At 72.8% G+C, this 395,000-nt stretch carries 364 protein-coding genes, 6 tRNA genes and 4 pseudogenes (1 of these 374 running past the window's edge); 157 read left to right on the top strand and 217 right to left on the bottom strand.

The features are described 5' to 3' along the window. Window positions 1–450 carry the 5' portion of an EamA family transporter gene (locus O7542_RS01870; protein WP_281605598.1) on the bottom strand. Its footprint begins 384 nt before the window's first position, so only the first 450 of its 834 coding nucleotides appear in the window; the start codon lies at window positions 448–450; its stop codon lies beyond the left edge, outside the window. Window positions 451–491: 41 nt separating this feature from the next. On the opposite strand from O7542_RS01870, the gene O7542_RS01865 reads away from it, so the two are divergent. After that, the gene (locus tag O7542_RS01865) at window positions 492–1,115 is read left to right on the top strand and encodes a helix-turn-helix domain-containing protein (RefSeq protein WP_281605597.1); all 624 of its coding nucleotides are present in this window, start codon (window positions 492–494) and stop codon (window positions 1,113–1,115) included. Between the two features lie 23 nt (window positions 1,116–1,138). Here the strand turns inward: O7542_RS01865 and clpX are convergent, their stop codons facing one another. From clpX to O7542_RS01840, 5 genes are all read right to left on the bottom strand, one after another. Beyond that, a complete protein-coding gene (clpX, locus tag O7542_RS01860; protein WP_018786885.1) occupies window positions 1,139–2,431 on the bottom strand; it encodes an ATP-dependent Clp protease ATP-binding subunit ClpX in 1,293 nt (430 codons plus the stop codon). Between the two features lie 226 nt (window positions 2,432–2,657). Further along, entirely contained in the window at window positions 2,658–3,320 is a 663-nt protein-coding gene (locus O7542_RS01855) for an ATP-dependent Clp protease proteolytic subunit (protein ID WP_013288034.1), read from the bottom strand. A gap of 14 nt (window positions 3,321–3,334) precedes the next feature. Then, window positions 3,335–3,976 (bottom strand): ATP-dependent Clp protease proteolytic subunit, encoded by a 642-nt coding sequence (locus O7542_RS01850; protein WP_018786886.1) that lies wholly within the window; start codon window positions 3,974–3,976, stop codon window positions 3,335–3,337. Between the two features lie 175 nt (window positions 3,977–4,151). Continuing rightward, the gene (gene tig / locus O7542_RS01845) at window positions 4,152–5,498 is read right to left on the bottom strand and encodes a trigger factor (RefSeq protein ID WP_043328957.1); all 1,347 of its coding nucleotides are present in this window, start codon (window positions 5,496–5,498) and stop codon (window positions 4,152–4,154) included. 149 nt (window positions 5,499–5,647) lie between these two features. Then, window positions 5,648–5,721: transfer RNA gene (locus O7542_RS01840), tRNA-Pro, on the bottom strand. Window positions 5,722–5,986: 265 nt separating this feature from the next. Here O7542_RS01840 and O7542_RS01835 point away from each other — a divergent pair. After that, a tRNA-Gly gene (locus tag O7542_RS01835) sits at window positions 5,987–6,060 on the top strand. Between the two features lie 165 nt (window positions 6,061–6,225). After that, window positions 6,226–6,423 carry a hypothetical protein gene (locus tag O7542_RS01830; protein WP_309228046.1) on the top strand — a complete coding sequence of 66 codons (198 nt, stop codon included), beginning with the start codon at window positions 6,226–6,228 and terminating at the stop codon, window positions 6,421–6,423. 19 nt (window positions 6,424–6,442) lie between these two features. On the opposite strand, the gene O7542_RS01825 is transcribed toward O7542_RS01830, so the two are convergent. The 3 genes from O7542_RS01825 to O7542_RS01815 all read right to left on the bottom strand — a co-directional run bounded on the left by O7542_RS01825 (window position 6,443) and on the right by O7542_RS01815 (window position 9,118). Beyond that, entirely contained in the window at window positions 6,443–7,417 is a 975-nt protein-coding gene (locus O7542_RS01825) for an alpha/beta hydrolase (RefSeq protein WP_158560021.1), read from the bottom strand. A gap of 228 nt (window positions 7,418–7,645) precedes the next feature. Then, on the bottom strand, window positions 7,646–8,071 hold the full coding sequence (locus tag O7542_RS01820; protein WP_064448632.1) for a nucleoside deaminase: 426 nt from the start codon (window positions 8,069–8,071) through the stop codon (window positions 7,646–7,648). Window positions 8,072–8,086: 15 nt separating this feature from the next. Continuing rightward, on the bottom strand, window positions 8,087–9,118 hold the full coding sequence (locus tag O7542_RS01815; protein WP_069087311.1) for a questin oxidase family protein: 1,032 nt from the start codon (window positions 9,116–9,118) through the stop codon (window positions 8,087–8,089). A gap of 80 nt (window positions 9,119–9,198) precedes the next feature. Here O7542_RS01815 and O7542_RS01810 point away from each other — a divergent pair, with 80 nt between their 5' ends. Then, window positions 9,199–9,708, top strand: a complete 510-nt coding sequence (locus O7542_RS01810) for a hypothetical protein (protein ID WP_069087310.1) — start codon at window positions 9,199–9,201, stop codon at window positions 9,706–9,708. 7 nt (window positions 9,709–9,715) lie between these two features. Here O7542_RS01810 and O7542_RS01805 read toward each other — a convergent pair whose 3' ends face one another. After that, the gene (locus O7542_RS01805) at window positions 9,716–10,363 is read right to left on the bottom strand and encodes an MOSC domain-containing protein (RefSeq protein ID WP_069087309.1); all 648 of its coding nucleotides are present in this window, start codon (window positions 10,361–10,363) and stop codon (window positions 9,716–9,718) included. Between the two features lie 130 nt (window positions 10,364–10,493). Here O7542_RS01805 and O7542_RS01800 point away from each other — a divergent pair, with 130 nt between their 5' ends. After that, window positions 10,494–13,442: an Hsp70 family protein gene (locus O7542_RS01800; RefSeq protein WP_069087308.1), complete on the top strand. Its 2,949-nt coding sequence runs from the start codon at window positions 10,494–10,496 to the stop codon at window positions 13,440–13,442. 77 nt (window positions 13,443–13,519) lie between these two features. Continuing rightward, window positions 13,520–15,640, top strand: coding sequence for a M14 family zinc carboxypeptidase (locus O7542_RS01795; RefSeq protein WP_069087307.1), 2,121 nt, complete (start codon window positions 13,520–13,522; stop codon window positions 15,638–15,640). Between the two features lie 43 nt (window positions 15,641–15,683). Here O7542_RS01795 and O7542_RS01790 read toward each other — a convergent pair. Beyond that, window positions 15,684–17,645: pseudogene (locus O7542_RS01790) on the bottom strand (propionyl-CoA synthetase); the annotation flags it as partial. A gap of 235 nt (window positions 17,646–17,880) precedes the next feature. On the opposite strand from O7542_RS01790, the gene O7542_RS01785 reads away from it, so the two are divergent. Then, window positions 17,881–18,363, top strand: coding sequence for a hypothetical protein (locus O7542_RS01785; protein ID WP_113974819.1), 483 nt, complete (start codon window positions 17,881–17,883; stop codon window positions 18,361–18,363). A 51-nt stretch (window positions 18,364–18,414) separates the two neighbouring features. On the opposite strand, the gene O7542_RS01780 is transcribed toward O7542_RS01785, so the two are convergent. Beyond that, on the bottom strand, window positions 18,415–18,957 hold the full coding sequence (locus tag O7542_RS01780) for a hypothetical protein (RefSeq protein ID WP_043328936.1): 543 nt from the start codon (window positions 18,955–18,957) through the stop codon (window positions 18,415–18,417). A gap of 98 nt (window positions 18,958–19,055) precedes the next feature. Between O7542_RS01780 and O7542_RS01775 the strand changes: the two genes are divergently transcribed. Continuing rightward, window positions 19,056–20,276 (top strand): GNAT family N-acetyltransferase, encoded by a 1,221-nt coding sequence (locus O7542_RS01775; RefSeq protein WP_281605596.1) that lies wholly within the window; start codon window positions 19,056–19,058, stop codon window positions 20,274–20,276. Between the two features lie 127 nt (window positions 20,277–20,403). After that, a complete protein-coding gene (locus O7542_RS01770) occupies window positions 20,404–20,778 on the top strand; it encodes a hypothetical protein (RefSeq protein WP_281605595.1) in 375 nt (124 codons plus the stop codon). A 16-nt stretch (window positions 20,779–20,794) separates the two neighbouring features. On the opposite strand, the gene O7542_RS01765 is transcribed toward O7542_RS01770, so the two are convergent. The 4 genes from O7542_RS01765 to O7542_RS01750 form a co-directional block, all read right to left on the bottom strand. Next, window positions 20,795–21,265, bottom strand: coding sequence for a ribose-5-phosphate isomerase (locus O7542_RS01765; RefSeq protein ID WP_043328932.1), 471 nt, complete (start codon window positions 21,263–21,265; stop codon window positions 20,795–20,797). Between the two features lie 71 nt (window positions 21,266–21,336). Beyond that, entirely contained in the window at window positions 21,337–22,536 is a 1,200-nt protein-coding gene (locus tag O7542_RS01760) for a DUF1015 family protein (RefSeq protein ID WP_281605594.1), read from the bottom strand. 132 nt (window positions 22,537–22,668) lie between these two features. Further along, window positions 22,669–22,998: a hypothetical protein gene (locus O7542_RS01755; protein WP_069087302.1), complete on the bottom strand. Its 330-nt coding sequence runs from the start codon at window positions 22,996–22,998 to the stop codon at window positions 22,669–22,671. A 181-nt stretch (window positions 22,999–23,179) separates the two neighbouring features. Next, entirely contained in the window at window positions 23,180–23,803 is a 624-nt protein-coding gene (locus O7542_RS01750) for a DSBA oxidoreductase (protein ID WP_043328926.1), read from the bottom strand. 229 nt (window positions 23,804–24,032) lie between these two features. Here O7542_RS01750 and pepN point away from each other — a divergent pair, with 229 nt between their 5' ends. Together pepN and O7542_RS01740 are read left to right on the top strand one after the other, a co-directional pair. Further along, a complete protein-coding gene (pepN, locus tag O7542_RS01745; RefSeq protein ID WP_209964409.1) occupies window positions 24,033–26,579 on the top strand; it encodes an aminopeptidase N in 2,547 nt (848 codons plus the stop codon). An 87-nt stretch (window positions 26,580–26,666) separates the two neighbouring features. Next, a complete protein-coding gene (locus tag O7542_RS01740) occupies window positions 26,667–27,230 on the top strand; it encodes a Uma2 family endonuclease (RefSeq protein ID WP_064448676.1) in 564 nt (187 codons plus the stop codon). Between the two features lie 61 nt (window positions 27,231–27,291). On the opposite strand, the gene O7542_RS01735 is transcribed toward O7542_RS01740, so the two are convergent. From O7542_RS01735 to O7542_RS01670, 14 genes are all read right to left on the bottom strand, one after another. Continuing rightward, complete coding sequence (locus O7542_RS01735; protein ID WP_030502180.1) at window positions 27,292–27,705, bottom strand: DUF5130 family protein; 414 nt, start codon at window positions 27,703–27,705, stop codon at window positions 27,292–27,294. After that, window positions 27,692–27,979, bottom strand: coding sequence for a hypothetical protein (locus O7542_RS01730; RefSeq protein WP_043328923.1), 288 nt, complete (start codon window positions 27,977–27,979; stop codon window positions 27,692–27,694). The genes O7542_RS01735 and O7542_RS01730 overlap by 14 nt, the downstream gene beginning before the upstream one ends. 74 nt (window positions 27,980–28,053) lie before the next feature. Then, window positions 28,054–29,526: an amidase gene (locus O7542_RS01725; RefSeq protein ID WP_209962950.1), complete on the bottom strand. Its 1,473-nt coding sequence runs from the start codon at window positions 29,524–29,526 to the stop codon at window positions 28,054–28,056. A gap of 117 nt (window positions 29,527–29,643) precedes the next feature. Beyond that, on the bottom strand, window positions 29,644–30,645 hold the full coding sequence (locus O7542_RS01720) for an amidohydrolase family protein (RefSeq protein ID WP_176722732.1): 1,002 nt from the start codon (window positions 30,643–30,645) through the stop codon (window positions 29,644–29,646). A gap of 5 nt (window positions 30,646–30,650) precedes the next feature. Continuing rightward, window positions 30,651–31,175 (bottom strand): 3-hydroxyanthranilate 3,4-dioxygenase, encoded by a 525-nt coding sequence (locus O7542_RS01715; protein WP_030502185.1) that lies wholly within the window; start codon window positions 31,173–31,175, stop codon window positions 30,651–30,653. Beyond that, window positions 31,168–31,593, bottom strand: a complete 426-nt coding sequence (locus O7542_RS01710) for a RidA family protein (protein WP_069087300.1) — start codon at window positions 31,591–31,593, stop codon at window positions 31,168–31,170. The genes O7542_RS01715 and O7542_RS01710 overlap by 8 nt, the downstream gene beginning before the upstream one ends. Then, window positions 31,590–32,363 carry a 4-oxalocrotonate decarboxylase gene (locus tag O7542_RS01705; RefSeq protein ID WP_209962952.1) on the bottom strand — a complete coding sequence of 258 codons (774 nt, stop codon included), beginning with the start codon at window positions 32,361–32,363 and terminating at the stop codon, window positions 31,590–31,592. Before O7542_RS01705 ends, O7542_RS01710 begins: the two co-directional genes overlap by 4 nt. Next, complete coding sequence (gene dmpG / locus O7542_RS01700; protein ID WP_166457057.1) at window positions 32,360–33,415, bottom strand: 4-hydroxy-2-oxovalerate aldolase; 1,056 nt, start codon at window positions 33,413–33,415, stop codon at window positions 32,360–32,362. The genes O7542_RS01705 and dmpG overlap by 4 nt, the downstream gene beginning before the upstream one ends. Then, the gene (locus tag O7542_RS01695; RefSeq protein WP_281605593.1) at window positions 33,412–34,350 is read right to left on the bottom strand and encodes an acetaldehyde dehydrogenase (acetylating); all 939 of its coding nucleotides are present in this window, start codon (window positions 34,348–34,350) and stop codon (window positions 33,412–33,414) included. The genes dmpG and O7542_RS01695 overlap by 4 nt, the downstream gene beginning before the upstream one ends. Further along, window positions 34,347–35,144 carry a fumarylacetoacetate hydrolase family protein gene (locus tag O7542_RS01690; protein WP_069087296.1) on the bottom strand — a complete coding sequence of 266 codons (798 nt, stop codon included), beginning with the start codon at window positions 35,142–35,144 and terminating at the stop codon, window positions 34,347–34,349. The genes O7542_RS01695 and O7542_RS01690 overlap by 4 nt, the downstream gene beginning before the upstream one ends. Window positions 35,145–35,200: 56 nt before the next feature. Beyond that, entirely contained in the window at window positions 35,201–36,682 is a 1,482-nt protein-coding gene (locus O7542_RS01685) for a 2-hydroxymuconic semialdehyde dehydrogenase (protein ID WP_281606522.1), read from the bottom strand. Between the two features lie 20 nt (window positions 36,683–36,702). Further along, window positions 36,703–38,031: an NAD(P)/FAD-dependent oxidoreductase gene (locus O7542_RS01680; protein WP_043328911.1), complete on the bottom strand. Its 1,329-nt coding sequence runs from the start codon at window positions 38,029–38,031 to the stop codon at window positions 36,703–36,705. Then, window positions 38,028–39,308: a kynureninase gene (kynU, locus tag O7542_RS01675; RefSeq protein ID WP_043328909.1), complete on the bottom strand. Its 1,281-nt coding sequence runs from the start codon at window positions 39,306–39,308 to the stop codon at window positions 38,028–38,030. Before kynU ends, O7542_RS01680 begins: the two co-directional genes overlap by 4 nt. A 14-nt stretch (window positions 39,309–39,322) precedes the next feature. Continuing rightward, entirely contained in the window at window positions 39,323–40,201 is an 879-nt protein-coding gene (locus O7542_RS01670) for a tryptophan 2,3-dioxygenase family protein (RefSeq protein WP_043328908.1), read from the bottom strand. Between the two features lie 148 nt (window positions 40,202–40,349). Between O7542_RS01670 and O7542_RS01665 the strand changes: the two genes are divergently transcribed. The 3 genes from O7542_RS01665 to O7542_RS01655 all read left to right on the top strand — a co-directional run bounded on the left by O7542_RS01665 (window position 40,350) and on the right by O7542_RS01655 (window position 42,249). Then, complete coding sequence (locus tag O7542_RS01665; RefSeq protein ID WP_030502195.1) at window positions 40,350–40,790, top strand: Lrp/AsnC family transcriptional regulator; 441 nt, start codon at window positions 40,350–40,352, stop codon at window positions 40,788–40,790. A gap of 79 nt (window positions 40,791–40,869) precedes the next feature. Next, the gene (locus tag O7542_RS01660; protein ID WP_043328906.1) at window positions 40,870–41,379 is read left to right on the top strand and encodes a hypothetical protein; all 510 of its coding nucleotides are present in this window, start codon (window positions 40,870–40,872) and stop codon (window positions 41,377–41,379) included. Between the two features lie 12 nt (window positions 41,380–41,391). Next, a complete protein-coding gene (locus tag O7542_RS01655; RefSeq protein ID WP_043328904.1) occupies window positions 41,392–42,249 on the top strand; it encodes a class F sortase in 858 nt (285 codons plus the stop codon). A 9-nt stretch (window positions 42,250–42,258) separates the two neighbouring features. Here O7542_RS01655 and O7542_RS01650 read toward each other — a convergent pair whose 3' ends face one another. Both O7542_RS01650 and O7542_RS01645 read right to left on the bottom strand, forming a co-directional pair. Beyond that, window positions 42,259–42,798, bottom strand: a complete 540-nt coding sequence (locus tag O7542_RS01650) for an HNH endonuclease (RefSeq protein WP_030502198.1) — start codon at window positions 42,796–42,798, stop codon at window positions 42,259–42,261. A gap of 200 nt (window positions 42,799–42,998) precedes the next feature. Further along, window positions 42,999–44,453: a D-glucuronyl C5-epimerase family protein gene (locus O7542_RS01645; RefSeq protein WP_281605592.1), complete on the bottom strand. Its 1,455-nt coding sequence runs from the start codon at window positions 44,451–44,453 to the stop codon at window positions 42,999–43,001. A 176-nt stretch (window positions 44,454–44,629) separates the two neighbouring features. On the opposite strand from O7542_RS01645, the gene O7542_RS01640 reads away from it, so the two are divergent. From O7542_RS01640 to O7542_RS01630, 3 genes are all read left to right on the top strand, one after another. Beyond that, on the top strand, window positions 44,630–45,685 hold the full coding sequence (locus O7542_RS01640) for a mechanosensitive ion channel family protein (RefSeq protein WP_231915658.1): 1,056 nt from the start codon (window positions 44,630–44,632) through the stop codon (window positions 45,683–45,685). Between the two features lie 236 nt (window positions 45,686–45,921). Continuing rightward, entirely contained in the window at window positions 45,922–47,295 is a 1,374-nt protein-coding gene (locus tag O7542_RS01635; protein WP_043328901.1) for an MFS transporter, read from the top strand. Between the two features lie 78 nt (window positions 47,296–47,373). Then, the gene (locus O7542_RS01630) at window positions 47,374–47,760 is read left to right on the top strand and encodes a globin (RefSeq protein ID WP_051611386.1); all 387 of its coding nucleotides are present in this window, start codon (window positions 47,374–47,376) and stop codon (window positions 47,758–47,760) included. A gap of 12 nt (window positions 47,761–47,772) precedes the next feature. Here O7542_RS01630 and O7542_RS01625 read toward each other — a convergent pair whose 3' ends face one another. The 4 genes from O7542_RS01625 to ettA all read right to left on the bottom strand — a co-directional run bounded on the left by O7542_RS01625 (window position 47,773) and on the right by ettA (window position 51,263). Continuing rightward, on the bottom strand, window positions 47,773–48,357 hold the full coding sequence (locus O7542_RS01625; RefSeq protein WP_043328898.1) for a YbjN domain-containing protein: 585 nt from the start codon (window positions 48,355–48,357) through the stop codon (window positions 47,773–47,775). A gap of 131 nt (window positions 48,358–48,488) precedes the next feature. Next, window positions 48,489–49,154: a hypothetical protein gene (locus O7542_RS01620; RefSeq protein ID WP_043328896.1), complete on the bottom strand. Its 666-nt coding sequence runs from the start codon at window positions 49,152–49,154 to the stop codon at window positions 48,489–48,491. After that, a complete protein-coding gene (locus O7542_RS01615; RefSeq protein WP_043328894.1) occupies window positions 49,151–49,594 on the bottom strand; it encodes a thioesterase family protein in 444 nt (147 codons plus the stop codon). Before O7542_RS01615 ends, O7542_RS01620 begins: the two co-directional genes overlap by 4 nt. Beyond that, window positions 49,587–51,263: an energy-dependent translational throttle protein EttA gene (ettA, locus tag O7542_RS01610; protein WP_043328893.1), complete on the bottom strand. Its 1,677-nt coding sequence runs from the start codon at window positions 51,261–51,263 to the stop codon at window positions 49,587–49,589. Before ettA ends, O7542_RS01615 begins: the two co-directional genes overlap by 8 nt. 213 nt (window positions 51,264–51,476) lie before the next feature. Here ettA and O7542_RS01605 point away from each other — a divergent pair, with 213 nt between their 5' ends. The 4 genes from O7542_RS01605 (at window position 51,477) to otsB (ending at window position 56,289) form a co-directional block, all read left to right on the top strand. Continuing rightward, window positions 51,477–51,761 carry a hypothetical protein gene (locus O7542_RS01605; protein ID WP_113974807.1) on the top strand — a complete coding sequence of 95 codons (285 nt, stop codon included), beginning with the start codon at window positions 51,477–51,479 and terminating at the stop codon, window positions 51,759–51,761. Further along, the gene (locus O7542_RS01600) at window positions 51,758–52,150 is read left to right on the top strand and encodes a hypothetical protein (RefSeq protein WP_051611384.1); all 393 of its coding nucleotides are present in this window, start codon (window positions 51,758–51,760) and stop codon (window positions 52,148–52,150) included. Before O7542_RS01605 ends, O7542_RS01600 begins: the two co-directional genes overlap by 4 nt. 141 nt (window positions 52,151–52,291) lie before the next feature. Further along, the gene (locus tag O7542_RS01595) at window positions 52,292–53,692 is read left to right on the top strand and encodes a trehalose-6-phosphate synthase (protein ID WP_043328887.1); all 1,401 of its coding nucleotides are present in this window, start codon (window positions 52,292–52,294) and stop codon (window positions 53,690–53,692) included. Further along, window positions 53,689–56,289 carry a trehalose-phosphatase gene (otsB, locus tag O7542_RS01590; RefSeq protein ID WP_281605591.1) on the top strand — a complete coding sequence of 867 codons (2,601 nt, stop codon included), beginning with the start codon at window positions 53,689–53,691 and terminating at the stop codon, window positions 56,287–56,289. The genes O7542_RS01595 and otsB overlap by 4 nt, the downstream gene beginning before the upstream one ends. A gap of 212 nt (window positions 56,290–56,501) precedes the next feature. Here the strand turns inward: otsB and cobA are convergent, their stop codons facing one another. The 3 genes from cobA to cobC are packed head-to-tail and all read right to left on the bottom strand — an operon-like array spanning window position 56,502 to window position 59,892. Beyond that, window positions 56,502–57,743 (bottom strand): uroporphyrinogen-III C-methyltransferase, encoded by a 1,242-nt coding sequence (gene cobA / locus O7542_RS01585; RefSeq protein ID WP_281605590.1) that lies wholly within the window; start codon window positions 57,741–57,743, stop codon window positions 56,502–56,504. After that, window positions 57,740–58,810 carry a nicotinate-nucleotide--dimethylbenzimidazole phosphoribosyltransferase gene (gene cobT / locus O7542_RS01580; RefSeq protein ID WP_281606521.1) on the bottom strand — a complete coding sequence of 357 codons (1,071 nt, stop codon included), beginning with the start codon at window positions 58,808–58,810 and terminating at the stop codon, window positions 57,740–57,742. Before cobT ends, cobA begins: the two co-directional genes overlap by 4 nt. Then, entirely contained in the window at window positions 58,810–59,892 is a 1,083-nt protein-coding gene (gene cobC, locus O7542_RS01575; RefSeq protein ID WP_281605589.1) for an Rv2231c family pyridoxal phosphate-dependent protein CobC, read from the bottom strand. Before cobC ends, cobT begins: the two co-directional genes overlap by 1 nt. A gap of 121 nt (window positions 59,893–60,013) precedes the next feature. Between cobC and O7542_RS01570 the strand changes: the two genes are divergently transcribed. After that, window positions 60,014–62,146, top strand: a complete 2,133-nt coding sequence (locus O7542_RS01570) for a transglycosylase domain-containing protein (protein ID WP_064448656.1) — start codon at window positions 60,014–60,016, stop codon at window positions 62,144–62,146. A gap of 112 nt (window positions 62,147–62,258) precedes the next feature. On the opposite strand, the gene O7542_RS01565 is transcribed toward O7542_RS01570, so the two are convergent. Next, window positions 62,259–63,629, bottom strand: coding sequence for a cobyrinate a,c-diamide synthase (locus O7542_RS01565; protein ID WP_064448657.1), 1,371 nt, complete (start codon window positions 63,627–63,629; stop codon window positions 62,259–62,261). A 134-nt stretch (window positions 63,630–63,763) separates the two neighbouring features. On the opposite strand from O7542_RS01565, the gene O7542_RS01560 reads away from it, so the two are divergent. Then, complete coding sequence (locus O7542_RS01560) at window positions 63,764–64,588, top strand: SURF1 family protein (protein ID WP_043330989.1); 825 nt, start codon at window positions 63,764–63,766, stop codon at window positions 64,586–64,588. A gap of 10 nt (window positions 64,589–64,598) precedes the next feature. Here O7542_RS01560 and O7542_RS01555 read toward each other — a convergent pair whose 3' ends face one another. From O7542_RS01555 to O7542_RS01540, 4 genes are all read right to left on the bottom strand, one after another. After that, entirely contained in the window at window positions 64,599–66,188 is a 1,590-nt protein-coding gene (locus O7542_RS01555) for an ATP-dependent DNA ligase (RefSeq protein ID WP_231915659.1), read from the bottom strand. An 80-nt stretch (window positions 66,189–66,268) separates the two neighbouring features. Further along, on the bottom strand, window positions 66,269–66,475 hold the full coding sequence (locus O7542_RS01550) for a hypothetical protein (RefSeq protein ID WP_030273275.1): 207 nt from the start codon (window positions 66,473–66,475) through the stop codon (window positions 66,269–66,271). A 78-nt stretch (window positions 66,476–66,553) separates the two neighbouring features. Next, a complete protein-coding gene (locus O7542_RS01545; RefSeq protein WP_064448658.1) occupies window positions 66,554–67,918 on the bottom strand; it encodes a dipeptidase in 1,365 nt (454 codons plus the stop codon). Window positions 67,919–67,939: 21 nt separating this feature from the next. Beyond that, a complete protein-coding gene (locus O7542_RS01540; protein WP_281605588.1) occupies window positions 67,940–68,596 on the bottom strand; it encodes a hypothetical protein in 657 nt (218 codons plus the stop codon). A 111-nt stretch (window positions 68,597–68,707) separates the two neighbouring features. On the opposite strand from O7542_RS01540, the gene O7542_RS01535 reads away from it, so the two are divergent. Beyond that, entirely contained in the window at window positions 68,708–69,109 is a 402-nt protein-coding gene (locus tag O7542_RS01535; protein ID WP_281606520.1) for a rhodanese-like domain-containing protein, read from the top strand. Here the strand turns inward: O7542_RS01535 and O7542_RS01530 are convergent. From O7542_RS01530 to ssb, 3 genes are all read right to left on the bottom strand, one after another. After that, window positions 69,103–70,686, bottom strand: coding sequence for a cobyric acid synthase (locus O7542_RS01530; RefSeq protein WP_281605587.1), 1,584 nt, complete (start codon window positions 70,684–70,686; stop codon window positions 69,103–69,105). The genes O7542_RS01535 and O7542_RS01530 overlap by 7 nt on opposite strands. Beyond that, complete coding sequence (locus O7542_RS01525) at window positions 70,683–71,681, bottom strand: cobalamin biosynthesis protein (RefSeq protein WP_281606519.1); 999 nt, start codon at window positions 71,679–71,681, stop codon at window positions 70,683–70,685. The genes O7542_RS01530 and O7542_RS01525 overlap by 4 nt, the downstream gene beginning before the upstream one ends. A 103-nt stretch (window positions 71,682–71,784) precedes the next feature. After that, entirely contained in the window at window positions 71,785–72,654 is an 870-nt protein-coding gene (gene ssb / locus O7542_RS01520; RefSeq protein ID WP_281605586.1) for a single-stranded DNA-binding protein, read from the bottom strand. A gap of 286 nt (window positions 72,655–72,940) precedes the next feature. Here ssb and O7542_RS01515 point away from each other — a divergent pair, with 286 nt between their 5' ends. Together O7542_RS01515 and O7542_RS01510 are read left to right on the top strand one after the other, a co-directional pair. After that, window positions 72,941–73,351 (top strand): HPF/RaiA family ribosome-associated protein, encoded by a 411-nt coding sequence (locus O7542_RS01515; RefSeq protein ID WP_043328869.1) that lies wholly within the window; start codon window positions 72,941–72,943, stop codon window positions 73,349–73,351. Between the two features lie 163 nt (window positions 73,352–73,514). Beyond that, a complete protein-coding gene (locus tag O7542_RS01510) occupies window positions 73,515–74,531 on the top strand; it encodes an alpha/beta hydrolase (RefSeq protein WP_043328867.1) in 1,017 nt (338 codons plus the stop codon). Window positions 74,532–74,552: 21 nt separating this feature from the next. On the opposite strand, the gene O7542_RS01505 is transcribed toward O7542_RS01510, so the two are convergent. Further along, window positions 74,553–75,287 (bottom strand): hypothetical protein, encoded by a 735-nt coding sequence (locus O7542_RS01505; RefSeq protein WP_281605585.1) that lies wholly within the window; start codon window positions 75,285–75,287, stop codon window positions 74,553–74,555. Between the two features lie 170 nt (window positions 75,288–75,457). Between O7542_RS01505 and O7542_RS01500 the strand changes: the two genes are divergently transcribed. From O7542_RS01500 to O7542_RS01480, 5 genes are all read left to right on the top strand, one after another. Beyond that, window positions 75,458–75,530 (top strand) — tRNA-Arg (locus O7542_RS01500). 68 nt (window positions 75,531–75,598) lie between these two features. Beyond that, window positions 75,599–77,092, top strand: coding sequence for a tyrosine-type recombinase/integrase (locus O7542_RS01495; RefSeq protein ID WP_223201334.1), 1,494 nt, complete (start codon window positions 75,599–75,601; stop codon window positions 77,090–77,092). A 190-nt stretch (window positions 77,093–77,282) separates the two neighbouring features. After that, window positions 77,283–78,302: a DUF262 domain-containing protein gene (locus tag O7542_RS01490; RefSeq protein ID WP_166457048.1), complete on the top strand. Its 1,020-nt coding sequence runs from the start codon at window positions 77,283–77,285 to the stop codon at window positions 78,300–78,302. A 4-nt stretch (window positions 78,303–78,306) separates the two neighbouring features. Continuing rightward, window positions 78,307–79,248, top strand: a complete 942-nt coding sequence (locus O7542_RS01485; RefSeq protein ID WP_084789614.1) for a hypothetical protein — start codon at window positions 78,307–78,309, stop codon at window positions 79,246–79,248. Between the two features lie 70 nt (window positions 79,249–79,318). Beyond that, entirely contained in the window at window positions 79,319–80,797 is a 1,479-nt protein-coding gene (locus tag O7542_RS01480; RefSeq protein ID WP_223201333.1) for an NAD-dependent epimerase/dehydratase family protein, read from the top strand. 561 nt (window positions 80,798–81,358) lie between these two features. On the opposite strand, the gene O7542_RS01475 is transcribed toward O7542_RS01480, so the two are convergent. Then, window positions 81,359–81,529, bottom strand: coding sequence for a hypothetical protein (locus O7542_RS01475; protein WP_157560794.1), 171 nt, complete (start codon window positions 81,527–81,529; stop codon window positions 81,359–81,361). Between the two features lie 195 nt (window positions 81,530–81,724). On the opposite strand from O7542_RS01475, the gene O7542_RS01470 reads away from it, so the two are divergent. Continuing rightward, complete coding sequence (locus O7542_RS01470) at window positions 81,725–82,768, top strand: DUF3883 domain-containing protein (protein WP_051611383.1); 1,044 nt, start codon at window positions 81,725–81,727, stop codon at window positions 82,766–82,768. A 229-nt stretch (window positions 82,769–82,997) separates the two neighbouring features. Here the strand turns inward: O7542_RS01470 and O7542_RS01465 are convergent, their stop codons facing one another. The 5 genes from O7542_RS01465 to O7542_RS01445 all read right to left on the bottom strand — a co-directional run bounded on the left by O7542_RS01465 (window position 82,998) and on the right by O7542_RS01445 (window position 87,432). Beyond that, the gene (locus tag O7542_RS01465) at window positions 82,998–83,393 is read right to left on the bottom strand and encodes a hypothetical protein (protein WP_043328857.1); all 396 of its coding nucleotides are present in this window, start codon (window positions 83,391–83,393) and stop codon (window positions 82,998–83,000) included. Between the two features lie 31 nt (window positions 83,394–83,424). Next, the gene (locus O7542_RS01460; RefSeq protein WP_281605584.1) at window positions 83,425–85,434 is read right to left on the bottom strand and encodes a hypothetical protein; all 2,010 of its coding nucleotides are present in this window, start codon (window positions 85,432–85,434) and stop codon (window positions 83,425–83,427) included. A 134-nt stretch (window positions 85,435–85,568) separates the two neighbouring features. Next, entirely contained in the window at window positions 85,569–85,895 is a 327-nt protein-coding gene (locus tag O7542_RS01455) for a hypothetical protein (protein ID WP_064448668.1), read from the bottom strand. Then, complete coding sequence (locus tag O7542_RS01450; protein WP_281605583.1) at window positions 85,886–86,611, bottom strand: alpha/beta hydrolase; 726 nt, start codon at window positions 86,609–86,611, stop codon at window positions 85,886–85,888. The genes O7542_RS01455 and O7542_RS01450 overlap by 10 nt, the downstream gene beginning before the upstream one ends. 95 nt (window positions 86,612–86,706) lie before the next feature. Next, a complete protein-coding gene (locus O7542_RS01445) occupies window positions 86,707–87,432 on the bottom strand; it encodes an SDR family oxidoreductase (protein WP_104112966.1) in 726 nt (241 codons plus the stop codon). 75 nt (window positions 87,433–87,507) lie between these two features. Here O7542_RS01445 and O7542_RS01440 point away from each other — a divergent pair, with 75 nt between their 5' ends. Then, window positions 87,508–87,867 (top strand): MerR family transcriptional regulator, encoded by a 360-nt coding sequence (locus O7542_RS01440; protein WP_197494987.1) that lies wholly within the window; start codon window positions 87,508–87,510, stop codon window positions 87,865–87,867. 157 nt (window positions 87,868–88,024) lie between these two features. Beyond that, entirely contained in the window at window positions 88,025–88,471 is a 447-nt protein-coding gene (locus tag O7542_RS01435) for a hypothetical protein (protein ID WP_043328852.1), read from the top strand. On the opposite strand, the gene O7542_RS01430 is transcribed toward O7542_RS01435, so the two are convergent. Both O7542_RS01430 and O7542_RS01425 read right to left on the bottom strand, forming a co-directional pair. Next, the gene (locus O7542_RS01430; RefSeq protein ID WP_064448672.1) at window positions 88,468–88,878 is read right to left on the bottom strand and encodes a TIGR03618 family F420-dependent PPOX class oxidoreductase; all 411 of its coding nucleotides are present in this window, start codon (window positions 88,876–88,878) and stop codon (window positions 88,468–88,470) included. The genes O7542_RS01435 and O7542_RS01430 overlap by 4 nt on opposite strands. A gap of 41 nt (window positions 88,879–88,919) precedes the next feature. Further along, a complete protein-coding gene (locus O7542_RS01425; protein ID WP_166457041.1) occupies window positions 88,920–89,360 on the bottom strand; it encodes a hypothetical protein in 441 nt (146 codons plus the stop codon). A gap of 205 nt (window positions 89,361–89,565) precedes the next feature. Between O7542_RS01425 and O7542_RS01420 the strand changes: the two genes are divergently transcribed. From O7542_RS01420 to O7542_RS01405, 4 genes are all read left to right on the top strand, one after another. After that, the gene (locus tag O7542_RS01420) at window positions 89,566–90,741 is read left to right on the top strand and encodes an ATP-binding protein (protein WP_064448673.1); all 1,176 of its coding nucleotides are present in this window, start codon (window positions 89,566–89,568) and stop codon (window positions 90,739–90,741) included. Further along, a complete protein-coding gene (locus tag O7542_RS01415) occupies window positions 90,731–91,927 on the top strand; it encodes a hypothetical protein (RefSeq protein WP_113974656.1) in 1,197 nt (398 codons plus the stop codon). The genes O7542_RS01420 and O7542_RS01415 overlap by 11 nt, the downstream gene beginning before the upstream one ends. Then, on the top strand, window positions 91,897–92,613 hold the full coding sequence (locus tag O7542_RS01410) for a response regulator transcription factor (protein WP_043328844.1): 717 nt from the start codon (window positions 91,897–91,899) through the stop codon (window positions 92,611–92,613). The genes O7542_RS01415 and O7542_RS01410 overlap by 31 nt, the downstream gene beginning before the upstream one ends. Before the next feature lie 74 nt (window positions 92,614–92,687). Then, entirely contained in the window at window positions 92,688–93,431 is a 744-nt protein-coding gene (locus O7542_RS01405) for a hypothetical protein (protein ID WP_281605582.1), read from the top strand. 298 nt (window positions 93,432–93,729) lie between these two features. Here O7542_RS01405 and O7542_RS01400 read toward each other — a convergent pair whose 3' ends face one another. Then, window positions 93,730–94,482, bottom strand: a complete 753-nt coding sequence (locus O7542_RS01400; RefSeq protein ID WP_030502236.1) for a lysophospholipid acyltransferase family protein — start codon at window positions 94,480–94,482, stop codon at window positions 93,730–93,732. A 100-nt stretch (window positions 94,483–94,582) separates the two neighbouring features. Here O7542_RS01400 and O7542_RS01395 point away from each other — a divergent pair, with 100 nt between their 5' ends. Both O7542_RS01395 and O7542_RS01390 read left to right on the top strand, forming a co-directional pair. Then, the gene (locus O7542_RS01395; RefSeq protein WP_043328840.1) at window positions 94,583–95,242 is read left to right on the top strand and encodes an alpha/beta hydrolase; all 660 of its coding nucleotides are present in this window, start codon (window positions 94,583–94,585) and stop codon (window positions 95,240–95,242) included. Window positions 95,243–95,251: 9 nt separating this feature from the next. Further along, complete coding sequence (locus tag O7542_RS01390) at window positions 95,252–95,641, top strand: VOC family protein (protein ID WP_281605581.1); 390 nt, start codon at window positions 95,252–95,254, stop codon at window positions 95,639–95,641. 1 nt (window position 95,642) lies between these two features. Here O7542_RS01390 and O7542_RS01385 read toward each other — a convergent pair whose 3' ends face one another. The 7 genes from O7542_RS01385 to O7542_RS01355 form a co-directional block, all read right to left on the bottom strand. Beyond that, a complete protein-coding gene (locus tag O7542_RS01385) occupies window positions 95,643–97,703 on the bottom strand; it encodes a glycogen debranching N-terminal domain-containing protein (RefSeq protein WP_043328837.1) in 2,061 nt (686 codons plus the stop codon). After that, the gene (locus tag O7542_RS01380; RefSeq protein ID WP_043328836.1) at window positions 97,703–98,074 is read right to left on the bottom strand and encodes an SCP2 sterol-binding domain-containing protein; all 372 of its coding nucleotides are present in this window, start codon (window positions 98,072–98,074) and stop codon (window positions 97,703–97,705) included. Before O7542_RS01380 ends, O7542_RS01385 begins: the two co-directional genes overlap by 1 nt. Window positions 98,075–98,234: 160 nt before the next feature. After that, complete coding sequence (locus O7542_RS01375; RefSeq protein WP_043328834.1) at window positions 98,235–98,651, bottom strand: CBS domain-containing protein; 417 nt, start codon at window positions 98,649–98,651, stop codon at window positions 98,235–98,237. Window positions 98,652–98,716: 65 nt separating this feature from the next. Beyond that, window positions 98,717–99,385: a TMEM175 family protein gene (locus O7542_RS01370; RefSeq protein WP_084789688.1), complete on the bottom strand. Its 669-nt coding sequence runs from the start codon at window positions 99,383–99,385 to the stop codon at window positions 98,717–98,719. 103 nt (window positions 99,386–99,488) lie between these two features. Then, the gene (locus O7542_RS01365; RefSeq protein ID WP_064447774.1) at window positions 99,489–100,511 is read right to left on the bottom strand and encodes an aspartate-semialdehyde dehydrogenase; all 1,023 of its coding nucleotides are present in this window, start codon (window positions 100,509–100,511) and stop codon (window positions 99,489–99,491) included. A gap of 97 nt (window positions 100,512–100,608) precedes the next feature. Then, window positions 100,609–101,952, bottom strand: a complete 1,344-nt coding sequence (locus O7542_RS01360) for a pitrilysin family protein (protein ID WP_281605580.1) — start codon at window positions 101,950–101,952, stop codon at window positions 100,609–100,611. Continuing rightward, window positions 101,952–103,241 (bottom strand): pitrilysin family protein, encoded by a 1,290-nt coding sequence (locus tag O7542_RS01355; protein WP_043328830.1) that lies wholly within the window; start codon window positions 103,239–103,241, stop codon window positions 101,952–101,954. The genes O7542_RS01360 and O7542_RS01355 overlap by 1 nt, the downstream gene beginning before the upstream one ends. 85 nt (window positions 103,242–103,326) lie before the next feature. On the opposite strand from O7542_RS01355, the gene O7542_RS01350 reads away from it, so the two are divergent. Further along, the gene (locus O7542_RS01350; RefSeq protein ID WP_113974654.1) at window positions 103,327–104,040 is read left to right on the top strand and encodes a phosphodiesterase; all 714 of its coding nucleotides are present in this window, start codon (window positions 103,327–103,329) and stop codon (window positions 104,038–104,040) included. On the opposite strand, the gene O7542_RS01345 is transcribed toward O7542_RS01350, so the two are convergent. Next, entirely contained in the window at window positions 104,015–104,236 is a 222-nt protein-coding gene (locus O7542_RS01345; RefSeq protein WP_013288141.1) for a hypothetical protein, read from the bottom strand. The genes O7542_RS01350 and O7542_RS01345 overlap by 26 nt on opposite strands. A gap of 255 nt (window positions 104,237–104,491) precedes the next feature. Here O7542_RS01345 and O7542_RS01340 point away from each other — a divergent pair, with 255 nt between their 5' ends. From O7542_RS01340 to O7542_RS01330, 3 genes are read left to right on the top strand one after another with little or no spacing between them, the layout of a single operon-like run. Continuing rightward, window positions 104,492–105,589 carry a 3-deoxy-7-phosphoheptulonate synthase gene (locus O7542_RS01340; protein WP_043328826.1) on the top strand — a complete coding sequence of 366 codons (1,098 nt, stop codon included), beginning with the start codon at window positions 104,492–104,494 and terminating at the stop codon, window positions 105,587–105,589. A gap of 49 nt (window positions 105,590–105,638) precedes the next feature. Beyond that, window positions 105,639–105,863: a hypothetical protein gene (locus O7542_RS01335; protein WP_013288143.1), complete on the top strand. Its 225-nt coding sequence runs from the start codon at window positions 105,639–105,641 to the stop codon at window positions 105,861–105,863. Between the two features lie 26 nt (window positions 105,864–105,889). Beyond that, window positions 105,890–106,099 carry a hypothetical protein gene (locus tag O7542_RS01330; RefSeq protein ID WP_043328824.1) on the top strand — a complete coding sequence of 70 codons (210 nt, stop codon included), beginning with the start codon at window positions 105,890–105,892 and terminating at the stop codon, window positions 106,097–106,099. Window positions 106,100–106,160: 61 nt separating this feature from the next. Here O7542_RS01330 and O7542_RS01325 read toward each other — a convergent pair whose 3' ends face one another. The 3 genes from O7542_RS01325 to O7542_RS01315 are packed head-to-tail and all read right to left on the bottom strand — an operon-like array spanning window position 106,161 to window position 107,344. Further along, a complete protein-coding gene (locus O7542_RS01325) occupies window positions 106,161–106,700 on the bottom strand; it encodes a DUF1360 domain-containing protein (RefSeq protein WP_030502249.1) in 540 nt (179 codons plus the stop codon). 33 nt (window positions 106,701–106,733) lie between these two features. Further along, window positions 106,734–107,051: a hypothetical protein gene (locus O7542_RS01320; RefSeq protein ID WP_064447778.1), complete on the bottom strand. Its 318-nt coding sequence runs from the start codon at window positions 107,049–107,051 to the stop codon at window positions 106,734–106,736. Beyond that, on the bottom strand, window positions 107,051–107,344 hold the full coding sequence (locus O7542_RS01315) for a DUF6158 family protein (protein WP_030502251.1): 294 nt from the start codon (window positions 107,342–107,344) through the stop codon (window positions 107,051–107,053). The genes O7542_RS01320 and O7542_RS01315 overlap by 1 nt, the downstream gene beginning before the upstream one ends. A gap of 125 nt (window positions 107,345–107,469) precedes the next feature. On the opposite strand from O7542_RS01315, the gene O7542_RS01310 reads away from it, so the two are divergent. Together O7542_RS01310 and O7542_RS01305 are read left to right on the top strand one after the other, a co-directional pair. Next, window positions 107,470–107,901 (top strand): hypothetical protein, encoded by a 432-nt coding sequence (locus O7542_RS01310; protein ID WP_064447779.1) that lies wholly within the window; start codon window positions 107,470–107,472, stop codon window positions 107,899–107,901. 25 nt (window positions 107,902–107,926) lie between these two features. Then, window positions 107,927–108,256: a DUF3817 domain-containing protein gene (locus O7542_RS01305; protein ID WP_043328820.1), complete on the top strand. Its 330-nt coding sequence runs from the start codon at window positions 107,927–107,929 to the stop codon at window positions 108,254–108,256. A gap of 7 nt (window positions 108,257–108,263) precedes the next feature. On the opposite strand, the gene O7542_RS01300 is transcribed toward O7542_RS01305, so the two are convergent. Then, entirely contained in the window at window positions 108,264–108,773 is a 510-nt protein-coding gene (locus O7542_RS01300) for a DUF6232 family protein (protein ID WP_043328818.1), read from the bottom strand. Window positions 108,774–109,179: 406 nt separating this feature from the next. Between O7542_RS01300 and O7542_RS01295 the strand changes: the two genes are divergently transcribed. Beyond that, entirely contained in the window at window positions 109,180–110,145 is a 966-nt protein-coding gene (locus O7542_RS01295) for a C40 family peptidase (RefSeq protein WP_043328816.1), read from the top strand. A gap of 72 nt (window positions 110,146–110,217) precedes the next feature. On the opposite strand, the gene O7542_RS01290 is transcribed toward O7542_RS01295, so the two are convergent. From O7542_RS01290 to O7542_RS01280, 3 genes are all read right to left on the bottom strand, one after another. Continuing rightward, entirely contained in the window at window positions 110,218–111,207 is a 990-nt protein-coding gene (locus O7542_RS01290) for a sigma-70 family RNA polymerase sigma factor (RefSeq protein ID WP_043330973.1), read from the bottom strand. A gap of 472 nt (window positions 111,208–111,679) precedes the next feature. Continuing rightward, the gene (locus O7542_RS01285) at window positions 111,680–112,627 is read right to left on the bottom strand and encodes an N-acetylmuramic acid 6-phosphate etherase (protein WP_051611378.1); all 948 of its coding nucleotides are present in this window, start codon (window positions 112,625–112,627) and stop codon (window positions 111,680–111,682) included. After that, complete coding sequence (locus O7542_RS01280) at window positions 112,624–113,538, bottom strand: MurR/RpiR family transcriptional regulator (protein WP_051611377.1); 915 nt, start codon at window positions 113,536–113,538, stop codon at window positions 112,624–112,626. Before O7542_RS01280 ends, O7542_RS01285 begins: the two co-directional genes overlap by 4 nt. A 267-nt stretch (window positions 113,539–113,805) precedes the next feature. On the opposite strand from O7542_RS01280, the gene O7542_RS01275 reads away from it, so the two are divergent. Then, window positions 113,806–114,483, top strand: a complete 678-nt coding sequence (locus O7542_RS01275; RefSeq protein WP_043328814.1) for an SDR family NAD(P)-dependent oxidoreductase — start codon at window positions 113,806–113,808, stop codon at window positions 114,481–114,483. Here O7542_RS01275 and O7542_RS01270 read toward each other — a convergent pair. Then, window positions 114,468–115,199, bottom strand: coding sequence for a dTMP kinase (locus O7542_RS01270; RefSeq protein WP_043328813.1), 732 nt, complete (start codon window positions 115,197–115,199; stop codon window positions 114,468–114,470). The two genes, O7542_RS01275 and O7542_RS01270, sit on opposite strands and share 16 nt — an antisense overlap. A 148-nt stretch (window positions 115,200–115,347) precedes the next feature. On the opposite strand from O7542_RS01270, the gene O7542_RS01265 reads away from it, so the two are divergent. The 5 genes and pseudogenes from O7542_RS01265 (at window position 115,348) to O7542_RS01245 (ending at window position 117,760) form a co-directional block, all read left to right on the top strand. Beyond that, window positions 115,348–115,929 (top strand): nucleotidyltransferase, encoded by a 582-nt coding sequence (locus tag O7542_RS01265; RefSeq protein WP_043328811.1) that lies wholly within the window; start codon window positions 115,348–115,350, stop codon window positions 115,927–115,929. A 56-nt stretch (window positions 115,930–115,985) separates the two neighbouring features. Beyond that, window positions 115,986–116,195: a hypothetical protein gene (locus O7542_RS01260; RefSeq protein ID WP_225319459.1), complete on the top strand. Its 210-nt coding sequence runs from the start codon at window positions 115,986–115,988 to the stop codon at window positions 116,193–116,195. Window positions 116,196–116,205: 10 nt separating this feature from the next. Then, a pseudogene (locus tag O7542_RS01255) lies at window positions 116,206–116,986 on the top strand (metallophosphoesterase). Next, window positions 116,977–117,123: a GPGG-motif small membrane protein gene (locus O7542_RS01250; protein ID WP_013288160.1), complete on the top strand. Its 147-nt coding sequence runs from the start codon at window positions 116,977–116,979 to the stop codon at window positions 117,121–117,123. The pseudogene O7542_RS01255 and the gene O7542_RS01250 overlap by 10 nt, the downstream one beginning before the upstream one ends. A 139-nt stretch (window positions 117,124–117,262) precedes the next feature. Further along, the gene (locus O7542_RS01245) at window positions 117,263–117,760 is read left to right on the top strand and encodes a TspO/MBR family protein (protein ID WP_187692383.1); all 498 of its coding nucleotides are present in this window, start codon (window positions 117,263–117,265) and stop codon (window positions 117,758–117,760) included. A 43-nt stretch (window positions 117,761–117,803) separates the two neighbouring features. On the opposite strand, the gene O7542_RS01240 is transcribed toward O7542_RS01245, so the two are convergent. Next, on the bottom strand, window positions 117,804–118,580 hold the full coding sequence (locus O7542_RS01240) for a M23 family metallopeptidase (protein ID WP_187692384.1): 777 nt from the start codon (window positions 118,578–118,580) through the stop codon (window positions 117,804–117,806). 236 nt (window positions 118,581–118,816) lie between these two features. Here O7542_RS01240 and O7542_RS01235 point away from each other — a divergent pair, with 236 nt between their 5' ends. The 5 genes from O7542_RS01235 to O7542_RS01215 all read left to right on the top strand — a co-directional run bounded on the left by O7542_RS01235 (window position 118,817) and on the right by O7542_RS01215 (window position 125,060). Further along, entirely contained in the window at window positions 118,817–120,157 is a 1,341-nt protein-coding gene (locus O7542_RS01235) for an ABC transporter substrate-binding protein (RefSeq protein ID WP_030502265.1), read from the top strand. 72 nt (window positions 120,158–120,229) lie between these two features. After that, the gene (locus O7542_RS01230; RefSeq protein ID WP_030502266.1) at window positions 120,230–121,276 is read left to right on the top strand and encodes a sugar ABC transporter permease; all 1,047 of its coding nucleotides are present in this window, start codon (window positions 120,230–120,232) and stop codon (window positions 121,274–121,276) included. A 1-nt stretch (window position 121,277) separates the two neighbouring features. Further along, window positions 121,278–122,237 (top strand): carbohydrate ABC transporter permease, encoded by a 960-nt coding sequence (locus O7542_RS01225; protein ID WP_043328804.1) that lies wholly within the window; start codon window positions 121,278–121,280, stop codon window positions 122,235–122,237. Window positions 122,238–122,299: 62 nt separating this feature from the next. Then, window positions 122,300–123,370: a LacI family DNA-binding transcriptional regulator gene (locus tag O7542_RS01220; protein ID WP_043328803.1), complete on the top strand. Its 1,071-nt coding sequence runs from the start codon at window positions 122,300–122,302 to the stop codon at window positions 123,368–123,370. Between the two features lie 43 nt (window positions 123,371–123,413). Further along, complete coding sequence (locus tag O7542_RS01215) at window positions 123,414–125,060, top strand: alpha-amylase family glycosyl hydrolase (protein ID WP_043328802.1); 1,647 nt, start codon at window positions 123,414–123,416, stop codon at window positions 125,058–125,060. Window positions 125,061–125,118: 58 nt separating this feature from the next. Here O7542_RS01215 and O7542_RS01210 read toward each other — a convergent pair whose 3' ends face one another. The 3 genes from O7542_RS01210 to xylA form a co-directional block, all read right to left on the bottom strand. After that, window positions 125,119–126,549: an MFS transporter gene (locus O7542_RS01210; RefSeq protein ID WP_043328800.1), complete on the bottom strand. Its 1,431-nt coding sequence runs from the start codon at window positions 126,547–126,549 to the stop codon at window positions 125,119–125,121. A 109-nt stretch (window positions 126,550–126,658) separates the two neighbouring features. Then, the gene (gene xylB / locus O7542_RS01205) at window positions 126,659–128,113 is read right to left on the bottom strand and encodes a xylulokinase (protein ID WP_281605579.1); all 1,455 of its coding nucleotides are present in this window, start codon (window positions 128,111–128,113) and stop codon (window positions 126,659–126,661) included. An 11-nt stretch (window positions 128,114–128,124) separates the two neighbouring features. Beyond that, window positions 128,125–129,312: a xylose isomerase gene (gene xylA, locus O7542_RS01200; protein ID WP_043328799.1), complete on the bottom strand. Its 1,188-nt coding sequence runs from the start codon at window positions 129,310–129,312 to the stop codon at window positions 128,125–128,127. 52 nt (window positions 129,313–129,364) lie between these two features. Between xylA and O7542_RS01195 the strand changes: the two genes are divergently transcribed. From O7542_RS01195 to O7542_RS01185, 3 genes are all read left to right on the top strand, one after another. Beyond that, entirely contained in the window at window positions 129,365–130,624 is a 1,260-nt protein-coding gene (locus O7542_RS01195) for an ROK family protein (protein ID WP_140946172.1), read from the top strand. Window positions 130,625–130,834: 210 nt separating this feature from the next. Beyond that, window positions 130,835–132,424 (top strand): PP2C family protein-serine/threonine phosphatase, encoded by a 1,590-nt coding sequence (locus O7542_RS01190; RefSeq protein ID WP_233514812.1) that lies wholly within the window; start codon window positions 130,835–130,837, stop codon window positions 132,422–132,424. Beyond that, the gene (locus O7542_RS01185; RefSeq protein WP_166457029.1) at window positions 132,421–133,401 is read left to right on the top strand and encodes a cobalamin-dependent protein; all 981 of its coding nucleotides are present in this window, start codon (window positions 132,421–132,423) and stop codon (window positions 133,399–133,401) included. The genes O7542_RS01190 and O7542_RS01185 overlap by 4 nt, the downstream gene beginning before the upstream one ends. Window positions 133,402–133,403: 2 nt before the next feature. Here the strand turns inward: O7542_RS01185 and O7542_RS01180 are convergent, their stop codons facing one another. Then, on the bottom strand, window positions 133,404–133,919 hold the full coding sequence (locus tag O7542_RS01180) for a MarR family winged helix-turn-helix transcriptional regulator (RefSeq protein WP_064447786.1): 516 nt from the start codon (window positions 133,917–133,919) through the stop codon (window positions 133,404–133,406). Between the two features lie 95 nt (window positions 133,920–134,014). On the opposite strand from O7542_RS01180, the gene O7542_RS01175 reads away from it, so the two are divergent. Next, window positions 134,015–135,145, top strand: coding sequence for a PP2C family protein-serine/threonine phosphatase (locus O7542_RS01175; RefSeq protein ID WP_209963001.1), 1,131 nt, complete (start codon window positions 134,015–134,017; stop codon window positions 135,143–135,145). A gap of 10 nt (window positions 135,146–135,155) precedes the next feature. Here the strand turns inward: O7542_RS01175 and O7542_RS01170 are convergent, their stop codons facing one another. From O7542_RS01170 to O7542_RS01140, 7 genes are all read right to left on the bottom strand, one after another. Next, complete coding sequence (locus tag O7542_RS01170) at window positions 135,156–136,637, bottom strand: sugar transferase (RefSeq protein ID WP_104112946.1); 1,482 nt, start codon at window positions 136,635–136,637, stop codon at window positions 135,156–135,158. Between the two features lie 213 nt (window positions 136,638–136,850). Then, window positions 136,851–138,605: a substrate-binding domain-containing protein gene (locus tag O7542_RS01165; RefSeq protein ID WP_051611375.1), complete on the bottom strand. Its 1,755-nt coding sequence runs from the start codon at window positions 138,603–138,605 to the stop codon at window positions 136,851–136,853. A gap of 178 nt (window positions 138,606–138,783) precedes the next feature. Continuing rightward, complete coding sequence (locus tag O7542_RS01160; protein ID WP_281605578.1) at window positions 138,784–139,818, bottom strand: lactonase family protein; 1,035 nt, start codon at window positions 139,816–139,818, stop codon at window positions 138,784–138,786. Between the two features lie 106 nt (window positions 139,819–139,924). Further along, a complete protein-coding gene (locus O7542_RS01155; protein WP_043328792.1) occupies window positions 139,925–140,527 on the bottom strand; it encodes an ATP/GTP-binding protein in 603 nt (200 codons plus the stop codon). Beyond that, the gene (locus O7542_RS01150) at window positions 140,508–140,897 is read right to left on the bottom strand and encodes a DUF742 domain-containing protein (protein WP_166457027.1); all 390 of its coding nucleotides are present in this window, start codon (window positions 140,895–140,897) and stop codon (window positions 140,508–140,510) included. Before O7542_RS01150 ends, O7542_RS01155 begins: the two co-directional genes overlap by 20 nt. After that, window positions 140,887–141,309: a roadblock/LC7 domain-containing protein gene (locus O7542_RS01145; RefSeq protein WP_043328791.1), complete on the bottom strand. Its 423-nt coding sequence runs from the start codon at window positions 141,307–141,309 to the stop codon at window positions 140,887–140,889. The genes O7542_RS01150 and O7542_RS01145 overlap by 11 nt, the downstream gene beginning before the upstream one ends. Beyond that, window positions 141,309–143,663: a nitrate- and nitrite sensing domain-containing protein gene (locus O7542_RS01140; protein WP_064447789.1), complete on the bottom strand. Its 2,355-nt coding sequence runs from the start codon at window positions 143,661–143,663 to the stop codon at window positions 141,309–141,311. The genes O7542_RS01145 and O7542_RS01140 overlap by 1 nt, the downstream gene beginning before the upstream one ends. A gap of 305 nt (window positions 143,664–143,968) precedes the next feature. On the opposite strand from O7542_RS01140, the gene O7542_RS01135 reads away from it, so the two are divergent. From O7542_RS01135 to O7542_RS01115, 5 genes and pseudogenes are all read left to right on the top strand, one after another. Then, on the top strand, window positions 143,969–144,586 hold the full coding sequence (locus O7542_RS01135) for a hypothetical protein (protein WP_064447790.1): 618 nt from the start codon (window positions 143,969–143,971) through the stop codon (window positions 144,584–144,586). 304 nt (window positions 144,587–144,890) lie between these two features. Next, window positions 144,891–145,103, top strand: a pseudogene (locus tag O7542_RS30500) (hypothetical protein); the annotation flags it as partial. A 708-nt stretch (window positions 145,104–145,811) separates the two neighbouring features. Further along, complete coding sequence (locus tag O7542_RS01125) at window positions 145,812–147,470, top strand: sodium:solute symporter family protein (protein ID WP_064447792.1); 1,659 nt, start codon at window positions 145,812–145,814, stop codon at window positions 147,468–147,470. 17 nt (window positions 147,471–147,487) lie between these two features. Then, window positions 147,488–147,811 (top strand): hypothetical protein, encoded by a 324-nt coding sequence (locus tag O7542_RS01120; protein ID WP_043328786.1) that lies wholly within the window; start codon window positions 147,488–147,490, stop codon window positions 147,809–147,811. Between the two features lie 69 nt (window positions 147,812–147,880). Further along, window positions 147,881–148,264 (top strand): hypothetical protein, encoded by a 384-nt coding sequence (locus O7542_RS01115; RefSeq protein WP_043328785.1) that lies wholly within the window; start codon window positions 147,881–147,883, stop codon window positions 148,262–148,264. A 106-nt stretch (window positions 148,265–148,370) separates the two neighbouring features. Here the strand turns inward: O7542_RS01115 and O7542_RS01110 are convergent, their stop codons facing one another. After that, window positions 148,371–150,179, bottom strand: a complete 1,809-nt coding sequence (locus O7542_RS01110; protein WP_043330970.1) for a glycoside hydrolase family 6 protein — start codon at window positions 150,177–150,179, stop codon at window positions 148,371–148,373. A gap of 709 nt (window positions 150,180–150,888) precedes the next feature. Here O7542_RS01110 and O7542_RS01105 point away from each other — a divergent pair. Together O7542_RS01105 and O7542_RS01100 are read left to right on the top strand one after the other, a co-directional pair. Then, window positions 150,889–152,163: a hypothetical protein gene (locus tag O7542_RS01105; protein ID WP_166457025.1), complete on the top strand. Its 1,275-nt coding sequence runs from the start codon at window positions 150,889–150,891 to the stop codon at window positions 152,161–152,163. 79 nt (window positions 152,164–152,242) lie between these two features. Then, window positions 152,243–153,070, top strand: coding sequence for a class F sortase (locus O7542_RS01100; RefSeq protein WP_069087314.1), 828 nt, complete (start codon window positions 152,243–152,245; stop codon window positions 153,068–153,070). Window positions 153,071–153,133: 63 nt separating this feature from the next. Here the strand turns inward: O7542_RS01100 and O7542_RS01095 are convergent, their stop codons facing one another. Then, complete coding sequence (locus O7542_RS01095) at window positions 153,134–158,200, bottom strand: NAD-glutamate dehydrogenase (RefSeq protein ID WP_166457024.1); 5,067 nt, start codon at window positions 158,198–158,200, stop codon at window positions 153,134–153,136. A gap of 288 nt (window positions 158,201–158,488) precedes the next feature. Between O7542_RS01095 and O7542_RS01090 the strand changes: the two genes are divergently transcribed. Then, a complete protein-coding gene (locus O7542_RS01090) occupies window positions 158,489–160,456 on the top strand; it encodes a penicillin-binding transpeptidase domain-containing protein (protein WP_166457023.1) in 1,968 nt (655 codons plus the stop codon). A gap of 42 nt (window positions 160,457–160,498) precedes the next feature. Here the strand turns inward: O7542_RS01090 and O7542_RS01085 are convergent, their stop codons facing one another. The 3 genes from O7542_RS01085 to O7542_RS01075 form a co-directional block, all read right to left on the bottom strand. Next, window positions 160,499–161,677, bottom strand: coding sequence for an arginase family protein (locus O7542_RS01085; protein WP_113974636.1), 1,179 nt, complete (start codon window positions 161,675–161,677; stop codon window positions 160,499–160,501). A 58-nt stretch (window positions 161,678–161,735) separates the two neighbouring features. Further along, window positions 161,736–162,653 carry a tetratricopeptide repeat protein gene (locus O7542_RS01080; RefSeq protein ID WP_043328779.1) on the bottom strand — a complete coding sequence of 306 codons (918 nt, stop codon included), beginning with the start codon at window positions 162,651–162,653 and terminating at the stop codon, window positions 161,736–161,738. 179 nt (window positions 162,654–162,832) lie between these two features. Further along, window positions 162,833–164,521, bottom strand: coding sequence for a methylmalonyl-CoA mutase family protein (locus tag O7542_RS01075; RefSeq protein WP_064447797.1), 1,689 nt, complete (start codon window positions 164,519–164,521; stop codon window positions 162,833–162,835). A 319-nt stretch (window positions 164,522–164,840) separates the two neighbouring features. Here O7542_RS01075 and O7542_RS01070 point away from each other — a divergent pair, with 319 nt between their 5' ends. After that, window positions 164,841–165,209, top strand: a complete 369-nt coding sequence (locus O7542_RS01070; protein ID WP_240925855.1) for a hypothetical protein — start codon at window positions 164,841–164,843, stop codon at window positions 165,207–165,209. A gap of 3 nt (window positions 165,210–165,212) precedes the next feature. Here O7542_RS01070 and O7542_RS01065 read toward each other — a convergent pair whose 3' ends face one another. Next, complete coding sequence (locus tag O7542_RS01065; protein WP_166457022.1) at window positions 165,213–166,856, bottom strand: PucR family transcriptional regulator; 1,644 nt, start codon at window positions 166,854–166,856, stop codon at window positions 165,213–165,215. 148 nt (window positions 166,857–167,004) lie between these two features. On the opposite strand from O7542_RS01065, the gene O7542_RS01060 reads away from it, so the two are divergent. From O7542_RS01060 to O7542_RS01040, 5 genes are all read left to right on the top strand, one after another. Then, the gene (locus tag O7542_RS01060) at window positions 167,005–168,495 is read left to right on the top strand and encodes a CoA-acylating methylmalonate-semialdehyde dehydrogenase (protein ID WP_205797970.1); all 1,491 of its coding nucleotides are present in this window, start codon (window positions 167,005–167,007) and stop codon (window positions 168,493–168,495) included. A gap of 20 nt (window positions 168,496–168,515) precedes the next feature. Next, the gene (locus O7542_RS01055; RefSeq protein ID WP_069087255.1) at window positions 168,516–169,847 is read left to right on the top strand and encodes an aspartate aminotransferase family protein; all 1,332 of its coding nucleotides are present in this window, start codon (window positions 168,516–168,518) and stop codon (window positions 169,845–169,847) included. A gap of 116 nt (window positions 169,848–169,963) precedes the next feature. Next, window positions 169,964–171,094 (top strand): thiamine pyrophosphate-dependent enzyme, encoded by a 1,131-nt coding sequence (locus tag O7542_RS01050; protein WP_166457020.1) that lies wholly within the window; start codon window positions 169,964–169,966, stop codon window positions 171,092–171,094. A 27-nt stretch (window positions 171,095–171,121) separates the two neighbouring features. Further along, window positions 171,122–172,096 carry an alpha-ketoacid dehydrogenase subunit beta gene (locus O7542_RS01045; protein WP_166457019.1) on the top strand — a complete coding sequence of 325 codons (975 nt, stop codon included), beginning with the start codon at window positions 171,122–171,124 and terminating at the stop codon, window positions 172,094–172,096. A 14-nt stretch (window positions 172,097–172,110) separates the two neighbouring features. Further along, a complete protein-coding gene (locus O7542_RS01040) occupies window positions 172,111–173,367 on the top strand; it encodes a dihydrolipoamide acetyltransferase family protein (protein ID WP_166457018.1) in 1,257 nt (418 codons plus the stop codon). Window positions 173,368–173,442: 75 nt separating this feature from the next. Here O7542_RS01040 and O7542_RS01035 read toward each other — a convergent pair whose 3' ends face one another. The 9 genes from O7542_RS01035 to O7542_RS00995 are packed head-to-tail and all read right to left on the bottom strand — an operon-like array spanning window position 173,443 to window position 184,377. After that, entirely contained in the window at window positions 173,443–175,743 is a 2,301-nt protein-coding gene (locus O7542_RS01035) for an arylsulfatase (protein ID WP_166457017.1), read from the bottom strand. Between the two features lie 8 nt (window positions 175,744–175,751). Continuing rightward, a complete protein-coding gene (locus O7542_RS01030; protein ID WP_187693386.1) occupies window positions 175,752–176,507 on the bottom strand; it encodes an SDR family oxidoreductase in 756 nt (251 codons plus the stop codon). After that, a complete protein-coding gene (locus O7542_RS01025; RefSeq protein ID WP_030503861.1) occupies window positions 176,504–177,328 on the bottom strand; it encodes an ATP-binding cassette domain-containing protein in 825 nt (274 codons plus the stop codon). The genes O7542_RS01030 and O7542_RS01025 overlap by 4 nt, the downstream gene beginning before the upstream one ends. Further along, window positions 177,325–178,311, bottom strand: a complete 987-nt coding sequence (locus tag O7542_RS01020) for an ABC transporter ATP-binding protein (RefSeq protein WP_231915594.1) — start codon at window positions 178,309–178,311, stop codon at window positions 177,325–177,327. Before O7542_RS01020 ends, O7542_RS01025 begins: the two co-directional genes overlap by 4 nt. Before the next feature lie 5 nt (window positions 178,312–178,316). Continuing rightward, window positions 178,317–179,201 (bottom strand): ABC transporter permease, encoded by an 885-nt coding sequence (locus tag O7542_RS01015; protein WP_043328759.1) that lies wholly within the window; start codon window positions 179,199–179,201, stop codon window positions 178,317–178,319. Beyond that, a complete protein-coding gene (locus O7542_RS01010) occupies window positions 179,198–180,142 on the bottom strand; it encodes an ABC transporter permease (protein WP_069087252.1) in 945 nt (314 codons plus the stop codon). Before O7542_RS01010 ends, O7542_RS01015 begins: the two co-directional genes overlap by 4 nt. Before the next feature lie 22 nt (window positions 180,143–180,164). After that, complete coding sequence (locus tag O7542_RS01005) at window positions 180,165–181,607, bottom strand: aldehyde dehydrogenase family protein (RefSeq protein ID WP_209963025.1); 1,443 nt, start codon at window positions 181,605–181,607, stop codon at window positions 180,165–180,167. Further along, window positions 181,604–182,839, bottom strand: a complete 1,236-nt coding sequence (locus O7542_RS01000; RefSeq protein ID WP_043328753.1) for a M20 family metallopeptidase — start codon at window positions 182,837–182,839, stop codon at window positions 181,604–181,606. The genes O7542_RS01005 and O7542_RS01000 overlap by 4 nt, the downstream gene beginning before the upstream one ends. A gap of 11 nt (window positions 182,840–182,850) precedes the next feature. Continuing rightward, window positions 182,851–184,377 carry a PLP-dependent aminotransferase family protein gene (locus tag O7542_RS00995; RefSeq protein ID WP_064447809.1) on the bottom strand — a complete coding sequence of 509 codons (1,527 nt, stop codon included), beginning with the start codon at window positions 184,375–184,377 and terminating at the stop codon, window positions 182,851–182,853. Between the two features lie 185 nt (window positions 184,378–184,562). Between O7542_RS00995 and O7542_RS00990 the strand changes: the two genes are divergently transcribed. From O7542_RS00990 to O7542_RS00975, 4 genes are all read left to right on the top strand, one after another. After that, entirely contained in the window at window positions 184,563–185,651 is a 1,089-nt protein-coding gene (locus O7542_RS00990; protein ID WP_064447810.1) for a 3-isopropylmalate dehydrogenase, read from the top strand. A 7-nt stretch (window positions 185,652–185,658) separates the two neighbouring features. Continuing rightward, on the top strand, window positions 185,659–186,615 hold the full coding sequence (locus O7542_RS00985; RefSeq protein ID WP_281605576.1) for a formylglycine-generating enzyme family protein: 957 nt from the start codon (window positions 185,659–185,661) through the stop codon (window positions 186,613–186,615). A 124-nt stretch (window positions 186,616–186,739) separates the two neighbouring features. Further along, on the top strand, window positions 186,740–188,260 hold the full coding sequence (locus O7542_RS00980) for an ABC transporter substrate-binding protein (protein WP_281605575.1): 1,521 nt from the start codon (window positions 186,740–186,742) through the stop codon (window positions 188,258–188,260). Between the two features lie 369 nt (window positions 188,261–188,629). Next, window positions 188,630–188,809: a hypothetical protein gene (locus tag O7542_RS00975; protein WP_140946394.1), complete on the top strand. Its 180-nt coding sequence runs from the start codon at window positions 188,630–188,632 to the stop codon at window positions 188,807–188,809. A 235-nt stretch (window positions 188,810–189,044) separates the two neighbouring features. Here the strand turns inward: O7542_RS00975 and O7542_RS00970 are convergent, their stop codons facing one another. The 4 genes from O7542_RS00970 to O7542_RS00955 all read right to left on the bottom strand — a co-directional run bounded on the left by O7542_RS00970 (window position 189,045) and on the right by O7542_RS00955 (window position 192,125). Next, window positions 189,045–190,496: a P1 family peptidase gene (locus O7542_RS00970; protein WP_064447813.1), complete on the bottom strand. Its 1,452-nt coding sequence runs from the start codon at window positions 190,494–190,496 to the stop codon at window positions 189,045–189,047. 191 nt (window positions 190,497–190,687) lie between these two features. After that, window positions 190,688–191,413, bottom strand: coding sequence for an FCD domain-containing protein (locus O7542_RS00965; protein WP_281605574.1), 726 nt, complete (start codon window positions 191,411–191,413; stop codon window positions 190,688–190,690). Between the two features lie 143 nt (window positions 191,414–191,556). After that, complete coding sequence (locus tag O7542_RS00960) at window positions 191,557–191,814, bottom strand: hypothetical protein (RefSeq protein ID WP_209963033.1); 258 nt, start codon at window positions 191,812–191,814, stop codon at window positions 191,557–191,559. Further along, on the bottom strand, window positions 191,811–192,125 hold the full coding sequence (locus tag O7542_RS00955) for a DivIVA domain-containing protein (protein ID WP_030503873.1): 315 nt from the start codon (window positions 192,123–192,125) through the stop codon (window positions 191,811–191,813). Before O7542_RS00955 ends, O7542_RS00960 begins: the two co-directional genes overlap by 4 nt. A 277-nt stretch (window positions 192,126–192,402) precedes the next feature. Here O7542_RS00955 and O7542_RS00950 point away from each other — a divergent pair, with 277 nt between their 5' ends. After that, window positions 192,403–192,819 (top strand): winged helix-turn-helix domain-containing protein, encoded by a 417-nt coding sequence (locus O7542_RS00950; protein ID WP_030503874.1) that lies wholly within the window; start codon window positions 192,403–192,405, stop codon window positions 192,817–192,819. Between the two features lie 15 nt (window positions 192,820–192,834). Here the strand turns inward: O7542_RS00950 and O7542_RS00945 are convergent, their stop codons facing one another. From O7542_RS00945 to O7542_RS00935, 3 genes are all read right to left on the bottom strand, one after another. After that, entirely contained in the window at window positions 192,835–193,239 is a 405-nt protein-coding gene (locus O7542_RS00945; RefSeq protein WP_113974625.1) for an Asp23/Gls24 family envelope stress response protein, read from the bottom strand. Between the two features lie 275 nt (window positions 193,240–193,514). Beyond that, window positions 193,515–194,516: a methylmalonyl Co-A mutase-associated GTPase MeaB gene (meaB, locus tag O7542_RS00940; protein WP_043328738.1), complete on the bottom strand. Its 1,002-nt coding sequence runs from the start codon at window positions 194,514–194,516 to the stop codon at window positions 193,515–193,517. A 12-nt stretch (window positions 194,517–194,528) separates the two neighbouring features. Next, on the bottom strand, window positions 194,529–195,722 hold the full coding sequence (locus tag O7542_RS00935; protein ID WP_030503877.1) for an acetyl-CoA C-acetyltransferase: 1,194 nt from the start codon (window positions 195,720–195,722) through the stop codon (window positions 194,529–194,531). Window positions 195,723–195,784: 62 nt separating this feature from the next. On the opposite strand from O7542_RS00935, the gene mce reads away from it, so the two are divergent. The 5 genes from mce (at window position 195,785) to O7542_RS00910 (ending at window position 203,060) form a co-directional block, all read left to right on the top strand. Continuing rightward, window positions 195,785–196,249: a methylmalonyl-CoA epimerase gene (mce, locus tag O7542_RS00930; RefSeq protein WP_064447814.1), complete on the top strand. Its 465-nt coding sequence runs from the start codon at window positions 195,785–195,787 to the stop codon at window positions 196,247–196,249. A gap of 300 nt (window positions 196,250–196,549) precedes the next feature. Then, window positions 196,550–197,905, top strand: coding sequence for a crotonyl-CoA carboxylase/reductase (ccrA, locus tag O7542_RS00925; protein WP_043328733.1), 1,356 nt, complete (start codon window positions 196,550–196,552; stop codon window positions 197,903–197,905). A gap of 264 nt (window positions 197,906–198,169) precedes the next feature. After that, a complete protein-coding gene (locus O7542_RS00920; RefSeq protein WP_043328731.1) occupies window positions 198,170–199,420 on the top strand; it encodes a DivIVA domain-containing protein in 1,251 nt (416 codons plus the stop codon). 172 nt (window positions 199,421–199,592) lie between these two features. Next, window positions 199,593–201,689: a hypothetical protein gene (locus O7542_RS00915; RefSeq protein ID WP_043328730.1), complete on the top strand. Its 2,097-nt coding sequence runs from the start codon at window positions 199,593–199,595 to the stop codon at window positions 201,687–201,689. A 273-nt stretch (window positions 201,690–201,962) separates the two neighbouring features. Beyond that, window positions 201,963–203,060, top strand: coding sequence for an AI-2E family transporter (locus tag O7542_RS00910; RefSeq protein ID WP_197494949.1), 1,098 nt, complete (start codon window positions 201,963–201,965; stop codon window positions 203,058–203,060). A gap of 4 nt (window positions 203,061–203,064) precedes the next feature. On the opposite strand, the gene O7542_RS00905 is transcribed toward O7542_RS00910, so the two are convergent. The 7 genes from O7542_RS00905 to O7542_RS00875 all read right to left on the bottom strand — a co-directional run bounded on the left by O7542_RS00905 (window position 203,065) and on the right by O7542_RS00875 (window position 209,874). Continuing rightward, a complete protein-coding gene (locus O7542_RS00905; RefSeq protein ID WP_064447817.1) occupies window positions 203,065–203,874 on the bottom strand; it encodes a hypothetical protein in 810 nt (269 codons plus the stop codon). Between the two features lie 67 nt (window positions 203,875–203,941). Next, on the bottom strand, window positions 203,942–204,274 hold the full coding sequence (locus O7542_RS00900) for a hypothetical protein (protein ID WP_069087243.1): 333 nt from the start codon (window positions 204,272–204,274) through the stop codon (window positions 203,942–203,944). 97 nt (window positions 204,275–204,371) lie between these two features. Continuing rightward, window positions 204,372–205,451, bottom strand: coding sequence for a hypothetical protein (locus O7542_RS00895; protein WP_166457011.1), 1,080 nt, complete (start codon window positions 205,449–205,451; stop codon window positions 204,372–204,374). Beyond that, window positions 205,448–205,942, bottom strand: a complete 495-nt coding sequence (locus O7542_RS00890; protein WP_064447820.1) for a SigE family RNA polymerase sigma factor — start codon at window positions 205,940–205,942, stop codon at window positions 205,448–205,450. The genes O7542_RS00895 and O7542_RS00890 overlap by 4 nt, the downstream gene beginning before the upstream one ends. 41 nt (window positions 205,943–205,983) lie before the next feature. Continuing rightward, on the bottom strand, window positions 205,984–207,774 hold the full coding sequence (locus tag O7542_RS00885) for a 3-hydroxybutyryl-CoA dehydrogenase (protein ID WP_064447821.1): 1,791 nt from the start codon (window positions 207,772–207,774) through the stop codon (window positions 205,984–205,986). A 123-nt stretch (window positions 207,775–207,897) separates the two neighbouring features. Beyond that, entirely contained in the window at window positions 207,898–208,962 is a 1,065-nt protein-coding gene (locus O7542_RS00880; protein WP_166457010.1) for an alpha/beta hydrolase, read from the bottom strand. 465 nt (window positions 208,963–209,427) lie between these two features. After that, a complete protein-coding gene (locus tag O7542_RS00875; RefSeq protein ID WP_043328712.1) occupies window positions 209,428–209,874 on the bottom strand; it encodes an FHA domain-containing protein in 447 nt (148 codons plus the stop codon). A gap of 218 nt (window positions 209,875–210,092) precedes the next feature. On the opposite strand from O7542_RS00875, the gene O7542_RS00870 reads away from it, so the two are divergent. Further along, entirely contained in the window at window positions 210,093–211,595 is a 1,503-nt protein-coding gene (locus O7542_RS00870; protein ID WP_281605573.1) for an aldehyde dehydrogenase family protein, read from the top strand. A gap of 9 nt (window positions 211,596–211,604) precedes the next feature. Here O7542_RS00870 and nucS read toward each other — a convergent pair whose 3' ends face one another. Further along, window positions 211,605–212,264, bottom strand: coding sequence for an endonuclease NucS (nucS, locus tag O7542_RS00865; protein ID WP_030503891.1), 660 nt, complete (start codon window positions 212,262–212,264; stop codon window positions 211,605–211,607). A gap of 71 nt (window positions 212,265–212,335) precedes the next feature. On the opposite strand from nucS, the gene O7542_RS00860 reads away from it, so the two are divergent. Together O7542_RS00860 and O7542_RS00855 are read left to right on the top strand one after the other, a co-directional pair. Then, on the top strand, window positions 212,336–212,953 hold the full coding sequence (locus tag O7542_RS00860; protein ID WP_043328707.1) for a DUF4126 domain-containing protein: 618 nt from the start codon (window positions 212,336–212,338) through the stop codon (window positions 212,951–212,953). A 59-nt stretch (window positions 212,954–213,012) separates the two neighbouring features. Further along, window positions 213,013–213,309, top strand: a complete 297-nt coding sequence (locus tag O7542_RS00855) for a DUF1540 domain-containing protein (RefSeq protein WP_043328704.1) — start codon at window positions 213,013–213,015, stop codon at window positions 213,307–213,309. A gap of 105 nt (window positions 213,310–213,414) precedes the next feature. Here O7542_RS00855 and O7542_RS00850 read toward each other — a convergent pair whose 3' ends face one another. The 4 genes from O7542_RS00850 to O7542_RS00835 all read right to left on the bottom strand — a co-directional run bounded on the left by O7542_RS00850 (window position 213,415) and on the right by O7542_RS00835 (window position 218,873). Beyond that, window positions 213,415–215,418, bottom strand: a complete 2,004-nt coding sequence (locus O7542_RS00850; RefSeq protein WP_166457007.1) for a protein meaA — start codon at window positions 215,416–215,418, stop codon at window positions 213,415–213,417. A gap of 103 nt (window positions 215,419–215,521) precedes the next feature. Further along, the gene (locus O7542_RS00845) at window positions 215,522–217,675 is read right to left on the bottom strand and encodes an FtsX-like permease family protein (RefSeq protein WP_166457006.1); all 2,154 of its coding nucleotides are present in this window, start codon (window positions 217,673–217,675) and stop codon (window positions 215,522–215,524) included. After that, complete coding sequence (locus O7542_RS00840) at window positions 217,672–218,352, bottom strand: ABC transporter ATP-binding protein (RefSeq protein WP_166457005.1); 681 nt, start codon at window positions 218,350–218,352, stop codon at window positions 217,672–217,674. The genes O7542_RS00845 and O7542_RS00840 overlap by 4 nt, the downstream gene beginning before the upstream one ends. After that, entirely contained in the window at window positions 218,349–218,873 is a 525-nt protein-coding gene (locus O7542_RS00835; protein WP_069087235.1) for a PadR family transcriptional regulator, read from the bottom strand. Before O7542_RS00835 ends, O7542_RS00840 begins: the two co-directional genes overlap by 4 nt. A gap of 86 nt (window positions 218,874–218,959) precedes the next feature. On the opposite strand from O7542_RS00835, the gene O7542_RS00830 reads away from it, so the two are divergent. The 3 genes from O7542_RS00830 (at window position 218,960) to O7542_RS00820 (ending at window position 221,546) form a co-directional block, all read left to right on the top strand. Then, window positions 218,960–219,808, top strand: coding sequence for an ABC transporter ATP-binding protein (locus O7542_RS00830; protein WP_281605572.1), 849 nt, complete (start codon window positions 218,960–218,962; stop codon window positions 219,806–219,808). Beyond that, window positions 219,805–220,650: an ABC transporter permease gene (locus O7542_RS00825; RefSeq protein ID WP_166457004.1), complete on the top strand. Its 846-nt coding sequence runs from the start codon at window positions 219,805–219,807 to the stop codon at window positions 220,648–220,650. The genes O7542_RS00830 and O7542_RS00825 overlap by 4 nt, the downstream gene beginning before the upstream one ends. A gap of 86 nt (window positions 220,651–220,736) precedes the next feature. Further along, the gene (locus O7542_RS00820) at window positions 220,737–221,546 is read left to right on the top strand and encodes an alpha/beta hydrolase-fold protein (RefSeq protein WP_064447827.1); all 810 of its coding nucleotides are present in this window, start codon (window positions 220,737–220,739) and stop codon (window positions 221,544–221,546) included. Between the two features lie 40 nt (window positions 221,547–221,586). On the opposite strand, the gene O7542_RS00815 is transcribed toward O7542_RS00820, so the two are convergent. Further along, complete coding sequence (locus O7542_RS00815) at window positions 221,587–222,435, bottom strand: 3-hydroxyacyl-CoA dehydrogenase family protein (RefSeq protein WP_069087232.1); 849 nt, start codon at window positions 222,433–222,435, stop codon at window positions 221,587–221,589. A gap of 69 nt (window positions 222,436–222,504) precedes the next feature. Continuing rightward, the gene (murA, locus tag O7542_RS00810; RefSeq protein WP_064447829.1) at window positions 222,505–223,926 is read right to left on the bottom strand and encodes a UDP-N-acetylglucosamine 1-carboxyvinyltransferase; all 1,422 of its coding nucleotides are present in this window, start codon (window positions 223,924–223,926) and stop codon (window positions 222,505–222,507) included. Between murA and O7542_RS00805 the strand changes: the two genes are divergently transcribed. Both O7542_RS00805 and O7542_RS00800 read left to right on the top strand, forming a co-directional pair. Next, window positions 223,925–224,497: a cob(I)yrinic acid a,c-diamide adenosyltransferase gene (locus O7542_RS00805; RefSeq protein ID WP_043328669.1), complete on the top strand. Its 573-nt coding sequence runs from the start codon at window positions 223,925–223,927 to the stop codon at window positions 224,495–224,497. The genes murA and O7542_RS00805 overlap by 2 nt on opposite strands. After that, on the top strand, window positions 224,473–224,889 hold the full coding sequence (locus O7542_RS00800) for a VOC family protein (RefSeq protein ID WP_043328666.1): 417 nt from the start codon (window positions 224,473–224,475) through the stop codon (window positions 224,887–224,889). Before O7542_RS00805 ends, O7542_RS00800 begins: the two co-directional genes overlap by 25 nt. Before the next feature lie 57 nt (window positions 224,890–224,946). Here the strand turns inward: O7542_RS00800 and O7542_RS00795 are convergent, their stop codons facing one another. From O7542_RS00795 to glyA, 14 genes are all read right to left on the bottom strand, one after another. After that, the gene (locus O7542_RS00795; protein WP_166457003.1) at window positions 224,947–225,522 is read right to left on the bottom strand and encodes a hypothetical protein; all 576 of its coding nucleotides are present in this window, start codon (window positions 225,520–225,522) and stop codon (window positions 224,947–224,949) included. Between the two features lie 1,007 nt (window positions 225,523–226,529). Next, window positions 226,530–226,985 (bottom strand): DUF2550 domain-containing protein, encoded by a 456-nt coding sequence (locus tag O7542_RS00790; protein ID WP_043328663.1) that lies wholly within the window; start codon window positions 226,983–226,985, stop codon window positions 226,530–226,532. 12 nt (window positions 226,986–226,997) lie between these two features. Continuing rightward, on the bottom strand, window positions 226,998–227,276 hold the full coding sequence (locus tag O7542_RS00785) for a F0F1 ATP synthase subunit epsilon (RefSeq protein WP_043328661.1): 279 nt from the start codon (window positions 227,274–227,276) through the stop codon (window positions 226,998–227,000). A 109-nt stretch (window positions 227,277–227,385) separates the two neighbouring features. After that, the gene (locus tag O7542_RS00780) at window positions 227,386–228,531 is read right to left on the bottom strand and encodes an LCP family protein (RefSeq protein ID WP_043328659.1); all 1,146 of its coding nucleotides are present in this window, start codon (window positions 228,529–228,531) and stop codon (window positions 227,386–227,388) included. 216 nt (window positions 228,532–228,747) lie between these two features. Then, window positions 228,748–230,193: a F0F1 ATP synthase subunit beta gene (gene atpD, locus O7542_RS00775; protein ID WP_030504727.1), complete on the bottom strand. Its 1,446-nt coding sequence runs from the start codon at window positions 230,191–230,193 to the stop codon at window positions 228,748–228,750. Further along, window positions 230,193–231,122, bottom strand: a complete 930-nt coding sequence (locus O7542_RS00770) for a F0F1 ATP synthase subunit gamma (RefSeq protein ID WP_030504728.1) — start codon at window positions 231,120–231,122, stop codon at window positions 230,193–230,195. The genes atpD and O7542_RS00770 overlap by 1 nt, the downstream gene beginning before the upstream one ends. 4 nt (window positions 231,123–231,126) lie before the next feature. Further along, complete coding sequence (atpA, locus tag O7542_RS00765) at window positions 231,127–232,776, bottom strand: F0F1 ATP synthase subunit alpha (RefSeq protein WP_281605571.1); 1,650 nt, start codon at window positions 232,774–232,776, stop codon at window positions 231,127–231,129. Window positions 232,777–232,848: 72 nt separating this feature from the next. Further along, entirely contained in the window at window positions 232,849–233,670 is an 822-nt protein-coding gene (locus O7542_RS00760) for a F0F1 ATP synthase subunit delta (RefSeq protein ID WP_030504730.1), read from the bottom strand. Next, window positions 233,670–234,197, bottom strand: coding sequence for a F0F1 ATP synthase subunit B (locus tag O7542_RS00755; RefSeq protein WP_030504731.1), 528 nt, complete (start codon window positions 234,195–234,197; stop codon window positions 233,670–233,672). The genes O7542_RS00760 and O7542_RS00755 overlap by 1 nt, the downstream gene beginning before the upstream one ends. Before the next feature lie 29 nt (window positions 234,198–234,226). Beyond that, on the bottom strand, window positions 234,227–234,451 hold the full coding sequence (atpE, locus tag O7542_RS00750) for an ATP synthase F0 subunit C (protein ID WP_018789141.1): 225 nt from the start codon (window positions 234,449–234,451) through the stop codon (window positions 234,227–234,229). A gap of 93 nt (window positions 234,452–234,544) precedes the next feature. Further along, window positions 234,545–235,324 carry a F0F1 ATP synthase subunit A gene (atpB, locus tag O7542_RS00745; protein WP_043328655.1) on the bottom strand — a complete coding sequence of 260 codons (780 nt, stop codon included), beginning with the start codon at window positions 235,322–235,324 and terminating at the stop codon, window positions 234,545–234,547. Window positions 235,325–235,366: 42 nt separating this feature from the next. Beyond that, a complete protein-coding gene (locus O7542_RS00740; protein ID WP_030504733.1) occupies window positions 235,367–235,588 on the bottom strand; it encodes a hypothetical protein in 222 nt (73 codons plus the stop codon). A 159-nt stretch (window positions 235,589–235,747) separates the two neighbouring features. Beyond that, window positions 235,748–236,185: a hypothetical protein gene (locus tag O7542_RS00735; RefSeq protein WP_030504734.1), complete on the bottom strand. Its 438-nt coding sequence runs from the start codon at window positions 236,183–236,185 to the stop codon at window positions 235,748–235,750. Beyond that, window positions 236,182–237,468 carry a serine hydroxymethyltransferase gene (gene glyA, locus O7542_RS00730; protein ID WP_113974613.1) on the bottom strand — a complete coding sequence of 429 codons (1,287 nt, stop codon included), beginning with the start codon at window positions 237,466–237,468 and terminating at the stop codon, window positions 236,182–236,184. The genes O7542_RS00735 and glyA overlap by 4 nt, the downstream gene beginning before the upstream one ends. Window positions 237,469–237,503: 35 nt before the next feature. Here glyA and O7542_RS00725 point away from each other — a divergent pair, with 35 nt between their 5' ends. After that, entirely contained in the window at window positions 237,504–238,970 is a 1,467-nt protein-coding gene (locus O7542_RS00725) for an SDR family oxidoreductase (protein WP_166457170.1), read from the top strand. Here O7542_RS00725 and O7542_RS00720 read toward each other — a convergent pair. Further along, entirely contained in the window at window positions 238,967–239,749 is a 783-nt protein-coding gene (locus O7542_RS00720) for an SDR family oxidoreductase (protein ID WP_210869096.1), read from the bottom strand. The genes O7542_RS00725 and O7542_RS00720 overlap by 4 nt on opposite strands. A 109-nt stretch (window positions 239,750–239,858) precedes the next feature. Here O7542_RS00720 and O7542_RS00715 point away from each other — a divergent pair, with 109 nt between their 5' ends. Then, a complete protein-coding gene (locus tag O7542_RS00715) occupies window positions 239,859–240,485 on the top strand; it encodes a TetR/AcrR family transcriptional regulator (protein WP_043328643.1) in 627 nt (208 codons plus the stop codon). A gap of 3 nt (window positions 240,486–240,488) precedes the next feature. Here O7542_RS00715 and O7542_RS00710 read toward each other — a convergent pair whose 3' ends face one another. The 4 genes and pseudogenes from O7542_RS00710 to prmC all read right to left on the bottom strand — a co-directional run bounded on the left by O7542_RS00710 (window position 240,489) and on the right by prmC (window position 244,913). Next, a complete protein-coding gene (locus tag O7542_RS00710) occupies window positions 240,489–242,597 on the bottom strand; it encodes a transglycosylase domain-containing protein (protein WP_113974610.1) in 2,109 nt (702 codons plus the stop codon). 112 nt (window positions 242,598–242,709) lie between these two features. Then, window positions 242,710–243,321 carry a phosphotyrosine protein phosphatase gene (locus O7542_RS00705; protein ID WP_043328639.1) on the bottom strand — a complete coding sequence of 204 codons (612 nt, stop codon included), beginning with the start codon at window positions 243,319–243,321 and terminating at the stop codon, window positions 242,710–242,712. Further along, window positions 243,322–243,975: pseudogene (locus O7542_RS00700) on the bottom strand (L-threonylcarbamoyladenylate synthase); the annotation flags it as partial. Beyond that, window positions 243,966–244,913, bottom strand: coding sequence for a peptide chain release factor N(5)-glutamine methyltransferase (prmC, locus tag O7542_RS00695; protein ID WP_223201324.1), 948 nt, complete (start codon window positions 244,911–244,913; stop codon window positions 243,966–243,968). The gene prmC and the pseudogene O7542_RS00700, both read right to left, overlap by 10 nt. A 73-nt stretch (window positions 244,914–244,986) precedes the next feature. On the opposite strand from prmC, the gene O7542_RS00690 reads away from it, so the two are divergent. Further along, window positions 244,987–246,540, top strand: coding sequence for a GGDEF domain-containing protein (locus tag O7542_RS00690; RefSeq protein WP_064447839.1), 1,554 nt, complete (start codon window positions 244,987–244,989; stop codon window positions 246,538–246,540). Between the two features lie 66 nt (window positions 246,541–246,606). Here O7542_RS00690 and prfA read toward each other — a convergent pair whose 3' ends face one another. From prfA to argS, 12 genes are all read right to left on the bottom strand, one after another. Continuing rightward, the gene (gene prfA / locus O7542_RS00685; protein ID WP_043328634.1) at window positions 246,607–247,695 is read right to left on the bottom strand and encodes a peptide chain release factor 1; all 1,089 of its coding nucleotides are present in this window, start codon (window positions 247,693–247,695) and stop codon (window positions 246,607–246,609) included. An 89-nt stretch (window positions 247,696–247,784) separates the two neighbouring features. Continuing rightward, window positions 247,785–248,009, bottom strand: coding sequence for a 50S ribosomal protein L31 (gene rpmE / locus O7542_RS00680; protein WP_030504744.1), 225 nt, complete (start codon window positions 248,007–248,009; stop codon window positions 247,785–247,787). Window positions 248,010–248,341: 332 nt separating this feature from the next. After that, window positions 248,342–251,794: a phosphodiester glycosidase family protein gene (locus O7542_RS00675; protein WP_281605570.1), complete on the bottom strand. Its 3,453-nt coding sequence runs from the start codon at window positions 251,792–251,794 to the stop codon at window positions 248,342–248,344. Between the two features lie 144 nt (window positions 251,795–251,938). Then, window positions 251,939–253,993 carry a transcription termination factor Rho gene (rho, locus tag O7542_RS00670; RefSeq protein ID WP_281605569.1) on the bottom strand — a complete coding sequence of 685 codons (2,055 nt, stop codon included), beginning with the start codon at window positions 253,991–253,993 and terminating at the stop codon, window positions 251,939–251,941. Between the two features lie 338 nt (window positions 253,994–254,331). Continuing rightward, window positions 254,332–255,234, bottom strand: a complete 903-nt coding sequence (gene thrB, locus O7542_RS00665; protein ID WP_166457172.1) for a homoserine kinase — start codon at window positions 255,232–255,234, stop codon at window positions 254,332–254,334. Between the two features lie 64 nt (window positions 255,235–255,298). Beyond that, a complete protein-coding gene (locus tag O7542_RS00660) occupies window positions 255,299–256,543 on the bottom strand; it encodes an MFS transporter (RefSeq protein WP_043328629.1) in 1,245 nt (414 codons plus the stop codon). Window positions 256,544–256,552: 9 nt separating this feature from the next. After that, window positions 256,553–257,371 carry a polysaccharide deacetylase family protein gene (locus tag O7542_RS00655; RefSeq protein ID WP_043328627.1) on the bottom strand — a complete coding sequence of 273 codons (819 nt, stop codon included), beginning with the start codon at window positions 257,369–257,371 and terminating at the stop codon, window positions 256,553–256,555. A 115-nt stretch (window positions 257,372–257,486) separates the two neighbouring features. Beyond that, the gene (locus O7542_RS00650) at window positions 257,487–260,732 is read right to left on the bottom strand and encodes an efflux RND transporter permease subunit (protein WP_281605568.1); all 3,246 of its coding nucleotides are present in this window, start codon (window positions 260,730–260,732) and stop codon (window positions 257,487–257,489) included. 289 nt (window positions 260,733–261,021) lie between these two features. Next, window positions 261,022–262,071: a threonine synthase gene (gene thrC, locus O7542_RS00645; RefSeq protein WP_043328624.1), complete on the bottom strand. Its 1,050-nt coding sequence runs from the start codon at window positions 262,069–262,071 to the stop codon at window positions 261,022–261,024. Between the two features lie 112 nt (window positions 262,072–262,183). Further along, on the bottom strand, window positions 262,184–263,488 hold the full coding sequence (locus tag O7542_RS00640) for a homoserine dehydrogenase (RefSeq protein WP_281605567.1): 1,305 nt from the start codon (window positions 263,486–263,488) through the stop codon (window positions 262,184–262,186). After that, the gene (gene lysA, locus O7542_RS00635) at window positions 263,485–264,870 is read right to left on the bottom strand and encodes a diaminopimelate decarboxylase (RefSeq protein ID WP_043328622.1); all 1,386 of its coding nucleotides are present in this window, start codon (window positions 264,868–264,870) and stop codon (window positions 263,485–263,487) included. Before lysA ends, O7542_RS00640 begins: the two co-directional genes overlap by 4 nt. 2 nt (window positions 264,871–264,872) lie before the next feature. Next, entirely contained in the window at window positions 264,873–266,540 is a 1,668-nt protein-coding gene (gene argS / locus O7542_RS00630; protein ID WP_043328621.1) for an arginine--tRNA ligase, read from the bottom strand. Between the two features lie 99 nt (window positions 266,541–266,639). Between argS and O7542_RS00625 the strand changes: the two genes are divergently transcribed. The 5 genes from O7542_RS00625 to O7542_RS00605 all read left to right on the top strand — a co-directional run bounded on the left by O7542_RS00625 (window position 266,640) and on the right by O7542_RS00605 (window position 271,007). Beyond that, window positions 266,640–267,476 carry a DUF3105 domain-containing protein gene (locus tag O7542_RS00625; protein ID WP_043328620.1) on the top strand — a complete coding sequence of 279 codons (837 nt, stop codon included), beginning with the start codon at window positions 266,640–266,642 and terminating at the stop codon, window positions 267,474–267,476. Window positions 267,477–267,489: 13 nt separating this feature from the next. Continuing rightward, window positions 267,490–268,164 (top strand): DUF305 domain-containing protein, encoded by a 675-nt coding sequence (locus O7542_RS00620; protein ID WP_043328618.1) that lies wholly within the window; start codon window positions 267,490–267,492, stop codon window positions 268,162–268,164. An 862-nt stretch (window positions 268,165–269,026) separates the two neighbouring features. Further along, the gene (locus tag O7542_RS00615) at window positions 269,027–269,722 is read left to right on the top strand and encodes a winged helix-turn-helix domain-containing protein (RefSeq protein ID WP_064447847.1); all 696 of its coding nucleotides are present in this window, start codon (window positions 269,027–269,029) and stop codon (window positions 269,720–269,722) included. 75 nt (window positions 269,723–269,797) lie between these two features. Continuing rightward, window positions 269,798–269,872: transfer RNA gene (locus O7542_RS00610), tRNA-Arg, on the top strand. Between the two features lie 160 nt (window positions 269,873–270,032). Next, on the top strand, window positions 270,033–271,007 hold the full coding sequence (locus O7542_RS00605; RefSeq protein WP_281605566.1) for a hypothetical protein: 975 nt from the start codon (window positions 270,033–270,035) through the stop codon (window positions 271,005–271,007). Window positions 271,008–271,102: 95 nt separating this feature from the next. On the opposite strand, the gene ligD is transcribed toward O7542_RS00605, so the two are convergent. Then, window positions 271,103–272,062: a non-homologous end-joining DNA ligase gene (gene ligD, locus O7542_RS00600; protein WP_104114537.1), complete on the bottom strand. Its 960-nt coding sequence runs from the start codon at window positions 272,060–272,062 to the stop codon at window positions 271,103–271,105. A gap of 91 nt (window positions 272,063–272,153) precedes the next feature. Between ligD and O7542_RS00595 the strand changes: the two genes are divergently transcribed. From O7542_RS00595 to O7542_RS00585, 3 genes are all read left to right on the top strand, one after another. Next, window positions 272,154–272,555: a helix-turn-helix domain-containing protein gene (locus O7542_RS00595; protein WP_043328596.1), complete on the top strand. Its 402-nt coding sequence runs from the start codon at window positions 272,154–272,156 to the stop codon at window positions 272,553–272,555. Window positions 272,556–272,647: 92 nt separating this feature from the next. Beyond that, window positions 272,648–273,193: a TetR/AcrR family transcriptional regulator gene (locus O7542_RS00590; protein ID WP_043328594.1), complete on the top strand. Its 546-nt coding sequence runs from the start codon at window positions 272,648–272,650 to the stop codon at window positions 273,191–273,193. Window positions 273,194–273,221: 28 nt separating this feature from the next. Further along, window positions 273,222–275,402, top strand: a complete 2,181-nt coding sequence (locus O7542_RS00585; protein WP_281605565.1) for an MMPL family transporter — start codon at window positions 273,222–273,224, stop codon at window positions 275,400–275,402. A gap of 35 nt (window positions 275,403–275,437) precedes the next feature. Here O7542_RS00585 and O7542_RS00580 read toward each other — a convergent pair whose 3' ends face one another. Beyond that, window positions 275,438–276,694 (bottom strand): erythromycin esterase family protein, encoded by a 1,257-nt coding sequence (locus O7542_RS00580; protein ID WP_064447850.1) that lies wholly within the window; start codon window positions 276,692–276,694, stop codon window positions 275,438–275,440. A 159-nt stretch (window positions 276,695–276,853) separates the two neighbouring features. Here O7542_RS00580 and O7542_RS00575 point away from each other — a divergent pair, with 159 nt between their 5' ends. Continuing rightward, window positions 276,854–277,051 (top strand): DUF2795 domain-containing protein, encoded by a 198-nt coding sequence (locus O7542_RS00575; protein WP_043328589.1) that lies wholly within the window; start codon window positions 276,854–276,856, stop codon window positions 277,049–277,051. A 59-nt stretch (window positions 277,052–277,110) separates the two neighbouring features. On the opposite strand, the gene O7542_RS00570 is transcribed toward O7542_RS00575, so the two are convergent. Further along, a complete protein-coding gene (locus O7542_RS00570; protein WP_281605564.1) occupies window positions 277,111–278,007 on the bottom strand; it encodes a Gfo/Idh/MocA family oxidoreductase in 897 nt (298 codons plus the stop codon). Between the two features lie 125 nt (window positions 278,008–278,132). Here O7542_RS00570 and O7542_RS00565 point away from each other — a divergent pair, with 125 nt between their 5' ends. Next, window positions 278,133–278,552: a hypothetical protein gene (locus tag O7542_RS00565; protein WP_030503177.1), complete on the top strand. Its 420-nt coding sequence runs from the start codon at window positions 278,133–278,135 to the stop codon at window positions 278,550–278,552. Beyond that, window positions 278,545–278,967, top strand: coding sequence for a hypothetical protein (locus O7542_RS00560; protein ID WP_281605563.1), 423 nt, complete (start codon window positions 278,545–278,547; stop codon window positions 278,965–278,967). Before O7542_RS00565 ends, O7542_RS00560 begins: the two co-directional genes overlap by 8 nt. Window positions 278,968–278,994: 27 nt before the next feature. Here O7542_RS00560 and fabG read toward each other — a convergent pair whose 3' ends face one another. Next, on the bottom strand, window positions 278,995–279,753 hold the full coding sequence (gene fabG / locus O7542_RS00555) for a 3-oxoacyl-ACP reductase FabG (RefSeq protein WP_113974714.1): 759 nt from the start codon (window positions 279,751–279,753) through the stop codon (window positions 278,995–278,997). A 60-nt stretch (window positions 279,754–279,813) separates the two neighbouring features. After that, window positions 279,814–281,466, bottom strand: a complete 1,653-nt coding sequence (locus O7542_RS00550; protein WP_043328583.1) for an alpha-amylase family protein — start codon at window positions 281,464–281,466, stop codon at window positions 279,814–279,816. 53 nt (window positions 281,467–281,519) lie between these two features. Here O7542_RS00550 and O7542_RS00545 point away from each other — a divergent pair, with 53 nt between their 5' ends. Together O7542_RS00545 and O7542_RS00540 are read left to right on the top strand one after the other, a co-directional pair. After that, entirely contained in the window at window positions 281,520–282,110 is a 591-nt protein-coding gene (locus O7542_RS00545) for a DUF1349 domain-containing protein (protein ID WP_043328581.1), read from the top strand. A 70-nt stretch (window positions 282,111–282,180) separates the two neighbouring features. Further along, window positions 282,181–282,843, top strand: a complete 663-nt coding sequence (locus O7542_RS00540) for a DedA family protein (protein ID WP_043328580.1) — start codon at window positions 282,181–282,183, stop codon at window positions 282,841–282,843. A gap of 13 nt (window positions 282,844–282,856) precedes the next feature. On the opposite strand, the gene O7542_RS00535 is transcribed toward O7542_RS00540, so the two are convergent. The 4 genes from O7542_RS00535 to O7542_RS00520 all read right to left on the bottom strand — a co-directional run bounded on the left by O7542_RS00535 (window position 282,857) and on the right by O7542_RS00520 (window position 287,221). After that, complete coding sequence (locus O7542_RS00535; protein ID WP_043328579.1) at window positions 282,857–284,422, bottom strand: cellulose binding domain-containing protein; 1,566 nt, start codon at window positions 284,420–284,422, stop codon at window positions 282,857–282,859. A 142-nt stretch (window positions 284,423–284,564) separates the two neighbouring features. Continuing rightward, window positions 284,565–285,989 carry a carbohydrate-binding protein gene (locus O7542_RS00530; protein ID WP_281605562.1) on the bottom strand — a complete coding sequence of 475 codons (1,425 nt, stop codon included), beginning with the start codon at window positions 285,987–285,989 and terminating at the stop codon, window positions 284,565–284,567. A 78-nt stretch (window positions 285,990–286,067) separates the two neighbouring features. After that, window positions 286,068–286,814, bottom strand: a complete 747-nt coding sequence (gene yidC, locus O7542_RS00525; RefSeq protein ID WP_281605561.1) for a membrane protein insertase YidC — start codon at window positions 286,812–286,814, stop codon at window positions 286,068–286,070. A 131-nt stretch (window positions 286,815–286,945) separates the two neighbouring features. Next, on the bottom strand, window positions 286,946–287,221 hold the full coding sequence (locus O7542_RS00520) for a DUF6412 domain-containing protein (protein WP_281606518.1): 276 nt from the start codon (window positions 287,219–287,221) through the stop codon (window positions 286,946–286,948). A 185-nt stretch (window positions 287,222–287,406) separates the two neighbouring features. On the opposite strand from O7542_RS00520, the gene O7542_RS00515 reads away from it, so the two are divergent. From O7542_RS00515 to O7542_RS00500, 4 genes are all read left to right on the top strand, one after another. After that, window positions 287,407–288,555: a glutamate--cysteine ligase gene (locus O7542_RS00515; protein ID WP_043328575.1), complete on the top strand. Its 1,149-nt coding sequence runs from the start codon at window positions 287,407–287,409 to the stop codon at window positions 288,553–288,555. Window positions 288,556–288,596: 41 nt separating this feature from the next. Beyond that, window positions 288,597–289,976, top strand: a complete 1,380-nt coding sequence (locus O7542_RS00510; RefSeq protein ID WP_210869536.1) for an FAD-dependent oxidoreductase — start codon at window positions 288,597–288,599, stop codon at window positions 289,974–289,976. A gap of 131 nt (window positions 289,977–290,107) precedes the next feature. Further along, window positions 290,108–291,529: a WGR domain-containing protein gene (locus O7542_RS00505; RefSeq protein ID WP_166457177.1), complete on the top strand. Its 1,422-nt coding sequence runs from the start codon at window positions 290,108–290,110 to the stop codon at window positions 291,527–291,529. 155 nt (window positions 291,530–291,684) lie between these two features. After that, on the top strand, window positions 291,685–292,989 hold the full coding sequence (locus O7542_RS00500; protein ID WP_281605560.1) for a hypothetical protein: 1,305 nt from the start codon (window positions 291,685–291,687) through the stop codon (window positions 292,987–292,989). A 312-nt stretch (window positions 292,990–293,301) separates the two neighbouring features. On the opposite strand, the gene O7542_RS00495 is transcribed toward O7542_RS00500, so the two are convergent. Then, on the bottom strand, window positions 293,302–293,502 hold the full coding sequence (locus O7542_RS00495) for a hypothetical protein (RefSeq protein ID WP_281605559.1): 201 nt from the start codon (window positions 293,500–293,502) through the stop codon (window positions 293,302–293,304). A 32-nt stretch (window positions 293,503–293,534) separates the two neighbouring features. On the opposite strand from O7542_RS00495, the gene O7542_RS00490 reads away from it, so the two are divergent. Continuing rightward, complete coding sequence (locus O7542_RS00490) at window positions 293,535–294,407, top strand: aminoglycoside phosphotransferase family protein (RefSeq protein ID WP_281605558.1); 873 nt, start codon at window positions 293,535–293,537, stop codon at window positions 294,405–294,407. Window position 294,408: 1 nt separating this feature from the next. Here O7542_RS00490 and O7542_RS00485 read toward each other — a convergent pair whose 3' ends face one another. After that, window positions 294,409–295,218 (bottom strand): DNA-formamidopyrimidine glycosylase family protein, encoded by an 810-nt coding sequence (locus O7542_RS00485; protein WP_064447859.1) that lies wholly within the window; start codon window positions 295,216–295,218, stop codon window positions 294,409–294,411. Window positions 295,219–295,495: 277 nt separating this feature from the next. Between O7542_RS00485 and O7542_RS00480 the strand changes: the two genes are divergently transcribed. The 5 genes from O7542_RS00480 (at window position 295,496) to rocD (ending at window position 300,986) form a co-directional block, all read left to right on the top strand. Beyond that, window positions 295,496–296,245 (top strand): cellulose binding domain-containing protein, encoded by a 750-nt coding sequence (locus O7542_RS00480; RefSeq protein WP_064447860.1) that lies wholly within the window; start codon window positions 295,496–295,498, stop codon window positions 296,243–296,245. 5 nt (window positions 296,246–296,250) lie between these two features. Further along, window positions 296,251–297,690 (top strand): RICIN domain-containing protein, encoded by a 1,440-nt coding sequence (locus tag O7542_RS00475; protein ID WP_069087402.1) that lies wholly within the window; start codon window positions 296,251–296,253, stop codon window positions 297,688–297,690. A 113-nt stretch (window positions 297,691–297,803) separates the two neighbouring features. Continuing rightward, on the top strand, window positions 297,804–298,667 hold the full coding sequence (locus O7542_RS00470; protein ID WP_069087373.1) for a DUF4190 domain-containing protein: 864 nt from the start codon (window positions 297,804–297,806) through the stop codon (window positions 298,665–298,667). Window positions 298,668–298,956: 289 nt separating this feature from the next. Continuing rightward, window positions 298,957–299,772: a dimethylargininase gene (ddaH, locus tag O7542_RS00465; protein WP_176722747.1), complete on the top strand. Its 816-nt coding sequence runs from the start codon at window positions 298,957–298,959 to the stop codon at window positions 299,770–299,772. After that, window positions 299,772–300,986 carry an ornithine--oxo-acid transaminase gene (rocD, locus tag O7542_RS00460; protein ID WP_176722746.1) on the top strand — a complete coding sequence of 405 codons (1,215 nt, stop codon included), beginning with the start codon at window positions 299,772–299,774 and terminating at the stop codon, window positions 300,984–300,986. Before ddaH ends, rocD begins: the two co-directional genes overlap by 1 nt. 56 nt (window positions 300,987–301,042) lie before the next feature. Here rocD and O7542_RS00455 read toward each other — a convergent pair whose 3' ends face one another. After that, window positions 301,043–302,191: an FHA domain-containing protein gene (locus O7542_RS00455; protein ID WP_064447934.1), complete on the bottom strand. Its 1,149-nt coding sequence runs from the start codon at window positions 302,189–302,191 to the stop codon at window positions 301,043–301,045. 120 nt (window positions 302,192–302,311) lie between these two features. Further along, entirely contained in the window at window positions 302,312–303,364 is a 1,053-nt protein-coding gene (locus tag O7542_RS00450; RefSeq protein WP_064447862.1) for an acyl-CoA desaturase, read from the bottom strand. Window positions 303,365–303,651: 287 nt separating this feature from the next. Here O7542_RS00450 and O7542_RS00445 point away from each other — a divergent pair, with 287 nt between their 5' ends. After that, window positions 303,652–304,431, top strand: a complete 780-nt coding sequence (locus tag O7542_RS00445) for a glucose 1-dehydrogenase (protein WP_210887038.1) — start codon at window positions 303,652–303,654, stop codon at window positions 304,429–304,431. A 59-nt stretch (window positions 304,432–304,490) separates the two neighbouring features. Here O7542_RS00445 and O7542_RS00440 read toward each other — a convergent pair whose 3' ends face one another. The 4 genes from O7542_RS00440 to O7542_RS00425 are packed head-to-tail and all read right to left on the bottom strand — an operon-like array spanning window position 304,491 to window position 310,174. Next, complete coding sequence (locus O7542_RS00440; protein WP_281605557.1) at window positions 304,491–307,895, bottom strand: hypothetical protein; 3,405 nt, start codon at window positions 307,893–307,895, stop codon at window positions 304,491–304,493. Between the two features lie 47 nt (window positions 307,896–307,942). Beyond that, a complete protein-coding gene (gene cutA, locus O7542_RS00435) occupies window positions 307,943–308,263 on the bottom strand; it encodes a divalent-cation tolerance protein CutA (protein WP_030503202.1) in 321 nt (106 codons plus the stop codon). A gap of 55 nt (window positions 308,264–308,318) precedes the next feature. After that, complete coding sequence (locus O7542_RS00430) at window positions 308,319–309,341, bottom strand: 1-acyl-sn-glycerol-3-phosphate acyltransferase (protein ID WP_140946623.1); 1,023 nt, start codon at window positions 309,339–309,341, stop codon at window positions 308,319–308,321. Next, window positions 309,341–310,174, bottom strand: coding sequence for a patatin-like phospholipase family protein (locus O7542_RS00425; protein ID WP_043328558.1), 834 nt, complete (start codon window positions 310,172–310,174; stop codon window positions 309,341–309,343). The genes O7542_RS00430 and O7542_RS00425 overlap by 1 nt, the downstream gene beginning before the upstream one ends. Before the next feature lie 178 nt (window positions 310,175–310,352). Here O7542_RS00425 and O7542_RS00420 point away from each other — a divergent pair, with 178 nt between their 5' ends. Then, the gene (locus tag O7542_RS00420; RefSeq protein ID WP_281605556.1) at window positions 310,353–311,807 is read left to right on the top strand and encodes a serine/threonine-protein kinase; all 1,455 of its coding nucleotides are present in this window, start codon (window positions 310,353–310,355) and stop codon (window positions 311,805–311,807) included. Between the two features lie 4 nt (window positions 311,808–311,811). Here O7542_RS00420 and O7542_RS00415 read toward each other — a convergent pair whose 3' ends face one another. The 9 genes from O7542_RS00415 to O7542_RS00375 all read right to left on the bottom strand — a co-directional run bounded on the left by O7542_RS00415 (window position 311,812) and on the right by O7542_RS00375 (window position 321,080). Then, window positions 311,812–312,873 (bottom strand): glycosyltransferase family 4 protein, encoded by a 1,062-nt coding sequence (locus tag O7542_RS00415; protein WP_281606517.1) that lies wholly within the window; start codon window positions 312,871–312,873, stop codon window positions 311,812–311,814. Between the two features lie 139 nt (window positions 312,874–313,012). Further along, complete coding sequence (locus tag O7542_RS00410) at window positions 313,013–313,684, bottom strand: BON domain-containing protein (protein ID WP_166457184.1); 672 nt, start codon at window positions 313,682–313,684, stop codon at window positions 313,013–313,015. 133 nt (window positions 313,685–313,817) lie between these two features. Further along, window positions 313,818–315,338 (bottom strand): trypsin-like peptidase domain-containing protein, encoded by a 1,521-nt coding sequence (locus tag O7542_RS00405; RefSeq protein WP_166457185.1) that lies wholly within the window; start codon window positions 315,336–315,338, stop codon window positions 313,818–313,820. A gap of 62 nt (window positions 315,339–315,400) precedes the next feature. Beyond that, window positions 315,401–316,948: a HAMP domain-containing sensor histidine kinase gene (locus O7542_RS00400; protein ID WP_281605555.1), complete on the bottom strand. Its 1,548-nt coding sequence runs from the start codon at window positions 316,946–316,948 to the stop codon at window positions 315,401–315,403. After that, window positions 316,945–317,646 carry a response regulator transcription factor gene (locus tag O7542_RS00395; protein WP_043328553.1) on the bottom strand — a complete coding sequence of 234 codons (702 nt, stop codon included), beginning with the start codon at window positions 317,644–317,646 and terminating at the stop codon, window positions 316,945–316,947. Before O7542_RS00395 ends, O7542_RS00400 begins: the two co-directional genes overlap by 4 nt. Window positions 317,647–317,710: 64 nt before the next feature. Continuing rightward, the gene (locus O7542_RS00390; protein ID WP_030503210.1) at window positions 317,711–318,331 is read right to left on the bottom strand and encodes a PadR family transcriptional regulator; all 621 of its coding nucleotides are present in this window, start codon (window positions 318,329–318,331) and stop codon (window positions 317,711–317,713) included. Further along, a complete protein-coding gene (locus tag O7542_RS00385; protein WP_043328551.1) occupies window positions 318,328–319,167 on the bottom strand; it encodes a DUF4097 family beta strand repeat-containing protein in 840 nt (279 codons plus the stop codon). Before O7542_RS00385 ends, O7542_RS00390 begins: the two co-directional genes overlap by 4 nt. A gap of 87 nt (window positions 319,168–319,254) precedes the next feature. Continuing rightward, window positions 319,255–320,256, bottom strand: coding sequence for a lysophospholipid acyltransferase family protein (locus O7542_RS00380; RefSeq protein ID WP_281605554.1), 1,002 nt, complete (start codon window positions 320,254–320,256; stop codon window positions 319,255–319,257). Between the two features lie 50 nt (window positions 320,257–320,306). Further along, complete coding sequence (locus O7542_RS00375; protein ID WP_281605553.1) at window positions 320,307–321,080, bottom strand: GNAT family N-acyltransferase; 774 nt, start codon at window positions 321,078–321,080, stop codon at window positions 320,307–320,309. A 174-nt stretch (window positions 321,081–321,254) separates the two neighbouring features. On the opposite strand from O7542_RS00375, the gene O7542_RS00370 reads away from it, so the two are divergent. The 5 genes from O7542_RS00370 to O7542_RS00350 all read left to right on the top strand — a co-directional run bounded on the left by O7542_RS00370 (window position 321,255) and on the right by O7542_RS00350 (window position 328,063). Further along, on the top strand, window positions 321,255–321,911 hold the full coding sequence (locus tag O7542_RS00370) for a hypothetical protein (protein WP_069087399.1): 657 nt from the start codon (window positions 321,255–321,257) through the stop codon (window positions 321,909–321,911). A gap of 141 nt (window positions 321,912–322,052) precedes the next feature. Then, on the top strand, window positions 322,053–322,991 hold the full coding sequence (locus O7542_RS00365; RefSeq protein WP_166457189.1) for an ABC transporter ATP-binding protein: 939 nt from the start codon (window positions 322,053–322,055) through the stop codon (window positions 322,989–322,991). Further along, window positions 322,988–323,815 carry an ABC transporter permease gene (locus O7542_RS00360; RefSeq protein ID WP_281605552.1) on the top strand — a complete coding sequence of 276 codons (828 nt, stop codon included), beginning with the start codon at window positions 322,988–322,990 and terminating at the stop codon, window positions 323,813–323,815. The genes O7542_RS00365 and O7542_RS00360 overlap by 4 nt, the downstream gene beginning before the upstream one ends. A gap of 258 nt (window positions 323,816–324,073) precedes the next feature. After that, entirely contained in the window at window positions 324,074–327,820 is a 3,747-nt protein-coding gene (locus tag O7542_RS00355; RefSeq protein ID WP_166457190.1) for a multifunctional oxoglutarate decarboxylase/oxoglutarate dehydrogenase thiamine pyrophosphate-binding subunit/dihydrolipoyllysine-residue succinyltransferase subunit, read from the top strand. Window positions 327,821–327,883: 63 nt separating this feature from the next. Then, window positions 327,884–328,063 carry a DUF6104 family protein gene (locus tag O7542_RS00350; protein ID WP_030503218.1) on the top strand — a complete coding sequence of 60 codons (180 nt, stop codon included), beginning with the start codon at window positions 327,884–327,886 and terminating at the stop codon, window positions 328,061–328,063. 21 nt (window positions 328,064–328,084) lie between these two features. Here O7542_RS00350 and O7542_RS00345 read toward each other — a convergent pair whose 3' ends face one another. Both O7542_RS00345 and O7542_RS00340 read right to left on the bottom strand, forming a co-directional pair. Further along, a complete protein-coding gene (locus O7542_RS00345) occupies window positions 328,085–330,421 on the bottom strand; it encodes a bifunctional polysaccharide deacetylase/glycosyltransferase family 2 protein (RefSeq protein ID WP_281605551.1) in 2,337 nt (778 codons plus the stop codon). Continuing rightward, the gene (locus tag O7542_RS00340) at window positions 330,414–330,932 is read right to left on the bottom strand and encodes a hypothetical protein (RefSeq protein ID WP_205798135.1); all 519 of its coding nucleotides are present in this window, start codon (window positions 330,930–330,932) and stop codon (window positions 330,414–330,416) included. The genes O7542_RS00345 and O7542_RS00340 overlap by 8 nt, the downstream gene beginning before the upstream one ends. 94 nt (window positions 330,933–331,026) lie before the next feature. Between O7542_RS00340 and pta the strand changes: the two genes are divergently transcribed. Both pta and O7542_RS00330 read left to right on the top strand, forming a co-directional pair. Beyond that, window positions 331,027–333,102, top strand: coding sequence for a phosphate acetyltransferase (pta, locus tag O7542_RS00335; protein ID WP_140946433.1), 2,076 nt, complete (start codon window positions 331,027–331,029; stop codon window positions 333,100–333,102). Next, the gene (locus O7542_RS00330; RefSeq protein ID WP_281605550.1) at window positions 333,099–334,211 is read left to right on the top strand and encodes an acetate kinase; all 1,113 of its coding nucleotides are present in this window, start codon (window positions 333,099–333,101) and stop codon (window positions 334,209–334,211) included. The genes pta and O7542_RS00330 overlap by 4 nt, the downstream gene beginning before the upstream one ends. A gap of 144 nt (window positions 334,212–334,355) precedes the next feature. On the opposite strand, the gene O7542_RS00325 is transcribed toward O7542_RS00330, so the two are convergent. Further along, a complete protein-coding gene (locus O7542_RS00325; protein WP_166457193.1) occupies window positions 334,356–334,529 on the bottom strand; it encodes a hypothetical protein in 174 nt (57 codons plus the stop codon). Window positions 334,530–334,710: 181 nt separating this feature from the next. Here O7542_RS00325 and O7542_RS00320 point away from each other — a divergent pair, with 181 nt between their 5' ends. The 3 genes from O7542_RS00320 (at window position 334,711) to O7542_RS00310 (ending at window position 337,435) form a co-directional block, all read left to right on the top strand. After that, complete coding sequence (locus O7542_RS00320) at window positions 334,711–335,784, top strand: alpha/beta hydrolase (protein ID WP_281605549.1); 1,074 nt, start codon at window positions 334,711–334,713, stop codon at window positions 335,782–335,784. A gap of 110 nt (window positions 335,785–335,894) precedes the next feature. After that, window positions 335,895–336,428, top strand: coding sequence for an aminoglycoside adenylyltransferase (locus O7542_RS00315; RefSeq protein ID WP_281605548.1), 534 nt, complete (start codon window positions 335,895–335,897; stop codon window positions 336,426–336,428). Window positions 336,429–336,469: 41 nt separating this feature from the next. Continuing rightward, the gene (locus tag O7542_RS00310; RefSeq protein ID WP_281605547.1) at window positions 336,470–337,435 is read left to right on the top strand and encodes a chlorophyllase; all 966 of its coding nucleotides are present in this window, start codon (window positions 336,470–336,472) and stop codon (window positions 337,433–337,435) included. Window positions 337,436–337,541: 106 nt separating this feature from the next. Here O7542_RS00310 and O7542_RS00305 read toward each other — a convergent pair whose 3' ends face one another. The 3 genes from O7542_RS00305 to O7542_RS00295 form a co-directional block, all read right to left on the bottom strand. Next, window positions 337,542–338,495 carry a Zn-dependent alcohol dehydrogenase gene (locus O7542_RS00305; protein ID WP_030503225.1) on the bottom strand — a complete coding sequence of 318 codons (954 nt, stop codon included), beginning with the start codon at window positions 338,493–338,495 and terminating at the stop codon, window positions 337,542–337,544. A gap of 85 nt (window positions 338,496–338,580) precedes the next feature. Continuing rightward, entirely contained in the window at window positions 338,581–339,756 is a 1,176-nt protein-coding gene (locus O7542_RS00300; RefSeq protein ID WP_281605546.1) for an NADP-dependent malic enzyme, read from the bottom strand. Window positions 339,757–339,913: 157 nt separating this feature from the next. After that, a complete protein-coding gene (locus tag O7542_RS00295; protein WP_043328529.1) occupies window positions 339,914–340,252 on the bottom strand; it encodes a S24 family peptidase in 339 nt (112 codons plus the stop codon). 78 nt (window positions 340,253–340,330) lie between these two features. Between O7542_RS00295 and sodN the strand changes: the two genes are divergently transcribed. The 3 genes from sodN to O7542_RS00280 are packed head-to-tail and all read left to right on the top strand — an operon-like array spanning window position 340,331 to window position 341,696. Beyond that, entirely contained in the window at window positions 340,331–340,735 is a 405-nt protein-coding gene (gene sodN, locus O7542_RS00290) for a superoxide dismutase, Ni (RefSeq protein WP_043328527.1), read from the top strand. Next, entirely contained in the window at window positions 340,732–341,256 is a 525-nt protein-coding gene (locus O7542_RS00285; RefSeq protein ID WP_281605545.1) for a GNAT family N-acetyltransferase, read from the top strand. Before sodN ends, O7542_RS00285 begins: the two co-directional genes overlap by 4 nt. Before the next feature lie 32 nt (window positions 341,257–341,288). Further along, window positions 341,289–341,696 carry an ATP-binding protein gene (locus O7542_RS00280; RefSeq protein WP_030503230.1) on the top strand — a complete coding sequence of 136 codons (408 nt, stop codon included), beginning with the start codon at window positions 341,289–341,291 and terminating at the stop codon, window positions 341,694–341,696. Between the two features lie 37 nt (window positions 341,697–341,733). Here the strand turns inward: O7542_RS00280 and O7542_RS00275 are convergent, their stop codons facing one another. Then, window positions 341,734–342,135 carry a hypothetical protein gene (locus tag O7542_RS00275; RefSeq protein ID WP_064447880.1) on the bottom strand — a complete coding sequence of 134 codons (402 nt, stop codon included), beginning with the start codon at window positions 342,133–342,135 and terminating at the stop codon, window positions 341,734–341,736. A 43-nt stretch (window positions 342,136–342,178) separates the two neighbouring features. Between O7542_RS00275 and O7542_RS00270 the strand changes: the two genes are divergently transcribed. Further along, window positions 342,179–343,129: a diacylglycerol kinase family protein gene (locus tag O7542_RS00270; RefSeq protein ID WP_030503232.1), complete on the top strand. Its 951-nt coding sequence runs from the start codon at window positions 342,179–342,181 to the stop codon at window positions 343,127–343,129. Window positions 343,130–343,577: 448 nt separating this feature from the next. After that, entirely contained in the window at window positions 343,578–343,835 is a 258-nt protein-coding gene (locus O7542_RS00265; protein WP_013288358.1) for a WhiB family transcriptional regulator, read from the top strand. Window positions 343,836–343,898: 63 nt separating this feature from the next. Here the strand turns inward: O7542_RS00265 and O7542_RS00260 are convergent, their stop codons facing one another. The 4 genes from O7542_RS00260 to O7542_RS00245 are packed head-to-tail and all read right to left on the bottom strand — an operon-like array spanning window position 343,899 to window position 347,240. Continuing rightward, complete coding sequence (locus tag O7542_RS00260) at window positions 343,899–344,648, bottom strand: CbiX/SirB N-terminal domain-containing protein (RefSeq protein ID WP_199496149.1); 750 nt, start codon at window positions 344,646–344,648, stop codon at window positions 343,899–343,901. Further along, entirely contained in the window at window positions 344,630–345,379 is a 750-nt protein-coding gene (locus tag O7542_RS00255) for a phosphoadenylyl-sulfate reductase (RefSeq protein ID WP_043328516.1), read from the bottom strand. The genes O7542_RS00260 and O7542_RS00255 overlap by 19 nt, the downstream gene beginning before the upstream one ends. After that, on the bottom strand, window positions 345,376–345,534 hold the full coding sequence (locus O7542_RS00250) for a hypothetical protein (RefSeq protein ID WP_013288361.1): 159 nt from the start codon (window positions 345,532–345,534) through the stop codon (window positions 345,376–345,378). Before O7542_RS00250 ends, O7542_RS00255 begins: the two co-directional genes overlap by 4 nt. Then, window positions 345,531–347,240 (bottom strand): nitrite/sulfite reductase, encoded by a 1,710-nt coding sequence (locus tag O7542_RS00245; protein WP_043330952.1) that lies wholly within the window; start codon window positions 347,238–347,240, stop codon window positions 345,531–345,533. The genes O7542_RS00250 and O7542_RS00245 overlap by 4 nt, the downstream gene beginning before the upstream one ends. A 602-nt stretch (window positions 347,241–347,842) precedes the next feature. On the opposite strand from O7542_RS00245, the gene O7542_RS00240 reads away from it, so the two are divergent. Then, the gene (locus O7542_RS00240) at window positions 347,843–349,738 is read left to right on the top strand and encodes a glycosyltransferase family 39 protein (RefSeq protein WP_281605544.1); all 1,896 of its coding nucleotides are present in this window, start codon (window positions 347,843–347,845) and stop codon (window positions 349,736–349,738) included. Here O7542_RS00240 and O7542_RS00235 read toward each other — a convergent pair. Further along, window positions 349,713–351,302: a PAS domain-containing sensor histidine kinase gene (locus O7542_RS00235; RefSeq protein ID WP_064447882.1), complete on the bottom strand. Its 1,590-nt coding sequence runs from the start codon at window positions 351,300–351,302 to the stop codon at window positions 349,713–349,715. The two genes, O7542_RS00240 and O7542_RS00235, sit on opposite strands and share 26 nt — an antisense overlap. 25 nt (window positions 351,303–351,327) lie before the next feature. Then, window positions 351,328–352,356, bottom strand: a complete 1,029-nt coding sequence (locus O7542_RS00230; RefSeq protein WP_069087353.1) for an SIS domain-containing protein — start codon at window positions 352,354–352,356, stop codon at window positions 351,328–351,330. Window positions 352,357–352,540: 184 nt separating this feature from the next. Between O7542_RS00230 and O7542_RS00225 the strand changes: the two genes are divergently transcribed. Next, the gene (locus O7542_RS00225; RefSeq protein ID WP_281605543.1) at window positions 352,541–354,139 is read left to right on the top strand and encodes a tetratricopeptide repeat protein; all 1,599 of its coding nucleotides are present in this window, start codon (window positions 352,541–352,543) and stop codon (window positions 354,137–354,139) included. A gap of 224 nt (window positions 354,140–354,363) precedes the next feature. Here O7542_RS00225 and O7542_RS00220 read toward each other — a convergent pair whose 3' ends face one another. Next, the gene (locus O7542_RS00220) at window positions 354,364–355,956 is read right to left on the bottom strand and encodes an MDR family MFS transporter (RefSeq protein WP_281605542.1); all 1,593 of its coding nucleotides are present in this window, start codon (window positions 355,954–355,956) and stop codon (window positions 354,364–354,366) included. 119 nt (window positions 355,957–356,075) lie between these two features. On the opposite strand from O7542_RS00220, the gene O7542_RS00215 reads away from it, so the two are divergent. Then, complete coding sequence (locus O7542_RS00215; protein ID WP_064447884.1) at window positions 356,076–356,651, top strand: TetR/AcrR family transcriptional regulator; 576 nt, start codon at window positions 356,076–356,078, stop codon at window positions 356,649–356,651. A gap of 6 nt (window positions 356,652–356,657) precedes the next feature. On the opposite strand, the gene O7542_RS00210 is transcribed toward O7542_RS00215, so the two are convergent. The 7 genes from O7542_RS00210 to O7542_RS00180 form a co-directional block, all read right to left on the bottom strand. Continuing rightward, the gene (locus O7542_RS00210) at window positions 356,658–357,170 is read right to left on the bottom strand and encodes a GNAT family N-acetyltransferase (protein ID WP_064447885.1); all 513 of its coding nucleotides are present in this window, start codon (window positions 357,168–357,170) and stop codon (window positions 356,658–356,660) included. After that, window positions 357,167–357,382, bottom strand: a complete 216-nt coding sequence (locus O7542_RS00205) for a biotin/lipoyl-binding carrier protein (protein ID WP_043328500.1) — start codon at window positions 357,380–357,382, stop codon at window positions 357,167–357,169. The genes O7542_RS00210 and O7542_RS00205 overlap by 4 nt, the downstream gene beginning before the upstream one ends. A gap of 396 nt (window positions 357,383–357,778) precedes the next feature. Further along, window positions 357,779–358,066: a mycothiol system anti-sigma-R factor gene (gene rsrA / locus O7542_RS00200; RefSeq protein WP_043330951.1), complete on the bottom strand. Its 288-nt coding sequence runs from the start codon at window positions 358,064–358,066 to the stop codon at window positions 357,779–357,781. A 2-nt stretch (window positions 358,067–358,068) separates the two neighbouring features. Then, window positions 358,069–358,875, bottom strand: a complete 807-nt coding sequence (locus O7542_RS00195; RefSeq protein WP_043328498.1) for a sigma-70 family RNA polymerase sigma factor — start codon at window positions 358,873–358,875, stop codon at window positions 358,069–358,071. Between the two features lie 228 nt (window positions 358,876–359,103). Further along, entirely contained in the window at window positions 359,104–359,697 is a 594-nt protein-coding gene (locus O7542_RS00190; protein ID WP_233607797.1) for an alpha/beta family hydrolase, read from the bottom strand. A gap of 114 nt (window positions 359,698–359,811) precedes the next feature. Further along, window positions 359,812–360,204, bottom strand: a complete 393-nt coding sequence (locus tag O7542_RS00185; protein ID WP_030503699.1) for a WhiB family transcriptional regulator — start codon at window positions 360,202–360,204, stop codon at window positions 359,812–359,814. A gap of 212 nt (window positions 360,205–360,416) precedes the next feature. Then, entirely contained in the window at window positions 360,417–361,124 is a 708-nt protein-coding gene (locus O7542_RS00180) for an SOS response-associated peptidase (RefSeq protein ID WP_281605541.1), read from the bottom strand. Window positions 361,125–361,226: 102 nt separating this feature from the next. Between O7542_RS00180 and aroA the strand changes: the two genes are divergently transcribed. From aroA to O7542_RS00155, 5 genes are all read left to right on the top strand, one after another. After that, the gene (gene aroA, locus O7542_RS00175) at window positions 361,227–362,528 is read left to right on the top strand and encodes a 3-phosphoshikimate 1-carboxyvinyltransferase (RefSeq protein ID WP_209963109.1); all 1,302 of its coding nucleotides are present in this window, start codon (window positions 361,227–361,229) and stop codon (window positions 362,526–362,528) included. A gap of 204 nt (window positions 362,529–362,732) precedes the next feature. Then, window positions 362,733–363,626, top strand: coding sequence for a ribosome small subunit-dependent GTPase A (gene rsgA / locus O7542_RS00170; protein ID WP_205798140.1), 894 nt, complete (start codon window positions 362,733–362,735; stop codon window positions 363,624–363,626). Window positions 363,627–363,681: 55 nt separating this feature from the next. Further along, window positions 363,682–364,374 carry a DUF6348 family protein gene (locus O7542_RS00165; RefSeq protein ID WP_043328492.1) on the top strand — a complete coding sequence of 231 codons (693 nt, stop codon included), beginning with the start codon at window positions 363,682–363,684 and terminating at the stop codon, window positions 364,372–364,374. A 68-nt stretch (window positions 364,375–364,442) separates the two neighbouring features. Then, window positions 364,443–365,261 carry a histidinol-phosphatase gene (gene hisN, locus O7542_RS00160; protein WP_281605540.1) on the top strand — a complete coding sequence of 273 codons (819 nt, stop codon included), beginning with the start codon at window positions 364,443–364,445 and terminating at the stop codon, window positions 365,259–365,261. A gap of 60 nt (window positions 365,262–365,321) precedes the next feature. Then, window positions 365,322–366,287 carry a hypothetical protein gene (locus tag O7542_RS00155; RefSeq protein ID WP_176722743.1) on the top strand — a complete coding sequence of 322 codons (966 nt, stop codon included), beginning with the start codon at window positions 365,322–365,324 and terminating at the stop codon, window positions 366,285–366,287. Here the strand turns inward: O7542_RS00155 and O7542_RS00150 are convergent. Next, a complete protein-coding gene (locus O7542_RS00150) occupies window positions 366,170–367,438 on the bottom strand; it encodes a glycosyltransferase (RefSeq protein ID WP_209963111.1) in 1,269 nt (422 codons plus the stop codon). The two genes, O7542_RS00155 and O7542_RS00150, sit on opposite strands and share 118 nt — an antisense overlap. A gap of 194 nt (window positions 367,439–367,632) precedes the next feature. Between O7542_RS00150 and O7542_RS00145 the strand changes: the two genes are divergently transcribed. From O7542_RS00145 to O7542_RS00135, 3 genes are all read left to right on the top strand, one after another. Beyond that, window positions 367,633–368,631: an SDR family oxidoreductase gene (locus O7542_RS00145; RefSeq protein WP_043328486.1), complete on the top strand. Its 999-nt coding sequence runs from the start codon at window positions 367,633–367,635 to the stop codon at window positions 368,629–368,631. 80 nt (window positions 368,632–368,711) lie between these two features. Continuing rightward, window positions 368,712–369,359 (top strand): ATP-binding protein, encoded by a 648-nt coding sequence (locus O7542_RS00140; protein ID WP_244206160.1) that lies wholly within the window; start codon window positions 368,712–368,714, stop codon window positions 369,357–369,359. Window positions 369,360–369,439: 80 nt separating this feature from the next. After that, window positions 369,440–370,012 (top strand): DUF5709 domain-containing protein, encoded by a 573-nt coding sequence (locus O7542_RS00135; protein WP_043328485.1) that lies wholly within the window; start codon window positions 369,440–369,442, stop codon window positions 370,010–370,012. Here O7542_RS00135 and O7542_RS00130 read toward each other — a convergent pair whose 3' ends face one another. Further along, entirely contained in the window at window positions 370,013–370,645 is a 633-nt protein-coding gene (locus O7542_RS00130) for a response regulator transcription factor (RefSeq protein ID WP_176722742.1), read from the bottom strand. It lies immediately after the preceding gene. Between the two features lie 11 nt (window positions 370,646–370,656). Beyond that, window positions 370,657–371,778 (bottom strand): DUF5931 domain-containing protein, encoded by a 1,122-nt coding sequence (locus tag O7542_RS00125; protein WP_064447892.1) that lies wholly within the window; start codon window positions 371,776–371,778, stop codon window positions 370,657–370,659. 115 nt (window positions 371,779–371,893) lie between these two features. Between O7542_RS00125 and O7542_RS00120 the strand changes: the two genes are divergently transcribed. Beyond that, a complete protein-coding gene (locus tag O7542_RS00120) occupies window positions 371,894–372,349 on the top strand; it encodes an ATP-binding protein (protein ID WP_043328481.1) in 456 nt (151 codons plus the stop codon). Here the strand turns inward: O7542_RS00120 and O7542_RS00115 are convergent. Next, the gene (locus O7542_RS00115; RefSeq protein WP_281605539.1) at window positions 372,330–373,268 is read right to left on the bottom strand and encodes a ribose-phosphate pyrophosphokinase; all 939 of its coding nucleotides are present in this window, start codon (window positions 373,266–373,268) and stop codon (window positions 372,330–372,332) included. The two genes, O7542_RS00120 and O7542_RS00115, sit on opposite strands and share 20 nt — an antisense overlap. Before the next feature lie 64 nt (window positions 373,269–373,332). On the opposite strand from O7542_RS00115, the gene glpK reads away from it, so the two are divergent. Next, window positions 373,333–374,817 carry a glycerol kinase GlpK gene (glpK, locus tag O7542_RS00110; protein ID WP_281605538.1) on the top strand — a complete coding sequence of 495 codons (1,485 nt, stop codon included), beginning with the start codon at window positions 373,333–373,335 and terminating at the stop codon, window positions 374,815–374,817. A 3-nt stretch (window positions 374,818–374,820) separates the two neighbouring features. Here glpK and O7542_RS00105 read toward each other — a convergent pair whose 3' ends face one another. Next, the gene (locus tag O7542_RS00105) at window positions 374,821–375,654 is read right to left on the bottom strand and encodes a phosphoribosylaminoimidazolesuccinocarboxamide synthase (RefSeq protein WP_043328477.1); all 834 of its coding nucleotides are present in this window, start codon (window positions 375,652–375,654) and stop codon (window positions 374,821–374,823) included. Window positions 375,655–375,778: 124 nt separating this feature from the next. Between O7542_RS00105 and O7542_RS00100 the strand changes: the two genes are divergently transcribed. Beyond that, entirely contained in the window at window positions 375,779–377,104 is a 1,326-nt protein-coding gene (locus O7542_RS00100) for an extracellular solute-binding protein (protein ID WP_166457203.1), read from the top strand. A 115-nt stretch (window positions 377,105–377,219) separates the two neighbouring features. Here O7542_RS00100 and O7542_RS00095 read toward each other — a convergent pair whose 3' ends face one another. The 7 genes from O7542_RS00095 to O7542_RS00065 all read right to left on the bottom strand — a co-directional run bounded on the left by O7542_RS00095 (window position 377,220) and on the right by O7542_RS00065 (window position 383,619). Continuing rightward, window positions 377,220–377,468 (bottom strand): hypothetical protein, encoded by a 249-nt coding sequence (locus O7542_RS00095; protein WP_043328474.1) that lies wholly within the window; start codon window positions 377,466–377,468, stop codon window positions 377,220–377,222. Between the two features lie 108 nt (window positions 377,469–377,576). Beyond that, window positions 377,577–377,650 (bottom strand) — tRNA-Met (locus tag O7542_RS00090). A gap of 136 nt (window positions 377,651–377,786) precedes the next feature. Beyond that, window positions 377,787–377,860 (bottom strand) — tRNA-Met (locus tag O7542_RS00085). Between the two features lie 50 nt (window positions 377,861–377,910). Further along, window positions 377,911–378,840 carry a hypothetical protein gene (locus tag O7542_RS00080; protein WP_064447895.1) on the bottom strand — a complete coding sequence of 310 codons (930 nt, stop codon included), beginning with the start codon at window positions 378,838–378,840 and terminating at the stop codon, window positions 377,911–377,913. After that, window positions 378,830–379,339 carry a sigma-70 family RNA polymerase sigma factor gene (locus O7542_RS00075; RefSeq protein WP_043328470.1) on the bottom strand — a complete coding sequence of 170 codons (510 nt, stop codon included), beginning with the start codon at window positions 379,337–379,339 and terminating at the stop codon, window positions 378,830–378,832. The genes O7542_RS00080 and O7542_RS00075 overlap by 11 nt, the downstream gene beginning before the upstream one ends. A gap of 148 nt (window positions 379,340–379,487) precedes the next feature. Further along, entirely contained in the window at window positions 379,488–382,478 is a 2,991-nt protein-coding gene (locus O7542_RS00070) for a UPF0182 family protein (protein ID WP_233607763.1), read from the bottom strand. 127 nt (window positions 382,479–382,605) lie between these two features. Then, window positions 382,606–383,619, bottom strand: coding sequence for a PDZ domain-containing protein (locus tag O7542_RS00065; protein ID WP_176722737.1), 1,014 nt, complete (start codon window positions 383,617–383,619; stop codon window positions 382,606–382,608). A 115-nt stretch (window positions 383,620–383,734) separates the two neighbouring features. On the opposite strand from O7542_RS00065, the gene O7542_RS00060 reads away from it, so the two are divergent. Then, window positions 383,735–385,006 (top strand): zinc-dependent metalloprotease, encoded by a 1,272-nt coding sequence (locus O7542_RS00060; protein ID WP_082931089.1) that lies wholly within the window; start codon window positions 383,735–383,737, stop codon window positions 385,004–385,006. A 179-nt stretch (window positions 385,007–385,185) separates the two neighbouring features. On the opposite strand, the gene O7542_RS00055 is transcribed toward O7542_RS00060, so the two are convergent. Together O7542_RS00055 and O7542_RS00050 are read right to left on the bottom strand one after the other, a co-directional pair. Beyond that, window positions 385,186–385,794, bottom strand: a complete 609-nt coding sequence (locus O7542_RS00055) for a hypothetical protein (protein WP_281605536.1) — start codon at window positions 385,792–385,794, stop codon at window positions 385,186–385,188. A 115-nt stretch (window positions 385,795–385,909) separates the two neighbouring features. After that, window positions 385,910–386,431: a M48 family metallopeptidase gene (locus O7542_RS00050; RefSeq protein WP_043328464.1), complete on the bottom strand. Its 522-nt coding sequence runs from the start codon at window positions 386,429–386,431 to the stop codon at window positions 385,910–385,912. A gap of 471 nt (window positions 386,432–386,902) precedes the next feature. On the opposite strand from O7542_RS00050, the gene O7542_RS00045 reads away from it, so the two are divergent. From O7542_RS00045 to O7542_RS00035, 3 genes are all read left to right on the top strand, one after another. Next, on the top strand, window positions 386,903–387,070 hold the full coding sequence (locus O7542_RS00045; RefSeq protein ID WP_007464795.1) for a DUF5679 domain-containing protein: 168 nt from the start codon (window positions 386,903–386,905) through the stop codon (window positions 387,068–387,070). A 169-nt stretch (window positions 387,071–387,239) separates the two neighbouring features. Continuing rightward, window positions 387,240–388,352, top strand: a complete 1,113-nt coding sequence (locus O7542_RS00040; RefSeq protein ID WP_140946507.1) for a TOMM precursor leader peptide-binding protein — start codon at window positions 387,240–387,242, stop codon at window positions 388,350–388,352. A 10-nt stretch (window positions 388,353–388,362) separates the two neighbouring features. Further along, on the top strand, window positions 388,363–389,709 hold the full coding sequence (locus O7542_RS00035) for an AarF/ABC1/UbiB kinase family protein (RefSeq protein ID WP_030503671.1): 1,347 nt from the start codon (window positions 388,363–388,365) through the stop codon (window positions 389,707–389,709). A 317-nt stretch (window positions 389,710–390,026) separates the two neighbouring features. Here O7542_RS00035 and O7542_RS00030 read toward each other — a convergent pair whose 3' ends face one another. From O7542_RS00030 to O7542_RS00020, 3 genes are all read right to left on the bottom strand, one after another. Then, window positions 390,027–390,392 (bottom strand): WhiB family transcriptional regulator, encoded by a 366-nt coding sequence (locus tag O7542_RS00030; RefSeq protein WP_030503670.1) that lies wholly within the window; start codon window positions 390,390–390,392, stop codon window positions 390,027–390,029. A 131-nt stretch (window positions 390,393–390,523) separates the two neighbouring features. Continuing rightward, on the bottom strand, window positions 390,524–390,778 hold the full coding sequence (locus O7542_RS00025; protein WP_082931090.1) for a hypothetical protein: 255 nt from the start codon (window positions 390,776–390,778) through the stop codon (window positions 390,524–390,526). Window positions 390,779–390,907: 129 nt separating this feature from the next. Beyond that, window positions 390,908–393,031, bottom strand: coding sequence for an ATP-dependent DNA helicase UvrD2 (locus O7542_RS00020; protein ID WP_281605535.1), 2,124 nt, complete (start codon window positions 393,029–393,031; stop codon window positions 390,908–390,910). A 91-nt stretch (window positions 393,032–393,122) separates the two neighbouring features. Between O7542_RS00020 and O7542_RS00015 the strand changes: the two genes are divergently transcribed. Beyond that, a complete protein-coding gene (locus O7542_RS00015; protein ID WP_043328458.1) occupies window positions 393,123–393,365 on the top strand; it encodes a mycoredoxin in 243 nt (80 codons plus the stop codon). 58 nt (window positions 393,366–393,423) lie between these two features. Here the strand turns inward: O7542_RS00015 and O7542_RS00010 are convergent, their stop codons facing one another. Then, the gene (locus O7542_RS00010; RefSeq protein WP_043328456.1) at window positions 393,424–394,677 is read right to left on the bottom strand and encodes an MFS transporter; all 1,254 of its coding nucleotides are present in this window, start codon (window positions 394,675–394,677) and stop codon (window positions 393,424–393,426) included. A gap of 205 nt (window positions 394,678–394,882) precedes the next feature. On the opposite strand from O7542_RS00010, the gene O7542_RS00005 reads away from it, so the two are divergent. Next, window positions 394,883–395,000 (top strand): helix-turn-helix domain-containing protein (locus tag O7542_RS00005; RefSeq protein WP_348651590.1); only part of this gene is annotated, 118 nt, incomplete at its 3' end.

The raw sequence follows: 395,000 nt of genomic DNA, 5'->3' as shown, positions 1-395,000 counted from the left end.
TGCCATGGCCAGGACGCGGCCGGAGACGCGGCGTGCGGCACCGCGCTCCCCCAGGCTGACCAGCGCGATCGCGACCACGGCGAGCCCGGCGCCGCCCAGCGCCACCGCACCCGGGGAATCGGCGAGGAGCAGGCCGGCGACGATCGGCACGATCGCCGCCGTGATCGCGGTGACCGGCGCGACGACGGCCATGACGCCGGTGGCCAGCGCGCGGTAGAGCAGCATGACGCCGCCCGCGCCCGCCACCCCGGCCAGCAGTCCCCAGCCCAGGTCGAGGGCGCTCGGGGTGCCGGGCACGACGAGTACGAGCACGACCAGCAGCGGAAGGCTGAGCATCTGCGACACGACGGTGACAGCGATGGGGTCGGCCCATCGGGACGCCTTGCCGCCGGAGAAGTCGGCCGTGCCGAAGGCGAGCGCCGAGACGGCGGCGAGGACAATGGGGAGCACATCGCAGTCGTACCATAATAGTGACCGTGAAGGACAGTGTGATGACCGACGCAAGCGGACGGGTCGGCGCGGTGACCTCAGCGGTCGCCCGGCAGGTACGTGAGTTGCGAGCCGCCCGCGGCTGGTCCTTCGAGGAACTGGCCGGCCGGTCCGGCGTCAGCAAGGGCATGCTCGTGCAGATCGAGGGTGCCCGCACCAACCCGAGCATCGGCACGCTCTGCCGGGTCGCCGACGCGTTCGGCGTCAGCATCGCCCGGCTGCTGGAGCCGGCCGAGGAGAACACGGTACGGGTCAGCGCTGCCGATGACGCGCCGGTGCTGTGGCGCGGCCCGCACGGCGGCCTGGCGCGTCTGCTCAGTGGGCTCGGCGAACCCGACCTGGTCGAGCTGTGGGACTGGCGGATGGAACCCGGAGAGACGTTGCGCTCCCCCGACCACGCCCACGGCACCCGGGAGATCCTGCACGTGCTCGACGGCACCGCGACGGTCACCGTCGACGGCGTCGACCACGAGGTACGCGCCGGCGAGACGGTCGAGTTCCACGCCGACCGGGAGCACGGCTACCGGACGGCCGGCGACGAGCCGGTGCGCCTGATGATGGTGGTGGTCACCCCGTCGGGCGAGTGGGACCGGCGGACCCGTTCACGCGGACCGCGCCCGAGCTGACCCGGGCGCGGTCGCGACGTCGGTCAGGCCGACTTCTCCTCGCGGTCCCGCCGGCGCCGGCCGGTGAACTCGCGGGGCACGATCGTCGGGTTGACGTTCTCCAGCACGACCTCGCGGGTGATCAGCACCCGGGCGGCGTCGGGGTTGCTCGGCACCTCGTACATCACGGAGAGGAGCACCTCTTCCATGATCGCCCGCAGGCCGCGGGCGCCGGTGCCGCGGAGCATGGCCTGATCGGCGATGGCCTCCAGCGCGGGCTGCTCGAACTCCAGCTCGACGCCGTCCAGCTCGAACAGGCGCTGGTACTGCCGGACCAGCGCGTTGCGCGGCTCGGTCAGGATCCGCACCAGCGCGGTGCGGTCGAGGCTGCGCACGTTGGTGATCACCGGAAGCCGGCCGATGAACTCGGGGATCAGCCCGAACTTCAGCATGTCCTCCGGCATGACCTGGCTGAAGATGTCGTCGGTCGACCGCTCGGACACCGACCGGAGCCGGGCGCCGAAGCCGGTGCCGCCGGAGCCGGTGCGGGCCTCGATGATCTGGTCGAGCCCGGCGAACGCGCCACCGCAGATGAACAGCACGTTGGTGGTGTCGATCTGGATGAACTCCTGGTGCGGGTGCTTGCGCCCGCCCTGCGGCGGCACGTTGGCGACAGTGCCTTCGAGCATCTTCAGCAGCGCCTGCTGCACGCCCTCGCCGGAGACGTCACGGGTGATCGAGGGGTTCTCCGACTTGCGGGCGATCTTGTCGACCTCGTCGATGTAGATGATGCCCGTCTCGGCGCGCTTGATGTCGTAGTCGGCGGCCTGGATCAGCTTCAGCAGGATGTTCTCGACGTCCTCGCCGACGTAGCCCGCCTCGGTGAGCGCTGTGGCGTCCGCGATGGCGAACGGGACGTTGAGCATCCGGGCGAGCGTCTGCGCCAGGTGGGTCTTGCCGCAGCCGGTCGGGCCGAGCAGCAGGATGTTGGACTTGGCCAGCTCCACGCCGTCGGTGCCGGAGCCCGGGGCGCCGGCGGCCTCGGCCTGGATCCGCTTGTAGTGGTTGTAGACCGCGACGGCGAGCGCCTTCTTGGCCTGCTCCTGACCCACCACGTAGTTGTCGAGGAACTGGCAGATCTCCATCGGCTTGGGAAGCTCTTCCCACTTCACCTCGCCGGACTCGGCCAGCTCCTCTTCGATGATCTCGTTGCAGAGATCGATGCACTCGTCGCAGATGTAGACGCCAGGGCCCGCGATGAGCTTCTTGACCTGCTTCTGCGACTTGCCGCAGAACGAGCATTTCAGTAGGTCGCCGCCGTCACCGATCCGTGCCACCTACGTTCTCCCTGCACTCATCGGCCGGAACGCCGGCCCTGACCTGCGAGCGCCGGAGCGCCCGTCCGTCCTGTCGTTCCACCATGCTGTCGGCTCCACCGATCCGACCGGCGGAGCGGTACAGACCCGACGTTACCCGGTGGCCGGGTTTTCTCCGACCCCCAAAACCGGTGTGTCAGAGGTCGACCGGGAACGATACCCCGGCCGACCTCCGACCACACGTGGCTCAGCCCGCGGCGTGCGACGCCAGCAGACCCTTCTTGCGGCTGGTCAGGATCGTGTCGACCAGCCCGTACTCCTTGGACTCCTCGGCCGTCATGATCTTGTCACGGTCGATGTCCTTGCGAACCTGCTCGATCGGGCGGTTGCAGTGCCGGGACAGCATGTCCTCCAGCTGCGTCCGCATCCGCAGGATCTCCCGCGCCTGGATCTCGATGTCCGAGCCCTGGCCGTAGCCGCCCTCGGTGGCCGGCTGGTGGATGATGATCCGGGAGTTGGGCAGCGCCATCCGCTTACCCGGGGTGCCCGCGGAGAGCAGCACCGCCGCCGCGCTCGCCGCCTGCCCGAGGCAGACGGTCTGGATGTCCGGGCGGACGTACTGCATGGTGTCGTAGATCGCCGTCATGGCGGTGAAGGAGCCACCGGGCGAGTTGATGTACATGATGATGTCGCGGTCCGGGTCGGTGCCCTCCAGCGTCAGCAGCTGGGCCATCACGTCGTTGGCCGACGCGTCGTCCACCTGCACGCCGAGGAAGATGATCCGGTCCTCGAAGAGCTTGTTGTACGGGTTGGACTCCTTCATCCCGTACGACGTGCGCTCGACGAACGACGGCAGGACGTAGCGGTTGTGCACGGCCGCGAACTGGGGCGGCAGGCTCAGGTCGGTCATCGTCAGCTCCTCGCTCAGCTCAGGGTCCCGGCGCCATCCGGAACCTGCGCGGCTCCGATGATCACCTTGTCGATGAAGCCGTAGTCCATGGCCTCCTGGGCGGTGAACCAACGGTCGCGGTCCGAGTCCGCCTCGATCTGCTCCTGGGACTGGCCGGTGTGGAACGCGACCCGCTCCTGGAACATCCGCTTGGTGTAGAGCATCTGCTCGGCCTGGATCGCGATGTCCGACGCGGTGCCGCCGAGGCCACCCGACGGCTGGTGCATCATGATCCGCGCGTGCGGCAGGGCGTAACGCTTGCCCTTGGTGCCGGCGCAGAGCAGCAGCTGGCCCATGGAGGCCGCCATGCCCATCGCCACTGTCGAGACGTCGTTGTCGATGTACTGCATGGTGTCGTAGATCGCCATGCCGGAGTAGACCGAGCCACCCGGCGAGTTGATCCAGAGGAAGATGTCGCGGTCCGGGTCCTCCGCGGCGAGCAGCAGGAGCTGCGCGCAGATGCGGTTGGCCACCTGGTCGTTCACCTCGCTGCCCAGGAAGATGATCCGTTCCTTGAGCAACCGGTTGTAGACCGAGTCGTCGAGGTTGCCAATGGAGTCGCCACCGCGGGCCTCGTTCACCCGGAGCGACTTCTTGGGGATGTGCATGTCGGTCATGGCAGCCCTTCGCTCTCCGTACCGTCCTACCCGACACTAACCGCTCAGCCGGGAGGCGTACTCCCGGTCGGGGCACTGTTCGCTCTCAGCGCAGTCACCCGCACGGCGTACCCCGGAAAGGGTTTCGGCCGCCTCCCGGCGCACAGCGCGGGACGGCGGCCGACACCCCCGACGGTCAGTGCTGGTGGTCGTGCTCGGCCTCGTTCTGGGCCCGCAGCGCGTCGAGGGAGACCTCGTTGCCCGCCGAGTCCTTGATCTTGATCTTCTCCATCACCGCGGCGAGCGCCTTGCCCCGGCGGACGTCGCCGAAGACGGCCGCGGCGGCGCCGGAGCGGACCAGCTGGTCGTAGTACTGCTGCGGGGCCATGCCGGCGCGCTGCGCCCGGTGCACGATCTCGTGACCGAACTCGTCGTCGGAGACCTGCACGTCCTCGGCGTCGGCCAGCGTGTCCAGCAGGAGCTGGATCTTGACGCCGTCGGTCGCCGCCTCGGTCAGCTCGGCGTCGATCTGCTCCTCGGTCTTCTCCTCCGCCGCGAGGTACTCCTCCAGGGAGGCGCCGATGCGCTCGAGCTGGTCGACCATCGCGGCCTTGCGGCTCTCGACCTCCTCCTTGACGACGCCCTCGGGCGCCGGCACCTCGGCGGCGGCCACCATCTGCTCCAGGGCCTTGTCGCGGGCGGCGTAGATCTGCTCGACCTGCTTGCCCCGGGTGATCCGCTCCCGCAGGTCGCCGCGCAGCTCGTCGATGGTGTCGAACTCGCTGGCCATCTGCGCGAAGTCGTCGTTGAGCTCGGGGAGCTCCTTCTCCTTGACCGTGCGGACGGTCACCGCCACGTCGGCGTCGCGGCCGGCGTAGTCGCCACCGACGAGCTGCGTGGTGAAGGTGGTGCTGTCGCCGGCGGCCAGGCCGACCAGCGCCTCGTCCAGACCCGGCAGGAGCTGCTTGCTGCCCACCTCGTGCGAGATGTTGCTCGCCGAGCCGCCCGGGACCTCCTCACCGTCGACCGTGGCGTTCAGGTCGATCTGCACGAAGTCGCCCTCCTGGGCGGCCCGCTCGACGGTCTTCAGCGTGGCGAAACGCTCGCGCAGGCTGTTGATCTGCTCGTCGATCTCGCTGTCGGCGATCTCGATCTCGTCGACGGTCACCTCGATGGTGGCCGGGTCCGGCAGGGTGATCTCCGGCCGGACGTCCACCTCGGCGGTGAAGTTGAGCGAGTCGCCGTCGTTGAACTCCGTGATGTCGACCTCGGGACGGCCCAGCGTCTTCAGGTCGTGCTCCCGGACCGCGGCGAGGATGTTCTGCGGGATGGCCTCCTGGATCGCCTCGTTGAGGACGGTCCCCCGGCCCACCCGCTGGTCGATCACCGCGCTGGGAACCTTGCCCCGGCGGAAGCCGGGAACCTGGACCTGCTGGCCGATCTCCCGGTACGCCTTCTTGAGGCTCGGCTCGAGCTCGACGAACGGCACCTCGATGGCGAGCCGCACGCGCGTCGGGCTCAGAGTCTCGACGGTGCTCTTCACAGGCGTACTCCTTGACGGATCTGGGTGTTGATTCTGGGGCGTGATTGCGCGCATCGAGTGTAGGCGAGCCGGCCGACGGCATCGGCAGGGCCCGGGCACCGCGCGGAAAAAACCGGCGGTTCCCGGGACGATCCGGTCGCGAACGACAGTCGGGGTGGCGGGATTTGAACCCACGGCCCCTCGCTCCCAAAGCGAGTGCGCTACCAAGCTGCGCCACACCCCGTGGCGACGAAGAGTGTATGCCGTCCGGTCCCCCGCGCGGGTGACCGGGGCGCGGCGCGGCGGTCGGCGGGCCGCCGCCGGGCCGCCGCCGCGCCGCCGCCGAGCCGCCAGTTCGGGGAAGTGGCTGGGTCCGAGGGCCCGGGAAGGCACCACCTCGCCGAGGTGGTGTGGATCTTGACGGTCCGCGGCGAGCGCGGGGTATGCGCTTCGCGGCGCCAACCCGGATTGGGTACGCTGTCGGCGCGCCCTGCTGTGGTGGGGCGCTCGCGGGCGTAGCTCAATGGCAGAGCTTCAGTCTTCCAAACTGACGGTGCGGGTTCGATTCCCGTCGCCCGCTCCACCCACGAAGGCCCAGGCAGACCGCATGATTGCGGCACCTGGGCCTTTCGCTTCCGTGGGGCGGATCTAGCGACCATCCGCAGCCCCCGGTCGACAGCGACGGGTTTCGTTACCGCGTCCGGTCAGCATTCCTGCGCACCGATCTCCGGACACCGGGCAGAGCGTCATGACCGCTACGCGCAGGAGGCCGCTGGGCGTACTCGAACTGTCAGCACTACCGAGCATCGGCGAGGAGCACTGGGTCCACCGGATGCGGCAGTCCGGGCTGGCGGACCTCATGCCGTCGCTGCGGGACACCGTCTGGGTCGGGCTGAGCGCCGTCGAGGTCGTCTCCGAGGGGCAGTGGAGGTGGTTCCCCGCGTGAGCACCCGCCCATGCCGCGATCAGCGCGCCGCGTACCCCAGGTCGGTCGCCGGCAGGCGGCGCCGCAGCCAGGTGACGACGAGTTCGTCGAAGCCCGGCGCCCGCTCGGCAGGGGTGTAGCGACCCTCCTTCACCTGCGCGGGTCCGTCGCCCGTGTAGACGCGGATGCTGTGGTCGGCGCCGGGGAAGACCACAGTCGTGTGGTCGGCGTGGCCCGCGTCGTCGAGGGCGCTGCTGATCGCGCGCACGCTCGCCTCCACCGGCACGAGCAGGTCGTCCGCGCCGAAGATCGCCAGCAGCGGGCAGCGCAGGGCCGCCAGTGCCGGGGCGGGGTCGTAGTCCGCGATGCCCGCGATGAACGCGATGGACTCGGGTGTCGTCCCGGCGAGCATCGGATACCAGGAAGCGCCGTGCCAGTGCGCCTGCGCGGCGTGCACGCGTGCCGGGTCGTCGCCCGACCGGACCCGCCGGATCTGGTCGCGTAGCAGGAGAAGCGCCTGCTGGATGTCCGTGTCGCTGAAGCCCTCCGCCGCGAGTTGGTGGCGGAGCCGGTACTCCTCCTGGATCCGTACGCTCACGCCCGGACCCGACACCGTCACCACCGCCGCGATCCCGTCGTCAGCGGCCGCCGCGAGGTGAGCCACCCAGCCGCCCTGGCTGCCGCCGATCAGCGCGACCTCGCCGGACAGCACGTCCGCGCGGCTCCGCACGGCCCGGACCGCTGCCACGGTCTCGTCGGCGCGGTCGGTCATGGTCTGACGGGTCCAGTCACCCGTTGACGCTCCGGAACCGGGCTTGTCGTAGGCCAGGCTCGCGAAGCCGGCTGCGGCCAGCCTCGTCTGCCACGACCCCTGGTCGCGGCCACCGGGACCGGAACCCTCGACGAAGACCACCGCCGGGTACGGCCCCGGCCAGGGCGGCCGGACGAAGTCGCCGACCAGCTCGTTCCCGTCGTCGAGGAACGAGAACTCCGCGGTCACCGGCTCGAACAACACCCCGCCGACCGTACGGGGTGCCTGCCACCCGCCCGCGTCCTCAGGCGACGGTGACGGGCCAGCCGTACGGCCGGCGGGTCTCCCGCCATCTCGTGCCCGTTCCGAACGCCTGGCTGTGAAGCAGCTCAGTCGCGTCGACCTTGGTCAGCAGCGCCGGAGCGAGCCCCCGGTCAGATGGGCCACACCGGCTCGGCGAGCCGCCATCTCCACCCGATCGGCGCCGATGGCCTAGTAGTGGTCCTCGATCGGCCGGCGCGCCTCGTCGAACAGCGCCGGTCCGTCGTACCGCACCGGGCGCGGCGCCGGGGTGGCCGGTTTGACCTGCTCGAACTGCTCGGTGGACAGCGCGTACACGACCCGGCCGAGGCCTGATGCGTTGATCGCCACAGTGCACATCGGGCAGGGCTGGCAGCTGGTGTACATGGTGGTGGCGACCGCCGCCTCGGGGGCGAGCTGCCGGGCGGCCCAGCGGGCCAGCTTCAGCTCCGGGTGCGCGGTGACGTCCCGTTCGGAGACCACCGTGTTGTGGTCCTCGATCAGGACGGCACCGTCCGCGCCGACCAGCAGCGACGCGAACGGCCGCTCGCCGGACGCGCCGGCCCGGTCGGCGAGTTCCACGGCGCGGCGCAGGAACGCTTCGTCGTCGGGGGTCATCGGCTCTCCTGGTGGTCAGTCGGCGGCGATCTGCTCGACGGATCGGGCGGCGACGGCGCGCAGGACCGGGTCACCGCTGCGGGCGTACGCATCGCTCAGGGTGTCGATGAATTTGATCGCGTGCGCGTCCCCGGTGTCCAGCGCACGCGCCATGGCCTCGCCGAGTTCCGGCCCGGCGGCCGGTGGGAGGGCACGCGCCTCGACCGGGGCGTAGGCGGCGGTGACGGCGGCGGTCGCCGCCCAGGCGGCGGCCAGGCTCGGCCGCCAGAGCGCCGGCGGCAGGGCCGGCAGCGTCCGCAGCACGGCGTTCGGCGCGGTCGCCGCGTGCACGAGCATGACGGGGGCGGCGTACCCGTGGGTGCCGTGCCGCTGCACGGCGGCGTCGACGACCGCGGCGAGCCGGGTGGACGCGTCGTCGGCCGCGTCGCCGGGCACCGCCGCCGCCACCGCCGGCCACCGGGTCAGGTCGGCCAGTTGCGCCAGGCGGGACCGGATGCCGAACCGCTGATCGGGTACGCGGGGCACCGCGTCGAGCGCGGACCGCGCGTCGGTCACCGGGTACGGCCCGGCGCCTGGCGGCGCGAGCGGCTGCCAGCGGGCGGCCCAGTAGGCGAGCCCGTGGCCGAGTTCGGTGACCCGCGGTCCGGTCTCGGCGTCGAGCAGGGCGCGTACGGCGTGGCCGACGCGGATGACACCGTGCGTGGCCCCGGCGGCGATGCCCGGCAACAGTCGCGGCCACCACCGGGCCAGCACGTCGCGCCACGGCTCGCCGGCCAGCTCTCGGTCGAAGAAGTCGAGCCAGTCGCCGCTACGCACCGGGTCGCCGAGCGGGTCGCGCCACTCCGCGGGTGCGATACGCCGGATGCCACGTGGACGTTCCTCCAGCCGGTCGGCGTACGCGTCGATCCAGCGGTGCACCGCCCGCCCGTGGCCGTGGCGCACCAGCGCCTCCGCCGCCATCGGCACGTGGTTGGACAGCCACCCGTCGCGCTCGGGACCGGTGTGGCGTACGCGCTCGTACGCCTCGTCGAGTACGGAGTTCAGCACGTCGGCAAGCGTCCGACCTGAAGTCCGGTTGACGTCAAGCGGCGCGGAACCGGCGGGGATCGGACGACGTCGAAGCGGCCATGAGACTTCGTGCTCTGCTTGTCGTCGCCCTGGCAGCTCTCGGCCTCGTCGTCGTCATGTCACCCCCGAAACCCGCGTGGGCGTGCTCGTGCGTCGGGTCCACCACCGAACAGGACGCCAACGCCGACAGCACCGTCGTCGGCACCGTCTCGCAGGTGACCGACAGGGCGATCCGGCTCACCGTCGAGTCCGTCGAGAAGGGCGGCGCCCAGGTCGGGAACAGCCTCACGCTGCGCGTCTCGCCCGGCGAGGCCGCCTGCGGCTACGCCTTCCGCCTCGGCACCCGGTACCGGGTGAACTCGTATGGTGGCGCCACCGGCGTGTGCGCCGGAATCCGCGAGCTGTCGAGCCCGGCGGCGGCCACCACGCCGTCCGTCGCCACGGCTGAGCGGACGCGGGCCGCGGGACCGCCTGCCTGGTGGATCGTCGGCGGCGTGACGGTGGCGGCGCTCGCCGTCGCCGGGCTGGTGGTGGCGGCCAGGCGGCGGACCGGACGCGGACAGCCCTGACGGCCGGTCAGGACAGGCGGCGGCGGATCCGTGCCATGTCCTCCTCGGGCAGCGCGTCGGCCACCAGCAGCCGGGGCAGCAGCTCCGTCTCCAGCGTCGTGGCCCGGAACACCAGCGCCACCGTCACGTCGTGGCCGGGCCGGTGCACGACCTCGACCGGGTCTCCGGTCCCGACGCTGCCCGGCGTGATCACCCGCAGGTACGCCCCGGGCCGTACCTCCTCGGTGAACCGCTTGATCCAGCCGCGTTCGCCCAGCCACCCCTGGAACGTCCCGCAGGGGATGCGCGGGCAGGTGACCTCCAGCACCAGGTCCGGGCCGATCCGCCACCGCTCGCCGATCAGCGCGCCGTTGACGTCCAGCCCGCTGGTGGTCAGGTTCTCGCCGAAGCTGCCGTCGGCGAGCGGGCGGCCCAGCTCGGCCTCCCAGTGGTCGAGGTCCTCCCGCGCGTACGCGTAGACCGCCTGGTCGGTGCCGCCGTGGTGGGCCACGTCGTAGACCCGGTCGCCGGCCAGCCCGACATCGCCGGTGCCCTTCGGTCCGGGGGCGGTGACGGCGACCCGGCCGTCCACGGGCCGCTTGTCGATGCCGGTGGCCCCGATGCCCTTCCACGGGTTCGGTTGCGGTCGGCCCACGTTTACGGAGATCACCCTCATGACGGCGACGGTATGCGGCGCAGGGCCGGACGGGCCAGTCCATTCCCCCGGGCCGGGTGAACGGCGAGGCGGCGTGGCCTGCGTACGATGCGGGCCGGACATCCTCGTCGGGTGGTGGAGGTAGCCGCGGATGGCAGGCCAGCAGGACGGTTTCGCCCTCGGCGTGGACCTCGGGACCTCGAACACCGTGGCGGTGCTGCGCTGGCCGGACGGGCGGACCCGGCCGGTGCTCGTCGACGGCCATCCGATCCTGCCGTCCGGCGTGTACGCCGACGCGGACGGTCACCTGCACGTCGGGCGGGACGCGCAGCGCCTGGCACAGGCCGACCCGGCCGGCTACGAGCCGAACCCGAAGCGCCGGGTCGACGAGGAGACCGTCGAGCTGGGTGGGCGGGCGTACCGGCCGGCGGAGCTGCTGGCCGCGACGCTGCGCGAGGTCGCGGACGCGGCGGTGACGGCGGTCGGGATGCTGCCCCCGGCGGTGGTCACCCACCCGGCGGCCTGGACGCCGGCCCGCCGTCAGGTGCTGCACGACGCGCTGGAACTCGCCGGCTGGCCGGCCGCGGCCGAGCACACGCTGGCCGGGCCGATCGCGCCCGGCACCCGCCTGCTGCGCGAGCCGGTGGCCGCGGCGCGCTACTTCACGCAGGTGCTGCGCCGGCCGGTGCCGGTGGGCGGTTCGGTGGCGGTGTTCGACTTCGGCGGCGGCACGCTCGACGTGGCGGTGCTGCGCAACGAGGGCGCCGACCCGTGGGGCGACTCCGGCTTCCAGCTGGTCGCCACCGGCGGGATTCCCGACCTCGGCGGCCTGGACCTGGACGCGGCCCTGCTCGGGCGGCTCGGCGAGCTGGTCGGCCCGGCCCACCCGCGTGAGTGGGCCCGGCTGACCGAGGCGACGACGACCGCCGAGCGGCGGGACCGCCAGCAGCTCTGGGACAACGTGCGCGGCGCGAAGGAGATGCTGTCCCGGGCCATGGTGGCGCCGGTGGCCGTACCGGGGGTGGAGGCGGCGGTGCCGCTGCCCCGGGAGGACTTCGAACGCCTCGCCGCGCCGCTGCTGGCCCGGGCGGTGACGGAGACCCGGGAGGTGACCGCCGCCGCCGGGCTGCGACCGGAGCAGCTCAGCGGCCTGTTCCTGGTCGGCGGGTCGACCCGGGTGCCGCTGGTGGCCCGGCTGCTGCACGCCGAGCTGGGCATCGCGCCGACGGTGCTGGAGCAGCCGGAGATGCCGGTCGCCGAGGGCGCGCTCACCGACCTGCCGCTGCCCCGCCGGTCCGGCCGCCCGGCCGCGCCGGTCCAGCCCGCGCCCACGCAGCCCGAACCGACAGGGCCCGCGCCGGGCGGGACCGACGCCGGCACGGCGAGCGCCGCCACGGTCCCCGCCGGTGCGACCAGGACGAACCCGACCGCGCCGCTCGGCGGCACGGACGCGGCCTCCGCCGGACCGCACGGCACGCTGGTCGCCGACGGGCCCGTCCCGCAGACCCCCGCCACCAGGTACGACGGCACGCCGCTCGCCGGAGGTCCGGTCCCGCACCCGAGGTACGACGGCACTCCGGGCGCCCCCGGTTTCGTGCCGCCGGGGGCAGCGCCCGCCGCGCACCACGCCGGACCCGGCGTACCCGGGATGCCGCCGCCCGGCGGTGGATGGCCGCCGGCGGGGCCCGGTCCCGGCGTACCCGGGGCGCCTTTCTCCCCCGCTCCGGGCGGTGTCCGGCCCGGCGGCGGCCGGCCCCGGCGCGGCCGGTGGTTCGCGCTCGGCGCGGGTCTCGTGGTCGTCGCCGTGGCGGCGTCGGTGCTGCTCTGGGTGTTCCGGGACCGGCACCCGGCGCTGGACTTCCACACCGCCGAACTGGTGAGGACGGTGGCCGCCGGCGACACGCGGCCGGGCCAGATGTTCACCGCGACGCTCGGGGAGCGCGCCTACCTGGCCCGTTCGCTGCCCGACGACCACCTCCACGTGACCGCCGTCGAGGCGGCCACCGGCAGGACGGTCTGGGAGAAGCGGACCGACGCGGCCACGCAGCGGTGGGCGGGGATCCGGGCGCTGCCCGACGGGCTGCTCGTCCTCGGCGACGCCACCGGCAGCGGCACTCCGCGCGTGCTCGCGGTGCTCGACGGCGATTCCGGCGAGCAGCGCTGGCAGACGGACGTGGGCCGCGACGACGCGCTGTTCTTCGGGGCCGACACGCTGGTCCGGGTGGACCGGGCCGGCGAGCGCCTGGTCGGGCTGCGGCTGGACGACGGCCGGCAGCGGTGGGAGCGGCGCAACCCGCGCACCGAGTACGGCGACGCCCGTACGAAGGTGCTGCCGGTCGGCACCGGCGCGGCGCTGGACGGGCCCGGTGACGCCGAGGGCTCGCCGCTCGCCCCGTGGGCGGGGAAGGCGGACCGGCTGGTGCAGGTCGGCGCGGACCGCTCGGTCCGGGTCCTGGACCTGCGCAGCGGAAAGGTCCTCAAGGACCGGGGCAACGTGGCCGGCCTCGACGACCCGATGGCCGCCCGCGACGACCGGCTGTACGTGGCGGAGGACGACCGTGGCCTGCGGCTGCTCTCCTACGACCTGGGCAGCCTCGGCACGCCCGGCGTGCTGTACGAGGCGCCGGAGCAGGGCGGCCGGGTGAAGGATCTGGTCACCTGCGGGGAACGTCGCGTGTGCCTGCTGGAGACGCCCGCCGGCGGCGCCGACGGCACCCGGGTGGTGGCGGCGACCGAGGGTGAGGGCACCCGGCAGTGGCCGGCACCGCGCGCCGAGTCGCTGGTGCCGGTCGGTGAGCACGTGCTGGCCGTGCAGGGCTCGCCGGACGCGGTGACGCTGTTCGCGCCGGACGGCACGGCGAAGGTGCTGCGGGACCGGGACGGGTTCGCGGTCCGGCTGGACGCCGGCAACCTGCTGATCTTCTCCGAGGCGCCGAGCGCGTACGAGGACGACCGGGTCCTCGCCGGCACGGCGGTGGACGGCAAGCCGGTCGAGATGGGGCAGCTCAAGCAGATCCGCAGCGAGTCCTGCTCGTGGAACACCGAGATGCTGGTGTGCGGCGCGGAGAAGGAGTTCCGGTTGTACCGGTTCGCCGGCTGACCGGAAGTGAGCTTGACAGCGATCGATGCCTCGGCTGGTGTGAACGGCAGAGAGATCGACGTTCGTCAGGAGGCCCCGTGTTCGTCCGACGACGGTGGACCGCACTCGCCACCACCAGCATCCTGATCGCCGCTGTCCTGTCCCATCCCGGCCCCGGCGCCGCCGCGCCGGCCGCCCCCGCGCTCACCCTCGCCCCCACCGAGACCGCGCTGGTCCGCGTGCAGCTCGCCGACCGGGCGCAGCTCGACCGCCTGGTCGCCGGCGGCGCGGACCTGGCCAACCGTCCCCGCTCCCGGGACGGCAGGCTGATCGCCGACCTGGTCCTCACCGGCCGGCAGCTCACCGACCTCACCCGGCAGGGCGCGACCGCCCTGCAGGTCGTACAGCGGGCCGACGACGGCACCCGGCGGATCGCCGAGAGCCGCCGCGCCGCCCAGGAGCGCACCCGCGCCGGGCTGCGCGCGAGCGGCGCCGCCGCTGTCGACACGCTCCAGTTCCTCCAGGCGTACTGGTGGACCACCGGCGGGCGGACGTTCGTCCAGGCGCAGGTCGCCACCACCGCCAGCGACGACCCCGACGTGGAGATCACCGTCACCTGGCGTACCGCCGACGGCGCCACCGGCTCGTTCCCGCTGTACCGCTTCGAGGACTCGGGCGAATACCAGTACCACTACGCGCTGCCGCAGCCGGCGCCCGGCCGGCCCGTGCAGTTCACCGCCACGTCCAGCCTGGGCGGGACGAGCCGGCCGGTCACGCCGTCGCTCTGGCCGAACGCCTCCCCGCCGCCGCAGCCGGCCGGCTACCAGAAGGACTTCATCGACGCGTACCTGACGCCGGTCGACATCAAGGCGCGCATCGCCCGGCTCGGCCGCCAGTACCGCGACCTGGTCGACGTGATCGACCTGCCGAACAAGACGCAGGGCTACCGCCGCAACGCCGCCGCCTACCTGGGTGACCCGGCGGCCGCCGCCGTGGTGGTGGAGTCGGTCCGCTTCGGCGACCAGGGCATGAACGGCGTGCAGGTACGCACCGTCGACCCGGGCCGGCCGAGCCGGCCGCTGAGCATGCGCTACCGGGACCGGGTGCTCACGATTTCGCTGGCCACCGACCGGGCGGGCAAGGTGACGAGCACCACCGACGACGTCGCCGCCCTGATCAACGCGCCGCGCGGCGCCCGCTTCCGGGCCACTGTGGAGGAGGGCTCGGCCGGGCTGCCGATGCCGGTCACCGGGCCGGTACGCCTCGACGACGGGTTGCAGGGCACCGAGGTGCCGGCCCGGCCGTGGACGGTGCAGGCACTGCGCATCGGCAAACACCGTGACGGCTCCCGGATCGGCGTGCTGGCGTACTCGCAGGAGCACGCCCGCGAGTGGGCCACCCCGCTCGTCACGCTGGAGTTCGCCGAGCGGCTGCTCGCCAACGCCCGCACCGACGCGGCGACCCGCAAGCTGCTGGAGCAGGTGGACGTGTTCGTCATCCCGACGGTGAACCCGGACGGCGCGAACTACTCGTTCCACGACTACAACTTCCAGCGCAAGAACCTGGTCAACCACTGCGCCGGTGAAGCGCGGGACCCGAAGTACCGGAACATGTGGGGCGTCGACGTCAACCGGAACTACACGGTCGGATCCCTGTTCGACGGGTACGTGGGCGCGAGCACGAACTGCCTGGCCGGCAACTACGCGGGCACGGCGGAGCTGTCCGAGCCGGAGAGCCGCAACGTGATCGACCTGGCCAAGGCGCACCCGAACATCAAGTTCGCGATGAACGTGCACTCGTACGGCGGTTACTTCATGTGGCCGCCCGGGGCGTACAAGGCCGACGGGCGGGTGACGCTGCCGCGCCCGTCGATCGACGAGTCGACGCTGTTCCTGGCCAGCGCCCGGCGCATCGTCGGGGCCATCGCGGCCGAGCGCGGCACCGTCACCTGGCCGTCGCAGACCGGCCCGGTCGCCGACGTGCTCTACTCGGCGGCCGGCAACTCGGCCGACCAGCTCTACTACGAGCTGGGCATCTTCGCCTGGGACTTCGAGGTCGGCAACGACAGGTGGAACGAGGCCACCGGCCAGTGGGAGGGCGTCGGTTTCCAGCCGCCGTTCGACGAGGCGCACGGCGAGGCGCAGGAGTACGCCGGCGGCCTGGTGGAGCTGGTCCGCGTCGCCCGCGACTACGCGGCGAGCAACCCGGTCCGGCGCTGAGGGCAGGCGGTCCCCGGCCGGTGGAGCCCGGCCGGGGACCGCGTCAGCCCTGCCCGTCCCGGTCCGCGGCGCCGAGGTCGCGGAAGACGGTGAGCGCGCCCGCGTCGTCGATGGTCGCCGGGACCGGCTCGTCGCGCCCCTCGACCAGGCCCCGCATGGTGCGCCGCAGGATCTTCCCGGAACGGGTCTTGGGCAGCGCCGGCACCACTGTCACCCGGCGGAACGCGGCCACCGGGCCGATCCGCTGCCGGACCAGCGCGACCAGTTCGGCGGCGAGCGCGTCCGAGTCCACGTCGGCGCCGGCCTTGAGCACCACGTACCCGCTGGGCACCTGCCCCTTCAGCGCGTCGGCCACGCCGATCACCGCGCACTCGGCCACCGCCGGGTGCGTCGCCAGGACCTCCTCCATCGCGCCGGTGGACAGGCGATGCCCGGCCACGTTTATGACGTCGTCGGTGCGGCCCATCACGTACAGGTAGCCGTCCTCGTCGAACCGGCCGCCGTCGCCGGTCAGGTAGTGGCCGGGAAACGTCGACAGGTAGGAGCGGACGAACCGCTCGTCGTCACCCCAGAGCGTGGGCAGGCAGCCGGGCGGCAGCGGCAGCCGGATCACGATCGAGCCGTCCGTGCCGGGCGGCACGTCCCGGCCCGCGCCGTCGACCACGCGCACGTCGTAGCCGGGCACCGGCACCGTCGGCGACCCCGGCTTGATCGGCAGCGGCTCCAGGCCGCGCGGGTTGGCCGCCACCGGCCAGCCGGTCTCCGTCTGCCACCAGTTGTCGACCACGGGTACGCCGAGCCGCTGCCCCGCCCAGGCCCAGGTGTCCGGGTCCAGCCGCTCACCGGCGAGGAAGAGGGTACGCAGCGCGCTCAGGTCGTACCGGTCGATGTGCGCGCCGTCCGGGTCCTGGCGGCGGATCGCCCGGATCGCGGTGGGCGCGGTGAACAGGGCGGCCACCCGGTGCTCGGCGGCGACCCGCCAGAACGCCCCGGCGTCGGGGGTGCCGACCGGCTTGCCCTCGTAGAGCACGGTGGTCGCGCCGGTGAGCAGCGGCGCGTACACGATGTAGGAGTGGCCGACCACCCAGCCAACGTCGGAGGCGGCCCAGAAGACCTCGCCCGGCTCGATGCCGTAGACGTTGCGCATCGACCAGCGCAACGCCACCGCGTGCCCGCCGTTGTCCCGCACCACGCCCTTGGGCCGGCCGGTGGTGCCGGAGGTGTAGAGGACGTAGAGCGGGTCCGTGGCGGCCACCGGCTCGCACGGCGCCGGTTCCGCGTCCGCCATCACCTCGGCCCAGGTCAGGTCGCGGCCCGGCACCAGCGGAGCCGGTTCCTGCGGGCGCTGCACCACCACGCAGCGCTCCGGCGCGTGCCCGGCCTCGTCCAGCGCGGCGGCCAGGATCGGGTGGTACGGCACCACCCGGTCGGCCTCGATGCCGCAGGAGGTCGCCACCACCACCTTCGGCCGCGCGTCGTCGATCCGGACGGCCAGCTCGTGCGCGGCGAAGCCGCCGAATACCACCGAGTGCACCGCGCCGATCCGGGCGCAGGCCAGCATGGCGATCACCGCCTCCGGGACCATCGCCAGGTAGAGCAGCACCCGGTCGCCCCGGCCGACGCCGAGCCGGCGCAGCGCACCGGCGAACCGGGCGGTCTCGGCGAGCAGTTCGGCGTAGGTGAGCGTGCGGACCGTGCCGGTCACCGGGCTGTCGTGGATCAACGCGGGCTGGTCGCCACGCCCGGCGGTGACGTGCCGGTCCAGCGCGTTGTGACAGGTGTTCAGCACCCCGTCGGGGAACCAGCGGTACAGCGGCGCCGCCTCCTCGTCGAGGATGTGCTCCGGCGGGATGACCCAGTCGATGTCGGCCGCCGCGTCCCGCCAGAAACCGGCCGGGTCGGCGATGCTCCGCTCGTACGCTGATCGATACGCGCCCATACCGTCATGCTGCGCCGCGGCGCACCGCCGGCACGACGGCCGGACGGGTCCGGTGCGCCGGAAGCACGGCCCGGCTCGCTGAACGGCCGCTCACGGCGGTGGGCGGTGGCCGCTCAGCCCAACGGGCGACGGATGAAGCCCGTGGGGCGGGGTAACCCAGCACGGTCCTGGTGGAGAGACGACCGGTGTCGCGGCGAACCGCGGCCGGGCACGCGGGCGGGCGGCGCGAATGCCGCCCGCCCGCGCATCCCGGGGCAAACCGAGTTTGATCGACGACGGCTGTCGACTAGCGTGCGCAGGCGTGAAAACCAATCGGATCTTGCCGATCCTCCTGACCTGTGCCGTGCTGGGGCTCGCCGCGTGCGGCGACGAGAAGCCCTCGACCACGGCCGGGCCGGCGGCCACCTCGGCCTCCGCCACCCCCTCGTCGGCTGCCCCCTCGCCGTCGGCGGCCGCCGCCGTGAGCGACAAGGAACTCTGCACCGCCGCAGAAAAGATCAACAAGGACATGCGGGCGAAGCTCATGACCGCCGTGCAGTCGGGCGGCGACCTGACGAAGCAGACCGGCGCGATCCTGACCGAGCTCGGTGACCGGGTGACCCAGCTCGCCGGGACCGCCGGCGACGGCAAGGCGGCCACCGCCCTGAAGGAGTTCGCCGCGGAGGCCGCCAAGGCGGGCTCAGCCGCCGACCCGGGCACCGCCGCCGACAACCCCGCCATGGAGAAGGCCAGCAAGGACATCAACGCCGCCTGCAAGACGGCCGGCGCACCGACCACCTTCTGACGCCGACGCCCCTGTCGTCCGTCCGGCGCGCGCCGGACGGACGACAGTCACCTAGACGCCGGTCACCCAGTTCCAGGCGGAGACCACCCACTCGGTCTGCTGCAGGTACGCCACCCCCACGCCGACCAGGAACAACGCGGTGACCAGGTGAGCACCCTTGGCGCTGCGGCGCACCCGGCCGAGCTGCCGTTCCAGGATCAGCCGGCCGAGCAGCCGGGCCAGCGCGAACAGGCCGACCGCGGTGAGCAGGCTGAGCACGAACGTGAGCAGCGGCGCGATCAGGTTGCCCCGCCCGGAGATCGCCCAGATGCCCCAGCAGACGAACGCGAACAGGGCCCCGGCGGCGCTCAGCTCCCCGCCCTTGCGGGCCTGGGCGAGATGCCAGCTCATCGGCCGGCGCGGCGCCGGCTCACCGGCCCAGTCGCCGTGCTGCTCGACGGTGGGGAACTGCTCGGTGCGGGGCGTACGCCGCGTGCGCGGCTGACCGACCGCCGCCACCCCGCGCTGGAACGCGTCCCGCTGCGGGGGCACCACCCCCGGCTGGGGCGGCACCTCCACGGTGCGCTCGGCCCACGGCTGTGTCTGGTCCGCCATCCTCGTCCTCCCCCTCGGCCGATCCCGGCCTCGCTTCCGAGGGTAGCCAGCCCGCAAATAGGGTGCCGACCCCCATCGCGGTGCGATACACACGTGCCGTGACTGACGTGCTGGTATCCCGAGCTGAGGACTTCGACGACATCGCGGCGCTGCTGGCGCTGGCCTTCCACGGCGATCTGGACCCCGACGTGCAGGCGCTCGAACGCCCGATCTTCGAGCCGGACCGGTCGTTACTGGTCCGCGACGGCGGAACGATCGTGGCAAACGCCGCCGCGTTCAGCCGCGAACTGGCCGTACCCGGCGCGAACGTGCCGGCCGCGCACGTGACGATGGTCGCTGTCGCGCCGACGCACCGGCGGCGCGGCCTGCTCACCGCGCTGATGCACCGCCAGCTGCGGGACGTCCGCGACGCCGGCCGGGAACCGATCGCGGTGCTCTGGGCCAGCGAGGGCCGCATCTATCCCCGCTTCGGCTACGGGTCGGCGGCACCGCGGTACATGCTGTCCGTGGACACCACCGGGCTGCGCCTGCCCGCCCCGGCGCCCGCCGAGGGCAGGCTGCGTCTGGACCGTCCGGAGGCGCGCCGGGACGAGCTGGCCCGGCTGTACGAGCAGGCGCGCGCCGACCGCCCCGGCTGGTCCCGCCGCGACGAGCGCTGGTGGTCGTACCTGCTGGCGGACCTGAAGGCGCACCGGGGCGGCGCCACCGAACGCCGGGTGCTGCTGCACGAGGGCCCCGGCGGGGTCGACGGATATGCGCTCTACCGGACGAAGGACAGCTCGACGGCCACCGGCCCGCAGGCCGAGACGCAGGTCGGCGAGGTGGTGGCGCTGACGCCGGAGGCGTACACGGCGCTGTGGCGCCTGCTGCTCTCGGTCGACCTGACCCGGCGGCTGTCGTTCCCGATCGCGGCCCTGGACGAGCCGCTGCTGCGGCTGGTGGACGAACCCCGCCAGCTCTCCCCGCACCTCGCCGACGCGCTCTGGGTGCGGGTGGTGGACGTGCCGGCCGCGCTCGCCGCCCGGCGCTACGCCGCTGACGTGGACGTGGTGATCGAGGTCACCGACGAGCTGCTGAAGGAGAACACCGGCCGCTGGCGGCTGGTCGGCGGCCCGGACGGGGCGGAGTGCACGCCCACCACCGCACCGGCCGGGCTGGCGTGTGACGTACGCGCGCTCGGTGAGCTGTACCTCGGCGGCGCGAACCCGTACGCGCTGGCCGCCGCCGGCCGTGTCCGGGAGCTGCTCCCGGACACGCTGACCGCGCTGACGCCCGCCTTCACCTGGTACCGCGCCCCCTCCCCCATGGAGGTCTTCTGACCGCCCGCCCCGCCCGTTTTCCCCGTCGATCATGAAGTTGGCGGCGTGAACCGTCCGTTTCGTCCCGGCCAACTTCATGATCGCGCGACCCCGGGCGCGGGTGGGTCGGGGGCGGTACGGTCGGGGGATGGGTGAGGCGGAGCGACGGCGACGACGGCTACGGCATCACGGCGAGGCCGGCGCCCCGGCCGACAGCGCCGACGGCACCACGGCCAGCACCGCCCCCGTACACGACGACGTGACGCCCCGGGCCCCGCGCGGCGGCCGGCCGGGCGAGCCGGAGCCGCGCGCACGCCGCGCCGCCCCGACCGCCGAGGAGGGCGAGCGCGGGCTGCGCGGGCTGGTCGGCTCCGGCTCGTCGCAGGTGAGCGTCACCGCCGCGCTGCGGGCACGGGACGCCGCCCGCCCCACCGACGACGATCTCGCCGCCGCGGAGGAGCGGGTGGTGCTGATCCGGCGCAACTGGGTGCCCCGCGAGGAGCTGCCCCGCAACGGGCGGTGAGCCCGGCGGCGTCCGGTCAGGCGGGCAGCTCGGGCAGCTTGCGGCTCTGCTCGTAGGCGGCCACCTGCTCGATGCGCCGGCTGTGCCGGGGGTTGCCGGAGAACGGCGTGGTCAGGAACGCCTCGACCAGCGCGGTCGCCTCGTCCAGCGTGTGCTGCCGGGCACCGATCGCGACGACGTTGGCGTCGTTGTGCTCGCGGGCCAGCTGGGCGGTCTCCACGTTCCACGCCAGCGCCGCCCGGACGCCGGCGACCTTGTTCGCGGCGATCTGCTCGCCGTTGCCGGAGCCGCCGATGACCACGCCGAGGCTGCCCGGGTCACCGACCACCCGGTCGCCGGTGTGCAGGCAGAACGCCGGGTAGTCGTCGTCCGGGTCGAAGGCGTGCGGACCCACGTCCACCACCTCGTAGCCCTGCTTGGCCAGGTGGTTGGCGAGGTGCACCTTCAACTCGAAACCGGCGTGGTCGGATCCCAGGTAGACGCGCATACCGCGCAGTCTGACAGGCCCGCCTCCGGGCCGGCGAACCGGCGGCGACCCGGAGGCGGTACGTCACACGGTCAGTGCGGCAGCTCGGCCACGACCAGGCCGGCCCGCGCCTTCGGGGTGAACCAGGTGCTCTTGCGGGGCATCTTCTCCCGGGCCAGGTTCACCGCGACGAAGTCGTCCACGGTCACCGGCGCGACGAGCACCGCCAGCTCGGCCCGGCCGGCGTCGACCTCACCGACGAGCCAGCTCGCCGGATAGTCGCCGCCCACGTACGTGATCCGCTTGTCGCCCGGGTCGAGGCCCAGCGCGTCGCGCAGCAGCAGGCGCTCGACGAGCGCGTGGTCGAGGTTCTCCAGCCGGCCCGCGCCGACGTGCGGCAGCGTCACCGCGTACCCCCGGCCGCCGAGGTAGAGGCGCACGACGCCGCCGGTGGCCGGCACGTCGACCGGCCCGTCCACCGGGGTGATCTCCGCGCCCGCCGCGCGCAGCCGGTCGAGCAACTCGTCCGGCGTGGTGGTCAGCTCGCTGACCAGCCGGTTGTAGGGCTGGATCGCGACCGACGCGGGCGTGGTGACCACCGCGAGGAAGCGCGGGAACCCGCCGGTCTGCGCGGCCAGGCTGCGGTGGTTGCCGTCCGCGACCACCAGCTCCCCGCCGCCCGCGAGCGTGGTCAGCTCGTCCTGCGCCGGGCCCGGGCCGAGCAGCCAGATGGCGTGCGTGCGACCGGACTGGTCGACGTCGGTCGCGGCGGGCGCGCCGGCCGCGTCGGTCGCCGCCGCGAGCGCGGCGTGCAGCTCGTCGCCCCTACCGGTCTGGAGCAGGAGTACGGGCGAGAGCAGGTGACCGAGCGCCTCGGCCAGGGCGACGCGCTCGCGCACCTTGGCGATGAACACGTCCTCGTTGCGGATCACCAGGCCCGGCTCGTCGGCGCGGGTGGAGATCTGGTCGGTGTCGACCATCGCCCACAGCCCGTACGCGCTCTCCTCGCCCGGCGCGCTGATCCGGTAGAGCACCACCACCTGCTCGGCCGGCGTGTAGCTGCCGTCCGCCTTCGCCTCGGCCAGGCGCGCCACCGCGTCCGGCAGCGCGTCGAGGAACGACTTCCCGAGGCTGCCCGGCGCCCGGTGGGGCATCTCGATGCCCAGCGCGCTGTGCGGATTCGCCTCGACGATGGAGGTGATCTCCGCGTCGTCGGCGAACTCGTCGTAGTTCTGCGCGCCGGTGCCGCCAGTGGTGATCCAGGCCCGGTTGATCGGATGCACGACCGTCATGTCCGCTGACGCTACCCGGGCCCCGATCGCCCCCGCCGCCGGACTCACCCCCTTACCACCAGGTGAAAGGAAGGGCCCCCTGTTAACGCCTCCGGTAGAGGAAGGGCCCCTTCTTAACACCGGGAGGGCGGCTCAGGCGGTGGGGTTACGGTGCCGGCCCGGAACCGGACGGCGAGCCGGGGCGGCGGGGCGGGAGCCGGCGTTGAGGCGTACCGTCGTCGCGCCCGCGGCGGCGCCGGTACGCGACGGCGCCCGCCCGGGCCGGACGGTCTCGGCCGGCGGCGTCATCCGCGACGTGGCCACCACCCGGGCCACGCCGACCACGATCGGCGGGGCCAGCAGGTCGGCCACCTCGGCCGGGCCGGCCGGCCAGTCGCTCTCGGTCACCGACCAGTACGTCGCACCGGAGTCCTCGGTCGCCGGCTGCGGCGCGTCGTCGGACATGCGGCGGTGCTTAGCCATGGGAACGCCTCCAGGAGCTGCCGTGGTGCGGCCTCGCGTGGGCCGTCGGCTGGGACATCCGGTGAAACGAGCCCCGCACCGGCCCGGTGACGGGCGGGTGCGGGGCTCGGGGCGCGCTGCGGGTGTTAACAAGGGGCCCTTCCGCTGCCGGAGGCGTTAAGAAGGGGCCCTTCCTTACCCCTCAGTCGAAGATGGGGCCCTGCTCGCGGGTGCGCTTGAGCTCGTAGAACCCGGGGGTGGCGGAGACCAGCAGCACGCCGTCCCAGAGCCGGCCGGCCGCCTCGCCCTTGGGCGCCGGGGTGATCACCGGGCCGAAGAAGGCGACCTGCCCGCCGTCCGGGCCCGGCGCGTGGATCACCGGCGTACCCACCTCGGTGCCGACCGGCCGCATGCCCGCCTCGTGGCTGGCCCGCAGCGCGTCGTCGTACTGGGTGGACTCGGCGGCGTCGGCGAGCGCCGGGTCCAGACCGACGTCGGTGAGCGCGCCGACCAGCATGTCGCGGCCCAGTTCCTCCTTGCCGAGGTGGATCCGGGTGCCCATCGCGGTGTAGAGCTTCGCCAGCGTCTCGGCGCCGTGCGCCTGCTCGACGGCGATGCACACCCGCACCGGACCCCAGCCCTTGACCATCAGGTCCTGGTACTCCTCCGGCAGGTCCCGGCCCTCGTTGAGCACGGACAGGCTCATCACATGGAACCGGATGTCCACGTCCCGGACCTGCTCGACCTCGAGCAGCCAGCGGGAGGTGATCCAGGCCCACGGGCACAGCGGGTCGAACCACATGTCCGCGGTGACACGTTCGGTCACGGTGTCATCCCTTCACGACAATGTCGCGCCGGGGATCCGGCGCGGTCACTCCCGATCCTCCACCCACGGCCGTATCGACCGGTACCGGAATGAGAGCGTGACCTCGACCACCGGGAGCGGTCCGTGCATGGAAGACTCGGTTCTCAGCGGGCCGTCACGAGCGGGCCGGGAAAGACCGGTGCCGCGGGGCGCGGCGAGACGAGTGGGATGGAGACGAACAGTGCCGGGAGTGCGCAACCTGACCCAGGTCGAGGCGACCGAGCGGGCCCGCCTGCTCGAGGTGACCGGGTACGACATCAGCCTTGACCTGTCGACCGCGGTGCAGCCCACCGGTCGCACGTTCCGCTCGGTGACCGAGGTCCGGTTCCGCTGCGCCGAGCCGGGGGCCACCACCTTCATCGAGGCGGCCGCCGAGTCGGTGCGTTCCGCCACGCTCAACGGCGAGCCGGTCGACCTGTCCGGCTGGTCCGCCGAGAAGGGCCTCACGCTGACCGGCCTGGCCGCCGAGAACGTGCTCGTGGTCGACGCCGACTTCGGCTACTCGAACAGCGGGCAGGGCCTGCACCGCACCGTCGACCCGGTGGACGGCGAGACCTACCTGTACAGCCAGTTCGAGACCGCCGACGCGCAGAAGGTCTACGCCTGCTTCGACCAGCCCGACCTGAAGAGCGTCTACACCTGGCACGCCACGGTGCCGGACCACTGGCGGGTCGTGTCGAACATGCCGGTGGCCCGCGAGGAGGCGGCCGGTGAGGGGCTGAAGACCGTGCACTTCGCGCTCTCGGAGCGGATGAGCACCTACATCACCGCGCTCTGCGCCGGGCCGTACCACGAGGTGCGCCGCAGCCACGACGGCATCGACATGGGCTACTTCTGCCGGGCCAGCATGGCCCCGCACATGGACGCCGACGACCTGCACCTGATCACTACGCAGGGCTTCGACTTCTTCCAGGAGAAGTTCGGCGTGCGTTACCCGCTGCCCAAGTACGACCAGCTCTGGGTGCCGGACTTCAACGCCGGCGCGATGGAGAACTTCGGCTGCGTCACGCACGCCGAGTCGCACTACATCTTCCGCTCGCAGGTCACCGACTTCGAGTACGAGCAGCGCGCCAACACGATCCTGCACGAGCTGGCGCACATGTGGTTCGGTGACCTGGTCACCATGCGCTGGTGGAACGACCTGTGGCTGAACGAGTCGTTCGCCGAGTGGGCCAGCCACTGGTGCAACACGCACGCCACCCGGTTCACCGACGCCTGGACCACGTTCCTGTCGATCCGCAAGAACTGGGGTTACCGGCAGGACCAGCTCTCCTCCACCCACCCGGTCTACTGCGAGATGCCGGACCTGGAGGCGGTCGAGGTCAACTTCGACGGCATCACGTACGCCAAGGGCGCGAGCGTGCTCAAGCAGCTCGTCGCGTACGTGGGCGAGGAGCCGTTCCTGGCCGGCCTGCGCGCCTACTTCGGCAAGTACGCGTGGGGCAACGCCACCTTCGACGACCTGCTGTCCGAGCTGGAGACGGCCTCGGGCCGGGAGCTGCGCAAGTTCGCCGCCCAGTGGCTGGAGACCGCGCAGGTCAACACGTTGCGCCCGGAGGTGACCATCGGCGCCGACGGCACGTACGAGCGGGTGGTGGTCCGGCAGGAGGCGCCGTCGGGCTACCCGACGCTGCGTACCCACCGCATCGGCGTGGGCCTGTACGACCTGACCGACGGCCGGCTGGTGCGCCGGGAGCTGATCGAGACGGACGTGACCGGCGAGCTGACCGAGCTGTCCGAGCTGCACGGCAAGCCCGCCGCGGACGTGCTGCTGCTCAACGACGAGGACCTCACGTACGCCAAGCTGCGGCTGGACGAGCGGTCGATGGCCACCGTGGTGCAGCACATCGCCGGCTTCGACTCGTCGCTGGCCCGGGCGCTGTGCTGGACGGCCGCCTGGGACATGACCCGTGACGCCGAGCTGTCGGCCCGCGACTACGTGGCGCTGGTGCTGGCCGGGCTGACCGCCGAGACGGACATCAACCTGGTCACGGCCACGCTGCGGCAGGCGAACACCGCGCTCACCTTCTACGCCGACCCGGAGTGGGCGCCGACCGGCTGGGCGGACCTGGCCCGTACCGCCCGGACCGCGCTGGCCGCCGCCGAGCCGGGCAGCGGTTTCCAGCTCGCCTGGGCCCGCGCGTACGCCTCGTCGGCCCGTTCCGGCGAGGACCTGGCGACGCTGCGCGGCTGGCTGGACGGCAACGGGGTGCCGGAGGGGCTGACCGTCGACACCGAGCTGCGCTGGACCGTGCTGCAGTCGCTCGTGGCCAACGGCGCCGCCGGTGCCGCCGACGTGGACGCGGAACTGGCCGCCGACCGTACCGCCAGCGGCGAGCGGGAGGCCGCGTACGCGCACGCGCTGGTGCCGACCGAGGAGAACAAGGCGGCGGTGTGGGCGCTGCTCACCGGCCCGGACGCGCTGCCCAACTGGCGCAACCGGGCGCTGCTGCAGGGCTTCACCCACGCGGCGCAGGTCGAGCTGACCGCGCCGTACCGGGAGCGGTACTTCGCCACGGTGGACCAGGTGTGGGCGCAGCGTGACAGCGAGCCGGCGCAGGAGTTCGTCCAGCTCGCCTACCCGGCGCACCTGGTCGAGGAGGACACGGTCGCGGCCACCGACGCGTGGCTGGCCCAGGACGGGCGGCCGGCGTCGCTGCGGCGGCTGGTGGCGGAGGGTCGCGACGGTGTGGTCCGCGCGCTGAGGGCCCGCGAGCGGGACGCCCGCAGCGCCTGAAAGCAGGGGCGCGGCGGCCGGGGGCCGGCGTGGGTGGGAGCCCGCGCCGACCCCCGGCCGTTATCGTGTGCGGAGGAGGTGGACGTGATGGCACAACCGACCCACGAGTGGCGCCCGCCGGAGCGGCCGTGGCAGGAGCAGGACCTGTCCGACCTCCCCGAGGACGGAAGCCGCTACGAGATCATCGACGGGAGCCTGCACGTGACCCCACCCCCCGGGTACGGGCACCAACTTCTGGCCGACGAGATCCGATCGGCGCTCCAGGCCACTGCGCCGACCGGTTGGTGGGTCATTCGGGAGGCCGGACTCCGGGCACCTGTCGCCAATCTCATTCCGGACATCTCCGTGCTGAAGCCGAGCGCTCCCCCGGACGGCTTGTGGACGCACCCCTCGGATGTCGCGCTCGTCGTCGAGATCGAGTCACCCAGCAGCCGCCGGTATGACCGGCTGATCAAGCCTCCGCTCTATGCCGAGGCCGGCATCCCGCACTACTGGCGGGTGGAGCGAGGCGACTTCGGCCCGGTGATCTACCGCTACCAACTGGTCAAGGGTGTCCACTACAACCTGATGGGTACGGTCGGGCCGGATGACGCCGCCCAGCTCGACGAGCCGTGGCCCATGCGCCTGGATCCTTCTGCCTGGCCCCGCTGAGACGACGAGAAAGCCCGGCCCGCGCGGTGCGCGGGCCGGGCTTCGTCGTGTGCGGGGCGGGTCAGCCCTTGCCGGCGTGGCTGGCGAGCTGGTCGAGGCCCTGGATGATGCCGCCGGCCAGGTCGCCGCCGCCGAAGGCGGCCACCATGGAGAGCGCGGCCAGCTTCGCGTACGTGTCCGGGATGCGCTTGCGCGCGTACCGGCCGGTGACGACCTCCAGCTGCCGCTGGTTGGGCGACACCGCGATCAGCACCGAGCGGTCGGGCTCGGCGAGCTGGCGGTGCAGCCGCTCGGCGTGCTCCCGGATCGGCTCGTCCAGCCCGCCGACGTAGACCGAGAAGACCAGGCCGGTGCCCTGGTCGGCGAGGCGCAGCGCCTCGTCGATGCGGAGCAGCTGACGGGTCGAGAACGGTCCGTCCAGCACGTCGGGCGGAGTGTCCGTCCCCGTCGTGGGCCGCGCTTCACCAACGGTCACTTGCGCCTCCGGTTCCACCGGCCGGCGCCTCCCGGCCGGCCTGCTCCTGCTTGCGGCTGGTCAACGCCGGCGCCTGCGCTCCGGCGGACAGCGCCGTGCCGGCCGAGTCGGCCAGCTGCTCCGGACGGCTCAGGAACCAGACCGGAGTGAAGTCGAAGGGCCGGCCCGGCCGGTAGCGCTTGGCGCCGCCACCGTTGCCACGGCTGCCCCCGACGGCCGCCAGGCCGGCGATCAGCAGCACCGCGGCGGCCGGGATGCCGACGAAGACCACCAACGTCTCGGTAACAGACAATCCCAACGCCCCCAGGCGGAAAGAGAGACCAGGAATGATTCGGGTCGGGTGACCGGTCAGGACCGGCCGCGCCGCACCTCACTTGTGATGTTCACGTTAGCGGAGTCGGTGGCCAGCCAGATTGCGGGGTGCTGATCCCATCCGCCACTCGAGTGCTCAAGCTGCGCGGCAGTGGCGACCAATGTCGCGTCGTCGCCGTACCGGCCGGTGAGCAGCACCCCGACCGGCAGGCCGTCGGGGGTGCGTCCGACCGGCAGGGAAACGGACGGATCGCCGGTGACGTTGAAGACCGCGCAGTACGGCGAGAAGCGCCGCTGCCTGTCGAAATCCTCTGCCGGTTCGAGGGCGGCGAGCTCGCCGACCGGCATCCGCGGGGCCGCGAGCGTCGGGCAGAGCAGCAGGTCACAACCGGCGGTACGGCGTACGCCGAGGCGTACCTGCGCCTGCAGCTCGCCGAGCGCGGCCATCAGCGTGGGGACGCCGAGGGCCGCGCCGCGCTCCCGCAGGTACCGGGTCAGCGGCAGCAGCTCGCCTTCCCGGTCGGGCGGGACCGGTGTGACCGCCAGCGCGTACCAGAGGGTCTCGAACAGCGGCCACGCCTCGGGGCCGAGCGGCGCGGGGACGTCGACCACCTCGTGCCCGGCGTCAGTGAGCAGCGCGGCGGCCCGGTCGACGGCGTCGACGCAGTCGGGGTGGACCGGCTCGTCGGCGAGCATCGGCGTGGTGAAGCGGCCGACGCGCAGCCGGCCGGGGCCGGTGGCGCGGGCGGAGCGGGCGACGCCGAGGTAGCCGCCGGCGGGCGCGGCCGGCGGCAGGTACGGCTCGCCGGGCACGGGTCGCGCCAGCACGTCGAGCAGCGCGGCCACGTCGGCGACGGTGCGGCCGATCGGCCCGTTCACCGGCAGCCCGAAGCCACCGAAGCCGAGTGGCCCGCCGGAGACCATGCCCCGGCTGGGTTTGTAGCCGATCAGACCGCAGAGCGCGGCCGGGATGCGCAGCGAGCCGCCGCCGTCGGAGCCCTGGGCCACCGGCACCAGTCCGGCGGCTACCGCTGCGGCCGCCCCGCCGCTGGACCCGCCCGCTGTGCCCGCGAGGTCCCACGGGTTGCGGGCCGGCGGCGCCACCAGCCCCTCGGAGTACAGCGAGCAGCCCAGCTCGGAGGTGGTGGTCTTGCCGACGCTGACCAGGCCGGCGTCGGTCATGAGGCGGACCACGTCGGCGTCGACCGGCGGGACGAAGTCGGCGAAGGCGGCCGAGCCGAAGGTGGTGCGTACCCCGGCGGTGAGGGTCAGGTCCTTGATCGCGGTCGGCACGCCGTGCAGGGGATGCCGGTCCGCCGCCGGGACCGCGTCGGCCGCGCGGGCGGCCGCCCGCCCGTGTTCGGCGGTGACGGTGACGAACGCGCCGACGGTGTCGCCGAGCGCCTCGACCCGGCGCAGGTGGTGCTCGACCAGTTCCAGGCTGGACAGCTCGCCCCGGCGGATCGCGGCGGCCTGTTCCAGCGCGGTCAGGTCGTGCGGCTCGGCCATGCCGTCCATCCTGCCGGTCCGGCGGCCGGGAGGCCGGGCGACACGTCCGGCGGGTCCTGCGCAGCGCCGGGTGCGTCCGTCGACTCTAGGGCGACGACGGACGCACCCGCGCCGGTCTCAGCGGCCGAGGAACCGCAGCGCGTTGCCGCCGAGCAGCGCGGCCCGCTGATCGTCGGTGAGGAAGTCCGCCCGGTGCACCACCTGGCCCACCGGCCGCTCCCCCAGCGGGTACGGGTAGTCGCTGCCGAGCAGCACCCGCTCGGCGCCCATGGTGTCCACGAGCAGCCGCAGCGCGGCCGGCTCGAAGACCACCGAGTCGACGTGGAACCGGTCCACGTACGAGCTGGGCGGCGCGCTCGACGCGCCGCGTACCAGGTCGCCGCGGCGGTGCCAGGCGTTGTCGGCGCGGCCCAGCCAGAACGGGAAGCTGCCGCCACCGTGCGCGAAGCAGATCCGCAGCGTCTCCGGCACCCGGTCGAACACGCCGCCGAGGATCAGCGCCAGCACCGACAGGTGCGTCTCGGCCGGCATCCCGGTCAGCCACCGGGCCATCCACCGGTCCAGGCGGGGGCCGCCGGGCATGTCCCACGGATGCACGAAGACCGGCGCGCCGACCTCGGCGCAGTGGGTGAGGAACTGCACGATGCCCGCGTCGTCCAGGTCCCGGTCGCCGACGTGGTTGCCGATCTCCACCCCGGCGTGCCCGGCCGCCAGGCAGCGGTCCAGCTCGGCGCAGGCCGCGTCCGCGTCCTGCAACGGCACCTGGCAGAACGGCACCAGCCGGTCGCCGCCGGCCGCGGTGACCTCCAGCGTGAGGTCGTTGAAGATCCGGGCCACCTTGACCGCCTGGTCGGCCGGACGGTCGTAGCTGAAGAAGACCGGGGTGGGCGAGACGACCTGCACGTCCACGCCGTCGGCGGCCATGTCGGCGAGCCGGGTCGGCGCGTCCCAGCACTGCGCGCCGATCGGGCGGAACTCCGTCTCCCCCACCATGATCATGGCGGCGCGCTCGGAGTCCACCCGCAGCCAGGGCCAGCCGGACCCGCCGCACGCCGCGGCGAGGTCCGGCCACCCCTTCGGTACGACGTGCGTGTGCACGTCCACGACCGGCATCGACACCGGCGTCAGCCCTTGCCCGGGTGCAGCGCGCCGCAGTTGTCGCAGGTGCGGGCCTTCTCGTCGGCGTAGAACGCGGCGAAGACCGGGGGCAGGTCGGCGGCGATGTCGCGGACCTGCAACTCCACCTCGTGCACCTTGTGGTGGCACTCGGCGCAGTACCACTGGAACTTCTCCAGCGTGCCCTCCTCGCGGACCCGCTCGATCACCATGCCGATCGAGCCGGCCTCGGGACGCTGCGGCGAGTGCGGGGTGTTGCGCGGCAGCATCCACATCTGGCCCTCGCGCACGTGCACCGTACGCGGCCCCTCGGGCAGCATCAGGTTGACGTGCATGTTGCCCTTGACCTGGTAGAAGAACTCCTCGTACGGGTCGACGTGGAAGTCCGTGCGCTGGTTCGGGCCGCCCACCACCATGACGATGAAGTCGTCGCTGCCGGGCAGCATCTCCTTGTTGCCCACCGGGGGCTTGAGCAGGTGCTGGTTGTCGCCGATCCAGCCGGAGAAGCTGAACGGCTCGGCGATCTCACTCATGGGAACCTCCCGACGGAAGAAGGGCGACGGCCTGCATCTCGATCAGCAGATGCGGGTGCGGAAGCTGGTGCACGGCCACAGTGGTCCGGGTCGGGCCGGTGGCGTCGAAGAACTCGGCCCACACCTGGTTGTAGCCACCGAAGTCGTTCATGTTGACCAGGTAGCTGGTGACCTGCACCAGGTCGCCGAGGTCGGCACCGACCGAGCGCAGCAGGTCCCGGATGTTCTCGATCACGGCCCGGGTCTGCTCCCGGATGTCCAGGTCGGTGGTGCCGAGCTCGTCCACCGACACCCCGGCGAACGTGTTGTCCGGTCGGCGCGACGACGTACCGGACACGTAGACGAATCCGCCGGCCACCTTGACGTGCGGGAACGCGCCCCGCGGCACGGCCTTCCCGGCCACCACGCGGGCGGTCATGGGAGAGCCTTCAGGGAGGCGGAACCCAGCTTCTCCACTGTGGCGCGGACGTGCGCCCCGGGGCGCAGCGGCACCGCGGCGGTGGCCGCGCCGGCCAGGAACACCCAGCCCTTGCGCAGCCGGACGCCGTGCCGGCCGGCCAGCCGCAGGCCCTCGTCCAGCGCGCGGCGCGGGTCGCCGAGGATGGCCGCGGTCGAGCCGACCTGCGCCACCCGCCCGTCGATCTCCAGCAGCACGCCGAGGTTGTCCAGCCCGTCCGGCACCGGCGACCACGGCCCGACCACGAACGCGGCGGCCGAGGTGTTGTCGGCGACCACGTCCGGCAGGGAGAAGGTGAAGTTCGCGTACCGGGAGTCGATCAGCTCGATCGCCGGGGCGACAGCGCGTACCGCCCGGGTGAACGAGCCGACCGGTTCGCCCGGGTCGGGCAGCCGGTCCAGCAGGAACGCCACCTCCGGCTCGACGCGCGGGTGGATGAAGTCACCGACGTCGACGGCGCCGCCGTCGGGCACCCGCATCACGTCGGTCAGCCGGCCCCAGATCACCTCGTCCACGCCGACCTGCGCCATCTTCGCCTTGCTGGTGAGGCCCATCTTCAGGCCGACCAGCCGCTCGCCCCGGTCGAGGCGGCGCTTCACCAGCGCGGTCTGCACCGCGTACGCGGCGTCGACGTCGAGGCCGGTCTCGGCGGCGAGCTGCGGGATCGCGGTGGCGGTGTCGGCCGCCGCGCCCAGCTTCTCCGCGATGCCGGCGATGTCCGGCCCGATCATGAGGTCTCCTTGCTCGCCAGGTCCAGTGCCACGTCCACGATCATGTCCTCCTGGCCGCCGACCATCCGGCGACGGCCCAGCTCGACCAGGATCGAGCGGACGTCCACGCCGTACTTGGCCGAGGCACGCTCGGCGTGCCGCAGGAAGCTGGAGTAGACGCCCGCGTACCCCAGGGAGAGCGTCTCCCGGTCCACCTGGACCGGCCGGTCCTGCAACGGGCGGACGAGGTCGTCGGCGGCGTCCATCAGCGCGAACACGTCACAGCCGTGCTTCCAGCCGTGCAGCTCGGCGACCGCGACGAAGACCTCCAGCGGCGCGTTGCCCGCGCCCGCGCCCATGCCGGCCAGCGAGGCGTCCACCCGGACGGTCCGCCCGGACGGCGAACCGAGCGGGCCGTCGCCGAGGATCCGGCCGTGCTCGACCGCCAGCACGCTGTTCGCCACGCCCAGGGACAGGTTGTGGTGCGCGTGGATGCCGATCTGCGTCTCCGGCTCCAGCACCTGCCGGTACGCGTCGACGCGCTGCGCCACGTCGGACATCAGCAGCCGCCCGCCGGAGTCGGTGACGTAGACGCAGTGCGCGCCGTACGACTCCATCAGCTTGGCCTGCGCGGCCAGCCCGGCCGGGTCGTTGAGGTGCGACATCATCAGGAACCCGGAGACGTCCATGTCGTTCTCGCGGGCCCAGGCGATGTGCTGGGCGGAGATGTCCGCCTCGGTGCAGTGCGTGGCGATCCGGACGCTGGTCACGCCGAGCGCCTTCGCCGCCTTCAGGTCGGCGATGGTGCCGATGCCCGGCAGCAGCAGCGTGGTCAGCCGCGCGGTGGTCAGCACCTCGGCGGCGGCGGCGATCCAGTCCGCGTCGGCGGCGGCGCCGTGCCCGTAGTTGACGCTGGAGCCGGCCAGGCCGTCGCCGTGCGCCACCTCGACAGCGGCCACACCGGCCGCGTCGAGTGCGGCGGCGATGGTACGCACCTGGTCGACCGTGTAGCGGTGCCCGATGGCGTGCATGCCGTCGCGCAGCGTCACGTCCTGGATGTACAGGTCGGTCATCGGGGTGCCCCCTCCGGGGAACGCAGCGCCACCAGCCGCTCCGCGGTGCGCAGCGCGGCCGACGTCATGATGTCGAGGTTCCCGGCGTACGCGGGCAGGTAGTGCCCGGCGCCGGAGACCTCCAGGAACACCGACACCTGCAGGCCGGTGAAGTGCCGGCCGAGCACCGGCGCGTACGTGTCGACGGCGTCGAACTGCACGTCCTGCTTGAGCCGGTAGCCGGGCACGTACTCCTGCACGGCCTTGACCATGTCGGCCACCGAGGCGGCGATCTTCACCCGGTCGGCGTCGGCGTCCGGGCACAGGCAGTAGACCGTGTCGCGCATCAGCAGCGGCGGGTCGGCCGGGTTCAGCACGATGATGGCCTTGCCGCGCTCGGCGCCGCCGACCACCTCGATCGCCCGGGCGGTGGTCTCGGTGAACTCGTCGATGTTGGCCCGGGTGCCCGGACCGGCCGACTTCGAGGCGATCGAGGCGACGATCTCGCCGTACGCGACCGGGGTGACCCGGCCGACCGCGTGCACGATCGGCACCGTCGCCTGCCCGCCGCAGGTCACCATGTTGACGTTGGGCTCGGCCAGGTGCTCGTCGAGGTTCACCGGCGGCACCACGTACGGGCCGATCGCGGCCGGGGTCAGGTCGACGACCGTGCGCCCGTGTGCCCGCAGCACCTCGTCGTGCCGCTTGTGCGCGCCGGCCGAGGTGGCGTCGAAGACGAGCTGGACGTCGGCGAACTCGGGCAGCGCGACCAGGCCGTCGACGCCCTCGGCGGTGGTGGTCACGCCGAGCCGGCGGGCCCGGGCCAGACCGTCCGAGGCCGGGTCGATGCCGGCCATCGCCACCATGCGCAGGCTCTCACTGAGCCGCAGCACCTTGATCATCAGGTCGGTGCCGATGTTGCCCGACCCGAGCACCGCCACTCCGACGCCGCTCATGAGCTTCCCTCCCGCGAGAAACAGGTACGCACCGAGCCGAGCCCGGAGATGCGCGCCTCGTACGCGGCGCCGGGCGTGACCGGCACCATCGGGCCGAGCGCGCCGGAGAGCACCACGTCACCGGCCTTGAGCGGGTCGCCCGCCCGGGCCATGGTCGCGGCCAGCCACTGCAACGCGTGCAGCGGGTTGCCGAGGCAGGCCGCGCCCGCGCCGACCGAGACCGGCTCACCGGCGTGCTCCAGCACCATGCCGCACAACCGCAGGTCCACGTCGGCGAGCCGCCGGGGCGCGGTGCCGAGCACGAACAGCCCGCTGGAAGCGTTGTCCGCCACCGTGTCCACGATGGAGATGTCCCAGTCGGCGACCCGCGAGTCGACGATCTCGATGGCCGGCAGCACGTGGTCCACCGCCCGGATCAGGTCGACAGTGGTGACCCGCTCGTCCGGCAGGTCCGCGCCGAGCACGAAGGCGATCTCCGCCTCCACCCGCGGCTGGAGCAGCCGGTCGATCGGCACCTCGACGCCGTCGCCGACGGCCATGTCGTCGAAGAGCACCCCGAAGTCGGGCTGGAAGACGCCGAAGCTCTCCTGCACGGTCCGCGACGTCAGGCCGATCTTCGCGCCGACGCGGCGGTGCCCCTTGCCCAGCCGTTGCCGGGTGTAGACCTGCTGCACCTGGTACGCGGCCTCGACGTCGCCCTCGGGCAGCAGCCGGCCGCGCAGCGGCGGGCAGGGTTTGCCCTCCTGCCGGGCCACCGCGAGTTCCCGGTTGGCGGCCTCGATGTCCACGGTCATGGCGGTTCCTCGCTTACGTCGCTGGGGATTCCGGCCATTCTGCCCACCACGCGCGCTCATGACAGGTCCACACAGACGTTTGTCAGTTCCGAATAGAAGTCGAGCGAGTGCACGCCGCCCTCGCGGCCGACACCCGACGCCTTCACCCCGCCGAACGGGGTGCGCAGGTCGCGCAGGAACCAGGTGTTCACCCAGACGATGCCGGCGTCGAGCCGGGCGCCGGCCCGGTGCGCCCGGCCCACGTCCCGCGTCCACACCGTCGCGGCCAGGCCGTAGTCGGTACCGTTGGCCAGCGCGAACGCCTCGTCCTCGTCGTCGAACGGCGCGACGTGCACCACCGGGCCGAAGATCTCCTCCTGGTTGGTGCGGGCGTCCGCGCCGAGGCCGGTGAGCACCGTCGGCTGCACGTACGCCCCGCCGTCGCGGCCGTCGCCGAAGCGCGGCGTGCCGCCGCCCGCGCGGACCTCGGCGCCCTCGGTGCGCGCCAGCGCGTAGTGGCCGAGCACCTTGTCCCGGTGCCCGTGCGAGATCAGCGGCATGTTCGCCGTCGCCTCGTCGTCCGGCCAGCCGTACGCCAGCTCGTCGGCACGCTTGGCCAGCCGCGCGGTGAACTCCTCGAACACCGGCCGCTGCACGTAGATGCGCTCGGTACACAGGCACACCTGGCCGCCGTTTGTGAAACTGGACCGCACCGAGCCGGCCACCGCCGCGTCCAGGTCGGCGTCGGCGAACACCAGGCCGGCGTTCTTGCCGCCCAGCTCGAAGCTGACCGCCTTCACCCCGTCGGCGGCGGCGCGCATGATCGCGCTGCCGGTCGCCGACTCGCCGGTGAACGTGATCGCGTCCACGCCCGGGTGGCGGGTCAGGTGCTCGCCGGCCGAGCCCGGGCCGAAGCCGTGCACCAGGTTGAACACGCCGTCGGGCACGCCCGCCGCGGCCATCACCTCGGCCAGCAGCGTGGCGGAGGCCGGGGTCTCCTCGCTGGGTTTGACCACCACGGCGTTGCCGCAGGCCAGGGCCGGGGCGACCTTCCAGGTGAGCAGCAGCAGCGGCAGGTTCCACGGCACGATCACCGCGACCACGCCGACCGGCTTGCGGACCGCGTAGTTCAGCGCCCGGCCACCGGTCGGGGTGACAGTGGTGAACGACTCGGTGGGCGCGGTCGCGACGATCTCGGCGAACGCGCGGAAGTTGGCCGCGCCGCGCGGGATGTCGAGCGTCCGGGCCTGCGAGATGGCCTTGCCGGTGTCCGCCACCTCGGCGGCAACCAGGTCGTCGAAGCGCCGCTCCAGCTCGTCGGCGACCCGGCGCAGCACCTCGGCGCGTTCCCGCTCCCCCATCCGGCCCCACGGGCCGCGCAGCGCCGCCCGGGCCGCGGCCACCGCGTCGTCCACCGTGGACTGCGACGCCTCGACCACCTCGAACACCGGCTCGCCGGTGACCGGGCTGCGCTTGGTGAACCGGGAGCCGGCGTCGACGAACGCGCCGCCGACGAAGTTGCGCAGCAGGCCGGGGCCGTCCGGCGCGTGCCCGGCCATCAGCCGGGGATCCCAGAGCGTCATCGCCGCCGCCCCAGCGCCGCGCGGACCCCACCGGCGAGCAGCGCCACCGCGCCGGCCGCCACCGCGCCGACGACCGCGTACTGCGCGCGCACCCGGCGGCGCACCTGCGCGTACGGGGTGGTCGAGAACGAGACCAGCTCGTACTGGGAGACGTAGCGGCCGGGCAGCGCGCGCTCCAGCGCGTGCTCGACCTGCTTGCGGGTCCGGAACACCGGCGAGGCGACCTTGTCCCGCATCTCCACGAAGTTCGCCAGCGCCATCCGGGCGATCGCCTCCGCGTTGTCCTGGCGGCGGTGCTGGAACAGCGGCAGCGCGGCGGCCCACTCGTCGTCGCACTCGTCGAGGCAGCGGTCCAGCTCGACCACGTCCTCGAACGCGCAGTTCGCGCCCTGGCCGTAGAACGGCACGATGGCGTGCGCGGCGTCGCCGATCAGGCCGACCTTCCCGGCCACCTGCCACGGCGTGCAGCGCACCGTGCCGAGCAGGCCGATCGGGTTGTGCTGGTAGTCGTCGACCAGGTTCGGGGCCAGCGGGACCAGGTCCGGGTAGTGGGTGGCGAAGAACCGCTCGATCGCGGCCGGGCTGCTCAGCGACGCGAAGCTGCGCGTGCCGTGGGTCGGCCAGAACAGCGTGCAGGTGAAGGAGCGGTCCGGGTTCGGCAGCGCGATCATCATCGAGGTGCCGCGCGGCCAGATGTGCAGCGCGCCCGGGTCGAGCGCGAACTCCCCGCCCAGCGGCGGGATGGTCAGCTCCTTGTAGCCGTAGTCGAGGAAGTCGAGGCTCTCGGTCAGGCCCCCGTACGCGAGCAGTTGCCCGCGCACCGCGGAGCCGGCGCCGTCGGCGCCGAGGATGACCGAGGCGGTGGCGGTGACCTTGCCCTGCGGGGTCTCGAACGTCATCTCGCCGCCGAGCGGGTCGAGGCCGACCAGCCGGTGGTCGAACGCGACGCGCACGTTCGGCAGCGCGGCGGCGGCGTCCAGCAGCGCGTTGTTCAGCGCGCCCCGGCTGATCGAGTTGATCGCCCGGTCGCCGGTGCCGCTGTAGGACTGGAACTCCGGCTCACCCTCGACCGGGTGGATCATGCGGCCGCGCATCGGCAGCGCGTCCGCCATCACCTCGTCCTCCAGGCCGATGCGGCGCAGCGCGTCCAGGCCGCGCTCGGACAGCGCCAGGTTGATCGAGCGGCCCCGCTCGACGGTGCCGGTACGCGGGTCGGGCCGCCGCTCGTAGAGGGCCACCGGGTAGCCGCGCCGGGCCAGGTAGCAGGCCAGCAGGCAGCCGGCCAGCCCGGCGCCGACGACAGCGATCTCGTCGCGCTCGGTCATGAGCCCTCCTTCTCAACAGTTGCCGCCAGCGCCTCGGCGACCCGCCAGCAGTCGTGGTACGTCGAGTAGAGCGGCACCGGGGCGAACCGGACGATGTCCGGCTCCCGGGCGTCGGCGACGACGCCGTGCTCGTGCCGCAGCCGCTTGGTCAGCTCGTTCGCGCTGCCCACCCCGATCCGCACCGAGAGCTGGCAGCCGCGCCGGGCCGGGTCGCGCGGGGTGACCACGCTCAGCGGGCGGCCCGGCGTGACCTCGTCGAGCAGCTGCTCCAGGAAGGCGGTGAGCCGCAGGCTGCGCTCGCGCAGCGCCGGCATGCCGACGGAGTCGAACAGCTCCAGCGAGGTACGCACCGGGCCCATCGCGAAGATCGGCGGGTTGGAGATCTGCCACGCCTCGACGGTGGCCGGCGGCCGGGACACCGGGGTCATCTCGAACCGGGTGGCCGCCTCGGTGCTCCACCAGCCCTCGAAGCGCTGGATCGACGGGTCGCCGAGGTGCCGTTCGTGGACGAAGACGCCGCCCAGCGCGCCCGGGCCGGAGTTGAGGTACTTGTAGGAGCACCAGGCCGCGAAGTCGACGTCCCAGTCGTGCAGCGCCAGCGGCACGTTGCCGGCGGCGTGCGCCAGGTCCCAGCCGACGACCGCGCCCGCGGCCCGCCCGGCGGCCGTGATGGCGGGGATGTCCATCAGCTCGCCGGTCAGGTAGTTCACGCCGCCGAGCATCAGCAGCGCCACCGTGTGGCCCTCGCGGGCCAGGAAGTCCAGCACGTCCTGCGTGCCGAGTGTGTCGGAGCCGGGGCGCGGCTTGAGGCGTACGACGGTGGTGTCCGGGTCGAGGCCGTGGAAGCGGGCCTGGCTGCGCACCGCGTAGCTGTCCGACGGGAACGCGCTGTCCTCGATCACGATGCGGGTGCGCTCGCCGGCCGGCCGGTAGAAGCTCACCATCAGCAGGTGCAGGTTGACGGTGAGGGAGTTCATCACCACCGTCTCCGCGGGCAGCGCGCCGACCAGGCGGGCGGCCGGCGCGGTCAGCAGCTCGTGGTACGGCAGCCAGGGCCGCTCCGACTCCAGGTGCCCCTCCACGCCCAGGCGCTGCCAGGCGTCGAGGTCGGCGAGGAGCTCGTCTCGGGTGGCGCGGGGCTGCAGGCCGAGCGAGTTGCCGGCCAGGTACGCGGTGTCCGGGTAGCGACCGCCGTCAGCCGGCGGGATGTGGAACAGGTGCCGGTGACCGGGGTCGTCGGCGTCGCGGCGGAGGGCTTCGTTCTCGGGGGTGTGCATGCTGTTCTCTCTCGTCACATCGCGGTGCGGGCCGACCACAGCTCCGGGAAGACCACCCGGGCCATGCTGCGCTGCAACCATGCCAGTCCGGCGGAACCGCCGCTGCCGACCTTGGCGCCCATGGTGCGCTGCACGGCCTTGACGTGGTTCCAGCGCCAGTCGCCGAACTCCTCGGCGATCTCGGTCAGCGCGTCGCCGAGCAGGCGCAGGTGGTTGTCCGGGCCGCTGTCGCCGTAGATCCGGACCCAGGCCGCCTCGATCGCCGGGTGCGCCTCGTGCTCGGTGTTGACGTCCCGGGACAGCAGCTCGGCCGGCACGTCGAAGCCCTTGCGGGCCAGCAGCGCCACCACCTCGTCCCAGAGGCTCGGCGTGGCCAGCGCGGCGGTCAGCTCGTCGTACACGTCGGTCTGCCGGCGGAACGGGCGGATCAGCGCCCGGTCGCGCAGGCCGAGCAGGAACTCAAGCTGCCGGTACATCGCGGACTGGAAGCCGGAGCCCTCGCCGAGCCGGTCGCGGAAGCGGTTGAAGTCGGCCGGGCTCATCCAGCGCAGGCCGTGCCAGGCCGCGTTGAGGCCCTCCAGGTGCAGGGCGGCCCGGCGCAGCGGGGCCAGCGCCTCCCAGATCCGGTCCTCGCGCAGCTCACGCTTGGCGTGCCGCAGCTCGTGGCAGGTCAGCCCGAAGTACAGCTCCATGATCTGGCTGACCATCAGGAAGGACATCTCGCCCGGGTCGTCGCTGAGCGGCTCCTGGAGCCGGTGCAGGGTGCTGGCCCGTACGTAGGCGTCGTACGGCACGCGCTCGGCGAATTCCAGCGTCGGCTCGCCGCCGTTGCGTGCCGCCCGAGCCGCCCGTTCCTGGGGGGTTACCGGGCGCACCGCCGTCGTCTGTTCCACAGTCGTTCTCCGTCCGTGCGCGGGGTAGACGTCATGATCCCGCTGGTGGGCGGCCGAATGGAATGCCTGTTCAACGGCGGTATGGTGGTCTCACCTCGCGAACCGAAACCATCTCGCGTCGCTCCCTTTACGGAAGGAAGGTCCCCGCGTGGACGACATGGACTGGGCGTTGCTGCGTGAGCTCCAGGCCGACGCCCGGCTCTCGTACAGCGAGTTGTCCCGCCGGGTCCACCTGTCCCCGCCCGCGGTGGCCGAACGGGTGCGGCGGCTGGAGGAGTCCGGCGTGATCACCGGCTACCACGCCCACGTCGACCTCACCCGGGCCGGACGCACGGTGCTCGCCCTGATCCGGATGTCCTGCTACGGCGCGCGCTGCATCCTCAACGACCCCGAGGTGGCCGGCTGGCCGGAGATCATGGAGATCCACCGGATCACCGGGGACGCCTGCAGCATGCTCAAGGTCGCCGCCACCAACATGGGCGAGTTCGAGGAGGTCATCGACCGGCTCGCCCCGTACGGCCAGCCGTCCAGCACGATGGTGCTCTCCACGCCGCTGGCCTGGCATCCCGTGGTGAAGGCGCCTCGTTAGCTTCCCCCGCCCCCCGGGAAAGCAGCCGCCGCTGCCCGTCAGTGGGTCCGGCGCACCGTCGCGCCGGGAGGGGGGAACCATGCGAGGGCTCCTGTCACACCGCGTGCTGTCGTCCGTACTCGGCCTGTTCGGCCTGGTCGCGACGTTCGTCCTGGCCACCGCGCCACCGGCGCGGGCCGGCGAGAGCGTGTTCATCGAGGTGACGCCGAACAGCGTCCAGGCCGGTTCCCGGGTGAGCCTGCGGGCCGGCTGCGACAACAGCAACAACCGTCAGGCCCAGGTCACCTCGGACGCCTTCGGGCGGGTGACGCTGCGACCCGACAACGGCTTCCTCACCGGCTCGGTCACCGTGCCCGGCAACAAGGCGCCCGGCGACTACCCGGTGAACCTGGACTGCTCCAACGGCAACACCGCCTCGACCATGCTCACCGTGCTGAACATGGCGCAGCCGAGCAAGGGACCGGCGACCGGCGGTGGGGGCGCCGCGGGCGGCCGGGGCACCGGCTCGCTGCTGCTGGTCGGCGGGCTGGTGGCGGTGGCAGTGGTGGCCGGTGTGAGCGCCCGCCGCAAGACCGGTAACCGCGTCTGACGAGGCGCCGACATGGCCCGCAAATCGCGCCGCCGGGACCGCGCCGGCCCGGCGGCGGACCGCACCCGCCGTCGCGCCGCCGGCCGCCGGCCGCCGGAGCGCGCGAAACGGCTCCGGGCCGCGCTGCGGCTGACGTCCCGGGCCGCGCGCCGGTTCGCCCATGTCGCCGGGCACGCCTTCACGGCCAGCGTCACCACCGCCGACCCGCGGCCGGTCCCGGCCCGCGCCGCACCGGCCACCACCCGCCGGTACGCCCCGAGCCGCAACCCGGGTGTCCCGGTGCTCGTGGTGGCGAGCGTGATGGCGCTGATCGTGGCCATGCTCGGGCTGGAACGGGTGACCGGGGTCAGCGTGCTGCCGGACCGGATCGTCGCCGGCCTGCGCCCGCCGCCGAAGAAGTTCCCGGTGCTGCCGGCCAGCCCGCCGACCGACCTGAGCATCGGCAAGCTCGACCTGCGCGCGCCGGTGCACCGCGTCGGAATCGCGCCGGACGGCAGCATCGACGTGCCGGACGTGGACCGGGCCGGCGAGGTCGGCTGGTACGACCAGGGCCCCACCCCCGGCCAGTACGGCCCGGCGGTGCTCGTCGGGCACGTCGACACCACCACCGGGCCGGCCGTCTTCCACGGGCTGAAGAACCTCGACGACGGCGACCGGATCGAGGTGACCCGCGAGGACCGCTCGGTGGCGGTGTTCGAGGTGACCTCGATCGAGCGGTACGGCAAGGAGAAGCTGCCGGTGGAGGACGTCTACGGCGACTTCAGCCGGCCCAACCTGCGGCTGATCACCTGCGGTGGGCGCTGGGTGGGCGGCGAGACCGGGTACGCGGACAACCTGGTCGTCTACGCCTCGCTGGTCAAGGCGCGCTGAGCGCTCCGGTCAGGCCGCCTCGGACTCGGGCTCGCGCAGGTCGAGCCAGTCCGCCCAGCGCGGGTCGGGCGCGCGGTGCCCGAGAACCCGCCAGGCCGCCCCTTTCGGGGCGGCCGGCAGGTGGTGCAGCCGCCAGCCCAGCTCGGCCGGCGTCTTGTCGCCTTTGGTGTGGTTGCACCGCGCGCACGCGGCGACCACGTTCTCCCAGGCGTGCCGGCCACCCCGGCTGCGCGGGAACACGTGGTCGATGGTCTCCGCCGGCCCCCGGCAGTACGCGCACCGCCACCCGTCGCGGGCGAACACGGCCCGCCGGGACAGCCCGACGTGGGTGCGGTAGGGCACCCGGACGTAGCGGGTCAGGCGTACCACTGAGGGCACCGGTAACGCGTTGCGCGCGCTGTGCAGGATGCCCTCACCGTCGGCGACGCAGATCGCCTTGGCGGAGAGCACGAGGATCGCGGCACGACGCACCGACACGACGCACAGGGGTTCGTAGGTGGCGTTGAGAACGAGCGCACCGGAGCCCGCCGTGGGTCGTATGTCAGGCATCGCGCTCACCCTCCCGGTCCAGCCGCTCCCGCCGTCTGCGCGCCGGAACCGCCCGCGAACAGCGCGGAACGAATTCCGACGCCGGCCGGATCACCGACGTCCGTTGCGCCAATAGTCCCTGATCGCGCCCTCGATTGCACGCACGAATCTGCAAGCGGCCCACCGGATCACCCGCACCGGGGCGGTCCGGCGCGCTCGCGCTACGCCGTGCCGACGCTACGCAGGGTGCCCAGCCGGACCCACTGGCCCTCGTGCGGGCCGGCGGCCAGGCGGTAGTGCTGGACGCCGTCGATGGCGGCGCGCAGATCCACTGTCACGGTGTCACCGACGGCGAGGCCGGCGGTCACCGCCGTCACCTTCCCGGCGTCGTCCAGGGAGTACGCCCTGCCGGGCGCGGCGACGACCACCGCCGAGCGCGGGATGCGGTAGCCGATCGGCGCCGCTCTCCCGATCTGGTACGACCGGCCGGGGATCTCCTGGACCAGGTAGCCGCTCAGGCTCCCCTCGCTGATGTCGTACCAGATGCCGGTCTGCCGCATCACCTTGTGCCGTTCCGTGGAGGCCGCCTCGGTCGGCCTGGTCAGGGAGATCCGCTTGCGGTCCAGGACCGTGCCGGCCGCGTCGAACTTGTAGCCGACGTGGTCCCCGGGGGCGAGCCGGATCGTTCCGGACACCCCGTAGGTGGGGTGGTCGGAGTAGAACAGGTCCATGATCCCGGCGAAGGTCGGGTCGCCGGTGATCGCGTGCAGCACGGCGTGCTGGATGATGTGCGTCGAGTGGTACATGCCCGCGTCCTTGCGGTGGGTGAGGCAGTACCGGCTCCGCCACTGGCGGGTGCGGACGAGGTGGTGGGCGTCCCGGGCGGTGGTGATCGCGCCCTGGAGCATCTGGCGGGCCCGGGCGTCGCGGCTCAGGCTCCAGTAGTCCCAGAGCCCGAAGGCCGAGAAGACGTGCCCGTTGTAGGTCTGGTCGCCGCGCACCCGCGTCGGGTGGGCGTACTCCTCAAGCCAGAGCAGCCCGTCCTTGACGTACACCCCCCACGGCAGGCCGCCCACCGGCGGGAGCAGGTAGGACGCGAACGTCGAGTCGGCCGCCTGCCGCCAGTGGGTGCGCTCGCCGACGATCTGCGCCAGCCGGACGAAGAGGCTCATCGCCTGCCCCTGGGCCATCATCGAGTACCACGGCGTCTCGTAGACGTCGGTGCCGCGGTGCATGGCGTGCCGGAACCGGTACGGGTAGAACCAGGCGTCCCGCCGCACGACCCGCCTGTCGATCAGGCGCTGCGCCTGCGCCATCGCCCGCTTGAGGTACACCTGATCGCCGGTGACCCGGTAACTCTCCAGCAGGTTGATGCCGTACTGGGCCTGGGCCACCGGATGGTCGTAGAGCTTCCCGGTGAGCAGCGCCATGCGTACGCCGTGCTCGTCGTGCGTGCCCGTGTCGACCAGCGGCAGCCGCACGCCGCTGTAGTAGGGCCGCTGCCCCTGCGGCAGATCGCGGATCTCGAACGGGTCGCTGCGGAACTTGACAGGCGATTCGGCAGACAGTTTCGCCGCCCCGGTCGCCACCAGCGGCGCGGCGCCGGCCGCCGCCACCACCGTCAGCACCTGACGACGGGACCAGGATCGGCGCGCGCCTAAGAGTTCCTCCGTCATGTCGCTTTTCCCCTTGCTCCGCCCAGCTGCGCGCTGGACGGCCAGTCGCGGGGCCCCCGTGCGGGCCGGGGCGTTTTTGCCGCCCCCCGGTACAACGGAGCAGGAAGCAGGGCGGGTTGCCCGGCCGGCGGTGGGTCCGCGCCGGACGGGCGACGCGGGTGCGGTACGAAAGCACTGTGAATCTCTCCGACCTGATCTCCGCCCTGCTGTCCGCCGTCTCCGACCGGCGGCCGGACTGCCAGGGCAGCAGCTCCTGCGAGTGGGTGTACCGGGTCACCGACTCCGCCTGGTTCGCCGAGAGCAGCTACTGGATCCTGTTCAAGCCGCTGCGGGTGGCGCTGATCCTGCTGCTCGCGGTGGCCGCCCGCTGGGCGCTGCACCGGACCATCAACCGGCTGGTGCGGACCACCACCGACGGCGCGGTGCCGACCATGCTCCGCCCGCTGCGGGAGCGGATTCCCAGCGCCACGCTCGACCCGGACCAGTTCGTGCCGGAGCGGCGGCGGCAGCGGGCCGAGGCGATCGGGTCGGTGCTGCGCAGCATGGTCACCGCGTTCGTGTTCGGCATCGCGTTGCTGATGGTGCTCAAGGAGTTCAGCTTCGACCTGGCCCCGCTGCTGGCCAGCGCGGGCATCGCCGGCGTGGCGCTCGGTTTCGGCGCGCAGAGCCTGGTCAAGGACCTGATCGCCGGCCTGTTCATGTTGATCGAGGACCAGTACGGCGTCGGTGACACGGTCGACCTCGGCGAGGCGACGGGCGTGGTGGAGGCGGTGGGCCTGCGGGTGACCACGGTCCGTGACGGCCGCGGGGTGCTCTGGTACATCCGCAACGGGGAGATCGTCCGCGTCGGCAACAAGAGTCAGGGTTGGGCCCTGGTCGTGGTCGACCTGCCGATCGGCTTCGCCGGCACCGAGGAGGCCACGGCGGTGCTGCGTACCGCGGCGGCGTCGGTGGCGCTGGACCCGGAGCTGGCGCCGAAGATCGTCGAGGCGCCGGAGGTCCTCGGCGTCGAGCAGATCACCGTGGACGGCACGGTGATCCGTACCGTCGTCAAGACCACCGCGGACGGGCAGTTCGCGGTGGGCCGGGAGCTGCGCCGCCGCCTCGCCGAGGCGCTGGAGAACTCCGGGATCACGGCGCAGATCGCGGCGGCCCGGCTCTTCCCCGGGCTGCCGCCCCAGACGCCGGCGACGCCCACGGCCGAGGGCACGGGGACCAGCGGACCCACCTGAGTCGCCGGACAAGCCGGACTATTTTCCGGGGGTCGCGCTCCGCGCGGCCCCTCGGGTATCGTCCGTTCGGTTCAGTCGGAGATGCGACGATCAATCCGTTCACCCTAGCCAGTTGTCAGACGATCGGGCAGAATCCGGTGAACACGCTCCACCGGGGAGCGTGCTCGTGTCCTCGCTGATCGGTTGATCTGACGACGGTTCCCGGTCGGGCCATCACAAGTGGTCGACCAGGAACGATGGAGGCGACGGTGTCCGACGAGCGACCCGCCCAGGAGGGCCCGGCCACCTTCCGCGACGTGTTCGGTCAGCCGGAGTTCCGGGCGCTCTTCGCCGCCAACATCCTCTCCTGGGTCGGCGACTATCTCGCCAAGGCCGCGGTCACCGTGCTCGTGCTGCGCGAGACCGAATCGGTCGCGCTCTCCGCCGCCGCGTTCGCGGTCAGCTATCTGCCCTGGCTGCTCGGTGGCCCGTTGCTCTCCGCGCTCGCCGAGCGGCACCGCTACCGCCGGGTCATGGTGATCTGCGACCTGATCCGGATGGCGCTGATGGTGCTCGTCGCCATGCCGTTCATGCCGGCCTGGTCGGTCCTCGCGCTGATCTTCCTGGCCACGCTCGCGAATCCGCCGAGCCAGGCGGCGCGCTCGGCGGTGATGCCGCAGATCCTCACCGGCGACCGGCTGGTGGTGGGCCTGTCCGCGTTCACCAGCGCGTCCCAGGCCGCCCAGGTCGTCGGCTACCTGATCGGCGCGACCATCGCCGCGCTGAACCCGAACGCCGCGCTGCTCGTCAACGCGGCGACCTTCGCCCTGTCGGCCCTGCTGGTCCGCGTCGGCGTACACGACCGGCCGTCGACGATGACCGCGAAGCACCGCAGCCACCTGCTGCGGGAGACCGGCCAGGGCTTCCGCATCGTCTTCGAACGGCCGGTGCTGCGGGCCATCGCGATGCTGGTGTTCAGCGCGATGCTGTTCTCGATCGTCCCCGAAGGGCTGGCCGCCGGCTGGGCCGCCGAGCGCACCGACGGCACGATGGACGCCGGCACCGCCCAGGCGGTCATCATGGCCGCCGGTCCGGTCGGATACGTCCTCGGCGGGGTGATCATCGGGCGGCTGATCGCCCCGGCGCGCCGGTTGGCGCTGATGCGGCCGCTGATGGTGATCGCGCCGGCGGTGCTCGTGCCCGCGCTCCTCGACCCGGCCCCGTCCGTGGTGGCGTTGCTCGCCGCGGCGTGCGGCTTCGCCGTCGCCGGGCTGGTGCCGGTCGCCAACGGGCTGTTCGTGCAGGCCCTGCCGGACGGCTACCGGGCCCGGGCGTTCGGGGTGATGGCCACCGGCACCCAGGTCATCCAGGGCGCCGCGGTGCTCGCCACCGGCGCCCTCGCCGAGCGGTTCTCCGTCCCGTCGGTGGTCGGCGCGTGGAGTGCGGCGGGCGTGCTGCTGATGCTCGTCGCGGCGTTCGCCTGGCCTCGGCCGCGCACCATCGACGCGGCGATCGCGGCTGCCCGCGCCGAGTCGGCCCCGGACGCCGCCGCGCCCACGCACGCCGCGCGTGGCCCGGCTGCGGGCGACCGGGGCCGGGAGCACGGCCGGCGCCGGCACGCGGTGACGTGATCCGCGCCGCCCCGCGGGCGGGCGCGACCGCGGGGGCGCACCTGGCAGGATGGAAGCGTGACTTCCCCAGGCGAGTCGATGACCCTCTTCGAGGCGATCGGCGGTGAACCGGCCTTCCGCAAGCTGGTGGACGAGTTCTACGCCGGCGTCGCCGAGGACCCGCTGCTGCGGCCGATGTACCCGGAGGAGGATCTGGGCCCGGCGGCGGACCGGCTGACCCTCTTCCTCATCCAGTACTGGGGTGGGCCGCACACCTACTCCGAGCAGCGCGGGCACCCCCGGCTGCGGATGCGGCACGCCCCGTTCCGGATCGGCGCCGCGGAGCGCGACGCCTGGTTGCTGCACATGCGCCGGGCGGTGGACGCGCTGGACCTGCCGCCGCAGCTCGCCGGCGCGCTCTGGGACTACCTGGAGCGGGCCGCCTACTTCATGGTGAACGTGATGGAGGACCCGGCGGCCGGCTGAGCCGCCCGGCTCTCAGAGCAGCGCGCCCTCGTCGTGCAGCCAGTCGACGAACGTGGTGGCGACCGCGGCGCCGCAGTCGAGCATCTCGACGAGCAGCGCGTCGTGGGCCCCGGCGCCGAGCGGGACCTGGAGTTCGGCGTAGATCGGGAGCTGGCCGCGCTCGGTCGGGTCGCCGATGTACGCCTTGCAGAAGCGGCGGGTGTGGTTCCACTCGTTGACCACCCGGTACGCCCGGTCGGCCCAGTCCGGCGGGACGGTGGCGTGCGGGCGGGCCCGCATCACCAGGATCTCGTCCTCCGGGCCCTCCAGCGCGACGAGCACGGCGTGCCGCTCCCACATGGCCAGCAGGTTGCCGCCGCCGTCGGCCAGGTAGCGCACGTCCAGCAGGTCGAGCGCGTCGCAGACCCGGCTCAGGGTGACCGGGGCGACAGTGGCCGGCATGTCCGCCAGGGCCGGGCGCTCGGGTGCCGGCGCGTCGTCTCCCGGCTGGCGCGGGGTAGGTGGCCCCACCCGGATGGTGTCATCCACTGTGACTCCGCTTCGAGTCTCCGGTTCGCCGCCAGCGGCGGGACCAGGGCGCCATGACCACCACGGCATCGCTCGCGCACCTCACTCCCCAGCGGATCCAATCGCCTACGGTGCGTTGGATCCGAGGAAGGACGGTACCCGGACAGGCGGCATGAGGCATCCCCCCAACGGCCGCCCCAAACCGGAAGGCCGATGATGGGTCATACTTTCGGCTGACCCGGCATCGGCCTGAGTGCAAGATCGGCGACGGTACGCGACCACACCGCCCCGAACGGACCGACGAGCCCGACCCACCGGCCGGCGACCCGCACCTGAACGTCGTCCTCGCCGCTACCGGCGAAGCCCATCCGGACCAGACCCTGCACCAGCCGCTGCGACACCTCCACCGGCGTGCGCGGGTCCTCGTCCGGCGTCACCACCACGGCGACGTGGTCCAGCAGCGCGTCCCGCAGCACCCGCTGACCCACCGCGCGGCCGGCCACCCCGTGCGTGGCCGCCTCGCGCAGCGTCCCGGCCGCCGCCTCCGCGATCCGGCGCAACTCCGCGCCGGGCAGCGTCTCCACCACGCGGCTGGCAGCCGGTGGGAGCTGCCAGCGCCAGCCGTCGTCCCGCCGTACCGGCAGCGCCGCGCCCCCGGCGGAGAGTTCGGCCAGCAGCTCCCCCGCGGCCACAGTGACGTCACCGGGGGCGGCGCCGGGCACGGTACGGACCACGAGCACCCCCCAGGGCAGCCGCGCCCAGAGCGCCGTACGCCCGGCGCCGGGCACCGGCCGCAGGCGGACCACCGTGGCCGGGTCGAACCGGACCAGCCGGGCCAGGAAGGCCCCCGCGTCGGCCACCCCGGTCAGCCCGTGCCCGGTCGTCATCCGCTCAGCCCCGGCGCGTAGCGGAGCAGGAACGCGCGCTCGTCCGGCGAGATCCGGCGTGGCCGCTGGGCGGCGAGGTCGAACGGCACCAGCACCGACCGGGCGGTGCTGGCCAGCGTGTCGCCGTCGTACAGCTCGTAGGCGACCGAGAACGAGGCGTTGCGGATCTGGTCCACCCACAGCTCGATCCGCACGGTCGGGGCCGCCTCCGCGCTGGCCCGGCCGAGCGCGTAGTCGACCGGGCGCAGGTAGTCGACCTCGTGCCGGCGGATGACCACCCCGTCGGCGAACGAGCCCACTCCCCACGCCCGGCCACCGGCGAACATCATCGCCACCCGGGCCTCCTCGTAGAGCGTGAGGAAGCGGGCGTTGTTGACGTGGCCGTACGCGTCCAGGTCGGACCAGCGCAACGCGCAGTGGTAGACGAAGCGGTCAGTCACGGGTGAGCTTGCGGTAGGTCACCCGGTGCGGCCGGGCCGCCTCGGCGCCGAGCCGGTCGATCTTGTTCTTCTCGTACGCCTCGAAGTTGCCCTCGAACCAGAACCACTTCGCCGGGTTCTGGTCGTCGCCCTCCCAGGCCAGGATGTGCGTGGCGACCCGGTCCAGGAACATCCGGTCGTGGGAGATGACCACGGCGCAGCCGGGGAACTCCAGCAGCGCGTTCTCCAGGCTGGACAGCGTCTCCACGTCCAGGTCGTTCGTCGGCTCGTCGAGCAGGATCACGTTGCCGCCGATCTTCAGCGTCAGCGCCAGGTTGAGCCGGTTGCGCTCGCCGCCGGAGAGCACCTTCGTCGGCTTCTGCTGGTCCGGCCCCTTGAAGCCGAACGCCGCGATGTACGCGCGGGACGGCATCTCGACCTTGCCCACCATGAGGTGGTCCAGCCCGTCGGAGACGACCTCCCAGACCGTCTTGTCGCCGTCCAGGCCCTGCCGGTTCTGGTCGACGTACGACAGCGAGACGGTCTCGCCGACCCGGACCGAGCCGCTGGTCGGCTGCTCCAGCCCGACGATCGTCTTGAACAGCGTGGTCTTGCCGACGCCGTTCGGGCCGATGATGCCGACGATGCCGTTGCGGGGCAGCGAGAACGACAGGTCGTCGATCAGCACCCGGTCACCGAACGCCTTTGTGAGGTTCTGCGCCTCGATGACCGTGTTGCCCAGTCGCGGGCCCGGCGGGATCTGGATCTCCTCGAAGTCCAGCTTCCGGGTCTTCTCCGCCTCGGCGGCCATCTCGTCGTAGCGGTCCAGGCGGGCCTTGGACTTGGTCTGCCGCGCCTTGGCGTTCGAGCGGACCCACTCCAGTTCCTCGGACAGCCGCTTCTTCATCTTGGCGTCGCGGCGTCCCTCGACGGAGAGCCGGGCGGCCTTCTTCTCCAGGTAGGTGGAGTAGTTACCCTCGTACGGGTAGGCCCGGCCGCGGTCCAGCTCCAGGATCCAGTTGGCCACGTTGTCCAGGAAGTACCGGTCGTGGGTGATCGCCAGGACGGTGCCGGCGTACTTGGCCAGGTGCTGCTCCAGCCACTGCACGCTCTCCGCGTCCAGGTGGTTGGTGGGCTCGTCGAGCAGCAGCAGGTCCGGCGCCTCCAGCAGCAGCTTGCACAGCGCGACCCGGCGGCGCTCACCACCGGAGAGCTTGGTGACGTCGGCGTCCGGCGGCGGGCAGCGCAGCGCGTCCATCGCGAGTTCGAGCTTGGAGTCGATGTCCCACGCGTCGGCGGCGTCCAGCTCCTCCTGGAGCTTGCCCATCTCCTCCATCAGCTCGTCGGAGTAGTCGGTGGCCATCTGCTCGGCGATGGCGTTGAACCGCTCCAGCTTGGCCTTGGTCTCGGCGACCGCCTCCTCGACGTTGCCGAGGACCGTCTTCTCCTCGTTGAGCGGCGGCTCCTGCGCGAGCATGCCGACGGAGTAGCCGGGCATGAGCCGGGCCTCGCCGTTGCTCGGCCGGTCCAGCCCTGCCATGATTTTGAGGAGGCTGGACTTACCGGCGCCGTTCGGACCGACCACCCCGATCTTGACACCCGGCAGGAAGTTCAGCGTCACGTTGTCGAGCACGACCTTGTCGCCGTGCGCCTTGCGCGCCTTGTCCAGGACGTAGATGAACTGGGCCACGGTGCGGGCTACCTCCGTCGGTTGCGTTCGCGGGCTTGTCGGGTGCGGGGCGCGGGCGTCGATCTCCGCCCGCCGCCGCCGGCCGGGAGCCGGCCGCACGCACGCCGCCGTCAATCCTGACAGGTACGGACCGCCACGCCCACATCACCCCACCCCAGGGGTACGGTGGCGCGCCTCCTTGCCGGCGCGGGTATGACTGAATAGCCTTGGCGTATGACCAAGAAGATCGCCGTGAGCCTGCCGGACGACGTCGCGGAGCGGCTGGCCAAGGAGCCGAACGTGTCCGCCTTCGTAGCGCGCGCCGTGCGTCGGCAGATGGCCGGCGAGCAGACGCGGGTGCTGCTCGCTCGCGCCGGTGTCACGATCACCGACGAGGACGTGGCCCGGGCCCACGCGGAGATGCAGCAGCTCACCGCGAGTATCACGCCCGAGCTTCGTGAGCGGGCCACCCGGCTCCAGTCGGAGGTCCTTGCGGCCAGGGCGAAGGCGCGGCGGTGACGCAGTTCGGCCTGGCGCTCGACACGGCCGCGCTGCTGGCCTATGCCTCGGGCGCCAAGGACGTCGGTGCGAGGATCGCCGAGGCCGCCGACTACGCGCGTGACGTGCTGGTGCCCGCCCTCTGCCTGGCGCATGCCCATCAGCAGGCCACGGCTCCGCAGTGGGAGCTTCTGGAACTGCTGGCCGCCCTGCCGCAGGTGCAGATCACCCCCGTGGAACCTGACATGTGCGCCTACCTCGGAGGCTGGTCGCGGCGGATGACCGGGCGGATGGATCTCGCGCAGCTGGCCATGGAGGCCGCCGCCAATCCGCTCGTGCCGATCGTGACGGACCGGCGGGAGCTGCTCGGTGAGGTGCTGCCGAAGGAGTGGCCGATCATCGACCTCTGAGCCACCGGTGTCGACAAGATCACGCGGTGGGTTCGGCGGTTCTGGGACGGGTAGGTAACTCCGGCACGGGGGAACAGAGGCCGCAGCTACGCTCAGTACGCTCATCGCGGTGGACCCGTCAGTACCCGGAGGTGGCCGATCGTGACCGTCCGTAGCTCCTTTGTCGTAGTGGCCAACCGCCTGCCGGTCGACGAGGTGAGCACACCCGAGGGGCGGCAGTGGCGGCGCAGCCCGGGCGGGCTGGTGACCGCGCTGCACCCGGTGCTCGCCGAGCACCAGGGCACCTGGGTGGGGTGGGCCGGCGGCACCGGCGCCGCGCCCGAGCCGTTCGACCTGGAGGGCATCCGCCTGCACCCGGTGCCGTTGAGCGCCGAGGAGCTGGAGCGCTACTACGAGGGCCAGTCGAACGCGACGATCTGGCCGCTCTACCACGACGCGGTGGAGACGCCCGCGTACAAGCGGCGCTGGCGCGAGGCGTACCGGTTGGTGAACGCCCGGTTCGCGGAGGCCGCGGCCGACGTGGCGGCCGAGGGCGCCACGGTCTGGGTCCAGGACTACCAGCTCCAGCTGGTGCCGGCGATGCTCCGCGAGCTGCGGCCGGACCTGCGGATCGGCTTCTTCCTGCACATCCCGTTCCCGCCGATCGAGCTGTTCATGCAGATGCCGTTCCGCACCGAGATCCTGCGCGGCCTGCTCGGCGCGGACCTTGTCGGGTTCCAGCAGCGGCTGGCGGCGCAGAACTTCGTCCGGCTGGCCCGGCACCTGCTCGGCCTGCGCTACGAGGGCCAGATGATCCAGGTCGACGGCCGGCAGGTGAAGGCGGGCGCGTTCCCCATCTCGATCGACACCAAGGAGATGGAGCGGCTGGCCGAGGACCCGGCGATCCAGGCCCGCGCCAAGCAGATCCGCGAGGAGCTGGGCAACCCGAAGACGATCATCCTGGGCGTCGACCGGCTCGACTACACCAAGGGCATCGAACTCCGCCTGAAGGCCTTCCGCGAACTCCTCGCTGACGGAAAGTTGACAGTTCCGGACGCGGTTATGGTGCAGGTCGCCACGCCCAGCCGCGAGCGTGTGGAGCACTACCAGGCACTTCGGGTGAAGGTGGAACGCGAGGTTGGCCGGATCAATGGTGAATTCGGCCGGGTCGGCGTGCCTGCAGTGCATTATCTGCATCAGTCGTACAGTCGCTCCGAACTGGCCGCGATGTACGTCGCGGCCGACGTCATGATGGTGACCCCGCTGCGAGACGGAATGAATCTGGTGGCCAAGGAGTACGTCGCATCGCGCGCCGACCAGGGCGGCGCGCTCGTGCTCAGTGAGTTCGCCGGCGCTGCCACCGAGCTGCGCCAGGCGTTCCTGTGTAATCCCCACGACCCGGACGCGGTGAAGGACGCGTTGCTGCGGGCCGTGCATGTCGAAAAGCCCGAAGCCCGCCGCCGGATGCGCGTCATGCAACGCCATCTGCGCAGCCACGACGTGGGCCACTGGGCCAAGTCGTTCCTCAGCGAGCTCGGCGTCGGAGATACGGAGGCTGCGTGACCTCGCCCGCCCTCGCCGCCGCACACGGCGGCGTGCTGGATCCCGAACTGCGTGCCGCGATCGGCCGCATCGCCCGGGTTCCGCAGCTTCTGGTCGCCTGCGACTACGACGGCACGCTCGCGCCGATCGTCGAGGACCCGAGCAAGGCCGTTCCGCTGCCGGAGTCGGTGGCCGCGGTACGCGCTCTGGCCTCGCTGCCGCAGACCAGCGTCGCGGTGGTCTCCGGCCGCGCGCTGCGCGACCTGGCCACGCTCTCCCGGCTGCCCAGCGAGGTGCACCTCGTCGGCAGCCACGGCTCGGAGTTCGACATCGGCTTCGTCGAGCGCCTCACCCCCGAGCTGATCGCGGTCCGGCACCGGCTCCGCGAGGCGCTGCGGGAGATCACCGCCGAGCATCCGGGCATCCGCCTGGAACGCAAGCCCGCCAGCGTCGCCGTACACACCCGCGGCGTCGACCCGCACACCGCCGCCCGGGCCGTAGAGGCGGTCCGCAACGGGCCGGCGACCTGGGACGGCGTGACGGTCACCCAGGGCAAGGAAGTCATCGAGCTGTCGGTGGTGGTCACCAACAAGGGCACCGCGATCGACCAGCTCCGGACCCAGCTCGCCGCCAGCGCGGTGCTGTTCATCGGCGACGACGTCACCGACGAGAACGCGTTCGGCAACCTGACCGGGCCGGACGTCGGCATCAAGATCGGCCCCGGCGAGACCCGCGCCGACTACCGGGTGTCCGAGCCGATCGAGGCGGCCCGCGCACTGGGGCTGCTGCTGGAGACGCGGCGGCACTGGCTGTTCGGCGAGCGGGCGGTGCCGATCGAGCGGCACTCGATGCTCGCCAACGGCCGTACCGTCGCGCTCGTCACGCCGGAAGCGAAGATCACCTGGCTGTGTCACCCGAAGCCGGACTCGGCGGCGATCTTCGCCGACCTGGTCGGCGGCAGCCCGGCCGGGCACTTCACGGTCGGCCCGGAGCGCGGCGGCATCCCGCTCGGCCAGCGCTACCGCAGCAACACGATGACCGTCGAGACCCGCTGGTCCGGCCTGACCGTGACCGACTGGCTCGACCTACCGGTACGGCAGACCACGCCGGACGACCCGGCCGTGGTCAGCGGCGACTCCACACTGGTCCGGGTGCTCAGCGGCACCGGGCGGGCCCGCGTCGAGTTCGCGCCACGGCCCGAGTTCGGCCAGGTCGCGGTGCAGCTCCAGCCGCTCGACGACGGCCTGCTGGTGCTCGGCTCCAACGAGCCGGTCGCGCTGCACTCCCCCGGCGTCGAGTGGGAGGTCACCAACGACGCCGGGTACGAGACCGCGAAGGCGGTGGTCGACCTGTCGGCGGCCGGCGGCCAGGTGGTGCTGGAGCTGCGCTTCGGCACCCAGAGCCTGGAGCCGCACCGGCTGCCGGTGCACGAACGGCAGGCCGCCGCCGAGCAGCCCTGGAAGGACTGGGTGGCCTCGCTGCGGCTGCCCGCCACCGCCCGGGACCTGGTCGCCCGCAGCGCGCTGACGCTGCGCGGGCTCTGCCACGAGCCCACCGGCTCGATCCTCGCCGCGGCCACCACGTCGCTGCCCGAGGAGCTGGGCGGTGTCCGCAACTGGGACTACCGCTACTGCTGGCTCCGGGACGCCGCGATGACCGCCCGCGCGCTGGTCGACCTCGGCTCCACCGAGGAGGCCGAAGGTCTGCTGCGCTGGATCGACGGCGTGGTCGAGCGCACCGGCGGGCACCCGGAGCGGCTGCACCCGCTCTACACGGTGGACGGCTTCGAGCTGGGCGCCGAGGCGGTCATCGACACGCTGCCCGGCTACGCCGGCTCCCGGCCGGTACGGGTCGGCAACCTCGCCAACCACCAGCTCCAGCTCGACGTGTTCGGCCCGGTCGCGGACCTGATCGCGGCAGTCGCCGACGCCCGGGGCTCGATCCGGGACGACGAGTGGCGGGTGCTGGAGAACATGGTCGAGGCGGTACGCCGCCGCTGGCACGAGCCCGACCACGGCATCTGGGAGGCCCGCCTCCCCCCGCGGCACCACGTCTTCTCCAAGGTCATGCTCTGGATGACTGTGGACCGGGCGCTGCACGTCGTACGGCGGCACGGCGGCGAGGACCGGCCCGAGTGGGTCGAGCTGCGCGACCGGATCGCCTCGAACGTGCTGGAGCACGGCTGGCACCCGGAGGCCGAGGCGTACAGCGTCGCCTACGGCTACGAGGAGATGGACGCCTCGTCGCTGTGGATCGGCATCTCCGGGCTGCTCGCCGGTGACGACCCGCGCTTCCTCTCCACCGTGCTCAAGATCGAGGCGGAGCTGCGCAGCGGGCCGGTCGTCTACCGGTACCACTGGGACGACGGCCTGCCCGGCCGGGAGGGCGGCTTCCACATCTGCACGTCGTGGCTGATCGAGGCGTACCTGCGCACCGGCCGCCGGAGCGACGCGGAGGAGCTGTTCACCCAGATGGTCGACACGGCCGGGCCGACCGGGCTGCTGCCGGAGCAGTACGACCCGCTGGCCGAGCGCGGGCTGGGCAACCACCCGCAGGCGTACAGCCACCTGGGCCTGATCCGCTGCGCCCTGCTGCTGGACAACATGCTCAAGCAGTAACGCCGTACGAGGGCGGCGGCGGGGACCCAACGGTCCCCGCCGCCGCCCTCGTACCATCCCCGCCCCGCCCCGCCCGCCCCGCCCGCCCCGCCCCCGCGATCTTGCAGTTGCGGCCCGGGCAAAGGTGATCGAAACGGGCATCCCGCGGGCACGAAGTGCAAGATCGACGCGCTCGGGGCGGGGCGGCGTAGGGCGAGGGCGAGGGCGGAGGGTCAGGCGGGGGTCAGGGCGTGCACCACGTCGCCTACCACCACGATCGCGGGTGGGCGCAGGGCGGCGGCCTCGACGTCGGCGGCGACCGCGCCGAGCGTGGAGCGCAGCGTGCGCTGGGCCGACGTGGTGCCCTCCTGGATCACCGCGGCCGGGGTGTCCGCCAGCTTGCCGTGCGCGATCAGGGTGGCGCTGATCGCGGCGAGGTTCTTCAGCCCCATCAGGATCACCAGCGTGCCGCGCAGCCCGGCCAGGGCGTCCCAACGCACCAGCGACGCGGGCGCGTCGGGCGCGAGGTGCCCGGAGACCACTGTGAACTCGTGCGCCACTCCCCGGTGCGTCACCGGCACGCCGGCCACCTCGGGCACCGCGATCGCGCTGGTCACGCCGGGTACCACAGTCACCGGTACGCCCGCCTCGGCGCAGGCCAGCAGTTCCTCGCCGCCCCGGCCGAAGACGTACGGGTCGCCGCCCTTGAGCCGTACCACCACCTTGCCGGCCCGGGCCCGGTCCACCAGGATCCGGTTGATCTCCTCCTGGGCGCGCGACGGCCCGTACGGGATCTTGGAGGCGTCGACCAGCTCGACGTCGGGGCGCATCTCGTCCAGGAGCAGTCCGGGCACGAGCCGGTCGGCGACGACCACCTCGGCCTCGGTGAGCAGCCGCCATCCCTTCACGGTGATCAGCTCCGGGTCGCCCGGACCGGATCCGACGAGCGCGACGCGGCCGCCGGTGTTAACAGGGGTCCCTTCCTCTACCGCAGGCGTTAACGGGGGGCCCTTCCTTCCGAGCAACTCCCGGACGGCGTCGCGGACTGCCATCGCGCGGCGGGGGTCGCCGCCACCGAGGACCGCCACCGTCACCGGGCCGTGCCGGGTCACCGCCGGCGTCCACGCGGTCGCCGCCGTCCGGTCGTCGGCGCGTACGCAGAAGATCCGCCGCTCGGCCGCGGCGGCGCTGACCGCGGCGGCGGCGGTCCGGTCGTCCACCGCCACCTGGACCAGCCACGCGCCGTCCAGGTCACCGGGGGCGAACCGGCGCGGCTCCCAGTGCAGCCGCCCGGCGTCGACGTGGGCACGCAGCGCCGGCGTCAGTTCGGGCGAGACCAGCAGGACGTCCGCGCCGGCGTCGAGCAGCGCCGGCACCCGCCGGGTGGCGACCGCTCCCCCGCCCACGACGACCACGCGCCGCCCGTCCAGCCGCAACCCCAGGGGGTACGGGCTGGGCGACGTCGGTCCGGTCATTTCTCCGCCACCCCGGCGGAGTCGAACGTCGCCACCTCGTGCAGTACCCGGACGGCGCCGGTGACCACCGGCAGGGCGAGCAGCGCCCCGGTGCCCTCGCCGAGCCGCAGCCCCAGGTCGATCAGCGGCTCCAGTCCGAGGTGCCGCAGCGCCGCCGTGGCGCCCGGCTCGGCGCTGCGGTGCCCGGCCACCATGGCGCCCACCGCGTCCGGCGCGAACGCGGCGGCGGCGACCGCGGCGCTCACCGCGATCACGCCGTCGAGCAGCACCGGCACCCGGCGCGCGGCGGCGCCGAGGATCAGGCCGGTCAGCGCGGCGTGCTCCAGCCCGCCGACGGTCGCCAGCACACCCAGCGGGTCGGCCGGGTCGGGCTCGTGCCGGGCCAGCGCGGCCCGCACCACCGCCACCTTGCGGGCGTACGTCTCGTCGTCGACCCCGGTGCCCCGGCCGGTGGCCGCCTCGGCGTCGACGCCGGAGAACGCGGCGATGAGCGTGGCGGACGGGGTGGTGTTGCCGATGCCCATGTCGCCGGTGAGCAGGATGCCCGCCCCGGCGTCGATCAGCTCGCCCGCGACCCGGATACCGGTCTCGACGGCCGTGCGGGCCTCGTGCCGGGTGAGCGCGGCGGTGACAGTCATGTCGCGGGTGCCGGCGCGGACGTTCGCGGACACCAGACGCGGCCCGGCCGGGTCGGCGGACTCGGCGCCGGGGATCGGGGTGGCCACGCCGACGTCCACCACCGTGACCGAGGCGCCGGCCTGGCGGGCGAACGCGTTCACCACGGCGCCGCCGGCCAGGAAGTTGGCGATCATCTGGGCGGTGACCTCCTGCGGCCACGGGGTCACGCCCTGGGCGTGCACGCCGTGGTCACCGGCGAAGATCGCCACCGCGGCCGGCTCGGGCAGCGGCGGCGGGCAGGCGCCGGCCAGCCCGGCGAGGCGTACCGAGAGCAGCTCCAGGGCGCCGAGCGAGCCCGCGGGCTTGGTCAGCCGCCCCTGCAACTCGCGGGCCGCCGCCATGGCGGCCTCGTCCAGCGGCCGGATCGCCGCGACTGTGGACTCCAGCATCATGCCTCCAGGATCCGTGCCAGCGTCTCGATGAACGCGTCTGTGGTGCCCCTGTCGCGTACGGCGATCCGGAGCCAGTCCGGGCCGAGCCCGGGGAACGTGTCGCCCCGGCGTACCGCCCAGCCGTGCGCGCGCAGCCGCTCCCGTACGTCGGCGGCGCCGGCCACGTGGATCAGGACGAAGGCGGCGGCGGGGCGGCCCGCCACGCGTACCCCGGGCAGGCCGGACAGGCGGGCCACCAGGTGGTCGCGGTCGGCGGCGAGTTCGGCGGCGATGGCGCGTTCGGCGGCGACGGCGGCCGGCGCGGCGCAGGCGGTGGCGGCGGCGAGCGCGGGGGTGGAGACCGCCCAGAGCGGCTGCGCGGCGGCGAACCGGGCCAGCAGCGCGGGGTCGCCGAGCAGGTAGCCGATCCGCAGCCCGGCCAGGCCCCAGGTCTTGGTGAGGCTGCGCACGACCACGAGGCCGGGCAGGTCACGACGCGCGGCCAGGGACTCGGGCTCGCCGTCGACGCCCGGCGCGGTGGTGGTGTCGGCGAAGGCCTCGTCGACCACGAGCACCCGTCCGGGGCGGGCCAGCGTGGCGATCGCCTCCGCCGGGTGCAGCACGGAGGTCGGGTTCGTGGGGTTGCCGATCATGACCAGGTCGGCGTCTTCCGGGACGCTCGCCGGGTCCAGGCGGAAGCCGTCGGCCGGGTCGAGCAGCACCCGGTCCACCCGGTGCCCGGCGGCCCGCAGCGCGGCTTCCGGCTCGGTGAACTGGGGGTGCACCACGACGGGGTGGCGGACGCCGGACAACGCGCGGGCGATCAGGACGAAACCCTCGGCGGCGCCGGCGGTGAGGAGTACCTCTTCCGGGGGTCGCCCGTGCCGGTGAGCGACGGCGGCGCGGGCCGGCGCCGGGTCCGGGTACGCGGCCAGGTCGCCCAGCGCGGCGGTGACCGGGTCGGCCAGCCAGTCCGGCATCGGGGCGCGGCGCACGTTGACCGCCAGGTCGACCAGGCCGGGCGTGGCCTCGGCGTCCCCGTGGTGGCCCAGGTCGGGCTCGTCGAGCGCGGCGGCGCTCCCGGTCGATGGTGCGGGCATGTCCGCGATCCTGCCGGGTAGCCGCCGCCCGGGACAGCGCATCCCGGCGTGGGTCGCGTCACGGTCCGCCGGTTTATGAGTTCTTCTCATTTCCGAATCGGAAATGTCATAGCTTGACCCCGTGAGCAGTCGTCCCCTTGCTTCCGCTGGCCGTCTCGTTCCTCTTCTCCGCGCCGGGCTGATCGCCGGCATCGTGGTCGCCGCCGCCCTGTATCCGCTGGTCGCCGTCACCGGCATCGGGGCCAAGGCCACCGCGCACGCGATCGAACAGAAGACGAGCATCCTCAAGACCGCGCTGCCGGCCGAGACCTCGTACGTCTACGCGCCGGACGGCAAGACGGTGCTGACGATGTTCTACGAGGAGTACCGGCAGTACACCAAGATCGAGAACATGTCGCCGAACATCCAGCAGGCGATCGTCGCCGCCGAGGACAACCGCTTCTACCAGCACCACGGCGTCGACCCGAAGGGCGTGGCGCGAGCTTTCGTCTCCAACGCCCGATCCGGCGGCGTCTCCCAGGGCGCCTCGACGATCACCATGCAGTACGTGCGGATGGCGCTGCGGGACAGCGCGACCACGCCCAAGGAGGTCCAGGAGGCGACCCAGCAGACCAGCCTGCGCAAGGTCAAGGAGATGCGCATGGCGCTGGACATCGAGAAGCACCTGACCAAGGAACAGATCCTGGAGCGCTACCTCAACTCGGCCTACTTCGGCCACCGCGCGTACGGGATCTACGCCGCCTCGCAGATCTTCTTCTCCAAGACCCCGGCCACACTCACCCCGGTCGAGGCGGCCACGCTGGCCGGGCTGGTGAAGTCGCCGTCGGAGTACGACCCGATCACCTCCGACCAGAAGGAGGCCACCGGCCGGCGCAACTACGTGCTGGACAACATGGCCCGCCTCGGTTACCTGTCGCCCGACGCCGCCGCGGCGGCCAAGGGCCAGCCGATCAAGCTGAAGCTGACCGACCCGCCCAACGACTGCGCCGCGATCGACGGCGGGCACCGCAGCTGGGGCTTCTACTGCGACTACCTGAAGAACTGGTGGAGCGCCCAGCCCGCGTTCGGCGAGAACCGGCTGGAACGGATGGACAAGCTGCGCCGCGGCGGCTACCGGATCGTGCTCGCGCTCGATCCGAAGACCCAGGCGGCGGCGGAGAAGAACGTGGGCGCCAAGGACAACACCGGCAGCCCGTTCGCGAACGGCATCGTGGTCGCCGAGCCCGGCACCGGGCGGATCAAGGCGATGGCGGTGAACCGGAACTACTCGCTGGATCTGGCCGAGAACCCGAACAGCTCGAACCCGGAGGCCGGACCGAAGGTCAAGGCGAACTACCCGAACACGGTGGCGCCGCTGCTCGGCGGCGGGACGCTCCCGGGCTACCAGGCCGGTTCGACGTTCAAGATGTTCCCGATGCTCGCGGCGCTCAACGCCGGGATGCCGCTGTCCACCGCGTACGACTCGCCGTACACGTACAAGTCGGCCGTCTACGACGGGTGGGCCCCGTCGAACGCCAGCGGCGCGATGACCGGGCGGCAGACCATGTGGTCCGGGTTCGGCAAGTCGGTGAACACCTACTTCGTCCAGCTGGAGGAGAAGATCGGCGCGGACGCCGGGGTGCGGCTGGCCGAGCAACTGGGGCTGCGCTGGCGTACCGACGTGGACAAGGAACAGGCGTCGCCGGGCAAGGCGAAGAAGTGGGGCGCGTTCACGCTCGGCGTCTCCGACGCCACCCCGCTGGAGATGGCGAACGCGTACGCCGCCATCGCCGCCGACGGGCGCTACTGCGAGGCGATCCCGGTCAACGCGATCATGAACCGGGACGGCACACCGGCCACGTACAGCACGCCGGGCGGGGTGCAGCGGGAGGTCGCCAAGCCGCGGTGCCGCCAGGTGGTGAACGCGGACGCGGCCCGGGCCGCCACGGACGCGGCGCGCTGCCCGACCGGCGACACCCCGGCGAAGGGGAGCTGCGGCGGCTGGTCGACGGCCGACAGCGTCCGCGGCACCGTGGGCCGGCCGGTCGCCGGCAAGACGGGTACGACGGACAGCACCCGGTCGGCGTGGTTCGTCGGCTACACGCCGGAGCTCGCGGCGGCGAGTTTCATCGCCGACCCGGACAATCCGTTCAACGCGGTGGGTGACGGGCAGTCGCAGATCCCGGTGAACGCGGTGGCGCAGACCCTGCGGGATTCCCTGAAGGGTCAGCCGACCCGCCAGTTCACCCCACCCTCGGACCAGATAGTCGGCTGACCCGCCCCGATCCGCCCGGGGGTGCGCCCGGGTAGTCGATCAAGGAGTTTGCGTCCGGATCGCCTGATCCGCCGACGCGAGCTCCTTGATCGACGTTTCCGTCACCTTGCGGTCAGGCGGGCGCCGGCACGGGCGCAAGCGCGGCGGCCACCAGCCGGGCCGCGACGTCCGGGTGCGCGGCCCAGTGCGGCACGAGCTGCGAGGCGTGCACGGCCTGCCGGACGAACCCCTCCGGGTTGCCGCCCTCCCAGCGCCAGGCCGGCCGCTCACCGGCGCGCGGCGTGAGCACTGCCGCGTGCTGCTTGTGCCCGGTCACCGTCGTACCGGCCGGGGCCACCACGCTGTCCGTGACCGCCGTGGCCGTGCGGTAGCCGACCACCAGGCCGTCCCGGACCGTGCCGACCGCGTCGAGCACGCCGCACATCGGCAGGCCGTCCAGCTCCCGGGCCAGCCAGAGCAGGCCGGCCCCCTCGGCGATCACCGGACGGCCCGAGCGGGCCAGCTCGGCCACCGCGATGCAGAGGCGGCGGTTGGCGGAGAGCTGCTCCGCGTACGTCTCGGGCAACCCGCCGCCGACGACGAGCGCCCGCGCCCCGGCGGGCAGCGCCTCGTCGCGCAGCGGATCGAGCGTGACGACCTCGGCGCCGGCGGCGCGCAGCAGCTCGGCGACCTCCGGGTGGCTGTAGGCGCCGGCCGGGCCGCCGGCCAGCGCGACCACCGGGCGCTCCGCCGACGCCGCCGGGGCGTCGGCCGGCTCCGGCGACCACGCCTGAACGGTGAGCGCCGGGGCGGACCGGGCCAGCACCAGCAGCCGGTCGAGGTCGACGGTGGCGGCCACCGCCTCCCCGAGCCGGCGTACGCCACGTTCGGCGTCGGCGTCGCCGCGCACCACGGGACCGGTGCCGTACCGCCGGGCGGGCAGCACCGGCGGCAGCTCGTGCCGGCGCAGCGCCCCGTAGACCGGCACGCCGACGTCGTCGAGCGCCTCGCGCAGCAGCGCCTCGTGCCGGGGCGAGGCCACCCGGTTGAGGATCACGCCGCCCAGCCAGAGCTCGTCGTCGTACGCCCGGAAGCCGTGCACCAGCGCGGCCACCGACTGGCCCATCGCGGCCACGTCCACCACGAGCACCACCGGGCTGCGCAGCGCGGTGGCCACCGCCGCCGTGGATTCGCTCTCCGGCCGCCCGGCGACCGAGTCGTAGAGGCCCATCGTCCCCTGCACCAGGGCGAACCCGGTCCCGGCCGCGCCGTGCGCGAAGAGCGGGACGATCCGCTCCGGACCGACCAGCCTCGGATCGAGCGTGCGCCCGGGACGGCCGGCGGCGAGCCCGAGGTACGCCGCGTCCACCTGGTCCGGCCCGACCTTGAAGCCGGCCACCGGGAGATCCCGGTCGGCGAGGGCCGCCAGCAGGCCGAGAGAGACGGCGCCGGTGCCGTGACCCGAGGAGGGCGCACTCAGCACGACGCGCGGCACGTCGGTCATCATCGACTCCTGATGTGGGTGGTTTCCGCCCGCGTGACCATACCCGTCCGGCCCGGCCCGCGACGTCCGCGCGTACCGCCGTTTCTGCCCGGCGACGGCGAGTGGCATCGCTCATACGGGTAGCCTTGGCCAACGTGTACCGGTTCCTGCTGACCCCGCGCTGGCTCGGCTACCTCGCGCTGACGCTCGTCGCCGCGACGGTGATGGTGTTCCTGGGCAACTGGCAGCTGGACCGCTACCGGGGCCGGACGGCGATCAACGACCGGATCGACGCCGGGGCCACCATGACGCCCGCGCCGCTGCGCGACGCGCTGCCCGCGCCCACCGGAGGCGCGGGTGCCGTCGGTCCCGCTCCGGCCGAGGAGCTGACCTGGAGCCGGGTCACCGCCACCGGCCGGTACGACAGCGCGAACACCGTCCTGATCCGCGGCCGGACCGTCGACCGGACGGTCGGCTTCGAGGTGCTCACCCCGCTGGTGCTCGCCGACGGCAGCGCGGTGCTCGTCGACCGGGGCTGGATCCCGCCCGCCCCGGGGGCCGGCGCGACGGTCCAGCCGCAGGTGCCGGCGGCGCCGGGCGGCGAGGTGACAGTGACCGGCCGGGTGGTCGCCAGCGAGAGCGGCGGGGGCGGGGTCAGCCGGCGCGACGGGAAGCTGGAGGCCCGGCGCATCGACATCCCCCGCCTGGCCGAGCAGCTCCCCTATCCGGTGACCGGCGGCTACGTGCTGCTCGACGGGCAGACGCCGGCCGCCGACCCGGCGTTCCGGGCGGTGCAGATCGGGCACACGAACAACTGGCAGAACTTCGGTTACGTGTGGCAGTGGTGGATCTTCGCGGTGATGAGCCTGTTCGGCTACGGCTGGGTGGCGCGCCGCGAGGCCCGGCGCCTCGCCGGACTGGACAAGCCGGGCGAGCCGGTGGACCGGGCCGCCGAGCCGGCCGCCCCCACCTCCGCCTGAGCCGGACCGGTCAGCCGGTGATCCGGCCGGCGTGGATGGCGCGGACCGCGTCGATCGTGTCCGCCTCGGCGGCCGTCTTGTCGTGGCGGTAACGCAGCACGCGGGCGAAGCGCAGGGCCATGCCACCCGGGTAGCGGCTACTGGTCTGCACCCCGTCGAAGGCGATCTCGACCACCTGCACCGGCCGGACCCGCACCTCCCAGTCGCCCTTCTCCACTGCGAGCGACAGGAACCGCTCGGTCTGCCAGCGCAGCATCTCGTCGGTGAGCCCCTTGAAGGTCTTGCCGAGCATGACGAACTCGCCGGTTCGCGGGTCACGGGCGCCGAGGTGCAGGTTCGACAGCCATCCCTCGCGCCGGCCGCTGCCCCACTCGACCGCGAGCACCACCAGGTCGAGCGTGTGCCGCGGCTTGACCTTGACCCAGGCCGAGCCGCGCCGGCCGGCGTCGTAGGGCGCGGCCGGGTCCTTCACGACCACGCCTTCCTGCCCGGCGTCGACAGCCGCGGCGAACGCCGTGGCCGCCTGCTCCGCGTCGTCCACCTCGATCCGGTCGACGAGCAGCGAGGCGTCGACCGCGCGGGCCAGGGCCGCCCACCGCTCCCGCCCGGGCGCGTCGATCAGGTCGGCGCCGTCGAGGTGCAGCAGGTCGAAGAAGTACGGCGTGAGCACCGGCTCGCCGGTGCGCTCGGCGGCGGCCAGCACAGCGGGCGCGACCTGCGTCGGCCCGGTGGTGCTGGGCGTGGTGCGCCGGGCCGCCCGGCTGGACGTCTCCTGGAACGGCAGCGGCCGGCCGGCCGCGTCCAGCCCGATCGCCTCACCGTCGAGCACCAGCTCGCGGGCGGGCAGCGCGCGTACGGCCGCCACCACCTGGGGCAGCCGGCCGGTGATCTCGTCCAGGCTGCGGGTGAACACGGCGATGTCCGAGCCGGAACGGTGCACCTGGATGCGGATGCCGTCGAGCTTCACGTCGACCATCGCCGGCACGCCGGTGGCGGTGAGCGCCTCGTCGACGGAGGGCGCGCTCTGCGCCAGCATCGGCGCGAGCGGGCGGCCCACCTGGAGGCCGAACCCGGCCAGCGCCGGGGCGCCGCCGGTGAGCGCCGCGACCGCCACCGCGCGCAGGTCACCGGCGAGCAGCAGGGCACGCCGGACGGCCGCGACCGGTACGTCGGCGGCGCGGGCGACCGCGTCGGTCAGCAGCCCGGCCTGCGCGCCCTGCCGCAGCTCGCCCCGGAACAGGCCGGTCAGCAGGCGCTGCTCGTCGGCGGTCGCGGCGGCGAAGAGACGGCCGACGAGATCCCGCCGCCGGGCCTGCGAACCGGAGCCGGCGACGCGGGAGATCTCCTCGATCGCCGCGTCGACGGCGGCGACGGTGAGCGTCGGCTCGGCGGCCGGCGGCGGCAGGTCACGCAGGCCAGCCCAGCCGACACCGGTCTGACGCTGGCGCAGCTCACCGGCGAGATAGCCGGCGCCGGCCGGGATCTCGCCCGGCTCCAGCCCGCGCAGCGCAGCGGCCAGCAGCTCCACCTTGGCTCGTCTGCCGCTGGTGGCGCCGACCGCGGCCGAGGTGGCCGCCAGCTCCACGAAACGCACGCCCATATCCTGCCAGTCACCTGCGACACCGGGGCCGATCCGGCGACCCGGCACACCACACGGGTGGCCGGGTCACCGGCAACCGGTCAGGCCGAGACCGGTTCCTCGATCCGCAGGCCGCGCCCGCGCACGCCCTCGGCGACCCGGGTGAGCAGCGCGTCGAGCGTGACCAGCGCGGCGGAGAGCTCGCCGATCTGTTCGTTGAGCGTGTCCTCGGACCACGCGGAGACGTCGACGTCCCCCAGAGCACGGACGGCGGCCTGAAGCCGCTCCATCTCGTCGTTCGTACGCATGTTCGAAAGGCTATAACACCCCGCCCGCCGACACACCACAAACTCCGACATCGGCCCCGAAGTTACGGTTTCGACACCTCAGCCGCGGTTTCCGGCCTCCGCCACCCGGGCCAGCAGCAGCGCCTCGGCCAGGCACACCCGCGCGAACTCGCCCAGGTGCAGGCTCTCGTTCGGCCCGTGGGCCCGCGCGTGCGGGTCCTCCACCCCGGTCACCAGGATCGCGGCCTGCGGGAACATCTCCTGGAACGTGGCGATGAACGGGATCGACCCGCCCACCCCGATGTCCACCGGGTCGGTGCCGTCCCAGGCCGCCCGGAACGCCGACCGCGCCGCGTCGAACATCGGCCCGGAGGCGTCGATGACGCAGGGCGCGCCGTCGTGCTCGAACGTCACCGACACCTGCGCGCCCCACGGCGCGTGCCGCTCCAGGTGCGCGGTCAGCGCCGCGTACGCCTTCTTCGGGTCGTCGCCCGGCGCGAGCCGTACGCTCAGCTTCGCCTTCGCGGACGGCACCAGCGCGTTCGGCGCCTCGCCGGTGGCCGGCGCGTCCACACCGAGGATCGCCAGCGCCGGCTTGGTCCAGAGCCGGTCGGTGATCCGGCCGGTGCCGAACAGTTCCGCGCCGTCGACCAGGCCGGCCTCGGCGCGGAACCGGTCCTCCGGGTAGTCGACGCTGGCGCCCTCGCGGCCGACCAGTCCGTCCACCGCGACGTCACCGGCCTCGTCGTGCAGCGTGCCGAGCAGCTTCACCAGCGCGGTGAGCGCGTCCGGCACCGCGCCGCCGAACATGCCGCTGTGCACCGCGTGGTCGAGCGTGCGCACCTCCACGAAGCAGTTGACGATGCCGCGCAGCGAGGTGGTCAGCGCGGGCACGCCGACGTCCCAGTTGGTGGAGTCGGCGATCACGATGACGTCGGAGGCCAGATCGTCACGGTGCTCGGCGAGCAGCCGCTCCAGCGAGTCCGAGCCGTACTCCTCCTCGCCCTCGATGAACAGCACCACGCCGACCGGGAGCCGGTCGCCGAACGCGCGCAGCGCGGCGACGTGCGCCATGATGCCGGCCTTGTCGTCGGCGGCGCCCCGGCCGTAGAGGCGGCCGTCACGCTCCACCGGCTCGAACGGGTCCGACTCCCACAGCGACAGGTCGCCGACCGGCTGCACGTCGTGGTGCGCGTACATGAGCACGGTGGGCGCGCCGGGCGGGGCCGCCTTCGTGCCGATCACCGCGGGCTGGCCGCCGGACCGGACGATCCGCGTGTCGAGGCCGCAGCCGCGCAGCAGCTCCGCCACCGCCTCGGCGGAACGCTCCACGTGCGAGTGGTCGAAGCCCTCGAAGGCGATGCCCGGGATGCGGACGAGTCGCTCGAGGTCGGCACGGACGCCGGGCAGTTCCCGCTCGACGGCGGCCCGCACCTCGGACTCGGAGAGGATCGGAGTGGTCATGACCGGAATCGTATGCTGGCCTTACCCCGCCACGTCGGCCGAGCCTGATCGCCGGCCGCCCACCCGGACGTAGTAGCGGTCCGCGTCGTGCGGCAGGCCCGGGGCACCGTCGACGACCAGGTCCACCGCCGCCGCGGTGCCGTCGGCGGTGAAGTGCGCCCGCTCCCCCGCGTGCCAGCGGCGCAACTCCGGCAGGATCTGCTCACCGTCGCGGGCGAGCGCCCGGCGCAACCGCAGCTCGGCCGGCGCGGTGACGAGCACCGACAGCGTCAGCTCGGGGCGTACCGCGGCGCGGGCGGCGCTCACCCCCTCGACGATCAGCACCGGACCGGCCGGCACCGGCACCACCCGGTCCAGGAAGCGCCGGCGCACCCAGCTGTAGCGGCGGTAGCCGCCCGCCCGGCCGGCCCGCAGCGGGCCGAGCACCTGCTCCTCCAGCCGCGTCCAGAACGTGAGCTGGTCGTCCCAGCCGTCGAGCAGGTCGTCGGTGTGCACCAACGGCGGGCGCACGCCGCCCGCCCGCTCCGCGAGCGCGTCCGCGAGGCGCGTCGCGAACACGCTCTTGCCCGCGCCGCTGGGCCCGTCAACGGCCACCAGCCGGGTACGCCCCAACCGCGCCGGACCGGCCAGCACGCGGCGGGCCAACCCGGCGTACGCCTCGATCACGGCGACGTTCACCCGACCGACGCTAACGTTCCCCCGTCCGCTGGAACCTGCGACCCGGGCGGGCCGTTTCGGCGAGCGGTGACGTGGGCGGCTGGGCATCATCGGGGGGTGCTCCATGACGTGATGTGTCCGGGCGTCGACGCCCTCCTGGAACAGGCCCGCGCCGGTCTCCGCCGGCTCACTCCGCACGAGACCGTCGAGGCGGTCCGAGGCGGCGCGCTGCTGATCGACACGCGTACCGAGGCGCAGCGCCGCGAGGAGGGTGAGCTGCCCGGCGCGATCGTCATCGACCGCACCGTGCTGGAGTGGCGGCTCGACCCGGCCAGCGCCTGGCGCATCCCCGAGGCCACCGGGTACGACCGCGAGATCATCGTGGTGTGCCGGGAGGGGTACAGCTCCAGCCTGGCCGCCGCCAGCCTCCAGACGCTGGGGCTGCGGCAGGCCACCGACATGATCGGCGGGGTGCAGGGCTGGCGGGAGGCCGGGCTGCCGATGTCCGACCGCCCCGCCGACGTGCGCTACTGAACCGCGCGGTCGACGGCGGGCCGCCGGACGTCGCTCTGTGCCGGCGGCGCGCCGGGTGGCACGAACGGCAGTCCCGGCGGCGGACCGGACTCGATCAGCCGCCACAGCGCGTCCGTGTCGAGGTGTTCCTCCACCAGGTCGCCGAGCAGGTCCAGCGTCCGCTCCCGGGCCGCCGCGAAGGACGTGTCCGGCGCGACCTTGAAGCCGGTGCGCCCGGCCGCCGCCGCGACCTCGGTCAGGAAGCGGCGGCGGAACTCGTCGGAGGAGAACGTGCCGTGCCAGTGGGTGCCGTACACGTTGCCGAGGCGCGCGCCCTCGCCGGTGCCGTCGGTGTGACGCAACAGCGGCGCGAGCCCCGGGTCGGCCGTCGACACCCGGCCGTGGTGGATCTCGTAGCCGCTCACCGGCACGTCTCCCGCGGCGCTGCCCTCGGCCCGGCGCACCGTCTTGACCGGCTCGAACGTGATCTCGACGGGCAGCAGCCCGAGGCCGGGCACGGTGCCCGCGCGGCTCTCCACCGGGTCGTGGATCACCCGGCCGAGCATCTGGAAGCCGCCGCAGATGCCGAGCAGCGGCCGTCCGGCGGCGGCGTGCGCCAGTACCGCGTCGGCCAGGCCGGTCTCCCGCAGCCAGGCCAGGTCGGCGACAGTCGACTTGGTGCCGGGGAGCACCACCAGGTCGGCGGCGGCCAGTTCGGCCGGTTCGACGGTGAGGCGTACCCGCACACCCGGCTCGGTGGCGAGGGCCTCGACGTCGGTGGCGTTGCTGATCCGGGGTAGCCGCACCACTGCCACGTCGAGCCAGTCGGTGCCCCGGGGCGCGGGCGGCCGGCCGAGCACCCGCCCGTACGCGAGCGAGTCCTCCGCGTCCAGCCACAGGTCCAGCGCCCAGGGCACCACCCCGTACGTGGGACGGCCGGTGACCCGGCGCAGCATGTCCAGCCCCGGCTGGAGCAGCCCCCGGTCGCCCCGGAACTTGTTCACGACGAACCCGGCGACCAGCGCCTGATCGGCCGCGTCGAGCAGTGCGACGGTGCCGAACATCGAGGCGAACACGCCGCCCCGGTCGATGTCGCCGACCACGATCGTCGGCAGCCCGGCCGCACGCGCCAGCCCCATGTTGACGTAGTCGCCGTCACGCAGGTTGATCTCGGCGGGGCTGCCCGCGCCCTCGCAGATCACCACCTCGTACTCCTCGCGCAGCTCGGTCAGCGCCGCGTACGCGGTGGTGGCGAGCCGGGACCGCACCTCGTGGTAGTTGCCGGCGGTGACCGTGTCGACCGCCTCGCCGAGCAGCACCACCTGGCTGGCGTGGTCGCTGCCCGGCTTGAGCAGCACCGGGTTGAACCGCAGGTCGGCGTCGAGCCCGCAGGCGGCGGCCTGCATGGCCTGGGCTCGGCCCAGCTCCCCGCCGCGCCCGTCCGGCCCGACCACCACAGCGGAGTTGTTCGACATGTTCTGCGCCTTGAACGGCGCGACCCGGACGCCCCGGCGGCGCAGCCAGCGGCAGATACCGGCGGTGAGCACGCTCTTGCCGGCGTCGGAGGTGGTGCCGGCGACCAGCAGCCCGCCGCTCACCGCCCGCTCCCCCGGCGGGCTGCCCGCACGAGGACGCCGAGCGCGGCCCGTCCGGCGGCCCCGGCCACGCGCCCGACGGTCACCGGGTAGAGCGCGGCCAGGCCGAGCGCGGCCACGCCGACCGCGCCGGAGATCCGGGCGGCCCGCTTCAGGTGCCGCGCCTCGGGGCGGGGCCCGTCACCGAGGAACGGCCGGGTCTCCGCGCGGCCGAAGTAGACGTTGCGCCCGCCGAGCCGGACACCGAGCGCGCCCGCCATCGCCGCCTCGCACTGACCGGCGTTGGGGCTCGGGTGGTCGGCCCGGTCCCGCCGCCACACCCGCCAGGCGACGGCACGGTCCCCGTGCGCCGCCGGCGCGACCGCCACCGTGAGCAGCCCGGTCAGCCGGGACGGCACCAGGTTCAGCACGTCGTCCAGCCGGGCCGCCGGGGTGCCGAAGCGGGCGTACCGGGGCGAGCGGTGGCCGACCATCGCGTCGAGCGTGTTCGCCGCCCGGTAGCCGAGCAGACCGGGCAGGCCCGCGACCGCACCCCAGACCAGCGGGGCGACCACGGCGTCCGAGGTGTTCTCGGCGACCGACTCGACCGTGGCGCGGGCGAGTTCGGACTCGTCGAGGGCGGACGGGTCCCGCCCGCAGAGGTTGCCGAGGCGAGCCCGGGCGGCGGGCAGGTCGGCCCGGCCCAGCGCCCGTGCCATCACCCGGGACTCGTGCCGCAGCGTTCGCCCACCCAGCACCGTCCAGGTGCCGGCGGCGACCAGCGCGGCCCGGGCCACCGGATGACGTCGGGTGGCCAGCGCGGCGGCGGCGCCGAGCAGGACCGGCGCGCCGACGGCGAGCGCCGTGAACGCGGCGCCGGCCGACCGGTCGGGACGGTAGAGCCGCTGTTCCAGGGCGCCGGCCGCCCGGCCGAAGCCGGCCACCGGATGCCACCGGCGGGGGTCACCGAGCAGCGCGTCGAGCGCGTAGCCCGCCACCAGTCCGGTCGCGTTCGCCATGGCGGTCGCCTGCCGCACCCGTCACCACCTCCGGCCGGCCAGCCTAGTCGTACGCGGGGTGGAGACGCCGATGTCACCACCCCGCGCCCCCGTCGGACGACTGTCAGGCGGGCACCGGGGTCCGTCGCCTGCTCCGGCGCCCCGACGCGGTCCCGCCCGGGCTCGCGCCGCCCGGCTCGCCCTCACCCGGCCCGGAACCACCCGGTCCGCCGACCTCCGGCGGTGCGACCTCGCCCAGTTCGTCGTCCTCGGCCGTGGCCGGCCCGTCGTCGGCCACGTCGCCCAGCTCGTCCTCCTCCCCCGCCGGGCCACCCGAACCGGGGTCGAAGCCGGCGGCCTGCCGCGCACCGGGCCGGGCGTCGACGGACCGGGCGTCGACGGACCGGGCGTCGACGGACCGGGCGTCGAACGGGTCGGGCTCACCCACCCGCTCCACGGTGCCGACGAGCCCGACCCGGCCGCCGCCGTACTCCGAGGGCGGGAAGTCGTCGTCGAAGGGCCGGTCGTCGAAGGTGGCCGGGGCCTGCCCGTCGGGCACCGGCTCGGTCGTCTCGCCGTGCACCCGCTGCTCGGCCTCCGCGTCCTCGACCGTGCTGGTGGCCGCGCGGGGCTGGTTACGCAGGAACCGGGCCCGGCCGCGGGACAGGTCGTGCCCGACCGCGACCGCCTCCAGTTCGTAGAGCGTGCGGTGGGTGCCGGACTCGTCGGTCCAGTCCCGGGTGTAGAGACGGCCGGCGACGATCACCGGGTCGCCGACCGCCACCGAGGACGCGACTCCCTCGGCCAGGCGGCGCCAGCAGTTGACCCGTACCCGCAGGCTGTTGCCGTCGACCCAGCGGCCGCTGTCGCGGTCGAGCCGGCGGGCGGTCGAGGCGACCTTGAAGTTGGCCACCAGCGTTCCGCTCTGGGTGGTCCGGCGCCACTCCGGCGCGGTCAGCACATTGCCGACGATCGTGACGTACGTATCGAACATCGCCCCTCCCAGGGATCGACTTGTCCCGGGAAGCGTCGGCCCGCCGCCTAGCCCGGGCCACCCGCCCGGCCCGTACCTGTGGATGACGGACCGCCTTGTGGACAACCCCCTGATCAAGGTCCCGATCTGCTAGGTCAACCGGCCCTACGCGCCTGACCTGCGGCGACGCATGATCGAGTGGAGCCGGCAAGCAGGCGTTCCGGAATCGCGCCGGTTGGGTAAGTACTTGATCAACCGAGAGAAAGGGAGCTCCGATGCTTCTCCGAGACGTCCGCGAGGCAGCGCGATGAGCGCCGTGGCGAACCCCGCGACCGTGGCCGAGTGCCTGCGGGTCGGCGCCGGGTTCTCCCAGGGCGACCGCAACTGGATCGCCGAGCAGTTCGCGACCCTGGACACCCGGCTCGCCGGCTTCCACGCCGACGCCACCGAGCTGGAGGTGTCCGTCAAGGATCGTGAGGCCCGGGGCCAGAAGGTGACCCTGGAGTGCTGGATCGCCGGTCGGCAGAAGATCGTCACCACCTCGACCGAGGAGGATCTGCACGCCGCGCTCAACGACGTCCGGGACGACCTGCGCCGCAAGCTCAACGACGCGAAGACCCGGCAGGAGCCGCGCAACAACAAGCACCTGCGCGCCGTCGACCAGCCCGAGGGCGTGCCGTTGCAGGACGCCGCACGCGAGGACGCCGAAACCGTCTGAATCCTGGCACGGCCCGCCCGCTCGGTGCCGGCGGGCGGGCCGTCCCCGCGCTGAGGCGTTGTTAAGAAGGGGCCCTTCCTCTACCGGATGCGTTAACAAGGGCCCCCTCCTTACAGCCCAACACCCCTACCGCCGGGTAGCGCGGCGGCGTACCGTCGCGGTCGTGGAACCGGACGTGCTGGGCGCCCCCTACGAGCGGCGGACGATCGACCTGGGCACCGACGACGAGGGGCCGGTCGTCGCGACCCTGGTGCGACGGCGGGCCGACCGCCCGACCGGTCGCGCCGTGCTCTACGTGCACGGGTTCGTCGACTACTTCTTCCAGACCCACGTAGCCGACTTCTTCGCCGAGCGTGGCTGGGACTTCTACGCGCTCGACCTGCGCAAGTACGGCCGCAGCCTGCTGGCGCACCAGACGCCGAACTTCTGCCGCGACCTGAGCGACTACTTCCCTGAGCTGGACGCCGCCGCGGAGATCATCCGGGCCGAGGAGGGCCACGACACCCTGCTCGCGATGGGCCACTCGACCGGCGGCCTGATCATCTCGCTCTGGGCGCACGACCGCCGCGACGCCGGACTGGTCGACGGCATCGTGCTCAACAGCCCCTTCTTCGACATCAACGCGCCCTGGATGGTCCGTCGACCCCTCGCGGCCGCCGTCTCCCGCCTGGGCCGCAGGGCGCCGCAGCGTGTCCTGCCGTTCGGCCTGGGCACCGTGTACGGCGAGAGCCTGCACGCCGACCACCGGGGCGAGTGGCGGTACGACCTGGCCTGGAAGCCGCTCGCCGGGTTCCCGGTCCGGGCCGGCTGGATCAACGCGATCCGCACCGGTCAGCGTCGCCTGCGGGCCGGGCTGGACATCCCGGTGCCGGTGCTGCTGGCCTGCTCGACGCGGAGTTTCCGGGGCACGAAGTGGCACGACAGCGCCACCGGCGCCGACGCGGTGCTCGACGTCGAGCACATGGTGCGCTGGGCGCCCCGCCTCGGCCGGCACGTCACGCTGGCCCGCTTCGACGGCGGGCTGCACGACCTCACGCTGTCCAGTCCCGGCGTACGCGAGAAGGTCTTCGCAGAGGTCGGACGGTGGGCGGAGGGATTCCTCCGCGCCGGACCGACCGAGCCGGAGCCCACGACGCCGCCGTCACCTCGGCGGCCGGCCGACGCGACCGCCGAGGGCTGAGCCCGGCCCCGCCAAGCCGCTTCAGTCGGTGACGACCGCCGCGAGCGCGGCGCGGATCCGGTCGAACGTCGCGACCGGGTGCCCGCCCGCGCGCCACGGCAGCACCACGCCCAGGCAGCGCAACGCCGACCCGCCGTCCGGTCCGGCCTCGACCGCGAACACCGGCGCGCCCACGTAGCCGGCGGGCAGTTCCGTGGTGACCCGCACCTCGCCGCCGTCCCGGGCGACCCGCTCGACCACCGCCTCCAGCGGCCGCGACCCGTCCTCACCCGCGCCCAGGGCCAGCACGAACGCCGAGACGGGCGCCGCGCCGATCCGGGCGACCGAGTCGGCCGGCGCGGCCACCGCCTCGGTGACATGCTGGGTACGCCAGCGCCAGCCCCGGTCGTCGGCCCAGCCGTGCAGGCCGCCGGTCGGCATCGCGGCGAGCCCCAGTTCCGGCAGGTGCACCCAGTGGTCGGCGAAACCGGGCAGGTCGATCGGCTCGTCCGCGCCCTCGGCCGGGTCCGTGACGCTCGGCCGCAACCCGATCTCGCCGTACGCCCGGTGGGTCAGCGCGTCGGCGGTGAGCAGCCACTCGTGCGCGATCTCCCCGTCGTCGGTGGCGCCGACCAGTTCGCTGTAGAAGAAGGCGGTGCCGAGGACGCCGGGCGGCGTGCCCGGGCCGTCCGAGCCGGTGAGGGGCAGGATCGCCCGTCCGAGGAGCTGACACAGCTCGAAGACGATCTCGTTCTCGGTTTCCTGGTCGAGCAGCATCCGACGAGGGTACGGATCGCGTCCCGCCCGGCCCCCGCGGGACCCGCCGGAACTGTGGTGCCGTTCCGGGCCCCGGCATGGGACGCTGAGGGGCGGAACGGACGCGCCGACCCGTACCCCCGGGCGGACGGGGAGCGGCGGTACCCTCTTGGCGCGACGACCGTCGGCGCGCGCCCGTAGCTCAGCGGATAGAGCAGGGGACTTCTAATCCCAAGGCCGCAGGTTCGAATCCTGCCGGGCGCACAGGTACTTTGCCTTCCTGAACGGCTCGCGTGGGGCTATTCGTGGTGCGAGCGCGCTACGGTGGCCCCGTGGCAGCCTCGAACGGACGCACCAAGCGCCAGCGCGGCGAGATCGAAACCCTCCCCAGCGGGTCACTGCGCGTGAAGGTCTATGCCGGCGTCGACCCGATCAGCGGGAAGCGGCACTACCTCACCGAGGTCATCCCCGCCAGCCGCACCGCCGCCAAGGAAGCCGAGAAGGCGCGTACCCGGTTGCTGGCCCAAGTGGACGAGCGGCGTAACCCGCGCACCCGTGCCACGCTCGACCAACTCCTAGACCGGTGGCTTGAGGTGGCCGATATCGAGGCCACCACCCGCATGGGCTACGTCAACAAACTCAACAAGCACGTACGGCCGGTGCTCGGCAAGCTGCCGGTCGGCCGGCTCGACGCCGAGACGTTGGAGTCGTTCTACGCGAGCCTGCGCCGCTGCCGCGGCTGGTGCGGCGGCAAGGCGTACGTGAAGCACCGCGTGGAGGGCGAGCACACCTGCACCGCGAAGTGCCGGCCGCACGTCTGCAAGCCGCTCAGCGCTTCATCAGTGCGGCAAATCCACTGGATCCTCAGTGGTGCTCTCAGCCGTGCCGTCCGGTGGCGTTGGATCGCCGTCAACCCGGCCAGCCAAGCCGAGCCACCCGCGCCGCCGCACCCCGACCCGCAGCCACCAAGCCCCGCCGACGCGGCCCGCATCATCAGCGAGGCGTGGCGCGATCCAGACTGGGGCGCGCTGGTCTGGCTTGCCATGACGACCGGCGCCCGCCGTGGCGAGCTGGCCGCGCTGCGCTGGCACCATCTCGATCTGGACGCCGGTGTGCTGACGCTGCGGCGCAGCGCCTACCTGGACGAGCATGGCCAGCTACAGGAGAAGGACACCAAGACACACCAGCAGCGGCGGGTAGCGCTCGACCCGGAGACGATCGAAGTGCTGCGCGAGCTGCACGGGCGATACGTCGGCCGCCTAACGCAGCTCGACGCGAACGCCGATCCTGCCGACTACGTCTTCTCCCCCGAACCGGACAACAGCCGTGGTTACCGGCCCGACACCATCACCCAGAGGTACGGCCGGCTCGCCCGTCGGCTGGGTATCGACAGCCACATCCACGCGCTGCGCCACTACTCAGCTACCGAGCTGATTAACGCGGGTGTCGACGTGCGGACGGTTGCTGGACGCCTTGGTCACGGCGGCGGCGGCACGACGACGCTCAGGGTGTACGCCGCCTGGCTGTCGGAGTCTGACCAGCGGGCCGCCGGAACGCTGGCCGCTCGAATACCGCCGCGCCCCGTCGCACCGGCACACCGCATCGTCGCCAACAGCCCGTACCAGGTGATCGCAGCAGAGCTACGCAAGCAGATCGCCACTGGTCGGCTGCAACCCCACGACCGTCTCCCCTCAGTTGCCGAGATGGCCGCGATGCATAACGTCTCGGTCGGCACCGCTCACCGCGCAGTTGCCCTGCTGGCCGCAGAGGGCTTGGTTAGCGTTATCCGAGGCACCCGTGCAACCGTCACAGGAGCAGCTGGATAGAGGCCAGGGCGACTCTCACCCGGGACGCCGTGGTGAATCCGCACGCTTCGAGCAGTGTTCGTCCAGCCGACCTCAGCCCTCGGTCGCTCGACAGCACTTGAAGAAACCCGCTCACATCTGGTGCAACCAGTGAGGCCCAAGTGACGATACTCTGTGGTTCCGGACTTGCTTTACGAAGGGTAGCTGCTCAGTGAAGCACCAGACAGGCTTCCGCCGCTCGCCGAACACCCAGTCGGCGAGTTGGTTTCTCGACCTCAATTCGGCGCGCCGCCTTGATCTAGACCCGCCATACCAGCGGCGCAGCGTCTGGAATATTGAGTACAAGCAGTTTTTTATCGACTCACTTATTCGAAACTACCCCGCACCCACCATCTTTTTGCAGGTGGACGTCTCAGCGGATGCACCTACCCTGTATCGAGTGATTGACGGAAAGCAGCGCCTGACTGCGCTCTTCGAATTCGTGGAGGACAAGTTCCAAGCACCCGACACCTTATCGGATCTGGGACTCGACAGCCTATACTTCTCGGAACTTCCGGATGATACAAAGATCGCACTACTGGAGTATGTATTCGCCGTGGAGAACATCTCCAAGGCATCTCCGACGGAACTCAATGAAGCATTTGACCGACTTAATCGGAATGTAGCTAGGCTGAATAAGCAAGAGCTTCGCCACGCCCGATACGGAGGAGAGTTCCTCCGAAAGGTAGAAGGGCTCGCAGAACATCCTTTCTGGGCGCAAATCGGAATCGCAACCCCGGCACGCATCCGCCGAATGCTCGATGTCGAGTACGTTTCCGAGCTATACGTCGTTTCAATGAAGGGCAGTCAAGACGGCAAGGACTACCTTGACTACCACTATGCGGCGAACGACTCGGAGATTGCAGACGAGAAGCGAGCAGACGAGAACTTCGTAGCAACGCAGGATATACTCCGCGAAATCGATGATCAATTCCCACTTAAGGCTACTCGGTTTAGCAATCTTGCAGACTTCTATTCACTGTGGGTCGCGGTCAGCGACCTGGTCAGGTCCGGCAGCACCGTGAACGTAGGTCTGGCTAAACAAGGTCTTGAGGATTTCGCCTACGAGATCGACGGCCAGACTACTGACCGAGCGCGCCATTACCTCCTAGCCGCCGTTCAAGGGTCGAACAAGAAGTCGAATAGAGACATCCGGGCCAACATACTTCGGACCATCCTCCTAGGCGAGTAGCGCGATGCTTTTACCCGGCTCCTTCAAGACCGCCTACGAGGCCATCATTCCGGACCTTGAACAGGGCGTCGAATATGTGCGTTCGCGGCTGCATGCCGAACTGGCAGAGTTTAGGCCAGTGGTCATTCAGGTTCGCCGAAAAGAAGCTGAATCACTCTACGCAAAACTGCAGAAAGGTGAAGCAGCGAGCATCTTCGACGTGGAAGACCTTATTGCCGCTCGCGGGGTATTCCTGCACACGGCGGAAGCTCAAAATGCCATGACAACAGCAGAGAGGGTCTTCCCACCGATCGAGGCGAAGAACGTCGAAGCCGGCAAGCCTACAGACTTCAGATACCAGCAGCCGCACTTGATATGCCGCCTACCAAACGACTATCTGGCAAGGCACCCTAACCTTACTCAACTGAAGATTGAAGTGCAGTTCACCACGTACGTGCAGCACGCTCTGCAGGAGTCCACGCACGACGTGATCTATAAAGGCCAGCGCTTTTCCTGGCGAGAACACCGCTTGGATGGCCGACTGCGCGGTCTTCTCGAAATTGTAGACGACGTGCTTGCCAATGTGAGCTCAGTCGCGAACATTGGGGACGAACCCAACTACGAGCTATTCGATGCGCGTAACAGGATTATTGAGGCCGCAAGGGAGAGCTTCGCCGACTCCTCATTGCCGGATGACATGAGGCGCTTCGCCATCACAGTGGAGGGCATTCTCCAAGCAGCAGAGATTAGCCCCGCCGAACTCGTCGAGTTCATGAACCGTCATGCTGACATCGCGCAGGCGTTTTCCCTCACGCCCGTCGACAAGGTGCTCGGCATCGCTCTGCGTGAGCGTCGCGAGAAGCTGCTTTCTAGGTCAAAGCGACGCCTGTTTCTGGTGACTCCCGAATTGGAGACCGTTGTACCTGAGGCAAAGACCATTCCCGCAGGCCAGCGTGTCAAGGTCTAGCCCCTGAACCAGAGGGACCGGGGCACCACCCTCCGGTCGCCCAGCTGTCCCTGCTCGGCATGATTGGTGCATGCGCTTACTGGTGCTCGGCGGAACCTGGTTCGTAGGCCACGCGATCGTAAGGGCCGCCCTCGATGCTGGATGGGAGGTGACCACCTTCAACCGGGGGACATCGAGCACCCCCTTGGAGGCTGTCCGGCCAATCCAGGGGGATCGAACCCGCCCGCGGGATATCGCCGCTCTCGCCGCTTTCGGCAACTGGGACGCGGTGGTTGACACGTCGGGCTACGTGCCGAGGAACACCCTCGACGTCGCCCGCATGCTTGCGCCTGTCGTTGGCCGCTACGTCTTCATGTCGACGCTCAGCGTGTACCAGGGCTGGCCGGTCAAGCCGCTGAGCGAGCAATCCGAGCTGCTCTACTGCCCGCCGGACGCCGGACCGGACTACGGCACCGACATGGAGGACGGACCGACCCGCTACGCCTACCAGAAGGCCGGCTGCGAGGCTGCGGCAGCCGTCGCGTTCGGGGCTGAGCGGACCACGATCCTGCGGCCCGGCGTTGTCTACGTGGCGCTGCTGGCCACGCCGATCCTGCGGCACTTCACCCGCTCCCTGACCCCGTTCGCGCTGATCGACGCGACCATGCCCTCATCCGGCAAGACGATCCTCACCGCCGGGCCGGGGATGCTCTACGGGCAGCGGGTCATGAACTGGGCCTACGCCGACGAGGAACTGCGCAAGTCCATCACTGCCGTGTTCGCCGAGCAGGTCGGCGTGGTCATCTGGGACAACCTCGCCGAGGGCACCGTCATCGACTCCGCCGTGCTCGCCCAACTCGTCACCAACGGCGTGTGGTCCGACCGACAGTTGGGCGCGTCGCGCAACATCGCCACCGTCAACGACCGGCTGTGGATGGCCACCGGCAACAACCTGCAAGTCGGCGGCGACATGGCGAGCCGCACCGTGCGCGTGCACCTCGACCCGGACATGCCCCGCCCCGAACTGCGCGACCAAACCGGATTCGGCATCCCGCACCTCGACCAATGGATCACCGTCCCCGCCAATCAACTCACCGTCCTGTGGCACCTCCTGGTGCTGGTGCTCGACTGGACGCGGCAGGGAGCGCCGAAGGTCAAGGGCCTGTCGATGCGGCAGTTCACCCCCTGGGCGCAAGCCCTCGGCGGATTCCTCGCACACCATGGCATCGACGGGTTCCTCACCAACGCCGCCGAAGTACGGGAGATCGATGAAGACGAAACGCGCTGGCGCGCGTTCCTCACCACCTGGCATGAGCGCCACGCCGGTCGACCTATGACCGCCGCCGACCTCCGCCGCGACGCCGAACCCCTGCACCTCGGCAGCGACGCCCACGACCCGTGGGACGGCCAGTTCATCACCACCGCCGCCGGCCGCCTACCCAACCCGCTGCAACTCGGCCGACTCCTCACCGGACAGGCCGGACGCTGGCGCGGCGATCACGTCATCCGGGCAGGCCGCAACGAGCGCGGCGACCGGGCCATGTTCTGGGTCGAACGCCACAAGGACTGAAACCCGCTGAACCATCTCCGCATCTCCGCAACGCCGCACCCACCCTCCACCACCAGGGAAAACACCCTGCGGAGATCAGACCATCAGGAGCCATCGATCTCCGCATCTCCGCAACCTCTCTGCGGAGATGAACCCCGATTGCGGAGATGACCGGTCAACAGCACTCCGCATCTCCGCAAGCATTCGCCCAGCTCACAGCCATGTTTGCGGAGATGCGGAGATGCGGAGATGGTTCAGCCGCTCCCGCAAGGAACGCCGACCACCGCGACTGGCCGCGTAGTCCGGCCCGCTGAGCCTGAGCCGCCTCCCCCGCTCCAAGCCCTAAGAGATGTCGCGCTTGCCGCGCCCGCGCATGGTTGATCACTTGGGGGTAACGGAGGTACCCGCCGGTTGACCCGCTCCCCGGAAATGCGCAACCTATGGGCCTACATTTTCCCGGTTCGGTGTAACCTCGTCGGTAGCAACATGGATGAGGTTGACGAGACCTGATCCGAAAACACGACTGCCCCCGTCCGAGTGGAGACCCGGGGTCGGGGGCAGCGCGTGGTGCGGCTTGATCCGTTAGGTCAGCTTGCCGACGATGTCGATCGCGGAGTTCACGATCGCCGCCGCCGAAGCGAGCCCTTGCAGGATTGAGACAGTCACCCGAACCGTTCGCTGCCGGCTGGCACCGGCAGCGGCGGGCGGGGTGTCGGTCGAGTCTTTACGCTCGGCCGAGTCTCCATCCTCCATGTCACATCACCTCCCTCCTTCAATGTGTCGATGGCTGTAGCCGTGTTGGCGAAAGACCATCGACACATCAACCGAGGGCGGTGCGAGCACCGTCGATGAGAATAAACGTTCGCTACGACGCAGCCCGACCACACCGCTCGCGTCGGTGAGTCGTCGAGGTTCGCACCTCCGTGGCTGATCCGGTAGACACGTCCTATGGGGATCAACGAGTGGTGGCGTGAGGATCCGGCCGAGCGCTTTTGGATGGAGATCACTGACCGCAGTGACCTCGGTGCCGACCTTCATGCCCCGCAGGTTGACGACGCCGGACGCGAGTACTGGTCCTACGCTCTGGTCACCGCTGTTCAGCCGGGAGATCTGATCCTTCATTGGCACAAGTCGCTCCTCGGCGCCCCCGGAATCGTCGGGTATTCGACAGCTGCCGAAGGGCCGGAGGAAGACGAGATCGTCTGGGCATCTCAAGGCAGCTACGGCAGAGGCCGCCCACTTGCAGGCCCCGAGCCCTCGTGGCGGTACGCCCTGACCGGCTATACCGCGCTGGCGCGTCCGGTCACTCAAGATGCCTTTCGAGGCGTGGAGGGTAAGCTCCGAAAGGTCAAGGAGAAGCTGAAGGCACACCACCGGGGAAGCCTCTACTTCCCGTTCGCCTTCTCCGACAAGCGTCCGGTGCGAGCAGCACAGGGCTACTTGGTGAAGCTGCCGGCCGCGGTGGTTGCGGCGGTCCCGGACCTTAGGCAGATCCCTCGGGCAGAGCGCCGTCAAGTCCCGAGGCAGCGCCCGGCGCCATCCGAGCTCGCCGTCGCAGCCCGGGAGCGACGGGGTGCCGGGTACCTGCGTGACGAGGTGGTTCGATTGGCCATCGAGCGCCACGCCGTCGACTGGGTGCTGAGGCACTACAGCGCCCAGGGCTACGACGTGAAGGATGTTGGTGGCACCAAGTCGTACGACGTGCATGCCACTGCTGGGCAGCGCGAGCTTCACGTCGAGGTCAAGGGATCGTCCGGCGATGCTGACGCCGTAGAGCTCACATTCAACGAAGTTGAGCATGCCGCAGCGGCCGATACCCATCTCGTCGTCGTAGACCTCATCGACTGGCGACGGTTGCCGGACGGCACCGTCGAGACATCCGGTGGCCGCGTGCGGGTGTGGGAGTCGTGGACGCCCGCCGAGGCCTCCTTGAAGCCAACGCGCTACCGGTACCAGCTCCCGAAGTCGGGCGCTCGGCGCTACAGCGGGTAGTCATCCGGAGGCCGCCTGACGCAACCTAGTGGGACTGAGCGTGGGGCTGCGCGTGGTGCGAAATGCAGGCAACCAGAGTTCATTCAGTCGACCAAAGCCGCATCAGATGCAGCCAAAGCGCTCTGTAGATACCTCAGTCGCACCCATAGAGGCCACTTCTAATCCCAAGGCCGCAGGTTCGAATCCTGCCGGGCGCACCATCCCCACCGCAGGCCAGATCGTCAGCGGGCTACAGGTTGTTGATCCGGGCCAGCAGCTCCGCCTCGGTCAGGTTCTCCAGGACCGCGTCCTGCTTACGGCCCAGGACCGCCAGCAGCTTCTCCTTCTCCAGCTTCTTGGCCGCCGCCGCCTTCGCCGCCTGGTCCTCGGCGAGGCGGACGGCGATGACGTGCTTGACGACCTCCAACTTGGTCTCCAGGGTCGCCTTGGCCGGATTGGCCTCGGTGGCCACGAACGACTCGGTGTCGACGGCCTTCAGTTCAGCGTTGACCGCCTTGGCCACGTCGTCGAGGCTGAAGCCGGACTTGGCGGTCAGCGGAAGCTCCCACAACTGCTCCGTGGTCAGCAGTCCCTTGGCCGACGGATAGCGGAACTTCTCCCGCGTGGCCTTCTCAAAAATGGTCACGGTGACCTCTCTCCGTTTTCTGGGTAGGGGATCAGAACTGGATGCTGAGGAGGCGGCGCCGGCCGCCGGTCATGGTCACCTTGGCGACCACAGAGTTACGGATCGTGGAGCTGAAGCCGAGGCCGGAAAGCTGATCCGGAGAGGGCTCGCACTTGGTGCGGTCGCCGAGAACCTCGAACACCTTGCGATGCGGTTGCAGGTCGCCGCGGAGGAACTCGTTGTAGATCCCCCGTGTCGGCTGGTCGTTCACGCACCCCTTCAGGATGAAGAAGTAGTGCCGGTTGCCGACCTCGTTGTCGTCGAAGTAGTTCGGCGAGTACATGACGGTGGACACCGGTACGAACTGTTCGGTGGTGATCCCCCACAGTTCCTTGCCCGCACTGCCTCGCTGCACGTCCTTGCCCGGCCGGAAAGCGGTGGTCACGCCACCGGTGACCGTCATCCGGCCGACCTCGACGGTCTCCTTGTGGCCGACCGCGCGCTCGTGGCGGTAATGCTCGATCTTCCCGTTGCTCTCGGTCTCGATCACGAAGCCGACCTGGGCGCTGTCCCGCTTGCGGTACTGGTTCACCTCGATCCGGTACTCACCGTCGGGGACGTGGTCGGTCCAGGTGACGTTCTCCACCGGCTCGCGGGAGAGCGGCCCGCTGGCGTTCATGTCGACGTCCAGCTTGTCGCGCTTCTCCTGGTACCAGATGTGGTCGCCGTTTGGTTCGAACACGTGCAGGTCGAGGTCGTCGTGGTTGAACCAGGACAGGCTCACCCGCAGCTTGCCGGTGACGTTGCCGCCGGCCCGCTTGACCTTCTCCCGGATCGAGTCGGCGACGTTGCCGCCGTACGACCAGGCGAAATCGTTGTCCCACCTGAACAACCGCGGAGCGGCCGGGTGCCGGCCGGTCGTGAGGCTGACGAAGTGCGGCTCGTGCGTGTTGGCGACCCACAGGTCGATGGAGGTGGCGCCGGGCAGGATGTCCTTCAGGAAGGAGACCACGGGGACCTCCTCCGGCTTCGCGTCACGAAGGCGCGCACCTGTCGACGTCGTGGTGGCCGCCTGCATGAGCAGCCCTTCGATGCCGTCCTTCATCTGCGGCTGGGTGTCGTTGTCGACCCACAGCACGTTGTTGACCGACACGTCGGACAGCCGGGCGAACCGTCGCTGCAACGACTCCTCGATGCCCAACTCGTCGATGGTCTTCATGGCAGCCTTGACCATGGCCGGGGTGATCAGCGCCGTGGGGCGCTGGTAGTTCTGCGGCGCCACCTTCGTCTCGAACGACCGGACCGCCTGCTCCAGGTCGACGCCCGCGGAGAGAGCCTGGACGAGGGTGCCGATCACCGTGTTGCGCAAGCGTGCCGCCGGGTTCATGGCGTTGGCGAAGACGAAGGCCCGTCCGTCGGTCGCCTTCGTCCACCGGTTCTGCAGCGACCGGAACTCGGTCACCGCCCGACGATGCTCCGTGCCGCGGTAGAGGGCGTTGTCGTCGATGAGGTCGACGACGGTGTCCAGAGCGTGCGGGCTCAGCTCGGCCAGGCCGCGCTGGAAGACCTGCACCGCGGCGTCGAAGTCGCTCTGTGCCGCGCCGACGTCTTCGACACGATGCCGCTTCTCCACCCGGCCGTGCAGGTGGTGCCACACCTCGACCTGGCCGTCGCGCAGCGATCGGGTGGTCTTCGTGCCGTACTGCGCCTGACTGGACCGGAAGACGGTGGCCAACGGCAGCGAAAGAACGAACTCGTCCAGAGCGGCGGCGACGACGGAGAAGACCGGGTCGGAGGCCGAGACCCCGGACCAGACGGTACGGACCCGCCCGTCGTGGATCTCGACGACGTTGCCGAAGTGCTTGATGAAACCGCGGCAGGTCGAGCAGTCGTACTCGGATCGCTCACGGAACCGCAGATTGGTGCCGGCGGGGAAGGATTCGAGGAAGGTGAGCCAGAGTGAGTCCCGGTCGAGGCCGTCGCCAACGACGTACAACTCACCTTTGGACATGGTGGACAGACGTGAGGTCACGTCCGTCACGAACTGCTGAAAATCGCCCACCGTTCATCCCCCTTGATCGCCGGAGATCCTACGGAGCGATCACCAATCGGAGAACCGCGTTTCCGGCCTTCCGCACGGTCACGAGACGAGTTCCAAGGACGTGTTTCAGCGCGGTGCGCTCCGCGTCGCCGGCCCTAGCCCTGCTCGTCAGCACCGAGGTCCAGCATGAACGGGGAGCCGGGGCGCTCGGGCTGCCAGCCCCGCTCAAGCCCCTGCCGGATGGCACTCGCGACCAGCGAAGGGAGCACCGGAGAGGCCACGGCATTCATCCAGTTGTCCGGTCGCGGTGACGCGAGTCGGACGACGAGAGTGGCGCACCCAGCCAGATCCGCGCGCTCAACGGCGAAGCTCAACGGTGACCAGGTCAGACCCTGGCTGTACGTCGGCTTCCGGCGGACGAGCCAGCAGTAGCGGTTGCCGTCGACGACGATGGGCCGACTGCCCCGCTTGTTCAGTGCCACTGATCCTCCAGCCGGGCAACCAGCGCGGCGATCAGGTCGGGGCGCTCGTCGGTGACGAGATGGCCGGCGCCGGGAACGATGTCGGCGTCCACATGGATCCGCTGTCGTGCTCCTGCGCGCAGTCGTGCCGGGGGCAGGAACACGTCGTGGTGTCCGCTCGCGACCACGACCGGCATCGTGTGAGCGGCCGCCGGTACGAGGTCGTCGGAACTCACCGGACGGGCGTGCCGGGCGACCAGCGTCATCCATTCCACCAGTTCGGCGCGGGGCTCCTGGCCGGGAGCAGACAGGATGCGTAGCAGTCGACGGCTCGAAGCAGCTCGTGGCCGCACCAGCCAGGCCAGGAACGCCAGCAGGACACGGGGTGTGATCCGGAGCCGGCACAACCCGCCTGGAGACACGGCGACCTTTCCCCGAATCCGCGGATGATCCGCGGCGAGCGCGACAGCGCCGCCGAACGAATGCCCGAGCACCACGACCGGCCCGGCGGTGGTCTTCTCGATGACCTCTCCCAGCCACGAGCCGTACCACGTGAGCCGGCCACCGGCGGTGCCCGCTTCGTCGGAGCTCAGCCCTGGCTGGCCTGGAAGGTCGGCGGCGACCACCATGCAGTCAACTGTTCCTCGCACCACCGGCGGATCCTGTCCCGGCCCGCAGCGGTTCGATAGATCGAGGTCACCCGCTGCATCCTGCATCAGGGTGATCGGAAGCGCCACGACACCCTCCGGGTCACCGTCAACGCGCTGCAACCGGTCGGCGATGTGGCGCCTCCGCGAACGCGGCCACGACCGGCACGTACCGCCAGGCCCGGTCAGGCCGCCAGCGCCGCCAGGGCGCGGTCCATCGCGGCGTTGAACTCCTCCGGCGTCAGCGTCAGCCGGGACTTGACGTCCCGGCTCCACTGGTCGGCCAGCACCTCGGCGGCACCCGCCTCGACGCCGTCGAGCGCCGCGTCGGCCAGATCGGACGGCGCGATCTTGTCGACGGGCCAGCCCGCTGACATGTCGGTGTCGGCCAGGCCGAGGTGCACCGCCGTCACGAGCGTGCCCTGCTCGGCGAGTTCCAGGCGTACGCCGTTGGTCATGGCCCAGGCGGCGGCCTTGGTCAGGTGGTACGCGCCGGCGCCCCTGGTCCCGAACCACGACATGGCGGAGAGCACGTTCACGATCGCGCCTCCGCCGTTGCGGGCGAGGGCCGGCGCGAACGCGCGGATCATCTCCAGGTGGCCGAGCACGTTGGTCTCCACCTCGTGTCGTACCGCCTCCAGCGAACCGGTCACCAGGTCGGTTCCGGTCTGGATGCCGGCGTTGTTGACGAGCAGCGTGACGTCCGGGGCGGCAGCGGCGACGGCCCGTACGGATGCGGGGCTGGTGATGTCGAGCGGCAGCGCCTCGACGCCGGGCAGGTCGACGGTCTCCGGCCGGCGGGCGGTCGCGTAGACCTTGCGGGCGCCGCGTTCGAGCAGGCGCTGGGCGAAGGCGCGGCCCAGGCCGCGGTTGGCGCCGGTGACGAGGGCTACCGAGTCGTTGATGTCCATGCCCGGTACGCTAAAACCTGACGTTGACGTCAGAGGCAAGTGTTGATCGCCGAAACCGGGGTGAGAGGGGTCACCGTGACCGAGCCGCTGATCCGCATCGGCGAGGTGGCGCGCGGCGCCGGTGTCTCGGTACGGGCCGTGCGCTACTACGAGGAGCAGGGCCTTCTCGTCCCCAGGCGCAGCCCGTCCGGCCAGCGCCTCTACCGGCCGGACACGGTCACGCTGGTCCGGTTCATCCAGCAGATGTACGCGGCGGGCCTGACCAGCAGCCGGATCGCCGAACTCCTGCCGTGCTGGGACTCCGGGCACACCGACCCCGGGCAGCGGGCCATGCTGCGCGCCGAGCGCGAGCGCATCCAGGCCAGGGTCGACGATCTCCGGGCCGCCCTGGACCGCCTCGACGAGGTCATCGCGATCACCGATTCGCACCCGTAGGCGCGATCGCCCGCGCAGGCCCGACGACAGACGCAAGGCGGAGAGTGGCACAGGAATCCTGGTCGCGTCGACCCGCCGGTTTCGTCGGTGGTGTCGGGCATGATCGCGTGCGCCGCCGCACGACGGCGGTCGACGAGCGGGATCACCGGGAGGCAGCGTGGGCGCATCGGGATGGACCTACTTCGTGGCGTACCAGCCGGATGCCCAGGCCGCCCTTGACGAACTGCGCCGGCAGGTCTTCGAGACCGGCGACTACTGGTGGGCGGCGCCGGGCGAGTTCGGTGCGTCCGCCGCCGACTTTCCGGACCGTCCCCGCAGCGAGGAGGAGCTGTGGGCGGACGAGCGGGTACAGGAGTCCGGCACCCACTCCATCCTGGACATGTCGCGGGTGCTGACCGACGGCGAGGAGCCCGGCTTCGGGACTTTCCAGCGGGTGACCGAGGCCGAAGCGCTCGCACGTGTGGGCGTCGCCAGGCCGACCCGCGCGCACGTCGAGGCGCTCGCGCCGCTGGCCGAGCAGCGCTGGTTCGGCCGGTACGCCGTGCTGCACGACGAGGCGGGCGTCCCGAGCGAGATCTACTTCTGGGGGTTCTCCGGGGACTAGCGTGCCCGGCCGGCGAGCAGCCACCGCCGGACGGGCACCTCCAGCAGCACCCGTTCACTGTCCGGTGTGACCGGCTGCCGGATGTCCCAGCCGCCGTACTTCTCGGCGAAGGCCGCCACGATCGCGGGCGGGAAGCCGGCACGGTGCAGTCGGGCGACGCCCTCCGCGACGACCGGGTGGACGCCGTCCTCCAGGGCGAGCGAGACGCGGGGGTCGGCCGCCACGTTGCGGGCCTTGACGCTGCGGCCCTCGCAGCCGATCCACCAGACGCCGTCGGCGTACACGAACCACACCGGCGTCATGTGCGGTGAGCCGTCCCGGCGCAGCGTGCAGAGCCAGACGTTGCGTTCGCGGGCGAGCCGGTCCTCGACGGCCGGGGGAACCGGTGCGGTGGGAGATGGGGCCATGCGACAAGTGGATCAGGTGCGCGCGGAGGAGCGCCACCGGCTCACTCGCAGATCCGCCACTCCCCGTCCTCCTTGACCATGGGGAACGACTGCGTCACGTTGGTCCCGACCGCCGGGGTGAACCGGATGGTCGTCGACCCGCTCACCCGGCCGTTGTTGTTCGACACGTTGAGCCCGGTGATCTCGTAGCCGGTGAACTCCGGCTGGGAGGACTGCTGCCGGGTGAAGTCCGCCTCGCTGACCCGGTCGCGTACGCGGGAGCAGAGCTGCCGGTACGCGGCGGGGTAGTCGCGGTCGACGATCGCCTCGGCGTAGGTCTGCGCTGTGGAGCGCGCCGGGCCGGTGGCTTCCTGCACGACCCGGAAGAGGAAGAAGCCGCCGAGCACACCGCCGGAGCAACAGATCGCCAGCACCACGCCGAGCACGATGAACAGGGTTCGCTTGGACTTCTTCGGCGGCACCATGGCCGGCTGGTATGCCATACCCCGCAGAGTAGGAGACGCCGGCAACCGTAAACCGGAGGCCGCGGCTCCGCTTCTCGGCGGGCGCTGAGCCTCGGCTGCTTTACGCCGGAGCGAAACTCGTCAAGCACCAAGGGTGACCAGTACCCACAAACCGTGTTATTCTCCGGCGTCAATCTATGCCGCGCGGACCCGGCCGGGTCGCTGCCGGAAGGACATCCCCCCGATGCCGGTCGCTGCCGCCACGTCTCTGCCCGGGTCCACCCAGGCCCGGCCGGCGGCTGAGGCGTTCACGCTGATCTTCACGACGCTTCCCGCGCTTCTGCGACTCACCTGCGGTCTGGTCGGCGCGGTGGTCGCGCTGTCGGTGCGGACGCCGCCGGTGCGGGTGGCGCTGCTGATCCCCGCTGTCGTCGTCCTCACCGTCTGGTCGGTCTGGTACGCCTGGCGGGCGTTCCGGCACGGCATCGACGGGCCACTGGTGGCCGGCGACGTCGCGCTCACCACCGCCGCCGCGCTCGCCGTCCCGTGGCTGGTCGCGCCGGAGGTGCTGCCGGGCGAGGCGAGCTGGATCGCGGTGCTGGCCAGCTCGACGGTGATCAACACGCAGGCCACCGCGCCGGCCCGCTGGTCGGTGCCGGCCGGGCTGCTGGTCACCGCCGCGTACGTCACCGGCACCACGCTGGCCGGCAACCCGGTCGAGGCGCGGGCGCACGCCGGGACGCTGCTGGTGCAGACCGGAAGCGCGGCGGTGATGACAGCGGTGATGCGCCGCCGGATCGCCCGCGCCGACGCCGCGTTCGCCGACTACCAGCGGCTGTCCCACGAGGCGGTGGTCGCGCGCGCCGCCCGCGAGGACGAACGGCGGCAGAACCGCGACCTGCACGACACCGTGCTGGGCACGCTCACCATGGTCGGCCTCGGCGCGGTACCCGACTCGGCGACGTTGCGCGAGCGGTGCGCGCACGATCTGCGTACCCTGACCGCCCTGGCGGGCGCGCGGTCCGCGACCGCGGCCGGCGAGGCCGACCTGGACGAACGGCTGCGCCAGGTGCTCGCCGGAACGCCCGGGCCGGCGGTGACCGCGACGCTCGCGCCCTGCCGGCTGCCGGCGGAGGTCGCCACGGCGCTCGCCGACAGCGCCGCCGCCGCGCTCGCGAACGTGGCGCGGCACGCACCCGGCGCGACCGCGTCGCTGCGCCTGGCCCGCGAGGGCGGCGCCGTCGTGGTGGAGGTGGTCGACGACGGTCCGGGCTTCGACCCCGCCACGGTCCCGGCCCACCGGTACGGGCTGCGCGAGTCGATCCACGGGCGGATGACCACTGTGGGTGGACGCGCGCTGGTGACCTCCGCCCCTGGCGCAGGCACCCGGATTCGGCTGGAGTGGTCCGATGCCGACTGAGTCGGGTGCGGCGGTGACCGCCGACTCCGTGCTGCGTCCACTTCCCCGGCCGCGGGTGGCGACGCGCCCCGGACCGGCCACCGCCCCGCCGGAGGCGCACGCGGTGGCCGACGCCTCCGACGGGGGCGCGCGGATCGCCGCCATCGTCATCGCGGCGGCCTGGCACCTGGCGATCGCGCTGCCGGCCGTGTTGCGGGCGGGACCGGGAATGGCCTTCCCCGCCGTGGTGGCGGTGGGCTGGCTGGTGACCGCGCTGATCGGGGTCTGGGCCGGCGTACTTCTGCTGCGCGGCGAACTGCCCCCGGCCCGGAGCCTGGCCGCGGCGCTGCTGGTGGTCGACGCGGCGGTCGTCGCGGGCGCCGGCGAGCGCTTCCTGTTCAGCACCGCCAACTGGGTGTGGGGCGGCCTGGCGTGGTTCTTCCTGCTGGCGCTCTGGCGGCGGCCGGTGCGCTGGCTGCTGGTCATGCTCGCCGCGCACGGCGCGATCGCGGTGACCGCGGTGGTGCTGTACGGCGCGACCGCGTCGGCCGATCTGAGCCGGGCCACGATGTACGTTTACGGCACCTCCACCCTGCCGGTGGCGGTCTTCGTCGGCGCGGCGGCGCTCACCGCGCAGGCCCGGGCCCGGGCCGCCACCGCGGCGGCGGCGCTGGCCGTGGCGGCGGAGCGGGAGGCGGCCGAGCGGGCCCGCACCGAGCGCCAGGAACGGCTCGCTCTGGTCAGCGGCACCGCCGAGGAGGTGCTGGCCGAGCTGGCGGCGGGCGACGCCGACCCGGCCGACCCGGCGGTGCGGCGGCGGGCGGTGCTGGCCGCGGCCCGGCTGCGCCGGCTCATCGCCGAGTCGGACGACGTGCCCGACGCGCTGCTGCACGAGCTGCGCGCGGCGGCCGACCTGGCCGAACGCAACGGACTGCCGATCGACCTGGTGGCGGTCGGCACGCCACCGGAGCTGCCGGTGGAGATCCGGCGCGGGCTGGCCGACCCGCTCACGGCAGGGCTCGCCGCGGCCGAGGGCTGGGCGCGGCTGACAGTGGTCGCGGGACCGGACGAGGTGGTGGTCAGCCTGGTGACACCGGACCACGACGGCCCGGACGAGACGACGACCGGTGGGGGCGGACCGGTGGAACACCTGCACGAGCGGGACGGGGAGATCAGATGGACGCAGACCCGCTGGCGGCGGACGTGAACGCCGGGTGGCCGATCGGGGTGGCGATCGTGGACGACCATCCGGTGGTGATCGACGGGGTGCGGGCCTGGCTGGCCGGCGAGCCGCGGTTGCGGGTGGTGGCCACCGGCGACGACCCGGACGAGGTGCTGCGGGCCGCGCCCGACGCCGAGGTGGTGCTGCTCGACCTGCGCCTGCACGGCCGGATGGTGCTGGACAAGCTGGCCGAGCTGAGCGCGGCCGGGCGCCGGGTGGTGGTCTACTCCGAGCACAGCGACCCGCCGACCATGCTGGCCGCGCTGGACGCGGGCGCGGTGGCGTTCCTGGCCAAGCACGAGGGACGCGAGCACTGTGTGGGCACCGTGCTGGCGGCGGCGCAGGACCGGCCGTACGTGCCGCCCGCGCTGGCCGGCGCGATGGTCGGCGACGCCCGGCCGGATCGTCCGGCCCTGTCGGACAAGGAGCGCGAGGCGCTGCTGTTGTGGTTCCAGTCGATGTCGAAGGCGTCGGTGGCGCGCCGGATGCAGATCAGCGAGCACACAGTGAAGCAGTACGTCGACCGAGCGCGGATCAAGTACACCCGAGCGGGGCGTCCGGCTGCCACGAAGGCGGCCCTGCTCGCCCGCGCGATCGAGGACGGACTCGTCCGACCGGAAGATATCGGCATCTACCGGTCGCAGGCGTCGGCCGACCGGCCGACCCCCTAACAGGTGTCATGACAATCACCCTACGAATCCGGCAGGCTCCCTGATACCGCCAACCGTCACCGGGAGGTCGTACCGTGCCGGAGGACGCCGCACCCTTCTTCGTCGGACCGCATCGGTTCGACGCCGACGCCGACCCCACCCGTCCCGTGCTGGACCGGCGTTACGCGCTGGTGCCCGAGCCGGGTGAGCGCATACTCGGGCATCAGTTGCTGCGGGTCGCCGGTCACCTGCTGGGCCCCACCGAGGACGTCCGCTGCTGGGCGCTGCCCGCGCCGGCGACGATCACCGTGACCGACCGCCGGCTGGCGTACGTCTGCAGCGGTTCCGAGTTGTCAGTGGTCCCCGGGCAGGACAGCCGGACGGGTGCCCGGCACCGGCGCCCGGTCCGGCTGTCCCGCCTGGTCAGCGGTCAGATCCGCTGGCAGTGGCCGTCCCGGCTGGAACTGGTCGATCACGGCGACGGCACAGCCGAGCTGCGCGTGGTCTGCGACGCGCTGCGCACCATCCGGCAGCCGGCGCTGGCACTGACCGGCCCGGTCGGGCCGGTCGCCGGGCTGGCCCGGCAGGTCCGCCGCGCGGTGGCCGGATACCGCCTGGCCAACCCCGATCTGGTCGACCTCTCACCGCCGGAGCGGGACGCGCTCGCCACCCGGGTCGCCGCCTCCCCCGGCCCGATGCTCGGCACGGTGACGCTGCCGGGCTCGCTGCCGGTGGAGTTCCTGTCCCGCGACGACTACTACCGTCCGCCGGTGGCCGAGGCGTCGCCGTGGGCGCTGTCCGACGTCCCGGCCCGCGACCAGCCCGGTTCCGCCTGCTGACCCTCCCCCGAGCGCGCATCCTCTGCGGCATGGAGGTGCATCCTTGCGCGGTGCGGCTGTCCTCAGTCGGCGGAACAGGTGAGCGTTCTCGGCGGCCCTTTCCTCGTATGTGCGTGGTGGGCGGCCGAAGATCTCGGCAACGGAGGGGCGTTGCGTGAGACTCCACTCGCTCAGTGCCGGGCGCGCACCGCACTCCTGGAGGGCACACCACCAGATGAGACGAACGTACTACGTCATGAGATTCGTACCAAGATCTACCGAGCCGAGCCGAGCCGAGCCGAGCTGCGGACCGCGGGGGTCAGGAGGCGCTGCGGGTGCGGCGCTCGGAGCGGTCCAGCTCGACGGCCTCCTCCGGCGTGGGCGCGCTGCCGCCCAGGTGGGCCGGCTGCCACCAGGTGTCGTCCGGGCCGGACGGCTGGTCCGGGTACTCCCGCTGGGCCCGGTCGACGAGCGCCGACAGCCGGGTACGCAGGTCGGCGGTCATGACTGTGGCGTCCGGGTAGGCGGCCGGGTCCATCGGATCGCCGACGATGATGGTGATCGGCGTGTGCCGGCGGGTGAGCGTGCGCGGGCGGCCCTTGGTCCACAGGCGCTGGGTGCCCCAGAGCGCGACCGGCAGCAGCGGCACGCCGGCTTCCTGCGACATCCGGGCCGCGCCGTTCTTGAGGTCCTTGACGACGAAGGAGCGGCTGATCGTCGCCTCCGGGAAGACGCCGACCACCTCGCCGCGGCGCAGCGCGCTCACCGCGGCGGCGTACGAGCCGGCGCCGGCGGCCCGGTTGACCGGGATGTGCTTCATGCCGCGCATGAGCGGCCCGGAGACGCGGTGCCGGAAGACGCTGTCCTTGGCCATGAAGCGGACCAGCCGCTTGGCCGGGTGCGCGCCGTAGCCGCAGAAGATGAAGTCGAGGTAGCTCACGTGGTTGGATGCGAGCACGGCGCCGCCGGTGGGCGGCACGTGCTCGCTGCCGGACACGTCGAGGCGCAGGTCGAGGAGCCGGAACATCGTCTTCGCGGCGGTGATCACGGGCGGGTACACGAGTTCCGACATCCCGCTACTTTACCCCGAGTAGGTTACGCGACCGTAGGGGCGATCTGCCCTCGGCAGACCGGGCTCGCGCACCGGGGGCGGGTGCGGCGACGATGGTGCCGTGACCGAACGCGCGGTGCTGCTCTGGATCCACGGCGGAGGCTGGCGTGCCCGCGCCGAGGAGGACGGCAGAGCGCTCGCGTCCCTCGGGCTGCGCGTGGTCGAGGCCACCTACCGGTTCTCCCACCAGGCCCGCTGGCCGGCCCAGCTCGATGACGTACGCGAAGCCGCGCGCGCCGCGTGGAGCGGGGCGGACGGCCTGCCGCTGCTGGTGGGCGGCGACTCAGCGGGCGGGATGCTGGCCCTCCAGCTCGCCCTGCGCGGGGTGGACCGGCCCGGCGATGTGGCGGGCGTGCTCGCGTACTGGGCGCCGGTCGACCCGCTCGACCCGGAGCAGCGGCGACGGCGTGCCCCCGGCGACGACCCGTGGACCGACCTGCTGGGCCACCCGCCGGCCGCGGGCGACCCGGCCACCGCCGACGCGACAGTGGCCACCCACCTGGGCTCCGGCGTGCCGGTGCTGCTGGTCCAGGGCCGCGACGACGAGGCGGTGCCGGCCGCCCAGCCGGTCGAGCTGACCGCTCGGCTGCTCGCCGCCGGTCACCCGGTGCATCTGTGGCTCACAGGCGGGGGTCACGCGCTCGACCTGGCCCGGCCCGACCTGCTCGCGACCGCCGCCGCGTTCCTGGACAACGTCCTGCCCGCCGTCGCGGGCGACTAGGTTCGAGGCATGCCCGACCTCGCCGCGATCGTCATCCACTGCCGCGACCCGTACCTGCTCGCGCCGTTCTGGAGCGCGGTCACCGGGCTGCCGGTGGTCGAGGAGGACCAGGTCAAGCTCGCCGAGGGCACGCTCGCCCCGGCCGAGGCGGTGCTGCTGCGCGACCCGCACGGCCGGCGGCCGGACCTGTGGATCAGCCCCGCCGCCGAGCTGCCCGCGCCCGGCCGGATCCACCTCGACCTGGTCGGTGACGCCGAGGAGCGGGCCGCCGTGCTGGAGGCGGGCGCGACAGTGGTACGCGAGCTGCCGCGCTGGACCGTGCTGGCCGACCCGGAGGGCAACGAGTTCTGCCTGCTGCCGCCGGACGAGGCGCACACCGCGCGTCCGCCCGGGCACTGACTCATTCGGCCAGCTCGTCGAGGTCGAGCCGGCCCCGGGCGAACGCGTCCACCCGGCCCCAGCGGCCCGGGATGTCCAGCACCTCGATGCGTCCCATGCCCATCGGCAGGCGCGGGTCCACCGCCAGGTGCCCCTCGTGCGGCTCCAGGCCCAGCATGGTGCGGATCAGCAGCAGCGGCGCGCCGGTGGACCACGCCTGCGGACTGCACGCGGTCGGGTACTCCACCGGGAACTTCGTCAGCTCCCGCTGGTAGCCGCCGAACGCCTCGGGCAGTCGGCCGTCGAAGTAGGCGGCCGCGTCGAGGATGCCGTTGGCCACGGTGGCCGCCTCCTCGTTGAAGCCGTACCGGCGCAGGCCCCAGGCGACGAACGAGTTGTCGAACGGCCAGATCGTGCCGTTGTGGTAGCCGATCGGGTTGTAGCGGACCTCGCCCTCGGCCAGCGTCCGCACCCCCCAGCCGGACCAGAGCCGGGGCCCCACCAGGTGCTCGGCGACACTCGACGCCCGTTCCTCGTCCACGATCCCGCTCCACAGCAGGTGGCCGATGTTGGAGCTGAGCACGTCGCACTGGCGCCCGTCCGGGTCCAGCGCGAGCGCGTAGAAGCCGCGGTCGGCGACCCACCAGTCCTGGTTGAAGCGCCGCTTCAGCTCCGCGGCCTCGCGTTCGAGCTGGTCGGCGTACGTGTGGTCGCCCCAGAACACCCGGGCCAGCCGGGCCGCGCGCATCTTCGCGTCGTACGCGTAGCCCTGCACCTCACAGGTGGCCCGGGGAAACGGCGGCAGCGTGCCGTCGGCGTACGAGATGGAGTCCCACGAGTCCTTCCAGCACTGGTTCTCCAGGCCGGTGTCGGTGTTGCGCCGCTCGTACCAGATGTAGCCGTTGCCGATCAGGTCGGCGTACTTGTCGATCCACCTCAGCGCGGCCCGGCACTCCAGTTCCAGCTCCTTGACCAGCGCTCCGTCGCCGGTCCACCGCTCGTACTCGTCGAGCAGCACCACGAACAGCGGGGTGGCGTCCACCGAGCCGTAGTACGGCGAGTGCGGCTGCTCCTCGAACGCGGCGGTCTCGCCGTAGCGCATCTCGTGCAGGATCCGGCCCGGGTCCTCGTCCCGGAAGTCGTCGAACCGGGTGCCCTGCAGCGCGGCGAGGATCCGCAGCGTGGTCTTCGACATCTCCGGCGCGAACGGCAGCACCTGCAGGCAGGTGAGGATGCTGTCCCGGCCGAACATGGTCATGAACCAGGGCAGGCCGGCCGCGGGCAGCGTCTGCCCGCCGAGCGACAGCGGCGAGAAGCGCAGCGCAGCGAGGTCGACCAGGCTCCGCCGGTAGGTCGCGGCGAGATCTTCGTGCTCGCTGTTCAGTTTCGGGGCCCGGCTGATCCACTCCTCCAGGTCGTGCTGGAGCGCGAGCCGCTCGACGCCGTGGGCGCGCAGCCCGATCCGCAGGTCCCGGCCGCCGGGACCGATGGCGAACGTCTGCACGTCGATGACGGCGTCCCACTGCTCGTTGGGTTCCAGCCGCAGGCTCCAGGCGAAGCCGCGCTGGTCGTAGCGGGCCGGCTGGTTGGCGGAGACGACGGTCTCGCGCCGGAAGTTGCCCCGCCGGTAGCCCAGGCGCAGCCGGTCCGACTCGGCCTCGGCGTACAGCTCGCCCTTCTTGTTCAGGATCTCGTCCTTGATCTGGAAGAGGTCGGCGAAGTCGGACCCGGCGTCCATCCGGACCTCCAGGTCGACCGCCTTCTCGTCGTGGTTGAGGATGGTCAGCGTCTCCCGGAAGCTGCCGCCCACCGCCCGTTCCCGGATCACCGACAGCTTCGCGTCGATGTAGTGCGTGGCCATGCCGGGCACCAGGAAGAACCGGGCCTCGTAGTACTGCAGGTCGTCGTAGGACAGGACGTTGAGCCGCTCGCCGTTGACGGTGAGCACCCACTTCGACAGGTAGCGCGTGTCGAGCGAGAAGAGACCCGTCGGCTCGTTCGGGGTGGCCTCGATGTCGCCGCTGTCCTCGCTGACCACGAACGTGTTGCCGTCCAGGATGCGGACGGTGTTCTGCCCGGGCATCAGGCGCCCCTCCCACCGAACGTGTGACGTGGTCCCCGGGAGTCCGGCGGACCGGGGAAGACCCGCTCGACCTGCAACACCAGCCGGAGGTCGCCGACGACAGTCATGTCGCCGCGCAGCAGCGCCGCGATGGCGTTCTCCTCACCGCCGACCAGCTCGGCGAAGAGGCGCGGCTCGGTGCCGACCACGGTGTCCGCCTCGCCGTCCTCCTGCCGGACCCGCAGGTTGCCCCGTTCTATCTCCAGCAGCCAGTGCGTGGTGTGCGGGCCCTCGTGCAGGTCGAAGCGCAGCGTTCCGGATGTCTTGACCAACAGGGGCTCGAACCCCCGCCGGTCCAGGTCCTCGAAGAATCTTGTGGCCATGTCCACCATCCGGGCGACTCCTCCCGCGTTCCGCGGTCTTCCGTCCGGGATGCGGTGTCCCCACCCGTTCCGCGGTCAACCTCGCCCGATCCGGGTGACCGCCGCGTCGCCTGCGTGACGCGGAACGCCGGCCCCCGAACCGGGAGCCGGCGTCACCGCGTCGGTCAGGTCAGTTGTTGGGGTCGTCGGCGCTGATGTCCGCGAGCACCGACTGGGGTTCCCGCTCGACCGCCAGGTCACCCATGGAGATGAGGCCGATCAGCCGGCCGTCCTCGACCACCGGGAGCCGGCGGACCGCGTACGTGCGCATCAGGTCGGCGGCGGCCACCGCGTCGTCGTACTGGCTCACCGTCACCACGTCCTTGCTGGTGATCTGGTTGAGCCGGGTGGAGGTGGGATCCATGTCCTCGGCCACGCCCCGCACCGTGATGTCCCGGTCCGTGACGATACCGACCACGTTGTCGCCGTCGGTCACCACCACGTCGCCGATGGCGCTGTCGCGCATCTCCTGCGCCGCGGCGGTGAGCGTGTCGTTGCCGTCCATCGTCACCAACCGGGTCGTCATGAACTCTCCGACCGTTGTCATGGTGCTCCCCTCTCGGTGTCGGCACGGCGGTCTACCCGCCGCCCGAGGCGGGGTAACGCGGGGCGTCACCGCCGGTGGCGCAGGCGCCGGCGCAGGTCGTAGAAGCCGTTGCTGGACAGCCCGTAGAAGATCGGCAGCAGCAGGAGCACCACGAGCGCCACCGGCACGCTCAGGAACACGGCCACCAGACCGGCGATCGCGTACGCGAGGACGCCGAGCAGCGCCCGGACGCGTTCGGCCTCGAAGAAACGGGCGGGGACGTGCGGCTCCAGCAGTTCCGGGTGCCGGCTCAGGTAGTGGTAGAGCCACAGCCACGTGATCGACAGGATCACGCCGACCAGCCCGTACGCGGACACCGCGACCCGCTCGTCGAAGACGTCGCCCTCCTCCACGGCGCGGGAGACGAGCGCGGTGACGAACGGCAGCAGCGCCACGCTGAACAGCACGCCGAGGTTGGCCCAGTGCAGTCCCCGGTCGGCGCAGCGGACCCGGTGGAACGTCCCCTTGTGGTTCAGCCAGTTGACCGCCACGTACAGGTAGGACGTGACGTAGGCGAGGTAGACCGGCCACTGGTCGAGCAGCGCGCGCAGCATTCCGCCCGGCGCCGTCTCGGGCACCCGCAGGTCGAGGACCAGCAGCGTGATGACGATGGCGAAGACCGCGTCGCTGAACCCGATCGCCCGGCCCGTGTCCGAACGCATCCCGGCGGCCTCGGTGTCCCCTTCGGCCGTCATCGGCACCTCCGCCCTGCCGGCGCGCGGGGCGGCCGGCGACCCGGCGGGCATACCCGCTGAGCGGATGTCCGTGCCGGGTGGCCCGGCACGGACGCCCGCAGGGTCAGCGCTCGGCGGCGACCAGTTCGGCGAGCTGCACGGCGTTCAGCGCCGCGCCCTTGCGCAGGTTGTCGTTGGCGCAGAACAGCGCGAGCCCGTGCTCGACGGTCTCGTCGGCCCGGATCCGGCCGACGTACGTCGGGTCCTGGCCGGCCGCCTCCAGCGGCGTGGGCACGTCGCGCAGCGCCACGCCGGGCGCGCCGTCGAGCAGCTCGCGGGCCCGGGCCGGGTCGATCGGGCGGGCGAACCGGGCGTTGATCTGCAGCGAGTGGCCGGTGAAGACCGGGACGCGCACACACGTGCCGGAGACCTTCAGCCCGGGGATCTCCAGGATCTTGCGGCTCTCGTTGCGCAGCTTCTGCTCCTCGTCGGTCTCGAACGAGCCGTCGTCGACGATCGAGCCGGCGAGCGGGAGCACGTTGAAGGCGATCGGGCGGGCGAACGAGCGCGGCGCCGGGAACTCCACCGCACCGCCGTCGAAGGCCAGCCCGGCGGCGTCCCCGGCCACCTTGCGGACCTGCTCGTCCAGTTCCGCCACGCCGGCCAGGCCGGCCCCGGAGACCGCCTGGTAGGTGGCGACGACGAGGCTGACCAGCCCGGCCTCGTCGTGCAGCGGACGCAGCACCGGCATGGCGGCCATCGTGGTGCAGTTGGGGTTCGCCACGATGCCCTTCGGGCGGTCGGCGATCGCGTGCGGGTTGACCTCGGCGACCACCAGCGGCACCTGCGGGTCCATCCGGAACGCCGAGGAGTTGTCGATCACCACGGCGCCGGCCTCGGCGACCCGGGGAGCCAGCTCCTTGGCGGTGGCCTTGCCCGCCGAGAAGAGCACGATGTCCAGGCCGCGGTAGTCCGCGGTGGCCGCGTCCTCGACGGTGACCTCGCCGTCGCGCCAGGGCAGCGTGCGCCCGGCCGACCGGGCCGAGGCGAACAGGCGCACCTGCTCCGCCGGGAACTCGCGCTCCGCCAGCACCTGCCGCATGACGCCACCGACCTGACCGGTGGCTCCCACAATGCCGATCCTCATGCCCGCGAGGCTACCCAGCCGGGCGGTGCGGGTGGGAAACGTTTCCCACCGCGCGGATGCGGGGCGACGGGAATCACAGGCCCGCCGCCCCGTCCGGTCACGTGTGGTCGAGCACCTCGCCGAGACCGCTGGCGACCAGCTCGTCCCGGATGACCGCCGCGTCCCCCTCGATCACCATGGTCAGCGACTCGGGGTGCAGGTAGGTCGCCGCGGCGGCGGAAACGTCCTCGACGGTCGCCGCGAGCAGTTGCTCCCGCAGCCGCGCGTGGTAGTCGTCCGGCAGGTCGTGCACGACCAGCGTGGTCAGGGCCGCGGCGATCGCGCGCGGGCTCTGCAGCTCGACCGAGAGCTGGCCGGCCCGCCAGGAACGCGCCACCTCCAGCTCGTCCTCGGTGACCCCGGTCAGCTGGGTACGCGAGATCTCGCCCACCGACTCGACGAGCGCCGGGGCGGTCACCGCGGTCTGCACGCCGGAGCTGACCGCGAACCGCCCGAACCGCCGGGACGAGGCGAAGTCGCCCCGGATCCCGTACGTGTAGCCGCGCACCTCGCGGATCAGGTGGTTGAGCCGGGACGTGAACGCGCCGCCGAGCACGGTGCCGGCGAGCGTCATCGGCACGTGGTCCGGGTGGGCGCGGTGCGGGGACGGGTGGCCCAGCCGCAGCGTGGACTGCACCGAGCCGGGCCGGTCCACCAGAATGATCCGGCGCTGCCCGGTCAGCGGCACGTCGATCGGGCCGCCGCGTTCCACCGGGCCGCCGCCGGCGCCGGCGAACGCCGTCGCGGCGAGCGCGTCCAGGTCGATCCGCTCCAGGTCACCGGCGACGATCAGGGTGCCGGGGCGGATGAACCACTCGGAGTGGAGGACGGTGACGTCGTCCACCTCCAGCGCGGCCACGCTGTCCGGGTCGCCGTAGAGCGGGCGGCCCCACCGGTGCTGCGCGCCGAACAGCTCGGCCCGCAGCACCGCGTCGGCGCGCGGGCCCGGGTTGGCCCAGTCCATCCGAAGCGCCGTCGCCTCGTCGTCGCGGACCCGGCGCACGTCGGCCGGGTCGAGCCGGGGCGTACGGACCGCCTCGGCGAGCAGCTCCACGGCGGCGGTCAGCCGGTCCACCGGCACCTGCACGCTCACCTGGAACGAGTCCCAGTCCAGCCCGGTCGACAGCTCGGTGCCGAGCGCCTCGATGGCCAGCGCGTACGCGGTGGCGTCCCGCTGCGCGGTGCCCTCCTCCAGCGCCTTGGCCAGCACCGCGCCGAGCCCTTCCTTGCCGACCGGCTCCCGGCCCGCGCCGCCGTCGAGAAGCAGCAACGCGACTGCGAGGTTCTGCCCGGGCAGGTGCGCGGCGACCACCTGGCCGCCGGCCGCCGGCCGCCGGACCACCTGCGGGAACCGGTAGGCGCGGGCGGCGCCGGGGCCGGGACGGGTGGCGATCAGCGACATCACTTCTCCTCGGGCAGGTAGGTCAGGATCACCCGGTCGGCGGCGCCGAGCAGCTCGGCGGCCTGCTCGGCGATCTGCTCGGCGGTCACCGCGAGCCAGGCCGGCAGCCGGTCGGCCGCGCGGGCCGGGTCGCCGAACTGGGTGGCGTACCGGCCGAGCGTGTCGGCCCGCCCGTCGACAGTGGACATCTGCCGCCACCACATGGTGCTCAGCAGCGCCTTGGCGCGGTCCAGCTCGGCGGCGGTCACCGGCACCGTGGCCAGCTCGTCGACCACCTCGGCCAGCCCGTCGCGCAGCCGCTCGGCGCTCACCCCGGGGCGGGCCGTGGCGGTGGCGATCAGCGGGGCGGGCGCGTGCGCCAGGTCCACCCCGTACGCGCCGACGAGGTCCGGCTGGGCGATCCGCTCGCCGTCGGCCAGGCGCTGGTAGAGGCGGCTGCCCCGGCCGCTGCCGAGCACGGTGGCCAGCACCGTGGTCACGTCGTACCCCGGGGTGCCGAACGGGTGGGTGCGGTGCGCGACGTAGACGCGGGGGGCGGGCACGTCGGCGGTGACCGTCTCCACCGCCGGGCGGCCGGTGGCCGGCACGGTACGGCCGTCCGGCGCGGCCGGGATGTCGGCGCGCGCGGCGAGCCCGCCGAAGTACTTGTCGGCGAGCCCGAACACCTCGGCGGCGGTGGTGTCGCCGACCACGGTGAGGACGGCGTTGTTCGGCGCGTAGTAGGTGCTGTGGAACTCCTGGAAGGTGGCCAGGTCGGCGGCGTTCAGGTCGGCCATCGACCCGATCGTCGCGTGGTGATACGGGTGCCCCGGCGGGTAGAGCAGCGGCAGCAGGCGCAGCCAGGCGTCGCCGTACGGCACGTTCTCGTAGCGCTGCCGCCGTTCGTTCTTCACCACGTCGCGCTGGTTGTCCAGCGTCTCCTGGGTCAGCGCCGGCACCAGCCCGCCCATCCGGTCGGCCTCCAGCCAGAGCGCCAGCTCCAGGTGCTCGGCCGGGACCGTCTCGAAGTAGTTGGTGCGGTCCGGGTTGGTGGTCGCGTTGAGCGAGCCGCCCGCGCCCTGGATCAGCTTCATGTGCTCGGTCTTCGCCACGTTCACCGAACCCTCGAACATGAGGTGCTCGAAGAGGTGCGCGAAGCCGGTCTGTCCGGCCGGCTCGTGGCGGGAGCCCACGTCGTACCAGAGGTTGACCGCCACGGCCGGGGCGGTGCGGTCCTCGCTCACCACCACACGCAGGCCGTTGTCCAGTCGGGTTGTCTCGATCGGCCAGGGGAAACCGCTGTCGGGCATGAGACGACGCTATCCGATCCCGGAGGCGGAAAGGTGACACGCGCGCCGGAGCATCGTCGGTGCGCGCCGGGGTACCCGTGCGGGCATGGCCGCCACCTCACCGTCCGCCGTCGAGCGCGCCGCCGCCGCGCTGGCCCGGCTCCGGCACGCCCGCCTGCTGCACCCGGCGGGGCGCACGTTCGGCGGCGAGGTCCGGATCTGGGGTACGCCGGGACCGCCGACCGGGGTGCCGCTGCTCGACCTGCCGGGCCGGTGGCCGGCCACGATCCGCCTCTCCAAGGGCGTGCCGACGCCGGGCGCCTGGCCGGACGTGCTGGGCGTGGCGGTACGGCTGCGCCGCGACCCGGAGCCGCCGGTGGACCTGCTGTTCAGTTCCAGCGGCGCAGCGCCGGTGCTGCGGAACCTGCCGCTGCCCCGGCGGCGCTTCACCGGGACGTACACGTCGATCATGCCGTTCCGGGCCGGCGGGCGACGGCTGTTCCTGGCCGTGCTGGCCGACCCGGAGTCACCCGACCTGGGTCGCGGCCTGGCCGAGGCGGGCGCGGCGGTGGCCGCCGACGAGCCCCGGCTGGTGCTGGCGGTGGCCTCGGCGGCAGGCCGGTGGCGGCCGTTCGGCGAGGTACGCCTCGACGGCGAGCGCGGCGCCGCCGAGGACGCCGCGCTCGCCTTCGATCCGATCGGCAACGTGCCGCCGGGGTTGCGCCTGGCCGGCCCGCTGGCCCGGTTGCGGGACGACAGTTACCGGGGTTCCCGCCGGGCCCGGGGCGCGACGCTCAGTCGGGCGGCTCGACGGGGGTGACGGTCTGCTCGGAGGTGCGGTGCTCAAGCACCGTGTCGGGGGCGGCGTTCTGGTCCGCCTCGCGGATGTCGGACTCGGTGAGGATCGCGTCGGCCTGCGCCTCCGCGTCGTCGCTGCCCGCCGCCGCCTCCTCCGGCAGCAGATGCGCCCGGGACTCGATCCGTTCCTGGTCACTGGGGTCATGGCTGGTGGTCATGGCGATCACATACCCCGTGTTCCGCACTTCGGAACGACAGCGGGCTTTCCGGCGCGCTTCGGGTACGCTGGCCGACGTGACGCGGTCGTATCGATGGTTTAGGCAGCCGGCTGGAGGAGCCGGTGACTCGACCATGAGCTGACGTCACTTACCTCTTCGAGCCGGCCGGGCAGGGATTCTTTTCCCTGCCCTTTCGTATGCGAGCAGCCGGCTCGATCCCCCGGACCCGGCACGGGGGCACGGTCGGCGGAAGGAATCCCCACCGTGACCACGTCCCAGGACGCCCATCGGGTCATCGACCAGCGCATCGACCGTGTGGTGCCGCTGACCACCCCGGCCCTGCTGCACCACCACCTGCCGCTCGAGACCCCGCTGGCCGAGGCCGTCGTGGCGGGCCGCCGTGCCGTCGGCCGGGTGCTGGACCGCGACGACGACCGGCTGCTCGTCGTCGTCGGCCCCTGCTCCGTGCACGACCCGGCCGCCGCCCTGGAGTACGCGGGCCGACTGCGCGAGGCCGCCGCCCGGGTCGCCGACGACCTGCTCGTGGTGATGCGCGTCTACTTCGAGAAGCCGCGCTCGACGGTGGGCTGGAAGGGCCTGATCAACGACCCGGCGCTGGACGGGTCCGGCGACGTGAACACCGGTCTGCGTACCGCGCGGGCGCTCCTGCTCGACGTGCTGCGGCTGGGCCTGCCGGTGGGCTGCGAGTTCCTCGACCCGATCACCCCGCAGTACATCGCGGACACGGTGGCCTGGGGCGCGATCGGCGCGCGGACGGTGGAGAGCCAGGTGCACCGGCAGCTCGCCTCCGGGCTGTCCATGCCGATCGGCATGAAGAACCGCCCCGACGGCAGCATCGCCACCGCCGTGGACGCGATCCGGGCGGCCGGGGTGCCGCACGTCTTCCCCGGCATCGACGTCTCCGGCACCCCGGCGATCATGCACACCCGGGGCAACGCGGACGGGCACCTGGTGCTGCGCGGCGGGGGCGGCCGGCCGAACTACGACGCGGAGTCGGTGGCCGGGGCGCTGGAGCTGCTGCGCGCCGCGGGCCTGCCGGAGCGGGTCGTGGTCGACGCCAGCCACGCCAACAGCGGCAAGGACCACCGCAACCAGCCGCTGGTCGCCGCCGACGTGGCCGCCCAGCTCGCCGCCGGTCAGCGCGGGATCGTCGGCATCATGCTGGAGAGCTTCCTGGTGCCCGGCCGGCAGGACCTGGACCCGACCCGGGAGCTGGCGTACGGCCAGTCGGTCACCGACGCCTGCATCGGGTGGGACACCACGGCCGAGGTCCTGGAGCACCTGGCCCAGGCCGTCCGGGCCCGCCGGGCCACGCTGCCGGCGCCGGCCTGAGCGGGGTTGGGGCGAGTTTGACCGGTTCGGCGCCGGGTAGGTGGTCGGCGTGACCGATGACGCGCCCGTGACCGAGCAGCCCGACACCCGGCCGCTCGACGACCTGCTCGACGACATCTACCACGGCCAGGAGCGGATCACCCAGGCGGACATCTACCGCCGGGCGGTGGCCGCCGAACTCCCCGCGGAGCTGCTCACCCGGATCGCCGCGCTCCCCCAGGGCGAGTACGCGGCGGACGAGGCGGCCGATCTGCTGGGCGGCACGGTCGCCTGAGCCCCCGGAAGACGAGAGGACGCGACATGACCGACCGCAACCCCGAGCACGAGCACCTGGCGGCGCTCGGCCAGCCCCCGGAGGGCGTCGACACGCTGCCGGAGCCGGACTTCGCCAACGAGCACGAGCGCACCGCTGTGGACCGGGACATCGTCACCGGGGAGGACGAGGAGGAGCGGGAGCCGGAGGCGTCGCGCGGCTGGGCCGGCGAGGACCACGGCACCACCCCCACCTGACCGTGGGAGACGCGCGAAAAGGGGGCCGGCGTGCGCCGGCCCCCTTTCGTGTCCGCATCCCTCACGCCTCGTGGTGACCGCCCTCGGCCGCCTGCTGGGCGACCGCGTACCCCATCTGGAGGAAGTCGGAGGCGGCCACCGCGGTCAGCGCGGTGGCGACCAGCCGGGTCAGCCGGGGCGCCAGCACCAGGCCGCCGGTGAGCCCGGTGGCGACCCAGACCGCCAGGCAGAACGGGCAGCTGACCAGCTCGCCGAGCGCGTGCCGGGTGGGGCTGCCCTCGTCGCGGACCTGCTCCATCACCTCGCCGCTGCCGATCGGGTGGTCGTAGCGGGTGAACGGCGCCCGCAGCGGGCTGGTGATCGCGTCCTTGGACAGCAGCCGGCTGAGCTTGTGCGTGGCGATCGAGAGCAGCACCACGTCCGCCGGCGTGGGCCGCTCGGGCACCGGCCGTCCGGTCGCCCGGACCAGGCCGACGAGCGCGGCGGTCACGCCCGCGTACGTGCCCATCGCCTTCAGGTAGCCCTCCAGCGGCCGGTGCTCGTGCGGCGCGTACGCCTGGCGCAGGCGCGCCACCTTCTGCTTCAGGCCACTCCCGGTCAAGCCGGCCTCCTCGTGCTCGTCGTGCGCCCGGGCTCAGCCGGCGGTCAGGTTGTCGGCCACCTCGCGGTCGAGGTTGGCCAGGATCTCGTCGGCCAGGTCGTGGTCCGGGCCGGCCAGGTCGAGCCGGACCCGGGCGCCGCCCGCGTCGGCCGGTTCCACGTCGATCTCGGCGGACCAGTCCGCGGCGCTCCACCGGGCGCGCATGTCGTCGGCGTCGACGACCTCGACCCGGCAGGTGCCGGAGTTGCGCAGCCGCTCGGGCAGCCAGGCCGAGGAGCGGTCCGGATCAGTGGCGGTGTTGAACACCACCTCCGGGGGCGCGGACATGCCGCGCTCGGCGTGGCTGCCCATCAGGCGTCCCGCAGCCGGCTCGGGTCGACCTCCCGGCCGGGGTGCCGGGCCAGGTACTCCGTCTCCAGTTCGGCGGTGCGCCGCAGGTGGTTGGCGAGCGCCGAGTCGGTGGCGTGGCGCAGCGTGTCCAGCCGGGTGCGGTGCAGGCTCTGCATCTCCCGGACCAGGTCCTCGTCGCCCAGCTCCACCGGGTCCACCCCGAGCTGCTCGCCGTCGACGGTGCGGGCGTGATCGCCGTCCCACTCCGCGACCCGCTGTTCCGGGCTCGCGTCCCGGCGTACCGATTCGGTCATCGTCGCCCCCTCGTCTCGTTCGGGTTGGCACCTGTTCGGATGCCCAGCGGGCGTGCCACCAAACCACCGCCCGGACTACGACGCCGTGTCGGAGACGCCCGGGGAGTCCCGGTACTCTCGTGGGCATGGAACGGCTCTGGACACCGGCGTGGATCGTCCGCCACGTGGCCATGGTCGTGCTGGTGGCGGGTTGCCTCGGGATGGGCTGGTGGCAGGTCACCCGCGCCGCCGGGGGCAACGCGATCAGCTTCGGTTACGCGATCGAGTGGCCGGTGTTCGCCGGTTTCGTGATCTTCGTCTGGTGGCGGGAGGTCCGCCAGACGCTGCGGGCGACGCCGCCGGGCGACGCGCAGCCGACGGCCGATCCGGCGCCGTCGGCGGCCGCCGGCGCCGAGCCGGCCGTCACCACCCCGGCGGTACGCCGCCCGGTGCGCGTCGTGCGGACGCCGTCCGCCCCGGCCGACGGGGCGGACGACGCCGAGCTGGCCGCGTACAACCGCTATCTATCCTGGTTGAACGCCAATCCGGGCGCCCGGCCCGGCGACTATCCCGGCTGAGGCCGGTGCGGAAGGACGGACGACGGTGGGCGGAGCCCTTACCCGGTACCGCGTGATCGCCTGGATCGTGGGCGTGGCGCTCGTGGTGCTGGTCCTGATCGGCATGCCGCTGAAGTACGGCTTCGACAACCCGAGCGTGGTGGGCGTGGTCGGCGTGGCGCACGGCTGGCTGTACATGCTCTATCTGGCGCTCACGTTCGACCTGTCCCGCCGGGCGAACTGGCCGCTGAAGCGGATGCTGCTGGTGATGCTCGCCGGGACCGTGCCGTTCGTCTCGTTCTACGCCGAGCGGCGGGTGAGCCAGTGGGTGGCTGCCGAGCAGCAGCCGCGTACCCCGGAGCCGGTCGCGGGCTGAGCGCCGCTCACCGCGCCGGTCGCCACGGCTCGGCCGCCGGTGGGTCGGCCCAGCCGCCCATGCGCGCCGCCTCGCGGGCGCGGCGCAGCGCCCGGCTGACCTGACCGAACTGTCGTTCGTCGTCGCTGCTGAACAGCAGCACCTCGGTGCCCCGCACCCGGCCCCACAGCTCGTGCGCCGGGGGCCGCCAGCGGTCGCCGATCAGCACGAGCAGCAGCGGCACCAGCCCGACCGCGCCGAGCAGGAGGTACGCCTCGGCGGTGAGCCGGTGCAGGCCGCCGGTGAAGCCGAGCAGCAGCCCGACCGCGGCGATCATCGCGGCGGACACGGCGACGGCGCGGATCGCGAGCCGGTCGTGCGGGCCGCGATCGGTCCGCACCTGGGTGATCTCGGCCACCGGCCAGCTGTTGCGGCCGACGGTGAAGCGCTCGGCGGTGACGACGATGCCGGGCCGGGCGTAGAGCAGTTTGGGCGAGGTGGGTCGGGGCGGCTGGGTGGCGGAGCGTTCGGTCTGCACGGCGGCCTCCCGGGGACGCGGATCCCGTGCGGGAATCCCGGTTCCGGGCTTCATTGTGTTGCGGGCCCGCCACCTGACCTCGGGTTTTCGGCGATCGGCCGCCGGTTCTGCCCCGGGTGGCCCGCCGGAAAGAGGAAGCGATTTCAGTCTTTGTCATGACTTTGCGTGGCGGTGGCTGACGACATCCGCCCAGAACGACCAATCGGGCGAGCCACACCATGCTGCACCATCGTCACTTTCCGCCACTTTGCCAACTTTCGCCCCTGCTTGAACTCCCGACCACTCCGATCACGGGTTAGGTTGTGCAGGTCGGCCCGGTCGACAGCCATCCACCCGGATGGCCCCGGGCCGGTGTCGCCGGGTCGCGAACGCGCCCGGCGACCGGTGGGAGAGGAGCTTTCCGCTCTTGTCGTCCTTACGGATGCTGCTCCGCTCGCTCGCGGTGGCCGGCCTCTCGGCCGCGCTGCTCGCCCCGGCGCAGGTGGCCCGGGCCGAGCCCACACCCGCAGAGCTGACGAAGCAGATCGAGAAGTCCTCGACTGAGCTGGAGCGAATCGTCGAGTCCTACAACAAGCTCAACGAGGACATCAAGGCCAACAAGGCCACGGCGGCCACGTTGGAGGCCCGGATCGGGCCGCTGCAGGAACAGGCCGAGCGCAGCCGCGCCGAGGTGGGCGTGCTGGCGGCGACGGCGTACAAGACCGGCGGCATGCGTACCGCGGCGGCCCTGCTGGACCCGGGTGGCCAGGCCACGCTGCCGGAGCGGCTGGGCACACTGGACCAGCTCACCCGCCAGCGCCAGCGCACCCTCTCCAGCTTCACCGCCGACCAGCAGCGGCTGATCGACCAGAAGACCCGGCTGGACGCCACGCTCGCCCGGGAGGCGGCGCAGGCCAAGCAGCTCAAGTCCGCGAAGACGCGGATCGAGGGAGACCTGGCCGACCTCTACGAGATGCGGCGCAGGGCGTACGGGCGGGCCACCGAGGCGCCCGGCAACGCCGGCTCGGCGGGCAAGCCCCCGGCCGTCTCCGGCGACGCCGGCAAGGCCGTGCGGTACGCCTACGGCGCGGTCGGCAAGCCCTACGGCTATGCCCAGGACGGCCCGGGCAGCTACGACTGCTCCGGTCTGACGCTCGCCGCGTGGCGGGCCGCCGGAAAGTCGCTGCCGCACAGCGCGGCACGGCAGTGGAACGCCACCACGCGGATCAGCCGCAGCCAGCTGCAACCGGGTGACCTGGTGTTCTACTCCGGGCTCGGGCACGTGGCGCTCTACGTCGGCAACGGCCAGATCATCGACGCGCCCAGCGCCGGACGCAACGTCAGCAAACGCGGTATGAACATCATGTCGATCGCCGGCTACGGCCGGGTCTGATCGACGCGGACGGCGAACGGCCGGCGTCCCCCTGTCGGACGCCGGCCGTTCGTTGTCTCAATTACTACCAGGTCAGGCCGCCTGCAGCCCCTCCGCGCGAGCCAGCTCACGCAGCCGGCCGAGGGCCTGGATCTCCAGCTGGCGGATCCGCTCCCGGGAGAGCGAGAACCGCGACGCGACCTCGGTCAGCGAGTGCTCGCGACCGTCCTCCAGGCCGTACCGGGCCCGCATGATGCCGGCGGACCGGTCGTCGAGGTGGTTGAGCAGACCCTCGATCCGCTGCCGCTCCAGGCCGGTGAGCACGATCTCCTCGGGCGACGGCGCGTCGCTGTCGGCGACCAGGTCACCGAGGTTGGTGTCGCCGTCGTCGCCCACCGGGGTGTCCAGCGAGACGGTGTCCTGCGACCAGCGGACCAGCTCGTTGACCCGCTCGACGGTCACGCCGAGGGCGGTCGCGATCTGCTCCGGCTCCGGGTCGCTGCCCAGCTCACGGGTGAGCTGCCGGGCCACGTTGCGCATCCGGTTGACGTCCTCCACCAGGTGCACGGGCAGCCGTACGGTCCGCTCCTGCTGGGCGATCGCCCGGCTGATGGCCTGGCGGATCCACCAGGTCGCGTAGGTGGAGAACTTGAAACCCCGCTCGTAGTCGAACTTCTCGACCGCCCGGACCAGGCCGGTGTTGCCCTCCTGGATCAGGTCCAGCATGGGCATCCCGGAGCGCACGTAGCGCCGGGCGATGGACACGACCAGTCGCAGGTTCGCGCGGATGAACAGGTCCTTCGCGCGCTCACCCTCGACGACCAGCCGCTCCAGGTCCTCCCGGTCGACGCCCTCGGGGATCCGGTCTTCGTCGAGCAGGTGCTCGGCGTAGAGGCCCGCCTCGATCGCCTTGGAGAGGTCGACCTCCCGGGCGGCGTCGAGCAGCGGCGTCCGGGAGATCTCGTGCAGGTAGACGCCGACCAGGTCCCGCTCCTCGGCGACCTCGTCGGTACGCATGCCGATGTTCTTGTCCACGATTGCCACGGTCCCCTCGCTCGCGCCGGTTGCCCGGTTCCTTGCCATCCCCACGTTCATCAGCCCTCCCCGTAACCTCCGCTGTGCCCGTAGGTGCTGACACCTACACAACAGATGTGACGCTTCGGGGATTCCATGTCGTGAGTCGAAACTGTCACGAATGCCTGAGTACTAGCTGAGAGCCCGGTCCATGTTTCCTGTTACCGGCCCGGTTCGGACGGCTTCCGGACACGGCTTTTGGAGCCCGCCGGAGCTGCTGAATCGCTATTCGCCCATGGAATGGCACCATTGCCTGTTCCATGAACACAGCGAGCCGCGTCACCGGGTCGTTGCGATCCTGGTCACTGCGAGATACGCGCTCGTGGACCGGTCGGTTCAGCCACGCTCAGGATTACCCTCCGCCTCGTTGAACAATCCGTACGGGCGGGAACGTCCCCCTCCCGCACGTGATACGTGTCGCACCCGCCGGACGGATGCGCCGGGCGGGTGGATCGCCGGGAGAAGGGGTGAGCGGGGGCGGTCAGGAGGCGAGCAGGGCGAGCGCGCCGCGTACCTGGTGGGCGGAGCGGGCCAGCGCGGCCCGGGCGGCCGGCACCTCCGCGCCGGAGACCAGCGCGACGAGCGCGGTCTTGAGGTCGCCGTCGGCCTCCCGCAGCGCGACCCGGCAGACCTCCTCGGCGCAACCGGTGGCCTCCACGAGGATCGAGATCATGCGACCGCGCAGTTTGGCGTTGGTGGCCACCATGTCGATCATCAGGTTCGAGTAGACACGGCCCAGACGCACCATGACAGCCGTGGAGAACGTGTTGAGCACCAGCTTCTGCGCGGTGCCGGCCTTCATCCGGGTCGACCCGGTGACCACCTCCGGCCCGGTGTCCACGCCGATGAAGACGTCCACCGACGCGGCGGCCGGGGCCTCCGGATTCGCGCAGAGCAGCACCGTAGCGGCCCCCCGCTCCCGGGACGCGGCGAGCGCCCCGAGGACGTACGGGGTGCGTCCGCTGGCCGCCAGGCCGACCACCAGGTCGCCCGGGCGCACGCACTCGGCGGCCTCGGCGGCGCCGCCGCGCTCGTCGTCCTCGGCGTCCTCGACCGCACGCCACATGGCGTCCGGGCCACCGGCGAGGTGCGAGCAGAACCAGTGCCGGGGCGAGTTGAACGTGGGGGCCAGCTCGGCCGCGTCCAGCACGCCCAGGCGGCCGGAGGTGCCGGCGCCGAAGTAGTGCACGCGGTGTCCGTCGCGCAGCGCGGCCACCGCGAGGTCGACGGTCTCGGCGATCTCGTCCAGCACCGCGGCGACGGCGGCCGGCACCCGCCGGTCCGCCTCGTTGATCACGGTGAGCACGTCCCGGGTGGACATCAGGTCGAGGTCGAAGCTGTGCGGGTTGCGCCGCTCGGTCGGCGCGCCGACACGCACCACCGGCCGGATCGCCGCCACGCCGTCGCGCTCCGCCCGGCCCGCCGTCATCCCCGCCTCCGCCCGGGACCGACCCGGTGCGACTGGACCGCCTCGGCCGTGGCTTCGAGCGCCTTCTTGGTCCGGGCCCGGCTGCGCGCGGCCACCCCGACGAAGAGGCAGTCGACGACGGTGAGCTGGGCCAGCCGGCTGGCCGTCGCGCCGGAGCGGTAGGTCGTCTCCCGGGCGGCTGTGGTGAGCACGTGGTCGGCGACCTCGGTGATCGGCGAGCGCGGGAAGTTGGTGAGCGCCACGGTGGTGGCTCCCCGGGCCCGCGCCTGCTCCAGCACCTCGATGACGTCGGACGTGGTGCCGGTGTGCGAGATGCCGACCGCGACGTCGCCGCGCCCGAGCAGGGCGGCGGAGGTGAGCGCGGTGTGCACGTCCGGGAAGTAGAACGCGATGCGGCCGATGCGGTGCAGCTTCTGCTGGAAGTCGGAGGCGACGAAGCCGCTGGCGCCCGCGCCGTAGACGTCGATCCGGCCGGCCGCGCCGATCGCCTCGACCACCTGTTCGCAGACGGCCGGGTCGAGCTGCTCGGCGGTCTCCTCGACGGCTCGGGCGTCGTTGAAGGCGATGGTGGCGATGATCTGGGCCAGGTCCGCGCCCGGCGGGATGTCGCCACCGACCACCCGCGCGTCCGGCGGCTCGACCCGGCGGGCGGCCTCGGCGGCGAGGCGGATGCGCAACTGGGGGTAGCCGTCCATGCCGACCGAGCGGCAGAAGCGGATCACTGTCGCCTCGGACGTCTCGGCGGCGGTGGCGAGGTCGGTGATCGTGCGCCGGGCCGCGTCCGCCGGATCGGCGACGACCAGCCGGGCCACCCGCTGTTCGGCCGGGGACAGCGAGGGCAGCAGGCCGCTGATGTGGACGATCAGTCCACCGGGCTCGTGACTCGCAGAAATCTTCGGACTCTTCGCCACGGATGAAACTTACTTTCAGAGCGCGTGAGCGTCAACCATGACACCGCGTATCGGGAAATTTACCGTCTTCCGTGCCCGCCCCGGGCCAAGGATCCCATTGTCGCAGCCCCACCGCCTCAACCGGTCCGGTCGAGTCACTCCTGCCGCCCGACGTGCCGGTCCGCCGTCGCGCGGCAGGGCCTGCCTGGTCGGCCTCGGCCGGACGGTCCGGACGGCCCGTGCGGGTCACCGGTCGGTCGGCACGACGGTTGACTAGCGTGTGTGTCCATGACGGAACGCACGGTGCTGGTCACCGGAGGCACGGGTGGGCTGGGCGGCGCGGTCACCGCCGCCTTCCTCGACGCAGGCTGGCGGGTGGTCGTACCCCAGCGGGAGGCCGGGACGGACGACGGCCCGGTCCGGGTCGTGGCCGACCTGCTGACCCCCGAGGGGGCCGCGCGGGCGGTCGAGGTCGCGACCGCCGAGCCGGCCGCGCCACTGCGCGCGGTGGTCAACCTGGTCGGCGGGTACGCCGCGGGCGGCCTGGTGCACGAGACCCCGGTCGAGGAGTTCGAGCGGATGCTGCGGCTCAACCTGCGCCCGACCTACCTGGTGACCCGGGCGGCACTGCCGCACCTCGTGGCGACCGGTGACGGCGCCGTGGTCTGCGTCTCCGCGCGGGCGGCGGTGTCGCCGTTCCCGGGCGCCTCGGGCTACGTCACCGCCAAGGCCGCGGTGCGGGCGTTCGCCGACGCGGTCGCGGTCGAGTACCGCCAGCGCGGGGTGCGGTGCAACACGGTGCTGCCGAGCGTCATCGACACCCCGGCCAACCGGGCCGCCCAGCCCGACGCCGACCACCGGCGCTGGGTGCCTCCGGCGCAGATCGCCGGCGTGATCCGGTTCCTGGCCTCCCCCGAGTCGGCGCCCACGAGCGGCGCCGGCATCCCGGTCTACGGCCGGGCCTGAACCGGCACCGGGCCGTCGCGGCCCGCCCCGCCGGCCGGACGTGGAGGGCCGCCCGGAGCCGGGCCGGGACCGGCGGACGGATCGTCGGGCAGCCACTCGCTCAGGTGCGCCCGGATCCGGCGGGCCACCTCCTCCGGTGGGCCGTTGCCGTCCACCACCACGAAGCCGCCGTACTCCGGCAGCCTCCGGTAGGCGGTGTCCGCGTCGGTCAGCCAGGCCATGCTCTCGTGGTCGGTGCCGCGCCGCTCGATCCGGCGGTACGCCTCGGCCGGGTCGACGGTGAGCAGGAACGTGACAGCGGGCGCCGGGAAGACCCGGTAGCCGGCCCGGACCAGCCGCTCCCACCGCTGCCCGCCGTGCGCCCGGATGCTCGCGTACTGGCAGTACGACCAGCGGTCCATCACCGCGGTGCGGCCGGTGACCAGGCAGCTCAGCAGCGCGAGCGCGATGGCCAGCCAGCGCAGCGCCGACTCGACCACGAGCAGGCCGTCACGCCCGACGAGCCGCTGCGCGTCCGGACGGCCGATCCGTTGGGCGACGCGGCCGAGCCAGCGGCGGCCACCGGCGTTGCGGTGGTACGTCGCGGGGTGGCCGGCGGCGGTGAGGGCCTGGGCGAGCCGGTGCGCCTGGGTGGTCTTGCCTGAGCCGTCGATGCCGATCAGGGCGACGGCACGCAGTCGGGCCCTGCCCCGCCGCGTCCGCAGTGAGCTGGCCACCCTCCCGAGGTTATCCGACCGACGCCCACACCGGCCTGTATGTCGCTTTCCTGCCCTGGCGGGCCGATCGCGCCGCAACAGGTGTGACCGGAGCGTCCGCCGGGTACGCATCGTGATCCCACCGCCCATGACGACGAGGGAGCCGCAGATGGCCGAGCGCGGGGACGAGACCCTGGTGCACACGCTGAAGAAGGTCGCCGCCGTGCTCAAACAGTCCGAGATCCCGTTCGCGCTGGGTGGCAGCTTCGCGGTGTACGCGCACGGCGGCCACTCCAGCGACCACGACGTGGACTTCCTGCTCCGCGAGGCGGACGTCGACCGGGCGCTGGAGGCGCTCGTCGAGGCCGGCTTCACCGCCGAGCGCCCGCCGGAGGACTGGCTGGTCAAGGTCTACGACGAGGACCGGATGGTGGACCTGATCCACCGGCCGGTGGAGACGCCGGTGACCGAGGAGACGTTCGCCGACACGATCGTGCGCCCGGTCGACGCCATCCACATGCCGGTGCTCTCGGCCAGCCAGCTCATGGTGCACAAGCTGTTGAGCTTCTCGCAGCACTACTGCGACTTCGCCCGCGCCCTGCCGCTGGCCCGCTCGCTGCGGGAACAGATCGACTGGGAACGGGTACGGAAGGAGACGCAGCACTCGCCGTACGCGGAGGCGTTCCTGGTGCTGCTCGACCGGCTGGACGTGCTGCCCGGCGGCGCGCCCGGCGGAAGGGAGACCCTGTGACCGGACTGTCCGGCGACGTTCCCCCCGACGAGTACGTCGAGGCGGAGATCCAGAGCATGCTGGCCGAGGACCCGACGGTGGCCGAGCAGGGCATCACCGTGGTGCGGCGGGAGAACGGGCTGGTGCTCTACGGCGAGGTGGAGAGCCCGCACCGGCGGGAGGAGATCCTGCGCCGGGTGGCCGAGCGCTTCCCGGACACCCACGTGACGAGCGACATCGGGGTGATCCGCACGCAGGCGCCCACCCAGGTCGAGGAGCTGCCGTGAGGGAGGTTCGATGGTGATCCGGATCGCCGCCGTCGGCGACGTGCATCTGGACGAGGACGTGGTGGGCCGGTTCCGTCCGGCGCTGGAGGAGCTGCCCGGCTCCGCCGACGCGCTGCTGCTCGCCGGTGACCTGACCCGGCACGGCACCGAGGCCGAGGCGCGCTGCGTGGCCCGGGAGTTCGGCGATCTCGGCGTACCGGTGATCACCGTGCTCGGCAACCACGACCACCAGTGCGACCAGGTGCCGCAGGTGGTGAAGGTGCTGGAGGACGCCGGGATCACGGTGCTGGAGGGCACCGGCGTCGTGGTGGACACGCCGGGCGGGCGGCTCGGGGTGGCCGGCGTCAAGGGGTTCGGCGGCGGGTTCGCCGGGCGCTGCGCCAGCGACTTCGGCGAGCCGGAGATGAAGGCGTTCGTACGGACCACCCGGGAGAGCGCCGACGCACTCGCCGACGCGCTGCTCTCGCTGGACTGCGACGCGCTCGTCGCGCTCACCCACTACTCCCCCGTGCCGGACACGCTCGCCGGCGAGCCGCTGGAGATCTACCCGTTCCTCGGCTGCTACCAGCTCGGGCAGGCGATCGACGCCGCGCCCACCGCGCTGGCGCTGCACGGGCACGCCCACCACGGCACCGAGCGCGGCACCACGCCGGGCGGGGTGCGGGTGCGCAACGTGGCGCACCCGGTGATCAAGCAGGCGTACAGCGTCTTCCACCTGGGCGGTGACCAGCTCGACTGACCGGGAGGTTTCCGGGATCGGGCGCACGGGTATTCAGCCGACATGGAGCTGATTCTCTGGATTCTCGCAGTCGTACTGGTGGTCGCCGGAATTCTCGCCCTGTTCCGCCGGCAGATCCTCTGGGGCATCGTCCTCATCGTCGTCGGCCTCCTGGTCGGCCCGGGTGGCGTCAGCATCTTCAACACGTAACAGCGGTTCTCGTACCCGCCGGGGTCGCCGGGCCCGGGTGTTCCGTCCTGCCGGACCGGAACACCCGGGCCGGGTGACTCCGGCTTTTCCGCGTCCGGGCCGGCGTTTGCCGGGCCGGTCGAGCGGAAACATCTCGACCATGGAGACGTCGCAGAGTGTCACCCGGCGCACCACCGGCGCCCGGAAGTGGTGGGCGCTGCTCGGCTTCGGCGCCGCCACCTTCGCCGCGGCCGCGATCGGCGGGCTGGGTGTGCAGGGCACCTCCGCCGAGTACCAGAGCCTCGACCAACCCGCGTGGGCGCCGCCGTCGTGGCTGTTCGGCCCGGTCTGGACGGTCCTCTACGCGCTGATCGCGATCGCCGGCTGGCTGGTCTGGCGCCGGGTCGGGTTCGGCCCCGCCCTCTGGGCCTGGGTGGTGCAGCTCGTGCTGAACGCGATCTGGACCCCGCTGTTCTTCGGCGCCGGGGCGTACGGGCTGGCGTTCGCCGAGATCGTGCTGATGTGGCTGGCGATCGGCGTGACCGTGGTCCTGTTCCGGCGCGTCTCCCGGCCGGCCACGCTGCTGATGCTGCCGTACTGGGCGTGGGTGACGTTCGCGTCCGCGCTGAACTTCGCGGTGTGGCGGCTGAACTCCTGACCGGTACGGGCGCGAGGGCCGGTCGCCCCCGCGCCCGCCGGGCTCAGCAGCGGGGTACGCCGGGGATGTAGCCGTCGTAGCCGGTGTAGACGTAGGCGTCGGAGATGAACCGGCCGGAGCCGATCCGGTCCCAGATCGAGCTGGTGCCGTAGGTGCCGCTGACGCTGGTGCCGCTGGTCTGGCACTGGATGGTCACCTTCGCCCCGTCGGCGACCGTGCCGACCGAGCTGTAGCCGGTGCCGGGGCCGGAGCGGACCGTCAGCGGGGAGCCGGCCGTGTTCACGGTGCCCTGGCCGGTGTTCGTCCCGCCGCAGCCGTTGTCGCTGGTGTAGGTCTTGGTGCCCCAGTAGAGCGCCTGGACGCCGTTGAACTTGATCTTCACCGAGCTGCCGTCGATGCGCTGCTCGTAGTGCAGGTGCGGGCCGGTGGAGCCGCCGGTCGTGCCGACGTACCCGATCACCCGGCCGTAGCCGACGGTCTGCCCGACGGAGACGTTGAAGGCGCTCAGGTGGGCGTAGTAGGTGGTGTGGCCGCCGCCGTGGTTGATCCGGACGTACTTGCCGTAGCTGGTGTCGCCGAGGTTGGTGACCACGTCGACGGTGCCAGGCGCGCTGGCGACGACCGGGTCGCCGGCGTCGTCGGTGCGGTTGAAGTCGATGGCGTTCGCCGGGCTGTGGTTGGTCCGGGTCTGACCGGACCAGGACTGGTTGCAGGGGAACGGGACCTTGAACGTCGGCGCGGCCATCGCCGGCGCGGTCGGCACGAGGGTCGCCGCCAGGACCGTCGCGCTCGCCCCGAGGGCGAGCCATCGCTTACGCATCCACTGCCTCCAATGTTGAAAGTCTTCAATGTGATGCGGACATCCTGACAGAAAGTTCCGTTCCCGGGAAGATTCGTGGGAGCGCACCCAAGCCCCTGGCCAGGGTTTCGGGATTGTTACCGGGCCGTGTCCGGCCAGGGGTGGACCCGACACGATGCAAGCGCTTACATGTGAGGACGACCATCGGACCGGCGCGGGTTCGATCCCCCCACGCGCCGGCAAGGAAGGAGATCGGCATGGCGTTTGCCAGATCGCGCCAGACGCTCGCGGTCGCCGGCGTCCTGGGGCTGGCGCTCGGTGTCGCCGCCTGCGGCACCGGCGATGACAAGAAGAGCGACAAGGCCGGATCGGCCGAATGCGCCGCATACGAGAAGTACGAAGGTCACGACGGCAAGAAGGTGACCATCTACTCCTCCATCCGGGAGATCGAGGCCGACCGCCTCAACGAGTCCTGGAAGCAGTTCGAGGACTGCACCGGCATCGAGATCGACCACGAGGGCAACGCCGAGTTCGAGGCGCAGCTCCCGGTCCGGGTCGACGGCGGCAACGCCCCCGACCTCGCCTTCATCCCGCAGCCGGGCCTGCTGAAGCGCTTCGTCGACTCGGGCAAGCTCAAGCCGGTCGGCGCCGACACCAAGGCGATGGCCGAGCAGAACTACTCCCCCGACTGGCTGAAGTACAGCACCGTCAACGGCCAGCTCTACGGCGCCCCGCTCGGCTCGAACGTGAAGTCCTTCGTGTGGTACTCGCCGAAGACCTTCAAGGACAAGGGCTGGACCGTCCCCACCACGTGGGACGACCTGATCAAGCTCTCCGACCAGATCGCGGCCAGCGGCACCAAGCCGTGGTGCGCCGGCATCGAGTCCGGTGACGCCACCGGCTGGCCGGCCACCGACTGGATCGAGGACGTGCTGCTGCGTACCGGTGGCCCGGAGGTCTACGACAAGTGGACCACCCACCAGATCCCGTTCAACGACCCGCAGGTGGCTGACGCGCTCAACCGGGCCGGCACCATCCTGAAGAACGAGAAGTACATGAACGGCGGCTTCGGCGGCGTCAAGAGCATCTCCACCACCGCCTTCCAGGAGGGCGGCACGCCGATCACCACCGGCAAGTGCGCGATGCACCGCCAGGCGTCCTTCTACGCCAACCAGTGGCCCGAGGGCACCAAGGTGGCCGAGGACGGCGACGTCTTCGCGTTCTACTTCCCGGCCATCGACCCGGCCAAGGGCAAGCCGGTGCTGGGTGGCGGCGAGTTCGTCGGCGCGTTCGCCGACCGTCCCGAGGTCCAGGCGGTGCAGACCTACCTGGCCTCCGGCGAGTACGCCAACAGCCGCGCCAAGATCGGTGACTGGGTGTCCGCGAACAAGAAGCTGGACATCAACAACGTGCCGAACCCGGTGGACAAGCTCTCCGTGGGCATCCTCCAGGACGAGAAGACGGTCTTCCGCTTCGACGGCTCGGACCTGATGCCGGCCGCGGTCGGCGCCGGCACCTTCTGGAAGGGCATGGTGGCCTGGATCAACGGCAAGGACACCAACTCCGTCCTGAACGACATCGAGGGCAGCTGGAAGTGATCTAGCAGGTGGCCCGGTCCGGTTCCCCCGGACCGGGCCACCTCTGCTAGCCGAACCCTTGAAGGAGGGTCGATGGAGTTCGACTTCGCGGCGGAGCAGCCGAAGTTCCTCATGCTGATGTACGGGCTGATCGCCTTCGTCGCGGTGGTGGGCGGGCTGCTCCTGCTCCTCGACGTGGTGCCGTCGTACTTCGCCCGGCGCCGGGAGGCGCAACTGGTCGCTGCCTCGGTGAGCGGCACGCCGCTGCCCCGCCGGCCCAAGCAGCGCGAGGGCGCGTTCGCGTTCTTCTTCCTGTTGCCGACGCTGCTGCTGCTCGCCGTCGGACTGGTGGTGCCGGCCATCCGCACCACGCTGCTCTCCTTCATGGACTCCAGCAGCAGCAACTGGGTGGGACTGGACAACTACCGCTGGATGTTCGCCGAGGACTCGATCGTCCGGGTCCTGGTCAACACGCTGATCTGGGTGCTGCTGGTGCCGCTGGTGGCCACCGCGTTCGGCCTGATCTACGCGGTCCTGGTGGACAAGGCACGGTTCGAGGCGGTCGCCAAGTCCCTGATCTTCCTGCCGATGGCGATCTCGTTCGTCGGCGCCTCCATCATCTGGCGCTTCGTCTACGCCTACCGGGGCGAGGGCGACCAGATCGGCCTGCTCAACCAGATCGTGGTGAGCCTCGGCGGAGAACCGAAGCAGTGGCTGCTGGACTCGCCGCTGAACACGTTCCTGCTCATCGTGATCATGGTGTGGATCCAGGCCGGTTTCGCCATGGTGGTGCTCTCCGCCGCGATCAAGGCCATCCCGGCCGACATCGTCGAGGCGGCCCGGCTCGACGGCACCACCGCGTGGCAGATGTTCTGGCGGATCACCATTCCGAGCATCCGGCCGGCGCTGATCGTCGTGGTGGTGACGATCTCCATCGCCACGCTCAAGGTCTTCGACATCGTCCGCACCGCCACCAACGGCAACTACGACACGAACGTGATCGCGACCGAGATGTACAACCAGGCGTTCCGCTACCAGGAGAACGGGCAGGGCTCGGCGCTGGCGGTGTTCCTGTTCGTCCTGGTGATCCCGATCGTGATCTACCAGATCCGCAACCTGCGCAAGCAGCGGGAGGGCTGAGATGACCACCACCACGCCCACCGTCGGAGTCGGCGCCCAGGCCACCGAACCGGCCACCCGGGGCGCCCGGGTGCGCAAGCGTCTGAACAGCCGTACCGCCACGCTCGTGTCGGTCGTGATCGCGATGCTCTGGACGATCCCGACCTTCGGCCTGTTCATCTCCTCGCTCCGGCCGGAGAACGAGATCAAGACCACCGGGTGGTGGACGTTCTTCAGCGACCCGCAGATCACGCTGGAGAACTACCAGGAGGTGCTGTTCAGCTCCGGCTCGTCCGGGCAGCTGGCCAGCTACTTCATCAACTCGCTGGCGATCACCATCCCCTCGGTGCTCTTCCCGCTCGCGTTCGCGTCGCTCGCGGCGTACGCGCTGGCGTGGATGAACTTCAAGGGGCGGGACTGGGTCTACATCGGCATCTTCGCACTGCAGATCGTGCCGCTGCAGATGGCCCTGGTGCCGCTGCTGCGGTTCTTCTCCACCGGCGTCACGATCGCCGGCGTGCAGATCCTGCCCGCGTGGGACCTGGTCGACGAGCAGAAGTTCGCCCAGGTGTGGTTCGCGCACACCTGTTTCGCGCTTCCGTTCGCCGTGTTCCTGCTGCACAACTTCATCTCGCAGCTTCCCGGCGACCTGATGGAGGCGGCCCGGGTCGACGGGGCCACCCACCCGAAGATCTTCCGCACCATCGTGCTGCCGCTGATCATGCCCGCGCTGGCGGCGTTCGGCATCTTCCAGTTCCTCTGGGTCTGGAACGACCTGCTGGTCGCGCTGATCTTCGCCGGTGGCGGCGACGAGACCGCCCCGCTGACGGTCCGGCTCGCGGAACTGGCCGGCACCCGGGGCAACGAGTGGCAGCGGCTGACGGCCGGCGCGTTCGTGTCGATCGTCGTACCGCTGATCGTGTTCCTGTCCCTCCAGCGCTTCTTCGTGCGAGGCCTGCTCGCCGGCAGCGTCAAGGGTTGATCCGCGCCCCGCCGCCGGCACGGCCGGCGGCGGGGCCCGGGTCACGGCGGGGAGCCCACACGATGACCAGAATTGACGACGTCGCCCGGCTGGCCGGGGTCTCCACGGCCACCGTCTCCCGGGCGCTGCGGGGCCTGCCGACGGTCTCAGCCGCGACCCGGCGCCGGGTGCTCGCCGCCGCCGAGCAGCTCCAGTACGCGGTGTCCCCGAGCGCCAGCCGGCTGGCCGGCGGCCGGACCGGCACGGTCGCGGTGGTGGTGCCCCGGATCACCAGGTGGTTCTTCGGCACGGTGGTCGAGGCGGTCGAGGAGTTCCTCCAGGACAGCGGCTACGACCTGCTGCTCTACAACCTCGGCGGCCGGGAGCAGACCCGCCAGCGGGTGCTGCGCACGGCGAGCCTGCACAAGCGCGTGGACGCGATCATCCTGGTCGCCACCCCGCTGCGCGCGGCGGACGTGCACGCGCTGACGAACCTGGACCTGCCCGGCGTGACGATCAGCTCCGGCAGCGAGGTGCCCGGGTGGCCCTGCGTCCGGATCGACGACGTGGCCGCCGCCCGGACCGCCACCCGCCACCTGCTCGACCTCGGCCACACCCGGATCGCGCACATCTCCGGCGACCCGGACGACGAACTGGCCTTCACCACGCACCTGGACCGGCGGCGCGGCTACCAGGAGGCGTTGCGGGCCGCCGGACTGCGGCCCGACCCGAGCCTCGACGTCGAGTCGCGATTCACCATCGACGGGGGTACCCGGGCCACCGCCGAACTGCTGGCCCGGGGCGAACCGCCGACGGCCATCTTCGCCGCCTGCGACGAGATGGCGATGGGCGCGGTCACCGCGCTGCGCGACGCCGGGCTACGGGTGCCGCAGGACGTGAGCGTGATCGGCATCGACGACCACGACCTCGCCGGTGTGCTCGGGCTCTCCACGATCGCCCAGCCCGCCGCCGACCAGGGACTGCTCGCCGCCCGCATCCTGCTCGACCCGCTCGGCGTACGGGCCACCGAGCCGTACCCCGGCCTGGTGCCCGCGCCGCGCGGCGCCGGCACCGACGACGGGACGCCACCCCCGGTGATCCTGCCCACTCGCCTGGTGGTGCGCGAATCGACAGCGCCGCCGCGGGCACACTGAACCAACTTGCTCGTCCCCGCACCACCCAGACAGGAGTAAGGCGCTGAACACCGACGCGACGCAGCAGGCCCCGGGCACCGGCTGGTGGACCGAGGCGGTGATCTACCAGGTCTACCCGCGCTCGTTCGCCGACTCCGACGGCGACGGCATCGGCGACCTGCCGGGCATCACCTCCCGGCTCGACCACCTCGCCGAGCTGGGAGTCGACGCGCTCTGGCTGTCCCCGTTCTATCCGTCCCCGCAGGCCGACGCCGGGTACGACGTGGCCGACTACCGCGACGTCGACCCGCTGTTCGGCACGCTCGCCGACGCCGACAAGCTGATCGCCGAGGCGAAGGCGCGCGGGCTACGGGTGATCGTCGACCTGGTGCCCAACCACACCTCGTCCGCGCACCGCTGGTTCACCGAGGCGGTGGCGGCCGCCCCGGGCAGCCCGGAGCGGCAGCGTTACGTCTTCCGCGACGGCAAGGGCCCGGACGGCGCCGAGCCGCCGAACGACTGGGTGAGCGTCTTCGGGGGCCCCGCCTGGACGCGGCTGCCGGACGGACAGTGGTACCTGCACCTGTTCGACTCCGGTCAGCCCGACCTCAACTGGGACAACCCGGAGGTGCGCGCGGAGTTCCTCGACGTGCTGCGCTTCTGGCTGGACCGGGGCGTGGACGGCTTCCGGGTGGACGTGGCGCATGGCCTGATCAAGCAGGCCGACCTGGCCGACTGGCAGGAGCCGCAGGAGATCCTCTCCGGCAGCGAGGTGGACAAGCCGCGCCCGCCGATGTGGGACCAGGACGGCGTGCACGAGATCTACCGGGAGTGGCGGCGGGTCCTCGACTCGTACCCCGGTGAGCGGATCCTGGTCGCCGAGGCGTGGGTGGAGCCGGCCGAGCGGCTGGCCCGGTACGTGCGCCCGGACGAGATGCACCAGGCGTTCAACTTCGAGTACCTGCTGGCCGCCTGGACCGCGCCGGCCCAGTACGCGGTGATCACCCGCTCGCTGGAGGCCACCGACTCCGTCGGCGCGCCCACCACCTGGGTCCTGTCCAACCACGACGTGGTCCGGCACGCCTCCCGGCTGGGGCTCGGCACCGCCGGTGGCCGGGCCAACGGCGTCGGCGTGGACGACCCGCAGCCGGACGCCGCGCTGGGTCTGCGCCGGGCCCGGGCAGCCAGCCTGCTGATGCTCGCGCTGCCCGGCTCCGCCTACCTCTACCAGGGCGAGGAACTGGGGCTGCCGGAGCACACCACGCTGCCCGACGAGGCCCGCCAGGACCCGACCTGGGCGCGCAGCGGGCACACCGAGCGCGGCCGGGACGGCTGCCGGGTGCCGATCCCGTGGGAGGCCGACGCCCCGTCGTACGGCTTCGGGCCGACCGACGCGAGCTGGCTGCCCCAGCCGTCGACCTGGGCCGAGTACGCGCTGGACCGGCAGCGCGGCGTGCCCGGGTCGACGTACGAGCTGTACCGGACCGCGCTGCGGCTGCGCCGCGAGCACGCGCTGGCCCGGGGCCCGCTGCGGTTCCTGTCCTCCGGCGACGAGGTGCTCACGTTCACCAACGGCGACCTCACCGTGCTGACGAACTTCGGGGCCGACCCGGCGCCGCTGCCGGCCGGCGCGCAGGTGCTGGTGTCGAGCGCGCCGCTGGACGACGCCACGGTCCCGACGGACGTCACCGTCTGGTTCCGGGTGGTGTAAGGAAGGGCCCCTTGTTAACGCCTCCGGTATAGGAAGGGCCCCTTATTAACACTCACCGTTAAGAAGGGGCCCTTCCTTCCAGGCGGTCGGCGCGGGCGTGCAGCAGGTCGTGCACCTGCGCGATGTCCCGCGGCGACGTACGCGCGGCCAGCCAGTACATGATCCCGGTCGGGATGAAGAAGAGCTGGAACGCGGCCAGCCCGACCGCATAGTTCAACGGCGGCGGGAAGGCCGTACGCAGCGCGGCGAACACCACCCCGACCAGCCCGTTGCCGGCCGCCCGCCCGACGCCGTTGACGAGGTTGCCCAGGCTGTAGACGGTGCCCCGGTGCTCGGGCGGGTTGACGTCGGCGATCAGCGCGAACCAGTTCGGCGAGTTCGCCGACGTCAGCGCCAGCGCCACCACGGCGGTGAGCAGGCTCAGCCCCACCGTCGGCTCGGTCAGCACGCTGGACAGCACCGCCGTCACCACCGCGCCCGCCCCGGCGCCGTCGGGCACGTCGATGCGGATCGGCACGAAGAACAGGACCAGGTAGAACGGCAGCGCCGCGAGGATGCCGACGGCCGCCACGGTGGCCCGGCCACTGGGCGTACGCCGTTGCAGCGCGTCGCCGACCAGGCCGCCCACGATCGAGAACACCCCGCCGAGCTGGAACAGGGTGGCGAAGACGCTGCCCACCACCACGGCCGTCGCCGGCGAGTAGCCCTGCGCCTCGGCCCGCTGGCTGAACAGCACCGGCAGCCAGACCAGCGAGCCGAACGCGGCCTGGGCGGTCAGCCCCTGCAGGATCAGCCAGCGGTTGGTCCGGCGGGCCAGGATCCGGGGCAGGTCGGCGCGGCTGATCCGGTAGTCGTACTCGTTCCCGGCGTCGATCGCCCCGGCCAGCTCCGGTTCGCTCTGCCCGCGCCGGATGTCGTAGGTGAACAGGTACGCCACCGTGGCGGCCAGACCCACGCCGGTCAGCAGCAGGAACGGCCGCCGCCAGTCGGTCGCCCCGAGCACGCCGCCGAGCAGCGTCCCGGCCAGCGTGCCGACGCCCTGGGACAGCCCCCAGAAGCTCATCACCAGGCCGCGTCGGCGCGGCGAGATCAGGTCGGTGACCACGGAGAAGCCGACCGAGCCCACCGCGCCGAGCCCGACCGCGCCGACGAACTGCGCGGCCAGGAACGTCGCGTACCCCCCGGCGAGCGCGCTGCCGGCGGTGCCGGCGGCCCAGAGCAGCGTGCCGACCATGAGCAGCGGCTTGCGGTTGGTGCGGTCCCCGACGTACGCCCAGCCCACCGCCGCCACCGCGCTGACCAGGAAGCTGACGGCGGTGACCAGGCCGAGCATCCGCTGGGGTACGTCGAGGGCGGTGGAGATCGGCCCGTACAGCGGGGGCACCAGGCCGATCGCCACGTTGTCCAGCGAGGCGAGTACCACGAAGACGACGACGCTGTAGAACCGGTGTGCCGCGTTCCCGCGCCGGGAGACCTTCGTGCCCGTCATGCAGGGCAGCCAATCAGGTGCGGGCCGGTTCCGGGACACCGCCCCCGGCCGACGCGCATGTTAAGAAGGGGCCCCTCCTCTACCGCAGGCGTTAAGAAGGGGCCCTTCCTTACTCCCGGGCGTGGGCGTAGCGCTCGCGGATGGCGGGGACCGCCTCGCCGGTGTACTCCTCGGTGTCGCCGACCGACCAGGTGGGCGGGGTGTCGCCACCCAGCGCGACCCAGGCGGCCTGCCGGGCCGCGCCGTCGGCCACGTACTCGCCGGGCGGCGGCACCACCACCGGGCGGCCGAAGACCTGCGGCGCGATCCGCCGTACCGCGGCGGACCGGGCGCCGCCCCCGACCAGGATGATCCGGTCGGCGCGGGCGCCCTGGGCGAGCAGCGCGTCGAGACCGTCGGCCAGCCCGCAGAGCATCCCCTCGACCGCGGCCCGGGCCAGGTGCGCCGGGGTCGAGGTGCGCAGTGTCAGGCCCTTCAGCTCGCCGGTGGCGTGCGGTCGGTCCGGCGTCCGCTCCCCCTCCAGGTACGGCACCAGGACCAGCCCGTCGGCGCCGGGCGGCGCGGACAGGGCCAGCTCACCGAGCGTGTCGAGGTCGACGCCGAGCAGGGTCGCGGTGGCGTCGAGCACCCGGGCCGCGTTGAGCGTGCACACCAGCGGCAGGAACCGGCCGGTGGCGTCGGCGAACCCGGCCACCGCGCCGCTCGGGTCGGCGGCCGGGTTGTCCGCGACCGCGAAGACGGTGCCGGAGGTGCCGATCGAGACGACCACGTCGCCCGGACCGGCGCCGGCACCGAGCGCCGCGGCGGCGTTGTCCCCGGTGCCCGGCCCGAGGAGCACCGGGCCGGCGGCACCGGTTCCCGGGGTCCCGGCCGTACCGGACGCCGCGCCGTCGCCGAGCACCGCCGGGTCGAGGTGCCCGGCCGCCTCGGCCGGGCCGAGCACGACCGGCACCGTCACGCGCCGGCCGAAGGCCCGCTCCAGCAGGTCCAGCCGGTATTCGCCGGTGCGCGGCGACCAGTAGCCGGTGCCGCTGGCGTCGCCCCGGTCGGTGCGCAGCGCGTCCAGGCCGGGCGCGCCGGCGAGCCGCCAGGTGAGCCAGTCGTGCGGCAGGCACACGGCGGCCACCCGGTCGGCGTTGTCCGGCTCGTGCCGGGCCAGCCACCGCAGCTTGGTGGCGGTGAAGCTGGCCACCGGCACCGCGCCGGTCGCGTCGGCCCAGAACCGGCGGCCGGTCTCCCCGCCGCCGGCCTCCTCGACCAGGTCCCGGGCCGCGTCGGCGGACCGGGTGTCGTTCCACAGCAGCGCCGGCCGGACCACCTCACCGGAGGCGTCCAGGCAGACCATGCCGTGCTGCTGGCCGCCGACCGAGACGGCTGCCACGTCGGCCAGGCCGCCGGCCTCGGCCACCGCCGCCCGCAGGGCCTCCCACCAGGCGTACGGGTCGACCTCGGTGCCGGGCGGGTGCGGCGCGCGGCCCTGCCGGACCAGCGCGCCGGTCTCCGCGTCCCGGACCACCACCTTGCAGGACTGGGTCGACGAGTCGACCCCCGCGACGAGCGGCATGGCGGCCCGCCTCAGCGCGCGCCGAGCACGTGCTCGACGGCGAGCTGGTTGAGCCGGACGAAGCCGAAGCCCTTCGCCCCGGCGGCCTCCGGGTCGAACTCCTCGAACGCGGTGCGGTCGGCGAGCAGCTCGCGGTAGCCCTCACCCGGGTTCAGCGTCGGCGTGGCCAGCTCGGCCACGCGGGCGGCGGCGAGCGCCTCGACCACCTCCGGGTCGGCGCGGAACGCCGCGGCCCGCTCCTTGAGCAGCAGGTACGTGCGCATGTTCGCCTCGGCGGAGGCCCACACGCCGGCGATGTCCTCGGTGCGGGACGGCTTGTAGTCGAAGTGGCGCGGGCCGTCGTAGGCCGGGCCGCCGTTCGGGCCGCCGTGCTCCAGCAGGTCGACCAGGGCGAACGCGTTGAGCAGGTCGCCGTGGCCGAAGACCAGGTCCTGGTCGTACTTGATGCCGCGCTGGCCGTTGAGGTCGATGTGGAACAGCTTGCCCTGCCAGAGCGCCTGGGCGATGCCGTGGGCGAAGTTCAGCCCGGCCATCTGCTCGTGCCCGACCTCCGGGTTCAGCCCGACCATCTCCGGGCGGGCCAGGGTGGAGATGAAGCCGAGCGCGTGGCCGACGGTGGGCAGCAGGATGTCGCCCCGGGGCTCGTTCGGCTTCGGCTCCAGCGCGAAGCGCAGGTCGTAGCCGTTGTCGACGACGTACTCGCAGAGCAGGTCGACCGCTTCGCGGTAGCGGTCCAGCGCGGCCTGGACGTCCTTCGCGACGTCGTACTCGGCGCCCTCCCGGCCGCCCCACATGACGAACGTCTTCGCGCCCATCTCGGCGGCCAGGTCGATGTTGCGCAGCACCTTGCGCAGCGCGTACCGCCGCACGTCGCGGTCGTTGCTGGTGAAGCCGCCGTCCTTGAACACCGGGTGGTTGAACAGGTTGGTGGTGACCATCGGCACGACCAGGCCGGTCTCGTCGAGCGCCTTGCGGAAGCGGCTGAGCCGGGCGTCGCGGGTGGCGGCGTCCGCGCCGAACGGGACCAGGTCGTCGTCGTGGAAGGTGATGCCGTACGCGCCCAGCTCGGCGAGCCGGTGCACGGCCTCGACGGCGTCCAGCTCGGGACGGGTCGCGTCGCCGAACGGGTCACGGGCCGGCCAGCCCACCGTCCAGAGGCCGAAGGAGAACTTGTCCGCGGGGGTGGGACGGGGTGCCATGGCAGACCTCCAGTGGTGGTGTCGTCCGCGATTTGTTCAGCGGTTGAATTAAATGGCGGCGATGTGGCAGTGTCAAGAGGTGACAAGCGCCAGCACGGCCGGGGCGGTCCGGCAGGGCAGCCTGCGCGAGTTGAACCTCGCAGTGGTGCTCCGGCGGATCGCCGCCGCCGACCGGCCGCCCTCGCGGGCCGGGATCGCCGCCGACACCGGCCTGACCCGGGCCACCGTCTCCGCCGTGGTCGACGACCTGATCGCCGGCCGGCTGGTCGCCGAGGCGGAGCCGGAGCCGCGTACCGGTGCGGGCCGGCCGGCCCGGGGGCTGGTGCTCGCCTCCGACGGCCCGGCCGGGCTCGGCCTGGAGGTGAACGTCGACTACCTGGCGGCCTGCGTCGTCGACCTGACCGGCACGGTCCGGCACCACCTGGTCCGCCGCGCCGACCTGCGCCCGGTCTCCCCCGCCGACGCGCTCGCCCGGCTCGCCGCGCTGGCCGCCGAGGCGCGCGCCGCCGCCGTACGCGACGGACTGACCCTGGCCGGCGCGGCGCTCGCCGTGCCCGGCCTGGTCGGCGACGGCGGCCTGGTCCGGCTCGCGCCGAACCTCGGCTGGCGGGACGTGGACGTGCCGGCGCTGCTGGCCGGGCATTCGCTGGCCGAGCCGGTCGACGGGGTGCCACCGCTCGTGGTCGACAACGAGGCCAACCTGGCGGCGCTCGGCGAGCTGTACGCGCGACCGGCCGGCCCCCGCAGCTTCCTGCACATCACCGGCGAGATCGGCATCGGCGCCGGAATCGTGCTGGACGGCTCGCTCTACCGGGGCGCGCGCGGCTGGAGCGGAGAGATCGGTCACTTCCCGGTCCAACCGCAGGGGCGGCCGTGCCGCTGCGGCGGCCAGGGCTGTCTGGAGCGGTACGCGGGCCAGGAGGCGATCCTGGCCGCCGCCGGGCTGCCCGGCGCGGAACTGCCCGCCGACACCGCCGCCACCCGGCTCGCCGACCTGGCCGACGCCGGTGACCCGGCCACGCTGACCGCCCTGGCCGACGCCGGCGCCGCCCTCGGGGTCGCCGTGGCGGGCGTGGTGAACCTGCTGGACCTGGACACGGTGGTGCTCGGCGGCGGATACGCCCCGCTCGCCCCCTGGCTGCGGCCGCCTGTGGTGGCGGAGATCTCCCGGCGGGTGCTGACCGCCGCCTGGGCACCGGTCGAGGTACGCCCGGCCGTGCTCGGGGCGCAGTCCGCAGCGGTCGGCGGAGCCGGCTCGGTGGTCCGCCGGATCGTCGACCGGCCGGTGGGCTGGCTGGCCCGCAGCGCCTGATCCGGCCGTTCCTGGACGGGCATTACGTGCCCGCGCTCGGTACGCTTGCCGCCAGGCAACCTGTCCGCCGAGCGAGGAGTGCACCGACAGCATGCGCAGGGGTCGACTGACCGAAGCGCCCGGCCACCTGAGGTGACAGCCGCGCGCCGGGGCGGTGTCGCGGGGCCGGTCAGCGGCGGGGGGCACGCCTGGAGGAAGCGACCCCGGCGGGTGGCCGGGGCCGCGCTCCCGGCTGACGACCGGCTCGCCCAGGAGCTGCTGGACGGGCTCGCCGAAGCGGTCGTGACAGTCGACCCGGCCGGCGTGGTGGCCCTGGTCAACGCGATGGCCACCGACCTGCTCCCGGAGCTGACCCCCGGCGTCGACCTGGCCGGGTGCCAGGTGCCGGCGCTGGCCGAGGCGGCGCGCACCGGATCGGACACATTCGAGACCGAGCACCACGGCCGGCGGTTGCGCGGGCTGCGGCGCCCGCTGGCCGCCGGGCGCGGCGCCTGGTACGTCCGAGACGTCACGGAGGAGCACGCACGCACCGACGCGCTGCTCGCCGAACGCTCCCGGACCGCTTTCCTCGCCCGGGCCGGCAGCCGGCTCGGGCTGTCCCTGCACCGGGACCAGACGCTGCGCGCCGCGGTCACGCTGCCGGTGCCCTACCTGGCCGACGTCGCCGTGGTGGTGCACCGCCCGGCCCCGCCCGCCGAGGACGCGCCGCACTGGATCCGGTACGCCACCGGCGACTCCGGCCCGGTCACCGGCGTGACCGGCTGGCGCACCGTGGAGTCCGTCCCCGGGCTGGTCGAGGCGCTCGACGGCGACCGCACCGAGCCCAGTCCCTGGCTCGACGCCGAACTGGCCGACCTGGCCGAGGTGCTGCCCACCGGCTTCGGCCGGCCGGGCACCGTGCTGATCAGCCCGATGCCCAGCGCCGGCGGCCCGGCCGGCGCGCTGGTGCTGGCCCGCCGCCCCGAACGGCCCGGCTTCGACCAGCGGGAGATCGCACTGGCCCGGGAGTTCGCCGGGCGGGCCGGCGCCGCGCTGGCCGCCGCCGAGCTGTACGGCGAGCAGGCCCACCTGGCGCGCGTGCTGCAGAACAGCCTGCTCCCGCCGGAACTGCCGCGCCTGCCCGGGATGACGCTCGCCGGCGGTTACCGCGCCGCCGGGGACAGCCTGCGCATCGGCGGGGACTTCTACGACGTGTTCCCCACCGCCGAGGGCGGTCTCCTCGCGCTCGGCGACGTCTGCGGCAAGGGCGTCGGCGCGGCAGTGCTGACCGGCCGGGTACGCCAGTCGCTGCAGACGCTGCGCCTCGTCGAGCAGCGTCCCCGGGAACTGCTGGAGCTGCTCAACCGGGCGCTGCTGGACGCGCCGGACGCCGCCCGCCGGGCCCAGTTCACGACGCTCCTGCTCGGCGCGGTCCGCCGCGAGCCCGGCGGCGGGCTGCGGGTCCGGGTGGCCGGCGGCGGGCACCCCGCCCCGCTCGTCGCCCGCGCCGGCGGCGGGATCGAGACCGTCCGGGTGGGCGGCATGCCGGTGGGCGCGCTCACCGACGCGCGGTTCGTCGACGCCGAGGTACGGCTGGCGCCGGGCGACCTGCTGCTGGCGTACACCGATGGGGTGACCGAGGCCCGGGGCGGCCCGACCGAGCTGGCCATGTTCGGCGAGGACCGATTGCGCCAGGCGGTCGCCTCCGGTGCCGGGCTCCCGCCGGCCGCGCTCGTGGAGCGGGTGCTCCAGCTCGTCGACGAGTGGCTGGACGGGCAGCCGCACGACGACATCGCCATGCTGGCGCTGGCCGCCGGGTGAGCCCGGAGCGCCGGATCGGGCCGGAGACGCTCGCCGCGTATCTCGATCACCTGGACCGGGCCGACCGGGCCGGCGCGATCGCGCTGGCGCAGGAACTGCTCGCCGACGGCGTGCCGGTCGCGGACATCCTGGTGGACCTCGTCGCGGTGGCGCAGCAGGAGATCGGCCGCCGCTGGCTCACCGGTTCCTGGAGCGTGGCCCAGGAGCACGCCGCCACCCATGTCAGCGAACTCGTGGTCGGCGCGGTGGGCGCGACGATCGGCGCACCGCGACGTGGGCACGTGGTGATGGCCTGCGTCGAGGGCGAGTGGCACGCGCTGGCCGCCCGGATCGTCGCCGAGGTGGTCCGGGCGGCCGGCTGGCGGGTGACGTTCCTGGGCGCCAGCGTGCCGGCCCGGCACCTGGTCTCCTACCTGCACCAGACCGGCCCGGACGCGGTACTGCTGAGCTGCGTGCAGCCGAACCGGCTGGTCCGGGCGGCGCGGATGGTGGAGGCGAGCCGCGCGGCCGGGGTGCCGGTACTGGCGGGCGGCCCCGGCTTCGGGCCGGAGGGCCGGTGGGCCGCCACGATCGGCGCGGCGGCCTGGGGCGCCAGCGCCCGGGACGCCGTCGCGCTGCTGGACCGGCCGCTGTCCGCGGGCACGCACATCGGCGCGCCACCACCGCCGCCCGACGACTCGTACGTCGCCCTGCTGCACCGGCGGCGGGAGCTGGTCCGGCTCGCGCTGACCGCGGTGGACCCGCCCGAGGAGACCGCCGAGGACGCCGCCACCGGCATCGCGCACCTGGTGGACGCGCTGATCGCGGCCGTGCGGGTGGACGACGACCGGCTGCTGCGGGACTTCGTCGAGTGGCAGGCGGAGGCGCTGACGTCCCGGGGCGGGCGGGCGCTGCTGGACGAGGTGCTCGGCACGCTGGAGCGGGCGCTGACCGAGCATCCCCGGGTGGTGGCCCGGCTGCGGGCCGTCCGCGGGTGAAGTCAGGCGGTACGGGCCACCGGCGGCTCGCCGGACGGGCGGACCGGGTCACCGATCCGCTCCCCGGAGGGCTGCAGCACCGGCCAGCCCTCGGCCGCTGTCGCCTCCCCGCGCCGGCCGACCACGTCGAACTCGCGCATGCCCTGCAGCAGTGCCACCCGGCCCTCCGAGCTCATTCCGTCCAGGATCCGCTCCAGCCGGCGCCGCCGGTCGGTGCGCAGTTCGGCGAGGAGCCGCAGGGCCTCCGGAGTGAGGTGCAGGGAGATCTCCCGCCGGTCGTAGCGGCCCGGCTCGCGTTCCAGCATGCCGGCCGCGACCAGCCGGTCGCAGAGCCGGCTGGCGGAGGAGAGCAGCATGTCGGTGAGGGTGGCGAGCCGGCGGAGGTTGATGCCGTCATACTGCTCGACGACCATGATCGCGCGTAACTGGGCACTGGACAGCCGGCTGGTGGTGCGCTCCCGGGCCGCCTCCCAGACGGCGAGCAAGGTGCCTGCCGCCTCGTCCAGGGCGGCGGACATACTCGTGTCAGGTCCCTGGGGACCAGGCTCTTCGGTCATGGTGGGCCCGAGACTACCCCCCGGATCTGCCCGGCGACCTGTGCAAAGGAGCAAAGATGAGCGGAGCGGAGGGCCGCGCGCGCCGGGTCCTGACCGAGGCGCCGACGGATCTCATCGTGGACCGGCTCGCCGCCGAGCTGGCGCGCACGTACGGAATCACCCGCACCGAGCTCTACCAGGTCGACTACCGGCTCGCCGAGCTGCTGCCGCTGGGTGACGGCGAGGCGCTCGCCCGCCCCGGTCACCCGGCCTGGCGCGCCTTCGACCATCAGGAGCCGGTGATCGCCGACGAGGTGGGCTGGTTCCCGGTGGGCATGCGCGGCGAGCGCCGGGGCGTCCTCCGGGTCTCTCCGGTGCCGGCCGACCCGGACGCGCGCCGCGAGCTGGACACCATCGCCACGGTGCTCGGGCACGAGCTGAGCGCGGTCATGGCGACCACCGACATCTACCGGACCGCCCGGCGCAGCCGGCGCCTCACGCTGGCCGCCGAGATGCAGTGGGAGCTGCTGCCCGGGCGCAGCCGGATCCGGCCGTCGTTCAGCCTGGCCGGGCAGCTGGAACCGGCGTACGCGGTGCGCGGGGACAGCTTCGACTGGTCCGACGACGGCCACCGGCTCTGGCTGGCGGTGCTGAACGGCTTCGGTGAGGGGGTGGCCGCGGCGCTGCTCGCCTCGCTGGCCACGTACGCGCTGCGCAACGCGCGCCGGGCCGGGCTCCCCCTGGCCGATCAGGCCGCGCTGGCCGACCAGGCGATCTACGCGCAGCACCGGGGCCAGCAGCATGTCTCGGTGCTGCTCGTCGAACTGGACCTGGCCACCGGCACGCTGGCCGTGGTCGACGCCGGTTCGCCCCGTCTGCTGCGGCTGCGGGCCGGCGAGGTCAGCGAGCAGGCGCTGGACGAGCAGTTCCCGCTCGGCATGTTCGAGGGCACCGACTACCGGGAGCAGACGTTCCAGTTGGAGCGCGGTGACCGGCTCTTCGTGGTCAGCGACGGCGTCATCGACGCCACCACCGAGCAGGGGCGTTACGGCGAGGCGGCGCTGGACCGGTTCCTGCGCCGGACCGGGCCGATGGAGCCGCTGGACGCGGTCCGGTCGCTGATCGGCGACCTGCGGGCCTTCGTCGCCGGCGATCTGGTGGACGACGCGGTGGTGGTGTGCCTGGACTGGCTGGGCCCGCAGCCCTGACCCGGCCCGCTCAGTACGCGCCGCGGCTGTTGATCACGGCGCCGAACGTCTTCCAGAGGATGGTCAGGTCGGCGGCCAGCGACCAGTTCTCCACGTAGTAGAGGTCGAGCCGGATGCCGTCCTCCCAGCTCAGGTCGGACCGGCCGCTGACCTGCCAGAGGCCGGTCATGCCGGGCTTGACCAGGAGGCGTCGCGCCACGTCGCCGTCGTAGCGGGCCACCTCGGACGGCAGCGGCGGGCGCGGGCCGACCAGGCTCATCTGGCCGAGCAGCACGTTGACGAGCTGGGGCAGCTCGTCCAGCGACCACTTGCGCAGCAGCCGGCCCACCCGGGTCACCCGCGGGTCGTCGCGCATCTTGAACATCAGGCCGTCGGTCTCGTTGCGCGCGGCCAGCTCGGCGAGCAGGGCGTCGGCGTTGACCACCATGGTGCGGAACTTGAAGACGCCGAACTCCTCGCCGCCCTGACCGACCCGGGTCTGCCGGAACAGCACCGGACCCCGGCTGTCGATCTTGATGGCGAGCGCGATCACGATCAGCAGCGGCGCCAGCACGAGCAGCGCGATCAGCGAGATCGACCGGTCCACGAAGCCCTTGACCAGCTTGCGGGCGCCACGGAACTCGGGCGCCTCGACGTGGATCAGCGGCAGGCCGGCGACCGGGCGGGTGTGGATGCGAGGGCCGGCGACGTCGGTCAGCGCCGGTGCCACCACCAGGTCGACCCCGGTGCCCTCCAGCTGCCAGCCCAGGCGGCGAAGCCGGGTCGCGGTCAGCTCACCGGAGGCGGTGACCGCCACCGTGTCGGCGCCGATCGCCGTGGCCGCCTCCGGGATGCCCCGGAAGGAGCCGACCACCGGCACGTCACCCAGCCGCTGCGGCACCGGGGCGAGCAGCGCGTCCGGAATGCACGCGCCGACCACCTGGTAGCCCGCGTACGGCTCCCGGCGCAGCGTGTGCACCAGCTCCAGCACGTGTGCCGTGTCGCCCACCACGAGCACCTTGCGCGACCAGCCGGCGCCCCGGTCGCGGGCCCGGTGCAGCCGCTTGCGGGCCGCGAACCGCGCCACCTCCAGGCCGACGGTGCCGACGGCGAAGGAGATGGCCAGGAAGCCCCGGGAGACGCCGACGTCGGCGATGTACCCGGCGATCGCGATACCGCCGGCCAGCCGCATGCTCGCCGCGCTGACCCGGCGGTACTCGTCCGCGCCGTACCCGAGCACCTGGTCGTCGTAGCACCGCATCGCCTTGAGCGAGACGAGCCAGACCAGCAGCAGCGCCGGGGCTACCACGACGTACGGGATCTCGGACCCGGTCGGCTCCTCGTCGCCGAACCGGGCCAGGTAACCGACCAGGATGGCCACCGCGAGCACCGCGGTGTCCAGCACCACCAGGACCCGGATGTAGGCCCGCTCCGCGGCTCGTGTCGTCTTGCCCGGGCGTTCACCACCGGGTCGCGACGACGTGGCAGGGGTCAACAGCGTCGCCGAGGTCACCGGCCCTCCCCACTTCGCTCAGGACCGCCCCGTCCCCGCCCGGCTCCGGTGTGGAGCCCGCGGTCGAGGCACCCGGTCATCATGCCTGGACAATTATGGTTACCGATTGATTCGGACGCATTACCGTCAGTTCTCATCCCGCGTCTTGACCCGGGAAGCCTTCCGCCGTACCGGATTTGCCGGTACGGCGGAAGACTAGCGCTGAGCTTCAGGTCAGCGCGGGGCGGGCGGCCGGAGCGCGATCGCCCGGAGGAAGATCTCGCCGATCTTGCTGGGGTCGGTGGTGACGAACGCGCCGCCGCCGGTGACCTTGGTGATCGACTCCAGCTCGGCCCGGTTCACCTCGGTGCCGATGCCGATGATGACCACCTGGACCGGCTGCTCGTCGTCCTTCAGTTTCTTCAGCTGGTCCAGCAGCTCCTTCTGCGAGATGCCGTTGTCGTCCTCGTTCTTGCCGTCGGTGAACAGCACGATCGAGTTGACCTTGCCCGGCTCCCAGTCCTGCTGCACCTTCTTGTACGCCGCGAGCATGGTGTCGTACAGGCCGGTGTCGCCGCTGGAGGGCTTGATCGAGGCGAGGCCGCGCTGCAGCGCCCCCCGGTTGCTCGACAACGGCTTTATTCCGACCAGCTCGCTCCAGTCCTGCGAGCCCTGAAGGTTCGTGGAGAACGTCCACAGACCGATCGACCAGGAGTCGTCGAAGAGCCCGAGGCCCTGGCTCGCGGCCGCCACCGTGACCTGCTCCCGGCTGGCGCCGTTCGCCGTCGCGACCGGCTTCTTCATCGAGCCGGAGACGTCGATGACGCAGAGCATCCGGCCCGACTGCGTGGCCACCGACCAGGTGGTGGTCGCCGTCGAGATGGCGCCCGGGTCGAGGTCGGCCGCGCCGCCCTGACCGGACGGCGGCACCTGGCTCGCGCCGCCGTTCGCCGGGCTCGGCGCGCCCGTCGGGGCCTGGAAGCCGCGCCCCCAGTTGCCGTCCGGCGCGCGCAGCGCCTGCGCGGCCAGCCGGTCCTTGAAGTCCGGCGTACGCAGCACCTCGAAGAGCACCCGGGCGGCGGACGCCTTGGCCGGCTCGATGCCGGGCAGCACCGCGAACGGGTAGTCGAGCGGGATCGGCACCGGCTCCAGGTAGAGCGCGGCCAGCCGGATCGGCGGCTTCGTGCTGTTGTAGGCGATCACGTCCTCCTCGGACAGCGCCGCCGCGCCCAGCCCGTTGGCGATCGCCGTCGGGTCCGACGAGCGCGGGAACCGCGCGAGGAGGTCCTGCCGCAGCGAGGAGCGGTTCGTGGCGAGGGCCCGCAGCGCCCCGACCATCGCCTCCTGCGCCTTCGGCGAGCCGGAATCGCCGGTGGAGCTGGCGGCGGCGGTGAGCGACAGCAGCCCGGACAGGCCGGCCGCGTCCTGGGTCGGCTCGACGATCCCGGCCCGCAGCGGCTTACTCGCGGTGACCTGGGTCAGCAGGTCGGACCAGCGGAGCTTCTTGTCCGGCCACCCTATGCGCGAGGCCACCGGCTCGGGCAGCGCCACCACCACCGGGCTGCGCGCGATCGAGGCGCCGTTCGTCGGCGCGAAGGCGCTGGCTCCGCCGCTCTTGAGCCGGACCAGCCAGGTCGAGGAGTCCGGCACCCAGACGTCCGGGGTGACAGCGGTGCCGCTGGCCTGCCCGACTCCGGCGAGCGTGGCGCCGTGCTTGCTGGCCACCGCGGCGGCCACCTCGACCGACTCGGAGGAGGAGACGTTGACGGCGATGCAGGTGCCGCCCACCGCGGCGCCGTCGGCGACCCACTGGTCGGCGGCGCCGCGCACCGCGGGGGCGATCTCCGGGGCGGTCGCCACCGACAGCTCGATCCGGCCCGAACAGTTCGGGCCGGCCAGCTGCTGGTAGCCGAACCAGGAGCCGCCCACGACGGCGACCAGGGCTACCGCCACAGCGGCGGCGCCTGCTCCACGGAGGTTGGAACGCATGCGATGGCGGCCAGACACGGTGACCATCTTGCGTACCTCGTGGGGTTACCACCACAACCGTTCGGACGAAAGTTACGCAGCAGAAACAGTTGATCACCTAACTCATACGCTAAGTTACTGGTCAGTCATTTCAGAGTGATGAAGTCCACTGCGGACGGTCGTTTCGGTGACCGTCCGCTCACGGCAAGAAGCAGGTCGGGCTCGCCACCGGCACCGGCTCCCCCGTCACCTCGGGCACGCCGCTGACCGGATCGACCCGGAAGATCCTGATCATGTCGGCCCGCTCGTCGGCGACGTACAGGTGCTCACCGGCGAACGCGAAGTGCCGGGGCCACTCACCGCCGGTGTCGACCTCGGCCACCAGCTCCGGCGCTTCGCCGTCGAGCGCGAAGACCGCCACCGTGCCGACGCCCCGGTTGCCCACGTAGAGGAAACGCCCACCCGGTCCCACGCTCACCTCGGACGGCTGGACATGCCCGGCCCGCCCGCTGGCGTCGACGCGCGCCCGCTCCCGCGGCCCGTCCGGCGTCAGGTCGTACGCGGTGACAGTGGCATCCAGCTCGCCGACCAGCCACGCGCGCCGCCCGTCCGGGTGCCGGGCCAGATGGCGGGGCCCGGTGCCGGGCGGAGTGCTCACCCGGGGCTCCCGGGGCGTCAGCCGGCCGGAGCCGGCGTCGACGTCGTACCGGTAGACCGAGTCGGTGCCCAGGTCGACGGCGAGCAGCGCGCCGCCGGCCGGATCCGGCGAGACCATGTGACAATGCGCGTGCTCCTGCCGGTCGGTGTCCGGGCCGTGCCCCTCGTGCCGGACCAGGTCGGCGCGCTCCCCCGGCACGCCCTCGGCGTCCAGGCCGAACACCGCCACGCTGCCGCCGCCGTAGTTCGCCACGAACAGGTGCCGACCGTCCGGGGCCACCGCCACGTGACAGGGCTCGGCCCCGCCGGACGGGCGCTCGCCCAGCGGCGTGAGGTCGCCGTCCGGCGCCACCCGGAACGCGCCGACCCGGCCGTCCGGCAGCTCGTTGCACGCGTACAGCACCGGCAGCGCCGGATGCCGGGCCAGGAACGACGGCGACGGGGTGACCGCCACGACACCCAGCGGCGTCAGCCCGCCGGTCGCCCGGTCCCGCCGGGCCGCGACGACGCCCTCACCCCGCCCGCCCGTCTCCGCCGTGTAGCCGCCGATGTGGACGATCTCGTCCTGCCCGGTCACCGCTCCCACCTTCCGTCGGTCCTGTCTCCGCCAGATCCAACCAGAGGCTTCCCGGTCAGGCGTCCGATCAGTCCCGCGACGGCCGACGAGATTCGCCGCGGGCGGCTCAGCCCACCGGCACCGGCTCGCCGCGCTGCCGCGCCACGTGCTCGACCAGCGAGATCAGCACCAGCTTGCCGGACTGCCGGTCCCGGGCGTCGCAGAGCACGAGCGGGACGTCCGGGTCCAGGTCGAGGGCGTCGCGCACCGCCTCCAGGCCGAACCGCCGGGAGCCCTCGAAGCAGTTGACGCCCACCACGAACGGGATGCCCCGCTGCTCGAAGTAGTCGATGGAGGGAAAGCAGTCGGCCAGCCGCCGGGTGTCGGCGAGCACCACCGCGCCGAGCGCGCCGAACGCCAGCTCGTCCCAGAGGAACCAGAACCGGTCCTGACCCGGGGTGCCGAACAGGTAGACCTGCAGGTCGTCGTTGATGGTGATCCGGCCGAAGTCCATCGCCACCGTGGTGGTCGCCTTCTGCTCCACCCCGGAGACGTCGTCGGTGTCGAGCCCGGCGCCGGTGAGGACCTCCTCGGTCTGCAACGGCCGGACCTCGCTCAACGCGCTGACCAGCGTCGTCTTGCCGGCCCCGAAGCCACCGGCGATGAGGATCTTCAGAGCCAGCGGCACCTGGGGCGCCCCCGGCTCCCGGTCATAACGCACGGAGTCCACTGACCACCGCCTTGAGGATGTTGTCGTCGGGCAGGTACGCGGTGGCCGGTGGCCGGTGCACCGCGACGAAGCCATGGGCGAGGAGGTCGCCGAGCAGCACCCGCACCACGCCCACGGCGAGGTCCAGGTCGGCGGCGAGGTCGGCCACGGCCTTCGGCCGGCGGGCCAGTTCGATCAGCCGGCGATGCTCCGGCTGGAGGCCGGGCGTGCCGGTCGGCTCGGCGTCCGGCGTGGCGAGCACGAAAGCCAGCAGGTCGAAGCCGTCCACCGGCGGGCGCACCCGGCCCCCGGTGAGCGTGTACGGGCGCACCACCGGACCGGCGTCGGCGTCCAGCCACTCGTGCTGCGGCCCGGGCGAGTCAGCGCGCATCGGCCGGCCCCCCGCCGCTGCGGGCCGGCGCGGCCAGGTTCTCCCCGACCCGGATCACCAGCATCGCCATCTCGTACGCCACCAGGCCGATGTCGGCGTCGGCGTCGCTCGCCACCGCCAGGCAGGCGCCCTGTCCGGCGGCGGTCACGAAGAGATAGGCCGACTCCATCTCCACCACGGTCTGGCGGACCGCGCCGCCGCCCAGGTGCCGGGTGGCGCCCTTGGCCAGGCCGGAGAAGCCGGACGCCAGCGCGCACAGGTGCTCCGCTTCGCTGCGGTCCTGGTCGCCGGAGGCGCCGAGCAGGAGCCCGTCCGCCGAGAGCACCACCGCCCGGCGTGCGGCGGGCACCCGCTCCACCAGGTCGTCGAGCAGCCAGTCGAGATCGGCGTTCTGCCGCGTCGTGTACACCACTAGGCGTCCCTCTCAGTCGCGGTTCGGTCCTCCGCCACCGGCAGGGCGGGCTCCACGGCCGGCCCCGACGTGGCGGACGGCGTACCGGTGTCAGGCTTTTCGGTGGTGGCCGGATCGGCGTCACCGGCCGGGTCGGTGGCGCGGGCGCCGTCCCGGCGACCCCGCGCGGTGCCCGCCTGCAACGCCGACATGGCCCGGCGCGCCTCCTCCGGCGTGCGGTACGCCGGGGCGTCCACGACCGCCGCGCGCGGACGCGCGGACGCGCCGCGCCGCCGGATCCGGCGTGGCAGGCCGTCGCCGTCGGTGGGAGGCTCCACGGTCGAGGCGCGCGCGGACTGCAACGGGACCACGGTGCTCTCCGACCGGTCCCGTCCCGGCCGGTTCGGGCGCCCCGGACGCGGCACCGTCGTCAACCGGGTCACCTTGGCCAGGCGCCGCCGCTCCGGCCCGGCGGGGCCGTCCGTGCCCACCGGCGGCTCGTCGGTGATCAGATCCGACGGTACGAACACCGCGGCGACGATCCCGGCCGGACGGGCCGGCCGCAGCTCCACCCGCACGCCGTGCCGTGCGGCCAGGCGCGCCACCACGAACAGCCCCAGCCGGGCGCTGCCGGCCGGGTCGAACTCGGGCGGCTCGGCCAGCTTGCGGTTGGCGGCGGCCAGGGCCGGCGCGGACATGCCCAGCCCCCGGTCGGTGATCTCGATGGTGTAGCCGCCCGGCACGGTCCGGCCGGTGACGTCCACCCGGGTGCCCGGCGGGGAGTACGCGGTGGCGTTCTCGATCAGCTCGGCGAGCAGGTGGATCACGTCGCCGACGGCCCGGCCGAGCACCCCGGCCGACGCCACCTCACCCACGTCGACCCGGTCGTACGCCTCGACCTCGGAGATCGCGCCGCGCATCACGTCGACCGCGGCGACCGGCCGGCGCCAGCCCCGCCCGGGCGCGGCGCCGGCGAGGATGACCAGGTCCTCGGCGTGCCGCCGGAGCCGGGTCGCCAGGTGGTCGACCTGGAACAGTCCGGCCAGCTCGTCCGGGTCCTCGGTACGCCGTTCCAGCCGGTCCAGCAGCGCCAACTGCCGGTGCACCAGGCCCTGGCTGCGCCGGGCGAGGTTGAGGATCACCTCGTTGAACCCCCGGCGCAGGGTGACCTCGTCGATCGCGGCGCGCACCGCGGTACGCCGCACCTCGTTGAACGCGCGCGCCACCTGGCCGATCTCGTCGCCGCCGTGGTCCAGTTCGGGCGCCTCCCGGGCGACGTCGACCTCCTCGCCGCGGCGCAGCCGGGCGACCACGTCGGGCAGCCGCTGCTCGGCGACCTCGGTCGCGGCGGTGCGTACGCCGGTCAGCCGCCGGGCCAGCGACCGGCCGACCCGCAGCGCCACCAGCACGCAGACGACGATCGCGACGAGACCCAGCACACCGGCGGCGGCGAGCTGGACGAGGATCCGGGTGGCCATCGGCACCGACCGCTCGGCCAGGGCGTCCGCGCCGCGCAGCTCGAAGTCGCGCAGGCTCTGCCACACCTCGGCGTGGCCGGCCTCCCAGCCGGCCATGTCGAACCGGGCCGGCAACGCGGACGAGCGGATCAGGGTGTCCTGGAGCGCGCGCAGCTTGACGAACCCGGCGCCCTCGGTCAACCGCTGGTACGAGGTCCGTTCCTCGGACGGCAGCTCGGCGACCGCCGTCTCCGCCAGGAAACGCTGGTTCTCCAAGGTCCGGACCAGCTGCTCGTGCTCGCCGTCGGCGTACCGGCCCGCGATGACCGCGCCGGCCAGCAGCGCGTCGGCCTGGCCGAGCAGCTCGCGGGAGCGGCCCAGCGCGGTGAGCGCTGTGGCCTCCCGGTTGAGCTGGGCGTCGGGCAGCGCTGCCATCGCGCCGAACGCCTGGAACGCCGAACCGATCATCCCGCTGTAGAGGCCGACGGCACCGGACCGGTCCACCTTCCGGTCGTCGATGAAGGCGCGTCCGGCGGGCAGCGCGTCCAGTGCCGAGACCAGCTGGTCGAGGCGGCCGTCGAGCTGCTCGTCGGCGACGTCGCGCAGGGCCTTGCCGTCGACCTTGCGGCGCAGCTCGACGATCGCGTCGTCGGTGCGTACGCGCTGTTCCGCCAGGGCCGGCAGGGCGCTGCGGCCGGCGAGCTGGACCACCGACAGCCGTCGCTCCCGTTGCAGCTCCGCCACCACGCGCTCGCCGGGACGGCCGAGGTCGTAGAGAAGGGTACGGGCGGAGAGCAGATCGAGCGCGGGCCCGAAGGTGAGCGTGGTGGCGAAGATCCACAACGCCAGCAGCCCGGTCACCGGGCCGATGACCAGCGCGGTCAGCTTGGCGCGGATCGGCCAGTCACGGGTGTTCAATCAGACCTCGCCCGGGAAGGTGTCGCTCGGTGGCGCCGGCAGCGGCCGTCACGTTCGCCGGCCACGACGCCGGGCCCCGGCCCGGACGCCTTGGGCAGGATACGTAATCCGGGGCGGATGCACTACCGGCCGTCTCGGCTCTCACTACGGTCCGAGACGGGCACGGCGGGCGCAGTCGGACACCGGACCGGCACCGGACGGCGGTCGCGACACCGCTCCTTATTTCCCGACCGGGGCGGAAAGTGCCGCGCAACGGGATTGGCGATCACCCGCATGAGGGAATACCAGCGGGCGAAGGAGGAGCCATGTCGTCCACCCAGGTAATCGTCATAGTCATCGTCGTCCTCGTCATCGCCGCGCTCGCCGCGTTCGCCGTGGTCGCCAGCCGCCGCCGGGCGCTGCGGGAGCGTTTCGGCCCGGAGTACGACCGGGTCGTCGCCGAGCAGGACAGCCGCGGCGCGGCCGAACGCGAGCTGCGTGAGCGCGAGCGCCGGCACGCCGAACTGGAGCTGACCCCGCTGAGCCCGGAGTCCCGGGCCCGCTACGCCGCCGCCTGGGAAGAGCTGCAGGTGCGCTTCGTCGACTCGCCCGCCGAGACCGTCGGCGAGGCGGACGAGCTGGTCAGCCGCCTGATCGCCGAGCGCGGATACCCCACCGGGGACTTCTCGGACCAGATCGCCCACCTCTCCGTCGAGCACGCCCGCACGCTCACCCACTACCGCGACGCCCACGAGATCCGGCAGCGCAACGAGCGCGGTGAGGCCGGCACCGAGGACCTCCGGCAGGCGCTCGTGCACTACCGGGCCCTCTTCGCCGACCTGCTCGGTGAGGACCCGGTGCCCACGTGGACGCCGCAGCCGGAGCAGCGGGAGCAGCCGGAGCAGCGCCACCCCGACCACGACCACGACGTCACGAGCCGCTGAGGAGGCCGCCGCCATGCGCCAGGAAGAGCAGCAGGTCACGCAGGACCACCCCGAGGCCGTCCGGTCCGCGCCGGTACCGGTGCCGCAGCCGGGCGACCACGCCGGCCCCGGCCGGCACGACGCCGACCGGGCCGACGTGCCCGAGGACGCGCTCGACGACCGGGGCACCTTCGACGACCCGGCCGTCGCCGACGACCGGCACGACGACGGGACCGGGGCCCGGCACGACGACGAGGTCGACGAGACCCGCGCGTACGACGCCGGCGAACTGAGCGACGCGGCCGACCGTACCGACGACGGGCGCGACGACGACGGGCGTCCGCCGTTCCACGAGCCGGCGCCGCTGCCGACGGCGTTCGGCGCGGCCACGGTGGGCGACGCGGTCGCCGCGTCGGCGCTGGCGAGCGGCCGTCCGCAGGACGAGCGCGACGCCCGCGACGAGGACACCGCGGTGCCGGGCGACGGCGCGCCGGGCCGGACCGACCCGCTGGACGACGAGCGGGCCGATCCGACGGCCGGGGACCGACTGCACGACCGCGACCGCTGGGACGCCGAGCACGCCGACGGCGACGCGGCGGTCGACGGCGACGCGCGGGCCAACGGTGTCGTCCGGGACGACGCGGCGGCCGACGGCGCGGTCGGGTACGGCAGCGCCGAGCCGGGCCTGGTCGACCCCGACGCCGAGCCGGTCCCCGCGGCCGACGAGGACGCCGACCGGCGCCACGACCACGTCGACGCGGGCACCGCGGCGGCGGGCGCGGCAGCGGCCGGCACGGCCCTGGGCGGGGCGGACCGGCCCACGCCGGGCGCGGTACCGGCCGACGCCGCGACGCTGTTCGCGCCGGAGGCGGCGCAGGGCTTCCGGGACCGCTGGCGCGACGTGCAGCTGCGCTTCGTGGACGACCCGCGCGCCGCGGTCGGCGAGGCCGAGTCGCTCGTCGAGGAGGCGATCGAGGCGCTCTCCACCGCCCTGCGCGAGCAGCGCACCCGGCTCGGCGCGTGGCAGGAGTCCGGCTCCACCGACACCGAGCAGCTCCGGGTGGCCGTGCGCGGCTACCGCGACTTCCTGGACCGCGTACTGGGGCGCTGAGGCCCGCCGCAGGGCCCCACCGAGCCCCGGCCGGCGACCCGGCCGGGGCTCCGTCGCGCCCGGACCGGCCAGCAGGCATGAAACTTCGCAAACGGGGTACGTGCGGGCAGCGGTGCACACGAGGGGAGCACGGGCATGGGCGGCGGCGGCCTGCGTCTGGACATGAACGCGGTGGACTACCTGATCCTCGCGCTCTATTTCGTCACTGTGCTCGGCGTCGGTTTCGCCGCCCGGCGCGCGATCCGCACCAGCGTGGACTTCTTCCTCTCCGGCCGATCGCTGCCCGCCTGGGTCACCGGCCTGGCGTTCGTCTCGGCGAACCTGGGCGCGCTGGAGATCATCGGCATGGCCGCCAACGGCGCCCAGTACGGCATCATGACCGTGCACTACTACTGGATCGGCGCCGTACCGGCGATGGTCTTCCTCGGCATCGTGATGATGCCGTTCTACTACGGCTCCAAGGTCCGCAGCGTCCCCGAGTACCTGCGGCTGCGCTTCAACCGCCCCACCCACCTGCTCAACGCGATCAGCTTCGCGGTAGCCCAGGTGCTGATCGCGGGCGTGAACCTCTACGCGCTGGCGCTGATCATGCAGGCGCTCCTCGGCTGGCCGCTCTGGTTCGCGATCATCGTCGGCGCGGTGATCGTGCTGGCGTACATCACCGTCGGCGGGCTCTCCGGCGCGATCTACAACGAGGTGCTCCAGTTCTTCGTGATCATCGCCGGTCTGGTGCCGATCACGGTCATCGGGCTGGTCAAGGTCGGCGGCGTCAGCGGTCTGATGGACGCGGTCCGCGACTCCAGGCTCGGCGAGGCCGGCCTGCACGCCTGGGAGGGCACCGGCAGCACCGGCAACCCGCTCGGCGCGCACTGGCTGGGCATCGTGTTCGGCCTCGGCTTCGTGCTCTCCTTCGGCTACTGGACCACGAACTTCGCCGAGGTGCAGCGCGCGCTGTCCGCGCGGAACATGAGCGCCGCCCGGCGTACGCCGATCATCGCCGCGTACCCGAAGCTGCTCATCCCCGCGGTCACCGTGATCCCCGGCCTGATCGCCCTGGTCACCGTCAAAGGTCTGGGCGCCGACGACGGCGACCTGGTCTACAACAACGCGATCCCGCTGCTCATGCGCGACCTGCTGCCCAACGGCGTGCTGGGGATCGCGGTCACCGGCCTGGTGGCCTCGTTCATGGCCGGCATGGCGGCCAACGTCAGCGGGTTCAACACCGTCTTCACGTACGACATCTGGCAGGCGTACTTCCGGCGCAACGAGTCGGACGAGCACTACGTGAAGGTGGGCCGGCTCGCCACAGTCGGCGCGGTGGTGATCGGCATCGGCACCGCGTTCATCGCGGCCGGGTTCAGCAACATCATGAACTACATCCAGGCGCTCTTCTCGGTGTTCAACGCCCCGCTCTTCGGCACCTTCATCATCGGCATGTTCTGGCGGCGGATGACGCCGCTGGCCGGGTTCTGGTCGCTGCTGTCCGGCACCGTCGTGGCCACCGCCACGTACCTGCTCTACAAGGGCGGCGTGATCAGCTTCAACTCGGACCTGGAGGAGAGCTTCTGGGGCGCGGGCCTGGCCTTCGCCACCGTCGCGGTGGTGGCCGCGATCGTCACGCCGCTGACCCGGCCGAAGACCGACGACCAGCTGACCGGGCTGGTGTACGGCCTCAGCGACACCGCGCTCGCCGACGACTCGCTGGCCGGCGACGCCGCCTGGTACCGCTCCCCGGTGCTGCTCGGCGTCGTCGCCGTGATCCTCGCCGCCCTGTTCTACATCCCGGTCTTCTAGAGGAGGGGACGCACGCCATGACAGACGACGCGGACCGCAACTACCAGGGCGGCGAGGCGCACGACCCGCTCGTCGACGAGACCGAGGACGCCCGCGAGGCCCGCTCGGCGGCGGCCCGGCTGTTCGACATCCGCCGGGTCATCGGCGGCCTGTTCGTCGCGTACGGGCTGATCGTCGGCCTGATGGGGCTCTTCGACACGTCCGCCGAGATCGACAAGGCACAGGGCCTGCGGATCAACCTGTGGGCCGGCGCGGCGATGCTGGTGTTCGGCCTGCTGATGCTGCTCTGGCAACGGCTGAGCCCGACCGAGACGCCGGAGCCCGGCCACGACGACGCCTGACCGTCCGCATGGCGCGGCCCGCACCGGGTACGCCCAGGGGATCACGCGAAGGGACAGGAGGGCAGCAGCATGACCGATCGTGACCGCGGTGGCGAGCGGCCGCTCGAGGAGACCCCCGAGGTGGCCGCGGCGGTGGACGACGACAGCACGGTGCCCCAGTTGCGCGCCGGCGGCGTCGACCCGGACAACCCCACCTTCACCGAGCCCGACGGCGCGGTGGCCGACACCGGCTCGCCGAACATCATCGGTGACCCGTACGCGGCCGGGACCGGCGCGACCGGCACCGGCACGGGCGCGGCGCCGGACGGCATCCGTACCGGCGCCGAGCAGCCCTGGGACCCGGAGGACCTGGTGATGGCCCGGGGCCAGGACATGACGCCGGAGAACCTGGAACGGGCCCGCCACGACCTGCACGAGCTGGGCCGGGCCGCGATCGAGCGTACGGTTCCCTGACCCGGACGCCCGAGGGCCCCTGGTCGACGTGGGCGTCGACCAGGGGCCCGGGGAACCCGCGCGGGCGGTGCCTCACTCCCGCCGCCGCGGGTGGTACGGCCGCGGCTCAGGAGAGCGGCGGGTACGCGTTCTGCATCAGCTGCTGGAACTGGGCGGCGAACCACGCGCCGGAGATCGGCGCGTCCGGCAGGGCACCGGACATGCTGTTGCCGTTGCGGGCGTTACCGGTGTAGGTCGGGTCGCACATCCGGTCGAAGCCCTTGCCCTCGTTGTTCGGGATCTCCTTGCTGGAGCCGTCCGACTCACCCGGGGGCTTCACCCAGACGTAGGCGTCGATCCCGGGCTCCGGGTTGGCCTGCGGCCGCTCGCCGAGACCCGCGCCGGCCTGGTTGCACCAGTTGCCGGTGTGGAAGCGGCGGTCGACCCGGCCACCGTCGACGTAGGCGTCCACGCTGGTCGACGGGCCGGGGCCGGTCGGCCGGGCGGAGCCGCCCCAACCGTTGCGGGAGGTGTCGATCAGCATGCCGATGTTGCTGTCGAAGCCGATCGAGACCAGCTTCTGCCGGAACGCCTGGGCGAACGACAGCTCGTCGAGGTACTGGTTCCAGTCGGCCCACTTGGACTGCCGCACGGTCTGGCCGTTCACCGTGTCGGTGATCTTGACGTACGGCTCCTTCAGCGCGGAGTAGTTCGCCGTGTTGACGATGAAGCCCGCCACGTTGGCGACGGTGCTGCCGGAGGCGACCGCGGCGGCCTTGAGCTGGTCGGCGACCGGGCCGAAGTTGCTGTCCCAGCCGATCCAGCCGTGGTGGGCGGCGTCGATGTAGTTGTAGACGTTGCCGATCGCACCCAGCTTCGCCAGGGCGTAGCCGACACCGTTCACGTACGCGCCGTTGGCCTTCACCGTGTCACACATGACCGTGCCGCCCGCGTTGCCCGAGGTGTTGGTCACCAGGTTGGGCAGCGAGTCGATCTCGATGATGTTGACGATGCGCAGGTTCCGGTACTTCGAGTCGCCCTGGATCGCGGCGATCGGGTCGATGTACTCGGCCTTGTAGCGGGGCAGCTCGTCCGGGCCCAGCTCGCCGTTCGAGGCGAGCGCCGAGCAGTCGCGGCCGGGCAGGTTGTAGATGACGAACTGGATGTAGCCGGCGCCCTGGGCGAGCGCGGCGTCCAGGTGGTCACGGACGCCCATCGCGCCGTTGGAGCTGCTGTCCGGCGTGCCGTTGATGGCGGCGATCCGGTCGATCCAGACCGCGGTCGGGTTGTTCGACACCCGGTTGCCGCCGGACACCGACTCGGCCTTGGCCTTCCACTCGGGGTTCACGTACCCCTTCACCCCGGCGTACGGGTTGTCGACCCGCTGCCCGGGCGGCGGCTGCGACGTCGGCGGGGTCGACGTCGGCGGCGTGCTCGTGGGCGGGGTGCTGGTCGGCGGCGTGCTGGTGGGCGGCGTGCTCGTCGGCGGGGTGCTGGTGGTCGGCGTGCCGCCGTTGCAGACCGTGCCGTTCAGCGTGAACTGGGTCGGCTTGGGGTTGCTGCCGCTCCAGGAGCCGTTGAAGCCGATGGTGGTGCTGGCGCCGCTGGCGAGCGCCCCGTTGTACGACTCGTTCTGCGCGGTGACGTTCTGGCCGCTCTGGGACCACCGCGCGGACCAGCCGTTCACCACCCGCTGCGAGCTGTTCGGGAAGGTGAAGCCGAGGTTCCACGAGGTGAGCGCGTCACCGATGTTCTTGATGGTCACGGTGCCGGTGAATCCACCGGGCCAGTCGCTGGTCGTGTAGGTCACGCTGCACTGGGTGGCGGCCTGCGCCGCGGTGACCGGGAGGGTCACCAGTCCACCGGCTACCAGGACGCCGGCGCTGGTCAGCGCGAGCGCCCGGTTCCGGCCGGACAGCCTTCTCCACAGATTCATGCCACTGATCTCCTTGGGCGAGACCGGATCCGCGTACGGCCCGGCGCAAATGGCGGCGGCGGTCGCCCTGCGGGAACGACCGTGCGCGCCACTGGTTACTTCGGGGGACGCCCGACCCGGACGGGCGTTGGGGGTGGTGGTGCCGACCGGTCCGCAGGACCGGCCGATGGAGCCGGACGTCGGCCGGTCAACCGGCTGCCCTCGACGCCTGAGCTCGCGGTGTGGCTCCCCGAACCGCGTGCAGCGATTCTTGCATGGGAGCGCTTCCATGGCAATGCCTCGATGCGCCTCGCGGCCCACCCTACCGCCCGCCCCGACCCCGCCCCGCTCACCGCGCGCCCGGACCCCGCTACACCAGCCGGGCTCGCCGGCAACCACCCGCGGCCACCACCTCGCCGCGCCCCCCTCACGCCGGGCGGCGGACCGTCCCGCCTCCGCCTCGCCGGGTGGAACGCCATGGGTGTCAAAACGGCCAAATGACACCCATGGCGTTCCACCCACCGGCGGAGGCGAGACAGTCGGGAACCGTACGAGCGGGATCCGGGTCGCGGGGTCGCCGAAGTCGGGCCGATCGGCGCGCGGAGGCGGGGACAGCGCGGACACGCCCGATCTCGACAAACTCCTAAAAGCGAATCTTTCCCCGAATAAGTCGCGAAAAGGTCTAGCGTCGGCCTTAGCTCGACTGACGTCGGGCTCAGGACGAACAGGGATGGAGACGCTGGTCATGGCTAAGAAGATGCTCGGGAAGGTGGTCGCGGGCGCTGCCCTCGGCGGCGCCGGCCTTCTCGTGTTCACCCCGGGAATGGCCTACGCGGGCGGGCACGACGAGGGCAAGGTCATCGCCAAGCCGCACGTGGTGAAGGCGGGGGACACCGTCGAACTGCTCGCGATCTGCTCCGAGCCGCAGCAGCACGCCACCGTCTGGTCGAAGGTGACCGGCAAGGTCGACCTGCGCCCGGCCCGCGACGGCGAGCACGGCGACTGGGCCGACCGGGGCGGTGACTGGGGCGGCGACCAGGACTGGGGCTGGGACGACAAGGGCCCGGACGGCAAGGACGAGCACGGCAAGGGCCCGGACGGCAAGGACGACCACGGCAAGGGCCCGGACGGCCGCGGCGAGCCGGGCGGGGACGAACACGGGCCGGGCGGAGATGGGCCCGACGGCAACGGGCCGGGCGGCAACGGCCCGGGCGGCAACGGCCCGGGTGGCAACGGGCCCGGCGGCAACGGCCCGGGTGGCGACGGCATGCCGCAGCCCCCGGCGGACCAGCCCCAGCCGCCGGCCGGCCAGCCGGAAGGGCAGCCGCAGCCGGGCGGCGCGGGGGCCGGCGCGGCCGTCGACCCCGGCGACTGGCAGGGGCACGACGAGTACGGCCAGGACGCCGAGCCGGGCTGGGAGAAGGAGAAGCCGGGCGGGCCGGACTGGACCAAGGACGCGCACGGCCCCGACGGCAAGGAACAGCACGGCAAGGACGCCAAGGACGAGCACGGCAAGGACGACCGTGGCGGCCGGCCGGACGACAAGGGCAAGGACGGCAAGGACGAGCACGGCTCCTGGCAGGGCGGCAAGAACGACTGGCAGGAAGGTAAGAACGACTGGCCGGGCGACAAGAGCGACTGGCCGGGCGACAAGGACGACTGGCAGGCGAGCGGAGGCGCCTGGCAGGACGACAAGGGCGACTACGGCAAGGACGCCGAGCGCGACTACGGCAAGGACGGCTGGGAGCACGGGAAGGACTTCGTCTACTACGGCGAGGCCACCGTCTCGCACGACGCCCGGCCGGGCCGGTACGAGTTGCGGGGCTCCTGCGGTGAGGGCGAGCTGGTGGTCCTGCCGCGCGGTGGGGTCGACGGCGGCGACGGCGGCATGACGACCACCGGCGTGGACCGTACCCTCGCCACCGGTGGCGCGGGCATGATCGGCGCCGCGGCGCTGGGCGGCCTGGTGCTGCTGCGCCGGCGGCGGGCCGGTGACCTGGTCTGACCGGACGACGACCCGGGCCGGCGGCCGTCACGGAAGTCCGTGGCGTGCCGCCGGCACGGCCGTCGTCGTCCTGCTCGCCATGGCCGGGGCCGGTCTGATCGGCGCGTCCGTCCGGACCGTCCCGCCACCGTCCCCGCCGCAGCCGCTCGGGCAGGCGGCCCCGGTCACCACCGGCCCCCAAGCAGACCCGGACGCCGAGGGCCAACCGGGGCCGGACGCCGAGGGTCAGCTGACGCCGGACGGCACCGGCCTGCCGACGGCGGACGCCGCCGGGGGCGCCGTCGGCCCCGCGACGCCCGGCCCGACGACCGGCCCACCCGGCGCCGCCCCGGGCACCGCGGCCGCCCCGGGCACCGCAGCCGCCCCGGGGGCCGCAGCGGTCCCGGGCGCTCCGGCAGCAACGGGCCCAGCGGGCGCGACGAGCCCGAACGGCGCCGCCCCGGCTCCACTGCCCCGGTCCGCGCCGACGACCATCTCGATCCCCCGTATCGGGGTGCGGGCCGAGATCATGTCGCTCGGCACGAACCCGGACGGCACGGTCCAGGTGCCCCCGCTGGACCAGGCCATGAAGGCCGGGTGGTACTCCCCCGGCGCCAGCCCGGGCGAGGCCGGCAACGCGGTGATCGTGGGCCACGTCGACTCCGCCCAGCTCGGCCCGGCGGTGTTCTTCAACCTCGGCGCGCTGGTGGCCGGCGACACGATAGTGGTCACCCGGCAGGACGGCAGGTCCGCCACGTTCACGGTGCGCGAGGTCGGGTCGTACCCGAAGACCGCCTTTCCCGCCGCGCAGGTCTACGGTCCGTCGGCCGTGCCCGCCCTGCGCGTGGTGACCTGCGGCGGGGTGTTCGACCGCACGGCCGGAAGCTACCTGAACAACATCGTCGTCTACGCCCCGATGACGAGCTGAGGCGGAAACGGCGGTGGCCCGGTGGTCGGTTCCCCGACCACCGGGCCACGCTCGGTTGAACGGTCAGGCCGCCGCCGAGGTCCGGACCAGGGTACGGATCTGGCGCAGCAGCACCGACAGCGCGGACAGGTCGGCGCGGGACTCGTCGAACTCCCCCATCGCCCGGTGCGCCCGGTGGATCGAGGTGGCGTTCGCCTGCTCCCATTCCTGCACCCGCTCCACCGGCGGCACGTCGTCCGGGGTGGAGCCGAGCACCTCGGCGGTGAGCGCGGCCAGCGCGGCGTACAGGTCGTAGCGCAGCGCCATCCGGGCCAGCGTCTGCCACCGGTCCTCGCGCGGCAGCAGGGAGATCTTCGACAGCAGCGCGTCCACCCGGAACCGGTCGGAGAGCACGAAGTAGACCGAGGCCACCTCGCCCACGTCCCGCCGGGTCGCCTGCGCCGTCTCGACGATGTCGAGCAGGCCGAAGCTGTACATCAGGCGGGTCGCCTGCTCGGCCAGGTCACGCGGCAGCCCCCGGTCGACGAGCGACTCGATGTGCGCCGCGATGGCCTCCCGCTCGGTGCCCCAGAACCGGTGCTCCAGGTCCGGCAGGAGCTGGGCCACGCCGCCACGCAGCCGGTCGATCTCCGCCGGCACGTCGATCGGCGACCGGCGGTTGGTGACCAGCCAGCGCACCGCGCGGTCGAGCAGCCGCCGGGTGTCCAGGTAGACGGCGGTCTGCAGCTCGGGCGAGACCTTGTTGTCCAGCGCCTCGACCGCGTCCCAGAGGTCACGCAGGCCGAACACCTCGCGGACCACCACGTACGCCCGGAGCACGTCCGCCGCGGAGGCGGCCGTCTCCTCGACCACCCGGAAGACGAACGAGATGCCGCCCCGGTTGATCGCCTCGTTGACCAGGACAGTGGTGACGATGTCCCGGCGCAGCCGGTGCCGGCCCATCCGGTCGGCGAAGCGCTGCCGCAGCGGCGTCGGGAAGTAGTTGACCAGGATGTCGGTCGTCCACTCCTCGTCCGCCAGGCCCTCGCCGACGATCTCGCGCTCCAGCACGATCTTCACGTACGCGAGCAGCACCGCGAACTCCGGCGCGGTCAGCCCGCTCTCGGTGCGGACCGCCAGCTCCTCGTCCGACGGCAGCGCCTCCAGGGCCCGGTCCAGCGCGCCGGACCGCTCCAGGTCGTTGATCATCCGCCGGTGCACCGGGAGCAGCGAGGCGGCCTGGGCCTGGGCGTTGTTCAGCGCCCGCGCCTGGTCGTAGTTGTCCCGCAGCACCAGCTCGGCGACCTCGTCGGTCATCCGGGCCAGCAGCTCGTCACGCTCCGGCCGGTCCAGCTCCCCGTCGGCCACCGCCGTGTTGAGCAGGATCTTGATGTTGACCTCGTGGTCGGAGCAGTCCACACCGGCCGCGTTGTCGATGAAGTCGGTGTAGATGCGGCCGCCGGTCGAGGCGTACTCGATCCGGCCCTGCTGGGTGAAGCCCAGGTTGCCGCCCTCGCCGACCACCCGGCAGCGCAGGCTCTTGCCGTCCACCCGGATGGCGTCGTTGGACTTGTCGCCGACCTCGGCGTTGGTCTGGCTGGACGCCTTGACGTAGGTGCCGATGCCGCCGTTCCAGAACAGGTCCACCGGCGCGGTGAGGATCGCCTTCATCAGCTCCTGCGGGCTGAGCTGCGTGACGTCCTCGTCGAGGCCGAGCACCGCGCGGACCTGCGGCGAGATCGGCACCGACTTCGCCGTACGCGAGTGGACGCCGCCGCCTTCGGAGATCAGCTCGCGGTCGTAGTCCTCCCACGACGAGCGCGGCATGTCGAACAGCCGCTTGCGCTCCTCCCACGACCGGGCCGAGTCCGGATCCGGGTCCAGGAAGATGTGCCGGTGGTCGAACGCGGCCACCAGCCGGATGTGCTTCGACAGCAGCATCCCGTTGCCGAACACGTCGCCGGACATGTCACCGACGCCGACCACAGTGAAGTCCTGCGTCTGGGTGTCGTGCCCCAGCTCCCGGAAGTGCCGCTTGACCGACTCCCAGGCACCCCGGGCGGTGATGCCCATCTTCTTGTGGTCGTAGCCGGCCGAGCCGCCGGAGGCGAACGCGTCGCCCAGCCAGAAGCTGTGCGCCTCGGAGATCTCGTTGGCGATGTCGGAGAACGTCGCGGTGCCCTTGTCGGCGGCCACCACCATGTACGGATCGTCGCCGTCGTGCCGGACCACGTCCTCGGGCGGCACGATCTCGCCGCTGACGATGTTGTCGGTGACGTCCAGCAGCGCGGAGATGAACTCCTTGTAGCAGATCACCGCCTCGTCCCGGTCGCCCGGCTTCTGCTTGAGCACGAAGCCGCCCTTGGCGCCGACCGGCACGATCACGGCGTTCTTCACCATCTGCGCCTTGACCAGGCCGAGCACCTCGGTCCGGAAGTCCTCGCGCCGGTCGGACCAGCGCAGGCCGCCGCGGGCCACCGGCCCGTAGCGCAGGTGCACGCCCTCGAACCGGGGCGAGTAGACGAAGATCTCGAACTTGGGCCGCGGCGCGGGCAGGTCCGGGATGGCCTGCGGGTCCAGCTTGAACGCCACGTACGGCTTGGGCCGCCCGCCCACCGGCTTCTGGTAGAAGCTGGTGCGCAGCGTGGCCTGGATCAGCGTCAGGTAGGCCCGCAGGATGCGGTCCTGGTCGAGGCTGGCCACCTCGTCCAGCGCCTCGCCGATCGCGTCGACCAGCTCACCGCTGCGCTGCCGCCGCTCGTCGAGCGTGGTGGCGCCCGGGGCGAACCGGGTCTCGAACAGCTTCACCAGCAGTTCGGCGATCTGCGGGTACGCGATGAACGTCTGCTCCATGTACTCCTGGGAGAACACGGTGCCGGCCTGGCGCAGGTACTTCGCGTACGCGCGCAGCACGACGACCTGCCGCCAGGTGAGCCCGGCCCGGAGCACCAGCTCGTTGAAGCCGTCCACCTCGGCCTCGCCCCGCCAGGCGGCGGCGAAGGCGTTCTCCACGTGCGGACGTACCTCGGCCAGGTCCTGGTGCCGCTCGGGCAGCTCCAGACCGAAGTCGTAGAGCCAGATCCGGCCGTCGACGCGCTCCACCTCGTACGGGTGCTCGTCGACCACCTTCACACCGAGCGAGTGCAGCACCGGCAGCACGGCGGAGAGCATCATCGGCTCGCCGTACCGGTAGACCTTGAACCGCACGTCCATCGCCTCGTCGGCGTCGGCGGCGCGGGCGGCGTACGGACGCGGCGGCGCCTGCTTGCGGAACAGGTGCATCTCCAGCTGGCCGGGCTCCTCCAGCAGCTCCAGCTTCGCCAGGTCCTTCATCGCCTCGTACGGCGTGTGCCCGTCCTTGTAGCCCTCCGGGAACGCGTCGGCGTACCGGGCGAACAGGTGCTTGGCCTGCTCGTCGCCGAGCTTGCGTTCCAGCACCAGCCGGTAGTCGTCGTCCCAGAGGCGGGTCGCGTCGGCCAGCTCCTCGGCGAGCAGGTCGGCGTCGATGTCACCGGGCGGGTTGTTCGGGTCGGTCCGCACGATGAAGTGCACGCGGGCCAGCATCGACTCGGTCACCCGGGTGGTGTAGTCGACGCCGACGCCGTTCAGCTCGCGCAGCAGGATGTCCTGCATGCGCAGCCGGTTCTGCGTGGTGAACCGGTCCCGCGGCAGGTAGATCAGGCAGGAGATGAACCGCCCGTACGCGTCGCGGCGCAGGAACACCCGCAGCTGCCGGCGGCCTGCCATCCGCAGCACGCCGATCACCGCGTGGTAGAGGTCGTCGGTCTTGATCTGGAACAGCTCGTCGCGCGGGTACGTCTCCAGGATCTGCAACAGGTCCTTGCCGGAGTGGCTGCGCAGGCTCAGGCCCGAGCGGTCGAGCACCTCGGCGACCTTGCGCCGGACCACCGGCAGCTCCTGCACGCTGGTCCGGTACGCGGCGGTGGAGAACAGGCCCAGGAAGCGCCGCTCCCCGACCACCTCGCCGGCCTCGTTGAAGATCTTGAAGCCGATGTAGTCGAGGTACGCCGAGCGGTGCACGGTGGCACGCGAGTTGGCCTTGGTGATGATGAGCAGGCGCTTCTCCAGCACCTTCTCGTGCGCCTCGGGCGTCATCGAGTTCAGCGACCGGGCCTCCGGCGAGTCGGAGCGCAGGATGCCCAGGCCGGTGCCGAGCACCGCCTCCAGGGCCTGCCCGCTGCCGCGCGCGCCGTCGGCGTCGACCAGGCGGTACTCGCGGTAGCCGAGGAACGTGAAGTGGTCGTGCGCCAGCCAGCGCAGCAGCTCCACCGAGTCGGTGATGTCCTTTTCCGGCACCGGCGGGCGGTTGTCCGACGTCCGGGCGGCGGCCAGCTCGTCGGCGAGCGCGAGGGCCCGCTGCCGCATCTTCGGCCAGTCCTCGACCGCCTCGCGCACGTCGGTGAGCACCCGCTGCAACTCGCGGCGCAGCGCCTCCCGCTCGGCCGGGTCGCGGACCGGGTCGATCTCGATCCGCATCCAGCTCTCGACCAGGTCACCGGCGATGGCGTCGTCCGGCTCCACGTCCGCCGAGACCTCGGTGAGCCGGCCCAGCGGCTCGCGCCGCACCACGACCAGCGGGTGCACCAGCAGGTGCACGTCGAGGTGACGGGAGTTGAGCAGGGCGGTCACCGAGTCGACCAGGAACGGCATGTCGTCGGTGACGATCTCGACGACCGTGTGGTGCTGCTCGGCGTCCGGCTCGTGGATGCGCAGCTTCAGCTCGCCCGGAACCCGCTGCTGGGCCAGGTCCCGGTGGGCCCGGGCCGCCTCCAGCATCTCCTCGGCGGTGAAGCCGATCAGCTCCTCGTCCGGCGCGAACCGCCAGAAGCGGTCCACGAGTGTGGCCGCGTCGTGGTCGTCGCCGGCCAGCGCGACCGCCTGGGCGACCAGCCGCTCCGCGTTGGGAACGGGCTCGTCCAGCTCGGCGTCCTCCGACTCGTCGGCCAGTGCCTGCGTAGGCAGGCCCAGGTCGTAGAGGGTGTCGATGCTGGAACCGGTCATCCCGGTCACTCCTGTGTCGAGACGGCTGAAACCGTCCCCGTCGGTCGCCGAATCGAAGCTGTCGTCGTCCCGGCCGGTGTCAGCCTGCCGGAGGTCGGGTCCCGGTTTGATCGCCGGACGCCGGTCCATCGGTGCCACTCCCCTCGACCCACCGCACTGTGGGTCACTCTGCCGCCCAGCCTAGGCCCTACCGCGTGGTACCTCCCGCGGCGGACCACCGGCCGGACGTCCGGATCGGGACTCTGTCCTTTCACCCGTTGCGGGTTCGTGGTCGGCCGCCCGCGGAGTACCCCGACTGGCGATGTTCATCACACTGCCACACGGGGCTTTCCGCGCTGCCGGAGGCCGTGGCGGGGCGGTGGCGAGCGCCGGGCCGTACTAGCGTGCAGGGCAGTTGAGCACCGGAGGGACCGCTTCATGCCCGTGTCGTACCCCGTCCGCCCCAGCCGTCACACCCGTCGTCGCCTCCTCGCGGGGCTGGCCGCCGCCCTGGTCACAGCGGGCGCGCTGACCGGATGCTCCGGCGACGACGGCCCGGAGGCGGCCGTCGAGGCGTTCCTCGGCGGCTGGCGCTCCGGCGACCTGCAGGCGGTCGGCTTCATCCAGCCGGCCGGCGGGCGGGTGGCGGCCGGCGAGGTGACCAAGCAGCTCCAGGCGCTCGCCGGTGAGCTGGCCGCCAACCCGCCGGAGTTGACGCGCACCGGCGAGATCACCACCAAGGGCGACGTCGCCACCGCCCGGGTCAAGGTGAGCTGGGCGCTGCCCGGCGGCGCCCGTTGGGCCTACGAGAACCCGGTACGCCTCAAGCGCGGCGGCGACGACCAGTGGCAGGTGATCTGGGAACCGGCTGTGGTGCACGAGAAGCTGGAGAGCGGCGACCGGATCGCGCTGCGGCGGGAGCCGGCGCAGCGCGCCGGCGTGCTGGACGCCGCCGGCCAGCCGATCGTCGCGCCGCGCCCGGTGGTCCGGGTGCAGGTCGTTCCCGGCGAGGTCACCGACGTGCCCGGCCTGGTCAAGAAGCTGGACGCCGCGTTCAAGGCGATCCGGCCCGCGCTCAGCCCGCCGGTCGACCTGGGCGACCTGCCCAAGCGGCTCAAGGAGGCGAAGCCGGACGGGCTCGTCGAGGTGGTGACGCTGCGTGAGGACGCATACCGGCAGATCAAGCCACGCATCTACGAGCTGCCCGGCACCCGGTTCGCGACCGACCAGCTCATGCTGGCCCCGACGCGCGAGTTCGCCCGGGCGCTGCTCGGCTCGGTCGACCAGGCCACCGCCGACGACCTGCAGGCCCACCCCGAGCGGTACGCGCGCGGCGACCTGGTCGGCCACGGCGGCCTCCAGGGCCGGTACGACGAGCGGCTGCGTGGCGTCACCGGCGTCACCGTGATCACCGAGCGGACCACCCCGGACGGCAAGGTCGAGCCGACCGGCACGGAGCTGTACCGCGCCGACCCGAAGCCCGGTCAGCCGGTGAAGACCACCATCGACGTGGCGACCCAGAACGCTGCCGACGCCGCGTTGCGCGGGCAGACCCGCCGCTCCGCGCTGGTGGCGCTGCGGATCAGCGACGGCGCGGTGCTGGCCGCCGCGAACGGTCCCGGGGCGGCCGGCGAGAACCTCGCGTTCACCGCCCAGGTGCCGCCCGGCTCGACGTTCAAGATGGTCAGCGCGCTCGGCCTGCTCGACCGGGGCGCGGTGACCCCGCAGACCACTGTGAACTGCCCGAAGACGGCGACGGTCGAGGGCCGCAGCTTCAAGAACTCGGACAATTTCGAGCTGGGCGCGGTGCCGTTCGCCACCGACTTCGCCAAGTCCTGCAACACCGCGTTCGTGGCGCTGGCGCCGAAGCTCGGCCCGGACGGGCTGGCGCAGGCCGGCCGTACGCTCGGCCTGGAGGCCGCGTGGGATCTCGGCGCGGACGCGTTCACCGGCAAGGTCTCCGCCAACGGCCCGGCCACCGAGCAGGCCGCCGCCGCGATCGGCCAGGGCACCACGCTGGTGAGCCCGCTGGCCATGGCGAGCGCCACCGCGGCCGTGGCCCGGGGCAAGTTCGAGCAGCCCAAGCTGCTGCTCGACCCGGCGCCGGCCAAGCCCGCGCCGGCCGGCGAGGCGCTCAAGCCGGAGTCGGTGGCGGCGCTGAAGTCGCTGATGCGCGGGGTGGTCACAGCGGGCAGTGGCAGCGCGCTGGCGGATGTGCCCGGCGAGCCGGTGCACGGCAAGACCGGCACCGCGGAGTACGACAACAACCCGGCGAACACGCACGCCTGGTTCGTCGGGTGGCAGGGTGACGTGGCCTTCGCCGTCTTCGTCGAGCAGGGCGGGGCGGGCTCGAAGGTGGCGGCGCCGATCGCCGAGAAGTTCCTGCGGGGCCTCGCCGCGAGCTGAGCGGGGTCCTGCGCCGCGTGACCCCGAGCTGAGGCGTACCGGTCAGGCGATGTCGATGCCGGAGCGGGCCGGGTCCGGCTCGTCCCCGGCGGACGCCCGGCGCAGCAGGCCGGGCCCGAGCGGGTCGGTGCCGAGGTCGTCGACGGCGCCGTCGGAGGTCGGGTCGGGGCCGATCGGCTCCACCGCCACCGCCGGGGCCGGCACCGCCGCCGGGGCGGGCAGCGGCTCGGGCTCCGGCCGGCTGTCGGCGGCCCGGGGCGCCGGCGCGGCCGGCCCGGGCGGCAGCAGACGGGGCGGCACGGCGCCCGGCGCGACGACCGGGGCGAGCCCGGCCACCACCGTGTTCACGATCTCGGCCGCGTACGCCCCGTCCGGGTCGTAGTCGGGGTCGAAGACGGTCAGCTCGACGCCGAGGCAGTGCGGGGTGTCGACCAGCCCGGCCAGCAGGATCTCCAGCTCGGCGAAGGCGATGCCACCGGGGTCGGGCGCGTCCACGGCGGGCATCACCGCCGGGTCGAGCACGTCGACGTCGATGTGCACCCAGTAGCCGGCGCAGTCGACGAGCTGCTCGTGCGCCCACTGGGCGGTCCGGGCCGCGCCCTCGGCGCGCAGCGCCGGCACCGGCCGGGTGGTGATGCCGGCGGCCTGCAGGTCGAGGCGGTACTCGTCCTGCGCGCGGATGCCGAGCACCACCACGTCGATGTCCCGGAAGTAGGGCCGCCTCCCCTCGATGGCCGCCAGGTCGGGCTGCCCCCGCCCGGTGACCAGCGCCAGGTCCTCCCCGGCGGCCGCGCCGACGTAGGAGGCGTTGCCGGGGTGCCGGAAGTCGGAGTGGCCGTCGACGAAGACCAGGCCGATCCGCCCGCCGACCGCCTCGCCGAGGCGGTGCATGGCCAGCCCGGAGCCGAGCAGCACCGAGCAGTCCCCGCCGAGCACCAGCGGGAACTCGCCCCGGTCGATGATCGCGCCGATCCGGTCGGCGAGCGCCAGCGAGTACGCGGAGATCTCCGGCGCGTGGCAGACGCCGTCGCCGGGTCGCCAGTCCCCCGGGTCGTACCGGGGCGGGGTCAGGCAGCCGGCGTCTCGGGCCCGCAGCCGGGCGAGCAGGCCGTGGTCGCGCAGCGCGCCCGGCGCCTTGGCGCATCCGGGCACGGAGCTGGCGGTGGGTGGGCGCAGCCCGAGGTTCGTCGGCGCGTCGAGGACGGCGATCCGGCGCATCATGGGCTCCCGTCCTCGGTGGTCGGGCGGGCCGGCGGTGCGCCGGCCCGCGCGGGTTGACTCAGAACAGCGCGCTGGCCAGGGCGCGTCGGGCGGAGGCCACGGCGGGGTCGTCCGGGCCGGCGATGGTGAACAGGCCGAGCAGGTGCTGGCGTACCCGGTCCCGGTCGTCCCCGGCGGTGCGCCGGACCAGGCCGACGAGCCGCTGGTACGCCTGGTCGGCGAGGCCGCTGAGCACCTCGATGTCGGCGGCCAGCAGTTGGGCGTCCACGTCGTCGGGGGCGGCGGCCGCGGCGTCCAGCGCGCCCTGCGGGTCGGCGCCGGCGACCCGGCGGGCCAGCCCGACCTGCGCCAGGCCCGCCTCCGCCGCCGCGTCGGCCGGGGACTCGGCGAGGATCTTCCGGTACGCCGCCTCGGCCGCGTCGAGGTCACCGCTCATCAGCGCGTCGTCGGCGGCGTCGAGGCGCGGGTCCTCCGGTTCGGCGACGGTGACGCCACCGGCCTTGAGCACGGCCTGGAGCCACTGTCGCAACTGCGACTCGGGCACCGGGCCCGGGAAGGCGTCGATCGGGCGGCCACCGACGATGGCGTACGTGGTGGGCAGCGCCTGGAGCTGGAACATCTGCGCGAGCCGCGGCTGCTGCTGCACGTCGACCCGGGCCAGCAGCCACGCTCCGCCGCCCTCGGCGGCCAGCTTCTCCAGCACCGGGGCGAACTGGTCGCTCTCCGGGTAACCGGCGGCGCCGAAGAAGACCACTACCGGTGTGGTGAGCGAGCGTTCGAGCACCTCGGACTGGATGTTCGCCTCGGTCACGTCGATCACGGCGGCGGAGCCGGCGGGGCTGCCCGGCAGCCCGGCGGGCGTGCCGCCCGGAGACGGTGTGGCGGTGGAGGTGTCGGCAGGTGCGGGGGTGCGCAGCGCGCTGAGGTCGACCGCGCCGCGGGTGAAGATCGACGAGGTGATCCGTGGGTCGCTCATGGTTGTCTAGTCTCGCACGTACGCGACGGATCTCCGACCAGCCGCGACGGCGACAGTCACCACTCTCCCCCAGCTCAGCCCGCCCGCAAGGAAGGGCCCCTTGTTAACGCCTGCGGTAGAGGAAGGGCCCCTTGTTAACAGCAGCTGTTAACAAGGGGCCCTTCCTTACAAAGCGGCGGTCAGAAGCGGGCGGGCTCGCGGTAGACGCCCCACTCGGTGCGGAGGGCGTCGCAGATCTCGCCGAGGGTGGCCTCGGCGCGGACCGCGTCGAGCATGGCGGGGATCATGTTCTCGCCGCTGCGGGCCACCTCGACCATCCGCGCCACGGCGGCGGTGACGGCGGCGTCGTCGCGGGCCGACTTGCGCTCGGCCAGCACCCGGCGCTGCTCCAGCTCCACCTCGTGCGAGATGCGCAGGATCTCCAGGTCCTTGGCGACGGTGCCGGTGTGGCAGTTGACGCCGACGATCTTCTTGTCGCCCTTCTCCAGCGCCTGCTGGTAGGCGAACGCCGACTCGGCGATGTGCCCGGTGAACCAGCCGTCCTCGATGCCGCGCAGGATGCCGGAGGTCATCGGGCCGATGGCGTGCGGGCCCTCGCCGCCGAGCTGCTTGATCCGGGCGAAGATCTCCTCCGCCTCGGCCTCGATCCGGTCGGTGAGCGCCTCGACGTACCAGGCGCCGCCGAGCGGGTCGGCCACATTGGTCACCCCGGTCTCCTCCATCAGCACCTGCTGGGTACGCAGGGCGATCTCGGCCGACTCGTCGGTGGGCAGGGCGAGCGTCTCGTCGAGCGCGTTGGTGTGCAGCGAGTTGGTGCCGCCGAGCACCGCGGCCAGGGCCTCCACGGCGGTGCGTACCACGTTGTTGACCGGCTGCTGCGCGGTCAGCGACACTCCGGCGGTCTGCGTGTGGAACCGCAGCCACTGCGCCTTCTCGCTGGTGGCGCCGTACACGTCGCGCAGCCAGCGGGCCCAGATCCGGCGGGCGGCGCGGAACTTGGCGATCTCCTCGAAGAAGTCCACGTGGGAGTCGAAGAAGAAGCTCAGGCCGGGGGCGAACGTGTTCACGTCGAGCCCGCGCGACAGACCCAGCTCGACGTACCCGAACCCGTCGGCGAGCGTGTACGCCAGCTCCTGCGCGGCGGTCGAGCCGGCCTCGCGGATGTGGTAGCCGGAGACGGACAGCGGCTTGTACCGGGGGATCTCCCGGGCGCAGTACTCCATCAGGTCGCCGATGAGGCGCAGGTGCGGCTCGGGGTCGAACAGCCACTCCTTCTGCGCGATGTACTCCTTGAAGATGTCCGTCTGGAGCGTTCCGTCCAGTGTGGACAGATCGGCGCCCTGCCGTTCGGCGGCGACCAGGTACATGCAGAAGACCGGCACGGCCGGGCCGGAGATGGTCATCGAGGTGGTCACGCCGGCCAGGTCGATGCCGTCGAACAGCACCTCCATGTCGGCGGCCGAGTCGACGGCGACACCGCAGTGGCCGACCTCGCCGAGCGACTGCGGGTCGTCGGAGTCGCGTCCCATCAGCGTCGGCATGTCGAAGGCGACGGAGAGCCCGCCGCCACCGGCGCCGAGGATCATCTTGTAGCGCTCGTTCGTCTGCCGGGCGTTGCCGAAGCCGGCGAACTGCCGGATGGTCCAGGTCCGCCCGCGGTAGCCGGTCGGGTACAGACCCCTGGTGTACGGGAACTCGCCCGGCCAGCCGATCCGGTCGAAGCCCGGGTACGCCGCGCCCTCCGGCGGGCCGTACACCGGTTCGACGCTCATGCCGGACAGCGTGGTGAAGTCCGCGTCGCGCTTGCGGGCGGCGTCGTAGCGGGCCTGCCAGCGGGCCCGACCGGCGGCGATCTCGTCAGCGTCCATGCGCGGAGCTCCTTCTCAAGTCGTCGTCCCAAGCCCGAGTGTAGAGCGAGATCCTGAACGATCCTTAAGTGCATGCGTACCGGCCGGTAACTCGCAGGCGCCCGGCGCGAAGCCCCACCACGATCGTCGATCCGCAGGTCAGAGCGCTGTCTCACGTGCCGGACGGCTTGCCGCCGGAGCCTCCCCGGCCGCCCGGAGACGTGCCACACTCCCCGCCGTGGGCATGCACATCGCGATCGGGCCGATTACCTAGGCGGCGTACGCCTTCGCGTGCGTCGCCGGCCAAGCCACCCTGTCGGCTCGACACTGTGAGGCTCCCGTGACCACGTTCCCGTTTCCCCCCGACACCGTCGATCGCCAGCTTCCCGGCCCGGCCGTCCGGCCGCACGACGACTCCCCCGCCGGCGCGTGCACGATGGTGGTGCACCTCGGTGCCGGGCACTCCACCACCGGCCTGCTCAAGGTGCTGTCCGTCCTGCACTCACGCCGGGTCGCGGTGACGCACGTCCAGTACGTGCAGTGCCCGGACCGGTCGGCGGTGATGATCGTGGAGTGCTCCCCCGCCACGGCGTCGCTGGAGACGGTACGCAAGAGCGTCGCGAGGGCGATCCCGGTCGTCAGCGTCAGCGTGCACACCTCGCCCACCCGCGACGGTGTGCGGCGCCCCCGGGCCCGTCGCGGCAGGTGACAGTCAGCCCGCGGCACCGGAGATGCCGCCGCCGCGCATGACGTCGCGGGCGGTGAGCGCCACGTGCAGCGACAGGCGCCGCTCGCTCGAATCCAGGTCGACGCCGAGCACCCGCTCGATCAACTGCAACCGCTGGTACAGCGCGGACCGGGACAGCGACATCTCCTCCGCCGCACGCCGCTTGTTGCGCCCCTCGACCAGGTACGCCTCCAGCAGCGCCACGTGGTTCGTGCCGTGCCGCTCGTCGTAGGAGAGCAGCGGGCCCAGTTCGCGCTCGACGAACGTCTGCAGACGCACGTCGTCGCGCAGCAGGTACAGCAGGCCCCGGAGGCGGACGTCGAGGAGCCGGTAGAAGGGCCGGGGCTCGGCGGTGTGCGCCGTGGCGTCGGCCACCTGGGCCGCCTCGATCAGCGAGCGCCGCGCCAGGTCCAGCGACCCGACCACTGATCCGGCGGCGACCACGACGTCCGACCCGGCCCGCAGGCCCGCCCGGGTGAGCGCGGTGGACAGGCCGAGCAACGCGGCCTCGTCGGACTCGGCGTCGGTGAGGGCGACGAGCACGGTGACCTCCGCACCACCGAGCCCGTCGACGTCCCCGGCCAGCGCCGCCAGCCCGCAGTCGCGCACCGCCGTCTCCACCGCGTCCAGCAGTTCCCGGCGGCGCGCGTTCATCTCGGCGCCGGGCCCCGGGCCCGGCCGGCGCCGGCGGACCACCACCCCGAGCAGCCGCCGCTGTTCCAGCGGCACACCGAGTCCGCGCGCCCGCAGCGCCACGTCCCGGGTCGGCGCGGAGTGGTTGACGATGCTCCACAGCAGGCTGCTGCGCGCCTGCCGTTCGACAGACGAGTCGTCCCGGGCGACGAGCTGGTTCAGCGCGATGGTGGACGCGGCGCGCTCCAGCAGGACGCTCGTCCGGGCCGGCGGCTCCTGGTCGCACAGCAGCACCAGCCGCCCCCACCTGTTGCCCCGCGCCTCCACGCCGGTCACCAGCCAGCCCGAACGCGGCTCGTAGCCGGTGCCGGACGGGACCTCGACCGCGCGTGAGCGGGTCTCCCAGCGGTCGAGCAGCTCCTCGGCCGACAGCGGGCCGGTCTCGTACGCCAGCACCTGGTGGGAGAGGTTCTCCAGCACCACGGGACGCCGGGACAGACGGGTGACCTCGCGGAGCACCTGCCGGGGCTCCGCGCCCTCCACCGACAGCTCGGTGAAGATCCGGTGGATCTCGTCCTTCGCGAGCAGCTCGGCGGTCTGCTCCTCCACGATCACCGAGTGGACCACCTCGGTCACCGCCACGAACCGCATCTCCCGCTGGAGCGCGACGAGCGGCAGGTTCCGGCTGCGGGCCTGCTCGACGAGCGCGGCCGGCAGCGTCCCGCCGAACCGGCGGCCCAGCTCGACCACGACCCCGGCCGCGCCGACCGCTGCCAGGCCGTCGATCCACCGGCGCAGCCCGTCGTCGTCCGGCGGCAGGCCGATACCGGTGGTCAGCACCAGCTCCCCGCCGCGGAGCAGGTCGGCGATCTCCGGGATCTCGGCCACGTGCACCCAGCGCACCGGAGCGTCCAGGCGGTCCCGCCCGGCCATGACACGCGGCCCGGCCTGCTGCAACGCCGGCAGTTCGAGCACGTCGCGAACCGTCATCGGCATCAGACCGTCTCCCTCCTCGCTCCGGCGCACAGTATGTGTGCTTCTCCCGGGCGGGAACGACACAGTGCCCATTGCCCGGGCCTGGGGAAGCGCAGATGATCCGGGCATGACCCAGACAGCACCCGGCACCGTGCCCGCTCCCGTCCCGCTGGAGCGGGTGACCCACTGGATCGACGGCAAGGCGTTCGCCGGCGTCACCGAGCGTACGGCCCCAGTCTACGATCCGGCGCTGGGCACGGTCCGGACGGAGGTGCCGCTGGCCTCCGTCGACGAGGTGGACCAGGCGGTCGCCTCCGCCGCCGCCGCGTTCGCCTCCTGGCGGAACTCGTCGCTGACCAAGCGCACCCAGGTGCTGTTCGCGTTCCGGGAGCTGGTGAACCAGCACAAGCAGGAACTGGCCGAGCTGATCACGGCCGAGCACGGCAAGGTCGTCTCGGACGCCCTGGGCGAGGTCACCCGCGGCCTGGAGGTCGTGGAGTTCGCCTGCGGCATCCCGCACCTGCTCAAGGGCGGCTACTCCGAGGGCGTGTCCACGAACGTGGACGTCTACTCCATCCGGCAGCCGGTCGGCGTCTGCGCCGTCATCTCCCCGTTCAACTTCCCGGTGATGGTCCCGATGTGGTTCGTGCCGATCGCCATCGCGGCCGGCAACGCCGTCGTGCTCAAGCCCAGCGAGAAGGACCCGTCCGCGTCGCTGCTCGTCGCCCGGCTCTGGGAGCAGGCCGGCCTGCCCGCCGGCGTGTTCAACGTGGTGCACGGCGACAAGGTCGCTGTCGACCGGCTGCTGGAGCACCCCGAGGTCAAGGCCGTGTCGTTCGTCGGCTCCACCCCGATCGCCCGGTACGTGTACGAGATCGGCACCCGCAACGGCAAGCGCGTACAGGCCCTCGGCGGCGCGAAGAACCACATGGTGGTGCTGCCGGACGCCGACCTCGACCTGGCCGCCGACGCGGCGGTCAACGCCGGGTTCGGCTCGGCCGGCGAGCGGTGCATGGCGATCTCCGCCCTGGTGGTCGTCGAGCCCGTCGCCGACGACCTGGTGGCGCGCATCCGCGAGCGCATCGCCGGCCTGAAGATCGGTGACGGCCGCCGCTCCTGCGACATGGGGCCGCTGGTCACCCGGGAGCACCGCGACCGGGTCGCGTCGTACCTGGACGCGGGCGTCGAGGCCGGCGCCGAACTGGTGGTGGACGGGCGGAAGGTGCAGGTCGACGGCGACGAGTCCGGGTTCTGGCTCGGGCCGAGCCTGCTGGACCGGGTCTCGCCGGAGATGAGCGTCTACACCGACGAGATCTTCGGGCCGGTGCTGTCGGTGGTGCGGGTCGGCAGCTACGACGAGGCGCTCAAGCTGGTGAACTCCAACCCGTACGGCAACGGGACCGCCATCTTCACCAACGACGGCGGCGCGGCCCGCCGGTACCAGAACGAGGTCGAGGTCGGCATGGTCGGCGTCAACGTGCCGATCCCGGTGCCGATGGCCTACTACTCGTTCGGCGGCTGGAAGGACAGCCTCTTCGGCGACTCCCACGCCCACGGCGCCGAGGGCGTGCACTTCTTCACCCGCGGCAAGGTCGTCACCTCCCGCTGGCTCGACCCCAGCCACGGCGGAATCAACCTCGGCTTCCCCGAGAACGTCTGAGCAGCGGGAGAGACGCGACAATGAGCACCAGCGCACGCCGCACCTACGAACTCGACCGCGCCCACGTCTTCCACTCCTGGTCGGCCCAGGCCCTGCTCGACCCGATGGTCGTCGAGCGCGCCGAGGGCTCGTACTTCTGGGACGGCGACGGGAACCGCTACCTGGACTTCTCCTCCCAGCTCGTCAACACCAACATCGGCCACCAGCACCCGGCGGTGGTGGCGGCGATCCAGGAGCAGGCCGCCAAGCTGTGCACCATCGCGCCGTCGTACGCCAACGACGCCCGCAGCGAGGCGGCCCGGCTGATCGCCGAGCGGACCCCGGCGGGCCTGGAGAAGGTGTTCTTCACAAACGGCGGCGCGGACGCGATCGAGCACGCCGTCCGGATGGCCCGCCTGCACACCGGCCGGCCGAAGGTGCTGTCCCAGTACCGCAGCTACCACGGCGGCACCCAGACCGCGGTGAACCTGACCGGCGACCCGCGTCGCTGGCCCAGCGACAACGGCACCGCCGGGGTCGTGCACTTCTTCGGCCCGTTCCTGTACCGGTCGGAGTTCGGCGCCACGACCGAGGAGGAGGAGAGCCGGCTCGCGCTGCGCCACCTCGAACGCGTCGTGGAGATGGAGGGCCCGTCCACCATCGCCGCGATCGTGCTGGAGACCGTGCCGGGCACCGCCGGCATCATGCCGCCGCCGCCGGGCTTCCTGGCCGGCGTACGCGAGCTGTGCAACAGGCACGGCATCCTCTACATTGCCGACGAGGTGATGGCGGGGTTCGGGCGTACCGGCGCCTGGTTCGCCATCGACCACTACGGCGTGACGCCCGACCTGATCACCTTCGCCAAGGGCGTGAACTCCGGTTACGTGCCGCTCGGCGGTGTGGTGATCGCCGACCACGTCGCCGACACGTTCGCCACCCGCCCCTACCCCGGCGGGCTGACCTACTCCGGCCACCCGCTGGCCACCGCCGCCGCCGTCGCGACCATCAACGCGATGCGGGACGAGGGCATCGTCGAGAACGCCGCCCGGATCGGCGCGGACGTGCTCGGCCCGGGGCTGCGCGAGATCGCCGAGCGGCACCCGAGCGTCGGGGACGTACGCGGGCTCGGCGTCTTCTGGGCGCTGGAACTGGTCCGCGACCGCGAGACCCGGGAACCGCTGGCGCCGTACGGGGCCTCGTCGCCGGAGATGAACGACGTGCTGGCCGAGTGCAAGCGGGGCGGCCTGGTCGTGTTCGCCAACTTCAACCGGATCCACGTGGTGCCGCCCTGCACCGTGTCGGAGACGGAGGCCAAGGCGGGACTGGCGGTCCTCGACGAGGCGCTGACACTCGCCGACCGGCACACGGTCTAGACGTACGCCCATCACCGCCCGCCGGGTCCACCCCGGCGGGCGGTCCCATATCCGAGATCCGCGAGACGGCCGGCGACCCCGGTGACGCGGAGACCGACGCACCCAGAAGGTGACGAATGACTACCGTAGATCTCGCCGACCCACCGGTCACCAACCCCTTCACCGGCACCACCGACCTTCCGCGCGCCGCCGAGGGCTGGACCCAGCTCGTCACCCCGGACGGACGCCTGCACCCGGACGTGGACGTCGATCGAGACGCCCTCGGCCGCCTCACCCGCGACCTGTACCGGGGGATGCGGCTGGCCCGCCGCCTCGACGACGAGGCGTTCGCGTTGCAGCGACAGGGCGAGCTGGGCCTGTGGCTGCAGTGCCGTGGCCAGGAGGCCGCACAGGTCGGCTCCGTCGCGGCGGTACGCGCCGACGACTACGTCTTCCCGAGCTACCGCGAGCACGCGGCGGCGCTGTGGCGCGGCATCGGCCCGGCCGACCTGCTCCGGCAGTGGCGCGGCGTCGCGCACAGCGGCTGGGACCCGGAGCCGTACTCGTTCCACATCTACACGCTGGTGCTGGCCGCGCAACTGCTGCACGCCACCGGGTACGCGCTCGGCGTGCAGCGCGACGGCAGCGACACGGTGGTCGTGACGTACTTCGGTGACGGCGCGGCCAGCGAGGGCGACGCGAGCGAGGCCATGAACATCGCCGCCGTCAACGCCGCCCCGATGGTGTTCTTCTGCCAGAACAACCAGTGGGCCATCTCCACGCCGACCGCGTCGCAGACGCGTACCCCGATCCACCGGCGCGGCGCCGGGTTCGGTCTGCGCAGCGAGTGGGTCGACGGCAACGACGTGCTGGCGGTGTACGCGGTGACGTCAGCGGTGACCGAGCACGCCCGCGCAGGCAGCGGCCCCGCGATCGTCGAGGCCACCACGTACCGGATGGGCGGGCACAGCACGTCCGACGACCCGACCCGGTACCGCACCGACGACGAGTTGGAAGCCTGGCGGGCGCGGGACCCGCTGGCCCGGGTCGAGGCGCTGATGCGCGCCGAGGGCTGGAGCGACGAGACGTTCCTCGGCCAGATCCAGGCCGAGGCGGACGAACTCGCCGACCGGACCCGCCGGGAGTGCCTGGCCCTGACGGCGCCGGACCTCGCGGACGCCTTCGCCACGGTGCTGTCCGACGTGCCCCAGCTTCTGCGGGAGGAGCGCGACGCGTTCGTCGCCTACCGCGGCTCCTTCCTCGACTGACGTCCGCCCCGATCGGAGAACTCGTTCATGCTCACTCTCTGTCAGGCACTGAACAGCGGCCTGCGCCGCGCCATGGAGGACGACGACAAGGTCCTCCTGATGGGCGAGGACGTCGGCCGGCTCGGCGGCGTCTTCCGGGTCACCGACGGTCTGCAGAAGGACTTCGGCGAGGCCCGGGTGGTGGACACCACCCTCGCCGAGTCCGGGATCATCGGCACCGCCATCGGGCTGGCGCTGCGCGGGTACCGCCCGGTCTGCGAGATCCAGTTCGACGGTTTCGTCTACCCCGCGTTCAACCAGATCGTCTCCCAGCTCGCCAAGATGCGGGCCCGCACCGGCGGCCGTACCGCCCTGCCGGTGGTGGTGCGCATCCCGGTCGGCGGCGGCATCGGCGCGGTGGAGCACCACAGCGAGTCGAACGAGGCGTACTTCGCGCACACCGCCGGGCTGCGGGTCGTCTACTGCGCCAGCCCGGACGACGCGCACTGGATGATCCGCCAGGCCATCGCCGGTGACGACCCGGTGATCTTCTACGAGCCGAAGCGCCGCTACTGGGTCAAGGGCGAGGTGACACCGGAGGACGCCGGGCCGCCGATGCCGCTTCACCGCGCCCGCGTCGTGCGCCCCGGCGCCGACGTCACGCTGCTGACGTACGGCGGCACCGTCGCCACCTGCGTCGCCGCCGCCGAGGCCGCGGCACAGGAGGGCCGCGACATCGAGGTGATCGACCTGCGGTCCATCTCGCCGCTGGACGTGGCGACGGTCGAGGAGTCGGTCCGCCGCACCGGCCGGGCGGTGGTGGTCCACGAGGCCCCCACGTTCGCCGGGTTCGGCGCCGAGGTCGTCGCGCAGGTGACGAGCCGGTGCTTCTACTCGCTGGAGGCGCCGGTCGAGCGGGTCGGCGGGTTCAACCTGCCGTACCCGCCGGCCAAGGTCGAGGAGGAGTACCTGCCCGACCTGGACCGGATCCTCGACGCCGTCGACCGCGTCCTGGCCGCGTGAAGGGAGAGGTACCAGTGAGCGTTCAGCAGTTCCGCCTGCCCGACGTCGGCGAGGGCCTCACGGAGGCCGAGATCGTCACCTGGCGGGTCGCTCCGGGCGATCCGGTCGGCCTCAACGACATCCTGGTGGACATCGAGACGGCAAAGGCTGTCGTCGAGCTGCCCAGCCCGTACGCCGGGGTGGTGGACCGCCTGCTCGCCGAGGAGGGGCAGACCGTCGAGGTCGGCGCGCCGATCATCGCGATCCGGACCGGCGGTGACGCGGACGCCGCGCCGGATGCCGCATCGCCGCCCGCCGAGGAACGTACCGCGGTGCTCGTGGGCTACGGGGTGTCCGCCCAGGCGCGGACCCGCCGGCCCCGTCGCGCCACGCCGTCGGTCCGCCCGGCCGAGCCCGCCCGCCAGCCGCACACGTCCCGGCCGCCGGTGCTCACCAAGCCGCCGCTGCGCAAGCTCGCGAAGGACCTCGGCGTGGAACTGGCCGACGTGCGCGGCAGCGGCCCCGGCGGCCGCATCACGCGCCAGGACCTGCTCGACCACACCACCGGCCCGGCAGCGGCGACCGACGCCCGGCGGGACGAGCGCCTGCCCGTACGCGGGGTGCGCAAGGCGACGGCCGCCGCCATGGTCGCCAGCGCGTTCACCGCGCCGCACGTCACGGAGTTCCTCACCGTCGACATGACCGGCACCGTCGAGTTCGTGGACCGGCTCAAGCAGGACCCGTCCTTCCAGGGCATCAAGGTCAGCCCGCTGCTCGTGGCGTCGCTGGCGCTGCTGGACGCGATCCGCCGGCACCCGGACGTCAACGCCCGGTGGGACGAGGAGAACCAGGAGATCGTCCGGTTCGCCGACGTCAACCTCGGCATCGCCGCCGCGACGCCGCGCGGCCTGCTGGTGCCGAACGTCAAGGCCGCGCAGACCCTTCCGGTACGGGACCTCGCGGTCGCGCTGAACGAGCTGGCGGCCACCGCGCGGGAGGGCCGCACCCGTCCCGCCGACCTGGCCGGCGGCACCGTCACCATCACCAACATCGGGGTGTTCGGAGTGGACGCGGGCACCCCGATCCTCAACCCCGGTGAGGCGGCGATCCTCTGCCTCGGCGCGCTGCGCCGCATGCCGTGGGTCGTCGACGAGCAGGTCGTTCCCCGGTGGACGGTGCAGTTGTCGCTGTCGTTCGACCACCGGCTCGTGGACGGGGAGCTGGGCAGCCGGGTGCTCGCCCACGTCGGGCGGTTCCTGGAGGACCCGCTGTGGGGCCTGGCCCTGCGCTGAGGCCCCCGCAGACAGACGGCGCGTGGACGGACAACGAGGTCCGTCCACGCGCCGTCGCCGTACGCGCCGCGCGCGTCAGTCCACGACCTCGAACCCCACGCCGGCCGACGGCCGTGGCGCGACGTCGTCCGCCGCCGCGATGGGCTCGCCGACCTCCTCGGACGCGGCCAGCCGGAACCGCACGTACTCCAGCTCGCCGGAGAACTCGTGCCGGGCCGGGTAGCTCGGCGACACCGGCGAGTGGATGCTGCGCCCGATGTCCATGCCCGCGAACCCGTGGAAGAACGGCAGCAACCGCGGGAACAGCGCCGCGCCCGCCGCCTCGCCGTCCACGTACAGCCGGCCGACGCCCTGGCAGTCGGCGGTCTTCGTCAGCTCGAAGGTCAGCTCCACCGGGCCCAGCGGCAGCTCGCCCTCGGACCGCAGCACGTGGTGCTCGCCGAGGTAGTTGTACTCGTACACCAGGCGGTTGTCCTTGATGTGCAGCACGTAGCCGCCGCTGACGTTGCCGAGCGCCACGATCACGCCGCCCTGCGCCGCGTCGGTGCGGCGCACCCGCGCGGTGATGGCGTGCGAGCGGTTCATCGTCGGCGGCACCGCCGCGCCGGACACAGTCGGTACGCCCGCCAGGTAGGTGAAGACAAGCCGGTCCCGCACCGACCCGGGGCGTGGCACCCGGGCCCGGACCGCGAATCCCCTGTCGTCCAGCGGCAGCACGTCGTAGCGGGCCGCCTCGATCCAGAACTCCTCGATGAGACGCCGCAGCACCTCCGGGTACTCGGCGGCGAGGTCGCGGCTCTCGGTCGGGTCCTCGTCGATCCGGTACAGCTCCCAGCGGTCCTCGTCCCACGAGGTGCCGCGCTCGTGGAACGCGACGGCCTTCCAGCCCTGGTGGTAGATGCCACGGTGGCCGAACATCTCGAAGTACTGGCGGTCCCGCGACGGCGGCGCCGCCGGGTCGCGCAGCCCGTCGCGGAAGCTGCGGCCGTGCAGCGGCATCTGCGGTACGCCCCGGCGCACCGCCGGCGGCTGCACGCCGACCAGGTCGAGCACCGTCGCGGTGACGTCGATGCTGTGCTGGAACTGCGTGCGCACCTCCCCGCCGGGCACGTCACCGGCCGGCCAGCTCAGCACGAACGGCACCCGGACCCCGCCCTCGTGGGTGTGCTGCTTGTAGCGGCGGAACGGGGTGTTGCTGACCTGCGCCCAGCCCAGCGGGTAGTTGCTCTGCGCCCGCGGGCCGCCGATCTCGTCGATCCGGTCCAGGCTGTCCTGGAGGTTCTCCGGCACCCGGTTCTGGAACGCGGTGGGGTTGAGCGTGCCGAGCGGCGTGCCCTCGGGGCTCGCCCCGTTGTCCGACATGACCACGAAGATCGTGTTGTCGAGGCGGCCGATCCGCTCCAGGAAGTCGACCAGGCGCCCGAGCTGGGCGTCGGTGTGGTCGACCATCGCCGCGTACGCCTCCTGCATGCGGGCGAACAGGCGGCGCTGCTCCGGCGGCACGTCGTCCCACGGCACGACGCCGGGGTTGTGCGGTGGCAGCGGCGCGTCCGGCGGGACGATGCCCAGCCCGATCTGCCGCCGGTGCCGGTCCGCGCGGATCACGTCCCAGCCCCTGTCGTAGCGGCCCCGGTACTTCGCCAGGTACTCCGGCGGGGCCTGGTGCGGCGCGTGCGCGGCGGCGTACGCCAGGTAGAGGAAGAACGGCTTCTCCGGAGTGAACGAGGTCTGGTCCCGGACGAATCCGATGGCCCGGTCGGTCAGGTCCTCGGTGAGGTGGTAGCCCTCCTCCGGGGTGGCCGGCGGGTCCACCTGGTGGTTGTCGTGGACCAGCTCCGGATAGAAGTTGTCGGTCTCCGCCTCCAGGAAGCCGTAGTACCGCTCGAAGCCACGGCCCAGCGGCCACTGGTCGTACGGCCCGGACGGCGTGGTGTGCTCCAGCGGCGCGACGTGCCACTTGCCGACCGCCATGGTGTTGAACCCGGCGTCGGCGAGCATCTCCGCGACGGTGGCGGCGGCGTGGGTGATCCGGCCCCGGCCGCTGGGGAAGCCGCTGTCGAAGTTGGACAGCATGCGCATGCCGACGCTGTGGTGGTTGCGGCCGGTGAGCACGCTGGCCCGGGTCGGCGAGCACAGCGGCGACGTGTGGAAGTTGGTGTACCGCAGCCCGGACGCGGCCAGCCGGTCGATCGTCGGGGTGTCGATCTCGGCGCCGAAGCAGCCGAAGTCGGCGAACCCGACGTCGTCCAGCAGCACGTACACCACGTTCGGGGTGCCCGGGGCGGCCGACGGCGGCGCGCTCCAGTGCTCCGTCGAGTCGTGGTAGGTGCGTCCGATCGTGCCCTCGTACGGAGGGTCCGCCAGCGAACTGGTCACGGTACGCCTCAGCCGGCCGTCGTGCCGCCGTCGAGGACGAGCGTGTGGCCCGTGACCATCCGCGCCTCCTCGCTGGCGAGGAACACCACCGCGTCGGCGGAGTCCCGTGGCGTCGCCATGCGGCCCAGCGGGATCGACGCGCGGAAGTTCTCCCGGGCGCTGTCCGGCACGTCGCCCATGCCACCGAGGAACGCCGACAGCATCGGCGTCTCGGTCGCCGCCGGGGCGATCGCGTTGACCCGGATGCCGTGCGGCGCGAGTTCCAGCGCCAGCGCCTTCATCAGGCCGATGACGCCGTGCTTGGCGGCGGTGTACGGCGCGTACCGGGGGCGGGCGATGACGGCCTGCAGGGACGCGGTGAACACGATCGAGCCGCCGCCGGCCTCGATCAGCGCGGGCACGGCCGCCTGCGCGGTCCAGAACGCGCCCTTGAGGTTGACGTCGATCACGCGGTCCAGCGTCGCCTGGTCCACCTCGTCGACCGGTCCGGTGAACGGCGTACCGGCGTTCGCGTGCATGAGGTCGAGCCGCCCGAACCGCTCGACGGCGGTCTCGACGGCGGCGCGGCAGTCCTGCGCCCGGGTGACGTCGCAGGCCACGCCGACGACGGCGGACCCGAAGCCGGCGGCCGCCTCGGCGGCGCGGTCGCCGTCGAGGTCGGCGATGACGACGCGCGCGCCCTCCTCGACCAGCCGGCCGACGGTGGCCAGTCCGATGCCGCTGGCGCCTCCGGTGACGACGGCGACGCGGTCAACCAACCTCATGTGCTGCTCCTGTTGAATCGGTCCAGGAGGTCGCCGCTCAGGGTGGGCACCGCGGACAGCAGCCTCTGGGTGTAGGGGTGCTGAGGGTCGGAGTAGATCGATTCGGTGTCACCCGTCTCGACGATCCGGCCCTGGTTCATCACCGCGATCCGGTCGCAGAGGTACCGGACCACGGACAGGTCGTGGGAGACCAGGATCAGGGTCAGCTTGAACTGCTCGGCCAGGTCGGTGAGCAGGTTGAGGATCTGCGCGCGCACCGACACGTCGAGCGCGCTGACCGGCTCGTCCCCGACGATGACCTTCGGCCCGGCCGCCAGGGCGCGGGCGATCGCGATGCGCTGCCGCTGACCGCCGGAGAACTGGTGCGGGTAGCGGGTCACCGCCTCCTCGGGCAGGCCGACGGAGTGCATCAGCTCGGCCACCCGGGCCCGGTGGTCGCCGGGCAGGCGCAGCGCGCGCATCGGCTCCGCGATGATGTCCGCGACGCGCATCCGCGGGTTCAGCGACGACATCGGGTCCTGGAGCACCATCTGCACGTCGCGCCGCAGGAACGCGAGCTTCCGCTCCGGTACGCCACTGATGCGCTGCCCGTTGTAGAACGCGGTGCCCGACGTCGGCTGGTCGAGGGCCATGAGGATGCGCGACAGCGTCGACTTGCCGGAGCCGCTCTCCCCCACGATGCCGAACGCCTCGCCCTCGTGGACCTGCACGCTCACGCCGTCCAGCGCGCGAATCGGCTGGCCCGGCGTACGCAGCGACCGCCGCGGGGCGCGGTACTCGCGCACCACGTCGACGGCTTCCAGCAACGGGGTGGTGGTCATGCGCTGGCCTTCCCGCTTCCTAGGGGCTGGTCGCTCTCGATCGGGTGGTGGCAGGCGGCCCGCTGGGTGCTGCCGGGCGGCGCCGTCAGCAGCGGCACGGTGCCGCAGACGTCGTCGGCGCGCGGGCAGCGGTTGCGGTACACGCAGCCGGTGGGGAACGACCCGAGCGACGGCACGCGGCCCGGGATCGTCGACAGCCGGCCGCTGCCGTCGGTGCTCTCCAGCACCGTCGACGCCCGCAGGCCCGCCGTGTACGGGTGCCGGGGCGAGTCGAAGACGGTCGTCACGTCGCCGTGCTCGACGATCGAGCCGCCGTACATGACGAGCAGTTCCTCGCAGATGCTGGCGACCACCGGCAGGTCGTGCGTGATGAGCAGCAGCGACGCGCCCTCCTCGCGCACCAGCGTGTCCATCAGCCGCAGCATCTCCGCCTGCACCGTGACGTCCAGCGCGGTGGTGGGCTCGTCCGCGACCAGCACGGCCGGGTCGCACGCCAGCGCGATGGCCAGCACGACGCGCTGGCGCTGACCGCCGGAGAGCTGGTGCGGGTACTTGCGCGCGGTCCGGTCGGGCTCGGGCAGCTGGACCCGTTCGAGCAGTTCGACGGCGCGGGCGGAGGCCGCCGCGCGGCTCATCCCCTTGTGCAGCCGCAGCGACTCGGCGACCTGGTTGCCGACCCGCATCAGCGGGTTCAGCGCGGTCATCGGCTCCTGGAACACCATGGCGATGTCGTTGCCGCGGACCGCGCACATCTGCTTGTCGGACAGGTCGAGCAGGTTCCGCCCGTTGAGCAGCACCCGGCCGGACGCCGTCACACCGTGCGGCAGCAGGCCCATCAGCGCGAGCGCGGTCAGGGACTTGCCGCAGCCGGACTCGCCGATGAGCCCCATCCGCCGGCCCCGCCCGATCTCGAACGAGACGCCCTTGACGGCCTGGATGTCGTGGACCTTGACGACGAGGTCCTCCACCACGAGCCCGCTCACGCCGGTCACCGTCCTCTCAGCCGCGGGTCGAGGGCGTCGCGCAGCCCGTCGCCCATGAGGTTGAACCCGAGCACCGACAGGGCGATGGCCAGACCGGGCCAGACGGCCAGCATCGGCTGCACGACGAAGTAGTTCTGGGCCTCCTGGAGCATCCGGCCCCAGGTGGGGGTCGGCGGCGGGGTGCCGTACCCGAGGTAGGACAGCGCCGCCTCGGCGAGCACCGCGTGCGCGAACGACACCGACGCCTGCACGATCAGCAGGGCCGCGATGTTGGGCAGCACGTACCGGACCATGAGCACCACGCCCCGGCGGCCGTAGCTGCGCGCGGCCAGCACGAAGTCGCTCTGCAGCACCTGCATCGCGCCGGCCCGGGTGAGGCGGCCGAACACCGGAACGTTGGCGACGCCGATCGCGATCATGCCGGTGAGCGTGGACGCGCCGAAGCCGGCGGCCAGGATGATCGCCAGCAGGATGGCCGGGAACGCGAACACGATGTCCAGCGCGCGCATCACCGGCTCGCTGAGCCAGCGGTGCCCGGTGGCGGCGAGCAGACCCAGCGGTACGCCGACGACGGCCGCGATCGCCACCGCGACGACGCCGACGAACAGTGTGGTCCGCGCGCCGACGAGGAGCTGGCTGACGATGTCCCGGCCGAAGTGGTCGGTGCCGAGCCAGTGGTCGCCGCCCGGGGAGAGCAGCGTCTGCGACGGGTCGACCCGGGTGGGGTCGTACGGCGTCCAGAGGAACGACACCAGCGCGGTGAGGACGACCAGGCCCACCAGGCCGGCGCCGATCACCAGCGTGAGGTTCCAGCGGCGGCGCGGCTTGACCGGGCCGGCCGCGACGACGTCGGCGGTGGCGTCCGGTGGGGCGTCGGCGACTGATGTCATGCCTTGCTCCTCAGCCTGGGGTCGACCGCGTGGTACACCACGTCGACGACGAAGTTGATCAGAAGCACCGCGGCGGTCAGCACCATCACCGTGCCCTGCACCTTCAGCAGGTCGCGGTTGCCCACGTCCTGCAGCAGCATCCGGCCCAGACCGGGCAGGCCGAAGACGTTCTCGATCACGACGGTGCCGATGAGCAGCGTCGCGAGTTGCAGACCGAGGACGGTGATGACCGGAATGGCCGCGTTGCGCAGCGCGTGCCGGGTCAGCGCCTGCGAGCGGCTGAGCCCCTTGGCCCGCGCGGTCTGGATGAAGTCCTCCTGCATGACCTCGACCACCGCGGACCGGACGTAGCGCATCAGGATCGCGCCCTGGGCCACGCCGAGGACCAGCGCCGGCATCAGCAGGGCCCGCACGGCGCCGCCGAAGTCGTCCCATCCGGTGAACCCGCCGGCGGGCAGCCACTGCAGCTTCACCGCGAACACGGTGATGAGCAGGATGCCGAGCCAGAACGACGGAACGGCGATGCCGACCTGGCTCAGCGCGGACAGCGCCGTGCCGATCGCGGTCCGGCTCTTCACCGCGGCGAGGATGCCCAGGGGTACGGCGATGAGCAGCGCCAGCGTCATCCCGGCCAGGATCAGCGGCACCGTCACGCCGAGCTTGTCGCCGATCTCCGAGCCGACCGACACCCCGCTCAGCGGCGAGATGCCGAAGTCACCGCGGATCAGGCCGCCGGCCCAGTCGAGGTACCGCTCGGTGAACGGGCGGTTCGTCCCGAACTGCTCCCGCAGCGCCTCCAGCGCCTCCGGGGTGGCGTTCACGCCGAGCATCGCCTGCGCCTGGTCGCCCGGCAGCAGCGACAGCATCGTGAAGACGAGGATCGACGCGGCGAACAGGGATACCGCGAGGATGGCCAGCCGCCGGACGAAGTAGATCACCATGCCTGTGTGCTCCCACTCCGAATCATGGCCTGATCATCACCATCTTGGTCACGGTCAGCTCCTCCATGGCGAAGCGCGGTCCCTCCCGGCCGATGCCGGAGTCCTTGACGCCGCCGTACGGCATGTTGTCGGCGCGGAAGCCGGGCACCTCGTTGACGAGCACGCCACCGACGTCGAGGCGGCGCACCACGTCGAGGGCCACCGCCAGGTCGCGGGTGAAGACGGCGGCCTGGAGCCCGTAGCGGGACCGGTTGACCAGCTCGACTGCCGCGTCCATGTCCGGCACCGACCGGACGCAGACCACCGGCCCGAAGATCTCCTCCGCCCAGCACTCGGCGTCCTCGGGGACGTCGACGAGCACCGTCGGCTGCAGCACCCGGCCCTGCGCCGTACCGCCGGACAGGCAGCGCGCCCCGGCGGCGACCGCGCGGTCCACCCACGAGTGGACCCGCTCGGTGGACGCCTCGTCCACCAGGGCGGACACGCGGGTGTCGGCGGACCGGGGATCACCTGTGGTGACGTTCGCCAGCAGCGGCCGGAGGCGGTCCAGCAGCGCCTCGCGGACCGGCTCCTCGACGATCACCCGCTGCACGCTGATACACGCCTGGCCGGAGGCGTAGAACCCGCCGCGTACGACCGCTTCCGCAGCCCGGTCGAGGTCGGCGTCGCGGCCGACGACGAGCGCCGCGTTGGACCCGAGTTCCAGCAGCACCTTGCGCGGGGCCGCGGCGCGGGCGATCTGGTGGCCGACCTGCGCGGACCCGGTGAACGACACGGCGGCGACGCGCGGGTGGGTGGTCAGGAGCTTGCCGACCTCGACACCGCCGGTGACGAGCTGGACGCCGGCGGCCGGGCAGCCCGCCCGGCGGAACAGGTCGATCAGCACCAGCGTGGCCAGCGGCGTGTTCGGCGCCGGCTTGACGATCACCGGGCAGCCCGCCGCCACCGACGGTGCGACCTTGTGGGCGGCCAGCAGCAGCGGGTAGTTGAACCCGGTGATGCCGACGACGACACCGACCGGACGGCGTACCCAGAAGCCGAGCATGCCCTCGCCGGCCGGCTGCATGTCCAGCGCCACCGTCTCGCCGGTGAGGTGCCCGACCTCCTCGGCCGCCGTCTCCAGCGTGACCAGCGTGCGGGCGACCTCGACCCGGCAGTCGACAAGCGGCTTGCCGGTCTCCAGGACCAGCAGTTCGGCGAGGTCGTCGGCGCGGGCGCGGACCTCGGCGGCGACTGTCGTGAGGATGGCGCGCCGCCGATGACCGGGCAGGCCGGCCATCTCCGCGGCGACCTCGTGCGCGGCGTCGACAGCCGCTTCCGCGTCGGCGGTGTCACCCCAGGGCGCCTGGGTCACGGTGCTGCCGTCGTACGGGAAACGGACCGGCGCGGTCTGCGCGGTGGTGGCCCAGCCCGCGCCGATCGGCAGCCCGGCGGGCAGCGCGGTCAGCAGCTCCTGCGCGGTCACGACGCCGCACCCGTCGCGGCGCCGGTGAGGAAGGCCAGCGCCGCCTCGGCGTAGACCCTGGTCTTGCGGACGATGTCGTCGACCTCGACGTACTCGTCGGGCTGGTGGGCGATCCACTTCGGGCCGGGGCCGTACACCACGTTCGGGATGCCGCTGTCGCGCCACAGGATGGTGCCGTCGGTCGCGCCGGGCACACCGCCGAAGACCGGCGCCGTACCGGTGACGGCGCTGTGCGCCTGCGCCACCGCCAGGGAGATCGGGTGGTCCTCCGGGGTGACCGCGCACGGCCGGTCGTCGACGACCTCGACGGCGAAGCTGACGCCGTGCCGGGCGCCGATTTCGTCGGCGTCGGAGCGCACGCGCGCGGCGAGCGCGGCGTGGTCGACACCGGGGACGGTCCGGCAGTCCACGCCGAGCACGGCGCGGCCGGGGATGACGTTGAGCTGGTCGGCGGAGCCGGCGTCCAGGACCGTGGGGGTCAGGAACGTCAGGCCGAGGTGCTCGTGCTCCCCCGGGTCGGCCTGCAGCTCCTTCTGGTACCGGCCGAGCGCGGCCACCAGTTCCGCCACCGCCGGCACGGGGTTGCGGCCGTGCTGCGGCATCGCGCCGTGCGCCATCTTGCCGGTGCAGGTGACCAGCAGGCGGACCGCGCCCTTGGCGACCGCGCAGATCTCCTCCGCCTCCGGCTCGCAGATGATCGCGGCGTCCACCTCGCGGGCCAGCGCGGTGGTGGTGAAGTGCTTCGCGCCGAGCATCTGGCCCTCCTCGTCCACCAGGGCCGCCACCACGATCCGGCCCGGGAACGGTCCGGCCAGCTCGACGGCCCGGGCCGCGTGGATCATCGCGGCGACGCCGGCCTTCATGTCGGCGGAGCCGCGACCGTACAGCCGCCCGTCGACGATGTCGCCGCCGAACGGGTCGACCGTCCACTCCTCGGGAGAACCCTCGGTGACGACGTCGGTGTGCCCCTCGAACATCAGCGTCGGACCGGGCAGGCCGCCCTCCACCACCGCCACCACGTTGGGCCGCCCGGGAACGACCTCGGTGACCTCCGGCCGCCAGCCGAAGCCCCGCATGACCTGCGCGACGAGCTCCGCCACTGGCTGCTCGCTCCGCCCCTGCGCGGCGTCCCAGGTCGAGGGGATGCGGACCAGGTCCTGGGTGAGCGACACGACGGCTTGCTCGTCCACGAGATGGCCGGCGCGGAGGGAGGCATGGGTGTCCGACGTCATGGCGTCGGAGGTTACGAACTCCGACCCCGGAGGGGAACGTCCAGTTTCCGGGTCGGTGGGGGTACCAGCCGTGGCCGGACCTGGTCTTCTACGGCCGCGGCGACCCGCCGGACCCCCTCGTCGATCCGGTCCAGCGGCATCACCTGGTACCCCAGCCGCAAGTGGTGACGCGGGGTGGGGCGGGTGGTCCAGTACGGCTCGCCCGGGTCGAGCAGGACACCCTGGCGGCGCAGGTCGACGGCGAGCTGCCCGGCGTCCAGACCGGGCGGGCCGGTGATCCACCGGGCCAGGCCGCCGCGCGGCACCGGCTGCGGCCCCCAGCGCACGTGGCGCTCGATCGCGCGCGTCATTTCCTCGTACAGCCCCTGGTAGTGGGCGCGGATACGCCGCACGTGGCGGGCGAGGTCCCGGCTGGCGATCATCCGGGCCAGGGCGCGCTGCATCGGTCCGGGCGGGTGGCGCAGCACGTAGCGGGAGCGGGCCCGCATCGCCTCCACCAGCGCCGGGGACGCCACCACGTAACCGAGCCGCAGGCCCGGCGCCAGCAGCTTGCTGAAGCTGCCGAGGTAGACCACGCGGTCCTCGTCGTCCAGCGCCCGCACCGCGACCGCCGGGATGCCCCGGAACGTCATCTCCGGGTCGTAGTCGTCCTCGATCACCACCGCGTCCGCCGCGCCGGCCCGGCGCAGCAGCTCCTCACGCCGGGACGCCGACATCGTCGCGCCGGTCGGGTACTGGTGGCTCGGCGTGACGTACACCAGCTCCGCGCCGTGCAGGTCGGCCGGCAGGTCCTCCACGACGAGGCCGTCCTCGTCCACCCGGCCGGGCACCACGTCGGCGCCCGCCATCTGCATGATCGTCCGCGCGTCGGGGTAGCCCGGGTCCTCCACCAGCACGACGCTGCCCGGCCGGACCAGGACGCTCGCCAGCAGGTGCAGCGCGTGCGTCGAGCCCAGCGTGATCATCACCTGGTTCGGCTCGGCCGAGATGCCCCGCGACGGCAGCACGTGCTCACAGAGCTGGCGGACGAGCTGCGGGTCGTCGGCCTGGCCGGCGTCCCCGATCACCCGGGACAGCCCGTCCTGCCGTACCGCCTCGCGCTGCGCCCGCTCCCACGCGCCGGTGGGGAACATGCCGGGATCCGGCTGGCCGACGACGAAGGGGAACGGCGCCCGCGACCACGCCGGGTCCCGGTGTACGGGGGTGGGCGGCGGCTCGGGCAGCCGTGCCTCCCAGTCGATGGGCCGTGTCGCGGAGCGGGAGGTCCGGCGCGCGGCCCGCATCCGGACCACCGCCTCGGAGGAGACGTAGAGGCCGCGCCGGGGAATCGTCGCGATCAGGCCCTGCTCCATGAGCCGGTCGTACGCGGTCAGCACCGTGTTCCGGGAGACGCCCAGCGCCTCGGCCAGACGGCGGGTGCTGGGCAGCGGGCCGTCGTCGTACTGCCCCGCGAGGATCGCGTCCTCGAGCCCCGTGATGATCTGCTCGTAGAGCGGAACCGAGCTCTGCGGGTTGACCGGCAGCAGAAAATCCGCCATCTCGACCTCCCCACCTCTCGCGGGGATCTCGCCTCGTCCCGTCGTCGCACTCCTGCGCACACCATCCGCATCCCGCTGGTACCAGCCTAGCCGGAGACCTGGACCTGTTGCGGAGGGCCCGATCCCGCCACTCTTGGCCGACGATGGCAGGTGAGGGTCTCCTGCACGCGGACAGAGGTGGACTAATGAGCGCCCAGCGAATCGCGCTGGTGCCCGGCGACGGCATCGGACCGGAGGTCACCGCGCAGGCGGTCAAGGCGTGCGACGCCGCCGCCCAGCGGTTCGGGCTGGACCTGGTCTGGGAAGACTACGAACTCGGCGCGGACTACTGGCGGATCACCGGCCAGGTCGTGCCGCCGGACGTGGAGCGGGAACTGGCCAAGGCGGACGCCATTCTCTTCGGCGCCGTCGGCGACCCCTCGGTGCCACCCGGGGTGCTGGAACGCGGCCTGGTCATCCATCTGCGGACCGCTTTCGACCAGTACGTCAACCTGCGGCCGGTCAAGCTGCTACCAGGTGTGCCCTCGCCCATCGGCGGGCTGCGTCCGGAGCAGTGCGACCTGGTGATCCTGCGGGAGAACACCGAGGGCGCCTACGTCGGTGCCGGCGGTTTCATCCACCGGGGCGGGCCGGACGAGATCGCCACCCAGGAGTCGGTCAACACGCGCAAGGGGGTCGAACGCCTCATCCGGCACGGTTTCCGGCTGGCCCTGACCCGCCGCAAGCACGTGACCCTGGTGCACAAGGCGAACATCCTCACGTACGCCGGCGACCTGTGGCAGCGGACCTTCGAGGAGGTCGCGGCGGAGTACCCGGAGATCTCGGTGGAGTACGTGCACGTCGACGCGATGTGCCTCTACCTGGTCACCCAGCCGGAGCGGTTCGACGTCGTGGTCACCGACAACCTGTTCGGCGACATCATCACCGACCTCGGCGCGGCCGTGCAGGGCGGTCTCGGCCTGGCCGCGAGCGGCAACCTCAACCCGACCGGGTCGGCGCCGAGCATGTTCGAGCCGGTGCACGGCTCCGCGCCCGACATCGCGGGCCGGGGCTGGGCCAACCCCGCCGGGTCGATCCTCAGCGCCGCGCTGATGCTGGAGCACCTGGGCCACCCGGAGGCGGCCCGCAGCCTGGAGGACGGGGTGAAGGCGGTGCTGCCGCGCCTGGGCGCGATGCGCGGGCCGGAGATGGGCATGTCGACGGAGGACTTCGGGGACGCCGTCGCCGCCGCCATCAGCGAGGACGCGTACCAGGCGGACGCCCTGCCGGCGTAGCGCGGATGTGAGCACCGAATCGGCTGAACCGGACGACGGCGGAGGAAGCCCTCCGCCGTCGCCGTGTTGCGCGCCGAAACGCCCGCCCGCCGCCGCCGGATCGACGGCCGGCCCCAGTGCCGTCCGCGCCGGCCCCACCGGTACGGACGACCTGATCGCGCTGCCCGGCGGCACCTTCCTCATGGGCACCGACGATCCGGAGGGCTTCCCCGAGGACCTGGAAGGGCCGGTCCGCCCGGTCACCGTGGCCCCGTTCGAGATCGCCGCGACACCGGTGACGAACCGGCAGTTCGCCCGCTTCGTCGAGGCCACCGGCTACCGCACCGACGCGGAACGGTACGGCTGGTCCTTCGTCTTCCACCTGCTGCTCGCCCCGTCCGCGCACCCGTGGGTGCTCGACGCCACGGTGCCGGGCGCGCCCTGGTGGCTGGCGGTCGAGGGGGCGCGCTGGGCGGCCCCGGACGGGCCCGGCTCGGGCCTGTCCGGACGCGAGCGGCATCCGGTCGTCCACGTCTCCCACCGGGACGCCGAGGCGTACTGCGAGTGGTCGGGGACGCGGCTGGCGGCCGAGGCCGAGTGGGAGTACGCGGCACGCGGCGGGCTGTCCCAGGCCCGCTACGCCTGGGGCGACGAGCTGACCCCGGGCGGGCGGCACCTGTGCAACATCTGGCAGGGCGCCTTCCCCGCTGTCAACACCGCGGACGACGGGTTCGTGGGCACCTCTCCGGTGACCACGTTTCCGCCGAACGGCTACGGCCTGTACGACGTCGCGGGCAACGTTTGGGAACTCACGGCCGAACCCTGGCGCGACCGCCGAGGACACGTCTCACCAGGTGAGAGCGTCATCAGGGGTGGTTCGTACCTCTGCCACGACTCTTATTGCAACCGTTACCGCGTGGCCGCACGGAGTCGGACCACCGTTGACTCCTCAAGTGGCAACACCGGATTCCGGGTGGCCCGGTAGTCAGACGCCGATTGGTACCTGCCGACCCCGCTGAACTGGCCCTTTTGCATCGGGTACCACACTCCTAGTGTCCCGCCTCACAGGCTACGAGCGCCCTTGGCGTTCTTCGCGATGGGACACACGAATGAATCGGCTGAAGATAACGCTGCCCGCCGTGCTGCTCGCCACGGCGCTGGCTCTGACCGCGTGCAGTAGCGATGGTGACTCCGAGACCACCACCGGCGGTGGCGGTTCCGGCAACGGTACGGTCACCCTCGGTGCCTACCTCGAGCCGGTGAGCCTCGACCTGACCGCCGAGGCCGGCGCCGCGATCCCGCAGGTCCTGCTCTACAACGTGTACGAGGGCCTGGTGCGCCAGAACGCGGACACCGGTGAGGTGGAGCCGCTGCTGGCCAGCGAATGGAAGATGTCCGACGACGGCACCAAGTACACGTTCAAGCTCCGCGACGGCGTGACCTTCCACGACGGCCAGAAGCTCACCGCGCAGGACGTGGTGTGGAGCTTCAAGCGGGTGACCGCGGAGGGCTCGACGAACCCGTTCAAGTCCCAGATGACGGTCGTGAAGACCGTCGAGGCGCCGGATGCGTCCACCGTGGAGGTGACGCTGTCGCGGCCGAGCCAGAGCTGGCTGTTCGACGTCGCCGGCCGCGTCGGCGTGGTGCTCAAGGAGAACGCCACCGACCTGGGGACCAAGCCGAACGGCACCGGCCCGTTCAAGTTCGACAAGTGGAACCGCGGCGACAGCATCACCCTGGTGCGCAACGACGGCTACTGGGGTGAGAAGGCGAAGGTCGCCACCGCCGTCTTCCGCTACATCACCGATGCGAACGCGCTGAACAACGCGATGCTCTCCGGTCAGCTCGACATCGTGGCGAACATCCAGGCGCCGCAGCTGCTCGAGGTGTTCAAGGGCAACAAGCAGTTCCAGGTGATCGAGGGCAAGACGACCGGTGAGGTCGTCCTGTCGATGAACAACAGCAAGGGCCCGCTGGCCGACGTCCGGGTGCGCCAGGCGATCCGCCACGCGATCGACCACGACGCGCTGATCAAGACCGTGTGGTCCGGCTACGGCACGAAGATCGGCAGCATGGTGCCGCCGAGCGACCCGTGGTACGAGGACCGCACCGCTGACTTCCCGCACGACCCCGCCAAGGCCAAGCAGCTGCTCGCCGACGCCGGTCACGCGAACGGGCTCACCCTGACCATGGACGTCCCGCCGCCCGGCTACGCCCGCGCCTCCGCGCAGTTCGTCGCCTCGCAGCTCGCCGAGGTCGGCATCAAGGTGACCCAGAACAACGTCGAGATGCCGCAGTGGCTGGACAAGGTGCTCGGCAAGGCCAACTACGACATGTCGATCATCGCCCACGTCGAGCCCCGTGACCTGGTCCGCTACGGGCAGCCGGAGTACTACTACCGGTACAAGAACCCGGCCGTCACGCAGCTCATGAACGAGGCCGACACGGCCCTGGACGCGGCCACCCGGGACAAGAAGTTCGCCGAGGCCGCGAAGGTCATCTCGCAGGAGGCGGCCAGCGACTGGCTGTTCCTGCTGCCGAACCTGGCGGTGATCCGCGACGGCGTCGAGGGCTACCCGAAGGACGCGGTGACCCAGTCGTTCGACGTCACCAAGGTCTCCAAGAAGTAGCCAGCACCACGCGTAGAAGGACCTGGTGGGCTCCGCCCACCAGGTCCTTCTACGCGTGCCTGCACCCGCGATCTTGCAGTTGCGGCCCCCGGTGCGGGGGATTCACCCCTTTCGTCAGGGCACAAGGCGCAAGATCGACGGCCCGGGAGGATCCCGGGAGCCGGGGTCCTCCCGGCGCAGCGGGGCGACGGGCTTCGGGGCGGGCGAGTCGGCGTGGCGGCCCGCAGTGCGCGAGGAGGTCGAGGTGATGGTGCAGGCGTGCCTCGGATCGCCCCGACACCGGCTGGCCCGGCAGCGGCTCGGGCCGGCCGACGGCCTCTAGGGCAACGCCCGGGGCACCGGCACGAGCATCGCCGAGCCGGGTTCGCGTTGCCCGGACGCGGGACGTCGACGATCGTCGCCGAGCCGGGGCTGAACTGCGTACGCCCGGCCCTGGAGTCCGGCGACAGCGCTGCGCAGCAACCCGCCGAGGCGGCACGCTCCCCACGCCTGGCCGGCTGCGTCCGGCGCGCCCAGCATCTGCCCTGCTTCGAGGTGCGCGGGCCGTGACGGCCCACTCCGCCGATCTTGGAGTTGTGGCGCCCAGGATGCCCGAGTGGCGACTTTTGTGAGCCACCACAAGTCCAAGATCGGCAAGGCGCACGCCGGGCGCACGCCGGGCGCGCCGTGCGGGGCGGGTGGGGTGAGGAACGCAGCGAGGCGGGTCCCGTCCGGGGTGGACGGAACCCGCCTCGATCGTTCACACGCGCCTAACTACCGGCGCGAGGGTGAGACGGCGTGCGTGTCAGGCGAGCTGGTCGGAAGCCTGCCCCCGGCGGCGACCCCGCAGGTGCATGCCCAGCAGGCCGACGCCCAGGATGCCCGCGGCCAGCAGGCCCGTGGTCACGCCCGTGGAGAGCGCGGGGCCGCCGGTGTTGTCGGAGGCGAGGACCATGCCGTTCTGCGACTCCTGCTGCGTGGTGTTGCCCGCCGGAGCGGCCTTCGGCTTGGGCTTGGGCTTGCCGTTGTCGGCACCGGCCGGCGCGGGGACCGGGGTCTGCGCCAGCGCCTGCGTGGCCTGGGCGAAGGTCTCCGGGGTCACGTCCGGGGCGTTGCCCTGGGTACGCCACTGCTTGAGCTGCTTCATGCCCTTGCAGGCCGAGGGGTAGCGGTCGCAGTAGCTGGTGGTGTTGCCGATGCTCTCGGACGAGAGAACGGCCTTGGCGATGGCACGGGCCAGCGTGCTGGCGCCGGCGTTGAAGATGGCGTTCAGCTGACGGGTGTCGGCCGGGTCGTTGATCTGCAGCGCCTCGCCCTTGCCGGTGGAGACGGCGAAGACGGTGTCACCGTCGCCCAGGGTGTGGATCGGGCTGATCGCGCGGGCCATGCCGTCGTGCGCGTTGCCGGACATCCGCTGGGCGGCGGCCTTCTCCAGCGGCGCGTTGGTGGCGACCACGGCGATCGTGGTGTTCGCCGGCTGCTGCGCGGCGGTGCTCGGCGGGTTGCACTCCTGCTTCTTCGGAGCCTTGTAGCCGGCGAACTCGTTGCCGATGCCGAACTTGACGCCGTACAGGGTGCAGTCGGCCGGGTCGACCGGGGAGCCGGCCGGGTTGACGATCACCATCGCGCCGACGTAGATGCCGTCGCCGAGGTGGACGCTGGCGGTGCCGACGCCGCCGCGCAGGCCGCCGCCGCGGGCGCCGGTGCCGCCGCCGACGCCGCCCTGACGGACCGGACCGTCCGAAGTGGCCTGCGCCGCGAGGTAGCCCCACTCGGCGGAGGTGCGCGCCTTCGGGTCACCGCCGCGGCCGAGGTCGAAGATGTCCGCGGCCGGGACGATCGGGGCCACACCGCCGGCGCCGACGCGTACGCCCTCGCCGCGGTCCTCCAGCCAGCGGATGATGCCGTTGGTGGCGGACAGCCCGTACATGCTGCTGCCGCCGAGCTGGATCGCGTTGACGCCCGGGTTCGAGTTGAGCGGGCTGAGCAGGTCGGTCTCCTTGGTGGCGGGAGCGCCGCCACGCTGGTCCACACTGGCCACAGACATCTGCGGCATGTACACGACGGAGGTGCCGGTCAGGTACGGGGCGGTGTCGGACTGAACCTGGCCGACCTGGATTCCGGGAACGTCGGTGATGGCGTTGTGGGCGCCCGGGGCGCCGGCGGCGGGGTTGGCCGACGCGGGCGACCCGACGAGCACGAGTCCCGGACAGACCAGGGCTGCCGCGGCGATCGCGGCGAATCTGGACGACTTCATGCAGCTTCTCCCATGTGAAGCGGTGCGACCTCCGCCCCAATCCGGGGCGGTCGATGCATTGGGCAACTGGTGGTCCCCCGTGGTACACGACGAGATGTGGGGGAGGCTACTGGTCAGACCAGTTGAAGGGAAGAGCCTGCTCAGCTGATGGCCGACTCTCATAATCCGAGGTCAGGCCACATCAGGCGGATTCAGAGCAATACGTCCACCATCGAGCGGCGCGCCTCCGGCACGTACTCGGCGTAGTAGCGGTGCAGTTCCTCGCGGGTCAGCCGGGTGACCTCGTCGGCCTCACCGGCGCGCATCGCGTCGAGGACGCGGCGGTGGTGGGCCAGGGTGCGCTCCATCAGGGCCTCGCGGTCCGGCGACTCGGCGAGCTTGGTGGAGATCAGGTCCAGCACCATGCTCCGGACCGCGTCGAGGCAGAGCACGAGCAACTCGTTCCCGGACAGCCGGGCGACGTGCTCGTGGAAGCGCACGTCGGCCGCGCTGAACGCCTCGTAACCGTCGGCCACCGCGTCCCGCATGCCCGCCAACGCCTGCTCCAGTTCGTCCAGCTCGGACGGTGACGCCATCCGGGCGGCGACGGAACCGGCCGCCGACTCGATGATCATCCGGAACTGGAGCAACTCCGCCACGCCGAGCCGCCGGCTGTCCACGACCCGGGCGAACAGCTTGCGCATCGCCGAGGCGGTCGAGGCGATCACCTGCGGCCCGAGCGGGTCACCGGGACGCGAACGGATCAGGCCGCTGCTCTCCAGCACGCGCAGCGCCTCACGCACAGTGGACCTACTGACGTCGAACTGCGTCGTCAGTTCGCGCTCGCTCGGCAGCCGGTCCCCCGGCCGCAGATCCCCGGCGGCGATCCGCTCCTCGACCTGCCGGACGATCCCCTCGTACGCCCTCACGGTTCGCACTGGCGCGAACGAGACACCCTTCGGCATGGCGAACCTCCCGACGCACGGCGGCCTCGCGCCGCTGGGAACAACGGTACGGTGCATCGACCCGTGCGGCGGTCAGCCCCCGCCCGTCGCGACGAGTGCGCAGGCCGGGCGGCGGGTCACCGGAGCGGCCGGCGGGCGCACCGGCCGTCGTGGTCGGCCCGCAGCAGGCAGCGCCGGCCGTCGCCCATCCGCAGATCACAGAAGACCCGATGGCGTACGCCCTGCTCGTCCTCGGCCGAGACGGTGGTCTCGCCCGGGTCGGCCTGGGCGAGCACGCCCGACCAGCGGGCCACGACCCGGGCCAGGCGTACGGCGCCGGCCAGGTCACCGGCGACGACCGGCAGGTGGATGACGAACCGCTCGCGGGGACTCATCGACGGTACGCCCCCGCGTTCATCCGCATCTGCGCCTGCTCGGACTGCCAGCGCCGCAGCGCGTCCCGGACCCGCGCGGTCTCCTCCCGGCTGACGCCGAGCGCCCGGTAGACGTCGGCCAGGTCGAGCGCCACCCGGTCGAGGAACTCGTGCACCTCGGCCGGGTCGAGCCCGCGCCGGCCCAGCCGCGTCGTCCGGAACCGCCGTTCCCGCACCTGCCAGGGGCGCAACGGCGTGTAGTTGGCCGCCCGGTAGCAGCCCGGCTGGGTGGTGCCGCGACCGGCTCGCGCGCGCCGACCGGGCCACCGGATGTTCCACCGCACGAACGCCTGCCTCTCGTGGTCGAAGGGACTGGAAGGGCGGGACCACCCGCCCGCCGCGCGCGGGCGGACCCGCCCGCCCCGCCACCGCAGCGTCACTTCGCGGTACGGCACCGGGGCAGTCGAGATTGAGCGCACTCGAAGGAGTCATGTCCGCCGGTTACCGCGCGAACACGCTCCGACCATAGCAAGAATCCAACATGGCTACAATCCATCATTGCCATAAAGCCTTGATGGATCAGATCTATCGGGGCACAAGGCTTACGTCATGACCATCGATCCGCGCTCGCACACGCCGGTCTACGTCCAGCTCGCCGACCTGATCCGGGAGCAGATCGAATCGGGCGCGCTGCCGCCCGGGGCGAGCGTCGGCAGCGAGTCGCGGCTCAGCCAGGAACACCAGATCGGCCGCGACGCGGTCCGGATGGCGATTTCGCTGCTGCGATCGGAAGGGCTCGTCACCACCAGCCGTCCGCTCGGCACGCGGGTCCGGGAGACGCCGCAGCGCAGGCAGGTGGAGCTGGCCGCGGGCGCGAGAGTCGTCGCGCGGATGCCTACCGGTGCCGAGCGCCGGAACATGCTGCTGGACGAGGGCGTACCGGTGCTCGAGATCCACGGCCCGGAGGGCGACGTGGAGTTGCTGCCGGGCGACGAGGTGGAGCTGACCCGCCCGGCACACGACTGAGCCGGGCGGCGCTCGTCAGACGGTGGGCGTACCCATCGCCACGTCGTCGACCCGGATGTTGATCTCGGCGGCGCGCAGTCCGTACGCCTCGATCGCGGACGCCACAGCGGCCCGCACCTCGTTCGTCACCTGCGGCACCGGGTGGCCGGCATCGATCACGAGGACGAGGTTGACCACTGCCGACCCGTCGGTGACGTGCGCCGAGCAGCCGCGCCGCGCGTCCCCGACCTGGTCCAGCCCGACCCGGTCCAGCACGGCGTTGAAGAAGCGGGCGATGTCGCCGCCCAGCTCGGCCACCCCGGGCACCGACTTCGCGGCGGCCACCGCGATCTTCTCGACCACCTCGTCCGAGACCGAAGTGCTTCCGCCCGCGACCACGCCAGATGTCACCGGCAGTTCCTGAGTAGCGTCGTGCTCCACGCGCCCCACCCTCCCTCGTCCGGGGGAGCGTACATCGACCGTCGATCATGGAGTTGCGGCCCCGACAGAAGCCGCGAAGCAGGCGCCCCCGGGGCCGCAACTGCAAGATCGCGGGGTTGTGGGATGGCGTGGGCCGGAGTTCGGCGAGCGCCTCCCGTCACGCGAGATCGGCGTTCCGCCAGGTGGGAGCGGTGGAGATCTTGGTACGAAAGGGCCCCTATGGGGGCCGATTCGTACCAAGATCTCGGCGGGGCGGGGGCGGGGGCGGGGGCGGGTCAGGAGCCTAGCTGGGCCAGCAGCTCGTCCGCTGCGGCGTACGGGTCGATGGCGCCCTCGGCCACCTTGGCGGCGAGCGTCGGGAGCTGCGTACCGTCGCGCAGTGAGCCGATCCGCGCGCGCAGGACGCCCAGCGCGATCGCCTCGATCTCGGCGGCGGCCCGCGTCTCCCGGCGGCGGCGCAGCTCGCCGTGGCGCTCCAGCCAGTCGCGGTGCTTGTCGATCGCGGCGGCGATGTCGTCGATGCCCTCGGCGCGGGCGGCGATCGAGCGCACCACCTGCGGACGCCACTCCCCCGGCCCGCGCTCGCCGAGCGCGATCATGCCCTGGATGTCGCGGACCGTGGCGTCGGCGCCGTCCCGGTCGGCCTTGTTGACCACGAAGACGTCGGCGATCTCCAGGATGCCGGCCTTCACCGCCTGGATCGCATCGCCCATGCCCGGCGCGAGCAGCACCAGCGTGGTGTCGGCGAGCGAGGCCACCTCCACCTCGGCCTGCCCGACGCCGACGGTCTCGACCAGCACCACGTCGCAGCCCGCGCCCTCCAGCACCCGCACCGCCTGCGGCGTGGCCGCGGAGAGCCCGCCCAGATGGCCCCGGCTGGACATCGAGCGGATGTAGACGCCCGGGTCGGTCGCGTGGTCCTGCATCCGGACCCGGTCGCCGAGGATGGCGCCGCCGGTGAACGGGCTGGACGGGTCGATCGCCAGCACGCCGACCCGGTGACCGCGCGCCCGCAACGCCCGGACCAGCTCGTTCGTGGTGGTCGACTTGCCCACCCCGGGCGAGCCGGTCAGGCCGACGACCTGGGCCTGCCCGGCGTACGGCGCGAGCGCCGCCGCGACCTGCGGCAGCACCTCGTCGCCGGACTCGACCAGGGTGATCAGCCGGGCCACCGCGCGGGGGTCGCCCGCGCGGGCCCGCTCGACAAGCATGGGTACGTCCCGGCTGCGGCGCACCGGGCCGGTGGCCGCCGCCGGGGCGTTCTGTACGTCACTCACAGGTATCAGCTATCAGCTCTCGTCACCGGTCGGCACGTGGATGATCAGCGCGTCGCCCTGCCCGCCACCGCCGCAGAGCGCCGCCGCGCCGGTGCCGCCGCCCCGGCGCTTCAGCTCCATCGCCAGCGTGAGCACGAGCCGGGCGCCGGACATGCCGATCGGGTGGCCGAGCGCGATCGCGCCGCCGTTGACGTTCACCTTGTCGGCATCGACGCCGAGGTCACGGGCGGACTGGATACCGACCGCCGCGAACGCCTCGTTGATCTCGATGAGGTCGAGGTCGTCGATGCTCAGGCCGCCCTTCTTCAGGGCGTGGTTGATCGCGTTGGACGGCTGCGAGTGCAGGGAGTTGTCCGGGCCGGCCACGTTGCCGTGGGCGCCGATCTCGGCCAGCCAGGTGAGCCCCAGCTCCTTGGCCTTGGCCTTGCTCATCACCACGACCGCGGCGGCGCCGTCGGAGATCGGCGAGGAGCTGCCGGCGGTGATGGTCCCGTCCTTGGTGAAGGCGGGGCGCAGCTTCCCGAGCGACTCGGCGGTGGTGTCCGGCCGGATGCCCTCGTCCTCGCTGATCACCAGCGGCTCGCCCTTGCGCTGCGGGATGACCACCGGGGTGATCTCGTCGGCGAAGTGGCCGTTCTTCTGCGCGGCGGCGGCGCGCTGGTGGCTGGCCGCGGCGAACGCGTCCTGCTCCTCGCGGGTGATGCCGTGCTTCGCGCCGTGCCGCTCGGTGGACTCGCCCATCGAGCAGCAGTCCCAGGCGTCGGTGAGGCCGTCCAGCGCCATGTGGTCCTTGACCGCCACGTCGCCGTACTTGTAGCCCGAGCGCTGGCCGAGCAGCAGGTGCGGGGCGTTGGTCATCGACTCCATGCCGCCGGCCACCACGACGTCGAACTCGCCGGCCCGGATGAGCTGGTCGGCCAGCGCGATCGCGTCCAGCCCGGAGAGGCAGACCTTGTTGATGGTCAGCGCCGGGGTGGACATCGGGATGCCGGCCTCGACGGCGGCCTGCCGGGCCGGGATCTGCCCGGCGCCGGCCTGGAGCACCTGCCCCATGATCACGTACTGGACCTGCTCGGGCGCGACGCCGGCGCGCTCCAGCGCCGCCTTGATCGCGATGCCACCGAGCCTGGTCGCGGGGAGGTCCTTGAGGTTGCCCAGCAGGCGCCCCATCGGGGTCCGCGCGCCGCTGACGATCACCGAAGCCATTGCCTGCCTCCGAGGGGGTGCCGACCTGTACGCCTTAACGATTGTTCGGTCAGACTAGCGTCATGGCTGAGAACTCCCCCGTCGAGCCCGCTGCCGAGTTTGTCACAGACATCGGGCTGCGCCGCATCGACCACGTCGGGATCGCCGTCGGCGACCTGGACGCCGCGATCGACTTCTACCAGCGCACCTTCGGCATGCGCTGCGTGCACACCGAGACGAACGAGGAGCAGGGCGTACGCGAAGCGATGCTGGCGGTCGGGCCGGACGCGTCCGGCGGCATGGTGCAGCTGCTCGCGCCGCTGTCCCCGGACACCACGATCGGCAAGTTCCTGGACAAGCGCGGGCCCGGCATCCAGCAGGTCGCGTACACGGTGGCGGACATCGACGTGGCCTGCGCGGCGCTGCGCGAGCGTGGCGTGCGGCTGCTCTACGACGCTCCGCGGCGCGGCACGTCGAACTCCCGGGTCAACTTCGTGCACCCGAAGGACGCCGGTGGCGTGCTGATCGAGCTGGTCCAGCCCGCCTGACGCGCAAGGAAGGGCCCCTTCTTAACAGACGTCTGTTAAGAAGGGGCCCTTCCTAACAAGTGGGAACGCGCGCGGCAGTGCGCGCTTGCACGTTCCCACGTACACCTCCACGCATCGGCCGATGCAGTTTTTCACAGAGGGGTTCCTGCTTTAGCTACCGTTAAGTAACGTCCGCCCGAACAGCAGCGGCGACCGGTGCCGAATGTGTCGATTGCCGACATGGCGGTCCCGTCGCACCGGCGCCGACGATGGCAGCACCCCTGCCCGCGGTGTGCGGGTGCGGACAAACGGGAGGTCACCGTGCAGGACATCCTCGAAGCGATCATGGCGGCGGAGGGTTCGTCGCAGCCGGAGCGGGAGCTCGCCGGGCTCGCCGGCCTGCCCGTGCCGGAGAGCTACCGGGGCGTGGTGGTGCGCGCCGAGGACACCCGCATGTTCGAGGGCATGGCCACCCGCGACAAGGACCCGCGCAAGGCGCTGCACGTGCAGGAGGTGCCCACCCCCGAGCTGGGCCCGGGTGAGGCGCTCGTCGCGGTGATGGCCAGCGCGATCAACTACAACACGGTGTGGACGAGCATCTTCGAGCCGCTGCCCACGTTCAAGTTCCTCCAGCGCTACGGCCGGCTCTCCGAGCTGACCCGCCGCCACGACCTGCCGTACCACGTGGTCGGCTCGGACGCCGCCGGCGTCGTGCTGCGCACCGGGCCGGGCGTGACCAAGTGGAAGGCCGGCGACGAGGTGGTCGCGCACTGCCTGTCGGTCGAGCTGGAGGACTCCGCCGGTCACGACGACACGATGCTCGACCCGCAGCAGCGGATCTGGGGCTTCGAGACCAACTTCGGCGGCCTGGCCGAGCTGGCGATCGTCAAGGCCAACCAGCTGATGCCGAAGCCGCGCCACCTGAGCTGGGAGGAGGCGGCCAGCCCGGGGCTGGTCAACTCCACCGCGTACCGGCAGCTCGTCTCGCACCACGGCGCGAACATGAAGCAGGGCGACGTGGTGCTGATCTGGGGCGCGTCCGGCGGCCTCGGCGGGTACGCCACCCAGATGGCGCTCAACGGCGGCGCGATCCCGGTCTGCGTGGTCTCCTCGCCGGAGAAGGCCGAGCTGTGCCGCAAGATGGGCGCCGAGCTGGTCATCGACCGCACCGCCGAGGGGTTCAAGTTCTGGTCCGACGAGCAGACCCAGGACCAGGACGAGTGGCGCCGCTTCGGTGAGCGCATCCGCGAGCTGACCGGCGGCGAGGACCCGGACATCGTCTTCGAGCACCCGGGCCGGGAGACGTTCGGCGCCAGCGTCTACGTCGCCAAGAAGGGCGGCACGATCGTCACCTGCGCCTCCACCAGCGGCTACATGCACCAGTACGACAACCGCTACCTGTGGATGCACCTCAAGCGGATCGTCGGCAGCCACTTCGCCAACTACCACGAGGCGTGGCAGGCCAACCGGCTGGTCGCGCTCGGCAAGGTGCACCCGACCGTGTCGAAGACGTACGCGCTGGAGCAGACCGGCCAGGCCGCGTACGAGGTGCACCGCAACGCGCACCAGGGCAAGGTCGGCGTGCGGTGCCTCGCCCCCGCCGACGGACTGGGCGTCCGGGACACCGAGATGCGCGCGCGGCACGAAAGCGCGATCAACCGCTTCCGCGGTCACTGACCGTACGGTCGTCCCGGATTGCCTTTCCGGCCGACCCGGGCGCCATTCGACCGGCGTACGCACAAAGGGCCGTGGGTGTCGAACCCGCGGCCCTTTTCGCGCCGCCTTCCCCGCAGAAGCCCGACCCGCCCGACCCGCCCGGGAGCTGCCAAGATCGCCTATTGGTCCGGTCCCGCCGGGCGGCCGAGTTGACCATGTAAACAGGACGCGAAAGGTGCCGACCGCTCTTGCGAACCACCCTGGGGCGTCTGCCAGTATGTCCCAATGCCCCAGCAGCAGTCCTCCCCTCTTGCGTTCTTCGATAACGCGAACTCACAGCCCGATTTCACCGTTGGCCTGCGCGGTTACAACACCAACCAGGTGGACGACTTCATCGGCCGCCTCACCGCCGCCCTGAGCCAGTCCGAGCAGGCCCGCGCCGAGGCCGAGCAGCGGATGAACGACGCTCAGCGCCGGCTGCGGCAGGCCGAGCAGCGCCAGAGCGCGCTCGAGCAGAAGCTCACCGAGACCAACAAGCAGCTCGAGGAGAACAGCCGGCCGACCCTGTCCGGCCTGGGCACTCGCGTCGAGCAGATCCTGCGGCTGGCCGAGGAGCAGGCCAACGACCACCGCAACGAGGCCAAGCGCGAGTCGGAGGGCATCCTCTCCGCCGCCCGCCTCGAGGCGCGTGAGATCACCGACAAGGCCCGCGCCGAGGCCGCCGCCATGAAGGCGACCGCCGAGCGCGAGGCCGGCAGCGTCCGTACCGCCGCCGAGCGCGAGGCCGCCGAGGTCCGGGTGCAGGCCCGCCGCGAGGCCGACACGCTGCGCGCCGACGCCGACCGCGAGACCAAGCAGCTGCGTACGGTCACCGCGCACGAGGTGGCCGAGCTGAAGTCGACTGTCGAGCGCGAGGTCGCCACGCTGCGCGCCACCGCCGAGCGGGAGATCACCCAGCAGCGGGCCAAGGCCGCCCGGGAGGCCGAGGAGAAGCGCGCCGAGGCGACCAAGCTGCTCACCGACGCGCGCGACAAGCGCGACAAGGACCTGCAGGCGCTGGAGCTCCAGCTCGCCGAGCGGCGGGAGAAGGCCGAGCGCGAGGAGTCGGAGCGGCACGCCGCCCAGGTCGCGCAGACCCAGAAGCTGGTGAACGAGGCCGAGCAGCGCGCCCGCGCCGCGCAGGAGCGGGCCAAGGAGATCGAGCAGCGGGCCGAGGCCCGCCGGGTCGAGTCCGAGCGCACCGCCAACGAGACCGTCGACAAGGCCAAGGCGCTGGCCGACAAGACGCTCAACGAGGCGCGCGCCGAGGCGCAGCGGGTGCTCAACGAGGCCCGTACCGAGGCCGAGCTGACCACGCAGGCGGCCCGCCGCGAGGTCGAGGACCTCACCCGCCAGAAGGACGCGGTCACCTCGCAGCTCGGGCAGATGCTGTCCGGCCTGGCCGGCATCGTGCCGGGCGTGCCGGCCGGCGGCAAGGGCGACACCCCGAAGGCCGACGCCTCCGGGCAGAAGGTGACGGCCGAGTCGGCCGGCTGACCGTTACACCCGCTGTCGGGGGCATGAGCCACGGCGCGGGGTGACACCGGGTGACCGGTGTCGCCTCGCGCCGTCATGCTGTGCGGGCCCGTTTCGCCGGGAGGGTGAAGTAGCTCCCAGAAGGGGCGTCCGTATCGCCCCAGCAGAGCCGGATGCGTGTGAGGATGGGGTCATGTCGCACGGCGAGGAACTGTTCGCGCTCGGCGGGGACGTGACGACGGAGCCCAGCTTCGAGTCCGCCCTGCGGGGGTACGAGAAACGGCAGGTCGACCGCTACGTCGCTCGCGCGGAGCACGAGATCGCGGCGCTGACGACCGAGCGGGAACAGGCGTACACGCAGATCCACAAGCTGGCCGGTCAGGTCGAGGTGCTCCAGCGCGACCTGGCCCAGGTGCGCAAGCAGGCGGCGGTGGTGGACCGGGCGTCGTTCCGGCACCTGGGCCCGCGTGTCGAGCAGATCCTCACCATGGCCGAGGAGCAGGCCGACGACATCCTCGCCGCCGCCAACGAGGAGATCGAGGCCCGCCGGGCCGCCGCCGAGCACATCGTCGAGGAGGCCCGGGAGCAGGCCGCCCAGGCGCTGAAGGACTTCGAGATCGCGCTGGCCGCCCGCCGGAGCGAGGAGGAGCGGCACACCGCCGCCCGCAAGGCCGAGGCCGAGGCCACGCTGAAGGCCGCGAAGGACGAGTCGGCGACGCTGCGCAAGAGCGCGCAGGACGAGTCGGAGAAGATGCGCGCCGCCGCCCGGGACGAGGCGGAGAAGCTGCGCCGGACCGCCCAGGACGCGCTGGCGAAGGCCCAGCAGGAGGCCACCCAGCTCCGCGACACCGCCAAGGAGATCCACTCCCGGGCACAGCAGGAGGCCGCCCGGCTGCGCGAGACGGCCAAGGAGGCGCTGGCGAAGGCCCAGCAGGAGGCGAACCAGCTCCGCGAGGCGGCCAAGGAGGTGCACGCCAAGGGCCAGCAGGAGGCCAAGCGGCTCACCGACGCCGCCGCCGAGGCCGGCCGGGCCACGCACGCCAAGGCGCTCGCCGAGGCCAAGAAGATCGTGGACGACGCGGAGGAGGCGGCCAAGGCCACCCGCGGCCGGGCCCGCACCGAGGCCAACCGGCTCACCACCGAGGCCGCCGAGGCCGGCAAGCGCAACCGCGCCGAGGTCGAGGCGTACGTGCAGCGCATGCGCACCGAGACCGAGGCGTACGTGCAGCAGTCCCGCGCCCAGACCCAGCAGGAGCTGGGCGCCTGGCGGGCCGGGGTGGAGAAGGAGGTCGCCGAGCGGCGGGACAGCGCCGAGAAGGAGCTGGCCCAGCGCCGGGCCGCCGCCGAGCAGGAGTTCGCCAAGCGCCGCGACGAGCTGGACAAGCAGCACGCCAAGCGGCAGGAGGAGCTGGAACAGGCGTACACCACGCGCCGCGACGAGATCGAGCGCACCGCCGCCGACGTCCGGCAGGCCGCCGAGGCCGACGCGCTGAGCATGCGGCAGCAGGCCGAGCTGGAGGCCGCCGAGCTGCTGCGCCGGGCCGAGGCGGACGCCGGCGCGCAGCGCCGCAAGGCCGACGAGCACGTCGCGGCCTCGCGCCGCCAGTTCGAGGAGTACGCGGCCACCACCCAGCAGCACCTCGCCACCACCCAGCAGCACCTGGCCGCGACCCAGCAGGAGGTGGCCGCCGGCCGGCAGCAGCTCGCCGGCGTGATGCTGGAGATCGCCAAGGCGCAGCAGGAGCTGGCCGACCTGCGTACCGAGACGTGGAAGTCGCGGCAGGAGTCCGACGACCTGCAGCGGCAGCTCGCGGATCTGCGGCGCGACGCCGACTCGGCCGGCATCACGGCCACCCCGGTCGACCCGGACGACCTCGCCGCCGCCTCCACCGGCCGGTCCACGGACGACGGCACGCCGGCCGCCGAGGGCACGTTGGTCACCAGCGGCGCGGAGAGCGCCGGCGACACCCCGGCCGGCGGAGGTGCGCCGGTGGCCGCGAAGGGCACCGCCACCGCGGTCCCCAACGGCGCCGGGCCGGCCACTGGTGACGGCGAGCCCGCCGAGGCGGGCAAGGCGAAGCCGGTCGGCGAGCCGGTGACCACGATGGACTCCCCCGGCGGGGCGGGCGTCGACGGCGAGCCCACTGTTGCCGCCGTGCCGGGTGAGGGCGGGCGGGGCGCCACCCCCACGAAGATCACCAGCACCGGTGAGAACGGCAAGCGCCCGACCAAGCCGACCACCGACGAGCGCAGCGCCAAGCCCAGCACGGTGACGGTCGACAAGGACTGACCCACCCGCCGCACCCGGCGGGACGGCCCGGCCGGAAGCGGTGGTGGGATGGTCGGGGCGGACGGCGAGGACTACCCTGCGGGCAGAGGGCCGCGCGTCGGCCGTGGACGGCACCGGCGGGCGAGCCGGCAGCGCGGAAGCCGGGAGGCACGGGTGTCGCAGGAGGTCTCCGCCGCCCCTGATGACGAGGCGGCGGCCGTGAACCCCACCGGCGAGGCGGAACCCGCACGCGACGCCACGACCGCCGTCGGCAACCCGCGAGCCGGCACGGACATGGGCAGCGAGCGGCCGACCGACGTCGAGCCGGCCGAGTTCGAGCCGAGCGGCCGGTTCGGCGTGCCGGGGCGCCCGCTACGGCGCAGCGCCTTCCTGATCGGCTTCACCGGCGCGCTCGGCGTGCTGCTGGCGTACGCGCTGTTCCTGGGCGTGCGGAACGCGGCCGGCATCCTGGTTCTCGTGGTGATCGCGCTGTTCCTCGCGGTCGGCCTGCACCCGGCGGTGGTCCGGCTGCGCAACTGGGGCCTGCCGCGCGGGCTGGCGGTGGCAGTCGTGACACTCACCCTGCTGCTGCTGATCGTCGCCGGGCTGCTGGCGCTGGTGCCGCCGGTGGTGACCCAGTCCGGCCAGTTCATCCAGCAGCTACCCGGGTACGTCGAGGAGCTGCGCCGCAACCCCACTGTCAACGATCTGGTGATCCGCTACGACGTGATGGAGCGGGTCCAGGCGGCGGCGAACGCGGACAACGTCGGGCGGGCGCTCGGCGGGGTGCTCGGCGGCGCGCAACTGATCTTCGGGACGCTCTTCCGCCTGCTCACCGTGCTGGTGCTGACGATCTACTTCCTGGCGTACTTCGACCGGCTGCGCGAACTCGGGTACGCGCTGGTGCCGCGCTCGCGCCGGGAGCGGGTCCGGCTGATCGGCGACGAGATCCTGACCCGGGTCGGCGCGTACATGGTGGGCGCGCTCGCCATCGCGGTGCTGGCCGGGGTCAGCACGTTCGTGTTCGCGCTGGCGGTCGGCCTGCCGTACCCGTTCGCCCTGGCCGTGGTGGTCGCGGTGACCGACCTGATCCCGCAGATCGGCGCGACGCTGGGCGCGGTGGTGGTGACGCTCGTCGGGCTCGCCACCGACCTGCCGGTGGGCATCGCCTGCCTGGTGTTCTTCGTGGTCTACCAGCAGGTGGAGAACTACCTGATCTACCCGAAAATCATGCGTCGGGCGGTCTCGGTGAACGAGGTGGCCGCGTTGCTGGCCGCGCTGCTCGGGGTGGCGCTGCTGGGCGTGGTGGGCGCGCTCATCGCGATTCCCACGGTGGCCGCGTTGCAGCTGATCCTGCGCGAGGTGGTGCTACCCCGCCAGGACGCCCGCTGAGCCGTTACTCGGCGCGCCGCTGGGCCGGGCCGGGCACCGGGGTGTCGGCGAACGCGGCGACAGTGCGGTCCGCGTACGCGCTGACGTCGCCGGTCTCCATCGGGCCGTCCCAGGTGGTGGGCAGCGGCAGCGGTACACCCGGGGCGACCCGCCGGACGATCTCGTCCAGCACCTTCTCCGCGTCGCCGACCCAGAGGTGCTTGGCGCCGTCCACGCCGACCACCTCGGCCTGCGGGACGGCGGCGAACCGCTGCCCGGCCTCCTCCGGCCGCAGGTAGTCGTCGAACTCGGGGACCAGCGCGGTGAGCGGCTTGCCCGTCTCGGCCCAGACCGCCAGGTCCTCCGGGGCGGAGTAGCGCAGCGGCGGGGAGAGCAGGATCGCGCCGGCCACCGCCGGGTCGCAGCCGTACTTGAGCGCCAGGTCGGTGCCGAACGACCACCCGACCAGCCAGATGTTCGGCAGTTCGTGGAACTCGGCGTACTCGATCGCGGCGGCCACGTCGAACTTCTCGCCGACGGCGCCGTCGAAGGCGCCCTCGCTGGTGCCGCGGACGCTGCTGGTGCCCCGGGTGTTGAACCGGAGCACTGCGAGGCCGGCCAGCGCGGGCAGCCGCCACGCCGCCTTGCGGAACACGTGGCTGTCCATCATCCCGCCGTGGGTGGGCAGCGGGTGCAGGCAGACCAGGGTGGCGGAAGGCTCGCCCTCCAGCGGCCGGGCCAGCTCACCGACGAGCGTCAGCCCGTCGGCGGTGTGCAGCTCGATGTCCTCCCGGCGGCCGGGCAGGATCGACGACGCGCGAATCGGAGTGCTCACGCCTGCCAGTCTCCCGCGTCGGCGGCCCCGCCGCCCAGTGGGACGGGAACCGGGTGATCCAGATCGCTCAGCCGTAGCGCGGGGCGCCCCGGCCGCGCTGGAGGTTCGGGCCGCGCCGGTCCCGGGCCCGCCAGCAGCCGGAGTGCCAGTGCCGGCGGTCGGTCAGGTCGCCCCGGTCGTCGGCCGGCCAGGCCACCAGGTGCGCCACGCCCGGCCGGATCTCCTGGTCACAGCCGGGACAACGGTACGTCTTGACCGATGCGCCGCCGCTGATCGCGCGTACCTGCCAGTCGCCGTCGCGCCACTGCTGCACTGTCGGCACGCCGTGGCGGGCACGCTCGGCGTCCAGGCCGGGGTCTTCTTCCCGGCGGGGCCGGTTGCGACGGGGGCTCACGGTCACCAAGCGTACGGGCCGCCGGCCGGACCGGCCCGAGCGATCTTGGTACGGGTACGCCCTTCCAAGGGCCGTTCCGTACCAAGATCGCTCGCGTGGCCGGTCAGGGCCAGGTCTGCGGACGGGTGAGGTCTGCCGCCACCTTCGCTCCGGTCAGCACGGCCGCCGCGTCGGCCTCGGTGAAGTTCACCTGTCCCGGGGGTCCCTCGCCGGGGAAGGGCCAGGCGAAGTCGACTGTCAAGCGCACCTTGGGCAGGCCGAGCAGTTCCAGGCGGTTGCCGTTCGGATAGCGGAAGCCCGGGCGGCCACCCAGGTCACGGTTGCTGGCGCGGCCCTTGTCCTCCCCCATCTCCGCCCCGTAGATCAGCCGCAACCACATGGTCGAGGAGGGCGCCCGGGCGACGGTGAGCTGAACCGTGAGGCCCTTCGGAAAGGCGGCCGCGTCCACCGCGCATGCCGTCACCGCCGCGTTCGCCGGCAACGTGGTCAGCCGCACCGGCCCGGTGCATCGCCGGGCCTCGTCCCAGCGCACCAGGCCGGCGACCCGGTCCAAGGCGGCCACGTCACCGCGAAGCGTGGCGGCCCGGGCGTAGAGACCGGGGAAGGGCTGCCATGACTTGACCAGACCGTCGGTACCGGCGACGCGCAGCACGCCACCGTCGAATTTCAGCCGGCCGCTGACGGCCTGCACCGGGAAACCCTCGATCGAGGTGTCGTCGAGCGCCTTCGCCACCGGACTCACCTCGAGCAGGACCGGCTGTCCGCCGTCGGCGCTGAGTCGGATCGACTCGACCGCGTTCGAGCTGTGGACGGACCAGCCCAGGTAGCGGGCCCGGGTGGTGTCGACGCCCAGGTGCAGCACCTGCGGATCGGTACCGACCAGATCGGGACGCTGAAGCGCCCCGGGCACCCCGTCGGCGAGCGGCGGCACCGGGGGTGGCGCCACCTCCGGCGTCGCGGCCGTCCAGGGCATCCGCCCGGCCAGCCCGCCCACGTCCGCGCGTACCACGCCGGTGAAGCCGAGCACGCCGACCAGGGCGAGCGCGGTGCCGGCGGTGACTCGGCGGCGTACCTGCCGGCGCCGGCCGAGCGCGCGCGAGCGGCGCAGCAGGCGTCCGGTGTCTGTCTCGCCCTCGGCGTGCTCCCGCAACACCGAGACGATTCGCTGGTCGAGGTCGGTCACAGCCGGCTCCCCTTGGTCATCGGGACGCCGCAGCGCTCCCGGAGGTGGGCGAGCGCCCGCATCGCGTGGGTGCGGACGGTGACCGGGGAGCAGTCGAGGATCTGGGCGATCGTGGCGTCGTCCAGGTCCTCGTAGTAGCGCAGCACCAGTACGGCGCGCTGGCGGTCCGGGAGGGCGCGGATCAGCCCCCACATCTCGTCCCGGTCCGCCGCCTCGCCGCCGAGGTCGCCGCGTTCGGGCCGGTCGGCGAACGTGTCGACGGCCAGCTCATGGCTGGACCGCCGCCGCCACCAGGACGTGTTGGCGTTGACGAGCATCCGGCGCACGTACACGTCGGGCCGGTCGGCCCGGGCGATCTTGCGCCAGTGCACGTACGCGCGGGCCAGCACGTCCTGGGTCAGGTCCTCGGCGCGGTGCGCGTCGCCGGTCAGCAGCCGGGCCAGACGCAACAGAGCCGGGCCGCGGCTGCCGACGTACTCCTCGAAGGTCACACCTCGAAGACGCCGTCACCGGGCCCGGCTGTTGACGACGGTCAGCGCCGGGTGTGGTCGCGGAACCCGCGGCCGGACTTGCGGCCCAGGTAGCCGGCCGTCACCAGGTGCTCCAGCAGCGGTGCCGGGGCGAAGCCGGGCTCGCGCAGCTCCAGGTACAGCTCCCGCTGGATGGCCAGCGAGACGTCCAGGCCGACCACGTCGAGCAGCTCGAACGGGCCCATCGGGTAACCGCAGCCGAGCTTCATCGCGTAGTCGATGTCGTCGGCGGTCGAGTAGCTGGCCTCCAGCATCCGCACCGCGTCGTTCAGGTACGGGAACAGCAGCGCGTTGACGATGAAGCCGGACCGGTCGCCGCAGACCACGCCGGTCTTGCCGAGCGTCGCGCAGACCGCGCGGGCGGTGGCCGACGTCTCGGCGGAGGTGCGGATGGTCCGCACGATCTCCACCAGCGGCATGATCGGCGCCGGGTTGAAGAAGTGCAGGCCGATCACGTCGGCCGGGCGCTGGGTCGCCATCGCCACGTCGATCACCGGCAGCGACGAGGTGGTGGTGGCGAGCACGACGCCCGGCTTGCAGATCTCATCGAGGCTGGCGAACAGCGCCTTCTTGACGCTCAGCTCCTCGATCACGGCCTCGACCACCAGGTCGACGTCGGCCAGGTGGTCCAGCGTCGCGGACCAGGTGATCCGGCCCAGCGCGGCGTCCCGGTCGGTCTCGCTGAGCTTGCCCCGCACCACGCCCTTGTTGAGCGAGGTCTTCACCGTTTCGCAGACCTTCGCGGACTTCTCCGCGCCCCGGGTCACCGAGATGACCTCGTAGCCGGCCTTCGCGAAGACCTCGATGATGCCGGTGGCCATGGTGCCGGAGCCGACCACGCCGACCTTCGCGATGGCGCGGGCGCCGTCGGCGAGCGCGGCGTCACCGGCCGGCGGCGTGTACTCGTCGGGTACGACCTTCGGCGAGCCCGGCCGCTCGTAGGTGTAGAAGCCGCGACCGGACTTCCGGCCGAGCAGCCCGGCGGTGACCATCTGCTTGAGCAGCGGGGCCGGGGCGTGCCGGCGGTCCCGGCCGCCGCGCCGGTACATCGTGTCGAGGATCTCGTACGCGGTGTCCAGACCGATCAGGTCCATCAGCGCCAGCGGGCCCATCGGCAGGCCGCAGCCGAGCTTCATGGCGGCGTCGATGTCCTCGCGGGTGGCGTAGCGGGCCTCGAACATACCGACCGCGTGGTTCAGGTAGCCGAACAGCAGCGCGTTGGCGATGAAGCCGGCCCGGTCGCTGATCGTCACGTCGACCTTGCCGAGCCGCTCGCAGAGCGCCTCCACGTCAGCGACCACGTCGGCCGAGGTGACCACCGTGCGGACCACCTCGACCAGCTTCATCACCGGGGCCGGGTTGAAGAAGTGGATGCCGATGACCTGGTTGGGCCGGGAGGTGGCGACGGAGATCTCGGTGACGCTCAGCGAGGACGTGTTGGTGGCCAGGATCGCCTCGGGCTTGCAGACCCGGTCCAGCTCGGCGAAGATCCGCTGCTTGAGGTCCAGGTGCTCGGGCACCGCCTCGATCACCAGGTCCACGTCGTGCAGCGCGTCCAGGCCGACCCGGAAGTCGACGCGCGCCAGCAGCGCGTCCCGCTCGGCCTCGGCGAGCTTGCCCTTGGCGACGGCCCGGTCGGTGGAGCCGGTCAGCGTGACCCGGCCCCGCTCCAGGGCGGCCTCGGAGATCTCGACGGCTGTGACGTCGAGGCCGTTGCGGGCGAACACCTCCACGATGCCGGCACCCATGGTGCCCAGACCCACCACGCCCACCCTGGTGAACTCCCGCGCCACGACCGGCCTCCCCTGGCTCGACTCCGCCGTCCGCGACATGAACGGCCGCTAAGGTTATGCGCCGGAGTCTGCCACGTGACGCTGTGTTGTCGAGACGCCGTGGGATATTTCACGCACCGCGCCTCAGTCGGTGGCGTTCTCCCCGGCCAGCGCCAGCAGTTCGGCGACGAACTCCGCCGGCCGCTCCAGGTGCGGACTGTGCCCGCACCCGGGCAGCACCACCTCACGGTACGTCCCGCCGGCCGCCGCGTACCGGTCCAGCACCGCGCGGGTCTGCCCCACCATCGGCTGCGGCGGGCACTCCTGCGGGCCCGGCCAGCCGGGCACCACGCCGAGCTGGCCGAGGTACGCCAGGTCGAACAGCGAGGTGTCCGAGACGATCACGTCGGCGTCTCCGCGTACCCAGGTCACCGGCGGCTTGACCGGCACGGCGACCAGCTCGTCGGCGAGCCGGAAGTGGGCCGGGGCCAACGCGTTGAGGACGCCGCGCGGCCCGGCGGCGGTCCCCGGCCAATGCGCCGAGGCCACCGCGGTGCCCGGGTAGTTGTCGTCCCCGGTGGCGGTGGTCAGCATGCTGTCCAGCAGCAGGTCCTCGTGCTCGCCCAGCGAGGCCGGGTCGGCCACGTACGCGGAGCGCAGCACCGCCCGCGGGCTGGTCGGGCCGTCGGCGCTCCGGTCACCGGCGGCGAGCCGCGCCACGAAGTCCGGGTTCGCGCCTCCGGCGCCGGTCCCGGCGAAGTCGGGCGTGGTGGGGTTGCCGTCGAGGTCCCGGGTGCCGCCGAAGCCGTACGGGGACACCGGCGCCTCCAGCAGCAGCCCGGATACCCGCTCGGGGTGGCCGACGAGCAGCCGCATCGCCACGCCGCCGCCGAGCGAGTGCCCGGCCACCACCGGCCGGGCGCCGGGCGGGAACAGCCCCGGGACGTCCAGCAACGCGGCCACGTCGTCGGCGAAGTCGTCGAGCCCCCTGGTGGCGTCAACGGGTGCGGTGTCGGTCTCGCCGTAGCCGCGCAGGTCGGGGGCGACCACCCGGAGCGTGTCCGGCAGCCGGGCGAGCAGCGGTTCCCAGAAGGCGGAGGAGGAGACGTTGCCGTGCACCAGCAGGACCGGTACGCCGTCCGGCGGACCGGCCACGCGGACCGCCTGGGTGATGCCGTTGGCCTGGACCGTGAGCCGTGCGCTGCGCATCCGCGCATGCTGGCACGCCCGCCCGCCCCCGGTCCATGTCCCCCACCCCCACACCGCCCCACCCGACCATGGCGCGCACCCCCGCCCTGCCACCGCGTCGATCATGAAGTTGGCGGCGACAAATCGGACGCAGAACACCGCCAACTTCATGATCGACCGGGCCTGGGAGCGCCAACCCGCCCCAGCCCACCCTCCGCCGGTCGCGGCGCGGCGGTCGCGGCGCGGCGGTCGCGGCGCGGCGGGGCGCCGCGCGGCGCGGCGGTGATCAAGGAGTTTGCGTCACCGCGGGAGCCGTTTCCGTACCCAAACTCCTTGATCACCGCGAATGGGTGGGGCGGGGAGGGTGGGGAGGTGGCGGGTGGCGGGTGGCGGGGCGCGGCCGGGGGCGGCGCGGGCGTGAGGGGTCAGCGGGGCCCGGGGATCGGCGGCACTCAGTGGCCCCCGGGTCCAGCGGATGCCCGAGGTCTAGCTCACGTCGGCCGGCTGCGCCTCGCGCGCCTCGATCGGCCGGCGGGGCGCCGGGACCGGCAGCGGCAGGGTGGGACGCTGGTCGCGGCGCAGCGCGCCGAAGCTCATCCCGACCGGGTCGGTGCGGGCCACCCCCGGGTCGTAGAGGCGCAAATCCGTGCGGCCGAGCCGGACCACGTCGCCGTCGGCGATCGCCACGCTGCCGGTGACCCGGGTGTCGTTGAGCCAGGTGCCGTTGGTCGAGCCGAGGTCGGTGAGCAGCACCCCCTCGGGGGTGGCCCGGACGGTGGCGTGCCGCCGGCTCAGGTGCGGATCGGCGAGCACGATGTCGGCGGTCGGCGCCCGGCCGATCACCTGCGCGTCCTGGCCGACCCGGAACGTGAGCCCCCGCATCGCCCCGCCGGACACCGTCAGCAACGGCATCAGCTCAGGATGCTCCTCCATGGACAGTCGACCTCCACCCCACATCGCCCCGCGGCGTCAGCCTGCCACCTCACCGTAGTGGCTTGCACCACCGCGCGGTCACCCCCGCGACCCCGGCCGGTCATCTCCCGTTCGCCGTTTCGGACGGCATCTCCGTCGATGCGAGGGCTGATCGTCCGCGCAGCGTACGGCGCGTGCGACACCTACCGGCGAGTAATCCTCGGGTCTAGACTTCGGCCATGACCGCTGTGCATGTGCCGGGCGCCCCGCTCATCTCCGAAGGTCGGCTGGTGTCGACCAGCCCGGCCACCGGCGCCGAGGCAGGCAGTTTCCCGCTGGCCTCCGAGGCGGACGTGCGTGCCGCGGTCGACCGCGCCCGGGCGGCCGGCGACTGGTGGGCCGGGCTCGGCTTCGCCGGCCGGCGGGACCGTCTCCAGCGCTGGCGTGGCGTGCTCGCGCGGCGGATCGAGGAACTGGCCGACCTGATGCACACCGAGGGCGGCAAGCCGGTCGGTGACGCTGTCGTGGAGATCCTCACCGCGCTGGAGCACATCGACTGGGCGGCCCGCAACGCGCAGCGGGTGCTCGGGCCGCGCCGGGTCCGTTCCCGGCTGGTCCTCGCCGAGTTCTCCGGCCACCTGGAATACCAGCCGTACGGCGTGGTGGGCGTGATCGGCCCGTGGAACTACCCGGTCTTCACCCCGATCGGCTCCGCCGCGTACGCGCTCGCGGCCGGCAACGCGGTGGTCTTCAAGCCGAGCGAGTACACCCCGGCGGTCGGTCAGTGGCTGGTCGACAGGTTCGCCGAGGTGGTGCCGGAGCAGCCGGTGTTCCAGGTGGTGCACGGCTTCGGCGCGGTCGGCGCGGCGCTGTGCCGCTCCGGCGTCGGCAAGGTCGCGTTCACCGGCTCGACCGCCACCGCGAAGCGGGTGATGGCCGCCTGCGCGGAGACGCTCACCCCGGTGCTGCTGGAGGCCGGCGGCAAGGACGCGATGATCGTGGACAGCGACGCCGACCTGGACGCCGCCGCCGACGCGTGCGTGTGGGGCGGCATGACCAACGCCGGCCAGACGTGCATCGGCATCGAGCGGGTCTACGCCGTCGACCAGGTCTACGACGCCTTCGTCGAGAAGGTGGTGGCGAAGGCCGGGCGGCTCACAGTGGGCGCCGACGGGACCGACCTCGGCCCGATCACCATGCCGTCGCAGATCGACATCATCCGCCGGCACATCGACGACGCGCTCGACCGGGGCGGCCGGGCGGTGCTGGGCGGCCCGGAGGCGGTCCAGCCGCCGTACGTGCACCCGACCGTGCTGGTCGACGTGCCGGAGGATTCGGCCGCCGTGCAGGAGGAGACGTTCGGCCCGACGCTCGTCGTCAATCGCGTCCGGGACGTGGACGAGGCGGTCGAGCGGGCCAACGCGCTGCCGTACGGGCTCGGGGGTTCGGTCTTCGGCCGGGCGCGGGCGGTGGCGGTGGCGCGGCGGCTGCGTTCCGGCATGGCCTCGGTCAACTCGGCGCTGACCTTCGCCGGCATGTCGACGCTGCCGTTCGGCGGCGTCGGCGAGTCCGGCATCGGCCGCATCCACGGCGAGGAGGGGCTGCGCGAGTTCGGCCGGCCCAAGTCGGTCACCCGCCGCCGGGCCCGGTCGCTGCTGCCGGCGATGACGTTCGAGCGCACCCCGGCCGACATCGCCCGCATCGTCAAGATCGCCAAGCTGATGTACGGCCGGGGCCGCTGAGGCGGCGCCTCAGAACAGCGTCAGCTCGTCGCGTTCGATGCCGCGCAGCTTGTCGTAGTCGACCACCACGCAGCGGATACCGCGGTCGGTGGCGAGCACCCGGGCCTGCGGCTTGATCTCCTGCGCGGCGAACACACCGGCCACCGGCGCGAGCAGCGGGTCCCGGTTCATCAGCTCCAGGTAGCGGGTGAGCTGCTCCACGCCGTCGATCTCGCCGCGCCGCTTCACCTCGACCGCCACCGCGCCGCCGACCGCGTCGCGGCAGAGCAGGTCGACCGGCCCGATCGCGGTCATGTACTCGCGGCGGACCAGCGTGAAGCCCTCCCCCAGCGTCTCCGGGTTCGCGGCGAGCAGCTCCTGCAGGTGCGCCTCGACGCCGTCCTTGCGCAGGCCCGGGTCCACGCCCAGCTCGTAGGACGTGTCCTGGAAGATCTCCTCCAGCGTGATGCGCAGCTCCTCGCCGGCCTTGTTGACCACCCGCCAGACGCCTGGCGCCTCCTCCAGCCGGCAGGGCGGGCTCATCCAGTTCAACGGCTTGTAGGCCCGGTCGTCCGCGTGGATCGACACCGAGCCGTCCGCCTTCACCATCAGCAACCGGGTCGCCGGGGGCAGGTGGGCCGAGAGCCGTCCGACGTAGTCCACTGAGCACTTCGCAATCACCAACCGCACCCGCCGAGGGTAGCCGAGGCCCCGGCGGACGCCGACGAGCGCCACTGGCGTACCGGTGCCATATTGAGATCGTGCTCGAAGTCCTCACCGGTTCAGGTCTGGCCGCCTCGGCGGGCCTGAACGCCTACATCCCGCTGCTGCTGATGGGGCTGCTGTCCCGCTACACCGACCTGGTCGAGCTGCCCAGCGGCTGGCAGTGGCTCGGCAACGGCTGGGTGGTGCTGATCCTCGCCGTCCTGCTCGCGGTCGAGGTGGTGGCCGACAAGGTGCCTGTGGTCGACCACGTAAACGACGTGGTGCAGACGGTGGTCCGGCCGACCGCCGGCGGGCTCGCGTTCGGCGCGGGCGCCGGCTCGGAGACCGTCACCGTCAGCGACCCGGACACGTTCTTCTCCTCGCACCAGTGGGTGCCGGTCGTGGTCGGCGTGCTCATCGCGCTCGGCGTGCACCTGCTCAAGGCCGCCGCCCGGCCGGTCATCAACGCGACCACCGCCGGGGTGGGCGCGCCGGTGGCCAGCACCGCCGAGGACGCGACGAGCGTCGTCATGTCGGTGGTGGCGCTGCTGCTGCCGGTGCTGGTCCTGGTGTTCCTGCTCGGCCTGGTGTTCTTCGTACCGTGGCTGTTCCGCCGCCGCCGGGAGCGGCGACGGGAACGCGCCGCGGCCCGCGCGGCCGGCTTCCGCGTCTGACCCGCGCGGGCTCCCGAAACCTCTAAAATCGGGGCAAGAAACCCAAGGAGGTACGGGAGATGACCGCGTCGTTGGAGATGCCCCGGGTCCAGGAGTGCGCCGTCCGGTCCTGCGCCTACAACCACACGAACGACTGCCACGCGTTCGCCATCACGATCGGCAGCAGCGACCACGCCCACTGCCACACGTTCGTGGAGATGCCGGTGCGCGGCGGCCTCGACCAGTTGGTCGCCCAGGTCGGCGCGTGTTCGCGCGCCGACTGCCGGCACAACGCCGACCTGGAGTGCCACGCCCCGGCCATCACCGTCGGTCCCGACATGGACATGGCCGACTGCATGACCTACCAGAGCCGCTGACCCACCCGTCCGGAGGCGCCGTCCGCATGGAGGCGCCGCTCTCGCGCGCGAGTGTTAAGAAGGGGCCCCTTCCCTACCGGAGGCGTTAATAAGGGGCCCTTCCTTTCACGACAGGGCGTTGGCCTCGCGGATCACCGTCACCAGCTCGTCGATGATGCCGGTGAGCGCGAAGTCCTTCGGCGTGAACACCCGGGCCACCCCGGCGGCCCGCAGCGCCTCGGCGTCGGCGGCCGGGATGATCCCGCCCACCACCACCGGCAGGTCGCCCCGACCGGCCGCGCGCAGCCCGTCCAGCACCGCCGGCACGGCGGCCAGATGCGAGCCGGACAGCACGGAGAGCCCGACCAGGTCGACGTCCTCCTCCACGGCGGCCGCCACGATCTGCCCGGCGGTCAGCCGGATGCCCTGGTAGACCACCTCGAACCCGGCGTCGCGGGCGCGTACCGCGATCTGCTCGGCGCCGTTGGAGTGCCCGTCCAGCCCCGGCTTGCCGACCAGCAGCCGCAGCCGGCCGCTGCCCAGCTCCCGCGCGGTGGCGGCGACCCGCTCCCGCACCCCGGCGAGGGTCGCGTCACCGGCCGTTCCGACCGCCCCGGCCAGGCCGGTCGGCGCGCGGTACTCGCCGTACACCTGGCGCAGCGCGCCCGCCCACTCGCCGGTGGTGACCCCGGCCCGTACACAGGTAAGCGTCGCCGGCATCAGGTTCGCCGTGGTGGCGGCGTCGGCGCGCAGCCGGTCCAGCGCCGCCTCGACAGCCGCCGCGTCCCGGTCGGCCCGCCACCGGCGTACGCCGTCGGTGGCCGCCTCCTCGACGGCCGGGTCCACCTGCTCGATCGCCTCGGCGCCCGCTGCGGTCAGCGGGGACGGCTCGGTCTCGGTGAACCGGTTGACGCCGACCACCACGTCCGAACCGGACTCCATCCGGCGACGGCGCTCGGCGAGCGAGGCCACCAGCGCGCTCTTGAGGTAGCCGGACTCGACGGCGGTGACCACGCCGCCCATCTCCAGCACCTTCTCCAGCTCGACGCGGGCGCCGGAGACGATGTCGTCGACCAGCGCGGTCATCACGTGCGAACCGGCGAACAGGTCCGGGTACTCCAGCAGGTCCGACTCGTACGCCAGCACCTGCTGCATGCGCAGCGACCACTGCTGGTCCCACGGGCGGGGCAGACCGAGCGCCTCGTTCCAGGCGGGCAGCTGCACGGCCCGGGCGCGGGCGTCGCGGGACAGCGTGACGCCCAGCATCTCCAGCACGATGCGCTGGATGTTGTTCTCCGGCTGCGCCTCGGTCAGGCCCAGCGAGTTGACCTGGACGCCGTAGCGGAACCGGCGCTGCTTCGGGTCCGCCACGCCGTAGCGGTCGCGGGTGATCTCGTCCCAGAGCGCGCCGAACGCGCGCATCTTGGCGATCTCCTCGACGAAGCGCACCCCGGCGTTGACGAAGAACGAGATCCGCTGGACCACGTCGCCCATCCGCTCGGGCGGCACCTGGCCGGAGTCGCGCACGGTGTCCAGCACGGCGACGGCGGTGGCCAGCGCGAAGCCGACCTCCTGCACCGGCGTGGCCCCGGCCTCCTGGAGGTGGTACGAGCAGATGTTCACCGGGTTCCACCGGGGCATCTCGCGCAGCGTGTACGCGATGACGTCGGCGGTCAGCCGCAGCGAGGCCGCCGGCGGGAAGATGTACGTCCCCCGGGACAGGTACTCCTTGATGATGTCGTTCTGCGTGGTGCCGGCGCAGCGGCTCAGCTCCGCGCCCTGCTCGGCGGCGACGGTGCCGTAGAGGCCGAGCAGCCACATGGCCGGGGCGTTGATGGTCATCGAGGTGTTCATCTCGGCGAGCGGGATGCCTTCGAACAGCGCCCGCATGTCGCCCAGGTGCGCCACCGGCACGCCGACCCGGCCCACCTCACCGGAGGCCAGCTCGTGGTCCGGGTCGTACCCGGTCTGGGTGGGCAGGTCGAAGGCGACCGACAGGCCGGTCTGCCCCTTCGCCAGGTTGCGGCGGAAGAGCGCGTTGGTGGCCGCGGCGGAGGAGTGCCCGGCGTACGTGCGCATCACCCACGGGCGGTCCCGCTCGGGCAGCCGTCCCGGCATCGCGTCGTCCATGGCCGGAGTTTAAGTTACCGTTTAGTAAAAGAGAGTGTGGAAAACCACACAACCCCAGGCCCGCGACGGTGGGCCGGCCGCACACACCGGCCCACCGTACGGGTCATTCGCTGCGGGCGGTCTCCGGGCCGGTGATCCGTTCCAGCAGCGGCAGCGTGGCCGCGATGACCGCGAGGCAGCCCAGCACGCCGAGGGCCACCACAGCGGCGAACCCGATCCCCGGTACGCGCAGGTCGTACTGCATCTGGGCGCGCAGGAACAGGTGTGCGGCGACCAGTCCCATCCCGACCGCCACCACGGCGACGGTCAGCAGCGGCACCACGCTCTCCAGGGCCACCACCCGGCGCAGCAGCCGAACCGGGGCGCCGCTGAGCCGCAGCAGGCTGAACGGCCGCTTCCGTTCGCTGAGGCCGGCCGCCACGGCCACGGCCAGGCTGCACCCGGCGAGCACGAGACCGGCCACCACGACGATGTCGGCCAGCCGCTGCCAGCCCCGCATGGTGTCGGCGAAGTCGGCCTCGAAGTCGCCGGGCACGTTCGGCGCCACGTAGAACGTCGGGAACGCGGCTTCGAGGACCGTCCGGGCCCGCTCCACCGCGACCGGATCCTCCGCCTCGACCGCCACCGAACCCGCCGGGAGTCCCGCGAGGGCAGCCGGGTCCACCGGGGACGACGGCCAGATCCGGTCGGCCGAGGCGGACTCCCGCCAGGGGATCAGGTCCGGCGGCACCTCGGCGACGTTCGCCCCGGCGGCACACCGCCCGTAGGCGGGCGGGATGTCCGCGCAGGCGATCACCCCGGAGTCGCGGCCGTCACCGCGTACCGGGTTCTCCCGGACGAGCACCGGGTTGCGGACGCCGGGCACCGCCGCCAGGTCGGCCAGCAGCGTGCCCGGCACCGGCGGGTCGTCAGTGAGCACCATCGACAGCCGGCCGGCCTCCAGCGACCCCCGGGGCGCCGGACCGCGCTCGTACGTGATCGTCCCCATCACACCGACGGCCACCGTGGTGACGAACAGCGCGAGCATCACCCCGCTGACCGCCCGGAAACCGGCTGCCGGGTTGTCGGCGAGCCGGCGCGCGGCGATCAGCGCGGCCGGGCGGCCGGCCCGGGCGGCCAGCACCTTGGCGCCGACCATGGTCAGCCAGGGGCCACCGGTGATCAGCCCGACCATGACCAGCAGCAGCGCGGGCAGGAACAACGCGGTCTGACCGTCCGACGTGGGCGGCCGGTACACCAGGGCGAAGCCGAGCCCGGCCAGGCCGAGCGCGAGCGGGATCAGCCGGTACACCCGGGGCGGCCGGGGCGTGACGCGGCGGGTGACGCCGAGCGGGGAGATCCGTACCCGGCGCAGCGCGACCCAGGCCGCGGCCGCCGCGCCCGCCGGCACGCCGAGGGCCACCAGGAGGGCCTCCGGCGCACCGATGGCCATGTCCCCGGGGAAGAACGGCATGCCGGTGAACGGGATGCCGGCGAGCTGGCTGCGGAACGCGAAGAACACCGCGAAGCCGACCGACGCGCCGGCCGCCGCCGCGAGCGCGGCCTCGACGGCCGCGACCGCCGAGATCTGCCGGGGCGTGGCCCCGACCAGCCGCATCGCGGCGAACCGCTGCTCCCGGCGGGCGGCGCCGAGCCGGGTCGCCGTGCCGATGAAGACGAGTACGGGGAACAGCAGTCCGCCCGCCACCACGCCGAGGATGAGGTCGACCGCGGCCCCGGGCAGCGGAGCGCTGTTGCCGTCGAGCCGGGTGACCTTGCGGACCTGGTCCAGCCCGCCCACCTGCTCCGGGGTGCCGCCGACCAGGACGAGCAGGGTGTCCGGTGAGGTGAGCGCCGCCGGCCCGATCTCGCCGAGGTCCCGGCCCGGGTAGCGGTCGGCGAGCTGGTCGGCGGGGGTGGTGGCCAGCAGCTTCCGCAGCGCCGGGGAGGCGTAGAACTCGCCGGGCCCCGGCGCGCGGGGAACGCCGACCGGCGTGGGCGCGTCCGGACCGGTCGCGGCGACGTCGACGCGGACGATCTGGTCGCCCCGGAAGTAGTCAAACCGGGTCGACCACAGCAGCGGGTCGGCGGACCCGCCCGCCGTCTCCTGCGGGTACATCGACGCGTAGCGGGTGAGCTGGGCGTCGGTGGCGTTCACACCGGCAAGCGTGGTGAGCAGCAGCCCGGTGCCGACCGCGACGGCGGCGGCGATGGCGACCAGCCGGAGCAGCGCCTCCCGGCCACCGGCGACGGCGAGCCGGAGCGCCAGCCCGATCACGAGACGACCCCGGCGGGCGCGTTGACCCGGCCGTCGCGCACCATGACCTCGCGGTCGGCGTACGCCGCGATGCGCGCCTCGTGCGTCACCAGCACGACTGTGGTGCCCTTCTCACGGGCGGCGTCCACCAGCAGCGTCATCACCTCCTCGCCGGTGAGCGAGTCGAGCGCGCCGGTGGGCTCGTCGGCGAACAGCACCCGGGGCTCCACGACCAGGCCGCGTGCCAGCGCGACCCGCTGGGCCTGCCCGCCGGACAGTTCGCCCGAGCGGCGGTGCTCCATGCCGGCCAGGCCGAGCCGCTCGAACCAGCCCCGCGCGGCGCGCAGCGCCGGAGTGCGGCGGACACCGCGCAGCAGCAGCGGCAGCGCCACGTTCTCGGCCGCGGTGAGTTCCGGTACGAGCTGCCCGAACTGGAAGACGAAGCCGAAGCTGTCGCGGCGCAGCGTGCTCCGGTCGGCCTCGCCGAGCGTGTCGATCCGGGCGCCGTCGAACCGGACCTCGCCGGAGTCGGGGCGCAGGATGCCGGCCAGGCAGTGCAGCAGCGTCGACTTGCCGGAGCCGCTCGGTCCCATCACGGCGACCACCTCGCCGGCGGCCACGGCGAGGTTCGCGCCGCGCAGGGCGGGTGTCTCGCCGAACGCGTACGTGACGTCACGTGCCTCGATCATCGGGCTCATGGCCGTACCGCCTTTCTCAGGGCGTCCAGCCGGGCGCCCGTCGTCTCGATCCACCGCAGGTCCGCCTCGAGGTGGTAGAGGCCGTGGTCGGCCAGCATCACGTCGACGAGTTCGCCGCTGCGCTTGATCTCGGTGAGTTCGCGCATCCGGCGCAGGTGCGCGGCGCGCTGGGTGTCCAGGTACTCCTCGGCCGGGCGGTCGAGCATCAGCGCGAGCACGACCTTGGTGAACAGCAGGGTCTGCAGGTGCGGTTCCGGCTCGACCGGCTCGGTCAGCCAGTGCTCCACCTCGGTGGCGCCCAGGTCGGTGATCACGTAGCGCTTGCGGTCGGGCCCCGCGCCGGGAGCCACGTCGCCGACCACCACCTTGCCGTCGCGGGCCAGCCGGCTCAGCGTCGAGTAGACCTGCCCGTACGGCAGCGGCTTGCCGCGTCCGAAGAAGGTGTCGTAGTCGCGCTTGAGGTCGTAGCCGTGGCTCGGTTCGCGTTCGAGCAGCCCGAGCAGGGTCAGGGGAACCGTCATGAGCAGAGACTACACCGGGTGTATACCTCGCGTATATAGCTGACCCGGCAGCGGAACGGGCCACCGCACGACGCACACTTGACGGCATGGAGAACGAGCTCGCGATTTCCGTGCGAGGGCTGCGCAAGGCGTACGGCGACAACGTCGCCGTGGCCGGGGTGGACCTGGACGTCCACCGGGGCGAGGTGTTCGCCCTGCTCGGCCCGAACGGCGCCGGCAAGACCACAACGGTCGAGATCCTGGAGGGCTACCGCCAGCGCGACGCCGGTGAGGTGCGCGTCCTCGGCGCCGACCCCGCCCACCCCGACGCCGCCTGGCGCTCCCGGGTCGGCATCGTGCTCCAGGGCACCGGCGAGTTCGACGAGCTCAGCGTCATCGAGGTGGTCCGGCACTTCTCCGGCTTCTACCCGGGCGCCGACGACCCGGACAAGGTGGTCGAGCGGGTCGGGCTGGGCGCCAAGGCCAAGGCGCGTACGCACACGCTCTCCGGCGGGCAGAAGCGCCGCCTGGACGTGGCGCTGGGCATCATCGGCCGCCCCGAGCTGCTCTTCCTCGACGAGCCGACCACCGGATTCGACCCGGAGGCCCGGCGCGAGTTCTGGGAGCTGATCCGGGACCTGTCCGCCGCCGGCACCACGATCGTGCTCACCACCCACTACCTGGACGAGGCCGAGGCGCTCGCCGACCGGGTCGGCGTGATCGCCGCCGGGCGGGTGATCGAGGTCGCGCCGCCCAACCGGCTGGGCAACCGGCAGGAGTCGCTGGCGATCGTCTCCTGGCGTACCCCCGACGGGACATTGGCCTCGGCGGAGACCGCGACGCCGACGGCGCTGGTGTACGACCTGGCCGCGCGCTTCGGCGGCGAGGTGCCCGGCCTCACCGTGACCCGGCCGACCCTGGAAGACGTCTACCTGCGGATGATCGGACACTCATGACCACCACGACGAACCCCGCGGCCCCGGTCACCGCCGCCGTGGCCCGGCGGCCCGGCGCGGGCGCGCTGGCGCTGCGCCAGGGGCGGCTGGAGATCACCCAGTTCCTGCGCAGCCGGGAGTCCGTCGTGTTCACGATGGGCTTCCCGATCATCATGATTCTGATCTTCGCGGCGATCTTCAGCGACGAGATCGCGCCCGGGGTCAGCTACACCCAGTACTTCATCACCGGCATGATCGCGACCGGCCTGATGACAGTCAGCTTCCAGAACCTCGGCATCTGGATCCCGATCGAGCGGGACCGGGGCGTGCTCAAGCGCTACCGCGGTACGCCGATGCCGAAGTGGGTCTGGTTCGCCGGCAAGGTGATCATGGTGGTGGTCATCGGCATCGCCGAGACCGTGCTGCTGCTCGCCGTCTCGGTGGCGATGTTCGACCTGGACCTGCCGCAGACCACCGCCAAGTGGCTGACGTTCGCCTGGGTCTCCGTCCTCGGCGTCACCGCCTGCACGCTCTGCGGCATCGCCATCTCGTCGCTGGCCCGTACCGCCCGCAGCGGCTCGGCGGTGGTCACCCCGGTCGCGCTGGTGCTCCAGTTCATCTCCGGCGTGTTCTTCGTCTTCACCAGCCTGCCCACCTGGATGCAGCAGGTCGCGGCGATCTTCCCGCTCAAGTGGATGTGCCAGGGGCTGCGCTCGGTGTTCCTGCCGGACAGCTTCGGCGCGCGGGAGCCGGGCGGCTCGTTCGAGCTGGGCACCGTCGCGCTGGTGCTGGGCGCCTGGTGCGTCATCGGCCTGGTGCTCTGCCTGACCACGTTCCGCTGGACCACCAAACGCGACGGCTGAGGTGTAAGGAAGGGCCCCCTTTTAACGCCTCCGGTAGAGAAAGGGCCCCTTCTTAACACGCGCCCGGCGGTGGCACACTCGCCGGCATGGCACCCACGCTGACCCGGCGTACCCTGCTCGGCGCCGCCGCCGGCGTGGCCGGCGCCGCGGTGGTCGGCGGTCTGGCCGCCCGGCAACTGGCCGGCCCCCGCCCGGGACCGGCCCCGGCCCTGCCGGACGCCCCGGCCGGCGACGAACGTCTGATCCGCATCGCCTCCGGCGCGCGCGGCCGCGAGGTCGACTTCTGGACGGCGGTGCCCGACGGGTACGGCGACGGCCGCGGCCTGCCCGTATGCCTGGTGCTGCACGGCGCGTCGGCCACCCCGCGCGACTACGGCCGGTTCGGCCTGGCCCGCTTCCTCACCGACGCGGTACGCCGGGGCGCCCCGCCGTTCGCGCTCGCGGGCGCCACCGGCGGGCGGCTGTCCTGGCGCGCCTCCGGTGACGACGACCCGCAGCGGATGGTGCGCGAGGAGGTGCCCACCTGGTGCGCCCGGCGCGGGTTCGACAGCAGCCGGCTGGCCGTGTGGGGCTGGTCGATGGGCGGCTTCGGCGCGTTGCTGCTCGCCGAGACGTACCCGAAATGGCTGCGGATGGCGGCGGCCTTCTCCCCCGCGGTGAGCCCCGGCGACGCGGTCTTCACCGGTGTGGACAAACTGCGCGGCACGCCGGTCGGGCTCTGGTGCGGGCGGCAGGACAACTTCCTCAAGGATGTCCGTGCGCTGGCCCGGGCGCTGCCGGAGGAGCCGGTACGCGCCGCCTGGGCCGACGGGCGGCACAACTTCGGCTACTGGGGCACTGTCATCCCGGACGCGTTCGCGCTGGTCGGCGCCGCGCTCAGCCCGCCCCGGACGTGAACCGCCCCCGGCCGCTCGGGCCGGGGGCGGGACGGGCCGGTCAGTACGAGTAGAAGCCCTGGCCGGTCTTGCGGCCCAGGTCGCCGGCGGTGGCCATGCGCTGGAGCAGCTCCGGCGGGAAGAACTTCTCGTCCGCGGTGTCGGTGTAGATGTTGCGGGTGGCGTTGAGCAGCACGTCCACGCCGGTCAGGTCGACGGTGGCGAGCGGGCCCATGGCGTGGCCGAAGCCCAGCTTGCAGGCGGTGTCCAGGTCCTCGGCGGAGATCACGCCGGCCTCGACGAGCTTGACCGCCTCCATCGCCAGCGCGCAGATCAGCCGGGTGGTGACGAAACCGGCGATGTCCCGGTTGACCACCACCACCGTCTTGCCGATCCCCTCGGCGAACGACTTGACGGTGTCCATGGTCGCGTCGCTGGTCTTGTAGCCGCGTACCAGCTCGCAGAGCTTCATCATCGGCACCGGCGAGAAGAAGTGCGTGCCGACGACCGACTCCGGGCGCTCGGTGGCGGTGGCGATCTGGGTCACCGGGATGGCCGACGTGTTCGTGGCGAGCACCGCGTCCGCCTTGCAGATCTTGTCGAGCGCGCGGAACACCTCGTGCTTGATCTCGATCTTCTCGAAGACCGCCTCGACCACGATGTCCGCGTCGGCGGCGGCCTCCAGGTCGGTGGTCGGCGTGATCCGGGCCAGCGTCGCCTCGACGTCGGACGCCTCGATCTTGCCCTTCTCGGCGAACTTCGTCAGCGACTTCCGGATGCCGTCCACACCGCGCTTCGTGGCCGCGTCGTCGATGTCGCGCAGCGTCACCTGCCAGCCCGCCTGCGCCGCCACCTGGGCGATGCCCGAGCCCATCAGCCCGGCACCGACGACCGCGAGTCGACCCGCCATCTGCTTCTCCCTCGCCGTGTTCTGCAACGTCTGCCAGAACCCTACTTAACGACGGATAAGCACCGGCTGTCAGATGGCCAGGTCCGGTTCCTCCGGCGCGGTCCCGCGCTCCACCTCGACGCCGAGCGCCCGCAGATCCGCCACGAAGTCCGGGTAGCCCCGGTCGACGTGGTGCACGTGCGACACCTCGGTCAACCCGTCGGCGCAGAGCCCGGCGATGATCAGGCCGGCGCCGGCCCGGATGTCCGTCGCGCGTACCGGGGCGCCGGACAGCCGCTCCCGGCCGCACACCAGCGCGTGGTGGCCATCGGTACGGATCTCCGCGCCCAGCCGCATCATCTCGTTGGCGAACATGAACCGGCCGTCGAAGATGTTCTCGGTGATCAGCGAGCCGCCCTCGCTGACCGCCGCCAGCCCGATCGCCATCGGCAGCAGGTCGGTGGCGAAACCCGGGTACGGCAGCGTCACCACGTCCACCGCCTTCGGGCGGTCGTCCATCCGTACCCGGAAGGCGTCACCCCGGGTCTCGACCAGGCCGCCGGCCGCGACCAGCTTGTCCAGCGCGACCTCCAGGTACGCCGGGTCCAGGCCGGTCACCGTCACGTCGCCGCGGGTCATCGCGGCGGCGAACGCCCAGGTGCCGGCCACGATCCGGTCCCCCACCGTGGCGTGCCGGACCGGCTGCAACCCGGGTACGCCGACGATGTGCAGCGTCGACGTGCCGGCCCCCTCGATCCGGGCGCCCATCCGGTTCAGCATGGTGCAGATGTCGACGATCTCCGGCTCCCGGGCCGCGTTGTCGATAGTCGTGGCGCCACGGGCCAGCACCGCCGCCATCACCAGGTTCTCGGTCGCGCCCACGCTCGGGAAGTCCAGCACGATGTCCGCGCCGTGCAGCCCGTCCGGGGCCTCGGCGATGACGAAGCCGTGCTCACCGGAGATCTCCGCGCCCATCCGGGCCAGCCCGGCGATGTGCATGTCCAGGCCGCGTGAGCCGATCGCGTCGCCGCCCGGGTGCGCCACCCGCACGTACCCCCGGCGGGCCAGCAGCGGACCGAGCACGCAGATCGACGCGCGCAGCCGCCGCACCAGGTCGTAGTCGGCCTCCGCGCCCGGCCGTTCCGGCACGTCGATGAGCACCGAGCGGGACCGCTCCACACCGCCGTGGGCCACCATCGGGTCGACCGGGTCGTCCGGCCCGAAACGTACGCCGCAGCCGAGCCGCCGCAGCACCTCGCCCATGATCGCGATGTCGGTGATCCGGGGCACATTGGTGATCAGGCTGCGGCCGGGCGCGAGCAGCGCCGCCGCCATCAGCTTCAGCGCGGAGTTCTTCGCACCCACCACGTGCACGGTGCCGTCGAGCCGGGCGTCACCGCGTACCCGGATGACGTCGACGTCGCTGACCGCCGGATCGCTCGCGTCCCCCGGCCCAACCGGACTCGGCCGGGCCGGGATGGTCAGGTCCGGTATCCGTAGGCTGTGCGTCATGGCCGTCCACCTCACGCGCATCTACACCAAGGCCGGCGACGCCGGCATGACCAGGCTGAGCAACAACGAGCAGGTGCCGAAGACCGATCCGCGCATCGCCGCGTACGCGGACGTGGACGAGTGCAACGCCTCGATCGGCGTGGCGCTCGCCCTGGGGCAGCTCTCGGACGAGCTGCGGGCCGTGCTGGAGTCCGTGCAGAACGACATGTTCGACGTCGGCGCGGACCTGGCGACGCCGGTCGAGCCGGACCCGAAGTACCCGCCGCTGCGGGTGACCGAGGAGTACGTCGAGCGCCTCGAGGGCTGGTGCGACGAGTACAACGCGCGCCTGAGCAAGCTCGACTCCTTCATCCTCCCCGGCGGCACCGCTGGTGCGGCACTGCTGCACGTGGCACGGACGACCGCCCGGCGCGCCGAGCGTGCGGCATGGGCGCTGGTCGCACACGACCCCGATCGGACCAGTCCCCTCCCGGCAAAGTATCTCAACCGGCTCTCCGATTTGCTCTTTATCCTGTCAAGAACGGCAAATCCGAACGGCGACGTGCTATGGGTTCCGGGCGGGAAACGCTGACCATCGGCGGCCTCCATCACGTGGAGGTGTGGGTACCCGACCTGGCGGCGGCCAGTCGTTCGTGGGGCTGGCTTCTCGGCGAGCTGGGCTGGACGCTCTACCAGGACTGGCCCGCCGGCCGCTCCTGGCGGCTCGGCGCGACGTACATCGTGCTGGAGCAGTCACCGGCGCTCACCGGCCGCACCCACGACAGGCGCGCGCCCGGCCTGAACCACCTGGCCTTCCACGCCGGCCCGCCGGCCGCCGTCGAACGCCTGGTCACTGCCGCCGGAGAGTACGGCTGGACGCTGCTGTTCCCGGACCGGCACCCGCACGCGGGCGGCCCGGACAGCTACGCCGCCTACCTCACCGACGGGCAGGGGTACGAGGTCGAGCTGGTAGCGGAGACGTGAAAAGGCCGGCACCCCGTTGGTTCGGGGTGCCGGCCTTTCGCTGTGTCTTACCTCGTCTTAGCTGTTCCAGTGCTTGGCGACGAGGTCGGCGGCCTGCTGTTCCCACTGGGCGTAGTGGTCCGGGTAGGCGGAGACCTGGACGGTCTGGGCGGCCTTGGTCAGGGGCATGTCCTGCCAGCCGTCGACCTGCTTGAGGCCCTTCAGGAACGCGGTGGTGGAGTATTCGGGGTCGGTGATCTGCTCGACCGTGCCCCAACCGGAGGAGGGGCGCTGCTGGAACAGGCCCTGCGAGTCGTGGTCGTTGCGGTCACCGAGGTGGCCGAGGTTCTCCAGCTTCGACTCCTGCAACGCGGTCGCGATCGACACGACCGCGGCGCGCTCGTCCATGCCGGCCTTCTTCGTCGCCGCAATGATCGCCTTCACGTTCTTGGTCTGCTCGTCATTGAGGTCGATGCGGGACTGGGCGCCCTGCACGCCGTGCGGGATCAGCTTGTCACCCTGCACGGTGGCGGTGACCGGCTTTGCCGCGTGGGTGGTGTCGGCCGCGTGGGCGGCGACCGGGCCGGCGAACACGCCACCGGTGAAAGCCAGACCAGCAATACCCAGGATGCTCTTACGCAGAATCGTGTTCATGATGGGGGCTCCATTCGGGGGTCGACACACCCCCCGGGGGGACCGGGGGTGCGTGGGCACCGTCAGGCGCTCAAGAAAGTCTCAAGGGGATCCCGGCTGCTCGCGGGGGCTGGGGGCCTCTACGCGGTGCCGGGAGGATGTCCAACGACCGTCGACCCGGCATCATTCCCGGGCCAGCTCGCCGCCGGGGGCGGCGGGGGTTCACGTCGTCGGAACCGTGTTCAACGACCGGCCGGGCGGGATGATTCCCCGCGGCTCACGCCGCCGCACGTACTCAACGACCGGCACTGTTCCCACAGCCCGCACCCCCTCGCTCCGGGGGCGCGGCCCTGCTCGATCGTTCACCCGGTTACAACGCCACCGGCCCGCCCACGATTCCGCCACCAGAGTGCCGCCCACCACCCCCGAACCCGACACCCCGCCCACACACGCCAAACCCCCACCGCGCCCCGGCCCGGCCGCCTCGCCCTACGCCCTGTTGATCAAGGAGTTTGCGGCACATTCCGGCACCCACGAGGACACAAACCCCTTGATCACCCCCACAAAAGCCTCCCCGGGCACCCACCACAGCGTTGATCATGAGGTTAGCGGCGACATAACGGACACCAAGTGCCGCCAAGTTCATGATCGACGCTATCGGAGGGGGGCTGACCCGAGGCGGCCGCCCCGCCGCAGGTCCGCACGCGCGATCTTGCACTTTGAGCCCTCGGAACGCCCGATTCGCCAGATTTATGGGGCACCCAAGTGCAAGATCGCGCGGGGCATCAGGAGCTAGGGGGCGGCAACCCGTCCCGAACTTCTGGGAACTTCGGCGATCTTGGAGTTGTGGTGCCTCGCATACCTCGTCAAACGGGCATCGTGGGCGCCACAACTCCAAGATCGATGGCGAGGTGAGGGCTGTCGTGCGGGGGCAGCCGGACTGGGCGACCCGGGTGCCGGATTCAGCCGGCCAAGGTGTGCGGGGGTGCCGCCACTTCGGGGAAGTGGAGTCGATCAAGCGGCTGAGGTCAGGCGGCGGGCCAGTCCTGGGAGGCCAGACGCGGCGAGACCGCCCCGGGTGGGGCGGCCTCGAGCCAGGACAGGAATCCGGTAACCGTGGAACGCGCCATGGCGATCTCGATCGGCGCGTGGTGGCTGGTACAGCGCAGGATCACCCACTCGGCCGGCATGGACATGCGCTCCTGGCCCTCGGGAAGCCGCCGTCGCTCGACCGCAAGCCCCTCGCGGGAGAGCACCCGCTTGGGGCGCAGCGCGAAGCTGAACATGCGGTACCAGCGGAGTTCGTCGCCGACGAAGCGACCGAATCCGGGTGACCAGCCGCGACCGTCGAGGATCGTGGAGACCCGCACGCTCAGCCGGATGGTGCCACCGCTACGTGTGAACAGGGCCCGCCGGATGAAGAGGATCAGAATGGCGACGACGACTACCGCTACGCCGATTCCGAACCCTTCGACGATCTCCATCGGCGGGTCTGCTCAGCGGGCCGGGGTGGCGGGGGTCGCGCTCTCGGCGAGCACCGTGACGCCCTCGCTGGTCACCGACAGGAAGCCGCCGGGCACGTCGAAGACGACCTGCTGGCCACCGGCCTGCTTGATGCGTACCTGGCTGGGCTCCGCGAGCTGGCCGAGCAGCGGCGCGTGCCCCGGCAACACACCGAGCTCACCCTCGGTCGTCCGTGCGACGACCATTTCGGCCTCGCCGGTCCAGACCTTCTCCTCGACGGCTACGAGCTCGACGTGAAGCTGCTGTGCCACGCTGTCTCCTTGCTGCGGCGGCGGATTGCCGAAAGTCTAGTCGCGCCCCCGCGGCCCACCCAACGCGGGTGGTGAGAGCCGGACCACCACGGCCCCGCACCCGCCCAGGCTACTTGGTTTTCTGAATGAAATCGGGGTGCTCCAGCAGGAAGGCATCGAGCTGTTCGGTGCGCAGGGCGGTGAAGAAGTCCTCCGCCGGTTCGAGCAGCCGCTCACCCCGGTACGCGCTGCCGGAGCCGATCGCCCCGCCGGGCAGCTTGATCGTCTCGATCGCGTTCGGACGGATGTCCTTCAGCGCCAGCCCGAAGTCCACCACGCTGTTGCCGCGCCCGTTGAAGACGAGCGACTTGCCGGCGGCCCGCAGCACCCGGTCGAGCTTGACCGGGTTGGTCACCACGTCGGCGCTGACCGCCTGGCTCGCCATGGCCTTGACGAACTGCTGCTGGTGCCGCTGCCGGCCGTAGTCACCGTCCGGCACGCCGTTCTTCGGGTAGCGCTGCCGGACGTAGTCCAGCGCCTGCCAGCCTTCGAGGTGGGCGTTGCCCTTCTTGTACACCGCCTGCGGTCCGAGGTAGCCGCCGCCACCGGGCCGGAGCTGGCGGGGCGTACCGTCCGGCTGGAGGTGTTCGGACCGGACCTCCCGCTCGATGTACATGTCCACGCCGCCCATGGCGTCGACGATCTTCTTGAAGCCGCTGAAGTTGATGATCGCGCCGGCGTCGAAGCGCTTGATGCCGGTGACGTCCTGCACGGTCTTGGCGAGCAGTTCGAAGCCCTGCGCGGTGCTGGGATTCTGCCCCGGTACGTTGCTGCCGTGCGACATGGCGGCGTTGAGCCGGTCGTTGCCGCCGGAGTAGTCGGCCTTGGCGAAGGCCGGGATGTCCACCCGCAGGTCGCGCGGGAGCGAGAAGAGGTAACCCCGGTCCATGCTGGCGGGCACGTGCAGCACCATGATCGAGTCGGCGAGCGGCCGGGCGGTCGACGTACGCGGGTCGACGCCGACGAGCAGGATGTTGAGCGGACCCTTGATGTCGCTCTTCTTCTCGTTGGCGCCGGCGGCCTGGTCACCGAAGAGGTCGGCCTTGCCGACCGAGCCCTCGTAGCGGGCGACGAGGGCGCGGGAGCCGAGCAGCACGGAGCCGCTGAGCACCACCATGACGATGCCCAGGATCGTGCACACGCGGGCCCAGCGGGGCACGCCTCGCCACATGGACCGCTTGCCGCGGTCCGTGCCGCCCTTACCGCCCACGAGCATCTCCAATCGTCACGCCCACGGGTAGGAAGACGGGCGCGGGGGTCCGTTTGGTTGCAGAGATCAACGGCCGGGATGTGAAAGTCGTGTCAGGAACGGTACCGCGCGATTCGGCGAACTGCTTGCCGGAGATCCGGGCATCTGGTAGTGCAATGGTCGGAAACGGCGAGGGCCGCCCCGGCTTTCGCCGGGACGGCCCTCCCCTGTGTGAGCGGGCTCTCAGCCCTCCTCACCCATCAGTTCCTTGGCCTTGGCCTTGAGGTCCTCCAGGCCGCCGCACATGAAGAACGCCTGCTCCGGGAAGTGGTCGAACTCCCCCTCGCTGATCCGGCGGAAGGCGTCGATGGTCTCGGCGATCGGGACCGTCGAGCCGGGGACGCCGGTGAACTGCTCCGCCGCGTACGTGTTCTGCGAGAGGAACCGCTCGATCCGGCGGGCGCGGCCGACGGTGAGCTTGTCCTCCTCGGAGAGCTCCTCGATACCGAGGATGGCGATGATGTCCTGCAGGTCCTTGTAGCGCTGCAGGATCCGCTTCACCTCGGTGGCGACGGCGAAGTGCTCCTCGCCGACGAACTCCGGGGCGAGAATCCGGGACGAGGACGCCAGCGGGTCCACGGCCGGGTAGATGCCCTTGTCGGAGATCGACCGCTCCAGGTTGGTGGTCGCGTCGAGGTGGGCGAACGTGGTGGCCGGCGCCGGGTCGGTGTAGTCGTCGGCGGGCACGTAGATCGCCTGCATCGAGGTGATGGCCTGGCCCCGGACGGAGGTGATCCGCTCCTGGAGCTCGCCCATCTCGTCGGCCAGGGTCGGCTGGTAACCCACGGCGCTCGGCATACGCCCGAGCAGCGTGGACACCTCGGAACCGGCCTGGGTGAAGCGGAAGATGTTGTCGATGAAGAGCAGCACCTCCTGCTTCTTCACGTCGCGGAAGTACTCCGCCATGGTGAGCGCGGAGAGCGCGACCCGCAGACGGGTGCCCGGCGGCTCGTCCATCTGGCCGTAGACGAGCGCGGTCTTGTCGATGACGCCCGACTCGGTCATCTCGGCGATGAGGTCGTTGCCCTCGCGGGTGCGCTCACCCACGCCGGCGAAGACCGAGGTACCACCGAAGTTCCGGGCCACGCGGGTGATCATCTCCTGAATGAGCACCGTCTTGCCCACGCCGGCGCCGCCGAACAGGCCGATCTTGCCGCCCTTGACGTACGGGGCGAGCAGGTCGATGACCTTGATGCCGGTCTCCAGCATCTCGGTCTTCGGCTCCAGGTCCGCGAAGGCCGGGGCCTTACGGTGGATGCCCCACCGGTCGTCGGCCTCGATCGTCTCGCCCTCGGTGAGGTTGAGGCACTCGCCGATCGCGTTGAACACGTGGCCCTTGACCGCGTCACCCACCGGCACGCTGATCGGTGCCCCGGTGTCACGCACGTCGGTGCCGCGGACCAGACCGTCGGTCGGCTGCATCGAGATGGCACGGACCAGGTTGTCACCCAGGTGCTGGGCGACCTCCAGGGTCAGCGTCTTCTCACCACCCGAAAGGGTCACGTCGACGTGCAGAGCGTTGAACAGCTCCGGCATGGCGTCGCGCGGGAACTCGGCGTCGACGACCGGGCCGATGACCCGGACCACGCGACCCGTGGCCGTCTTGGTCTCAACTGCGGATACAGTCATCACACTTCACTTCCCGACGCGGCCAGCGCGTTCGCGCCGCCGACGATCTCACTGATCTCCTGGGTGATCCCGGCCTGACGGGCCGAGTTCATCTCGCGCGTGTACTTCTCGATCATCTCTTCGGCGTTGTCGGTGGCGCTCTTCATCGCCCGCCGGCGGGCGGCCGACTCGCTCGCCGCCGACTCCAGCAACGCCGCGAAGATCCGCGTGTTGATGTACTTCGGCAGCAGGGCGTCGAGCAGCGACTCCGGCTCCGGCTCGAACTCGTACGCCGGCAGCGCGCCCTCGGTCCGAGGCCGGTCCTCGACCTGCATCGGGCCGATGATCCGGGTCACCGGGTTCTGCGTCATCAGGGACTTGAACTCGGTGTAGACGATGTGCAGCTCGTCCACGCCGAGGATCCCGTCGGCGCCGGCATCCCCGTCCACGTCGTCCGCGCCGGCGGTGAACGCCTTGATCAGCGTGTCACCGACCTCGCGGGCGTCGGCGAACGTCGGCTGCTCCGAGAAGCCGGTCCAGCTTCCGGCGATCTGCCGGCTGCGGAACCGGTAGTACGCCACGCCCTTGCGGCCGATGACGTAGAGCACCGGCTCCTTGCCGTCGGCGCGCAGCCGGGCGATCAGCGACTCGGCGGTCCGGATCGCGTTCGAGCTGTAGCCGCCGGCCAGACCCCGGTCGGCCGTCACCAGCAGGACGCCCGCCCGCCGCACCCGCTCGCGCGGGGTGAGCAGCGGGTGGTCGATCCGCGCGTTCGAGGCCAGCGCCGTCAGCACGCCGGTGATCGCCTCGGCGTACGGCAGCGAGGCCGCCACCTTGGCCTGGGCCTTGGCGATGCGGCTCGTCGCGACGAGCTCCATCGCCTTGGTGATCTTCTTCATCCCCTTGGCGGAACGGATCCGCTGTCGGAGAACGCGTACCTGGGCGGCCATCGGATCAGCTCTCGGCCGGGCGGTCGGCGCCGTCGCGCAGGCGGGTCACCGTCTCGCGGGACTGCTCACCCTCCAGCGGCTTGGCCGGCGCCTCGTTGATCCGGACCTCCTCCTCCTTGCCCAGGAAGAGCTGCTTGAACTCGGTGATCGCCGAGTCGAGCGAGGCGATGATGTCGTCGTCCCACTTGTGGTCCGCGATCGCGGCCAGGACGCCCTCGTGCTTGTGCCGCAGGTACTGCAGGAACTCCGACTCGAAGCGGCGGACCTCGCCGACCGGAACGTCGTCCAGCTTGCCCTCGGTGCCGGCCCAGACGGAGACGACCTGCTCCTGCACCGGGTACGGCGAGTAGTTCGGCTGCTTGAGCAGCTCGACCAGGCGGGAACCGCGGTCCAGCTGGGCGCGGGAGGCCCGGTCCAGGTCGGAGGCGAAGGCGGCGAACGCCTCCAGCTCGCGGTACTGGGCCAGGTTCAGCCGCAGCGAGCCGGCGACCTTCTTCATCGGCTTCACCTGCGCGGCGCCACCGACCCGGGAGACCGAGGTGCCGACGTTGATGGCCGGCCGGACGCCCTGGTTGAACAGGTCGGTCTCGAGGAAGATCTGGCCGTCGGTGATGGAGATGACGTTGGTCGGGATGAACGCCGAGATGTCGTTCGCCTTGGTCTCGATGATCGGCAGGCCGGTCATCGAGCCGCCACCCAGCTCGTCGGAGAGCTTGGCGCAGCGCTCCAGCAGACGCGAGTGCAGGTAGAAGACGTCACCCGGGTAGGCCTCACGGCCCGGCGGGCGGCGCAGCAGCAGCGACACGGCCCGGTACGCCTCGGCCTGCTTGCTCAGGTCGTCGAAGACGATCAGGACGTGCTTGCCGCCGTACATCCAGTGCTGCCCGATGGACGAGCCGGTGTACGGGGCGAGGTACTTGAAGCCGGCCGGGTCGGAGGCCGGGGAGGCGACGATGGTGGTGTACTCCATCGCGCCCGCCTCCTCCAGCGTCCCCTTGATGGAGGCGATGGTGGAGGCCTTCTGGCCGATCGCGACGTAGATGCAGCGGACCTGCTTCTTCGGGTCGCCGGAGCGCCAGTTCTCGCGCTGGTTGAGGATGGTGTCCAGCGCGACGGTGGTCTTGCCGGTCTTCCGGTCACCGATGATCAGCTGACGCTGACCGCGGCCGATCGGGGTCATCGCGTCGATGGCCTTGATGCCGGTCTGCAGCGGCTCGTCGACCGACTTGCGGGACATCACGTTCGGGGCCTGGAGCTCCAGCTCGCGGTAGCCCTCGTTGGCGATGTCGCCGAGGCCGTCGATGGGCTCGCCGAGCGCGTTGACCACGCGGCCGAGGAACGCGTCACCGATCGGCACGGAGAGCACCCGGCCGGTGCGCTTGACGCGCTGGCCCTCTTCGATCCCGCCGAAGTCACCGAGGACGACGACACCGATCTCCCGGACGTCGAGGTTCAGCGCCACACCGAGCGTGCCGTCCTCGAACTCCAGGAGCTCGTTGGTCATGGTCGAGGGGAGGCCCTCGACGTGGGCGATGCCGTCGCCGGCGTCGGCGACGGTGCCGACCTCCTCGCGGGAGACGTCGGCCGTGTAGGAGGAGACGTAGCGCTCCAGGGCGCCGCGGATCTCCTCCGTCGAGATGGTCAGCTCGGCCATCCTCTGCTTCCTTAAGTATCTCAGGGCCCGGGATACCTGGTACCGACCGGTCCGGTGGCGACGAATCAGGGCTCAGCGCTTGGCGAGCGCGTTGCGGGTCTCGTTGAGGCGGCGCAGGACGGTGCCGTCGTACAGGTCGGAGCCGACCTGTACGCGCGCCCCGCCGAGCACGTCGGGGTCGACCGTCTGCTTGACGGAGACCTCCCGACCGTACATCTCCGAGAGGCGGGCACCGAGGCGTCGCTCCTCCTCCTCGGTCAGCGGAGCCGCCACGGTCACGTACGCGACCTGACGGTCCCGCCGGTCGGCGGCGAGCTCGACCAGCCGGGTGAGCGCACCGGTGAAGGAGCGTCCACCGAAACCAGCGAGCGCGGCCTCGACGAGGCTGACGGTGACCGGCTGGGCCTTGCCGGCGAGCAGCTGCCGGGCCAGTTCGGCCCGCCGCTCGACCGACGCCATCGGGTCGGAGAGCGTGTTGGACAGCTCGGCGGAACCGGAGACGACCTGCCCGAAGCGGAACAGCTCGTCCTCGACCTCGCCCAGGTCGCCGGACAGGTCGGCGCTGGCCAGCAGCGCCTCCACGCCGAGGCGCTCGACACCGTCGAGCAGCTCGGACGGGGCCGACCAGCGGCCGGACACCATCGACGCGAGCAGGTCGAGCGCTTCCGCGCCGACCCGGCCGCGCAGCATGTCGCCGAGCAGGCCGGAGCGGTCGGCGCCGGCCCGGGCCGGGTCGGAGAGCGCCCGGCGCAGCCGCGGCTCACGCCGCAGCAGGGCGGCGACGGAGAGGATGTCGTCGGCGGTGGCAGCCACCGCCGACGGCTCCGCGCCGCGGACGTACGCGTCGAGGCGCTCGGCCCCGGCCCGGTACGACTCCCGGCTGGCGGCCTGCATCAGCGGGCCCCCGTGCTCTCGAGACCGCTCAGGAACCGGTCGACGGTGCCCTTGCGACGCGCCTCGTCGGCGAGCGACTCACCGACGATCTTGCTGGCCAGGTCCACCGCGATGGTGCCCACCTCGGTACGCAGCTCGCGCACGATGGTGGCCCGCTCGGCGGCGAGCTGCTCCTTGCCGGCGGCGATGATCCGGTCGGACTCCTCACGCGCCTTGGCGAGGATGTCCTGGCGGATCCCGTCGGCGTCGGCCCGTGCGTCGTCGCGGATCTTGGCGGCGTCGGTACGCGCCTCCGCGAGCTGGGCCCGGTACTGCTCGAGCAGCTTGTTCGCCTCGGCCTGGGCCGCCTCGGCGCGCTTGATGCCACCCTCGATCGCGTCGACCCGCGCCTGGTACATCGCCTCCATGCGGGGCATGACGAACTTCAGCAGGACGAAGACGAGCAGGGCGAAGGAGATCGTTCCGACGACCATCTCCTGCCAGATCGGCAAGATCGGATTGTGCGCGCCTTCGGCGGCGAGATACATGTCAGACCTCCGGATCGGGAGAGCTCGCGTCAGCTAACGGCGAAGGCGAGCACCAGGCCGAACAGCGCCAGCGCCTCGACCAGGGCGAAGCCCAGCACCAGCCAGGTGCGGTTGTAGCCGGCCGACTCGGGCTGGCGGGCGCTCGACTGGATGTAGGCCGCGAAGACCAGGGCCACACCGATACCGGGGCCGATGGCGGCGAGGCCGTAGCCGATGGTGTTGACGTTGCCACCGATCTCGGCAAGAACGTTCATTGCGGGTATTCCTCCTAGTTCACACGTGAGGGCTCACGTGTACGCGGTCGGTACCAGATGCTTGGCCGGGCCGGGTGCCCGCCGAGCCGGATCTCAGTGCTCGTCGGCCAGCGACGTGCCGATGTAGTTGGCGCTCAGCGTGACGAAGACGTATGCCTGCAGCACCGCCACCAGCGCCTCGAAGAAGGCCATCACGATCGCCATCGCGAAGGAGAAGACCGAGGTCGCCTGCACGAAGACGCTGCTCGACCCGAGCATCACGAAGCCGCCGACGGTGAAGACCAGCAGGAGCAGGTGGCCGGCGAACATGTTGGCGAAGAGTCGCAGTGCCAGGGTGACCGGCCGGACGACGAAGTTCTGCAGGAACTCGATCGGAATCAGCAGGAAGTGCATCGGCCACGGCACGCCGGGCAGGATGAGGCTCTGCTTGAGGTACTTGCCGAGGCCGTGCTTGCGGACGCCGACGTAGTTGTACATGACGTACGAGATGGCGGCGAGCACGATCGGGAACGCGATGTGCGAGTTCGGCGAGATCTGCAGGCCGGGCACGATGCTGAAGATGTTTGTCAGCAGGATGAAGCTGAACAGCACGGTGAGGTAGGGCGCGAAGCGGATGCCCGCGTTGCCCATCTGCTCACGGGCGATGTTGTCCCGGACCAGCCCGTAGACGGCCTCGGCGGCCCACTGGCCCTTGCCCGGCACCAGCTTCGGCTTCCGGTACGCGGCCACGAAGAAGATGATCAGCAGCGCGACGGCGATCCAGATCATGATGCTGAACTTGGTGACCCAGGGGCCGGCCACGTCCGGCGGGTAGAAATCCCCGACGCTGGGGGGCCAGGGAAGGTCCTGGGCGACGACCAGCTGTCCGCTCACCGTGTCATCCTCCGCACTCAACAGACCCGCGTGTGCCGGAACTCAGGCACTGAGCCTCTTCATGATCAGGTAGATCGCCCCGGCCGCGCCGAGCATCATGCCGACGGCGACCCCGATGCCGGCTGGCAGACCGAGGAACCGTTCCGCCAACCAGCCGAGGCCACCCCACACCAGAATGCCGGCGAGCAGGTAACCCACGACGGCGCCTGCCACACCCTCCGACGAGTGCTCGTCGGACTTGTGGGAGTGGGGGTCATCGGCCATGACGTGGCGAACAATATCAGCAGGGGCGCGCGGGGATGTGCGGCACCCCCCACACTGCGGACAGCGTGCGGGCCGTACTGCGGGCGCGTCAACCTGGCGCCACGTTACTCCTGTCGCGCCCGTCAGGGCACCCGCCGTACCGGACACGATTCAGCAAAGTCACTCGCTGTCGTCGCGACGCTCGAATGTGGGCAGCGGTGATCTCATCGCCCAGGTCAGGTGGGCGCCGGTCCACACCACCACGGCCGCGATGATCGCCACGCCCATGTCCGGCAGGCCGGGCCAGCCGGTGGCCGCCACGGCGGCCATCACCACGCCCAGGATCACGATCTTGGTGGCGTAGGTGACCAACCCGACCGACATGATCATCCGAGGGTGGATGGCGTCCGCCCAGGCCACCGAGAGGCTGGAGATCAGGTAGCTGACGATCACCAGCGCCACCCCGGCCGCGAAGCCGGCCGCCCCGGTCGGGCCGCGCAGCAGCGCCGCCGCCGGCACCCCCACCACCGCGAGGGCCGCGCACGCCAGCAACGGTAGCCGCAGGTGGTTCAGCCGGGACCGGATCGCGCCGGGCTCACCCGCCCGTGGCGCCGTCATCGGGGGTACGCCGGGAAGGCGGCGACCAGCTCGGCGACCTCGCGGGCCAACTCGGCCAGCGTGTCCGCGCCCCCGGGGGCGCCGGGATCGGTGCGTACCGCGCGCGCGATCAGCCCGGCGATCCGGCCCATCTCCCCCTCGCGCATGCCCTGGGTGGTGACGCTCGGCGTACCCACCCGGATGCCGGAGGCGACCATCGGCGGCTGCGGGTCGTACGGGATCGCGTTCTTGTTCAGCGTGATGCCGGCGGCGTCGCAGCGGGCCTCGGCCTCGGCGCCGGTCACGCCCGTCTCGCGCAGGTCGAGCAGCGCCAGGTGGGTGTCGGTGCCGCCGGAGACCGGCCGCAGGCCGTCGGCGGCCAGGCCGTCGGCGAGCGCCCGCGCGTTCGTCACCACCTGGGCGGCGTACGTGCGGAACTCCGGCTGCGCGGCCTCGCGCAGCGCGACCGCCTTGGCCGCCACCGCGTGCATCAGCGGGCCGCCCTGGGTGAACGGGAAGACCGCCTTGTCGATCCGCGCGGCCAGCGGCTCCCGGCAGAGGATCATGCCGCCGCGCGGACCGCGCAGCACCTTGTGCGTGGTCGCGGTGACCACGTCGGCGTGCGGCACCGGGGACGGGATCGCGCCGCCGGCCACCAGGCCGACGAAGTGGGCGGCGTCCACCATCAGGTACGCGCCGACCTCGTCGGCGATCTCGCGGAAGCGAGCGAAGTCGATGAGCCGGGGGTACGCGGTCGCGCCACAGATGATCAGCTTCGGCCGGTGCGCCCGGGCCAGGTCGCGTACCTCGTCGTAGTCGATCGTCTCGGTGTCCGGCCGGACGGTGTAGCCGACCGGGTGGAACCACTTGCCGGAGAAGTTCACCCGGCTGCCGTGGGTCAGGTGCCCGCCGTGCGGCAGGTCCATGGCCAGCACCGTGTCACCGGGCTGCACCAGGGCGGCGTACGCGGCCAGGTTGGCGCTCGCGCCGGAGTGCGGCTGGAGGTTGGCGTGCTCGGCGCCGAACAGGTCCTTCGCCCGGGCGACGCCCAGCTCCTCGGCCCGGTCCACCTCGGCGCAGCCGCCGTAGTAGCGCCGGCCCGGGTAGCCCTCGGCGTACTTGTTGGTGAGCGTGGAACCGAGCGCGGCCAGCACCGCGGGCGAGGTGAGGTTCTCGCTGGCGATCAGTTGCAGACCGCCGCGCAGCCGGTCCAGCTCCCCCAGCACCACCTCGGCGATCTCCGGGTCGACGGTACTGAGCTGCTGGAAGTCCGGCCCCCAGAAGGTGTCCCTCGCGTTCTCCACAGCGAAGGAGTCTACGGAGCCGCAGACTGGAGGCCGTGAGATGCCTCGTCACCGGCGCGACCGGCTACATCGGCGGGCGCCTGGCGCCCCGGCTGCTGGCCGAGGGGCACACCGTACGCTGCCTGGCCCGCACGGCCGGGCGGCTGCGGGACGTGCCCTGGGCGGCCGACGCGGAGATCGTCGAGGGCGACCTGCGCCGCCCGGAGACGCTGCCGTCCGCGTTCGAGGGCGTGGAGGTCGCGTACTACCTGGTCCACTCGCTCGGCCAGCGCGGCTTCGAGGCGGCCGACCGGGAGGCGGCGACCAACTTCGCCGAGGCGGCGCGCGCCGCCGGCGTACGCCGGATCGTGTACCTCGGCGGGCCGGAGCCGGCGGAGCGTGACGGCCTGCCCTCGGCGCACCTGCGCTCCCGGGCGGAGGTCGCGCGGATCCTGCTGGACAGCGGCGTGCCGACGGCGGTGCTGCGCGCCGCGGTGATCATCGGATCCGGCTCGGCCTCGTTCGAGATGCTGCGGTACCTGACCGAGCGGCTGCCGGCGATGGTCACTCCGCGCTGGGTGCGCAACCGGATCCAGCCGATCGCGGTCCGGGACGTGCTGCGCTACCTGGTCGGCTGCGCGCACCTGCCGGCCGAGGTGAACCGGGCCTTCGACATCGGCGGCCCGGACGTGCTGACCTTCAGCGAGATGATGCAGCGCTACGCCCGGGTGGCCGGGCTGCGCCCCCGGGTCATCCTGCCGGTGCGCCCGCTCACCCCGTCGCTGTCCTCGCACTGGGTCGGCCTGATCACGCCGGTGCCGAACGCGATCGCCCGGCCGCTGGTGGAGAGCCTGGTGCACGAGGCGGTGGCGCACGAGCACGACATCGCCGAGTACGTGCCGGACCCGCCCGAGGGGCTGACCGGCTTCGACCAGGCGGTGGCGCTGGCGCTGTCCAAGGTGCGCGACGCGCAGGTGGAGACGCGCTGGTCGAACGCGAGCGGGCCGGACGCGCCGGCCGAGCCGCTGCCGTCGGACCCGCGCTGGTCCGGCGGCACCGCGTACACCGACATGCGGGAGCGGGCGGTGGACGCGCCACCGGAGGCGCTGTGGCGGGTCATCGAGGGCGTCGGCGGCGAGCACGGCTGGTACTCGTTCCCGCTGGCCTGGTCGGTCCGCGGCTGGATGGACCGGCTGGTCGGCGGCGTCGGGCTGCGCCGGGGGCGGCGCGACCCGCATCGCCTCCAGGTCGGTGAGGCGCTGGACTTCTGGCGGGTCGAGGAGATCGTCCCGGGCGAGCTGCTGCGGCTGCGCGCCGAGATGCGGCTGCCCGGCCGGGCGTGGCTGGAGATGCGCGCCGAACCGGACGGTAACGGCGGCAGCAGGTACGTGCAGCGTGCCGTGTTCCTCCCGCGCGGGCTGCCCGGCCATCTCTACTGGGCCTCGGTGGCGCCGTTCCACGCCGTCGTGTTCGGCGGCATGGCCCGCAACATCGCCAAGGGCGCCGAACACCCGGCCGGTTAGGCGGGAGAGTCGCCCCGCAGTGCGGGGCCGAGGAGCAGTCCCCCGTCGATGACGTACTCGGCGCCGGTGATGAAGGCCGCGTCCGGCGACGTGAGGAACAACAGCAGCGCGGTGATGTCGGCGGGCTGCCCGAGTCGCGGGACGGCGAACGGCTCCGGCGAGTAGAAGTCGGCGATCGGGGCGTCGCTGCCGGCCGCCGGCTCGGTGATGAACGGAGTCTCGATCACGCCGGGGTGGATCGCGTTGACGCGGATGTTGTCGCGGCCCAGCTCCAGGGCGGCGGTCCGGGTGAGCCCACGCACCGCCCACTTACCGGCGACGTAGGGCGCGTAGAGGGCGGTACCACCCATCCCCATGGTGGAGCCGATGTTGACGATCGCTCCTCCCCCCGCGCGACGCAGCGCCGGGGCGGCCGCCTTGATGCCGAGGAAAGTGCCGGTGAGGTTGACGTCGAGGATACGAGCCCAGGTGGCCCGGTCGGTGGACTCGATGAGGGCCGGCGGGTTCTGCACCCCGGCGTTGTTGACCAGGATCGTGAGCGCGCCGAATGCCTTCTCGGTCTCCGCGACGGCGGCGACCCACGACTCCTCCCGGGAGACGTCCAGGCGGACGAACCGCGCCCGGTGTCCCAGCTCGGCGGCGAGGCCGGCGCCCCGCTGGGCGTCGATGGCGCCGATGACGACGTTGGCGCCCTCGGCGTGCAGGGCGCGAACGTGGCTGGCCCCCTGCCCACCGGTGCCGCCGGTGACGAGAACTGTCTGATTGGCGAAGCGGGACATCGGATCCTCCGGTGACGCGAGACGGATGGCGAGTCGGGCGACTCACCATGCCGACGCTACGCCCTGGGCGAATGGTGAGTCAACCCACTCGCCTCGCTATGATGGCCGCATGACCCCAGCGCCGTCGGCCTATCACCAGCGTGTGGCGGAGGAGAAGCGCGCGCTGATCGTGCAGGCCGCCACCGAGCTCTTCCTGGAGTTGGGCTACGACCGGGCCTCACTGGCGCGTGTGGCCGCCAGTGCCGGCGTGTCGAAGGCGACGCTGTTCAAGCAGTTTCCGACGAAGGCGGCTCTGTTCGACGCCATCGTCATCGACTCCTGGGCCCGCAACGAGGTCGCCGACGTGCCACCTGCCGGTGACCTGACGGCCGGATTGACGGTCCTCGGACGGCACTACGCGACGCTGTTGAGCCGGCCGGAGATGACCGACCTGTTCCGCATCGTGATCGCCGAGCTGCCACGCTTTCCCGAGCTGGCCAGAGCACATTTCGCGCAGGGCAAACTGCCGTACTTCGAGTCCGTCCGGATCTACCTCTCGGCCGAGCACGACGCGGGAGCCGCGGACGTCGCCGACCCGGAGATGGCCGCCACGCACTTCCTCGGGATGATCTCCAATTACCTGCTCTGGCCGCGCCTGGTCCTCCCGGACTGGACGGTCACCCCGGACCGCACGACAGCGGTCGTCGACGAAGCCGTCCGAACCATGGTCGCGCGATACGGCAGGCCGGCGAGCTGACCCTCAGTTGCCGGTGCGCGGGCTGGTGTGCTGGAAGGCGACCGCCTGGCCCGGCGGGACGAAGTCGCGTACCGGCTCGTCGCGCAACGCCCACGCGAGGATGCGGCCCACCGCGGCGATCTGCCGCTTCTGCACGCCGCCGCCGACCGCGTCCCGGGGGTCGTCCGGGTTCGCCGCGATCGTCGCCACCGAGAGCTGCGGCGTGAACGCGACGACCGTCTCCGTGGCGTTCCGCTCCGAGCTGCCGGTCTTGCCGGCCACCGGACGGCGCAGGCCCGGAGCCAGCTCCTCGGCCGTGCCGCCGTCGCAACGCCGGTACATCGACTGGTCGCCGACCGGGCAGCGGCTGGCGTCGGCCGCCGCGCGGGCGACCTCGGTGTCGAGCACCTGCCGGCAGTCGGTGTTCCCGGCGGGGATCTTCCGGCCGGACGGGTCGGCGATCGAGGTGACCGGCGTGGGCCGGCACCAGGTGCCCTCGGCGGCCACCGCGGCGTACGCGCCGGCCAGGTCGAGCGGCGTGGTGGCGGAGACGCCGAGCGTGAACGGGCCCCAGCTCTTCGCGCCGTCGTGGGCCATCTTCGCGTCGGCCGGAGCGCGGAACACGATGCCCAGCCGCTGGGCCATCTCGACCACCCGGTCCGCGCCGACCCGCTCGGTGAGCCAGGCGAAGTACGTGTTCACCGACCGGCCGAACGCGTCCCACATGTCCCGGTCGCCGTCCATCCAGTAGGTGTTGGCGTTCGCCGGGCACCACCGGCCGCCGCAGCTCGCCGGGCCGGCGCCGACCGGGTACTGCGTGACGTAGACGCGCGGCGCATCGAACACCGTGTCCAGCGGCAGCCCGGACTCCAACGCGGCCAGCAGGGCGAACAGCTTGAACGTCGAGCCCGCCTGGTAGCCGGTGATGCCGCCACCGCCGGCCACCAGCTGGTTGACCGTGTTCGGGTAGTTCTGCTGACCGTCCGGGTTCGCGGCCACGCCGTACGTGCGGTTCACCGCCATCGCCAGCACCCGCCCGGTGCCCGGTTGCACCACGGCGGTCGGCGCGGCGCGCGCGATCGTCTCCGGGTAGATCTCCCGCACCTGCTCGCTCGCCTTGGCCTGCACGTCCGGGTCGAGCGAGGACACGATCGACCAGCCACCGCGGCGCAGCGTGCGCTGCCGCTCGTCCACCGTCTCGCCGAACGCCGGCTGGGCGTTCCACCACTGGGTGAACCAGTCGCAGAAGAAGCCCCAGTCGTTGTGGTCGGCGGGCACCGCGGCGCAGTCGTTCGGGGTGGTGTTGGGCGCCAGCGCCAGCTCCGCCGCCTTCGCCGCCTCGGCGTCGGCCGCGCTCGCCCGGCCGGTCTCCACCATCCGGTCCAGCACGTACGCCCGCCGTTGCCGCGCCGAGTCGGCGTCGCCGTTGATCGGGTCGTCCGCCGGGGACCGGACCAGCCCGGCGAGCAGCGCGGCCTGGGCCAGCGTGAGCCGGTCCGGTGTGGTGGAGAAGTAGCGCTTGCTGGCGGCGGCGATGCCGTACGCCCCGGCGCCGAAGTACGCGATGTTCAGGTAGCGCCCGAGGATCTCGTCCTTGCCGATCTGCCGTTCCAGCGTCAGCGCGTACCGCATCTCGCGGATCTTGCGCCCGACGGTGATCTCGGTGGCGGCGGCGCGCTGCTCCTCGGTCAGCCGGGGGTCCCCGGCCAGCGCGTTGCGCACGTACTGCATGGTCAGCGTGGAGGCGCCCTGGCGGGTGCCCTCGCGGCGGTTGGCGGTGAACGCCCGCGCGACGCCGCGCACGTCGACGCCGTGGTGCTCGTAGAAGCGCACGTCCTCGGCGGCCACGATGGCGTCGCGCATCACCGGCGCCACCTCGGCGACCGGCACGTCCACCCGGTCCTCGACGTAGAACGAGGTGATGAGCGTCCGCCCGTCGTTGGCGTACAGGTTGGACCGCTGTGCCGGCTGCGGCGTCTTGAGCGCTTCCGGCAGCGCGGTGTACGGCATCAGGTTCTTCAGGCCCAGCCCGAAGACCAGCGCGGCCGGCAGCGCCGCGACGGCCAGGACCAGCCCGGCGAGCACGCCGGCGAGCACAACGGTGAACAGTTTGTCGAGATAGGCCCGGTTCATCAGCTCTCCCCGCAGGAGCCGGCCGTACGGACCAGTTCAGAATGACCCGAATGTTCGCTTTAGCCGACACCTTCCGAGAAAGGCGCAGAAAGTTCGCGAGGAAGGATGAATCTCAGGGCAACAGCGCGGCAGCCAGCGGCTGCACCGTCTCCTCGATCTCGTCCGCGACCCGGCTGAAGCACTGGTCGCCCCGGCCCCACGGATCGTCCAGATCGTCGGTGGGCAGCGCGGAGGCGTTCTGCCGGGCCGCGTCGACAGCCGCCACGAGCGCGACGCCGCGCGCGTACACGGCGTCCGGCGTGGGCTCGGCCGGCGGCAGCGCGGCGCGGTCCAGCCCGCCGAGCAGACGGCCGAACTCACCCAGCACGAACGTGCGCGCGGCGGCGTCCGGCCGCAGCGCCACCACGTACTCCTGCTGGTCGGCGGTTGCGGTGAGCACCAGGTCGGCGGCGTCGATCAGGTCCGAGCGCAGCCGCCGGGCGGCGAACCCCTCGGTGTCGCCGCCGCGCGAGAGCACCTGGCGGGCGGCGGGCGGGTTCATCTCCTCGCCCGCGTGCCAGCCGCCGGTGCCGGCGCTGTGGCTGTGCACGAGCGCGTCCGAACCGGCCGGGTCGACGCCGAGGCGGGCCAGCCGCTCCCGGACCGCGAGCAGCAGCAGCCGCTCGGCCATCGGCGACCGGCAGATGTTGCCCATGCAGACGTGCAGGACGGTGAAGGGCGGCACTCAGATCCCCCGCTCGTCGAGGATGCCCGGCACGACCTCCCGCAGCTTCGCCAGCGTCACCGCGCCCTCACGCAGCACCCGCGGCACCTCGCCGGTCAGGTCGACGATCGTGCTCGGCACCGGGTCCACCGCCGGCCCGGCCTCCAGGTAGGCCCGCACGCCGTAGCCGAGCTGGTCGCGCGCCTCCTCGGCGGTGAGCGCGGCCGGCTGGCCGACCTTGTTGGCCGACGCGACGGCCATCGGCCCGGTCTCCCGCAGCACCTCCAGCGCCACCGGGTGCAGCGGCATCCGCACCGCCACCGTCCCGCTGGTGTCGCCCAGGTCCCAGGCCAGGCTCGGCGAGTGCTCCACGACGATGGTCAGCGCGCCCGGCCAGAACGCCTCGACCAGGTCGCGGGCCGCGCCGGGCAGCGAGAACACCAGGCCGTCGAGCGTGTGCCGGGAGCCGATGAGCACCGGGGGCGCCTGCCGGGCGCCGCCCTTGGTGTCCGCCAGGGCCTTCACCGCGTACGGCGTGAACGCGTCCGCCCCGATGCCGTAGACCGTGTCGGTCGGCAGGACGACGAGTTCCCCGTTCTTGACCGCCTCGATGGCAGCGGCGATGCCGCGGTCCCGGTCGGCGGGCGACCGACAGTCGTAGAGCATCACGAGGAGTCAGTCTGCCACGCCCGGGCGGTCTCGGCGTGGGTGCCGTCCGCCCGCCGGGACGCGCTCGCCCAGCGGGGCCGCCCGGCCAGGTCCCGGTGCTCCTCGACGCGGTCGTAGCGGCCGTCGCCGCGCAGCAGCGCGGGCACCGCCGCCGCGTGCGTGTCGTCGTGCTCGATCCCGATCGCGCCGCCCGGGCGCAGCAGCTCGGCGGCCCGGCGCACCACCGGGCGGATCACGTCCAGCCCGTCCGCGCCGCCGAACACCGCCTCGTCCGGGTCGTGCCCGGCCACCTCCGGCGGCACCGCCACCGACCTCGGCACGTACGGGGGGTTGCACAGCAGCACGTCGACCCGCCCGGCCAGGCCGGCCAGCAGCTCCGGACCGGTCACGTCGGCGGCCACCACCTCGACCGGCCGGTCCCCGGCGGCAGCCCGGTCGGCCGCGTTGCGCCGCAGCCAGGCCAGCGCGGCCGGGGACCGTTCCACAGCCACTACCCGGGCCGCGGGCACCTCCTGCGCCACCGCCAGGGCGATCGCGCCGGAGCCGCTGCACAGGTCGACCACGAGCGGCGCGGCGTGCTCCCGGGCCCGCTCGATCCCCCACCCGGCCAGCAGCTCGGTCTCCGGCCGCGGCACGAACACGCCCGGCCCGACCGCCAGCTCCAGGTGCCGGAAACCGGCCGAGCCGAGCAGGTGCTGCAACGGCTCCCGGGTCACCCGCCGCCCGACGAGGGCGTCCAGGCGGTCACGCTGCGCCGGGGTGAAACCGTCGGCCAGCGCCAGCCGGCCGCGTGGCACGTCCAGGACGTACGCGGCCAGCTGCTCGGCCTCGGCGCGGGGCGCCTCGACGCCCGCCGCGGCGAGCGCGCGCGCCACCCGGTTGATCACCAGCGAGGCGCGTTCGCGTTCTGTCCCTTCGGACGGGTGTTGCGGGAGTGCGGTCACGCAATAATCATGAGGCGTCGCGGCTCACCTCACGAGCGGGTGCGTCCGGGCGCACACCGCAGGGAGGTCGCGAGTGGGCTGGCTCGACCAGGTCGAGGACCAGGTTGACGCTCTCCGACGCGCACGGTCACTGCAGGAGGCCAGCCGGTCCGCGGAGGCGTGCGTCCTGCTCGACCGCGTCATCCGCACCACCGGCGACCCGTACGCCCGCGCCGACGCGCTCGTGCAGCGCCTGTCCGCGCTGATCAACCTCGGCCGGACCGCCGAGTTCACCCGGGCCGTCGAGGACGCCTCCGCCGCGGTACGCGACCTCGCCGAGCCCTACCTGCACGGGCACCTCAACGCGCTCGCCGCGCTCGCCGCCCACCACCAGGGCGCGCTGGACCGGTGCGTGATGCACCTGGTCCGGGCCGCCCGCGCGCTGGGCGCCGACGACACGCCGGACCGGGACACCGCGTGGGGCTGGCACGACCTCGCGATGGCGTACTCGTACCTGAGCTTCCACGGCCACGCGCTGGGCGCGATCGAGCGGGCCCGCGAGGTGGGGCTCAGCGCCGGCATCCCGGAGGAGACGTTCGCCGCGCCGGGGATCCGGCTGCGCAACGCGGTGGCGCTGGACCACAACGGCGACAGCGACGGCTGCCTGCGGGTGCTGCGCGACGTCGCCGGTGACCTGGCCCGCTTCCTGCGCGGCGGGCGGGCCGGCAACCTGCGCCCCAGCAGCCTCGCCGCGTACGGCTACGCGGCCGCCCGGCGGGCCGCGCTCGGCGACCGGGTGGAGTCCGCCGGGGACGCCGACCCGAAACGGCTGCTCGGCCACGGCGGCGACAGCGCCCGCGCCCGCGACCTGCGCCAGCTCGGTCAGGTCTGCCTGGCCGTCGCCGCCAACCGCCCGATCGAGGCGGTCACCCGGCTGGACGCGCTCCAGGTCTCCGACGAGACGCTCGGCGCGGCCGAGGCACCCCGGCTGCGCAGCGTCGCGCTGGCCCGGGCCGGCGACCACGCGGGCGCGCACCGGGCCGACCGGCACGCGTTCCGGCTGGCCGCGCGGCGCAGCGACCGGCTGCGGGACGTCTACATCGACGGCATCGCCGCCCGGATCGACCACGAGGAGATGCGCCGCGAGGCGGCCCGGTACGAGGGCGAGGCGCTCACCGACCCGCTCACCGGCCTGCCCAACCGGCGCCGGCTGGAGCGCTACCTGGGGGCCGTGGTGTCCCGGGGCGAGCGCGTGGTGATCGGCGTCTGCGACCTCGACGGGTTCAAGGCGGTGAACACCCGCCACGGCCACCACTCCGGCGACCTGGTGCTGCAACGGGTCGCCGGGGTGATCAACCGGGTGATGCGGCGGGGCGACTTCGTGGCCCGCTACGGCGGCGACGAGTTCGTCGTGGTGCTGCCCGACACCGTCATGCCGGAGGCGGTCGAGGTGGCCCGGCGGATCGAGGCCGCCGTCCGCACCGAGGACTGGGAGTCCCTGGTCCCGGGCACCCCGGTCGGGGTGACGATCGGTTTCGCCGAGGTCGACGGCAGCACCACTGTCAGCGTCCGGGAGGCGCTCGGCACCGCGTTCGAGCTGGCCGACCGGGAGATGCTGCGCGCCAAGGCGCGACCACGCGCGAGCTGAGCGGTAAGGAAGGGCCCCCTGTTAACGCCTCCGGTAGAGGAAGGGCCCCCTGTTAACACCCAGCGGTCAGCGGCGGGACAGCTCCGTCTCGCCGGCCAGGCGGGCCGCGCGGTCCGCCTCGGCCAGCGCGTCGAGCACCCCGTCCAGCTCGCCGGCCAGCGCCAGGTCCAGGTTGTACGCGGTGTAGCCGATGCGGTGGTCGGTGATCCGGTTCTGCGGGAAGTTGTAGGTGCGGATCCGCTCGGACCGGTCCACGGTGCGGACCTGCGCCTTGCGGGCGTCCGACGCCGCCGCGTCGGCCTGCTCCTGGGCCGCGGCGAGCAGCCGGGCCCGCAGGATGCGCATGGCCTGCTCGCGGTTCTGCAGCTGCGACTTCTCGTTCTGGCAGGACACCACGATGCCGGTCGGCACGTGGGTGATCCGTACCGCCGAGTCGGTGGTGTTCACCGACTGCCCGCCGGGGCCGGACGAGCGGAACACGTCGATGCGCAGCTCGTTCGGGTCGATGGTGACGTCGACGTCCTCCGCCTCGGGCAGCACCAGCACGCCGGCGGCACTGGTGTGGATGCGGCCCTGCGACTCGGTGACCGGGACGCGCTGCACCCGGTGCACGCCGCCCTCCCACTTGAGCCGGGACCAGACCCCGTTGCCGCCCTCCGGCACGCCCTTGCTCTTGATCGCCAGCGACACGTCCTTGACGCCGCCGAGGTCGGAGTCCTGGGCGTCGATCACCTCGGTGACCCAGCCGTGCCGCTCGGCGTACCTGGTGTACATCCGCAGCAGGTCCCCCGCGAACAGCGCCGACTCCTCGCCGCCCTCACCGGCCTTGATCTCGACGATCACGTCCTTGGCGTCGTGCGGGTCGCGCGGGATGAGCAGTTCCGCGAGCCGTTCCTCGAGCGCCGGCAGGGAGCTGGCGATGGCCTCCGCCTCGGTGGCGAACGTCGGGTCCTCGGCGGCCAGCTCGCGCGCGGCGGCCAGGTCGGCGCGGGCCTGCTCCAGCTCGCCGGCCGCCTTGTGCAGCGGGACCAGTTCGGCGTACCGGCGGCCGACCCGCCGGGCGGTGCCCTGGTCGGCGTGGATGGCCGGGTCGGCCAGCCGCCGCTCCAGCTCGGCGTACTCGTCGAGGAGGGCGGCCAGGCGCTCACTGCTCATGCTGCGGATGCTCCTTGGGTGTGAAAACCGGCGCAAACGGACGAACGCCCGTGCCCGGCAGGAGCCGGACACGGGCGTCGTCGACGGAGCTACTTGGCCTTCTTGCCCTGAACCTTGGCGTACTTCTGCTGGAACTTCGCGACCCGACCGGCGGTGTCCAGCACGCGCTGCTTACCGGTGTAGAACGGGTGGCAGGCGCTGCAGGTCTCGACGCTGATGGCGCCGCCCTTGGCGGTGCTGCGGGTCGTGAAGGTGTTGCCGCAGGAGCAGCGGACCTCGGTGGTCACGTACTCCGGGTGGATGTTGGGCTTCATGTCGCCTCGGTCCTTTCGTCGGTGGTCGCCGGGTCGCCGTCGATGCTCCCCGTCGTCCGCGACGGGCTCGGGCGTGAACCGGAACCGGTGGCCGATTGACCAGTCTGCCACGGGCGTCTTCCACCCGGCACAGGAGGTCCGCCACCCGCAACGCCCGCCCACACTCCCGCATTCCCACCCCCACGCCCCCCACCCTGCTGATCATGAACTTGGCGGCAATTCCTGTCGCTTTTGTCCAGGTCAACTTCATGATCAACGGAGCGGAGCGGGGGAGCGAGGCGGGGGCCGGGGGCGGGGCTCCTCCCCCAGGATGAGGAGCCCCGGCCTCCGGGTCAGGCGGCGGGGGCGCGGACCGCTGCGGCCGTGGTGACAGTCGTCTCGGCCTTCACGCCGTTGACGGTCACCGCCAGCAGCACCTGCGCCCCCGGGCGCAGCGCGGTCAGCCGGCCGGTGGCCGGGTCGAACCGGGCCACGTGCCACGGCCGTACGCCCGTCGCGCCGCCGATGTGCAGGTTCGGCGAACCGGACCAGTCGGCGCTGACCGGCGCCGCCACCGGCACCTGCCGGCCGCTGGGCTGGGTGAGCGTGGCCGTGACGTCCACCGGCGAAGCCTGGCGCACCTGCGCGGGCGCGGTCAGCGCGAGCCGGTCGACGTGGGCGTGCATCTCCGCGCTCACCCACGTCGGGCCCTCGGCCAGCGGGTCGCGGCGGGCCCGCTCGGCCTCCCCCGGCGTCACCGGGTCCACCCCGAACTCGGTCCAGCCGGTGAACCCGCCGAGCGCGGCCGGGGTCGACGGGTCCTTGCCCGAGTTGCCGTTGATCACGTACGGCACGCCGTCCACCCGGTCGGCGTGGAACGTGCCGACGTGCCCGTTGACCATCAGCGCGCCCTTGCCGGTGCGGTGCTGGAGGTCGGCCAGCCACTGCTCGACCAGCGCCGCCTCCTTCCGGTCGCCGAGCTGGCTGGCCTTGGCCGGGCTCGGGTCGCGCGGCGGGTGGTGGAACAGCACCGCCACCGAGCCCACCGAGCGGTCGCCGGCGGCCTGGTCGAGCGTCCGGCGCAGCAGCTCCACCTGGTCGAACCCGCCGCCGCGCAGCGAGCCGGTGGCCGTGCTGAGCGTGAGGAACCGGGTGCCCCGGTGGTCGAAGACGCGCGAGGTGTCCCCGAAGACGCTGCGGAAGTTGTCGATCGGCGCGCCCATGATCTCGTGGTTGCCGGGCACGTAGTGATACGGCACCTCGCCGCCCAGCTCCTCGTCCAGGATGCGCTTGGCCAGCGCGAAGTCGGCCGGGTAGGCGGTGTCCACGAAGTCGCCGTTGATGATCAGGAAGTCCGGCCGGGCGGCGCGGACCTCGCGCAGCGTACGGCGGGCCTGGGCGACCAGGTCGCTGTCCGGGTTCGCGGCGACGAACTGGGCGTCGGAGAGCACCGCGAAGCGCCAGGGCGCCCCGTCCACAGTGCCGTCGCGCAGCACCACCCGGTCGGTGCGGTTCGGCTCCGGCGGCGCCTGCACGTCCGGCGGCACCCGGGCCACCAGGTCGTCGATCACGACCTCGCTGCGGTACTGCTTGGCCGGGTCGGTCTCGGCCACGTAGAACCGGCGCACCCGCACCGGGTACTGCACGCCCGGCGGTACGGCGAACTCGACGTAGCGCCAGCCGGTCCAGTCCAGGTACGGGCCGCGCAGCACGAACTGGGTGTCCTGCGCGTCGTGCAGGTGCAGGCTGGGCCACTCGCCGGTGCCGTTGGCCTTGATCCACATGCCGAACGCCTGCGGCTGGCCGGGTACGTCGATCCACGCGGGCGGGTCGGCGTACGCGGCGCGGGTGCCGGTGGACTGGCTGAAGTCGTACGACATCCGCAGCCCGCTCCCGGTGTGCCCCTCGGCCGGTGCGACCGACCCGGAGGCGCGGGCCTGGCTGAACTTCCAGGACGCCGCGTCGTCGAACCCGGCCACCGGCACGTCGGTGAGCCCGACGGTCACCGGCAGGACCGTGCTGTGGTTGCCGACCCGTGCGGTGACCAGCGCCGAGCCGGTCGCGGCGAGCGCTTTGACGGACAGGTTGCCGTCGGCGGTGGGGGTGACGGAGAGCAGGTCCCTGTCGTACTCCAGCTTCAGGTCGGCCGGCTCGATCGGCGCGGTGTTGCCCTCGGCGTCGTAGCCGACCACGCCGAACAGGCCGCTGTCACCGGCGCGGTCCAGGCCGACCCGGTCGACGGTGCCGTCGATCCGCTGCAGCGGGCCGAGCACCGTCAGCTCGATGGTGCCGCGGGCCCGGCCGCGGGCGGCGGTGACGGTGCTGCGGCCGGGGACGGCGGCCCGGAACACGCCGTCGCCGTCGACCCGTCCGTGGGTGGCGTGCCAGCGCGGCTCGCCGGCGGCTGGGCCGTACGTCTCGTCGTATCCGGCGGCGGTGAGCCGGCGGGTGAGGCCGGGGAAGACCCGGTCCGGCCGGCCGCCGCGCACCGGTGCGACGCCCGGCGCGGCGGTCGGGTCGCTGGCGGTCTCCAGCCAGTAGCCGGTGAGCCGGCCGCTGCCCTTCGGGGCGTAGACGGCGAGCCCGTTCGGTACCGGCCGCTCGCTGCCGTCGGACGGGCTGTTCTCGACCTGGACCGTGGCCGCGCCCGGCTCCCGGGCGAGCAGCGTGGAGGAGCCGCCGCCGTCGAGGTTGAGCGCGTTCGCGGCGCCCAGCTCGGCCATCATGCGGCCCATCTCGGTTTGCGTGACGCCCCGGCTGTCCACCTGCCGGCCGTCCACAGTCATCATGATCATCTTGCGTCCGTCGGCGGAGAAACCGACAGCGGTGCGCGGGGCCAGCGACGCGTCGGCGATGGTCTGCACCACGCCGTCGCGGACCAGCACGTTGCCGCCGCCCACGGCGGCGCGCAGGTCACCGCCGTCGGAGGCCCGCGGCCGCCAGGTCACGTCCACCGCGTCGCCGGGCCGCAGCGCGGCGAGCGCGTCGGCGCCGGCCTCGCGGCCCAGCAGCACGGTGCTGCCGGCCGGGATCGGCCCCTCGCCCGCCGTGGTGGCCACGCTCGCCACCCGGCCGCCGGTCAGCGTCACCTCGACCGTCCGGGCCGCGCCCTCCACGGCCCGCTTGCGGGTGTACGAGCCCCAGAGCGGCGTGAACACGCCCACGCCGTCGCGCTGCACCATGTTGTTGAACTGGGTCAGCGGCACCGGCCCGGTGGGCAGCGTCGCGGCGCCCTCGAAGCCGACCTCGACCACCCGGCCGATGCCCTGGGCGCTGATGCCCACCGCGTTGGGGTGCCCGGCGATCGGCGACTGCACCAGTTCGCCGGAGCGGATGCCGACGCCCTGGGCGGCGCCGGAGTTGTTGATGTCGAAGAAGTCTCCGTTGACCGCCGCGACCGCGCGGGACCGGTCCACCGCGGCGCGCAGCGGCTCGTCCCTGGTCACCTCGCCGGAGTTCACGTAGTCCACCGTCAGCCCGCCGCCCAGGTCGGCGGTGAGCGCGTCGGCGCGCAGCCAGCCGGCCGCGTCGTACCTGTCGAAGGAGGTCAGGCTCAGGCCGGGCGCGACCGGCCGGGTGCTCTTGGCGGTCTCCAGGCCGCCGGCCGGCTCCACACCGGCGAGCGCGACGGCGGGGTCGGGGCGGGACGAGGCGCGTGGCGCGTCCTCGGCGGCGGTGGCGGCCGGCGGCGCGACGGGCGACGGCCCGGCGGCCGTCGCGGCGGACGGCGTCGGCGCGGGGATGGTCAGCAACGGCGTCAGCAGCAGGACGCCGGCGAGGCGGGCGGGTCGACTGCGGGTTCGCATGGACGACAGTCAACCCGACGATGAACAGAAGTTTCAATACCTAGCGACTGAACCGTAGGAAAACTTCACCATCGGCGGTGCCCGGTACGCGACGAGGGGCACGGCCGCGTTCGGCCGTGCCCCTCGTTCGTCGGATCCGTCAGCTCACTCGCCCGGAGTGGACTTCGCGATCTGCATCAGGAACTCGATGTTGGTGCGGGACTGCTTGAGCCGGTCCAGCAGGAGGTCGAGCGCCGCCTGCGAGTCCAGCGAGTGCAGCACCTTGCGGAGCTTGTGGATGATCGCCAGCTCCTCCGGCGCGAGCAGGACCTCCTCCTTGCGGGTGCCGGAGGGGTTGATGTCGATCGCCGGGAAGACACGCTTGTCGGCGATCTTCCGGTCCAGCTTCAGCTCGGCGTTACCCGTGCCCTTGAACTCCTCGAAGATGACCGTGTCCGCCATGGACCCGGTCTCCACCAGCGCGGTGGCGAGAATGGTCAGCGAGCCGCCGTTCTCGATGTTGCGCGCCGCGCCGAGGAAGCGCTTGGGCGGGTAGAGCGCGGTGGAGTCGATACCACCCGACATGATCCGGCCGCTGGCCGGCGCCGCCAGGTTGTACGACCGGCCGAGCCGGGTCACCGAGTCGAGCAGCACGACCACGTCGTGCCCCAGCTCGACCAGGCGCTTGGCCCGCTCGATCGCCAGCTCCGCCACCGTGGTGTGGTCCTGCGGCGGACGGTCGAACGTGGCCGCGATGACCTCGCCCTTCACCGAGCGCTGCATGTCGGTGACCTCTTCGGGCCGCTCGTCGACCAGCACCACCATCAGGTGGCACTCCGGGTTGTTGCGGGTGATCGCGTTCGCGATCGCCTGCAGCACCATCGTCTTGCCGGCCTTCGGCGGCGACACGATGAGCGCCCGCTGGCCCTTGCCGATCGGCATGACCAGGTCGATCACCCGGGTGGTGAGGATGTGCGGCTCGGTCTCCAGCCGCAGGCGCTCCTGCGGGTAGAGCGGGGTGAGCTTGTAGAACTCCGGCCGGCGCTTCGCCTCGTCCGGCTCCATCCCGTTGATGGTGTCCAGCCGGACCAGCGGGTTGTACTTGTCGCGCCGCTGCTCGCCGTCCCGCGCGGCCCGCACGGCGCCGGTGATCGCGTCACCGCGGCGCAGGCCGTACTTCTTGATCTGGGACATCGAGACGTACACGTCGTTCGGGCCGGCCAGGTAGCCGGTGGTCCGGACGAAGGCGTAGTTGTCGAGCACGTCGATGATGCCGGCGACCGGGACGAGCACGTCGTCCTCGCCGACCTGCGGCTCGCGGCCGCCACCGCTGTCGCCCTCGCCCCGCTCGCCGCGGCCGCGACGACGGTCCCGGAACCGGCTGCGCCGGCCCCGCCGGCCGCCGCCCTCGCCGTCGTCGTCGCCGTCGTTGTCCCGCTCGGCGCGCTGACCACGGTCGTTGCGGTCGCCCCGGTCGTTCCGGTCGCCCCGGTCGTTCCGGTCGCCCCGGTCGTTGCGCTCGGCGCGCTCGCCCCGGTCGGCACGCTCGTTACGGTCGCCCCGCTCGGCCCGGTCACCCCGGTCGTTGCGGTCGCCGCGCTCGGCCCGGTCGCCACGCTCGGCCCGGTCGCCACGCTCGGCCCGGTCGCCGCCACGCTCGGCACGCTCGCCGCCGCGCTCACGGCCCCGGCCCTCGTTGCGCTCACCGCGCTCGGCACGGTCGGTCCGCTCGCCGGTCTCGGCGGGCGCCTCCTCGGCGCGCGGCGTCTCGGCCGGCCGCACCTCGGTCGCCGGCGTCTCGGCCGGGCGGGCCTCGGTGGTCGCGGCCGCAGTCCGGCTGCGGCGACCACGGGTACGGCCCTCGGTCGCCTCGGCGGCGGGCGCCTGCTCGGCGGGGCGCGCCTCGGCCCGCTCCTCACGGACCTCCGCGTGCACCTCCTCACGGGCGGGAGCAGCAGCCGCGGCCGCTACCTCGGCGCGCGGTCGAGGGGTTCCGGCGGCGGCGCCGCCCTGCTGCCGCTCGGTGATGGCACTGATCAGCTCGCCCTTGCGCATGCGGGCCGTACCAGAGATGCCGAGCGACGCGGCCAGGCTCTGGAGCTCCGGCAGCAGCATGGCCGACAGGCCGGTGCCGCTCCGGCGGCGGCGCGTGGGGGCGGCGGTGGTGGCATCGCCAGCGACGTTGGAAACATCCGACGTCACGTCGGTGGTGTCGCTCAATGGATTCCTTCCCTCGATAGGCCGGAGCTGCCCGGAGTCGTGGAGCCAGGTGGCCGGGCGGCCTCGGTGCACCCGCCTCGCATGGACGCGTCGCGGGAGTCTGTGACACAGCAGCCGGTGGTTTCCCGACTCACCACCATCGGTGAGCAGGTCTCGCCGCCTGCGGCGACCTGTGGAAACTGCGGTGCGGCGTGGGCCTTGGGCAGGGGTGACGGGCTGACCGCCGAGAGCTTCGGGGGTGCGCCGAACCGCAGGAAGATCGCATGCTTCGCGGCTGTGCTAGGTCTAGAGCGTAATCAACTCTTCCGACCTGCGGCAACAGGGCCCCGCTCGGCGTGTCAAAGTCTACCCCGGATGACCCGGGCACCGCTGACATCTATCGGCAACTCCCACCGGCGCCAATCTGTTCCCGGCTCAAATCCCACCGGGACCTGGGAAAGCGCCAGCACCGTCGGCCCCGCCCCACTGACCACAGCCGCCACACCAGCCGCACGCAGCGCGCCGACGAGCGCCGCGGTGGCGGGCATCCCGGGCGCCCGCTGCTCCTGGTGCAGCCGGTCGACGGTGGCCGGCAGCAGCAGCGCCGGATCGGTGGTCAGCGCGTGCACCAGCAGGGCCGCCCGGCCCGCGTTGAGCGCCGCGTCGGCGTGCGGCACGGTGGCCGGCAGGGCGGCCCGGGCCACCGAGGTCAGGCCCCGCTCGGCGGGTACGAAGACGGTCGGGCGCACGGCCGGCGCCACCGGCAGCGACACCGCCCGCGCGCCGCCCGGCTCCGTCCAGGCGATCGTGAAGCCCCCGAGCAGGCAGGGCGCGACATTGTCCGGATGCCCCTCCAACTCGGCGGCCAACCGCAGCGCGGCGTCGTCGTCCATCCGCTGCTCGCCGCCTGCAACCAGCGCGCGGGCCGCCAGCACCCCGGCCACGATCGCGGCCGAGGACGAGCCGAGCCCACGCGCCTGGGGAATGCGGTTCTCGCACTCCAGCGCCAGGCCGGCCGGCTGCGCGCCGAGCACGTCGAAGGTGGCCCGCATGGCGGTCACGATCAGGTGCCGCTCGTCCGCCGGCAGCTCACCGGCACCCTCGCCGGTGACCGCCACCCGCACGCCGCCGCCGGTCACCTCGGCCGTGACGTCGTCGTGGCGGCCCAGCGCCAGGCCGAGCGCGTCGAAGCCGGGGCCCAGGTTGGCGCTGGTCGCGGGCACCCGGACCCGGACCGGGCCGGGGAGGAAGGTCGTCGGCACCGGCTCATGCTAGGACGTCACCCCGACAGCCCGGCCGGACCGCCCGGAGCGTGGGACCGGCGTGTCAGCCGGTGCGCTCCGGGGTCGGCGCGTCGACCGGGTCGGTGAGCGAGAGCCGCCGGGTGGCGAACCGCCAGCCGAGCGCGTAGACGACGGTGGCCAGGCCGCAACCGACCAGCACGGTGCGCTCGTCCACCCGGTCCACCACGAGCGCCACGACCAGCTGACTCACCGCGATGGCGAGCGTGGCCAGCATCATGTCGGTGGCGAAGACCCGGCCGCGCAGCCGGTCCGGCACCTCGCCCTGCAACGCGTAGTTGGACAGCACCCAGTTGCTGCCGCCGCCCAGGTGGGCCAGGAAGACCAGGACCAGCACCAGCGGGAACCAGGACACCACCGACGCGCCCAGATAGGCCAGGCCGTACAGCGACATGGACAGCGCCAGACCGGTCAGCAGCCAGGCCCGGTTGCTGAGCACCCGGCGCATCAGGATCGGACCGACCAGCGCCCCGGCGCCCCGGGCGGCGAAGAGCAGGCCCGCGCCGACCGGGCCGACGCCGTACACGCCGGCGAGCAGCGGGAAGACGGTCAGCACGCCGTTGCCCAGGCCGACCGCCGACTTCACGGTGACCAGCGCGAGCACGCGCGGACGCTGGACGATGTAGCGCAGCGCCTCCCGGATCGCCGCCCAGGTGCGCGGCACGGCCGCCGCCGGGTCGCGCGGCGCCTGCAGGGGCCGGCGGATCAGCGCGGCCAGGCCGAACGCGGCGAGCAGGCCCGCGGCGGCCACCCAGAAGCTGGCGTACGGGCCGTACGCGGCGCTCAGGATGCCGCCGAGTGAAGCGCCGACCACTGTCATGGTGCCCCAGGCCGAGCCGGCGACCGCGTTCGCCGCCGCCAGGTCCGCCGGGTCGACCACGTTGGGCAGCGCGGCCTGGGCGGCCGGCGAGTAGAACGCCTTCGCCACCGCCACCAGCGCGATCGCCGCCAGCGCCAGCCAGGCCGTGCCGGCGCCGCGCACACCGAGCAGCAGCAGGACACCGGCCAGGGCCGCGATGTTCGCCGCCATCATCACCTTGCGGCGGTCGAACCGGTCGGCCACGGTCCCGGCGTACGGCAGCAGCAACGCGGTGGTGCCGGTGTCCACGGCCAGCACCAGCGCGCCCCACACCCCGCTGCCGGTCAGCTCCGGCAGCAGCACCAGCAGCGGCACCATGACGAACCAGTCCGCGCCGAACACGACCAGCTCGGCGATGAACAGATGGCGGAAGTCGCGGTTGCGGACGAGGACGGAGAGGGTGGGCGACACGCGGGCACCCTATCGGGCCGCTCCCCCACCGGCAGCTCGGCGCAGCAGGTCGGAGACCGTGACGAAGGTGTATCCCCGGGCCCGCAACCCGTCGATCATGTCGGGCAGGCCGCGGAGCGCGACCAGCCGCCGGTCGTCGCCCACGTCGTGCCCGAGCACGATCGTGCCGGGGCGCACGTCGGCCACGATCCGCCGGGCGTGCCCGGCCGGGTCGTGCGGGAACTCGCTCTCGACCATTTGCAGCGTCCACAGCACCAGCCGGTAGTCCAGCCGGGCCGAGGCGTACAGCACCGCGCCGCCCAGATGTCCCCAGGGCGGGCGGAGCAGTCGCGGGGACGATCCGGTGGCCGCGGTGATCGCGTCGTGGCTGCGGCGCAGGTCGTCGTAGACCGTCGCGGCGTCCATCCGGGCCAGGTCGCGGTGCGCCCAGCTGTGGTTGCCGACCTCGTGGCCGTCCATCCGGTCCCGGACCAGCGGGGCGTGCCGGCGCGCCCGCTCACCGACCAGGAAGAAGGTGGCCGGCACCCGGTGTTCGGCCAGCGTGTCCAGCACCATCGGGGTCCACTGTGGGCGGGGGCCGTCGTCGAAGGTGAGCGCCACCAGGGGTTCGTCGGTGCGTACGCCCCAGACGACCTGGACCCCGCCGCGACCGACGTCCTGGTGGCGGTTGCCGAGCGTGGCGCTGGCCGGGCCGCCCGCCAGCGGGAGGCGGCGGTCGGCCACCCAGGTGCTCTCCACGGTGGCGGCGGAGCCGAGCGCGGCGCCGCCCAACAGCAGCGCGGACCGGCGCAGCACGGTACGTCGATTCCACCGGCCCGCGACCCCCATCGCGCCCCCGCACCGAAAGTAGGCATCAGCTCACCGAGCGTACCGCCGGATGCGCTTCTGGTGTGTCCCGTGCGCCGAGGTGTCGGGAGGGGCCGGGCGGGCCCCTCCCGACCCGTCACTCGGTGGGGGGAAGCGGGGAACGGCGGCTCTTGGGCAGGCGGAGCACCTCGAACTGGTCCGTACCGTCGATCAGCGCGCCCGACGGGCGGGCCGGTGGCGGCGCGACCTGAGCCCGCTCCTCGACGCGCTCCTCGCCGCCGCCGACCGGCACCGACACCGGATCGGCCGCCGGCTCCGGCTCGACCGGCGCCGCCGCGCCCCGGCGCCGGGCCCGGAACGAGCCCTTGGTGTGCTCCACCATCGTGTAGAGCGTCGGCACCAGCACCAGCGTCAACAACGTCGAGCTGAGCAGGCCGCCGATCACCACGATCGCCAGCGGCTTGGAGATGAAGCCGCCCTCACCGGTCAGGCCGAGCGCCATCGGCAGCAACGCGAAGATCGTCGCGACGGCTGTCATCAGGATCGGCCGCAGCCGGCGCCGGCCGCCCTCCACCACGGCCTCGGTCACGTCCATGCCCTGCGCCCGGTACTGGTTGATCAGATCCAGCAGCACGATCGCGTTCGTCACCACGATGCCGACGAGCATGAGCACGCCGATCAGCGCCGGCACGCCCAGCGGCGTCCCGGTGACCAGCAGCAGCCCGATCGCCCCGGTCGCCGCGAACGGCACCGAGATCAGCAGGATCAGCGCCTGGGTGAGGCTGCGGAACGTGGCCACCATGATCAGGAAGACGATCGCGATGGCGGCCAGCACCGCGAGCCCGAGGTCCGCGAACGCGTCCGCCTGGTCGGCGCTGACGCCGCCGATCTCGTACGTGGCGCCCGGCACGTCCAGCGCGTCCAGCCGCTTCTGCAGCTCCTGCGTGGTGGCGCCGAGGTTCGAGCCGGTCGCGGTGCCGGTGACCGAGACGCTGCGCTCGCCGTCGATCCGGGTCACCTGCTGCGGGCCCTCGACCTGGTTGACGTCCGCGATCGCATCCAGTGGCACCGCGCCGACCGGCAGCGCCCGCAGCTCCGCCACGGTCAGCGGCGGCCGGGCACCGCTGCTCAGGACCACGGTCTGGGCCGTGCCGTCGAGCGTGACCTGGCCCAGCGGCGCACCCCGGTACACCTGCGCGACGAGCTGCCCGACGGCCGCCTCGGTGAGCCCGGCGCGGGCCGCGGCGACCCGGTCCACAGTCACCTCGACGCGGGGCACCCGCGTGGCCAGGCTGCTGGTGACGTCCTCCACGCCCGGCGTGTCGGCCATCGCGGCACGTACCGCCTCGGCCGCACGGGTCAGCGTCTCCTGGTCGGCGGCCTGCACCACCACCTCGACCTGGTTGGCCGAGGCGTTCTGCCCGCCGCCGAACGTCAGCTCGCCCACCTCCGGGCCGAGCGCGTCGAACTCCTTGCGCAGGCCCTGGCGTACCGTCGCGGCGTCGGTGTCGTCGGAGAGCGACAGCGACCAGGTGGCCCGGTCGCTGCCGCCGCCGGCGAACGGGTTGTCGCCACCACCGGCGCTGACCTGGTAGGTCTCCACCCCGGGGGTACGCCGCAGCACCTCCTCGATCCGCGCGGCGGCCCGGTCGGTGCCGGCGAGCGAGGTGCCGGCCGGCATCTCCTGCCGGATGGCGAGCGTGTCCTGGCCCGAGTCGTCCAGGAAGTTCGTCTCCAGCTTCTGTGCCAGCCCGAACGTGCCCAGGAGCACCAGCAGGCCCAGGCCGACGGTCGCCCACCGGGTCTTCCGGGAGCGGGTGGCGAAGTCGATCACCGGCAGGTACGCCCGCTGCAGCGGGTTGCGCAGCTCCTTCTCCTCGGCCTCCCGCCGGGCCGCGGCGTCGTCGGCGCCGCCGCGCGGCCGCAGGAACCAGTACGCCAGCACCGGGATGACAGTGAGCGACACCAGCAGCGAGGCGAGCAGCGCCACCGTCACGGTGATCGCGAACGGGGCGAAGAGCTGCCCGACGAAGCCGCCCACCAGGGCGATCGGCGCGAACACGGCGACAGTGGTGAGCGTGGACGCGGTCACCGCGCCGGCCACCTCGCGGACCGCGGTGAGAATCGCGTCCCGCTTCGGCTCGCCGTACTCCAGGTGCCGTTTGATGTTCTCCAGCACCACGATGGAGTCGTCCACCACCCGGCCCACCGCGATGGTCAGCGCGCCCAGGGTGAGCAGGTTGAGCGAGTAGTCGCCGGACCAGAGCACGATCAGCGCGACCAGCACCGACAGCGGGATGGACACCGCGGTGACCACCGTGGAACGCACCGACAGCAGGAACACCAGGATCACCACGACCGCCATGACCAGGCCCAGCAGGCCCTCGGTGGTCAGGCTCTCGATGGACTTCTCGACGAACGGGGCCTGGTCGAAGACCACTGTCAGCTCGGCGCCCGCGGCGTCACCCAGCTCGTCCAGCCGGTCCCGGATCTCGTGCGAGATCTCCACCGCGTTGCCGTCCGGAGCGGCCGTCACCGCGATGCCCAGGCTGGGCTTGCCGTTGGTACGGGTCAACGAGGTCGCCGGGGCGAGCTGCTGCTCCACCGCTGCGACGTCGGCGAGGCGTACCGGGGCGGCGGGCGCAGTGGTGAGCACGATGCCGCGCAGGTCGTCGAGCGTCCGGATCGGCGTGCCCACCTGCACCGGCAGCGACCGGTCGCCGTCGGCGAGCGCGCCCGCCGGCACCGCCACACCGTTGCTCTTGAGCGCCGACGCGATGGCGGTCGGCGCCACCCGGGCGGCGGCGAGCTTCGCCGGGTCCGGCGTGATCGTCACGATCTGGTCCCGGGCGCCGGTGACGTCCACCGACCGGACGCCGTCCAGCGCCTCCAGCTCCGGCACGACGGCGGTACGCAGCTTCTCGGCCAGCGCCCGCTCGTCGCCGTCACCGGTCGCGGCGACCACCACGGCGGGCAGGTCGTCGGTGCTGCCGGCGATCACCTGCGGGTCGACGCCCTCGGGCAACTGGGCGCCGATCCGGTTGAGCGCGGTCTCCATCTTGTTGACCACGTCGTCCAGGTCGGTGCCGAACTCGTACTGCACCTGGACCGTGGCCGAGCCCTCGCGCGAGGTCGAGGTGACCGTGTCCAGGCCCGGGATGCCCTTGAGGCTGTTCTCGATCGGCTCGGCGACCTGGGCTTCGACGATCTCCGGCGCGGCGCCCGGGTACGTCGCCACGATGAACGCGGCGGGAAACTCCAGCGACGGCAGGAGCTGCTGCTTCAGCGACGGCACGGCGAACAGCCCGAACGCCGTCGTCACCAACGCGACGAGGGCGATCAGGCCCCGGTTGGCGAGACTGAATCTGGCGAGCAGCGACATCGGCGTTACTCACTCCTGAAGAGGGGGTTTGCGGGGCCCTGAGTCTGCCGCACGGCCCGACACTCCCGGCATCCGCCCCAGCCGATGACATTGCCGTGCTTGAGGGTCGCCCGCACCCGCCTTGATCGACTCCACTTCGCCGAAGTGGTTGCAACCCGCCCACCCTGATCCCGCCACGTCCCCGAGCTGGAGTCGATCAAGGACGGGGATACCGCCACCTCCCCGAACTGGCATGGGTCGAGCGCGGAGGGCGCCGGCCGGTCCGGGAACACCGCGGGAGACGGAGGGATCAGACCAGGTCGAGGGAGCGCGCGGCGGCCAGCGCGTCGTTGGCGATCGTCACCGGCGCGGGCGCGGTCGAGATGGCCCACTCCGGGTCCTTCAGACCGTGCCCGGTGACCGTGCAGACCACCCGCGACCCGGCCGGCACCTTGCCGGCGGCGGCCTGCTGGAGCAGACCGGCGACGCTGGCCGCGCTGCCCAGCTCCACGAAGACGCCCACCTCGCGGGCCAGCAGCCGGTACGCCGACAGGATCTCCCGGTCGGTGACGGCGGAGATCAGGCCGCCGGAGGCGTCCCGCGCGTCGAGGGCCTTGGTCCAGCTCGCCGGGTTGCCGATCCGGATGGCGGTGGCGATCGTGGACGGCTCCGGCACCACCTGGCCGGTGACGATGGGGGCCGCGCCGGCGGCCTGGAAGCCGTACATCCGGGGGGCCTTCGTGGCGTTGCCGTCGCGCAGGTCCTCGGAGTAGCCCATCCAGTACGCGGTGATGTTGCCGGCGTTGCCGACCGGCAGGCAGTGGATGTCGGGCGCGTCGCCGAGCGCCTCGACGATCTCGAAGGCGGCGGTCTTCTGGCCGTGCAGCCGGTCGATGTTGACGGAGTTGACCAGCGCGACCGGGTAGTCCTGGGCGAGCTTGCCGGCCAGCCCGAGGCAGTCGTCGAAGTTGCCCTGCACCTGGAGCAGCTTCGCGCCGTGCACGAGCGCCTGGGCCAGCTTGCCCAGCGCGATCTTGCCCTGCGGCACCAGCACCGCGCAGGTGATCCCGGCGCGGGCCGCGTACGCGGCGGCGGAAGCGCTGGTGTTGCCGGTGGACGCGCAGATGATCGCCTTGTCACCGGCCTCGACGGCCTTGGAGACGGCGACCGTCATGCCCCGGTCCTTGAACGAGCCGGTCGGGTTGGCCCCTTCGACCTTGAGCCAGACGTCCGCGCCGACCCGGGCGGAGAGCACCGGCGCCGGCAGCAGCGGCGTGTTGCCCTCGTGCAGGGTGACGACGGGAGTCGCGTCGGTGACCGGCAGCCGGTCCCGGTACGCCTCGATCAGTCCCCGCCACATGTCGCGCTCCTCGCCTCTGTCGCCCCGCTCCGGGGCCTGCCAACAGCGTGGACCAGCCTGCCCGGCCGGCCACCGGCACACCCTGCCTTAACCATCAGGCGGGACGCGCCGGTTACGCGCCGCCCTCCACCCGCAGCACGCTCGTCACCGAGCGGACGATGTCCAGTCCGCGCAGCTCACGGACGGTGGCCGCGAGCGCGGCGTCGGGCGCGACGTGGGTGACGATAACCAGTTCCGCGTCGCCGCCGGCCGGGCCCTGCCGCACCGTGGCGATGGACACCTCGTGCCGGGCGAAGACCCCCGCAACCCCGGCCAGCACACCCGGGCGGTCGGCCACGTCGAGGCTGATGTGGTAGCGGGTGAGCGCCTCGCCCATCGGCCGCACCGACAGGTCGGCGTACGCGGACTCGCTGGCCGCGCGTACCCCGGCGAGACGGTTGCGGGCCACCGCCACCACGTCGCCGAGCACCGCGCTGGCGGTGGGCGCGCCACCGGCGCCCCGGCCGTAGAACATGAGCTGCCCGGCCGCGTCGGCCTCGACGAACACCGCGTTGAACGCGTCGCCGACGCTGGCGAGCGGGTGGGTCAGCGGGATCATCGCCGGGTGCACCCGGACGTTCACCGTCTCCCGGCCCTCCGGGTCGACGCCCCGGGCGGCGATGCAGAGCAGCTTGATCGTGCAGCCCATGGCCTTGGCGCTGGCCACGTCGGCGGCGGTCACCTCGGTGATGCCCTCGCGGTGCACGTCGGCGGCGGTCACCCGGGTGTGGAACGCCAGCGAGGCGAGGATGGCGGCCTTGGCGGCGGCGTCGAAGCCCTCCACGTCGGCCGTCGGGTCCGCCTCGGCGTACCCCAGCTCGGTGGCCTCCTCCAGCGCCTCGGCGAAGCCGGCGCCGGTGGCGTCCATGGCGGAGAGGATGAAGTTGGTGGTGCCGTTCACGATGCCGGTGACCCGGGTGATCCGGTCACCGTGCAGCGACTCGCGCAGCGGGCGCAGCAGCGGGATCGCCCCGGCGACGCTCGCCTCGTAGTAGAGGTCGGCGCCGCCCTCGGCGGCGGCGCCGTGCAGCGTCGCGCCGTCCTCGGCGAGCAGCGCCTTGTTGGCGGTGACCACGCTCTTGCCCGCGCGCAGCGCCTCGACGAGCCAGCCGCGGGCCGGCTCGATGCCGCCGACCACCTCGACCACCACGTCCACGTCGTCGCGTTTGATCAGCCCGAGCGCGTCGGTGGTGAACAGCGCCGGGTCGACCGGCAGGTCGCCGCGGTCACGGCCGAGCCGGCGTACGGCGATCCCGGCGATCTCCAGCGGGGCGCCGATCCGGGCGGCGAGGTCGGCCGACTGCTCGTGCAGCAGTCGGACCACGTCGCTACCGACCGTGCCACAGCCGAGCAGCGCCAAGCGAACCGGTGAGGTCATCCCACATCCAATGCCAGCAGGTCGTCTTCGGTCTCCCGGCGGACGATCAGCCGCGCCCGACCGTCACGGACGGCGACGACCGGGGGCCGCGGGACATGGTTGTAGTTGCTGGCCATGCTCCGGCAGTACGCCCCGGTGCCGGGCACCGCAACAAGATCTCCGGGCTGCACGTCGGCGGGCAGAAATTCATCCTTCACCACGATGTCCCCGGACTCACAATGCTTTCCCACCACGCGGGCGAGCATCGGCTGCGCCGTCGACGTGCGGTTCGCCATCGTGGCCGAGTACGAGGCGTCGTAGAGCGCGGTACGGATGTTGTCGCTCATCCCCCCGTCCACGCTCACGTAGGTGCGCAGGCCGTCCACGTCCTTCACGGTCCCGGCCTGGTAGAGCGTGAACACGGCCGGGCCGACGATCGCGCGGCCCGGCTCGACCGACAGGTGCGGCACGGCGAGGTTCTCCGCCGCGCACTCCCCGTCGACGATCTTGCGCAGGCGCTTCGCCAGGTCGTGCGGCGACGCCGGGTCGTCCTGGGTGGTGTACGCGATGCCGAAGCCGCCGCCCAGGTCCAGCTCGGGCAGCTCCACGCCGCGGGCGTCGCGGATCTGCGACTGGAGCGCGAGCACCCGGCGGGCGGACACCTCGAAGCCGCTGGCGTCGAAGATCTGCGAGCCGATGTGCGAGTGCAGGCCGCGCAGCTCCAGCACGTCCTCGTCGAGGATCTTGAACGCGGCCGCGGCGGCGGCGCCGCCGGCGAGCGAGAAGCCGAACTTCTGGTCCTCGTGCGCGGTGGCGATGAACTCGTGGGTGTGCGCCTCCACGCCGACGGTGACCCGGACCAGCACCTTCGGGCGTACCCCGCGTTCACGGGCCAGCTCGGAGAGCCGGTCGATCTCGGTGAACGAGTCGACGATGATCCGCCCCACCCCGGCGTCGACCGCCCGGGTCAGCTCGGCGACCGACTTGTTGTTGCCGTGGAAGCCGATCCGCTCCGCCGGCATCCCGGCCGACAGCGCGGTGGCCAGCTCACCGCCGGTGCAGACGTCGAGGAACAGGCCCTCCTCGGCGATCATCCGGACCACCGCGCGGCACAGGAAGGCCTTGCCGGCGTAGTAGACGTCCGCGTCTGGGAAGGCCGCGCGGAACTCGCGGCAGCGCTCGCGCAGGTCGTCCTCGTCCAGCACGTACGCCGGGGTGCCGTACTCGGCGGCCAGGTCGCGGACGTCCAGGCCCGCGACGGTCAGCGCGCCGGCCGGGCCGCGCACCACGTTGCGCGGCCACAGCTGCGGCACCAGGGCGTTGACGTCGACCGGGGTACGCAGCCAGGCCGGCCCCCGGCTGCCGATCTCGCCGTGCAGCGCTCCTGCCTCATGCGCCCGCATGACTACATCCGCTCCGGCGCGGACACCCCGAGCAGGCGCAGGCCGTTGGCGATGACCACCCGGGTCGCGTCGTTGAGCCAGAGCCGCGCCCGGTGGGTGTCGGTGATCTTCTCGTCGCCCTGCGGGGCGATCCGGCAGTTGTCGTAGAACCGGTGGTACGCCTGCGCGACGCTCTCCTCCAGGTAGCGCGCCACCCGGTGCGGCTCCCGCAGCTCGGCGGCGGTGGCCACCACCGCCGGGAACTCGGCGAGCGCCTTGAGCAGCTCGTTCTCCTTGTCGTGGCCGAGCAGCTCGGGCTGGAACGCGGCGGCGTCACCCCGGGTCAGCCCGATCTCGGCCGCGTTGCGGGCCACCCCGGCGGTACGCGCCGCGACGTACTGGACGTAGTAGACCGGGTTGTCGTTCTTCGCCCGGGTCCACAGCTCCACGTCGATGTCGATGGGCGAGTCGGCCGAGTAGCGGGCCAGCGCGTACCGGGCCGCGTCCACGCCGATCGCGTCGACCAGGTCCTCCAGCGTGACCACGGTGCCGGCCCGCTTGCTCATCCGCACCGGGGCGCCGTCGCGGACCAGGTTGACCAGCTGGCCGATGAGGATCTCCAGGTTGCGCGCCGGGTCGTCGCCGAAGCAGGCCGACATCGCCTTCATCCGGCCGATGTAGCCGTGGTGGTCGGCGCCCAGCATGATCACGACCCGGTCGAAGCCGCGCTCCCGCTTGTTCAGGTAGTAGGCGCAGTCGGCGGCGAAGTACGTCCACTCGCCGTTGGACTTGCGCAGCACCCGGTCCTTGTCGTCACCGAACTCGGTGGTGCGCAGCCAGGTCGCGCCCTCGGACTCGAAGACGTGCCCCTGCTCCCGCAGCCGGGCCAGCGCCGCGTCCAGCGCGCCCTGGTCGTGCAGGTCCTTCTCGTTGAAGTAGGTGTCGAACTCCACACCGAAGTCGCGCAGCGAGGACTTGATCTCGGCGAACATGAGCTGGACGCCCTCGGTCCGGAAGACCTCCTCGGCGGCGTCCGGGGTGAGGTCGAGCACGTCCGGCCGGCGGCGGACCACCTCGGCGGCGATCTCCGCGATGTACGCGCCGCCGTAGCCGTCCTCCGGCGCGGGCTGGCCCTGCGCGGCGGCCAGCAGCGAGCGGGCGAACCGGTCGATCTGGGAGCCGGCGTCGTTGAAGTAGTACTCCGTGCCGACGTCGGCGCCGGTGGCGCGCAGCAGTCGGCTGAGCGCGTCACCGACGGCCGCCCAGCGGACCCCGCCGATGTGCACCGGGCCGGTCGGGTTCGCCGAGACGAACTCCAGGTTGATCCGCTGCCCGGCGAGGGTGTCGCTGCTCCCGTACGCCGGGCCGGCCTCGACGATGAGCTTGGCGAGCTGACCGGCGGCGGCCGCGTCGAGGCGGACGTTCAGGAAGCCCGGCCCGGCGATCTCCACCGACTTGACCCCCGGCGCCTTGGCCAGCTCGTCGGCCAGCGCGGTCGCCAGTTCCCGCGGGGGTACGCCCACCTTCTTGCTGAGCTGGAGCGCCAGCGTCGAGGCGTAGTCGCCGTGATCCGGGTTACGGGGTCGCTCGACGGTGGTCTGCGCGGGCAGCGCGGCGCGGTCCAGCCCGCGCTCGTCGAAGACGGCGTGGGCTGCGGCGAGGACGACCTCGGCGAGTTCTGCGGGAGTCACTGATCCATGTTATCGGGGGTAGACTCGGGCACCGCGGCGGCGACCCAGCATGTGAACCGGCCCCGCGGTCCCCCTGACCGACCGACCTGACGAGGCACGATGAGCATCAGCACCCCGGGCGGCCCGGAGCGCCGTCCCACCGTGGTCAGCACCGGCAAGAAGCCGGCCGCCGGCCGGCCCGCGGCTGCCGACAAGCCAGCCGCGAAGGCCGGCGCGGGCAAGGCCGGGGGCGGCAAGGGCACGCCACGGCCCGGTGCCGGCGGCAAGGGCCGCAAGCCGATCGCCCCGGTGAAGGTGAGCCAGGGTCGCTCGTGGGGCCCGATCGCCCTGTTCGTCGCGGTCGGCGTGCTGGCCGTGGGCATCATCGGCGTCGGCGCCTGGGCGGTCTACCAGGGCGGCCAGCCGTGGGAGAAGCGGGCCCAGGCGATCAACGGCATCGTCGACTACCGCGAGAAGGACAAGGACCTGGTCAAGGGCGGCAACCACCAGCCCGGCGCGATCAAGTACGACGTCCTCCCGCCGGTCGGCGGCCCGCACAACCAGGCCTGGCAGAACTGCATGGGTGACGTCTACGACGCCCCGATCGCCAACGAGCACGCGGTGCACAGCCTGGAGCACGGCACGGTGTGGATCACCTACCGCCCGGACCTGCCCGCCGACCAGGTGGAGAAGCTCAAGAGCAAGGTGCAGGGCAAGGAGAAGCTGATGCTCAGCCCGTTCGAGGGGCTGGACAAGCCGATCTCGCTGCAGGCCTGGGGCTACCAGCTCAAGGTCGACAACGCCGACGACGGCCGCATCGACGACTTCATCAAGACGCTGCGCGTGAACGCCTCCATCGAGGGCCCGAACGCGCTCTGCGACCAGGGCGTCACGGCCACCGGCACCGCTCCGCGCGACAACCTGCAGAACACCATGCCCCAGCAGCCCACCCAGTAAGGACGACGCCGCGATGACCGCTCCGGTGACCACCGACAGCGAGCTGGACGAGGCTCCGGCCGCCGACCAGGGCGGCCGGGGCGCGATGCGCCGTTACGGCCTGCCGGCGGTGGTCGCCGCCCTCGTGGTCGGGCTGCTCCTCGGGTACGCCGGCGGTCTGCTCACCCCCACGCTCACCCGGCCGGGTGAGAACTCGGCGGAGGCCGGGTTCGCCCGGGACATGACCGCCCACCACAACCAGGCCGTGGCCATGGGGCTGCTCGCGTTCAACCAGGGGCAGGACCCTGAGGTACGCCAGGTCGGCGTGGACATCGCCACCGGCCAGCAGGGCGAGATCGGCACCATGCAGACCTGGCTGCGGTCCTGGAAGCTGGACCCGACCGGCGGGCAGGCGCCGATGGCGTGGATGAAGGACGGCGGCGGGCTGATCAAGGACGGCCTGATGCCGGGCATGGCCACGCCGGAGGAGATGGCGAAGCTGCGCGCCGCGAGCGGCCGCGAGTTCGACGTGCTCTTCCTGCAGATGATGATCCGCCACCACATCGGCGGCGTGCACATGATCGACGGCATCCTCGAGCAGGGGCGTGACGACGACGTGCTGGCGGTCGCGCAGGTCATGAAGAACACGCAGCAGAACGACCTGACCAACCTGAGCGCGGCGCTGAAGCGCCTGGGCGGCACCCCGTAACACCACCCGCCACCCCGCACGCTCCCCGAGGCCCGGTCCCCTTCCCAGGGGCACCGGGCCTCCCCCGTCCCGCCCTCACCCGCCCGCCCGCCCGCCCGCCCGCCCGCCCCGGCGATCTTGCAGTTACTGCCCCGGCCATGCCGGATTCGCCCCGTTACGCGAGGGCCGCAAGTGCAAGATCGCGGGAGGATGGGCGAGGACGGCCCGGGTCGGCCCGACAGGGCATCCTCGCCCGCCCCTCGCGCGTCCGTGCTTCCGGTCGGTGCTTGATCCACTCCAGCTCGGGGAGGTGGCGTTATCCCCGCCCTTGATCGACACCAGTTCGGGGAGGTGGCGGGGTCAAGGTGGGTGGGATGCAACCACTTCGGCGAGGTGGAGTGGATCAGGAGCAGGGTGATGTGCTCGGGCAGGCGGGCCGGTCGAGGTAGGACGGGGTGGGACGGGGTGGCCGTGCCGAGGGTCGGCTGGTGGCCGAAGGCCGGCCCGACCGGGCACCCCGCCCGCCTCGCGTACCCCCGCTTCCGGTTCGGAGCTTGATCGACACCAGCTCGGGGAAGTGGCGGCATCCCTGCCCTTGATCCACTCCAGCTCGGGGAGGTGGCGAGATCAGGGTGGGTGGGATGCAGCCACTTCGGCGAGATGGAGTCGATCAAGGGTGGGCTCGTGGCCCGGGGTGATGTGTTCGAGGCAGGCGGGCCGGTCGAGGTGGGACGGAGAGGCCACGTCGAAGGTTGGGGCCGGGGGTGAGATGTCCCGGTTTGGGGGTTTGTAACGGTTTGGGGTTAACGGGTCATTGTGGGGGTTGGAGAGTTTTCTACCCACATATCGTGACCAGTTGCGATTCGGGCTCGTTGCCCAAGACGTGGGGGTTGCACTCAGAGACGCAGGGCGGTCGGTGACCAGCTGGTGCCGACGCCACACCATCGGCGGTGACGGAGCGGTGGCAGCCGTCCGTCGCGGACTGCGGCAGGGCGAGCCGGGAACGCTCAGCCGCGAACAGGAACTCGAACTCATCGACGTGCTCCGGGGGGTCCACCCCGACGAGTTCGGCCTCGACGAGGAGCTCTGGACACGGCAGAGCCTGACCGCCCTCATCGAGCGCCGGTTCGGGCTGGCGATGGACGCCGGCACCGTCGGGGCGTACCTGCGGGCCTGGGGTCTGGGGCCGCGCGAGCCGCGCGAGCGGGCCTGCGGCCTGTGCGTCAGCGCGGTCGAGCGGTGGGTACGCAGCGAGTACCCGACGATCACGCGGGCGGCCCAGGAGCACGCCGCCGAGGTCTACTGGATCGGCCGGGTACGCCTGCGCGGCACCATGCCCGCCGCCGACGTGGTCTCGGCGGTCTCGTCGCGGGGACGGGTGCGGTTCATGGTCACCACGCCGTCGGTGGATCCGCCGCTGCCCCGGGACTTCGTGCTGCGGCTCAGCGGCGCCGAGGAGCGCACGGTGCACCTGATCGTGGACGGCTCGTGGCCGCGCAACGAATGGCCCCGTCGGCTGCCCCGGCGCGTCGTGCTGCATCCGCTGCCGAGCTGTGGTCGCGCCGTCGCCGCCGCCTGATCCGACGAAGATCGACTCGCGGGGTACCGATTCGGTGATCCGGGAGGGGGTTTGCTACTCTTCTCGGGTCGCTGAGCCCCCGTAGCTCAGGGGATAGAGCACCGCCCTCCGGAGGCGGGAGCGCAGGTTCGAATCCTGCCGGGGGCACCAGATCAGATCACCGCAAGGCCCTTGACCAGCCCGGTCAGGGGCCTTCGTCGTATCCGCGGCGTGCTGAGCAGTTGTCCCCGAATTCGGGGATGGGCAGGTCACGAGCTGGCTAACCTCGCGGTGAACGGGTCGAACCCCAGCACCTGCGAAGGTGAGCCAGTTGCCCGAGACTCCGTTGACCAACCGCCCCAAGATGCACACGGGCGTACCCTCCTCGCTGACCACCGCGCACCGATCGGTGATGCGCGCCGTCGCCGTCGCGGACGCCCCTTGCGGGCTGTGGTTCCTCGAAGCGGTGGCCGCGCACACCGGCACCACGTCGGACGAGCGGATCGACGCGACGGTGGAGGAGCTGATCGTGCGCGGGTTCCTCGTCGACACCGCCGCCGGGCTGCGGCTGTCTTCCATCGCGTTGCGCGACGACGTACTGCGGGACATCCCGCCCTCGGTGCGGCAGGCGCTGCGCGAGGCGGCGGCCGAGGTGCTCGCCGACGCCGGGCGCCCGGCCCAGGCGGCCCGGCAGCTGCTGCGGGTCCTGCCGGCGGTGAGCCGGTCCGCCTCGGCGCTGGCCGCGCGGCTGGCGGTCGACCCGGCGGTCGGTCCCAGCCTGGCCGCTGATCTGCTGCTGGCCGCCCCCGCGCCCGGGGCGGCGGAGGCGCGCCTGGCCTGGCTGGTCGACGTCGCCGACAACCTCTACCTGGCGGGCCGGGTGGACGAGACGCTGCGGATGCTGCACCGGGAGGTCGCCGCCGACCGGTACGGGCCACGTCAGCGGGCGATGCTGCTCGGGCGGCTCGGCGCCTACTACGCGACCCAGCGTCCCTCGCTGTCCCTGACGTACCTCGGGCGGGCGCTGAACCAGGAGCTGGACGTCGCGGGGCGGAGCTGGACGCTCACCATGCTGGCGTCGCTGGCGGCCCGGTTCGGGCACCCCGACGCCGCCGAGCTGGTGGCGGCGGCCCAGCGGGCGCACGAGCGCAGCCCCTCCCCCGGCGGCGCCATCCGGCTGGCCCTGGCGAACGCGGCCCGCGCAACCGCCTGCGGCGACCTGCCCCGCGCCGCGCGGATCCTGCGGGAGGTGGACGCGGGCGAGCCCGCCGCCCGGCCACCGAGACCCGCCCGATCTGGACGATGATCGTCACCTGGGCCCTGGCCGTGGTGCTCATCGCGTTCACCTGGGGCAAGCACCCGCCGGCGGCGAGGACCGGGCGGCGCTGACGCGGACCGGGCTCACCCGGCCTCGCGGCGGGCCTTGGCGCGTCGCTTGCCCTCGTGCATCGCCTGCACCCGGGCCACCGGGATGGTCCGTCCCTGCTCGACCAGGTCCGCCGGCAGCCGCTGCGGCGCGGGTAGCGCCTCCGCCCAGGGATCCCGGTCGCCCAGCAGCGCGGGCACGGTCCGCACGGTGAAGTCGGCCGGGCTCGCGCTCTCCAGGTCGGTCCAGCCCACCGGGTACGACACCGGGGCGCCGGGCCGGATCCGGGGACTGTAGGCGGCCACCACAGTCGCCCCGTACGCCCGGGTGGAGTCGACGAAGACGCGGCCGCCGCGGTCGGCGACGATGAACGCGGTGGTCGCGGCCGCCGGGTCGAGCCGTTCGGTACGGACGGCGAGCGCCCGGGTCGCGGCGGCGGCCTCCTCCGCCGTGGTGGCCGGGTCGACCGGCACGATCACGTGCAGCCCTTTCGCCCCGCTCGTCTTCACCGCGCCGGCCAGCCCGGCGTCGGCGAGCGCCTGCCGGACCAGCAGCGCGACCCGCACGGCGGCCGGGAACGAGTCGCCCTCCGGCGGGTCGAGGTCGAGCACCAGGTGGGTCGGGTGCTCGGGCTGCGCGGCCCGGCCGAGCGTCGGGTGGTACTCGACGGCCCGCTGGTTGGCGAACCAGAGCAGCGTCCGCCGGTCATCGCAGAGGGCGTACGAAATGCGCCGGCGCGACGCCTCGGCCCACACCTCGGTACGGCGCACCCAGTCGGGCGTGTACTTCGGCAGGTTCTTCTGCATGAACGGCTCCTGGCCGGGCCGCACCCGCAGCACCGACAGCGGCCGGTCCCGCAGTTCCGGCAGGATCCGGTCAGCCATCGCGTCGAGGTAGTCGACCAGGTCGCGTTTGGTCGCCCCGGCGCCGTCGAACAGCGGCTGGTCGAGGTTGGTCAGCGACACTCCGGCCCGGGTCTCGTCGGCGGCGCCCATCGGACCACCATCCCGGGCCGGGCCCGGCTCGGCAACCCCGACACGGTGCCCGGCGCGCGCCTCACCGACCGGCACCTGCGACGATCGGGGCGTGGGCGAGGCAGAGGCGGACCGGTGCGGATCGGGCGCGGCGGAGCAGGCGAGCGCCTGCACCGTGCGGGAGGCGCTGGACCGGGTGGGCGGGAAGTGGGCCATCGGCATCCTGATCGCCGCCTCGGCCGGCCCGGTCCGCTTCACCGAGCTGGAGCGCCGGGTGGAGGGGATCAGCCGCCGGATGCTCACGCTGACGCTGCGCAACCTGGAGCGGGACGGGCTGCTGGACCGGCACGTTCACCCCTGCGTGCCGCCGAAGGTCGAGTACACGGCCACCCCGATGGCCCGCGAGCTGTACGACTCGCTGGTGGCGCTGACCAGCTGGGCCGAACGGCACCGCGAGGCGATCAGCGCGGCCCGGGCCGAGTACGACCGTAGGCACGGCCACCCACCGGCCTGAACAACTGAAATCGCCCTTATGTGGCGAACACCACGCGCTCCATCTGACCGATCGGTCAGCACCTGACCGATCGGTCAGGCATGCTTGATGTCATGGCGCGCCCCACCCCGGCCACCCACGACGAGTTGCTCACCGCGGCGGCTCGGCGGTTCGCCGTCACCGGCTACAAGGGCACCTCACTCCAGGACATCGCCCGTGAGGTCGGCTGCTCCAAAGCCACAGTGCTCTACCACTTCGCCAGCAAGGACGCGCTGCTCGGCGAGCTGATGGCGCCGGCCATCGCGGTGCTGGAGGAACTCGACACCCGGATCGCCGAGCACACCGGCGCGGACGCCCAGCGCGTCGCGGCGGAGGGCTTCGTCGACCTGGCGGTCCGCTTCCGCCGCGAGATCGCGCTGCTCCGCGGCGAGTTCTCCGACCTGCTCCAGCAGCCCACGTTCATGCACATCCAGCAGATCTCCGAACGGCTGGTCGCGGCGTTCGCCGGCTTCTCCGACCGGCCCGAGGCCCGGGTCGCGGCGCTCGTCGTACTCGCCGGCATCGCCGAGACCTGCGGCGAGTTCCTGGACATCCCCGACGAACAGCTGCGACCCGCGCTGCTCGCCGTGGCGTACCGCGCGCTCGAAGTCTCCATCTGATCCGAACCTGCGAGGACAAGGAAGGTCCATGGCGACCCTGCTGTACCGGCTCGGCCGGGCATCTCTGCGCCGACGGCGACTCGTCGCCGTCATCTGGCTCGTCGTACTCGTCGGCCTCGGCCTGGCCGCGGCCACGCTGCGGGGCCCGACGGCGAGCAACTTCACCATGCCCGGCACCGAGTCGCAGAAGGCGATCGACCTGCTCGCCGACCGCTTCCCGGCGGCCAGCGGCGCCACCGGCACGATCGCTATCAAGGCGCCACAGGACGGCGCGCTCACCACGCCCGCCGGCCAGGGGTTGGTCAAGCAGGTCACGCAGGAGGCGGCCACGCTGCCCGGCGTGGTCGGCGCGGTCGACCCGTACCAGGCGCAGGCGCTCACCCCGGACGGCCGCTACGCGCTGATCCAGGTGCAGTTCGCCGGCGGGGTCGACGAGATCACCGACGAGCAGCGCGACGCGTACGAGAAGGTCGGCGAGCAGGCCGAGGCGCAGGGCTGGCAGATCGCCCCCGGCGGCGAGGTGCTGAACGCCGAGCCGGAGGTCGGCTCGACCGAGGCCATCGGCGTGCTGGTCGCGGCGATCGTCCTGGTGATCACGTTCGGCTCGCTCGTGGCGGCCGGGATGACCATGCTGAACGCGCTGATCGGCGTCGGCGTCGGCATGGCCGGTCTGTTCGCGCTCAGCGGCGCGGTCGAGCTGACCAGCACCGCGCCGATCCTGGCGCTGATGCTCGGCCTCGCGGTCGGCATCGACTACTCGCTTTTCATCACCTCCCGGCACCGGCAGAACCTCCTCGACGGGCTCTCCCCGGAGGAGGCGGTCGGCCGCGCGGTCGGCACCGCCGGCTCGGCTGTGGTCTTCGCCGGCGCCACGGTGGTGGTGGCGCTCGCCGGTCTGGCCGTGGTGGGCATCCCGTTCCTCACCGTGATGGGCCTGGCCGCGGCCGGCACCGTCACGATCGCCGTGCTGGTGGCGATCACGCTGGCCCCGGCGCTGCTCGGCTTCGCCGGCCACAAGGTGCTGCCGCGCAAGCTGCGTGACCGCAAGGCGGTCGAGGACCCGGCCACCGGCTCGGAGGACCGCACCGGCTTCGGCTTCCGCTGGGCGCGGTGGGTGACCAAGCTGCGCATCCCGGTGATCCTGGTCGGGCTGCTCGGCCTCGGCCTGCTCGCGATCCCGGCCCAGGACATGCGCCTGGCGCTGCCGGACGCCTCCGCCGCCGCCGAGGGCACCCCGGCCCGGGTCAGCAGCGACCTGATCCGGGAGGGCTTCGGCCCCGGCTTCACCGGCCGGCTCGCGGTCGTGGTGACCGCCGACTCGCCGCAGGCGACCCAGGCCGCCATCCCACAGGTCACCGCGCTGATCCAGAAGACCGACGGGGTGCTCGCGGTGGCCCCGCCGCAGGTCGACCCGTCGGGGCGTACCGCGCTGCTCGGCGTGATCCCGGAGAGCGGGCCGACCGACGAGGCCACCGAGACGGTGGTGCAGGACATCCGCAAGCAGGTCGCCGGCATCCAGAACGCCGACGTGCTGCTCACCGGCGTCACCGCGGTCGGCATCGACGTGTCCGAGAAGCTCTCCGACGCGCTGCCGGTCTACCTGCTGCTGGTGGTGGGCCTGTCGATCCTGCTGCTGATGCTGGTGTTCCGGTCGATCCTGGTGCCGGTCAAGGCGGCGCTGGGCTTCCTGCTCACCGTGGCGGCCACGTTCGGCATCACCGTGGCGGTGTTCCAGCAGGGCCACCTGGCCGACCTGGTCGGCCTGGACACCCCGGCCCCGCTGGTCAGCTTCCTGCCCATCCTGCTCATCGGCATCCTGTTCGGCCTGGCCATGGACTACGAGGTCTTCCTGGTCTCCCGGATGCGCGAGGACTTCGTGCACGGCGACACCGCGCAGCAGGCCACCATCAACGGCATGGGGCACGGCGCCCGGGTGGTCACCGCCGCCGCGCTCATCATGATCTCGGTGTTCGGCGGCTTCGTCTTCCTGGAGGACCCGATCATCAAGTCGATGGGCTTCGCGCTCGCGATCGGCGTCGCCATCGACGCGTTCGTGGTCCGGATGACCATCGTGCCGGCGGTCATGTCGCTGCTGAACAACGCCGCCTGGTGGCTGCCGCGCTGGCTGAACAAGATCCTGCCCAACGTGGACGTCGAGGGTGAGGGCCTGCGCGCCCACCTCGCCGAGAAGCAGCACGCCCAGGTGTGAGCCGTACCGGGTGGGGTCCGACGGGCCCCACCCGGTCACACCCCGGCCGGGTACGTCTCCATCTCGCCGGGCGTGACGTGCGCCGGCAGCGGGTGCAGCGCCGTGGTCTCGTCGCACCAGATGAACGCGTCGTAGCGCTCGCCCAGCCGGGTCGGCACGTAGTTGCCCCAGGACTCGAAGCTCGGGTCGTACACCACCCCGATGGCCCGGTGGTCCGCCTCGCCGGTCACCCACTCCGGCTGGTCGTCGCCGCCGAAGACCAGCACCGCCCGGTCCGGCATCAGCTCGTGCAGCCGGTGCTCCACCGAGCCCTTCCGGGCCGGCGGCACCACCATCGCCTCGGCCGGGGAACCCCAGCGCGGAGCGGCTATCACGCTGCCGCGCCAGCTCCCGAAGCCGATCAGCGCCACCGTGTCCCGGCCGTGCCGTTCCCGGCCCAACTGCCCGATGTTGACCATCCCGTCCGCCGCCATGTCGGTGGCCCGGGCGTCGCCGACGTGCGTGTTGTGCGCCCACACGATTCCCCGCGAGCCCGGCCCGTACCGGTCGAGCAGCCGGTCGAGCGTGTCGGCCATGTGGATGTCGCGCACGTTCCACGACTCGGGGCCGCCGCCGACCATGGCCCGGTAGTACCGCTCCGCGCCGGCCACCACCTCCGCGTTCTGCCAGGCCGAGAAGCGGTCCGGGCCGTCCGCGGCGGCCTGTTCCCGGGTACGCGCCAGCAGCCGGACCACCTCCTCCTCGCACCGGGCGGAGACGAACCGGCTGGCCATCGCGTACTCCTCGGGCCGCTTGCCGTACGGCTCGAAGCAGCGGTACGCCTCCTGCGCCGCCTCCAGCGAGGCCGGGTCCTCCTCGCCCAGGTAGTCGAAGATGGCCTGCATCGACTCCCAGAGGGAATACACGTCCAGCCCGTGGAAGCCGGCCCGTTCCCCCTCCGGGCGTTCCAGGTTCCACGCCCGCAGCCAGCGGCAGAAGCGGGCCACCTCGGCGTTCGCCCACATCCAGGTGGGCCAGCGTTCGAACCGTTCGAGCGCGACCAGCGGATCGGCGAGCCCGTCCGGCGCGCCGACCACCGACCGGTGCACCCGGTCGCAGTCCGGCCAGTCCCCCTCCACCGCCACGAAGTCGAACCCCTGCTCGGCGATGAGGCGCCGGGTCAACTGCTCCCGCAGCCGGTAGTAGTCGTAGCTGCCGTGCGTCGCCTCGCCGATCATCACCACGCGGGCGTCCCGGACGCGCTCCAGCAGCGGGTCGAAGTCGCTCGGCGCGCCGAGCCGCTGTACCAGCATGTCCGCGGCTACCCGGGGCCCGCCGGGGCAAACCGCCGCCGTCGAGTCGGGCGGCGGGCGTACGGCGGCGGCTGCGGCCCGGGTCGGCGGGGCGGGCGTAGCGGCGGACGCGGGCCCGGCTGGGGGCATGGCGCCGGGCTCATTGGGTAGCCGGGCGGCATGACCGTCACCGGCGCGCAGTTGCAGGAGTTCCTGGCCGGGCTGGACTACCCGGTCTCCCGGGAGGACCTGGTCCGCTGGGGCCAGGAGAACGGTGCCAGCACCGAGGCGCTGCAGGCGCTGCGGTCCCTGCCGGCCGAGGAGTTCCAGTCCCCCACCGAACTGGGCGAGGCGATCGTCACGCTGGCCGGCGCCTGACCTGCGGGTGTTAAGAGGGGCCCCTTCCTCTACCGGAGGCGTTAATAAGGGGCCCTTCCTTACAGCTCGACGGTGCGGCCCTGGGCGCGGGCGGTCTGCGCGGCGTCGAGCACGGCCACCACCTCGCGGCCGAACCGCACGTCGCAGCGGTGGTCGCGGGTGCCCGCGTCGACCTCTTCCAGCAGCTGGTCGAGCGCGGTGGAGAACGCCTGGAGCGCGCTGCCGTCGCCGGGCGGGACGGTCTCGGTGCCGTTCTCGCCGAAGAAGACGAAGTCCCGGGTGACCGCCTCGGACGGCGCGTCCAGGGTGAGCGAGAGCGAGCTGGTGGCGCCGCCGTCGTGGGTGAGCAGCAGGTGCACCAGGCCGCTCGGGCCGTCCATCGCGGCGACCTGGGTGACCCGGCCGAGCACCGGCAGGATCAGCGACAGCGCGTGCGGGCCGATGTCCCAGAGCGCGCCGCGCTCCCGCCGCCAGGTCGAGTCGCCGTACGGGTTCCCCGGCTGGAAGATCGACGCGAACATGGTGGCCCGGGCGTGCTGCCAGCCGCCGGCCGCGGCGGTCGAGGCGAGGAACCCGGTGACGTTCGGGTGGAAGCGCTGGGTGAAGAAGACCACCGAGGCCACACCGGACGCCTGGGCCGCGTCGACCACCCGGTCGGCGCCGGCGAGGTCGAGCGCCAACGGCTTGTCCAGCAGCAGGTGCCGCCCGGCGGTGGCGGCGCGGACGGCGATGTCGGCCTGCACGTCCGGCGGGAGCGCCACGGCGATCGCGTCGCACGCGTCGATCAGCGCGTCGACGTCGGTGAAGGCCGGTACGCCGTGCCGGGTGGCCAGTTCCTCCGCCTTGGCGGGGTTGCGCCCCCACACGCCGGCGAGGCGTGCCCGCGGGTGCGCCTCGATGGCCGCGGCGTGCGTCTGCGCCGCCCAGTAACCCGTGCCGAACAACCCGAACCGCACCCGGACCCCCTGCCGTCGACGTCCGCCACCGGCGTACGCCGGGACCGTGATCCACGCTAGTCGTCCGGCCGGTCCGGCGCGCCTCGACCCGGCGGGCGGGCCGCTACTACACCGGTTAGTAGGCTGTGCCGGTGAACGACACTGTGTCGACGACCGTCGCGGCGGCCGCCGGATCGCCGGTGGACGGGCCGCTCGCCACGGTCGCGATCGTGATCTCGCTGGCGGTCGCGCTCTGGGCCCTGGTGGCGGCGGTACGCCACCGGCCGCCGGACCGGATCCAGTTCGTCGGCCTGGCCGTGCTGGAGGTGGCGCTGCTCGCGCTGACCGTGGTGGCGCTCGTCGCGCTCGGCGGCGGCGAGCGGCCGGGCGAGCCGGGCGCGTTCTTCGGCTACCTGGCGACGCTCGTCTGCCTGCCGCCGCTGGCCTGGGTGCTGGCGCGGATGGAGCCGACCCGGTGGGGCTCGGGCATCGTCTGCGCGATCTGCCTGGTCACGCCGGTCGTGGCGGTCCGGCTCCAGCAGACCTGGGAGGCGCTCGGTGGCTGACACCACGACCGCGCACGAGCATCGCGCCACCAACCGCGGCCCGGGCCGGCTGCTGATCGCCGTCTACATCGTCTTCGCCATCGCCGCGACCTCGCGGGCCGCGTTGCAGATCGCCACGAAGTTCGACGAGGCGCCGGTGGCGTATCTGCTGTCCGCGGTGGCGGCGCTGATCTACATCGTGGCGGCGGTCGGGCTGGCCCGGGCCGGGCACGCCGGCCGCCGGGTCGCGCTGGCCTGCTGCGCCGTCGAACTGGTCGGGGTGCTCGGCGTCGGCGTGCTGAGCATCGCCGACAAGGAGCTGTTCCCGGACGAGACGGTCTGGTCCGGCTTCGGCAGCGGCTACGGCTACGTGCCGCTGGTGCTGCCGGTGCTCGGTCTGTTCTGGCTCTGGCGCACCCGGCGCGACCCCGCCTGAGCGGGCCCGCGCCGGGTCGGGGGCCGGTCAGTCCTTCGGACCGCCGGCGACGTAGATGACCTGGCCGGAGACGAACGACGCGCCCTCGCTGGCGAGGAACGAGATGGTGTGCGCGACGTCCTCCGGGCGGCCGGGGCGGCGTACCGGGATCTCGGCGGCGGCGTGCTTCTGGAGGTCGTCGAAGTCGACCTTCATCCGCGCCGCGGTGGCGGCGGTCATGTCGGTGACGATGAAGCCCGGCGCGACCGCGTTGACTGTGACACCGAACGGGCCCAGCTCGATCGCCAGCGTCTTGGTGAAGCCCTGGAGGCCGGCCTTCGCGGCCGAGTAGTTCGCCTGGCCCCGGTTGCCGAGCGCGGACGTGCTGGACAGGTTGACGATCCGGCCCCACTTCGCCTCGACCATGTGCTTCTGCGCGGCCTGGCTGAACAGGAACGCGCCGCGCAGGTGCACGCCCATGACCGTGTCCCAGTCGCCCTCGGTCATCTTGAACAGCAGGTTGTCGCGCAGCACACCCGCGTTGTTGACCAGCACTGTCGGTGCGCCCAGCTCGGCGGCGATCCGCTCCACGGCTGCCTCGACCTGGGCCCGGTCGGACACGTCGGCGCCGACGCCGAGCGCCCGGCCGCCGGCCGAGCCGATGGCGTCCACCGTCTCCTTGGTGGCGGACTCGTCGATGTCGACCACGGCGACGGCCATGCCGTCGGCCGCCAGCCGGCGGGCGGTCGCCGCCCCGATGCCGCGCGCGGCTCCGGTGACGACGGCGATGCGGGGCTCCTCCGACATGCTTACCTCCCGGTAACTTGTGGCTCGATCGAAGGAGCTTAACCCGCCGGTACGCCGCGCCTACCGCCCGTGGCCCCGGCAGAGCCGGATCCACCGGTAGCCGTACCCGCCGAGCTTGAGCCGGTCGAGCTTGCCCACGTCCTCGTAGTTGCGGTCGCTCAGCACGTCGATCGGCAGGTCCGCCTCCGGGGCCAGCGTGCTCAGGTCCACCTCGACGTCCTCGGTGCCGAGGTTGTGCAGGAAGACCATCGTCCCGGTACGCCCGTCGGCGCGGTGCGCGAGCACGCCCGGCGGCATCGGCACGTCGATGTGGGTGGTGCTGCCCGAGCCGGTCTCCGGCGCCTCCCGCAGCGTCCGGATCATCCGCTCGAACCAGCCGAGCAGCGACCGCGGGTCCTTGCGCTGGGCGGTGACGTTGACGTTCTGGTAGCCGTACTCGCCCTTGTCGATCACCGGGCGGACCAGCTTCTCCGGCTCGGCGGTGGAGAAGCCGGCGTTGTCCGCGTAGGACCACTGCATCGGGGTGCGGATCGCGTCGCGCCCGTCCAGCGACAGGTCCTCCCCCATGCCGATCTCCTCGCCGTAGCGCAGCACCGGCGTGCCGCGCAGCGAGAACTGCAGCGAGTACGCCAGTTCCATGTGCCGACGGTCGTTGCCGAGCATGGGCGCGAGACGACGGCGGATGCCCCGGCCGTAGAGCTGCATGTTCTCGTCCGGGCCGAACTTCGCCAGCACGTCGTTGCGCTGGTCGGCGGTGAGCCGGGACAGGTCGATCTCGTCGTGGTTGCGCAGGAACGTGGCCCACTGGCCGCCGGTGGGCAGCTTGGGGGTGTCCCGCAACGCCTCGATGATCACCTCCGGGTCCTCCCGGGCCAGGGCGAGCATCAGCCGGCCGTTGAGCATGAAGTCGAACAGCATGTGGATCCGGTTGCCCGAGCCGCTGCCGTCACCGAAGTAGACGGGCAGCTCGTCCGGCTCCACGTTCGCCTCGGCCAGCAGGACCGCGTCGCCACGTCGCCACTGCACGTGCTGGCGCAGGTCGGTGAGGAAGTCGAAGTCCTTCGGCGAGTTCGGGTTGCCCGGTTCGGTGCGCTCGATGATGAACGGCACCGCGTCCATCCGGAAGCCGGAGACGCCGAGCTGGAGCCAGAACGAGGTGATCTTCTTGATCTCCGCGCGGACCTTCGGGTTCTCGATGTTCAGGTCCGGCTGGAACTTGTAGAAGCGGTGGTAGTACCAGGCCTTCGCGGTCCGGTCGTAGGTCCACGTCTCGTGCTGTTCGCCCGGGAACACCATGCCCTGGTGGCGGTCGGCCGGCTCGTGGTCGGCCCAGACGTACCAGTCCCGGTACGGCGAGTCCGGCGAGGACCGGGCGGACTGGAACCACGGGTGCTGGTCCGAGGTGTGGTTGACCACCAGGTCGATGATCACCCGGATGCCCCTGTTGCTCGCCTGGTGCAGCAGTTCGGCGAAGTCGCCGAGCGTGCCCAGTCGCGGGTCGACGTTGTAGAAGTCGGTCGCGTCGTACCCGTCGTCCTCGTTGGGCGAGGGGTGGATCGGGTTCAGCCACAGGCAGGTCACGCCGAGCCGGGCCAGGTAGTCCAGCCGGCCGATCAGCCCCTGGAAGTCACCCACTCCGTCGCCGTCGGAGTCCGCGTACGTGTCGACGTCGAGGCAGTAGACGACCGCCTCCTGATACCACCTGTCACCCATGCGAGGACTACTTCTCCGAACGTGCGCGCCGTCAAACCCGGTACGGTGCCGGGATGAACGAGGCGTACGACTGGTCCGCCGGCCACTGGCTGAACCCGCCCGAGCGGGCCGAGCCGGTCGACGGCGGCCTGCTCGTCGAGCCGCACGGCGGCAGCGACTTCTGGCGGCGCACCAGCTACGGCTTCGTTCACGACGACGGCTCGGCACTGCTCGCGCCGTTCGGCGCGGGCAGCGCCGTGGAGGTGTCTTTCCTCCTCGACTACTCGGAGCAGTTCGATCAGGCCGGTGTGCTGGTCCGGGTGGACGAGCGGCGGTGGACCAAGGCCGGGGTCGAGGTGAGCGACGGCGCGCCGCAGGTCGGCGCCGTGGTCACCGACGAGTTCTCGGACTGGTCGGTGGCGCCGGTGCCGCAGTGGTCGGGCCGGGAGGTGACGGTCCGGGTGAGCCGGGCCGGGGACGCGCTGACCGTCCGGGCCCGGTGCGACGACGAGCCGTGGCGGCTGGTCCGCGTCGCCCCGCTCGACCCGGCGGCGCAGGCGTCGGCCGGGCCGTACTGCTGCTCGCCCAGCCGGGGCGGGCTGCGGGTCCGCTTCACCGGCTGGCGACGGGGTCCGGCGGACGCCGCGCTGCACCCGGAGGGCTGAGTCACAGGTGTGACACCGGCCGGTCCGGGTAACACTTTCGGATCTCCGGCTCTCGCGTGGAAGGACCGACATGGCCCTGGCCCAGGACGTCGACCCGAACCAGTTCACCGGGCTGACCGGCTGGGTGGCGAGCGTGATCGACTCGCTCGGCGCGGTCGGCGTGGCGTTGCTGGTGGCGCTGGAGAGCATCATCCCGCCGATCCCGAGCGAGATCGTGCTGGCGATGGCCGGTTACCTGTCCGCCGAGGGCCGGTTCAACGTGGTGTTCATCGTGCTCGCCGCGACGGTCGGCTCGCTGCTCGGCGCGCTGGTGCTCTACTGGCTCGGCGCGGCGCTCGGCGAGGAGCGGCTCAAGCGCTGGCTGGACCACATCCCGCTGGTCGACCTGCAGGATCTGGAGAAGGCCGACCGTTGGTTCGAACGGCACGGGCGGTGGGCGGTGCTGATCGGCCGGGTGGTGCCGGTGGTCCGCAGCCTGGTCTCCGTCCCGGCCGGCGCGAACCGGATGCCGCTCGGTGAGTTCATCCTGCTCACCACGCTCGGCAGCGGGGTGTGGAACGCGCTCATCGTCGGCGCCGGGTTCACCCTCGGATCGCGGTGGGAGGACGTCGACAGGTACAGCTCGTGGTTCAACTACGCGATCTTCGCCGTCTTCGGTTTCATGATCGTGAGCTGGGCGGTGAAGAAGGTGCGCCGGCGGCGCGCCCGGCAGTCGGTGACCGCCGGGCGCTGACCGCGTCGCGGGCTCAGAAGCCCGCGGTGATGCCGGTGAACTCCCAGGTGTTCTGCGCGATGCCGGAGCAGTTGGCGACCACGCCGCCGCCGGGGCAGGGCCGGTCCCGGTTGACCGACCAGAACGTGAACCGGGCCAGGCCGCGCGCCTTGGCCCAGTCGCGGATCTGCGTCCAGGTGGCCGGCGAGGTCAGCTCCTGCTGGTCGGAGAGGCCGTTCATGCCGGACAGGCCCATGTGGGCGTACGCGGTGGCGTCGGACCAGCCGAACGCGTTCTTGAGCGCGGTCTTCAGGCCCTCGGCCGCGTTGACGGTGCTCTGGTACATGTTCGCGCCGCCGCCGAAGTCGAACGGCATGATCGTGAACACGTCGATCCCGGCGCCCTTGGCCGCGGCCTGGTTGATCAGCCGGGTGCCGTAGTACGACGGCCCGGTGGTCGAGGTGCCGAACGTGATGATCGTCTTGATCCCCGGGTTGTTCTGCTTGACGATCTTCAGGGCGTCCAGGATGCGGTCCTGCACCACCTCGTTCTCGAACTCGTCGCTGTTCTCGATGTCGATGTCGATGGCCTTCAGCCCGTACGCGTTGATGACCTGCTGGTACGCGCCGGCCAGCGCGGCGGCGGACGAGCAGTTCGGGCCGAGCTTGTTGCCGCTCCACCCGCCGAAGGACGGGATGACGTCGCCGCCGGCCGCCTTGATCGCGGCGATGGTGGCGGCGTGCGTGCCGCCGGTCAGCGGACCGCTGCCGTCCCAGGCCGGGGTGCAGCCGCCGCCGGAGAGCACGAACGCGATGGTGAACCACTTGATCCCGGTCGCGCCCATCACGGTGGACGGCGCGGGCGGGTCGCCCCAGCCCGGGTAGAGGTAGGGAGCGGCGGCCATCGCGCCCCCGCCGCCACCGGTGCAGCCGCTGGTGGTGGCCGCGACCGCCGCCGACTTCGCCGACTCGCCGCTGCCGTTGTACGCGGTCACCGTGTAGCTGTGCCCGCTGCACGCGGCCAGCCCGGAGACGGTGGCCGAGGTGCCGGTGACGGTGGCCTTGACCGTGCTGCCCTCGTAGACCCGGTAGCCGGTGACGCTGCCGGAGACCGCGTTCCAGGCGAGCGAGACCGACGACGCGGTGGTGCCGGTGACCCGCAGGCCGCCGGGGGTGGCGGGCGCGCCCGGGTTGCCGGGGTTGCCGCCGCCGGCGCAGGAGGCGCCGTTGACGGTGCAGTTCACCGGGTCGCCGGTGCCGCTGACGACGAAGCCGAAGCTGGTGCTGGCGCCCGGGGCGAGCGCGCCGTTCCAGGACTGGTTCACGGCGGTGACGTGCTGGCCGGAGGTGGTGAGGCGGGCGTCCCAGAACGAGCCGAGCGTGCTGCCGGACGGCAGGTCGAACTGGACGTTCCACGAGGAGATGGCGGCGGAGCTGTCGTTTGTGACGGTAAACCGGGCCTCGTACCCGCTGCTCCAGCTGGAGGTGCGGACGAAGGCCGCGGTGGCGGCGGAGGCGGGCGGGGCGGCGAGCAGCGCGCCGGCGACCACGGCGGTGGTCAGCGCGGCGGCGAGCGTCGCCAGGCGGGGGCGGAGTCTCACGGCGTCCTCCAGGGGACGGGCGGGGGGTGGAGAGGGATTCACAACCGTCGACGTGCGCCTATTATTAGGAGTGTTAACTGTTTCTGTCCAGCACCGGTTCGACGCGACCCGGACCGGGGTCCGGGTCGCGCCCCCATCGGCCTCAGCGGCGGAAGGTGAACCAGTTGACATTGACGAAGTCGGACGGCTGCCCGCTGCTGAACGTCAGGTAGACCGTGCGCCGCCCGGTCACCGCGCCGACGTTGCCCGGCACCGAGCGCCAGGTCTGCCAGCCGCCGGTGTTGCCGATCGCGAAACTGCCGATCGGCGGCGCGGTCGGGCTGTCCACCCGGACCTCCACCAGCCCGCTCACCCCGGACGCCGCGCCGGAGGCCACCCGGGCCACGAAGTCGCGCGGCGGCGTGGAGCCGAAGTCGACGTTGTCGTAGCGGGCCCAGTCGCCGTTGGCGAGCCAGCCGATGTCCTGGCCGCCCTCGGAGCACGTCTCCACCTGCACGCCGTTCTGCGCGTTGAACGACTCTGCCTGGATCGTCGAGTAGGCGTCACGCACCCCGCCCGGCGGCGGCGTGGTCGGGGTCGGCGACGGGTTGCTCCCGCCACCCCGGGTGTAGACGGCCACGTAGTCGACGAGCATCGACCGGCCGGACACCGTCGACGCGGTCGGCGTCGCCGAGCCGGCCACGCCGTCCGGGAAGCCGCCGCCCATCGCCACGTTGAGCAGCAGGAAGTAGCCGGCGTGGTTGGTCATCTGACTCCAGTACGGCTCACCGATCTGGTTCTGCCCGACGGTGTGGAAGAGCTGGCCGTCGACGTACCAGCGCAGCTGCTGCGGGCTGACCGAGGCGTCCCACTCGAACCGGTAGGTGTGGAACGCCGACTGGCAGGTGCTGCCCGGGCAGGCCCGGGACGCACCGATGCCGTTGAACTCCCCGCACGGGCCGCCCGGCGCGACACCGCAGTGCAGCACGCCCCAGACCGAGTTGATCCCGTTGACGTTCTCCATCACGTCGAACTCGCCGATACCAGGCCAGTTCTGGTAGTTGCCCCGGTACGGCGAGCCGAGCGCCCAGAACGCCGGCCAGTACCCGGATGCCGCCGCGCCGGTCACGTTCGGCATCTGGATCCGGCCCTCCAGGGCCAGCACGCCGCCCGACGGCGGCTTGAAGTTCGCCCGTACCGTCTCGATCCGGGCCGAGGTCCAGCGGCCGGCCGAGTCCCGCAGCGGCGTGATGCGCAGGTTGCCCGAGCCGTCGTAGGCCAGGTTGGCGGTGCTGGAGGTGTAGGTCTGGATCTCGCCGGTGCCCCAGTTGGCCGGGCCGCCCGGGTAGCTGGTGCCGGTATCGATGATCCAGTTGGCGGACGAGGGCAGCGTGCCGGCCGAGCCGGTGAAGTCGTCGCTCCACACCAGGCTCCAGCCGGAGGGAGTCGGGGGCACCGCGGCCTGGGCGGTCATCGAGACGCCCGCGAGCGCTGTGGTGAGCGCGAGCACACCCGCGGCCAGGGCGAGGCGGCGGCGCGATCGGGGCACGGTGGCGGAGGCGGCCGGAGCCGCCGGGATCGGGTTCATTCGGGGTGCCTCTCTGCGGGGACGGGTCCGGGAGAGCGCTCTCTGAGAGCGATTTCTACGCGCCCGCCCCCGCACTTGTCAACGCTTGTCGATGGCTGCCGCCGGCTGCGGGCGACGCAGCACCACCTGCTCCAGCGCCGTCCACGCCGTGGTGGTCACCAGATAGAGCACCGCCGCCAGCGGCACCACCAGCGCGACGAGCACCGTGCCGTACGGCAGCAGCGGCAGCAGCCGGCCGAGCACCGCCGCGCCCGGACCCTCGGTCGGGGTCCCGGCCACGGTGCCGGTGGCGGCTGCCGCCCGGCGCATCCGCCGCGACGACCACCAGGCCAGCGCGAGCAACGCGGCCAGCAGCACGCCGAACACCAGCGGCACCGGGCCGGCCAGGCCGTCGCCGAGGTGCCACCCCAGCGGTACGCCGGCCAGCCGCTCCCCCAGCAGCTGCGGCGCGCCGTCACCGGTGGCGAACAGGCGGTACATGACCAGGAAGAACGGCGCCTGCAACAGCGCCGGCAGGCAGCCCGCGACCGGACTGGCCCCGGCGTTGCGGTAGAGCGCGAACAACTCGGTCTGGAGGCGGGCCGGGTCGTCGGCGTACCGGTGCTGGAGTTCCCGTACCTCGGGGGCGAGTGCGGTCCGGCGCCGCTCCCCGCGGACCTGGGCCACTGTCAGCGGCGAGATCAGCAGCCGGACCGCGGCGGTGAACAGGACGATGGCGGCCGCCGTGGCGGCGCCGCCGGTGAGCGGGGCGAGCACGTCGGCGAGCCAGGTGACGACGGTGGCCGCGGCCGACGCCGCGGAGTGCAACGGTGCGAAGGCGAGCATGGGTGGACCCCTCGGTGGCGATTCCGGGTGTCCCGGGCGGCGACGTGCCGCACGGCGGGACGGATGACGACGGAATCGGCCGCGAAAGCCGGGAAGGAAACGGCAGCCCGCCGGCGCGGGCCGGAGGGTGGCTACGCGGCCGAGGGGCGCAGGCCGGGTGCGCGGGGGCGCGGACGCCCCGGCGCGTTCGGGTCGACCTGGCGGGGAACGCCGCGACGGCGGGCGCGGGCCCGCAACGCGGCGGCGAACCGGGTGCCGGGCGGCGTGGGCAGCGCGCGGACCCGCAGCGCGAGCAGGGTGGCGAGCAGCAGCGCGGCGACCACCGCCGCGCCGGCGAGCAGCCCGACCGGCCGGTCGGCGAACAGGGCGAGCGCGTACGCCCACGCCCCCGTCAGCACCGCCAGCATCCCCGCCACGCGACCACGGTATCCCGCCGTGTCACGCCCTGCTGCCCCGTGCGCGAACGCACTCGACCGACCCGAACAGGCGAACCGGCGCCGACACGCCCACCGGCACGTTTTCCGGAACGGACACGGTGGGTAACAGGTCCTCGGCCACGCGGCACCGTGCCGCGAGTGGTCCGGAGGAGACGGTGGTGGCGATGAGCGGCTCAGTGGCGGAGCGGGAGCGGAGCGCCGCGTCGGGCGGAACCGACCTGCTGACAGTCGGCGTCGAGGAGGAGTTCCTGCTCGCCGACCCGCACACCGGGACCGCCGTACCCGCCGTCGACCTGGTCATGGAGCAGGTGCCGGCCGAGCTGCGCGGTCAGGTGGAGCGCGAGTTCCAGACCAGCCAGATCGAGATCGGCAGCCCGCCCGGGCTGGACCTGTCCTCGATCCGGCACTCGCTGTCGATGCTGCGCGCCGAACTGGCCGACGCGGCCGAGCGGGCCGGCGTACGGCTGCTCGCGATCGGCACCGGACCGGTCGACGGGCCGGTGCCGCCGGTGGTGGACAAGCCCCGCTTCGACCGGATGATCGAGCGGTTCCGGCTGCTGGTGCCCGGTCCCGGCAACAACGGCATGCACGTGCACGTCGGCATCCCCGACCCGGACACCGGCGTGCAGGTGCTCAACCACGTCCGGCCGTGGCTGCCGATCCTGCAGGCGGTCACCGCGAACTCCCCGTTCTCCCGCAGCGAGGACACCGGGTACGCGAGCTGGCGCTCGGTGGAGTGGGAACGCTGGCCGTCGGTCGCGCCCACCCCGTACCTGGAGTCGCACGAGCACTACGAGCGGCTCATCCGGCAGCTCATCGCCAGCGGCGTGATGCTGGACGAGGGAATGCTCTACTGGTACGCCCGGCTCTCCGCCAAGTACCCCACCGTGGAGATCAGGATCGGCGACGTCTGCCCGACCGTGGACGACGCGGTGCTCGTCGCCGCGCTGGTCCGCGCGCTCGTGGCGACCGCGCTCACCGACATCGCCGCCGGCCGTCCCGCCGTCAACACCGACCACCACCTGCTCGTCGCGGCGCACTGGCGGGCCGCCCACGACGGGCTGGAGGGCGAGGGCGTCGACCTCACCGACGGCGAGCTGCGCCCGGCCTGGGAGCTGCTGGACCGGCTCGTCGACCGGCTGCGCCCGGAACTGGATCGGCACGGCGACCTGGACCGGGTGACCGACCTGCTGGGCGGGCTGCGCCGGCACGGCAGCGGAGCGGCCCGGCAGCGGGCGGTGTTCGCGCGTACCGGGCGGCTCGTCGACGTGGTCACGGACGTGGCACGCCAGACCCGTGGCTGAGCGGCCGCACGGCCGTGTCCCGGCGTGACAGGATGGGCGGCGTGGCGGAGCGCATGATCGTCATCGGCGGCGACGCCGCCGGCATGTCGGCGGCGTCGCAGGCGCGTCGCCGCCGCCGCGACCGCTCCGACCTGGAGATCGTCGCGTTCGAGCGGGGGCACTTCACCTCCTACTCGGCCTGCGGCATCCCCTACTGGGTGAGCGGCCTCGTGGAGGAGCGGGACGAACTGATCTCCCGTGACCCGCAGACCTTCCGCGACGACTTCGGCATCGAGGTCCGTACCCGGCACGAGGTCACCGCCATCGACCTGGACCGCCGCGAGGTGATCGCGCGGGACCTGGACGGCGGTGGCGAGGTCCGCGCCGGTTTCGACACCCTGGTGTACGCCACCGGCGCGTCCCCGGTGCAGCCGGACTGGGCACGCGACGACGTGTCGGGCGTGTTCGGCGTGCAGACGCTGGACGACGGCGCGGCGCTCATCGACTGGCTGGAACGCGAGCCCCGGCCCCGGCGCGCGGTCGTCGTCGGCGGCGGTTACGTCGGCGTCGAGATGGCCGAGGCGCTCGTGCAGCGCGGGCTCTCCGTCCAGCTCGTGGAGCAGGCCGACCAGCCGATGTCGACTGTGGACCCGGACATGGGCGAGCTGGTGGCCGACGCGATGCGCGGCACCGGCATCGGCGTCCGCACCGGCCTCACCGTCACCGGGCTGGAGGAGCGGGACGGCCGGATCTCCGCCGTGGTCACCGACGAGGGACCGGTCCCGGCCGACGTCGTGGTCCTGGGTCTCGGGGTACGCCCCAACACCGCGCTCGCCGAGGCCGCCGGCCTGCCGATCGGTCCCTCCGGCGCGGTGCGGACCGACCGCCGGATGCGGGTGCCCGGCGTGCCCGGTGTCTGGGCGGCGGGCGACTGCGTGGAGTCGCTGCACCGGGTCAGCGGCATGCCGGTACACATCCCGCTCGGCACGCACGCCAACAAGCAGGGCCGCGTCGCCGGCATCAACATCGGCGGCGGCTACGCCACCTTCCCCGGCGTGATCGGCACCGCCGTCACCAAGGTCTGCGAGCTGGAGGTGGGCCGCACCGGGCTGCGCGAGCGGGACGCGCTGGACGCCGGCTTCGAGTTCGTCACGGTGCTGGCCCAGTCGACGAACCGGGCCGGCTACTACCCCGGCTCGCGTCCGATGACGGTCAAGCTGATCGCCGAGCGGCCCAGCGGGCGGCTGCTCGGGGCGCAGATCGTCGGCTGGTCCGAGGCGGCCAAGCGGATCGACGCGCTCGCCGTGGCGCTGTGGAACGGCATGACGGTGGACGAGATGACAGCGCTCGACCTGGGGTACGCGCCGCCGTACGCCCCGGTGTGGGACCCGGTGCTGATCGCCGCCCGCAAGGCCGTCGACGCCCTCGCCGCCGCTGTGTAAGGAAGGGCCCCCTATTAACGCCTCCGGTAGAGGAAGGGCCCCTTCTTAACACCGAGACCCGGGTTTGTCGGTGCCCGGCGTTAGCGTGTGCGCGTTGCCGGTCCGGCACTTCCCCTCGGAGGTAAACCCCCATGTCACAGGAGACGACCTACCTCGAACTATCCGAAGTGGACGGTGGAGCGCACAAGTTCTACGAGGTGGTGGTCGACGACACCGCGATGACCGTGCGCTACGGGCGCATCGGCGACCAGGGCCAGGTGAAGACGAGCACCTTCCCGGACAACGCCCGCGCCCGCGCCGCCGCCGCGAAGAAGATCGGCGAGAAGGTCCGCAAGGGGTACGCCCCGGCGGTGCGCGGCGTACGCCAGAAGCGCACGGTCTCGCGCCGGCAGATCGTCAGCACCCGCTCCACCGCCCGCACCGCGCCGGTCCTCTGGCGGTACGCCTCGGGCGCGCCCGCCTTCGGCATCTTCGTCGACGACCGGCACTGCATGGTCGGCAACGAGCACGGCGTGATCACCACGCTCGACCACGACGCCCGGCTGCTCAACCAGGTCCGGCTCCCCGACGGGGTGAAGTGCATCGTCGCCGACGACGCCTGGGTCTACGCCGGCTGCGACGACGGCAACGTCTACGACCTGTCCGGCAAGGTGCCGCGCGCGGCGTACGCGATCGCGCCCGAGATCGACATCTACTGGCTGGACATCCACGACGGCGTGCTGGGCGTGTCCGATCGCGACGGCGGCATCTCGGCGATCGACCACGAGGACGAGTTCCTCTGGCGCCGGCCGGGGCGCGGCCGGTCCGCGTGGATGGTGCGCTGCGACGCCGACGCGATCTACCACGGCCACTCGCAGGGGGTCACCGGCTACGACTGGCGTACCGGGCGGGAACTGTGGCACACCGGCACCGGGGCGGTCCTGTTCGGCTGGCAGGAACGGGACGCCGTGTTCGCCGGCACCGGCACCCGCGAGGTGGTCCGCCTGCGCAAGGACGGGCGGGCCGAGCAGACGTACCGCTGTGACGCCGCGGTCTTCTCCTGCGCCACCGCCGAGGGCGGCCGGTACGTGTTCGCGGGCGACAGCGCGTCCTCGATCTACTGCTTCGACCAGGCCGGCAACCGGCTGTGGAAGCTGGGCACCGGCTGCGGCTCGGCGTACTCGATGCAGTACCACGACAATCGGCTCTACGTGGTCACCACGAGCGGCCACCTAGCCTGCATCGACGCGAGCGAGGCGGCGATCCGGGCGGCCGAGGCGGGCAGCGTGCCGGACGTGGTCGACGTGAAGGCGCCGGCCCGGCTGCCCGAGCCGGCCGCCTGGACGTCCGTCGAGGTGACCACCGACGACCGCGACGGCGTGCTGGTGCAGTGCGTCGAGCAGGGCGGCCGGCTGCGCGTCCACGTTCTGGCCGACGGCTACCGGCGGGACTGGCCGGTGCAGTTCCCCAAGGGCATCCGCGAACCGGGCGCGCGCTTCCTGGTCACCGAGATCCGCGAGTCCGGCCGGGGCGGCTTCTACCGGGCATACGGGGACATCCGCCGGCTGCGCTGAGCCGCCGGCCGAGTCGGAGGGCGGGTCGGCCGGGGTCCTCGGCCGACCGTCCCGGCGAATCGACAGGCCGACGGGGCAGCCGGCAACACATCGACGGAGTACGGTACCGACAGGAGAACTCTCCGTTACCGGTCAACCTCGGAAGGGGCACCGACATGCGAGTGTGGCGCATGGCCGCGACGGCTCTTCTCCTGCTGCCCGGCGGTGTCCTCGTCGCCGCGCCGCCCGCAACCGCCGCACCTTCCGCAACCGCCACGCCCTCCGCAACCGCCACGCCTTCCCCTGCGGCCGCGGCGGACCAGACGCCACCGGTGCTGGTGGACGTCACGGTCTCACCCGACGCGGTCTCCGTCTCGGGCGTCGACCTGGTGCCGGTGACGGTGACGGTGCACCTGACCGACGACACCGGCGTGGTCGAGGCCTCCGAGATGGACGGCGGCTCCCTGCCCTACGTCGGTCTGCGCCTCGTCGGCACGGACCGCACCGACGGCGCCGAGTTGTCGCTCACCGCTGGCACCCCGCAGGACGGCACCTGGAGCGCGACGATCCACGTGCCGTCGACCTGGAACGGCACCTGGGAGGTCCACCGTCTGGTGGCGACGGACGCCGCCTGGAACCGCCTGGACGTCGACCCGCCCGCCTCGGCGGACACCAGGCTGGAGGTCACCGGCACACACCGGCCCGCGGTCACCATGCGTCTCACCCCGAACCCGCTGGTCGGTGACGGACCGCTGACCGTGGCGGGACGGTTCTACTACGAGGACACCGGCGAGGGCATCGGTAACCAGCCCATCTTCTTCGGCACCGACAACCTCTGCGTTGAATATCACAGCGAGCCCAACGGCACCACCAAGGCCGACGGCACGTTCTCCCGGACCTATCCGAAGGGCGACAGCTACCTCAAGTGCGTCGGCATCACCCGTCCGTCCAACTCGAGGGTCGCACCGTCCTACATCGTCGTCACGGCAGACCATCCCCGGGTGAAGCCGACAGTCACGGCGAAAGCGAACCGCACCACCGTCACGCCCGGCACCACAGTCACCATCACCGGCGAGGTGAAGCCCGACGCCGGCTGGAACATCGAACTACAGCAACTCCAGGGCAGGACGTGGCGGAAGGTGGCCGCCGACCTGACGAGCGGAGACCGCGGCGCGTACCGCATCCCCATCACGCCGAAGACACCCGGCACCTTGCGCTACCGCGTAGTCGTCCCGAGTGAAGACCCGGCGACGGTCGGCGTGTCCGAGGTGGTCACCGTACGCGTGTCGACACCCGGCAGCGAGCCCTCGCCGGGCGGTGGCGGAGGCGGTGGCACCGTCGGAGGCGGAGGCACCGGAGGGCTGCCGATCACCGGTCCCGCCACCGCGCCGCTGGTGACCGGCGGCGTGGCTCTCCTGATCGTCGGCGCCGGTCTGATGCTGCTGGCCCGCCGCCGCCGACCGACCCCGGACGGACGGTAGATCCGGACGGGCACCGGGCCGGGCACGACGATTGCCCCGGCCCGGCTCCCCTGACCGCGGATCACACCGGCGCCCCTTCCCCAACCACACCCGGCACCTGACGTCCCGCGCCGAACCCTCCACTCCTGCCAGTTGATCAAGGAGTTTGCGGCGAATTTCTGGCGCTCCGGTGACGCGAACTCCTTGGTCAACACCGGGTGCCGAATGCTGCCCGCCGACTGACAGCCACGGCCCAGCTTGATCAACACCAGGTCGCCGAGGTGATGGCATCAACGGCTCCGCGACACCACCACCTCGGCGAGGTGGTGTTGATCAAGGGTGATGATGCCACCACCTCGGCGAGTTGGTGGGAGGCGTGCATGCGTCAAGGGTGGGACCGGCGTCGGCGGTGATCTCGGGCAGATGAGCACCGTCCGGTTGATCCATCTCGTCTTCGTCAGGCCGCTCGGCGAGGGCCGGGACGGCCATGAGCGTCACTTCGTCGGCGTGCGCGTCGAGGACGCCGCGGTGCACGGCCGGTCGCCTCGCTCGGCCAGGATGACCGGATGCGGTGTGACATTCCTGAGAGCCTGCGCTGGGTCGAGCGGACGGAAGCCGGGCGGGCCTGGCTCGCGGAGCTGCCGGACCGGCTCGCCACGTGCGTCGCACGGTGGGAGCTGACGGTCGGGCCGCCGTTCGGGTACGCGTTCGCGTCGCTGGCGCTGCCCGCGACGCTGCCCGACGGGACGCGGGCGGTGCTGAAGCTGCAGTACCCGGACGACGACAGCCGTCACGAGGCCACCGCGTTGGCGCACTGGGACGGCCGGGGCGCGATCCGGCTGCTCGCCCACGATCCGGGCCGGCGCGCGTTGCTCGTCGAGCGCTGCGACCCCGGCACCCCGCTGTACGGCCTGCCGCCCGACGCCGCGCTCGACGTGGCGGTCGAGCTGCTGCCCCGCCTCGGGGTGCCGGCCGGACCGCCGTTCACTTCGCTCGCCGAGGAGGCGGCCGGCTGGGCGGAGCGGATGCCGGGCAACTGGCAGCGGGCCAACCGCCCGTACGAGCGGCGGCTGCTGGACGCCGCGCTCGGGCTGCTCGCCGACCTGGCGCCGAGCCAGGGTGAGCAGGTGCTGGTCAACCAGGACCTGCACGCCGGCAACATCCTGGCGGCGGGACGCGAACCGTGGCTGGTGATCGACCCGAAGCCGCTGGTCGGCGAGCGGGAGTTCGCGGTGGTACCGCTGGTGCGCGGCGCCGAGCTGGGCCACTCCCCCGCGGCGGTCCGGCACCGGCTCGACCGTCTCAGCGCCGAGCTGGGCCTGGACCGGGAGCGGGTACGCGGCTGGGCGATCGGCCAGACGGCGGCCTGGTGCATCGGCGGCGACCAGGTCTTCCCCGGCAACGTCGAGGCGGCCCGCTGGCTGCTCGACGAGATGTGAGTCAGCCCGCCTGGCAGGTGGGGCACCAGTACAGGTTGCGTCCGGCCAGCGTGCCCCGGCTCACCTCGGTGCCGCAGACGTGGCAGGGCGCGCCGGGGCGGCGGTAGACGTACACCTCGCCGCCGTGCCGGTCGACGCGCGGCGCGCGGCCCGTGACCTCGGGCAGGTCGGCGTCGCGCACCGTGTCGATCCGGCCCCGCTCGACCGCGCGGGTCATCAGCGTCACCAGGTCCATCCAGAGTTCGGCCCAGCCGGCCGCGCTCAGGTCGCGGCCGGGCAGCAGCGGCGGCCGGCCGGCCCGGAACAGCGCCTCGGTCACGAAGATCAGGCCGGTGCCGGCCACCACCGACTGGTCCAGCAGCAGCGCGGCGAGCGGGGTGGGGCTGCGGCGGATCCGCGCGTACGCCCGGTCGGGGTCGGCGTCGGCGCGCAGCGGGTCCGGCCCGAGCCGCTCGCGCAGCGCCGTCACCTCGGGCGGGGTCAGCAGTTCGCAGGCGGTCGGGCCGCGCAGCTCCAGCCAGTTCCGGTCGCTGTGCAGGCGCAGCCGCACCTGCCCGACCGGGGACGGCGGTTCCCCGGGCCCGTCGGCGAACTTCCCGTACAGACCCAGGTGTACGTGCAGCGTCAGCTCGCCGGCGTAGTGGTGCAGCAGGTGCTTGCCGTACGCCTCGGTGCCGTCCAGGACGGTGCCGCTGAGGCGGGCCGCGCCCTCGGCGAAGCGCCCCTGCGGGCTGTCTGCGTGCACCTTGTCGCCCGCGAACAGCTCGGCGTGCCGGGCGGCGAGGCGGTGGATGGTGTGTCCCTCTGGCACAACGACCAAGCGTAGCCAGCGGATCGGACCGCCGGCGACGTCGGGTCCTGAGACGACGTTGAATCGATGTTCGTCGACTGAAAGACTGGCGGCGGTAGCGCTCGGGAGCCAGTGCGAGCCGCTCGATCTCGCCGGAGGGACAAGCGCGGGGTGATGTGCCACCCCGGTGCCGGGCAGTCGTCTCCGGCGCTCCGCCGTGCCGCTACGGCGGCGACATCGCGGTCCACCACCACTCCGGCGCCGACCGCCCCCGGCGCCCCCAGCTCGGGAGAGACACATGCTCCGTACGCTCGGCGCGGCACTGGCCGCCACCCTCACCCTGACCGGCCTGACCGCCTCGGCCGGTGCCGACCAGTCACCCGCCGCCACGGCGATGACGGCCGCCGCCACGGCGACGCCCACTCCCACGCCCACCTTCGCCTGCCCGCCGGCGCTGCCGGTCACCGGCCAGGTGACCGGGGCCACCGCGACCAGCGTCACCATCACCTACTGGATGGTGCTCAGCCCGCCCTGCGGCTACGACCCGCCGCTCCTCGTCAGCCTCTTCACCAGCCGCGAGGACGCCACCGCGTGGCGCAACCCGGTGGCCGAAGCCGTCACGGGGCCGGAGCGCCAGGGAAAGGTGACAGTCACCGGCCTGGCCCCCGACACCGACTACTGGTTCCGGTTCGGCGACACCCACGGCACACGGGACCCGTACGTGATCGGCGGGCCGGCCCGGACGTCGGGAACCTGCTCCGCGACGGCCACGATCGACGCCAGCTGGGGCGGTGGCTTCGTCGCCACGGTGACGGTGCGCAACGACGGCGCCGAACCGGCACCGGGCTGGCTCGTCTCCTGGCGCTGGTCGGGTGACGAGCGCATCCAGTCGGTCTGGGGTGGGGTGGCGGAGGGCACCGGCCAGGACGTCGCGGTCCGCAACGCCTCCTGGAACGGGACGCTGCCGCCGGGTGGCTCGACGACGTTCGGCCTGCTCGTGGCGGCCGGCGCGACGCCCGGCACCATCACGCCGAAGTGCGGCAGGTGACAGCCGTGCGAGGGACGACACGGTACGGCGCGGTCGTGGTGGCGCTCGCGGTGGCTCTCGCGGCGGCGGTGCTGGGACCGGCGGCGGGCGCGCTGGCGGCGCCGGTGACAGTCACCAACGGCACCCAGTTCACCGACACGAGCGGCGCCGTGGTGCACGCCCACGGCGGCGGCGTGCTCAAGGTCGGCGACTACTACTACTGGTTCGGCGAGAACCGCAACCCGGACAACACGTTCCGGGCGGTCTCCGTCTACCGCTCGACGGACCTGCGCACCTGGGAGTTCCGCAACAACGTGCTCACCCAGTCGTCGGCGGCCGAGCTGCGGGTCGCCAACATCGAACGGCCGAAGGTCATCTACAACGCCGCCACCGGCCGGTTCGTGATGTGGATGCACAAGGAGAACGGGTCCGACTACAACGAGGCCCGGGCGGCTGTCGCCTCCTCGGCCACTGTGGACGGCAACTACACCTATCACGGCAGCTTCCGGCCGCTCGGGCAGCACATGTCCCGGGACATCACGCTCTACAACGACAACGGCACCGCGTACATGATCTCGGCCGCCGACGACAACTACGACCTGAACATCTACCGGCTCACGTCGGACTACCTCAACGTGGCCACCCTGGTGGGCAACTTCTGGGACGGCGCGCACCGCGAGGCGCCGGCGATGTTCAAGCGGGGCAGCACCTACTTCCTGCTGACGTCGGGGGCGACGGGGTGGAGCCCGAACCAGGCCCGGTACGCCACCGCGCCGAGCATCTCGGGACCGTGGAGCGGCTGGACCGACGTGGGCAACGGCACCACGTTCAACTCGCAGCCGGCGTTCGTGTTGCCGATCCAGGGCACGTCCGGCACCAGCTACCTCTATCTGGGTGACAGGTGGGCCGGAGCGTGGGGCGGCCCGGCCAACGACTCCCAGTACGTGTGGCTGCCGATCGCCTTTCCGACCGCCACCAGCATGAGCCTGACCTGGTACCCGTCGGTCACCATCGACGCGGCGGCGGGCACCGTCACCGGCAACTCGCCCGCGTACTACCGCGTCACCGCCCGGCACAGCGGCCGGGTGCTGGACGTGATCAACGGCTCCACGGCGAACAACGCCGAGGTCAAGCAGTGGAGCTGGAACGGCGGCGGGAACCAGAGGTGGGAGTTCCAGGACGCCGGCGGCGGATGGTTCCGCCTCGTCAACGCCGCGAGCGGCAAGTGTCTCGACGTCGCCAGCGCGAGCACCGCCGACGGCGCCAACATCATCCAGTACACCTGCGGCAGCGGCGCCAACCAGCAGTGGCAGTGGGCCGCGCGCGACGGCTGGTTCCAGTTGCGGGCCCGGCACAGCGGCAAGTGCCTGGACGTCGTCAACGCCGGCACCGGCGACGGCGCGGACGTCCAGCAGTACACCTGCGGTTCGGGCACCAACCAGCAGTGGTCACGCACGGTGGCGTGACCGGACGGCACGCCTGAGCGTGCGGAGCGAGCCCAGGGGTGTCGATTTCGGCACCCCTGGGTACTTCCTGCATGTCATGCGCGGCCTCCGCGCCTGGATCAGGAGGTGCCACAGTGAAGATCCTGTCCCGCCGGAACGCTCCGGCGACCAGTACCGATACCAACGGCGACGGTGTCGTCGACGAACGCGACCGGACCGCCGAGCAGCCGGCCGACCGGCCGGTGGTCACCGACCGCGACGAGGAGCGGACCACGTACCGCAGCGCCGCCACCGCCACCGACGACGAGCGCGCCCGGGACGCGGCGACCGACCGGGACGCACGCGACCTCGACGCCACCACCGACGGCCGGACGGCGACCACGACGACCGGCCGCCGGGCCGTGGCGGCCGACGACGAGCGGGAGGCGGAGGCACGGCGGCGGGCCGCGGACCGGGGCGCGGCGGCGCGTGCGGTCACCGGCCGCCGGGTCGACGCCGACACGCGGACCGTTCCGGTGACCGACGCGCGGACCGCCGGCGCGGCGCCCGTCGCCGAGCGCACCACCGACCTGGACCGCGACGGCCGCGCCGACCTCGACCGGGACGGCCGCCCCGACGGTACGGACACCGACGGCGACGGCCGGGTGGACCGGCCGGAGCCGTACACCACGAAGCGTCCCCGGGCCAGCCTGCTCGCCACGCTCGGCCTGATCGTCTCCGTGGTCGGGGCGCTGTTCGTGCTCTCCGGCACGCTCGCCGGGTACGGCATCGGCGTCGGCGCGGCCGGCGCGGTGCTGGCCGTGCTGGGCCTGATCGCGACCCGTCGCCGGCACGTGGCGGGCAAGACCGACGCGCTGATCGGCATCGCCGTCGGCCTGGCCGCGGTGGTGCTCGGCATCGTGGCGATGACCGGCCAGTTCGACTGGCCGACCACCGACGGCGACTGGGTGGGCCGCTTCCGCGAGTGGCTCGACTCACAGTTTGCCAACTGGTTCTGACGGGCACTGTCCCGATCGCCGACGCAGGGCGTCGGCAGCCTGATCAGCTCCGGTGGTTCACCGGCCGGGCAACACCTCTTTCGGGGGCGGCGGTTCGCCGCCCCCGAAGTGTGTCCGGCGTCGACGCAACGATCGCTCGCCACCCACTGGTTCAACGCAACGATTCGCTGCTCAACGCAACTTCTCGCGGTGGATGTCGTCTACCCGGGCCGCATAACGTTGGACCACGGCGCCAGCCCGTGGGCCGACGGTGGCCGGGCGCGCCCGACCCTGGGAGCACGACATGACGATGGACGCCATCCGCCAGCGCTTTCTGATGTGCCGGCCGACGTACTTCGCCGTCGACTACGCGATCAACCCGTGGATGGACCCGACCGCCCCGGTCGACGCCGACCTGGCGATCCGGCAGTGGGAGCAGCTTCGGCGCACGTACCTCGACCTGGGCCACGAGGTCGACCTGATCGAGCCGGTCGCCGGCCTGCCGGACATGGTCTTCGCCGCGAACGGCGGCACCGTGATCGACGGCAAGGCCATGGCGGTGCAGTTCCGCGACCCGCAGCGCGCCGACGAGGCGCCCGCGTACCGGGCCTGGTTCGAGGCCGCCGGCTTCGAGATGCACGACCCGAAGCACGTCAACGAGGGCGAGGGCGACATCCTGCTGGCCGGTGACCACCTGCTCGCCGGCACCGGGTTCCGCACCGCGCACGCCTCGCACGCGCAGCTCCAGGAGGTCTTCGGCTACCCGGTGGTCACCATGCAGCTGGTGGATCCCCGCTTCTACCACCTGGACACCGCGCTCACCGTGCTCGACGAGCGCACCGTGGCGTACCTGCCGGAGGCGTTCTCCCCCGGCAGCCGGGCGGTGCTGCGCCGGCTGTTCCCGGACGCGATCCACGCCACCATGGCCGACGCCGAGGTGCTGGGCCTGAACGCGGTCAGCGACGGCCGGCACGTGGTGCTGCCCGCGCAGGCCACCGACCTGGCCGCGAAGCTGCGCGACCGGGGCTACGAAACCATCGGGATCGACCTGTCCGAGCTGCGCAAGGCCGGCGGCGGACCGAAGTGCTGCACGTTGCGACTCCGTCAGGGAAAGGCGAGCAAGTGATCATCGACGACATGCTGCGGACTCCGTCCGCGGTCCGGGACGCGGAGCGTCACACGGCGCACAACTACCACCCGCTGCCCGTGGTGATCTCGTCGGCCGAGGGCGCCTGGCTGACCGACGTGGACGGCCGCCGCTACCTGGACTGCCTGGCGGGATACTCGGCGCTGAACTTCGGCCACCGGCACCCGAAGCTGATCGAGGCCGCGCACGCGCAGCTCGACCGGCTCACGCTGACCAGCCGCGCGTTCATCCACGACCAGTTCGCCGACTTCTGCCGCGAGCTGGCCGCGCTCTGCGGCAAGGACCTGGTGCTGCCGATGAACACCGGCGCCGAGGCGGTGGAGACCGGCATCAAGGTGGCCCGCAAGTGGGGCTACCAGGTCAAGGGCGTCACGCCGGGCCAGGCCAACATCGTGGTGGCGGAGGGCAACTTCCACGGCCGTACGACCACCATCGTCAGCTTCTCCACCGACTCCGACGCGCGCGCCGACTTCGGGCCGTACACCCCGGGTTTCACCGTGGTCCCCTACGGCGACCTGGCCGCGCTGACCGAGGCGATCGACGAGAACACGGTGGCCGTGCTGCTGGAGCCGATCCAGGGTGAGCAGGGCGTCGTGGTGCCGCCGGAGGGTTACCTGCCGGGTGTGCGCCGGGTCTGCACCGAGCGCAACGTGCTGTTCGTCGCCGACGAGATCCAGTCGGGCCTGGGGCGTACCGGCGCGACGTTCGCCTGCGAGCACGAGGGCGTCGAGCCGGACATGTACCTGCTCGGCAAGGCGCTCGGCGGCGGCATCGTGCCGGTGTCGGCGGTGGCCGCGAACCGCGACGTGCTGGGCGTGCTCCAGCCGGGCCAGCACGGCTCGACGTTCGGCGGCAACCCGCTTGCCTGCGCGGTCGCGACCGAGGTGGTCCGGCTGCTGGCGACCGGCGAGTTCCAGCGCCGCTCGGCCGAGCTGGGCGAGCGGCTGCACGCCGGCCTGCGCGGCCTGATCGGCAAGGGCCTGGTGGCAGTACGCGGGCGCGGCCTGTGGGCCGGGCTGGACATCGACCCGGCGCTGATGACCGGCCGGCAGGCGTGCGAGCTGCTGATGGAGCGGGGTGTGCTCGCCAAGGACACGCACGGTTCGACCATCCGGCTCGCCCCGCCGCTGGTGATCACCGAAGAGGAGATCGACCACGCGGTGGCGCAGCTCGCCGCCGTGCTGGCCGGCTGAGGCCGTACGCGAGAAGGCGCCGGGACCGCGACGGTCCCGGCGCCTTCGCGTGCGGGTCACTGACGTGGCAGCCGCATCGCCATCGTCGGCGCCTCGGCCATCACCGAGTTCGGGGTGTACGTGGCGTCGCTGCTCATCTTGGCGGCGCGGCCCACCTGCACGCCCGGGTACAGCTCGATCAGGTCCCCCTCGGCGAGCACCCGGGACTGCTGCGGCGCCAGCGCGATCCGCTCGTTCTCCGCCATCGAGCCACCCGGGCGTACGCCGGAGCCGTTGGTGCTGGTGTCGGTGACCACCACCTCGCCCACGCGCAGCTCCAGCCGGATGTGGCTGCGGCTGATCCAGCGCCGGGCCTCGTCGTTGAGCCACTGGCCCAGCGTCACCGCGCCCGGCCCCTCCGGCGCCCGGCCGACCTGCACCGGCTCGGTCTCGGTGAGCGCGAACCGCTTGCGCACCAGCCCGCCGATGCGCACCGCGAGCACCTCGGTACGGGGGCGCGGACCGGCGTCGGAGAGCCGAGCGCCGTGCCGGGGGCAGGTCGGTGCGCCGGTGCGCAGCGTGGGCGGCGGCTGCTCGGCCGGCGCCCGGTCCACGGCGGCCAGGTCGGCGAACGCGCCGCCGCCCCCGCCGCCGCCGAACAGCGCGCAGCCCGGTTCGGGGCAGCGCCACTGCCGGGAGAGCAACTTGACGCCGGCCGGTGAGCGGCTGCCGGTGGCCGGGTCCTGGCCGCCGCCGACGTGCGCGATGAACACCGGCCCACCGGCGCCGGGCACCGGGGCGAGCACGCGCCCGGCCTGCCCGAGCCACGGGTACCGGCCGACCAGCCCGTCCAGCCGGGCCCGGGTGAGCACCGGCAGGCCGAGCAGGTCGGCCACCTCCAGCATCCGGTCACCGGGCTGGTCGAGCACCTCCACCAGGCCGTCGTCGGCCCAGCGGCGGACCACCATCCGCTCGTTGGAGGTCAGGTCGGCGTCGGACAGCAGCGCCCGGTGCACGATCGCGTAGACCGGGACGCTGTCCTCACCGATCTGCCGGGACAGCGCGTCGATGACCATGCCGAGGCGCAGCAGGCTGGCCGGCCGACCGCCGTCCAGGTTCTGCCAGCGGATGACCTCGGCCAGGTCGACCACGGCCCGGGCCAGCGACGGATCGGTGCAGACCCGTCCCTCGATGGCGTCGAGCACCTTGCTGATCTCGAATCTCATGCCGCAGCTCCGCACGATGTCGTCCCGTGACGCGGTCGGGGTGGTACGCCCCGCCGTGCCGCGCGCCACCACCGTGGCGCGCCCTCCACCAAGCGACGACCCTACCGGCAGCCGGCCGGGTCAGCCCGCGCGCAGCGGGCGGCCCACGTCGTGCAGGTGCGCCAGCGCCTGCCGGTACGACTCGATCAGCCCGGTCTCCGCGTACGGGACGCCCTGCTCCGCGCAGTACGCCATCACCAGCGGCCGGGCCCGGCGCAGGTTGGCGCGGGGCATGTTCGGGAACAGGTGGTGCTCGATCTGGTAGTTGAGCCCGCCCAGCGCCAGGTCGACGAGCCGGCCACCGCGTACGTTGCGCGAGGTGAGCACCTGCTTACGCAGGTAGTCGAGGCCGTCCTCGTCGGTCGGCATCGGCATGCCCTTGTGGTTCGGGGCGAACGAGCAGCCCATGTAGAGGCCCCACAGCCCCTGGTGCACGGCCGCGAACACCAGCGCCTTGGCCGGGGACATGACCGCGAACAGCAGACCGAGGTAGCCGGCGGCGTGGGCGGCGAGCAGCAGCGCCTCCACCGCGCGGTGCCGCATCGGCACCCGCCACCGCCCGTCCGGTTCGCGGTCGACGAGCGCCCGCACGCTCGCCACGTGCAGCGCCAGTCCTTCCAGCAGCAGCAGCGGGAAGAACAGCCACGCTTGGCGGCGGGCCATCCACCGGCCCAGGCCGCGCGTGGCGCTCGCCTGCTCGTACGTCCACACCAGCGCGCCCGCGCCGACGTCCGGGTCCTCGTCGGTGTGGTTCGGGTTGGCGTGGTGGCGGTTGTGCTTGTCGACCCACCAGCCGTAGCTGAGCCCGACGGCGAGGTTGCCGGCGACCAGCCCGGCCGCCTCGCTGGGCCCGCGCCGCCGGAACATCTGCCGGTGCCCGGCGTCGTGGCCGAGGAACGCCACCTGCGTGGTGGCCACCGCCATCACCACTGCAAGCGGCACCTGCCACCACGAGTCACCGACGAGCGCCACCAGGGCCCAGCCGGCCAGGAACGCGCCGAGCGTGAGCGCGATCCGCAGCGCGTACCGGCCGGGCCGCCGCTCGAACAGTCCCGCCTCGGCGATGCGGCGGGACAGCCGCGCGTAGTCGCTGCCCCGCCGTGCCGCGGGTTCCGTCGACGTGGAAGAAGTCATGTCGCCCCCCGATGCGCGAGCCACGCTCTCGTACGCAACTCTCCGTCACCGATTCTGGCGACGATCGTCGCCGTGGGTAATCCCGCAGACCCCCGGCTCGAAGGTGGTGCTGTCCCTACCCCGCCGGGCCGGACCCGGGCAAACGATCTTCGTCACACCGCAGCAAGCCCACGCATCGGTGGGCGCACCCCCTCTGACCAGCTAATCTGTACGTAAAGATGAGTACAGTTCATCCGAACGGTCAGCCGTGCCGGACGCACGGTCATCGACAGACGGGAGACATCACGGTGCGTGGATTGACAGACAAGGTGGTGCTCGTGACGGGCGGCGGCTTCAGCCCCGACCAGGTCGGCTCCGGACTCGGCATGTCCATGTGCGTCGAGCTGGCCGCCGAAGGCGCGAAGGTCGTCGTCTCCGATCTCTCCCTGGAACGCGCCGAGGCGACTGTCACCCGCGTCAAGGAGGCCGGCGGCGACGCGGTGGCGGTGGCGGTCGACGTCACCGACGAGGAGTCGGTACGCGCCATGGTGAGCGCCGCCCTCGACGCGTACGGGCGCATCGACGTGCTGGTGAACAACGCCGGCGTGTTCGGCGCGTACGTGCCACTGCTGGAGATCGAGAACAAGCAGTGGGACCGCGTCATGGAGGTCGACCTGAAGGGCGTCTTCCTCGCCACAAAGGCCACGTTGCCGCACATGCTGGAGCGCGGCAAGGGTGTCGTGATCAACGTGTCGTCGGCGTCCGGCCTGGTCGCCAGCGAGGTCGGCGCGGAGTACACCACCGCCAAGCACGGCGTCATCGGGCTCACCAAGCAGATCGCCTACGACTACGGCCACCAGGGCATCCGCGCTGTGGGCATCGGCCCCGGCGTGATCAAGACCGCCGCCTTCGAGGGCGCGGAGATCACCAGCGACTTCCCGTTCTACGACCTGACCATGCAGGCGCCCGCCGGCCGGTACGGCGAACCGCACGAGATCGCCCGCGCGGTCTGCTTCCTCGCCAGCGACGACGCGTCGTTCATCCACGGCCACACCATCCCGGTCGACGGCGGCTCGCCGATCAGGTGAGGCGCACCGGCGCAGCGAAGCCCTCTCACCACAGTCGGTGAGAGGGCTCGCCGCTCGGGTCAGCCGAGCCGGGCCACGGCCTCGCGCAGCCGGACCAGATCACGCCGGCGCCGCTCGTAGGTGGCGGCCAGCCCGATCAGCAGCAGCCCGCCCACGCCCAGGAAGAGCCAGCGGGGCAGCAGGTCCCAGCCCCGGGCCAGCTCGTGCAGCGCCAGCGGCACCAGCGTGGCCGCGCCCAGCACCACCGGCGCCTGCCAGCGCCGGGCCGCCCCGCCCAGCACCACCGCCACCGCCGCCGCGCCGAGCGCGAGCCGCCGCCACGGCTGCGGCTCACCGGAGACGAGCACCGACACGAGGCTCGGCAGGAACGCCGCGCCGAGCGCCGGACCGAACGTCAGCCAGCTGGTCAGCCCGGGCCGGCGTCGCAGCGCCAGCAGCCCGGCGCCCAGGGCGAGCGCCGCCGCCGGCAGCGTGTACGCCTCCAGCACGACCACCCCGCGCGCGGCCAGCACCAGCCACCCACCGACCAGTTCGCTGCCGGCGGCCACCGCGGCCAGCACGCGACGCCCGCCCGGCGACTCGCTCCGGCGCAGCACCCGGACCGCGACGGCCACGCCCCACAGCACGCAGACCGCCGCCGCGTGCCGCAACGAGCCGCCGGTGAGCAGCAGCGCGAGCAGCGCCACCGCCTGCGCCGCCGCCTCCAGCGCCCACGTGCCGGCCCGCCCGACGCCGCCCGGACCGCCGGACCGGACCACGCGCAGCAGCGGCGCCGCGTGCAGCGTCACGGCCGCGACGGCCAGGACCGCGAACGCCCCGGTACGCAGCGACTGCCCGGCCGTCAGCGACGCGACGAGGGCGAACCCGGTGGCCGCCGCGACGGCGCCCAGCCACCCCACGATCCGGACCACCGCCGGCCGTCCGGCCACCCCGGTCACCGCCCCGGCCACCACCAGCACACCGAGCGCGGCGAGCGTCCCGGCCCGGGTGGCGAGCAGACCACCGAACCCGGGTACGGCCAGCACCACGGCCAGCGGCACGAGCACCGCCCGGTACGCCCCGGTCAGCGCGGCGGTCAGCAACGCGGCCAGCCCGACCCCGAACGCCGTCGCCGGCACCACCGGCCAGGGCGCGCCGGCCGCCTCGGCCAGCACCGGCAGCGCCACCGCGCCGAACGGCGCCCCGGCGACCCACCACGCGACGCGGCGACCCGTCGCGGCGTACGCCCCGGCGGCGACGCCCAGGAGCAGCAGCACCAGCCCGGCGCGGGCGGTCCCGGCGGAAGCCGCCGCGGCGGCGGGCACCCCGGACCCGGGCCGCACCGGCAGGCCCGCGAGCACCAGCAGCACGGTCCGCGCCGTGGCCAGCAACGCCACCACGGCCAGCGCGGCGCCCACCGCGCGCGGGGCGGCCACCGGCCGGGAGCCACCCCCGGCGGCGAGCGCCAGCAGGACCCCCGCCGCCGCGTAGAGCGCCACCGGTTCCCCGCCCGGCGCGACGAGCGGCACCAGGCCGGTCCCGGCGAGCGCCACGGCGAGCCCGGTCGAGGCGTACCCGCTCAGGTCGGTCCACAGGCGACGGACGGCGAGGGCGACGACCACCGGCACCACGACGGCGGCGGCAGCACCCCGCAGTTGCCACCACGGCGGCGCGCCGAGGCCGAACAGCGCGACGGCCACCGCCGCCGGTACGGCGACCAGCGCCACCGCGAGCGCGACGCCGCCGACGACCGGCTGCGCGCCCAGCCCGCGCCGGCCCAGCCCGGCCACCGTCACGCCGAGCAGCGCCGTCACGGCGAGCACCGCCACCGCCCCGCCGGGCGCGGCGACGCCGACCAGCAGCGCGTGCCCGAACAGCACCGCGGCGGCCGACGCGGCGACCGGGACGACCACCCGGCCCGGGCGCGGCCTGGCCACCGCCGCCAGCAGCAGCGCGGCGGCCGCCCCGAGGTCCACCACCAGCACCAGCGGCCACGGCACGGCCGTCACGGCCGGCGCGGCGAGCGCGACCAGCCCGGCGGCGATCACACCGACCAGCGGCCGGCCGGCCCGGGGCGTCAGCAGCGCGACCGCGCCGGCGGTCAGCAGCAGGGCCGCCGGGAGCTGCCAGCCCCAGGACGGGACCGGCACGTCCCGCCCGCCCTGCCAGGCCGGGAACGAGGCGCTCGCGGTCGCCGCGCCGACCACGCCGGTGAGCACGACAGTGACCTGGCCCAGCGCGGCGGCCACCGCGAGCACGCCCACGAGCGGACCGGTCCGCACCGGCGCGGGCAGCGCCCGGACCGCACCGGCGAGCGCCGCCACCACGAGGCCGGCGGCGATCAGCAGCAGCCCGGAACGCAGCTCGGCGACCGGCCGGATCAACGCGCCCGCGAGCACCGGCGCCAGCAGTCCGGTGGTGGTCGCGCGCCAGAACCGGCCGCCGGCCGCTACCGCGCCCGCGACCGCTGCCAGCACCACCAGCAGCAGCGGGCCACCGGCCAGCAGCGGCGTGCCCGCCGCGTGGCCGACCGCCAGCGGCACCAGCGCGCAGCCGGCCGCCAGGACCAGCGCCACGCCGTGCCCGGTCCAGCCCAGCACCAGCCCGGCCGCCACCGCGGCGCGGTTGCCGGAGGTTCGGCGGCGCAGCGCCACCACCACCGCGAGGTCGCCGAGCGCCACGGCGGTCAGCACCAGCGCCCAGCCGGCGGCGGTGGGCCGGAACGCGGCCACGGCCAGGGGCAGCACCGGCTGCGCCAGCAGCCACGCCGCGAACCAGGGTGCGGTGAGCCGGCTGACCAGCGCGTATCCGGCCGCCACCGCGGTACTGACGGCAGCGACCAGCGCCGCGTACCGGCTGCCGGGCAGGCCGGTCACCCCGAACAGGTCCACCGACCAGGCGGCGTACCCGTCCAGGACCACCAGCAGCAACGCCACCGAGGCGAGCGTCTCGGCGGTGCCGCGCAGCCCGCGCGCCCGGGCGACGAGCGGCGCGGCCAGAGCAAGCGCGGTGACCGCCAGCAGGACCAGCGCCCGGCCGGTCACCCCGAACGTGGCCCAGGCGACAGCGGTGAACACCACGGCGGCGGTGCCGAGCAGCAGTCCACCCAGGACGAACAGCAGCCCCTGCACCGCCCGGGTGGAGGTTTCCGCGCCGCCGGGGCGTACCGGGGCGGGGGCCTGCGGGATTTGACGCGGCGGCGGCGCCGGGAGCGGCGCGGGACCGGCGGCGCCCGGCACGGGGATCTCCTGACGGATCCGGGCGGCCAGCGCCGACCGCCGCTGCCGGGCCGTGGACAGGCGGCCGGACAGATCGTGGTACGCGAGCCGGGCCGCCTCGACGCGCGGCGCCAGCTCGGTGATCTCCCGGTCCAGCCGGATCACCTCGGCGGCGGGCGGGTAGGGCGGACGGCCGCAGCCGCGGCATCCGGCGACGAGGTCGGCCGGGGCGCCGCAACCGGGGCAGGGGTAGCCGGTGTTCTCCACCCGGCCAGCTTCGCGGGCGGCGGGGCGGGCGGACAGAGTAGGAGTACCTAGGGCCGGGTCTGCTCGCGCACCCAGGCGGTGTAACCGGGGTTGCCGCTGTCCTCCCGGCTGACCAGGATCTCCGGCACCTCGTACGGGTGGTTGGCGCGGAGCTGGTCGACCAGCGCGTCCACCCGGTCCGGCGCGGTCTTGAACCGCACCTGCCACTCGGCGGTGGTCTGGATCGCCGACTGCCACCAGTAGGTGCTGTCCACCGGGCCGCCGACCTGGGCGCACGCCGCCAGCCGGCCGGCGACCGCCGCGGCCGCCAGCACGTCCGCGACCCCGCGGGCGTCCACCACAGTCGTCACCACGCAGATCTGCTCCACCAGCGCACCTTACGCGGCGCGCGGCCGGCGCGCCGAACAGGCGCGGGGAATCGGATCAGGCGTCGACGGTGCCGTTGCGGTTGTCCGCGATCCACCTGTCGATGCGGGCCCACCAGTCGAACAGCCACTCGATGCGTTCCTGCTCGCCGGCCGGGATCTCCTCCGGCGGCACCGACCAGAACCGCATCACGATCCGCTTGTCCATCGGCAGCTCGCGCCACACGTCGGCGACGGTGAGCATCTGGTCCAGGCCGGTGTGCGCCACGAAGATCACTCCGGCGTCCGGCGCGGCGTCGAGCGCGGCGAGCAGCCCGCCGGGCTGCGGGGCGAGTACGTGCCGCATCCGCTCGGCGCGGCGCGCCATCCGCTCCAGCCCGAGCCCGCGGAGCCGGTCGATCGCGCGCAGCCGCCGGGACGGGGTGAAGTTGCCCCCCTCCGGGAAGATCACGAAGGCGTCGTCGTCGTCCAGGCCGGTGGCCAGGTGCCCGATCTGCCGCACCACCGAGTCGCGCCCGTCCGGCCCGGCCGCGATGAACCGGTTGGGCAGCCGGTTGAGCAGCACGTCGATGGCCGGATCCCACTGGAGCGTCTCCTTGAGCACGATCCGGGGTTCCCGATTGAACCAGTTCACCAGCGCGTGGATCAGGATGAACGAGTCACCGGGCCCGGCGTGCCGGCAGACCACCAGCTCGGGGCGGCCGGGCAGGGCGGTGTCCGGGTCGGTGCCGACCACGTCGATGCTCAGCCGCAGCGTCCACCGGGCCTGCCAGAACATCACCCGCAGGAACCATCCGGCGAGCACGTAGTGGGCCCGCTGGAAGGCCGGCGCACGCTTGTAGACGCCGAAGCCGGAGGCCAGCCAGAGCAGGAAGAGGGCGAGCAGCGCGGCGGCGTCCCAGACCAGGTAGACGGTGCCGAACCAGAGCAGCCGCAGCGGGCGTAGCCGTCCCGGCACCAGCGGCGACGCGGCGAGCGCGAGCAGCGCCCAGGCCGGCAGCGTGGTCACCACGAAGAAGGCGAGCAGCACCACTCCGGGCGCGAGCACCAGCCGGCGGAGCCAGCGGGGCGGCAACGGCATCAGCGCTCCAGCGCGGTGTCCAGGTATCGGCGGGAGGCAGTGTACGCGCGACTGATCCGCCGGCCCACCGCCGCGGTGTCCCGGTACGCCCACGGGCTGTCGTCGCGCGGCTCCAGCCCGCCGGTGGGCAGCACGTGTACCTCCACGTCCTCGGGCAGCGCCGCCATCTCCCGCGCGAACCGGTGCCGGCGGGCGATCTCGAACGCCACCTGGGCGATCTCCCAGGGGCGGCGCGGCGGGCTCAGCTCACGCTCTATCCGGCCCACCTGGAGCACGAAGATCTGCTTCGCGCCGAGCAGCACCGCCTCGCCGACCGGGATCGAGTTGACCACGCCGCCGTCGATGTAGTGCTGGCCGTCGATCTGGGTCGGGGGCAGCAGCCCGGGCACCGAGGCGGAGGCGAGCACGGCCGGCACCAGCGGCCCGCTGTGGAACCAGTGCTCGGCGGCGCGCTCGATGTTCGCGGCGCAGCAGCGGAACGGCACGGCCAGGTCGGCGAAGGTGGTGTCCTCGCCCAGCGTGCTCTCCAGCAGGCGGTACAGCGGCCGGGGCGAGTGCAGGTGGGTACGGGCGGCGAACCGGCGCAGCTGGCGGGCGACCGAGTCGCCGTACACCTCGCTGGCCTCGGGCGACGCCCAGAGCCGGACCAGCCGGTCGGTGACCGCCTCGGTCGGGTCGGCGGCGACCAGGGCGCCGTTGACCGCGCCGATCGAGGTGCCCAGCACCAGGTCGGGTTTGATCCGGGCGCGGAACAGGGCGCGCAGCATCCCCACCTCGACCGCGCCGAGCACTCCCCCGCCGCCGAGCACGAACGCCACCGGACCTGCTGCCATGACGTTCATCCTGGCACGCGGCCCACAGCCGGCCGGGCGGACCGTCCCCGCTGGTCCCGGCGGTGACCGGGAGCCATCACGGATGCGCGCCGCGCGATCGGCGCCGCGCGGACTGTTGACAGGTAAGACACATTCACGCAACCTGATAGCGCTCCCGAGCCCAGGCAGGTGCGAGCTGATGGCGACACTCCAGGCCGGCCGCCTGCTGGCCCGTCGGTACCGGCTCATCGACCGGATCGGCGCCGGTGGCATGTCGGTGATCTGGCGGGCCCGCGACGAGGTGCTCGACCGGGTGGTGGCGGTCAAGGTGCTCGCGCCCTCGCTCGCCGCCGACGCCCGGTTCCGCGACATGGTGCGCGAGGAGGCCCGCTCGGCCGCCCAGCTCGACCATCCACATGTCACGGCCGTGCACGACTACGGCGAGACGGTGGCGCCGGACGGCTCGATCACCTCGTTCGTGGTGATGGAGCTGCTCGCCGGTGAGGAGCTGGAACACCGGCTCACCGAGGGGCCGCTGCCCTGGCCGGAGGCGGTGGAGACGGGCGCGCAGGTGGCCGAGGCGCTCGCCGCCGCGCACCGGCTCGGCATCGTGCACCGGGACGTGACCCCGGCCAACGTGATGATGACCGGCACCGGGGCGAAGGTGCTCGACTTCGGCATCGCCACCCGGGTCGGGACGCCGGACGACGACGAGGACGGCGGCACGTTCGGCACCCCGGCGTACGTGGCGCCGGAACGGCTGGACGGGGCGGCGGCCCAGCCGGCCACCGACGTCTACTCGCTCGGCGTGCTGCTGTTCGAGACGCTGACCGGGCACCCGCCGTACCCGGCGGAGACCTGGGAGGAGTTGAGCGCCGCGCTCGCGGAGAGCCCGGAGCCCAGCCTCGACGGCGTACCGGGGCTGCCGGGACCGGTCGCGGAGATCTGCCTGCGCTGCCTGGCCCGCGACCCGCGACAGCGGCCCACCGCGCACCGGGTGGCGGCCGTGCTGCGCGACCAGATGCTGCCCGCCGACCCGCAGGCCGCCACCATGCTGGCGCCCACCATGACGCTGCCCGCGCTGCCGCCGTCGTCTGCTCCCCCGCCGCCCGGGCCGTCCGCGGACCCGGTCCCGCCGGGCAACCCGGCCGCCGCGCCGAGCCGGCGGCGCGTCCTCGCGCTCGCGGCGGCCGGCGTGGCGGTGGTCGCCGCCGCCGCGCTGCTCGTGCCCACGCTGACACCGGACCGGCCGGAGGACCCCCGGGTGCTGCCGACCGCCGGGCCGGTCCAGCCGCCGTCCACCGTCGCACCCGCGCCGGAGCCGCCGGTCGTCACGGCGCCGGCCACACCGTCGGGCGCGCCCGCCACCGGCGGCAACCGTCCGCCCGCGACCGGCCAGCCCGACGCCGCCGAACGGGTCGACGGGCTGATCGAGGCCGGGCTGGCGGAGGGTCAGATCCGCGAGGACGTCGGGGTGGACCTGCGCAACCTGCTGCGCAACGCGGTCGCCGCGAGCGGTGAGGGCGAGGTGACCGCCGCCGTGGACCGGCTCCGCGACAAGATCGACGAACGCCGCCGCGAGGGCAGCATCACCCCCGGGTACGCGCGGCGACTCGACGCGGCCGCCGCGGAACTCGTGGCCGGGCAGACCTGACCGGTCAGCCCGCGGCCGCGGGCGCGACCGCCCGGGGTGCCCGTGCGCCCGCTCGCGCGGCCAGGAAGCCCCGGTAGACCGCCTCGTAGTCGGCGGCCATCCGCTCCACCGAGAAGTTCTCCGCGACATGCGCGACGCAGTCCGCCGGATCCAGGCCGGCTGCCGCCGACAACGCCGCCGGCAGCTCGTCGGCGTCGTCGCAGACGGACCCGGTGACCCCGGAGCGGACCAGCTCCGGCACCGCGCCCCGGCGCAGCGCCACCACCGGGGTGCCGGTCGCCATCGCCTCCACCATCACCATGCCGAACGGCTCCGCCCACTGGATCGGCATGATCAGGCAACGGGCCTCCAGCAGCAGCCGCCACGCGGCCTCGCGGTCGGCGTTCAGCACGAGCGTGACGTCCTCGCCCAGCAGCGGCCGTACCACCTGTTCCAGGTAGCGGCGCTCGGCCGGCTCGTTGCACTTGCCGGCCAGCGTGAGCGGCAGCCCGGCCGCCCGGCACGCCGCGATCGCCACGTCCGGGCCCTTGTCCGGGCTGAACCGGGCCAGCCAGAGCACCGGTCCCGTCCCGGGCGCCCGCTTGCGCGGGACGTCCCGCAGCGGCATCGCGTTGTGCACGGTGCCGGCCCAGGGCAGCCCCGGATTCGCCCGGCGCTGCGCGTGCGAGATCGCGACCAGGCCCACCCCCCGGTCGGTGTTGCCGAGCACGGTGCCGTACTCGCCCACCGGGTTGCCGTGCACGGTCGCGACAGTGGGCACCCGGCGGCGTCCGGCCACCAGCGGGCCGATCGTGCTGTGGTCGTGCACCAGATCGAAGTCCGCCGGGCCGATCAGGCGGTCGACGTGGGCCAGGTGCGCCAGCTCGGGCAGCGACTCGCCCATCCGCTCGTACTGCAGCTCGTCGCAGGTGGAGACGAAGTCGGCCGAGGTGCCGTGCCCGGTCCCCGCCCCGAACAGCGTCACCGCGTGCCCCCGCTCGACGAGCGCGTCGACCAGTCCCGCGACCAGCGTCTCCAGCCCGCCGTAGCCGGGCGGCGGCACCGACAGCCAGGGCGGCACCACCATCGCGATCCGCAGCGGCCCGGCCCGCCAGCGCTCCGAGGACTGCTGGTTCACGGCCACGAGTCCTCCCCGCTCGGTCCCCGGCGTACCCGCTGGGTCGCGGGTTCCCGGCCCGGCCCGCGGTAAACGACACGCCGTCGGCTCAGCCGGACACCACGATCCCGACGTGCACCTCACGTACGCCCGGCAGGGCCCACGCGGCCCGTTCCGCCTCCTCGCGCTGCCACCAGGCGCCCACGACGCCGTCGAGCACCACAGTGTCGCCGTCGACCCGGGCGTCGATGCGCTCGGTGCCGGTCCGCCGCAGCAGCAGGCGGCGCAGGTCGAGGCGCTGCTGCTCGTCGCTGGGCGGGGCCGGGGGCCGTACCTCGATCAGGTTCGTCACCCCGCGTACGCCGCGCAGCCGGCGCAGCTCACGCTCGGCGGTACGGCGCTGGAAGCCGAACTCGACCTCGCCCCGGAGCATGACCCAGCCGGCGGCGACCGTCACGTCCAGCCGTTCGGCCGGCACGAAGCTGTCCCACTCCAGCGCCCGGCCGGCCGCGATCGCGATGTCGGCGTCGGTACGCCGGTCCGTGGCGGTCAGGTCGACCTCCAGGTCACTGGCGACCGCGCGCACCCCGCGTACCCGGTGGGCGCAGCGCTCGACGGCCCACCGCCGCGCGTAGCTGTCCACCCGCCCGGTGAGCGTGACGACGCCGTCGGCGACCGTCACGCCGACGTCGGTGGCCCGGGTCTGCGCATCCCAGTCCAGTTCGGCGAGGACGTCGCGCTGGATCAGCTGGTCGGTACGCACGGTGGACGTGGTGGTCATGCCCCCAGCGTGGCCCGGTCGCGGGTGAGCCGGTCTCACCCGCACCGGGTGAGAAAGAGGACGGGCGGCGGGCGACGGAGCCAACCCCCTTGGCTCCGTCGCCCGCCGCCCAGGAGGGAGGCAGGTCTTGGGACTATGACGTCTCGGCGAGCGTCACGGTTGCGGTCTCGGCGGATCCGTTTCGCTTGTACTCGACCTCGACCCGGTCGCCGACCTTGCCGGCCTGCACCGCGCCGACCAGATCGTTCGAGTCGTTGATCACCTTGTCGCCGAACTTGGTGATCACGTCGCCGCGCTGGAGCCCGGCCTTCTCCGCGGGGCTGCCCGGAGTGACGGCGGCGACGAGCGCGCCGCCGTCCTCGGCGCCGTTCACGCTCACCCCGAGCGAGGGGTGGCTGATCTTCTCGCCGCGCTGGAGCTTCTCGGCCACGTCCTTGGCCTTGTTGCTCGGGATGGCGAAGCCCACGCCGATGTTGCCGGTGCTGCCCTGCCCGGCGGTGGCGATGGCGGTGTTGATGCCGATCACCTCGCCCCGGGTGTTGACGAGCGCGCCGCCGGAGTTGCCCGGGTTGATCGGGGCGTCGGTCTGCAGCAGGCCGGAGATCGAGCTGGCGCCCTGCTGCGGGTTCTGCTGGCCGCTGCCCGCCTGGATGGTGCGGTCGCGGGCGCTGAGGATGCCGGCGGTGACCGAGCCCTGCAGGCCGAGCGGGCTGCCCAGGGCGAGCACCTGGTCACCGACCTGCATGGCGTCGCTGTCGCCGAACTTCGCCGCCTTCAGGTCGCTGACCCCGCTGGCCTGGACCACCGCGAGGTCGGTCTTCGGGTCGGTCCCGACGATCTTGGCGGTCGCGCTCTTGCCGTTGGCGAAGACCACCCGGACGGTGTCGCCACCGGCGCCGGCCACCACGTGGTTGTTCGTCAGCACGAACCCGTCGGCGCTGAGGATCACCCCGGATCCCTCACCGCTGCCCGTCATGATCGTGACGATGCTGTCCTGGACGGACGCCGCGATCTTGGGCAGGTCGGCGCTGTTGATGATCGGGGCGGCGGAGTAGGTGCGGGTCGGGCCGTCCCCGTCGAGCGCGAGCGCCAGCGCGCCACCGGCCACGCCCGAGCCGAACATCAGCGCCAGCGCCAGCGCGCCCACGCCGACGATCTTCCCGGCCCGGCTGGGCCGCGCCGGCTGCGGCGTGCCCCACGGCGGGGTCGGCTGCCCGGCCTGGTACGGCTGGTAGCCGTGCTGCCCGTGCTGTCCGTGCTGTCCCTGGTACGGCTGCGCCTGGTACGACGGGACCGGCCCGCCGCTGTGCGGCGCCGACTGGTAGCCCGAGCCGCTCTGCTGCTGGGCCCAGCCGTGCTGCTGGTGCTGCTGCCCGTACCAGGGGTGCTGCTGCTGCGCCGCGGCCTGGTACGGCGTCCCGCCCTGCGGCGGGTACGGGCCGGCCGGCGGAGCCGCCGGGTTTGTGGTTCCGGCCTGCGCCGTGGTTCCGGCGGCCGGGGTGTCGGCCGGAACCGGCGCGGCGGCCGGTGTGTTCGAGGTGTTCGAGGAGTCCGACGTCCCGCTCTCGACGCGGGGCAGCTCGGCGGTGTGGTGCGACGGCTCGGCGTCGGCGGGGGCCGGCGACCGCTGCGGATCGGTCTCGTGGTCGGTCATGCCCCCAGCTTTCCCTGTGGCACTGTCATCAGCCTGGAATCCGCCTGGAAGTTTTCTGAACGTCACTCGCCCGGCTCGGGCGCCTCGGGCAGCAGCGGCAGCTTCACCCGGAACGTCGCCCCGCCGCCGGGGGTCTTGTCCACCTCGACGGTGCCGTGGTGCGCGGCCACGAGCGCGGCCACGATGGCCAGGCCGAGGCCGGTGCTGATCGGCCCGCCGGCCCGCCGGGTACGGGCGGCGTCCACCCGGTAGAACCGTTCGAAGACCCGCTCGGCCTGCTCCGGCGTGAGGCCGGGACCGGTGTCCGCCACCTCCACCACGGCGAGGTTGCCCGCCTCCGCCCGCAGCCGCAGCGTCACCGAGGCGTCCGGTGGGGTGTGGGTGAGCGCGTTCGTCATCAGGTTGCCGATCACCTGGCGCAGCCGGGCGTCGTCGCCGAGCACCACCAGCGGGCCCGCGCCCGGGTCCCGCTCCAGCTCGATCCGCCGGTCCGGGGCGACCACCCGGGCCGCCTCCACCGCGTCCGAGGCCAGCACCGGCAGCTCGACCGGGGCCAGCGCGATCGGCCGTTCCCGGTCCATCCGCGCCAGCAGCAGCAGGTCCTCCACCAGCAGCCCCATCCGGGCCGCCTCGTCCTCGATGCGGCGCAGCAGGTCGGCGGTCTGCTCCGGCGCGCGCGCCGCGCCCTGCCGGTACAGCTCGGCGAAGCCCCGGATCGTGGTCAACGGCGTCCGCAGCTCATGCGAGGCGTCGGCGATGAACTGCCGCATCCGCTCCTCGGACCGGCGGGCCCGCGCCTCCGACGCCTGCGCGTACGCGGCCGCGTCCCGCGCGCCCATCTCGGCGCTGCGCGCCGCCGCCTCGGAGGCGGCCCGCGCGGTGAACGCGGCCTCGATCTGCGCCAGCATCGCGTTCAGCGCCCGGGACAGGCGACCCAGCTCCGAGGTCGGGCACGGCCGTCCCATCTCCGGGTCGGGCACGCGCCGGGTCAGGTCGCCGCCGGCGATGGCCGCCGCCGTACGCTCTATCTCCACCAGCGGCTTCAGGCTGGTACGGACGATTCCGGCGCCGACGGACGCCAGTGAGATCAGCACCGCGCCCCCGACCAGAAGGTCGATCCACACGAGCTGTCGAACGGCCATGTCGACGTCGGTCAGATGTTCCCCGATCAACGCCATCTGCCCGTTCGGCAACTGGGTGTAGAGCACCCGCCAGCGGACCGAGCTGTCGCGCGCCCGGACGGTGAACGGATCTCCCTCCAGTTTCCGGAACCCGCTCACCTCCGTGGGCCAGCTCGGCAGGTCCCGCTCCTGGAACCGATCCGTGTCGTAGGCGATTCCGCCGTCGACCTCTCCGCTGCCCCGGCTGGTCAGCACCACGAGGTAGTCGCTGGGCAACGTGATACCGGTCGGCGGGATCGACTCGAACCGGTTCACCGAGTCGCTCAGCTCGGTATCGATCTGCCCGACGAGATAGCTGCGCAGGAAATAGGCGGTAGACACGCTGATCACCACCAGGGCCGCAGCCACGAGCGCGAGGACGGAGGCGACGAGCTTCAGCCGGAGCGGGATGCTGCGCAGCCTGCCCTTCGCGTCGTGGACGACGTTCACGCCGCCGGCTTGCGTAGCACGTAACCCACTCCCCGGAGCGTGTGGATCAGCCGCGGCTGCGTGTTGTCGACCTTGCGCCGCAGATAGGAGATGTACGACTCGACGATGTTGTCGTCACCGCGGAAGTCGTAGTTCCAGACGTGGTCGAGGATCTGCGCCTTGCTGAGCACCCGGTTGGCGTTGAGCATCAGGTAGCGCAGCAGCTTGAACTCGGTCGGCGAGAGCTGCACCCGCTGACCGGCGCGGTGCACCTCGTGCGTCTCCTCGTCCAGCTCCAGGTCGGCGAAGGTGAGCCGGGACGGGGTCTGGTCGCCGGTCGCGGTGCGCCGCAGCACGGCCCGGATCCGGGCGGTCAGCTCCTCCAGGCTGAACGGCTTGGTGACGTAGTCGTCGCCGCCCAGGGTGAGCCCGCGGATCTTGTCGTCGGTGGCGTCGCGCGCGGTCAGGAAGACCACCGGGGTACGGGTGCCGCCCTCGCGGAGCATCCGGATGACCTCGAAGCCGTCCAGGTCGGGCAGCATCACGTCCAGCACCACCAGGTCGGGCCGGTGGTCCTTGGCCGCGTTCAGCGCGGCGCTGCCGCTGGTCGCGGTGGCCACGTCGAAGCCCGCGAAACGCAGGCTCGCGGAGAGCAGTTCGAGGATGTTGGGATCGTCCTCGACCACGAGCAGTCGAGCCTCCGTCTGGGTAGCCGCCATGGGCCCCATCATCCGCGCTCCGGCTGCGGCCACGCTGGGTGGACCCTGGAAACAACCTGTGAGATCAGCGGAACAGCCGCCGCAGCCCTTCGGCCGCCCCGTCGAGCATCCGGATCGCGGTCCGGAGCTGGTTGTCACTGAGCCGCCGCGCCCGTACCAGCGCGCCGACCTCGACCGTGAACGCGGCCAGCCGCTTGTCGAACTCGGCGAGCAGCGGCGAGTCGTCCGGACGGGCCGATCCCCCGTCGCCCGCCGGACGGGCCGTGGCGGAGGCCGTCCACGCGCCCTGCCGGGTCTGCCGAGCCACCTCGCGCAGTTCGCGCTTCAGGTCGCGGACCGAGCCGCGTACCTCGTTGTGGATCTCACCGGCCAGCGCGGACAGGTCCTCGACCGCGGCGCCGATGTCGGCCTCCAGGGTCGACAGCTCGTCGGCGCGCTGCCGCAGTTCGGCGCGGCCCGCCTCGGTGATCTCGTAGACCTTGCGGCCGCCCACGGCGGTGTGCGTGACCAGGCCCTCCGCCTCCATCCGTTGCAGACGGGGGTAGATGGTGCCGGCGCTGGGCGCGTACAGGCCGAGGAAGCGGTCCTCCAGCAGGCGGATCAGCTCGTATCCGTGCTTCGGGCCGTCGTCGAGCAGCTTCAGCAGGTAGAGCCGGAGCCGGCCGTGGCTGAACACGGCGGTCACGGCAGCTCCTCCACGTCCTCGGCGGTCGCGACCGGGCGGGCGAGCAGCGCGATGCTGCCGGAGGTCGCGGAGGCCCAGAGCCTACCCGTACCGCCGCCGAGCACTCCGTGGCTGTCCTTGATCGAACCGAAGCCGCGCTGCCCGCCGTCCACCTGCGGAAAGCCGCTGGTGATCTTGCCGGCGGTGGTGTGCAGGTGCACCGTGAGGTCGCTGTCCTCGCGAACCCGTACGGTGATGCTGCCGGAGATGGCGCTGAGCCGGATCTCGCTGCCCCGCGGGTTGTCCAGGTCGCAGGTGATCGAGCCGGAGACGGCGTGGGCGCGTACCCGCTCGGGCGCGCTGTCGGCGAGGATCAGCTCACCGGAGACCGTCTCCAGGTCGAGGTCGCCGCCGATGCCGAGCGCCTCGACCGGGCCGGAGATGACCTTGGCGCTGGTGCGTCCCCGCAACCCCCGCAGCGTGACCTCGCCGGACGTGACGTCGACCCTGGTGTCCCCGCGCAGGCCGGAGGCGACGAGCGTGCCGTCCACCAGGTGCAGGTCGGCAAGGACCTCGGCCGGTACGGCGACCGACACCTCGGCGCGATACCGGCGGTGGAAGCCGCCGAAGGACCAGAGCACGCCCGGCCACCGGGTCGGCCGCTCGTGCTGGACGGTCAGCCGGCCGTCGCGCATCTCGACCAGGAGTGGCCGCCGGCCGATCCGGGTGACGTCGACCCGTGCCGGGCCGTCCGTGGCGACCACGTTGAGCCGGCCGCTGACCAGCCGGACGTCGAGCCGGGTGACCGGCTCGTCCACCGTGATCCGCTGCGGGCTGTCGACCGTCCAGTTGGTCATGGCGTCCTCCCCTCGACGACGTACCGACCGACGGCACGTCGAGTAACACGAGGAGCGTAACGCGATACATCGCGACTGAACAAGCGCCTATCGCGACTGTGTCGCGTCTCCGACGCCCGTTCGCCCCCTCGTCCGCCCGCAGCCGGTAGATCTTGGAAGCAAAAGGTCCTCATGACGGCTGTCCTCATGACGGCCGTTTGCTTCCAAGATCTCTGACGGTCCGGCGCGACGCGCGCGCCGGTCAGCCCTGCGGACGGGCGGGGTCGGGCGGATCGCGGCCTCGGCGGCCCGGGCCAGCGCCCTACGGTCCGCCCCCGGCGCCGGGTACAGCGCGGCGCGCACCGTCACGGTCACGGTCAGGCCCCGGGCGGCGAGCACCCGGCGCACCGAGGCCCACAGCGTCTCCTCGCCGAGGAAGGCGGCGAGCGTGCCCGGGTCACCGCCGTACCGGTAGGCGAGGTCCAGCGGCACCACCGGCGTGCCGGTGGCCACGGCGGCCTGGAACATCGCCGGGCGGAAGCCACCGGCCGGGCGACAGTCGGTGGCGGCGCCGCACCAGGTCGTACCCTCCGGGAAGACCGCCACCGGCCGCCCGGAGCGCAGCGACTCGGCCACGCGCGCGACGGTGGCGGGCAGGTCGCGCGGGCGGGACCGGTCCACGAACACGGTGCCCGCCGCGGCGGCGAGCGCACCCACCACCGGCCAGCGCCGCACCTCGCGTTTGGCCAGCATCCGGGCCGGCGAGACCGCCAGCACCGCCAGGACGTCCAGCCAGGAGACGTGATTGGCGACCAGCAACACCCGGCCACGCGGCGCCCGGCCCCGGGCCACCAGCCGCACCCCGAGGGTACGCAGCGTCCACCGCGCCCAGCCGCGCGTCGCGGCCCGCCCACGCGCCGCCGGCAGCAGCGGCAGGAGCGCGGCCAGGCCGGCCCCGGCCAGCAGCATTCCGAGTACGCCGAGCAGCCGTCCCGCCCGGCGCAGGCGCGACACGTCCGGGGTGGTGGGCGGTGGCAGGCAGTCCGGCCCGCAGCCCGACGCGGGCCGCCACAGGCCCTCCCCCGGCCCGCCCCCGGCACGACCGGCCACGCCCCCGACGGGACCGGCCGCGGCCCTGCCACGCGGAGGAGCAGCTGCGGTCACGAGCCGCCGCCGAGGAAGTGCCGCAGGTAGCGCGGGTTCATCAGGTCGAGCGAGAACAGCACGTAGAAGTCGGCGCAGCCGAAGTCGCTGTCGTACGCCGGCTCACCGGCCACCCAGGCGCCGAGCCGCAGGTAGCCGCGCAGCAGCGGCGGCACGAGCGCCCGGCCCCCGGCGGGGGTGAGCGCGCCCGGGTCGGCGGCGGGCGCCTCGGCGAACCAGGGTCGGCGCGGGGTGACCCGCAGCGCCGGCGGGGCCAGGTGCCGGGCGCTGACCTCGGCCCACACCGCGGCGGCGGCGACCCCGCCGTCGGTGACCGGCACCGAGGCGCAGCCGCCGAGCCAGCGGGAGCCGCGCAGATGCAGGTAGCGGCAGATCCCGGCCCACATCAGGTTGATCACCGCGCCGGTCCGGTGGTCCGGGTGCACGCACGAGCGGCCCGCCTCGACCAGGTCGTCGCGGAGCGGGGCGAGCGGGCGCAGGTCGAACTCGCCGTCGGCGTACCGGCGTGCGGTGCGGCCGGGTGGCAGCAGCCGGTACGTGCCGACGACCTCGCCGGTGCCCTCGCGCAGCACCACCAGGTGGTCGCAGTGCGCGTCGAACTCGTCGGAGTCGAGCCCGGTGACGGCGCTCGGCACTGTGGCGCCGAGTTCGCCGGCGAACACCTCGTGGCGCAGGCGTTGCGCGGCCGCGACCAGTGTCGGGTCGTCGGCGATCAGCAGGGTGTAACCGCTGGTCGTGAGCGGTGCGCCAGCGGCGTGCAGAACGGCCATGGCTCCTGTGTAGGTGCCGTGGGTTGCCACCGGGCGGGGTGAGGGGTGTCGATCCGGTGAACGCCGGTCGGCGGCGTCGTGCGCACCGGGACGGCCGGTGCGGCGCGGGGGTGTGCGAGGCTGCCGGACGGACCGCCGGCGAGGGCGCCGGCGGAGGTGAACCCGGAGGTGCGCATGCTGGTCGAGGCCCGGTTCCAGGGACCGGACGGTTCGGGCAACGGCGGCTGGAGCGCCGGGATCTTCGCCGCGCTGATCGACGACCGGGGGCCGGTCGAGGTCACGTTGCGCCGGCCGCCGCCGCTGGAGACCCCGCTGACCGCCGCCGACGGCGAGGTACGCGACCCGGACGGCCAGTTGATCGCCCAGGTACGCCGGGTGGAGCCGGTCGAGGCGGTGGTGCCGCCGGTGGACCGGGCGACGGCGGCCGACGCCGCGCGGGCGTACCCCGGTCTGCTGGACCACCCGTTTCCCCGCTGCTTCGTCTGCGGCCCGGCGCACCCGGACGGCCTGCGGATCTTCCCGGGGCGGCTGCCGGACGGGCGGACCGCCGCGCCGTTCCGCGCCCCGGCCGAGGTGACGCCCGCGACGGTGTGGGCGGCGCTGGACTGCCCGGGTGGCTGGGCGGTGCTGGCGCCCGGCCGCCCGTACGTCCTGGGGCGGATCGCCGCACAGGTCACGGCGCTGCCACGACCCGGCGACGAGTGCGTGGTGACCGGCCTCGCGGTGGGCGGTGAGGGGCGGAAGGCGGAGGTGCACACCAGCCTGTACGGTGCGGACGGCGCATTGCTCGGCCGCGCCCGGGCCACCTGGGTGGCGCTGGCGACCGCCTGATGTCCTACCTGAGGAGGACGGCGCGTACACGTCCCGCCTGATTGACCCCCTTGCGCCGGGTTGGAAGGCTGTTGCGGGGCGCCCCCGCAACAGCGCCCCCACCGGCGCGCGTCATGCCCGCCGGGGCAGGAGAGGAGAATGATGTCCGACGGGCAGCCACGCCCCAGTGCCGGGACCGGCCAGATCATCGTGTCCGGCCTGACCAAGCAATACAAGACCGTCCGCGCGGTGGACAATCTGTCGTTCACCGTCGAGCCGGGCCGGGTCACCGGCTTCCTCGGCCCGAACGGCGCCGGTAAGACGACCACGCTGCGCATGCTGCTGAACCTGGTGACGCCGAGTGCCGGCACGGCGACCATCGGCGGCAGCCGGTACGCCGACCTGCCCGACCCGCTGCGCACGGTGGGCGCGGTGCTGGAGGCGTCCAGCGCGCACAAGGGCCGCACCGGCATCAACCACCTGCGGGTGATCTGCGCGGCGGCCGGGCTGCCGAAGGAGCGCGCCGACGAGGCGCTCGCCCTGGTCGGGCTCTCGCCCGCGGCGAAGCGCAAGTTCAAGGGCTACTCGCTGGGCATGAAGCAGCGCCTCGGCATCGCCGCCGCGATGCTCGGCAACCCGCAGGTGCTGATCCTGGACGAGCCGGCCAACGGCCTGGACCCGGAGGGCATCCGCTGGATGCGCGGCTTCCTCAAGGGGCTCGCCGCCGAGGGTCGTACGGTGCTGGTCTCCAGCCACCTGCTCTCCGAGATGCAGCTGCTCGCCGACGACGTGGTGATCATCGCGGCCGGCAAGCTGGTCCGGCAGGGTCCGGTCGACCAGGTGATGGCGTCGATGACGCACGGCGTCCGGGTGCGGGTGCGCACCCCGCAGGCCGACGATCTGGCCACGGTGCTGCGCGAGCAGTCCGCCACCGTCGACGCCGACCCGCACGGCGCGCTGCTGGTCAGCGGCGTGGACGCCCCGACCGTGGGCCGCCTCGCACTGGCCGCCAAGGTCGAGCTGCACGAGCTGACCACCGAGCGGCCCGACCTCGAAGGGGTCTTCCTGGAGCTGACGGCCGGAAAGGCGGAGATCCGATGACGCTTGTCCGATCCGAACTGCTCAAGATCCGTACCACCAGCACGTGGTGGATCTTCGGGCTGATCAGCCTGGCGCTGTGGGCGCTCACGCTGTTCTTCAACTGGCTGCAGACCGAGGCGCTGGCCGGCGGGGACTTCGGCGAGGTGCCGGCCGAGCAGTCCGACCAGTTGCAGGCCATCTCGGCCGCCGACAACCTGGCGGCCAACCTCTACACCAACGGCCAGTTCTTCGGCCTGCTCATCGTGCTGCTGCTCGGCATCGTGGTGGTGACCAGCGAGTTCTTCCACCAGACGGTGACCACCACGTTCCTCACCGCGCCGCACCGCACCGCGGTGATGCTGGCCAAGCTGGTCGCGGCCGGCGTGCTGGCGCTGCTGTTCTGGCTCGTCACCACGGTGCTGAACCTGATCACCGCGCCGCTGATCCTCAGCTCGGTGGACGTCGGCTCGCAGCTCGGCAGCGGGGCGATCTGGCGGGCGATCGCGCTCAACGGCCTGGCCTACGTGCTCTGGTCGGTGCTCGGCGTCGGGCTCGGCGTGCTGATCCGCAGCCAGATCGGCGCCACCGTGACCGGCATCCTGTTCTACCTGGGTGGCGCGATCGGCGCGGCGATCGTGCTGAGCCTGCTCGCCTCGCGGTACGGCGACTGGATCAACAAGCTCCAGCTGCTGGTTCCGTCGCTGGCCTCCGGGCTCATGGTGGGCGGCGACACCAACATCCCGGGCAACCCGCCGCAGTGGGCGGGCGCGCTGGTGCTGATCGGGTACGCGGTGGTGGCCGGCGCGATCGGCGTCGCCACGATCCGCAAGCGCGACATCTCCTGACCTCGCGCTCAGGCCGGGCCCCGGCCGGTGACACCCGTCACCGGCCGGGGCCTTCGCCGTCTAGCAGGAGTCGCCGGATCACGCAGCGTTTGCCGAACTTCTGGCATCTTCTGTGAAACGGACCACCAGCCGGAGGCGAGAATGCCTGCGCCCAGCGCACGGCGTAGCCTTGGCATCGGTTTACCCAGCGTCGGCAACCGGGGGTCACCGGGGGCCACCGTGACATTCACAACCGCGTGAAAGAGGCGATTAGCGGCCGTGTCGACCCAGCAGACTTCGCAGGAGAACCCACTGGCGGGTTTCGGCCCGAACGAGTGGATCGTCGAGGAGATGTACCAGCGCTACCTCGCCGACCCCTCGAGCGTCGATTCGGCCTGGCACGACTTCTTCGCCGACTACCGGCCGGCCCCGGGCGCCGCCACACCGCGCCCGGAGGGGCAGGTTAAGCCGGCCGCGAAGCCGGAGCCGGCCGAGCAGCAGGAGGCGGTGGCCACCGTCAAGGAGCAGCCCGCCGCCAAGGCGGAGCCGAAGGCCGCCCCCAAGGCCGCGGCCGCCCCGGCCAAGCCCGCCGCCAAGCCGGCGGCGAAGGCGCCTGAGCCGGCCAAGAAGTCCGCCCCGGCCAAGCCGGCCGCCAAGGCGCCGACCGCGAGCGCCGCCGGCACCACGACGCTGCGCGGCGTGGCCGCCAAGATCGTGCAGAACATGGACGCGTCGCTGTCGGTCCCGACCGCCACCAGCGTGCGCGCCGTCCCGGCCAAGCTGCTCGTCGACAACCGCATCGTGATCAACAACCACCTGACCCGGGGTCGCGGCGGCAAGGTCAGCTTCACCCACCTGATCGGGTACGCGCTGGTGCGCGCCGTCGTCGAGCACCCGGAGATGAACAACTCCTTCGCCGAGGTCGACGGCAAGCCGGCGATGGTCCGCCCGGAGCACGTCAACCTGGGCATCGCGATCGACCTGGTCAAGCCGGACGGCTCCCGCAACCTGGTGGTGCCGTCCATCAAGGGCTGCGAGCAGATGGACTTCCGGCAGTTCTGGCAGGCGTACGAGGACGTGGTCCGGCGCGCCCGCCGCAACGAGCTGACCATGGAGGACTACTCCGGCACCACGATCTCGCTGACCAACCCGGGCGGCATCGGCACCGTGCACTCGATCCCGCGCCTGATGCAGGGGCAGAGCGCCATCATCGGCGTCGGCGCGATGGAGTACCCGGCCCCCTACCAGGGCATGAGCGAGGCCACCCTGGCCGAGAACGCGGTCAGCAAGGTCATCACGCTGACCAGCACGTACGACCACCGGATCATCCAGGGCGCGCAGTCCGGCGAGTTCCTGAAGGTCATGCACGAGCTGCTGCTCGGTGAGCGCGGCTTCTACGACGACATCTTCACCTCGCTGCGCATCCCGTACGAGCCGGTGCGCTGGATGCGCGACGTCGCAGTCGACAGCGAAGGCCAGATCAACAAGACCGCGCGGGTGCACGAGCTGATCCACGCGTACCGGGTGCGCGGCCACCTGATGGCCGACACCGACCCGCTGGAGTTCAAGATCCGGAAGCACCCGGACCTGGACGTCCTCCAGCACGGGCTCACGCTCTGGGACCTCGACCGCGTCTTCCCGGTCAACGGCTTCGCCGGCCAGCAGCGGATGAAGCTGCGCTCGATCCTCGGCGTGCTGCGCGACTCGTACTGCCGCCGCGTCGGCATCGAGTACATGCACATCCAGGACCCGGAGGAGCGGCGCTGGATCCAGGAGCGGGTCGAGCGCAAGTACGAGAAGCCGAGCCAGGACGAGCAGAAGCACGTGCTGAACCGGCTCAACGCCGCCGAGGCGTTCGAGACGTTCCTGCAGACCAAGTACGTCGGCCAGAAGCGCTTCTCGCTGGAGGGCGGCGAGTCGCTGATCCCGCTGCTCGGCGAGGTGCTGGAGTGCTCCGCCGAGGCCGGGCTGGACGAGGTCGTCATCGGCATGGCCCACCGCGGCCGGCTCAACGTGCTGGCGAACATCGTCGGCAAGCCGTACGAGAAGATCTTCTCCGAGTTCGAGGGGCACCTCGACCCGCGCTCCACCCAGGGCTCGGGCGACGTGAAGTACCACCTCGGCCAGAACGGCAAGTTCACCACTCCGGACGGCGAGCACGCGGTCAAGGTGTCGGTGGTGGCGAACCCGTCGCACCTGGAGGCCGTCGACCCGGTGCTGGAGGGGATAGTCCGGGCCAAGCAGGACCGGATCGATCTCAAGCTGGAGGGCTACACCGTGCTGCCGCTGGCGGTGCACGGTGACGCCGCCTTCGCCGGCCAGGGTGTGGTCGCGGAGACGCTCAACCTGTCCCAGCTGCGCGGCTACCGCACCGGCGGCACCGTGCACGTGGTCGTCAACAACCAGGTCGGCTTCACCACCGCCCCGGAGTACAGCCGGTCCAGCCTCTACAGCACCGACGTGGCCCGGATGATCCAGGCGCCGATCTTCCACGTGAACGGCGACGACCCGGAGGCAGTGGTCCGGGTGGCCCGCCTCGCGTTCGAGTACCGGCAGGCGTTCAACAAGGACGTCGTGATCGACATGGTCTGCTACCGCCGGCGCGGGCACAACGAGGGCGACGACCCGTCGATGTCCAACCCGGAGATGTACAAGATCATCGACTCCAAGCGGTCGGTCCGGAAGCTCTACACCGAGGAGCTGATCGGGCGCGGCGACATCACCGTGGAGGACGCGGAGGAGCTGCTGCGCGACTACCAGGGGCAGCTGGAGCGGGTCTTCAAGGCCACCCGGGACGCCGCGACCACACCGCGTCAGCTCAGCCGCCCGCCGCGGGAGGAGGAGCCGGAGCCGCATGTCGACACCGCCACCGACGCCGCGGTGGTCAAGGCGATCGGCGAGGCGCACGTCAACCTGCCGGAGGGCTTCACCCCGCACAAGCGGATCCAGCAGCTGCTGGAGCGGCGCCGCAAGATGTCCGTCGAGGGCGGCATCGACTGGGGCTTCGCCGAGATCATCGCGTTCGGCACGCTGCTGCACGACGGCGTCACCGTCCGGCTCGCCGGGCAGGACTCGCGCCGCGGCACGTTCGTCCAGCGGCACGCCTCGGTGGTCGACGCCAAGACCGGCGAGGACTACCTGCCGCTGATGTCGCTCACCGCCGACGGCGAGCGGTCGCGCTTCTTCGTCCACGACTCGCTGCTCTCCGAGTACGCGGCCATGGGCTTCGAGTACGGCTACTCGGTGGAGAACATCAACGCGCTGGTGGCCTGGGAGGCCCAGTTCGGTGACTTCGTCAACGGCGCCCAGTCGGTGATCGACGAGTTCATCTCCTCCGGCGAGGTGAAGTGGGGTCAGCGCTCCGCGGTGACGCTGCTGCTGCCGCACGGCCACGAGGGCCAGGGCCCGGACCACACGTCCGGCCGCCCGGAGCGGTTCCTCCAGCTCTGCGCCGAGGACAACATGCGGGTGGCCATCCCGACCACCCCGGCGAACTACTTCCACCTGCTGCGCCGCCAGGCCATGTCGCCCAAGCGCAAGCCGCTGGTGGTGTTCACGCCGAAGTCGCTGCTGCGGCACAAGCTCTGCGTGTCGCCGGTGGAGGACTTCACCACCGGGACGTTCTCCCCGGTGCTGGCCGACACCGCGGCTCCGGCGCCGGAGCAGGTGAAGCGGGTGCTGCTCTGCTCGGGCAAGGTCTACTACGACCTGTTCCAGGCCCGGCAGGAGCGGGGCGTGACGGACACCGCGATCATCCGGATGGAGCAGCTCTACCCGCTGCCCGTCGAGGAGGTCCGGGCCGCGCTCGCGCAGTACCCGAACGCCGAGGACTTCGCCTGGGTCCAGGAAGAGCCGGCCAACCAGGGCGCCTGGTCGTTCGTCGCGCTCAACCTGCTGGAGCACCTGCCCGAGGTCCGGCTGCGCCGCATCTCCCGGCCGGCCGCCGCCGCCCCGGCGGTGGGCTCGGCGAAGATGCACGAGGTCGAGCAGAACGCGCTGATCGAGGCGGCTCTCCCCCGCCCGTGACACCACCGGCAGCGGCCCGTCCCGACCCGGGGCGGGCCGTTGCCGTACGACGAGAGGAACACCGTGTACTTCACCGACCGTGGCATCGAGGAGCTGGTCGAGCGCCGGGGTGACGAGCAGGTCAGCCTGGAGTGGCTGGGCGAGCGGCTGCGTGACTTCGTCGACCTGAACCCGGAGTTCGAGACCCCGATCGAGCGATTCGCCACCTGGCTGGCCCGCCTCGACGACCCGGACGACGACTGACGCGCGCGGCCGGGCGCGGCCTCAGCCGGCCGCGCCCCGCCCGGCGACCCGCAGGTCCCCGGTACGCCGCAGCTTCTGCCAGCCCAGCCGGCCGCCGGTCAGCGCGGTGCCGACCGCCTGGAGCAGTACCAGGTACATGACCTGCCGGTAGACGAACTGCTGCAACGGCAGCACCCAGAGCACGCCGAGCCTCTCCCGGTCCAGCCGGAAGGCGAGCACCGCGGTGAGGAACTGGAGCGCGAGCATCACCAGCCAGGCCACCACCGTGTCGCTGCGGTCCAGGAAGATCAGCCCGTAGATGGCGAGCAGGTCGATCACCGGGGCGGCCAGCGGCAGCAGCACGCCGAACAGCGTCAGGAACGACAGGCACCGGCGGCCGAACCGGCCCGACGGACCGCTCTCGATCACCGAGCGCCGGTGCTTCCACATCGCCTGCATGGTGCCGTAGCTCCACCGGTACCGCTGCTTCCACAACTGGCCGATGGTGGTCGGCGCCTCGGTCCAGGCGCGGGCGCTCTCCTCGTACACGATGTGCCAGCCGGCGCGGCCGACGGCGATGGTGACGTCGGTGTCCTCGGCGAGCGTGTCGTCGGTCACGCCGCCCACCTGCTCCAGCGCCTGCCGCCGGAACGCGCCGATCGCGCCGGGGACGGTGGGCATGCAGCGCAGCGTCTCGTAGAGGCGGCGGTCGAGGTTGAAGCCGATGACGTACTCGATGTGCTGCCACTTGGCGATCAGGCCGCGGCGGTTGCCGACCTTGACGTTGCCGGCGACCACGCCGACCCGGGGGTCGGCGAACGGCTGGACCAGCCGGCGGACCGAGTCCGGCTCGAAGATCGTGTCGCCGTCGACCATGACGATCAGGTCGTGCCGGGCCAGCGCGACGCCGGTGTTCAGCGCGCTGGGCTTGCCGCCGTTGGGCTTGCGCACGACCCGCACGTTCGGCAGGCGCAGCGCCGCGACGATGTCGGCGGTGCCGTCGGTCGAGCCATCGTCGACCACCACCACCTCGATGCCACCGGGGTGGTCACCCAGGGCCAGCGAGCGGACCGCCGCGGCGATGCCCTCCCGCTCGTTGTACGCGGGCACGATCACCGAGACCGGTTCGGTGACCGGCGGACCCCACGACCAGTCGCGGCGACGGCGGCGGCGCGCGTGCCGCGGGGCCACGACGAACAGCAGCAGGGTACGGCCGATCGTGAGCACCCCGACGAGAACGAAGAAGACGCCGAGCACCCCGAACATGCCGTCGGCCACGCGTACCGCGCCGACCAGGACGTGGCCCCGCAACCGCTCGTCGAGCGGGGCCGCCGTGTGCCCGCCCACCGGGCCGGACACACCCGCGGCCGCGAACGTCTGGTTGAGCCCCTCGCTGACGGTGGTGAAGCGGTAGCCGCGTTCCAGCATCGCCGGGATGTACCGCTCCAGCGCGGCCACGGTGCCGGCCCGGTCGCCGCCCGAGTCGTGCCACAGCGCGATGGTGCCGGCCGTCCCGTCCGGCGTGGCGTTCGCGATCATCTCCTCGACCGGGAGCAGCTCCCAGTCCCGGCTGTCGACGTCGTTGACGACCGTGAGGTAGCCGAGCTCGCCCGCCTGCCGCAGCATCGGCCAGTCCCGGTCGGTGTACGCGTCCGCCCGGGACGAATACGGGAAGCGCAGCAGCGACGTCCGGACACCTGTGGTGCTGGCGATGGCGAGCTGCGTCTGCGCGTACTCCAGTTCGCGCCGCCACTCCGGCAGCGCGGCGAGGTCGGGATGGGTGAACGTGTGCACGCCCAGCTCGTGGCCCTCGGCCACCAGCCGGCGGGTCACCTCCGGGTTTCTGACGACCTGCGAACCGATGACGAAGAAGGTGCCCTTGACCTGGTACTTGTCCAGGACACGCAGCACCTCCGGCGTCCACCGCGGGTCGGGTCCGTCGTCGAAGGTGAGCGCGACGGTCCGCGGCGGCAGGCGGTGCGACTGGGTCCGGCCCTCCGCGCCGACGTTGACGATCGGGCCGCCGCCGACCACCGAGCTGGGGACCTCCCGCTGGCTGCCGGGCGTCACCCGGTTGTCCGGTACGAACGCGGCGTTCGTGTACGCCTCGACGACCAGCAGACCGCCCAGGACGACCACGACCATGGCGACCAGGGCCCAGCTCGGCCGGGGCAGGAGACGCCGCCCACGGGACCGGCGCGCGCCGGGGATCTGCCGCACGCCGGGGATCTGCCGGACGTCCAACACGGCTGTGGGCGCGTCGTCCGGCTGCCGCTCGGCCCGGTGCCGGCGGGCGGCCCGCACACGGCGGGGGTCCAGCGTGACTGTGGGCTGCTCACTTGTCTGCGGGTTCGGGCGGGCGGGCGCCTGGTCACTCATCGGCGGGCGCGACCGGCGCGGCGGGCGGGTCGACAACCGCCGGCGGGTCGACAACGGGCGGCGGCACCTCGGCGGTGGGGGCGGTGGGCGGCGCGGTGGTGGCCGGCGTCTGGACGGGCCGGGGCGCGGTCGGTGCGGTGCGGGTCGGCCGGGGATACCGAGGGCTCGGCGGGACCGTGGTGGCGGGGGCGACGGAGGTTGCCGGCACCCGCACCGGCGCGGTGCGGATGTCGGTGGGCGTGTCCGGCGTGGCACGGGTCGGCGCGGGGGTGTCCGACGGTTTCGGCGAGGGCAGCCGCTGCTCGCTGGTCGGCTCGACGAACGGGATGACGGTGTCCGGGGTGATCGGCCCGCCGGCGAAGCTGACCCCGACCATGACCGTGTAGATCACGCCGGCCGCGCCGGCGCAGTAGGCGAGACGGCGAAGCCGCCGACGTCGCCGCCCGCTCGGGTCGACGAAGACGGGGGGCGATTCCGGTACGACGGGAATCAGTGCTGTCGGGCCTTCCACACGGCCAAGTGTAGATGCGAGAAATTTCCGCCTTCTCCCCCGGCTAGCCGTGCTGACCAGGCAGAACGGACAGCACCGACCTCGATCTTGTAGGTTGGGTGCCGTGGCGCGCAGCGTGTACCTGACCGGCGTTGGCTCGGGCGGGGGAAAATCGACAGTGGCGCTCGGGCTGGCCGAGCTGTTGTCCCGCCAGGTGGAACGAATCGGCGCGTTCCGGCCGCTCGTCACCGGCGACGGCACCGACCCGATCCTGGCCCTGCTCACCGAGCGCTACCGGATGGATCTGCCGGTCGACGAGCTGTACGGCGCCACGTACGCCGAAGCGAGCGCGCTCGTCGCGGACGGCCGCCGGGAGGAGCTGATCTCCCGGATCGTCACCCGCTACCGGGAGGTCGAACGCCGCTGCCCGGCGATAGTGGTGGTCGGCAGCGACTTCGCCTACGGCGACGGCACCGGCCCGCGTGAGCTGGCCTTCAACGCCCGGCTCGCGACCGAGTTCAGCAGCGTCGTGGTCCCGGTGGTCGACGGTTTCGGGCAGACGCCCGAGACGATCGCGGCGGCGCTGCGCGGCGCGTACCACGATCTGGTCGACCTCGGCGCGACGGTGATCGCGGCGCTGGCCAACCGCGTGCCGGAGCCGATGACGCTGCCCGAGCTGCCGGTGCCCGCGTACGCGATCCCGGAGGTGCCGACCGTGTCGGCGCCGACGGTGGCCGAGGTCGCCGCGGCGCTGCGCGGCACCGTGCTCACCGGCGACGAGACCGCGCTCGACCGTGACGTGCTCGACTACGTGGTCGGCGCGGCGCACGTGCCGACGCTGCTGGACCACCTCACCGACGGGGCGCTGGTGATCACCCCGGGCGACCGCGCCGACCTGCTGGTGGCTGCCGGGGCCGCGCACGTCGCCGGGCAGGTGTCGCTGGCCGGGCTGGTGCTCACGCTCGGCGAACAGCCCGACCCGCGGGCCATGCGCCTGGTCGAGCGGATGAACACCGGGCTCCCGGTGCTCTCGGTACCCAGCGACAGCTACGACACGGTGTCCGCGTCCAGCCGGATCGAGGGCCGCCCCAGCACCGCCAACCCGCGCAAGGTCGAAGCAGCGCTCGGCGCGTTCGAACGCTGCGTGGACACCGACGACCTGGCCCGCCGGCTGCGGGTCAGCCGGTCCGCGCGGGTCACCCCGCTGATGTTCGAGAACGACCTGATCGACAGGGCCCGCGCCCAGCGCCGCCGGCTCGTGCTCCCCGAGGGCGCCGACGAACGGATCCTGCGCGCGACCGAGGTGCTGCTGCGCCGGAGCGTCGCCGAGATCACGCTGCTCGGCCGCCCGGACGAGATCGCCCGCCGCACCCGGGAACTGGGCGTGGACCTCGGCGACGCGCAGGTGGTCGACCCGGCGACCAGCCCGTGGCGGGACGAGTTCGCGCAGGCGTACGCGCAGTTGCGCGCCCACCGCGGCGTCACCGTGGAACTGGCGCACGACATCGTGGCGCAGCCCAACTACTTCGGCACGATGATGGTGCAGACCGGCCACGCCGACGGCATGGTGTCCGGCGCCACCCACACCACAGCCGCCACCATCCGGCCCGCGTTCGAGATCATCCGGACCGTGCCGGGCGTCTCGGTCGCCTCCAGCGTCTTCTTCATGCTGCTCGCCGACCGGGTGCTCGTCTACGGCGACTGCGCCGTCAACCCCGACCCGGACGCCGACCAGCTCGCCGACATCGCCATCTCGTCGGCCGACACCGCGGCCCGGTTCGGCATCGAGCCGCGGGTGGCGATGCTGTCCTACTCCACCGGCAGCTCCGGCGCGGGCGCCGACGTGGAGAAGGTCGCGGCGGCCACCAAGCTGGTCCGGGAACGCCGGCCCGACCTGCTGGTCGAGGGCCCGATCCAGTACGACGCGGCGATCGACCCGCAGGTGGCCGCCACCAAGCTGCCGGACAGCCCGGTCGCCGGGCGCGCCACGGTGTTCATCTTCCCGGACCTGAACACCGGCAACAACACGTACAAGGCGGTGCAGCGGTCGGCCGGGGCGGTGGCGGTCGGGCCGGTCATGCAGGGCCTGCGGCGGCCGGTGAACGACCTGTCCCGGGGCGCCACCGTGCCCGACATCGTCAACACGGTGGCGATCACCGCCATCCAGGCCGCCGCGGAGGCGTCGGAATGAGCCGCATCCTGGTCCTCAACAGCGGGTCCTCGTCGGTCAAGTACCGGCTGTACGACGGCGACGACGTCCGGGACAAGGGCACCGTCGAACGGATCGGCGAACCCGGCGGCGGGCCGGCCGACCACGAGAGCGCGGTCCGGGAGATCATCGGTCGGCTCGACCTGACCGGGCTGGCCGGCGTCGGCCACCGGGTGGTGCACGGCGGGCGGAAGTTCAGCGAGCCGGTACGCATCGACGACGCGGTGGTCGCCGCCATCGAGGACCTGGTGCCGCTCGCCCCGCTGCACAACCCGGCCAACCTGGCCGGCATCCGCGTCGCGCGGGAGGCGCTGCCGGACGTCCCGCAGGTGGCCGTCTTCGACACCGCGTTCCACCACACGCTGCCCGAGGCCGCCGCCACGTACGCGATCGACAAGGCCACCGCCGAGCGGTACGGCGTCCGCCGGTACGGATTCCACGGCACCTCGCACGCGTACGTCTCGCGGCGCACGGCGGACCTGCTCGACCGCCCGTACGACCAGCTCAACACCATCACGCTGCACCTGGGCAACGGGGCGAGCGCGTGTGCCGTCCAGGGTGGCCGCAGCGTGGCCACCTCGATGGGCATGTCACCGCTGGAGGGCCTGGTGATGGGCACCCGCAGCGGCGACCTCGACCCGACAGTCATCTTCCACCTGCGCCGCGAGGGCGGCATGGGCGTCGACGACATCGACGACCTGCTCAACCACCGCAGCGGCCTGCTCGGGCTGACCGGCGTCAACGACATGCGTGAGGTGCTGGCCCGGCGTGCCGCCGGTGACCCGGACGCGACACTGGCCTTCGACGTCTACTGCCGGCGCATCACCGGCTACGTCGGCGCGTACTACGCGCTGCTCGGCCGGGTCGACGCGATCGCGTTCACCGCCGGGGTCGGCGAGCACGCCGCGCCGGTGCGTTCCGCGTCGCTGGCCGGGCTGGAGCGGCTCGGCATCGCCGTCGACCCGGCGCGCAACGACGGCCACGGCGACCGGATCGTCTCGCCGGACGGCGCGGAGGTTGCGGTGCTCGTGGTCGGCACCGACGAGGAGCGGGAGATCGCCCGCGAGACCCGCGAGGTGCTGGGCGTCTGACCGCGTTCGGGGCGACGGTGCCGCTACCTCGGCGGGGTGGCGTGACCCGGTGCGCCCGATGTCGCCACCTCGGCGAGGTGGCGTGACCCCAGCGCTTCCAAACCCGACCCTGCCGCTGCCGGCGCGCGGCGCGCGGCGGCCGGGTCAGCCCAGGGCGATCCAGGCGACCAGCGCGACCACCACGACGACGGCGACAGCCACACCGGCGATCAGCGGCACCCGGGACGGCGCCGACGCCGACGCGGCCGGCTCGGGCGAATCGACGAACGCGCGGAACTGCGCTGTGTTGCCACTCGGGTCGGTGTAGTTCTCAGCCATGCGGGTGACCCTAGCGAAACCGGCCGGACCAGGCCGCCCCGCCAGGCCGGAGCTCGACATCCGGCTCACCCGGCCCGCGCAAACCCGCCCGGCCGGTGGAGGCGTCGCCCGGCCGGGTGGTGACGGCAGCCGATCCGGACGGCGGGCGCGGACCGACCACTCGGCTGCCTACCGTGCAGGTGTGAGGGGGCAGCGGCTGGTGGCCGCGCTGATGACGGCGCTGCTGGCCGGCTGCGGCCAGGCCGTCGCCACCACCGATCCCGTACCGGCCGGTGTCCGGCCCGCGCCCGATCGCCAGTACGCGGTGGGGATGCGCCAGTTCACGCTCGACCCGGAGGGCGCGCGGCCGCTGCCGGTCACCGTCTGGTACCCGGCCGACCTGCCCACGCAGGCGACCCCGTCCACTTCCGCAGGTCCCGCCGCACCGGCCCACACCACCGCGCTACCCGGCTCCGCCCCCGCACGTGATGCCGCCACCGCGCCGGGCCCCGCCGCCACCTCGACCGGCCCCGCCGCCGGGCCGTCCGGCACCGGCACGCTGGACGGGCCACGGGTACGGCCGGGCGCGCCGTTCGCGGCGGGCCGGTTCCCGGTGGTCCTCTACAGCCACGGGCTGCGCAGCCTGCCCGCGCTGCACGCCGCCCTGACCAGCCGCTGGGCGGCCGCCGGGTTCGTGGTGGTAGCGCCCACCTACCCGCGTACGAGCCTGCGCGCCCGCAGCTACACCCGCGACGACGTACGCAACCAGCCGGCCGACGCCTGGCGGCTGGTCCGTCACCTGGTCCGTCTGGGCACCCGCCCCGGTGACCCGCTCGGCGCGCACCTGGCCGTGGACCGGTTCGCCGCCGCCGGGCACTCGGCCGGTGGTCACACCAGCCTCGGAATGTTCGCCTCCGGGCAACCGACCCCGCTACGGGCCGGGATCGTGATCGCCGGTGGCCGGATGGTCGCCGGCTTCTCCCGTCCGCTCGCGCCGATGCTGTTCGTGCACGGGAGCGCCGACCGGATCGTGCCGGAGTCGATCGGCCGGGCCGCGTACGCCCGCTGCCTCGGGCCGGCCGCCTTCCTGAGCCTGCGCGGTCAGGGCCACGGCGAGTATCTGACGCCGGGCCGGGCCGGTTTCCCCCAGGTGCTCGCCACCACCACCGACTTCCTGCGCTGGACGCTGTACGCCGACCGGGCGGCGCTGCGCCGCCTCCCCGCCGACGCGACAGCCCCCGGCACAACTTTCACGACCCACTCCCTACCCACGTGACCGCACCCGGCCCAGCGCCGTTGATCATGAGGTTGACGGCGACAAACCGGACAGCAGATGCCGTCAACCTCATGATCGACGCGACCCACGGCGGTGGGTAGGGTGCGGGCGTGGACGGGCTGGAAGGGCGGCAACTGGGCGCCATCCGTGAGGTCGTCGAGGTGGCCGGAGCGGCCGGGATCGACGTCTGGCTGCGCGGCGGCTGGGCGATGGACTTCCACCTCGGAGCGGTGAGCCGCCCCCACGTCGATGTCGACTGGTACTGCTGGCGGCGGGACGCCGACCTGCTGGCCGACCGGCTCGGCGCGCTCAGCTGGCGGCCCGACCCCCGAACGCCGGCAACGCTCCAGCTCGACCTGGTCCGGGACGACGTCGAGCTGAGCTTCGCGTACCTCGACCGGGACGCGGCGGGCCGGGTCGTCGTGGGTGCCGGACCGTGGGCGGGCACCGTCCTGCCCGAGGGCATGCTGAGCGCCCCACCCGGCCGAATCGGTCCGCTCGCGGCCCCGGTGATCAGCATCGCCGCGCAGATCGAGTTCAAGGAGATGTTCCCGGTCTGGATGCCGGAGCGGCCCCGCCGTGCCAAGGACGCCGCCGACCTGGCCCGGCTCCGGGCATCGGCGTGCGACCACCCGACCGGCTGACCGGGCGGGGTCACAGGCGATCGCGAGGCACAATTCAGTTCATGCGCCGTCGTCCCGTCGCCCTGCTCACCGCCGCCGTCCTCGGCGCCGCCCTCGCCGGCTGCTCGGAGCAGCCCGCCGCCCCGGCCGGGCGGCCCGCTCCGGACACCGCACCGACAAGCGTCACACCGACCCCGCGCGTACCCGCCGGCAAGGCGCCCACGGAGAGCTTCGCGGTCGGCGTACGCCAGGTGAAGCTCAACCGGGACGGCAACCGGCCGTTGCCGGTGACGATCTGGTACCCGGCGGCGGGCGCGGCCGGTGGCGCGGTCGAGCGCTCCGCCCCGGCGGCGGCCGGGCGGTTCCCGGTGGTGCTGTTCAGCCACGGGCTGACCGCCCGGCCGGAGGACTACCAGGTGCTGCTCACGCGCTGGGCGGCGGCCGGTTTCGTGGTCGCCGCGCCACGTTTCCCGCACACCTCGCGGGGCACCGACGGCAACGCGCTGGACGTGCTGAACCAGCCGGCCGACGTGTCGTACGTGCTGACCCGGGTGCTCGCGCTCGGCGAGAAGGCGGGCGATCCGCTGCGTGGCCGGCTGGACCCGGAGCGGGTGGCCGCGACCGGGCACAGCGCCGGTGGCGTGACCACTATCGGCCTGTTCACCGCGGGCCGGGACGCGCGGCTGGACGCGGGCATCGTCTTCGCCGGCACCGCGCTCGGCGTGGGCACCGCGTTCGCCGGCACCGTCGCGCCGCAGTTGTACGTGCACGGCGAGGCCGACGAGGTGGTGTCGTACGCCGCGGGCAAGGCCGTCTTCGACGCGGTGCCGTGGCCCAAGGCGATGCTCAGCCTGCCGAAGGGCGACCACGGCCGGGCGCTGCTCGGCGACGGCAAGGCGCTCGGCGTGGTCGCGGACACCACGATCGAGTTCCTCCGCTGGACGCTCTACGGCGACCCGGCGGCGAAGGAGCGCCTCCCCGCCGCCGCGGCCCGCGGCGGCGTGGCCACGCTCGACGACCGGCTGTAAGGAAGGGCCCCTTATTAACGCCTCCGGTAGAGAAGGGGCCCCTTCTTAACACGCTGCGCCGCGCGCCGCCAGCGCCGAGCGCCGCGCACCATCCGCGCCGCGCGCCTCAGGCGGTGTGGTCGACGACCACCTTGCCGAAGACGTCGCCGGACTGCAGCCGGGCGAACGCCTCGGTGATCTCGCTGAACGGCACCACCCGGTCGACCACCGGCCGCACCTCGTGCTCGGCGCAGAACGCGAGCAGCTCGGTCAGCTCGTCGGGGGTGCCCATCGAGGTGCCGAGGATCTCCAGCTGCATGGCGAAGACCCGGCGCAGGTTGACCTTCGGCTCGTGGCCGGAGGTGGCGCCGGAGACCACGATCCGGGCCATCGGCGCGGCCGACTTCAGCGAGTGGTCGAACGTGGCCGCGCCGACCGTCTCGATCACCACGTCGACCCGTTCCGGCAGCCGCGCGCCGGGCTCCAGCGCGGTCGCGCCCAGCTCGGCGATCCGCTCCCGCTTGGCGGCGTCGCGGCTGGTCGCGTACACCCGCTTGCCGAGCGCGACGCCGAGCGCGACAGCCGCGGTGGCCACGCCACCGCCGGCGCCCTGGACCAGCACCGACTCGCCGTCGGCGACCCGGCCCTTGGTGGTCAGCATCCGCCAGGCGGTGAGCCAGGCCGTGGGCAGGCACGCCGCGTCGGTGGCCGACAGGCCGTCGGGCAGCGGCAGGAGGTTCATCCGGGGTACGGCGACCAGCTCGGCGAACGTGCCCTGGTAGTGCTCGGAGAGGATGGAGACCCCGCGCGGGTCGCCCGGGGTGGGCACCACCGGGTAGATGACGACCTCGTTGCCGTCCGGGTCGGTGCCGACCGCGTCGCAGCCGAGGATCATCGGGAGCTGGTCGGCGGTCAGGCCCACGCCACGCAGCGACCAGAGGTCGTGGTGGTTGAGCGAGCTGGCCCGGACCCGCACGGTGACCCAGTCGTCCTGCGGGTGGGTCGGCTCGGGACGGTCGCCGACGGCGAGCGCGGCGAGCGGGTTGTCGGTGTCGAAGGCCGAGGCGAAGGCAGCACGCATGATCGGCACGGTAACAAGCTGAGCAGCAGTTAAGAAGGGGCCCTTCCTCTACCGGAGGCGTTAAGAAGGGCCCCTTCCTTACATCTCAGCGGCGGGCGACGCCGTCGCGGCGGGCGGCTTCGGCGACCGCCTCGGCCACCGCCGGCGCGACCCGGGGGTCCAGCGGCGAGGGCACGATCGCGTCGGCGGTGAGCGACTCGGCCACCACGTTCGCGATGGCGTCGGCGGCGGCCACCTTCATCGAGTCGGTGATCCGGGTGGCGCCGGCGTCCAGCGCGCCCCGGAACACGCCGGGGAACGCGAGCACGTTGTTGATCTGGTTCGGGTAGTCGCTGCGCCCGGTGGCGACCACCGCCACGTGCCGGGCGGCCACCTCGGGGTGCACCTCCGGGGTGGGGTTGGCCAGCGCGAACACGATGCCGCCGGGCGCCATGCCGGCCACCGCCGCCTCGGGGATCTGGCCGCCGGAGACGCCGATGAGCACGTCCGCGCCGCGCAGCGCCTCGGTGATGTCGCCCTGGCGCCCCTCGGCGTTTGTGAGTTCGGCCAGCTCGGCCTTGGTGCCGGTCAGCTCGCGGTGCCGGCCGATGATGCCGCGCGAGTCGCACACCACCACCCCGGACGGGTCGACGCCGCCGGCGATCAGCATCTTGGTCACCGCGACGCCGGCCGCGCCCGCGCCGCTGACGGCCACCCGCAGGTCGCCGAGCTTGCGGTTGAGCAGCGTGGCGGCGTTGCGCAGCGCGGCGAGCACCACGATCGCGGTGCCGTGCTGGTCGTCGTGGAAGACCGGGATGTCCAGCGCCTCGTCGAGCCGCCGCTCCACCTCGAAGCAGCGCGGCGCGCTGATGTCCTCCAGGTTGATCCCGCCGAACGAGGGCGCGAGCGCCTTGACCGTCGCGACGATCTCGTCCACGTCCTGCGTGTCCAGGCAGACCGGCACCGCGTCGACGCCGGCGAACTGCTTGAACAGCACCGCCTTGCCCTCCATCACGGGCAGCGCGGCGCGCGGGCCGATGTTGCCTAGACCGAGTACGGCGGAGCCGTCGGTGACGACCGCGACGGTGTGCGACACCCAGGTGTAGGTGTCGGCGAGCGCGGGGTCGGCGGCGATCGCCTCGCACACCCGGGCAACCCCCGGGGTGTACGCGAGGGAGAGGTCCTCGCGGCTGGTCAGCGGGACGGTGGAGGCGACTGCCATCTTGCCGCCGACGTGCAGGCGGAAGACGGGATCGGCGGGGTCCGGGGTGGACGAAGACATGGTGACTCCAGGATCTGTCGAGCAGACGGACCGGCCGGCGTGGTCAGCGGTGGTCAGCGACCGGCGGCGCGGCGGTGCGGGGGTCACCCGGGCACTTTCCGAGCATAGTCACGCTTCGGCAGCCAGTATGTGAGCGGGGTCATATCCGCTCCGGTCGTTACCGGCCCCTGACCAGTCCCGGACGCGGCCACCAGCGGGCCACCACCCGGCCGCGGACGTCGGCCACCCCGTACGCGCGGGAGTCGTCGGCGACGAACTCGTTGTCGCCGCGCAACCACCAGCCGCCGTCGCGCGGTTCCACCGCCCGCTTGACGACGAGCAGGTCGGGACGGCTGCGGAAGACCGCGACGACCACGTCACCGGGGCGCACCGCCCGGCCGCCGGTGCGGACCAGCACCGCGTCGCCGTGCCGCAGCGTGGGGGACATGGAGGGGCCGGTCACCAGCACCGGCGTCAGCGGGCCGCGCAGCGCCGGAGGTTCGCCGGTGGGCGCCATGTCACCTCCCAGCCCCCGAGGGCGTCTCCAGGAGTAATGTCGTCTTGGATCATCGCAAACAACCCATGGAGGACCCTGATGCGCCTTCCCCGCATCCTCACGCCCCGGGTGACGGCCAGCGCTCACTGCGACCTGCCCTGCGGCGTATACGACCCGGCCCAGGCCCGGATCGAGGCCGAGTCGGTCAAAATGATCTGTGAGAAGTACCAGGCCAACACCGACCCGGAGTTCCGCACCCGCGCCATCCTGATCAAGGAGCAGCGGGCGGAGCTGGTCAAGCACCACCTGTGGGTGCTCTGGACCGACTACTTCAAGCCGCCGCACTTCGAGAAGTACCCGCACCTGCACCAGCTGTTCAACGAGGCCACCAAGCTGGCCGGCGCGGCCGGCGCCAAGGGCGCGACCGACCCGGCCAAGGCGGACGAGCTGCTGGCGAAGATCGACGAGATCTCGAAGATCTTCTGGGAGACCAAGCAGGCGTGACGTCGCCCGACGGCACTCCGACGATCCGGCCGGTACGTCCTGGGGACGTACCGGCCGTCGTCGCCATGGTGCACGAACTCGCCGAGTACGAGCGCGCCCCGGAGCAGTGCCACCTCACCGCCGAGCAGCTGGAGGCGGCCCTGTTCGGGTCGGCGCCGGCGCTCTTCGGTCACGTGGCCGTCGACGCGGCGGACCAGCCGATCGGTTTCGCGCTCTGGTTCCTCAACTTCTCCACCTGGGCCGGCGTGCACGGCATCTACCTGGAGGACCTGTACGTCCGCCCGTCCGCCCGGGGCACCGGCGCGGGCCGGATGCTGCTGGCCACCCTCGCCGCGATCTGCGTCGAGCGCGGCTACCAGCGGCTGGAGTGGTGGATGATCAACTGGAACCCGGCAGCCCGCTTCTACGCCGCGATCGGCGCCACGCCGATGGACGAGTGGACCCCGTACCGCCTGGCCGGGCCCGCGTTGCGCGAGCTCGCCACGCACGCGACGGCCGCGCCCACGCGGTCGGCCCCCTGACCGGGTAGAGTCCCGCACCGGGGGGAGGAGCCGTGACTCAACTGACCGGGCACCCGACGACTGACGACGACGTCGTCCACCTCACCGTGCCCGCCGACGGTGGTTACCTCGGCGTGCTCCGCACCGCCACGGCCGGCCTCGCGGCCCGGCTGCAGTTCGCCCTCGACGAGATCGAGGACCTGCGCATCGCCGTCGACGAGGCGTGCGCCATGCTGCTCGCCATCGCCACCCGCGACGCCGAGCTGGAGTGCCGGTTCGCGGTCACCGAGGACGCGCTCACCGTCGAGGTCACGGTGCCGACGGTCCGGGGCGCGACGCTGCCGTCGGAGTCGTCGTTCGCCTGGAAGGTGCTCACCGCGCTGACCACCGGGGCCAACGCCCACGCGACCGACGGCCGGGCCACCATCTCGCTGCTGACCCGCCGCGCGGGCGGCTACTGACCGGGTCGCGGCCACCGCTCCGGCGGCCGTCCGGCGTTCAGCGGGCCGGGTCGCCGAAGCCGAGCGCGCGGTTGGTCGGGCCGCTCACCAGCAACCCGACCATGCCGATGCCGAACGCCATGAGCGGCAGCCCGAGCCAGCCCATGCCGCCCTCGATCATGAACCAGCCGACCGGCAGCAGCATGAGCTGAAGCACGATCGCGGGCGCGCGTGCGCCGGCGCGACGGCGGGACAACGCGCCGCCGAGCGCCCAGAGCGCCACCGCGCCGCCGATCGCGAACGCGGTCACCCACAGCGCCGAGACCAGGTCTGTCGTCTCAGCGGTGAGGTCGGACCAGATGAGCCACACCGCGATCAGCCCGAGCGCCACCGCCTCCGCGCGTAGCAGGAGCACCGCGGCGCGCAGCGTGCCGGGGACCGGGTCGGAGTCGATCGTCACGGGCGCCACGATACCGGTGGGTAGTCGCGGTACAGTGCCGCCCATGCGGGCCGTCCTGGTGGTCAATCCGAAGGCCACCACCACCAGCGAGCGCAGCCGGGACGTGCTGGTCCGGGCGTTGCGCAGTGAAGTCGACCTGTCGGTGCGCTACACGCGCCGGCGGGGCCATGCCATGGACCTGGCCCGGGAGGCCGCCCAGGAGGGCGTCGACCTGGTGGTCACGCTCGGTGGCGACGGCACCGTCAACGAGGTGGTAAACGGCCTGATGGCGGCGGAGCCGCCGACGTTCCGGACCGGGCAGACCTCGGCCGAGCGGCTGCCCGCGCTGGCCACCGTGCCCGGCGGCTCGACGAACGTCTTCGCCCGCGCGCTCGGGCTGCCCCGGGAATGGCCGGACGGCACCAGCATGATCCTGGAGGGACTGCGGCTGGGCCGGTCCCGCACGATCGGGCTGGGCCGTGCCGACGACCGCTACTTCACGTTCTGCGCCGGCTTCGGGCTGGACGCGGCGGTCATCCGCCGGGTGGAACAGTCCCGCAAGAAGGGGCGCGTCTCCACGCCGGCGCTCTACTTCCGGTCCACCGCGAGCCAGTACTTCGTCGGCTCGGACCGCCGCCACCCGTCGATCACGCTGGAGCGTCCGGGTGAGGCGCCGGACACGGAGCTGGCCACGGCGATCATCCAGAACACCGCGCCGTGGACGTACCTGGGCGACCGGGAGATCAACCCGAACCCGGAAGCCTCGTTCGATCTCGGGCTCGACGTGCTCGCGCTGCGGCGGCTGCGGGTGGCCAGCACGGCCCGTACGGCGGCGCAGTTCTTCTCCCGGAAGCCGGACCCGCACGGCAAGCAGGTGCTGCGCCTGCACGACCTGGCGGAGTTCACCCTGCGCTCGGAGCGCCCACTGCCGTTCCAGATGGACGGGGACTACCTCGGCGAACGGGAGAAAGTCCGATTCACCTCCGTGCCGGCGGCACTGAGAGTAATCTGCTAGGTCTCGGGTACTCCAGTCGGTTGACGCGGATCCCCCCGCCGCGCGGGCGCGGTGGCCGCCACGCCGAGGAAGGGTGCCGGAAATGTCAGCAACGTCACGCAGACTGTACTACATTGATTATCGACTGTGGCACGCCGGGTAACCAGGACCCTGGTAAACCCGGACAAATGGGTGGTGAGCCCGCTCACTGTTCGGAGTTTTTCCGAGCGGCACCCTTGACATCGCTGTAGTTCGTGAAAGTATTCACAAGCGAACTCGTGTTGCCGGGACATTGCCTGGATATGCTCGTTCGGTTGAGCTGTTCCAGCAGGTCCAGGCACCCCACAGCCTGCTCACGCTGCGCCGAATTGATGGATGCTGACCGTCACCCTTCGGCAATGCGGACGCATATAGGAATAGCAACGAAGCGTTTACTGGCCACCCACTAAGAATGAGGAGTGTTGCCGCCATGGACTGGCGCCACGATTCGGTCTGCCGCGACGAGGACCCGGAGCTGTTCTTCCCCATCGGGACGTCCGGCCCGGCCCTCCTTCAGGTGGAGCAGGCGAAGGCCGTCTGCCGGCGCTGCCCCGTGACCGACCAGTGCCTGCAGTGGGCGCTGGAGTCCGGTCAGGACGCCGGCGTCTGGGGCGGGATGAGCGAGGAGGAGCGCCGCGCGGTGAAGCGCCGCGGCGGTCTCCGGGTGCTGCGCGCCCACTCCGCCTGACCCGTACCACACGACAACGCCCCGGCCGGGATTCCGGCCGGGGCGTTGCGTTGTCCTCACCCGTCAGGCCGCAACCGTGTCCACGCGCCGCCGGACCAGATCCGCCAACTCCGGCAGGTCGTTCAGCGGCTCCGCCACCGCCACCGCGCCCGCCGACCGGGCCGCCGCGCGTACCCCGTCGTGGAACCGGCCCGGCGCCAGGAAGTAGGCCGCCACCGCGACCCGGCGGGCCCCCGCCGCGCGCAGTCGCGCCACCGCGCCGCCGACCTCCGGCGGCGCCGCCGAGGCGTACGACACGCGGCACGGCACGCCCAGCCCGGCGCCGAACGCCGCCGCGACCCGGCCCACCGAGGCACGAGCGGCCGGATCCCGGGTACCGGCCGCCGCCAGCACCACCGCGTCCAGCCCGCCCGGCTCGTCGCCGGTCGCCTCCGCCAGGCGGCGGCGCAGCCCGTCCAGCAACCCGCCGTCCACGCCGGAGCCGGCCGGGCCCAGCACGTCGGTCACCCGTACCTCGATCTCGGCGCCGGCCGCCGCGACCGCCGCCGGAATGTCGACCTTCCGGTGGTACGCGGCGGTCAGCAGCAGCGGCACCAGAACCGCCCGGGAGTGGCCGGCGGCGGCAAGCCCGCGCAGCACCTCGGCCGGGCCGGGATCGGTGTGGTCCAGCCAGCTCGGCAGCACCGCACGACCGGGCCAGGTGTCCGCCACGGCCCGGGCCAGCGCCCGGGTCGCCTCCGCCGCCCGAGGGTCACGGCTCCCGTGCGCCACCAGCACCACGGGTGGCCCGGCCCTCAGGTGTGCAGGCCGCACTCGGTCTTCTCGAACATCGCCCAGCGACCGGACCGCGGGTCCTCCCCCGCCTTCGTCCGCCGGGTGCACGGCCAGCAGCCGATCGAGCCGTAGCCACGGGCGAACAGCTCGTTGACCGGGATGTCGTACCGGGCCACGTACGCGTCCACCTCCCGCTGCGTCCACGCCGCGATCGGGTTCACCTTGACCTTGCCGCGCCGCGCGTCGAAGCCCACCACCGGCGTGTTCGCCCGGGTCGGCGACTCGTCCCGGCGCAGCCCGGCGGCCCACGCGTCGTACCCGGACAGCGCCCGCTCCAGCGGCTCCACCTTGCGCAGCTGGCAGCAGTCGTCCGGGGACCTGTTGAACAGCCGCGGACCGTACTGGCCGTCCTGCTGGCCCACGGTCATCCGAGGCCGGATCGAGCGCACCCGCACCGGCATCCGGCGGGCCACCTCGTCACGCACCCGCAGCGTCTCCGGGAAGTGCAGCCCGGTGTCCAGGAACACCACGTCGACGCCGGGCGCGACCCGGGAGACCAGGTGCGCCACCACCCCGTCGGCCATCGAGCTGGTCACGCAGAACCGCTCGCCGAACGTCTCGGCCGCCCACCGGGCGATCTCGATCGCCGGCGCGTCCGCCAGCTCCCGGCCGGCCTCCTCGGCCAGCGCGCGCAACTCCTCCGGGTCCCGGCGGGCCGGCCCGGCCTCGCCGATCAGGCCGAGGCCGGCGGCGGAGACGAGGCCGCTCACCGGGTCACCGCCCGGCTCAGCAGACCGGTGAACTTGACCGCGAAGACCCGCGCGCAGGCGTGGCACTCCCAGGCGCCGTGTCCGGCCTCGTGCGGTCGCAGGTCCTCCTCCCCGCAGTACGGGCAGTAGAGAGGCGCAGATCGGGCATCGCTCATCGGAGCTCCTCCTCGTCGGCTCTGATCACCCAGTTGGCGAACGTCTCACCCTCGGTCCGGCCGGCCAGGTAGCGGCGGGCGAGCCGTTCCACGTACTCCGGAAGCTCCTCGGCGGTGGTCTTCAGGCCGCGCAGCTTGCGGCCGAAACCGGCGGTCTGGCCCTGGGCCATGCCGAGGCCGCCGCCGAGGTGCACCTGGAAACCCTCGACCTGCCGGCCGTCCGGGCCGACCACGAGCTGGCCCTTGAGCCCGATGTCCGCGACCTGGGTGCGGGCGCAGGCGTTCGGGCAGCCGTTGAGGTGGATGGAGATGTCCGCGTCGAAGTCGCGCAGCCGCTCCTCCAGGCGCGCGACCAGTTCCTCGCCGCGCCGCTTGGTCTCGACGATGGCGAGCTTGCAGAACTCGATGCCGGTGCAGGCCATCGTGCCGCGCCGCCACGCCGACGGCCGGGCCTCCAGGCCGATCCCGCGCAGCGCCGTGACCAGCTCCTCGGTCCGCTCCGGCGCCACGTCCAGCACCAGCAGCTTCTGGTACGGGGTGAGCCGCACCCGGCCGCTGCCGTGCGCCTCGACCACGTCGGCGAGCTGCGCCAGCTGGGTGCCGGAGACCCGGCCCACCACCGGGGCCGCGCCGACGTAGTTCGCGCCGTCACGCTGGGCGTGCACACCGATGTGGTCCACCGGCTTCGCCGGCAGTTCCGCGGCCGGACCGTCCAGCAGCGTGCGGCCCAGGTACTCCTTCTCCAGCACCTCCCGGAACCGCTCCACGCCCCAGTCGGCGACCAGGAACTTCAGCCGGGCCCGGTTACGCAGCCGGCGGTAGCCGTAGTCGCGGAAGATGCCGACCACACCGGCCCACACGTCCGGCACCTCGTTCAGCGGCACCCAGACGCCGAGCCGCTTGGCGAGCATCGGGTTGGTGGAGAGCCCGCCGCCCACCCACACGTCGAAGCCGGGACCGTGCTCCGGGTGCTCCACGCCGAGGAACGCGATGTCGTTCGCCTCGTACGGGGTGTCGACCAGCCAGGAGATCGAGGTCTTGAACTTGCGGGGCAGGTTGGAGTACGCCTTGTCGCCGACGTACCGGCGGACGATCTCGTCGATCGCCGGAGTCGGGTCGAGCACCTCGTCCCGGGCCACCCCGGCGACCGGGCTGCCCAGCACGATCCGGGGGCAGTCGCCGCACGCCTCGGTGGTCTGCAGGCCGACCGCCTCCAGCCGGCGCCAGATCTCCGGCATGTCCTCGACCCGGATCCAGTGGTACTGGATGTTCTGCCGGTCGGTGATGTCGGCGGTGTCCCGGGCGAACTCGCGGGAGATGTCCGCGATCACGCGGAGCTGGGCCAGGTTGAGCTGGCCGCCGTCCACCCGGACGCGGAGCATGAAGAACTCGTCCTCCAGCTCGTGCGGCTCCAGGACTGCGGTACGCCCGCCGTCGATGCCGGCCTTGCGCTGGGTGTAGAGGCCCCACCAGCGGAACCGGCCGCGCAGGTCCTGCGGGTCGATCGAGGCGAAACCGCGATGGGCGTAGATGTTCTCGATCCGGTCCCGCACGTTCAGCGGGTCGTCGTCCTTCTTGATCCGCTCGTTGGGGTTGAGCGGCTCTTTGTGCCCGAGCGCCCACTGGCCCTCGCCGCGTGGCCGGCGGGGCGCACGGGCGGCGGGCGCCGGGGAGTCGGGACGGGTCGGGGTGCTGCTGACCGCCATCGCGGCGTCCTCCATTGCTTGCTGCGGTGCCTGCGAGCGCGGACGCGGCGGCCGGCCCGGGAGTGGGCCGTGGACGGCGATGTCGATGACGGCCGGCGCGAGTGCGCGCCCGAGACGGAAGGGTCGGGCGTCGTCAGTGGGCCGGACAGATCGCGCTGCGCACGCGGCCGTAATCGACGTGGCGGCGAGCCACGAAGCGGCGGACGACAGCGGCGGTCATGTGCCTCATGCTGCCACACCACGCCCGGCCGGACCACAGCTCCGCACTGTGATCCCACATCACGGGCCCCAACCGGGATCGACTCCCGTCCCTGTCCCCCGCCCTCCCTCCCCGCCCTCTCCCGTTGATCAAGGAGTTGACGTCCCCCAACCCGCCACATCAGGCCGCAATCTCCTTGGTCGACACCGCCGGTCCCCGTCCACCCCCGTCACCGCACCGTTGATCATGAAGTTGGCGGGGGCAAAAGGGACGGTGAGTGCCGTCAACCTCATGATCGACGGGGCGGGGGCCGGGGTGGGGCCGGGCGGGGCGGGGTGGGCCGGGTGGGTGGGAAATGGGGGAGCTGGGGGGTGAGCGGGAGCGGGCGTGTGACGCTGCGGGGGTGAGGAGGTTCGGGCCCGCGTCTGTTCGCGCCCTTCCCGGCTGGGCGGTGTGGGTGACGCCGGGGCTGCTCACGCTCGTGGTGACGCTGGCCGGGATCGGGCACGCCCAGCCGTGGCGGGACGAGCTGGCCACCTGGAGCGCGGCCACCCGCCCGCTATCCGACCTGGCCCGGATGACCCGCACCATCGACGCCGCCACCGGGCCGTACTACCTGCTCATGCACGGCTGGACGGCGATTGCCGGCACGTCGCCGACGGCGCTGCGACTGCCCTCCGCGCTCGCCATGGCCGTGGCCGCCGCGCTCACCGCCCGCCTCGGCGCGGTGCTGGTCGGCCGTCGCGCCGGGCTGCTGGCCGGACTGCTGTTCGCGGTCCTGCCGGTCACCTCGCGGTACGGGCAGGAGGCCCGCCCGTACGCCCTAGCCACGCTGCTCGCCGTGCTGGCCACGCTGCTGCTGGTCGAGGCGCTGCGCCGGCCGACCTGGCGACGCTGGGCCGGGTACGCCGCTGCGGTCGCCGCGCTCGGCCTGCTCCACCTGGTCGCGCTCACCCTGCTCGCCGCGCACGCCGTGGTGGTGCTGCTGACCGCCGCACATGGCCCTGCGGGGGTCGTCGATCCGCCCGGCCAGTCCCGAGCCCAGATGCCCGACGCGAGCCGGCCACGCCGCAGACACCTGTGGCGTTCCACCCAGCCACGAGATCGAGCGCGAGTGGAACACCACGGGTGTCACGACGCCCCGCAGACACCCACGGCGTTCCACCCAGCCACGAGATCGAACGCCGGTGGAACGCCACGGGTGTCACCGCATCCCGGGAGCAGGGAGCATGACAGGGACGCGCCGGAAGCGGAACCGCAGAACGTGACCGGCGAGGCTCGGGAGGCGCTGGCCGGGTGGCTGCTGGCGCTGGTGCCGGCCGTCGTGCTCGTCACCCCACTGGCGCTCGTCGCCCGGGGGCAGCGCGGTCGACAGCTCGACTGGGTCGACCCGGCGCGCCTGCCCGACCTGGCGGCGCTGCCGGGTGCGCTGGCGCAGAGCGGCGTCGTCGGCGGTTTCGTGCTCGCGCTCGCGGCGCTCGGCGTGGCCCGGCTGGGTCGCCGGGCGCTGCTGCCGGCCGCCGCCGTGCTGCTGCCGGTGCTGCTGATGTTCGCCGCCGGAACGATGGTGCCGCTCTGGGTGACCCGCTACCTGGTCTTCACCGTGCCGTTCGCCTGCGTACTGGCCGGCGCCGCGCTGGCTGCCGCGCGGGTCACTCCCGCACCGGCCCGAACGCCGGCAACAGCAACGCCCGCTGAAGCAACGCCCGCTGAACCAGCGCCCGCTGAAGCAACGCCCGCTGGACCAGCGCGCACGGCGACACCCGCCGCAGCCGGCCGCACTGCCGCGCCCGCGGAAGCAGAGCAAGGGCCGACGTCGCCGCGCGGACGGGTCGCGGCGGGAATCGCGGTGGTGGTCCTGGCCGGGCTGCTCGGGTTGCCCGATCAGGCGGCGCTGCGCCGCACCCACGAGTGGCCGCGCAGCGCACCCGTCGACTACGCGGGCGCGGCCGGGATCATCCGCGCCGGGCAGCGGCCGGGCGACGCGATCGTCTACTCGCCCCGGGACGGCTGGCTGTTCCCGGATCTCGGCATGGCGTACCACCTGGGGTCGAGGCTGCCACGCGACGTGCTGGTGGTCCGCGACCAGCGTCAGGACGCGAGCCTCTGGGCCGTGGAGTGCGACGACCCGGCGCGGTGCCTGGCCGGGGTGGACCGGGTGTGGCTGGTGGTCACCGGCCGGCGCGCGGACCCGTTGGCGGCGGTGCCGGGTGCGAAGGGCGACGCGCTGCGCGCGGGCTACACGGTGCGGCAGGTGTGGCCGCGTCCGGGGATCACAGTGGCCCTGCTCGTCCGGTGAGGCGGTCGGTGGTGCCGCGGGCCAGCGGTACGACGATGGCCGCCTCGGTGCCGCCGTCGGCGCCGTTGCGCAGCTCGATGGTGCCGCGCAGCTCGCCGGTGACCAGCGCCCGGACGATCTGCAGGCCCAGGTTGCCGCCGCGCTCGGCGTCGAACTGCTCGGGCAGCCCCCGGCCGTTGTCGGTCACCGTGACGTGCAGTTGCTTGCGCGCCCGGTGCGCGGAGACCACAACCTCGGGCCGGGGCGCGGAAACCCCCGCCTCCGGCCGGGGCACGTCCACAGGAGGAGCGGCCGCCTCCTCCTCGGCCGACGGGAAACCGTGCTCGACGGCGTTGAGCAGCAGCTCGTTGAGCACCATCACCAGCGAGGTGGCGATCTCGGCGGGCAGGACGCCGAACGTGCCGCGGCGGCGCATCCCGACGCTCACCTCGGTGGCGGCGACCTCGGTGGCGGCGCTGGCCACCCGGTCCACGATGCCGTCGAACTCGACCGCCTCGTCGCTGGACATGGAGAGCGTCTCGTGCACCAGCGCGATCGAGGCGACCCGGCGTACCGATTCCTCCAGCGCGACCCGGGCCTCGGGCATGGAGACCCGCCGGGCCTGCAGGCGCAGCAGCGCGGCGACGGTCTGGAGGTTGTTCTTCACCCGGTGGTGGATCTCCCGGATGGTGGCGTCCTTGGTGATCAGGGCGCGGTCGCGGCGGCGTACCTCGGTGATGTCACGGACCAGCACCAGCGCGCCGATCGGCACTCCGGCGGGCATCAGCGGCAGCGCCCGGGTGAGCATGGTGGCGCCGCGGGCGTCGATCTCCCGCCGGGGCGGTGCCTCGCCGCGCAGCGCGGCGAGCACGGCGTTGCCCGCGTCGGTGCCTTCGAGGGGGTCGCCGGCAAGCCGGCGGTGCAGCTTGGCCAGGTCCTCGCCGACGAGGTGGGAGGCGTAGCCGAGGCGGCGGTACGCGGACTGCGCGTTCGGGCTGGCGTAGGTGACCTTGCCGTTGGCGTCGAGCCGCACCAGGCCGTCGCCGACCCGGGGCGCCGAGGTGGTCTCGCCGGGGTGCCGGGGCGGCGGGAACGTGCCGTCGGCGATCATCTGGGCCAGGTCGTCGGCGGTGGTGAGGTAGTTCAGTTCCAGCTGGCTCGGGGTGCGCGCGGTGGACAGGTTGGTGTCCCGGCCCACCACGGCGATCACCTCGCCGGCTTCACCGTCGCCGGTGCGCAGCCGGACCGGGATCGCCTCGTGGCGGGCCGGGACGTCGCCATACCAGACCGGGTCGCCCTCGCGCCAGATCCGTCCCTGCCGGTAGGCCACCTCCAGGTGGGCCACCTCGGCCCCGCCGACGATCCGCCCGACCTGGTCGTCCAGGTAGGCGGTCGGGGCGGTGGTGGGACGGACCTGGGCCACGCAGAGGAACGTGCCGTCGCCGTCCACCGGCACCCAGAGCAGCAGGTCGGCGAAGGACAGGTCGGACAGCAGCTGCCAGTCGCCGGCGATCCGGTGCAGGTGGTCGATGTCGGCCGGGCGGAGCGCGGTGTGCTCCTCGGCGAGGTCACGGAGGGTGGACACGCCACACAGCGTGCCACGCCGGGCCTCACATCGTCGCCGTGACCTTCTTCAAGCCGCGCGGCGCGTCCGGGTCCTCGCCCCGGGCCAGCGCCAGGGCCAGCGCGAGCCGTTGCAGCGGCAGGATGTCGAGCAGCGGCGCGTACCGCTCGTCGACCTCGGGCACCGCCATCCGGGTCTCGCCGACCTCGGCGGAGCCGACCACCACCACGTCGGCGCGGCGCTCGCCGAGGCGGGGCAGCACTTCGCGCATCGACGTACCGCCGGGGCCGGAGCCGACCACGGCGAGCACCGGTACGTCCGGGTCGGTCATGGCGAGCGGGCCGTGCAGCAGGTCGGCGCCGGAGAAGGCGAGCGCCGGCAGGTACGAGGTCTCCATCAGCTTCAGCGCCGCCTCGCGCGCGGTCGGGTACGCGTACCCCCGGCCGGTGGTGACGAGCTGGGCGGCGAACCGGTAGCGCGGCGCGAGCCGGGCCGGGGTGTCGTCGGCGAGCGTCTGCGCGGCCAGCTCGGGCAGCCGGCTCAGCGCGGCGCGCTCCTCGGCGGGCAGCACGCCGTCGCCGGCGCGTACCCCCTCGATCAGCATGAGCAGCGCGAGCAGCTCGGCGGTGTAGGTCTTGGTGGCGGCGACCGCCCGCTCGTGGCCGGCGGCGATGTCCACGCTCAGCTCGGCGGTCTCGACCAGCGGCGAGCCGGGGTTGTTGGTGACGGCCAGGGTGAGCGCGCCGGAGGCGCGGGCGACCCGCAGCACCTCGGCGAGGTCGGGCGAGCCGCCGCTCTGGCTGACGCCGACGACGAGCGCGTCGGAGAGGTCGGGCCGGGCGCCGAAGACGGTGATCGCGCTGGGCGAGGCCAGCCCGGCGGGCAGCCCGAGGCGGATCTCGGTCAGGTAGGCCGCGTAGAGCGCGGCGTGGTCGGAGGTGCCCCGCGCGGTGAACACCACGTGCCGGGGGCGCCGCTGCGCGACGACGGCCGCGACCTCGGCGATCGCCGCGGCGTGCTCGGCGGAGAGCAGACGCTCGTAACCGGCCGGCTGCTCGTCGATGTCGGCGGCCATACCGGCCCCTGCTCGCGTCACTCCAGACCTCCTTCTGCGCGTTTCTCGCGCGTTCGATGCTCAGTCTTGCACGTTTCAGCAACCTCAATCAACGCAACGAGCAGGAGTGCGCAGTGGATCACTAATTGACGGAAGATCCCCTAGGCTTGCCCGGCTGACCGACCCCGACCGGCGGAAGGACGACGTGCCCGAGGACGACGCCGCGCTCTCGGCGGAGGAGGAACTCGCGCTGGCTCGGCTGGCGCTGGGCGAGGGCGACCTGCGGCACGCCGCCGACCACATCGCCGCCGCGCTGGTCCGCTCCCCCACGCTGCCCGAGGCGCACGAAGCGCTCGCCCGGCTGGACGCGGCCAGCGGCGGCGACCTGGACCTCTTCCCGCTCGGTCAGCAGGCGTTCGTCGGCGCCGTGGTGGCCCGCGCGCACCTGCTCGCCGCCGCCGGCCGGCCCGCCGAAGGGCTCGACCTGCTGGCCGCCGCCACCGGCTACGCGCCCGCCGCGCCGTGGGCGGCCGTACCCTGGGTGACCGCCACCGACCTGCCGGAACGCCTCGACCCCGAACGCACCGCCCGGATCCTCATGCAGGTCTGCGCGGCGGCGCCCGACCCCGCGCCGCGCCGGCTGCGCGAGCCGCTGGCGCCGTACCTCACGCTGGCCCGCAACGCGATCACCGTGCATCCGGCCCACCCGCTGCTGCTGGGCGCGGCGTCCGCGCTGGCCCGGCGCCTCGGCGAGGTCACCCTCGCCGTCACCTGGGCCACCCGGGGGGTACGCGCACAGCCCACCAAACTCGGCGAGGTGTGGCTCGGGTACGCGTACCGCAGCGCCGGCCGCACCGGCGAGGCGCTGGCGGCGCTGGAACGGGCTGTCGCGCTCGACCCCGACGACCTCGCCGTCTACGCGGACATCGCCGGCACGCTCGCCGACAACGGCCGGCTCGACGCGGCGCTGGGCTGGATCGACCGGGCGCTGGCGAAGGACCCCACCTTCGACTGCGCCGTGCACACCGCGCACCGGCTGCGCTACCTGCGCGACGGCGACGTGGACCACCTGGTGGCGCTCGCCGATTTCGTCCGGGAACATCCGGACGACACGCACGAGCACGGCGACCTCGCCGAATGCTGCCGGGGGCGGCCCTGGCTGGGTCAGGTCACACCGGCAGACGACGATTTCCCGTCCCCCGACGGGCCCGCCCCCTCGGCAGCCGCGGTACGCCGCCTCCAGCACCTGGCGCACCCGGCGTGGGCGCACCCCCCGGCCGCGTACGACGCCGCCGTCGGGCTGGCCACACTGGACCTCGCCGACCTGCTCGCGCTGCTGGCGCACCCGCCGGAGGCACCCGCCACCGCGCTGGGCCGCGTGCTCGGCGGGCAGGACCCGGCACTGTGGAGACGCTGCGCGCAGGTCTGGGCCTGCCTCGGCCTGCTGCACCACCGCACCGACGAGCCGTGGGAGTCGTCGACCCGGCGGCGGGTGCTGCACGAACTGGCCACCGATCCCGGGCCGGCCGCCGAGGCGGCGCTGTTCGCCCTGGTCACCGCCGCCTGGGTGGACCCGGCCACCCGCGCCGACGTGGCCGCCGTGGTGGCCGGGCGGCTCACCGAGGTGTCATCCGGCGCCGCCCGGCGTACCCCGGTGGCGGTGTCGCTCGCCTATCTGGCGCGGGCGACCCCGGCCCTCGACCCGGCCGCCCGCGCCACCGCCGACTCGCTCATCGCCGGCGCCGGCGGAGGCCCGCTGCGCCGCCTCTGGCGACGCCTCACCGCCCTGTTCCGCAGAGGCTGAGCGCCGGGACCGTTCCGGGGCCCCATTTCCGGCCGGCTCCCCGGCCCCCACCACCCAGCCGAGCGCCGCCACTTCGCCGAGGTGGCGCGATCAACTCCCCTCCGACCCCACCACTCCCCCGATGTGGCGGGCAGCGGGCGGAAGGCACCGGGTGCCTCGCTGGGGTGGAGACGCGGCGGCCCCGCGTACCCCCGGGGTGGGGGCGCGGGGCCGCGGCGGGTGAGTCAGGCGACGGGGGCCTTGCCGAGCGCGGCCTCGGCCTCGTCCTCCGGCGTGGGGCCGGCCGGCCGCACGTCGTTCGTCGCGCGCAGCGGCACCTCCTTGATGAACCAGGCGAGCACCGGCACGGCCACGGTGAAGAGGACCGCCCAGAAGAAGACGTGCGAGATGGCGTCGGCGAGGCCGCCGAGCACCGCCTCGCGCATCGGGCCGGTGAGGTTCTTGAGGGCTTCCAGGTTCATCGCGCCGCCCTCGCCGCCACCCGAGCCCGCGAACGCGGGGCCGGCCGCCGAGTCGGCGAGACGGTTGGCGAAGATCGCGCCGAAGAGGGAGACGCCGAACGAGCCGCCGATGGACCGGAAGAACGTGGCGGCGCCGCTGGCGGCGCCGAGGTCCTTCTGCTCGACGCTGTTCTGCGCGATCAGCATCGAGGTCTGCATCAGGAAGCCCATGCCGACGCCGAGCACGACCATGTAGAGCGAGGACTGCGCCTTGCTGGTGTCCACGTCGAGCAGGCTGAGCAGGCCCATCCCGGCGGCCATCACGACGCCGCCGACGATCGGGAAGGCCCGGTAGCGGCCGGTCTTGGTGATCGTCCGGCCGACCACGAGCGAGACCACGAGCATGCCGAACATGAGCGGGAGCAGCAGCAGGCCGCTGTTGGTGGCCGAGGCGCCCTGGACGGTCTGCTGGTAGAGCGGCAGGAAGTTCATCGCGCCGAACATGGCGAAGCCGAGCAGGAACCCGATCACCGAGATCAGCGCGAAGTTGCGGTTGGCGAACAGGCTCAGCGGCAGGATCGGCTCGGGCGCGCGCCGCTCGACGAGAGCGAACACGCCGAGCGCGGCCACCGCCAGCACGGCGAGGCCGAGGATCTGCGGCGAGGCCCAGTCGTACTGGTTGCCGCCCCAGGTGGTGACCAGCACGATCGCGGTGATGCCCACGGACAGCAGCGCCGCGCCCAGCCAGTCGATCTTGTGTTCGGTACGGTACTTCGGCAGGTGCATGGTGGTGGCCAGGACCAGCAGCGCCACGCCGCCCAGCGGCAGGTTGACGTAGAACGCCCAGCGCCAGGAGAGGTTGTCGGTGATGAAGCCGCCGACCAGCGGCCCCGCGACCATGGCGATGGCCATGATGCCGGCGATCATGCCCTGGTAGCGGCCCCGCTCGCGGGGCGGCACCAGGTCACCGATGATCGCCATGACGCCGACCATCAGGCCACCGGCGCCGAGGCCCTGCACGGCGCGGAACGCGATCAGCTCGATCATGCCGCTGTCGGCGCCGCCGAAGACGCCGGAGCCGGACATGCCGCACAGCGCCGAGCCGACCAGGAACACGACGACGGCGGTGAGGAAGACGGCCTTGCGTCCGTAGAGGTCGCCGAGTTTGCCCCAGATCGGCGTGGAGACAGTCGTGCCCAGCACGTACGCGGTGACCACCCAGGTGAAGTGGTCGGCGCCCCCGAACTCGAAGACGATCCGCGGCAGCGCGGTGCTGACGATCATGTTGTCGAGCATCGCGAGCATCATCGCGATCATCAGGCCGAACAGGACGACGCGGATGTTCGGTCTCGCGACGACCGGGGCTTGTTGACTCATCGGTAGGCTCCCCCGCAGATCATGTGATCAACTTACTTGCCGCCCGGCTAGTTGACTTACTAGCCGGACGGTAAGCTGATGACGGTCGGACGTCAAGCGGATTGGAAGGAAGTCGGCTGGTGAGGGAGACCACAGGAGGCACACGGCAGCGCATCCAGGCCGTCGCCTTGGAACTCTTCACCGAGCAGGGCTACGAGAAGACGTCACTGCGGGAGATCGCCGAGCGGCTCGGCGTCACGAAGGCGGCGCTCTACTACCACTTCAAGAGCAAGGACGAGATCGTCACCAGCTTCGTCGACGACCGGCTGCGCCGGATGGACGAGCTGATCGCCTGGGCCGCCGACCAGCCACCCACCCTGGCGACCCGCCGCGCCCTGCTCGGGCGGTACGCCGACAGCATGTTCGCCGGCGACCTGCCCCAGGTGATGCGCTTCTTCGAGCAGAACCAGACGGTGCTCAAGAGCCTGGTCGCCGGCCAGCAGATGCGGGACCGGATGATGCGGCTGGCCCACGAGCTGTGCCGGGGTGACGACTCGCCGGCCGCCCAGCTGCGCGCCACGCTGACGCTGTTCGCGGTGCACACCAGCTGGTTCGCGGTCCGCGCGCCCGGCATCACCGACGACGAGCGGAAGCGGATCGCGCTCGAGGTGGCCGACGAGCTGCTCGCCAAGATCGGCGAGACCGGCCAGGGCTGAGCCGGTTCAGCCCGCCGCGGTCAGGTCCAGTCGCAGACCGAGCAGGTCGATGCCGGGCAGCGGCGACCAGTCCTTCTCCGGCAGCCGGACGAACCCGAGCCGCTCGTAGAGGCGGTGCGCGTTCGCCGCCATCCCGGCGCGTACGCAGATCACCACCGCCGTGCAGCCCAGCTCCGTCGCGCGCGTCACGCACGCGGCCGCGAGCGCGGCGCCGGCGCCCCGGCCCTGCGCGGCCGGATCCACCGCGAGCATCCGGAACTCCGCCTCGCCCGGGCCGGCGAGTTCGGCGTACGGGGTGCCGGGCAGCACGAACGTCACCGCGCCGAGCACCTGGCCGGTGGTGTCGTCGACGGCCACCAGCACCTCGCCGGTCTGGGCGCGGGTGGCCACGTCGGCGAGCACCGGCGCGTACCCGCTCTCGTCCTTGAGCTGGCCGTCCGCCTCGTACGCGGCCACAGTCAGCCGCGCCACGGCCGGGAAGTCCGCCGGCTCGGCGCGGCGCACCAGCAGGGCGGTCAACCGATCTCCGCGATCAGGTCGCCGTCCTGCACCACGTCTCCCTCGTTGACGGCGAGGCGCTGCACCACGCCGTCGGACTCGGCGACCACCGGGATCTCCATCTTCATCGACTCCAGGATGACGAGCGTGTCGCCCTCGGACACGGTGTCGCCGGCCGACACCACGACCTTCCAGACGTTCGCCACCATCTCGGCGCGGATCTCCTCGGCCATCTTCCGGCCCTCCCTCTCCCCGACGACTCCCCGACAGTCCTGCGAACGGTATCCAATCATGACGCCGGTCACGCCGGGCCGCGCACCACCGGGCACGCGATGCGCCCCACCGCGCTCCGGCGGGCTGCGTCGGCACTAGCATCGTGCGGGTCGGCCACCGGCGAGCCGGGGAGCCACACCGCGACCTCCGCCGCGGCCAGCCGCGGACGGAACCGTGACCAGCACAAGGAGGCAGAGCATGGCGAAGAAGGCCCGCAAGAAGAAGGCCCGGAAGAAGAGCAGCGCCAACCACGGCAAGCGCCCCAACTCCTGATCATCGGGAGCAGCGCGGCACCTGCCGGAAACGCGTGACGGCCCGGGTCCGATCATTCGGACCCGGGCCGTTCCGTCGCTTGTTCAGTCGGCCAGTTCGCGGGACTCGGTGGTCTCGAAGACCACCAGCTCGGTCAGCCGCAGACGCAGCCGCTCACGCAGCTTCTCCGGCGCCGAGTCGTTGCCGCAGCACCGGGCCACGAGCGCCTTGACCTCCTGCTCGATGCCGTACTCGCGCAGGCACGGCCCGCACTCGTCCAGGTGGTGCCGGATCAGCAGCCGGCGCTCCTCGCCGCACTCCAGGTCCAGGTAGAGGTAGACCTCGGCGAGCACCTCGCGGCAGTCCGTCTCGTGCGGTTGTCCACAGCTCACGGTCACACCTCCCGGCTGGCGGCGGCGGTCGAACCCTTCTTCGACGAGGCGGCGCTGAAACCGCGCTCCGCCGCGTACTGCTCGAGCAGCTTCCGCAGATTACGTCGGCCACGGTGCAGACGGGACATCACGGTGCCGATCGGCGTGCCCATGATGTCGGCGACCTCCTTGTAGGAGAAGCCCTCGACGTCGGTCAGGTAGACGGCCAGGCGGAACTCCTCCGGCAACTGCTGGAGGGCCTCCTTGACGTCGCTGTCCGGGAGCCGGTCGAGCGCCTCCGTCTCGGCCGAGCGCAGGCCGCTGGAGGTGTGCGACTCGGCCTCGGCGAGCTGCCAGTCGGTGATCTCCTCGGTCGGCGCCTGAATGGGCTGCCGCTGCCGCTTACGGTAGGTGTTGATGTAGGTGTTGGTCAGGATCCGGTAGAGCCAGGCCTTCAGGTTCGTGCCCTGCTCGAACTGGTGGAAGGCGGCGTACGCCTTCAGGTACGTCTCCTGAACCAGGTCCTCCGCGTCGGCCGGGTTGCGGGTCATCCGCAGACCGGCGGCGTAGAGCTGGTCGACGAAGGGCATAGCGTCCCGCTCGAAGCGGGCCCTGCGCTCGTCCGTCTTCTCGGTGGTCAACCGCACATCCCCTCGCGTCGGATGCTTTCCCGCTGAGGATACGCGTACCCACTTTCCGGCAGATTCACTTCCGGAGTCTGTGCCGGTGCTCACGACCGACGCCGCGGGCCACTCCGGCGCGTCGAGCAGCCGCCTGAGCTGCCGCTCGTCCCGTTCGTCCCGTTCCCGGCTCCGTGTCTGTATCGGCACCGGTCACCCCCCTCGCGCTGGCACTGTCGTCGTCCACAGGGAGGTAACGCGAGGTACGGGGTGCGGCATTCCACAGGTCCCACCCGATCCTGGCCCCGGCGGCGGCCGCGACCGCCGCTGGGACCAGGAAGGGCCTGGGAGGGTGGCCCCGGCGCACCCGAACCGGGCGGCCGGCACCAACCGGTGCAACGACCCGCCGCGGGCGACGGTCACGGCGCGCGCCGTCGCTCAGGACAACCATCCGTGTACGCGCAGCCAGTCCCGGACCACGGCGGCCGTGCCGGCCGGGTCGCCCCGCAGGTCGTGCCGCTGTCCCGGCCGGACCACCACCTCGATCCCCGGGCCGGGTTCGGGCACGCCGAACGGGTCCCGGTCGCCGTTGACCACGAGCGTGGGCAGCCCGGTGAGCAGTTCCGCGGCCCGGGAGCGTTCCGGCCGGCCCGGCGGGTGCAGCGGGAACGCCAGCGCGACGACTCCGGCCGCCCCGACGGCGGCGGCGGTGCGGCAGGCCACCCGGGCGCCGCTGGACCGGCCGCCGACCACCCAGTCGCGCACCTGCGGGGCGCGCCGGCGAAGCTCGGCCAGCACCGCCGTCCACGCCTCGTCGAGGTGCCCGGCGGGAGCGGGCGCGCGCCGCCCGGCGACCCGGTACGGCTGGGTCACCAGGGCCACCCCGGCCCCGGCGTCGCGCACCGCGTCCCGGACCGCCGTGAGGTCCGGCGCGTCCACGTCGCCGCCTGCCCCGTGGCCCAGCACCAGCACTGTCGCGCCGTCTGCGGGCGGGTGGAAGCGGAACCGCGCCCGTCCCCGGGGTGTGTCGATCTCGTCGTCGTGCCGCACCGGCCCATTCTGCGCGTGCCGGTCGGCCGGCGGCGCCGGGACGGGCCGAACCGGTCGTCGCCCGTGGCCCGCGGACGGGCCACGGGCGACGAGGGATCAGCTCAGCGGCACCAGGGTGAGCAGGCGGTCACGCACCGGCGGGCCGGCGTCGTCGATCGCGTCCGGATCGGGTTGCACCTCGCTGCGCCAGGCCACGAGCATGGCTCGGCGCTCGCGCGGCGTGGTGCCGCCCCAGACGCCGTGGCAGTCGCCCACCTCCAGCGCCCAGGCCAGGCAGGAGCCCTGGACGTCGCACGTGCGGCAGAGCGCCACCGCCGCGTCGGCCGGCTCGTTCGGCGCCGGGAAGAACGTCTCCGGATCGACGTTCTGACAGGTGCCTCTGGTGCGCCACGCCTCGTCCTGGCGTCGTTCGTGCAGAGCCCGCAGCAGTCGTGGGTCGCGCCGTGCCGCGGCGACCTCGTGCGGGCGGGGCATGCGTGCCCGTGTCAATACACCCACCTCCCCCGTGGGACCGGCAGAGATCTTTCAGCAAGATCGATGGGTGTCGTCGCCCCGTGCGAACCAACGCCCATCACCGGCGCTGTGTTCTATCGCATTCGCATACGTAAGGACAAGAGTCTTCAATGAAACTGACTGAACGTCCGGGCGACTTTTCCGGCGCAACCCCGGCAAACGGGGCGCGTCGATGTGGCGGAGCGTGATCAGAACAGGGTCGGCCCGGAGACCGCCTCCACGCCCTCCGGAGACACCCGCGCGATCAGCTCGGGACCGTCGTTGCGGACGTCGCCGACCGCCCGGGAGACCGGGCGGATCTCCAGCCCGGCGAGCAGGCCGGCGTCGGGCGGCGCGAGCAACCCTGCCGGGTCGTCGGCGGGGCCGAGCCAATCCGCCCAGCGATCCGGCGCCAGCAGCAGCGGCATCCGGTCGTGCACCTCGGCCAGCTCGCCGACCGCAGCGGTGGTGAGCACGCTGAACGTGAGCCGGGCCACCCCGGCCGACTCCCACACCGACCAGATGCCGGCGAAGGCGAGCACCGAGCCGTCCCGGGGCGTCATGAAGTAGGGCTGCCGCCCGCCACCGGCGAGCCGGACCCACTCGTACCACCCGTCGGCCGGCACCAGGCACCGGCGCCGGGCGAACGACGGCGCGTACGCCCGGCTGATCGCGACCGTCTCGGCCCGCGCGTTGATCATGCGGGCGGCGCCGGCGGCGCTGCGGGACCACCCCGGCAACAGCCCCCAGCGGCCCAGGGAGAGCAGCCGGTGCCCCTCCGGAGCGAGCCGGACCAGCGGCACCGGATCGGTCGGGGCGACGTTGAAGTCCGGCGCCACCCCGCCGGTCTCGTCAGCCGAGGAGAACAGCGCGCTCAGGTCACCGGCGCTCCGGGTCGTGGCGTACCTCCCGCACATGGCGCCCACGCTAGCCCCATCCGGACGTTTCGGCTGTCCCGCCCAACGGGAGCAGCGGCCACGGACGGTTCCACCGGGCCGGGAACTTGGCAGAATGTGACCGTGGGGAATCCGATCGCTACCCGTCAGCCGCAACCGTGGACCGCGCCGACCGCCAGCGACCCGGTCGCCGCGACACTGCGGCTGCCCGGCTCCAAGTCGATGACCGCCCGGGCCCTGGTGCTCGGCGCGCTGGCCAGCGGGCCGTCGACACTGGCCCGGCCGCTGCGCGCCCGGGACACCGAGCTGATGGCCGGCGGCCTGCGCGAGCTGGGCGCGCACATGTCCATCTCCGACGACGACCGCTGGCTGGTCCGCCCGCATCCGCTCGCCGGGCCGGCGCACGTCGACGTCGGCCTGGCCGGCACGGTGATGCGCTTCCTGCCGCCGGTGGCGGGGCTGGCCGCCGGCCGGGTCACGTTCGACGGCGACCCGCACGCCCGCACCCGCCCGCTCGGCCCGCTGATCGGCGCGCTGCGGGCGCTCGGCGTCCGCATCGACACCCCGCCGACGGGCAGCCTGCCGCTCGTCGTGCTCGGCGCCGGGCAGGTGACCGGCGGCGACGTGGTCATCGACGCCTCCGCGTCCAGCCAGCTCGTCTCCGGGCTGCTGCTGGCCGCGCCCCGGTTCGACCGGGGCGTGGTGGTCCGGCACCAGGGTCCCCCGGTCCCGTCCGCGCCGCACCTGCGGATGACGGTGCAGATGCTGCGCGCCGCCGGCGCCGCGGTGGACGACACCACGCCGGACGTCTGGGCCGTCGAGCCGGGCCCGCTGTCCGGACGGGGCTGGGAGATCGAACCCGACCTCTCCGGGGCCGCGCCGTTCTTCGCCGCCGCGCTGGTCACCGGCGGCGAGGTGACGTTGCAGGACTGGCCGCGCAGCAGCCTCCAGCCGGTCGAGCGGCTGCGGGAGCTGCTGCACCGGATGGGCGGCGAGGTGACGCTCGGCACCGACGGCCTGACCGTGCGGGGCACCGGCACGGTACGCGGGCTGGACGCCGACCTCTCCGACGTCGGCGAGCTGACCCCGGTGCTGACCGCGCTCACGCTGCTGGCCGACGGCCCGTCCCGGCTCACCGGCATCGGCCACATCCGGGGCCACGAGACCGACCGGGTCACCGCACTCGCCAAGGAGTTCACCGCGCTCGGCGCGGACATCACCGAAACCCCCGACGGGCTGGACATCCGGCCCCGCCCGCTGCGCGGCGGGACGTTCCGCACGTACGCCGACCACCGGATGGCGCACGCGGCGGCGGTGGCCGGGCTGGCCGTCCCCGGCATCGAGGTTGACGACGTGGCGTGCACCTCCAAGACCATGCCGGAGTTCCCGGCACTATGGTCGGGGATGGTGACCGGCAAGAACTGACAGCGGGGGGACGTCCTGGCGACGAAGCGGCGCGAGTACGACGAGGACGACGTCCGGGTCCGACCGGGCCGGTCGTCGCGGCCGCGTACGCGCACCCGCCCCCGGCACGCCGACGCCGTCGACGGGTTCGTCATCGCCGTCGACCGGGGCCGCTACACCTGCGTGCTGCCCGGGGCCGGGCCGGATGCCCCGCTCGTCACCGCCATGCGCGCCCGCGAGCTGGGACGCAAGTCGGTGGTGGTGGGTGACCGGGTGGGTCTGGTCGGGGACACCTCCGGCGCGCCGGGCGCGCTGGCCCGGATCGTGCGCATCGCCGAACGGACCTCGGTGCTGCGGCGTACCGCGGACGACGACGAGACCACCGCCGAGGGGCGGCTGGAACGGGTGGTGGTGGCGAACGCCGACCAGTTGGTGATCGTCAGCGCGCTCGCCGACCCGCCGCCGCGTACCGGGTTCATCGACCGCTGCCTGGTGGCCGCGTACGACGCCGACATCGAGCCGCTGCTCTGCCTCACCAAGGCCGACCTGGGTGGCCCGGAGGCGGTGCTCGGCTACTACACCGAGCTGGAGCTGCCGTACGTGCTGATCCGCCCGGACTCCGACCTGGCCGCGCTGCGGGCGCTGCTCGCCGGCCGGGTGTCGGTGATGGTGGGTCACTCCGGCGTGGGCAAGTCGACGCTCGTCAACCGCCTGGTCCCGGACGCCGAACGCGCGGTGGGCACGGTCAGCGCGATCGGCCGGGGCCGGCACACCTCGACCAGCGCGGTGGCGTTGCGGCTGCCCGCCGAGCCCGGCGCCGACGGCGACACCGGCTGGATCGTCGACACCCCGGGGGTACGCAGCTTCGGGCTGGCCCACGTGTCCGCCGAGAGCCTGCTGCACGGCTTCCCGGACCTCGTCGAAGCGACGGTGGACTGCCCGGCCAACTGCCCGCACACCGCCGACGAGGCGGACTGCGCGCTGGACGCCTGGGTGGCCGCCGGGAAGGCGGACGCGCGCCGGCTCGCCTCGTACCGCCGGTTGCTGGCCTCCCGCAGCGGCGAGGGCGACCCGCGCGAGCCGGAGCGCAACCCCGGCGATCCGCTCGCCGGGTCCTGACCGGCGTCGCCGGCCGGGCCCACGGCGCCGGGCCTCACCGGTACGCTGACCCACCATGATCGATCCCCGGCCGACCCCACGGCCTCTGCCCGCCGAGCGGGTGTTGGAGCTGGCCGCGCCGATGCTCGCCGAGGTGGGTGGCGAGTGGCGGATGACCGACGGGCCGATGCTGCGGTCGGGATCGCTGGGCGTCCGGGTCCTTCCACCGGACAGCGACGACTACCGCCACCTGGACCTGGAGCTCCTGCTGAACGCGGACCGGCCGGACGTGCCGACGATCGTCGACTGCACGCTCGGCCTGGCGGCCGACCCGGTCGAGGCGGCCCGTCAGGCGATCGGGGCGTGGATCGAGACCTGCCTGGTGACGGTCCTGGAGATGATCGAGCAGCGAGGGCGGCTGGCGAGCCACTTCAGGTCGGGCGACAAGGGCGGGTTCGCCGGCTGGCATGCGATCGTCGGCGGCGTGACCGGATGGTCCGCCGACGGATCGCAGCACAAGCAGGAGTGGTTCGCCGAGGCGATGCCGTGGTCGACCCTGGCGCCGGTGATCGCGGCCGGGCTGGACCGTCCACATCTCAACGGCGTTCGCATGCTGGTCGGCCAGGGTGGTGACGTCACCGAGTGCGAGGTGCGGATCAACGGCCGGCGGCACGAGCCGTCCGCCGCCGCGCTCGCCGCTCTGGACTGGCCGCGCACCGACCGTTTCGGCCTGGCACGCACCTTCGTCCTCCTGGTCGGCCCCGACTGAGGCGGTGACAGCGCTCGGGTGACGCCCCGACGACCGACGGTCGTGGTCACGCCACTAGCGTGTCCGTCATGACCGGGTACGCCGACGATCTCGCCCTCGCCCACCTGCTCGCCGACGCCGCGGACGCGGTCTCCTCGGCCCGGTTCCGCGCGCTGGACCTGCGCGTCGAGTCGAAGCCGGACCTGACCCCGGTCTCCGACGCGGACACCGCCGTGGAGCGGGAGATCCGCGCGCTGCTGGCCACCCACCGTCCCGGCGACGGCCTACTCGGCGAGGAGTACGGCGAGCAGCCGCCGGCCGGGCCGGACGGGCGGCGCTGGGTGATCGACCCGATCGACGGCACGAAGAACTTCGTCCGGGGCGTACCGGTCTGGGCCACGCTGATCGCGCTGCTGGAGCACGACCGGCCGGTGCTCGGCCTGGTCTCCGCCCCGGCGCTGGGCCGCCGCTGGTGGGGCGCGCTCGGCGCGGGCGCGTTCGCCGGCGCCGGACCGGCGGACGGCACGCCGATCCGGGTCTCCGGCGTCACCGCGCTCGGCGACGCGAGCATCTGCTACTCGTCGCTGACCGGGTGGGAGCAGGCCGGCCGGCTGGACGCGATCCTCCAGCTCATGCGGGACACCTGGCGCAGCCGCGCGTACGGCGACTTCTACGGTTACATGCTGCTGGCCGAGGGCGTGCTGGACGTGATGGTGGAGCCGGAGCTGTCGCTGTGGGACATCGCCGCGCTGGTGCCGATCGTCACCGAGGCGGGTGGCGTGATCACGGATCTGGCCGGCCGGCCGGCCCCGGCGGGCGCGGACTCCGCCGACATCAGCGCCGTGGCCAGCAACGGCGCGCTGCACGACGACATCCTGGCCCGGCTCGGCCGTCCAGCCGAGCGCTGAACCGGGAAGAGCCTCTATCCTCGCCAGGTGGTTTCCTCCGGTTGGTGCTTCCTGGCAGCGATGATCGTCGCGTACGGCTTCGCCAACCTTCTCCAGTCGGTCGCCGCGGCGCGGACAACCGTGCACCACACGTTCGACCCGGGGCTGCTGCTGCGCCTGGCCGGGCACCGGACGTACCTGATCGGCCTGACCTGCCAGGTGGTCGGCTTCGTGCTGGCGTTCCTGGCCCGCCGCGACCTGCCGCTGTTCCTGGTGCAGGCGAGCGTGGCGGCCGGGCTCGGGGTGACCGCCGTGCTCGGCGTGCTGGTGCTCAAGTGGCGGTTGCCGGCCGCCGAGGTGGTGCTGCTGGTGCTGCTGTTCGCCGGCATCACCGCGCTGGTGCTGTCGGCCCAGCCGGCGCCGTCGCGGCAGCTCGGCACCGCCGGACTGGTCGGCCTGGCGGTGGCGGTGTTCGCGATCGCCGGGTCCGGGTTCTTCGCCGCCCGGCTGCACGGCGCGCTCGGGTCGGTGGTGCTCGGCTCGCTGGCCGGGATGGCGTTCTCCGCCGCCGCGGTGGCGGCCCGCCCGCTCGCCTCGGCCGGATCGGTGGAGGCGTTCGTCCGCGACCCGCTGCTCTACCTGCTGATCGTGCACTCGGTCATCGGCCAGCTGCTGCTCGGCCTGGCCATGCAGCGCGGGTCGACCACGGCGGCGGTGGCCGCGATGGACGCCGCCGGGGCGGTGCCCGCGGCGATCGTCGGCCTGCTGCTGCTCAACGACAAGATCTGGCCCGGCCGGGAGTGGCTGGCCGGTCTGGGCTTCCTGGTCACGCTCGCGGCGGTGGTCGGCCTGACCCGGTACGCCGAACCGCAGCACCACCACGCCAGCGCCCGCCAGAAGGCGATAGTGGGCGCCGGGATGGTGCCGGTTCAGGCCGCCTCGACCGGTCCCCGTTCCGAGACGGCCACCTCGACCGGCGGCGTCACCTCGACCGGCGTCGGCTCGATCGGCGTGGCCGGGCGGCGACGCCCGATCACCCGCTCGTAGAGACGTTCCAGCGCGGCAGCGGTACGTTCCCACGTGTAGCTGCACCGGACCCGGTCCACCGCGGCGTGCCCGTACGCGAACCGCCCGGCGTTGTCCGACAGCAGCCGGCGCAGCGTGACCCCGAGCGTGCGTACGTCACCGGGCGGCACCAGCTTGCCGGTCACCTCGTCCACCACCGCGTCGGCGATGCCGCCCATGGCGTAACCGACCACCGGCACGCCGCAGGCCATCGCCTCCAGCGACACCCGCCCGGCCGACGCGTAGTGCGGCGTGCAGGCCACCACGTCGGCGGAGCGGTACCAGGTCGCCATCTGGTCGTGCGGCACCGCGCCGACCAGCTTCACCTGCTCCGCCACCCCGGCCCGCTCGGCCAGCTCCCGCAGCCGGCGCGCCTCGGCGTGCCCGTCCAGCCGCTCGGCCGGCGGGCCACCGGCGATCACCAGCTCCGCGTCGCCGACCAGCCGCATCGCCCGGATCAGGTCGTCCTGCCCGTGTCCGGGGGCGAGCCCGCCGACGGAGAGGATCCGGGCCCGCTGGTCGCGGGGCGCCGCCTCGCCGTCCGGATGGAACTGGCCGGTGTCCACCCCGGTCGGCACCATCGCCACCGACGTGCGCTGCAGGCCCATCCGGGTCAGCTCGTCCACCTCGTCGTTGCACTGGGCCACCGCCACGTCCACCGCCCGGGTCAGCGCCCGTTCCAGCGGGATGCGCTCGCCCGGGCCGCCGTACCGGGGCCCGAGGTGCCGCAGCTGCTCCACGCCGAGCGAGTGGAACGTCTGCACCACCGGGATGTCCGTGGCGCGTACCGCATGGGCGGCGGCCAGCCCGCCGATCCAGTAGTGGCCGTGCACCACGTCGGGGGTCCAGTCACCGGCCCACTGCCCGGCCAGCCAGCGGCCGTACTCGGCGACGAAGGGCACCAGCTCGGCGGTGGAGAGCACGTCGGGCGGGCCGACCGGCACACGTTCCACCCGGTAGCCGTCGAGTTCGGTCAGGGCGGGCTGGGCGGCGGCGGCACGGCGCTCGTACACGCGGACGTCATGGCCCCGGGCGGCGAGCTCCGCCGCCACGCGCGCAATGTGCTCCTGCGTCCCGACGGTAGGACCGTCGGTGGACGAGCCGGCGTGCGCGCATACAAGGCCGACGCGCATGGTGCACCTCCATGCGTTTCTCGCGTAGCGGGGTCTCCGGTCAGAGCGTCCCATTAACCCAGGTCCGGCGCGCCCAAACCTGGCAGATCGGGGTCACCGGGCCACCGCTGTCCCGCGAGCGGGACGGCCGACCGAACCCGATCACCGTCGAAATCGGTCGGCATGACCGGGCGGCCCGGGGGTACCGCCAAAGGATGCCGCTAACCCGCAGCCTCTCCGACGCCACGGTCGTCATCACCGGCGCCTCCAGCGGGATCGGCGCGGCGACCGCGTACGCGCTGGCCCAGCGGGGCGCCGACGTGGTGCTCGCCGCCCGGACCGGGTCGGCGCTGCGCCGGGTGGCGGCGAGCTGCCGGGAACTGGGCGGACGGGCCCTGGTGGTGCCCACCGACGTGACCGACCCGGAGGCGGTGGAGCAGCTCGCGGCGCGGGCGGTGGCCGAGTTCGGCCGGATCGACGCCTGGGTCAACAACGCCGCGGTCGGCACCGTGGGACTGTTCGACGAGATCCCGGTGGCCGAGTTCCGCCGGGTGGTGGACGTGAACCTGCTGGGGGCCGTGTACGGGACACGCGCGGCGCTGCCCTGGCTGACCGCCGCCGGTGGCGGGGTGCTGGTCAACAACGCCTCGGTGCTGGCCGAGGTGGCGATGCCGTACCAGTCGGCGTACAACGCCACGAAGCACGCGATCCGCGGCCTGGCCGACACGGTCCGGCAGGAGCTGCGGGTGACCGGGCGGGGCAACATCTCGATCTGCACGGTGCTGCCGGCCACCATCGACACGCCGTTCTTCCGGCACGCGGCCAACCACACCGGCCGGGAACTGACCCCGCCACCGCCGGTGTACCCGCCGGAGATGGTCGCCGAGACGATCGTGAAGCTGCTGCGCCGGCCCCGGCGGGAGGCGTACGCGGGCGGCGCGGCCCGGCTGATCGGGCTCCAGTGGCGGCTCGCCCCGGCGCTGGCCGAGCGGGTGATGGGCTGGTACACCGCGCGCACCCAGTTCGGGCCCGGCGTACGCGCCGACTCCACCGGCGCCGTCTTCACCCCCGGCGCGGCGGCGGAGCGGACCGACGGCTGGTCCGGGCGGCGGGGTCAGTTGCTGCGGCTAACCGCGGCCGTCGGTCTGGCGGCCGGCACCGCTGTCGGCACGGCGGCGGCGATCAGCCGCCGGTCCCGGACGGGCCGGCCGTGAGTCCCGCCGACCGGACCGGTGCGCGGGCGGCGGCCGAGGTGCACAATGGGGCGATCATGCCGACGGATGCGCGTTGCCTGGTGGAGACCGACGATTCCTCCGCGAGAGTCCGGCTGACCGGCGTGCTCGACCGGGCCGAGGTGGAGGCCGTGCGGGACGCGCTGCTGGCCCGGCTGTGGCAGCGCCCCGGCCTGCTGCTCGTGGACCTGTCCGGGGTGCGTATCGCCGACCCGCTGGCCCGCGACGCGCTGGACGAGGTCTGCCGGGCGGTGTCCGACTGGCCGGCCAGCGAGATGCTGCTCGACCCGGACGCCACGCCGCCGGACCCGCCGCCGGACCCGCTCGGCGTCGAACTGCCCCCGGTGGTCGAGGCCGCGCGCGAGGCACGGTCGCTGGTATCCGCCGGGTGCCTCCGGTGGGGCCTGCCGGAGCTGGTCGAACCGGCCTGCATCGCGGTCACCGAGATGGTCAACAACGTGGTGGCGCACGCGCTGACCCCGATGACGCTCCGGCTGGCGCCGCGCGGCAACGCGCTGCACGTGGCCGTCCGCGACCACTCGGCCGGGCAGCCCGCGTACGCGGGTCCGGCGGCGGCGGACGCGCTGGGCGGGCGCGGGCTGCTGCTCATCGACACGGTGGCCCGGCGCTGGGGCAGCACTCCGCTGCCCGACGGCAAGGTGGTGTGGTGCGTGCTGTACGTCGAGGACGAGGCGGCGGTCCGCAACTGAGGTGCCCTTTCGCCCTGTTGCTCCCGATCCACCCGGCCGGTTGCGGTTAGGGCGGGGAGCGCAGTGGGTAGTTCCGGAGCATGCGCGACGACGAGTACCCCACCCCCGTGTCCGATCCCGAGGCGGCGGGCCTGCCCGACACCGCCGACGACGACTCCACCGCCAACGACGACGTGCTGACCGGGCGCGAGGCGGACGGCCCCGAGCCGGCCCAGCTCCCCGGCGACCGCACGCCGGTCGCGGTGGACGAGTTCGGCACCACGGCGGAGGAGCAGCTCGACGGCGAGTCGCTGGACTACAAGCTCCAGCGCGAGCAGTACGAGCGTCCCGCCGACGACCCGCTGGCCGGCCCGGTCGACCCGGACATCGCCGCCGAGGCGGACAGCGAGGAGGCCGCCGCGCAGGCCCAGCTCGACGCCGACGTGATCGACCCGGGCCCGGTATCCGACCCGGACTCCCCCGTCTCCGTGTACGACCACGGTCAGCTCGGCACCGTCGCCGACCACCAGGTGGGCCGGCTGGTCGAGCCGGACGAGGGCGCGCACACCGACCAGGAGACCGACAACGTCGCCTACGACGCGGGCGCGGCCGGTGGCGGGGCCAGCGCGGAGGAGCTGGCGGTGCACGAGACCCGCCCGCCGGACGCCCGCTAGCTAGCCGTCCAGGCCCCGCTCGATGGCGTACCGGGTCAGCTCGACCCGGTTGTGCAACTGGAGCTTGCCCAGGGTGTTCTGCACGTGGTTCTGCACGGTCCGGTGGGACAGGCCCAGCCGGTCGGCGATCTGCTTGTAGGACAGCCCCTTGGCGACCAGGCGCAGCACCTCGGTCTCCCGCTCGGTGAGCCGGGGTGCGTCGTCGTCCGGGGCGGGCGGCGCCGCGGCCAGCCGCCGGTACTCCCCCAGCACCAGGCCGGCCAGGCCCGGCGTGAACACCGGCTCGCCGGCCGCCGTACGGCGCACCGCGTCCAGGAACTCCGCCGGGGCGGCCGACTTGACCAGGTAGCCGGTTGCGCCGGCCTTGACCGCGTCCAGGACGCCCTGCGGCTCGCCGCTGGCCGAGAGCATCAGCACCCGCACCTCGGGCAGCGCCGCGCGCAGCCCCCGGATCACCTCGACGCCGGAGATGTCCGGCAGCTGGAGGTCGAGCACGACCAGGTCGGGGCGGGCCGCCGCGGCCACCCGTACCGCCTGCCGCCCCTCGCCGCTGGTCGCCACCACCTGGTGACCCGCCTCGGTGAGGTCGCGGGCCACGCCCTCGCGCCACATCGGGTGGTCGTCGACCACCATCACCCGGATGCTCACCCGCGGCTCCTCGGCACGATCAGCTCGATCTCGGTGCCGGCGCCCGGCGCGGACGCGATCCGCACCTCGCCGCCCAGGTCGGCCACCCGGCCCCGGATGGACTGCGCCACCCCGAGCCGCCCCTGCGCGGCGGCCTCCGCCAGCCGCCCGTCCGGGATGCCCGGCCCCTCGTCGCGTACCGAGACGGTCACCGTCTCCTCCTCGTCCTCGATCAGCACCCAGGCCCGGCCACCGGCGTGCCGGGCCACGTTGTCCAGCGCCGCGCCGACCGCCGCGCCCAGCTCACCGGCGGTCCGCGCGGGCAGCGGCACCGGGGTGGCGGGCGCGGACACCACGACGGTGGCCGAGGCGTACCTGTCGATCAGGTCGCGCAGGTCCTGCTCGGCGCCGGCCGGGTCCGGCGGCGCGCCCGCCCGGCCGATGAGCGCCCGCAGCGCGGCCTCCTGCTCGCCGGCCAGCCGGGCCAGCTCGGCCGCCTCGCCGTCCAGGTCCGCGCCGCGCCGCCGGACCAGCGCGAGCACCTGGAGCACGGAGTCGTGGATGTCGCGGGCCAGCCGCTCCCGTTCCCGGGTCGCCGCCTCCAGTTCCACCGCCCGCTGCAACCGCTCCTCCGCCTGCACCGCCAGCCGCGCCACGTGCCCGACCACCACACCGGCGAGCAACATCAGGATCGCCCCGGTCAGCGCGGACGGGCTGATCCGGTCCCGGGTGGCGAGGTCGGCGCCGCCGAGCACCAGCGCGGCCACCGCGCCGCGCCGCCGCCCGCCGGAGACCGCCCAGGCGAGCACCGGCCCGGCCAGCCAGGCGGCGGTCAGCATCGGCACGCCGGCGGCGAGCGCCGCGCGCCCGACCACCCAGGGCGTGACCAGGATGATCGCCAGCACCACGCCGAGGTCGGCCAGCAGCAGCGGCCAGCGCCGCCCGGCCGGGCGGCCGTAGCCGGCCGCCGTCACGCCGCTCCAGGCCAGCATCGCCAGCAGGACGCCGCCCGCGGCGACCGGGTGCGCGTAGCGGTCCGCGTCGCGCAGCACGACCAGCCCGACGTACGCGAGCGCGGCGAACCGGAACACCGCGATGGAGCGCCAGAACGGGCCCTCGAGGCCGGAGGACGACGGCATGTGCGTCACCCTGTCACAGCCGGTCGAGGGGACCCCGGCCGGTGCGGCCTGAGAAACCCTGACGTACGGTTGAAATGCCGCGAAAGTCGTCGAGAGCCATCGTCGGGACGGGGTCATGACAGACGCAGAACTCCCCGCACCGCGTACGGTTGTGCCCATCGAACCTTCCCTCCTTCTCGCCACGGCCTTCGGTCAGGCGCAGGTGACCGAGCTGCGGCACTCGGTGACCTCCTGCGCGCAGGACTCCGGCCTGTCCGGTCAACGGCTGGACGACTTCGTGCTGGCGGTCAACGAGCTGATCACCAACGCGGTGCGGCACGGCGGCGGGCAGGGCTGGTTGCGACTCTGGCAGCGCGACGGCGAGCTGGTCTGCCAGGTCGCCGACCACGGGCCCGGGATCAGCGAGCGGCGGCTGCGCGACCGTGACCGGCCGGCGCCGGACACCGCCGGCGGCTGGGGCCTCTGGCTGGCCCGGGAGCTGAGCGACACGATGGAGGTGGAGACCGGCGACGCCGGCACCGTCGTCCGGATCACCGCCGCGCTCGCCACCGTCAGGCGAACAGGGCGCTGACCGACTCCCCGTTGTGGATCCGCCGCATCGCCTCGGCCAGAGCCGGCGCCACCGACAGCACCTCCAGCTTCGACACCCGCTTCTCCGCCGGGATCGGCACGGTGTTGGTGCAGACGATCTCCAGTACGCCCTCCTGCCCGCTGAGCCGCTCCAGCGCCCCGCTGGAGAACAGGCCGTGCGTACAGGCCAGCCGGATCGAACGGACCCGCCGCTCGCGCAGGTGCGAGATCAGCTCGATCACGGTGCTGCCCTTGGCGATCTCGTCGTCCAGCACGATCACGTCCCGGTCCGTCACGTCGCCGATGATCGTGCTGATCTGCACCCGGTCGTCGCTGAAGCGCTGCTTCGCGCCGGCCGCCACCGGCGTACCCAGCATCCGGGCGAACGCGGCGGCCTCCTTGGCGTTGCCCAGGTCCGGCGAGACCACCACCGCGTTGCCCAGGTCGTGCCCCTTGAAGTGGGCGGCCAGCTCCCGCAGCGCGTGCAGGTGGTCCACCGGGACGCTGAAGAAGCCGTGCACCTGCGGCGAGTGCAGCGTCATGGCCAGCACCCGGTGCGCGCCGGCGGAGGTGAGCAGGTCGGCGACGAGCCGGCCGCCGATGGAGATGCGCGGCGCGTCCTTCTTGTCCGACCGGGCGTACGCGTAGTGCGGCAGCACCACTGTGATCCGGGCGGCCGACGCGCCCCGGGCCGCGTCGATCATGAGCAGCAGCTCGACCAGGTGCTCCTGCACCGGCGGCACCAGCGGCTGGATGAGGAAGACGTCGCGCTCCCGGCAGTTCGCCTGCAACTGCACCTCCAGGCAGTCGTTGGCGAACCGGGACACCCGCACCGGATGCAACGGGACGTGGAGGTGAGCGCAGATCTCGGCGGCGAGGACCGGATGGGCCGACCCGCTGAACACGGCAATGTCACGCACGTCTGATGATCGTACGGGCCGCCGGGAGGAGACGGTGGACACTCGCGGCGGGTACGGTGCTGCCGTGACCGCAGAGTTCGTCGCCGCCATCGACCAGGGCACCACGTCGTCGCGCTGCATCGTCTTCGACCGGGCCGGCGAGATCGTCGCCGTGGCCCAGCGCGAGCACCGGCAGATCTTCCCCCGGCCGGGCTGGGTGGAACACGACGCCGAGGAGATCTGGACGAACGTCGAGCACGTGGTCCGCGAGGCGCTGGCCAGCGCCGACATCGGCACCGAGTCGCTGGCCGCGGTGGGCATCACGAACCAGCGGGAGACCACTGTGGTGTGGGACCGGGAGACCGGCCGCCCGGTGGCGAACGCGATCGTCTGGCAGGACACCCGCACCGGCCCGCTGCTGCGGGAGCTGACCGAGACGTACGACCAGGAGTGGCTGCGGGCCCGCACCGGCCTGACCCCGGCCACCTACTTCGCCGGGCCGAAGCTGCGCTGGCTGCTCGACCACGTCGACGGGCTGCGCGAGCGGGCCGAGCGCGGCGAGGTGCTGTTCGGCACCATGGACAGCTGGCTGATCTGGAAGCTGACCGGCCGGCACGTCACCGACGTGACGAACGCCAGCCGCACCATGCTGATGGACCTGGAGACGCTCGACTGGGACCCGGAGCTGCTCGACGCGCTGCGCGTCCCGGCCGCCGTGCTGCCCGAGATCCGCAGCTCGGCCGAGGTGTACGGCACCGCCCAGGGGGTGCTGGCCGGGGTGCCGGTGGCGAGCGCGCTCGGCGACCAGCAGGCCGCGTTGTTCGGGCAGACCTGCTTCCAGCCCGGCGAGGCCAAGTGCACCTACGGCACCGGCAGCTTCCTGCTGCTCAACACCGGGGCCAGCCCGGTGCCGTCGCGGCACGGCCTGCTCACCACCGTGGCGTACCGGATCGAGGGCCAGCCCGCCGTGTACGCGCTGGAGGGCGCCATCGCGGTCACCGGCTCGCTGGTGCAGTGGCTGCGCGACAATCTCGGCCTGATCTCCTCCGCCCCGCAGGTCGAGGAGCTGGCCCGCACCGTCGACGACAACGGCGGCTGCTACGTGGTGCCGGCCTTCTCCGGCCTGTTCGCCCCGCACTGGCGCAGCGACGCCCGGGGCGTGATCGCCGGGCTGACCGGCTACATCACCAAGGGGCACCTGGCCCGCGCGGTGCTGGAGGCGTCAGCGTTCCAGACCCGCGAGGTGGTCGACGCGATGAACGCCGACTCCGACGTGGCGCTGCGCCGGCTGCGGGTCGACGGCGGGATGACCGGCAACGAGCTGCTCATGCAGTTCCTCGCCGATGTGCTGGCCGTGCCGGTCGTACGGTCCCGGATCACCGAGACGACGTGCCTCGGCGCCGCGTACGCCGCCGGCCTGGCCGTCGGGTTCTGGCCGGACCTGGCCACGCTGCGCGAGAAGTGGCGTTCGGACGCGCAGTGGGAGTCGACGATGGACCCGGCGCACCGGGAGCGTGAGCTGCGCCAGTGGCACAAGGCGGTCCAGCGCACGCTCGACTGGGCCGAGTGAGCGTCAGTCCCAGCGGTTGCCGGTGAGCTTCTCGTACACCTCGACGTAGCGGGCCCGGGTCGCCTCGATCACCTCGGCCGGCACCTCCGGCGCGGGCGGCTGCTTGTCCCAGCCGCTGGACGTGGCCCAGTCCCGCACGTACTGCTTGTCGTAGGAGAACTGGGCGCGGCCCGGCTGGTACGACTCGGCCGGCCAGAACCGGGACGAGTCGGAGGTGAGCACCTCGTCGCCGAGAACCAGCGTGCCGTCCGCCGCCCAGCCCAGCTCCAGCTTCGTGTCCGCGATCAGGATGCCCCGCTCGGCGGCGATCTCCGCGCCGCGCCGGTAGACGTCGATGGTGATCTGCCGCAGCCGCTCCGCGACCTCCGGGCCGACCTTGTCGACCACCTGCTCGTACGTGATCGGCTCGTCGTGCTCGCCCTTCGGCGCCTTCGTCGACGGCGTGAAGATCGGCTCGGGCAGGATCGACGCCTCGACCAGGCCGCGCGGCAGCGGCACCCCGGAGACCGAGCCGGTGCGCTGGTATTCCGCGAAGCCGCCGCCGGTCAGGTAGCCCCGGGCCACGCACTCGACCGGCACCATGTCCAGCCGGCGGCAGCGGATCGCCCGGCCGGCGAACTCCGCCGGCACGTCCGTCGCCGAGATCACGTGGTTCGGCACCAGGTCGGACAGCTGCTCGAACCACCACAGCGACAGCGCGGTGAGCAGGCGGCCCTTGTCCGGGATCGGGGTCGGCAGCACCACGTCGTAGATGGAGACGCGGTCGGTGGCGACCAGGATCAGGTCCTCGCCGTCGGCGTAGACGTCCCGGACCTTGCCCGAATGCAGAAGTTCCACGGCGCTAGTACACCATGACCGGCGGGGGCCGCCCGGCGCGCCCACCGGAGGTCCCGCCCGGCGTTGACACCCCGCCGTAGGGGCCGGTGAAATGATCCGTCCACCGACGTTCGGAGAGAGATCCGTGCCCGCTGCGCAGTCCGTACCCCGTCCCGGCCTGGACCGGCGACGGCTTCTCGGCGCGCTCGCCGGGCTGCCGCTGCTCGGCGGCGGGCTGCCGGCACTGGCCGGATGCAGCCCGGAGGAGGCGGCCGTCGACGACGGCCCGGTCGAGCTGTCGGTGTTCTGGTGGGGCGGCGACCGGCGGGCGGCGGCCACCGAGCAGGCGCTGCGCCTGTACTCGCAGCAGAACCCCCGGGTCAGCTTCCGGGTCACCTGGCAGGGGTTGAGCGGCTACTACGACCGGCTGGCCACCCAGGCCACCGGCGGCAACCCGCCGGACCTGTTCCAGATCGACGACACGCTGCTCGCCGAGTACGCCGGCCGGGACATCCTGCTCGACCTCAGCCCGTACGCCGCCGACGGGCGGATCGACCTGCGCGAGGTGCCGGCGCAGCTGGCCCGCTACGGCCAGGTGGACGAGCGGACCGTGGGCGTGGCGGCCGCGCAGACCAGCGCGGCGCTGGTGTTCAACCGCGCGCTGTTGCGCCGGCTGGGCCAGCCCGAGCCGCGCACCGGGATGTCCTGGAAGGAATACGTCGCCTGGGCCGCCCGCGTGACCCGCGCCTCCGGCAACCGGGTGGCCGGCACCATGGACGCCTCCGGCGACTACCGGGCGCTCTGGCTGTGGCTGCGCGGCCAGGGCAGCGAGATGTACCGGGGGCGGCAGCTCGGTTTCAGCTCGGCCGAGCTGCTCGACTGGTTCGAGTTCTGGGAGGTGGCCCGCTTCGGCCGGGCCACCCCGAGCGCTGCGCTGGTCGAGCAGGCGGACAGCGGCGAGCTGGCCCGCCAGCTCGTGGTCACCGGGCACACAGCGGCCTCGTTCGCCTGGTCGCACCAGTTGCCGGAGCTGCAACGCCTGACCGACGACGAGCTGGCGGCGGTGGCCTTTCCGGGCACGCCCGCCGCCCAGTGGCCCCGGGCGTCGATGTACTGGGCCGGCTTCCAGGGCACCCGCCACCCGGAGGTGGTGGCGAACGTGATCGACTTCCTGACCACGAACGTGGCGGCCGGCCGGCTCCTCGGCGTGGAGCGCGGCCTCAACGCCAGCAAGCAGGTGCGCTCGTTCGTCGCCGGCGAGCTGACCGACCGGTCCGAGAAGCGCATGGCCGCGCTCGGCGCCGAACTGGACGGGCTGGCCGGTCCGTCACCCGCGCCGCCGCCCAAGGGACACGCCAAGGTCCGCACCCTGCTGATCGACGCGGCCGAAAGCATCCGCGGCAAGCGCTCCGGCGCCCGCACCGCCACCTCGCGCTTCATGGCCCAGGCCAACGCCGCCCTGGCGAGCTGACCCGCCCGCCGCGCCCGACCGACCGCCCTGCCCGGCGATCATGAGGTTGGCGGCGACAAATCGGACGCGGCGCACCGCCAACTTCATGATCAGCCGGGGCGTGCGGGCCCGGGGGTCAGCGCGGAGGGCGGTTGCGGCGTCCGCGCGTGAGCAGCAGCACCAGCAGGACGATGCCGCCGACCACCACGAGGCAGCAGAGCAGGCCGAGGAAGCCGAACCCGCCGCGGCCGCGCCGGCGCGCCGCCTCCACCACGATCTCGCCGGTGCCCGACGACGCCCAGGCCGCGACCGGCACGAACACCGAGAGCACGACCGTACCGAGGACCGCGCCCAGGCGGCCCCACCACTTGTTCCATGCAGACATGCCCCCCATCCTCGCCGAGACCCGCAACCGGGGCACGGCGGATGAGGGCGGATGTCGCCGGACACGGCGAAGGGCCCCGGAAAGAATTCCGAGGCCCTTCGTCACGAGTAGCGGGGACAGGATTTGAACCTGCGACCTCTGGGTTATGAGCCCAGCGAGCTACCGAGCTGCTCCACCCCGCGTCGGCTCGTAAAGCTTATCGCACTCCGATCCCGGAGATCAGCCGGGTCCCCGATCCTGCCGCCGGACCGCGCGGACCGGCGGCAGGCGGAAACGGCGAAGGGCCCCGGAGAGAACTCCGGGGCCCTTCGTCACGAGTAGCGGGGACAGGATTTGAACCTGCGACCTCTGGGTTATGAGCCCAGCGAGCTACCGAGCTGCTCCACCCCGCGTCGGCTCGACAACCGTAGCGCACCGACCCGGGGAGGCGCAAAACGGGTACTCAGTCCAGCCACCGCCGGACCGCCTCGACCGCCCGGCGGCTGTCCGCGTCGAACTGGGCGCGCTCGGTCGAGGTGCTCTCCCAGCCCTGCTCCCACAGCAGCGACACCACGTCACCGACGCGGACCGCCCGAATCAGGTGCACCTCGTCGCCGCCGCTCGGATCGCCGTTCGCGTCCCGGTACGGCGTCCGCGTCTCGAACAGCACCGACTCGTCGCCGTACCCGCTGTCGGGCAGCAGACGCTGCCGCACCGTCACCGGCGGCGTACCCCGGGCGGGCTGCTCGGGGCAGGCCCGCACCGCCGCGCGCAGCTCGGCCAGCGCGGCGCCGGCGCCGCCGGACCGGTAGATCGTGATGCTGTGCCGGTAGTTGCCCGACGGCACCTCGTCGGCCGAGGCCCCGGCCCGCCGGTACGGCAGCGACCGGGCCCGCCGCGCCACCACCCGCTCGTCGCCGGGGCTCGCGCCGCAGAGCACCGGCAGCACCGGCCCCGGGCCGAAGTAGTTGCCGGTACCGGCGTCGTTCGCGGCGGGCAGCACGAAGAACGCCCGGTCCGGGATCGTGGTCGGGGTCGCCGCGGCCGGAGGCGTGGTGGTCACGGCCGGGCTCCGCGAGCCGGGGGTACGGCCGACGGACGGCGACGGCGGGGGCGGCGACGACGGCACGACCGAAGGCGCGACGGACGACGGCCGCGGGGTGGGCGTACCCGCGGGCGGTGGAGCCGGGTCGGGGCCCGGCCCGGCGGCGAGCACCAGCTGGCTGCCGGCCACCGTGCCCGCGACCAGCCCGGCGGCGGCCAGGACGGTCAGCGCGGCCCGGCGGCGGGCCCAGCGGTCGGCGCTGCGGCGCAGCCGGTCCGGCGCCGGCAGCACCCGCTCGTCCGTGTCGGCGGCGAGGGACCGGTAGTAGCGGTGCAGTTCAGGCGACATCGTTGACCTCCAGCTCCTCGGCGGCGACGCCGGGCAACAGCTCGGCCAGCCGGGCCCGTCCCCGGGACAGCCAGGACTTCACAGTGCCGGCGGGAACCCCGGCCTCCCGGGCGATCTCCTCCACCGGCAGGTCGAACAGGTAGTGCAGGGCGAGCGCCTGCCGGTGCCGGGGCGGAAGCTGCCGCAGCGCCCCGACCAGCAGCACGGTGTCCTCGCCCGGCGGCCCGACGTCGGGCGGCGGCCCGGTGCGGCTGGCCGCGAGGCGCCACCCGCGCAGCCGCCGGAACCGGTCGGCCGCCAGCCGGCTGATCACCAGCCGCAGCCACGCCTCCGGAGCGGGATGGGCGGCGAGCTTCGCCCACTGCCGCCAGGCCCGCGCGTACGCCTCCTGCACGAGGTCCTGGGCCTCGGCCGGGTCGCCGGCCACCGCGTAGCCGTACCGGATGGCCCGCCCCGACGTGCTGCGGTAGAAGTCGTCGAAGCTGTTCGCGTCCCGCATGTGCCCTCCCGCCCCCACACGTCCACCTGCACTGTTGACGGCGCAGTGCGGTCCGGGGTTGCGGGCGGGGAGTCCGGAAGACGACACGAGCCCGGGGTCCGGTGACCGTTGCGGTCCCGGACCACGGGCTCGTGGTGTCGGCTCGGCGTCAGCCGCTCGGCGTGGGCGCGGGCGACGTGGGCGCCGGCGGTGAGGCGCTGCCCGACGGCGCCGGGTTGCCCGAGCCGCCGGCCGCGGACTGTGCCTGCTGGAACGCGCTCATCGCCTCGTCCAGCGCCTTCAGCGCGCGCCCGTACCGCTCGAAGTCGCCGGACGCCTGCGCGGCCTTGACCTCGCTGATCGCGGTCTGCACCCGGGCCGCCGCCTGGGCCAGTTCGCCGGTCGCCGGCGGGGTGTTGTTGTCACCCCCGGTCGGCGTCGGCGTCGGCGTCTCGTTGTCGTCGGTGCTCGGCGGCGGGTTGTTGTTCGGCGCCCGCTTGCCCTGTTCGACGAGCTGCTTGATGCCGTCGTTGAGGTTGTTGGCGAGCACCACGTACGAGCCGCCGTCACCGTAGGAGAGCAGCACCTTCTGCAGCAGCGGGTACGCGTCCTGGTTGCTGCTCTTCACGTAGACCGGCTCGACGTAGAGCATGCCGTCGGCGAACGGCAGCGAGAGCAGGTTGCCGTACTGCACCTGGGCCTGGTTCGAGGAGAGCAGGTTGAGCTGCTGCCGGATGTCGCCGTTGTTCGTCATCTGCTGGTGCACCTGCGTCGGCCCGGAGATCCGGGTCTGGTCCGGCAGCTCCAGCACCTCCAGTTGTGGCTTGCCGTCGACGTACGAGCCGGAGACCAGCGCGGCGAGGTTCTGCCGCCCGTTCGGGGTGACCGCGGAGGTCAGCTGGAAGCGTGGCCCCTCCTGCCCGGGGAACTGGGTGAAGAGGTAGTACGGCGGCTGCTTCTGCCCGCTGTCCGGCGCGTCCGGCACGTTCGGCACCTGCCAGAAGTCCTGGCCGGAGTAGAAGTCGCCGGGGTCGGTGACGTGGAACTTGGTGAGCAGGTTGCGCTGCACCTTGAACATGTCCGCCGGGTAGCGGAAGTGCTCGGCCAGCTCGGCCGGGATGTCGCCCTTGGGCAGCACCAGGTCACCGCCGAACGCCTTGTTCCACGCCTTGAGGACCGGGTCGGTGTCGTCGTACGAGTAGAGCTTGACCGTGCCGTCGTAGGCGTCGACCGTCGCCTTCACCGAGTTGCGGATGTAGTTGACGTTCTCCCGGGCGAGCTGGAACGTGCCCCGGCCGGTCAGCTCGTCGGCGGTCTCCGCCTGGAGGTTGACCCGCTCGGCGTACGGGTAGGTCGCCGCCGTGGTGTAGCCGTCGATGATCCACAGGACCCGGCCGTTCACGACCGCCGGGTACGGGTCGCCGTCGAGCGTGAGGAACGGGGCGACCTTCTCCACCCGGTCACGCGGGTTGCGCACGTAGAGCAGCTTCGAGTTCTCGTTGACCGCTTCGGAGAGCAGGAAGTTCGGCTCCTGCTCCTTGATCGAGTAGAGCAGACGGCGCGGGAACGAACCGATCTTGACGCCGCCCTCGCCGCTGTAGGTGTAGTACTGCTCGCCACCGGTGGAGGTGGGCCGGTCGAACTCGACGTTGCGGTCGCCGTTCTGGCCGACGATCGCGTAGTCCCCGGGCTCCATCCGCTCGCCGTAGTAGATCCGCGGCTGCTGGGCCGGGATCTCCTCGGCCGGCGAGGAACACGCCTCCTGCGCCTTCTCACCCAGGAAGCCGGAGACGAAGTACGGCTGACCGCCGCAGACCACCTGGTTCGCCGGGGCGGCCACCAGACCGTACCCGTGGGTGTAGACGGTGTGGCGGTTGATCCAGTTGCTCTGCTGGTCGGTCAGCTCGCCGTAGTTGATCTCACGGACGCCGACCACGTAGTCGGAGGTCTTGTCCTTGACCGAGTACCTGTCGATGTCCAGCTTCGAGCCGAAGTCGTAGAAGCCACGTACCTGCTGGAGCTGGGTGTACGTCTCGGAGACCAGCTGCGGGTCGAGCAGCCGGATGTTCTGCACCACCGAGGTGTCGGTGGCCAGGCTGGCGGGTGGAACGAGGTTGCTCGCCGCGTACGGTGTGGTCTTCGTGCCTTCGAGGCCGAACGCGGTGCGGGTGGCCTTGATGCTGCGTTCGATGTACGGCGCTTCCTTGTCCCGGGCGCTCGGCTTGACCTCGAACGTCTGCACGGCCCACGGGTAGATGCCGCCGATCGCGACCGCGGAGACGCCGAGCAGGGCGAGCGAGATGCCCGGCCAGACCAGGTTCCGCATGACCGCGTTGGAGAACACGATGATCGCCAGCGCCACCAGGACGGAGATCCAGGCGAGGATCTCCTTCGCCGGCAGCAGCGCGTTGACGTCGGCGTAGCCGGCGCCGTAGAGCTTGGCGCTGTCGTTGTACTCCAGCAGCATGGCCCGCCGGTCCAGCACGTACGCGACGGCCTTGAGCAGCACGAAGAACGCGACCAGCGAGCTGAGGTGGGCGCGGGCGGCGTTCGTCATCCGGTCGCCGACGCCCTGCAGCCGCACCCCGCCGAAGATGTAGTGCACGGCGAGCGCGCCGAGCAGGGACAGCACGACGGCGGTGAAGCCGACGCCGAGCAGGTAGCGCCAGAACGGGAGCTGGAAGACGTAGAAGCCGACGTCGATGCCGAACTCGGGGTCCTTCACGCCGAAGTCGCCGCCGTTGCGGAACAGCAGCCACTGGCTCCACCGGCTCTGCGCGGACAGGCCGGCGAACAGCCCGACGACGGCGGCGGCGAGCGCGATCCAGGTGCCGAGGCGAGGGCTCAGGAGCATCCGGTAGCGCTCCAGCGTGGCCTGCTCGGCCGAGTGCGGGCGCATCCGGGGTCGCAGCCGGTAGGCGAGCCAGAGGTTGCCGGCCACGATCAGCGCCATGCCGACGCCGACCACCAGGAACAGCAGCAGCCGGGTGGCGAGCACGCCGGTGAAGACCTGGGTGTAGCGGACCTCGTTGAACCAGAGCCAGTCCGTCCATGCGTTGACGCCCCAGCCGAGCAGGGTGAACAAGACGAACACCCCGATCAGGACACCGATGGTGACGCGTCCGCGTCGGCTCATCCTCGGCAAGGGACTGCTACGCATGACCACTGTTGGCTCCGCACGCTCGATGTGATCGGCTCCGACCAGGCACCAAGAGTACGGGGTCATCCTGAGCACGTCGGGTCAAGGTCACGTCACGATCGGCACAGCAGTCGTGGTCCCGGCCGGTTCAGCAGCGCGTCGGCTGCCCCCCGGTACGCAGCGCCTCGAGTGCCTTCAATGCCTCGTCCAGCGTGGCGACCTTCAGCATCGGCAGGCCCGGCTGCGGGTTGCGGACGGCCTCGGCGCAGTTGTCGGCGGGCACCAGGAACGCGTTCGCGCCGGCCTCCTTGGCGCCGACGAGCTTCTGCGCGATACCGCCGATCGGGCCGACGCGGCCCTCGTCGTCGATGGTGCCGGTACCGGCGATGATCTTGCCGCCGGTCAGGTCGGCCGGCTCCAGCTTGTCGATGATGCCGAGCGAGAACATCAGCCCGGCGCTCGGCCCGCCGATGTCCCCCAGGTCGATCTTGAGGGTGAACGGGTGCGGCTGCTGCTGATCGATCTCCACGCCGATCCGCGGCCGGCCGTCCTGCTCCTGGCTGGTCACCGTGGCCGTGCCCGGGGTGTCACCACGGGTGTAGCCGATCCGCAGCGCGGTGCCGGCCGGCTTCGACCGGATCAGCTCGGTCAGCTTGGCCGCGCTCGTCACCGGCACCCCGTCGACCGAGGTGAGCACGTCGTCGGGGCGCAGCACGTCGGCCGACGGCCCGCCCGCCGTGACCGCCTTGACCAGCACCTTGATCGGGTAGCCCAGCTCACGCAGGGCCGCCGTCTCGGCGCTGGTCTGCGAGTTCTGGAAGTCCTCCGCGTTGCGCTTCTCGACCTCCTCCTGCGACTGCCCCGGCGGGTAGACCAGCTCGCGCGGCACCACCGCCTCGTCCGAGGAGAACCATCCGGCCAGCGCCGAACGGAGCCGCACCGTCGGCTGCACGCCGACCGTGGTGAGCCGGAGCTGACCGGCGGACGTCGACGTCGAGCGGCCGGTCACCTGGATGACCTCCTTGCCGTCCTCGCTGCCCAGCGTGTTCACCGTCGGACCCGGGCCGAGCACCACGTACGGCAGCGGCACGCTCAGCACACCGACGCTGAGCAGTGCGGTGAGCAGGGCACCGAGCAGGACGGTCACGCCGCGACGTCTCATGCGCCAGAGCGTACCGATCCGCGCCCCGCCGCCCGGCGCGGTGACCCGAGGACTTCGCCCTCAGCGCAACGCCGAGTGGCACGACCTGCGGCGGGGCCCGCGTACCGTAGACGTCGTGCCTGATATTCCGTTCGGTTTCGCGCTCCCGGGTGGTCAACCACCGGACCCCAACGATCCCGCGGCGATGCAGCAGTTCATGTCGCAGTTGCAGCACCTGCTCTCGGCGCCGGGCAGCGGGCCGGTCAACTGGGACCTGGCCCGGCAGGTAGCCGCCAGCCAGCTCGCCGCCGCCGGCGACCCGGCGGTGTCGCCGTTCGAACGCAACGCGGTCGAGGAGGCGCTGCGCATCGCCGACCTCTGGCTGGAGCCGGCGACCTCGTGGCCCTCCGGCATCCGCACCTCGGTCGCCTGGAACCGCAACGAGTGGATCTTCAAGACGCTCGACGTGTGGCGCAAGCTCTGCGACCCGGTCGCCAGCCGGATGGTCGGCGCGATGGGCGACCTGGTGCCGCCGGAGGCCCGCGCCCAGCTCGGCCCGATGCAGTCGATGGTCGCCACGCTGGGCGGCGCGCTCTTCGGCGGCCAGCTCGGCCAGGCGCTCGGCTCGCTCGCCGCCGAGGTGCTCTCCGCCGGCGACATCGGCCTGCCGCTCGGCCCCGCCGGCACCGCCGCGCTCGTCCCCGCCAACATCAAGGCGTACGGCGAGGGCCTGGAGCTGCCCGAGGACGAGGTACGCCTCTACGTGGCCCTGCGCGAGGCCGCCCACCAGCGGCTGTTCCAGCACGTGCCGTGGCTGCGCGGGCACGTGCTGACCGCGGTGGAGAACTACGCCGCGGGCATCCGGGTCAACCGGGAGGCGATCGAGGAGGCGATGGGCCGGGTCGACCCGACCGACCCGGAGTCGATGCAGGCGATCGCGCTGGAGGGCATCTTCACGCCCGAGGACACTCCCGCGCAGAAGGCGTCGCTGGCCCGGCTGGAGACCGTACTCGCCCTGGTCGAGGGCTGGGTCTGCCACGTCGTCGACAGCGCCGCCGGTGACCGCCTCCCCAACGTCGTACGCCTCGGCGAGGCGTTCCGCCGCCGCCGCGCCGCGGGTGGCCCGGCCGAGCAGACGTTCGCCGCGCTCGTCGGTCTCGAACTGCGGCCCCGCCGGCTGCGCGAGGCCACTGTGCTGTGGGCGGCGCTGACCGAGCACCGCGGCATCGCCGGCCGGGACGCGATCTGGGGCCACCCGGACCTGCTGCCCTCCGACGACGACTTCGCCGCGCCGGAGGCGTTCGCCACGACCAGCACCGATCTCGACGACGAGCTGGCGAACTTCGACTTCTCCGCGCCGGGCGCCCCGGAGGAGAAGTCCCCCGGCGAGGACGACGACAAGCGCTGACGCAGCACACCCCCGGGCCCGCCCCGGCCCGGCCCGCCCGCCCCGGCCCATCGATCTTGGAGTTGTGGCGCCCAGGATGCCCGGGTAGCGACGTTTGTCAGGCACCACAACTCCAAGATCGGCGGAGTGGCCGGATGCGCGGAGTGGCCGGATGCGCGGCGAGGCAGTAGGGACAGGGGTCAGACGGGGCGGCCGGACAGCAGGGCCCGGGTGGCCTCCCAGCCCTCGACGGCCGGGTCGAGCGCGGCCAGGTCGGCGGGACCGCGCATCCGGCGCCAGCCGGCGGTGACCGCCACGTCCCCCGGGCTCGGCGCGGCCCGGCGCACCTCGGCCGGCGCGGTCGTGTCCAGGTCCAGCGCCGGCAACCACGCCGGTACGGGCAGTCGAGCAGCCACTCCCAGCAGACCGGTTCCGCCTCCCTCGACCGGGGCCACCGCCACCGGCCGGGTGGTCAGCGGCCGCAGCAGCTTGCCGAGCGTCAGCCCCGGCACGTCCGGCGCGTCCGCCGCCACCACTGCCACCTGGTCGTAGCCCGCAGCGGCGAGCGCCGCGAACACCGCGTTCGGCGTCGGCTCCGGCACCTCGTACACCGGGGTGCCGGGCCAGACCACGGCGTCGGCCAGCCAGCGGTCCCGCGCGGCGACCGCGACGGCGGTCTCCACCTCGTTCAGCGTGGCCAGCAGGTCCACCACGTCCTCGGCGAGGGCGGTACGCCATCGCGCCGGCTCGATTCCGGGCGGCGTCCAGGTCACCGGGCCGAGCAACGCCACCACCACACGTCGGGACACCCGCCGACCTTAACCCCACCCCACACGCGATCATGAAGTTGACGGTGACGAAACGGACGGATCACCAGGTCAACTTCATGATCGACCGCGCGGGCGCCAGAGGGCGGGGGCGCGGTCAGGGGATGGCGGCGGTGGCGGCCACGCCCTCCAGGTAGCCGCGCGCCCGCTCCGAGCGCGGGTACCGGGCGACCAGCGCCCAGAACTCGGCGTTGTGACTGGGCACGATGAGGTGCGTCAGCTCGTGCAGGAGGACGTAGTCGATCACCCAGTCGGGCATGTCCTGGATCCGGTGCGAGATCCGGATGGTGCGGTCGGCGGGGGTGCAGGAGCCCCAGCGGCCGTTCTGGTTGGTCACCCAGCGCACGCTCGCGGGCACGGCGGCCGAGCCGTACTCGGGAAGGTAGCTGTCGATCAGGCGGCGGGCGCGGGCGAGCAGTTCGGCGTCCGAGCGGGCGAGCCGGCCCTCGCGGGCGGCGAGCCGGGCCAGCATCCGGTCGACCCACTCGCTCTCCTCGGCCCGGGAGAACTGGTCGGGGATCAGCACGACGACGCGCTCCCCGTCCCGGTACGCGGACACCGTGCGCCGCCGGCGCTGACTGCGCCGTACCTCGACGACGGGCTTCCGCGTCACGGCCATTACCGGCCCGCGCAGCCTCGGTTGACTGTCACGATGGAAAGCTAATGCGTACTGACCAGGACTCCGCAAGAGTCAACACGACGACACGCGCCCGGAAAATGGCGGTTGATTGTCAGGAGTCCAGAAAAAATTCTTTGCGCTGGTAGATGACCATCACCAACCGACCCTCTGCAACGTTAAGTGATCTACGGTGAGTGACCGGCGTCAGGGGCACACGAAGGGGATCTGGGCGCTTTTACCCGGCGTGTCCGCGCGAAACTGACTTATCCGACGTAACTCGGCATGCACACTCTCGACGTCGACTAGCTCACAGAGTCGGCGTACAGCTGACATGGAACCGCCCAGACCTGGGTAGGGTCCGCCAACCACGGTCAGGTGACTGATCGCGGAGAACCCCCCGGCGCCGACGTCACGTTCGGCCGCAGGGAGACCGCCGGGACAACCTCCGGCGGACGAGACGAGGAGGCTACCGTGGCCGACCAGGCCCAGACCTACAACGGTTACTGCGTCAAGTGCAAGGAGAAGCGGGACTTCGAGGGGCACGTGGAGGTCTCGAAGACCGGCATGAACATGGCCAAGGGCAAGTGCCCGGTGTGCGGCACAACAGTGAACCGCATCCTGGGCAAGGCCAAGGTCTGACCGCTCCACGGGGAGGGCGGCCCTCGGCCGCCCTCCCCGTCGGGTAACCGACACAGTTACCCGCCAGTTGTGGAAAACCGGCGAGATCCTGTGGACAAGGCTGGCCACGGCTCGCCGCACCTGTGGACAACGAACGACGGAGCGCTTGGAGACGGTCACTATCGGTGCCGTGACCGATCCGACACCGCTCGTCCGTCCGATCCTGCTGCCCGGCCTGACCCGGCTCTGGCGCGACCGCCACACGCTCCAACTCGGTGAGCTGCCCGGCCGGGCGGTGCTGCTGGAGATGTCCTCGCCGGGCACGGCCCGCCTGCTCGACCTGCTCGACGGCACCCGCAGCGAACGCGCCGTGCTGGCCGAGGCCGGCGCCGCCCGGGTGCCGCCCGACGAGGCACGCGCGCTGCTCGACACGCTCCGCGACGCCGGCCTGGTGGTGCCCGCGCAGGCCCTGTTCCCCCGTGACCTCGCCGGCGCGGTCCGGACCCGGTTGGCAGCCGAGGCCGCCGCGCTGGCGCTTACCTGCCCCGACCTGCCCGGCACACCGGCCCGGCTGCTGCGCCGCCGCCGGTCCGCCCGGGTGCTGGTCACCGGCACGGGACGACTCGGCGCGGCGGTCGCCGTCGCGCTGGCCCAGGCCGGCGTCGGGCACGTCGTACCCGATCTGGCCGGCCCGGTCGGCGTCGGCGACCTGGTCGGGACCGGCCTGACCGCCGCGGAGCTGGGCCGGCCGCTGGGCCCGGCGGTACGCGCGGCGCTGGAGCGGTGCGCGCCGGGCACTGCCACGACCCCGATCCGGGCGGCCCGGCCGGACCTGGTGGTGCAGCTCGGCGTGGACCGGCCGGCCGAGCTGCTGGCCACCGGGTACGCCCGGCGACGCCAGCCCCACCTGCTGCTCGACCTGCGCGGCGGCGTACCCGTGATCGGCCCGCTGGTCCGCCCACCCGTCGGTCCGTGCCTGCGCTGCCTCGACCTGCACCGCGGCGACCGGGACCCGGACTGGCCGGCGCTCGCCGCCCAGCTCGCCGCCGACCGGGGCGAGCGGGCCTGCGCCGCCACCACCCGGCTCGCCGCCGCCGCGTTCGCCACGGCCGAGGCGCTGGCCCAGCTCGACGGCGGCCACCCGGAGACGCTCGGCGGCGCGGTGGAGGTCGCAGCCCCGGGCCGGGTGCGTCACCGACGGTGGCCGCCGCACCCCTCCTGTGGCTGCTGCCGGCGTCGCCCGATCCGGTCGGCCCCGGCCGCTCCCGGCCGCACGGCAGCAGCGAGGGCCCCGAGTCGGTAACAATGGCCGGGTGACCGACATCCCGCGCCGGGCCGTGTCCCGCACCGCCAAACTCGCCGCCCTGCCGCTCGGATTCGCCGGTCGAACCGTCCTCGGCATGGGCAAGCGGGTGACCGGGCTCGCGTCCGACGTCATCTCCGCCGAGATCCAGCAGCGCACCGCCGAGCAGCTGTTCAGCGTGCTCGGGCAGCTCAAGGGCGGGGCGATGAAGTTCGGCCAGGCCCTGTCGGTGTTCGAGGCGGCGCTGCCCGAGGAGGTGGCCGCACCCTACCGGCAGGCGCTCACCAAGCTCCAGGAGGCCGCCCCGCCGCTGCCGGCGGCGACAGTGCACAAGGTGCTCGCCGAGCAGCTCGGCCCGGACTGGCGCGACCGGTTCGTCGAGTTCAACGACACCCCGGCCGCGGCGGCCAGCATCGGCCAGGTGCACCGCGCCCTCTGGCGCGACCCCGGGTACGGCCCGAACGGCGGCCCGCAGCACCGGGACGTGGCCGTGAAGATCCAGTACCCGGGCGCAGGTGACGCCCTGCTCGCCGACCTCAAGCAGCTCTCCCGGCTCGGCGGCATGTTCCGGGCGATCCAGCCGGGGCTGGACGTGAAGCCGCTCCTGGCCGAACTGCGCGAGCGCATCACCGAGGAACTGGACTACGAGCTGGAGGCGGAGTCGCAGCGGGCGTTCGCCGCCGCGTACGCCGACGACCCGGACATCTTCATCCCCGAGGTGCTCGACGCCGCGCCCCGGGTGCTGATCACCGAGTGGGTCGAGGGCATCCCGCTGTCCCAGATCATCCGGGAGGGCACCGAGGAGCAGCGCGACGAGGCCGGCCGGCTGATGGCCGAGCTGCACCTCTCCGCGCCGGAGCGGGCCGGGTTGCTGCACGCCGACCCGCACCCGGGCAACTTCCGGCTGCTGCCGGACGGGCGGCTCGGCGTGATCGACTTCGGCGCGGTGGCCCGGATGCCGCAGGGCACGCCGGAGCCGATCGGCCGGATCGCGGCGCTCGCGCTGAACGGCGACGCCGACGCCGTGGTGGAGGGGCTGCGCGCCGAGGGCTTCGTCAGCCGCACCGAGTCGATCGACGCCCCGGCGGTGCTCGACTTCCTGCGTCCGATGCTGGAGCCGATCGCGGCCGACGAGTTCCGCTTCACCCGGGCCTGGCTGCGCGCCGAGGCGACCCGGCTGGCCAGTCCCCGCTCCCCCGCGTACCAGCTCAGCCGCCAGCTCAACCTGCCCCCGTCGTATCTGATGATCCACCGGGTCACGCTGGGTTCGATCGGCGTGCTCTGCCAGCTGGAGGCGAAGGCGTCCTACCGGTCGATCCTGGAACGCTGGCTGCCCGGCTTCGCGCCGGTGCCCTGAGCACCGGCTGGGCACGGAACAGGCGAAGGGGCGGTGACCAGCAGGTCACCGCCCCTTCCTCACGCGATCGTTCTACAGGACGCCCAGGTCGCGTGCCGACTGGCTGCGACTCCGCATGGCGACGGTACGGGCGGAACGGGTTGCCTCAGTGCTCGTGGTGGTGCGACCGGCCTGAGGCCGGCGCATTCGGGCCCTGGACAACGCTTCGTGGAGTAGTTGCATCTCGAATCCGTTCGGCAGGTTCAGCATCAGAATTTCTCTCTCAGGTCGGCCGGTGGAGGGACACCGGCATCGGTCGGTCTTGGAACGTAGGTGTGTCAGGCTGCCAGCCGGACGGCGCTACGCGACTCGGACAGCCCGCTGGCCGCCAGTCGCGCCTCCGCCTCGACCCGGAGCTGCGCGTCGCGGGCGAGGTCCTCCTTGCGCGGACGGCCACGGGGCCGCTTGCGCGGGACGACCGCGCCACGCTCGAAGATCTCGCCGCCCCAGACGCCCCAGGGCTCGGCTCGCTCGACCGCCCCGGCCAGGCACTCGACGCGCAGCGGGCAGTCCCCGCAGAGCGACTTGGCCAGCTCGAGCTCGGCGGGCGAGTCGGAGAACCACAGGTCGGGGTCGAACTTCCGGCAGGGCAGGTTCGCCTCCACGTCGACGCTCACGTCGAGGGGGGCCAACGCCAGACTCATCCTCCGGTCACCTCTCTCTCACTTCGATCTCGTGGATCGCATTCCGACGTACTTCGGCGGGACAAAAAACTGAGGCCGCGGATCCCGGTGTGCGGGTTCCGCGGCCTCGAGGTGAGCCGGCGTCTGATGGATCAGACCGGTCTACCTCGAGGTGGAACGCCGCGGACATCCGTGCGCTTCTTGGCGCCATCGATGCCCTTGCCCGCGAAGCCACTGGTCCCCTCGACTCCGGCGATCGGCGCAACGGTCAGGTTCAGCTCGGCCTGAACCTGGACCTGGTGCACCTGCGGAGCCGACGGTCGAGCGGCGAGGGCCACCCGGACAGCCGACAGCGGAGCGACGGCAGACGGCATCGCCGCGAGACGCTCATAGTTGAAGATCTTCACTGGTGCCACCTCCCTACTCTCCTCGTGCCGACCGTGGACTCATCCCCGTTGAGCAGCCAGAACAGCGCCGCTCGCGAGGTGTGTCATGAGGCTATTCCTCGCCCTCGGGCGAGGGCAAACGATTTACGGCTAGTTTTCAGAAGTTTTCTGTGAGCAGACCTCGTCCACCGTGGCGCCCGCCACCAGGGCGAGGACCGTATCACCGTAAAGCCCGACTTTTCGGGGCCCGATCCCGGCGATCGCCACCAGTTCCTCGGTGCGACCGGGCTTCCGTTCGGCCAGCGCGGTGAGCGTGGCGTCGGTGAAGACCACGTACGCCGGCACCTTCTGCGCTCCCGCGACCCGCTGCCGCCACTCGCGCAGCCGCTCGTACAGCTCCTCGTCGATGTCCGACGGGCAGGTCGGGCAGCGGCCCAGTTTGCGGTCCGCGCCGGCGAGCAGCGTCGCGCCGCAGATCCGGCACGAGACCACCTGCGGCCGGCGCCGCTCGGCCCGCCGCGCCGGTCCGCCGCCGCCGGCCCGCTCGCCGCCGCCGGAGCGGTCGAGCTGCGGCAGGAAGCGCGACGGCCTCCGGGCCCGCCCACCCGGCGAGCGCGCCGTGGCGTACGACAGCCAGAGCCACTCCCGGGCCCGGGTGATCCCGACGTAGAGCAGCCGCCGTTCCTCCTCGACCTGCTCCATGGTCTTCGCGTACGTGGTGGGCAGCGTGCCCTCGGCCAGCCCGACCAGGAACACCGCGTCCCACTCCAGCCCCTTCGCCGAGTGCAGCGACGCGAGCGTGACCCCCTCGACGGTGGGCACGTGCTGCTGGGCGGCCCGCCGGGCCAGTTCCTCGGTGAACCCGGTCAGCCCCGGCTCCGCCTCGGCGTCGGCGGCGTACTCCTCGGCGAGCTGGACCAGCGCGGCGAGCGCCTCCCACCGCTCGCGCGCGGCGCCGCCGGGCGGGGGCGCGTCGGGCGCCCAGCCGACCGCCGAGAGCCCTTCGACCACGGCGGCCGGCAGCGGCGTGTCGACGGACGCCGACCGGGTGGCGGCGCGCAGCGCGATCATCGCCTGGCGCACCTCGGGCCGTTCGAAGAACCGCTCCGCGCCCTGGAGCACGTACGGCACGCCGGCCTCGGAGAGCGCCTTCTCGTACGCCTCGGACTGCGCGTTGGTGCGGAACAGCACAGCGATCTCCCGCGCCGGGGTGCCGCCCGCGACCAGCGCCCGGCAGCGGGCGGCGACCGCGTTCGCCTCGGCCGGCTCGTCGGTGAAGATCCGCAGTTCCGGCTCCGGACCGGGCCGGCGCTGGCCGTGCAGCTCCAGCCGCAGCCGCGCCTCGGTGCCCCGCGCCTGGGAGATCACCGCGTTGGCCAGCCCGACCACCTGCGGGGTGGAGCGGTAGTCGCGGACCAGCCGGACCACTGTCGCGCCCCGGTGCAGCCGGGGGAAGTCGACCAGGTACGACGAGGTCGCGCCGGTGAACGAGTAGATCGTCTGGCTGGCGTCGCCGACCACTGTCAGGTCGTCCCGGCCACCCAGCCACGCCTCCAGCAGCCGCTGCTGGAGCGGGTTGACGTCCTGGTACTCGTCGACCACGAAGTGCCGGTACTGGTTGCGCACCTGCTCGGCGACGTCCGGATGCTCCTCGATGCCCCAGACCGCGGCGCGCAGCATGTCCTCGAAGTCGATCACCCCGTTGCCGCGCTTGAGCCGCTCGTACGCGTCGAACACGTCGGCCACCCGGGCCGGCTCGTACGGCGTCTCGCGCAGCGCCTTGGCCGCGGCGACCACGTATTCCCCGGGCTCGACCAGCGACGACTTGGCCCATTCGATCTCGGCGGCGAGGTCGCGCGCGGCGGCCCGGTCGGCGCGCAGCCCGACCTTGGCGGCGGCGAGCGTGACCACCCGCACCTTGCTGTCCAGCAGCTCCGGCATGGCCCGCCCGGCCAGCAGCCGGGGCGCGAAGTAGCGGACCTGCCGCAGCGCCGCCGCGTGGAACGTGCGCGCCTGCACCCCCTGCACGCCGAGCACGGTGAGGCGGCTGCGCATCTCGGCCGCGGCGCGGGCGGTGAACGTGACCGCCAGCACGTGCCGGCCGGCGATGTCGCCGGTCAGCGCCCGGTACGCGATCCGCGACGTCACCGCCCGCGTCTTGCCGGTGCCGGCGCCGGCCAGGATGCAGACCGGCCCGGCCGGGGCGGTCACCGCGGACCGCTGCTCCGGATCCAGCCCGGCCAGCACCCGTTCCGCACCTGAGTGAACGCCCACAGCAGGGAATCATCCCAGCATCGTGTGACGTTGCAGCGGTTAGCCTGGCCTGATCGGACCGGGCGCGAGCCACCCCTTGGAGGACCAGACCATGCTGACGATGTATTCCACCCCGTGGTGCGGCTACTGCCACCGGCTGAAGTCGCAGCTCGACCGGGAGGGCATCGCGTACGAGGTGGTCGACATCGAGCAGGACCCCGCGGCCGCGGACTTCGTGATGAGCGTCAACGGCGGCAACCAGACCGTGCCGACGCTGCGCTTCGCCGACGGCAGCGCCCTGACCAACCCCTCGATCAACCAGGTCAAGCAGCACCTGGCCGCGCTGCCCGGCTGATCTCCCGCGACACTGCGAGCGGCCGTACCCGACCCGGGGTACGGCCGCTCGCCGTCGTTCAGGAGCCGCCCCGACTGAGCACGCCGTCGTCGGCCGGCTTCCGGGGCCCCGGGATCCGCACCGGCCCGGCGACCGGCGCGCTCAGCCCGCGGCCCCGCCACAGGTAGAGGCCGGCCGCCGTGGTGACCGCCCCGACCACTGCGAACAGCAGCCGGTAGTCGAACACCCCGACGAGCAGCGCGCCGGTGCCGATGGAGAGCGCCTGCGGACCGCTGACCAGGGCCTCCGACGCCGCGGTGACCCGGCCGAGCAGCCGCGGCGGCGTCCGCCGCTGGATCAGCGTGTTCAACCCCACCATGGTCAGCGGCAGCGACAGGCCGGCCAGCAGCAGCGCCACCACCCCGAGCCACAACCGGGGGTACGCGAGCGCCAGCGCGGCCGGTCCGAAGAACGTCACCCCGGCGGCCAGCGCCCCGACTTCGCCGTACCGGCGGACCACGGCGGCCGAGAACAGGCCGCCGACCAGGCCGCCGACGCCCTGCACCATGACCAGCACGCCGACGAACGCGGCCTCGCGGCGCAGACCCAGGTCGACGTACGCGAAGATCAGCGACTCGGTGAAGCCCATCACCAGCGAGCCGAGCCCGTACCCGAGCAGCGCCCGGCGCAGCGCCGGCTCGCCGGTCAGGTGGCGCAGCCCGGCGCTCAGCTCGGACGGCCCGCGGCGGCCGGACCGGGACGGTTCCCGCTCCTGCGCCCGCAGCCGGCCGACCACCGCCGCGGCCACCAGGAATCCGGTCATGGCCAGGACGGCGAGCAGCCAGCCGCCGACGGCGGCGTAGACGCCCGCCCCGGCGAGCGGCCCGATCAGCCGCAGGCCCTGCCGGACCGTCTGCAGCAGTCCGTTCGCGTCGGCCAGCGACTCGGCCGGAACCAGATGCCGGATCAGTCCGTTGAGCACGGCGGCGAGGGTGATGTACGACAGTCCGTAGAACGCCGCGACCACGTAGATCACCCAGACGTCGGAGCGGTCCCGGACCGTGAGCAGCGGACTGAGCAGCGCCGCGGCGACCAGGTTGGCGGCGATGAAGAAGGGTTTCCGGCGGTAGCGGTCGACCACCCAGCCGACGAGCGGGGCGAGGGCCATCGGTGCGATGACCGCGAAGATGGTCGCCCCCGCCATGCTGTCCGACCCGGTCAGATCCTTGACCCAGACGGCCAGGGCGAGCAGCAGCACCGACTCCGCCGCCATGCTCGCCACCACTGCGGCGAAGAGGAGACGGAAGTCGGGGCGGCGCAGGACGGTGCGCATCGGGTTGCCTCCGGCAGGGGTGCGCCACCAGGGGCGCGTCGGGGGTGGGCGCTGGTGAAGACACCCTCCACAGTCCTCTTTTTGTCTCGTGACACGCCCGTGCCGGAACCTCCGACGCCGGTCGCGACGTCCATACTGACCGTGGGGGGCGAATTTCATACAGTTACCGTCGCGTCCTGCGACGGTCGACGGGAAAGAGGACGCCGTGCCTCCTGCCGTACCAGGCCCGATTCTGCGCCGCCGTCGACTCGGCATCGAGCTGCGCCGGCTCCGCGAACAGGCCGGTCTGACCGGTGACCAGGTCATCGAGCGGATCGGCTGGG

This window comes from Micromonospora sp. WMMC264, assembly GCF_027497275.1.
GTDB lineage: Bacteria > Actinomycetota > Actinomycetes > Mycobacteriales > Micromonosporaceae > Micromonospora > Micromonospora chalcea.
This window is presented reverse-complemented; position numbering and strand designations above follow the sequence as displayed.

Bases quoted from the DNA above. Each gene is read 5' to 3' on its own strand.
- O7542_RS00820 (WP_064447827.1), top strand. From the start codon at position 220,737: ATGGCACCCACGCTGACCCGGCGTACCCTGCTCGGCGCCGCCGCCGGC.
- O7542_RS00675 (WP_281605570.1), bottom strand. From the start codon at position 251,794: ATGCGAACCCGCAGTCGACCCGCCCGCCTCGCCGGCGTCCTGCTGCTG.
- O7542_RS01420 (WP_064448673.1), top strand. From the start codon at position 89,566: ATGCCGGTCGCTGCCGCCACGTCTCTGCCCGGGTCCACCCAGGCCCGG.
- O7542_RS00125 (WP_064447892.1), bottom strand. From the start codon at position 371,778: ATGCCGTCGTCCTCCGGCCTCGAGGGCCCGTTCTGGCGCTCCATCGCG.
- O7542_RS01620 (WP_043328896.1), bottom strand. From the start codon at position 49,154: ATGACGACCGGGCACGGGCTGACCGGGGTGGCCGACGCGGGGGCCTTC.
- O7542_RS00530 (WP_281605562.1), bottom strand. From the start codon at position 285,989: ATGAACCCGATCCCGGCGGCTCCGGCCGCCTCCGCCACCGTGCCCCGA.
- O7542_RS01365 (WP_064447774.1), bottom strand. From the start codon at position 100,511: ATGAGGATCGGCATTGTGGGAGCCACCGGTCAGGTCGGTGGCGTCATG.
- O7542_RS01360 (WP_281605580.1), bottom strand. From the start codon at position 101,952: ATGTCGCTGATCGCCACCCGTCCCGGCCCCGGCGCCGCCCGCGCCTAC.
- O7542_RS01565 (WP_064448657.1), bottom strand. From the start codon at position 63,629: ATGACCGACGTGCCGCGCGTCGTGCTGAGTGCGCCCTCCTCGGGTCAC.
- O7542_RS00120 (WP_043328481.1), top strand. From the start codon at position 371,894: ATGACAGACGCAGAACTCCCCGCACCGCGTACGGTTGTGCCCATCGAA.
- O7542_RS01805 (WP_069087309.1), bottom strand. From the start codon at position 10,363: ATGAGGGTGATCTCCGTAAACGTGGGCCGACCGCAACCGAACCCGTGG.
- O7542_RS00015 (WP_043328458.1), top strand. From the start codon at position 393,123: ATGCTGACGATGTATTCCACCCCGTGGTGCGGCTACTGCCACCGGCTG.
- O7542_RS00805 (WP_043328669.1), top strand. From the start codon at position 223,925: ATGGCCGTCCACCTCACGCGCATCTACACCAAGGCCGGCGACGCCGGC.
- O7542_RS00740 (WP_030504733.1), bottom strand. From the start codon at position 235,588: ATGGCCGATGACCCCCACTCCCACAAGTCCGACGAGCACTCGTCGGAG.
- O7542_RS01605 (WP_113974807.1), top strand. From the start codon at position 51,477: ATGACCAAGAAGATCGCCGTGAGCCTGCCGGACGACGTCGCGGAGCGG.
- O7542_RS01075 (WP_064447797.1), bottom strand. From the start codon at position 164,521: ATGGACGCTGACGAGATCGCCGCCGGTCGGGCCCGCTGGCAGGCCCGC.
- cobT (WP_281606521.1), bottom strand. From the start codon at position 58,810: ATGCTGGAGTCCACAGTCGCGGCGATCCGGCCGCTGGACGAGGCCGCC.
- O7542_RS01045 (WP_166457019.1), top strand. From the start codon at position 171,122: ATGCTCACTCTCTGTCAGGCACTGAACAGCGGCCTGCGCCGCGCCATG.
- ddaH (WP_176722747.1), top strand. From the start codon at position 298,957: ATGGACGCCATCCGCCAGCGCTTTCTGATGTGCCGGCCGACGTACTTC.
- O7542_RS00875 (WP_043328712.1), bottom strand. From the start codon at position 209,874: ATGGAGGAGCATCCTGAGCTGATGCCGTTGCTGACGGTGTCCGGCGGG.
- O7542_RS00540 (WP_043328580.1), top strand. From the start codon at position 282,181: ATGGCCCTGGCCCAGGACGTCGACCCGAACCAGTTCACCGGGCTGACC.
- O7542_RS00980 (WP_281605575.1), top strand. From the start codon at position 186,740: ATGAATCGGCTGAAGATAACGCTGCCCGCCGTGCTGCTCGCCACGGCG.
- O7542_RS01240 (WP_187692384.1), bottom strand. From the start codon at position 118,580: ATGCGTAAGCGATGGCTCGCCCTCGGGGCGAGCGCGACGGTCCTGGCG.
- O7542_RS00165 (WP_043328492.1), top strand. From the start codon at position 363,682: ATGATCGATCCCCGGCCGACCCCACGGCCTCTGCCCGCCGAGCGGGTG.
- O7542_RS00365 (WP_166457189.1), top strand. From the start codon at position 322,053: ATGTCCGACGGGCAGCCACGCCCCAGTGCCGGGACCGGCCAGATCATC.
- O7542_RS00010 (WP_043328456.1), bottom strand. From the start codon at position 394,677: ATGCGCACCGTCCTGCGCCGCCCCGACTTCCGTCTCCTCTTCGCCGCA.
- ligD (WP_104114537.1), bottom strand. From the start codon at position 272,062: ATGGGCGCCGCCGACGAGACCCGGGCCGGAGTGTCGCTGACCAACCTC.
- kynU (WP_043328909.1), bottom strand. From the start codon at position 39,308: ATGCACACCCCCGAGAACGAAGCCCTCCGCCGCGACGCCGACGACCCC.
- O7542_RS01135 (WP_064447790.1), top strand. From the start codon at position 143,969: ATGTCGTCCACCCAGGTAATCGTCATAGTCATCGTCGTCCTCGTCATC.
- sodN (WP_043328527.1), top strand. From the start codon at position 340,331: ATGCGCCTTCCCCGCATCCTCACGCCCCGGGTGACGGCCAGCGCTCAC.
- O7542_RS01355 (WP_043328830.1), bottom strand. From the start codon at position 103,241: ATGCCCGACAGCGGTTTCCCCTGGCCGATCGAGACAACCCGACTGGAC.
- O7542_RS00405 (WP_166457185.1), bottom strand. From the start codon at position 315,338: ATGACCGACCACGAGACCGATCCGCAGCGGTCGCCGGCCCCCGCCGAC.
- O7542_RS01090 (WP_166457023.1), top strand. From the start codon at position 158,489: ATGCCCGTGTCGTACCCCGTCCGCCCCAGCCGTCACACCCGTCGTCGC.
- O7542_RS00345 (WP_281605551.1), bottom strand. From the start codon at position 330,421: ATGAGTGACCAGGCGCCCGCCCGCCCGAACCCGCAGACAAGTGAGCAG.
- O7542_RS01080 (WP_043328779.1), bottom strand. From the start codon at position 162,653: ATGAGCGACCCACGGATCACCTCGTCGATCTTCACCCGCGGCGCGGTC.
- xylA (WP_043328799.1), bottom strand. From the start codon at position 129,312: ATGGCACCCCGTCCCACCCCCGCGGACAAGTTCTCCTTCGGCCTCTGG.
- O7542_RS01095 (WP_166457024.1), bottom strand. From the start codon at position 158,200: ATGGACCGGCGTCCGGCGATCAAACCGGGACCCGACCTCCGGCAGGCT.
- atpA (WP_281605571.1), bottom strand. From the start codon at position 232,776: ATGGCCGAGCTGACCATCTCGACGGAGGAGATCCGCGGCGCCCTGGAG.
- O7542_RS01000 (WP_043328753.1), bottom strand. From the start codon at position 182,839: ATGACGTCGGACACCCATGCCTCCCTCCGCGCCGGCCATCTCGTGGAC.
- O7542_RS00970 (WP_064447813.1), bottom strand. From the start codon at position 190,496: ATGAAGTCGTCCAGATTCGCCGCGATCGCCGCGGCAGCCCTGGTCTGT.
- O7542_RS00430 (WP_140946623.1), bottom strand. From the start codon at position 309,341: ATGCCGTTGCCGCCCCGCTGGCTCCGCCGGCTGGTGCTCGCGCCCGGA.
- dmpG (WP_166457057.1), bottom strand. From the start codon at position 33,415: ATGACCGACCTGTACATCCAGGACGTGACGCTGCGCGACGGCATGCAC.
- O7542_RS00915 (WP_043328730.1), top strand. From the start codon at position 199,593: ATGTCGCACGGCGAGGAACTGTTCGCGCTCGGCGGGGACGTGACGACG.
- O7542_RS00585 (WP_281605565.1), top strand. From the start codon at position 273,222: ATGGCGACCCTGCTGTACCGGCTCGGCCGGGCATCTCTGCGCCGACGG.
- O7542_RS01820 (WP_064448632.1), bottom strand. From the start codon at position 8,071: ATGACCCCCGACGACGAAGCGTTCCTGCGCCGCGCCGTGGAACTCGCC.
- O7542_RS00795 (WP_166457003.1), bottom strand. From the start codon at position 225,522: ATGAACACGATTCTGCGTAAGAGCATCCTGGGTATTGCTGGTCTGGCT.
- O7542_RS01225 (WP_043328804.1), top strand. From the start codon at position 121,278: ATGACCACCACCACGCCCACCGTCGGAGTCGGCGCCCAGGCCACCGAA.
- rpmE (WP_030504744.1), bottom strand. From the start codon at position 248,009: ATGAAGCCCAACATCCACCCGGAGTACGTGACCACCGAGGTCCGCTGC.
- O7542_RS00180 (WP_281605541.1), bottom strand. From the start codon at position 361,124: ATGTGCGGGAGGTACGCCACGACCCGGAGCGCCGGTGACCTGAGCGCG.
- O7542_RS01380 (WP_043328836.1), bottom strand. From the start codon at position 98,074: ATGGTGGACATGGCCACAAGATTCTTCGAGGACCTGGACCGGCGGGGG.
- O7542_RS00065 (WP_176722737.1), bottom strand. From the start codon at position 383,619: ATGAGACGTCGCGGCGTGACCGTCCTGCTCGGTGCCCTGCTCACCGCA.
- O7542_RS01220 (WP_043328803.1), top strand. From the start codon at position 122,300: ATGACCAGAATTGACGACGTCGCCCGGCTGGCCGGGGTCTCCACGGCC.
- O7542_RS01230 (WP_030502266.1), top strand. From the start codon at position 120,230: ATGGAGTTCGACTTCGCGGCGGAGCAGCCGAAGTTCCTCATGCTGATG.
- O7542_RS01415 (WP_113974656.1), top strand. From the start codon at position 90,731: ATGCCGACTGAGTCGGGTGCGGCGGTGACCGCCGACTCCGTGCTGCGT.
- O7542_RS01345 (WP_013288141.1), bottom strand. From the start codon at position 104,236: ATGACCACCAGCCATGACCCCAGTGACCAGGAACGGATCGAGTCCCGG.
- O7542_RS00655 (WP_043328627.1), bottom strand. From the start codon at position 257,371: ATGGGGGTCGCGGGCCGGTGGAATCGACGTACCGTGCTGCGCCGGTCC.
- O7542_RS00620 (WP_043328618.1), top strand. From the start codon at position 267,490: ATGACCGCTCCGGTGACCACCGACAGCGAGCTGGACGAGGCTCCGGCC.
- O7542_RS00840 (WP_166457005.1), bottom strand. From the start codon at position 218,352: ATGAGCCCGATGATCGAGGCACGTGACGTCACGTACGCGTTCGGCGAG.
- O7542_RS00830 (WP_281605572.1), top strand. From the start codon at position 218,960: ATGGAGAACGAGCTCGCGATTTCCGTGCGAGGGCTGCGCAAGGCGTAC.
- O7542_RS01165 (WP_051611375.1), bottom strand. From the start codon at position 138,605: ATGCGTTCCAACCTCCGTGGAGCAGGCGCCGCCGCTGTGGCGGTAGCC.
- O7542_RS00450 (WP_064447862.1), bottom strand. From the start codon at position 303,364: ATGACTTCTTCCACGTCGACGGAACCCGCGGCACGGCGGGGCAGCGAC.
- thrC (WP_043328624.1), bottom strand. From the start codon at position 262,071: ATGTGGCGGGGACTGATCGAGGCGTACCGGGACCGGCTGCCGGTCACC.
- O7542_RS01100 (WP_069087314.1), top strand. From the start codon at position 152,243: ATGGCCGGGGCCGGTCTGATCGGCGCGTCCGTCCGGACCGTCCCGCCA.
- O7542_RS01245 (WP_187692383.1), top strand. From the start codon at position 117,263: ATGGAGACGTCGCAGAGTGTCACCCGGCGCACCACCGGCGCCCGGAAG.
- O7542_RS00815 (WP_069087232.1), bottom strand. From the start codon at position 222,435: ATGGCGGGTCGACTCGCGGTCGTCGGTGCCGGGCTGATGGGCTCGGGC.
- O7542_RS01105 (WP_166457025.1), top strand. From the start codon at position 150,889: ATGGAGACGCTGGTCATGGCTAAGAAGATGCTCGGGAAGGTGGTCGCG.
- O7542_RS01755 (WP_069087302.1), bottom strand. From the start codon at position 22,998: ATGGCTAAGCACCGCCGCATGTCCGACGACGCGCCGCAGCCGGCGACC.
- O7542_RS01285 (WP_051611378.1), bottom strand. From the start codon at position 112,627: ATGACGGCGGGCCGGGCGGAGCGCGACGGCGTGGCGGCGATCCGGCCG.
- O7542_RS01780 (WP_043328936.1), bottom strand. From the start codon at position 18,957: ATGGCGGACCAGACACAGCCGTGGGCCGAGCGCACCGTGGAGGTGCCG.
- O7542_RS00395 (WP_043328553.1), bottom strand. From the start codon at position 317,646: ATGGCGGCTACCCAGACGGAGGCTCGACTGCTCGTGGTCGAGGACGAT.
- O7542_RS00075 (WP_043328470.1), bottom strand. From the start codon at position 379,339: ATGCGGGACGCGAACAGCTTCGACGACTTCTACCGCAGCACGTCGGGG.
- O7542_RS01115 (WP_043328785.1), top strand. From the start codon at position 147,881: ATGACCGATCGTGACCGCGGTGGCGAGCGGCCGCTCGAGGAGACCCCC.
- O7542_RS01055 (WP_069087255.1), top strand. From the start codon at position 168,516: ATGAGCACCAGCGCACGCCGCACCTACGAACTCGACCGCGCCCACGTC.
- O7542_RS01320 (WP_064447778.1), bottom strand. From the start codon at position 107,051: ATGGGCAGCCACGCCGAGCGCGGCATGTCCGCGCCCCCGGAGGTGGTG.
- cobA (WP_281605590.1), bottom strand. From the start codon at position 57,743: ATGACCGGACCGACGTCGCCCAGCCCGTACCCCCTGGGGTTGCGGCTG.
- O7542_RS01545 (WP_064448658.1), bottom strand. From the start codon at position 67,918: ATGACCACTCCGATCCTCTCCGAGTCCGAGGTGCGGGCCGCCGTCGAG.
- O7542_RS01760 (WP_281605594.1), bottom strand. From the start codon at position 22,536: ATGACGGTCGTGCATCCGATCAACCGGGCCTGGATCACCACTGGCGGC.
- O7542_RS00080 (WP_064447895.1), bottom strand. From the start codon at position 378,840: ATGTCGCCTGAACTGCACCGCTACTACCGGTCCCTCGCCGCCGACACG.
- mce (WP_064447814.1), top strand. From the start codon at position 195,785: ATGGCTGAGAACTCCCCCGTCGAGCCCGCTGCCGAGTTTGTCACAGAC.
- O7542_RS00135 (WP_043328485.1), top strand. From the start codon at position 369,440: ATGCGCGACGACGAGTACCCCACCCCCGTGTCCGATCCCGAGGCGGCG.
- O7542_RS01650 (WP_030502198.1), bottom strand. From the start codon at position 42,798: ATGCCTGACATACGACCCACGGCGGGCTCCGGTGCGCTCGTTCTCAAC.
- O7542_RS01025 (WP_030503861.1), bottom strand. From the start codon at position 177,328: ATGACCACCACCCCGTTGCTGGAAGCCGTCGACGTGGTGCGCGAGTAC.
- hisN (WP_281605540.1), top strand. From the start codon at position 364,443: ATGACCGGGTACGCCGACGATCTCGCCCTCGCCCACCTGCTCGCCGAC.
- O7542_RS00715 (WP_043328643.1), top strand. From the start codon at position 239,859: ATGACCCCAGCGCCGTCGGCCTATCACCAGCGTGTGGCGGAGGAGAAG.
- O7542_RS01710 (WP_069087300.1), bottom strand. From the start codon at position 31,593: ATGACCGCCCGCGTGGTGGCCGGGAAGGCCGTGCCGCGGGGCGCGTTC.
- O7542_RS01260 (WP_225319459.1), top strand. From the start codon at position 115,986: ATGCTGGCCGAGGACCCGACGGTGGCCGAGCAGGGCATCACCGTGGTG.
- O7542_RS00545 (WP_043328581.1), top strand. From the start codon at position 281,520: ATGAACGAGGCGTACGACTGGTCCGCCGGCCACTGGCTGAACCCGCCC.
- O7542_RS01800 (WP_069087308.1), top strand. From the start codon at position 10,494: ATGGCAGGCCAGCAGGACGGTTTCGCCCTCGGCGTGGACCTCGGGACC.
- O7542_RS00455 (WP_064447934.1), bottom strand. From the start codon at position 302,191: ATGAGATTCGAGATCAGCAAGGTGCTCGACGCCATCGAGGGACGGGTC.
- O7542_RS01715 (WP_030502185.1), bottom strand. From the start codon at position 31,175: ATGAGTGAGATCGCCGAGCCGTTCAGCTTCTCCGGCTGGATCGGCGAC.
- O7542_RS01725 (WP_209962950.1), bottom strand. From the start codon at position 29,526: ATGGCCGAGCCGCACGACCTGACCGCGCTGGAACAGGCCGCCGCGATC.
- O7542_RS01085 (WP_113974636.1), bottom strand. From the start codon at position 161,677: ATGATGCGCCGGATCGCCGTCCTCGACGCGCCGACGAACCTCGGGCTG.
- O7542_RS00995 (WP_064447809.1), bottom strand. From the start codon at position 184,377: ATGGCGGATTTTCTGCTGCCGGTCAACCCGCAGAGCTCGGTTCCGCTC.
- O7542_RS01855 (WP_013288034.1), bottom strand. From the start codon at position 3,320: ATGACCGACCTGAGCCTGCCGCCCCAGTTCGCGGCCGTGCACAACCGC.
- O7542_RS00095 (WP_043328474.1), bottom strand. From the start codon at position 377,468: ATGTCTGCATGGAACAAGTGGTGGGGCCGCCTGGGCGCGGTCCTCGGT.
- O7542_RS00425 (WP_043328558.1), bottom strand. From the start codon at position 310,174: ATGGCAGCAGGTCCGGTGGCGTTCGTGCTCGGCGGCGGGGGAGTGCTC.
- O7542_RS01150 (WP_166457027.1), bottom strand. From the start codon at position 140,897: ATGCGCGCTGACTCGCCCGGGCCGCAGCACGAGTGGCTGGACGCCGAC.
- O7542_RS00360 (WP_281605552.1), top strand. From the start codon at position 322,988: ATGACGCTTGTCCGATCCGAACTGCTCAAGATCCGTACCACCAGCACG.
- O7542_RS01770 (WP_281605595.1), top strand. From the start codon at position 20,404: ATGGGTGAGGCGGAGCGACGGCGACGACGGCTACGGCATCACGGCGAG.
- O7542_RS00755 (WP_030504731.1), bottom strand. From the start codon at position 234,197: ATGTATCTCGCCGCCGAAGGCGCGCACAATCCGATCTTGCCGATCTGG.
- O7542_RS01290 (WP_043330973.1), bottom strand. From the start codon at position 111,207: ATGGCAAGGAACCGGGCAACCGGCGCGAGCGAGGGGACCGTGGCAATC.
- O7542_RS01235 (WP_030502265.1), top strand. From the start codon at position 118,817: ATGGCGTTTGCCAGATCGCGCCAGACGCTCGCGGTCGCCGGCGTCCTG.
- O7542_RS00130 (WP_176722742.1), bottom strand. From the start codon at position 370,645: ATGGTGGTCGACGACCACCCGATGTGGCGCGAGGGCGTGGCCCGCGAC.
- O7542_RS00800 (WP_043328666.1), top strand. From the start codon at position 224,473: ATGGGTTCCGGGCGGGAAACGCTGACCATCGGCGGCCTCCATCACGTG.
- O7542_RS00650 (WP_281605568.1), bottom strand. From the start codon at position 260,732: ATGTCGCTGCTCGCCAGATTCAGTCTCGCCAACCGGGGCCTGATCGCC.
- O7542_RS00735 (WP_030504734.1), bottom strand. From the start codon at position 236,185: ATGACGGCGCCACGGGCGGGTGAGCCCGGCGCGATCCGGTCCCGGCTG.
- O7542_RS01385 (WP_043328837.1), bottom strand. From the start codon at position 97,703: ATGCCCGGGCAGAACACCGTCCGCATCCTGGACGGCAACACGTTCGTG.
- O7542_RS01865 (WP_281605597.1), top strand. From the start codon at position 492: ATGACCGACGCAAGCGGACGGGTCGGCGCGGTGACCTCAGCGGTCGCC.
- O7542_RS00220 (WP_281605542.1), bottom strand. From the start codon at position 355,956: ATGAGTCAACAAGCCCCGGTCGTCGCGAGACCGAACATCCGCGTCGTC.
- O7542_RS01480 (WP_223201333.1), top strand. From the start codon at position 79,319: ATGCGCTTACTGGTGCTCGGCGGAACCTGGTTCGTAGGCCACGCGATC.
- O7542_RS01015 (WP_043328759.1), bottom strand. From the start codon at position 179,201: ATGACATCAGTCGCCGACGCCCCACCGGACGCCACCGCCGACGTCGTC.
- O7542_RS01390 (WP_281605581.1), top strand. From the start codon at position 95,252: ATGCCCGACCTCGCCGCGATCGTCATCCACTGCCGCGACCCGTACCTG.
- cobC (WP_281605589.1), bottom strand. From the start codon at position 59,892: ATGCCCGCACCATCGACCGGGAGCGCCGCCGCGCTCGACGAGCCCGAC.
- O7542_RS01425 (WP_166457041.1), bottom strand. From the start codon at position 89,360: ATGGCATACCAGCCGGCCATGGTGCCGCCGAAGAAGTCCAAGCGAACC.
- O7542_RS01645 (WP_281605592.1), bottom strand. From the start codon at position 44,453: ATGACGGAGGAACTCTTAGGCGCGCGCCGATCCTGGTCCCGTCGTCAG.
- O7542_RS00230 (WP_069087353.1), bottom strand. From the start codon at position 352,356: ATGGCCGCCGACATCGACGAGCAGCCGGCCGGTTACGAGCGTCTGCTC.
- O7542_RS00250 (WP_013288361.1), bottom strand. From the start codon at position 345,534: ATGAGCGATGCCCGATCTGCGCCTCTCTACTGCCCGTACTGCGGGGAG.
- O7542_RS00935 (WP_030503877.1), bottom strand. From the start codon at position 195,722: ATGGCTTCGGTGATCGTCAGCGGCGCGCGGACCCCGATGGGGCGCCTG.
- atpD (WP_030504727.1), bottom strand. From the start codon at position 230,193: ATGACTGTATCCGCAGTTGAGACCAAGACGGCCACGGGTCGCGTGGTC.
- O7542_RS01690 (WP_069087296.1), bottom strand. From the start codon at position 35,144: ATGACCGTGGACATCGAGGCCGCCAACCGGGAACTCGCGGTGGCCCGG.
- O7542_RS01550 (WP_030273275.1), bottom strand. From the start codon at position 66,475: ATGCGTACGAACGACGAGATGGAGCGGCTTCAGGCCGCCGTCCGTGCT.
- O7542_RS00330 (WP_281605550.1), top strand. From the start codon at position 333,099: ATGAGCCGCATCCTGGTCCTCAACAGCGGGTCCTCGTCGGTCAAGTAC.
- O7542_RS01680 (WP_043328911.1), bottom strand. From the start codon at position 38,031: ATGACCGAGCGCGACGAGATCGCTGTCGTCGGCGCCGGGCTGGCCGGC.
- O7542_RS00375 (WP_281605553.1), bottom strand. From the start codon at position 321,080: ATGGCCGTTCTGCACGCCGCTGGCGCACCGCTCACGACCAGCGGTTAC.
- O7542_RS00780 (WP_043328659.1), bottom strand. From the start codon at position 228,531: ATGCTCGTGGGCGGTAAGGGCGGCACGGACCGCGGCAAGCGGTCCATG.
- O7542_RS01430 (WP_064448672.1), bottom strand. From the start codon at position 88,878: ATGGCCCCATCTCCCACCGCACCGGTTCCCCCGGCCGTCGAGGACCGG.
- O7542_RS00480 (WP_064447860.1), top strand. From the start codon at position 295,496: ATGCTCCGTACGCTCGGCGCGGCACTGGCCGCCACCCTCACCCTGACC.
- xylB (WP_281605579.1), bottom strand. From the start codon at position 128,113: ATGCCGCTCGTCGCGGGGGTCGACTCGTCGACCCAGTCCTGCAAGGTG.
- rsgA (WP_205798140.1), top strand. From the start codon at position 362,733: ATGCGCGCCCGCGAGCTGGGACGCAAGTCGGTGGTGGTGGGTGACCGG.
- O7542_RS00990 (WP_064447810.1), top strand. From the start codon at position 184,563: ATGAGCGCCCAGCGAATCGCGCTGGTGCCCGGCGACGGCATCGGACCG.
- O7542_RS00870 (WP_281605573.1), top strand. From the start codon at position 210,093: ATGACCGCTGTGCATGTGCCGGGCGCCCCGCTCATCTCCGAAGGTCGG.
- O7542_RS00625 (WP_043328620.1), top strand. From the start codon at position 266,640: ATGAGCATCAGCACCCCGGGCGGCCCGGAGCGCCGTCCCACCGTGGTC.
- O7542_RS01110 (WP_043330970.1), bottom strand. From the start codon at position 150,179: ATGAATCTGTGGAGAAGGCTGTCCGGCCGGAACCGGGCGCTCGCGCTG.
- O7542_RS01625 (WP_043328898.1), bottom strand. From the start codon at position 48,357: ATGCCGTGGTGGTCATGGCGCCCTGGTCCCGCCGCTGGCGGCGAACCG.
- O7542_RS00910 (WP_197494949.1), top strand. From the start codon at position 201,963: ATGGGCAGCGAGCGGCCGACCGACGTCGAGCCGGCCGAGTTCGAGCCG.
- O7542_RS01525 (WP_281606519.1), bottom strand. From the start codon at position 71,681: ATGGCGAACGCGACCGGACTGGTGGCGGGCTACGCGCTCGACGCGCTG.
- O7542_RS00590 (WP_043328594.1), top strand. From the start codon at position 272,648: ATGGCGCGCCCCACCCCGGCCACCCACGACGAGTTGCTCACCGCGGCG.
- O7542_RS01850 (WP_018786886.1), bottom strand. From the start codon at position 3,976: ATGACCGACATGCACATCCCCAAGAAGTCGCTCCGGGTGAACGAGGCC.
- O7542_RS01810 (WP_069087310.1), top strand. From the start codon at position 9,199: ATGAGACTTCGTGCTCTGCTTGTCGTCGCCCTGGCAGCTCTCGGCCTC.
- lysA (WP_043328622.1), bottom strand. From the start codon at position 264,870: ATGCGGGCGCATGAGGCAGGAGCGCTGCACGGCGAGATCGGCAGCCGG.
- yidC (WP_281605561.1), bottom strand. From the start codon at position 286,814: ATGCTCGCCTTCGCACCGTTGCACTCCGCGGCGTCGGCCGCGGCCACC.
- O7542_RS01740 (WP_064448676.1), top strand. From the start codon at position 26,667: ATGGCACAACCGACCCACGAGTGGCGCCCGCCGGAGCGGCCGTGGCAG.
- O7542_RS00520 (WP_281606518.1), bottom strand. From the start codon at position 287,221: ATGCTGGCGGTGCTGACGGGGGCGTGGGCGTACGCGCTCGCCCTGTTC.
- O7542_RS01475 (WP_157560794.1), bottom strand. From the start codon at position 81,529: ATGGAGGATGGAGACTCGGCCGAGCGTAAAGACTCGACCGACACCCCG.
- O7542_RS01315 (WP_030502251.1), bottom strand. From the start codon at position 107,344: ATGACCGAATCGGTACGCCGGGACGCGAGCCCGGAACAGCGGGTCGCG.
- O7542_RS01445 (WP_104112966.1), bottom strand. From the start codon at position 87,432: ATGGACATCAACGACTCGGTAGCCCTCGTCACCGGCGCCAACCGCGGC.
- murA (WP_064447829.1), bottom strand. From the start codon at position 223,926: ATGACGCACAGCCTACGGATACCGGACCTGACCATCCCGGCCCGGCCG.
- O7542_RS00325 (WP_166457193.1), bottom strand. From the start codon at position 334,529: ATGGCTGAGAACTACACCGACCCGAGTGGCAACACAGCGCAGTTCCGC.
- O7542_RS01505 (WP_281605585.1), bottom strand. From the start codon at position 75,287: ATGCTGCTCGACCAGGAAACCGAGAACGAGATCGTCTTCGAGCTGTGT.
- O7542_RS00760 (WP_030504730.1), bottom strand. From the start codon at position 233,670: ATGCAGGCCGCCAGCCGGGAGTCGTACCGGGCCGGGGCCGAGCGCCTC.
- O7542_RS01125 (WP_064447792.1), top strand. From the start codon at position 145,812: ATGGGCGGCGGCGGCCTGCGTCTGGACATGAACGCGGTGGACTACCTG.
- O7542_RS00150 (WP_209963111.1), bottom strand. From the start codon at position 367,438: ATGCGCGTCGGCCTTGTATGCGCGCACGCCGGCTCGTCCACCGACGGT.
- O7542_RS00505 (WP_166457177.1), top strand. From the start codon at position 290,108: ATGTCACAGGAGACGACCTACCTCGAACTATCCGAAGTGGACGGTGGA.
- O7542_RS01470 (WP_051611383.1), top strand. From the start codon at position 81,725: ATGGGGATCAACGAGTGGTGGCGTGAGGATCCGGCCGAGCGCTTTTGG.
- O7542_RS01635 (WP_043328901.1), top strand. From the start codon at position 45,922: ATGGAGGCGACGGTGTCCGACGAGCGACCCGCCCAGGAGGGCCCGGCC.
- O7542_RS00850 (WP_166457007.1), bottom strand. From the start codon at position 215,418: ATGGACGACGCGATGCCGGGACGGCTGCCCGAGCGGGACCGCCCGTGG.
- O7542_RS01265 (WP_043328811.1), top strand. From the start codon at position 115,348: ATGGCCGAGCGCGGGGACGAGACCCTGGTGCACACGCTGAAGAAGGTC.
- O7542_RS01630 (WP_051611386.1), top strand. From the start codon at position 47,374: ATGACCCTCTTCGAGGCGATCGGCGGTGAACCGGCCTTCCGCAAGCTG.
- O7542_RS00205 (WP_043328500.1), bottom strand. From the start codon at position 357,382: ATGGCCGAGGAGATCCGCGCCGAGATGGTGGCGAACGTCTGGAAGGTC.
- O7542_RS01830 (WP_309228046.1), top strand. From the start codon at position 6,226: ATGACCGCTACGCGCAGGAGGCCGCTGGGCGTACTCGAACTGTCAGCA.
- O7542_RS01030 (WP_187693386.1), bottom strand. From the start codon at position 176,507: ATGAGGTTGGTTGACCGCGTCGCCGTCGTCACCGGAGGCGCCAGCGGC.
- O7542_RS01195 (WP_140946172.1), top strand. From the start codon at position 129,365: ATGGCGGCGATGTGGCAGTGTCAAGAGGTGACAAGCGCCAGCACGGCC.
- O7542_RS00050 (WP_043328464.1), bottom strand. From the start codon at position 386,431: ATGGCCGTGACGCGGAAGCCCGTCGTCGAGGTACGGCGCAGTCAGCGC.
- O7542_RS00490 (WP_281605558.1), top strand. From the start codon at position 293,535: ATGCGGTGTGACATTCCTGAGAGCCTGCGCTGGGTCGAGCGGACGGAA.
- O7542_RS00070 (WP_233607763.1), bottom strand. From the start codon at position 382,478: ATGCGTAGCAGTCCCTTGCCGAGGATGAGCCGACGCGGACGCGTCACC.
- ssb (WP_281605586.1), bottom strand. From the start codon at position 72,654: ATGTTCGATACGTACGTCACGATCGTCGGCAATGTGCTGACCGCGCCG.
- O7542_RS00415 (WP_281606517.1), bottom strand. From the start codon at position 312,873: ATGGTGGTGCCGCCCTGGCTGTCGGTGCCGCCGCCCGGCTACGGCGGG.
- O7542_RS01400 (WP_030502236.1), bottom strand. From the start codon at position 94,482: ATGTCGGAACTCGTGTACCCGCCCGTGATCACCGCCGCGAAGACGATG.
- O7542_RS00825 (WP_166457004.1), top strand. From the start codon at position 219,805: ATGACCACCACGACGAACCCCGCGGCCCCGGTCACCGCCGCCGTGGCC.
- O7542_RS00880 (WP_166457010.1), bottom strand. From the start codon at position 208,962: ATGCGCAGCGCACGGCTCACGGTCCAGGCCAACGGCATCACCCAGGCG.
- O7542_RS00950 (WP_030503874.1), top strand. From the start codon at position 192,403: ATGACCATCGATCCGCGCTCGCACACGCCGGTCTACGTCCAGCTCGCC.
- O7542_RS00295 (WP_043328529.1), bottom strand. From the start codon at position 340,252: ATGGCGCCCACCGGCGAACCTCCGGCGCTGCGCGGCCCGCTGACGCCG.
- O7542_RS01210 (WP_043328800.1), bottom strand. From the start codon at position 126,549: ATGACGGGCACGAAGGTCTCCCGGCGCGGGAACGCGGCACACCGGTTC.
- O7542_RS00310 (WP_281605547.1), top strand. From the start codon at position 336,470: ATGCGCCGTCGTCCCGTCGCCCTGCTCACCGCCGCCGTCCTCGGCGCC.
- O7542_RS01515 (WP_043328869.1), top strand. From the start codon at position 72,941: ATGAGCGCCGTGGCGAACCCCGCGACCGTGGCCGAGTGCCTGCGGGTC.
- O7542_RS00920 (WP_043328731.1), top strand. From the start codon at position 198,170: ATGCCCCAGCAGCAGTCCTCCCCTCTTGCGTTCTTCGATAACGCGAAC.
- O7542_RS01660 (WP_043328906.1), top strand. From the start codon at position 40,870: ATGCGAGGGCTCCTGTCACACCGCGTGCTGTCGTCCGTACTCGGCCTG.
- O7542_RS00305 (WP_030503225.1), bottom strand. From the start codon at position 338,495: ATGCGTGCTGCCTTCGCCTCGGCCTTCGACACCGACAACCCGCTCGCC.
- O7542_RS01275 (WP_043328814.1), top strand. From the start codon at position 113,806: ATGACGGAACGCACGGTGCTGGTCACCGGAGGCACGGGTGGGCTGGGC.
- O7542_RS00640 (WP_281605567.1), bottom strand. From the start codon at position 263,488: ATGACCTCACCGGTTCGCTTGGCGCTGCTCGGCTGTGGCACGGTCGGT.
- O7542_RS00770 (WP_030504728.1), bottom strand. From the start codon at position 231,122: ATGGCCGCCCAGGTACGCGTTCTCCGACAGCGGATCCGTTCCGCCAAG.
- O7542_RS00580 (WP_064447850.1), bottom strand. From the start codon at position 276,694: ATGCTGGTACAGCGGCTCGGCGCGCCGAGCGACTTCGACCCGCTGCTG.
- O7542_RS00420 (WP_281605556.1), top strand. From the start codon at position 310,353: ATGGCGACACTCCAGGCCGGCCGCCTGCTGGCCCGTCGGTACCGGCTC.
- O7542_RS01535 (WP_281606520.1), top strand. From the start codon at position 68,708: ATGTGTCCGGGCGTCGACGCCCTCCTGGAACAGGCCCGCGCCGGTCTC.
- O7542_RS01375 (WP_043328834.1), bottom strand. From the start codon at position 98,651: ATGACAACGGTCGGAGAGTTCATGACGACCCGGTTGGTGACGATGGAC.
- O7542_RS01310 (WP_064447779.1), top strand. From the start codon at position 107,470: ATGGAACGGCTCTGGACACCGGCGTGGATCGTCCGCCACGTGGCCATG.
- O7542_RS01330 (WP_043328824.1), top strand. From the start codon at position 105,890: ATGACCGACCGCAACCCCGAGCACGAGCACCTGGCGGCGCTCGGCCAG.
- O7542_RS01350 (WP_113974654.1), top strand. From the start codon at position 103,327: ATGGCCGCCACCTCACCGTCCGCCGTCGAGCGCGCCGCCGCCGCGCTG.
- O7542_RS00270 (WP_030503232.1), top strand. From the start codon at position 342,179: ATGCGGGCCGTCCTGGTGGTCAATCCGAAGGCCACCACCACCAGCGAG.
- O7542_RS00710 (WP_113974610.1), bottom strand. From the start codon at position 242,597: ATGAACCGGGCCTATCTCGACAAACTGTTCACCGTTGTGCTCGCCGGC.
- O7542_RS00550 (WP_043328583.1), bottom strand. From the start codon at position 281,466: ATGGGTGACAGGTGGTATCAGGAGGCGGTCGTCTACTGCCTCGACGTC.
- O7542_RS00155 (WP_176722743.1), top strand. From the start codon at position 365,322: ATGATCGTCGCGTACGGCTTCGCCAACCTTCTCCAGTCGGTCGCCGCG.
- O7542_RS00835 (WP_069087235.1), bottom strand. From the start codon at position 218,873: ATGACGGTTCCCCTGACCCTGCTCGGGCTGCTCGAACGCGAACCGAGC.
- O7542_RS01410 (WP_043328844.1), top strand. From the start codon at position 91,897: ATGGACGCAGACCCGCTGGCGGCGGACGTGAACGCCGGGTGGCCGATC.
- O7542_RS00145 (WP_043328486.1), top strand. From the start codon at position 367,633: ATGCCGCTAACCCGCAGCCTCTCCGACGCCACGGTCGTCATCACCGGC.
- fabG (WP_113974714.1), bottom strand. From the start codon at position 279,753: ATGTCGGAGGAGCCCCGCATCGCCGTCGTCACCGGAGCCGCGCGCGGC.
- O7542_RS00720 (WP_210869096.1), bottom strand. From the start codon at position 239,749: ATGTCCCGCTTCGCCAATCAGACAGTTCTCGTCACCGGCGGCACCGGT.
- O7542_RS01250 (WP_013288160.1), top strand. From the start codon at position 116,977: ATGGAGCTGATTCTCTGGATTCTCGCAGTCGTACTGGTGGTCGCCGGA.
- O7542_RS01485 (WP_084789614.1), top strand. From the start codon at position 78,307: ATGCTTTTACCCGGCTCCTTCAAGACCGCCTACGAGGCCATCATTCCG.
- O7542_RS01765 (WP_043328932.1), bottom strand. From the start codon at position 21,265: ATGCGCGTCTACCTGGGATCCGACCACGCCGGTTTCGAGTTGAAGGTG.
- O7542_RS01180 (WP_064447786.1), bottom strand. From the start codon at position 133,919: ATGTCCGCCGCCCTGGACGAGGCGGCAGGCACCTTGCTCGCCGTCTGG.
- O7542_RS01695 (WP_281605593.1), bottom strand. From the start codon at position 34,350: ATGAGCGGCGTCGGAGTGGCGGTGCTCGGGTCGGGCAACATCGGCACC.
- O7542_RS01175 (WP_209963001.1), top strand. From the start codon at position 134,015: ATGAGCGGAGCGGAGGGCCGCGCGCGCCGGGTCCTGACCGAGGCGCCG.
- O7542_RS01065 (WP_166457022.1), bottom strand. From the start codon at position 166,856: ATGCCGATGACGGTTCGCGACGTGCTCGAACTGCCGGCGTTGCAGCAG.
- O7542_RS01370 (WP_084789688.1), bottom strand. From the start codon at position 99,385: ATGACGGCCGAAGGGGACACCGAGGCCGCCGGGATGCGTTCGGACACG.
- O7542_RS00385 (WP_043328551.1), bottom strand. From the start codon at position 319,167: ATGACCAACTGGACGGTCGACAGCCCGCAGCGGATCACGGTGGACGAG.
- O7542_RS00500 (WP_281605560.1), top strand. From the start codon at position 291,685: ATGCGAGTGTGGCGCATGGCCGCGACGGCTCTTCTCCTGCTGCCCGGC.
- O7542_RS00245 (WP_043330952.1), bottom strand. From the start codon at position 347,240: ATGGCGGTCAGCAGCACCCCGACCCGTCCCGACTCCCCGGCGCCCGCC.
- atpE (WP_018789141.1), bottom strand. From the start codon at position 234,451: ATGAACGTTCTTGCCGAGATCGGTGGCAACGTCAACACCATCGGCTAC.
- O7542_RS00030 (WP_030503670.1), bottom strand. From the start codon at position 390,392: ATGAGTCTGGCGTTGGCCCCCCTCGACGTGAGCGTCGACGTGGAGGCG.
- O7542_RS00575 (WP_043328589.1), top strand. From the start codon at position 276,854: ATGACCGTCACCGGCGCGCAGTTGCAGGAGTTCCTGGCCGGGCTGGAC.
- O7542_RS01120 (WP_043328786.1), top strand. From the start codon at position 147,488: ATGACAGACGACGCGGACCGCAACTACCAGGGCGGCGAGGCGCACGAC.
- O7542_RS00410 (WP_166457184.1), bottom strand. From the start codon at position 313,684: ATGACCACCACGTCCACCGTGCGTACCGACCAGCTGATCCAGCGCGAC.
- O7542_RS00370 (WP_069087399.1), top strand. From the start codon at position 321,255: ATGCTGGTCGAGGCCCGGTTCCAGGGACCGGACGGTTCGGGCAACGGC.
- O7542_RS00960 (WP_209963033.1), bottom strand. From the start codon at position 191,814: ATGAGTCCCCGCGAGCGGTTCGTCATCCACCTGCCGGTCGTCGCCGGT.
- O7542_RS00855 (WP_043328704.1), top strand. From the start codon at position 213,013: ATGACCGCGTCGTTGGAGATGCCCCGGGTCCAGGAGTGCGCCGTCCGG.
- O7542_RS00265 (WP_013288358.1), top strand. From the start codon at position 343,578: ATGGACTGGCGCCACGATTCGGTCTGCCGCGACGAGGACCCGGAGCTG.
- prfA (WP_043328634.1), bottom strand. From the start codon at position 247,695: ATGAGCAGTGAGCGCCTGGCCGCCCTCCTCGACGAGTACGCCGAGCTG.
- O7542_RS01685 (WP_281606522.1), bottom strand. From the start codon at position 36,682: ATGGCCGGGCACGCGCCGGACGGCCCCGGCCTGCTGCGCAACTTCGTC.
- O7542_RS01655 (WP_043328904.1), top strand. From the start codon at position 41,392: ATGGCCCGCAAATCGCGCCGCCGGGACCGCGCCGGCCCGGCGGCGGAC.
- O7542_RS01010 (WP_069087252.1), bottom strand. From the start codon at position 180,142: ATGGTGATCTACTTCGTCCGGCGGCTGGCCATCCTCGCGGTATCCCTG.
- O7542_RS01555 (WP_231915659.1), bottom strand. From the start codon at position 66,188: ATGGGCGTGCGTTTCGTGGAGCTGGCGGCCACCTCGGCCGCGGTCGGC.
- O7542_RS01050 (WP_166457020.1), top strand. From the start codon at position 169,964: ATGACTACCGTAGATCTCGCCGACCCACCGGTCACCAACCCCTTCACC.
- O7542_RS01705 (WP_209962952.1), bottom strand. From the start codon at position 32,363: ATGATCGGGCCGGACATCGCCGGCATCGCGGAGAAGCTGGGCGCGGCG.
- O7542_RS00300 (WP_281605546.1), bottom strand. From the start codon at position 339,756: ATGTCTTCGTCCACCCCGGACCCCGCCGATCCCGTCTTCCGCCTGCAC.
- O7542_RS00790 (WP_043328663.1), bottom strand. From the start codon at position 226,985: ATGGAGATCGTCGAAGGGTTCGGAATCGGCGTAGCGGTAGTCGTCGTC.